Consider the following 461373-nt stretch of genomic DNA (forward strand, 5'->3'; position numbering starts at 1 on the left):
ATACTATCGACGGCGGAATAACCCTGTCAAGCAAACTCGTAAGAAAATCACCCGCCACGCATCCGCTGTCCCCATGTAAATCTGCGCTCTCTCCTGCAGTGCTGCGGCATCCCTCCAGCCATCCGCCGCTCGCGCGCCGCTTACGGATTCAGAGCAAATGCCACCAGGCTCGTCCCCGCGGCCACCAGAACGTATTGCCGCCCGTCCAGAAGATACGTCTCCGGCGCGTTCGACACCCCGCCGATCCTCGCGTGCCAGATCGGCATTCCCTTCGCCGGATCGTAGGCCACAAAATTCCCCGCCGAATCGCTGCCGAACAGCAGCCCACCGGCCGTCGTCAGCAGGCCGCTGATTCCCGCGCCGCCGCTCGGAAAGCGATACTGCCAAGCAATCTTCCCGGTCTTGTAATCGATCGCAGTGATCGCCCCGCCAAGGTTACCGACCGGATCTTCTTCCTTGCCTCCCAGGCCCGCCACCCGCCGCTCATCCGTCTCCGTCTGGTAGTACATCGCGTACACCTCGCGCGACGGCAGGTAGAACAGGCCAGTATCCGGGCTGTAGCTTGGCGGCGGCCAGTTCGTCGCGCCGCCGTTGTCCGGTGAGATCAGCGTTCCGGCAGGCGACATATCCTTTGCCGGATCGCGCACCGGCCTGCCCGTCTCATCGATCCCCTTCGCCCAGTTCGCCGCGTTCGAGAACTTCGACGTCAGCAGATGCTCCCCCGTCACCCGATCGACCACGAAGAAGTAGCCGTTGCGCGCCGCCTGCAACACCATCTTGCGCGGCTTGCCCTTGAACGCTCCATCGACCAGCACCGGCGCCTGCGTCGAGTCCCAGTCATGCGTGTCGTGCGGCGACGTCTGGTAGTACCACGCCATCTTCCCCGTATCCACATTCAGAGCGATGATCGAGCAGGTGTAGAGATTGTCCCCCGGCCCGCGCGTCGAGTTCGTATACGCCGGCGTCGGATTGCCCGTCGGAAAGATGTAAAGATGCGTCTCCGGGTCATACGAGCCCGGAATCCACACCTGCGCTCCGCCATGCCGCGCCGCATCGAGACTCTTCCAGCTATCCAGCCCCGGATCGCCCTTCTGCATCGGCACCGTGTAGTACTTCCACTGCAGGTCGCCTGTCACCGGGTCGAACGACTGCAGAAATCCCGGCGAGTCCAGGTCGTCTCCCGTTCCCACCAGCAGGTGATCGCCCACCACGATCGGCGCAGGCGTCGAGAAATACTCCTGGTTGAAATCCGAGATCTCCTTGTGCCAGCGCTCCTTGCCCGTCTTCGCATCCAGCGACACCAGGTAATCGTCCGGCGTCTCGAAGTAGAGCCAGTCCTTGTACATCGCCATGCCGCGATTGCCGATGTGCGTCCCGCCGCGCGTCTTCCAGAAGTAGTGCCACAACACCGTGCCGTCGCGCGCATCCACCGCCCACGCATTATCCGGAGCTGAGACATACAGGATGCCGTTCACCTCGAGGATCACACCGCCCACATGCGGCGGAGCCACCGGCACCGTCTTCTCCGCCACGCCGCCGATGATCGTCGGAGGAGCATCCGGTCCGTTCGCCTGCGCCGCCGTAACCGGCAGCGTGTCAATCCACTGCAGCGCAAGATTTTTGATGTTGCCCTGGTTGATCTGCTTCAGCGTGCTGTAACGCCGCTGCGTGTAGTCCCCCGCATAGCTCGGCCACGAATCCGTCGGAGGCTTCAGCAATGTCGCCGGATCAAGCCCCTGCGCCGACATCATCGGAGCTACAAGCAGTGCAGCTACAAACGCCAACGAAGCCACAGCCGTCATACCCAGTCGTCTCATCATCCATCCCGTCATCGATGCCCTGCCAAACCGTTGCCCTCCCCACGCTCTACTTCAGCGTCGAGAGATACCGCGTCACATTGTGAATATCGGAGTCCGTCCACTTCGGCAGCATGTCCAGGTGCGCCTGCAGAGGATTCTTCACCTCGACCTTCGTCTTCGTTCCCTCCAGCGGAAACGTCCGCCGCGAGCCATCCGCCGTAATCACGGAGACGAAGAACGCATCGCGCCGCGCCAGCCTGCCTTCCACCTTTTCGCCCGAGGCCAGCGTCACCACCGCCATCGTCGGCGGCACATGCGATGCCGTTCCTCCGCCGCGCTGCCCTCCGCCGCCCGAGACCACAAGGTTCTGCAGCGTCTTCGGCGGATACTTCCCGCCAATCCCCGCAAAGTCGCCCGTCGCCGAATGGCACTTCACGCAGTTCGCCTTGAAGTACGTCTCGCCCGCACCGGCATCCCCCACCAGGATGTCGATCGGCGCCGCCGTTGACATGCCTCTCTGCACATTCTGCAGGCTATGCAGGAACGCCACCACGTTCTCAATGCCCTCCGCATCGATCGAGATCGGCGGCATGCCCCGTCCCGGAAGGCCGTTCTTGATAATCTCCCCGATCAGCTCGCCGTTCTTGTCATCCAGCACAATCTGCGAACGCACCAGGTTCGGCCCCGTCTCGCCGCCTCTCGCATCCGATCCATGACAGAAGCTGCAGTTCGCGCTGAAGGTCTGCTTGCCTCGCTCAATCTTCGCCGGATCGCCCTCCGCCCGCACCGGGTATGAGGGAGGACGCGCCGGAGCCGCCTTAGGAGGAGCCTGCTGTCCATACGCCACGCCCCGCAGGCCGAGACCACCAAGAAGCAAAACGCATAATGCCCGGCTGACAATCGATCCATGGTCCCGCAAAGAACACCCCTCCGTACCGCCCCAAAAGAACTCGCCCTTAAACAGAACAAGTATGCCGCATCGCAGCATACTTGAACATCTGCCCTGCACCAACCGGGTTTAGATCCGCGAGAAGATCTCCTCGCGCGGGTCCTCCGGGTTCAGCTTCGCCAGCTCGCGCAGAATCTCCTTCGACCGCTCATCCTGCACCTTCGGAACCACGATCCTCACCTCGACGATCTGATCGCCGCGCTTGCCCTCATGTACAGCTGAAGGCACGCCCTTCTCACGCAGCCGCAGCTTCTGCCCCGTCTGCGTTCCCGGCGGAATCTTCAGCTGCGTCCTGCCCCCGCCTTCATGCGTATCGATCGTCGGAACATCGATCTTCGCTCCCAGCGCTGCCTCCGCCACCGTCACCGGCACCGTCACGTAGATATCGTCGCCCGACCGCGTAAACACCGGATTCGTCCCCGCCTTGATGATCAGGTACAGATCGCCGGCAGCTCCGCCGCCGACACCGGCGTTGCCCTTCCCCGCCAGGCGAATCCTCTGCCCGTCCCGTGTTCCAGGCTTGATGCGGAACTCCAGCTGCTCCGTCTTCATCACCACGCCTTCACCGTGGCAGGTATGGCAGGCATTCTGCACCTTGCCCGAGCCGCCGCAGCGCGGGCACTGGATGTTGAACTTCATCCGTCCGCCCATCTGCGTCACCTGCCCCGAGCCATGGCACTCCGGGCACTCCATGCTGCCGCCCGTGGTCGACTTGCCCTTGCACGTCGGGCAGATCTCCTGCCGCTGAATCTCCAGCCGCGTCACGCCGCCGCGTACCGCCGTCCAGAAGTCCACATTCACCTGGTACTCAAGATCCGTCCCCGGCTGCGGCCCGCGCGACGCCGTATTGCGCCCGCCCGCAAACATCCCGCCGAAGATATCGCGGAAGCTTCCGCCAAATCCTCCCGCACCGCCCGGCTGAGGCGGCGGCTGCCGTCCCGCCCCGCCTGCAAAGTCCGAGAAGTCGAAGCCGCCGAAGTCGAACGGTACCTCCTGCCCGCCAGCCTGTCCGCCGCCGCCAAAACCCGCGCCGCCGTAACCGCCGCGCGCCGCAGCCTCGGCCGCCGCCGGGTCGATGTTGTCCGAGTAGAAGCCCAGCTGGTCGTAGATCTTCCGCTTCTTCTCTTCGCTCAGCACATCGTTGGCCTCGGAGATCTCTTTGAACTTCTCCTCGGCCTTCTTATCGCCCGGATTGACGTCAGGATGATACTTTCGCGCAGCCTTGCGGAACGCCTTGCGAATCTCATCCGCCGTAGCCGTCTTCTTCACACCAAGTACGCCGTAATAATCTTTGTTCTTCGTCGTTGCCATAGTTTTCTTGTCTTCTTCAGCTCGAGCGCTATCTCTTTATCTTATTCAGCCTGGCAGGTCGGACACCAGAACAGGTTCCGTCCCGCCATCTCCTGCTTCTTCACAACCGTCCCGCAGATAAAACACGGCAGCCCGTTGCGCCGGTAAACATAATGCGCCTCTTCCTTCAGCGCCATGCCGCGTTTGTGCGGCCTGTCCGCGGGCTTCGTCGTGATAATCCTGCGATCCACCATCGCCGCCGGCATCAGCACACCCGCATCCTTCCATATCGACCGCAGCGTGGTTTCGTCTACTTCGCGGCCCATCCGGAACGGGCTCAGCCGCGCCCGGTACAGCAGCTCCGCGCGAAAGATGTTCCCCACGCCGGCAAACATCGTCTGGTCCATCAGCAGCTCGGCGATCGGCTTGCGGCTCTTGGCCACCCTGGGCAGCATCCTCTCCGGCCCATCGCCGTTCAGCGGGTCCGGCCCAAGCTTGTTGACCAGCGCCTCCCACTTCTCGTTCGTGTAGATCGAGCAGTCCATCGGACCGCGCAGCTCCACCCAGGCTACCTGCTCCGGTTCCAGGTGTCCCGTGCCGTCGTCCTCGGAATACCAGGCATGACGCTTCGATTCGCCCGGCACCGCAGGCCTCTTCACTGCCTGCGCATTCCACATCCGCAGCCGCAGCGCGCCCTTTACCTCCGGCAGCGGTCCCGAGCCCTCCGTAAAATCGCCCTGCAATCCCAGATGCACATGCAGGATGCGATCTCTCCCGAAGTCATAGCCCAGGTGCTTGCCCACGGCCATCGTCTTCTCCAGCTTCCTGCCGTCGATGACGTCCGCATCGGTAAACCGCCCCTGCGGACCGTCCACTCTCACCGGCTTCCCGGCAAAGGCTGCGCCATGTCGCGCCGCCCAGCGGTGAATCTCATTACCCTCCGGCATCCTCTTCGCCTCCGGACAAACGATGGGCGACGGCCCTGGTCTAGCACCAGAAATCACCGTCGCCGGAAAGGGGTTCTGCTCAAATCAACTGCAACAAAACTCGTCTATTTCTTCACCAGAAGAACTATTTCTTCCTCAGAAGAACATTAGTTCCAGACACGGCTCGCCTCAACCGCCTCAATCGAAAACACCTGGTCCGGCTCCATCTGCTGCATCCGGCGGACAAAGCGCTCCGCCTCTTCTTTCGTGTCGAACATCATCCGGTTATAGAGCTGGCCCGCACGAACCTGATCACATCTCCACATCGTGTCGTTCATGGCTTTGCCTCCTGTGTATCGATTGAGTTCCAGGTTCTCTAACCACAATAGATCGGAGATCTCTTGCTCACTTCGGGTTACTGCCGTTCTTCACGTTCAACACCTTTCCTGGGTGTAAGCCGCAATCCTACACGTCATACAGCTCATCGGGGCCCTGGTAAAGCAAGAGGGGCACCCACTTCGGAACGCCCCTCTTTCACTACGACTGCTACAAACTGCGTCCTGCGGTGGACGTTGACCTACTTCTTATCGTCAACATCCACATATTCGGCATCAATAACACCTTCGTCCTTCTTGGACTCCTCGGTGGTACCCTCTGCCTGGGTAACCGGTTCCCCGGCTCCAGCAGCGTTTGCCTTGTACATCGCCTCCGCAAGCTTGTGGCTCACGGTGGTTAGACGTTCTTTCGCCTCATTTAGATCGCTGACGCTCGGAGTTCCCGCAAGGGTCTTCTTTGCATCCTCCAACGCCGATTCCAACTCGCTCTTGTCCGAGGCGGCAACCTTGTCGCCCGCGTCCTTGAGCATCTTCTCGACGTTGTACACCATGGAATCAAGACCGTTGCGCGCCTCAATCTCGTCGCGCTTCTCCTTGTCCTCGGCCGCATGCGACTCCGCTTCCTTCGCCATGCGCTCGACCTCGTCCTTGCTCAGACCCGAAGAGCTCGTAATCGTGATCTTCGCATCCTTGCCCGTCGCATTGTCCTTCGCCGTCACGTTCAGAATGCCGTTCGCGTCGATATCGAAGGTCACCTCGATCTGCGGCACGCCACGCGGAGCCGGCATAATGCCGCCCAGCTTGAACTTGCCCAGCGTCCGGTTGCCGCTCGCCATCGGGCGCTCGCCCTGGGTCACGTGAACCTCAACCTCGGTCTGGTTATCGGCCGCCGTCGAGAACGTCTCCGTCTTCTTCGTCGGGATGGTCGTGTTGCGCGGAATCATCGCCGTCGCCACGCCGCCCATCGTCTCGATCGCCAGCGTCAGCGGGGTCACGTCCAGCAGCAGCAGGTCCTTCACGTCGCCCGACAGCACGCCGGCCTGAACCGCCGCACCGATCGCAACCACCTCATCCGGGTTCACACCCTTATGCGGCTCCTTGCCGAACAGCTTCTTTACCAGCTCCTGGATCGCAGGCATACGCGTCTGTCCACCGACGAGAACCACCTCGTCAATCTTGCTTGCGTCAATACCGGCGTCCTTCAGGGCCTGCTTGCTCGGCCCGACCGACTTCTGCAGCAGGTCGTCCACCAGCGACTCCAGCTTCGCGCGCGTCAGCTTGCGCACCAGGTGCTTCGGTCCGGTTGCGTCCGCCGTGATAAACGGCAGGTTGATCTCCGTCTCCTGCGCCGTCGAAAGCTCGATCTTGGCACGCTCCGCCGCGTCCTTCAGACGCTGCAGTGCCATCTCGTTGCCCTTCGTCGTCAGATCCAGGCCGCTCTCCGCCTTGAACTCCGAAATCAGCCAGTCGACGATGCGCTGGTCGAGATTGTCGCCGCCAAGGTGCGTATCACCGTTGGTCGACTTCACCTCGATCACGCCCTCACCAACCTCGAGGATCGAGATATCGAACGTACCGCCGCCGAAGTCATACACGGCGATCGTCTCGTCCTTCTTCTTGTCCAGGCCATACGCCAGCGCAGCCGCCGTCGGCTCGTTGACGATACGCTTCACATCCAGACCGGCAATCTTGCCCGCATCCTTGGTCGCCTGGCGCTGCGCGTCGTTGAAGTACGCCGGAACCGTAATGACGGCCTCCGTCACCGACTGGCCAAGATAGTCCTCGGCCGCCTTCTTCAACTTCTGAAGAATCATCGCCGAGACCTCAGGTGCCGTGTACTCCTTGCCCTGCGCGTCCACCGCGATGTGGTCACCCTGCTGCACCACCTTGTAGGGCACCATCTTCATCTCATCGGAGACCTCGTTGAAGCGGCGTCCCATGAAGCGCTTGATCGAGTAAACCGTGTTCTCCGGATTCGTGATCGCCTGACGCTTGGCCACCTGGCCGACAAGACGCTCACCATTCTTCGTAAACGCGACGATAGAAGGAGTAGTGCGACCGCCTTCTTCATTCGGAATGACCTTCGGCTCTCCGCCTTCCATCACGGCGACGCACGAATTGGTCGTTCCTAAGTCAATTCCAATAATCTTCCCCATCACTTCTCTCCCATCGGCAGGCCACGGCCTGAAATCAGATGACTCACAGCGTCATCATCACACCTTGAGTCACTTACTGTCAACCTATCTGATGCTCTCTATCGTATACAGGATGCAGTTTCCCCTATCCCTGTCTCTTCAGACGCTTAGCAAACCTTTTTTGCTGTTTTCTCAGCCAAACTTTCGCGTTTCATGCTACGAATGAGTCATTGGCTCACAGGAACCACTGACGTTAACCTTCATCACGCAATACCTGTTGCTCTGCACGCTGAACCCATCCTCTGCCTCGGAGGTACCCATGTCTTCGCATAACCGCAAGCCGTTCCCCATTCGCACCACGCGCCGCCCCCTTAAAGTCGCCTTCCTCGGCCTCGCCGGGCTTCTCGCAGGCCTCCTCTCCGGATGCTCCTCCAGCACCGCCGCCCGATTCTCCGCCTGGTGCTCCGGCAGCAGCACCACGACCGCATCCCGGCGGATGGAAAACATCGACTATCGCAGCTCCCCCGCAATCCGGCACGCCCCCGTCCCCCGCTACCACCAGGCCACATCCGACCTCCGCCTGCACCTCTCCCACATCGACGGCATGGGGCATCGCTACGACGCCCGCTCCGCCCGTCCGTAAACGGCATTGCCGGGTTCCGCAGTTCCTGCCGCCGCCCGCAAAGATCGTCAGCAGGATCGCGCCACATCGCGGCTCTGCGTAAAGACGCTCTGTCCGTGACAGGCGTGAACAAATCGACAAATCACGCCAATCTCACTCTTTCGAGTCTGGAATCAAGCATCCTGAACGTCTTACCTTGCTTCTACATAGTTAGACGACCTCCATCAGGACGCTTCAAAGTCACCGTAAAGGCCGACCATGTCCAGCACTGCGACCGTTCCCGCGGATCACTCCGCTGAAGTGAGGCAGGGAGTTAATCCCTGGCTCATCGCCATGTCCGTCATGCTGGCCACCTTCATGGAGGTGCTCGACACCGCCATCGCCTCGGTCGCCCTGCCCTACATCGCCGGCTCCCTTTCGGCCTCCAACGATGAGGCCACCTGGGTCCTCACCAGCTACCTGGTCGCCAACGCCATCGTTCTGCCCGCCAGCAACTGGTGCTCTCTGCGCTTCGGACGCAAGCGATTCCTCGTCACCTGCGTCATCATCTTCACCGTCGCCAGCTTCGCCTGCGGAGCCGCACCCACGCTGCCTCTCATGCTGCTGGCCCGCATCGTCCAGGGCGCAGGCGGAGGTGCCCTCCAGCCGCTCTCGCAGGCCATCCTCTTCGAGTCCTTCCCTCCAGCCAAGCGCGGAGCCGCAGCCGCCGTCTTCGCCTTCGGAGTCGTCGTCGCCCCCGTCCTCGGCCCCACCCTCGGCGGCTGGCTCACCGACACCTACTCCTGGCGCTACGCCTTCTACATCAACATCCCCATCGGCATCCTCGCCATCGTCATGATCTCCCGCTTCGTTCACGACCCGCCTTACATTAAGAACGCCAAGGTTCCCCCCTTCGACAACCTCGGCTTCGGCACCCTCGTCGTCTGGACCGGCTGCCTCCAGATCATCCTCGACAAGGGGCAGGAAGACGACTGGTTCGGAGCTACCTGGCTGCGCTGGGCCTTCTGCTTCATGGTCACCGCCTTCGCCTGGTGGCTCTGGATCAGCTGGAAGCACCGAAACCCGCTCGTCAATCTCAAGATCCTCAAGGACCGCAACTTCGCCATCGGCTGCCTGCTCATCTTCCTCTTCGGCATCGCCATCTACTCCACCGTCACCGTGCTGCCGCTCTTCTACCAGGAGCTGCTCGGCTACACCGCCTTCACCGCCGGCATCGTCGTCGCTCCGCGCGGCATTGGAGCCGTCTGCGGCATGCCCATCATCGGCTACCTCTCCAACAAGGTCGATCCCCGCCTGCTGCTCACCTTCGGCTTCATCGTCTTCGGCCTCACCACCTTCTACTTCGGCGAGATCACCCTCGACGTCTCCCCCACCACCCTGCTGATCCCCATCCTCATCACCGGCTTCGGTCTCAGCTTCGTCTTCGTCCCCATCACCACCGCCGCCTACGGCACCCTGCCCAACGAGCAGCTCGGCAACGCCAGCGGCCTCTTCAACCTCATGCGCAACATCGGCGGCTCCATCGGCATCTCCGTCGCCCAGACGCTCATCACCCGCCGCAGCGCCGCCCACCAGAACTTCATCGCCAACGCCGTCCCCATCACCGGACAGCAGTTCCAGGAGCGCCTTCACGCCCTCCAAAGCTACTTCTCCCACGGCTACGGCGATGGCCCCTTCGGCCCCGGCAACTCCCTCGCCCCCGCCCAGGCTCGCATTTACATGGAGCTCCAGCGCCAGGCCACCACCTGGGCCTTCGTCGAGGTCTTCCGCTGGCTCTCCCTCCTCAGCTTCGGCTGCGTCTTCGCCGTCTGGATGCTCAAAAAAGTGAAGCCCGGCAAAGGCCCGGCCAACGTCCACTAGCGTGCATCGACATCGTTATCGCCCCCGCTGCAGCAGCGCGCAGCCCCAACAGGCCATCCAAACCGCCTGTCATCCCGACCGAAGGCGCGCAGCGCCGCAACGGAGGGACCTGCTTTTCGAACACAAACGCACCTTGCTTCGTCACATTCCCCACAATCTGCTCCACAGGCAATCCAAAACCCTCTAAGATTTCTCCGCAGCAGATCACCAGCGCAAGGAGCCAATCATGGCAAATCCATTCGTACACATGGAACTCAACACCCCCGACCAGGCCAAGGCAAAGTCCTTTTACGGCGATCTCTTCGGTTGGACCTTCGAGGAGATGGACATGGGTCCGGCCGGGACCTACTCCACCTTCAAGCCCGACAACGGCCCCGGCGGCGGCATCTTCTCCATACCCGACGCGCCCACCGCGAAGGCCTGGCTCCCCTACATCGGCGTCGAGAATCTCAAGTCCGCCACCGACAAGGCCATCTCCCTCGGAGCCAAGCTGCTCATGCGCGACCAGGAGGTTCCCGGCCACGGCTGGTTCTCCATCCTCACCGACCCCACCGGAGCCACCATCGCCCTCTGGGAATCGAAGAAGTAGGCCGCGCAGGCATCCTCTACCATCCCCGGCCTCCGCAGCCGTCAGGTAGTCTGCGCCAGCAGCAATCCGCCCACAGCGCGCTCCGCTGTCAAGCGAGCAATCGCAACAAGTCGTAAAGAATCTGACACTTGCAGGATGCCGATCAATTGATCCCAAACCGATACACTGGAATTCGGGCCCCCTTCCATCAGCAAAAGCACATCGATGCTTCAGGGGGAGGCGATCATCCCCCAAAGGTAACCGCGCCAAAAAATCGTTTCGATGGAATACTTTGCGAAAAATCGAACCGGGGGAGAGGGTCCTACTGCGGCGTGGTCGACGTCGTTGGTGTCGTCGGACTCGACGACCCAAACGAGCTGCCTGAACCCAAAGAATTATTCGACCCGAACGGGCTGCTGGAGTTCGTCGGCGAGGTCGAAGACCCGCTCGAACCAAATCCGTTCGTGCCCGTCGAGGAGGCCCCGCCCAGCAGCGCAGCATTCGCCTTCAGCTGCTCAATCCGCGGGTCGTAGAGAAACTCCCACGTCTGGTACGTCGTCTGCTCGTTCAACACGCTGATCGACTCACCTGTCTTCGAGCTGCCCACACCGACGATCGCGCCGCCGCCGCCAATCCCGCCGCTCGTCGCTGACTGGCTACTCACACCGGACGACGATCCCGACGAAGACGACACCGTAGAACCCGTCGAGGAAGAGCCCGTCAGCCCGGAGGTGCCCGAAGAAGAGGTCGAGCCGCCCAGGCTGAAGCCACCCGAAGTCGGACTCGAGCTTCCCAGAGAGCTCCCCAGCGAACCGGAGCTTCCGCCCACCGTCGACGTCTGCCCCGCCGAGACCATCGACGCCGCCGAGCCCAGGCCGCCTGAGCTTCCCGGCAGACCCGCCAGCGGCTGGCCGAAGAAGCCCTTCACCGTCGTCTTCGCCTCGCCCTGGTGAATGATCCTCCAGTCAGGCTTGCCCGTCATCGGGTCCTCGTACTTCTGCCGCAGAAAACGGATGTTGTTCGACTTCTCCAGCTGCTCGATGGTGCCGGGATAGTGGCCGAACTTGCGATAGTAGAGCTGGATCGCGCGGACATACTCGTTGCCGCGATGAATCGCCTCCACCTCGCGATCGCGCCGCAGCTCACGCGAGACCTTGGCCGCCGCAACCGACAGCGCCAGCAACACCAGGAACACCAGCACCACCGCGCCGAGGAGGATGTATCCCTCTTCGCCATTCTGCGCCGGAATGTCCCGTCTCGGCTGCATACGTCGGCTCTCTAGTGCATCACCAGCGGCAGTGTCTGCCGGTTGTTGTTGGTCTTGTCTTCCACGACCACCGAATTGTTCAGGACGGTGATCACCTGGTAGCGCCGCTGCACAATATCGCCATCCTTGGCCAGGAAGACATCCTGCCCATGCAATAGAAAGGCTTCGCGCTTGCCGCCCGAGATCGCCACACCGAAGAACTTCAGGTCGATCGGCGGTGGTGGAGGCGGCCCCAGCGGAGCCAGCGATACCGGCGTCGCCGTCACGCCCTTGGGCCGGGCCGCCGCCACCGGCTTGGGAATATCGACCGGTGCCGAGTTCGCGGAGAAGATGTTCCTTCCACTGCCCTCATATGCGACATGTTCGGCGGTCAGCATCGCCTCCATGTGCAGCGTCGGATCGAGCTGAGCTGAAGTCGTGCCTACGCTCTTTGCCGTCCCAGGCGTGGTGCGAGCCGCGTTCAATGTCGGTCCTGCATTAGGCGTCGGCACCGTCGCTGCGGGAGCAACCGCCGCAGGCCGCGGTGCCGGACTATCGTCACTCAGCTGGTAGTACAGAATTCCACCAGCGAGCAGCACAAACGCGCCAATCGCAAGGCCTTTCTTCTGCTGATCGGGAGTGAACCTCATTGCGTCGCACTCCCTTCCCCGGCATCATCCGGAACCGGATCGGCTGGTTTCTCCGGTTGTCCGCCAGGCACGCTGGGACGCAAATACGTCGTCAAACGCAGCCGCAGTCCGACCATGCCGCTCTGCTGTCCGGTCAGCGTGACCCCGCTGATCAGAAAGAACATCTTGTCCCGCTCCAGCGAGTTGATGAAAAGGACTAGCGGACGGTAATCACCATTGAGGCTCGCATCCATGCGAATTTCGGTCAAAGCCTTGCCGCTCTCCAGAACAGGCGAGTAGGCGTACTGCACACGCACCAGTTTGACGCCCTGCTTCGACGTCAGCGCACCCAGCTCGGTCAGCACCTGCGAATAAGAGACCGGAAGTCGTGCCTCGTAAAACTTGTCGGCGTCGGTGGTCGCGACTGAGAGCTTTTCATCCAGCCCTTCGAGCGGCTTCTTGGCGATCTCAGCCGTCTTCATCACGACCGTCTGCTGCGCCAGCGCACTTGCATCCTGGCTGTTCGCCCGCCGCCACGCCAATCCCATCTGCACCAGCAAGTAGAGATTGATCGCCGCCAGCACACCAACCACGCCGTAATACGTATTGCGCCGCGTCATCAGCCGCCGCGTCCGCTCGGAGACACCCTGCACGCTCTGTGCGACCGCTGCCACACGCGTCATCGGAGTCATCGCACACCTCCCTGCGGCGTCGCCAGGTGGCGCTGATTCGGAGGTGCGGCCTTCACGCCGCGAGCCCTGCGCGATATGGTCTGCGGTTTCGACGCCCCGTTTGCGTCTACCGCTCCGGTTGCACCAGTCTTCGGTGCCTTCGGTGTGCCTGCCTTCTTCGAAGAGGACTTACCGCTCTCAGACTTATCGGCCTTACCGGACTTCGCATCCTGCTGCAGCGGGTTGTAACCACTCAAGATGTCGAACTCAACCGCACCGGGCATTGTGGTCGGATGAAGCGCTACGCGGCCGGTATCCTGAGCCTGCATCTGCTCTCCCGAGAGCCGTGGGCTGATAAAGCGCTGCGAATGTTCGAGGTTGCGAACCAGCTCGACAGCGCGTTCCCGCTCCCCGCTGATGCGCAGACGGATGCTGACCTCGCCGGTCTTCGATGTGGTGGGATCGATGCTGGTGACCTGCACGCCGCCGGGCAGCACGCGCTCAAGATCCATCATCACCGAGGTCCAGCTGAATCCCTTGCGGGCGAAGAGTGCGTTGAGAAACTGGCTGCGCTCCAGGACTGCCATATTCTGCGGCTGCCGCATGCGCGACTCGTTCCGCTGACGCTCCTGCTGATACTGCTGCGTCTTGCCCTTGAGCGCATTCATCTCCGTCTCGGCAACATCCGCCTTGGCCCGCAGCGAGCGCAGCATGAACATAAAGATGATCGCCAGAACCACAAGCCCAATCGTCGCCAGCCTGAGTTTGGCAAAGAGCGGGCGCAGTTCGACAAAGGGCCGCGTTGCAAGATTGACCGAAACCCGCATTAGTTTCTCAACGCTCCTCGAACGCCTGCCAGCCAGCTGCGATCCACCCGCAAGCTGACGCCAGCGGCCAGTCCTTCGACGCTCAGCGCCTGCTGCACGTTCAACCCCGTCATGTCATAGGTCGCAAGCAGCGAACGCAGACTCTCTGCGGAGATCGTTCCGGCGGCGATCGCTGCATCCGGAAGCATCGAGAGCGTGTCTTCAAAGTAGGCCACGGCGACACTGATCGCCTGCACGATCTCGCGTGCATTCGACTGCTCTCCGGCCGTTGCCTCGATCAGCTGCGACTCAAAGCGCGCCTCCGCCTCCAGCTGCTCTACGGCAGCCGGGCCCTGTAACACCGGAACCGCGATCGGCTCGCTGATCTCACCGGAGAGATCCAGGGCACGATGCAGCAGCAGCGTTCCGCCGCGCACAATCGCCGTCGTGACGCCGTTGCGGCTGACGTTCACCAGCAGAATCGGAGCATCCTGTTCCTCGGCTCCCGCCAACGCGGCAAGGGTCGAGGGCAGCACTGCACCCGTGATGTAGCCGGCGGCACTCACAACACTCTCATATTCGGCGAGTACTTCGGCAGGCATCGCCACCGCGAGCACACGCACCATGCCGCTCTCCTGCGACATCACCTGGTAGCTCACCATCGCGTTCTCAACGTCGAACGGAACCAACTTCTTCAAACGGAAGCGGATGATAGGAAGCGCTTCGGCGGCCTTGGCAGGAAGCTCGTCGAACTCCAGCAACAGGACACGCACCGAGCTGTCCGGCACGATAAGCGTCAGGTAGCGAATGCGCTCCCCGCGCGATCCGGCGGCGGCATCAAGCGCCTCGCGCAGGGACGAGGTGATCAGCGCGTTGTTCTGAAACAGACCGCCTTTGAGGCCGGAGACAAATGCTCCCTCGGGCAGTGCACGCTCCGCGACGGCGGTCAGCAGCGCTGCTGCATCCTCAGCCCGCGCGGCGACGATTCCCTCGTGGCGAAGTTCGACCGCCAGCCTCGGGCGCGTCCCCAGATTTTTAGGAAGAATCTCCATCCCGTTCAGCTTACCTTGTTCTTTCCTGCGAGCCCTGCGCTAGCGGCCTGCCTCAATAAATGTCACCTTATTGATCTCTTTGAGGGTCGTGATTCCGGCCTTGACGCGCTCCAGCGCGGAATCGCGCAGGAAGGCCATTCCCTTCTCGCGAGCCTTCTTGCGGATCTCGCTTCCCGGCTTCTTCGAGAGCAGCATCTCGCGGATCTCGTCATCCAGCTCCAGCAGCTCATGAATAGCCGAACGGCCGCGATAGCCGGTTCCGCCGCACTCGATGCAGCCAGCTCCTTCGCGGAACGGAAACCCCCGCCAGTCCCGGGGCTCGAGACCGCTGGCTATCAGCTCTGCGTCGTCGTAGTACACGTCGCGCACGCAGAACTCGCAGATCTGACGCACCAGACGTTGCGCCAGGATGCAGTTCAACGCGGAGACGAAGTTGTACGGCTCGACGCCCATGTTCAGGAAGCGTCCCAGAACGTCGACCACGTTGTTTGCATGGACCGTGGTGAAGACGAGGTGACCGGTCAGCGCCGAGTTGATGGCGATCTGCGCGGTCTCCGCATCGCGGATCTCACCGACGAGGATCTTGTCCGGGTCATGACGCAGGATCGAACGCAGACCGCGGGCGAAGGTCAGCCCCTTCTTCTCGTTGACGGGAATCTGCGTGATGCCGCGAATCTGGTACTCGACCGGGTCTTCGATGGTGATGATCTTGTCCTCTTCGCTCTTGATCTCATTCAGAGCGGCGTAGAGGGTCGTCGTCTTACCGGAACCCGTCGGGCCGGTGACGAGCACCATGCCGTACGGCTCCTTGATGTAACGGCGGAAGCGTTCCAGGTCGCGTTCCGCGAACCCGACAACTTCGAGCGAGAGCTTCTTGAACTTCTCGCTCATCGACTCTTTATCGAGCACACGGAGCACGGCGTTTTCGCCGTGGACGGTCGGCATGATCGAGACGCGGAAGTCGATGAGGCGGCCCTTGTAAGCGAACACGGAAACGGCCGTCCTGTGGTACGCGGCGCTCGGCGATGTCGAGTTCGCTCATGACCTTGATACGCGAGAGGATCGTCTGGTGATGTTCGCGGGCGATAGGCGCCATGGCCTGCTGCAGCACGCCGTCGATGCGGTACTTTACCTGCAGCGAGTCGTCGAAGGTCTCGAGATGAATATCCGAGGCGCGGCGTTCGAGCGCGGTGAAGATCGTCGTATCCACCAGGCGAATGATGGGCGAGATGTCGTCCTCGCTGGTGAGCCGCTCGATAGAGATGTTCTCGTCCGGATTGTCGTCGTTTGAAAGCACGTCGAAGGCGAGGCCTTCGCTGGCCTCGTCGAGCACGCGCTGCGACTGCTCGGTCTTCTTCAGCAGCTCGTTGATCTGCGAGAGCGTTGCGACGCGGGTCTCGAGACGGGTACCCAGCAGGCCGGCGATCTCGTCGAGCACCATGAGCTTCGACGGGTCGGAGACTGCGATGGCGAGACGCTGCCCTACCTGCTCCAGCGGCACGAAGCTGTAGCGGAACATCATGTCGACAGGGACACGTTTGAACAGGTCGTGCTGAATCTTGAAGTTCTTAAGATCGACGAATTCGGAGTGGTAACGACGAGCGAGCGTCTGAGCCCGCTCCAACTCGTTAGCGCCCGCCTCAGCCAGCGGAATTGCCAGGGGAATATTCGCCATACCCGTAAGACTCCTGTGGTGCCTAACTGTTACAACATGAGCTCGGAAACTGGCCATCTCCGAGAGCCTGGCAATCCCCGCAGCTGGTTTCGCGCGGAGAGACGAGTCGGTGTACCCTCTAACTACAACAAAGTACGTGCCGATCGTACGATACGTTCGGGCCAGAGCTCCCTGCCATCGGCAAGTGGAACTGCTTCTCTATCGTACTATCCGGCCGGGCCGTTTATCAGCAACTGGAATCCGAAGAATCTCACATCATTTGGAGGACCTTTCGCCATGAGCAGCGCTGCCCCTTCCGTCCCCACCATCACCGGAAAAGCCATTAACTGGTCCATCCTCCTCAGCATTCTGCTGATCATCGCTGGATTCCTCACCCTGATGATTCCCTTCATCGGCGGCATCGGCATCGCCATCTTCGTCGGCTGGGCGATGGTGGTCAGCGGCGTCACTCACTTCATCTACGCCTTCAAGACGCACGCGGCAGGCAGCCTGCTGTGGGAGCTGCTGCTGGGCGCGGTCTACCTGATCACCGGCGTTTACGTTCTGCTGCATCCGCTGGCCGGTCTGGCTTCGCTGACGCTGCTGCTGGCGATCTATCTGTTCGTCGAGGCCATCTTCGAGGTCATCCATTACTTCCAGGTAAGGCCGCGCAGCGGGGCGGGATGGCTGCTCCTCGATGGGCTGGTGACCTTCGTCCTGGCGTTGATGATCTGGAGATCGTGGCCGGCCAGCGCTCTATGGGCGGTCGGAACGCTGGTCGGCATCAGCATGCTGTTCAGCGGCTTCTCGCGCCTGATGCTGGCTCTGGCAGCCAAGCGCGCGGTCAGCACGCTCCCGTAAAACCGCAGCTCACCATTACTTTGACGGGGCGTTGTCCGCGCTGTTCAGCGAGTTGATCAGCGCGTCGGCCTGCGCCATGGAACCGTCGATCTGCACCATCAGCACATCGACGTCGGTGGAGATCCGTGCGGAGGTGCCTTTGAGCGAGCCGATCGCGCGGGCATTGAGGTTGTGCTTGAGGAAGGTGACCTGGTCCTGGAAGGACTTCAGCACCGGCGTCATGCGGGCCTCGGTCTGGCGCATGGACTTGATGTACCCGGCCTCCTGCAGACGGGACTGGCGCAGCATGGCGGCCGACTGCTGCTTCAGGTTGCGGTTGTCCATGCCGTCGATCTCCTTCTGCCACTCCTTGAACATGTCGGAGGAGACCTGGTCGATGGACCCGATGCGATCGTGGAGCTTCTGTGCGCTGTCGGCGGCCTTTTCGTACTGGCCGTTCAACTCCTTGTAACTCTTCTCCAGCGATCCGCCCTGGAAGCCGGTGAGCTCCTGAAACCGCTCCATGGTGGTCTTAATCTGCTCCTTGGCCTGCTGTTGCTCCTTGCGCGAGTCCTTGACCCGGGAGACGAGGATGTCGCGTTTCTCCTTGCCCAGCGTCGCCATGGCCTTGTAGTAGGTGCGCGTACAGCCGGAGAGCAGGATCGCAACGGACAGGACCGGTATCGCATAACGATGTTTCACTGCAAAAGCCATCATTCCCTCTTACTTACCAGAGATCGTGTGGAGAGAAGAAGCTCAATGTTCTCCCGGGTTCTGCGAGCATACTAGAGAACTTTAGTTAAGCCATCCATGGACTTGCTGAATTTCACTTCGTGACGACGGGATGAAGACGCTTAGTGCCCCATACCGTTGGCGCTGAGGCTGAAGATCGGCAGGTAAAGCGCGATCAGGATCGTCACGACGACGACTCCCATGACGATCAGGATGAGCGGCTCGATGAGGCTCATCGCCGCGGTCAGGTTCGTCTGCACATCCTCTTCGAAGAACTCGGCGACGGAGTTGAGCATCTGCGGAAGAGCGCCGGTCGATTCGCCCACCTCGATCATCTCGATGGCGAGTTCTGGGAAGGCCTTGGTCTGCTCCAGGCTGCGAGCCAGCCCCTTGCCCTCGCGCACGGTTTCGACGGAACGAAAGACGGCGTTGGCGACCTGCTTGGAGTCGATCGACCGTGCCGCGGTTTCGAGCGAAGGCACCAGCGGCAGACCGCCGGTCAGCAGCGTCGACAGGGTTCGAGAGAAGAGGCCAACCTGATATTTGAGCCAGACAACACCGATGACGGGAAGGCTGATGCGTACCCTGTCGACTGCCATCGCTCCGGCATCGGTCTTGGTCCAGCGGAAGAATAAGAAGATCAGCGCGCCGACCACGGCCCCGAAGTAGATGCCATAATCCTGTGCCTTGTGCCCGAGGTTGAGCAGGAAGACAGTAAGCGAAGGCAGGGTCGTTCCCAGCTGCTCATAGAGCTGGCCAAACCGCGGAACGACAAACGTGATGAGGCCGATAAAGAGCACGATCACCATAATGATGAGCAATGCCGGATAGATGAGGCTGGCCGTCAGCTTCTTGCGGAAGGTCAGCGAGACGCGCTGAAAGCTGAGGAAGCGATCGAGCACCTCTTCCAGATTTCCCGAGCGTTCGCCAGCGAGGAGCGTCGTCGTGTAGACGATGGGAAAGCCACCCTGCGCCTCGAAGGCCTGCGAGATCGACTCGCCGGTCTTGACCCGAGCGGCAACATCCTCCAGTTGAAGGCGGAAGTGCATGACCTTCTGGCGCTTGCTGAGCAGTTCCAGCGAACCAAGGATCGGCAGGCCAGCACGGATGAGAGTGAGGAACTGCTGATTAAAGATGAGGAAGGTCTCAAGCTTGACCTTCTTGCGGCCAGCCGAGGCCATCGCACCCCGCGCTTTGACCGAGTAGACGTAATAGCCGGCCTGGGTGAAACGCGCGCGTAGCTCCTCGGCGCTCGCGGCCGTGTGGGTCTGTTCCTGCACACGACCTCGTTCGTCGGAGAGCCGGACCACAAACTCATTCATACGCTGCGTTTACCCTCGGAGACGAAAGATCGTTGCCCTTCCGCAGAAAGGCCGTCGCTCTTATCTTAGACGCTGCACAACAGGATTCGCCGGTTTGCGACGGACAGCAAAAAGCCCCGGCGCGAAACCGGGGCTCTTGTCAGAAGTTTCTTATCAGCGATTTAGACGCTGAAGCTGGAACCACAGCCGCAGGTCGACTTGACGGCAGCGTTCTCGAACTTGAAGCCAGCAGCCTCGAGAGTCTCGACGTAATCGACGGTGCAGTTAACCAGGTACATAGCCGAGGTCGCGTCGACGAAGACCTTGAGGTCCTCGAACTTATAGACCTTATCCATCATGCCGCTCTGATTCTCAAACGACATGGAGTACTGGAAACCAGAGCATCCGCCGCCGACCACGCCAATGCGCAGGCCCGCCGGAACCGGATCCTGAGACGACATGATGTCCTTCACCTTGGCGATCGCCGCAGGGGTAAGGTTCACCGGCTGGGTCGAAACTGGCGCTCCGGTAACAACTTCAGCGGTAGGGGTAACGGTTGCAGTGGACATCGAATCTCCTTGTTAGACCTTCTCAGTGTATGCCCGGCCTGGGTTGGGAGCAAGCCTGAAACCTCCCCAGGCGGAGCGGATCAGGGCCTATCCACTCCATATCTCTTTTAGATGCAGCCAGGGTTCGACGGATGCAGAGGTCCTTAAAGCTGGTACCATCAGGTTTGTCACCTCCACCAAAGCCTATGAAACCACTGCTCTTTCTCGCCGAGGCCTTCATTAATACGTTTGGCATCACGCAGCCAACGCCCGAGGCAGCAGATCGAGCCGCCAAGTTTATTGCAGCACTGATGGGCCTGGTTATTCTTGGCGTGCTGGGGGTAGGAGTCGCGGCCCTCTATATTCTGGTTCATCACTAGATAGAACCTGCCCAGATTCAACAGCCAAATTCCTGATTCGAAAATATTGGTGTTTTGTTCCAAGCGAGGCGTATTATGCCGTCGGACGGCGACCTGCTGCCACGCGAACCTGCTGCCGGCCCGCAAAGGACCAGCAGGTGAACCGCCCAATGTGGTTCGGCCCTTAAGTGGGTGGAGGTACAAAGTATGAGTGCAATTCCGATCATGCTCATTGTCTGGGGAGTGGTGGCAGCCTGTTTTCTCGCCCTACTCGCCTATCGCGGTCAGCTCACTCGCTACGAAGAAGACCAGCTCTTTCTCAGCAACTCCGAATCGCACGAACAACAGGAGCAGAAAGAGATTATCCGGAAGGTCAACCAGCTCCAGCCCGCCATCCGCGCCCTGGGAGTTGCCGCTGCGGCCATGACGGTCGGCATCGTCGGCATCTTTACCTACGACGCATGGCAGCGTCTGCAATAGCAGATCTGCGCAACCCAATCCTTTAGAAGCACCAGTTCCCGGGTCATCCTGAGCAGACAGAAGGGGCAACGCCATGAGGCTTGCCCCTTCTGTCATGCGGTCCTGCAATCAGGCGTTGTAAGTGGTCGAAGAGACACGGCCGCCGCGGCCGGTCCAGTTGGTATGGAAGAACTCGCCGCGAGGCTTGTCGACGCGCTCGTAGGTGTGCGCGCCGAAGAAATCACGCTGCGCCTGGAGCAGGTTTGCCGGCAGACGCTCTGTGCGATAGCCGTCGTAGAAGGCCAGCGCGGTTGAGAACGCAGGCATCGGCACGCCAATCTCGATGGCATGGATGATGGCCTTGCGCCACGACCAGCCGTACTTGTTCAGCGCACTCGAGAAGAAGTCATCCAGCAGAAGGTTCTGCAGCTTGGGGTTCTTGTCGAAGGCGGCCTTGATGTCACCGAGGAAGGCGCTGCGGATGATGCAGCCGCCACGCCACATCAATGCGATGCCGCCCATATTCAGCTCCCAGCCCTGCTCCTTCTCGACCGCGCGCAGCAGCATGTAGCCCTGGGCGTAGCTGACCATCTTCGAGCAGTACAAAGCGCGGCGTACGTCTTCGATGAACTCCTTCTTCTCAGAGACGGTGAGCACCTTCTTCGGTCCTTCGAGAACCTTAGATGCAGCGACGCGTTCTTCCTTGAGCGCGGAGAGGCAGCGTGCAAAGACGCTTTCGCCGATCAGCGTTACCGGCTGGCCGAGGTCGAGCGCAGAGATCGCCGTCCACTTACCGGTTCCCTTCTGGCCTGCGGTGTCGAGGATCTTATCGATCATCGGCTTGCCGTCATCGTCTTTCTTCGCGAAGATCTGGGCGGTGATCTCGATGAGATAGCTGTCGAGCTCGCCCTTGTTCCAGTCGGCAAAGATCTGCGCCAACTCATCCGGGGTCGCGCCGAGCGCCTCCTGCATCAACTGGTAGGCCTCGCAGATCAACTGGATGTCGCCGTACTCGATGCCGTTGTGGACCATCTTGACGTAGTGACCTGCGCCCTCCTGCCCGACCCAGTCGCAGCAGGGAGTACCGTCTTCTACCTTGGCGGCGATCGCCTGGAAGATCTCCTTCACATGCGGCCATGCCTCGGGGTTACCGCCGGGCATGATGGAGGGACCGAAGCGTGCGCCCTCCTCACCGCCCGAAACACCGGTGCCGATGAACAGGATGCCCTTCTCTGCGAGCTCCTTGGTGCGGCGGTTGGTGTCGGTGAAGAGCGAGTTGCCGCCGTCGATGAGGATATCTCCCTTTTCGAGGTAAGGCAGGATGTGGTCGATGGTCTGGTCGACGACATCGCCGGCCTTGACCATCAGCATCACGCGGCGTGGACTTTTAAGGAGCTTGCACAGCTCCTCGGCCGAGTGAGCGCCGACCACCTGGGTGCCCTTCGCCTCGTTGTTGATGAAATCGTCGACCTTGGATGTCGTGCGGTTAAAGACCGCAACTTTGTATCCGTGGTCGTTCATGTTCAATACAAGGTTCTGGCCCATGACGGCCAGACCAACCAAACCGATATCGCAGGTTCCTTCAGACATGCACTTGTCTCCAAAGCCGGTCGAGTTTCAAATGGGAAAACAATTTCAAATGGAGCTTTCGACCGGTCTCGACTTTCTATCACACGGACATAACAACATGACAGTGCGATTCCGTTACAGACTCAGAAGAGTGGTATTTCCCAAAAACAATGAGGGCCCCGATTACCGGGACCCTCATTCGTGACTGAAGCGTGTTGGTTAGAAGTAGAGTCTTGCTCCAAGCTGAATCAGCCGCGGGAAGCCCAGTGTGCCGGTGATCTGGCCAGCGGAGGCGTTGCGGGAGGTGCCACCACCGACCGAGAGAGTCGGCGTAGCGAACTGAGGCGTATTGAAGGCGTTGAGAGCCTCCGCACGGAACTCTGCATGGACCCTCTCCGTCACGTGGAAGTCCTTGTTCAGGGAGAGGTCGGAGTTGAGATATCCAGGACCGTAGCAGCTGCTGGTACGAGCTGCCGTACCATACGAGTACTGGGGTGTAATGGCGTAAGCGTTGGCGTTGAAGTAGCTGTTCAGGCGATCCTCAGGACGGCCGGACTTACAGGGGTTCACTCCTGCAATCAGGCTGGGACGCTGTGCGCCATTTCCAAGCGCGCTGTTGGCATTCGTTTGAGTAATGGCGAGCGGGGCGCCGTTCTGAATGATCATGATGTCGTTGAACCGCCATCCACCGATCATGAGATCCATCCAACGGTTGACTCCACTCATGAACATCTTTCCACGACCGAAAGGAAGCTCATACGTTCCCGAGATCGTGAAGCGGTTGGGGATATCGTTGATAGCGCGAGAGTACTCCGGCGAAAGATTGTAGGCATCCTGCGGACCGTTATTGCCGGAGTTAAGTGTGCTGGAAGATCCCCAAAGGTTATCCCAGTTTGAGGACCAGGTGTACGAAGCGAGGATGGTCAAGCCTTTGTTGAAACGCTTCTGCACCTTGACGGCAAGGCCGCTGTAGTCAGACACCCCCGTGCTCTGCGCCAGGGTAATTCCCTGGTACTGAGGAAACGGCAGCAGGGTCTGGTAACGAGCAACAGAGTTTCTGCTCCAGCCGCCGATGCCAGCGTAAGGATTGACGGTGCTTGTGCTAAGCCCGGAACCGAGCGAATAGTGGCTATCCGCGAGTTGGTTGAAGTTGAGGCTATTGGTGAGATTTCGGCCGTGGCCACCGATGTAACCGATCTTCAAGGCGAGGCCCAGCGGGAATTCGTGCTCCAGAGACAACGAGTAGCTCTGGAAAAGTGGTGAGCGACGATACTGGTCGATCAGGGAGAGCGTCGATCCGATGCTCGTACCAAGCCCATTCGCGTTGCCGGTTGGGGTCGTCTGGATCGTGGGATAAGGATTGCTGAGGGTAATCGGCGCATTGGTGGCAGTTTGCGTTGGGATGGAGTTTGTCAGGTTGTAACCCGGCGCATAGCTATTGGTATTGCTATAGACCTGCGGGATATAAAACACACCGTATCCGCCTTTGAGCACCGTGCTGTCATCAAGGGCATAAGCGAAACCGGCACGTGGGTTGTATTCACTCCCCATATTTCCAGTGTTGGTGCCATAGCCATTTTGACCGGCAAACATGACACCGCCCGTCGCCTGAACTCCACTGTTCAGAGCGTTGTAGGTTGCCGTGCGGTCGAAGCCAACGGAGATCTGGTTGTTTCTTTCGTGGATTCCGTTCTCGTGCTCATACCGGAAGCCCAAATTGAGCGTCAACTTCGGGGTGATGCGGTAGTCGTCCTGGAAGTAAACCGCCTGGTAGGGGGTGGTGTATGCCAGCTTGGACGGAACGATCAACGAGCCCGTGGTCGGGTAGCCCTGCAGCATGTCGGCAGCAGCAGCACCAGAAAGCGCGTTGAAGGTGAACGTTCCAGAGGTGTCGCTGAGGCTGGTGAAGGTGACGCTGATGGCGCGGTAGTTATAACCAACCTTGAAGTTATGCTTGCCCCACGACTTAGCCACGCCTGCAACAAAATTGCGCGAGAAGAATGAGGCCGGTCCCGAGTTGGAGGTACCTTCGCACACCAGGGTCGTTCCGTTAGGACAGCTTCCGTCCGTCACGATGCGGGGAAATGCCTTCTTCGACATCGATGCCGTGTAGTAGCTGGGAAAGCCCAGGGTGGACTGATCAAATCCGTTGCTGATGTCCTGCGTGTCGTTCGGGAAGCGGTTGAACCCAAAGCCTACCGTCAGTACGGTGGTGGGATTCAGGGTAATGGTGTTCTGAATACCAATAGCGTCCACCTTACGGTAGAGGAGGTAAGAGCCCGAGTAGCTGGCCTGCGTCTGCAGCGGGTTGCCGCCAGGCTCCTTTGAACCGTAGTGCATGTAGTAGAAGTCGGCCAGCCAGCGGGTGGAGAATTGATGCGTCACCTTGCCGATGAACTCGTCAGCGCGGTCGCCGAGTGTATCGCCACCGTTGAAGTTAGGGACACCAAGAGCAGTGATGTTGGTGTTGGGAACAGGATAGGCCTGAACGAGCTTGAGGCCGATGGGGTTGATGTTGGTGATCTTATTGCCGGGATAATACGTTGTGCCACCAGCCGCAAGGTTCTTGATGCAGGTGCCGCTGACGCAGGTCGTGCCATCTGCGGAGACCGTACCAACCTCGGAGAAGTCACCGGTGCGCTGCAGGTTTGTGGGAACGGCGAACGATGTGTTGTTGACGAAAGGCGAACGCTGACGATAACCCTCTTCCGTGATGGAGAAGAAGGTCTTGTCTTTGCCGCCGAGCCAGCGAGGTAACGGCACAGGCCCGGAGAGGCTGCCAACATAGGAGTAGAACTCGGCTGCGCCGCGCGGCGTCTGTGGATTGGTGTGATTATTGAAGAAGGTGTTGGCGCCCCAGTTGGTCTGACGGGTCTCGCCCATGAGCACGCCGTGCAATGCACTGGAACCGGACTTGAGGGTCGTGTTGAACATACCGCCGCTGGTGCGGCCGATCTCGGCGTCGTAGGTGTTCGACTGGATCTTCACTTCGTCGACGGATTCAAGAGAGGGAATGATGACGGCGCGGTTGTTGAGGTCGGTGATCGGCACGCCGTCGACCGAGTAGTTATTCGAGCTGCTCGGAGCACCGGCGATGGAGATCGTCGAAGAACCGCTCTGATCCTGGAAGCGGACGAAGCGAGGGTCACCAACGGGAGCGACCGCATTATCGAGCTTAGAGAAGAGGAAGGGGTTACGACCGGGGTTCGGCAGGTTCTGAAGCTTCTGCGAGTCGATCATCTGACCGCCGTAGGAGGTCGTGTTATCGACGACGGGGTCAGCCGCGGAAACTTCAATGCTCTGGCTGGTGGAGCCTAGTTCCATCTTGACGTCATGACCGATGGTGTTACCGGAGTCGATCGTGACTGCGTGCGCTTCGCTGCGCTTGAAGCCGTCAGCTGTAATCACAATGCTGTAAGAGCCGGGATTGACAGCGCTGAAAGCATACTCACCGGAACCATTGGTCACGGTGGTACGCGCGATTTTGTTGGCCTCCGACGTCAGCACGACCGTGGCTTTTGGAATGCCAGCTCCCTGGGAATCAGCAACGAGTCCACGTACTGCGCCATAGTTCGACTGCGCCAGAACCGATGGCACTGCTGCAGCGAACAGCATAATCAGGAACAGACTGTAAACCTTACCAAACAAGCGATACATACACAGCCTCCAGCACATTCTTGTCTTCAGAAACAGGAGCGTCGATCACCTTGTCCGAAGAGGACGAGGCGAGGATCAGAAAGACACGTACAGCCCAGGCAATAGAACAAGGGATACCCGCAGTCAAAGCGAGCCGGGTACGGTCATTTCATTTGTATTTGGGAACTGTCGTAGAGCGCGTCTGGGGTCTCTACAACTCTCCGACTGCACCGCCGGAGGGTACTACAGGCAAGAATTCATTGAGCAACGAGGACATCCGGTAGATGGTGTCCACAGTCTTTCTGCTGTCTCTACGATGGGCACAACAGCAACTCATGGTTCGCAGAGATCCCAAGAGGAAGGGACCTCAATAAGGAGCGATATAGCTTGTAGTTATGCTCATGAGACTAGTCGAGCAGATTATAGGTGTCAACAGACAATTTTATCTTCTATTCAACTGCCCCTCCTGCTCCATCGACATCGTTGCTTTGCCATGCCATCCATCTTTTCGCACATTTTTGCTTTATGGTGAGAACTACAAATCACAACGAGGTTTTGCTTTGCCGATGATTCGAACCATGTCCAGCATTGCCATGCTCACTGCGCTCTCCCTGCCTGCCATCTCGCAGCAGCACCAGGCGACACAGGAGCAGATCGACCGCATCACACGTGACGCGATCCTGATTGATACGCATGACGACGTCACCTCGCTGACGGTCGAAGGCTATGACATCGCAACGCCCAATGCTCACGGGCAGACCGACCTCGCCCGCATGAAGGGCTTTCTGGGAGCGGAGTTCTTTGCCGTCTACGTGGGAGCCGAGTACGTCAACGGCAACCACGCGGCGAACCGTGCCCTGCAGATGATCGACACTGTCCGCACCGATGTCGTCGCAGCGCACCCGAATGATTTTGTCTTTGCCACGACGGCCGACGACATCGTGCGCGCCCACAAGGAGCACAAGATTGCGGCGCTGATGGGTATCGAAGGCGGGCATGCGATCGAGGACTCGCTGCGCCTTCTACGCGACTACTATGCCCTCGGCGTCCGCTACATGACGCTGACGCACTTCAACACAAACAACTGGGCCGACTCGCAGGGAGACGTCGACGATCCAAAGGTGACGCACCACAATGGACTGACGCCGTTCGGCAAGGATGTGGTGCGCGAGATGAATCGCCTGGGCATGATGGTGGACGTCTCGCATACGGCCGACAAGACCTTCTGGGATGCGCTGGCAACATCGAGCGCACCGATCATTGCATCGCACTCCGGCTGCCGCGCCGTCTCGAACTACACCCGCAACATGACCGATGAGATGATCAAGGCGCTCGCCGATAAAGGCGGTGTCATGCAGATCAACTTTGGCTGCGACTTCCTCTCGCAACGCTACTACGACGCCGCGAAACCGGCGGAGGCAGAGATTCGCGAGAAATACATGGCTGCGATGAAGATCGAGGACCCTGCAGCCAAGTCAGCTGCGATCGAGAAGCTGCGCGCTGAGTTTAACGCCAAGGTGCCACCGGCAACGTTGGCCGATGTCGTCGCGCAGATCGATCACGCGGTGAAGATCGGCGGCATCGACCATGTTGGCATCGGCACGGACTTCGACGGCGTCGGTTGCGTTCCGCCGGACCTCGACTCCTATAACAAGTTCCCTGCCCTCACAAAGGCGCTGCTGGAAAAGGGCTACTCGGCTGACGACATCAAGAAGATCTACGGCGGCAACCTGCTGCGCGTGATGCATGCCGTGGAACAGCGTGCCAGTGAGCTGAAGTCAATGCCTGCGCTTCACTCCGACATCGCAAAAAAATAGAAGTCGTTTGCAGAGACGCAAAAAGAGGAGGCCGCGTGGCCTCCTCTTTTTGATGTTGATATTAAGCTTACTTGCTCTTCACAGCGATGACCTCGATCTCGAGCGCGGCCCAGGGAGCGGCCAGCGCCGCAACCTGGAAGGCCGAACGAGCCGGCTTGTTGGGCTGCTCTGCCGTGCCGAAGTATTTGACGTACTCCGACTGCATTCCGGCGAAGTCAAGCTTGCCAAGCTTGGGATCGGGGCCGAGGAAGACCGTCATTTTAACGACGTCCTTCATGTCGAGCCCTTGCTCCTTCAGCGCCGCCTGAATCTTGGCGAAGACGCTGGCAGCCTGCACCTTGGTGTCACCGTATTCTGCCGGCGTTCCCTTGGCGGGATCGGCGGGTGTTACGGGCGACGCGAGCTGGCCGCTGAGATAGTACGTGTCTCCGGCCCAGACTCCCTTGGCGATCGCAGCCTTCTCGTCCTGGATGTGTTTCACCACGGTCTGCGCCGGCATGGAAACAGCACAGGCAGCCATCATGGTCATGGCAAGTACGGTCTTCTTCATTGAGAGTTCTCCTGTCGGTTGAACTGCGTGATCATGCCGAGACGGTATCGCGGTGCTTGCCTTCAAGACGAGCCATCTTAACCTTGTCGCTGATCATCTGGATAGCACGCTTGCCGCTGAGGGCTGCGCCTTCCTGCCATCCAACGACGTGGCTGGTGTGATCGCCAGCGAAGTAGATGGGACCGTCAGGCTGCGTGATGATGTCGTAGTCGGCCTGCGGCGTGGAACCGATCCAGGAGCCTTCGTTCCATTTGATATGCTTCCAGCCAACGAAGATCGGCTTCTCCAGCTCCTTGCCGTGACCGGGGTGAAGCTTCTCGATGGAAGCGCGAGAGGCCTCAAACTTCTCCTGCATCGACAGCTTGTCGAAGTCGCCCACAGCCTCGTCCATGTAGCCCGAGACGACGATGCCGCGATCGGAGAACATACTCGCGCTGGGATACCAGATGGGGCTTGGTCCCTTGGCGAGGAATGAGAGGCCACCGTAGATGTTGTAGTCCGTCTCCCAGAAGCGGCGCGACTCCCACGGAATCTTAAACGAACCGCGATACGACGAACCGCCACGATCGACCGCACCGCGATGCGCCGGGTCCAGATCGGCCTTGATCTTCTTGAGGATCGTCAGCGGCATGGCGCAGACGGCGTAATCTGCTTCGATAGTCTTCGGCGTGCCATTCTCGCCCTTGGTGTAGGTGATGCGCACGCCCTTCGAGGTCTTGGCGATCTCAGTGACGGGGCAATCGTAGTTGACGATCGGGCCCAGCGAGCGGGCCAGCGCGATGGAGATCTGCTGCATGCCATTGACGGGCTGGAACATCGTCGCCTGCCAGTCCCATGCCTCTTCGTAGAGCTCGGCGTTCCAGAAGTTCGCATCCAGCAGTTCATGGACGCCGAGGGTATTGGTATCGACGAGCATCGTCTGAGGGCCGGCTCCTGGATAACGAAGAACCTGCGAACGATCGGAGCCTTTGTACTTGTTGTCCTTGTCGAGCGATCCATAGACCTTGAGCACCTCGACCATGCGCTGCTTGTCTTCTGCGCTCAGCTCCTGATCGAGAGCGCCGCCAGAGATCGCCTTCGAGAGCAGTTCGCTGATCTGGCCACGCGTGTCATTGATGGCCTTGCGCTGCTGCACGGGCTTGCCATCATTGACCTTGTCGTTCTGCAGCAGGGTCGAGCGTGAAGTATTGACTTCGACCTCCAAAGGCACCTTGAGCTCGCGACAGAGCCCGAGCATCGTTCCGTGCACGGAGGGCAGACGTGCCGGTCCCATGTTCTGATAGAGGCCCTCGCTCCACGTAATCGGCTGCTTGGTTCCATCGACGAATTCGACGACATCGCCGTTGCGCGCGCTCCATGCGCGTCCGCCGGGGCGATGCCTTGCTTCGAGCAGCGTGACGTCATAGCCGAGCTTCTTGGCCTCATAGGCCGTCATCAGTCCGCCGACGCCGCCACCCAGTACAACAATCTTGACGCCTTTGCCGGTTCCCGGAGCAGCGGCGATCGCTGTCGCGGCTTCTGCCTTCATTGGCAGCAGTCCAAGAGACTGCATGGTTGTGAACGCAGCGCTGTATCCGCCAGCCTGCCCGACACGCATCAAAAAATCGCGTCTGGTAAATCCCATCGAAGTACCTTCTTCCTGAATGTTGAATGTACTGCCGGAAACAAATGCGAGCCCTTCTGAGAGCAGTGGCTCACAGATGCGGACAGGCGTTGGCCCAAAAAGAAATGAAGGGAGATTTGCCGCGTGGCATCGTGGCTACGCAGCTGGAAAGACAGCTATCAATAAAATCTATGCATCCACTCTAACGGATTTGCCGCGAATCCGCTTTAAAGAAAGTGCTGAATTGCCACTCACTTCGCAGGATTTGAACGCTACTCGCATGGACGTCCGAGTTCTTCCGGAGCCTCATCGAAATTTCCTTTGCCGTGATTGATTTTCACAATCAGGAGCAGTCTCACAAGCCGCTTCTCGACGCCTGCCGAGCCCTCTCGAGGCTCAGCAGGCGGAAAAGACTGACCTAATCCCAGGCGAGAGAGCCGCCGTTCTGGTACTCGATCACACGGGTTTCGAAGAAGTTCTTCTCCTTCTTCAGGTCCATGGCCTCCGACATCCAGGGGAAGGGGTTTTCGATCTGTGTGAAGACGGGCTCCAGGCCGATCTGCGCGCAGCGGCGATTGGCGATAAAGTGCATGTACTGCTCGCAGAGATCGGCACTCAGCCCGAGGAAGCCGTTGGGCATCGTGTCGCGGCCGTAGGCAGCCTCCAGCTCTGCGGCGGAGCGGAGCATCCCGCTGACTTCCTCGCGGAAGGCGTCGTTCCAGAGATGCGGATTCTCCTGCTTGATCTGGTTGATGACATCGATGCCGAAGTTCAGATGAATCGACTCGTCACGCAGAATGTACTGGTACTGCTCGGCGATACCCACCATCTTGTTTCTGCGGCCGAGCGAGAGGATCTGCGCAAAGCCGGTGTAGAACCACATGCCTTCGAAGACGACGTAGAACGCGATGAGGTCGCGCAGAAACGCCTGATCGGCACCCGTCGTTCCTGTCTCGAAGGTGCTGTCGCTGAGGTGCTGCGTGTACTTGATGGCCCACGCAGCCTTCTCGGTGATGGAAGGCACCTCGCGATACATGTTGAAGAGCTCGCCTTCATCCAGACCGAGACTCTCCACGATGTATTGGAAGGTGTGCGTGTGCACCGCTTCTTCGAATGCCTGCCGCAGAAGATACTGGCGGCACTCCGGGTTGGTGAGATGACGATAGATTGCCAGCACGATGTTGTTCGCCACCAGCGACTCCGATGCGGCGAAGAAGCCAAGGTTGCGCTTGATCGAACGCCGCTCATCCGCCGTCAGGCCGTTCGGACTCTTCCACAAGGCGATGTCGGCCTGCATCGAGATCTCCGTCGGCATCCAGTGGTTGTTGCAGCCGGAGAGATATTTCTCCCACGCCCAGCGATACTTCAGCGGAAGCAGTTGATTGACATCGGCGCGGCAGTTGATCATTGCCTTGTCATCGACACGGACACGGGCAGCTCCACGTGCAATCTCTCCCAGGCCGGTTGCGTCCGCCACAACAGCCTCTGCATTTGCTGCCGCCGGGCTCTCTTCCGGCGCAGCTACAGCAACGACACTCTCATTCCAATCCAGCATCTCTGTTCTCCTCTTCTCGTCCTTCAGGTCTACTGGCAGGCTTCGCAGGTTGGGTCGTCGATGGAGCAAGCCTTGATGGAGATGGGCTCAACCGAGACGGCGTTGAGCTTTCCATCGGTGCGCTTCAGCGTCGACTTCTCCACGTGGGTTGCGCTGCGCGAGCGCAGGTAATACGTCGTCTTGAGACCGGCATGCCATGCCTCGCGATAGATGGCATCCAGCTTCTTTCCGCTGGGCTCCGCGATGTAGAGGTTGAGCGACTGCGCCTGGTCGATCCATTTCTGACGAACCGCTGCCGCCTGAATCAACCACGTCGCATCGATCTCGAAGGAGGTGGCGTAGAGCTTCTTCAGATCTTCGGGCACGCGGTCGATCGCTCCCAGAGCACCGTCGAAGTATTTCAGATCGCTGACCATCACCTCGTCCCACAGACCACGATGCTTGAGATCGTGCACCAGCGCAGCGTTGACGACCGTGAAGTCGCCCGACATATTCGATTTCACGAAGAGATTTTGATACGTCGGCTCGATCGACTGCGTGACGCCGCAGATATTGGAGATCGTGGCCGTCGGTGCAATGGCCATGGTGTTGGAGTTACGCATTCCGACCGTCTTCACGCGCTCGCGCAGCGTAGCCCAGTCGAGCGTGGAAGCGCGGCTCAGCTCAAGAGGCGCGCTGCGATTCGTCTGCAGGAGCTCCACGGAATCTACCGGAAGGATGCCCTTGCTCCAGAGCGAGCCATCGAAGGTCGCGTAGCGTCCACGCTCGGCGGCCAGATCGACCGACGCCGAGATGGCGTAGAAGCTGATCAGCTCCATGCTCTCGTCGGCGAAGCGTACGGCCTCGTCGGAGACGAAGGGTATGCGCAGGGCGTACAGCGCATCCTGGTATCCCATCAACCCCATGCCGACGGGGCGATGGCGCAGGTTGGAGTAGCGCGCCTCGGGCACGGTGTAGAAGTTGATGTCGATCACGTTATCCAGCATGCGCATCGCGGTGTCGACGGTCTTCTTCAGGCGCACCTGGTCGATGCCGGTTGCGGTGACATGATTGGCAAGGTTGATCGAACCGAGATTGCAGACGGCGATCTCGCGTGCGTTGGTGTTCAGCGTGATCTCGGTGCAGAGGTTGGACGAGTGCACCACACCGGTGTGCTGCTGCGGCGAACGCAGGTTGCATGGGTCCTTGAAGGTGATCCAGGGGTGGCCGGTCTCAAAGAGCATGGTCAACATGCGGCGCCAGAGGTCGAGGGCGCGCAGGGTACGGGCGACCTTGATCTCACCGCGGGCAGCCTTCTCTTCATAGAAAGCATAACGCTCTGCGAAAGCCTTGCCGTAGAGGTCGTGCAGATCGGGCACCTCGTCGGGCGAGAAGAGCGTCCACGAGCCATCGGCTTCGACTCGCTCCATGAAGAGGTCGGGAACCCAGTTGCAGGTGTTCATGTCGTGGGTACGACGGCGATCGTCGCCGGTGTTCTTGCGCAGGTCCAGGAACTCTTCGATGTCGATGTGCCACGTCTCGAGATAGCCGCAGACCGCGCCCTTGCGCTTACCGCCCTGGTTCACCGCAATGGCAGTATCGTTGGCGACTTTAAGGAATGGCACGACGCCCTGCGACTGACCGTTGGTGCCCTGGATATGCGCGCCGAGGCCACGCACGCCGCTCCAGTCGTTGCCGAGACCACCGGCGTACTTCGACAGCAGAGCGTTGTCCTTGATGGACTTGAAGATGTTGTCGAGGTCGTCAGAGATCGTCGTCAGGAAGCAGGACGAGAGCTGCGGACGCAATGTTCCCGCATTGAACAGGGTTGGAGTTGAGCACATGAAGTCGAACGACGAGAGCAGCTCGTAAAACTCGATAGCCTTCCCTTCGCGGTCGATCTCGCGCATGGCCAGCCCCATGGAGACGCGCATGAAGAACGCCTGCGGAAGCTCGAAGCGAACACCGCCCTCGTGCAGGAAGTAGCGGTCATACAGGGTCTGCAGGCCGAGGAACTGGAAGTTCTGATCGCGCTCCGGCTTCAGAGCGGCAGCAAGGCGTGCGAGATCGAAGCTGCCCATCTCTTTATCCAGGATGGAGAGCTTGATTGCACGGTTCACAAACTCCGGGAAGTAGTCTTCGTAGCGAAGATCGCTGTGGCTCTGCGAGGTGGAGACACTCGAAGGCAGCACAAAGGCAATGGCCTCTTCGCGCAGGTTGTTCAGCAGAAGACGCGCGCTGACGTAGGCGTAGTTCGGCTCCTGTTCGACGAGAGAACGAGCTGCCATCGTCTGCGCGAGGCCGATCTCATGCAACAGAATGCCGTCATAGAGGTTGCGGCGCACCTCGGCCATCACAGCCTCGGGGGAGACTCCGTCCAGGCCAGTGCAAGCGCCTTTGACCTCGCGCTCGATACGAGCTTCATCGAGCGGCTCGGTGCGGCCATCGCTGAGGCGGACCTGCAGGCGAGCGCGCGAGACCGGCACCTGCTCCTCCTGGCGGCGGCGCTCCTGGGCGCGCTCTTCGCGATACAGCACGTAGGCGCGAGCGACCCTGTGCTCACTGCTGCGCATCAGGGCGAGCTCAACCTGATCCTGAATGTCTTCGATATGGATGGCGCGAGAGGAATCGGCGCGGCGGCTCAGCGTTTCGACGATATCGTGCGTCAGCGCATTCACAGCCTCGTGGATGCGGCGCGAAGAGGTGGCGCTTGTGCCTTCGACCGCGACAAACGCCTTGGTGATGGCGACTGCGATCTTATTGGCGTCGAAGGGCGAAAAGGTTCCGTTGCGGCGGATGACCTGGAAGCCGTTGTGCGACTGGGGAGTGGAGCCTGCCCCGTTCGAATAAATGGAGGGTGAAGGTGAAGGAACAGTGTCGAATGATTGCGTCGATGCGGCCACGGGGAGTCTCCTTGTGGCCTCGGAAGCGATGCGGGGACGACAGCGAGACATCTCCCGGAACGAGAAGACGAGCCGCTGCCACCTCGCCCCCCCTCGGAGGCGTCAGCGAATATTTCCGTGGCAGGTCTTCGGACTTACAGGATCAACCTACTTGCCGGACTTCCCGGGTGATACCCAGTGTCGTTTCGGCGTTCGTACCTGCTTACCGCTGCGGGGCAGTTCCGGATTTTCACCGGATTCCCTTTTCACCCTCTGTATGAGGAACCAAGGAACTAGCTCACTATATCTAGAGTCCTGTCGCGACGCAATACTACATCTTGTGAATATCTTGCAGAATACCTCTACGCATAGCATCCGCCGGTCTCACCGGCCGCGTGCCCGCGCAGGAAAGCCAGCGGATGCATTTCTGAGATCCGCTGGGTTTAATACTGCCTTTTGACTGGCCGTCTATGCCATCTGATCGGCGCTGTACTGCGCGATCAAGCCGGACAAATGAGCCCGGATGGAGGCATGTGCCGGATCGTCGGCGAGGTTGGTCAGCTCCAAGGGATCAGCTCGTTCATCGAAGAGCATCGCACCGTGCGCCGCCTTTTCGCCGAACTCCACGTAGCGCCAACGCTCGGTGCGCACCGCCGTTCCGTAGACAGTATGGCCGTCTTCGCTCCAGATGCTGAAGGCCGGATTGTCCCACGCGCTGGAGGGATCGTTGAGGAGCGGCATCAGGCTTCGTCCCTGCAACTGGGGATCGTGCGGCAGACCGCAGATCTCCGCCAGCGTGGGGTAGAGGTCGAGGGACTGCACGGTGCGGTAGCAGCTTCGCCCGTTCCCTTTCCCCTCGGGCACGCGGATGATGAGCGGGACTCTCGTTCCCATCTCGAAGAGGGATCCTGCCTTCGACCACTTACCGCGCTCGCCGAGCTGGTAGCCATGATCGGGGACGAAGACGACGACGGTGTTGTCGCGCAGCCCCTGCTCATCCAGAGCCTCAAGGACGCGGCCGATATTCCAGTCCACCCAGGAGATAGAGGCGAGATAAGCGCGGAGGACCATCTTCGCCTCCAGCTCGCTGGCTCCACGGCGGATAAAGAGATCGGCGTTAACCTTGCGAATGGAGGCCGCAGGGAACCCCTGCGGCACGGTCGGCCAGGCATCAAAGTTCTGCGGCAACTCCAGCTTGTCCAGGTCGTAGAGATCGTAGAAGCTCTGCGGAGCCTCCGGCGGGCTGTGCGGCTTGGAGAAACCGCAGCCGAGAAAGAAGGGCCGATCGCCGTGCTTGCGCAGGAACTCGATGGCGAGATCCGCGGAGTGATTCTCCGGATGTCCCGTCCCGTCGCCTGCAACGACAAGCATGCGGTCAGAGTGCGCTCCGTGAGAGCCGTCCTCTTCGCCACCGTGATTGGGAAGCGGCCCGGGAATGCCCGGCGGTGGCGGTGGCACAGGCTCCTGTGGCGCCTTGATGACCGTCTCGTCGGGGAACGTCTTGCCTGCGACCTTCGCCTCGTCGAAGCCTACAGTGGTCCAGGCCTTGGGATCGTCGAGGCCGCCGTGAAAGATCTTTCCGGTGCGAAAGGTCGTGTAGCCGTTCTCCTTGAAGTGCTGCGGCAGGCTGACCCAGTCGGGATGAGCGGCGCGCACATCGGTACGATTGCCCAGCACCGTCGTCAGGCTGGGCTTGCGGCCAGTCAGCAGCGAAGCGCGGGACGGATTGCAGAGAGGAAACTGGCAGTAGTTACGATCGAAGCGCACGCCGCTGCTGGCCAACTCGTCGAGGTGCGGCGTCTGCGCGCGCGACAGGCTTCCGTAGCAGCTAAGCTCGGCGTTCATGTCGTCGGACATGATGAACAGGACATTCAGCGGCCGCTTGCGTTTGGAGCTGGCGGAGTGAGGCTTCGATGCTTGAGCAGAGACGCTGACCGCGCCGAGCCCGGCCGTGGCCGCGATACCGGATAGAAAACTTCTACGGGACGACATAAGACCTCTCTTCCTGTCGTTGAATCGGCGACGGGCGAGCCTGAGCTCGCCCGTCGTGTTGTGCTGCGGCTGGTATCAACTAGAAGTTGATGTGCCCTGCCAGCTGCCAGTCACGGTTTCCGGATGCACCTGTGAACCGACCGAAGGTCGTGGAGCCAGGGGTCCAGACCGAGTTCAATCCAGTGAAGGTGTGCTTGTGGGTGACGTTCAGGCAGTTCGCCTCGAAGATGAACTTGTAGCGATCGCTTCCGAGATTGATCGAACGCTTCACGCCCATGTCGAGGTTGTACTTTCCAGGCGTCTCCATGTTGAAGGCATGCGTTCTTGCTGCATTACCGATCAGGTAGACGGGATTGGCCGCGGTGAACAGGTTCTTCGGAGCAGCAAATGCATTGGGATCGAGATACTGCGTGGTGAAGTCCGATCCCGTGTTCTTGCTGCCGTAGGAACCGTTGATACGGCCGGTTCCGTGATAGTCCGCGTTGAGGTCCGGAACGCAGGTTCCTACCTCGGTGCGGCATCCCGACGATGTGACTGCCACCGGCGATCCTCCAATGTAGGTAAAGATGCCGGACATCTGCCATCCTCCCACGAGCGTCCTCACCAGGGCGTTGTTCGCGCCGATGTGATCCTTGCCGAAGGGAAGCTGCCAGACACCGAAGGCCGAGACCGAATGCGGCACCGCCTGTGTGCTCGAAGAACGGTCGATGCGGTTTTGCGAGTAAGAGGCCGAGGTTCCCGAGACGACTCCCGAGGGCAGATCAAAACCGCCACGGAAGGTGCCGTCGTCGCCGATGTTATGCGCGTAGGTGTAGTTCAGCGTGTAGCTCAAGCCCTTCCAGCTCCTCTGAACCAGCGAGAGTTGGAGAGAGTTGTAGCTGATATTGGCGATGTTGGCGCCCCAGAGATCGGAGACGCTGGAGTACTGCGGAAAGGCCCGCAGCATCTGCGAGATCGTCAGACGGCTGCTCTTTGCCGCGGCCGCTGCCACTCCGGTGTATGGCACCTGAATTCCTGGCATCGCCGCCTGCGCCTTCGCGATGTTGGCCGAGGTTGCAGGAGCGTCGAGGATGGACGACGTCGTCGACGTAGCCGAGGAGACACCACCCAGCCCGGCGAGGTAGACCGGGTTCAGGCTGTTGGACCAGTAACCGCGACCATTGGCGCCGCTGGGGTTGATGAAGTGAGCCTGGCTGCCGGCGTAGTTCACCGCGATCGTCAGATCATTGGTGATCGAACGCTGCACGCCCGCGTTGTAGAAGACGACCTGCGGTGCCCTGCCCGAGAGATACGGATCGGCATATCCGGGAGCGGAACCTGCCGTGACGAAGTTACCGGAGCTGTTGAGATAGTTGCCAGTATTCAGGATAAGGCTGGAGGCGTTGGGAGCCGTCACCGAGGGAGCCGTGTAGCCGGGGCCGCCCCAGTCCGTGTTGCCCATACCCAGCGCCGCAAACCCGGCGCTGTTGTTGAGGTAGAAGGAAGGTCCGCTGCCCGCTCCGGTGGCCACTTCGGCGGGAGCCGTAGCCGTCACTCCGGTAAGTCCGAGCTGACCTGTACCGGTACCAGCACCTGCGCGACCACCAACGCCGCCTGCGCGGGAGTACGCTATCGCGAATCCGCCACGGATAACGGTCTTGTCATTCACCGAATAGGCAAAGCCGAGACGAGGGCCGATGTTCTTGAAGTAGGCGTGGACAGGAGTGGCGCAGTTGCAGCTGATACCGGCACCGCGGTTACCTGCGAACTGAAGCGCGCCGAGGTTTCCGGTTGCAGGATTGGTCATCGTGGGATCGAGATAGCTCCAGCGATTCAGCACCTCGTGGAAGGGCGAGAAGTAATCCCAGCGCAGACCGATGTTAACCGTCAGCTTCGGCGTTACCTTCCAGTCATCCTGGATATAGGGAGAGACTGCCTTGTAGCGGCCGCCGGTCTCACTCGTCGCCTGGATGGCATAGGTTGGCGTTCCGCCCACTGCGCCGAGCATATAGCTGGCGTAGGAGTAACCCGACGATGCCGTCGACAGCGTGCTGCCCGCAAAGTTCGCGGTGGAATTGGCATTGAACGGCAGAACCACGATGCCGCTGGGACCGCTCTGCGCGGCGACGTTATCCTGCAGCCACTGCATCTGGATTCCTATGGTGAGCGAGTGCTTGCCCTTGGTCAGCGCAACGTTGTCGACGAGGGTGAAGGTATTCGGAACGGTCGCTCCGGAGGCTGTGGAAGCACCTGCGCCGGTCCACTGTCCCTGCACCGTGCCAAACAGCTGCGTCGTTCCGAAGGTTGCTCCGGGGAAGTTCTGCGAGGCCTGTCCGCCGGGGAGATTGGTGATTCCGAGATCGCTTGCCTGGTAACCGGCTACGCCCTGCGTAAGCGCCGTAACCGGCTGAGCGAAGCGCGTGAAGCCAAACTTGAACTGGTTCACCAGTCGATCCGTGATCGCCCAGGAGTGCTCCACGTCCGTGATGAACGGCTTGATGCTGGCGTAGGTTCCCCAGGTATAGGGCAGCGGCAGCTGGACCGTGCTGCTGCCGATCACGTAAGGCTGGTTGGTACGGGTTCCCATACCGAGCACATACGAGATGCGCTGCCGCGAGGTCAGGTCGTAGTCCACGCGCGTATCGAACGACCAGTTGTCGTAGCCCGAGGGCAGGCCGCCGAGGTAGTTGTTCTCGCGGTTCGAGTTCGTCGGCTGCGGCAGATACTTCTGCATGGCCTGAGCGATCGGCGAGAGATAGCTGGCGGGGATAACGTTGAGGGTCGGCGTGCCATTCAGCTGTCCGCGGAAGGGCTGACGGGTGCAGGTGCCACCGACGCAGCTGGTCGTGGTCGGATCGTAGATCTGACCTGCGAGGCCGGTCTGCGAGGTGTTGGTCAGATTCGTTCCAGCCGGCAGTAGCTGCGTGAAGTCACCGGCCTGCATCTGGGTCGTCGGAATGGTATTCGAGACCGGGTTCGCGCCGTTACGGCCGTGGTAGCGGTCATACGAGGCAAAGAAGAAGCCTTTATTGTGCGTCAACGGGATCGGGCCGCCGAACGTGCCCGCAATCTCGTTCTGGTTTTCGTACGGCTTCTTCGCATTCGGGTTCGTCGCCAGAGCCGACTTCGCCGTGTAGCCCCACGTATCGAAGATGGTGTTGCGGAAGAACATCGCCGCGGAGCCGTGATACTTGTTGCCGCCCGACTTCATGGTGAAGTTGATCAGACCGGCGCCCTGATACTCAGCCGGTGGGCTGCTGGTGACGACCTGGAACTGATCGACGGCGTCGACGTTAAGGCCGTTCGAGATCGGACGGTTATCTCCCTGCTGATTGATGGTCGACACCGGAAGGCCGTCGAGATAGACCTCGGCAAGATAGTTTCCCGTGCCTGCAATAATCGGCGACCGGGAGCCGCTCTGCGCTCCGGGAACGAGAGTTGCGAACGCGGTCGGATCACGCTGCTGTCCGCTCATCTGCAGGGGAAGATTGGAGTAGGTCTCGTTCTCCATCACGGCGCCGAGCGTCGCGTTGGTCGTCTCCAGCTGCGGAGGAGCCTCAGAGACGGTCACGCTCTGATCCGCTTGTCCGATCGTGAGGGCCAGGTTCACGCCAACCGTATGCAGTGCGTCGACCTGGATGTTCTGCTGCGTCAGGCCAGAGAAGCCGGGAGCGCTGACTGAGATGTCGTATTTGCCGGGGATCAGCGGAGAGATCGTATACAGGCCATCTCCCGTGGTCGAACGTGTTGTTGTCACGCCGGACGCCTGGTTCTTTGCCGTCACCTTTGCATTGGGAACAACAGCTCCCGTTGCATCGGTCACCGTACCTTGAATTGCACCTTCACCCGCAGTCTGGGCATACAGCATTCCAACGTGCGTTACGGACCCGATCGCAAAAACCATGGGAAGAACTTTTAGAGCGGCAGCAAATGCTGCGGTGGGTGCTAGACGCCGTGAACCGGCGAGGACACCTCGAAGATGAAGAGTCACCAGACATTCCTCCAGAAGCTTTCGATAACGTGCGTGAAAGTACTCTTCGTAAAATACGTTTGTCAATAGAAGAATAATTCCCTAATTGCAGCCACACTTCTTCGAATCCGCACCTTTACTGCATTTTCAGACAACACGGGCATTTGGGATATCCGTAAACAAAATAGGCAGTATGGTGTACAGGAAATAGTTCTTCTATTGACATCATTGCTTTCGGCTCCTTACCCTTCGCTGGTGAAGACTCTCCGGACATACACCCTGCTGGCCTTGATGCCCCTGATGGCGGCGACAGCGTTTTCGCAGCCGCCCTCTGCCCATCGCTTCGCCGTGGAAGGAGATCACTTCACCCTGAACGGCAAGCCCTTCCAGGTCATCTCCGGGGAACTTCACTATGCGCGCATTCCGCGGCAGTACTGGCGGGCGCGCCTCCGCATGGCGCGAGCGATGGGCCTGAACACGATCGCAACCTACGTCTTCTGGAACGTTCATGAGCCGCAGCCCGGCGTCTTCGACTTCACGGGAAACAACGATCTCGCCTCCTTTATCAAAATGGCCCAGGAAGAGCACTTGAAGGTGCTGCTGCGCGCAGGACCCTACAGCTGCGCGGAGTGGGAGTTTGGCGGCTTTCCGGCGTGGCTGCTGAAGGATCCCAAGATGGCGACGGCGCTCAGGAGCAGGGACCCTGCGTTCATGACACCGGCCGAGCACTGGATCAGGCGCCTCGCGCAGGAACTTGGCCCGCTTCAGGTCGATAATGGCGGTCCTGTCATCGCCGTGCAGGTGGAGAACGAATACGGCAACTTCTCCAACGATCACATCTATATGAAGCAGATGTACGATCTGTTTCTGCGCGCCGGCTTCAACAAGGCACTGCTCTATACGGTCGATCCCTCCAAAGCGCTCGCCAACGGCATGATCGAGGGCGTCTATTCGGGCGTGAACTTCGGAACGGGACGCGCGAAGCCTGCCTTCGAAGCACTGGAAAAGCTTCGTCCGGGGCAGCCGCTCTTCGCCACGGAATACTGGCCCGGCTGGTTCGATCTCTGGGGACATCCTCATGAGACTCGCCCTGTCGGACCGCAACTGGAGGATCTGAATTACATCCTCAGCCACAACGGCAGCGTAAACATCTACATGATCCACGGCGGCACGAGCTTCGGCCAGATGGCAGGTGCCAGTCAAAGCACAGGGGCGTATCGCGGAAACGTCACCAGCTACGACTATGACGCGCCCATCGATGAGGCCGGGCATCCCACGGCCAAGTTCTACGCCTACCGCGACGTCATCCTGAAGTACACGCACGAGAAGCCGCTGCCGGTGCCGTCAACCACACCCGTTATAGCCATCCCTGAATTCAGGCTCGCCCCAACGGCATCGCTCTGGAAGACACTTCCCGCGCCAGTTAAAAGTGAAGAGCCGCTGACGATGGAACAACTCGACCAGAGCTACGGCTACGTGCTCTATCGCAAGCAGCTGACCGATCCTGTAGATGCCGTACTCAAGCTGGATCATCCATACGACTTCGCCGTGGTCTATCTCGATGGCAAGCAGGTCGGCACACTCGACCGCCACTATCATCAGGACGCAATTCCTCTCAAGACAGACGGCCCTTCGCGTCTCGACATTCTTGTCGAAAACACCGGACGGCTCAACTCCACCAAGTGGATGCGCGATGAGCGCAAGGGCTTTCGTGCAGCGGTGCTGGGAGAGAAGCCGCTTACAGGATGGGAGATCTATTCCCTTCCCATGCAGACGCCTCCGCAAGCAGGTGCAGCGAGCGCCGATGGTCCGCACTTCTCTTCCGGCAGCTTTACCTTGAAGACCGTCGGTGACAGCTACCTGGACATTCGCAGCCTGGGCAAAGGCCTGATCTGGATCAACGGCCACCCGCTGGGACGCTTCTGGAACATCGGGCCGCAGGGCACTCTCTATGTGCCCGCTCCATGGCTGAAAAAAGGGCGCAATGACGTGGCCATCTTCGAACTTCTCAGCACAGCGCCGTCACCCACGTTGAAGGGGCTGAACGCGGCAATTCTTGATGCACCGACACCGGGGTATGAGAGTGATCCGGAGCGACACAAGAAGAAGTCCGACGACGGAGAGTTCGGCACCAAGCTGGCAGCTCCCGCAGACGCCACGAAAAAGCCAGTTCCGTAACCTGGCCATCTTCCGTATAAGCGTTGCCTGAGATTCTGCCGTTAAGAGGTCGAGCGTAATTTGCACCTAACGCTCGTATGGCTTCTCCAGATTAAAAAACGGTGCTACCGGCAGGACGACGCTTTGCAGCGAGTCAGGCTTCGCAGGATTGAAGCGCAGCGACGGCTGGCGCAGCTGCCTGGTCAAAGGAAGACCTGCCTGCTGAATCCCAAGCACGACGCATCGCGCCAGTTCATAGGCGCCATAACCGTCGAAGTGCGTGTCGTCATGCAGCGGCTGGATCTGCCCGGGATAGGTATTGGCATCGGCATAGACGAAGAGGCTCTTTGACTTCGCCTCGCCGACTGCCTCGTAAAGTATTTTGCTCATCGCATTCAGATCGATGAGGGACACATGATCCGCATCCGCCAGCTTCTTCATGGTTTGGGGATAGGGAGCAAGAGTGTCGGTCACATGTCCGCCACGATCGTAGGTTCGCCGATTCATGCTCGTCACCAGGACCGGCGTCGCGCCTTTGCTTCGCGCCAGATTCGTGTATTTCTGGAGAAGATCTTCGTATCGCTCCGGCGACACATAGCCTTTGCCCGGCTTCTGATCGTTATGGGCGAACTGAATGAAGAGGTAGTCCCCGCGATGCAGCGTGCTGAAGATCTTGGCGAAGCGGCCTTCCCCCTCAAAGCTGGCGATCGTCTCGCCGGATTCAGCGTCATTCGCGATCGCCAACTCGGGTCCAAAGAAGCCTGGCAGCATCTGTCCCCATGCCGCCCAGGGCTCATTATCCTGATCGACGACGGTCGAGTCACCCGCAAGATAAACCGTGGGAGTCGCAGGATCGGCTGGCTGAATGCGGATGCTGCGTACCGAGGGATGGGTTCCCGCGAACTCAAGCGTCAACTTGTCGTCCCAGTTCAGTGAGTTCAACTCGCGCGGCTTGCGCTTTACGACACGCCCACCACTTCCTGCGATCTCCGGCCGCCGTACGTTGACCACGAAGCTCTCGGTGCGCGTCTTTCCCGCGGCCGTCGCCACGTGGAAGAGCATCAACCGCCTCGCTTCCGCACGGACGGTCGTTACCGCGGCGTACGATCCGCCGAGGACGACCGTGACGCGATAGTTCCCTTCCTCCAATGGAACGGAGAAGAAGAAGCCACTCTCCGAACTGCAACCGCTGGGGCTCACAGCAGGGGAGGCTTCCAGGTCGAATCCCGCTGCCTTGTCGCTGTATATGGTGGATGCCTGCAACACCGTAGTCCCGGGCGCGCTCTTTCCTGCACCACACAGAAAAGTTTGCGCAGAACACGTAACCGCCAGGCAGAGCAGAGGAAGTACGACCTTGAACATAACCACTCCGAATTGAATGCGAAATCGAGTCTTTAGATTAGAGCAAACTCCAAGCATCGCCGGAATCCACCGGCGCAGGCGCTAATCGCCCAGCACGTTCAACGTGGCAGAGACAGCAGTCTAAGGAAGTGTCTGCTGACCTTGTTGGCGTGAAATGCGGAGTGCCTCAATGCAGCGCAAAAGAATCTTCCTGAGATGCGCTGCCACCAACAAAGGCGGAGCCCCATATCAGCGCGCTCCGTCTCTTGGCAGCGGCCTTGCACATCTAGACGACGATGACTTCAATGCCTTGCTTGATAAGGCAATCCACCACGTCATCGGCGATGCCATCATCCGTAATCAGCGTGTGAATACTGGAGATCGGGCAAACCAGCGCCGGACTGACCTTGCCGATCTTCGACGAGTCGGCAACGACGATCACCTTTCGCGCCTGCCGCAGCATGGTGCTTGCGACTGCCGCCTCCTCCACCTCCAGAGTCGTCAAACCGTGCTTCAGATCGAAGCCGGTCACGGTGAGAAACGCCTTGTCCATAAACACGTCGCGCAGGAAGTTCACCGCGGCCTGACCTGCGAGCGCAAAGGTCCAGGCCCATGCCAGCGTGCCTCCGGTCAGCATGGTTTTGATCGCGGGCTGGTTGCAAAGCTCCATGCCGATGTTCACAGCATTCGTCACCACCGTGATCCCGCGGCGATAGCGCAACGCGCGGCCAATCTGCGTCGTCGTCGTCCCCGCCGTTAGGCCGATGACGTCTTTCTCTTGCACCAGATCCGCTGCCGCCAGGGCGATGCGGCGCTTCTGATCTGCTGCGCGATGCTCGCGGGCCTGGAAGGAGGTGTCGTGGCGAAACGGCTCATAGAGCAGCGGCTCGACCAGCTTCACCCCGCCGTGCGTTCGCAGGACCAGGCCTCGCCGTTCCAGACGGCCAAGATCCCTGCGGATGTTCTGCGCGGACGTGCCAACCTGCTCGGCCAGCTGCTGCACCGAGATCTCGCCTGTTCGCAGCAAGGCTTTCATGACTTGGTCGCCACGATTCTCTGTTTTGATGGACATAGGACGTCGCCAGTCTAGCGCATCGAATTCATGACGCGATATTCCAAGACCGATACCCTCCCACAAACGACTGCTTCACCATACTCTCCCTCACAATGGGCCCAGAGCCGGGCTATCCGCCCCTGCCGATACACTAGATCGGTGCGCGCTGCCAACAGCAGCCGTCGGGGCAAACATCCATGGTGAAATCCTCTTCGATTCTGCCGTTCGCGGCCTGCATCGCCTTCTCTGCCGTCTCCTTCGCACAATCCGCGTCACCACTCGTCAGTCTCGACCGCGCACCGTCCCCGTCAGAGTTTCTTCTTGCCACCGAGTCGCACGCAGCAGACCTCTATGTCTCTCCCGAGAGCCAAAATACAGTTCGTGTCGTCGCCGAAGCCTTTGCCTCCGACGTGAAACAGGTGGCCGGCGTTGCGCCGCGCCTCTTCTCCGCCCTCGATCAGCAGCATACCCAGGACATCGTGATCGTCGGCGTCCTCGGCCACTCGCCGGAGATCGATCGCCTGGTCGCGGAGCACCGGCTGGATGTCTCCGCCGTCGCCGGGCGATGGGAGAGCGCAGTCACAGCCGTCGTTCCCTCTCCCATGCCGGGCGTTCGTCGCGCACTGGTGATCGCGGGCAGTGACCGTCGTGGCGCGGCATACGCCCTGTTCACTATCTCGCGCCAGATGGGCGTCTCCCCCTGGACCTGGTGGGCCGACGTGCCGGTCGCGCATCACCGCGCCATCTATATTCGCTCCGGCTCGCATCTCCAGCACGAGCCGTCCGTGCCCTATCGCGGCATCTTTTTGAACGACGAAGACTGGGGGCTGCGCCCATGGGCGGCAAAGAAGATGGACCCCACCATCGATCGCGGCCACGGAAATATAGGCCCGCACACCTACGAACGCATCTTCGAGCTGCTGTTGCGCCTGCATGCCAACTCGCTGTGGCCAGCGATGCATCCCGGCTCACTGGCGTTTAATGCGGTGCCCGAGAATGCGAAGCTCGCCGACAAATGGGGCATTGTGATGGGCTCCTCCCACTCCGAGGCCCTGCTGCGAAATAACGTCGGCGAATGGAACCGAAAGACCGACGGCCCCTGGAACTACCAGGAGAACGCCGACGCGATGCGCGCCTACTGGGATAAACGTCTCGTGGAAAACGGTGCCTATGAGAACTTCTACACCGTTGGCCTGCGCGGATTGCACGACTCCGGTCTAGAAGCCACCGGCAGCCCCGAGGTCAAAGCCCGTCTGGTCGAAAGCGTCGTGGAGGCACAGCGGCATCTGCTCGAGCAGCGCGTGAACCCCGACATCACAAAGATCCCACAGATCATCTGGCTCTATAAGGAGTCGCTCGATCTCTATCGCGTCGGCATGAAGGTTCCGCCTGACGTCACGTTAGGCTGGACCGACGACAACTACGGCTACCTTCGCGAGCTGCCCGACGCCGAAGAGCAACGCCGCCCCGGCGGCTCCGGCATCTACTATCACGTCTCCTACTGGGGCGCTCCGCACGACTATCTCTGGCTCTGCACCACGCCGCCTGCCCTCATCCGCGAGGAGATGACCAAGGCCTACGAACACAACGCACGTCGCTACTGGGTGCTCAACGTCGGCGACCTCAAGCCAGCCGAGATCGACATCGACTACTTCATGCAGCTGGCCTGGGACGAGCCGGCTATATCACGGCTCGATCCCCAGACCTTTCTCGAGCGCTGGTTCGCCGAGCAGTTCCCCGTCACCGAAGATCACGTCAAGCCCTCCGCCTTCGCATCGCAGATGGCGCAGCTCATGACTCGCTACTACCAGCTGAACTTCATTCGCAAGCCGGAGTTCATGGGCTTCAACGGCTACAACGACGGCGTCCGCCGCACCAGCTTCAACCCCTATGCCTGGGGCACGGTTCCGCCCGAACATGGCTCGCTCGCCAACCAGAACACCGACCGCAGCCAGCACTGGCGCGAGCTGCGCCACACCGAACAAGCACTGGCGCAGCATCTTCCGGAGGCATACAAAAACGCGTTCTTCGAACTGGTGAAGTACCCGATCGAGGCCGCCGCGCAGCAGAACTTCAAGTTCCTCGAGACTGACCGCAGCTTCCTTTCATCTGCCCCCAACCTGCCACAACCGCTTGAAGATCCTACGGCGGCGGCCCGCGAGGCTCACACTGCCTACGACGAGATCCAGCAGCTCACCGCGCAGTACAACGCCCTTGCAGACGGAAAGTGGGACGGCATGATGTCCTCGCATCCGCGCAATCGCCACGTCTTCGAGATGCCCGCCACCGGTCCAGCTTCATCAGGCACCACGGAATCCACACCACCATCATGGGCGCCCCAATCCGCCTCCGCCGCGGCGAGCACCATCTCCATCGCCGCTGCTCACTTCAATCGCAGGCTGGACACCGACGTGGCGTCGTGGACGGTTATTCCTCATCTCGGCATCTCGAATGAAGCAGACGGTCCAGCCAGCGTTGTCGTCTTCGGTTCGCCCGGCCTGCTGGCCAATCAACCTGCACCCGCAAAGTCGCCGTGGATCGAGTACGACTTCACAGCTAAAACTTCAGGTCCCGCGACACTGGCCCTGCATCTGCTGCCGACCTTCCCTGTTGACTCCGAGCACCAGCTGCGCTTCGCCGTCGCCATCGACCATCAGCCCCCCATCGAACTCGACGCTGCGGCCCCGACAGAGCCCGTAGCTGCAGCCGTCGCAGGGGATGGCCCGTCAAATTCAGGCTGGGCCGAAAACGTTCTGCGCAACGACGCGATCAGCACAATCAAACTTGGTTCGCTCAACGCAGGCCATCACACGCTGACCCTCTTCTACCGCGACCCAGGCGTCGTCTTCCAGCACATCGTTCTTACGTTCCCCGGAGCCGCGCCGGCTTATCCCGTCCCTCCAGCCACTGCCCCCTCGAAGGCAGTTACACCTCACACCGCGGCAAGCAAGCGCTAACGGCTTGCGTCCGGAACCTACCAGAACGTCGATGCAATGACAGAAGGCGGTCCCGGCTCACCGTTAATTGTGTCCGTCGCAAGCACCAGTTCATAGTTCTGTTTGCCGGAAGCTCCCTTTCCGCTCTGCCATGCCTTCAGCTCTTCGTTGCTGGTGACAAACTCCGCCGCGGCCTGCGTCCCGCTCTTGCCAATCCCTGCCGCGATCAGCACACGCTGCCGAATCGTAGGATCGAAGTAATTGGCAACGATTGCATAATCCCGGCAGTCGCCCTGGACTGCCTGCATATTGTTAAATATGAGCATCGTCGCAGGCTGCTGCCGATCGAGGATCGCGCTGCTCAGCTGACCATTGCGGGAGAAGTAAAACCGCAGACTCGACGTCAGCCGCAGCGTCCACACATTATCCAGACCGCCGATCAGAATCACTGGCCCCTCCCTCAGCTCTTCCAGTGAGGTCTCTGACGATCCCTTGAGGCGGTAGCTCCGCGAATGCCTCGTCAAAAGATCGGTCATCCTGCTGTAGCTCGTAATATCGCTGATGGGAACCATATCCCGCTCGGTCATGCTGGCCAACATGTTCGGCTGTGCCGAGTTCGCGGCCCCCGTCGTTCCCTGATCCTCCGTGACTTCTCCGTGAGCTCCAAGAGAGTGGACGCCCATAACAATAAACACCTGTTCTCCTGATGACAGCAGCGGGCTCCAGAAAGAGCGGATTCCCTGCTGCTCCCTCGACCGCTCGGCAAGCAGGCCTCCGCCGATCACACCGACCAGAACCGTCATCACGGCGAGAACGCTCCAAAGTCCCATGCTCTTCGTAGCGGACGCAGAACGATGAGGCTGCACAATCGACTTCGGCGATCCGACCTCTTCGGCCTGGGCCGTGTCCAGATCTGCCTCCGTTGTCTCGTGCTCCGGCAAAAGCGGGGCGTGCGTTGCGTGCACGAACTGGGGCACATAAGAACCCACTGGAAGATAGAGCCTTAGCTCCTCCCCTGGTCCGATTTCCTGGTAGTACTGCGCGATGCGCTTGCGAATCTCGCCGGCCGTCACTCGAACGATAGGATCTGCATTCGTGTCGTAATCGCTCGGCCTCCCGAAGACGTCGGTACCCAGCGTTCGCTCCTTTAGCAGATCCGTCTTCCCTTCCAGCGTCTGCTCGACGATGAATCGTAAAAACGTCGGGTACCGTTTGCTGTTGCGAAAGTGCCTGCTGCTGACCATCTTTTCAAGATGGAGCAGGATGTAGGCACGACTGAACATCTCTCCATGAATCGAGATGCCGTCATCGGCCGAAGGTGTGATCAGATCGTGCGTTGCCATAGCCGGGTTTTCTTCTCAACTCCGATGCAGGCATTCTTAATACCCCACGGATCGGCGTATTATACGTCGATTCCGCAACCCCGCGTTCCCCCATATGAATGTGCAACTTACAGCACCTTTTCACCTCTGCTTACCGTAAGTACCTTGGTCAACCGCTGTCGCGTGCCTAACGTGTTTCTGAGCCGAGGACCGAGCTGCGCTATTCCCCTATAGAAAATCACGGGACGGTCTTCGCATTCAGAGAGGCCATAGTATGACTACGACGAAAGAAGTAAAGCCGGCATTAAAGACCGGGCTGCACGACAGGATCATGATCCCTGTACGCCGCCTAAGCAGAGCGGGAAAGCTGATCGCGTTTCCGCTGATGATTCTCCTTCTTAGTGCAACATTCTCCTTCGGACAACTCACGACATCCGACATCCTGGGCACCGTGACCGATAGCTCCGGAGCCGAACTGCCTAACGCAACCGTCACCCTCCGCAACCTTGGCACCAACAACATCCGCACGACCAAGACAAACGGCAGCGGCGACTTCTCCTTCAATCTCCTGCCGCCAGGACACTATAGTGTTCGCGTTGAAGCCAACGGCTTCAAGACAGCCACCACCGAAAGCCTCTCCGTTGAGGCCGGTGACCGTGCCCGCGCCGACACTCGTCTCACCATAGGAGCCTCCACCGAAACCATTTCGGTTGAGGCGCAGACGCCACTCCTGCAGGCGGACAGCGCCACCGTCAGTTCGACCGTGACCGCCAAGGCTGTGCAGGATCTTCCCCTCAACGGACGCAACTTCGTCCAGCTCGTCCAGATCGTTCCCGGCGCCAACGAAGGCCCCGGCAATGGCCTTAGCAGCGGTGGCCGTCCCGATGATCGCCGCACCAACGCCGCCGGAATCTCCGTCAACGGCCAGGACGACACCCTCAACAACTGGGTCGTCGACGGCATTGACGACAACGAACGCATCATCGGCTCCATCGGCATCAAGCCGAACGTCGAAGGTATCCAGGAGATCACCGTCCAGACCAACAGCTACGCCCCGGAAGCTGGCCGCACCGCTGGCGGCGTCATCAACATCGTCACCCGCTCCGGAACCAACCAGTTTCATGGCAGCGCCTACGAGTTCTTCCGCAACGATATCTTCGACGGCCGCAGCGTTCTGCAGAGCAGCGGCAACAAACCCGAGCTGCGCCAAAACCAGTTCGGTGGCAGCATCGGCGGCCCCATCTTCCGCGACAGAACCTTCTTCTATTTCGACTACGAAGGGCTGCGTCAGGTTACAGGCGTGACCTATACCAAGACCGTTCCCACGCAGGCCGAATACAACGCAATCAACGGCATTGGCGGCAGCACGCCTCAGTCGCTTCTCTCCACCGCCAACGGCACGGCAGGCCATACCATCGATCCGCTTGCCCTCAACTACCTCAAGCTCTTCCCCGCCCCCAACGCCGGCCCGGCAGGCCAGCTCACCAACAACTACATCACCAGCCCGAACAAAACACAGAGCAGCAACACCTACGACGCTCGCGTCGACCATCGCTTCAACTCGAACAACATGTTTTTCGCGCGCTTCTCCTATAACACCGTCAATACCTTTACGCCTCCGGGCCTTGGAACCCAGGACGGTCTTCAGATCAGCGGCGGACGATATGACTTTGACGGCCCAGCAACCGACGTCGCCCAGCAATATGCTCTTGGCTTCACGCACATCTTCACCTCGAACCTCCTGCTCGACCTCAGGGCAGCGTTCACCCGCATCAATAACCTCTCTCTTCCACTCAACTACGGCAAAGGAGCAAATACTCAGATCGGCTTTCCGTCGAGTCATACCTTCACCGCGACAGCAGACTCTCTGACACCAGTCTCCGTTGGCCCCTTCTCCGACATCGGTGACGGAGCCTATGTTCCCCTGCAGGACATCGACAACACCTTCCAGTACGCGGGTACGGTCAGCTGGACCAAGGGCGACCACAACTTCAAGTTCGGAGCGAGTTTCCTTCGCCGCCAGGCGCGCAATGTACAGAGCGCATCGGCGACCGGCGCCTATCAGTTCAACCTTCCGACAGACAGCAACGCCGATCAACTTACCCAGCAGAACAACCAGCTGGCCTCCACGCTTGTCGGTGCATGGGCCAGCACCACCCGCAACTACAACCTCAATTCTCCCGACTACCGCAGCTACGAGCCCAGCGGCTTTGCGCAGGACAGCTGGAAGCTCACCTCGAAGCTGACCTTAATCTATGGCCTCCGCTACGACGTCTTCACGCCCTTCACCGAGGCGCATAACCACATCTCGAACTTCGACTTCCCACAGGCACTCACTGCAAACGCATCCAGCATCAACTCCGCGTTGAAGGTCGCCGGGCAAAACGGCGTCGACGGCCGGGTCAACATCCCAATCGACTATTCCAACGTAGCCCCGCGCATCGGCTTCTCCTGGTCCGTCGCCCCCACAACGGTTATCCGTGGCGGATACGGCCTGAGCTTCTTCCCCGGAAACTACACCTCGAACGCCGACCTGAAGAACGCACCCTTCACCTCCAACTTCAGCCCCGCGTGCCAATCTGCACTCGCCGTACAGATTGAGACCGCGCAAGGCCAGCTCACCGGACAGAACCCTAGCTGCGCAACCATCACAGGTGCTCCCACCACATTCGACCAGGGACTTCCCGTCCCGGTTGCACCTGATATCACCAACCTCGCCGGCATCCCCGGCCTGTCGTTCGTCGCTGAGGCTCCTAAGTTCCGCTCCGCGATCATTCAGCAATTCAATATGCAGATCCAGCAGCAGTTCGGAGCCAATGTCTTCACCATCGGCTACGTCGGCAACATCGGCCAGCATCTGCCGGAGTCGATCAACAACATCAACCAGCCCAAGCCCTACAACCCGCTGGCTCCTCTCGGCAGCGCGGCCAATCCTGTCGGTGGAGCACGTCCTCTGAACGGTCTGTTGCCAAACCTCTCCGGCGTCAGCTACATCGATAGCGGCGGCGTCTCCAACTACAGCGCGCTGCAGGCCTCCTTTCAGCGACGCTTCACCAAGGGTCTGGCCTTCGATGCGAACTACACTTGGGCCAAGGCGCTGAGCGACATCACCGGCTTCTCCCAGCAGGGGTCCAACCAGGGGTGGAGCAACGCCGATCCAACCCGCATCCGCCAGATCGAATACGGCATCGCCGAGAACGATATCCAGAATCGGTTCGCTCTCTCGCTTAACTACGAGCTGCCGTTCGGCAAGTCCTTCACCGGTATGAAAAAAGTCGCCCTCGGCGGATGGCAGATGAACACCATCACCGTATGGCAGAGCGGCAAACCCTTCACCATTACCAGCACCGGCAGCGGCGCCGACAACCCGGTCGAAAGCGACGGCCTGAAGCACGGCTACAGCAATCGCGCCACACCACAGAACAGCGGCGGCAACGATCGTCCCAGCCAGCTCGGCGACGCCCGCGGCAACAAATCAAACGCGCAGTTCTTCAATATAGCGATGTTTGCTCCTCAACCACTCGGTACCGTTGGAACCGCACAACGCAACTCCCTCTTCGGTCCCAACTTCCGTCACGTCGATCTCTCATTGTTCAAAACCTTCCCGCTCACAGAGAGATTCAATCTTCAGTTCCGCGCAGAGAGCTACAACATCTCGAACACGCCGAACTTCTATATCGGCAACGGAACCTCCACCTCACAGTTCGGCAGCGCGACCTTCGGACAGGTCTCGCAGACCGACCCCAACTACACACCACGGCTCTATCAATTCGCACTCAAACTGCAGTTCTAAACCCGCAGCGAGAGCTTCCTGCACCTCACTCAAGGTGGCGGAAGCTCTCGCGCTGCGGCTTCTGAATCAGAAGATGTTCTACGACCAGAAGCTGAACGCCAACTTTTGCATCAGCGCGGGCCACACCCATTAGGACTCCAGCTCTTTGAGACCGGTAGAAGCCCCCGGAAGAAGTGGCGTTCGATACAAGCCGTCTTCCACCTCTGCGGGTTGCGAAAAATATTGCCGCAGATGAGGTATATGCTCCAGGAACTGAATGTCGTGATTCAAAGCGACATGGTTGAACAAAACAAGATGTTGGTGAACCTGCCCCATGTCACCAACATGGGGAACCACCGGCAGTCCAAATTTCTTCGCCATCAGACTCACAGCCAGGAATTCACTTACACCCGCAAGACGAGTACAGTCCGCCTGAACGAATTGAATGCCTCCGGACTGCATAAAGTTTTTAAAGATCACGCGATTAGGCATGTGCTCACCTGCGGCAATCCGAACTGGCGAGATGAGTTGTGCAAGCTCCACATGCGCCTGAATATCATCCGGGTGGGTTGGCTCTTCAATCCACAGCGGCAGATACGAAGCGAGCTGGCGGCACATCGTTCGCGCCTCAGGAAGGCTCCAACGCTGGTTCGCATCGAACATCAGAGTCCCGCCCTCCCCGATGGACTCTCGCAACATAGAGGCACGACGAAGATCACGAGTGTGGTCTGCGGATCCGACCTTCAACTTGAAGGCATGAAAGCCGCGATCCATAGCCTTTTTCGTCAACTCACGGACCTTCGAATCGTCATAGGCCATCCAGCCAACAGAAGTGTCGTAGCCCGGATATCCCCGCGCGATGATGCTGCTCCGCAGGCCGCGGCCGGTAACGTTTGACTGAAGCAGATCGATTGCTTCCTGGCGATCGATCACATCTTCGATATAGCTGAGATCAAGTAGATTAGCGATCTGTTCGGGAGATAGCTCAAGCAGCAGCTTCCACAATGGAAGATCGCGGCTAAGAGCCCAGAGGTCAAAGCAGGCATTGACGATCGAGGCCAGCGCAAGATGAACCACACCCTTGTGAGGCCCAAGCCAGCGAAGTACCGGATCATCCGCCATCGCTCGGGTCACTTCGCCGAACTTCGACATCAACTCCTCAAGATCCTTCCCGACCAGTTGAGCCGACAACATATCAATGGCTTCGCAAACGAGCTTGTTCCCGTATCCAAGGGTAAGAGCAAAACCTGTACCGCAAAGCTTGCCGCAACGGATACGAGTGACCGCCAGACAATACTGGGGATCGACATGAACGGCGTCACTCCCCGCACCGTGCGGAAGCGAATATCGCAGGTCAGCAGAGGAGATGGCTTCAATAATTGGCAATCAGTTACTCCTGTTGCTTCGTAATCGATCAAGACGAGGAATCAGTTCGATGAGCTCTTCTTTTCCCAGTTTTCATAGGCATTCGCAGCAAAGCGCGCCATAGCGCGGTGAAGAAAGCGTTCTGCGATCTCTGCTTCGCCATCTTGAATCAGATCAAGGATGCGTCCGTGAATTTCGAGGTCACGATTCCAGGCATCGGCCCCCTGTCCACTTCCCATCACGCGTATCCGAACAAATGCGAAGAACGGGACCAGAATTCTACGTGCCTGGTCGATCACATATTTATTGCCTCCCGACGCGACGAGGCTCAGATGGAAGGCCAGCTCAGCATCAAGCAGGGCTTCCATGTCATTCTTTTTTGCCGCGGCCCGCATCGCCTGCAAGGCGTTCTGCAACTGACTGAGATCTGCTCCCAATTCAGCAGCACGTCGAGCCGCCAAACCCTCCAGGGCGCCTCGTAGCTCATAAAGCAGCAGGACATCGTCTTTCGTCAGGTTGGTCACGCGAGCGCTTCTGCCCTCTGCTTTTGAGACGAATCCATCCTGGATCAGAATATTGATCGCTTCACGCACTGATGCTTGTGCCACCTGAAACTCGCGGGCCCACCTGTTTTCGACAACTCGGTCCCCGGGACGTAGCTCACCTCTCAAAATCTTTCGGCGAAGCTTGTCGGCAAGGACACTTTTGAGAAGCTTTTCGGGATTTTGATCTTCGCGGATACGAGCGCTCATATATGCCAACAGTCAGACTATATTACGCGAATTTTCAGAAATGAGCGCTTAAATGTTTGACAAGCATTTCGACTCTTATGTAAGTTCGCTCTCAACTATGAGCGCCCGAATCTCTCGCCGAAATCTGCTCCGCATGGGAGCGTCTGCCTCCGTCCTGCCATTTCTTTCTCGCGTCGCCTACTCGGAGGCATCGAATTCCGATCAACGAACGGCATGGTTTCGCGCGGCCAAATTTGGCATGTTTATTCACTGGGGTCCGTATTCGCTGGCAAGCGTTGAGGCATCATGGCCGATCATGCGACCGGGAAAGTGGAAGATCACAGAAGAGGAATATCGCGCTCTGCCTGCACGATTCAATCCCACAAAATACGATCCTGATCACTTCATCGATCTTGCCCGCTCTGCCGGGCAACAGTACATGGTCTTCACCACAAAACACCATGATGGCTTCTGCATGTTCGACTCGTCTTACACCAACTACAAGATTACGAAGACACCCTATGGCAAAGACATCGTAAAGGCGCTTGCCGACGCATGCGCACGCCGCAATATGCAGCTCGGGTTTTACTATTCCCCGCCCGATCTGAATCACCCGGGATTTCGCGACACCTCAAAGCCATCGAGCAGCAACTGGAATGGGGAACCGGAGAGACCGGAGTGGTCTTCCTACCTCAACTATATGGAGCTGCAGCTGACTGAACTTCTTACCCGGTATGGTGACTGCAAGTTGATCTGGTTTGACGGCCTGAATAATCAGGGAAAATACGACGGCCTTCGCTTTCAGAAGCTGATCCATTCACTACAGCCTGGCACTTTGATGAACGATCGCATCGGACTGCGAGGCGATTATGTAACTCCTGAACAATTCATACCGAAGGCGATCCCGACCAAGGATGTCGAGGTCAAGGGTGTCGACCGCAGTGTCGCTTTCCACGAGGGCGTACCCAATGCTCGTGATTTTCAACTGTGGGAGACATGTATGACCATCAACCATACATGGGCTTATAACGCGAACGATCACGATTTCAAATCATCACGTGAACTCATCCGTGGCCTGATTGAAGTCACCAGCAGAGGCGGGAACTTCCTCTTGAATATTGGACCGCAGCCTGACGGCCAGGTGCAGCCGGAGTTCGTCGAACGTCTTCAGGCAATCGGCGACTGGCTACGCATAAACGGAGAGGCGATTTACGACTCAACCTATGGACCGATTCAGGGGCTGACAAATCTTCGATCAACAGCCCGCGGGAACAATATCTACCTGCACGTCTTCGATTGGACACCTCCAAAGCTCGTGGTCTCAGGGATTCACTCGAAGGTCTTGTATGCTCGCCTCCTTGCAAACAACCAGAAGCTCGAGTTTCAACAAACAGAGCAGGGGTTGACTCTTTCCTTACCCCAGGTAAATCCTGACGAGAATGCAACAGTCATTGCGCTTGAATGCTATTAGCCAATGTTTAAAAACCAACAGCCGCGAAGCGCCATCAGGCTATCAGTGGTCTGAGGCGCTGTCAGTTGCCGCCGTTATCAGCCATGAAGAAAATGAGCGTGTTGTCGAACTGGCCTGTCCCTTCTGGATGCTTCACAACGTTGCCGACGTTCTGGTCGAGGATGTCGACCAGTCTGCGTAGACGGCATGCGTTCGGCCTTCCACTGCTTGTAGCTGGTGCGTTCCCATGCAGGCACGCGCGGATCGCGTGGGGTCATCTGCCACTCTGGTTTGAGCAGGCCCTACCTCAGTTGCTTTGCGTGGCGTCTCTACTGCACGGTCAGTGTCAGACTGGTCGTACTCTGGAGGCTTGTTATCGCATCTGTAGCTGTGACAAGCATGGTGTAGGTTTTGGCAGTGCTTTGGCTCGCTGAAGATGAACTGTTGCTGCTGCAACCACTCAAGCTCATCGCTGCTCCCAAAGATAGCAATACCAGGGCTAGCATCGCCGATAGACGCTGCCTGTGTTGCAGGCGCTTACGAGCGGATTTGGTACTTATCGGCAGTAACAACAATCCCAATACCACCGGAGCGATAGGACTTCCGGGAAAATAGCTTTCATTGCGGGCCGTCTGGCTTTTGTTGGTCTGAATCGTCAAGGTGACCAATGTCGCCGCACTACCGGCTGGAAGTGTTGCCGGAGAGAAAGTCGCAGTCGCTCCCGTAGGAATACCAGTTACATTGAAATTCACCGCATTCGGAAAAGTTGTCCCGACTCCTGGGGCCAGCGAGAGGGTATAGGTTGCTGTCCCGCCTGAAGTCGTAGTCGCGCTGCTGGAACTAGACCCGGCAGAAAGCTTAAGGGTTTGTGCCGCTACGTTGAAACTTGTAGTCGCCGTTGATGACGCGTAGTTTCCGCTGGCTGCCTGGCTGGCGCTCAGCACAACCGTGCCCGCTCCAGTCAGTGTGACCGTCGTCCCGGAGATGTTTGCAGGGCCACTGACAACAGCGTAAGTAATGGCTCCAGTTGAGGCTGATGTTGCGCTTATCATGAAAGGCGCGTTGCCATATGTCTGTGCAGTAATGGTCGCAAAGGTTAGCGTAGGCACCATTGGCATAACGATGAAGCTGGTCGTCCCGATCGACGCGGCATAGTTTCCGTTGGCTGCCTGGCTGGCGCTCAGCACAACCGTGCCCGCTCCAGTCAGTGTGACCGTCGTTCCGGAGATGTTTGCAGGGCCACTGACAACAGTGTACGTAATGGCTCCAGCTGAGGCTGATGTTGCGCTTATCGTGAAAGGCGCATTGCCATATGTCTGTGCAGTGATGGTCGCAAAACTCAGTATCGGCAACTCAAGTGCAGTACCACTCAAAGCGATGCTGTGGGTTGCATAGTCTGGGGCTGCTGCATTCAGATTGGTGTCCGTCAGCACCAGCGATCCAGTGATGTTGCCTCCCCCAGTTGGTGCAAAGCTGATGGAAAGCTGGCAGGAGTCGCCTGCTGCCAGTGTTCCCACGCTTGAGGAACCTGACCCCACTAGAGGGCATGCAGTCGTTCCCGTACTGTTTAAACTAAAGTTCGTAGAGATGCTGGGGTTGTTTCCAGAAGCCGGTATTGGAAAACTCAATGCAGTGTTGCCGGTGTTCTGAACCGCAACGGTCTGTACACTGCTTGTCGAGCCCGAAGTCGTTGTTGCAAAGGTCAAACTCGGGGGATCTGCAAGATTCACTTCCCATACACTGTTGCTCTGGGCGCCAGATGCAAAGATGTTGTCGCTCCCATCGACGACCATACCCAGAACGCCGGTGAGGTTGCTCGCGACCGTGGTCTGCGAGTAAGTGCCCGCCGAAAGCGCAGCTTTGATCGCCCGCCCTCCGAAGGTCTCTGCAATGTAGACGTTGCCGTTCCCATCGACAGCTATCCCGTGGGGCCCGTTTAAGCCACTGGCAATCGTGCTTTCGGTATAACTGCCATTGGATAGGGTCTGCTTTAGAACCTGACTCGAGCCATCACTCACATACACATTGCCTTTCTCGTCCACTGCGATCCCGAACGGATAGACAGATCCCGAGATCAGGCTCTGGACATAGGTGCCATCAGTCAATGTTTCTTTCAACAGTTTGTAAGCGAGGCTTCCGATATACACATTGCCGCTACCGTCGACTGCCACGGACTCTACATTGCCGAGATTGCTGAAAACAGCACTTTGCGCGTAGCCTCCTCCGCTCAGGGGCGTCTCTTTCAACACCTTCGTAGCATCTTGGTCAGCAATATAGATATTCCCGGCTCCATCCACCGCCACTCCAACTGGATACGCCAGGCCCGTGGCTACAACGCTCTGCATGTAGCCGCTTCCCGTCCAGACCTCCTTGACCACCGCGTTTTGCGGGCTATTGGCACTCACAGCTTCGGCAATATAAAAATTCCCGGCGGCATCTTGAGCAATGGCATAGGGGCTCGTCACATTGCTGAGGGATAGGGTACTTAGGTTGCCAGTCGGAAAGTTGATCTGGGGTCCTGATCCAGTGCCGTGAGCATAACCGGTAGCAATCACACTTCCTGAAGTCGACCGAAGCACTGCCGCACCATAACGGGGGCCAGTGAACTTCGGATTTAGAAGCACATCAACCGTGCAACTCACGCCGGTGGTATATGGAAAGCTTGTCCCAAGAGTCGTGCAGGTTCCAGTGCCAGCATCTGTAAAATCGAGACCTTCTACCCCCTGAGCCAGCACCGACGGCTTGGCAATAGTACCTGCTGAGTCGAAGGTAAAGATTAAGGATACGGGCGAGCTTGCACTGCCAACACTTACGGAACCAAAGTCTCCGGATGACGGAGTTACTTTTGCAAGGCTGGCGTAATTTGCCATAAGAATATCGCCCTTGCCATCCACCGCAATATAGATGGGAACAACATTAAGATAGGAAGTTCGCCCCACCAGACTCTGGGTATAGCTACTACCCGATGGTGTCTCTTTCAGAATCTGACTCGCTTGTTGATTCTCCGTGGTACCGTAGACGCCAATATAAACATTCTCGTTGCCATCCACAGTAACGCTGCTTATATAGCTCAGACCGCCGACAACCGTACTTTGGACGTAGCTTCCATTGGTCAGCGTCTCTTTAAAGACCTGGTTGCTGCCTCGGTCACCGATATAAACATTGCCGCTTTCGTCCACGGCTACAGCACTTGGAAGCGAAAGACCGCTCCCGATCGTGCTTTCAACATAGCTACTACCTGACGGTGTTTCCTTTAGCACTCGGTTGCCGTTCGGATCTGCAACAAAAACATTTCCGCCCACGTCCACAGCAACGCTCCATGCTGCCCCAACAGTACTACTGACCGTGCTCTGGGAGTAGTTCTTGCCTGATAACGTTTCTTTCAGTAGCCGACCATTGCTCGAGTCGGCGATGTATAGGTTGCCGCTAACATCTACCGCAACACCCAGCGGGGATTGCAGGCCAGTGCCGATCGTGCTTTGTATATAGCTCCCGTTAGACGGGGTTTCCTTCAGTACGCGATTGTTCGCTGAATCGGCGATGTACAAATTCCCGCTGGCATCCACCGCAACCTGACGAGGGTTGTTCAGGCCAGTGATTGGCAATGTAACTTGGGATCCGCTAAAGTGCGCACTCTGCGCACTGCCGCAGGGGACCATTGTTCCCGCAAAGATACCGCAAAGTATCGCCACCCTCGCGGCCTTCCTCTTGGTGCGAGTTGGTCGGCCAGATCGAACTACACGAGAGCACACGGCAGAAAGATTTTTCAAACGAATCTCCAAAACAGAAATTGGAACGAAGAAGCAAGAGAACAATGGTCTGGATCAGTTAAGATCGTCAACGCTGGTCCGAAGTAAACGACGTTTACGTTCTTTCGGGAGAATACATTCCAAGATGAAGAAGTGCTATGCAAAACATGGGGGATGCCCTCGTCGTGGAGATTCCTATCTATTGACTGCTAGCTTTCGAACCGTGGCGGCTTTGAGCAGGCGCTGGCTCGCATCTATACAGGATCCGGGAACTGATGGGATCGGCAATAGAACTAATCTCGTAAAAAGAGCGCCGCACTACAGGCGTTCAGCTGCCTTCTGACTCGAATTGCGTCCTGGGGCTTACCCTGCCTTCTCTTGAGTACCATTCCGGCCTCTCGTCTCCTTGCCCAGAACGCTCAACTAGCGGGAATTGTGCCCGATTCAGCGAAGGCGGCCATTCCGCATGCGTCGGTCGACATTCAGAATGAGCAGACCCACTCAAATATCTCGATTACCTCCAATGACGCGGGCCTTTTCGCTGCCCCCGCTTTCACCAGGCTCCTACCGCATCACGGTGACGGCTCCCGGCTTCCAGACTCAGGTCGTGGAACACGCAACCGTCGCGGTCGCCGGCAAGATCAATCTGAATCTATTTCTTCATGCAAGAGGAACTAGCGAATCCGGCACGGTAAATGCCATAAGCGTCCTAGAAGCCACAGCAGTTCAACGTTCCGTCGACACCCAGTATCCAAGCGTCGCAAATGAACGAATCTGATTCAGATAGCCGTACAGATCGAAGCTTCAGCAAATCGCGTGGATCATCGACAGGGCACCCGGTCTCAGCGATGAGCGATTGCGTCCATCACCTTTGGATGTAACCCATAAAGAGATGTGCTCATCATGACGAGGACATCGTCTCATTGATACGAGTCTGAAGTAAGCCGAAACCGCGAAAGAGATGATCCTCTCCTGTCCCCTTCAGTAATCACCAGATGCGAACGCGCTGACCAGCAGGTAGAAAGAGATGGTCCTGCGATGTCACACCGAAAGCTGCATACCATCCATCCATATTGCGCACGACACCGTTGACCCGAAACTCCTGTGGGGTATGCGGATCAGAGGTCAGCTACGTGCGCAATTCATCCTCGCGAACTTTGCCCCGGCGGAGCTGTGCCCATCCAAGAAAGACGCGTTGATCCCCAGAAAAATCATCCACTGCAAGTGGGGCGTGATTCTTGAGCGAGAGATGGTAGGCATCCAGAGCGATATTCAGACCGCCAAGATCCGCAACTCTCCCGCACTGTCCAATGCACTGCCCTTGGTATCGAACCCATGCGTCAGTTCGTGCCCAATCACCGCTCCAACCGCACCATAGTTGATTGCCGCATCTGCGGACGGGTCAAACACAGGCGGAAGTAGAAACCCTGCGGGGAAGATAACCTGGCGAAGCCATCCGGTGTGTAAGGCATCAGCGGATTGAGGCGTTTCCAGCCACTCCCTTCGGTCAACAGGAGCGCCCAGATGAGCCAGCATGTCGTGCCAATCCGATCGAGCACAGAGCAGAACATTTCCAAGGAGGTCTTTCTCCTGGAAGTGTAAGGTTGAGTAGTCTCGCATGTTTGTCGGATACCCAATCTCAATGACGTAGGCATCCAGCTTGCGAAGCGCCTCCGTTCGCGTCCGCTCGTCGAGCCAATCGAGACGCACGATGCGTGCACGGAATGCCGCCTTAACATTTAGCGCGATCTCCTCGACTTGCGTTCGAGTTTCGGGGGAGAAGTAGGCTCCGGCATAAGCCTGTCCCACCGCAAACCGAAATGTGCCGAAGGATCCAAATCTATCCTCCGAGTCGTCTCCGGCTACTGCAATGACGGCGCGTTCCAGCGTTCAGGCTGCCGCTGTTGACCGCCGATAGCTCTTCCGTGAAATGCAAAGTGCGCGTCCACAAACGCTTTGGACAGATAGGGCGCTGCGTGATCCACAATCCTGACGGCCTCCCATGCCCGGATGGTGGAGAGAGGCGTGTGCGCATAGCACCGGCAACTGCAGCATATGGGTGGACCACCATGCTCCGCATGAAGCGTTCTGCCACAGACTGATGGGAAACTGACTTCTCAGTTCAGTATTGACCCTATATGGATTGAGTATTCCGGTCGAACTCGGTACGCGCAGCTTCGACGCGTTCCCGAGTCGAAATGGCCCACTTGGCAAGAGCAGTGACCGGACCAAGAGCATCCCGCCCCAGTTCCGTCAGTTCGTAATCCACTCGCGGAGGTATGGTCGGTGTCACCTTACGCGTGAGATATCCGTCTCGTTCCAACCCACGCAGCGTCGTCGTCAAAACTTTCTGTGAGATCGAACCAAGGCTGCGTTTGATCTCACTGAAGCGCATCTTGCCGCGCGACAACATAGCGATAACCAGAATCGACCATTTGTCGCCAATCCGAGCAAGCACATCGCTGACCGACTGGCACACTTCAGGAGGCAGATCGCTGATGCTGCTGAAACATCTCTGTGGAGTGGGAACCTTGAAGTGACTCGGTTTCATAAAAGTGCCTTCTTGTGCGCGTTGTTTCTTCTCCATAGTATCGCGGTATCACTTGGAAACCAGGTGTGTAAGGGATACGAGCAACAACATGAAGGAAACTGCACTGGAATATCGAACGCCTATGCCGTCAGCGAATCGCCAAGAGATGCTTGCCCACGCGATGGAGGTTACTCATGCCTAGCGCAACTCGAATCATCCTTGGCCTCGTCGTCGTTGTGATTCTGCTGTTTGTGGTCGCGATCGCCAGCCTCTGGAAGCCTGATGTGACGGTCGATTCCCTAAAGCTGCGCTGGGCTCAAGCTCCTTCACAGTTTGTGGCCCTCGATGGAATGCAGATTCATGTGCGAGATGAAGGGAGGCGTGACGATCCCACACCGATCGTCTTGCTGCATGGAACTGGTTCAAGCCTTCAGACCTGGAACGACTGGGCAAATCTGTTGAAGGCTACGCATCGCGTCATCCGTTTCGACCGGCCTGGGTTCGGGCTTACCGGACCGAACCCTAGCGGAGATTACAGCATGGATTACTATTCCGGCTTTCTGGAGCGCCTGCTCGACCAGCTCAACGTGAACGGCCCGGTGATCCTTGTTGGCAACTCATCTGGCGGATACATGGCATGGCGCTTTGCGGTCGCGCATCCTCATCGAGTCGCGCGGCTAGTCCTGATCTCTCCCGCGGGCTATCCGCGCTCCGTACCTCTGCCTCAGGGACTGCAGATGGCAATGAACCCGAGGATGGATTTTATTACCCACCATATTCTGCCGAAGTCCCAAGTGCGAAAGGGAGCGGAAGAGTCCTATGGCGATCCGTCCAGGCTCACAGATGACACGGTCGATCGCTACTACGACCTCACACGTCGCAAGGGCAATCGAACAGCGCTTGGGCAGACGCTTCGCGCAGCCATCGGACATGAAGACCCCATCTTCTATCGATCAGGTGAAGGTGCCGACTCTTATCCTTTGGGGTACGAAAGACAAGATCATCCCTGCGACCCCGGATGCGGAGCAATTCCATCAGCGCATCGCGGGCAGCAAGCTCGTCATGCTGCCGGAGGATGGTCACGTCGCGCAGGAAGAAGATCCCAACGGTACACTCGCCGTCTTCAGGCAGTGGTTGACAAGTGCAGAAAATCAGAAGGTACAGTCCACAAAGTAGATCATGATTTCTCGGATGAGTCATGCCAAGCGCTTATCGTGAAAGTCATCTGGCTCGTCAGATCACTACCGACAAGCCAACGGTTGAAGACTCACGTGGTGGCGGACGTTCTATCGGTAGTCGCGTGTCCCTGCCCTGCTTCAAACACCCCCTACGATCTGCTCCACACCGAGCACCCTGCACCTCGCCTCACTTCGGTGGCAAGAGCGCTGCCGGGACAACCGCGATATGAGGACGTCCAAACGCCTTCGCCAAATTGTTGAGGCGTGCCAACTGAAACGACTGGCTTACCGAGGCCCCCAGGGCTAACGCGTCAAAGGCGTGGAACGCACCTGGCACCACGAGAAGCTCCACCGGCACGCCCACCTGAATCAGGCGTTGCGCAAAAGCGATATCCTCTTCGACGAAGAGATCCAACGCACCAACACCAATCCACGTGGGTGGAAGTAATCCCAATTCAGGCAAACGAAAAGGCACAGCGCCGACAGGGACATCCTGCCCCACTTCGGTCCCCAGAAATGCACGCCAGCCCAAACGATTGTTTGCCGCGGTCCATACGGTGGCACCAATGTGAGATGGAACCGGTTGTGATCCGGTTCTATCGTCAAGCATTGGATAGGTCAGACACAAAAACACCACCGGGACTTCACCCAAACGGGCGGCCTTCTCAGCCAGCAACGTGGCATGACCACCGCCCGCGCTCTCACCCATGATTGCAATGCGACTAACATCCACCCCAAGCCCGTCGCCCTTGGCATGCAGCCACTTCAGCGCGGAGTAATTGTCGGAGACGGACTCGCGGTAGGTCGACTCGGGTGCAAGGCGGTAGTCGACCGAAAGGATGACGCAATCAAGCGCATCGGCATACGCTCGCAGATAGGGGACGAAGTCATCGGGTTTGCCGAGAATAAATCCTCCACCGTGTGTGTGGAGAATTGCAGGCTTCGCTCCTCCGGGCGAGGAGTTGATCAAGAGGCAGCGCACCGGCGGCTGACCAGGCTCCCCCGGAACCCGGATCTCCTCAACCTTGATTTTTCTTTCGAGCGCTGGCGCTTCGGGGAAAGAGGCCGCCGGCACCGATCGCCACTTTAGCAGTGCAATCTCAAGCTCGCTGGAGGTCATCTCAGCAGTAGGCGTGGGCATGTCTTCAGCGATGTTCCCGACTGCCTCCGCAGCAGGCCTGAGCTCCGGATCTACAAGCTCAAAGAATCTCTTCATCGATGCTTCAGGAGCCATAAGAGTACCTTTCACTATGTCAGCTGTGTTTCATTTGGCATTCTCGATGTGCCGCGGACCGTGGCATTGGCCTGCGGAAATGAACCGGAGCTGCCAGCTCCGATTCATGATCCGTCCATCAGGCCCTCGGTGGGAGTTCAGGGATACGTGTAGAAGCCCTCGCCGCTGGAGAGGCCGAGCTTTCCCTTGTCGATGTAGTTCTGCTTAATCCAGTCCGCGATTAGTCGTCCCTTTTCGTCACTGTGGCCGAAGACGTTGTACGGGGTGTTCATCCCTACGATGTCCAACACCTGGAACGGGCCATAAGGCACTCCGTTCGAAATACGCCAAACCTTGTCTACGTCCGCCGGCTCTGCGTAACCATCGACCACGAGCTCCAGTGCTGCCCTCAAAAAGGGTACGGACAGCGTGTTCATAATGTAGCCGGCCTTCTCTTTATGGATTGCAACCGGCACCATCCCGATCTTAGGCGCGAATGTCATACAGGTCTCGATGACGGAAGCGTCGGTCTCGGTCGTCCCCATGACTTCGACCACGTTGTGCTTCCAGATGAGATTGGCGAAGTGAAGGGCAAGGAACTTGCCGGGACGGCCGGTGAAGTCTTTGATGGCGGACGGAAGTAGGGTCGAGGAGTTAGTTGCGAAGATAGTCTTCGCGGGTGCCACCTTGCTCAGTCTGGTGTAGAGGTCACGCTTAATCTCAAGCACCTCCGGAACCGCTTCGATCACAAGATCGGCGTCGGCCACAGCTTTCGCTAAGTCGGTGAAGTAGGAGAGCCGATTCAGTGTATCTTCGGCCTTGCCGTCGGGAGCCTCAGGAAAATCGGCCTTATAGGACGTTACAAGGCCTGCCATGCGTTGCCGGGCCGCCTCGATTGCTTGTTCGTTGATATCGTACGCTGACACCTCAAAGCCGTTGTAGGCAGTTTGGAATGCAATCTGGGCGCCGAGCACACCGGTGCCCAGCACGGTAACTTTCTTAATTTCAGACATGACGTTTCTTCTTCCTCTCTCTTGCTGGCTGTTGCTTCTTCAACGGGCTGGCTGCACCGGCAAGATAGCCGGCAATGATCTGAGCAACCTGACCTCGTACCTGCGCGAGAGGATCCGCGTAGGCGGTCTTGGCGAACATTTCCTGTCCCGAAAGTTCAGGTACCACACTGAGGCGGCTGATGGCGAGGTTCATCACCGCGAACACCGATCGGCCGGCAAGTGCGGCTGCAGCTGGATCGACAGTGCTGCCCTGCTCGCGAGCAGCGTCCATGAGTCGTTCCGTAATGGCTGATTCCAGGGTGCGTACAAGCGCGAGAGCTTCTTCTCGGTGCTCCTGCCTCGGCCCCCCGAAGAACAGCTCCCGCTGATACGCGGCCGCATTGCCGGGTGCCCCATAGGCGTGCTCGATTGTGGGTGCGATGAGCGCGTACGCTACGGCGACAGGATCAGCCGCTGTTGTGGCGGATGCTCGGTGCAAGCCTTCTGCAATGGTTCCGCGGAACACCCCGTTGTACACCATGAGAAGAAGCTCACGTTTTGAAGCCGCATAAAGGAACAACGTACCCGCGCCGATGCCCGCCTGGGCCGCGATCTCCTGCGTGGTCACCGTGTCGTAGCCGTGCTCCGCAAAGAGCGAAGCAGCAACGGATAAGATGCGGTCGCGCTTCTGCGCCATGTTTCTGTCGCGCCGACCCTTTGGATGTCTAGGCATGACCGAACGACCTTTCGTCCTGTTGACGTACAATAACTGAGTACGCTCAGTTATTGTGCTACTCCGTCAGATGCGAGTCAAGCGCTGCAAGGTTCAAATTTGACGACGGATCATTGAGCGCAGCAACGCTCACGAACTTACGTTTGGTGGGGAATGATTCAAGTCGTACTTATATACGTACGTATTCTGATGGGTGCGCACGAGGATCGTGACATGCAGAATGTGGTCCAGATTCGGCAGTGGAAGAACAATTCGTATTTATATACATAATGTATCGCAGCCACTCATAATTTCATCTGATCTGAAGATCATTTACCCGAGGGAGCAAGATGACGGCAGTGCGCACAATGCACCAGGCACAACCCAAACATGTAGTTATCATCGGCGCGGGGTTTGCCGGACTGGCATGCGCGAAGACTCTCGCCACCAACCGCAACCTTCGCATCACGGTCATTGACAAGAACAACTATCACCAGTTTCAGCCGCTGCTATATCAGGTAGCGACCGGCATTCTCTCCACGCATAATGCAGCTTTCAATCTGCGGGCGCTCCTGCAACGGCATGACAATATCCACGTGAAGATGTCCGAGATTGTGTCGGTCGATCTCCAGAGGCGTCGTGTTACTGGCCGCCTTGGAGACGTCTATGATGCGGATTATCTTGTCCTCGCCGCAGGCGCGGAGCCACATTTCTTCGGTGTTCCAGGCGCGGAGCAGTTTGCGTTTCCACTCTATTCGCTGGACGACGCTGAGAGTCTGCGTTCGGAGATGATCCGGCTTTTTGAGCGTACCGAGTTGCCTGGCTCGGATCGTGCACGCAACCTCAACATAGTCATTGTTGGCTCGGGGGCGACTGGCGTGGAAACTGCAGGCGCGCTTGCCGATCTCATGCGGAAGACACCCCAGCACTTATTCAGTGAAGTTCAGCTTCGTTCCATCAGCTTGACGGTCATTGATCACGGGAGCAGTCCGCTCCGTCCGTTCCTTCCTCGTTCGCAAGCCTATGCGAAGAAGGTACTGGAACAACGTGGTGTTCAATTTCATCTCGGCGAGAGCGTGCAGGAAGTGACTGCTTCGGAGGTTGTCCTTGCGAGCGGCCAGCGATTACCCGCACAGATCACTATCTGGGCTGGAGGGAGCAAAGCTGCTCGTTTGTCCTCTGCGTTGAATATTCCGTTGGGTGCTGGCGGACGCATTGACGTGCAAGAAGACCTGTCACTTTCTGAGCATCCCGGCGTCTACGTCCTCGGAGACCTGGCTAATAGTGTTGGGCAGGACGGCAAGCCCCTGCCACAGCTTGGTTCCGTTGCCAAACAAGCTGGCGAGCACTGTGCACAGAACATTCTGGCTACGGTCGCGGGCCGCAAGCAGGAGCCATTCCACTATGTCGACAAAGGCATCATGGCGATGGTGGGACAAGGGGCGGCCATCACCGAGATTGGCAAGCAGCGCAGACCTCTCTATGGCATGCTGGCGTTCACTGCCTGGCAATTGGTTCATGTCGCACTCCTCCCGTCCTTTCGCATCGGCTTTCAGGCCTCCATCGAGTGGGCAATCGACTTCTGGGGCACTCTTCATCTCAATGCGATTGTCAGTCGCTCGTCGGATAGGGATTGATGCCCATTGGATGAAGTTGTGCCGAGCCGAGTCTCTGGTGCCCAACGGTTTGTTCCTGTTGCGGTTTGCGTCGCGGCTTTCATCGACTCATCGCGCAGAGACGTTTGCGATGGCTCGCGCAAATCAAGGCTTGGGCTGACTTCTGATGAAGAACCGGCAGAACTCGGCGAGTTCATATCCAATCGCTTTGCCCCCAAGGGAGAGACCATAACCAGACAGGGTCGTCTCTCGGCCGCGGCTTCGTACGGGATAGTAGAGCTGTGTCAGGGCCGAAGCGCCGCCGTATCCCACTAATGTGGATACATTCAACGTCGATCGTCCGCCATCCGTCCTTGTGATCAGCACCCGTGTAGCAGCGTATGAGATTCGCTTCATCAGGGAGTGTCCGGGACCAAGAACGTAGTACCGCGGATCTTCGTGCAGCACAGGTGCGAGGATGCCATCCGAGAAGATCAATTGGCTGGCTTGCCGGGCGCCTGCAGCTCCGACGCGTTGCGCAAATCCTTCCTTGTCCTTGCCGAATAGCGGATCCGCATTGAATCCCTGAGAGAGTCCGCCAGCTAAAACCGTGCCAATGGGATAGGCGTAGGAAAAGATCTCCCTTGTGGCGTAGATCACCTTGTCCTTCCCCTTCAATCCAGAAGCCTGGTATTCCGGTTCGATAACGGGAGCATAGTGCCGCGTGAGGTGGAGACGGATCGGGGTTGCCTGCTCAGGATTCCCTTCCTCTTCTCGAGAGGACACTGGTACCGGAGCATCCGGTAAAACCATCGCGGCAGTTTGCTCGCTAGAAGAAGACACACCCGATGGGAGAGTAGCACTGATCCCTTGAGCTGAAGCTGCGAGACCGAGGGCAAATGTTGGTAACGCGGCAAGAACGATCAAAAGAACTTTGATCTGGGATGTGGACATTTTTCTCCTGAGGGATTGATGTTTGTGGTTCGGCATGGCAACAGTCCATCGCCCAACTCGTTGCATTGCCCCGGAATGGTGACATTCGCGCAAAGAATGTTGGTTCGCGCAACAGTACTGGTTGTTAGACCCTTCCGACCGGTTTGACTTGAACACGAATGCCTGATTTTTTTGAATCCGCTATAAATACGATCTGAATTTATATGCTTAACGCATATAAAAGATGCCGCTGAGGATCGTTACGATTCACAATGCGTGAGCAGGTTAGGAAGCTCCTAGGTCATCCTTGGCTGATCGTCGCGACTGTTTCCCTTGCCACCTTCATACAGGGCTGGATATGGTTCTGGCCGTCTTTCCTTCTGAGCAAAAACAAGCCAGGAAGAGAAGCTTCAGCGGAGAGCAATCCATTAAAACGGTGGATGAACCGGCGACCAGCTAGAATGTGACCTGCATTCGAATTCAAAGAGCATCCAAATGTCACCTTCAGCCAAGATCCTATCTCCTCGCAAGCGGCTCACCCGGGAAGAGAGCAAGGCCCTGACGCGCCGTCGGCTCATCGACGTTGGACGGAAGCATATTCTTCGTGATGGGCTCGGCAATGCTGTGGCCGAACGCATCGCGGAGGAGGCGGGATATTCTCGCGGTGCGTTTTATGGAAACTTCGAGGACAAAGAAGACCTCTTCCTCGCCATCCTGTTGCAGGATCAAGAGCAACAATACAGCCTCTTTCGGGCGATCTTCGACAGAAATTCCAATCCAAAGGTCTTAGTGAAGGAGATGCGCGACGCCTTTGCAACACGTGTCACGAACGGGGAATGGGTATTTTTGCAAGCGGAGTTTGAAGCCGGAGCCCTACGCAGCGAAAAGATGAAGGCTCTTTACGCTGAGATGCACCGCCATATGCTTCGAGAGGGTTTGGAGATCGCTCGACGCCTGGCAAAGGCTCCCAAAGTGCGGATGCTTCTGAAACCCGCGGACCTGATGATCACCATGATCTCCCTTTCCCAGGGATTGGCGGTCAATCAGAGGCTTCTGGGCAATGATCTATCCGAATCGAACACACGGAAACTGATTCGCGAGATCTTCGATCAGTTTATCTCGGTCGATGACTAGCACGTACTCGCGTAAGGTATGCCATTGGTTGGTATTGAAGGGCCTGGCTTTTCTATATCAAGGTCAGAGTTAGCCTTCGGCCGGTTGAAGGGCCTGGATTTTCGATACCAGTTAGAGAGTTAGTTCTCGGCCCGTTTTTATTTCAACCGGGTCGCGCTTAAGCGCGAACTGACTGGCGAACTCTGCAGGTGACCTGTAGCCACGGCCCTGTGAGGAGAACTCACAATTAATTTCGCTTGCGACGCTTATCGATTCCAACGTCAACATCCCCTTGAGCAATACGAAACTACATCTGGAAATTGTGTTACCTAATGCTTATTACAGATGTAGTCGATTCTGCATCAGATTCAGGCTTTCTGGATCTAATATCAGGAGTGGTGAGAGGTAGCATGAGAACCGGTAAAGGAAAAACGGGACGACCAATCGGGTTCGATCGAGACGTTGCCCTTGAGGCAGCAATGCTGCTTTTCTGGAAGCGCGGCTTTGAAGGAACTTCCATGGCCGATTTGACGCAGGCGATGAATCTCAGCCCCTCAAGCATCTATGCCGCCTTTGGCGATAAACAGTCGTTGTTTTCCCATGTGGTCAAGCGATACATCGAGACTCGTGCGCAGTATGCCGCCGAGGCTTTGGCAGAACCTACGTTCTCGAAAGTGGTCCGGGCACTCTTCGACAACACCGTCACTTTCTTGACAGGAACCGGCCATCCCCCGACCTGCATGACGCTTGCTGGAGCGGTCGGGTGTAGCACCGAGGGGGCGGAGGCTAGGGATCTTATGACCGAGATCCGTAACCAGAACGATGCGGCGATGAAAGAGCGTTTTTTGGCAGCCAGAAGAGCAGGTGAAATGCCTAAAAACATCAATGTTGACGACTTCACGCGTTTCATCTCGGCCACCCTGGCAGGTCTCTCGATCCAAGCTGCGAATGGAGCGACGAAGACAGAACTCAAGAGAACCTCGCAGACCGCGCTGAAGATGCTCGGCTTCTAAGCAAGCAGAGGGCTGTTGAGTCTGCGGTTATCTCCCTCACCCGTTCATCTGTTTGTCCTTGGCCTGACACTCTCGGTAGCCCTAACCTCACGAATCAACTTTCCCGTCGTCAGGCCAGGGCCGACCAAGTTTGCGCGCATGGCAAGATCATCTGCAAGGGTCAGTTCTTCTCGGAATGCCCTTCTGCTTTTCGCTTGATCCCTTCCACCCAGTCCTGGTGATAGCGAAACAGAGCCCCTGGATGTTTCTTGCCGATCAGTTCAAGAAAGAAGTCCCCCTGCTGCGTCTCTTCGGAGAGGACGTGACAGCCATTCTCGGTCGGGGTGATCACCCAGCCATGGTAGGCAGTCGAACCGGAGTCGTCTCCGTCGACTGTGGTGACCCACGCAAGTCTGCGGCCAGGTACAAACTCTGTAACGATCGGAGTCATCGGAAAACCGACCGTCACGCGATGAAATCTCGTGCCGAGCGCCAGTTCCGATTCGCCGCTCAAGATTTCCACTTGGTCCTCGGGTGGAAAGTGTTCTGCCCAATTCTTAGCGTCGACAAGCATCTTCCAAACCAACTCGGCTGGAGCATTCACGTTGATGTCGTTCAGCGCATAAATGGGTGAAATCTTCGGATCGTATTGTTCAGGCCAAATCACATGGTCGTACATGACTTACTCTCCCTTCCTGAAGAGGTCTTGAAAGATGAGTGGGGCCCAGCTATTTCCATGGGCCTGAACCAGACGGCCTCCTTCTTCCAGCTTCCCGAGGAAAACGCCGGCGTAGCCGAGTTGTTCTACAATCGACGCCACCTTACGGGCCGCACCTTCCGAGTTGCTTGACAAGAACAGAACACGCCGATCGCCATCGATCTCAGGATCTTGAGCGAGCGTTGCGGCCGGCAGATGATTGAAGGCTTTCACCAGGTCTGCCCCTGCCAACGCCTCGGCAATCGCGGTCGAGGACGCACGATTTCCCAGCTTCTCCGGAGGAACACCGTAGGCGTTGGTAGCGTCAATCACGAGCTTCCCCTCCCAGGTCGGAATTGACTTTGCGATCTCAGGGTAGGTCGCGAAAGGAATTGCGAGCAGGATGACTTCGGCTTCAAGAGCATCATTTAGAGATTTGGGGATGACCGTTGGACCGATAGCGTTTGCGATCGGGGCCAGCGCCTCCACGGATTTGCGGCTTGCAATCGACACTTCCAGCCCTTTGCGGGCAAAAGCCTTGGCTAGTGCCTTTCCGACTGCACCCGCTCCGAGGATCGAATAACTCATTGCAATTCTCCATACTGCGGTTGGTGTTGCTGTTGATAGGGTCTGGCTCGCGCTTCGGCTGGCAACGGCACCAGGTCCCTCACTAGTAGAGGACGAGCCAGAATTGGAACCAAACTAAAGGAGACATAATTTAAAAGGGACCGTTGCTGTTCCTCCACGCCGGAGGTGGAGGAATTTGTTGAGGGAATCCCCAACGCTCGGCAATCTTGGCATCTTCCACTCTGTACAGGTCGATGTATGCACACGGCTCTTCGTTGACGGTTCCGGCGGCAACGATGAAGACGAAGTCGCCTTGACCTAGAACCAACTTGATCTCGTCAATCGTCCTATTCCGCACAAGTCTTTCTAGGTCGTTCATGAAGGCTCCAACACCATCTCGGACGCCAGGTTCGTGTCGGATGCATGCGTCGCCGTGGAAGTATTTCGGTATGTCATCGTGGCGGCCCGAGACATGTACCGTTTCGTAGTAGTCCTTTACAAATGTCTTGTTCTTCTCGGTATTCTCGAAGCCACTAGCCACAACCGGTCCGTCAGTCTGCGTATGGCCGCTCATGTTCGGAGCCGCTCCCGGAGCGGAGAAGGACCAATGTTCTACGATCAACCCATCCTCGAATCTAAAAACATCGAAGAAGACACTCTGACCCTTGATCGCTCCCTCAGAATGAGCAACGACGTATGCGCCGTCTTGAAATGCGCGGACACTTTGAATGCGATGATCGCCTGATGCTGCCTGACGCACATACTCGCGGAAGCCCTCGACGCCGTCTGCGAGGGCTGGAGCATGTTCCACGAACCGTGCTTCATTCATGTATTTGGTCGCGAGATCTGGATCGGAGGAAGTGACGCCCTCGAAGACCGAAAAAACTTTTTCAATTGCGCTCATCGCCATTTCGTTCTCCTTGATGCATCAACCAAGAATGTGCAGGAAGTTTGGCTGGCCATTCGAGGCCTGCAAACCGCCGTCAACCGGAAGAATCGCTCCGTTCACGAATCGGGCCTCGTCACTAGCCAGGAACGCAATTACTGCTGCGACGTCTTCCGGAGCCGCGGCTCTGCCGATCGGCATTCGAACCCTGAAGGCCTCCTGAATTGCTTCATTAGCCTCAAGTGCGCCTGTTGCTTCGGTGGAAGTGAGGCTCGGGGCAACCGCATTGACACGAACGCCACGAGAGCCATATTCCAGCGCCAGAGCGCGGGTGAAGTTCGTTACGGCACCCTTGGCGGCGTTGTATGAACTCATTCCCCAGTCAGCACCCAATCCGGAGGCAGACGAAAGGTTGATGATCGTCCCACCTGTCTTCAGCAGGTGAGGCAGGGCCTCTCGACAGCCGAAGTAGACACCATCGAGGTCTGTCGCCATCACCTTACGCCAGGTTTCGGTGGTCGTTTGCTCGAAAGGGCCAAAGATGGCAAAGCCTGCATTGTTGATCAGAACATCCAGCCGTCCAAACTTCTCGATCGTGTCTCCAACCAAGGTCGCAACATAGGCTTCGTTTGAAATATCTCCGGGGTGAACAAGAGCGTTCGCGGGATTGACTCCCGCCAACGTTTCGCGCAATTTGTGTTCGCGCCGACCGTTCAAGACCACCGAAGCGCCGTCTCGCAAGAAGACTCTGGCGGTTGCAGCCCCTATCCCAGAACCGGCACCCGTGACAATCACTACCTTGCCGTCAAATCGACCCATCGTTCCCTCCTAAAAAAACTAATAAGCGATTCCGAGTGCCTCGTTGACACATATGGAATCATCACTACAGATGTGCTAGGCTCTGCATTGGATGCACATTTATTTAGTGGTCATTCCAGATGTCAGGAGTAAAGCAAAGGACGAGGCGCGCCGCGTCTAACGACTAGAAACTACGAGCGCTTCGCGCATATGGGTGCCTAAACCTAGGCGATGTTTGCCTAATCGACTGTTCGTCCAGCCGCCCATGAGGGCGTTCCAGAGAACCGAAATCAAAGCGCCGACCATAGTAAGAGAAGCAAAGGCTGGGTCTGAGTGCTGAGACTTAGGCAACGAAGTCTTCGGAATTAAGTAGAAATCTTGAATCGGATGAGTTGCCGCACACATCTGTAGTGACTGATACACATATAGCGAAAACGAGGGGATCTTGTGATGAGCGCACTCAAAGGGAAAGTAGCTGTAATTACAGGCGGAAGCAGTGGCATTGGTTTGGCAACCGCCAAGCGATTCGTGGAAGAAGGAGCCTACGTCTTCATCTCTGGACGTCGGCAAGCCGAGTTGGATAAGGCAGTTTCCGTCATCGGCAAAAATGTGACGGCCATTCGGGCGGATGTTACCAACCAGGACGACCTCAGCAGAATTGCTGTCGCTGTCAAAGCCGAGAAAGGTGTTGTGGACATCGTCGTTTCAAGCGCCGGTATCACCGAGCAGGGTTACATTGACACGATCACACCGGAACACTTCGACAAGGTGTTCAATCTGAATGCCCGCGCACCTGTCTTCCTGGTGAACAAGCTGCTGCCGCTAATGACAGGTGGCGGTTCGATCATCCTGGTGTCGTCGGCGATGCACCTTATGGGAATCGCGGGGCACACAGCATACGCAGCAACGAAAGCCTCACTGCGTTCGTATGCTCGCACATGGGCTGCAGAGTTCAAGGATCGCGGCATTCGCGTGAACACCCTAAGCCCTGGTGTGACCGACACCCCGATGCTTGACTCACAAGCCGCCGGTCTCGGTGACTACGAGACGGTCGTGGGTCACTACAAAAGCATGGTTCCGCTTGGCAGGCTTGCACAGGCTGAAGAAATCGCGAACGCAGCAGTTTTCCTAGGCTCGGACCAAAGCTCGTACGTAACTGGTTCGGACTTGATGGCGGACGGGGGCATTGGTCAAGTCTAAGCAACCATGCTGTGACGTACGCTCATGCACGCGAACGAGGGTCTGAGAAATAGCTTCTGTTTCCAGCCCCCTTCTCCGTCGGTCGATTCCCTAATCGCTTTGAAGGCTACAGGTGACGAAAGATGGAGGTGCGTGCTCTGTTCTATCGACGATAAGTAGACGGAAGCTGGTCTAATGAAAGCAGTTGCGATTCAAAGATTTGGAGGACCGGAGTCCTTTCCATGATTGAGCTTCCCGACCCGGTTCTCAATGCTGGAGAAGTGATGATCGCAGTCGAGGCAATCAGTGTCGCTTTCAAGACGCGATGATCCGGAACGGCTCACTGGCAGCGTAATCAAACGACGTTCTTGCCACATGGGCGATAATTGCGATAGCCAACTTCCGGTACCAACAGGCAGCCCATGCTGTGTGGTCGATAGAATCGAGCAATGAGCTTTACTGGCGACATCTGCGAGGTAAACCAGAGCCGTAAGCCACTCAAGCTTTCGCGAAGTGAAGTGATCGAGGGAGCCGAACTTTACGAGGGCAAACTCGTCGACAGGTTTGATACCGGTTGGCACCTTCACGACGGTTGGCAATTCGTCGCAGTGACCCACGGTGAGCGGTGCTACCAGTTCAAGTCCGGAACCATAGTTGCTAAGCCGGGACATCTGGTGCTTCTCCCCCCAAATCTCGTTCATAGAGCTAAGGGCGGCGAACATGGGAAGACCAGCTTTAAGATCGCAACTCTTCCAGCCCTACGCTTGAGGGAGCCGTTGGCTCCCATACCGGTCGAGTTGTCTGACTCGACACTGTTTGACCGTTTTCTCTCGGCCTACCAATCTCTTCAGGAAAACAAGACAAGTGCTGGCAACGCAACTCTGCTTGCACACATACAAACGATGCTTGCAGTGGCAGGGCCTACGAAGGATGAAGGGCAATCTCGTGCTCCATCCTTCGTCACCGAGATGAAAGCTTATCTTCTGCAATCACTCGATAAAGTGCCATCTCTGGCTTCTCTTTCCGTCAGAGCATGTGTCAGTCCTTACCATCTTGCGCATACATTCACGAAGTTCATCGGTCTTTCGCCGCTGGCATTTCAGGCACGGGCCCGTCTTCTGAAATCAAGAACATTGATCTCAGAAGGAAGCAGTCTGATTGATGTAGCTCTGTCTCTGGGGTTCTCCGACCAAAGCCATTTCGGACGGCACTTCAAGAGTGTTTATGCCATGACACCAAGTGAGTACCGTCAAAGCATTACCTCCCGCCCGCGCTAACCGCAAGATCGTTCTAGAACGTCCTCGCCGAACTGGTGTCCACTTGCATGGGACAACAGTGCATAGCGAGGTGGAATACGGCAAAGAGCAATCAATCAGCGGCCAGAGTGAACAAGGGTTTTGAGCCAGCACCAGATGCGAGGCGGACGCTTGCTTTGGCGAGCCTTGCCCATACACTTCATGACGGTTTCATGGATATGACTTATGTTCTGCTTCCGATCTGGCAGACAGACTTCTCGCTCGACTATGTGGCTCTCGCTCTCTTGCGAGGCTTGAACGTCGGTGTTCTGGCCGCGCTGCAACTACCTTCCTCGCGTCTCGCGAAGTTATGGAACGCGCGAACCATACTTATACTTGGCACCTTACTCAGTTCGATTGGCTATGGTTTGGCTGGGCTCTCCAGTGGACTGGGTGGCCTCTGTATCTCGCTCGCACTTGCAGGCGCAGGTGGAAGTACGCAACATCCACTCGCTTCTGCTGCTGTATCTCGCGCCTATGGAACTAGAGCTCGAGGGCCGCTCGGAACCTACAACTTTGCAGGAGATCTCGGTAAAGCATTCCTGCCACCGCTTATGTCCGTGTTGCTGACGGTGATGCATTGGCGATCGGCCCTCTGGATAGCCGCAGGATTGGGATTTCTGGTGTCCGTATCGCTTCAGTGGCTTATGCCTGCTATTCCAGCCGGAAGTTCTCAGCCCGAAGAGATTTCATCTCCAGATCACGGGCACTCAAGCGAGCGTGGCTTCTGGCTGCTCTTCATCATCGGCGTTCTGGATACGGCAACCCGCATGGGATTCCTTTTGTTCCTTCCGTTCCTACTCAAAGCAAAGGGAGCCGGTGTGACGACAGTTGGACTAGCTCTTTCTTTCGTATTCATTGGAGGGGCCTTCGGAAAAGCTCTCTGTGGCTGGCTCGGAGAACGACTTGGGTTGCTGGCCACTGTGGTGACGACTGAACTTGGTACGGCAGCAGCAATCTTCGGGGTGCTCTACCTGTCTCTTCGGCCAAGCATGATCCTGCTCCCATTCCTTGGGGTCATGCTCAATGGAACATCATCGGTGCTCTACGGTACTGTCCCAGAACTGGTGAAAAAGACGCAGATCGAGCGTTCCTTTGCGATGTTTTACACGGGCGTTCTCGGATCGAGCGCAGTTGCTCCCGTGATTTATGGGCGACTCAGTGACTTGGCGGGAATTGTCTGGGGAACCACCGCTGCTGCCGTCACCGCCTTGGCCGTCGTGCCACTTATATCGGTTCTAGCGCCACAACTCAAACAACGGGAGGTTCATGGATGAATTCCGATTCGAACACACCATTGATGCTGATTACGGGCGGTAGTCGCGGCGTAGGCGCAGCGACGGCGCGGCTTGCTGCGGAAAGGGGCTACGATGTCGCTCTGAGTTATGTGTCCAATGAATCCGCTGCTCTCGCGGTCGTTGCAGATGTGAAGGCTTTCGGACGCCGAGCATTAGCAATACGCGCGGACAGTGCGGACCCAAACCAAATCAAGCAGCTATTCATGGGGATCGATCGAGAGTTCGGTCGCATTGATGTACTCATCAACAACGCTGCAATCATTGCGCATCACTCCCGTGTCGAAGACCTTAGCTTTGAGCGGATGCAGCGCATCTTCGCGGTCAACTCCATCGGTCCAATGCTTTACGCGCAACGGCGGCGAAAAGGATGTCTCATCGTCATCAGGGCCGCGGAGGCGTCGTCATCAATATCTCTTCGGCCTCTGCTCGCCTAGGCAGTCCGAACGAATACGTTGATTATGCCGCTTCAAAGGGAGCTATTGAGACCTTCACCATCGGCTTTGCGAAAGAAGTGGCACGCGAAGGAATACGCGTGAACTGCATTCGGCCCGGCCACATCTACACGGAGATGCATGCGAGTGGAGGAGAACCTGGCAGAGTGGATCGAGTGAAGGATACGATCCCGATGGGTAGAGGAGGAAAACCGGAGGAAGTCGCAAACGCAGTCTTGTGGCTCGCAAGCGCCGAAGCCTCCTTTATCACCGGAACGTTTCTCGACGTCACGGGGGAAAGTAAGAATTGTCGGCCACCACGCGTCTCCTATGAGCCCGTCCCGTTTGTTAATGAGTCTCGTTGTAGTCATTCATCCATTCGGCTTTAGGACTCTACAAGCGCAGCGTGATGGGATGAAAAGGAGTGGTGGGTGTTACGGCGCGCGAACGGCCCGTGAGGGAGGGTGACGGAAGACGCAAAGCGACTGAAGTCAGGGAGGGTTGCCCTCCTGAGGCACCGCAATGTCGATTACGGATGCCGGACGGCTGCCTCGTAACTGGCCAACGTGCAAGACGCTCCATGCTCCTCGCGGCTGAGATTCCCTTGAAGCTTGAATGCTCGTTGGAAGGTGACGGTGAAGACGGTATCGTCCTCGAAAGCAACGGAGATCTCAGGACCGTACGGATCGTTCTCGTAGATTAGCCACCGCGCCCACAAGCTACAGGCTACCGAAAAAGGCATGGATGTCTGCAGCGAGGAGTTCGGGAACCTCAGCGGCTGCAAAGTGTCCTCCCTCGGGAAACACCGTCCAACGTGAGACGTTATAGCCGCGGTCGACCCAGCTACGGGGAGGCATCACGATCTCTTTCGGAAAGCATGCGATAGCGCACGGTGGTTGAACATAATCGGTCGAAGTGAAGTGGAGCGGACTTCGCCTACCTTCTTGGTACATTCGGAACGAGGATGCGATCGTTTGCGTCATCCAGTAGAGAGTGACGTTCGTCAGTAGCGTGTCTTTCGAAAAGCTTTTGTATACATCTCCATCACAGTCTGACCACGCGCGAAATTTCTCAAGTAGCCAAGCCGCTAGACCTACCGGCGAATCGTTGAGTGCATAGGCGAGCGTCTGAGGTCTTGTGCCCTGCAGATGGGCATAGGCGCCGTTCTCGTCGTACCATCGTGCGGCACCGCTCAGGAAGTTCTGTTCCTCCGGAGTGATTTCAGCCCCTGCGGCAATGTGCGGCCGGTAAGATCCGGGAATGTAGTTGAGATGTATGCCGATTAGATGTTCGCTGTGGCGCAATCCAAGAGCGGTACTCACGCCAGCACCAATATCTCCACCCTGTGCAGCGAAGCGATCATAGCCCAACTTGTCCATCAACTCTACCCACATCGCAGCAATCCGAAAGGCGTCCGTACCGCGGGCCTTAGGACTCTCGGAAAAGCCAAAACCGGGTAGTGAAGGAATGATCACATCGAACGAGTGTTGGTTAGAAAACCCGTGCACCTCAGGACTAGTCAGCAGCGGAACGATCTCGAGGAATTCAAGGAACGATCCAGGCCAGCCATGTGTCATGACGAGTGGGATTGGAGCAGATCCGCTGCTCTTGAAGTGAAGGAAATGCACCTTCCCCCCAGTGGTTTGCATATGATAATGCGGGAGTTTCGAAAGCCTTAATACCTGAGACTTCCAGTCGAAAGAGTCCCCCCAGTAATCACAGAGCTCTTGCAAAAAAACGCGACTGGCTCCATCGATCCAGTCGGAGTTCGATATCTCGTCAGGCCAGCGGGTTTGTCTGATACGGCGCCGTAAATCCTCCCAGTCGGCAGAAGAGAACGGCAGCTCGAACGGATCGATCATGGGAAACCTCATGGTTATCTATCGGATTCCGATGAGTGCATGGAATCATGCACTCATCGAGATCCTCTGATATCAGATGGCAGTCATGCCGCCATCGACGAACATTTCCTGCCCGTTAACGAAGCTCGAATCGTCAGAAGCAAGAAACAGCGCGACCGTAGCTACTTCCTCTGGTTGCCCCATCCTTCCCCGCGGGATCAGGGATTCGAAATACTGCTTCGCTTCCTTGGTGAGAACGGCTTCCTGCATCGGTGTGGCGATAGCACCAGGAACCAGCACGTTCACGCGAATCTTTCTATCCTTCAGTTCGTTGAGCCACGTGCGTGCGAAGGAACGCAACACCAACTTGCTCGCCGCATACACGCTGAAACCAGGAAAACCCTTCGCCGAAGCATTTGAGCCGGTCATGAAGATCGATCCGCCATCGTTGAATAGCGGCAACGCCTTCTGAACCGTAAACAGCGTGCCGCGCACATTCAGGTCGAAGGTCTTATCGAAGTGCTGCTCGGTGATCTCTCCCAATGGGACGGCTTCGCCTATGCCGGCACTCGCGAACAAAACGTCGATCCTGCCCTTCTCTCGCTTGACTGTATCGAACAGGCGGTCGAGGTCGTCGAGATTTGCCGCGTCACCGCGCACGCCGGTCACGTTGCGGCCGATCACCTTGACGGCCTCATCAAGCTGCTCCTGTCTCCGACCCGTGATGAAGACGTACGCACCCTCCTCAACAAACTGCTTGGCACTCGCCAAAGCCATGCCGCTCGATCCACCTGTGATGACTGCAACTTTTCCCTCAAGCTTTCCCATAATTGCTCCTTTTGATTGGTGTGTTAGATCGCTGAGAATCCGCCGTCGACGGCGAAATCTACCCCGTTCACGTAGCTCGCTTCATCAGAAGCGAGAAACAGTGCAGCTGCCGCGATCTCCTCGGGACGCCCCATCTTTCCTCGTGGAATCAGGGACTCGAACATCTCCCTCGTCGCCTTATCGAGTCGCTGCGAGTCCGGTGTGTCGACCTGCCCCGGGCTCAGTACATTTACCCGGATTTTCCTGTCCTTCAGTTCGTTGAGCCAGGTGCGAGCGAATGAGCGCAATGCTGCCTTGCTCGCCGCATACACGCCGAAACCTGGGAAGCCTTTCACCGATGCGACCGACCCGGTCATGATGATCGATCCGCCATCGTTGATCAGCGGCAAAGCCTTCTGAGCCGTAAACAGCGTTCCTCGCACAATGAGACCGAATTCCTTATCGAAATGCTGCTCTGTGATCTCGCCGAGTACAGCGGCTTCGCCCTTGCCTGCACTCGCGAAGAGGATGTCGATCTTGCCTTTCTCTCTCTTGACTGTCTCGAACAGACGGTCAAGGTCGTCGAGATTTGCCGCATCGCCACGCACGCCTGTTACGTTCCGGCCGATCATCTTGACGGCTTCATCGAGTTGCTCCTGCCTGCGTCCCGTGATGAAAACGTAGGCACCTTCTTCGACGAACTGCCTTGCGGTTTCGAGCGCCAGACCGCTCGATCCACCCGTGATGACGGCAACTTTTCCCTCAAGTTTTCCCATAACTGCTCCTTATGTCGGTGTGTAGCATCTGTTACAGAGGAGTAGATCTCTCAAGCCACGGACGAGAACTGCCCAAGAGTCCTAATATTTTGTCCATTCGTCCAAAAGAGGAGGCTATGTTGGATCCAATAACCGATGTCTTCAAAACGATGCATATAACCGCTTTCGGCCTGCACAGGCTCGAAGCCACAGCCCCGTGGGGCGTGAAACAGGAAAATCAAGCCGAAGAAAACGTCGCGCCTTCCGGCAAAAAGACTTCCCCAACCGATTTGGCGCACTTCGCCATGCTTTCGCGCGGCAACTGCTGGCTGAGTGTTGAAGGGATTGCGGAGCCGGTGCCTCTCACCGGTGGCGATTGCTTTTTACTGGCTAAGGGAACTTCTATTGTTTTGCGCGACAGCCCGAGAACGCGTCCGAGGTTGACCTTCCGTGAGATCGGGGCCAGGGCCAACGGCAATATTGTTCTTTATGGAGGAGGTGGCGCGCCGACGACCATCGTCTGTGGTTCCTTGAGTTTTGATCACGCCAGTCTGAAGCCGATCACTCAGTTATTGCCGAGCTTCATTTTGATGAAGGCCGATGAGGCACGCACGCTTGCTCTTCACAACACAGTGCACGCGCTTGCTTCGGAGATGGCAGCACAGGCTCCGGGATCTGAAGTCGTCGCGACTCGACTGGCCGAGGTTCTGTTTATCCAGGTACTCCGGGCGCATATCGCGTCGGAACCAGAACGCAACAAAGGATGGCTTAGTGCGGTTTTTGATCCTCAAATGGGCGCTGCTCTGAGTGCCATTCACGATAGTGTGAAGACACCCTGGACGGTGGAATCCCTGGCCGAAGCGGCGGGCATGTCTCGCTCCGCCTTCGCAGCGCGTTTCAAAGATCTGCTCGGACAAACTCCACTGGAATACGTCACGGAATGGCGGATGCAGAAGGCGATGCAGTTACTACACCAGCGCGACAAGAAACTCATCGACGTTGCTCGGTCGGTCGGTTACGAATCAGACGCTTCGTTCAGTAAAGCGTTCAAACGAGTTGTCGGGGCCAACCCTGGCGAATATCTCAAACGCGGTGCCTGACAATCAACGCCATGTCGGAATCGCGAAAGATCTTCGAAGCGGAAGGCGCGTAGTTCCGTTGAAAAAGCGTTGGCGCCGACAGTGTCAGTCGCTTCTACCAAGCCGACTACCAGGAGTGTCGTTTCTACTTAGGGCACTCAGGCGAGCAGACCTGCTTCGTCGAACGTCAGTCGCGGACCGCGAGGGTGGACTGCTTCCGGGTTTGCATAGCCCAGGCTGCAAATAAAGTTCGATTTGATCTGCGTTCCGGCAAAGAACTCACGCTCAACACCGGCGTTGTCAAAGCCTGACATCGGCCAGCAATCCAGCCCCAATGCACGAGTTGCAAGGATCAGATAAGCGCCTTGCAGGCTTCCATTCCGCATCGCCATGTTTCTGTCATACCGGGCGCTTGCAGCATCCCCTGCACCACCTGGACATGCGTAGGCCCCCACTTCATCAGATCGTTATAGCGGGAAAATTACATCGTCTGAGACAGCCGCGTCTGTGCATCCATTGGGCGTCCGTGCGGTTAGAAAGAGTTGATTCAAAGCCTCTGGCGCTAGAGCAGAATTCATGAATCCTGCGCGCTAAGCGCATCAGCGATTTGGCGCTGATCGGGAAGGCATATCCATGCCTTCAAAGCACCACCAGTCAGGGATAGGCGACGAGTTGTGCGTTTCTTAGGACTTACGCGGTGACTTTGTTTTATGGAACACACTGACGAATGATTTGGAGCCTTTCCCGTTCAGCAGTGCACTTAGCTTTTCGACGGTGTCCGCTGTATTTTGCGGAATCTTCACCACTACTCGAAGCGTTGGCTCACCTTCATAACGCAGAGTCAAAGGTTGGAACACCATACGCCCAGCCACCGGATGATTGAATTCCTTTGGGCCGCCATGATTCACTCGAACGTCGTGTTTCGGCCACCACTTCCGGAACTCTGGACTGGTTCGCGACAGTTCTTCTACCAGTTTCTTGTGCCATGCTTCTCCGGCGCTATGAGCTGTACTTGCTCGAAACATGGCTAGCGTGTCCTGCGCTTGCCGCTTCCAATTCACCAGAATGCTCCGATGAACCGGATCGGTAAAGAGTAGCTTGAGAACATTGATCGGGCCGCTGGGATTCATGCTGTAGTCATGGAATACGATCTGTGCCGCACGGTTGGAGGCGATGATCGTCCAATCGCTCATTGAGGCATAGGCCGGATATGGCATCGCATCGAGCAACATTTGAAGGTTCGCGTCCACGACATTTCCGACACCTTCTTTGTCGGCTGGCGGGTGACCGCGCGCAATCAGAAACAAGTGCTCTCTCTCTGCTCGATCAAGACGCAGGGCCTGCGCAAGCCGTTCCAGGACATCGGAAGATGCCCTGACTTGGCGCCCCTGCTCCAGAAACGTGTACCAGGCGACGCTTACCTGTGCGAGTTGCGCCACTTCCTCGCGCCGTAGACCTGGTGTGCGACGACGACGTCCTGCAATAATTCCGAATTCAGATGCGTTCGCGCGTTCTCGTCTCGTCCGCAGAAAATCAGCCAATTCCGCACGTTGTTGCTCTTCATTCATGGGGCCAACCATTTCAGGCTGGTAGAAGACATACCACGATAAAGTATCGTCTTGTACCACCATATTTATCCTCCTATCGTAATAAATGAAAGTGAGGAATCGCAAGATGGTTTGGTTTATTACTGGTTGCTCGACGGGGTTCGGTCGAACTCTTGCAGAACAGGTTCTCGCCAAGGGCTACACCGCGGTCATTACCGCACGAAATACGAAGTCGATCGAGGACCTTGCCGCAGCGTACAAAGATCGCGCTTTGGTACTTGAGCTCGACGTTACGAAGCCGGAACAAATTGCCGAAACCGTTCGCTTGGCCGAGGCACAGTTCGGACGTATTGATGTACTGGTGAACAACGCTGGCATCGGTTACTTTGCAGGCATCGAAGAGAGTGAAGAAACAGAAGTGCGCCGGATGTTCGAGATCAATTTCTTCGGGCTTTCGAACGTGACTCTGGCCGTGCTTCCTGGAATGCGCGCGCGTCGCAAGGGACACATCCTGAACATTTCGTCGATCGGTGGTCTCACAACATTCCCCGGCGTGGGGTACTACTGCGCAAGCAAGTTCGCTGTCGAAGGTCTCTCTGTTGGGCTGGCCAAGGAAACGGCCAATCTCGGCATCCGGGTCACCTTGATCGAGCCGGGACCGTTCCGCACGGACTGGGCAGGCCGCTCTGCCAGCGAGAGCCCGATTCATATTGCCGATTACTCTGACACCGTCGGCGCAACCCGGAAAGCCTTGCGCGATGGCAGCAATAGGGAGGCCGGCGACCCTGTCAAGGGTGCGGCCGCTATTATTCGCGCGGTCGAAGAGCCCGACACGCCGCTGCATCTCCTCCTTGGCAAGGTCGCATACGACGTGGCGATTGAGCGGGTCGATTCCATGCGCCAGGACTTTGAGGCATGGAAGGACGTAACTCTGGGCGCCGACTTTTCAGCATGAGAGAAAAATAACCCCTTGCGTACTCAGGCTTCGAACTGCTGTACGCAAGGGCAAACCCGCGTCACGCCCCGAGCGACCGACTGGATACGAGATGGTTACCGCAACGAATACAGGCCTTTCCGAAGCCGCTGAGGTCAAAGCACCCCATGGTGTTGGACTGGCTCAGCTCATTCTAGGTATCGGAGGCCTGTTCATGGGAACAGGTGAATTTGCTGCAATGGGGCTGCTGCCCGACTTTGCACGATCGGTGCATGTCAGCATTCCAGATGCTGGACACCTCATCAGCGCATACGCACTGGGCGTCGTTATTGGATCGCCGTTGGTGGCCATTGCCACCGCGAGGATGGACCGTCGCCGCCTACTGATTCTGCTGGGCCTCATGATCTTTGTTGGAAACATTGCTACCGCTTTCGCCCCGACCTTCGGCACCCTGTCGATTGCACGCTTTCTGGCGGGCCTTCCGCACGGCGCTTACTACGGCACTGCCTCGATCATGGCAGCGGCCATGGTGCCGCAACGCCAACGTGCGCAGGCGATCGGTCGCGTGATGCTTGGACTTGCCCTTGCCAATGTGATCGGCGTCCCTCTGACGACGTTTATTGGGCAACACTTCGGATGGCGCGCTGCGTTCGCAGGAATCGGCGCAGGCGGTGCGCTCTTAGCCCTGTTGATCCCTTTCACCGTTCCGTCGCTGGCGGCCCATAAAGACGCTTCCCCAACAAGAGAGCTGTCGGCTTTTCGTAATGTTCAGGTATGGCTTACGTTGGCAACCGCCGCGGTCGGTTTTGCCGGTATGTTTGCCGTCTATACCTACATCACGCCTACTTTAATTCAAGTATCGGGGATCGCCCTTGGACGAGTGCCGCTCTTTCTCGGCTTGCTAGGTCTGGGCATGGTTGTTGGCAACATCATCGGCGGATGGCTGACAGACAAAGCTCAATCTCTCACGATCGCGGGCGTACAGCTCTGGAACCTGGCTTTCTTCTGCCTGTTTGCGGTTGCGGCATACTCAGTGATCGGCGTCGCAATTGTTCTCTTCTTTATCGGCATCGGCTTCGCCGCTGTGCCCGCACTACAGGCTCGCCTGATGGATGTAGCCCCTCATGCGCAGTCTCTTGCGGCAGCAATGAATCATTCCGCCTTTAATCTTTCCAACGCACTTGGAGCGTGGGCAGGCGGACTTGCCATTGCGTACGGATGGGGCTTCGCATCCACGGGCTACGTCGCAGCAGCGTTCGCAGTAGTCGGCCTGGCATTCTTTCTGACGGCTCTTCTGACAGAGCATCGCGGAAGGCATCAAACTCAGGGGCAGCGCCTCAAAGGAGTCTAATTATGCGTCCCTACGTTATCTGCCACATGATGTCGAGCCTCGACGGAAAGACAGATCCTAATGCGATCGAACAATTCTCTGACATCGACCTTTTCGAGAAGACGCACCCGATTTACCAAAAGCGTTCGAGGTCCTGGCTAGTCAGTTCGGCATCAAGAAGTTGATTGTGGAAGGAAGTATTCTAGTCCGAGGCACCATCCCGGACGGGTATGAGGTTCTATGCTCGCGGAACGCGCCGACTTCTTGTTCTCAGACTTCCACCAACTGTGAATTCCTGCCATTAGCCTTCCTCTATTTGTAGTGTGATCTGTTTGACAACCTCCACCTCATCATAGGCAAAGTGGAGGAAGTATCCTCTCTGGCTCCGGCCCACCTTGCGTCCTCCATCACCCACCTTGTATGTTGCGGATCGAGGCGTAAAGATGAAGTTGCGCTTCGGCGGAAAGGCCGTACCCACCTGAGGCCGGGGCGATCCTGAGCCTGTCGCAGAGAACGGCCACCGTCCCTCTCTTATTACGCCGTGGAGAATCGGAGGCATAAAGCCTGCATGTTCAAGGTCGGCGATAAGAGCCGCTCGTGACTGCACGGGGACGGAAGCCGAAGCCGAATCTTAGCGTTGGAGGCAGTTCATGAAGAAGCGCATCGAGGAAACACTATATTGTGGCGTCGATGTCAGTGCCAAAAGTCTTACCGTGGCGATTCGGGGGCCGGGCCAGCCACTGGACGAAAGGAGCTTCGCTAACAATCCGGTGGGACACAGAGGTCTCATCGTGTGGCTACAGAAAGCCAAGGTACCGGTTCAAGTGTCATTGGAAGCAACAGGAATCTACTCTCTGGATCTCGCGTTTGCACTCGATGCAGCGGCAGGGATAAAAGTCGCAGTATTGAACCCCAAGGTCGCCAATCGATTTGCGCAAACCATACGACGATCAAAGACCGATGCGGCGGACGCTGAGGTGTTAGCTGAATACACTCATCGGATGCCATTTACGGCTTGGATCGCACCTAGTGCTAGTTCAATGCGGTTACGCGCAATTGTTCGGCACGTCGAGACTCTTTCTGTACAGAGCGCTCAGAATCAGAACCGCCTTCACGCAGCGCATTGCTCCGCTTCCACACCGGGATGCGTTGTTAATGATTTAAAGCGCTCTGTAGCGTCTCTGGACTTGCGTATCAAAAGACTTCGGCGCGAAGCGATGATACTTGTCCGGCAAGATAACTTGCTTCGCAAGCGATATGACCTGTTAGTTTAGCATTCCAGGCATTGCGCAGGTGAGTGCGATGCAATTGCTTGCAGAGCTGTCCACGCTCCCGACAGATCTTACGGTGAGAGAATGGGTTGCACATAGCGGACTTGATCCTGCTCATGAAATATCAGGGACTTCGGTGAGAAAGGCGTCGCGCATCAGCCGTGCCGGGAATCGCCACCTTAGAAGAGCGCTTTACATGCCCGCCCTGGTAGCATCCCGTTGCGATCCTCATGCAAAAGCCTTTTTCGAAAGCCTTCTCGCTCGAAACAAAGCCCGTCTACAAGCACTCATTGCTGTTGCGAGAAAGTTGCTTCACGCAATTTACGGTATATTTCGAAGCGGCCTGAAGTACGAGGGCACAAAGCTGTTTCCAAAGATTACCCTATCCCGACACAATCCTACTTAGAAGCGCGTCGTTCGGCCCTGATCCATCTAACCGGATTTGCGGCCACAGAAAGGAGCGGACTGGTATTCACGTCAATTGCCACTTGATGTCAGGTTTGTTCGTCCCTGCAAAATGCCCTGCCAGGACTGGCTCAATAGTGGAGGCCGAGCTTCAGAATGAAATCTTTTTCGTCTTCTTCGAGGCCTGGCGTATTGCAGTGTTCCCGGACTATAACGCGATGGCGGCTGCGGAGTGCGAGATGTGTCACGGCAATCGCTGCCGCAGCAATAATAAAGTGCCGTGTACTGATTTCAATCCATGGCTCTGATATCAGTGGGATCCACGCCACAGCGGGAACGAAGGCGAAATATTTGAGCACGCTGGTGGCGAGATTCGGCTGTTCACTTGTCCGTTCGCCGGTAAACGCGACAATCTTGACGTTCAGAAAAAGGATGTCTGTAAGCAATAGACACATGCCTGTAGCAACGAGTAACTGGCTTGCCATTGCTGGCCACGTAAGAAGCTCTGCCGGAGCGAAGACACGAGATGCAAGGCAAGTCCCGCAAGTGACAATGAGCGCCCAGAGGAGCACCCATACCCTAGCAGCTCGCAATTGCTCCATTGCTTCATCGAAATGAGGAGGTCTGCCGTGGACGTGGCGAAAAATCCAGCTTCCCTGCTCATTGCCATTGGAAACGAAGGCCATGCGCAGTCCAGAGATTAGCCAGAACGCTAAAATTCCGGTCGACGCGCGGATGCCGTCGGACGAAATTTCCATACGAACTTGTTGGTGCATCACCGATAAGCGAAGGATCGAGGACGCAACGACAGAAACTCCCACGCCTCCATAAAGCACAAGATAGATCCGGTAACGTTGAACGCGCAGCAAAGTTTGACTGATGAAGTGGAATACGGCGCGGCACATGGGAACTCGCACCAGCGTTCCGTGGATAAGTCGAGCGATTGGCAGGCCTAACCGATTCTGTGTGGATTGAGCGCCGGGGCCTTCGACCAATTGACGTACTCGACGCAGGTATGCAAACGGGTATGCGATAACTGCCAGACCAGCCAACAACATCAGTGCGATGCAACCATTTTTCGCCAGTTGCACATATATGGGCAGCCCGGACGACGACCCCTCAAGAAGACACTGGTAGATGCCGAGGAACCAGAATGGAGGAAAGAAGAATGCATATCTTGTGTCGGACTGGAGAACAAAGGGGACGACACCGGAGAGGACCGGAAACAGCAATAGGAGCATCAACAGAATGGTGATGGAAAGACTCTGCATGGCGAGAGAGATTTTGCGGAAGAAGCGTTCACCGAGGATGGAGAGAAGTACGCCTTGCACAGCGAGGATGAAGGTGGCAGCGAAAAGCCCGCTGGCGAGGACGGCGAGTACGTGGGCAATGAGGAAACGGAAAAAAATCGGTGGATCGACAGCGGATGGGAGCACCAGTATGGCGAGGATATTTGCATTGAAGAGGAAGCCAGCGATAAAGATCGCAATGGCTGCCACACGGGCAAGGAAGGTGTGGATTTCAGCAATAGGCAGGGTCTTGAGGACCCAGAGATCAAGCAGATCTGGAAAGAACATGTCCCACTCGAACACTGTGACGATGCCCATGACAATGAAGGAGTAGAGAGCAAAGAAGAAGTGCTGGTTAACCTGAACCCAGTACGGCGGCGGTCCAGGAACCCAAACCACATGATGATTTCGCATGTATGGGATAAAGGAGTGGTAGTCGGGCCACAAGTATAGGGCAACCACAAATCCAGGAAGGCCCGTTGTAAATGCGATCAGTATCAAGCGCGCTTTGGCATCTCCGTCAGGTGAGGCAGTTTCGTGATTGAAAAAGCGTTCTAGGAAATGACGAACGAGATGTGAGAGTTGACTGCGCTCAGGCTGCACATCTCCGAGACCTGCCTGCGGATTCAAGGACAGTATTTCGGGCTCGGACATGAAGAGACGTTGGAGTGAATCAGACATGGCTGAGCTGCATGACCTCGACCATCTCTCTTGCAACACCCATGGTTTCCTGTTGCTGAACAATTTGGGCAAAGACGCTTTCAAGATTGGGGAGACTCATCAGTCTGGTGAGATCACATGGTCGAGCATCGGCCAGTATCTTGCCCTTTGCAATGACGATGACGCGATTGCATATCTGCTCCACGACTTCGAGCACATGCGATATATAAAGGACCATTTTTCCTTCTGCCGCCAGCAGTTCAAGAAGGTCCTTGAACAGACGAGTGGAGACAACATCAAGTCCGGAAAGTGGTTCGTCGAAGATGAGTAATTTAGGATCGTGCAGCAGAGCCGCAGCGATCAGTACGCGTTGCCGCATCCCCTTTGAATAAGAAGAAATAGGCGAGTATTGCCAGGACTCAAGATGCAGAAGTTTGAGCAGGCGGGTGGCCTTAACCTTAATGAGCGCTTCACCAAGTCCACGAAGCCTCCCCACCAGTTGTAGGTATTCCAGTCCTGACAAATAGGTATAGAGATGCGCTTCCTCTGGGACGTAACCGAGGATGCTGCGGAAGGCGACCATGTCTTTTCGAATGTCTTGGCCTTCAAAGAGAACTCTGCCATCGTTTGGGCGGAGCATTCCCGTGATGATCTTGACAGTTGTTGATTTCCCGGCACCATTCGGTCCCAGAAATCCAACGATCTCGCCGGGCGCGAGCTTGAAACTGACGTCCTGAATAGCAGGAATGCCCCGGAAACTTCTCGAAATCTCTTGTAATTCAAGCATGATATCGCCTCCATTTGACATCGCAAGCCACTATTCGTAGCGCAGCGCCATTGTCGGCTCAACTTTCATTGCTGCCCGAGCCGGAACGAGTGTTGCTGCAATCGCCACTAGAGCCAGAAGAGACGTGGCCACCGCATATATTGCCGGATCACGCGGTTTGACCTCGTAGAGAAGGCTCTTTAATAGTTGTGCCGTGGCCATGGATAATGCCAGACCAATCACCCCTCCCGCCACAATCAGCCGCACTCCCTCGCCGGAGATCAGCTTCAGAATGTCCGCTCGCGTTGCTCCTAATGCCATGCGGACTCCGATCTCCTGAGTACGCTGCGTGGCCATGAATGAGATCACGCCATAGAGTCCGACTACGGCCATCAGCAGTCCTGTAAACGCAAAGCAGCCCAACAATGCCGTTGCAAATCTCGGGCGATCGGCCAACTTGGTGACCTGTTCATTCAGGGTTTCCGTCGCTACCGGGACGGTCGGATCGAGCTGCGCAATCTGCGACCGCACCCACGAGACGGTCGCCTCTGGCGAAAGCACAGAATCTACGATCAACAGCGGCGCTCGGCCACCCCAATCTTCAGCAGCGCTGTGTCTAAGAAAATAGAACTCCGGCGTGTCAGGTTCTACGAGCCCGCCATTTTTTACGTTATCTGCCACGCCCACGACCGTATACCACGCAGTATGACGATAGCCCGAATGAACGCGCCGGCCAATCGGGTCCTCGTCAGGAAACAGACGAGTTGCCAGAAGCCTGCTGATAATCATCGGAGACTCCTTGGAACCACGATCTGCTTCGCTAAAATTACGTCCTCGGATGATTGGGATATTTAATGACTGAAAATACTCGGGCGTGATGGTACGTACAGCCAATGGCTCGCCTGGTCCTTGCTCCGGCTTTGGCTTGCCTTCAACTACCAGATCGGAAGAGCGACCGCCGCCCTGCCAACCTCCCGGGGGCACTGAATCGCTGATTGCGACAGCGCGTATACCCGGAAGATGCCGAATGGCTGTTTCTGCGCGAAGGTAGAAATCCATCTCCTTCTGGCTGGTGTTATAGCGGAACCCGGGTAGAGCAATCCGCACAGTGAAGACGCCGTCGGGTTGCATTCCCAGATTCTGTTTTTCAATGTTTTGAAAACTCTTCAACAGAAGCGCCGAACCCGAGAGCAGAACCATGCTCACGGCAATCTGCACCACCACCAGACTTCGCCGCAAGACAGTGCTCTTGGAGGTTTTTGCGGCTCGCGCCGCCAAGGCAATAGTGCGCGGTCTCTGCAAAGCAGGCAACAGACCGAACAACGCTCCGCAAACCAACGACAGAAGTATGGTGAAGAGCGCGATGCGAAAATCCAGGCCGGCCCGCTCAAGAAATGGAATCCCGGTGGGAGCCAGATCGATAAAAATTCTTAGCAATCCAGCCGCAAGCGCCAATCCCACAACTGCCCCAGCAAGCGAGAGCAATGTGGCCTCAGTGAGTCTTTGGCGAATGAGACGTGTCCGTGAAGCACCTAGCGCAGAGCGCACAGCCAGTTCGCGTTCCCGAGCCTCGCCCCGTGCCATCATCAGACCAGCCACATTCGTATAGGCAATCAGCAGGACCGCCAACACGGACCCGAGTAGTATCCAAGCCGTCAACTGCATGTCTTGCGTCTCACGGTCGCGCAGTGAACGAATGCTGAGGTGAACGTCTTTGCGAACACTCAGCGGGATGCTAGTGTCGCGCGTATGTTCGAAGAGCGGTACCATCTCTTCTCTCGCCTGCGTGATACTTACCCCGGGCTTGAGCCGCGCGAACGTACGCATTGGAGTGCCGAAACCTCCGTTCGCGGTCGCTTGGGCGGCCCGGTCCAGCGCCATAGGGAAAATCACGTCGGCTGACTGAAGAGTAGGAAACTGAAAATCCTTAGGCAGAACGCCAACCACGCGCGCCGGACTGCCATCGATGTCGATCAAGCGACCAATGATTCCTGTGTCCAGGTTGTAATGGCCCTTCCACAATCCGTAGGAAATGATCACAACACGAGGTCCATTGGGCCGGTCTTCCTCGGACAGAAAATTGCGCCCCAGTACCGGCGAGATTCCAAGCAGAGGCAAAAACTTTTCGTCGAAATAGAGGCAATCAAGTTGTGCCGGATTGTTTTCGATCAAATCGCATGCATGGGGCATGGTTCCCTGGATTGCCATCGACTCAAATGGCTTTTGATTGTCGCGCCAATCAAAGAAGAAGCTGCCCATCATGAATTCCTGCTTCTCCAGCGAATGCACCATCCCCACCGATACCAGATGATCATCGTGTGTATACGGCAAGCTACGGAACAGAATACGATCCACTACGCTGAACACCGCCGTAGTGGATCCGATGCCCAACGACAGCGTGGCAATCACACTAAGGGCAAATATTGGGTTGCGCCGAAACCCGCGAAGTGCATAGCGCATGTCTTGGCGTAGCGTGTCTATCCACCATCCAGGTTCCTGTTCCTGGCATTGTTCCCGTGCTTGTTCGACTCCCCCGAATTCGATCAGAGCTTCGCGCCGTGCTCCTTCAGGCGTCATCCCTTGAGCCATTTTTGCTGCGATGGCCAGCTCCAAATGAAATTGGAGTTCTTCATCCAACTCACTCGTGCGCCTGCGAGCCAACAAATCCCGGCGAAGAAAAAATCGAAACCGACTGATCCGTTCGCGGATCATGAGGATACCTCTGGAATCCGCCCAAGCACCAAGGCGACAGCTTCTGACAAACGGTCCCAGTCTTCTAGTTCCGTCTTCAGCCGCTTCTCACCAGCTCGTGTTAGTGAATAGAATTTTGCCCGTCGATTGTTCTCCGAATTACCCCAGTCGGAACGTATCCATCCCTTGTATTCCAGTCGGTGCAAAGCCGGATACAAAGATCCCTGCCCAATCTGCAATACCTCCTTTGACACCTGCTGGATGCGTTGTGCGACGCCCCAGCCATGCATCGATCCAGTAGCCAAGGTCTGCAATATGAGCAGGTCCAGCGTGCCTTGCAGAAGTTCTGTGGATGTTGGCATCGTCCCCTCGATAGTCGACAACAGAATTACGCGCACCTCTGTCGAATGTCAAGGAGAGGCAGGATTCGGTCAGTGTCCTGCGCACGGAATTCCCGTTTGACACAAAAACTTTCAATGTACTCATTGAAAGGTAATCAACCATCACAGTTCGTCTTTGGGCCGTTCCTACTCTCGCTGTGCTTCCTCTCAAAAAGAGAACCATCCCCTCTGGACACCCCTAAAGAGAAAAGAAAAAGCTTGCGAAACGAGAGAGAATCTCAGCGGGCCTGTTCGAGGTCGTTACGAAACTCAGTTAAGGAGATGGCGGGAGAGACGCGTTGCTCCCGCTGGCTCACTCAGAAGTTGGGATCGAGCGTTTTTATGCCTGGGTTATATCAAACTCGATTGAGCATTTCTGTCAGTTTGGTTGCGCCAATCACGTTTACGATGCGCTTAAGGTTGTATGCCATCGTCGCGAGGCTGATTTCGACCTTTGCACCGGGAGCTTCACGCCACGAAGGGCGTCGGCCTTACGAATCCGATACAGGTCGACAGCATCCTTCTTGCGGCCAACTTTCTCGCGACGCTCGCGACCATCGATGTAGTACCGGATCCACCAGATCTCAGAGCCGGGATCTTTCTCGAAAACTCCGCGTTCCTTCTTCGTCGATTTTCTTGGCATCTTCGGCACCTCCCTGAATTCACGTTAGCAAATCAGGAACGAACCGGCACCAAAACCGGCACCAGCACTTTTCGGGAACGAAAAAGCCTCTCGGGGTGGGAGGCTTGATGCTTCGCAAACTATTGTCTTTACTGAAGATATTTGGTGCCGGGAGGGGGGGTCGAACCCCCACGAGGTTGCCCTCGGCGGATTTTGAGTCCGCTGCGTCTGCCAGTTCCGCCATCCCGGCTTTGCGTCTGCTCGGAGGTTGAGCAGCTACTTTCGCTCTCCTGCGGCAAAGCTGGCTCGGCTTCGGAGGCGACTTTTTAAGTATCGCATATCTGCCGCGTGCTCTCTGTCACAGAACCGGTACGATGCGCGCTTGCTAGAATAACCCCGGCATCCTGCGGCACGACATGTCGCATTTCTAATCATGTTTTTCATGCGAAAGCACCCCCCTCCTGGAGAAATCGCATCATGAAATCTTTGTCGTATTTTTTTCGCTCCTTGCCTGGGCGCTTGCTTATCGTGCTCTCTTCTCTGCTTCTCATAGCTCCTCACTCCGTCTCTGCTCAGAACTCGACAATGCTACAAGCTCCCCTGACTCTCTCCGGCTGGCAAATGCAGGACGCGGCAAAGGTCAATGCTGCCGGAGCGACCGTAAGTTCGCGAGCCTTCTCTGCGGCAGGATGGTATGCGGCTACTGTTCCAGGTACCGTTCTTACGACGCTGGTCGATAACAAGGTCTATCCGGAGCCACTCTATGGCGAGAACATGCGCGCGATTCCGGAGAGCCTCAATAAGACCAGCTGGTGGTATCGCACGGAGTTTTCCGTACCCGCATCGAACAAGGGCAAGCTCATCTGGCTGCACTTTGCCGGCATCAACTACTCCGCCGAGATCTACGTGAACGGTGCGCAGGTCGGCAGCATGCGCGGCGCGTTTATCCGTGGCGACTTCGACATCACCTCCGCCGTAAAGCCAGGCAGCAAAGCGACTCTGGCGGTGTTGATTCATCCGCAGCCGCACCCCGGCATACCGCATGAGCACACGGTTGCGCTCGGCATCGGCAAGAACGGTGGAGATACTGCAATCGATGGCCCTACGTTTCTCTCCACCATTGGATGGGATTGGCTGCCAGCCATTCGCGACCGTGACACCGGCATCTGGCTTCCCGTCACCATCACCGCCACCGGCCCGGCCATCATCAAGGACACATTCATCACCAGCGACATTGCCGACTCGCACAAGACCGCCGATCTAAAGATCGCTACAGCGATTGAGAATGCCTCGGCCAAGCCGGTGAGCGGCAACCTTGTGGGCACGATCGAAGGCCAGGGTGCGCCAATCAGCTTCTCCACGCCCGTGACACTCTCTCCCAACAGCACCGTGCCGATTACGCTGGACAGCACTTCGATGCCGCAGCTGCATATTGAGAATCCGAAGCTATGGTGGCCGAACGGTTACGGCGACCCTCATCTGAGCAAGCTCACGCTGCGTTTCGTAGTTGGAAAGGCTGTTTCGCAGGAGCAATCGCAGAATTTTGGTATTCGCAAAGTCGAATACCAGGTAGCCGACTCCGAGAACCTCACTCTCTCCGTCAATGGTGTGCGTATCTTCGCGCGAGGCGGCAACTGGGGGCTCGATGAAGGCATGAAGCGCATTCCGCAGGAACGCATTGATGCGCAGTTCCGCATGCATGCGCTGGCGAATCTCAACATCATCCGTAACTGGGTCGGCCAAAGTACCAGTCCCGACTTCTACGACGCCGCCGACAAGTACGGCATCCTTCTCTGGGACGAGTTCTTTCAACCCAATCCCGGCGACGGCCCCAACGTCACCGATATCCCCACCTATCTTGCCAATGTCACCGACAAGGTCGTCCGCTATCGCAACCATCCTTCCATCGTCGTCTGGTGCGCGCGCAACGAGGGCTATCCGCCGAAGGAGCTGGACGATACGCTCAAGGGGCTGATGGTAAAGCTCGATCCCACGCGGCTCTATCAGTCGAACTCGGCTGATGGGCGCGGCGTCTCGTCGCATGGACCGTACTACTGGCGCTCGCCGCGCTTCTTCTACTACATCACCGAGGCCTTTAAGACCGAGACCGGATCGGTTTCCGTACCAACCATCGAGTCCATCCAGGGCATGATGCCGCAGAAGGACTGGGAGACCATCAACGACGACTGGGCGCAGCACGACATGGCGCGCGGCGCCCAGCGCGGCGACGAGTATCCCTTCATGCTCGCGAAACGATACGGCCACATTCGCAATCTCGCAGACTTCGTCCGCAAAGCGCAGCTCGCCAACTACGAGGCCTTCCGCGCCATGTACGAAGGCCGGAACGCCGACATGTTCCACTCCACCACCGGCATCCTCACATGGATGAGCCACCCCGCTCAACCCAGCTTCGTCTGGCAGCTCTATCACTACGACCTCGATCCGAATGCCTCTCTCTACGCCGCGAAGAAGGCCGCGGAGAGCATCCACGTCCAGCTCAACGAGTCCACCAATGCCATCCAGATCGTCAACAATCTTCCGGAGACGCTCAACAACGCCTCCGTCACGGCCACAATCTACGATCTTGAGAGCAAAGTCTCGGGCACGAAGACATATCCCGTTGCCTCCGTCGCACCCAGCACAGTGGCAAAGGTCGAGCAGCTCAACGTCAATCCGCACATCACTGCCGTCTACTTCGTAAAGCTGGATCTCACCGACAGCAACGGCAAGCTGCTCTCCACCAACTTCTACTGGCACAACGTCGCGCAGGACGACTTCACCTCACTGGTTACGCTGCCCAAAACCAGGCTCAACGTCACCGCAACCAGGGCCGCCGTGGCGAATGACGAAACCAGCATCCACGTCACCATCACCAACACCACGCAGACCATCGCGCTCATGACGCACCTTCAACTCCACGACGCAGCCACCGGCAAGCGTGTCCTGCCAGCCTTCTACTCCGACAACTATCTCTCCCTCGTACCCGGAGAGTCTCGCACCATCACCGTGACAGCCGCGGCGAAGAACCTCACCGGCAAGCCTCTTCTGATGTTCGATGGTTACAACATCACCGTCGACGACTCCACCAACGGCGACGTCGGAATCGCGCTCAACCAAAATGCGCAGCCCGAGCACTGGCCCGCGACCAACATCGTCCCCGACCAGCAGTAGACAATCATGCTGCAAAAAACGAATGGCCTGGAGATCATCTCCAGGCCATTCAACGTTACGATTCCACCTAGCGCTCCAGCGGCCACAGCCACGCCGCGCCACGCACGCCGCTCGAATCGCCATACTTCGCCTGCAGGATTGGCGTATCGAACTCGCCACCGAAGACATACTCCTTCAGCCTCTCCGGCAGCGCCTGGTAGATGTACTGCGTATGCGACAGGCCGCCGCCGATCACAAACGCATCGGGGTCGAGGATGTTCACAATGTTCGCCATACCGCGAGCCAGACGGTCCACCAGCCTGTCCACCGCCGCCGTTGCGTCTGCATCGCCCGTCAGAAAGTTTGCAATAATCTCGCGCGAGGTCAGCGGCGTTCCGGTCACGGCCTTGTAGTCGCGCGCAAGCCCCGTGCCCGAGACCCACATCTCCATGCAGCCAGGCTTTCCGCAGTAGCACAGCGGTCCCGGATTCTCATCCTCCCTGGGCCAGGGCAGCGGGATGTGCCCCCACTCGCCGCCATCGCCATTCGGCCCGGCATGCACATGGCCGCCGAGGGCAACACCACCGCCGCATCCCGTCCCCAGGATCACACCGAAGACGACATTCTTGCCCGCCGCTGCTCCGTCCGTCGCCTCAGAGACCGCAAGGCAGTTCGCATCGTTGGCCAGCCGCACCTCGCGGTTCATCGCCTTCGACAAATCCTTATCGAACGGCATGCCGTTCAGCCACGTCGAATTCGCATTCTTCACCAGCCCCGTCTTCGCCGAGATGCTGCCGGGAATACCCGCGCCCACCGTCGCCGTCAGACCCGTCTCGCTCTCCAGCCGATGGACCAGTCCCACGATTGCATCGATCGTTCCCTGGTAATCGTCACGCGGAGTGTCCACGCGATAACGCAACAGCTCCTTGCCGTCATTGTCGATCGCGAGGGCCTCGATCTTCGTTCCGCCCACATCGATCCCAATGCGCATCTCCGGTCGCGATCCTACGTTCTTCTCCTGCACGCTCTCTGCTCTCCTTGCTCCAGCATCGCAGCCGCTCTCTGCAAGCGCTGCACTTCCCTCACTCTTTGCGCGAGCATCGTACCCGCGCCCGCCGTTCTACTGAACCTTGCCCTACTGAACCGTTGACTACTGCACCTTGCCCGAAGGCCGCAGCCTGCGCAGCTCCACGGCACAGGCAATAGCATTGATCGCCGCCAGCTTCAGATTATCGGCGGCCATCCACAGCCAGAAGCGCGTTCCGCTCTCTGCATCGCCGTAGTCCTCCGCAACCCGCACCATGATGTCTTCCTGCCCCGCGGCACTCAGGTTGCTGGGCGGCTCGCCATCTTCTCCCACAAGGTCGAAATGATCGCCCTCCAGAGCCTTCTCCACATCCGCGGCCGTCGCAGGCTTCTCCAACTCGATCAGCACCGAGACCACATAGCCATGAAACACCGGGGCCTGCACCATCTGCAGCGCCAGCGGAGACAACGCCTCACCGCCCAGCTGCTCGTATTGCGTGCGTATCCGCAGCTCCGCTCTCCCCAGCTTGACCTTCGCATTCTCGCCCAGCGACGGCAGCAGGTTGAACGACACCTGCGCGTCATACTGCTCCCGCGGCAGCGTCTGAAACGACAGCAGGCTCACCGTCTGCTGATGCATCTCATCCATCGCTGCACGGCCATGCTCCGAGGCCGGCTCCATCACCGTCGCAGCCATGCTCTTCAATCCTGGGCCGGCCTTGAGCTTCGCCGCCACCAGCGCCAGCATCAGCGCCACCGGATGCGACGCAATCACCGCAGGCGTCTTCAGGTCGGCAACCTTGCCCGAGCCCACCACCTCCGCGACCCACGGCGCCTCCACCAGCACATCCTTCTCCGCTTCAAGCGCATACGACAGGTCGATAATGCTCGCCCCTGCCTTCCGCGCCTCCTGCCAGTGCCGCTTCGTCACCTCGGCATCGCCCGCGAAAAAGACAAAGTCCATCCCGTCGAACGACGTGGCATCCAGCTTCTGAATAAACGCCGGCTCTTCCCCCGCCGACGTCAGCTGTCCCGCCGCCGACTCATCCTCATCCAGCAGCACAATATTCGAAGCCGCCAGCACCGACTCTCCCAGCTCATCGGCAAGCTCCTTGCCCGCCAGCGACGAGGCCCCGACGATTCCTATGCGATACAGCCTGCTCGCCATCTCCACGTATACCCTTCGTCTTTAAGCTTTATCGGAGCCTAAGTTCCGTTCCGTCGCGTCCTGCTAACTGACCCCGGTCGCCTGCCGCCTGCGCTTCTGGCCCCACGAGTACGCCAGCCGCGCCAGCACGCCGGAAACAAGGTACCCCAGCGCAACCACAATCAGCGCATACTCCGAATACAGCGCAATCACTGCGCCAATGGCCACAATCAATGCCACCAGCTGAAACGGATGCCGCTGCCCCAGGCTGATCTCCTTACCGCTCCAGAACCGCCACGTGCTCACCATCAGGAAGCCCGTAAACAGAATCAGGCACAGCCACACAATCGACAGCCGTGGATCGAAGATCGGCGATCCATTCTCAAAGTGCACCACCGACGCAATCACTCCCGCGCCCGCCGGAATCGGCATGCCGACAAAGTATTTCTTACCCGGCCTTCCCGGATTGCGCGGCTGCGGATTCACGCTGATATTGAACCGCGCCAAACGGCTCGCGCCGCAGATCAGGTACAGGAAGCAGACGAAGATGCCCAGATGGAGCACCTTCTCGCGCAGCATCAGGAAGTTCGCAATCGGCAGCGACTTGAAGCCCCACAGATACGCCAGCAGGCTTGGGGCCACGCCAAACGTAATCACATCGGCCAGCGAGTCCAGCTCCTTGCCGAAGTCGCTCGCTGTGTTCGTCAGACGCGCAATCATGCCGTCCACGCCGTCGAACAGCACCGCAAAGCCGATCGCCAGCGCCGCCCGGTCGAAGTACTGCGGCTCCAGCGCCGTTCCCTGCATCGCCTGCGTGATCGCGTAATAGCCCGCTGCAATATTGGCTGCCGTAAACAGCGATGGCAGAACGTACATCCCGCGGCTCGGACGCCGCCGTTCCTTACTCAGCGGGCGCGCCGTCCCCGACGCCGTCGATTCCATCACTTCACCGCGATCGCAGCCAGTACCGTCGAGCCGCCCTTCACCTTCATGCCCTTTTTTACCCGAAGCTCCGCATCGACCGGCAGCAGCACATCCACGCGAGAGCCGAACTTGATCAGCCCCATGCGATCGCCGCGCTGCACCACATCGCCCGCCTTCAGGTTGCAGACAATCCTGCGCGCCAGCAATCCGGCGATCTGCTTAAAACTCACCTCGTAGCTGCCCGCGTTGATCGTAATCAGGGTCTGCTCATTCATCGTCGCCGACTCCTGCTTCATCGCATTCAGGAAGGCTCCCTTGCGCAGCTCCGCCAGCGTCACCGTTCCGCCCACCGGGCAACGGTTCACATGCACGTTGAAGACATTCAGAAAAACGCTTATCCGCAGACGGCTTCCTGCTGCCGTCTCAATCCGGTCAGCTTCAGTCACCACGCCGTCGCCGGGTGAGACCACCAGCCCCGCCCCTTGCGGAATCTCGCGGTTCGGGTCCCGGAAAAACCAAAGGAAGAACGCCGCCAGAAGTACCGGGATCGCCACCAGCCAGATCAGGTGGGTCAGCATCCAGATCACTACGGCGACCACGCCCAAACCGAGCGCATAAAAATATCCGTCTCGAACCATAAGTGACTCGATTATACGGCCCGGACACCCTCTCCGAACCGGGTAACGCGCTCGGGATACACTCCTGCTCCCACTCGCTCCGGCAAACAACCGCAGCCTTCAAATGCAGCATCGGCCGGCGCCCCGTCAAACGAAATCCAGATGCGTACCCGACGTCTATTCCTTACGGCTATTCCATACGCCTGATTCGCTCCATCTCGTCCTTCAGGCTCAGCTTCAGCTTCTTCAGCCGTATCTCTTCCATCTTCTCCGGTTCGGTCAGAAAGAGCTTCGAGCGCAACGCATCCAGCCTGCGGTCGTAGAGGCTGTGCTCCTGGACCAGCTGTTGCAACGAGGGATGTCCTGGGGTGGTCGGTAACTCCGGGAACCTGGCAGTCTGCATGAGACGGATACCTCCTGGCTCAACACAATTCGCCCTACACTGGCCGCTACCCTAACACACGCCCGTTCCCGCTTGCAAAGCCGATATTCACGTTTTCTGTGGAGAAAATTCGCCCCGGAAAATCACGCCGTACGGTCAACCCGGTTCATCAGAACCGCATCCTCCGCCGGGTCACGATAATACCCGGCACGCACACCGACCTCGACGAACCCAAGACTGCCGTAGAGAGCCCTCGCCCCCTCGCTTCCGCTCCTCACCTCAAGCTCCACCACCGCCGCACCCTGTGCCGCGCACCACCCAATCACGGCCTCGCACAGCGCTCGTCCCGCACCCAGCCGCCGCGCATCCTCTGCGACCGCAACACTCTCCAGCTCCCCCACCGCATCCTCCCCGGAACCAATCACCTTGCCCACGGCAAAGCCCACCATCGCCGCATCCCGCTCAGCGATCAGCAGCACCCGGCGCACCGCTGCCGCAGGATCCGCCAGCATCCGCACATACTCCTCGCGCCCCCAGTGCGGAGCCTCGGCGATCGTCCGCTCCAGCACGACTACAGCATCCACATCACCCACCGTCGCCGCACGAATCGCCACCGTCATCGCGCCGTGCCCTGCACCGGCTTGGCGAAGATCTCCGCATCCGTCCGTCTCAGATAGTTCGCATCGATCAGCGCGGCATCGTCAAACGCTCCCGCCTCGGCACGAGCCAGCGCAATCGCCAGCGCATCCTCCGCCAGAGGCTCACGCACTTTGACCGGCCCAAGATCGCCAAGTGCCTCCGCCATCTTCTCCTCGCAGACGATCACCGCAGCCCCTCCCTGCGCTGCCTCGCGCAGCCCCTCCCCCGTCACCAGGGCTTCGCGCACGCAGTCTCCATCTCCATCTTTATAGAGGCCCAGGTAAAACTCTCCCCGCCCCGCATCCAGCACAGCGCACCGCTCGCCCGCCACGTCAGACAACCCTGCCAGCACCGCCAGCCGTGAGATCGCGATCAGCCCCACCCCGCCCGCCTCGCTCAATCCCTTCGCCGCGCTCAGCCCCACGCGAACTCCCGTAAACGATCCCGGCCCATGCACCACGACAATCGCGCGCAGCTCGGCCAGCTTCCACCCCGCCACCGTCATCATCTCGCGCACCACCGGTAGCAGACGCTCCGACGCGCTCCGGCCCGGCAGCGTCTGCCGCGCAATCACTCCACCGGCGTCCGTATCGGCCAGCGCCACCGAGCCCTCGCTCCCACACGTATCCATCAACAGCAGCCGCATCAATCCGTACCCTTCTCTTCGTTCCCTACAATCTCTACCAGCACACCGCCCGTGCTCGCCGGATGCACAAAGAAGTAGCGATGCCCTCCTGCGCCCACCTTCACCGCATCGCTCGCCAGCCGCACGCCCTGCTCCTTCATCCGCGCAAACATCGCATCCACACTCTCTACCTTAATAGCGATATGGTGCAGCCCCTCGCCGCGCTTCGCTACAAACCGGCCGATCACCGAATCCTCCGCCGTCGCCTCCAGCAGCTCGATCCTCGTGCCTCCCAGCGGAAGCATCGCCACGCGTACCTGCTCATGCTCCACCGCCTCTTCATGCACCACGCGCAGACCCAGCGCCTCATAAAACCCGCGCGCCGTCGCAAGACTCTTCACCGCCACGCCAAGATGATCCAGCTGCAGGCCCGGCATCGCCCCCAGCATGGAACTCTTCGCCACACCATGTTCCTTCTTCCACGCCGCGCAGCGCCGTACCTCCTGCAACAGCTCCGTCACACCCTCGCCCGTCATCGCCGAACAGCGCACCACCGGCGGCATCCATCCCATCGCCATTCCGAGTGATTGCATCGCAACGATCTCTGCCTCTACCTGCTCCGCGCCGCCGCGGTCCGCCTTGTTGACTGCATAAACCTCCGCCGCCTCCATCACGCCGGCCTTCATGCTCTGCACCTCATCGCCCATCCCCGGCACCAGCACCAGCACCACCACATCCACCAGCCCTGCGACCGCGACCTCGTCCTGCCCCACGCCCACGGTCTCCAGCAGAATCACGTCACGGCCAGCGGCCTCCATCACCTCGCACACCTCGCCCGCAGCCCGTGCCACCCCACCCAGCGCACCCCGCGAAGCCATGCTGCGGATGTACACACCCGTCTCCGCCTGCATCCTGATCCGGTCGCCCAGCAGCGCTCCGCCCGTCACCGCGCTCGTCGGGTCCACCGCCACCACGCCAACGCTGTGCCCCTCCTTCACCAGCAGCCGCGCCAGCCCGTCCACCAGCGTGCTCTTCCCCGCCCCGGGAGCGCCCGTCACGCCCACCCGCAGCGCCCGCCTGCCCCGCGCGCGAACCAGCGCCAACAGCTTCGCCGCCTCCGGGCCGCCATCCTCCACCACGGAGATCGCCCGGGCCAGCGCCCGTACATCCCCCGCGCCCAGCCGGGCGATAAACTCCTCAGGCTGCCCCGCCTCCGACCTGTCCTTATCGTTCACCTGTGCGATCATACCGCCGCCCATTCCCCACCTTTTATGGCGGAAAAACAATTTGCACCCATGAATGAAAACTTTCACCTATAATTCCGCTGCCGTTATTCCACCCCTCGAGGACGTACCGTGAATCTCGCCTCACGCAGCATTGTCACCGGCCTTTTGTTCGCCGCCTCCACCCTCGGATACGCCCAGCTCGAAGGGTCCAAAGCCGACACCACCCCCGTCCATCACCCCGTCCCCGCCATCCAGGACACCGAGACTCCCGCCCAGCGCGACGCCCGCATGGCCTGGTGGCGCGACGCCCGCTTCGGCATGTTCATCCACTGGGGCCTCTACTCCATCCCCGCCGGCGAATGGAACGGCAAGCGCACCACCCACATCGGCGAATGGATCATGAACGACCTCTCCATCCCCGTCGCCGACTACAAAGGCTTCGCCAAGGACTTCAATCCCACCGGCTTCTCCGCGCACGACATCGTCGCCCTCGCCAAGGCCGCCGGCATGAAGTACATCGTCATCACCGCCAAGCATCACGACGGCTTCGCCATGTTCGACTCCAAGGTCGACCCCTTCAACATCGTCGCCGCCACCCCCTTCAAGCGCGATCCCCTCAAGGAGCTCGCCGAAGAGTGCCGCAAGCAGGGCGTCAAGCTCGGCTTCTACTACTCGCAGTCGCAGGACTGGACCTATCCCGGCGGCGGCGCTGCCGTACGCCCCGGCCACAACCAGCAGACCGGCCACTGGGACCCCGCGCAGGACGGCTCCTTCGACGACTACCTCAAGAACAAGTCCATCCCCCAGATCAAGGAGCTGCTTGAGAACTACAAGGGCTTCCCTGTCGTCGTCTGGTTCGATACCCCCGGCAAGAACATGACCCCCGAGCGCGCCGCCGAGGTCGTCAAGCTGCTCAATAAATATCCCAACCTCATCTGGAACAACCGCCTCGGCGGCACCTACAAGGGAGACACCGAGACCCCCGAGCAGTACATCCCACCGCAGGGCTACCCCGGCCAGGACTGGGAATCCTGCATGACCATGAACGACACCTGGGGCTTCAAGTCCTTCGACACCAACTTCAAATCCACCGAAACCCTGCTGCGCAACCTCATCGACATCGCCAGCAAGGGCGGCAACTACCTGCTCAACATCGGTCCTGACTCCAAGGGCGTCGTCCCCGCGCCCGAGGTCGAGCGCCTGCAGCAGGTGGGCAAGTGGCTCGACGTCAACGGAGAGGCCATCTACGGCACCACGGCCACCGTCTTCGACGTCCCCACCGGCACCTTCTCCACCACCGAAAAGGGCCGCAACGGACAGCCCAAGTTCCTTCCCACCTGGAACTGGCGCTCCACCACCAAGGGCAACAAGGTCTACGTCGAGATCTTCGACTGGACCGGCAGCTTCCACGTCGACAAGATGCCGCGCAAGGTCACCGGAGCCTACCTGCTCGCCGACAAGGCCCACAAGCCGCTCAAGTTCACCCAGAACGGCACCGCCCTCGACGTCCAGCTCCCCTCCAAGGCCCTCGACCCCATCGCCACCGTCGTCGTCCTCAACACAACGATGTAGCCAGAAGCCAACCAAGCAAAAGAGCGGCGGAGCCCCAAAAAGCTTCGCCGCTCAATTCTTTAAAGCCTTCTACGCGATCAATAGATAAAGCTAGTTGTCAGATAAAGCTAGTTGTCGAAATCAGAAGACAAAGCCGATGACAGGCATCATCAGCAGAAACAAATTGTCATCTCGACCGAAGCGCAGCGAAGTGGAGAGACCTGCTTCTCAACCACCGACCCCACCCAGCCACAACCAGCGCCCTTCCAACCCGCCTCGATCCCAACTCGCACATTGCCTCCAATGCGGGAAATTGGTCCAACCAATAAACGAATTCGCCCCTAACCTTCGCTTCCTCCTTGACATCCATCACCTCTAAACGACTATCCTCATCCCGACGCCGTTTCTTCCCTTTCTCCCACGGCCTTCGCTGGCCTCATCAATCTGCAATGGTCTGACCTGCATTGCTGCCGGAGCTTTGATTTCATGTCGACGAACACATCGAGCCTGCAGGACACAGGCTTCGCCGCTACCGATAACGAAACCTCCTCCATGCGATGGTTCGTCTGCTTCCTGCTCTTCCTGGCCACCACCATCAATTACATGGACCGCTCGGTCTTCGCCTTCATCGAGCCGCTCCTGCACAACGTCCCGTTCATGGGATGGGACTTCGCCGCCGACAAGTTCCACCAGCCTGTCTTCGATAACAACTTCGGCAACGTCATCATCACCTTCCAGTTCGCCTACGGCATCGGCTTCATCTTCGCCGGGCGCGTCATCGACAAGCTGGGAACCAAGACCGGTTATGCCCTCGCCATCCTCATCTGGGGCCTTGCCTCCATGAGCCACTCCCTGGTCGGCTCCGTCCTCGGTTTCTGCATCGCCCGCGTCTTCCTCGGCCTCGGCGAGTCCGGCAACTTCCCCGCCGCCATCAAGGCCATCAGCGAGTGGTTCCCCGCACGCGAGCGCGGCAAGGCCGTAGGCCTCTTCAACTCCGGCTCCAACGTCAGCTTCTTCCTCGCGCCCCTCATCATCTCCGTCGTCACGGCACGCTGGGGATGGCGCTCCGCCTTCCTCGCCACCGGTTCGATGGGCATGGTCTGGCTCGTCATCTGGCTCCTCTTCCCCTACAACAAGCTCCGCCGCGGAGCCACACAGACCCAGGCAGCGCTCGCCCCCGTCACCGAAGGCGGCCCTCTGCTCGGCAAGCTCCTCACCAACCGCGGAACCTACGCCTTCGCCATCGGCAAGGGGCTCACCGACGGCGTCTGGTGGTTTTACCTCTTCTACCTCCCCCAGTTCCTCAACCGGAACTACGGCCTCTCGCTCTCGCAGGCCTACTGGTACATCGTCACCGTCTACGTCATCTCCTCGGTCGGCTCCATCGGCGGTGGCTCACTCTCCGGCTTCCTCATGAGCCGCGGCTACTCCGTCAACGCCGGTCGCAAGATCGCCATGCTCTCCATGGCTGTCCTGGTTCTGCCGCTCATCTTTGTGCCGCACATGGGCGATCTCTTCCCCTCTAACCCCTGGCCCGCGACGCTCATCATCGCGCTCGCCGCCGCCGCTCATCAGGGCTGGTCGGCCAATCTCTTCTCCACCCCGTCCGACATGTTCCCCTCCACCGCCGTCTCCACCGTCGTCGGCATCGGCGGAGCAGCCGGAGCAGCTGGCGGCGCAGCCTTCACCTGGCTCGTCAAAAACAATCTCTCGCTCCATCCGCTGGTCGTCTTCACCATAGCGGCGAGCCTCTATCTCATCTCGCTCGCCTGCTTCCAGCTGCTCGTTCCGCGCCTCGGACCACCGAAGAACGCCTGATCCCGCATCACGGCGGATGGCCCGACCACTTCGGTTCGGACCATCCGTCCACTTCATAAGCTCCGTGTTACCCTTCTCTCCACGAATCGAGAAGGAGCGCCCCCCGCCGTGAAAAAAGAGGCTGTCAAAGAGCCCGCAGAAAAGGCTGCCAACGCAGGCACCCCCCACAGCCAGCTCACCATGCAGGTCGTCGAGCACGTCCGCGCCCTCATCGCCTCCGGAGAGGTCAAACCAGGTGACCGTCTCCCGCCCGAGCGTGAGCTCGCCCGCGAGCTGCAGATCTCCCGCTCCAGCCTCCGCGCCGGCATCGGCTTCCTCTCCGCCATGGGTGTGCTCAAGAGCCGCCACGGCGCCGGAACCTTCGTGTCGTCAGGTCCACCGGCCCTGGACTCCAACTCCCTCTCCGTCCTCGGCGTCCTCCACGGCTTCCTGCCCTGGCAGATGTTCGAAGCCCGTCTCGTCCTCGAGGCCTCCGTCGCCGCCCTCGCCGCCGAGCGCGCAACCGACGAGCACATCGCCGAGCTCGCCGAAGAGGTCGCCGAGATGTACGCCTCCCTCGACGATCCCCAGGAATATCTGATCCACGACGTCCGCTTCCACCGAACCATCGCCCGCGCCGCCGGCAACCCCATCCTCGCCGCGCTGATGGAAACCATCACCGCCAATCTCTACGAGAACCGCCAGCACACCGTACACCACTCGCAGGACCTCAAAGAGTCGGCCGAGATGCACCGCGAGATCTTCCGGGCCATCCGTACCCGCAACGGAGCCGCCGCACGCCGCACCATGGAGCAGCACCTCAACCTCGCTCGCGTCGCCCAGGACGCTGAAGCCAGCGCCGCTAAAGCCGACGCCGTTGCTGCCCCCGAACCCAGGACCCCCGGCGCGCCCTCCTGACCCCACCCGTGCGGCCCCGTCCGCACACCGTCCAAAAGCTCCTCGCACCAAACCCGGCACGCCCCGCGCCCCTGATAAACTTGGGGCTACTGCCCCATGTCTGAGAAGCCAAGCAAGTATTACCTCACTACGCCGATCTATTACGTCAATGCGCGTCCCCACATCGGCCACGCCTATACGACGATCGCAGCCGACGTCATCGCACGCCGCCAGCGCACCCTGCTCGGAGCCGAAAACGTCTGGTTCCTCACCGGTACCGACGAGCACGGCCAGAAGGTGCAGCGCTCGGCTCAGGCTGCCGGAATTACGCCGCAGCAGTTCACCGACGAGGTCTCCGCCCAGTTCCGCTCCCTCTGGCAGCGCATGGGCATCACCTACGACGACTACATCCGCACCACCGAGCCGCGCCACGTCCAGGGCGTCCAGAAGCTCTTCAACGAGCTTTACTCGCGCGGCCACATCTACCTCGACACCTACACCGGCCAGTACTCCGTCGGCGAGGAGATGTTCGTCGACGGCCCCCCCGGCACCATCGGCCCCGACGGCAAGCCCACCGAGACCGTCACCGAAGAGAACTTCTACTTCCGCCTCAGCGCATACCAGGCCCAGCTCATCGACCTCATCGAGTCCGGCGAGTTCTGCGTAGAACCCGAAGCCCGCCGTAACGAAGTCCTCAGCTTCCTCCGCGGCAACGTCTCTTCGCCAACCGCTAGCTCTTCGCCAACCGGCAACGCCACTTCGGCCCCCACAGAAGGTGTCATCCTGAGCGAAGCGCGAAGCGCGGAGTCGAAGGACCTGCGGTTCTCCGCCAAAGGCACCCCATACGTCCCCGGTGCGCTCAAGGATCTCTCCATCTCGCGCAGCTCCTTTGACTGGGGTATCCCCGTCCCCGAGCCCGCCGCCAGCACCACGCAGAAGAAGCACGTCATCTACGTCTGGCTCGACGCCCTCGCCAACTACATGACCGCCGTAGGCTACGGCAGCGACCAGCCCGTCGACCTCGCGAAGCTCCAGAAGTTCTGGCCCGCCGACCTGCACCTCGTCGGCAAAGAGATCATCCGCTTCCACTGCGTCTACTGGCCCGCCTTCCTGCTCGCCGCAGAGCTGCCTCTGCCGAAAAAAGTACAGGCCCACGGCTGGCTCCTCTTCGAGGAGTCCAAGATGTCGAAGTCGCGCGGCAACATCGTCCGCACCGAGACCATCCTCGACGCCTTCGGCGGCCTTCTGCTTCCCTCCGCAAAGGTGTCATCCCGACCGGAGCGCAACGCTGCGGAGGGACCTGCTTCCCCCGACGCCCCACCGGCGCCCACCAAGGCCGAGCAGGACCTCTTCGGCTCCGACGTCCTCCGCTACTTCCTCCTCCGCGAGATCTCCTTCGGACAGGACGGCAGCTTCTCCTTCGATGCCCTCGTGCAGCGCTACAACTCCGATCTCGCCAACGGCTACGGCAACCTCGTCAGCCGCACGCTCACCATGATCGAGAAGAACCTCGACGCCGCGCACCCCGGGCTCACCTCGCCCGCAACCGACGCGCTCGCCGAGATCGCCAACAAGCTCGCAGGCTCCGCCATCGCTCTCATCGACTCCGTCGCCGACGACTTCGCCGACCTTCGCTTCACCCGCGTCCTCACCAACGTCGCCGCCTACATCACCGAAGTCGACGGCTTCTTCTCCTTCGGCACCCCGTGGAAGCTCGCCAAATCCGACGAGCCCAGCGCGAAAGAAGACCTCCGCGCCATCCTCTCCACCACCGCCGAGGCTATCCGCGTCATCACCGCCGTCCTCTACCCCATCCTTCCCTACTCCACGGCGAAGGTCTGGGAGCAGCTGGGCCTCGGCGACATCGAAGCCGCAGCAAAGTCCGGCGAACTCAACAACCTTACCTGGGGAGGCCTCAAGCCCGGCACAAAGCTCGGCACTCTCGGCCCCATCTTCCCCCGCGCACCCAAGGAACTCATTCAGCAGATGACAGACGCAGAGAACCCCACCCCTCCCACCCCCTCCAGGCTCGTCGACGAGAAGATCGGCCACGTCACCCCCGCGCCCGCCGACCCGACGCACCCCGCCGCAGCCCCGCGCACCGGCACCCTTCCCGGCGACAATCCCGGCGCCGATGTCGCTGGCTCCTCGGCCTCGGTACCCGACCTGCCCAAGCCTCCCGCTCCGCACACCGAAGCCCCCGCCTCCGGCCCCTTCGCCGCGGCCTCCGCAGGCTCCGCCACACCCGACACCCCGCAGATCGCCATCGACGACTTCGTCAAGATCGACCTCCGCGTCGCCAAGGTCCTCGTCGCCGAGCGCATTCCCAAGGCCGACAAACTCCTCCGCATCGAAGTCGACCTCGGCTACGAGAAGCGCCAGATCCTCTCCGGCATCGCCCAGTGGTACGCCCCCGAAGACCTCATCGGCCGCCGCATCGTCATCGTCGCCAACCTCGCACCCCGCAAGATGCGCGGCCTCGAATCCCACGGCATGCTCCTCGCAGCCTCACACGGCGAAGACGGTAAGCCCATCCTCGCCACCTTCGCCGATAGCGACGAGATCGAACTCGGCTCCAGGCTTCGCTAAAGACAAAGGCGGTCACCGCATAAGCAGTGACCGCCACATCGCTTTTAGAAACCCCACCACAAAAAGTTGTCATTCCGAGCGAAGCGAGGAACCCCCGCATTCACTCGCGCAGCCACTGATCCGCAGGACGCCTTACCCCTTCAGCACAGCCTTCAAAAGCCCCGGAAATCTCTTCTCCAGGTCCTCGCTTCGCAGCGTATTCAGCAGCGTCTTGCCATCCTTCCGCGTCGACACCACGCCGGACTCCCGCAGCACCCTGAAGTGATGCGACAGCGAAGACTTCGGCCTGTCCACCTCAAACACGCCGCACGCCTGCTCTCCCTTCGCCGCAAGCTGCCTTACGATCCCCAAACGAATCTCATCACTCAGCGCATAGAGCACCGCTGTCATCAGCATCTCCTTGCGCGATGGCTCTTTGGGCAGAAAGATCGGCACTTTTCCTCAACCTCGCATTTGACAAAGCTCCTGCGCTTCGTCAATAGTTCGACTGTACCATAGTTCGATTTTATTCGAACTATACCAAGGAGATGGATCACGATGAAAGCATGGCAGCTCACAGCCTTCGGCCGCGAAAACCTCAAGCTCAACGACATCCCTCAGCCCACACCCGGCCCCGGTGAAGCCCTCGTCCGCATCTCCGCCGTCTCGCTCAACTACCGCGACAAGCTCATCTACGACGGCAACTACAACCCGCACCTTGAGTTCCCCATCACCCAGGTCGCCGACGCCGTAGGCGAGGTCGTTGCCGTCGGCCCCAACACCACCCGCGTCAAGCCCGGCGACCGCGTCGTCACCAGCTACTGCACCCGCTGGATCGACGGCGAGCCCTCGGCAAAGGAGACGCTCTACTCCCTCGGCAACATCATCCCCGGCGCCCTCGCCGAGTACCTCGTCCTCACCGAGAACGCCCTCGCCGTCGCGCCCGCCTACCTCACCGACGAAGAAGCGGCCGCGCTTCCCTGCGCCGGTCTCACCGCCTGGTACTCGCTCGTCGAAAAGGGTGACGTCAAATCCGGCGACACCGTCCTCGTCCAGGGCACCGGCGGCGTCTCGCTCTTCGGCCTGCAGATCGCCGCAGCCCTTGGCGCTACCGTCATCGCCACATCCTCCAGCGATGACAAGCTCGCCCGCGCCAAGTCCCTCGGAGCCACCCACACCATCAACTACAAGAAGACCCCCGACTGGGAGAACGAAGCCCTCGCCCTCACCAACAAGCGCGGCGTCGATCACATCCTCGAGGTCGTCGGCGGCTCCAACCTCGCCCGCTCCATCAAGGCCATCCGCCCCGAAGGCCAGATCTCCATCATCGGCATCATCGACGGCTTCGACGCAACCATTCCGCTCTTCGGCGTCATTCAGAAACACGCCGTCATCCGCGGCATCTCCGTAGGCCCGCTACGCGCCCTCGAACGCATGCTGGCAAAGTTCGACGAGCTAAAGCTGCGCCCCGTCATCGACTCCGTGCACAGCTTCAACGACGCCCCCAAGGCCTTCGACCGCCTCGAACAAGGCGGCTTCGGCAAGATCGTCATCCGCGTTAGAGACTGACACGCCCGTATCCTGCAAGCACAGCCACCACACAACTCAAAAGGGCACGGCCTAAGCCGTGCCCTCACCAACCGCGGCTAACACCAAACCCGTGGCCAACACCAACCTGCGGCTGACACCAACCCGCGGCCAACACCTCGTCAGTCTGTACGCGCTGCCGTCCCCTACACCCACCCTGCCTGTACATCCTGCAATCCCCTGCAACCTGCTGTATACCTGCCATCCCCCTACAACCTGTCATTTCGACCGGAGCGGCGCAGCCGCGCAGTGGAGAAACCCGCTTTTCAACCCCAACCACATCCCGGCCACCCCACTTCATTTGTCGGTGCCACAGTTTTGTTGTCATTCCACACCGCACCGGAGACTCAACCCTCAACGCTCACAAACGCTTATCCCTCAGCCCGCCCAATGGCGATCACAAAGTAATTCGCGTCCACCGTACCCACATTCTTCAACCCATGCATCACATTCGACGCGTTGAAGATCACCCCTCCGGGCCCCAGCCTGCTCTTGGTGCCGTTGCTGTCCACCTCCACCTCGCCCTCGCGGATAAACAGAAACTCCGAGTGACGATGCTTATGCGGAGGATGCGGCATCTGGCCCGGAGGCAGCGTCGTCTCATGCACCTCCACCGGCTCACCCGTCGCCACCACGCCCTGCACCACCGCGCGGCTCGCGCCACCGTTCGAACTCTTCTTCACCGGCAGCGAATCGAAGGTCCAGCTCTTCGACTGCGCAAGAACATCATTCGACCGCGCCTGGCCCACCGCCTCCGGCACAGACCCCGCCCCCACCGCAGCCAACGCAGAGAGAGCCACACAAAGCTCACGACGACTCATATCTTTCATGGCCGCCATCCTACCCACCCGACCAACAGCCTGTCACCACATCAGACCCTAACGCCGGGAAAATCTGCCATCGGACACTCTTTGACGGCACGCAGCAAATCACCCTGGCATATCTGCCATCTCGCCAATCCGTACAGCGGATATAACGTGCAGCCAAAGAACTCTGTCATCTCGACCGAAGCGGCAAAGCCGCGCAGTGGAGAGACCCGCTTCTCAACCTCCACCTAGTCCCAGCGCAAACTTCCCTCCGGCCGGCTCCACAAACGCTGTCAACCCCCATCACCCCCTAACCCAAACTCCATCAATAGCATCCATCTGCCGATTCACCCCTCCGCATCCGCTAAACTAAGACTGGAGCCAAACGGGCCAACGCTCAGCCAGCGGCCATGCAACTTTGGTAACCGCGCCAATAAAGTACATCGTTTGAAGACTTTGCATAAAAACGACCCCGGGGAGAGGGGGTAGCCACACATGCTGATCGACTCGCACGCGCACCTCGACTTCTACACCACGCATCCAGCCGAACGCGACGAGATCCTTGCCTCCGCCTGGGACGCAGGCGTGCGCACCATCCTCGCCATCGGCATCGGCGAAGGCCCCTCCGAGATGCACAAGGCGCTCGACCTCGCCACCTCCGTCGCGGCAGACACCCAGCCCCGCAACACTCCCGTCGTCTGGGCCACCGCAGGCATTCACCCCGAGCAGGCGCACAACGCCACCCCCGAGGCCCTCGCCGAGCTCACCCGCCTCGCCTCACACGACCGCTGCATCGCCGTCGGCGAGATCGGCCTCGACTACTACCACCTCGAAAACCCGGATATCCCCACTCAAAAAGCCGCCTTCATCGCCCAGATGGAGATCGCCATCGCGGTGAAGAAACCCATCGCCATCCACTGCCGCACCTCCGAGCTGGCCACCCCCAAGGCGAAGGAACGATATGGTCCAGCCGACGCTGCCGCCGACACCTACAGCCTCATCGCCGAACACTTCCGGCCCAGCGGCCTGCCCGGCATCATGCACTGCTTCTCCGGCAACGTCGACGACGCCCGCCACGCCTTGGACCTTGGCTTCTATCTCTCCTTCGCCGGAAATCTCACCTATCCCAGGGCGCAGAACATCCGCGACGCCGCCCTCTTCGCGCCCGCCGACCGCATCCTCGTCGAGACCGACGCACCCTTTCTCGCGCCCGTTCCACTCCGCGGACAGCGCAATCAACCCGCCTACGTCGCGCATACCGCCGCGGCTTTGGCCCAGCTGCGCGGCATCCCTGCCGAACAGCTCGCATCTATTACAACGGAGAACTTTTACCGGCTCTTTCCCGTCACGCGTCCCGTAGTGGAAGCCTGACATAATAGAAACCGGAATTTTTTAGCGAAGGATTGGAAGACATGGCATCAGATAACAGCTTCGACGTCGTCAGCAAAGTTGAGATTCAGGAAGTCAAGAACGCCATCGACCAGGCGTCGAAAGAGGTCGGTTCGCGCTTCGACCTCAAGAACTCCAAGTCCACCATCGAGCTCCAGGGGCAGGACACCATCCAGCTCGCCTCACAGGACGAGTACACCCTCAAGGCCATCATCGAGATCCTCTCGCAGAAGCTGGTCAAGCGCGGCGTCTCGCTCAAGAATCTCGAGTACGAGAAGATCGAGCCCGCAGCCGGCACCTCCGTGCGCCAGAAGATCAAGCTCGTGCAGGGCATCCCTTCCGACAAGGCGAAGCTGGTGGTCGCGATGATTAAAGACTCCAAGCTCAAGGCGCAGGCCAGCATCCAGGGCGATACCGTTCGTGTCGTATCAAAGGACCGCGACATCCTGCAGCAGGTGATGGGCAAGCTACGCGCCGGTGACTTCGGTGTCGAGCTGCAGTTCACCAACTTCCGCTCCAACTAAGCTTGATCCTGCCGGAACGCGACTCGAAAATCCCCGCATTTTTCGAGTCGCCGTTCTGCCATGGTGAACATCCTGTTACTCTGAATTCAGAGTGAGCACCCTCTCCATCGCGACAGCCGCTGAGGTCTTCGATCTCCTTCGTGACGACCTCGCAGCCATTGAGCTCGAGTTCTCCAAGCAATCGGCATCCAACGTCGCCGTTATCACCGAGATCGCCGAATATCTCATCGCCGGCGGCGGTAAGCGCATCCGCCCCCTGCTTCTCCTGCTGGCCGCCAAGTCGCTCGGCAACGATAATCACAGCCGCATTCGCCTCGGCGCCGTCGTCGAGATGCTGCATACCGCAACTCTGGTACACGACGACATCATCGACGAGGCCGACACCCGCCGCGGCCGCCCCTCCTCAAACACGACCTGGGGCAACTCCAAGTGCGTTCTCGCCGGTGACTGGCTGTACATGCAGGCCTTCAGTGCCGCTCTCGAAGAGCGCAGCTTCCATGTCCTCGATCTGCTCATCTCGCTGACGCAGCAGATGGTTGAAGGCGAACTGCTGCAGATCGAAAAGCTCGGCAAGCTCATCAACGAGGAAGAGTACTTCGACCTCATCTATCGCAAGACAGCCTGCCTCTTCAAGGTCTCCATGCAGCTGGGCGCCGCGATCACGCCGCACCCCTACGGCGACGCCGACCAGGTGGAAGCACGCCTCGGTGAATATGGACGCAACCTCGGTCTCGCCTTCCAGATCATCGACGACGTCCTCGATCTGACCGCCACCGAAGAGGTTCTCGGCAAGCCCGTCGCCAGCGACCTGCGTGAGGGCAAAGCGACGCTCGCCGTCATCCACGCTCTCGAACGCGGAACAGGCGCTGACCGTGAGGCGATTCGCACCGTCCTCTCCGACCGCAGCTTCGCCCGCGTCTCGCACCTGCAGATCATCGAGATCCTGACCCGCCACGGCTCCATCGAATACGCAGCCGACACAGCGATGGCCTACGCCGAGGCCGCGCGCCAGTCGATCGCAGATCTGCCGCCTTCCGATGCCAAGCGAGCCCTGCTCTGGGTTCCCGGATTCGTCACCAGTCGCGACCGTTAAGCCTCTCACGGAGCTACAATTTCCTCGTGCGCAGGACTCTCATCGCCGCGCTGCTTCTCTGCATCGCTCCTGCTGTCTATGGACAGACGGCCGATGACAGCACGTTGCGCGTCTCGTCACGCCTTGTCGAAGTGCCTGCTCTTGTTCAAAGCCACACAGAAGATGTCGTGTACACACTTCGCGCCGAAGACTTTCAGCTGAACGATCGCGGTGTCCGGCAGCAGATCCGCCTTGACGACACAACGAAGCAGCCGCTCTCGCTGGTCGTCCTGATGCAGACCGGCGGTGCCGCAGTGCGAGAGTTCGATAAGTATCGCGGTCTGGAGACGATGCTGGAAGAGATGCTCGGCGGAGCGCCCAATCAGGTCGCCATCGTCAACTTCGACAGCCAGCCAGAGGCCGCATCTTCGTTTACCTCGGACATCGAGCAGTGGAAGGACGCGATCGATCAGCCTGACCCAGGCAATAGCGGAGCAGCTATTCGCGACGCTCTCAAGTTCAGCCTCAACATGCTGGCGAAACAACCGGCCAGCCATCGCAAGGTGATTTTGCTGATCTCACAGCCGCAGGATTCGGGCAGCACAACGACCGCCGAAGAGGTGGCACGCACTGCGGGCGAAACCGATACGGCCATCTACTCGCTGACCTTCACGCCGCAGGCAACAAGGCTCAAAGGAGCGCTCAAGGAACCTCCCCACCCCTGCCGTCCTGTCACCCTGGCAACGGGTACCGCAGGAGAGGTCAACGTCTGCGGCTTCGACTTCAGCGAACCGCTGAACATGGTGATTGACGCCATGCGCAAAGATGTTGCGGCAGAGGTGGCGAAGGTTTCAGGAGGAGAGGCCATGCGCTTTTCCGACAAGAACCAGCTGGACGACACGCTCGCTCTTATCGGCAGGCACATGCGCAATCGGTACATGCTCAGCTTTTCCCCCTCGAGCCCCACGGCCGGCTTTCATCCAATCCACGTGAGCCTCCTGAATCACCCGGAGTTTACCGTCACAGCAAGGAAGGGCTATTGGCTAAGCAGTGAGACGGATGGAGCGAAAGACAAATCGACTCGCTAGAGTTGCGAGGTCGACGTCTTAATCCTCATCGACATCCTCATCCGCGTCGAAGTCTTCATCCTCTTCGGCCTCGAGCTCAAGCGGCTGCGCCTTCATCTTGCCGCCGCCCTGCTCCATCAGCACCTGGATGCGGCCTTCAGCAGAGTCCAGTTCCTGCTTGCAGCTCTCGGAGAGCTTCATGCCCTCTTCAAACAGGCGCACCGACTCTTCAAGAGGAAGGTCTCCCTGCTCCAATCGTTCAACGACGGATTCGAGATCGGTCAGCTTCTTTTCAAAGTCAGCCACTACACACCAACGCTTTCCGTGAGCCCCAGCACCTGGGCCGCTGCCGTGTATTTGCCAAACGGAGCCGAGACCTGGACGCCCTGCACCATCGGACGCGCCTCGGCCAGCATCTCCTGCGCAATCTTCAGCCCCTCGGCGCGTGCTGCCTCCGGTGAACCTGCGGTGGCCATCCTCGCCATGATCTCCTCCGGCATGCTGACGCGAAGATCGTTCTTCATGAACTCCGCGTTACGCAGGCTGGTCAGAGGCCAGATACCCGCAATGATCGGGATGCGGAACTGCTCGATGCGACGCAGGAACTCTTCCAGCACGCGCAGGTCGAAGACCGGCTGCGTGATGGCGTATTCAGCGCCTGCCTCCACCTTGTAGGCGAATCGGCGGACCTCCTGGTCGAGATCAGGCACGCCGGGATTTGCCGCGACGGCGATGGTAAAGCCGGTCGAGGCGCCGATCGAATTCTTGCCGATATCGAGCCCGTTGTTCAGGTTTCGAACCATGTTGACCAGGCCGATGGCATCGACATCAAAGACCGCCGTTGCGTCCGGATAGTTGCCGAGCTTCGGCGGATCGCCGGTAAGACAGAGCACATTCTTCAGGCCGATCGACGACGCTCCGAGCAGATCGCTCTGGATGCTGAGCACGTTGCGGTCGCGGCAGGTGTAGTGCAGGATCGTCTCGATGCCGACGTGCTGCTGAATCTGCACGCAGAGGCTCTGTGCGCTCATGCGCGCGCTGGCCCGCGGCGAGTCGGGGATGTTGATGACATCGACGCCGAGCCTGTGCAGCATCGCAGCGCCATCGATCTCCTTAGTGCAATCGATACCCTTAGGCGGAACGATCTCCACCATGGAGACGAACTCGCCCGCGGCGACCATGGAGCCAACCTTCGAGCGGTCTTTGAGTGGAGGCGGAGCCACCTTGCTGGCTGTGGCCGCCTCCGCACGCTGTTCCATCACCTGAGCTCCGCCGTCCATGGCGTCCATGGCACGGATGGCGCTCTTCATGGCGCGGGTGTAGCTGGGCGTGGTGCCGCAGCAGCCACCGACGAAGGTTGCACCGGCCTTGATCAGCTTGCGGGTAAAGCTCGCCATGTACTCCGGCGAAGTCATATAAATCGTGCGGCCTTCGACGGCGCGCGGGATGCCGGCGTTCGGCATCGCGGCCAGGGGAAGATTCGTGACCGGGCGCATGCGCTCGATGACGCTCAGCACCGTCACCGGGCCGGAGCTGCAGTTGCAGCCAATCGCATCCGCACCGGTCGCGGTGAGACGCTTTGCCGCGTTCTCGGCAGAGGTGCCATCGAGACAGTTGCCGTCCTCGTCGACCGTCACCATGACGATGACAGGAATTCCGGGCGCAACCTCGCGGGCAGCCAGCACGGCCTGCTCGGATTCGACGATGGAGGTCATCGTCTCGACGCACAGCAGGTCGACTCCTACACCGGGACCATCTTCGACCAGGGCTGCGATCTGTTCGGCGAACGCGGCGCGGGCCTCATCCAGTCCGAGCTTGCCGAGCGGCTCCAGCCGAACGCCAAGCGGACCGATGGCTCCGGCGACAAAGGCCTCCGAGGACTGCTTATCACGAATCTCATTGACGCTGGCGCGGGCCAGCCTCACGCCAGCGAGATTAATCTCGCGAACCTTGTCGGGCAGGCCGAAGTGCTCCAGACGATAGGCATTGGCGCCGAAGGTGTTGGTCTCGATGACCTCGGCCCCGGCCTGGAGGTACTCCTGGTGGATGGCACGCACCATCTCCGGCTGGCTGAGATTCAGCTCGTCGTAGCACTTATTGATGAAGACACCGCGGGCGTAAAGCATGGTGCCCATCGCGCCGTCACACAAAACCGGTGAACCTGCAAAAAGGCGTTTTGTGGACGAGATGCCGCCTGTCTCCGTCAAAGATATGGACATTCTTTCTCTTTCCGTTGCGCTTCCTATTTTAAGGCACGCGCGGCGAGCCACCAAACCGGTCCGAAACCGTAGCAACCTTTCCCATCCCCGTGGGTTCCCTTTGTTATACTTGGGCGATACAGTTGTGGCCTAAAAACCCAAGCCTGCAGCGCAGTTCGGAGTTTGTCACCGTTGAAGAATCGTAGTCTGTTTACCCAGTCGTTCTGCGCCCAGATTCTCTGCGGCCTGCTTCTCGCCGTCGTCGCGGTTGGCTTGACCGCATGCGAAACGCGTTATTACAAGTTTCCGACGTACACGTTCGCGGATCGCCCGGTGCCCCCCAGCAAGCTGGACAGCCGCGTGATGGTCGGTGTGACTGTGGATGGCACCTCGCAGGGCAAGCTTGAGATTCTCGACGGCAAGCGCGACCTTCGCAACAGCATCTTCAATCCCAACTCGACCTTCTCGATCTCGGGCTATTCGGCTGCCTATCCCAGCCAGATATTCAACTTCCCCGAGCAGATTTCGGGCTTCGTCTACTCCAGAAACGACGGCAGCCTGAACATCATTGACTACGGCACCGAAGCGGTGAAGCAGTCGGCCGGCACTTTGCCCGCGAATGTGGACTCGATCGCTGTACCCGACGGCTTCGGCCATGTGTATGCTGCGTCATCTGCGACCGGTCAGCTGGCCGTCATTGATATCGCTGCAGGCAGGACCTACGCTCTGAACCTGCCGAACGTCTATCGCGTGGCAGCGAACACGGGCGATACCACGGTGCTCGCGATGGTGCGCAACTCCAACCTGATCTATCGCCTGGTGAAACTGAACTCGGCGCAGACCGCGGTTCCCGGCTCTATTGATTGCCAGCCTCAGACCAACCCGGTTTACTGCGTTGTGCCCGTGCCGGACAGCACATCGACTCCGACCTTCGATCGTCCCGTTGGCGCTTACTTCTCGATCGATGGATCGACAGCCTACGTGCTGAACTGCGGACAGGAGTGCGGCGGCAAGACCTCGAGCCTGACCATGATGCAGACCGGTGCGCTGCTGATGACGACCTATCCCACATCGGCCAGCTACACCTCGCCGGTGACTGGCAGCATCGCCGTTCCCGGCGGAGCGACCGTGGCCCTCTCGGACGGCTCCACTCTCTACGTCGCTGGCCAGCAGTTGCAGACCGACGGACTCTTTGCCGGCAATCTGACGACGATCGACGAGGCCAGCAAGACCGTGACCGGGACCTACTCGATCTCGGACGGCAATCACAGCAAGTTGCTCTTTGCGGACAACAACACGCTGTGGATCGGCTCGCAGTCCTGCGCAACCGGTGAGCGCGCGGCCAAGAAGCAGAACTACAACTGCCTGACCCGCTTCGACCGCACGGCCAAGACCGCAGCCATCGTCCCTGCTGTCGATCCGACCAACTCCGCGTCCAGCGTGCCGTATCCGAATTCGAACGAGAACCAGTACTACTACGGCGACCTGACCGGCATCTGCTGGGTGCAGAATCAGTTCAAGGTCTATAGCGCGTATGGCGGCCAGATTCACGCCTTCAATACGACCGACGGATCCGAGATCAACAACTCTCAGATCACCGTCCAGGGTACGGCGCTCGATGTGGCCTACCTCGACGCTCTGACCAACGACGCAAACTAGGCCTCGACCGAAGAAGACAGAGCCGATGCTCGATATTCTTGCCATCGCCGCGCACCGTGACGACGTAGAGCAGACCTGCGGAGGCACTCTGCTCGCCATGCAGGCGCGGGGATGGCAGACGGGCATCCTCGACCTGACCCAGGGCGAGGCTGGTACGCGCGGCTCAGCAGCTGAGCGCCAGGCAGAGGCCGAGGCAGCAGCCCGCATACTCAAGGTCTCGCACCGCGAGGCTCTGGACCTGCCCGACGGCAACGTCGAGAACACCCTTCCCAATCGAATCAAGATCGCAGGTGTCCTGCGGCGCCTGCGGCCACGGGTCGTCATTCTGCCTTACTGGCAGGGGCGTCATCCGGACCACTACACCAGCGCCACCCTGGGCTACGAGGCCTGCTTCGTCAGCGGCCTCAGCAAGCTGGAGATTCCGGGCAGCAGCGATGCTCCTCACCGCCCCTACAAGATCCTCTACGCCTCGCTGTACGCCGATGTGCGGCCCAGTTTTGTCGTCGACATCACGCCGCACGTCGAGCAGAGGCTGCAGTCCCTGCTTGCCTATCGCTCGCAGTATGCCAACCAGCAGCCCGGCGGCGGCCTGTTCGTCCCGGAAGAAGATATCCGCGAGCGGATGCTGGCAACGGCTCGTCATTACGGGCTGCTGGCGGGGGTTCGCTACGCCGAGCCGTTCGTGCAGAAAGAGGTCGGCCTGGTGGACGATCTGATGATGCTTCCCGTGCAATCAATCTGACCGACGCTGCGGGAGGGCAGGAAGGTGAACCATAGGCCGCCCGCAAGCAGTCTGGCGAGACACCGCAGAAGATTCCCAGAATTCAGTGTGCGCCGCAACATTCACACAAATGGCCCGATACGTAGGGCTACATCAGCCCCGCGCTGCGATCGCGGATAGATGCTGCTGCACGAAGGCGACGATTTCGTCGGTCACATACGATGGTGGACGCATGGCAAGAACAGGGATGCCCTGCACCAGCTTCAGAGACACATCCTTCCATTCGGGCCGTCCCAGCGACCCCTCCGGCGCCAGAACCGCATCGGCGCGATCGAGAAAAAGCCGAGCCGAGCTCTTGAAGTCCCTCACCGTGGGATCCAGCACGCTCAAGTAAAGATCTGGTTTGAGAAAGCGGAGGATGCTGTTGGACTCGATGATGGCATTCTCTGCGTGCTCGAGCTCGCGTCGAATACGCGGCATCGCCTCCACCAGGTCGCCGGTCCGCGTGCGCACCCAGAGCGACCGGACGGCCCCAGCGGCAAGATAGCGCGAGGAATCCGTTCCGGAGGCTAACTCACGTTCCTCTGTGACTGCCAGCGTGTGTTCTGCCGTCTCGCAGTCGCAGGGCTCGCCGTTGGCCGAGCACATGCCGTGTCCGAACTGGGTGATCTTGAAGGAGGTCCAGCACCTCTCGGGCATAGCCCGGATGAGGCCCTCCATCACGCTGGTCTTGCCGATGTTTCTCGAGTGACCGCCCACAACAACGATCGCCATCGTCTACCCCCTGCCCTAGCGGTGTTTCAGCCGCGCCAGGTCGCGCAGGTATTCCTTCAAAGGCCGCGCCGGGCGTCCCCAGAAGACCTCTCCCGGTCCCCGCATTTTTTTTCCACTCAGTACGCCTGCGCCGCCGCCAAGGATGACACCCTCGCCTACCGTCGCATGCTCTCCAATACCGACCTGTCCACCGAGGATGGCACCGTCTTCGACGACGCTCGATCCGGAGATGCCGGTCTGCGCCGCGATGACCACGTTTCGCCCGATGATGCAGTTGTGTCCGATGTGGACGAGGTTATCGATCTTCGTGCCAAAGCCGATGCGGGTCTCACCCAGCGCGCCGCGGTCGATGGTGGTGTTGGCGCCGATCTCGACGCGGGCATCGATGATGAGACGGCCCTGTTGAGGAAAGAGCAGGTACTCGCCGGTCTCGGCGTTGCGCGCATAGCCGAAGCCCGTGCCGCCGAGGACGGCCCCCGCCTGCACCACAACCTCATCGCCGAGGACTACTCCCGGGTAGATGATGACGCGCGCATCGATCCTGCATCGCTGTCCGATGAGGGAGCCATCGCCGATCACGGCGCCGGGGCCTATCGAGGTCCCCTCGCCAATCACAACGTCGCGGCCGATCACAGCCGTGGAATCGATACTGCCCGTCTGACCGGTCGCAGCCAGCTTGTGGGCGACGAGCGAGAAGGCATAGCGTGCATCGCGCACCCACAACACACGTGCGTCATCGAGAGGCGAATCGGCATCCTTGAGCTTTGCATTTGCAAGCACCAAACCAGCGGACGAGGCCAGTGCCGAGGCCAGCGTCTCGGCGTCCATGGCAAAGACAACGGCATCGGGCGATGCATCTTCCAGCGAGGAGACGCGGGTAAGGTCAGCGGCTTTATGCGCTCCTGCTCCTTCCGCGCTGGTCCATACGGCGATATCTGCTGTGGTTGCCATCAGTAAATTCCCTTCTCGCCCGCCGGACGGGTCTTCCAGCGGCGGTGCATCCAGAGCCACTGATCAGGATACCTGCGAATGTAACTCTCAATGACGCCAGTAAAGTTTGCCGTGTTCTCCAGTGCGTCGTTTTCGGCGTCACCCGTGTTGATGACCGGGATCTCCTTGCCGAAGTGGAGGACGTACTTCTGCTCGCTCTCCTCCCACAGCAGGAAACCGGGAACGACGGCCGCCCCGGTGCGTGCGGCGACGCGTGCCATGCCGGAGGCAGTGCAGGCCTCGACGCCGAAGAACGGCACAAAGACACCCTGCGGCGGGGTCATGTTGGTATCCATGAGAATGCCGACGGTCTCGCCTGCACGCATGGACGCGATCAGGCCGCGGGCGAAGTCGTCTTTGTGGATGACGCGGTTACCGTGCAGGCAGCGAATGTTATTCACGAACTGGTCGACAAGGGGATTATCCAATCTGCGGATCACCATCCCCATGGGATAACCCATCAGTGAGTGGTAAAAGCTGGAGAGCTCCCATGCTCCAAGGTGGCCAGTCAAAACCAGGACGCCCTTGCCGCGATCGCGTGCCTGGAGGTAGTTCTCGAGGCCGTCATAACGGATAAACTCGCTGGCCTGCTGCGGAGTATAGCCGGGCATCAGGCAGAACTCGGCGAGAAGATGCCCCAGGTTGCGGTACTCGCCTGCGAGCAAATCTTCACGGGCTTCGGCGCTCTTCTCTGGAAAGGCGAGGGCGAGATTATTGGCTCCGACCTTGCGGAGACGACTCAATCCTGCGTATGCCGTGCGGCCGATTCCGGCGCCGACCCAGCGCGCGAGAGGACGAGGAAAGAGACCGAGCAGCCGAACCAGCAACCACACCGCGACGAACTCCAGCGTCTCGCGCACGGAGGCCTTCGGCAGGGCAGACTCTTTCTCGTTCAGAACGTTCAAGGCTTCAGTCTATAACCCGAGTGACAGGTGAGTGTCGCAGCAAAACGGGGAGCGTCGACGCCCCCCGTTTTGCTGCACCCGAAATTCTGCGAGACTACTTTTTCTGCAGGGCTATGGGCTACTTGTTCTCGTCCTTCGCCTGAACGAAGTTAGTGGCTACGGTACGGACGAATGGACGTGCCTCGTCCGGGGTCGCCTGGTTGCCCTTCAGGATCGACTCGAAGGGAATGGCTGCGCCATACATTACACGGGTGTCGTCCTGATTCTGCGAGAGGACGGATCCGTCGAGGTCGATTCCGGCGAAGAGGCCCTTGCTGCGCGAATAGGTCAGCAGCTCGGCGTTCATCTTCCAGTCGGTGCCGGCCTGCGCATTACGTCCCACCGGACCGGCGGAGGCGGCGGCATCAGCACCGATCTTGAACTTGTTCTTGAGCATGTCCTGCAGGCCGCGATCGTTCATCGCGAGGATGATCAGGTCCGTGCCCTGTACACCGATCTGGAAGCCGAAGCTGCCGCCTGCCAGCTGCACGAAGACCGGAGCGCTCCAGCCATGCGGCGTACGGCAGGTGACGACGCCCTGTCCGTACTGTGCGCCCACCAGAAAGGCCGCTTTTTTGTAGCTGGGGATGACCGTGACACAGTTAGCACCGGCCAGGATGCTGGACGGGATGCCCTTGTCGGGAGCTGCCATGATCTGCGTAATGACGGCCTGCGCGTCCTGCAGACGCTCCACAAGCTTCGCCTTGTCAGTGGCCGCAGATGCCGAGGTCGATGCTGCCGCCAGGGTCAGGCTGCATACAAGCCCCGTTGCCACTTGAGAAAAATATCTTTTCATTCCTTTGGTTCCTCATTTCTTACAGTCTGTCTTCGTTTAGACGGACAACTCTACTGTTTGCAATAGGATGATAGATGTTTTCTGACAGGGGGGCGTTGTCTGGACCAACCTGGGTAACATGGAGGACATAAAAAATGGGGGTTGTAGAGAAGTGCCTGGATCACCAAGCGCGCTCTCTACAACCCCTCTCCCAGGTCTGTGTTGCTGAAATGAGATTGCCTGAGAGCGGGCGAACGTACAACGGTACGGAGGTCTGTAGACCTTCGGAATCACTGATTTCCCAGTCAGATCTCCCCACGAAGGATCTTTCCGTCAGGGGGTTTCACGGGCTATCAGGTTCCGATTCACGGCCTGCATGGTGAGAGCAATACGGTTTTCTACGCCAACCTTACGCATCAGTCGTCCGACGTGCGCCTTGACCGTCGCCGCGTCGATGCCCAGAGCCTCAGCGATATCCCGGTTGGGCCGTCCGGCGACCAGGAGACGCAGCACCTGCCCCTCCCGCTCAGTGAACTTCGGCTCTGCAGCGACCGCATGCGTCTCTGAGGAAGAGGCCTCCAGCAGGCGGGCCAACACCTTGCGCGGGGCCCAGACGGAACCATCGCTGACAATATCCACTGCGAGCCGGATCTCGTTCTCGCGCGCCGCATGCGACAGGTAGCCCTTAGCCCCGGCTCCGATCACACGCTGAATGTAATCGTGGCTCTCCTCAAGCCCGATGACGATAAGACGGAGATGAGGCCGGGTACGGCGGAAGGTCTCCAGCAACTCGAAGAGATGATCGGTGCAGGCGGCGTCGATCATGACGACAGAGACACCAACAGCGTCCAGCTCGCCAGGGGCGGACAGAGGCAGCACCTCGATGTCCCCTTCGGCAAAGATCGTCTCCAGCCCCAGAATGCGTAGTGGGTCCGTAGCGATCAGCCCTATCCGTTGCTGGCTCTTTGTCGGTGTATCCGTCATGATCCTGCAGATGCCCCGGAGAAGATTCCGGGCAGCAAACGAGGCCGCCCGGAGACCCATTTACAGCTTCGGTAGAACGATACCCTGCTGCTTCTGGTACTTGCCCTTGCGATCGGCGTAGCTCGTCTCGCAGACCTCGTCGGACTGAAAGAACAGGATCTGGCACAGCCCCTCATTGGCATACACCTTGGCCGGGAGAGGGGTGGTGTTGGAGATCTCGAGCGTGACGTAGCCCTCCCACTCGGGCTCAAACGGTGTCACGTTCACGATAATGCCACAACGGGCGTAGGTCGACTTGCCCACGCAGATCGTGAGCACATCGCGGGGAATTTTGAAATATTCGATCGAGCGCGCCAGAGCGAACGAGTTCGGCGGAACGATGACGCTTTCGGCCTCCACCGTCACGAACGAGCGCTCATCGAAGTTTTTGGGGTCGATGATCGCACTGTTGACGTTGGTGAAGATCTTGAACTCGTTGGAGACCCGGAGGTCGTATCCATACGACGACAAACCGTAAGAGATCACGCCCTCACGGACCTGTTTCTCGCTGAACGGGGAGATCATTCCGTTTTCGATCGCCTGCTGACGTATCCAACGGTCGCTTTTAATGGCCACGCGGCTCCGCTTCCCTTCTTGCTGCCAGTCAATTCACTTCTTCTAACAATTTATCCGACCCTGGCCGCCCGCCTGTGGCAAAATAGGCCGGTCGGACAGTTTCAGTCCGGTACTGTCATTAGATTCTTCATCTTACGGTAGAGGTCTGCCGTTGACAATCTGCCCCCAAGTTTCTAGTATCACCAATACCAAATCCCGGTCAGTTTCTCTGTAACTTATTTCAAATCTACAGCCCCAAGGACGGCGGCCCAGAATGATTAAGCAGGATCTCATACAAAGGGTTGTTGAACGCACCGGCCTGCCAAGAACAAAAGCAGAGGCTGCGGTAGACGCTATCTTCGAGAGCATGAAACAGACGTTGGTTGCAGGTGATCGCATCGAGCTTCGCGGCTTCGGTGTCTTTACCGTGAAGCCCCGTAAAACGGGCATCGGACGCAACCCCAGAACCGGAGCGGAAGTTACGATCGCTCCCGGTAAGGCCGTCCGCTTCAAGCCCGGCAAAGAGCTGCATCTACTCACCTAGGCTTACTGTTCTAACGGCAACGGTTACATCAGGTGAACGGCGTCCACGTCGACGACCAGGTTGCGACGCGGGATCGCCTTCACCTCTGAAAAAGCGAGCAAAGCGCGCAACACACTCCCCAGCGCCTGCCTCTTCTCTCCTTTTAATACGAAATGAAACCGGTAAATGCGCTTGAGCCGCGAGATCGGCGCAGCTGCAGGCCCAAGCACGCGTATGCCTTCGAGCCGGGACTGCTGAAACCAGCGGCCCAGCTCCATCGACCATCCCGTCGCCTCTTCCAGCCGGTCGCTCTGCACCACGACGTTGGCGAGCACGGCATACGGCGGATAGTGCATCCACCGCCGGTACTGCAATTCCTTCGCGACGAATCCCGTGTAGTCATGCTGTGCAGCGAACTTCACGGCATAGTGGTCGGGATGGTAGCTCTGCACCAGCACCCGGCCCGGCAGCTCGCCGCGACCGGCGCGGCCTGAGACCTGGGTAAGCAGCTGGAAGACACGCTCGGCGGCGCGGAAGTCAGGCAGCCCCAACGCGAAGTCCGCCCCCACAACGCCCACCATGGTGACGCCATGAATGTCGTGCCCCTTGGCGATCATCTGCGTACCTACCAGCAGGTTGATCTCGCCCGCATGCAGACGCGCCAGCAGGCGCTCCATGTCGGCGCGGCCACGGACCGTGTCGCGGTCCATGCGGCCGATCCTGGCGCCGGGGAATATCTCCTGCAGCCGCTCCTCGCCCTGCTGCGAACCTGCGCCCAGGTAGTACAGGTGCTCGCTGTCGCATTTGGGGCAGCGCTTGGGCACGCTGCGGCGGAAGCCGCAGTAGTGGCACTCCAGCCGCTCGCCGGGCTTGGCGATGCCGTCGCCCTCGGTCCCATGCTTGTGATACGTCATCGAGATGGCACAGTTCTCACACTCGATCTTGTCGCCGCAGCTGCGACACATCACCACGAAGGAGTAGCCGCGGCGATTGAGCAGGATGATCGCCTGCTCGCCGCGATCGAGCGTCGCCTGCGTCTCCTCGATCAATCGCCGGGAGAAGATCTGTTCCTGTCCGGTCTCACGAAACTCGTTGCGCATGTCGACCAGTTCGACGGCGGGAAGCGCGCGCGACATCACGCGTTCCCGCATCTCGACGCGCGCATAGCGGCCCTTCTCGGCGTTCGACCAGCTCTCCAGCGACGGCGTCGCCGAACCTAGCAGAACAACAGCCTCGTTCAGTTTGGCGCGCATCACGGCGACATCGCGACCGTGGTAGCGCGGCGTCTCCTCCTGCTTGTAGCTGCCGTCGTGCTCTTCGTCGACGATGATCAGGCCAAGCTTCACCAGTGGCGCAAAGACAGCCGAGCGCGTTCCAACAACGACTCGCGCCTCGCCACGGCGAATCCTGTGCCACTGCTCGGCACGCTCGTCAGGCGTCAGCTGTGAGTGCAGCAGCGCGACCTCGTCTCCGAAGGCCGCTACGAGCTGCCCTGTCATGGCCGGAGTCAAACCGATCTCCGGCACCAACAGCAATGCACTGCACCCTGCATCGAGCGCCCGGCGCATCGCGGCAAAGTACACTGCCGTCTTGCCGCTGCCGGTGACGCCGTAGAGCAGGTGCGGGGCGAAGCCGCCCTTCGCCATCGCGGCGACGATCGCGCTGAGTGCCTCCATCTGCTGCTCGTTCAGGACGTGCTCGTGCGCGTGCTTCTTGCCGTGGGTCGCGACACCGCCGAAGTGAAACTCCTCGGCGACCTCCTCGATGCGCACCAGCTCGCGACGCACCAGCGTGGTGAGCGTCGTCTCGGGCACGCCGGCGTGGCCAAGCTTCTCCTTAAGGTCACGAACCCTCATGCGTCCGCCAACCGCAGCCAGCTCCGCCAAAATCGCGGTCTGGTTCGTGTTCAGCTTTGGCAGTCGCGCATCTTCGATCAGCACGGCGACCTTCTCCAGCCGCCGCGCATCGCGCTCTTCGGCGACGGCCTCGCGTAGCAGCCACTTCTTTTTGACCATTCCCTCAAGCAGCTGCTTGTTGGCGTTGGTGGCCGATCGTAGGGTGCCCAGCTTGGCCCCCTCGCCGCTCTCGAGATAGTTCAGAACGGCGTACTCGCGGTTCTGGTCTTCGGCGCTCAGCTTCGAACGCCGCGAGGCCCCCTTCTCTGCGCCTTCGTAGAGAATTCGGCGGCCGACGTCGGTGATGCGATAGACGAAGTGCCGCTTCACCTCTGCGCCGAGGGGCAGCATGCCGCGCAAGACCTCGCCCAGCGGGGCGACGTAGTACTGCGCGATCCAGCGAGCCAGCTCCATCAGCTCATCGGGAAGCAGGGCTGAATCGTCCAGCACCTGCTGGATCGGCTTGACCTCGAAACCCTGCTGCGGCGCTTCGTCGTGGACACGCATCACGACGCCCATCAGCCGCTGGCCGCTGAACGGGACCAGCACGCGCGCGCCCACCACCGGAACCACACCATTCACCGCGTAGGTGAATGTCTGATCCAGGGGAACCGGCAGCGCGATATCAGCGTAAGAAGACACAACAGTCAGGATAACCGCCTCGCACGCTTCGAAGCACGGCGACAACTCGATCGAAATCCACACCCCGGACTCTCCATGAGACAAAAGATGCTCGTCGCCGCCGCTTTTTTCGCCCTGGCAGCCAGTGCTGCCCGGGCGCAGACCTCCATTGGCCAGCTCAGCCGCGACATTCCTGCGCTCATGCAGCAGACCGATATCCCGGGCCTCTCCATCGCGCTCGTCCAGAACGGCCGCACCTCGTGGGTGAAAAGCTTCGGCACCGTCGATCCCGCCACCCACGAGCCCGTCACCGAGCACACGCGCTTCAGCGCCGCCTCACTCTCAAAGACTGTCTTCGCCTATGCCGTCCTGCAACTGGTCGATCAGGGCAAGCTGGACCTCGACACGCCACTGACCCATTACTGGCCCGAGAGGGTCGTGACGCCAACCGACGATCCGCGAGCCGACCAGATTACAGCGCGCATCGTCCTGAGCCACCGTACCGGCTTTCGCAACTGGCGCGGCGACGAGAAGCTCAGCATCCACTTCACTCCCGGAGAGCGGTTCAGCTACTCCGGCGAAGGCTACGTCTACCTGCAGCACGTTGTCGAGCACATTGAAGGCAAGCCGCTCAACCAGATCGCGCAGGAGCTTGTCTTCACACCACTCGGCATGAAGGACTCAACCTACATCTCCGTCCCAGGCCCCAACATCACGATGGGCTATAACGCCGGGGGTCAGCAACGCACGCCGCTGCGCAGTGAAGATGGCAATGCAGCCTCCAGCCTGCTTACGACAGCGCACGACTACGCTCTGTTCCTTGAAGCTCTGCTGCATGGCCGCGGCCTTAGGCCCGCGACGCTGCGCCAGATGGAGAGCCCGCAGATCGCCGTCGATCCCTCGTGCACCAACTGCACCGATCACGCACCCGCAACGCTCTCCACCCAGCTCTTCTGGGGTCTGGGCTGGGGCATCGAAAAGACCAGGACCGGCACCTATCTCTGGCACTGGGGAGACAACGGCGCCTTCAAAGCTTTCACCGCCATCGACCTCAAGCGCCGCAGTGCCGTCGTCTATTTCGCCAACAGCAGCAACGGGCTGGCCATCGCACCGGCGATCGTGAGCGACGCCATCGGCGGCCAGCATCCGGCATTCGACTGGATCAAGTACGATCGCTACGACTCAGCCGACGTGCGCTTTATCCACGATGCCGTCCACCAGGGCGCAAGCGTTCTGACGACCTACCGGGAATCGATCGACAACAATACCGTCACCGAAGTCGCGCTCAACTCCGCCGGTTATTTTCTACTCGCCCAGAAGCGATACGACGATGCCATCGCGATCCTCAACCGCTGCCTGGAGCTGCATCCACGCAACGACAACACCTACAACAACCTTGGCGACGCTTACACCGCGATGGGCAAGACCGACCTTGCCATCGGCAACTACGAGCACGCCCTGGCGCTCGACCCCTCGCGAGACGACACGAAGGCCGCGCTGGCAAAGCTGCGTGCGACGCCTGACAAAACAGGAGCGGCCCACTGATGTGTGGGCCGCTCCTGGAACAAAACCGTCCGGCTTACTCCGCGGAGATCAGCAGCAGGCTCACGCTGTTTTCGGTGACCCGCTTGTGCGGGGTCATACGAGGAACAAAGAGGTAGTCCCCCTGTTTGAGGGAGACCGATTTGTGGCCTTCGGACTCGGGTGCGAGATATTCGCCCGGCTTGATCTCACGAGAATTCTTCGGCGTTCCGCCCAGCAGATACGTCGTATCACCGGCGAGCACCTGGAAGACGTGGTCGCGCTTGGCGTGATACTCGAACTCCTTGGCGACCTTGTTGCTCTCTTCGCTGATCACCATGGTGACGTCCATGCCTTTGGGCGAGATGAGGTTCTTGGCGCCGTGGCTCGACTGCACATCCTTCAGGCTGGCCGCCATCATGTCGGCGGTAAAGACCTCGAAGGGAACGGGGGGGCCAGCGGTCTCCGTCTGCCCTGCTGTTGCGGCGCGCAACAGCGTATCGGTAAGGGGAGAGACGGCGGCAGCAGCGATCGGGGCTGTCAGCAGAAAATTGCGGCGGGTCTTTACAGTAGCCATGGCAGAGAGTGAAACACACCGAAGCCACGTCGCGCCACCATCCCTGCTATCCTTCCCTCACCATGAAGAAGGCCGCACTCATCCTCTCGCTTCTTCTCGCCGCGTTCTCTCTCATTCTCAGCGGCTGCGATCCGCATCCATCGCCAACACCCGAGCCAAAGCCGACGCCGCGCTCCGGTGTCGCCCAGGCGCAGTCAGCCACAGAGGCTCCACAAAGCTTCGACTATTACCTGCTGAACCTTTCGTGGTCGCCGGAGTTCTGCCACTCGCATCCGACCAACGTCCAGTGCGGGCTGCACTCGACCTTTGTGCTGCATGGCCTGTGGCCGCAGCAGTCCAACGGCAGCTATCAGCAGAACTGCTCCACCGCACCCGGCCCGACGGACCCCTCGCAGTATAAGGATCTCTACCCGGATCCCAGCCTTCTGCAGCATGAGTGGAAGACGCACGGCACCTGCTCAGGCCTCGCTCCCGATGCTTACTTTACGGCGGCACGCAAGGCGCTGCAGTCGGTGACGATCCCTACGAAGCTCTCACAGCTGGATCACCAGATCTCGCTTCCGCCGGAGCAGATTCTCGCTCTCTTCACGGCGGCAAACCCGGATATTCCGCGCGATGCGATGGCGCTCTCCTGCGGCAACAACTACCTCACCGCGGTCGAGGTCTGCCTGAGCAAGCAGCTCACGCCGATGTCCTGTGGGTCGATCCGCTCCTGCCGCGCCAACAGCGTTCGCATTCCCGCGCCGTAACGAAACAAACGCCTAGCCGCGCGAAGGAGGCTTCAGCCCCATCTCCTTCATGACCATCTGCAGATCTTTCCACGCCTCGGCCTTCTGGCGCGGGTCACGCAGGAGGAAGGCGGGATGATATGTTACCGCCAGCTTTGCGCCTCGGCAGCTGTGCCAGCGGCCACGCAACCCGCTGAGCGACTGCTTGACGCCGAGCAGATAGGTCGCCGCCGTCGAACCCAGCGCAACGATCACCTCGGGCTGGACAACGTCGATCTGCTTCAACAGGAACTGCGAGCACGTCGTCGCCTCGATCGGCTCCGGGGTGCGGTTGGCGGGCGGGCGGCACTTCACGATGTTGGCGATGTAGACCTGCTCGCGTGTCACGCCCATCGCGTTGATCATGTTGTTCAGCAACTGCCCGGCCTTGCCGACAAACGGGAGGCCCTGCGCATCCTCATCGGCTCCCGGGCCTTCGCCGACGAACATCAGCCTGGCGTTCGAGTCGCCATCGGCGAAGACGATCTTATTACGGCCCGCATAGGCCAGCGGGCAACGGGTGCAGTCGCCGATCTCTTCCTGAATGGCGGCCAGAGCAGCGGGCTTCGCCGTGGAGGCAAGACGCTCCGTGGGAAGCGGCGCAAGTTCGTTGAAACTGACAGGCTTGGGAATTGCGGTCTCCTGAAAACTTTCGAGAGCCACGGCAGGAGGCATCACGGGCGCAGCAGGCACGGGACGAGCTGGCGGTGACGGGACAGGCGGTGCCATCGGCGAGGCAGCGCGAGCTGCGGGTTCCTGTCCTGCTGCAACGACCGGCATCACTGCCGGCTTCGGCGCATCCCCAACAACAGGATGCTCTAGAACAGGCTGCGCTGGTGCAACAGCAGTCGCCTGCTGCGACGCAGGCAAATCGGCGGCATACACGGGCTCGCCGTGGCGATAAAAATCGTACACGCCGAGGTCGCGAAGATACTCGACGTACGCGCGCAGTGCCTGCTCTGACTCTCCCGCTGCCATGGCTCTATGCTATCGTGCCGGGCAGCTGTGAAGAATCGTATAGATTTAGTGGCTGCCAGGCTCGGTACGCGCCGGAACATTCGGCAGCACGTACTTCACCTGCCCCTGGCGAATCTCGTCCTGCGCGACGCGGCAGGCCTTCATCGACTTGGAGGTAATCAGCGCAGGAGCACCCGACTGCAGTTGACGTGCGCGGCGGGCAGCACCCTTTACCAGGCTGTACTTGTTGTGGAATGCAGAGTCCATGGTCTACACGACCCCCTTTGTGGTCTGAATGTATCTCAGCCGTACGAGATCATCTACTGTGGATATGTCGGTATTATCTACAAATCCACGGGATGTGTCGCCTCCCCAAACGGGGGACTTCTGTCGCCGGAAGATGCAGACGCCCGGTGAACGATGCTTCAGTTTTCGCCGAAGGCGGTGAGAACGCTCGCAAGGGCCGTGGTGTGAGTGTCCGTGCGGCAGGCCTGCGCCAGCTCCCGAAGATCGTCGCCGGTGCCGCGCTCGTAGAGAACGATCGCTCGCATCTCGGCAACAGCCTTATCGAGGACATCGTTGACCAGTGCATAACGATAGTCGAAGACCTGCTTCAACTCATGCTTTGCAGCGTTCAGACGCTTCTCGATGATGGCCTCAGAGGTCATGTTCTCTGCGGCGCTGCGATTGCGGAGCCGCATCTCCAAAATCTGCGGGCTCGGCGGCAGAATAAAGATCGACACGGCCTCGGGCATCTTCTTCATCACCTGCAACGCGCCCTGCACATCGATGTCGAGCAGAAGATCTTTCCCCAGATCCTTGGCGTGGAGCAGTGCCGAGACTGCGGTTCCGTAGTAATTGCCGAAGACCTCGGCCCACTCCAGGAACTCGCCTGCCGCGATCATGCGCTCAAACTCTGCGCGTGTCGTGAAGTAATACTCGCGGGCATGCTCTTCCGACCCTCGCGGCGCCCGCGTCGTGTACGAGATGGAGAAGTCCAGACCTTCTACCAGCGTCCGCAGCTGCGTCACCAGTGTCGACTTCCCTGAGCCCGAAGGCGCCGAGATGATAAACAGTATTCCGGCCATCTACTCCTTAGACCACCCTATTGGTATGTCCTCAGTGTAACGGCAGCTCTGCCGCGGATTGAACAGGATTTATTCGAGGTTCTGAACCTGCTCACGCGCCTTCTCAATCTCGGCCTTGATCTCCAGCCCAAGCTCGGTAATACGCAGGCTGTTGTCTCCAGCCGCCGAGCCTGTCTTTGAGAGCATCGTATTCGCCTCGCGATTGAGCTCCTGCAGCAGGAAGTCCATCCGCTTGCCCAGCTCGCCGCCCTCGTCGAGCATAGCGACGAAGCGATCGATGTGAGTCCGCAGGCGAACAATTTCCTCTTCCACATCGCTCTTTTCGGCCAGCACAGCAGCCTCGGCGAGGATACGCTCTTCGCTGACGGCGACGCCTTCGGTCAGCTCCGCCAGGCGAACCTTGAGGCGATCGAACTGTGCCTCGCGAACGCCATTGCGCAGTCCTGCCATCTCTTCGGCAAAGACACGCAGTCGTCCCATGGAGGCATACAGCTCGGCGGCGAGCGCAGCGCCCTCCTGGGCACGCACAACGTTCAGGCGCTCGAGCAGGGCAGGCATCTCGGCCATCACGGCGGCGTCCAGCTCGGCGTTACCCTCTACGCCTGCCTGCACCTCCGCCGTCATCACCCCCGGGATACGCAACAGCGAGTTGATGTCCGGCTTCTCTTCGACGTTGTGAAGCAAAGACGCCTTCTTGAACGCGCTTACATACGCATCCAGCAGGTCGACGTTCAGCTCAATCTGGGCGCTGGAGCGTCGCTCCACCTGCAGGGTCACTTCGATGTGACCGCGCTTGAGGGTTTCTTTAAGAATCTTGCGAAGCTGCATCTCCAACGCATCGCAGTAAGAAGGCAGCCGCATGTGCAGATCGAGAAAGCGGTGGTTCACGCTCTTGATGGCGAGCGCAAAACCCGGCTTGTCATCAGCGGCGCCGCGCGCGCTGGCAAATCCTGTCATCGAATAGATCGGGTTCAAGCAAATCCCTCCGGCTCCACGGCCACGGCTCCAGCCGCGACCGGAACGATTTCGTCTCCAAACTGCATGTCGTAAAGACGGCGATATGTCCCCGAACGCAGCATCAGCTCTTCGTGAGTTCCCATCTCGGTGATCTGCCCTCGCTCCAGCACCGCGATCCTTGTCGCCCGTCGCACGGTCGACAACCGGTGCGCGATGACGAACACGGTACGTCCCTGCATCAGGTTCGCCAGCGCCGCCTGCACAAACTGTTCGCTCTCCGTATCCAGAGCGCTGGTGGCCTCGTCGAGAATCAGGATCGGCGCGTTCTTCAGAATGGCGCGCGCAATCGCAAGGCGCTGCCGTTCGCCGCCGCTGAGACGAAGTCCCTTCTCGCCGATGCGGGTGTTGTAGCCCTCCGGCATGTTCATGATGAAGTCGTGCGCCAGCGCCATACGCGCGGCCTCCTCGACCTTCGCCAGCGGAACGTCAGGCTGACCGTAGGCGATGTTATTGCGCACCGTGTCGTTGAAGAGCACCGTCTCCTGCGTTACCTTACCGATCTGCTCGCGCAGCGAGGCGATGGTGACATCGCGTACATCGTACCCATCAACGGTGATCCTGCCCTCGCTCACATCGAAGAAACGCGGGATCAGATTCACCAGCGACGATTTGCCTGCGCCACTGGGGCCAACGAACGCAATCACCTCGCCCGGCTTCACATCGAGATTGATTCCGTGCAGCACCTCGACCAGACCTCCATCATCGGAGGCGTAGCCAAAGGAGGCATTCTCAAACGCGATTCCCTGATGGAAGCCCTTCAACACATGAGCACGCTTCTTTTCGCGCACATCGTCCTGCGCGTCCATGAACTTGAAGATCTCTTCGCTGGCGCCCAGCGCCTGTTGGAAGCTGTTGTAAAAGACAGCGAATTTGCGCACCGGATCGTACAGCGTAAACACCGCAATCAGGAAGGTCACAAACGATCCCGCGGTCATCGCCCCGCTCTGAATCCTGGTGCGGCCAAACAGCAGCAGCCCTGCGATGCCAACCGAGCCCAGCGCATCCATCAACGGCGAGCTGATGGCCTGCACGCTGACGGACTTCAGATTCGCCCGGAACAACCTGCGCGCGGCCTTGCGGAAGCGATTCATCTCCCACAACTCCATACCGAAGGCCTTCACGATGCGGTTGCCGGTGATGGTCTCGTGGAGGATGTTCTGAATTTCGGCGAGCTTGTCCTGCCCCTTGCGCGTCGTCTGCCGCACCCGCCGCCCAATGCGCCTGGCCGATGAGATCACAATCGGCACAAACAGCAGGAGCACCCAGGCCATCTTGCCGCCCACCACGATCACCACGCCGATCGTGAACAGCAGCGTAAACAGCTGCTGCAGAAAATCACTCAGCACCGTCGACATCGCATACTGCACCCGCTCGACGTCGTTGATCAGCGTGGAGAGGAGCGAACCAGTCGTATGCTTCTGAAAAAACGCAACCGACCGCCGCAGCACGGCGTTGTAGAGGTCATTCCGCAGGTCCGTAATCATGCCGAATCCGGCATAGTTCACGAGATACGTCCCGATGTAATCGCACACCGACTTCAGTACGGCCGACACAACCAGCGCATAGGCCACCACGGTCCATGCATTCTGAAAGTGGCTCGGCACCAGGAAGTGCAGGTTCAACTTCCACCCGAACCGCGGGACCTGATACACCAGGACGCTGTGCGTCACCGTATCCGGCCGCAGCACGTTGTCGAAGATAGGCTTGACCAGCAGGACGCGCAGCGCTGACATCGCGCCGACGACTGCCATCAAGAAAACTGACGCCAGCAGATGCAGCCCATATGGCCGTACATAGACCAGCAGTCGCCAGATGCGCTTCACGCTGCCACTCTCCTGATCCTGGGAACGCTGACCATCTCTATATTCTATGGCCGATGCGCTGCTTCTAGCGCGGCATATCGCGATGTGCGCTCTTCACGCGATAGCCTGCCGCCGTCAGCCGCTTCTTCATCTCCTCGGCGATAAAGACCGAGCGATGCTGCCCCCCGGTGCAGCCAAAAGCCACCGTCAGGTAACTCTTGCCCTCCTTGATGTAGTGCGGCAGGAGAAACTTCAGAAGATCTGTCGTCTTATCCAGAAACTCAGCCGTCTGTGGAAAGTCACGCACGTACTTCGCAACCTTGGGATGCCGTCCCGTCAGCTTGCGGAACTCCGGGATGAAGTGTGGGTTGGGCAGAAATCTTACGTCAAAGACAAGATCCGCTTCGGCAGGCACACCGTTCTTGAAACCGAAGCTGTTGGTCGAGATCGTTAGATTGCGATCGCTCTCTTCGCGCTCGAACTGAGCCCCGATGTGGGCGCGCAGATCGTGCACCGTGAACTTCGTGGTATCGAGCACGATATCTGCGACATTGCGGATCGGGTCAAGCCGCTTGCGCTCCTCGCGGATCGACTTCACCACCGTGTTCGAGCGGCCCATGGGATGCGGACGGCGCGTCTCGGAGAAGCGGCGGATCAACGACTCGTCGCTGGCTTCCAGGAACAGCACACGCGTCGGCAGCACCCGCCGCACCTTCTTCAGAAGAGCGGGAAACTCCTCGAGCCGCATGCCCTCGCGCACATCGACGACCAGCGCGGCGCGCTCGATCTCAGTCGACTGCCGCACCAGGTCCGCGAACCGCGGCACCAGCTCCAGAGGAAGATTGTCGACGGAATAAAAGCCCAGGTCTTCGAACGACTTCAGGGCCGAGAGCTTTCCCGATCCCGAAAGACCGGTAAGGATAACCAGCTCGCCTTTGCCCTCACCGTTGCCCTTGCCGGTCTTCGGCTTGGTTGATGCAACAACTTTCTTCGGCTTAGCCCTGTTGATCTTCACGGCAGCTTTCTTCGATTCTCTGCGTGGCATGCTGGCATCCTAGCATCCCGCCGATCTCTCCACGAGAGACAAAACAGATGCGGCGCAGACCCCACCGGGAACTGCGCCGCACCCACCCTGTTTCTTGTCGTCTATGGAACCTCGATCAGCTCCATCTTGCCGTCGCGCTTGCGATGCAGCACCATCGCCTGACCGCCGTGATCGCGGAAGACGAAGACTTCGCGGTCGCGGAAGGCGGCCTCTTTTACAGCCTCGTCCAGCGTCATCGGCCGCAGGGCCACGCCGTCCTTCGAACGCACAAGATGTGGCTCCGTCAGGGGCGAATGCGAGGGAAAGGAGTGCACCAGCATCGGCACCACCTTGCGGGCGTCGCCGTTGCGCGCCACGATAGTTGCCAACTCAGCATCGACGACCAGCGCACCGTCCGCCGTGGGCGCCACCGCAACCTCACGCACACCGACCTTGGCATTGCGCTTGATCGTGGTCTTCCGCTTCTTCTGTTTGATTGCCTGTTTCTCAAGCGCCGCCAGGGCGTCATGCAGCGCCGTTTCCATATCTGTCGCCTCGCAGGAGGCAACGAGTTTGAGGTTCCTCGACTGCACAGTCAGTTCGGCTGCACGTCTGTATTTTTCAGTGGTAAGGATGACATGCACACTTGCTCCATCGCCGATGATCTTTGCAATTCGTTCAAGTCCGGCTTCGGTCTGCGTCTTCAGTTTTTTTGTGATGGTCGTCTGTCTTCCGGTGTATTCCACGTTCATCGCGGTACCTCGTTGGAGACATATTACGCCCGTCGCCGCGACACCGCGAGGCACGAACCTTGCACGCAAACTTTGGCAAAAAAGAAGCGTCTAACGAACGCGGCGCTGGTGCGTGCTGGGGATCTGCATGTCTTCGCGGTACTTGGCCACGGTGCGTCGCGTGACCTGAATTCCCTGCCGCTGCAGCTCGGCAGCAAGGAAGTCGTCCGTCAGCGGCTTGCGTGGATCTTCGTCTTCGATCAGCTTCTTCACCTTGCGCTTCAACAGCACCAGCGGCAGGTCGCCGCCCTCCGGGCCATTGACCCCTTCGGAGAAGAAGAAGCGCAACTCATAGACGCCCTGCGGCGTGTGCACATACTTGTTGGCCACCGCGCGCGAGACCGTCGAAGGATGCACCCCGATCTCCTCGGCAACCTCCTTGATCATCATCGGCTTCAGGGCTTCGACGCCATGCTCCAGAAAATCCGCCTGTCGCCGCACGATCACCTCGCAGGTCCGCACGATGGTGTTCTTGCGCTGCTCGATGTTGCGCAGCAGCTGGATCGCCGATTTGTAGCGCTCCTTGACGTACTCCTTGACTTCCTTCTCCGTCTGCTTCTCCTGCAGCATCCTGCGATAGCTGTGGTTCAGGCGGAGTGCCGGCATGTCCTCTTCATTGACCAGCACGACGTATCTATCGTCGCGCTTCACAAAGGCGACGTCCGGCTCGATGAGCCGCGTCTCAATATGGTTATACCGCTGCCCCGGCCTGGGATCGAGGGTACGGATGAAGTCCACCGCCGCATGCACATCCTCGGCATCGCGTCCGCAGCTGCGGGTCAGCTCGCGAATATCCTTTTTCTGCAGCAGCGGGAGGCAGTTGGCGACGATGAAGGCCGCAAGCGAAAAGACATCGCGCTGCTTACCGTTGCCGTTTTCCAAGGGAGCCGTCGTTCCGTTGCCTGCCGCACGGGCGTTCGCCTCGCGACGACGCAGCACCATGACGGCTTCCTTCTGCTGCGCGTGAATCTGGATCGTCAGGCACTCCCGCAGATCGCGTGCGCCGACACCCACAGGGTCGAGATCGTTGATGACGGAGCGAGCCTCCGCGACAAGCTGCAGAAGCTGGCTGCGATTCCGGTCGCTGGACGATGGCACAGGCTCGGTCGTCTCCCCGGATGCAGCGACGATAGCCATCTCAGGATGCGCATCGCGACGTGCGCCACGCTCGAAGGGAATCGGCTTCGGAAGGTCGCTCTCCATCTGCCCCAGGGCATCGGCAAGCTCTTCATCGGTGGCGGTCAGGTAGCCGTTCTCGTTCAGATTGCCGACGACCAGCTCGCAGGCTATACGAACATCCGGATCGAGGTTGAGCGAGCCCAGCTGCCAGTGCAGGTGATCGCTCAGCGTTCCCGGCTGCGACAGAAAATTTTCAAACGACGGCTTGTCGTACTCCTCGAAGTTTGAAGCGGTTCGAAATCCCGGGTCCAGATACTCCTGGAAGTAATTGCCGAAGTCGATCTCTTCAAAGGGATCCTTCTCGGCGCGTTCGCCTTCGGCGGAGACCTCCTCGGCCGAGCGCTCGCGATCCCCTTCCATACCGGCCCGCTCATCGAGCGATACGCCGGTATCTTCGATCTCCTCGAGAACGGGGTTCTCGACGATCTCGGTATTGATCATCTCCCTGAGTTCCAGCTTGTTCAGAGCCAGAACGCTGACCATCTGCACCAGTCCAGGTGTCAGCACCTGGCGCTGGGAGACTTTCAGGTTCAGCTTTGGTTGTAGCAGCACGTCTCAGGATCCTCAGTCATACAGGGAAATCAGGGTTCGATCGTCCACGCCAAAACATCGGCGGATCATCCGACGAGCAAGGGGGGAGGGGCTTGTAGGCCACAGTCTACAACTCCTCGCGCTCTCTTGCGCAAGTCTAACGCGAAGACCGCCGGCAACACGCGGTCTCGTCGGTGCACGCTGTTACCACAGAAGTTGTACAGTTTGTTTACCTTAGCTCAATCCATTGAAAACTTGTCGCCAAGATAGATTCGCCGAACCTCTGGGTCGCGGCCCAGATCGCCAGGCGTCCCGGTACGGAAGATCTTGCCTTCGGCAATGATATAAGCTCGGTCGGTCACCGACATGGTCTCACGCACGTTATGGTCCGTGATCAGCACGCCGATGCCGCTCCGCTTGAGGCCGAAGATGATCTCCTGCAGGTCCAGGACGGCAATGGGATCGATTCCCGAAAAAGGTTCGTCGAGAAGGATAAAGGCCGGGTCGATCGCCAGGCAGCGGGCGATCTCGACGCGGCGTCGTTCGCCTCCGCTGAGGGCGTATCCCTGGGTCTTGCGGACGTGCCCTAAGTTGAGCTGCTCCAGCAACTTCTCCGTGCGCGTTCTGCGGCCCTCCCAGCTCGTCTGCTGAGACTCGAGGACGGCGAGGATGTTGTCCTCCACCGTCAACTTACGGAAGACGGATGGTTCCTGTGGCAGGTAGCTGATGCCATGACTACGTGCGCGCAGGTACATCGGCATCCGGGTGATGTCATTGCCGTCCAACAGGATACGGCCGGTATCGGGGCGCACCAGACCGACGATCATATAGAAGCTCGTCGTCTTGCCGGCACCGTTCGGCCCCAGCAGACCGACGACCTCCCCCTGCTCAATTTTCAGGCTGACCCCACGCACTACTTGGCGGCCGCCGTACGACTTACCGATCTCCTCGGTCGAAAGCGTCTTCATCGATCTCGTTTCACTCGCGTCTCCGTGTGGACCCTTGGTCCGGAGCTGCCCTTCTCTCCATTAGAAATCACGACGCTCTCGTCGGTGGAGCGGAAGCGCAACTCGCCTCCGGTCACCGTACCGTGCGCCTGGTCGACCACCCGCGGCGGGACGGCCGCCGTTCCGGTCAGAACGCACCATCCATCACCCGCCGTGTATACCAGCCGGTCTCCTGTCGCTCTGCGACCGGGCTGGTCGATCAGGATCGAACCCGTCACGGTCACACGCTGCAAACCTCCGCCCAGGAACCCCGCAGCCGACGCCTGTGCCTTTGGAGCCGCAGCCTTTTGCCCGCCAGCGTCCAGCAGAGCCACAGCCCGTTCGCCGCGCATGACGCCATCGGCGCTTTCGATGCGTACGCCGCCGGTAAACTCCGCCTCGTGCGCCGTATCGGAGTAGTGCATCTCGCGGCTGGCGATGCGAACGACACTGCCCTTCCGTGCCATGGAATCCGGCTTCGCCGCAGCAGTCTTTTCGACTGGCTGGCTGGTCTCGCCTGTGCTGACCAGAACGGTGTGGACCACCATCGGCACACCGGCACCCTCTCCGTGAGCTATCAGGTCGCGGCGCTTCTGGTTGAACTCGAGCACCGGCGCCTCAACCTGCGAGCCGTTCTGCCAGAGACGGGCAGGGCGCCCCGCCTCTCCGTGGAAGATCGCGGTACCGCCGGCCTTCTTCAAGTCAGCCCGCGACGCCATCACATGAACCATGGCAGCCTGCGGACCCTGCTGATAGCTGGCCTTGACGCCACCCTCAGCCGCACCGTCACCGGTGACCTGGTTGACCAGAAGGCGATCGGACCACATCGTTCCCTCCGCGTTGTTAACCTGTACATTGCCGCTCAGAGCCAGCATCTGCGTGTTGCCGTCGAAGGTGGCGCGTTCGGCGGTGGCCTTGTCCATCTCAGGCTCCATGCCCTCCGCCTTCGCCGGGGTGTGGCGCGTCACCACGACATGGCCCTGCTGCACCGCATTGGCGATCTCTGCCCCCTGCATCTCCTTCGATCCGGACGCAGCCCCCTTGGCGGCCTCGCGGAAGCGGACCTCGAGCGTGTCGCCGTTGCTCGTGTTTACGACACCTGCCTCGGTGGTCTGTTCCAGCACGGTCCGCCCGCTGCCGTGAACCTGGTCCAGGCGGCTGGTTCCGTCGCTGCCGGTCACAAACTGTGCCGTCAGTACATCACCGGACATGGCATTCGAGCGCGTGCCCTTACCCGTCGCCACCGAATCCACTACGCGCAGCTTCGCGTTCCCCGTAGCCTTCGCATCGCGCGGGTGCGAACGGCCAGCGGCATCGCTTGCCAGCCCCATCTCGACCGCTGTCGCGCTCAGCTGACGGTCACTCCACGCCTGCTTCGCTGCGCCCTGTGTTGCGGCTGCCGTCAGCACATGCTCGCTCAGCTTCACCGCTCCATTCAAGACGACGTGTTCGGCATTGCCTTGCTTGTCGAAGGCGATCCTGGCCTCAGACGAGTTGCCCGTGGCATGGCGCGTCTCGTCGTCCGCGGCGTAGGTAACGTTGCCCCATATGTGCGCATTCTGAGCTTTGCCGTGCTCATTGAACCACACCTCTCCGTGGTCTCCGGTCACGCGAACGCCATCGCCGGCCGTCAGCGTAACGCCGGTTTCACCCTGGATGTGCTCAATACCGCCGCCGTCCCGCAGGAGGATCACAGCATGCTGAGCCCGGACCGTCTGCCGTCCCCTGGGACCCTCCCCGCCGCCGCTCACCGTAAGGTACTCGGCGTCGTTGAGCGTTACCGTATGGCTGTCTCGATCGAGCTCCGCCCGTGACGCTGTCAGCAGAACCGGCTTCCCATTCTGCAGCCCGTTGGCCTTCACCGCCGCATGCAGAATAAGAATGCCGGTGTCCGAGTTGTACTCCGCTCCCTTGGCGTGGCCCGTCAGGCCGTTGTACTCAAATTCGATATCTTCGTCCGTCGCCGCGGTTCCCAGCTTCTGCAGGTAGACCAGGTTCGTCGTCTTGACGTGGATCAGCTTCAGATCACCCTGCCCCGCTTCGTGCTGTTCTGTCCCCGGCCCGGCGGGCGCACTGGCTGCGATAGGAGGCTCCTTGATATCGGTGCCTGCGGCGTAATCCATCTTGCCCTTGGCGTCCTTGGCTGCTGGCGCCTCAAGGTCCATATGGACCTCGCCGATCGCCTTCACCACTCCAGTGTTCTGGTCGAGATCGAACTCCTTGCCGTAGATGCGGTCGACGCGCTCATTCTTCTTGGCGCTGGGGGTCTCTTCGTTCTGCGCCTGGCCATGACCATAGACGGCAACGCCCACATCGTGCAGCGTGTACATGCCGTCCTTATGCTGAATGGCCTTGGCCGCGTGGAGCGTGAAGACGACTCTGCCCTTGACGGTCTGCGACCAGGTAAAGGCATTGGTCTCCTGCCGGACATCGGCGCCCAGCTTCCGGGGCAGCTCTGTGATGAAGCGATGGACCCGCCAGTGCGCCAGTCCCAGGAAGCCTGCGACGACGAGCACCAGAAGGCCAGCTCCCGCCAGCAACCAAATTCGTAGCCTGTCTACCGAAACACGCATCGCAAGTCTTTATTTTCTCATCTGCGGGGCAATCCCCACCCAGGCTCCATGAGCGATAGACTGTCTTTATGGCCGATCAGCTCTACCTCAGCCTCTGGTTCCCCAACTTCCGCTTCGACTCGCTGCCCGCAGCCCTGGTCTCCGTGCTGCGCCAGTTCGCGCTCATCAGCGGCGACAAGCGGGTGTCGACGGCTACCGTCTACCCCATCAGCTTCACCGAATCGCCGGTCTACCAGCGAATCTTCGTCAACGACGACCGCTCCCAGTCCACCGAGGACTCGATCATCGAGAACGCCGTCTCCGAAGCCACCGAGCAGCTCCACGACGACATGGCCTACGAGTTCGAGATGAAGTGGAACCTGTGGCAGCCGGAACACAGCGGCGCAAGTGGGGCTGAACTCGATGCCCTCTGGAAGCCGCGGCCCCGCACCGTCAAGATCATCGGCTTCGGCCCCCAGTTCGACCAGGCCACCTACGAGCAGAACGGCCACATCCGCGTGGACTTCGGCCTGGATACCCCCTGGGTGATGGACGAGGAAGACGAGGCGCTCGACGAGGAGGCGCAAAAGCACATTCAGCAGAACGTCGAGATTCTGCTCGCCTTTACGCTGTCGGTGGAAAAGCACTCCGGCATCTCCAGCCGCCTGCTCTGGACCGAATCCGGTGAACCGCTCGCTGAAAAGCTCATCGCACGCCTGCAGCGTCTCAACTAACCAGTGAGGTCGCCGCGCGCGGCCTCACCCGCAGCAGCACCACCATCAGCAGAACGACATCTGCCCACAGCGCCTTGCCGCCAAGATGCATCGTGGCCACGCCACCTGCCGCGGCACCTGCAAAAAAGGCGAAGCAGATGGTGCCGAAGTCCACCGTCGTGCTCCGCGCCTCCTCCCCACCCCCGGCAAACAGCCATGAGAAGCAACTCTCGGCGAAGGTGCGCAGATTACCCGTCGTAAAGGTGGAGTTGTAGTTCTTGCCATGCACGCGGCGGAAGCTCTCCACCTGCACGGAAGCCGCAAAGGCGATCGTGGTGGTGAACCACATATCCGGCGTGCCGGCCGGAAGAAACGCAAGCACCGAGAGCAGCGCAATCTGCACCGAGAGCGCCAGCAGGTGCGGATACCTGAGGCGCAACGACGGCGCGTAAACCTCCAGCGCCTTGGCCGCCGTCACGCCCAGCACGAACATCACAATCGGAGGCAGATGCCTCGCTCCCGCGCCGACCGCTCCCGAAAAACAGCTGATGCCAAGCAGCACGACGTTGCCCGTCATCGCATTGGCGAAGACATGCCCGTGGCCCACATAGGTAAATCCGTCGAGATAGCCGCCCGCCAGCGCCAGCAACGCACTGATCGACAGCTGGGAGGCCGCCATCTCCATGGCGTCCCAGCCAACTGCCGTCTGCGCTCGTGTCACCGGTCCCCTTTGTTCCATAACGCTGCCTGCGGTCGCCTCTTCTCCTTCAGACGCCGCAATCGGCCGGCGTGGATCTACTTGTTCTCCGCCGCACGCCGCCTGCGTCCGCTGATCAGGTAGATCGCGGCTCGCAGCTCCAGCAGAGGATCGTCCGAAGGATCGATGCCCTCCACACGCGGAATCGGATCGAAGATGATGTGCTGCTGCTCCGCGGCGCTATCCTCCACCGGAGCCGTCAGTTCGATGGTGCCGAGCGTCAGCACCGTGCGCGAGTCCGGCCAGTGTACCGTGGCGTTGTCGACGACGTCGCCCTCCTCAGCCAGCTGCACCGCGAGCCTAAACTTCACCGGCTCCTTACCGACGCGCTCAACAATCTCACCCACCAGGTAGTCCGCAGGCTTCGCCGCCAGATCATCTCCTTCAAGGAAATCATTCCCTGCCTCAGGCAGAATACGATAACGGCCGAACCGGCTCACGCCTTCGGCATTCGTAAACTTCATCGCCGTCACGCCGAAGTACGTCTCCCGCGCATAGCTCGATGGAGCGGGCTTGGGGGTCTGCACAAACGCCAGAGCCTCGGGATGCGCGCCGAGAAAGGCCTCCAGCGGCGAACCCGCCAGGTTCTTCGGATCGCTCGACGCCAGCGCCTTCAGGAACTCCAGAAACTCTGCTCCTGTGTGCGTGGGAAAGCCGTCGGTGGAATGACTGACGATGTCGGTGTGCACCCGCTCGGCCATGTAAAACCGCACGGCCATGCCGCGTGGATTCGCGTTCGGGTCGTTGTCCGGAATCAGCGGCAGGCCAGTTGAGTTCGAGAAACGCACGACCACCGGCAGCGGCCTGGCAAAGTGCGGCGCCTTCGAGAGCGTTGCAGCCTCGGCCGTCGGTGTAAACGTCCCCTTCACCATCACGCCCTTGGCGTGTGCCGGACGAAATCCAGGGTATTGGCCAAAGATCGCATTGAACTGGGCAATCAGATCGTTACTCAGGGCAATCAGCTTCTCATCACTCGGTAAGGGCACCGTCTACCTCCTCGAAAAGTTCAGGAAATCGGATATGCAACGACGATAGAAGACTGCCATCACTCTTACCAGACACCTTCGGGTTGTTTATCGCAGCAGCCGTCCACCCAAAATGATGAAGGCAGGCCAAGGCCTGCCTTCATTCATATACACCAGAAAATTATCCGGCGGTGACGATCTCCGAGAAGTCCGCGATCCCCGAGAAGCTCTTCACAATCGAAGCCAGCAGCGCCAGCCTGCCGCTGCGAACATTGGCATCCGGGTCCATCACCATGACCTGGTCGAAGAAAGCATCCACCTGCGGGCGCAACGTTGCCACAGACTCGAGCGCAGCGCCATACTCGTGCGCTACACTCAGCGTCTCGACACGGCTGCCAACCTCTGACGCCGCCCTGGCGAGCCCCGCCTGCGCTGCATGAACATCCTTCAACTCGCTCGCGCTGTCGAAGGTTTCACCCTTCTCCTTCGCCTGCGCCAGAATATTTTTCATGCGCTTGAACGCCGCGCTGACCGCCTCAAAGTCGGAAGAGCCTCGCATCGAGGTCACCGCCTCTGCACGCGAGACAGCATCGCGGACATCATCACTGCCCGCAGCCAGTACAGCCTTCACAACATCGTAGGCCTGCCCCTTCGCCTCGCGCAGGTAGAACTCCAGACGCTCGGCGAGGAACGCACGTACCTTCGCCTCGACAGCCTCATTCGGCGTGGCACGTCCTGCCACTTCGCTCAGCGTCAGCGGCAGAGCCGGAACGCTCTCAGCCAGCATCTTCACAATGCCGTTGGCAGCGCGTCGCAGGGCGAATGGATCCTTCGAGCCGGTCGGCTCCAGCCCAAGCCCGAACATGCCCGCAATCGTGTCCGCCTTGTCAGAGATGGACAACAGAGCGCCTTCAACGGTGTGTGGCACGGCGTCTTCCATCGACTCCGGAAGATACTGGTCATAGATCGCCGCGGCAGCCTTCTCCGAGAAGCCCTGCGCCTTCGCATACAGACCGCCCACGATGCCCTGCAGCTCGGTGAACTCCTTCACCAGATCCGTCGTCAGATCCGTTTTGGCCAGTACCGCAGCTTCGTCCAGAGCGACGGCATCCACGACGACGCCGCGCGAAGTCACCAGCTCAGCCAGCCCAAGAGCAAGCTCGCGTACCCGCATCGACTTGGCCGCATAGCTGCCCAGCTCCTTCTGGAAGGTGACGTTCTCAAGCAGCTTCACGCGCTCCTTCAGCGGCATGCGCTGGTCGAACTCCCAGAAGAAGCGTGCGTCGTTGAACCGTGCCCTCAGCACACGCGCATTGCCGTGACGAATTACGCCCAGCCCGGCATCGTTCGCTTCCATGTTGAGCACGGCGAGAAAGTGCGGAGCCAGCTTGCCCGTCGCATCCTCCACGGCCAGATACTTCTGGTGATCGCGCATGACGGTGACAAGCACCTCTTCGGGCAGCGAGAGATACTCCGGCTCGAAGTTACCCAGGATCACCGAACGATCGGAGGCCCACTCTGTCAGGTGCGTCAGCGTATCGATCAGGCCATGATCCTCGCGCCAGCGAGCGCCTTCCACGGTGCGGGTCACACGATCGAGCGCCTTGCGGATCTTCTGTCGCCGGGTCTCGACATCGGCGATGACGTAGGCGCCGAGCAGCACCTCCTCATACTTCGCCGGAGCCTCAAGCTTCAGCGCGGCGTCGCCAAACAACACGCGATGGCCGTAAGTGATCGCACCGGCGGTCTTGCCACCGAACTCAACCGGAACGACCTCGGCGCCCAGCAGAGCCACCATCCAGCGCAGGGGACGCACAAAGCGCTCCGGCTTTCCGGCGCGCCAGTACATGTTCTTCGCCCAGTAGATACCGGCGATCTCCTTCGGCAGCTCCGCGGCGATCACCTCGGCAGCAACGCGGCCGGCTTTGACCACCGTGGCAGCAAGATACTCTCCCTTGGGCGTCGTCACGGTCTTCAACTCTTCGACAGCAACGCCTGCCTTCTTTGCGAATGCCACAGCAGCAGGAGTCGGCGCGCCATCCTTGAATGCCACCTTCACCGAGGGCCCGGTCAGCTCTTCGCTCGCATCAGCCTGCTTTTCCGTTACGCCACGGACCAGCACGGCCAGCCGACGAGGCGTCGAATAACTCTTTGCCTCGGCATCGGCGGCGATCAGGCGTTCACGTTCCAGCAGGCCTATGACGCGCCGCTTCAGCTCAGCCTCGGCGCTCGCGATCATCCGCGCAGGTACTTCCTCTAAACCAATCTCAAAAAGAAAATCCGCCATCACACTCTCTCTGGCTAAACCGCCAACTCGCCTACCGGCTCTGCCGCAAGCAGCTCTCCCTGCCGCGCATAAGCCTTTGCCACGCCCACAACCAGGGTGCGAATCCGCGCCATGACACCTACGCGCTCGGTCACCGAGATCGCGCCACGCGCATCCAGCAGGTTGAACATGTGCGAGCACTTCAGCGCCAGTTCATAAGCGCCGAGCACCGGAAAGCGCTTCAACGTCAGCGCATCCATCTTGTCCATTCCCCTGGCCTTCTCCAGCAGCTCCAGGCACTCCGCCTCATACAGCTTCAGGTGCTCCCATAGCTTCGGCACCTCGGCGTAGTCGAAGCTGTACGCCGAGAACTGCTCCTCTTCGGCCAGACGCATCTCGCCGTAAGTCACCTTGCGGCCCGTGTCCGGCTCGATCGCCCACACAATGTCGTAGATCGAGTCCACGTCCTGCAGGAACCCGGCGATGCGCTCAAGGCCATAGGTGATCTCGCCGCAGATGGGGTCGAGATCCATGCCGCCGCACTGCTGGAAGTAGGTGAACTGCGTAATCTCGAGGCCGTCCAGCATCACCTGCCAGCCCACACCCCAGGCGCCGCCTACCGGCCACTCCCAGTTGTCTTCTTCGAACTTGATGTCGTGCTCGTGCAGGTTGATCCCCAGCGCCTCCAGCGACTCCAGATAAATCTCCTGGATGCGCTCCGGTGGCGGCTTCAGAATCACCTGAAGCTGCGTGTGGCGGAACAGGCGGTTGGGGTTCTCACCATAGCGGCCATCCGCGGGACGCCGCGACGGCTGCGCATAGGCGATCCGCACCGGCTTCGGTCCCAGCACACGCAGAAAGGTATCCGGGGACATCGTGCCCGCGCCGACCTCTACGTCATACGGCTGCTGTAATACACAACCCTGTTCGGCCCAGAACCGCTGCAGCCGAAACAACATCTCCTGAAATGTCAGTGCCTTTTTGGCAGTCTCACTCATACTTCTCTCTTCAACTGTGGCTAACCACTCGATTCTAATGGAATCCGCTTAGCGAAGCCGATGCCAGTGCAGCGAGAGCCACCCCTGCGCCACCATCGCCGCCACGCCGACGGCGACCTGAAGCACGGTCGCGAGCAGGATTTCGCCATAAACCGGCTTTGCGGCCTGCTGACGCTTTAGGATCGGCAGGTTCATTACCGTGCTGACGATCGAGGTAATGACCGTAGCCATTCCTGCCTCCAGCGCCGAGGTCTTGCCATGCTCCACCAGATTTGCCGCCGCCGCCGTGGTGCTGGCGCTAGAGACCATGCCGCCGACCGCGCTCACGACCAGCACGCCGGAGTCTCCCATCCACCGCGCCGCCGCCGTACCCAAGACCTGAATCAGCAGAAATAGCCCGCCGAAGCTCATCACCTTGCCCAGCGAGATGGGCGAGGACAGCTTCAACTCGATCGGGCGCTCGTCGTCATAAGGCCTGTGGCGTCTCGCCACAAAATACCCAGCCACCGCCGTCATCGCGAGCAGCGGCAGGATGGCATAGGTTACGGCCTCGCGAGCAAAGATCGCGAGCAATAGCAGATTGCGGAGAAACATGGCCACCGAGGTCAGCAGCACCGCCACCACGGTCTGCGAGAGCAGGCCCGCCGCCGGCAGCGTACTCGCCAGCTCCGTCGCCGCAGCGGTCGAGTTCACCAGGCCGCCCAGCACTGCCGTCAGCCCCACGCCCTTGGTGCCGTAGACCCGCAGCAGGAAATAATTCACAAAGCCCAGCGAGGCCACGACCAGCACCGTCACCCAGGCTTCGCGCGGCTGCAACAACTCCCACGGATCGACGTAATGATTGGGCAGCAGCGGCCAGATCACGAATCCGAAGAGCCCCAGCAGCAGAGCGCTGCGAATCTCCTCGGGCCTGACATCCCCCGCCAGCGCACGGAACTGCGGCTTCAGCGACAGCAGCCACGCCCCTACGATGGCCGAAGCCGTCGCCGTAAAGATATGCCCTTCGCCGCTGAGAGCGCCCAGAACAAAGGTCACCAGCAGCGCCGCCGAGGTCGTTCCCTCGACCGTCTTCGTAGCCAGGATGTCGCGGACATTCAACAGGACCGTCAACATGACCACGCCAGCCATGCCCACGATCAGCACCGGCTGCGGCATCATCGCCGTCAGGCCGCCCAGCAGCGCAGTCAGGCTGAAAGTCCGTACACCGAAGTCTTTATGCGACCACTGGCGCTCAAATCCGATGAGCAGTCCGATCGCCAGAGCCACTGCCAGCTTGAGAGCAGTGGTTCCCGGAGGGAATACGGCAGAGTCGCCATGAAGCTGATCAATCCACGGATGCAATCCCAGGTAACCTCCATGCTCGAAGATGTTGACAGCTCATAGGCTTGCGAGCCACCGAAACCACCATCATACTGACAACAATGCCCGATCTCGCGACATCTCCGTCCGCAGCACGCGCCGGCCGCGCCACAGGTGCCATGTTTTTCGCCTTCTTCGGCGCAGCGTGGCTGATCCTGGGAGCACTGCGTTCAGGACACGCCTCTTTCCTGTTCTTTGCTGTCGTCCTGCTGATCGCCGCGAGCATCTTCTTCCTCGCTCTCCGCCATTACGGCGTCAATCGGAGCGCTCGCGAAGCAGTGGCGGAAACCCCGGCATCCCGGCGACGCTCGCGCTGGTTCAATATCATCAACGCGCTCCAGTGGTTTGCCATCTTCCTGGTCAGCAACATTCTCGCCAACCTGCATCACGGCGAATGGATCATCCCCGCCATCATTCTTATCGTTGGACTGCACTTCTTCCCGCTTGCCCGGCTCTTCTGCTACCCGCCTCACTACATCACGGGAGCCGTGTTGGTCCTCATCGCGGCGGGTTACCCCTTCCTCGCGCCCGGAGGTCCGGCAAGCCCTGCTGGCAGCTTCGCAACCGGCCTTGTGCTCTGGGTAAGCGCTCTCTACGGACTCAGCACCTAGGCTGTATCAACGTTCCAGGGCACGCGCGCTTCTGATGCGGCGCTCCAGGTGGCGCTCCAGCAATCCCACGGCAAAGCTGCGCAGATCGGCGGCGCGATTCCTCGGCCACTCCTCCTTCGCCAACTCCTCGACCGGCGTGCGGAAGAACCGCTGCGCCTCTGCGACGGAAGCTACGCTGAGCGCCGCGCTGCCACTGCGCTTGTCCTCGGAGCACATGACTCCGTCAGCAGCGGTAGACCACCACACTGTGCCTCCGCGAAGGTCCAGACCGCAGGCTGCGCAGTGGCCCAGCGCCGGCATCCACCCCATCAGCCGGCTCACCCACAGGGTGAAATAGGTCACCGGCATCCACACCCGTCCGATCTTCATCTCGGCGATTACGGCCAGTGCCAGCCGGAAGACCGCATCCTCAGGCGCCTGGTCCGGCAACACCTCTTCCAGAATCTCAGCGACCAGCTCGAGCGCCGCCGTGCGCTCGTAGTCCACCGGGTCAGTCAGCGGCGACCAGAGGATCTCGAATGCATCCAGCCGCATCAGCTCCTGCTTCGGCTTCTCGGCATAACTGGCGCGAACGTAGGTCATCGGCTCCAGCGCCCCGCCGAACCGGCGACGGGAGCGCATCGCATGACGCGCCACTCCCTTGATGCGTCCTTGCTGCCGCGTCAGCAGACTTACCAGCAGATCGGCCTCTTCAAACGGCCAGGTACGCAGCACGATCGCCTCATCCTGCCTTTGCGTCATCGCACCCGCCATCCTGCACAGATCTCAAGATCGTCTCCCAACGCAACGATGCGCAGCCACAGGGCTGCGCATCGCTCCTTTAACTCCACCCAGAGGTTAGCGGCCGTAGTGATCGGCGGCCTTCTGCTGGAAGTTGACCCACTTCTCCGGCAGGTCGTCACCGGCGTAGATCGCCGAGACCGGGCAGACGGGTACGCATGCACCGCAGTCGATGCACTCGACCGGGTCGATGAAGAGCTGCTCGGCATCGCCGTGACCGCCTTCGTCCTTCTTCGGGTGGATGCAGTCCACCGGGCAGGCGTCGACACATGCAGTGTCCTTCGTTCCGATGCACGGTTCCGCAATCACATAAGCCATTTCTTAGTCTCCCTTGAATCTAATCTTGTGCCGCCGCTGAAAACATCGTCTTTCAGTTGTGGGGCTTAAGAAGATTCTAGCAGCATTTTCTTCCTGCCCGGCAAACGAAAATCCCTGTAAACACGGACCTTTTCAGCCCTATTTCCCCGCTGCCGCGCGCCTCGCCGCAAACTCCGCAGGCGTCGGAATCGAGCCCAGCTCGCGTCCCGCAAACATCTCCGTGAAGATGTGCACGATCTCGTCTTGTATCAAGCCATTCGTGGCCAATACCTCACGGCTGTCCAGCGTGAATTTGCCGCCGTCGAAGTGCGAGACGGTTCCGCCAGCCTCCTCCACCATAAGTACGCCAGCCGACGTATCCCAGGGGTTCAGGTTGAACTCCCAGAAACCCTCCAGCCGTCCGCATGCCACGTAGGCCAGATCCAGCCCGGCCGAGCCTGCACGGCGGACTCCATGCGAGCGCAGCGTAATCTGCTGATAGAAATGGATGTTCGGGCTGCCATGCCGCTTCTGGCTGGGGAAGCCAGTCGCCGTCAACGACTCCTGCAGCGTCTTCACCTTCGAGGCATGGATCCGGCGTCCGTTCAGCCATGCGCCCTTGCCCTTTTCCGTCACAAACATCTCGTCGCGCAGCGGATCGTAGGTCACGCCAGCGATCATTTCGCCATCCTCGTTCGCCGCCAGGCCCGGCTTGCGCCGCTCCAGCCCCAGCAGCACGCAAAAAGCCGGAAACCCGTGCGCAAAGTTGGTTGTGCCGTCCAGCGGATCGACGTACCAGCGATACTCGCTGTCCAGGCGATCGCGCGTGCCCTCTTCGCCATAGACGCCATGGTCAGGAAACGCCGCATGCAGCTTCTCGCGGATCAGCTTCTCGCTGGCCTTATCGGCCTCCGTCACCAGGTCGACATCGCCTTTGTACTCGGCCGTCACACCCTTCTGGTAGAAGTTCTTCAGCAACGCACCCGCCTCGCGCGCAATCCCCTCGGCGACATCGACAAACTCAAACTGGCTCACAGGTACTCCTTCTCCACTCAACTTTAACTGCACCACGGCATTTACGAACAGTCTCGCCTCTTGCGGCCGCAAAGGCTATAGGCCAATCGTGTCATCCGCCACAGCACTCATCTGTCCAGACTGTCTCAACGAGTAAGATGCGCAACGTAGCTCTACCGCCCATCGGCGAAGTACCCGCTGCGATGCCGCAGGTCGTACTTCTCGCGCAGCGCCGGGTCCTTCATGCGCACCTTTACCGTGCGGAAAGAGCTGTCCCGCCCACGCTGCGGCGCATAGTAGCCCAGCACATACTGCGTACGCAGATCGTCCGAGACCTGCGCAAACGCCGGCGCCAGATCACTTTTATCCTCGACATAGAAGTACTTCCCTCCCGTGTCGTTCGACATCTGCACCAGCGCATGTTCGCCGCCCGTATCGCGCCCCGCGTCCGCCCAGATCGGCACGATGATGATCGAGTAGATCATCGCCCCGGCACGCTGCGCCTCTTCCAGCGCCTGCGCATAGCGGGAGCGCTTCGCCGTATCCGAACCATCGGTAATCAACACGAGCACGCGTCTGCGGCCTGCATCCTTCCGCGTCTGCGATAACCGCTCCGACGCCAGATAAATGGCGTCGTACAGCGCCGTTGCCGCACCATGCTCAATCTCCCCCAGCCCCGATTCGATCCTCTTCTTCTGGTTCGTAAACGGCACAATCTCGCGCACAGTATCGGAGAAGTCCATCAGATCCAGCTCGTCCTGATCGCGCAGCAGCGTATTCACAAACTTCTTCGCCGCCTGCTTCTCCAGCGACTCGTTCCGCTGCACACTCTCACTGCCGTCGATCGCCAGCACAATCGAAAGTGGTGTCGTCGACTCCCTCTCGAAGTACGAGATCTTCTGCACCTTGCCGTCTTCGACAATCTCGAAGTCGCCCTGCTGCAGGCCTCCGACCGGGGCTCCCGTCTTGTCCACCACATTCACGGCGATATTCACCAGCCGCGTCTCAACCTTCAGTGTAGGAACCTGGTTCTGGTTCGAAGGCGTCTGCTGCTGTTGCTGATCCGCATCCGGGTCCACCGACGGCATCGGTGGACGGCGCACGATCGGCGCCTGCAACAAGAACGCGCCCCCCAGCAACAACCCGGCCAGCATCTTCACGGCTGTCCACCCGTCCCATTAGACTGCGGCACGATCTCCTCCGGAAACGGCTCGCCGTCGGCCCACACCGCGCCGTCCTCAAACTGTTCCTTCTTCCAGATCGGTACCGTCTTCTTCAGCGTATCGATCAGCCACCGGCAGGCATCGAACGCCGCCCCGCGATGCGCCGAGGCCACCACGATCAGTACGCTCGTATCCCCCACCATCAGCCTGCCCAGCCGATGCACCAGCGCCACATCGCGTACACCGTACTTCGCAATCGCCTCTTCTGCCAGAGCCCTCATCTGCGAGAGCGCCATATCGCGATACGCCTCATAGTCGAGATAAAGCGTCTTTCTTCCGCGCGTATTATCGCGAACAATGCCGTCGAAGACGCACACCGCACCATCAGCCCCCGCCTTCATTGCGGCTGCGATCTGATCCGCAGGAATCGCTTCCTCAACGATCTCAATCCTCACCGCGCACCTCCGCTCACCGGAGGCAGCAGAGCAACCTCGTCGCCCTGCTGCAAGATATCCGCAACCCCGGCATACTCACGATTCACTGCGACCGCCAGTGACTGAAGCAGCTTTGGCCGCGACGCGGCGCGTGCCGCATACCGCTGCAGCAGGTCGCCCACCGTGCTGCCTTCGGGAAGTTCCATCTCCTCGCTCTCGCCGCCGAACTCTTCCTTCAGCACGCCAAAAAATAAGACCGTTACTCGCATACTCCTGAAAAGAATACGCGACTATAGCCCTTTGACTCTCGCTGCCTGAAAAGATCACGCGCGCTCGAACATCCCACTCTCAGAACAGAACTGGCTCTTTGGGATAGAGCACATGGCCATTCCGAACCTGGGCAAAAGAGGTCATCCGATGCGGCTTCAAATGGCTCGCTCCATCTGCCTTCACGAAGAGATCATCGACTTCCACACCGCGTGCCAGCAACGCATCCGCAATCAGCGAACGGTGGCACCGCCACGGCAGAGACTCCGCGCACATTACCACTGCATGCTCCTGCTCCGGCAGCCCCGCAAGCCATTCGATCTCCCGCGCAAAGGCCTCGGTCTGCATGTAGTCTGCATAGCCGCGAAAGCTCTCGTTCTTCCATCCTGTGTTCACGCTCTCCTTCGCCGGAGGTCTGCGGCCTCCCAGCGCCTCGCGCCACACCCCACGAATGCCAATCCGCTCCAGCGAATCAAACAGCGCCGCCTGCGAAAACTGCGGGTGCCTCTTCGACCCCGGGAACCGCCGCACATCCACCAGCACCTTCACGCTGTTATCGCTCAGCGCAAGCAGAAACGGCTCGATTCCCAGCGTCGAATGTCCCACGGTCATCATGACGATGCTTCAGCCTCCAAAGACGAGAGGCGGCCCAGGCACAAGCCCGAACCGCCTCTTCCTCAACATCCATCCAGTGCATTCACGACAGTGCATTCACGCCAGTGCATTACACGCCCGCGTGGATTACCTCTTCGCGAACCGCCTCGTCCTCGACGACCTCCTGCACCGTCTTGGGCAGGGCAACCGCGAGAACCTCCTCGATGCGCGTCGCATAGTGGATCTTGACGCCAGCCACCTGGTCGGCGGTCAGGTCTTCATCCACCTGCGTCTTGCACTCCAGCGGCAGAATCACGTCCCGCACCCCGGCGCGCTTGGCCGCAAGGAACTTCTCCTTGATGCCTCCCACCGGCAGCACATTGCCGCTCAGCGTGATCTCGCCCGTCATCGCGGTCAGCGGATGCACCGGCGTGTCCGTCAACAGGCTCACCAGCGCCGTCGCCATCGTAATGCCGGCCGAAGGACCGTCCTTCGGGATCGCTCCCGCCGGTACGTGGATGTGAATATCCACGTCCTTGGTGAAGTCCTCCTCCAGGCCCAGCGTCGGCGCATTCGAGCGCACCCAGGTCAGTGCGGCCTGCATGCTCTCCTTCATCACGTCACCGATCTGGCCAGTGATCGTGAATCCGCCCTTGCCCTTCATCTTGTTCGCCTCGATGAAGAGCACGTCGCCACCCGCCGGTGTCCACGCCAAACCGACCGCAACTCCCGGCCGCTTCGTACGCTCCGCGATCTCCGTGTCCACCCGCACCTTGATGCCGCCAAGGAACTCGTGGATCACCTCCTGCGTGATCACGGTCTTCTCCGTCGCCCCCTCGGCGATACGGCGAGCCACCTTCCGCGCCACCGTACCAATACGCTGCTCAAGCTTACGAACGCCCGCCTCGCGTGTGTAGTGCCGTGCCACATAGCCCACCGAGGCCGTCGGAAACTCGATCATCTCCGGATCGACGCCATTCTCCTTCAGCTGCCGCGGGATCAGGTACTTCTCCGCGATGTTGACCTTCTCCTCCTCGGTGTAGCCTGTCAGCTCGATGATCTCCATACGGTCGAGCAGCGGGCCGGGAATCGTGTCCAGCTGGTTCGCCGTGCAGATGAACAGCACCTTCGACAGGTCGAACGGCTGGTCGAGGTAGTTGTCGCGGAACGTGTTGTTCTGTTCCGGGTCCAGCGTCTCGAGCAACGCGCTCGCAGGGTCGCCACGGAAGTCGCGTCCAAGCTTATCGATCTCGTCCAGCATGAAGACCGGGTCGTTGACTTCGACTCTCTTCAGGTGCTGAATGATCTGGCCCGGCAGAGCGCCGATGTACGTCCGGCGATGTCCGCGGATCTCCGCTTCATCGTGCATGCCGCCCAGCGAGATGCGCGAGAACTTGCGTCCCAGCGCCCGTGCGATCGAACGGCCAAGCGAGGTCTTACCCACGCCCGGAGGCCCGACAAAGCACAGGATCGGTCCCTTCATGTCCGGCTTCAGACGACGCACCGAGAGGTAATCCAGGATGCGGTCCTTCACCTTCTTCAGGCCGTAGTGATCCTCGTCAAGAAACTCCTTCGCCTTCTTGATATCGACCTCAGCTGTCGCCGAACCCTTCGACCACGGCAGCACCGCCAGCCACTCCACGTAGTTGCGCGTGAGGCTGTAGTCGGCCGCCATCGGGCTCATCCGGCTTAACCGGCTCAGCTCCTTCAGGGCGTCCTTCTTGGTCTCCTCCGGCATCCCGGCAGCTTCGATCTTCTCCTTCAGCTCCGTGATGTCCTTCTGGCTCTCGTCAACGTCGCCAAGTTCCTTCTGGATCGCCTTCAGCTGCTCGCGCAGGTAGTAATCCCGCTGCGACTGCTGCACCGAATCCTGCACCTCGGTCTGGATCTTGTTGCGCAGCTGCTGCACCTCAAGCTCCTTCGCCAGGTGCTTGTTGATGCGCTCCAGACGCCTGGAGACGTCCGGGGTCTCAAGCAGCTCCTGCTTGTCGGTCGTCGTCAAAAACGGCAGCGACGAAGCGATGAAGTCCGCCAGGCGGCCGGGTTCCTCGATGTTGATTGCGATGGTCTGAAGATCGTCGGACAGCGTCGGCGAGGAGGTCACGATCTGCTGGAACTGGCTGACCACGTTCCGCTGCAGCGCCTCGCTCTCCGGCGTCTTCTCCGGCTCAATCTCGGGGATCAGTTCATACTCCGCCGTCATAAACGGCGTGGTCTGCGTAAACTCGCCCAGGTGAATGCGCTCGTTGCCTTCGGTGAAGACAAACAGACTCTGATTGGGCATCTTGACGACCTTGTGAACGGTCGCACGCGTGCCCACGGCGTACAGGTCGCTGGTCTGCGGCGTGTCCTGCCGGGCATCCCGCTGTGCGACGACAAGAATCGACTTCTCTTCACCCAGCGATTGAATCAGTTGAATAGAGCTCTCCCGCCCCACCGTAAGCGGCAGAACCGCATGGGGAAACAGGACTGTGTCTCGGACTGGCAGAACCGGAACCGGCCGTCTGTCGTTGGCACCTTCACTACCCTCGGGCTTGTGGGCCGTCGGCTTGATTACACTTACGAAGTCGTTTGCCATTGAGTGTCCTTCTATCAAATTATCAGCTATAGGATGCAGCAACTTTCAGAAAGTCGCAAACCACTCTGCCCTGGCGTACACCCTTCACCCCGGCCGCTTTGTGCCAAATCCGATCTCTTACCCTTGTGAGACGCCTCTTCCACCTACTACGTATCGGCAAACCATCACGATTCCCGAGTGGATTCCCACTCTACTCCTCGCCAGGACATCGCAGACGAGCACCGCAGGACATAAGGCCGCTTTAAACTCGCTTGTGCGGTGGCGGTCGAACAAATATTCTGTAAGTCTTTTTTTATGATCGACTTAAATGATTTATTTCAAAATCCTCCGACCATCGCCCAATCGCGCGTAGAAAACCTGTCCCACCGACAGGCAGATGCAAAACCTGCTCCCGGCAAGAGTTTGCGCACGGATCTTTGCGCACGAATCTAAGAAATAAGTCTGAAATCCGGTGGAACCTGAGAATCAGGCCTCAGCGGCCCGATACCGGCCCAGGACCTTGACCATGCGCGCGTGTTCGGTCAGGGCCGACACTGCTGCCTCTGCCCTGGCGGGTGTGTCAAACCGAACGTCGACATAGAAGACGTACTCCCACGGGCTGCCCGGCACCGGTCTGGACTCGATCTTGGTCAGATCCACGCCTTCCGCCGCCAGGCGCTGCAGGGCAGCTACCAGGGTCCCCGGCCGGTGGTCGATCGCGAACGCGAGACTCATCTTGTTGTCTGCCTCCGGGCTGGGCAGCAACTGGGAATCGATCGTCCGGCGGATCAGGTGAAAGCGGGTAAAGTTCTGCGCATGATCCTCGACCCCTGCCTGCAGCACGACGCCGCCATATTGCCTTGCGGCAAGCTCCGGAGCGATCCCGGCAGTATCTTTCAGCCCGTCGGCCATCACGTGCTTCACCGCGCCCGCCGTGTCGTAGAACGGCATCACCTCGAACTCCGGGTGCGAGGCCAGGAACTTGCGGCACTGCGAGAGCGCCACCGGATGCGAGAGCACCCGACGGATGTCCTCCGGCTTCACTCCCGGCGCCGCGATCAGGTTGTGCCGTATGCGCAGCAGGCTCTCGCGTTCGACGCGTACGTCAAGCTCCAGCAACAGATCGTAGTGTTCGGCGACTGAACCGTGCAGGCTGTTTTCGATCGGCAGCACCGCCGCATCCACCTCGCCCGCCATCACCCGGCCCATCACCTCGGCCGAGATGTTGCACGGTACGATCTCGAGGTCGGCAACCTCTTTGCCCAGCATTGCTACCGTTGCCATGTGACTGTTCGAACCGGCCTCACCCTGAATCGCAATCCGCAAAAAGTTGCCTCCTGTTTTGAAATTCATTTTATTCCCGCCCATGGCAACCTCGGCCTCCGCCGCCGCAACTTACATCTCGGAAGCCGCATGGAACAAGGGCATTCTTGCCGCAGCGATGCGGCCCTGGCATTGAACAATTTCACGACTTAGGAGTGAACGCGCATGCTCTGGACTATCACCATTATCCTCTTCGTCCTCTGGGTTCTCGGACTGGTCAGCAGCTACACGATGGGCGGATGGATTCATATTCTGCTGGTTCTGGCTCTGATCGTTCTGGTCTTCAATCTTCTCTCTGGTCGCAGAGCGTTATAGACCACCAGCCGTTATAGACCACCAAACGCAACCTCACCCTAACTTCGAGCGTTCGTCGCCACGACGCTCGCTCGAACACAGCTCTCAAATATGTAAATGTGCAGGAGTAAATCATGAATAAAGAAACGTTGGAAGGAAAATTCGACCAGGTAACAGGCGCCATGAAGCAGAAGGCCGGTGAGGCCTTCGGCAATCAGAAGCTGGCCAATGCAGGTGTGGCCGATCAGGTCAAAGGTGCTGCGAAAGAAACCTGGGGCAACGCCAAAGACGCTGCTGCTGAGCGCCACGACGTAGCTGCCGACCGCGCCGATGCCAATAAACAGGATGCGAAGCTTCGCACGGAAGACAAGCTCGATGCAGCCCGCGACAAGGTCGTCAACACGGCGCAAAACATCAAGCACAATCTTGAAGAGAAGATCGATTCATTCCGTGATCAGACGCACCGCGGCTAACCCCGTCTTCTCCGCGGCTAACCCGTCTTCTCAAAGTGCCGCTGAAATTTTGAAGTGCCCCAAGAGCCCGCCGCCGTAACCGGCGGGCTTTTTGCTTAACGGCGTAGCAGCACATCGGCCGCGATAAAAAAGAAGAAGACCACCGAGATCACACCGTTCAGCGTAAAGAAGGCCGCATTCATACGCCGCAGGTCCTTCGGCGAGATGATCATGTGCTCGTAGAGCAGCAGCAGTGCCACGATCACGATTCCCGCGATGGCGACCTTGCCCAATCCAAACAGCACAACCAGCCAGCACAACATACCCAGCATGCCCAGGTGCATGATGCGCGCGATCCAGAACGCTCCTTCAATGCCGAAGGCTTGCGGCACGCTGTTCAATCCGACCTTGCGATCGTGTTCGAAGTCCTGGCAGGCATAGAGCACATCGAAGCCGCCCACCCACAGCAGCACCGCCAGTGTCAGCACCACGATGCGGACATCGAGCGACCCGCGCACAGCGATCCATGCGGCGGCAGGGGCAATGCCCAGGGCGAGTCCCAGCACCAGATGCGACCAGCGCGTGACCCTCTTCATATAGCTGTAGGCCAGCACGACCGCCAGCGCCACAGGAGCCAGCACCAGCGTAAGGCGGTTCAGCATCGCAGCCCCAAGGAAGAACAGCGCCGAGGCTACCAGTACGAACCCAAGCACAAAGCCGCTCGTCAGCGAACCGGCTGGAATTGCGCGCATCGACGTGCGCGGGTTCGCTGCATCGAGCCTCGCATCCACCAGTCGATTGAAGGCCATCGCAGCCGAACGCGCAGCCACCATGCACACGATGATCCACCCCAGCACTTTTGCCGGGGGCCAGGTCCCTGCCGCCAGTACCGCGGCGGTCATTGCAAAGGGGAGCGCAAAGATGGAGTGCTCCCACTTGATCATCTCAAGGGTGACCGCCGTACTCTTCCATAACGAAGCCATGCCTCCATTCTAAAAGGCGAAAGGCCGCAGAGGGGAACCCCTGCGGCCCGACAGACGAATCAGCCCGAAATCTACTTTTCCTTATCCGACCCGACAACCTGAAGATTGTTGACGACCTTGAAGACTCCCGATACGCCACTCGCCCGGATGTTGGCCACATCCTTATCTGCCTCACTGTCCACGACGCCCGAGAGCGTGACATTTCCGTTGATCACCGTAATGCGGATCGGCTTGGCCGGATCGATCGCATATTTGTTCAGCTGCGGCGCCCCATAGACCGCCCGCGCCGTCGCCAGGCGAATCCGGTCATCCATCGGGGAGGTCGGCGCCACGTCGATGTTGTCCACCACATCCTTCACTCCCGGCGTATTCGCCACCAGGCTGATCGCCGAATCTTTGTCCGTCGGACCATAGGCCACGCCACCCAGCGTGACGACTCCATTCAGCACGCTGATGGTGAAGGCATTGAAGGCAGTCGTGCCATAGCCGACTCGATCGTAGGTCAGCTTCTCGGAGAGGCGATTGCGCAGCGTCACATCCTCCACCGTCGGGCCGCCCACCTCAATCAGGTTCTGTACGCCCTTCACATCCTTGCGATGGTGCGCCTTGTGGTCAGCGTCTTCCTTCTCTGCATAGAGATCGACCGTACCGGAGAGCGTCACCACGCCGTTCTGTACGCCGACCTTCACATCCCTAAATCGCTTATTGTCGAGCGCCTTGGTCACTTCGGCCTGGATCTGTGGGTCTTTACTTGCATCCTGTGCCAGAAGCTGTCCTTCACTCACAGACAGCAATACCATCACGGCGCAGCCCGCTGCCCTTCTCTGCCATCTCGTAATCATCGTCTCTCCTTGTTGTCCTTCGTCCCGTTCGACGGCTTACGTAATTCGCTGCTCATTTTAGCGATAGCGGCGGCGCCACTTGTAGACGATGCTGAATACACCCGACTCGTCGCGCCCGATCACAATCGACGAGGTCGGATTCAGATCATACTGCACCTGGAGCAGCTGCTGCGCCGAACTGTTGACGTTGGTTGCAAACGTCGCCGTGATCTGTTTGCCGATCTGCTCCTGAATCGTAATGCGCGCCGAGGAGTTACCCAGCGTACCGACGAATGCGGGATCGATCTTCACGGATCCGCCACCAAAGAGTTTTTCGACACGCTGGCTGACAGTGGCATTCAGTGCACCACCCAGCAGCGCGCTCGTCGTCGGGTCCTGCCCGGCACGAAGCTGCTGCGTCTGCGAGATCTGCGCCTCCTCCTGCGTACGGCCAAGGGCGAGCAGCGCAAAGACGTCGGCTTCGCTCAACGGCGGCTCCGAGCGATAGGTCGGCTTCAGGTTACTGGCCGTGCCATGCAGACCGACCGTGATCGAATAGTTCTCCACCTGTGCCACCGCGTCGATGTCGATCGCCGGATCAATCCGTACCGGATTGGTGAAGAAGATATCGCCACGCTGCAGCTGATACTTCGTGCTGGCAAAGGTTGCGCTACCATCCGTGATCTGGATCTTGCCCAGGATCGCCGGCGAGGCGACCGTCCCGCGGATATTGAGGTCGACCGATCCGGCGAGCTTGGCATAGGAGTTCTGGAAGTCGAGTTGCGGCGAACTGGTGACATGCACGTCCAGCCGCACCTTATTGGCCGCAGCATCCGGATCGGGCGGCGCACTAATCGTTCCGCCCGCCCCGGCGAAGGCGGCAAAGTCAACGTCCTGTCCCACGCCAAAGCGCGTGATCAGAATGTTGCCGCTCAGCAAGGCTCCGGTCATGGTTCCCTGCAGCTTCAGGTTTGCGGTCGCCGTCGCGCTCAGGCCATAGAGACGGACGCGCACGGCCTCTCCCGTAGCCGACATATCGACGAAGATGCCATGGCGAAAACGGATTGCGCCCTTGATATTCAGGTTGCCCCCGCCGCTCTTGGCCGTCAGCGTCTCAACCTGCAGGCTGTCGTCGGTGAAGACAAGCTTGCCCTTCATGTTGCTCAAACCGTTGGGCACGCCATCGAGCGCAAGATTGACGTTCTCGAACAGCACCTTGCCGCTCAGTGACGGGTTCATCACTCGACCGCCCGCCGCAACGGTGAAGGTGACCTTGCCGCTGGAGATGACATCGGGATCGAAGGTGTGCAGCAGCGACATACTGACGTCGCCCGATCCCTTCATGTCGAGCTTGCCGCCCTTAGGATCGTCAGAGCCGAAGACCTGCGCGTTGCCGCTGAATCGCATGTCGGTGTCCTGACCCACAATGTGCACCTGGTCCAGCGTCGCCTGGCCATCACGCAGACTGACGCGCAGCGGTTCGGCGGCCTTCAGCTCGATACCCTGCAGCTTGACGTCGACGTTGTTGAGCTCTGCCGTACCGCCCAGCTGCTTCGGAAGCTTGAGAGGCCCGCTGATCGTCGCCACACCGGAGATCGAAGACTGCGCCTTGAGAGTTCCCGGTCCAAACATCGTCAGTGGCCGGTTGATGTCGAAGTCCGCGATCGTCAGCTTCGCCTGCGACTGAAAGTCGCCTGTCAACTGCGTCTGGCTACTCAGGTTCAGCTTGGCGCCGACGATGGTCGAGCTTGCCGTCATGGACAGCGTGCTTCCCTGGCTATGCGCATCGACGATCGCATCGCCCAGAACCTCCCCCTGATAAGAGAGTTCCCGGAGCGTCACGTTTGCTTTAATCTGCGGCTCCGTAACCGTTCCATTGGCGTCGGCGACCAGCGAGACCTTACCGTTGACGGACGAGGCAGATTTCTTAACTGTGTCGAACTTAGCCAGCTCCAGATTCTGGCCTTCGATATGCCCGTGCAGGTGTTTGCTCGCGAGGTCATATCCGCCGTTCCCGGCGACCTGTAGACCATGCGCCTTCAGGACAACGCGCGATGCGTCGAGCGCCTTGCCATGCACGGCCAGGTCCGCAGTCACCGACTCAAACGACTCGCCATAGGCAACGCCATTCGACAGCACGATGTGCCCTGTGCCATTGAGGTCGTCGATCGTCCCGGTAACATGCGCATTCGCCGTCGCCGTTCCGCTTACTGGAATCTTCTCCTGCTGACCGACGATCTCCAGCACATCGCTCACCTGCGCATCGTCCAGTTCGACAGTGGTGTCGAGCGCCATGTTCTGGTCCCACTCGTAGCTCACGGCGCCGCGCTTCGAGACAACGCGCCTTGGCTGCACCGTCCCTGAAACCCGAAGTGTTGCCGTATCGCGATGGATCGTGGAGTTGGCAACGGCAACTCCAGTCGAGGGAGAGTACTCGGCATCGGCGACCAGCGAATCGATAAGCGCATCCGTCGATCCCATGGCAATCTCAACCTCATGCGCTTCGACATGTCCTTTGACATCGAGATTCCGTGCCGCGCCGCGTGCTTCCCCAACAAAATGCAGCGCTCCATGCAGGTTGACCGGAATAGCCGCCGAGCCCTTTTTCCCGCCCGCCTCAAGACCCAGCGACATCAGTAGCTGGTTGTATTCCGAGAGATCGTGCACCGTCAGGTCCACCTGCAGGGCAGTCAGCGGATCGCCGACGTTGACGCCGAGGATGCCCGAGGCCGTCAGATTCGACTGCGGCAGCTGCGCCGTCAGCTGTTGAATCCGCACCGTCTCATTGCTTCCCGTGTAGTGAGCCAGCACGTGACCGCTCAGGGGAATGTTGGAAGCAGCTCCCTTGCGGCGAACACCTGTCGGCGCAAGGGACAGATCTCCATCGACCTCAACCGAATCGGCGACATCGCGCTGCGAACCGCCCCACTCCACTTTGACCGGACCGCTGATAGCGGTATCGAAGCCCAGGTCGCCGAAGTGTTCGGCCGTAATGTCCAGGATGGTGCGCAGCGGGACGCCGTTCAGCTTTGCGTCAATAAAGGCATGCGACGGTGTGACCTTTGGCACCGTGGCGACAGGAGGCTTCGCCCCAACGGACTTCGCCGCGGTGTTTGTGGTTGTGGCCGCGGCCTTCACCATCGGCGATGCATCGGAGGAGTCCGCTGCGACTTCGCCCAGCCAGTGCTCAATGCGCATGCTCCCGGTGACCGTGCCGCCATCCGGAAACACGGCCCTCATCTCGTTCAACGCGAACTCTGATGGAGAGAGATTGATCTGTGTCGTCGCGTTGATGTTTCGTACATCGACATACTCATCGCGATATCCGGCGCCATGCACCTTCGCCGTTCCCACGACCAGGAAGTTCGCCGGGCATCCTGGCTCCGGCGCCGGCACCTCCTGCGCAGCAGGCTTGCCATTGCCAAGACGAGGATGGATACGCTTCCAGAACGGAGGCCTCTTCTGATCCGGTGGCGTATTGGCAAGGCAGTTGCGCGCCTTGAGATCGAGATCGACCGTGCCAGTGCGCAGCGCATCCAGGCCGGTCATCACGGCCACCTGCCTCACCTCGACCGTGCCCGAAAGACTGCCCGACCACTCGGGCCGTGCAAAGTGGGTCAGGCTGGCGTTGGCCTTCAGTTCGGAGGCGTTGCCCGTGTGCAACTCAAAATGATGCAGCACGGCGACGTCGCGTCCCAGTTCGCCATCAAGATGCAGGCTGGACTGTGCCTCGGGCTCGCTGGCAATCCTCGTTCGCAGATCGCGCAGATCGATCGTCGCCCCGTAACGATCCGTGTGATAGATGTAGTGCACCTCGGCATCGAGATCGCGCGCTGCCAGATCGAACGGCACCGAAAGGTTGTTGATCAACGCAACACCGTTCGCGACTTCGACCTCCCTCGCACGAAGGTCCAGAAGCGTGTCCGTAATGGGCTTGGTGCTGGTGCTTGGATGCTTCGGCGTCGGCTGGTTCGTCTTGCCGTCTTTATCGACGATCAGATGAAACTGCGGACGATCGACACGCAGATAGTTCAGCGAAATATACGAGGCAGGTCCATGACCCGCGATATGCGAAAAGAAATTGAGGATGCGAACACGCAGCTCCAGGCGATCCGCAGAGAGATAGGGGGCCTCTCCTGCCGGCTCCAGTCCATGGATGACCAGGCCGTTGGCCTCCACCGCGAGTTTCCAGAGATGAAAGTGGAAGCTCTTGAGCTCGACACGACCACCGGTGGCATCTTCCAGCACGGAGACGAGCTTCGCGTTCACGCGATGCTCAAAGTCTGCCGTCGTCGTGTACCAGGCAAAGATGCCGAAGACCGCCAGCAGAAAGGCAATGACTCCACCAAGCGTCCACAGCGTTCCGCGAGTGATGCGTGCGGCAATGGAACGCTTCACCTCCCGCAGCTTCTCCTCGACCTGCTCGCGCTTCTCCTCCAGCTTGTCTTCAATCTGGCGTCGACGGTCTTCGAGGCGCTTTTCCAGGCTGCGGTGCGGGTCTTCGGGAGATGGTGTCTGCTGATGCTCGTCGCTCACGGCGCCACCTCTCCGTTCTGCATAATCCAGACATTGCCCTGCACCCGCAGCGACTTCAGCCAGTCGCGCAGCAACGTGCTCACCCGCTGCTGCAGCAGCACCTCTTCAATTCGCGCCGAGATATCGTCGAGCTTCGGCGGCTTCACATGCTGCCGCTGATACTCCGGCAGCATGGTCTTCTCGTAGTACTCCTTGATCTCCTCGTGATCGATGCCGATTCCATCGCGAAAACGAACCTCGATCAACTTCAGCAGTTCCATGCGGCTGCGCCAGCGCTGCTCAAAGGCGCTCACCGTAAAGCCATGAGCAGCGAGAAATTTTTGCCAGCCTTCGTCGGTCTCGCAATGGTACTGTTCGCATTGCGGAATATCCTGCCGCAGCGTCTGGATCTGCTTCTTCACATCGGCATCGGTAATGGTTGTGGTGCCCGGCTCAACGGCGGCCTGCTGCGTGATCAGCGTACGGTTGATCAGCCTTTGAATCGCAAGGTCGCGGGAGAACTCCGTCGCCGAACCACGATAGGGCTGGATCGTCTCAAAGCGGCGCTCTTCATCCACGTCACTCTCAAGAATGACGTCTCCGTTGACAATGGCCACCACGCTGTCGAGAACAGCCCCCTGATCCTTCTGCTGCGGAACCGCAGGATGCACTGGCGCGGTCACAGGCGAAGACGGCACAGCACTCGGGCCGGGAGCCGCAACCGGCTGCTGTGCGACAGCAAACAGCGACGACATCAGCAGGGCCGTGAGGCCTGCGCCATGCCATCGCATTCCCGGGTTGTGCGCCGCGCTCATGATTAGAAGCTCTGTCCAATGCTGAAGAAGAAGTTGAAGTGATCGCCCCGACCCAGGTGCGGCGGGTCGCCGTTATAGTCGTCGATCGCCGGATAGATCGGAGGATTCAGGTTATAGCTGAAGTCCACGCGGATAGGGCCAACCGGTGTACGGTAACGTGCGCCGAGACCGACGGCATGAGAAAAATAATTGAAGCTGCAGGTGCCGATCGTTCCCGAGACATCGCGGCAGGTGCCACGATTCGGCTGACGGAAGCGCAGGAAGCTCGGAAACATGTCCTTCGGATTCTGAAAGACGTTGCCCATATCGTGAAAGAGCACAAAGCTGACACTGTCGCCGACATACGGCAGCGTCGGCGGAGGCATGCGCAGCTCGAAGGTGTTTACGAACGCGGCCGATCCTCCGACGGGATAGCCGGTCTGCAGGTCGCGTGGACCGGCGGCGTTGATGCCGAAGCCGCGATGCGATGTCGCACCGCCGGCGTAGAGGCGCTCCGGCAGCGGCACCGTATTGCAGCTGGGATTCGTCGTCAGCAGCACACCCTCGCATGCGGCGTTGCCGGCATTTGGATTGGCGCCCCATGCCTTCTCGTACCCGATGCGTGTGCTCCGCGCAAAGACATAGCGATGATTGAAGAGGGAGTAGTAGGTCGAGTAGGAACCATCAATGCGCCAGAAGTTCGTCTGGGAACCGAACTTCGAAGAGGCCAGAAAGGTCTGGATCGTCGAATAAAAACCTTTGCTGGCATTGAGTGGTGATGGCTGCCGCGTGTCGTGGAACCATGTCAGTCCCGGTCCGGCGACGCGCACCGGCTGTGAAAGCAGCGGAATCAGATCCTGGGACACGCGCAGGCTGTTGGGATCAACCTCGACGCGGCGGTAGAGCGCATCGTAGATAAAGGTATCGGTGCGCTTCCACTTCTGCGTGATGCGGAAGTCGCCCTGCAGGGTGGAAGAAGCGAAGGTCGTAATGTTCTGAATGTTGGTATAGCCACCAGACACCGACGCCGCCACGTTCTTTGCGCCCAGTAAGTGAGGGTTCTGGAAGGTGAGAATTGCAATCTGTTCCAGAAGGCCGTAGGTCGAATGCAGTGTCAACGAGTCTTCGCTGCCGCGCAGGTTGATGCGGGAGACATCGAGCGAGACGCGCGGGCTGACGCCGGCGCGCCCTTCCGTCGAAGAACCTTTTGTACTGTTGGTCTGAATCGTGCCGCCAGGGTTACCGGTCTGCGCCTCGAAGCCGAAGCCGTAGGTCACGTTCCAGCGCTTCGCCTCGGTGATCTGAACCAGGGTGTTCTTGCGAGGCGCGTCGCCTGCGGGATTCTGCACCGCGGTGATGACCTCGTTGAAGAGTGCGAGGTCGTACAGATTGCGTTGCGTCTGCAGGAGCGCACTCTGATCCAGCGGGTCGCCGGGATGCATCGTGATCTTGCTGTCGACGACCTTCGGACGTGTGAAGTTGAGCCCCGACAGCAGAACGTGATTCACGAAGACCTGTGGGCCTTCCTGCACCTGCAGCGCGACGTCGGTGCGTGTAGCGTCTCCGGCCTCCTTGTGCTGCTGGACCTCGACCAGCGCCTGATCGAATCCGTGGCTTAGATAGTAGGAAAGGACCGTGTCGCGATCTCCGGAGACCGTCACCAGCGAAAAAGGCTGGCCCTCCTGGGTATTCATCAGGGTCTTGATCTCGTCCATGCGTGAGGGGTCAACGCCGGTGATCGTGACCTTTCCAAACTTCTTCTGCGGCCCTTCCTCAACGGTGTACACAACGGTGATCTTGCCCGGTTTACCCGTGGTGACATCACTGTCTGTGACCTTCGTCTTTACGTCGGCCTGGTCGAAGCCGTTCGCCCGGTAGAGTGCCTCGATCGCACTCACATCGCTTTGCACCAGCACCGGGCTGTAGCGACCGCTTCGCTGGTAGGCATCGGCCTTCTTCACATTCATCAGCTCGCGAAGAATGCCATCGGAGAAGTAGTGGTTACCCGCGATATCTACAGAGAGCACCTTATGCTTGATGCCGCGATCGATGACGAAGATCACGCTCTCGTCGGCCGTTCCCTGGCCGACTTGGCGAACATCGACCTTGGCGTCGAAGTAGCCCTGCTGCTGCACAAAGTCGCGGAGGTTATGTACGCCCTCGTTCAGCAGATCATTGTCAATGGTGCCTTCTTCGAAGATGGGAACCAGGAGATGAAGACGGGCTCCGGAGATCTTGGCCCCCTCGACCAGAACCTTTACCGCCGGCCCCTGGTTGACCTTGAACTCATAGTCCACCTGGCCGCGCGAAGGCACATAGGTCTGCTTCTGCATACTGACTGTGGCCTCGAGCCGGTTGTTCTTCTGATACTGCTTGCGCAATCGGGAGAGGGCATTGCTTACCGTGTCGCGCGACACCTTGCTCCCCTGCTTGATCTTGGCTTTCTTACGGAACTGCTCCACCGTCATGCCAAGGTCAGCGCTGTCGATGGCAACCTCGCCGACACGCGCCTGCCGTCCGATTTCAACGTCATAGACGACGTCGATCTGACTGTTGACTTTGTCCAGTGTCGTTCCGGCAAAGACCTTGCTCTCGTAGTAGCCATACTGGCGCAGGATGTCCTTGATCCCCTCCGAACCGCCTGAAACCGACGAGTCGGTGTACGGTCTCCCCGGAGTTAGCTTGGTGCCGTATTCGAGCAAAGAGGACAGCCTATCGGACTTCACCCCGGTAATGGTGACGCGGCCAACGAAGTAACGCGGCACTCCCGTAAAGATCAGGACCATGCCATCGTTCGTTCGCACGCCGCGAACGGTGATATCACGATAGCGACCGCTGCCGAAGAGCCTTCGCGTGCTGGAACGGACGTTGTCCGGGTCAAACGGCTGACCCGCCTTCTGGGCAAGTTCGGAAGGCAGGGTATCGGTACTGTCGAAGGTGACTCCCTCGAACTCGATCCGATCGACATGAATCCCCTTCCAGCCCCAGACAGAGCTGCCGATGGCGCTATCAGCCGAGACAGCCTCGCTCGAAGGCGGCGCTGGACTCTGAGGGACCGCTTGAGCGGCAGCTTGAGCGGCAAACTGCGGCTGAGGAGCGGACGGAAGCGATGGAGCTGGTGAGCTTTGAGCAAGCAGAGCGCAAGGGGCGATCCCGAGAAGCAAAGCAGCAGCCATGCGCATCCTCTTCAACGCACCTCTACCTTGCCGGCACGTCCCCCATGCCGTTCGAGCTGGTTGAAGCTGACCCAACCGATACACCCATCCTCTAAACAATCGTTATCGCCTGCTGGTTTGTTTTGATGCAGACACCGGGTCGCACCGTCTGCCGAGCCACAGCTCCCTGCATGGCCACTTGTCCCGACGGCTCGCCCTTCCGCTATGCATTCCCTATACTACGAAACAGAAGCCTCCCAGGGGGAGGCGGATCGCAGCTTCTATGCCTTTGACCCCGCTCGATCTCGACCCGATTCCCGGCACGACGCCCACCGCGTCGCCGCATTCGTCCGGCAGCATCACCGACGAAGACCGCTACTCCCGCCAAATTCTCTTCCCCGGCATCGGGGCCGACGGTCAGCAACGACTGGCGCAGGCCCACGTCGCCATCGCCGGCTGCGGAGCAACCGGCGCCGCCGCCGCATCGCTGCTAGCTCGGGCAGGCGTCGGAACGCTGACGCTGGTCGACCGGGACTTCGTCGAGCCGTCCAACCTGCAACGCCAGGTCCTGTTCGACGAGTCCGACGCGCTGCAGGCACTTCCCAAAACCGAGGCCGCAAGACGCAAAATCGCCCAGTTCAACTCCGGCATCACCGTCCATGCCCACGTCGCCGACCTCGTCCCGGCCAACATTGCGGAATTGTTCGCCCAGGCCGACCTTGTGCTGGATGCCACGGATAACTTCGAGACCCGCTACCTGGTCAACGACTATGCCGTCAGCCAGGGCAAACCCTGGATCTACGCCGCTGCCATCGGAGCTTACGCCGCGACCATGAACATCCTGCCGCGCGGAGCCGATAGCACGGGCCAATCATGGGAGCCGACGGCCTGCCTCGCCTGCCTCTTCCCTAAGCCGCCCAGCGGCCCGGTGGAGACCTGCGATACCTCGGGAATTCTCGCAACAGCAGTCAACTTTGCCGCCTCGATCCAGGTAACGGAGGCGCTCAAGTTTCTGACCGGCCAACCGGAGCGCATGCGACGCACAATGCTCTCCTTCGATCTGTGGTCGAGCGAACGCTCCGAGATCTCGGCTTCCCGGCCTCGTGCGGGCTGCAGCGTCTGCGACGAGCGCAGCTTTACCCATCTTGCCGGGGAAGGCCGTCCACACATCACGCTATGCGGCCGCAACTCGGTGCAGATTCACGAGCATCACCGCCCCGTCGACTTCGCCGCCATGCGGGAGCGGCTGGCACCCCACGGCGATGTCCGCTTCAACGACCTTCTGCTGCGATTTGTCCGCGGCCCTCACACCATCACGCTCTTTGCCGACGGCCGCGCCATCGTCCAGGGAACGACGGACACTACCATTGCCCGCTCGCTCTATGCCCGCTTCATCGGCAGCTAAACCATTTACAACATGATAGATAGCGGCTTTCACCGGCAGCTCCGGCGTTCGCGACACAACCTTTACTCCGGGAAGGCACTCCAAGAAAATAAGAGCCAAGTAAATACTCCGTTTACACACCGTATAAGCGGGCAGTTCACCATTTTATTTTTTAGAAGACATCGGAGTCTCGTTACGCCATGGAGATCCAAGGCCAACAAATGACGGAACCAAAGGCCGGCCCCGGCCTCTTCAAACGAAATCCCCCCATTGCCGGAGAAGCTGAAGCGATTGAGCGCGCAAAAGCCGGTGATGGAGAAGCCTTTTCAAAGCTCTACGCTCTGCATAAACGTCGCGTCTACACGCTGTGCCTGCGCATGCTCGGCAACGTCTCTGAAGCCGAAGACATGACGCAGGAGGCGTTCCTTCACCTCTTCCGCAAGATCGGAAGCTTCCGCGGAGAAAGCGCCTTCTCCACCTGGCTGCACCGCCTGACGGTGAACCTGGTGTTGATGCACCTTCGCAAGAAGGGCCTGCAGCTGGTCTCTCTGGAGGAGACGATCAACCCGTCCGAGGAGGACGCACCGAAGCGCGACTTCGGCAGCCGTGACGTCCAGCTTTCAGGCTCCGTGGACCGCGTTGCGCTGGAGCGCGCCGTGGCATCGCTGCCGCCCGGCTACCGCATGGTCTTCGTGCTGCATGACGTCGAAGGCTTCGAACATAATGAGATCGCAACCATGCTCGAGTGCTCCACTGGCAATAGCAAATCGCAGCTCCACAAGGCCCGCCTGAAGTTGCGCGAGTTACTGCGTCAACCAGAGCCAATGATATCGGGGGAAATGAAGGAAACAGCGCTATGACTTCGCACAACGAAAAGAACGACTCACCGATGACCTGCGCCGAGTTTCAGGAACACCTCCCGGAGCTGTTTGCTGCTGGAAGCGAAGGGGCGATGGACGATCCCAAGCTGCTGGAACACCTGAAGACCTGTGAAAACTGCTCTGCCCTGGTTCGTGACCTGCAATACATCGCCGATCAGGCCAGGCAGCTGCTTGAGCCGACACACGATCCCAGCGACAACGTGTGGGAGAAGATCAAAAACAGCATGGCTGCAGAGGCTCCGACCCCGGACCTCGAAAAGATCTGATTCTGGCGTTCGGAACTTACTTATTAAAATTGCAGTTGCAAACCATTTTTCTCGGCTGTAGGCTTATTCCAGCATGACGCACCGTCTCCAGACCGGCCGATTTAGCTATTGCTACTGGCGCATTGCCGCGGCTGGAGAAGTCCTCGTATGCCTCTCTGAGAAACAGTAAAACCTCCAGAGACTTCGATCTTCCGAGCCGCGACCCAAAAAGTCGCGGCTTTTGCTTGTGCTACAGAATTCGCCGAACGGAGAACGACCATGTCATCCAGCCAAACAGAACCACTCCCTGCAACCAGCGCCCGCACCGTGCCGCCCGTCCCCTCCTCCGTCCGCCGCATCGTTCTGACGGGCTTTATGGGCGCCGGCAAGTCGACCATCGGCCGCATGCTGGCCGAGCGCATTGGCTGGAGCTTCCTCGATCTCGATACCCACATCGAAAACCGCACCGGAACCACGATCCCGGACCTCTTCTCGCTGCACGGCGAGCCGCGCTTTCGTCGATTGGAGTCAACGGCTCTGGCCTCCGCGCTCAGCCAGGCCAACGTCGTGCTCGCACTTGGCGGTGGAGCACCGGAAGAGCTCACCAACCGGCTGATGATCGAGCAGACACCGTTCACCCTCGCCGTCTTTCTCGACGCCCCCTTCCCCACCCTCTTCGATCGCTGCATGCTGCAGCAGATTGCGCGACCCGTGCTCGCCGACCCGGTTCTCGCCGAGCAGCGCTTCGCCCGCCGCCGTCCGTTTTACTCCCGACTGGCCCGCATCGCCGTCGATACCTCTGTGCTGACCGCGGATGAAACGATCGAGGCGATCCTGAACCGGCTGAACCACGCCTGACACGCTGCCGCCAGGCGGCTATCAAATGCCGCGCTGCATCTTATTTTCATCGCACGATCAACAGACACACATAGAAGCAGACCTTGGAGCGGCCAGCCCAGAGTGAATATCGACCTTACACCCGAGCAACGGGAGTCGCGCACAATGGTGCGCGGCCACATCCTCTTTACCTTTGGGGTCATTCTGCTGCTCCTGCTGGCGTGGTTTCTGGTCAAGGAGCTGATGATCATCTACGTCAGCGCGCTCTTTGCCGCCGTGCTGATGCCCATCGTCAACCGCATCACCCAATTGGAGATCCGCGGCTGGCGGCCATCCCGGGCGATTGCAATCGTTCTGCTCATCATCGCCGTCTGCTTCCTCCTGGCCCTCTTCTTCGTCGTTGGTCTACCTCCCGTGCTGCGCGATCTCAACCAGTTCTCGACCGAGCTGCCGAGGAGGATTCCGGTCGTCGTCAACAAGCTGAAGGATCTTCCCCTGGCCAATCGCCTGGGCGTCGATACCATCGCCTCCCGCGCCGAGAGCGCCCTGACGGCGACGGCCAGCTATCTTGTCGTCTCGCTGCCTAACTGGATCACCCATCTCTTCGACATCCTCACAGCACTCTTCCTCTGCATCTACTTCATGCTGGAAGGAGAGCACGCCTACAGCTTCTTTCTTTCGCTGTTTCCGCCCACGGCGCGGATGCGACTCGACATGACGTTGCGCCGTGCGGACCAGAAGATCAGCAAGTGGCTCTTCGGTCAGGGCCTCCTGATGCTGATCCTCGGCGTCTCTTCCACCATCACCTTCTTCGTGCTGCACGTGCGCTATGCGTTGTTGCTCGGCTTCCTGATGGGACTGCTGAACATTATCCCGATCGCTGGAGGCGTCTTTACCATCGCCCTCGCCGCGATCGTGGCTGCGCTCGACTCCTGGGCAAAGATGTCGGGCGTTCTGCTCTTCTATCTGGTCTACATCAACCTCGAAAATGCCTACTTCACGCCACGTATCATGCGCTCCAGCGTGGATCTGATGGGGCTGACCATCCTCATCGCCTTGCTGCTGGGCACTGCCCTGGCGGGCGTCACCGGAGCACTGGTGGCGGTCCCCACAGCAGCGCTGGTAGCCGTCTTGCTCGACGAATATGCCGTGCGGCGGGACAGCTAAGACTTATGCCGCAAAAAATCCAATAGAATGAACCTGTTAGCCGCAGCAGTGGAAACGCAAGATTACGGAAGCACAGGTATCTCCACTTTTTAGAGCCGGTATACAGTTTGACCTTGTTATTCTGAGCGCCTCGTGACTGATTTAAAGTTTAGCCAACCCGCTCGCCGGAATTTGCTCGCCCCTGTTCTCATTGCGTTCCTTGTTCTGGGAATCGTCATCGCTCTGGTGATTCGATATACGCCGCACAGCGTCGCCGAGACGGAAGTCACACATGCTGCGGCCTATCCCACTCATACGGTCTTCAAATCCGACACGATTCTGGTCAACCGCGACCGATCACAGGACGATCTTTACGCCCTGGTCACCGTCAGGATCTCAGACCGCCTGAACCTGCCGCTCTTTCTCAAGGACTTCACCGGAACCATCGTGACCCGGGACGGCCAGACCATCACCGGCACAGGGGCGCAGAAGAACGATCTCGAGGCCATCTACACCAGCTTTCCTCCCATCCGGAAGCTGGCCTCTCCTCCCCTGCTGCGCGAGACGCTCATCAGCCCCGGCGAAACCGCGGAAGGCATGATCCTGCTGCACTTCCCCATATCGGCCGAGGACTGGAACGGACGACGCTCGGCTACACTGAATGTGGACCTCTACCATCAGGGGCCGCTGGAGATCGCTATCCCACAGAACCTCAACGTGGCGGTCGCCGATCAAGGGAAGACCTCGCAAACGGAATGACGCGTCGCCGCTGGATCGCAGATACCTGGACCGAAACCACCGCCTCCCTGACAGGGGAACAGGCTGAGCATCTTGCCCGTGTCCTGCGCGCCGAGCCGGGACAGATCTACGACGTGGTCGCCGGCGGATTTCTGCACCGCGCCGAGATCGTCAGCGTTCGCCCCTCCGGCTCCGGCCAATCCGCCGAGGTAGCCTTCACCCTCCACGAAGAGCTGGAGTCCGACTCCGCACTGCCGCTGCATCTTCTGTTGGCCATCTTCAAGTTCGACCACATGGAGTGGGCCATCGAAAAGGCCACCGAACTTGGCGTCGCCCGCATCACGCCCATCATCGCCCGCCGCAGCGAGAAGCATCTTGCCCAGGCCGCCACAAAGCGTGCCGAACGCTGGCGGCGCATTGCGCTCGAAGCCTCCAAGCAGTCACGCCGCACGACGATTCCCGATATCGCCGATCCCCAGCCTCTGGCAACAGCCCTCAAGGAAGAGGTCTCGGCGCAGCGCATTCTGCTCTCGGAGACCGAGCAGAGTATGACGCTGCTCTCTGCCCTCCAGGCATCCACCTCGCAGGACGCCTCCATCGCACTGGCCATCGGCCCCGAAGGCGGCTGGACCGCGGAAGAGATGGCCCTGTTCACCGCGCAGGGATGGCAGCACGTCACGCTGGGACCGCGCATCCTGCGCGCCGAGACCGCAGCGATCTCAGCCATCGCCATCGTCGGTTCGCAGCTCGGCTAATCCCGGCTAATTCAGACGCAAAAAGGCCCGGACAAAATCCGGGCCTTTTCTTTCTCGATCAGGACTACTGGAAGATGTCCTTCACCTTGTCGAAGATGCCGCGCGAGGTCGGCGTGTTCTCCACCGTCATCGTGTCGGCCAGCTGCCGCAGCAGATCCTTCTGCTGCTTGCTGAGCTTGCCCGGCGTCTGAACACGAATCTCGACGATCAGGTCGCCCTTGCCGCGCTCGTTCAGGTGAGGCACGCCCTTGCCGCGCATACGGAACTCGCGCCCGCTCTGCGTCCCTTCGGGAATCTTGATCGTCTCGACGCCCTCAAGCGTCTGGATCTCGAGATCGGAGCCCAGCGCCGCCTGTGGGAACGAGATCGGCATCACGCAGTGCAGGTCGTCGCCATCGCGCTCGAAGAATTTGTGCTCCTTGATGTTGAGCACCACGTAAAGATCCCCGGCCGGTCCGGCGAACTTACCCGCCTCGCCCTCGCCCTGGTAGCGGATACGCGTCTCCTGCTCGACTCCTGCAGGTACCTTGACCAGGATCTTGTGCTCCGTCTGAATGCGCGTCTCACCGCGGCAGGTCGTGCAGGGATCGACGATCATCGTTCCCGTGCCACCGCAGACCGAACAGGTGCGCGCCACCGAGAAGAATCCCTGCTGGAACCGCTGCTGCCCGCTTCCATTGCACTGCGTGCAGGTGATCGGCTGACGGCCCTTGGCCGCTCCCGTTCCCTTGCAGTCAGTGCAGGTCTCGCTGCGGCGGATCTTGATCTCCCGCTCGACGCCGAAGACAGCCTCTTCGAACTCCAGCGTGAGGTCATAGCGCAGATCGCGTCCACGCTGCACGCGCGAAGCTCTGCCGCGCGCGCCGCCCATGTTGAACATCTCGCCGAACAGATCGCCGAAGATGTCCCCAAGGTCCTGTGCGCCGCCAAATCCGCCGCCGAATGGCCCGGCACCCGCTCCGCTGGAGCTGCCGTTGAAGGCGGCATGTCCGTAGCGATCGTAGGCTGCGCGTTTATCCGGGTCGCTCAGCACCTGGTAAGCCTCGCTGCACTCCTTGAACTTATCTTCGGCCTCGGCGTTCCCCGGATTACGGTCGGGGTGATACTGCATCGCCAGCTTCCGATAGGCCGTCTTCAGCTCCTGATCGGAGGCGTCCCGGGAGACACTCAGCACCTCATAAAAGTCAATCTTGGTCACGTTTGACGTCGCACTCATCCTTGAAAACTTGCCCTTCCGCAGCCTTGCAGACTACTCGCTGACCATCGCCGGATTGACAGCAATCCTCACCAGCGCCGGACGGAGAAGCTTCTCGCGAATCTTATATCCGCGACGGATCTCCTCCAGAACCTGGTGATCCGGATGTTCCTTGGTTTCGATGCTCCCCAGCGCCTCGTGGACTCTGGGATCAAACTGCGCTCCAACCGTCTCGACCGCGACCACGTTCAGGCCGCGCAGAGCTTCTTCCATCTGCTTCAGAATCAGCTCGACACCGCTGCGCAGCTGTTCGGCCGATCCCTCCGACTTGAGAGCCAGCTGAAAGTTGTCCATCACGCCGAGAAACGGTTCCACCGTGTTCGAAACCGTGTAGTCACGAGCATCCTGGCGTTCCTTGGACTCACGCTTCCGCGCGTTGTCGAACTCAGCCTGCAACCGGGCCAGCCGGTCCACCAGCTGATCCCGTTCTCCCTTTACCTGATCCAGCTCCGCCTGAAATGTGGCAGCGGCGTCCTGTGCGTTAGCCTCGGATGCGTTGGTCACAGCATCGCCTTCCTGAACGGCCTGCACGGTCGTCTCGTCCTGCATGGAATGATGTCTCCTCATAAGTTCTTACCTCTTCTATTATCGCCGATCGCGCAAGTCCCCCATCGCAGCCCGCAGGGACGCACCGGACCCAATTCAGTCGAACCGTCTTACTCGTTCGGATGCAATACGATACGGTCAAAGACCCGCGACAGGTAGCTAACGGCATTCATCGTGTTCTCGTAGTCCATCCGCTTGGAGCCGATGACGCCGATCGTTCCCCGCGCCTCGCCCGCCATGTGCGTCGGCGCGGCGATCAGCACAAGACCCGCCATCTCCGGGGCCTGCTCTTCCAGGTCAAAGACCACGCGCACGCTCTGCTGCCTTGCATCGATATACGCGTTCAAAAGATCGACCAGGCGCTGCTTGGCCTCAAGCGCAACCAGCATATCTCTCAGGCGGTCTGCATCGACGTTGACCCCGATCAGGTTGGCGACACCCTCGACGTAAACCGTCTGGGTGCGCGGTCCGCTCTCAGGTAAAGCCTTCGACCACAGCTGCTGCACCGCATTCAGCAAGCGGTGATATTCGCTGCGCTCCCGCTCGACCCTCCGCGCCAGCTCAGTACGCACCTGCTCGATGCTCCAGCCGCGAAACTGCTCATTCAAAAAGTTCGAGGCTGTCTCAAGCTCGCTCAGCGTCAGGTCGTGGTCAAGAGCCAGCACGCGGTCCCGCACCATCCCCGAACGGGTCACGACGACGGCAAGCACCCGCGCCGCTGCAAGCCGCGAAAAGTGCACGTGCTCCAGCACATCGCCCTCGGCTGCAGCAGCAATCGCCACACCAACGCCGCTTGAGAGCGTAGCCAGCACGTGCGAGGTACGCTCCAGCACCGCCTGGGTACTGGCAAGTCCAACAAAACTCGAGTCGATATGGCGCCTCGAACTGGCCGGGAGCCGCGCTGCGCTGATGCGTGCCCCGCCGCTCAGCTGCTCGACATAAAGACGAAACGCTCGTGCCGTGGGGATGCGTCCGGCAGAGGTATGCGGTTGTTCCAGCAATCCGGCATCGGCCAGCGCCACCATCTCGTTGCGCACCGTGGCCGAGCTCATCGCCCGTACCTCGCCGTGAGCGAGACGTGCAATCGTGCCGGAGCCAACCGGCTCCCCGGTCTCGATATAGCTCTCGATGATGGCCGTCAGGATGGTCCGCTGCCGCGCCGTCACCTGTACCTGATCCGCCATGGCTCTCCCTCGCTCGATCAGTCTATCCTCCGCGTCAAGCGGGTGCTAGCTGATCTCGAGCACATCCTCATCGCGCGAAGCGACCTCTTTCGCCTTCTCCACAATATGACGGGCGACTTCGTAGAACTCTCCTGCCAGCTTGGAGTCCGGTCCCGCGAGCGCCATCGGCATGCCGCGGTCGCCGCCCTCGCGGATTGACGGATTCAGCTCAACCGCGCCGAGAAAGTCGATGTTGAACTGTGCCGCCGTGCGCTCCGTCCCGCCAGCGCCGAAGACGTCGATCACCTCGCCGCTGGGCAGCGTCATCTGCGACATATTCTCCACCATGCCCAGCACCTCGACCTTTACCTGGTGGAACATCTCGAGCGCCTTGCGGGCATCCTCGAGCGCCACGTTTGAACCGGTCGAAACCACCACGGCGCCCGTCAGCGGCACCGTCTGCACCAGTGAGATCACCACGTCTCCCGTGCCTGGAGGCAGATCGATGATCAGGTAATCCAGCTCTCCCCACTCCACCTGCTGCAGGAACTGCCGGATGATCTGGTGCAGCATCGGTCCACGCATCACCAGCGGCTTGTCGCCGGGCGAGATCAGGCCAATGGAGATAAACTTCACGCCGTGTCCGACGACGGGCTCGATGCGGTTGTCGCCCACCACGTTCGGCTGCCGCGTCGCTCCCAGCATCGTCGGCACGTTCGGGCCGTAGATGTCGGCGTCGATCAGGCCGACCTTGTGGCCCATCTTGGCCAGTGCGACCGAAAGATTGACCGCAACGGTGGTCTTGCCGACCCCGCCCTTGCCACTGCCCACTGCGATGACGTGCGCTACTCCCGGTAGAGGCTGCGGCTGCGGCCCCTGAGGTGCTCCTGCTCCCATGTGTCCCATAACCTTCTCCTGAATCCTGTCAGATGTGCCACTCTTCGCTGAGCAGAGCACGCATCTCTTTCTTGCGTAGTGTCTCGCCGGCTCGCATCTCGCGGCGGCGGCCTGCGTCCTCGTAACGACGCTTCTGGTGCTCCGTCTCCGGAATCACCTGCGGAACGACGAGCTTCTGTCCCGTCATGTCCATCGCGACGTAGGTCAAATAAGCGGAAGAGACGTGACGCAGACGGTTGCGGCGAACGTCTTCGACCATCGCCTTCACACCAACCTCCATCGATGTCTTGAAGGCGCGGTTGACGCTGGCCTTCAGAATCAGAAGGTCGCCAACGTGGACCGGCGCAACGAAGTCCAGGTGATCCATGCTGGCCGTGACCGTCACCGCACGTGCATGGCGGCTGGCTGCCATGGCGCCCACCAGGTCGATGTACTGCATCAGGCGTCCGCCAAAAAGATTACCCAGCGCATTGGCGTCTGCGGGAAAGATAATCTCGCTGCGCTCGGACTGCGACCCGCATACGGTTCTTGCTACGACCTCTTCGCTCATTAAATACAGTGTAAATCGCCGCGGCTTGCCAACTCCACGCGCTCCGTCGCACCATCGAAGGATGGACCGCATCGCTCTGCTCTCCCAGGTACTTGAACAGAACCCCACCGACGCCTTCGCCCGCTATGGTCTGGCCATGGCCTACGTCGCCGAGGGCAAGCCCGAAGAAGCGCTCAACCAGTTCACCACCCTGACCGCCCACAACCCGGACTACGTTCCGGCCTACCAGATGTCCGCTCAGACGCTGGCCAAACTCGGCCGCAGCGACGAGGCCATCGAGCGCCTGAAGAGCGGCCTCGAAGCCGCCGCCCGGACCGGCAATCAGCACGCCGCCTCGGAGATGCAGGGCATGCTCGACGAACTCGGCGGTTAACCCGGCGCGGCGCGGCGACATCTTATGAAACCGCCATGCCAATCTCGCTCACCTGGCAACAAATCGGTCTTCGGCTGGTGTTGGCGCTCGTCGCCAGCTTCCTGATCGGCTTTGACCGCGACGAACGTGGCCAATCGACCGGCGTCCGCACCACCATGCTGGTCTGCCTTGCGGCGACGCTCGCCATGCTGCAGGCCAACATGCTGATGAACGTACGGGGAAAGACGCCGGACTCGTTTGTCGTCCTCGACCTCATGCGCCTTCCGCTGGGCATTCTCTCCGGCATCGGCTTCATCGGAGCCGGAGCCATCATCCGCAAAGATGGCCTGGTCCGCGGCCTCACCACCGCTGCCACGCTGTGGTTCGTCACCGTCCTTGGCCTCATCTTCGGGGGTGGACAGATCTGGCTGGCCGTCGTCGGAAGCGCCCTCGCACTCTTCATTCTGTGGATCTTGAAGGGCATTGAGAGCAAATTCCCGACGCACCACACCGGCACACTCGCGCTGCAACTGAACGTGCCCGACTTCACCCCATCGGCAACGTCCACCTCTCCAAGCGAGTCGGAGCTGCGTCACCAATTCAAAGCCGCCGGCTTCCACATGCGATCGTGGACGGCCCATTACACAGGATTCGCGCTCAGCGCCATCGAATGCGAACTGCGCTGGCCCTCTGTCATGGACCAGGAACCATCCACCCCCTCCTTCATCGCCTCCATCGCCCAGGAACCTTTTGTACGGTCCCTCACCTGGCATATGTGAGACTTTCGGCCCCGACGACCATCTATACTTAGACATGGCGAACTCCCTTCCTGCGACCCTCGGCGCTCTTCGTACCAGCGAATACACCCCCGAACGTCTTGCACGCAGCGTGAAGGATGAGCTGCGCGAGAACCTCATCGACCGCCTGCGCTCCAAAGAAACCATCTTTCCCGGCATCGTCGGCTACGAAGACACGGTCGTCCCGCAGATCGTCAACGCCTTGCTCTCGCGCCACAACTTCATCCTGCTCGGCCTCCGTGGACAGGCGAAGTCCCGCATCCTGCGCGCGCTGACGGCCCTGCTCGATCCGCATACGCCCTACATCGCAGGCTCCGAGATCCGCGATAATCCGTACGCGCCAATCAGCAAGTACTCGCGCGACCTGATCGCGAAGCTCGGCGACGAAACACCCATCGCCTGGCTGGCACCCGACGAGCGCTTCGTCGAAAAGCTCGCCACTCCCGACGTCACCGTGGCCGACCTCGTCGGCGATATCGACCCAATCAAAGCGGCACGCTCCAACCAGGACCTCGGCAGCGAGCTGACCATGCACTACGGCCTGCTCCCCCGCGCCAATCGCGGCATCTTCGCCATCAACGAGGTGCCCGACCTCGCCGGAAAGATTCAGGTCGCGCTCTTCAACATCATGCAGGAAGGCGACGTGCAGATTAAGGGCTACCCCGTGCGCCTCCCGCTCGACGTTGCCATCGTCTTCAGCGCCAATCCCGAGGACTACACGGCGCGCGGCAAGATCGTCACGCCGCTCAAGGACCGCATCGGCTCCGAGATTCGCACGCACTACCCCGAAGACATCGAAGAGGGCATCCGCATCACCGCACAGGAGGCCTGGTCCGAACGCCCGGCCAGCAACATCGAGATACCGCATTACATCCGGCAGATCGTCGAACAGATTGCCTTCTCTGCACGCGAGGACAAGAAAGTCGACAAGCGCTCCGGCGTCTCGCAGCGCCTGCCCATCTCGACCATGGAGCTGGTGCTTTCGAATGCAGAACGCCGCGCCCTCCTCCACGGCGAAGACCTCGTCGTCCCACGCGTCGGCGACATCTACACTGCCCTGCCCGGCATCAGCGGCAAGATCGAGCTGGAGTACGAGGGCGAGATGCGCGGAGCCGACACCGTCATCCGCGAGATCATTCACTCTGCCGTCGGTCAGATCTTCGACCAGTACTTCGCCGAAGCCAACACGCAGCAGATCGAACAGTGGTTCAACCTGGGCGGCACCGTCCAGCTGAACGACTCGCAGCCTGCCGCAGCCTCGCTCACCGAGCTCGAGCAGATTCAGGGACTCCTCGAAAAGCTGACGCCGCTCGGCATCAATGGCAAGACCGCAGCCGAGACCACCGTCTCTGCCGCAGAGTTTCTCCTCGAAGGCATGACAGCGCACAAGCGCATCAGCCGCGCCGAAGAGCGCATCTTCACCGCAGCCGAAAAGAAGCAGCGCCTCGACCAGGCAGCACAATACGCTGAGCGCATGCGCGAGCGCGAACAGGAAGAAGTCAACCCGCGCAACCGCTCACGGCGAGGCTTCAACTAAATCGCCTCTTTCGGGTAGGTGCCAGTTCTATCTTCATTCGCATAACATGCCGCAATGCTGAAATCGGGCTTTGCGACATCGCTTCAATTCGGACTGGCACTTTTCCTGCTTGGCCTGACACACACCGTAACCAGCGAAGAGATTAAGAACGCGAAGGCGTCTTACATCGACGTCGCAGCACGTCATCGCGCACTGACGCAGAATCACGACACCCGCACGGCGCAGGCCATCAAAGAGCTCAGCTTCTGCACCCAGCTCGCTCCCCTCACGCCGCCAAGCGGCCACATGATCATTCCACCGCACTATCTCAGCGGCGGACACGGCCCCATCAATCCGGCGGAAGCTCCCGTCACGCGTCTCTACAATGGCTTCGAGCATCGCGTCACCGCCGGCATGAACCAGTGGCTCGTCACCGGCAGCAGGCAGGAGGCACAGTGCGCGCAGCAGCAGATCGATAGCTGGGCACAGGCCGGAACCCTGCTCGACTACGACCCCAAGGAGAGCTCGCAGGCGTGGTTTCAGGTCGAGTGGACGCTGAGCGCCGTCGCCATCAGCGAGTCCGTACTCCTCAATGAGCCTTCGCTCGATCGCAGCATCATCGCGCGCGACATCGCATGGATGAACAAAGTAGCGCATCGCACCGTCGAGTTCGACAAGGCCAGCACTCAGAGGAACAATCACCACTACTGGCGCGGGCTCGCCGCTACCGCGGTTGGCGTCATCTCATCGGACAGCGAACTCTTCAGCTGGGGCATCGCCACCTACAAAGAAGCGATCAACGAACTCGACCAGCGCGGCGCTCTGCCACTGGAGATGGCACGGCACGAACGCGCCATTCATTACCAGTCCTTCGCACTGCAGCCGCTGGTACCTCTCGCCGCCTTCGCCGAGCGCCAGGGCGTTCCGCTGATGCTCTATCGTTCGCCCAGCGGCAAGACGATCAGCGACGCCGTCAACTTCTTCGGCCACGCTCTCGACGACCCCACGATCATCAAGGCCTACACCCCCGAGGAGCAGCTCCTCCAGGGCGAAGGCAAAGACTTCTTCGCCTTCGCCGAGATCTATTCGAATTACTTTCCGCAGCTCCCGCAGACGGTCGCTCTAGGACTGACCACGCCGACCTTCGCCACGCGCATCGGAGGCAGCATGACGGTTATCTCCGGGTACGTACCTTCCCACCCCTGAGCAGAGGCTATTACGTCATTCATAATTTTTATAAAAATCGAATCATCCATCATTTTTGATTATCTTCATAATCAGAAGGAGAATCGATGCCCAATCAGACGCAGGCTGTCTTCGACGCCACAGCATCCACCTACGATCAGAACCGCTCGCGCCTCATCCCCGGCTGCGACCGCATCTACGCTCGCACCATCGAGCTGATCCCTGCGGGGGCAAAGAAGATCGTCGACCTCGGCGCAGGCTCTGGCCTGCTGACCATCCTCATCCGCCAGCGCTTCCCCGACGCTCACATCCATCTCATCGATTTTTCTGCGCCCATGCTCGATCTCGCGCGCGAGCGCCTGGCCGACGACGCCAACCTCACCTTCTCGCAGACCGATTACGTCAAGTCCCCTTTACCGCAGCAGCAGTGCGCCATCGTCTCCACGCTGTCGATCCATCATCTCGACGACCACGACAAGCAGAGCCTCTACCAGCGCTGCTACGAGGCACTCTCGCCAAACGGCGTCTTTGTGAATACCGACCACATCGCCGGCCCCACGCCCGCCATGGAAGAGGTCTATCAGCAGCGCTGGCTCAACGAAATTCGCGCTCTGGGTGCGACCGAGCAACAGATCGCCGACTCGCTCTTCCGCCAGCAGGAGGACCGCCGCTCTCCACTGGAGCCGCAGCTCGAATGGCTGCGCAACGCAGGCTTCGCCGACGCCGACTGCTGGTTCAAAGAGAGCAGCTTCGCCGTCATGACCGGTACCCGAAGCTGAATTTCGCCAAGCTCTGCATCGCGGGCGGCCTCTTAACCGTCTAAACTGGAGGCCACCGCGATGAAACGAGTCCGATACACGAAGTTCACCGGCGATCTCTCCTCGAGCTTCGGGCTCGAAGACCTCATGCAGTCCCTCTCGGACTTTTTACTGGACTCCGGCTTCAACGACCCCTACTCCAACTTCTCCCAATTCAACGATCAGACGATGGAGAACCTGCGCGATGCCATTCGCCAGGCACTCGAATCCGGCGAACTCTTCGACGAGGAGGCGCAGGAGAAGTTCGAATCGCTGCCCGAAGATCAGGTCGAAGAGCTGATCGACAAGATCGTCCAGAAGATGCAGGAGCAGAACTTCATCAACGCCGAGATGCCCCCGCAGGGACAGGGCGAGGCCGGTGATGGCGACGCCAACGCGCGCTTCGAGGTCACCGACAAGGGGATGGATTTCCTCGGCTACAAGGCGCTGCGCGATCTGCTTGGCCCGCTGGGCCGCTCCAGCATCGGCCGCCACGACACGCGACACGAGGCCGCCGGCGTCGAGATCAACGGCTCCTCAAAGCTCTACGAGTTCGGCGATACGCTCAACCTCGATGTCACAGCCACCTTCTCCAGCGTCTTCGCGCGCGAAGGAATTCGCACAGCCGTCGAAGGCGAAGAGCATTCCCCGCTCAACGTCGAATACTCCGATCTTCATGTGCACCAGTCGGACTATCAGTCGTCGTGCGCCACCGTGGTGCTGCTCGACTGCTCGCACTCGATGATCCTCTACGGCGAAGACCGCTTCACGCCCGCCAAGCGCGTGGCGATGGCGCTCTCGCACCTGATCCGCACGCAGTTCCCCGGCGATACGCTCAACCTCGTCCTCTTTCACGACTACGCCGAGGAGATCCCCGTCTCGCAGCTCTCGCGCGTCAAGGTTGGCCCGCACTACACCAACACCCGGGACGGCCTGCGCCTCGCACAGCGCATCCTGGCCAAGCAGAACAAGGACATGAAGCAGATCGTGATGATCACCGATGGCAAACCGTCGGCCCTCACCCTGCCCGACGGACGCATCTACAAGAACGCCTTCGGCCTCGACCCGCTGGTCATCGAGGAGACGCTGGAAGAGGTCGCCCGCTGCAAGCGATCGAACATCATGATCAATACCTTCATGCTGGCCAACGACTTCACCCTGGTGCAGTTCGTCCAGAAGGTCAGCGCCATGTGCCGCGGCAAGGCCTACTTCACCACGCCGGAGACGCTGGGCAACTACCTGCTGATGGACTTTATGTCCCGTCGCATGAAGACCGTCCACTAGCCAACGCGCCTGTTTCCAGTAACACTGAACCTTTTCCTACCTTTTTCGTATCTACTCGCGTCATACTGCCTAGCCCGCGTTGCTCTTGGGCGGGCATGACTGAAGGAGTTCCATGACACCACAGGAACAGGAGATGTTGCAGGGGCTGATCCAGCGCGTCAATCAGACCCAGCTCGACGAAAAAGATCCTGACGCGGAAGAGATGCTCAACCAGACGCTCGGTCGCAATCCCGATGCGCTCTACGTTCTCGCACAGACCGTGCTGGTGCAGCAGTATGCGCTGGACCAGGCCACGCAGCAACTCGACCAGCTGCGTCAGCAGCCAAAGCGTGCCACCAGCTTCCTGGGCGGCCTGCTCGGACGCGATCAGCAACAGGCTCCCCCACCGCCGCCTCCACCTCAGTTCTCCTATGCGCAGCAGACGCAGTACGTTCCTGTGCCCGGCTACGGCTACGGTTCACCTCAGCCAGTCGGCTATCCCACAGGCGGAGGCGGCTTCCTGCGTGGAGCCATGCAAACGGCTGCTGGCGTCGCCGCTGGTGCGCTGGCGTTTGAAGGCGTCGAGAGCCTGCTGCACGGCTTTGAACATAACGCCGGATACGGAATCGGAGACAGCGAACGTCCGGAGACCATCAACAACTACTACGGCGACTCCGGTGCGCACGAACACGACAGCAGCCTCTCCCCCGACATCGAAGACCGCCGCGACGAGTCTCGCTTCTCGCAGGCCGTTGAGAACAACGATCACGGAAACAGCGGAGACAGCCTGCTGGGCAACGATAACTTCAACGACGACTCCAGCAACTTCCAGGACGACTCGTCTTCGTTCGACGACAGCAGCTCGGACTTCTCAGGCGATTTCGACTCAGGCGGCGGAGACGACAACAGCTTCTAAACAATCCACCGTAGTTCCAAATCCACCGAAATTCCATCAGAGAAGGGCGATCACTCGCCCTTCTCTTTGTGCTTCATATCCAGCCCGAACTTCGGCGCGCCCTTGGTTCCACTGATCTTGACCGGGATCTCGGCGCCTGCGCCATTCTTGCGGAAGAACGGATCGACCGGCTTCAACAGCCATGACTTCCACCACGTCGCCACCATATTGGAGAGCGCAGCCTTGGTTCTTACCTTGCCATTGAAGTCCAGCTCGTTACCATCAAGCGAGTAGACGCCCACCAGATTAACGTCTGCACCGGGAAGCGAGTAGCCCAGCTTGCTGAAGCGCAGCTTGCCGCCTCCCATGCCGAAGGCTCCCACCATCTGCGAAGCGACATCTTCTGCGCCTGGCTTGGCATCCTTCGCATCGCCACGCGCCCGCAGGCTAAGCATATCGATCTTGTCCTGCCACTCGGGATTCGTGAAGTGAATGGAGCGAAGCTTGAAACCTCCATTGAGGCCGAGCTTCTGCGTGACACTCTCCTTTCCCGGACGAATGTGCAGCTTGGTCTTCATCTGGAGCTGCCCGGTCATGATCACCGGCTTGGTCTTCACCGCAAGCTCCAGAAAATCCTGGATCCGGCCGTTCGGCACGTCCACGTTGAGATCGATATTGTGTCCTACACCCTTGATATTGATGATGGCGCCGGAGCAACTGAACTCCGATCGGCCAAGCCTTGCGTCTACAGGCTGAAGATACGTATCGCCGCTCGTGCCATCGACGATAGCGTGAAACTTTGTGTGCAGTGGCACAGGGTTATTTGCCGTATCCAGCGAGAAATTCGGCACGTCAGCCACTCCATCGACAACGATACGATCGAGCTGTCCGCTAAAGTCCCCGATCGATGAGAGCGTGCCGCCGATTCCCTTGATCGTCCCAAGGTCGACGTGATCGAAAATATACTTTCCCGTGATGGACGAATCACCCGGACTCTCATTCACCCACGGCCCAAAGGTCCCCTCGGCGTGGATGTCACCGCGCGGGATGGCGTTCACCAGATTCGCATCGTAGCGCCACGGCTCGTTCGGGCCTACATTGTGCATCACGATATGCTGCAGTACAAACTCTTTAGGATCTTTGTCGGGCTTCGCTGTGCCGATAATCAGCTTGGAGTCTTCGCAGTCAATCTCGTCCACAACGATCTTGATCTTGCCGATGTGCCTGTCGCTCTTCGCAGCCTGCTGCCGCATCTCCCGTGGAGGAATGCTGATCGTCATGCCCTTCACCTTCACCGTGCCGACATGCATCGGCTTGAGAAACAGGCCCATCAGGTTCGCGTGAAAGGAGAAGTGATCCAGCGAGATCAGGGGGTCTTTTGCTCCCGCCTCAACGACATCGTCCGGCGGGTAGATCTTCAGGCCGTCTCCCGACACCTCGAATCCCTTGACGACCGAGACCTCAAAGTTATCCAATTCCACCCGGCTGTCGAACCTGGTGCTCAGGGTTTCGATGACTCGCCCCTTAAGGATCGGGCCTGAGCGATAGAACATGATCTGAGCAATCGTTGCCACAACGATGACAGCGATCAGAAGCGAGATCGAGATCCACCACCATATACTGTGCCTCTTCTTCGCCGACTCCTGGTTGTTCTCCGGAGTCAGGCCTTCGTGCGGCGTGCTCATAAAAGCTTTGGATGCACATTGTTGAGGACAGATGCCAGGTTTAACCGCAATCCACCACAAATCGCAAAAAACTTTTCGAAACCCTGTTACCGTTCCACGCAGTTCGAATCTAACGGGGCAGATCGTGCGTACTCTCAGTATGCAACCCCGTAACAACACCACAAGGAGATTTGAGAGATGAAGAACTCACTGAAGGCAATGATGATGAGCGCAGCTGTCACCGGACTGCTGAGCGGCTCCGCCACCCCCATCCATGCATCGACCCTGCAGGGAACCCAGCTCGGTCAGCTCTCAAGCGCCTCGGCTACCTTCCTCGGTGCCGACAAAGATAAGCACGCTTGTAAGGGCCAGAACAGCTGCAAGGGCAAGGGCGGATGCAAGGCCGGAGATAACGGCTGCAAGGGCAAGAACAGCTGCAAGGGCAAGGGCGGATGCGCCACCGACGGTTCCAAGCCACCGGCAGCTTAATTCCACCGCAATTCACTGTATCGCGGCAGCAGGTCAACGCGTGCCGCCGCGATACAGTATCTCTCATCAAACACCAGCGAATCAGGCACCAAGGAACGCAGCATGCCGGCAAATCGTTTTAACGGATTCACAGACTACGGCGTAGGCATCGGTCTCCGTGTGCCGCACTATCAGCACATCCTTGAGAAGAAGCCCGTCGTCGACTGGTTCGAGATCATCTCGGAGAACTACATGATCGACGGCGGCCGTCCGCTGACGATCCTCGACAGCATCCTCGATCAGTACCGCGTCGTGCAGCATGGCGTCTCCATGTACTTCGGCTCGGCCGACAAACTATCGCGCGAACACCTGCGCCGCCTGAAAGATCTCGTTCGCCGTACCAATACACCGTGGCTCTCCGACCATCTCTGCTGGGGATCGGTCGACGGAACCTACACCCACGACCTGCTGCCGATGCCCTACACATTTGAGGCCGCAAAGATCACCGCGGAAAAGATCCGCCAGGTACAGGACTTTCTCGAAATACCGATCGCCGTCGAAAACGTCTCCAGCTACGCCGAATATCACCTCTCCGAGATGACCGAGTGGGAGTTCCTCAACGAGGTCGTCGAACAGGCCGACTGTGGCATTCTGCTCGACGTCAACAACATCTATGTCTCCTCGCAGAACCACAGCTTCGACCCGCATACCTACGTCAACGCTGTCCCCGCGGAGCGCGTTGCGCAGATCCACATCGCCGGCCACTCGAAGTTTGAGAAGTACATCCTCGACACGCACGATCACCCTGTGCTCGATCCCGTATGGAAGCTCTATGCACGAGCCATCGAGCGCTGCGGCCCCACGGCAACGCTGCTGGAGTGGGACGATCGCATCCCGTCATTCGATGAAGTTCATGCCGAAGCTCTGAAAGCAACTCGCTACCTCGATGCAGCCGCACAATCGCCGCTGGCGGTGACCGCATGAGCTCGCTCGCACAATTGCAGCGCCAGATGGCCACCGCCGTCATGCGTCCGCTCACGCGCTCTGAAACCACGCGGCAGCGCGACGCCAACGGCCGCTCCGTTGCAGCAGAAGCGGATTCGTTCATCAAGCCGAACGATCGCCTCAGCTCCTTCGAACGGCTCGAGATCTATAACCGCCAGTACTGGTTTCGCCTCTTCTCTTCCTTCGAAGAAGACTTCCCCGGCCTGAGATCCATCGTCGGCTCTCGTCGCTTCAATCGCCTCATGCGCGCCTATCTTGAGACAAACCCCTCGCGCTCGTTCACGCTGCGCAACCTTGGCTCCTCCATCGTGCCGTGGCTGCAGCAGAACCCGCAGTACGCCGAGCCTCACACCGAGAGCGCCATCGCGATGGCAGCACTGGAGTGGGCACACATCGAGGCCTTCGATAACGCAAGGCTTCCCCCTCTTGCTCCCGACGCCATCGCTTCGCTCGGTGACGAGACACAGCTTGCCCTGCAGCCTTTCGTGCGATTGATCGCCTCGCCATACGCGGTCGATGATGCCCTCATCGCCATCAAGGACAACGCGCATGCCGCAGGCACGCAGGCCTCAAATGCCGTCACGCTTCACCTTGTACGGCGCAACCGTTCGCGTCGCCCCAAGCGCGAGCAGATCCATCTCGCCGTGCACCGTCACGAAGACACGGTCTATTACAAACGTCTCGCGTTCGAAGACTATCAACTCCTTCGAGCCTTTGAAGCCAATGCCACGCTCAGCGACGCGATCGACGCGGCTTTTCTCGACAGCAGCATCGCCGAAGCCGACCGGCCAGCGCATCTTCAGTCGGCCTTCCAGTACCTCATGCAGATGGGCTGGCTCTGCCTGCCATCCGCTACGGAGCAACCATGAACGTCCTTGCTCGCGCCGCCAGCATTCATCAGTATTTTTGCAACATCGCTGAAAAACTTGCGTCCCCCTTTCTTCTTCTCGTCCGCCTCTATTGGGGCTGGCAGTTTACGCAGACCGGTCTGGGCAAGCTGCACAACCAGCCGAAGATCGTTGAGTTCTTCTCCTCGCTCAACATCCCCTTCCCCGCCCTCAACGCGCACTTTGTTTCAGGTCTGGAGTTCTTCGGCGGCATCCTGCTCTTCCTCGGACTTTTTTCGCGGCCGATCTCCTTCCTGCTGACCTGCTCCATGTTCGTTGCATACTGGACCGCCGATCACGAAGCATTGCTCTCGGTCTTCTCGAACCCCGAGAAGTTTTACGGCGCCGATCCATACACCTTCCTCTTCGCCGCGCTGTTGATCCTCCTCTTCGGCCCCGGAATCTTTTCGCTTGACGCGCTCATCGCAACGCGATTCCATCCATACATGCGTCAACCACGCTGGGGAGCGAATGCCGTCGCAGACTGAAGGAAGGGACGAGGCCGCGATGATCGAGAAGGTGTTAGGCGGGCAAACCGAAACCTTCCATGAGCTCATTCGCCCTTACGAGCGAAGTGTTTACCTGATGGCGCTCTCGTTGCTGCACAACGAAGCCGAGGCCGAAGATGCCGCGCAGGAGGCCTTCATCAAGGCCTATCGTCATCTTGGCAAGTTCCGTTCCGACTCGCGTTTCAGCACGTGGCTCATCGCCATCGCTCTCAACGAGGCGCGCGCACGACTTCGCAGGAAGCAGCCGCAGCTCACCGACTCCATCGATGACACCAGCGAAAACTCTCCCGTTCCGGCGCAGCTCACCGACTGGCGCGAGATTCCCTCCGAGACGCTCGAGCGTAAAGAAGTTCGCTCGCTCGTACGCAGCGCCCTCGACGCACTCCCTCTCGCCTATCGCGAAGTCTTCGTGCTTCGCGAACTGGAAGAGCGCAATGTCCAGGAGACCGCAGACGCACTTGACATCACCATAGCTTCGGTCAAGATGAGGCTCCATCGCGCGCGGCTGATGCTGCAGAAACAGCTTGCGCCACAGTTGAAGTCAGCTGTACCGGTTAGCCGAAGGAGGTTCCCATGGTTCTGAACTGCCGCCATGTCTGGGACTACATCTCCGGCTACCTCGACAACACGCTCGATGCGTCAACCCGCGCGCATGTCGAAGAGCATCTCGCGCACTGTGAGATCTGCTCCGCGATCCTCGACTCTACCCGCAATATTCTGATTCTTACCGCCGACGATCGCGTCTTCGAGCTTCCGCTCGGCTACAGCGAACGCCTGCACGCCAGGCTCACCGAAGCGATGCTGAACGTACCGCCCCCCGAGAAAGACACTGATCCGTAGGAAAGAGATGCAGCCTAGCCGCGATGTATCTTATGGTGCAACGCCCACTCGACCGCTACGAGCAGCAGCGTCAGGATCGCCAGCCCAATCTGTATCCACTCCGAACGCAGCTTCTCCTTCGAGGCAGGCTGCACCCTCCACTGCGACGCAGGCCGCGCGCGCAGCGAACGCACGCGCCACACCGAGTAAAGATTCGCCAGCGCCCCAACGGCTGCGAGCACCATCATCGGAATACGAATCGCATCCTGATGAAACCCCTTCGCAGGGCCATACACCGTGGTCGCAGCAGCTAATGCGCTCAGCCCGATCAGCAGTCTGAATCCACTGATCGCCATCACAGCCGTGCAAGCACTCTGCAGCAAGATAAACGCCAGGCTGCCGGCGTTCGCAAGACGCAGCCCAACGCCTGACCTCTCCTTGTATTCCGGGTGCAATTCACTGCTCATCCGCTACCTCGCTGGACGTCCCTGTTCGATCCATATCTTGTACAGTCCCCACGCCGCCACCGAGCAGTTGTCGACGATCTCACCGGAGAGCACCATCCGTTCAAACTCAGCGACGCTCACCCGCTTCATCACAAGATCATGCTCCTCCGGATCAGGCTCGGCTTCGCCATGCTTCAGCCCCTCTGCCAGAAAGACATGGTGCTTCTGATTCATCACGCCATACGCGATCTGCAGCGTGCTCAGCATCGTCATCTGTTCCGCAACCAATCCGGTCTCTTCGCGCAGTTCTCCGCGCGCAAGCTCCTCCGGATCGACATCGGCCTGCTCCCAGCCGCCCTGCGGAAACTCCGCAAACCGGCCGCCAACGGTGTAGCGAAACTGCTCGATCAGATACAAAAACTCTTCACCCTCCGGCGTCTTCTCCAGAGGAATAATGATCGACGCCGGGTCCTTGTCGATCACTCCATAGATTCCCCGCTGGCCGTTGGCCCGTTCGATGACATCCTCGCGCACGCTCGTCCACGGATTGCGATAGACCTCACGGCTGCTGATTGTTTTAATGCTCAAAGCTCTCTCCGTTACTGTGGCATCTCGAATTCAAGATGTGACGGATATTTGGACGATCCATAGATCGAAATCGTCTCCGGCTTATACGCAGTTGCAGGCGCCGACATGATGTTCGGCACGTACGTCTGCGGGTTGCGGTCGTACAGCGGGAACCACGTCGACTGCACCTCCACCATGATGCGATGCCCCTTCAGGAAGGTGTGATCGGCGCCATGCAGGCTCCACTTGTACTCCGTCACCTCGCCGGGCTTCACTGCTTCAGGCTTCTCGAAGCTCTTGCGATAGCGGCCCCGCAGAATCTCATCCGCGATCATCAGCTGATAGCTGCCCATGCCATCCGGTGCATCGTCCGGATACACGTCGATCAGCTTCACCACCCAGTCCGCATCGCTCCCTGTCGTTGCAGCAAACAGGTCGGCCATCACATCGCCCGTCACCGTCACATCGTGATCGAGAGGAGCTGTGGTGAAGTTGGCAAGATCCTTGCGATCGCTGACGAAGCGCTGATCTTCCACCAGCCATGGCCGCCACTTCGATCCGTTTCCATACGTCGACTGAATCGGCCGATGACGGTAAGGCACAGGATTCGCGGGGTCGGCAACATACTCCGCCTTCGATTCGGCAGACGGCGCCTTGAAGCTCAATCCGTGAGCAGCAGCGAGATACAGCTTGGCCGGCGCAAAGCCCTCCTTCGGAGGCCACGCGCTGTAATGCTCCCACTTGTTCACGCCGGTACGGAAGCTCGCCGTATCCTTCAGATCAAACCCCGGCTTATCTTTCAGATACTTCTCAAAGAACGGCGCCTCGATTGTCTTGCGATACTGATCCCCCGTCGCGGCATCGAAGTTGACCGCGCCCAGGTGCCTCGTCGTCGCCACCCATCCACCGTGGTTCCACGGCCCCAGAACAAGGAAGACCTCGTGACTCTTGTCGTGCGGCTCCAGTGCGGCATACTGCGCCTGCGGCCCCCACATATCCTCCTGGTCCCACCAGCCGCCCACTTCGAGCGTGGGAACCTCCACCTTCGTCAGGTGAGGCTCGACCGCCATGTCCTGCCAGAACTTCGAGTACTCGGGATGCGTCAGAAACGCCTTGGCTGTCGGCAGATCGCTCATTCCCGCACTCTTCGCCGCGCCGGCGAAGTTCACATTGCGCAGAAAGAAGTTGAACGTGTCTTCCGTGCTGTCGACGCGCACATCGGTCTTCTGCGCCTCCAGCTGCTGCACGTAGTCGAACCCATACGTCTCGCGGAATGCTCCGTTGTGAAAGAAGTCATCCCCCATCCAGATATTCGTCATCGGAGCCTGCGGAGAGATCGCCTTCACCGCGGGGTGCGCATCGATGCCTGCCATCGTCGCAAGAAATCCCGGGTACGAGATGCCGTAGACGCCGACCTTGCCGTTGTTGTTCGGCACATTCTTCAGCAGCCACGCCACGGTATCGTACGTGTCCGTCGTCTCGTCGATATCGCTCTTCGTCTTATGCGCAACCACAGGGCGGTTCATGACGAACTGGCCCTCCGAGCCATAGCGGCCGCGAATATCGCCGAAGACGAAGATGTAGCCGCTCTGCGCCAGCTCCGGCTTGCTCGCGTTCACTGAATCCGAAGACTCGCCATCGATGCCATACGGCGTACGCACCATCAGGAACGGCAGCGGTTCGCCCGATTTCTCCGAGCCCTTCGGCCGCAGGATCACCAGGTGCAGCTTCACGCCATCGCGCACCGGCACCATCTCCTCCGTGCGCATGTATTCCACAAAATGATTCAGGTGCGCGCCCTCGTCGCTGAAGCGAACCCACTCCACCATGCCCGATGCGCTGCGTGGTCCAGTCGCCTGGCGCGACACTCCCGTCACCTTGCCGCTGCTGTCGCGCTCAAAGACCAGCCGCGTCTCCGAGCCGGAGATGAAGAAGTGGTCTGGCGACTCGGCGCGCAGAAGAGTCTTCGGAGATCTCAAACCCTCCGTGTACAGGGCATCGCCCTCCCGCGTGATCGAAGCGATGATGTCCGGCTCCGCAGCGATGTGGTACTGGCCGACATACTCATCCAGTTTGGCCGCGGGCAATGGGATCGCTTGCGGATCATCCGTCGCAACCTGCCCCCACGCCACTGCCGTCGTCAACAGAACAGCTCCCGCCAGCACACACGACCACCCGCAACGCTTCATCCCGTATCTTCCTTTGCGCAAGTTTCGATTCACACGGCCATCAAAGGAGAAGCCCGGCAGGAATCTACCCTGCCAGGCTGTCTTTGTCCTTCGATTTACGTCAGGTTGCCAGGGCTTGCCTGGCACTGGAAGCCAATCCGGTTGTGCGCTCCATCGCAGAAAGGCCGCTTCTCGCTGGCTCCGCAACGGCATAGCGAGATCGCGGGCTTGCCGGTCAGATCCCATTGCTTTCCATCTGCGTCCGTCAACGTAATCGATCCTTCGACCCGCAATGGGCCGTTAGGACGGACTGTAATCTTTACCGCCTGTTCTGACATCTGTTGCTCACTCTCTTTTCAAAGATGAGCCAAGCATAGCAAACCTCGCACCTCAAGGGGCGAGGTCTCCTCCGTCAGCGCGAAAAGTCCAGCTCCACCTCATCGACGAAGCACCATCCCCAGTCTTCGCCCTCTTCCATCGAACGCATGATGGGATGCTGCGTCGCATGAAAGTGCTTCGTCGCATGCTTACTTGGCGAAGAATCGCAGCAGCCCATATGGCCGCAGATCATGCACATCCTCAGATGCACCCACCATCCGCCCACCTTGAGACACTCTTCGCACCCCTGCGCCGAGGGAGTCACCTCCCGAATCTCTCCCAGATGCGTGCACCGTTTCGCCATGATCATCCTCCGGCTACGATGCTATCTCACCGGCGCCGCAATCAGGCTTCTCCAGTCATCACGTTGGTGATGCCATACTCCTTCAGCTTCCGATACAACGTCGTCTTGCCGATACCCAGCAGCTTGGCCGCCAGCAGCTTGTCGCCCTTCAGCTGGCGAATCGTGCCCAGGATCGCCTGCTTTTCCATCTCGGCAATCGAGACGATCTCGCCATTCGCCGCAGGCTTCACCGTCCGCACCGCACCGCTCTCCTCGGCGCGCTGAGGAACTGATGTCACCAGCTGATGCATCTTGAAGTCCTGCAGCTGCGTCGGCAGATCGCCCATGTGCAGCAGGGGTCCGCTGGACAAGGTACACGCGCGCTCAATTGCATTCTCCAGCTCGCGCACATTGCCCGGCCAGTCATACTCTGCCAGCAGGCGCAACGACTCGTCCGAAAGCCTCCGCTCCACCCCGGTCTCCCTCTCCGTGCGAGCCAGGAAGTACACAGCCAGCAGCGGAATATCCGATCGCCGCTCACGCAACGGAGGAATCCGCAGGTTCACCACGTTCAGCCGGAAGTAAAGGTCCTTGCGAAACTTTCCATGCTCCACCATCGAAGTCAGATCGCGGTTGGTCGCGGCCAGCACTCGCGCGGAGATCGGCCGGGACTGCGTCGAACCCACCGGGCGGATCTCCTTCTCCTGCAGAGCCCGCAGCAGCTTGGCCTGCAGATCCAGCGGAAGCTCTCCAATCTCGTCCAGGAAGACCGTGCCTCCATCAGCCGTTGCCAACAGGCCGTCCTTGGCACGGTCCGCTCCGGTGAAAGCTCCCTTCACATGACCGAACAGTTCGCTCTCAATCAGGGTCGGTGCCAACGCACCGCAGTCCACCGGAACAAACGGCTTCGCCGCGTTCGGCCCGTTCTCATGGATGGAGCGCGCCACCAGCTCCTTCCCTACGCCGCTCTCGCCGAGGATCAGAACCGGGTGCGTCGAAAAGGCCACCTTCGAGAGAATGCGATACAGCTTCTCCATCTCCGGCGATCTGCCGATCAGCCCGGTGTCTCCCGACTGAGAGCGCAGACGCTCGCGCAGAAGCCGGCTTTCGCGGTCGAAATTAATCCTTTGTCCCGCCTGCTCGATGACCGTCGTCAACTCTTCCAGCGCAAAGGGCTTCGTCAGGTAGTCACGAGCGCCGATGCGCATCGCCTCTACCGCCGAAGAGACCGTGGCGAACGCCGTCATCACCACCACCGCCGTCTCCGGATAAAGCGATCTGACCTGTTCCAGCAGCGTCAGTCCGGCGCCGTCAGGCAGCCGGAGATCCAGCAGAAGCATGTCGATCTTGTGATGCTTCAGAATCGCCCGTGCACGCGCAAGGCTGTCCGCTCCATGGCAGACACAACCCATCGCCTCGCCGATCGAACAGCAGGCATTCCGTACGGCGCTGTCATCATCGACAACCAGCACATGCAGGGCCGGATTTCCCTGTAGCCTGACCGATTCGCCCGTCCGCTCCGCCAGCGGGGATAACCCCACCAGGAACCCGGACGGCCGCGGCCCTCCACCTCGTTGCATTGCTGCCATCAATTCTGGCGCCATATACCTCTCTCCGCACTCGCCAAATCGCTATGTCGTTATCTATTTCCAGTCGTCGCTGCCGGCACTCCATGAACGCATTAAATGCTCTCCGCATCCGTTCGTTCGCAACACCAACCGGGAGGCTCTGACCTCTCTATTTGCTCGCTTTCAGCAGCTGCACTCAACGTCCGGAATAAACAGTGCGAGCAGCAGCGCGAGAGCAACAACAGTGCGAGAGCGCTCGCACAGATTGCCCAGCTCTATGAGCGAAGCGCGGCAGACGTAAGACAGCGCCTGCCGCACGGCGATGCCGCACAACAATCAGCTGACGATCCACGCCGCCATCGCATCTCTGTTGAAAAGAAATCGGGGGGCCAGGCGCGCGCATCCGGTCGCCTCCCCAAAGTTTTGCGAATCCGTTGATCCTCAACGAGCTTGTACTGCTCTGCATTGCCCGCATCTCCCATGACCCCTCAGAACTACGTCCATGCCAGGCACGCAATTGCACTTTAGTAATCACGTAGAGTGCCAAACTGAAATTCAGGTGTCCTGAATTTCTGCAACTCTTTGACAACAAAGCGAAAGAGGAGTGTTACCAAAAACCTTAGCTTACAGACAAACACGTTACAGCGGTTTGGGCAATTCCTAATCTGGGAATGCTCGCGTCCAAAACACGCCGAATCGTTCGAAACCTCCCAATAACTGGAGAAATCGATACCTTCCCAAAAGGGGAAACATTCCCGTTGTGGAAATTGATTTCGCCAAAGCCCGCAAGCCCTTTTAATCCACGACTTGCGGCTCCTACCCAAAATCCAGACTCTTCCCCTTGACTCCCCATCTGGAGCGGCCTACGCTGGTCTTCAAAGGCGAACAAATGGCGAAAATAGAGACACCAATCTTTCCCATCCTCGGTCAGGAAAAATCTGGACCCGTCGGTATCGCGCGGCTTGCCTGCCACGCCGAACATGCCGATGACGGCCATCTCGTAGAGTTCCGCGCCCTTCAGGTTCGCAGCCTTCTCAACCGCTCCGTGTCGAAACGGCTGACCTGGATGGCCTGGAGCATCAACCCTTATCGCGGCTGCGAGTTCGCCTGCCGCTACTGCTACGCCCGCTACACCCACGAATTCATGGCGCCCTCCGCCCTGCCTTCTGCGCCTGGAGAGCCAGACTTCCATGACCCGCTCACCTTCGAACGACTCATCTTCCTCAAGCAGAACGCCGCCTGGCTGCTCCAGCAGGAGCTGCGTCGCTTTCAAAAGTCCCAGCAGATCGCCATCGGCACCGCCACCGATCCCTGGCAGCCCATCGAGCGCCGCGCGCGGATCACCCGCAGCATCCTCGAGGTCTTCGCCAACCGCTCCGGCTACAACATCGGCATCGTCACAAAATCGCGGCTCATCCTGCGTGACACCGACCTCCTCCGCGAGATCGGGCAGCACAATCGGCTCGTCGTGCACATTACCATCACCACGCCCGATGCCGAGCTGGCGCGCCTGCTGGAGCCGCGAGCGCCGCGCCCCGATCTTCGTCTCGAGACGGTTCGCCGCCTCCGCGAGGCCGGCATTGTCACCGGCATCCTCTGCTCTCCTCTACTCCCCGGCATCACCGATACGGAAGAGGCCATCGACCGCATGGCCGCGCTCTCCGCGAAGGCAAACGCCAGCTTCTTCGCCGCCAATCCCCTCTTCCTCAAGCCGTGCTCCCGCCCTACCTACCTGAGCTTCGTCCGGGAGCACTACCCGGCGCTCGTCGCCGACTACGAGCGCCGGTTCGCCCGCAACGACTTCGCGGCGAAGCCCTACGCCGCCCACCTCAGCCACCTCGTCTCGCAGGCCAGAGAACGTCACGGCCTCAACCGCCGCTGGCGCGAAGAAGCAGACAATCCGGGCGACTCACTCGAGACCACAAACCGCAGCGATCCCCGTCCACTCGCCCCCGTTCGCTCAGCTGGACACCGCACGAACGACCCCCATCCTGCTCCCGCCCAGCAGCAACTTCTCTTTGATCCATAAAGACGATTAGCAGAGACAGGCCGGCACATAGCAATCAATCCAGATCGATCGGAGTAAACGATGCAAACATGGTGGACGATTCGGCCAGCTGGTTTAAAGGCACGTACTCGCAGACGGCGGCGTACCTCTCCCACAGCTTCAGGACAACCGGGTTGCTATGTGCCTTCTCCACAGCTCCCGCAACCCACTCAAAGATCTCAACGATGGTGCCGTCCGCTGCTCGCGCGGCGACAAATGGCCTCTCCGTAGCTAGTCCCTGGCTACGCAGCAGAGGAACATGCTCGCGGGTCAACTGCAGAAGCTCCTCGTCCATCCCCGGCTTTGGCCGGTAAGCAACCACCACAACCGTCGCGCCTGATGCTGCCTGCATAGACAACCTCCTGAATTCCTGCTCATACGAAGCGACACGCATTGGTCCTACAAAGAAAGAGCACGCGTCAGTTCCACCAGCCGTTCCCGCAGCCACGTGTGGCCAGGATCACTCGTCAGCCGTGGATGCCACACGGCGAGAAAACCAAAGCCTGCAAGTTCGCGCGGAGCCCCCAACACGCGAAGATCGCCTCGCTGCTTCGCCGCCTGCGCGACGCCAGAGGTCGCAGTCAGCATGAGATTCGTACCCGCCACACACTCCAGCGCTGCTCCGAAGTAAGGCATCCGCAGCCGAACCATTCTCGCAAGCCCCAGCGCTGCAAGACGCTTATCCGGGATGGACTGTACTCCCGCAAGCGTCGACACCGCAATGTGCTCCGCTGCAAGATAGCGTTCCAGCGAAAGGCTCTTCGGCAGCTTGCCTCCTGCCGCCGCAATGCAATGCCAGCTCTCGCGGTACAGCCGTCGCGACTCCAGATGCGACGGAACCAGCACGTCATCATTCGAGAGCACAAGATCCACCCGCCCGCGATCCAGATCGCTCAAGGCCTCTTCACTATACGGAACGAAGTTCACCTCAACCCGCGGAGCAGCAGGCAGCACCTCACGGGCAAACAAGCCACACACCGTAGCGCAGGTGTTGTCCGCCCCTGTGATGCGAAAGCTCGCGGCCTCTGTGGAGGGATCGAAGGGCCGTCTGCCGATCAGCTCTTCAATCTGCGGAAGCAGCCGGTCAAGCTCCGCCTTCAGCCGAACTCCCGTCGGAGTCAGCTGATACCCTTTCGGCCCGCGCACCAGCAGGTCATCCCCAAACTGCGCCCGCAGACGCTCCAGCATACGGCTCGCGGCAGGCTGGCTCAACAACAGACGCCTGGCCGCCGCCGTCACACTCAACTCTTCCGCAAACACCGCAAACGCCACCAGCAGGTTCATGTCCGACTGACGTAGATGCGACCAACGCATATTCATTATGAATATTATGCATAGATCGCATGGATATCTGAGTCCATCTACTACTTTGCGGGAAGTGAATTACCCGCCGAAGGGGAGTCGATACACATGAACACTCAGGATTTGAAAGGGAAGAAGGTCGTCATCCTTGGAGGCACCTCAGGCCTCGGCTTTGCGACTGCCCGAACCGCCGCTGAGAAGGAAGCATTCGTAACGATTGCGTCCCGCAGTCAGAAGAACATCGATGCTGCGCTCAGCCAGCTGCCTCCCACGGTTAAGGGAGCCCTCGCCGATGTCACCAATCAGGCCTCGCTCGAGCAGCTCTTCACCGGCGAACTCGCAGAGATCGATCATCTCGTCATCACCGCCGGCGATACCATGCCAACCTTCCAGCCCACCTACCAGCAGGCCCGGCAGGCGTTCGAAGTTCGCTTCTGGGGAATCTACCTCGCCGCCACCATCGGCGCACCACACGTCCGCGCCACCGGATCCATCACCCTGACCAACGGCATCGTCGGCATACGTCCGTGGAAGGGATGGAGCGCCACCTCTGCCATCGCGGGAGCAGTCGAGTCCCTCACCAGAGGCCTCGCACTCGATCTGGCTCCCATCCGCGTCAACGCCGTCTGCCCCGGAATGATCAAGACACCCCTGTGGGCCGGCATGTCCGAAGCAGAGCGTGAAGCGATGTACTCGGAGCAGGCGGCGAAACTGCCCCTCGGGCGCGTCGGCGAACCCGAAGACATCGCGCAGGCCTACATCTATCTCATGCAGTCCGGCTACACCACCGGCCAGATCCTCGTCACCGACGGAGGCGCCGTCATCTCTTAATCAATATGAATGGCACGCAAAAAGAAAAGCCCCGGCATCAGCCGGGGCTTTTCGTCAGAGCAATCTCTTTTAGGCAACCACATCGATGCCCATCGAGCGAGCCGTGCCACGAATCGTCTTGGCAGCAGCCTCAACCGAAGCAGCATTCATGTCCGGCATCTTCTGCTTGGCGATCTCGAGGATCTGCTTCTCGGTGACCTTGCCCTTCTTCTCCTTGTTCGGAGTGCCCGAGCCCTTGTCGATACCGGCGGCCTTCAGCAGAAGCACCGGAGCAGGAGGAGTCTTCGTCACGAAGCTGAACGTACGGTCTGCGTAGACCGAGATCACGACCGGAACGGTCAGACCAACCAGCGCCGGATCCTTGCTCGTGCGCTCGTTGAACTGCTTGCAGAACTCCATGATGTTGACCTGGGCCTGGCCAAGTGCGGGGCCGACAGGAGGTGCAGGCGTTGCCTTGCCGGCGACGATCTGCAGTTTGACGTATCCAGTTACTTTCTTCGGTGCCATTGCGAAATCCTCTTACGCTTCTAGCGGCGGCCTCACGGCCATCACGCTTAATTTTGAACCTTCAAACTTACTTCCAGGCCACCCTCTCTTTAGAGTGCGGCCAAAACTTTACTCGTCGATGACCTTATCGACCTTCGAAAACTCGATCTCGACCGGAGTCGAACGACCGAAGATGCTGACCATCACCTTGAGCGTCTGCTTGTCTTCGTTGATCTCGTCCACCGCGCCGGTGAAGTTCGCAAACGGACCCTCGTTGATGCGAACCTGCTCGCCCTTGTCGAACTTGATCTTGAGCGTCGGCTTGTCCTTCGAGACATCCGAGCGGAACAGGATCGAGCTGACCTCCTGCTCAGACAGAGCAACCGGATTGTCGCCGGTTCCAAGGAAGCCCGTCACCCGCGGCGTGTTCTTGATCACATGCCACAGATCGTTGTCCAGATCCATCTCGATCAGAACGTAGCCAGGCAGGAAGACGCGCTCGATGGTGTACTTCTTGCCATTGCGCAGCTCCGTCACAGGCTCGGTCGGAATCATGATCCGGCCAATCTTATTCTGCAGACCGAAGGCCGAGATGCGGCTCTCAAGAGACTCACGCACCTTGCGCTCAAAGCCAGAGTAGGCGTGGATGATGTACCACTTGAAGTTCTCGTTAACCGGAGGGGCCAGCTGCTCCGTCGATTCCTCAACGGCTACCTCGGTCGCCTGCTCTTCCACCGGATTCTGCTGCTCGTCCGCCATGCTTATGCCTTCTCCACGCATCGTATGCTTCTCGTTCGTGGCCTGCGATGCTGCTATCGAACCTTACTTTGCCGAAACGCGGAGAACATACTCCACACCGCGCCCAATCACGTTATCCACCAGCCAGAAGTACGCCGCAAAGATAAACACAGTCGCAATCACCACCGTGGTGGTCGACTGGACCTCTTCTCGCGACGGCGCCGCCACCTTACGCATCTCGCTGCGCACGTCCCTCAGAAAGCTGCTCGTGCGCTCGGGCAGTGCCTTCAACTGCTGCATGCCGGTGTTTGTCTGCTGTTCCGCTACCGCTACTGTCTTGGCCATAACGCCGCCTTGTGAATCTTCGTTCTGCTGCTGACTTCGTCTGTTGCTGCCACCTCTCTTGTTTGTCCCTCATGGAGAGAGACGCGAAAGAGGATGGCGGGGGAGCTCGGATTCGAACCGAGAAGTTCGGTTTTGGAGACCGACAGTTTAACCGTTGAGCTTACTCCCCCAAGGAGTGGCAGATCCGTCCGAAGGCAGAGCGCAAAGCGCATCTGCCTGGACGGCCAGTCCTACTTCGTCTCTTTATGAGCCGTGTGCTTCCGGCAGGTGTTGCAGAACTTCGAGAACTCGAGACGACCCGTCGTAGTCTTCTTGTTCTTCGTGGTCGAATAGTTCCGGTTCTTGCAATCCGGGCACTGGAGGGTAATGATCTCGCGCATTGTTTTCTTCTCCTTACTAACGTGGCCAGCCGCTTTGGCTGGCAAGCAGCATGCAGGAAATACTCCCGACACGCCGCGACGCAGGGGTTATTGGTCCCTGCCACCAAATCCTGAGTTGTATTACCGGAGGACGACGCGGTCAGGCCACGCATTCGCCTCGTACTATTATCCACGAAAGACTGGGATAAAGAAAGCCTTGCTTCGGTAAAAATCAGCGGCGGCCAGTGATGACCGCCGCTTGATTTTCAATACCGTTTCACGATCCGGCATTCGATACTTTGGCAGGCCTTCCTCCGGCCTGCATCATGGATTTAGTGGCGTCCGCCACCGGAATGTCCGCCGCCGCCCGGATGTCCGCCACCAGAGAATCCAGCTGAGTGCTCGCCGGAAGGACCATGGCTGGCATTGCCGACATGACCCTGACCATCGCGGGCCTCATTGCCCTCAAAGTGATTGAACGGCTGTGCTCCCCGCCCCGGCATGGGGCCAGCGTATCCATGGTGCGGATCGTAACGGTTGTCCACATGCCCATAGAAGCCATGCGGTCCATGAAACCAGGGGCCGGCTCCGATAAACACACCGCCGGTAAACCAGTCCGGGCCGTAGTAACCATACGGCGCGCAGGTATAAGGCGCATAGTCGAAGTACCCGTACGGACATATTGGCGCAGGGCCGATATTGACGACAACCTGTGCATGCGCAGGCGCCACCACGGTAGGTGCCGCAAGAACCAGGCCCAAAGCCGAAAGCTGAACCATCTTCGAAAGAAACATACTGCCTCCGTTGACTCCAGTAGGAGTAAACACTATCTGCAGGAAGTTGTTTCAAAAAACCAAGCTGCTCTTCCCAGAAACCTCTGCACACTGCACAGAATCTGTTAGTTCAACCGATTCCGGGGATTTCAGCAAGAGCGAGCCATGTCTGCCGCAACGCACAAACAATAAGCGGCGAGCCGAAGCTCGCCGCTTTATGATGTTTGGCCTTCAGCAGAAACCCACGCGAAGCAGGTTACCGCCGTCCGCACAGGACTTACTTGATGATCTCGGAGATGGTGCCTGCGCCGACGGTGCGGCCGCCTTCGCGGATAGCGAAGCGAAGACCCTTCTCCATCGCCACCGGCGTGTGCAGCGTGATCTCCAGCTGGATGTTGTCGCCAGGCATCACCATCTCGGTGCCCTCAGGAAGCTTCGCCGAGCCAGTCACGTCCGTCGTGCGGAAGTAGAACTGGGGACGGTAGCCGTTGAAGAACGGGGTGTGACGACCGCCTTCTTCCTTCGACAACACGTAAACCTCGCCCTTGAACACCGTGTGCGGCGTGATCGAGCCCGGCTTCGCCAGAACCATGCCACGCTCCACATCTTCCTTCGCCGTTCCGCGAAGAAGAAGACCGGCGTTGTCGCCTGCAAGACCCTCGTCCAGCTGCTTCTTGAACATCTCGACGCCCGTTACCGTCGTCGCCTGCGTGTCGCGGAAGCCCACGATCTGGGCAGGGTCGCCAACCTTGATCTTGCCACGCTCGATACGGCCCGTAACAACAGTGCCACGGCCCGAGATCGAGAAGATGTCTTCGATCGGCATCAGGAACGGAAGGTCGACCATGCGGTCAGGCTGCGGCACATTCTTGTCCACCGCTTCCATCAGCTCGTCGATCTTCTCTTCCCACTGTGCTTCGCCGTTCAGGGCGCCAAGCGCCGAACCGCGGATGACAGGAACGTCGTCGCCGGGGAAGTCATACTTCGACAGAAGCTCACGAACTTCCATCTCCACCAGGTCGATCAGCTCAGGATCCTCAACCGCATCGCACTTGTTCAGGAACACAACGATGTACGGCACGCCAACCTGACGAGCGAGCAGAACGTGCTCCTTCGTCTGGGGCATCGGGCCGTCCGTCGCTGCAACCACCAGGATCGCGCCGTCCATCTGCGCTGCGCCCGTGATCATGTTCTTGATGTAGTCGGCGTGGCCGGGGCAATCGACGTGGGCATAGTGACGGTTCGCCGTCTCGTACTCCACGTGCGACGTCGCGATCGTGATACCGCGCTCGCGCTCCTCAGGAGCGTTGTCGATCGTATCGAACGAACGGAAGCTGTTCTTCGGGTTGTGCTTCGACAGAACCTTCGTGATCGCCGCCGTCAAAGTCGTCTTGCCGTGGTCAATGTGGCCAATCGTGCCAATGTTCACATGCGGCTTGGACCGGTCAAATTTTTCCTTCGCCATTGCTCTCTCCGTCTCGTGGTGTTGGCCGGCGGTTGGCCGGCGGTTCAGGTCTAAACTTCAAACTTGGAAGTGAGAAATCAGTAGTACGAGTACAGCCGGAAGAATTGCTGCCTCAGCTCAGGAGCGACCTTCTCGAGGCTCGCGAGGTAAAGCTCCCGAATCTGCCCCTGGTCTCCGTCGGGAAGCCGCTTATAGTCGGCCTCCGCCTTCGGCCCGAGAAGGCCCTTGCTCAGGACGAACTCGAACTCACGGATGCGCGCTCCCTTTTGCTCGAGCGAGCGCAGGAAGTCACGAATCTTTCCAGTGGCAAATGACGTTTCAATCGCTGTCTTCACCGCACCAAACGCCTCGGGTTCGGCGATCGGAAGTACCGGCTGCTCTTTCAACGTGCTCAACAAACTCTCCTGCTACTGCCTTCGAACGCTCTGGAGCGGGAGACGGGAATCGAACCCGCGACCAACAGCTTGGAAGGCTGTGACTCTACCACTGAGTTACTCCCGCCCGCCTGCTACCAATGAAAATCTGGAGCTGATGATGGGGCTTGAACCCATGACCTCTCCCTTACCAAGGGAGTGCTCTACCACTGAGCTACATCAGCCTGTTACAACCAACTCAACAATCCTATCGCGAACGAAGCCTCAGCAGCGTTACACGAAAGGCAAAAAATCCTAACAGGATCAACGTCAGCGTCCGATACTGTCCTGGCTCCATCGTCTGCCAGGCCAGGATCGCCAGAACTCCAATCACTCCCAGCGCGACCAACATCCGTCCACTGCCGGCAGGGCTGAAATCCACTGACGCTCCCCTGTCTTACAACCAAACTTGTGGTGCACAGGGAAGGATTCGAACCTTCGTAGCGCATAACGCGGCAGATTTACAGTCTGCTGCCATTAACCACTCGGCCACCTGTGCACTTCTCTGTCAAGCCTCTCAAATCGGCAGCACCCGTCCTTTATTCACCACACCACATCGCCGATCCAGTGACGCCGATCGAACGCGTGTGCTTTGAAGAAAGTCTCCGGAGGCCTGCGCGACCAGAACGGCCTGGCAGTACAACCAAACTCTTCCTCGGCTGTGAGGAAACTGGAGCTGGCGAAGGGACTTGAACCCCCGACCCTCTGATTACAAATCAGATGCTCTACCAGCTGAGCTACGCCAGCCCTGACAGCCTTTGCTCTCTGAAGCTCCAGTCGCGTGACGCGCAATGGTGCTGTGCGCAGAGTGCGCCGCAGTTCTGAATGTAGCACAGCGCAACCGCAGTCGCAACGCCGGTTACAGCGCCGATTCCCACAGCGCTCTGCCTCATCACACCATCTCCACCAGCGCCCGCCGCTCCCACGGTGCCGGTACCTTCACCGACGCCATGCCTGCGGCTGTCGCCGACTCAATCCCCATCTCCGTGTCCTCGAAGACCAGGCAGTGCTCCGGCTGAACTCCCAGCCTCTCAGCCGCCATCAGATACGGCTCCGGATGCGGCTTGCTGTTCCTGTAATCTCCCGCGCAGACCAGCGTCTCGAAGCGGTCCAGAAGGCTCAGCGTCGCCAGCGACGCCCGCACCGAATCCTGCGTCGAGCCCGACACCACGGCAAACGGAATCACGCCATGCTGCGCCTCGATATGCTCCAGCACCTCGGGCACCGCCTTCATCTGCGGCAGGTTCGCGTAGAACATCTCTTCCTTGCGGAGCTGGATATCGGCCACCGGCATCGCCAGGTTGTGGCGCTGGTTCAGCGATTCGATGATCTCCACCACCGGCATCCCGCCCCAGGCATAAAACAGCTCTTCGTCAAAGTGGCAGCCGTACTCAGAAAGAACATCCTTCCAGGCAATGTAGTGCAGCGGCATCGAGTCGCAGATTGTGCCATCGCAGTCAAACAGATACGCCTTGAACTCGCCGGCAGGTAAGGTCAACTTCATCGAAAAAGATCTCCCGGGCAAAACGCGCCCCATATCCATGATGACAGACCAATCTCAAACGATTCTCACCGCCACCGAAATCCCCTGGTTGCGTGATAGCCTTTCCCTCGTCCAACCCCATAAGAACACTGCCCCGGGAGTTCCCTGCATGTCTCTGCTGCGATTCTTGCTTCCTGCCGCCCTTGTCGCGATCCTGGCCGTTCCAGCCGTCGCGCGCGCCCAGGTCACCGAGACTCCCCAGGCCGACGCCGGGCCCCTCGTCACAAAGTCCGCCCCCGCCAAAACCCTCAACAACACCTCCGTCATCCGCATGGCGCAGGCCAATCTCAGCGACGACCTCATCATCCAGGCCATCAACACGCAGCCCGGCCAGTACACCACCGACGCCGATGCCATGATCGCGCTCAAGGAGGCTGGCGTCTCCGAGCGCGTCATCACCGCCATGATCAACCGCGGCCGCAGGCGCCTCACCCCCGGCGGCGAGGCAACGGACGATCCACCGCCAGCTCCCGTCACCGTCATTCCCGTCAACGAGATCGGCGTCTACTACAAGGACCGCAAAGGCATCTGGCAACCCATCGAGGCCGAGGTCATCCATGCCAAGTCCGGCGGCTGGCTCAAGTCCACCGCCACCCACGGCATCATCAAGACCGACATGAACGGCCGCGTCAACGGCGCTCAATCCAAACTCGCCCTGCAGGCCCCCATCGAGTTCATGGTCTACACCCCCGACGGCGCCGCCGCCGCCGACTACACCCTCGTGCGCTTCCGCCTCCACCCCGACTACCGGGAGTTCCGCACCCTCACCGGCGGCGTCTTCCACTCCACCGGCGGCGCCGACCGCGACGAGGTCAAGTTCAACGCCACCCGCATCGCCGCCCGCACCTATACCTTCACCATCGACCACGCCGTCGGCGGAGGCGAGTACGGCATCCTGCCTCCCGGCACCGCAAACATCGCCAACGGCGGCAAGATCTACACGTTTGCCATCACCGAATAGCTCGCCCGAATCCGACGCGTATTGCTCTCCGGCGCAGGACAGGATAGAAACAGACTGAATGTCTGGCCGATTCCACTGGTTGTTTCGCCGATCCACCCGCTACTCGCTGATGGTTGTGCTCTCGCTTGTCGCTGCACTGATCATCGCCATCGTGCTGCGTAAAGCCGCGCCGCCAGAGGCCGCGAGGCTCCTGCCCGAATCCGACGCCATCGTCTACTTCAACCTCAAGCCGCTGCGCCTGGCCACCCACCTCGACCGCAACCAGGTCACCCGTGCGCCCGACTACCAGCGTTTTGTCGACGCCACCGGCATCGTGCCCGAACGCGATCTCAACTCCGTCGCCTTCGCCCTGCACCGCATGGAGAATCCCAACGGCCCCAACGGGCCCGTCGGTTACTCCGAGGTCTTCGAAGGCAGCTTCGACGGCGAGCGCCTCGCCAACTACCTCGAGTCCATCGCCCAGTCGCGCGAGAGCTACGCCGGCCACACCATCTACACCATCCGTATCAGCGACGGCACAGTCACCCGGCCGCTCCGCATCGCCCAACTGGGCTACGACTCCATCGCCGCCTCCAACATGCCCACCGTCGAGCAGATTCACTCCATCCTCGACCGCCACCGCTCGGCCGCCTCGCCCTTCTCCGGCTCCTCGCTCCTCTCCGAACGCTACCGCGACGTGCCGCTGCTCTCCGCCGCCTGGGGCATCGGACACATCGGACTTCCCTTCTCCGACCGCGGCTACATCTCCCTCTTCGGCCTGCAGCTGCCCCTGCCCGAGGACACCACCTTCGTCGCCAGCCTGCGCTACACCGGCACGCTGCGCCTTCGCATCGAAGAGCTCTCCCCCACGCCTGAAGACGCCGCCCGCGCCGCGCAGAACCTCTCCACGCTCATCGGCCTGCTCCGCTCGCTGCAGCAGATTCAGCCACGCAACGACAACGACGCGGCCGTGCTCAAGATGTTCGATTCGCTGCGCATCGACCAGCGCAAAGACCGCGCCGTCATCACGGCAACCGTTCCCACCGACCTCCTGCAGCAGCTGGCCACTTCCGCCACCGCGACCAGCGACACCCGCTGACAAAGCTCCAAAGCAAAACGGCCCGGAGATCCGGACCGTTTCAAAAATCTTTGGCTGATTCCCTGCTTGGGTGCTCAGGCGACCTGCGTAACGCTCCCGGCATGTGTATTCACCGGCTCGAACAGCAACGTCGCCGAATTGCCCATCAGCGCCGCCAGCGCATCCACGCAATCGACATCCAGCTTATCCGGCGTTAACGAACGCATGATCGGCAGAATCTGACGATTGTCCATCCCGGGGCGATACGGCCGGTCCTCCGACAGAGCGCTGTAGACATCCGCCACAGCGACGATGCGCGACTCCAGCGACAGGTCCGCAGCCATCAGCCGGTTCGGGTATCCCGTGCCATCCAGCTTCTCGTGGTGCTCCCCGGCGATGATCGCCATCTCGCGGAAGGGCTCGATCATCTCCAGGATCTGCCGCGACAGCCCCGGATGGCGCTCCACGATCTTCCACTCTTCCTTGCTGAGCGGCGTGCGCTTGTCCAGAATCGAGTTAGCCACGCTCAGCTTGCCGATATCGTGCAGCAGCGCCGCCCGGCGTACCAGCTTGACCCGCTCCGGCGGCAGCCCCAGCTTCTGCGCCATCCCGTGCGCCACCTCGGCCACGCCGATCGAGTGACGATACGTAAAGTGCGACTTCGAGTCGACGATGTCTGCAAACGCCTCGCAGATCAGGTCAATCTGCCGCTCATCCAGCCTCTTGCGCTGCTGCGGATCAAGCTCCAGCACCGCCGCCCGCGTCAGCTCGTGGCTGTCATCGGAGCGGCAACAGCTCCACAGCTCCCCGCGAAGATTCAACGCCAGCGCCGCACGAACCAGGTGCGGGTCGAACCACGTCCCGCTCCACTGCTCCAGCGTCTCGATGGCAACGTCCGTGTTGCGTCCGACGGAAAAGACATCCAGATGCTGCGCTACAGCACACACCCGAGCCAGCAGGGGAATCCGTTGCCCGCGCTGCCGCTTCGGAAAGCCGGTGCCGTCCCAATGTTCTTCGATACTGCGAACCGCATCGGCCGCCATCTCGCCCATACCCAGCTTGCTGACGATGCTGGCGCCGCGGTCGCAACGCAGGCCGATCATCTCCTGATTGCCGATGTCCTTGAGCAACAGTGCATAGTACAGGCTGTTCTTCTGCTCGCCCCCCACACCGGCCTCGTCGGCGATCCTCATGCCCAACAGGCAGCTGCGCAGCGCATGGCCGCGAACTGCTCCTTCGGTCAGGTCAGTCGCAAACGAAAGTGCCGAGATGATCTCTGAAAGAGAGATCGATCCGGAATCGTTCTGCGCTACTTGCCGGTATGACGCTGACGTCTGCAGCTCCATAATGTCCGTCCGTCTCCACCAAGTGTGGTCACAGCTAGGCCGAAGCCACTTATCCACAGGTCAATGGCCACTTTATGACTGCCCGAAGAGCACCGCTACTACACAAAAGATGCAGCCCCGGGGGACCTGGAGTCCAACCCCCATGGAAGCAACCCTTTTACGCCTCCGTAACAGTAGACAAGGTAACCATGCAAAACGTTGCACACCTCAAAGGATTGACACTGGAATATGCCTCACGCTTTCCCACGAGAGATCGACGGACATCCGGCAAACAAATAAAAATGGAACCAAGTTACTTATTATCTGCAGGATGTATATCCGCCGGGCGAATACGAACATCTCCCCCATAAAGTGCCAGCAGGGGATGATGAACCACCGCACGAAACTCATATCGGCTGCCGGCGGGTATTCCATTAACCGTGACAGAGAACTTCCCGGCGGCGGTGACCGTCTCAAGCGGAGTCGCGGTCCAGGGCGCCGTCCGTGAGTTCACGTCCTCGCCCTCGATCGTCCGATACTCAAATCCCACCTTCAGCGACTTCGCCCCGGCCATATCGATCATCTCGCCCTCCAGCCGTACCGCGCCGCTGCCCGCCTCGCGGCTGTAGCTCAGCGTCTTCACCCTGGGCGGCGTCAGCGCCGGCTCCACGTTGGTGATCTTCAACACCACCGGGTTCGGCCACTGGCGATTGTCCTGGATGCGCTGCGAGCGGATTGTGTGGATGTGCAGGCCATCGGCCTCCATCCTGTAGGTCGTCTCCGGCTTCTGGTTCGAATACTCCATCACCTCGCCGTTTGCCCCCAGCACGCTCACCTCGGTCTTCGCCGTCGCCTTCACCGAGTGCAGCACCAGCTCCTGCCACTGCCCCATCTTCCACGGCACCGCGGGAGCCGCCATCGCGTACAGAGCGCTGCCGTCCTTCTTCTTCGTAAACCAGACATCGCCCTCATTGGTGATGATCCAGGGCCGCGTCGCGTAGATCGCCTCGCCGTTCACAAACATCCAGGTGGCAATCTCGCGCAGCCGCTCCTCCTGCTCGATGGCCAGCTCGCCGTTCGGCTTCGGCCCGATGTTCAGCAGAAAGTTGCCGCCCTTGGCCCGCGTCTCAATCAGCCGATGGATCAGCTGCGTGCCGCTCTTGTAGTGATCGTTCTGCGGCTGATACTGCCAGGCGTCCCCCATCGTGTCGTTCGCCTCCCACGGGCCGTCGTAGGGCACGCCGGGGATCGTCTGCTCCGGCGACAGCATCGCGCCGCGCGTGATCACGATGTTCGGCTGCATCTTCCACGCCAGCTGACGCAGGCTCGTCGCCTCGCCGTCGAAGAACAGCACATCCACCGGGCCATAGTTCTTCATCAGCTCCGTCAGCTGGTCGGAGTCATACTTCAGCAGCCCCGGATTCTCACTCGGCTGCACCGCGTCCGTGCCGCGCTGAATCAGCTTGTGGTTCTCATGCAGCCAGTAAAAATCGTCCGGTGAAAAGTACATGCCCGGAGCGATGCCTTCCTTGCGAAACGCATCCAGAATCTCCTTCGTCGCATCGCGATGAAACGGCGTGTTCATGATGTTGAACGGCGTCGTCTTTGTCGCAAACATGCCGAAGCCCGAGTGATGCTTCGTCGTGAACACCACATACTTCACACCCGCCAGCTTCGCCAGCCGCGCCCACTCCGAAGGATCGAAGCGCGTCGGATCGAAGGTCTTCGGCAGGTCGTTGAAGAAGCGGTCGTCATAGTCCTCCGAAGCGCCCACCAGCGAGTGGCTGATCGTCACGCCCAGCTGCGAATCCACGCTCCAGTGAATGAACAGACCGAAGCCCTGATCGCGGAACCACTCCGTCCGATCCGGCTTATTCAGCGAGTGCGTAAAGTCTGTATTCTCGCCCGCAATCGGCTTGCCCTGCGCCTGCATCGAGACTGCGCCAACGCCAAGCAGCGCCGCCGCTGCAACCCACTGCAAACCCTTGATCGGACGCGATACGACGTGCATAAAAATCCTCAAATCTTGAATAAAATCTATTCTTTATGCTTTCACAGAAAGTAAATAGCTGTCGCTGGTGAAATCTTCTTCACCCTCTTCCCGACAGGGCACAGCAAAACAAAAAGGGCCGGATCCCCGGCCCTCTCTGCTCCATCTCTTCATCTCTGCGTTACTGATCCAGACCCGCGGCCTTCGCCGTAGCCTTTGCGCCGGCAGCGCTTCCTGCAGGAAGTGCTGGTGTCTCCGCGCCAAGATCCGCAAGCGTCACGCGAAGATACTTGTGCGGATTGACCGGCGTGTTGTGAATGCGAACCTCGTAGTGCACATGGTTGCCCGTCACGCGGCCGCTGTGGCCTACGTAGCCGATCACCTCTCCACGCGCCACCGTCTGCCCCGGCATCACGGCAAAGCCGGACATGTGGCCATACAGCGTCTCCACGCCATGACCATGATCGATGACTACCGCCCGGCCGTAGCCGTTCTCCACCTGAGCCGACTTCACCACGCCGTCACCGGTCGCGCGGATTGGCGTACCGTTGGGAGCCGAAATATCCAGCCCCTTGTGGAACTCACCCTCACCGTTACCCAGCACAGGATCGATGCGCTGACCGAAACCACTCGAGATCGGCCCCATCACCGGCCACAGCGTCGGAGCGTACGCCGAAGCGTTCAGGTCCGCGCTGGGCAGACCGCCGCCAAACAAACTCTCGCTGTCGCTCGGACGATTGATGCCGCTCAGCGAACGTGCCGCCGCTCCGCTCAACGCCTGGTTGCGAAGCGAATAGAACGCATCCACCGACTTGTAATAGCTGTCATCGCTCAGGCTCGCGGTCTCCGTCAGGGGAGTCTTCTCCACCTGCTCCGCAACGTCCTCCGCATGCTTGCGGCTGGCGCGGCCCGTCAGGCGTCCCACCGGCATCGCCAGCTTGCTCGCCGTCAGGCCATAGAGCGCCGAGACCTCGCTCGCCAGAGAACCCAGCGACGCTGCCTGAATATCCTTCTCACGCGCCGCCTCTTCGAGGTGCACATAATCCTTCTGCAGAGCGTTATGATCCTGGCGCAGCTGATTGAAGCGGGCCGTCTTGATCAGCATCCGCGAGTACGATCCTGCCAGCCCCGTGATCGTGAACATACCAATCACAGCCGCTGCGACGAAGATGTACGCGTAGTGCATCGGAACGGGAACCTTGTGCAGGCTTCCGTCCTCGTCGCGGCTGACGACCATGATGTAGTAACGCTTTTTAAGCTTCAATCTACGACCCGGACCCAGAGTTTGGCCGACAAATTGCCGACTCGGAGTGAATGCACCCACATTTATCGACTGGCAAATGAAATTCACCAATCCGCATTTGTGAATAACAGACTCTCTTGGGCGTCCTCTTCGAGGTTAGCAAACGGAAGTCACCCCTGCAATAGAACAGACGCTATTTGGGTTGCCCAGGTGTACCACAAAAGCAGCAGCTCAGGACCACATATCTCAAATCACAGAAATAAATACGCTTACCGCTCATCCGCAGCCTCAATCCAGCAGCGTATCCTGCATGAATATGGCCACAAAGACCGCAAAACCGGCCGGAGAGCTCACCCTGATCGAGCAGATCCGCAAAACCTTCCCGCAGAGTGGAAGTTCGATTGCTTTAGGCATCGGCGACGACTGCGCCATCCTGCGTCCGCCATCCGATCGGGAGATTCTCGTCACCACCGACTTTTCCCTGGAGAACCGCCACTTCCGCCGCGACCTCCATCCCGCCTCATCCGTCGGCCACCGCTGCCTCGCGCGCGGCCTCAGCGACCTCGCCGCCATGGGAGCGACACCGCTCGCCGCCTTCCTCTCCCTCGCACTTCCCAACGGCCTCACGCAGACCAGCCGCGGCCAGCGCTGGATCTCCGGTTTTCTCCAGGGCATACGCTCGCTCGCCGTCCGTCACAAAGCCCCGCTCGCAGGCGGCGACACCGCAGGCTCCCCCGCCGACCTGATCCTCGCCGACATCGTCCTGCTCGGCACCGCACCCACCGGCCAGTCCCTGCGCCGCAGCGGAGCGCACGCCGGAGACGCCATCTATGTCACCGGCTCACTCGGCGGAGCGCACGCCGAGCTGACGGCCCTGCTCGCCTCCAACCGGCCATCGAAGGCGACATCGCAGCGCGACCATCCCCACTTCTACCCGCAGCCGCGACTCGCCGTCGGCGCAACCCTGCTTCGCCGCAAACTTGCCAGCGCCGCCATCGACATCAGCGACGGCCTCTCCACCGACCTCACCCATCTCTGCGAAGCATCCCGCGTCCGCGCCGAGATCAACGCCGCCGCGCTTCCCCTGCATCCGCTCGCCGCCCGCCTCGCACCCGCCGAAGCCCTCCACGCCGCGCTCCACGGCGGCGAAGACTACGAGCTGCTCTTCACCGCCTCCGCCACGACACGTATGCCTCGATCCATCGCAGGCGTTCCCATCACGCGGATCGGCACCATGCACCGGCGCGCTCGCACACAGCCGGCCATCACGATCCTCGCGTCTGACGGCACACGCAGCGAGTTGAAGCCAGGCGGCTGGCAGCACCTCACCGCACGTTGAAACCTGGATCGGACACTTACAATCGAAGCATCATGCGCGATGCCACCCGAATCATCCGCTCCGGCCTCACCAGGGCCGTCGCCGGCGAACCCCTCCACGCAGGTCCCGTCTTCGCCGCTCCCTATCACGCACCCGGCGATCCCACCGGCGTTCCCTACACCTACGCCCGCGCCCACAATCCCACCTGGACGCATCTCGAAGAGACCATCGCGCAGATGGAGTCCGCCGAAGGCTACACCGCGTCAGCGCTCGTCTTCGCCACCGGCATGGCCGCCATCACCGCCGTCTTCGGCGCCACGCTGCGTCCCGGCGACGCCGTCGTCCTTCCGTCGAACTCCTACTACGCCGCCCGCGTCCTCGCCAAAGAGTACTTCGCCGAGATGGGTGTCGAGCTGCGCTTCGCCAACACCGCCAACAACGCGCAGGCAGAACTTCTTCAGGGCGCGCGCCTCCTCTTTTTAGAGACGCCCAGCAACCCCGAGATGGAGCTCGCCGACATCGCCGCACTCGCCGACGCAGCCCACCGCGCCGGTGCCCTCGTCGCCGTCGACAACACCACGCCCACGGCGCTCGGCCAGAAGCCGCTCGCCCTCGGCGCCGACATCTCCGTCGCCTCCGACACCAAATCCATGACCGGCCACAGCGATACACTCATCGGCCACGTCGCCACCCGCGACCCCGAACTGCACGCGAAGATCAGTCGCTGGCGTATGCTCACCGGCGGCGTCCTCGGCCCCATGGAGGCATGGCTCGCCCACCGCTCCATCGCCACGCTGCCGCTGCGCCTCGAGCGCTCCTGCGCCAACGCCCAGGCCATCGCCGAGTACCTCTCCACGCGCCGCGACGTCGAAGCCGTCCTCTACCCCGGCCTGCCCACGCATCCCGGCCACGAGATCGCCGCAAAGCAGATGCGCTACTTCGGCCCCGTCGTCAGCTTCATCCTGCGCGACAAGCTCACGGCCGAGCGCTTCCTCTCCGCCTCGAAGCTTCTGACTGACGCCACCAGCTTCGGCGGCATCACCTCTTCCGCCGAGCGCCGCGCCCGCTGGGGAGGCGACGCCATCTCCGAAGGCTTCATCCGACTCAGCGCAGGCTGTGAAGACATCGACGATCTGCTCGAAGACATCGCGCAGGCACTGGACGCAACGCGATGAGCACAGCCACCTCCTCGCTCGAAACCTTCGCCCATAACTGGCAGGTCGAAGTCCTCAAGACGCCGCCTCTGATCGCCCCCGCGCGCCAGTTCACCTATCCGCAGCAGATCGCCGGGGAAGAAGATGCGCTCGCCCGCGGAGCCATGCTGCTGCTCGTTCGCCCTGCATCAGGCGGCAGCTTCCTCGCCACCTGTGCTCTGGGCTTTCGCGATGCCTCCATGCCCACCGGCGTCCACGCCTGCCCGCATCCCGACCAGCTCTGCGCCGTCGCCGGAGGCTACGCCTACATCATCGACACCGCTGCGCCCGGGCACTCCACGCACATCGACCAGAAGCCGGTCGTCGCGGTTCACTCTGCGCCATCAAACAATCTGATCCTCTTCGTCGGCTTTCACACCGTCACCGCATGGGGCGCTCAGGGACACGCCTGGACGACAGCAAAGCTCAGCTGGGAAGGCATTCGCATCACCGGCATCGAAGCCAGCACGCTGCACGGTACGGGCTGGAACATGCTCACCGACAAGGAAGTCCCCTTCACCGTCGATCTCGGCAACGGACAGCACCAGGGCGGCGGCGTCTCCTAAAAAGCATCAGCGCAACAACCTTGCTCAGCCGGGAAACCTCCTCAGCCCAGCTTCGTCCCGCAGTCCTCGCAGAACTTCGCCGCGGGCGCCGAGACATGTCCGCATCCCGCACACCGCTTCGGCACCGCCGCAGGAGCACCGCAGTTGGCGCAGAACCTGCCTCCCGTCAACGTCGCGCCGCAGCCGGTGCAGTGCGAAGAGGCCGAGACATTCGCCACCGGCGGAGGCGTCACATGCACCGTCTGCCACTCCGCTGACTGCGGAGCCGCCGAGGTCGACTGCGGCAGCGTCTGCCAGCCTGCCGGCTCAGCCAGCGCAGGCTGCTGCGCTCCCAGCGTCGCCTGCCATCCGCCTGCCTGCGCGCCAAGCTGCGGATTCTGGCCGCCCGGCTGAATACGCACCTGCGCATCGGGATTCATGTCGATCTCCGACACATAGTCCGTCTGGTCAGCCTTCTCCCGCAGCTGGTCCCGCGTCGCCTCGATCTGTGCCTGCGTGCGCATGGAGATGACCTCCTGCTCATACTTCGGCGTGCATCCCGTGCACTGCGCCGCGCGATCGTTCCAGCAGATCTCCGCACACACCCACTTGCCGCAGCGCTGGCAGCGGCGAAACTTCTGCTTCACCTCGGTGACCGCCTGCTGCAACGCACGATCGTGCGCCGGTCCGCCGATGGCGCGCTGAATGTCGTACGCCGTGCTTCCCGCCGACCCCAGCAGGCCTCCGAACAGGCTTCCCGCCGCCTGCAACAGACCGCCTGCCGCGCCGATCACCGAAGGATCGAACGACGACATGTAGCCGCTGTAGCAATGGTCACAGCGAAATTCAAACTGGTACCCGCGATCCGTGGAGTGGTCGGTGTAGTTGCGGACAAACTCAATCGTGGCCATGCGGCTCTGCTCTCCTGCTCATCGGAAATCTCTTTCGCACTGCCATTTTTTTCGCGCTGCCATTTTCTCAGATCACGGCTACGCCATCATCACACGCGCGCTAAACGCCGCTTCCTGACGCATCCCCCGACGAAGACACCGCAGAACGCACAGCATAAAAGCTAAGCGCGGCATCGCCCTGCTTGAGCCTGCGGATCTGTTCCAGCGCGCCGTAGCTCTTCTCCAGCGCCTCCTTCGCGCGATGCTCCACGATCACCCGCGCATCTTCTTCCAGCAGCGCAAGGCCGCGCTCGCTGCCCAGCAGCCCCAGCACCCGCACATACTCCTCCGCCGACTCATACGGCGGATCGAGAAAGATGATGTTGGCCTTCTCCCCGCGCTTCAACATGCCCTCCAGCGCACCCATCGCGCTGCGTTCCTCCACCCTGCAGCCCGCGGCAATCTTCAGCGACGTAAGATTCTCGCGGATCGCCCGCAGCGCCGGCTGCGCATTCTCCACCATCCACACAAAGTTCGCTCCGCGGCTGATCGCCTCGATCCCCACCGCGCCCGAGCCCGCAAACAAATCGACGAAACGCGCCCCCTCGATACGCGGCGCAATCACGTTGAACAACGTCTCCCGCAGACGATCGCTCGTCGGCCTCGTCGTCATGCCCCGCGGTGCCTCCAGCAGCCGCGACCTGTACTTCCCCGCAATGATCCGCATCTTTCCTATCCCCACTTCGCTCTACGCATACAATGATAAGCATGCGCGGATGGTCTTTCTCGATTGGCAGGCTCCTCGGTGTGGAGATACGCATCCACACCTTCTTCCTGCTCCTGCTTGGACTCTCCATCAGCTACTCCTCCGTCTCCGGCTCCTCCGGCAGCCGGGGCTTCGCACTCTGGGTCATCCTCTTCTTCGCCGTCGTCGTGCGTGAGATCGCGCGCGCCATCGCCGCTGCATGGTTCGGCCTCGATCTGCAGAGCATTCTTTTACTGCCCACCGGCGGCCTCCAGCAGTACGGCACGCCCGAGGCGAACGATCGCGCGGCGACGCCCGAGATCGGCAAGCGGCTCGGCCTCGTCGGCCCTCTGACCAATCTCTTCCTCGGCCTCCTCTTCGCCGCGATCATCCTCTCCGTCACCCCCGAGATCAATCTCTTCGAAAAGCCCTGGCTCACACCGGCGCATCTCATCCGAGCCCTGGTCTGGGTCAACGTTCTTCTCGCCGCCGTCAATCTTCTTCCCGCCGCTCCGCTCGATGGCGGACGCATCTTCCGCGGCGAGTTCGCCCGCAACCACGGCGTCCTCAAGGGCACCCGCGCAGCCGCCGGCCTCGGTCAGATCATCGGCGTCCTGCTCGCCATCACCGGCTGCATCCTGCCCAACATGTGGCTCATCATGATCGGCGGCTTCGTCTTCATCGGAGCGCACATGGACGATACCAGCATGCTGCTCGCCAACGAGAACGATCCCGTCCGCATGCGCGACGTCATGCTCACCAACTTCAGCACGCTCTCCGCCTCCGACACGCTCGAAGATGCCCTGCAAAGCTCCGTGCACACGCTGCAGGATGTCTTCCCCGTCGTGCGCGGCGGCAACCTCGTCGGCGCCGTCTCCCGCCAGGGCATCGTCGATGCCCTCCAGGCCAGCGGCAACGGCTATATCCAGGGCGTCATGACCCGCTCCTTCCAGACCGCGCAGCCCGACGACTCGCTCGTCACCACCCTCCGCCGCATCATGGGCGGACAGGGCGCGCAGCTCGTCCCCGTCCTCGACGGCGACCGCATCGTCGGCATCATCACACCGCAGAACCTCGCCCACTCCATGGGCCTGCTCAACGCGCGCCGCCGCATGACCCAGTTCCAGCAGCAGCGCGAGGACTAGCCGCAATGCCCTCGGACTCCGCGAACGATCCACCTCTCGCTCCCGGCCTCTATCTCGTCGCCACCCCCATCGGCAACCTTGAAGACATCACCCTCCGCGCCCTGCGCATCCTGCGCTCCGCCGACCGCATCGCCTGCGAGGACACCCGCCAGACACAGAAGCTGCTCAACCACTTCGGCATCGCCACGCCCACCGTCAGCTATCACCTGCACAACGAAGGCCTCCGCGCCGAAGAGCTGCTCGCTCAGCTGAAAGAAGGCGCACGCATCGCCGTCGTCTCCGACGCAGGCACGCCCGGCATCGCCGATCCCGGCCACGAGATCGCCCAGGCCGCCATCGCCGCAGGCATCACCGTCTTCCCCATCCCCGGCGCCAGCGCCGTCATCAACGCGCTCATCGCCAGCGGTCTTCCCACCGAGACCTTCACCTTCCACGGCTTCCTTCCCGCCAAGGAGGGCCAGCGCCGCACCAGCCTCGAAGCGCTTCCCCGTGACACCGCCGTGCACATCTTCTACGAGGCGCCGCACCGCATCCTCGGCACGCTCGCCGACCTCGAAAGCGTCTTCGGCGCAACCCAGCACATCGTCATCGCCCGTGAGCTCACCAAGCTGCATGAGGAGTTCCTGCGCGGCACCGTCGCCGACCTTCACTCGCAGCTCAGCGCCCGCGCCTCCGTCCGCGGCGAGATCGTTCTCCTCTTCTCGCCCGCTCCGCAGCAGGATTCAACGCCGAAACGCAGCATCGCCGCCGAGGTCGCCGCACTCGTACAGACCGAAGGCCTCTCCGAGAAAGACGCCCTCAAACGCGTCGCCCGCGATCGCGGCATCGGCAAGAGCGTGGCCTACCGCGAGCTGCAGCGTGAACAGAGCCGCCGCTAGCGCTCGCCTCCAACACAACCGCTGGCAGCTCTTGAAGCATCCCTCCTCCATGAGGCTCTCCATCGCAGCACGCGTTCTTCTGCTCCTCGCTGGCTTCGCTCTCGCCCCTTGCATCCACGCGCAGGCGCCGAAGGCGCAGCCCATCGACCGCGTCTACGTCTTCGGCGACAGCTACTCCGACATCGGCGAAGGCTACCTCGACAGCAACGGCCCCACAGCCGTCGCCTACTTCGCAGACAAACTCGGCACCAGGCTCTATCCCTCAAACATCGCCGATCCGGCCGGCAAAAGCCTCGACTTCGCCATCAGCGGCGCGCAGACCGGCAACGGCGCCGGACGCCACATCGGAAAATTTCTACTCGGATACGGTATGCAGCGCCAGGTCGACGACTTCGCCGCGATGGTCAAGGCGAAGAAGATCACCTTCGACCCGCACCGGACGCTCTTCTACCTCGCAGGAGGACTCAACGATCACAGCCTGGCCACGCAGACCACCATCGACAATCTCGAAGGCGAGATCAAGACCCTCTACGCGCTGGGCGCACGCCGCTTCGAGGTCGCCGTGCTCCCCACGGCCATCTCCGGCTTCGCAGAGGTCGCCATCCGCCTCAATCCCAGCCTGGAGCGCATTCCGTCAGAGATCTCGCCACAACTGGCAGGCTCGGAGATCCTGGTCAGCCACTGGGGTCTTTACTTCGATGAGGTTATGCAGAATCCCGGCCGCTACGGCATCACCAACACCACCGACAGGTGCGCCGGCCGCGAGATCCGCAACGAGGACACAACCCCCTGCGCCAACCCCGGGACGTACTACTTCTACCACGCCGAGCACCCCTCCACCGCCACCCATCGGGCCGTCGGCGAGATGCTCTTCACGGAGTTCACCGGCAAGGCGCCGGAGCACAAATAAAAGTTACTTGCGACCCTTGACGCGGTCGTAGTTGTACACATCGCTGGTCGTTCCCAGCGACTCGTTGTACAGGTTGATCCCGCCGATCGCCAGCTTCAGCTCCTCGGTAAACTCGTGCAGCGAACGCAGATGATCCGCGGTCGCCGGAATCTCGAGCTTCGCCGTCTTGAAGAACTTCTGGTAGCCCCGGTCGAGCAGGCGCGCAATCTCGCCGTTCAGCAGAACTCCCGGACGAGCGAGGATCTCCGTCGTCCCGTTGGGGGCCGCCGCGATCTCCGCCGCACAGCCGTACTTGCGGACCTGGAAGGCATTTGGAGTGCGCTTTGCACCGTCCTGCGCCGGTGCCACATCAAATTTCTGGCTCCCCAAAACGGAGAGGGCATCGTTGAAGCTGAGCTGCTTAGAGTTTTTCGCTAGAAGGGCCATCGTTTAGACTCGTATTTAACTGTCGCATATTCGCATCAGACCATCAATGCAACATCGCGACGGGAGACAGGAACTTGCCAGGAAACATGCTGACCACCGTCAAACCACTCGGCTCGACCATCCTTGATCGTATCGGCAATACGCCACTCGTGCGCCTCGACAATCTGGCCGATGGTCTCGACGGCATCCAGATCCTCGGCAAAGCCGAATGGAACAACCCCGGCGGCTCCATCAAGGACCGCGCCGCCTCGGCCATCGTGAGCGACGCCATCAAGCGCGGCCTCATCGGCAATGGCATGGGGCTGCTCGACGCCACCAGCGGCAACACCGGCATCGCCTACGCCATGCTGGGCGCGGCGCTCCACTTCCCCGTCACCCTCTGCATGCCCTCCAACGTCTCGCCCGAGCGCAAGAAGTATCTCTCGGCCTACGGCGCGGAGATCGTCTGGACCGATCCAGCGGACGGCTCCGACGGCGCCATCCGCAAGGCCCGCGAGCTGGCCGCCGCGCATCCCGACCGCTACTTCTACGCCGACCAGTACTCCAACGACGAGAACTGGCGCGCCCACTATCGCACCACCGCCAACGAGATCTGGGAGCAGACCGAGGGACAGATCACCCACTTCGTCGCCGGCCTCGGAACCTCCGGCACCTTCATGGGCACCACGCGCCGCCTCAAGGAGTTGAACCCGGCCGTCAAATGCATCTCCATGCAGCCCGACGCCGCCTTCAACGGCCTCGAAGGCCTCAAGCACATGGCCACCGCCATCGTGCCGAAGATCTACGACCCCGCCCTCGCCGATGCCAACATCGACATGGACACCGAGGTCGCCTACCGCTACGCCCGCACCCTCGGCCGCAGGCACGGCATCCTCGTCGGCGTCTCCGCCGCTGCTGCTGTCGCCGCTGCCGTTCAGGTCGCAGAAACAGGAGGCAGCCGCCGGACGCGAGGCCGTCATCGTCACCATCCTCCCCGACTCATCCGAGAAGTACATGAGCGAGCACTTCTGGCAGGAGCAGGACGCTGAGTAATCCATCTATGCTGCATATTTCCTATACCGACTACGAGGCCATGCGCGCCCACGGCGAGGAGACCTACCCGCACGAATGCTGCGGCGTGCTCCTCGGCAAATCCACGGAAGACGGCAACCACGTCCACCAGATCGTGCGCGCAGGCAACACCCGCACCGACTCCGCCCATAACCGCTACAACATCGCGCCCATCGAGCTGGTGAAGATCCAGCGGCAGGCCCGCGGCCTCGGCCTCGATATCGTCGGCTTCTACCACTCGCACCCGGATCACCCGGCGCAGTGGTCGCCCACCGACTTCGCCGAAGCCCACTGGTTCGGCTGCTCCTACATCATCACCGCCATCGCGCAGGGCAAGGCCGCCATTACCAATTCGTTCCTCCTCTCCGGCACCGGCGAAGAGGACAAGACGTTCGTCGATCAGGCTGTAGAGATCGACGTTGCATCAACTACCCCGAAAGGTCAGGCATGAACATCCACATCCCAACCCCGCTCCGGTCATTTACCGGCGGAGCGGAGACGGTAGCCGTTCCCGGCGCGACCGTGGCCGAGGTCTTCACCAACCTCACCACCGAGTTCCCCGCGCTCAAGCAGCAACTCTTCAACGCCGAGGGCAAGCTCCGCTCCTTCGTCAACGTCTATCTCAACGACGAAGACCTCCGCTACCTCCCGTCCAAGGACGCCACCGAAGTCGCCGCCACCGACGAACTCACCATCATCCCCTCCATCGCAGGCGGCTCCGCCTGTTGTAGCTGTTGTCCCCTCCTCTAGCTCCATCCCCTGCACAACCGAACCCAGGTGTCATTCCGAGCGAAGCCTTCTTTAAGTGAAGGTGCCTTCAGTACGTTTTTGGTCTACACCTCTCCCTAGGATTAGGAAGAAAAATATGCCACATGGGCTTTCATGAACAAGCCAAAGCCCGTGCACTGACAACAACCATGCTCAGCCATCATGTGCATTACAAGAGCTACCGAGCAGTCAATCTTCTTTATGGAAAGTTAGCCAAAGAAATTGGGGAATTTGAGACACCGAATCGTGTGCGGGGCAAGGACTTCTTTAGACCCGGGGATATAACTAATTCTGAATGGATTTTGGTGATGCGCCCGGAGTTCGCAGAAGCCCTGAAGAGAGCTAAATGGCTTTGAACTGCCAATCTTGAGCCGTTCAATAGGCCAAAGCATCTAGAATTAAGTAAGTTCAACAAGGAAAGCCATGCCAACAGCCATCGAAGAAACCGTAGAGCTTCCAAAGCTCACCAATGAAGAGATCGCCCGCTACTCCCGCCACCTCATCCTGCCCGAGGTCGGCATGGAGGGCCAGCGCAAGCTCAAGGCCGCGAAGGTACTCTGCGTGGGAACCGGTGGCCTCGGCGCGCCGCTCGCGCTCTACCTCACAGCAGCCGGCGTCGGCACCATCGGCCTCGTCGACTTCGACGTCGTCGACGAGTCCAACCTGCAGCGCCAGATCATCCACTCGCAGTCCACCGTCGGCAAGCTCAAGGTCGACTCCGCCGAGGAGATGCTCAAGGGCCTCAACAAGAACGTCAACATCGTCAAGCACAACACGATGCTCACCTCGGCCAACGCCCTTGAGATCTTCAGGGAGTACGACGTCATCGCCGACGGTACCGACAACTTCCAGACGCGCTACCTCGTCAACGACGCCTGCGTGCTCACCGGCAAGCCCAACGCCTACGGCAGCATCTTCCGCTTCGAAGGCCAGGCCTCCGTCTTCGCCACCGAGGACGGCCCCTGCTACCGCTGCCTCTACCCGGAGCCGCCGCCGCCCGGCCTCGTCCCCTCCTGCGCTGAGGGTGGCGTGCTCGGCATCCTCCCCGGCCTCGTCGGCGTCATCCAGGCCACCGAGGTCATCAAGCTCATCCTCGGCATCGGCGAGACCTCTCGTCGGCCGCCTCCTCATGGTCGACGCCCTCGGCATGGGCTTCCGCACCCTCAAGCTGCGCAAGAACCCCGACTGCCCCGCCTGCGGCACGCACGAGATCAAGGAGCTGATCGACTACGATCAGTTCTGCGGTATCGAAAAGCCCACCACCGTCGGCCCGCTCGAAGTCTCCAGCCACAAGGCTGTCGGCGACGCGGCCATCGTCGAGGGCATCCCGCAGATCTCCGTCGAGGAGCTCAAGAAAAAGATCGACGCCAAGGCGAACATCTTCGTCCTCGACGTCCGCGAGCCCCACGAGTACCCCATCGCCAACCTCGGCGCACCGCTGATCCCCGTAGGCTCCATCGAGAGCCGCGTCAGCGAGATCGCCGACCACAAGAACGATGAGGTCATCGTCCACTGCCGCTCCGGCGCACGCAGCCAGAAGGCCGCCGTCGCGCTCAAGGCTGCAGGCTTCACCAACGTGTCGAACCTCACCGGCGGCATCCTCGCCTGGGCCGACAAGATCGACCCAACGATGGCAAAGTACTAAGCCGCCGCAAAACGTCGCTGCAACTGAGAAGGCCCGGACATTGTCCGGGCCTTCTGCTTTCTATATTTCCAAGCCACTTTCAAGTGGTCATCCCGACCGAAGCGAAGCGCAGTGGAGGGACCTGCTTCTCACCACACCGCATCCCGGCCACAGCCTCGCTTTTTGCATTGTCTGTCCGAAGCAAGGCCCCAGCACATTCCGGCATTGCCACAAACCTACCGCCGAGCCACCTTCAACACCTTCGCATCGCCATCGTTCTTCGCCGGCTTCAACTTAAGAATCCCCGCCACGAAGTCATACACATCCACATTGGGGAACGACTCCAGCTTCACGCCCTGTTTCACATCCGGCCCTTCCGCATAGAAGATCGCCTTCATCTGCGGCACCTGCGCAGGGTCGAAGCCGTGTCCGCCAACTCCCTTGATCAGCGGCGTCTTCGCATGAATCGTCGTCGGCTCCAACGCCAGCGGCTCAATCACCGGGTCACCTTCACGGCCGTTCTCATTGAACTCCAGCTTCCCCGGTACGTCCTTCAAACGGTAGACGGCGATGCGCGGATCGTTCTTCCCCTTCAGCTCCGAGTAGATGCGTTCCTTCTCTTCCTCGGTCTTCGGATAGACTCTTTCGCCGACGTTTGGCGCACCCTTCAGGTCCACCATCGAATCGATAGCCAGCCAGTGCCGGTCATCGAACTTCACCATGCCGTGATCCGACACCACGATCAGGTCCACCGGAAGCCCCGTCGCCTTCAGCTTTGCCTCCAGCTCGCCCATCAGGCCATCGACATGGTGTACAGCATCTCGGCACTCCGTCGAGTCGGGCCCGAAGTCGTGTCCTGCATGATCCACATTCGAGTAGTAAACCGTGATCAGGTGCGGCCGCTCCGACTCCGGCAGAGCCAGCCACTGCATCACCTGCGCCACTCGCTTCTCATCGTCGAAATTATCGTCAAACGGCACCCAGTAGCTCGGCCGCTTGCCTGCGATCTCAGCCTCGGATCCTACCCAGAACATCGATGCCGAACGCAGGCCCTGGCGCTCAGCCAGCGACCACAGCGGAACCCCGCCATACCAGCTCCCATCATGGCTCGAGGCAGGATCCTTGTAGTAATACCGCGCATTGCCGCGCTTCGGATCGAGGAACTCGTTGTCCACGATCCCATGATGCTCGGGATAGAGTCCCGTCACAATCGTGTAGTGGTTCGGAAACGTCAGCGACGGAAAGCTGGGAATCATGCCCTCCGGTGCGCTCGCGCCCTCCTCCGCCATCTTCAGCAGGTGCGGCGCGCTCCACTTCGCTGCATAGTCCCAGCGAAAGCCGTCCAGCGACACCATCACCACGTAGTGCCTCTTCTGCGCCTTCTTCGAGTTCAGCGCATTCGGCTCATGATGCACCGGCGCGATATCCGCCGCCGACACATATCCCGTCAACAGTACGACCGTGCCTAACAACTTCCAGAGCTTCATCCATCTGCCCTTTATCTAGATAAACTGCGCCCGAAACCGCTCCACCGGGCGATGCAACGTCTGCTACTCCGCCGTATCGTCCGCAACCAGCATCTGCAGCGTCATCGGCTTCTCCAGCATGCAGTCCAGCTTGCCGATGGCATGCATCGCCTTCTCAATCGTCGAGGTCAGGCAAGGCTCCGTCGTCACCACGAACGGCAGCTTGTGCTTGGGATATCCCGGCTTCTGCAGCAGCGAATCGATGTTCGCCCCCACCTTCGCCAGCGCACCCGCAATCGAAGACACTATGCCGGGCTTGTCGTCCACCACGAAGCGCAGATAGTGCGGCGCCATAAACTCGCCCGTCACCTGGCGCTTGCGCACCGGCAGTTCCACCGATTTCGCACCCTGCGCTACGGCCAGCAGATCGGACACCACCGCCACCGCCGTCGGCTCGCCGCCCGCGCCGTGGCCCGAGAACACCACATCGCCGCCATACAAACCGCTCGTCACCACCATGTTCTGCGTACCGTGCGACCACGCCAGCGGCGAGTCCATCGGCACCAGCATCGGCGCCACCCGCGCATGCACCACCGTGCCCTCCAGCTGCGCCCGCGAGATCTGACGGATCGTGCAGTTCAGCTCCTTCGCATACATGAAGTCGACCGCCTCCACCGAGGAGATCGTCTGCGTCGCCACCTCATCCGGATTCAGGTCCGCATGCAGCGCAATGCGCGAAAGGATGCACAGCTTCGCGCGTGCATCGAAACCATCCACGTCCGCCGAAGGATTCGCCTCGGCATAACCCAGCTGCTGCGCGTCCTTCAGAACCGTCGCATAGTCAGCGCCCGTCTCCATGCGGCTCAGAATGTAGTTGCAGGTGCCATTCACGATGCCGCTGATCCGCTGCATACGGTCGCCGCCAAGCCCCTGCTTCATGCCCGGAATCACCGGGACGCCACCGGCCACAGCCGCGTTGTAGACCAGCTGCACATTGTTCTGCGCTGCCAGCCTCTGCAGGCTGACGCCCTTGTACGCGATCAGCTGCTTGTTGGCCGTCACCACATGCTTGCCGGAGGTGATCGCCTTCTTCAGCCAGCCCTCCGTCGGGTTCAGGCCGCCCATCAGCTCGATCACGACATCGACGTTCGACTTCAGCACATCGTCGATGTTCTCCGTCCACTTCGCCGTTGCAGGAACGAACTTCGCCGCGGCAGACTCCTTCTTGCGCGCCACGCTGCGGTTATAAACGTGCGTCAGCTCAATGCCAGCGAACTTCGACTGCGCCAGCACCTTTGCCACCGAGCTGCCCACCGTGCCGAAGCCCAGCAGAGCTACCTTCACCACGCCATCGTTCTTCTTCGCCGCAACCTTCTTCGACTTCGTCGCCATCGTCTCCCGTCCGTTCTCAGTAATCCACACGTTGCACAAAGCTGCGCCACACATCGAAGCTCTCTCTGCCTCGCTCTTTGAGAAGAGGCTCCGAGGGAATGCTTCTATCCCGCATCGGTCGCGTCAGTTCGTCATACAGAAACGCATCGTCAAAACCCGCATCCGCCGCATCGGCGGCCGTGCCGCTGAAAAAAATGCCATCCATGCGCGCCCAGTAGATCGCCGCCAGGCACATCGGGCAGGGCTCGCAGCTCGTATAGATCACGCAGCCCTCAAGCGAAAAGCTCCCCAGATCTCTGCACGCATTCCGAATCGCCACCACCTCGGCGTGCGCCGTCGGATCATTGCCCTTCGTCACGCAATTGGCTCCCGTCGCGATCACCGCGCCGTCACGCACAATCACCGCGCCAAACGGCCCGCCGCTCCCCGAGGTCACATTCTCATTCGCAAGCTCGATCGCCTGCCGCATAAACTCAGGGTTGGCCTGCATCCCGCTCCCTCGCCGTCCAGCCGCTTAAACCCCGCGCCTGCAGCCTGAAAGATTACAGCTCATTATTTCATACAGATAATCGGCCAACTCTCCTCTGCTCCGGCCTCTCTGCCTGCCCTCAGGGCAACGCAACTTTGCTAATCTGCTTCGTAGCAGACCAGCATGCCCATCGCCTCCATCAATCCCGCCAACGGCAAACTCCTTCGCTCCTTCGACGCCCTCACCGACGAAGCCGCGCTCGAAAAAATCGGCCTCGCCCATGAGGCCTTCAAGGCCTATAGTGCTGTCCCGCTCGATCATCGCGCCCTCTGCATGCGCAAGCTCGCCTCCCTGCTCGACGAAGAGGTCAACGACCTCGCGCAGATCATCACCCTCGAGATGGGCAAGCCCATCCACGCCTCGCGCCAGGAGGTCGCCAAGTGCGCCTCCGCCTGCCGCTATTACGCCGAGAACGCCGCGCGCATCCTCGCACCCGAACCCATCCCCACCGAGAACCAGAGCTACGTCCGCTGGGACCCCCTAGGCGTCGTCCTCGCCGTCATGCCCTGGAACTTCCCCTTCTGGCAGGTCTTCCGCTTCCTCGCGCCCGCGCTCATGGCCGGCAACACCGGCCTCCTGAAGCACTCCTCCAACGTTCCCCAGTGCGCCCTTGCCATCGAATCGCTCGTGCGCCGCTCCGGCTTTCCTCGCGGCATCTTTCAGACGCTCCTCATCGAATCGCGTCAGGTCGAGCGCGTCCTCGCCGACCCGCGCGTCGTTGCCGTCACCCTCACCGGCTCCGAGCCCGCAGGCCGCGCCATCGCCGCCCAGGCTGGATGGCTCATCAAAAAGTCCGTACTCGAGCTCGGCGGCTCCGACCCCTTCATCGTCATGCCCTCCGCCGACCTCACCACCGCCATCGAAACCGCCGTCCGCGCCCGCCTCGTCAACACCGGCCAATCCTGCATCGCCGCCAAGCGCTTCCTCGTCCACGAGTCCATCTACCAGGAGTTCGAAGCCGGCTTCGTCGCCGGCATGGAGGCCATGAAGATCGGCGATCCCATGAAGGAGACCACCGACGTCGGCCCGCTCGCCACAGCAAAGATCGCCGAAGAACTCGAGGCTCAGGTCAAGGCCGCCAAACAGGCAGGCGCACGCGTCCTCACCGGCGGCGAGCGCATGCTCGGCGAAGGCAACTACTTCGAGCCCACCGTCCTCACCGGCATCCCGCGCACAAGCTCCGTCTACAAGGAAGAGCTCTTCGGCCCCGTCGCCATGCTCTTCAAGATCGCCTCCATCGACGAGGCCATCGAGCTCGCCAACGACACGCCCTTCGGCCTCGCCGCCTCCGTCTGGACCCGCGAGCCCGCCGAGCAGCAGCGCCTCGTCGCCGAACTCGAATGCGGCGCCGTCTTCGTCAACTCCATGGTGGCCAGCGACCCGCGCCTCCCCTTCGGTGGAGTCAAGCACTCCGGCTACGGCCGCGAGCTCTCCGCCGCAGGCATGCGCGAGTTTCTCAACGCCAAGACCGTCGTACTCTCCTCACCCAAGAGCCTTTAAGCAGCCGCCTCCAAAAAGAAAACCCCGCCAGCAGGCGGGGTCTCCCAGCAAACATCCTCAACTCAATCAGCGCCCATGCCCGAAGCAGTCGCCTGCTCCGCCTTCTGCATGAAGTAGCTCTTATCCCACAGAGCGCGATAGAACTGTCCGGTCAGCTCAGCGGCCTTCGGCCCGAAGGTCGGCCTGCCGCCCTCAAGGAAGATCACCGTCACGATGCGGCCCTTCGGCGTATCGGCATACGAAGCGAACCAGCCAAAACGCGTGCCGTTGTTCGAGCACGTCCCCGTCTTGCCCATCACCGGAAACTCCGTAAAGTTGGTGCGCAGCGAACGCGCCGTGCCGTACATCACCGCGCCCTGCATGCCGTCCAGAATCTCCGGGATCAGCGGGGCGATGTTCAGCTGCCGCTTCACCTTCGGCTGGAAGCTGGCAACGTCCAGCGCACTCTCCGGATGCTGCAGATAGAACAGCGTGCCGCCGTTGGCGATCGCCGACACCAGCGCGCCAAGCTGCAGCGGCGTCATCGATACGCTCTCGCCGAACGAGCACATGCGCCCCACGCCGCCCAGCGACGCCGGAAGCTCTTCGTCCGGATAAATGCCCAGCTGCTCGCCCTGAATGTTGTAGCCCGCCAGCTCGCCCAGGCCGAACTCGTTGGCGTAGTGCTTCACCCGCTCAAATCCCAGAGAGCGGCCCAGCGTCTCAAAGTACGCATTGTTGGAGTGCGCCAGCGCCTCCGTCATCGTCAGGTGATAGCGGCCGCCCAGGTTCACCGGCGTGTCCTTCTTCACAATGCCCTCTTCGAGCGCCGCCAGCGCCACCGTCAGCTTGATCGTCGAGCATGGCTCGGCGCCGCGCGAGAGCGCCAGCTTCTGGTTCACCATCGCCAGGATACGGCCCGACGACGGATCGATGGCCAGCGCCGTGCCGTTCATGTTGCCCAGCGCCTCGATCGCCGCCGCGCGAACCACCGGATCTTCCCCCTCGGTCACATCGCCCAGCGAAAGGTTGTCGGCAAACGAGCTGGCCGTAAATCGCTCGTAATAATGGCTGCGGCGAACCGCCAGCCGCGTGCGCGCGCCGCGCTTCACATGGCCGGTCGTCGTCACCGAGACCGTCTTCTTCGTCGCAGTCGTTCGGCTTTTCTTGCTGGATGTCGTTTTTTTGCTGGATGTTGTTGTGGCGCGGGTCTTTCCGCCAGTAACGCTATGTGCCGTGCCGGAGGATTTATGCTTTGCGCTCCGCGACGGCGCCGCCGATGCATCGACCCCCGAACCCACAACCAGGCCCAGAAGGACGACGCCAACAACCTTGAAAAGTTTCGAAACCAAGGCGACCCCTCTTCTACTTACATTAAAACGAAGCAGGCAACGAAGTTGCCAATCCCAGGCCAGAAACCTGAGAACATTCTCATCTCAGCGCACTCCGCCCGGCTGTGAAATCCCCCATTAGCCCCATACAGGCCCGGAATGGTAACAGCCGGAAGCGCCAACCGGGAATCAGTGCCCCCGGCGCAGAAACGCTGGAATATCAAGCTCATCCGGCTCCGAGGTGTCTCCCGCTACCGGCGAACCACCGCCGCTGAACGGCGAACGCACGTTCGCATCGAGGACCGGGGCCTCCTGTTGGACGGTTCCCGCAGCCTGAAGGTAAGCAGGCTCGCGAACTCCTGCATCCACCCGAACCGCCTCTTCTGCAAGAACATACGAGGCTGCAGCGCGCTCGTTTTCCGCCCGGAAGAAGTCGTCGTCGAACACCGAGGCTGGCACCGTACGCAGCTCCGGCTCAGGCACGATCTCGATCCGCTCCCGCGGAGAGAGAGGAGTCTGGGACGTCGCAGGCTGGTCGCTGGCGAACTTCGGCTGCGAAGCCGTCGATTGTGACATCGAGTGCGGCATTGTGATCCGCGGCTCAATCCTCGGCTCGGGAGCAACGTCGAAACGCATCGTCGGCAACGACGGCTCGGCCAGCATCCGCTCGCGCCGAGCCGGCGTCTCCTGCTGCTTGAAGCCCGTGGCGATCACCGTGATCTTCACGTCATCACCCATCGTCTCGTCCTGCACCGCGCCGAAGATGATGTTCGCGTCCTCATGCGCCGCATTCTGAATAATCGTCGAGGCCTCGTTCACCTCGCTCAGCTTCAGGCTGCTCGAACCCGTAATGTTGATCAGGATGCCCTTCGCGCCGTCGATCGCGCCCGACTCCAGCAGTGGCGACGCCATCGCGGCCATCGCCGCTTCGACTGCGCGATCCTGACCTGAGCGTACCGCCGTGCCCATCACCGCGTAGCCCATCCCCGCCATCGTCGTCTTCACGTCGGCAAAGTCGCGGTTGATCACGCCGGGAATCGTAATGATGTCCGAGATGCCCTGCACGCCCTGCCGCAACACGTCGTCTGCAATGCGGAAGCTCTCGAAGAAGCCCGCATCCTTCGCCACCGCCAGCAGCTTCTCGTTCGGGATCACGATCACCGTGTCCACCGACTCCAGCAGCTCCTGCATGCCGCGCTCGGCCTGCATCATGCGGCGCTTGCCCTCAAACCCGAACGGCCGCGTCACCACCGCCACCGTCAGCGCGCCCATCTCGCTCGCCAGCGAGGCGATCACCGGCGCCGCGCCCGTGCCCGTGCCTCCGCCCAGACCGGCGGTCACAAACACCATGTCCGCGCCCTCAAGCGCCTCGATGATCTTGTCCGAATCCTCCAGCGCCGCGCGCCGTCCCACATCCGGGTTCGCGCCCGCGCCCAGGCCGCTCGTCAGCTTCACGCCCAGCTGCAGCTTCACCGGCGCGTTCGACACCGTCAGCGCCTGCACATCGGTGTTGGCGGCGATAAACTCCACGCCCTCCACCTTGGCCGCGATCATGCGATTCACGGCGTTATTGCCGCCGCCGCCAACGCCGATCACCTTGATCCGCGCCCCGCGCGGAATCTCGTCGTGGTAGTGGATGCGGATATCGTCGTCAGGCAGATTGGACATGAGTGCAGAGGCTCCTTAAGCTGACTCAATTCTCACACCATTGCCTGATAAGTAACACCCGCGTTTTCCACTACCCACGTACCATCAATGGTTCAATCTCAACTCCGCGCCTGCATTCGCAATCAGTGCAGACCGAACCGGTAGCTTCCCGCGCCGACCTCCACCACGAACGAGTCGCCTTCGAGCTTCGCCTCCGCCTTCTTGCCGCTCTCCGTCACCGACGACGCACCCGCCGCCGGCAGATACACCGTCGCCGTCGCATTCGCCGGAACATGCACGCTCACCGCCAGCTTTCCATCGGCTCCGCGCGTCCAGTCCGTCGTCACCTCGCCGTACACCGAGTCATACTCCGCATGCACGCTCGTCAGCCCCGCCTCCGCATGCGGCTTCACCACCACGTGATGGAACCCCGCACCCGCGGCATCCGTATCGATGCCCGCCACGCGCCGATACACCCACGCCATCACCGAACCGAACGCATAGTGGTTGTACGAGTTCATCGCCGGATCGCCCGTGTCGCCGTTCCAGCGCTCCCACCACGTCGTCGCGCCCTTCTTCACCATGTAGCCCCACGACGGATACGTATCCTGCAGCAGCAGCTTGTACGCCACGTCCGCCCGCCCCTGGTCCTCCAGCACAAACATCAGGAACGGCGTCCCCAGGAAGCCCGTCGTCAGGTGATTGCCGTGCGCCTCGATATCCTTCACCAGGCGGTCCGTCATCCCCTTCTCCATCTCCTTCGGAGCCAGCCCCGCGTACAGCGTCAGCACATACGCCGTCTGCGTATCGCCCGCCACCGTGCCATCCGCATGCACATACTCACGCCGATACGCCTCGGCGACCTTCGCATACACCTCTTTGTACTTCGCCGCATCGTCCCTGCGTCCCAGCGCCGTGCTCATCTCTTCCATCTGGCGAGCCATCACCGCCCAGTACGCCGTCGCTACCATGTCCTTCGGGCTGCGCGGATCGGGCGCCAGCCAGTCCGCGAAGTTATTCCCCAGCGACTTCTGCCGCAGGTAGTTTGGATTCGTCTTCAGCACGTAGTCCATCCACCGCTCCATCGCCGGCCAGTTGCGCTCCAGCACCGCGCGGTCGCCATACTGCAGCCACGCGGCATACGGCACCAGAATGCCCGCATCGCCCCATCCCGGAGCACCGGGGTGCGCATCCGTATTCCCCAGCATGTCCGGAGCCACATCCGTAAACGCCCCGCCCGGCGTCTGCGCATCCACCACGTCCCGCATAAACTTCTGCGTGAACGCGTCGATGTTGAAGTTGTACGCTCCCGTCCTCCAGAAGACGCCCGCATCGCCCATCCAGCCCAGCCGCTCATCACGCTGCGGGCAGTCCGTCGGAATCGACACAAAGTTCCCTCGCTGCCCCCAGATACCCAGCTCATACATGCTGTTCAGCAGTGTGCTCGAGGTCTTCAGCCGCATCGTCGGCAGATCCTCCAGACTGTTCCACACCTCGCCGCCAATCGCATCCAACGTCGGCTTGCCGGGGTATCCCGAGATCTGCACATAGCGGAAGCCATGGAACGTAAACTCCGGCTCCCATGACTCGTCGCCCTTGCCGCTCAGCGTGTACGTGTCCGTTGCGTCCGCATTGCGCAGGTTCTCCGTGTAGATGCTTCCATCCGGATTCAGCCTCTCCGCAAAACGCATCCGTACCACCGTGCCCGCAGCGCCGTGCACATGCAGCCGCACCACGCCGACCATGTTCTGCCCCATGTCGAAGACGGCATCGCCACCCACCATCTTCACGCTCACCGGGCGCACCCGGCCCGTCTGATGCACCGGACTGTCCGGCTGCGCCGAGACCTCCACTCCGGTCGGAGCATCGCTCACCAGCGCCGCGCTCCATCCCGTTCCAGGCTTCGCGCCCGTGCTCCACGACGCATCCGCCAGCCGCGCATCGTAGGTCTCACCGGCATAGATCTCCGAAGCCCTCACCGGAGCCCGCTTCGCCTTCCAGCTGTCATCGCTCGTAATCGTCTTCGTCGAACCGTCCGCAAACTTCAGCTCCAGCTGCGCCAGCAGCATGTCCGGCCCCGGAAACAGCCGCGCCCCAAGCCACATCATCGGGCTGCCGTGCCATCCCGCGCCCAGCGCCGCCGCCAGCACATTGCTGCCGGTCTTGTTCACCATCGCCGTCACGTCATACGTCTGGTACTGCACCCGCTTGCGAAAATCCGTGAAGCCCGGCGTCAGCACATCCTCGCCCACGCGATGACCGTTCAGAAGCACGCGATAGCTGCCCATCGCCGTCACATACAGCCGTGCCGCCACCACACCGCTCTGCGCCGGAAACTCCTTGCGCAGCAGCGACGCCTCGCTCGCCACGCGATCCGGCATCTTCATCGTCGAGTTGTTGAACCCCGCCCGCAGCTCCAGCGCATCCAATCCGCCCAGCTCCTTCGCCGGAACCCACGCGCCGTTCTCCTCCACGCTCCACTCCGGGCCTGTCACCACCGAGCGCGTCGCGCCAGCGCTCTCATGCAGCCGCAGCACCGCCGCCAGCGCAGCCGGTGGCGTCGGATCTCCCTGCTTCACCTTCTGCGCCGCTACCGACACCGTGATGGTGTTATCGCCCTTCGTTCCTTCGCCATAGTGCAGACGATCCCCGATCTCCTCGCGATCGAACGCAATCCACTCCGCCTTGCGCCCCGTCTCAACCCCATTCACCTTCACCGTGAACGCCCCCGGAGCGAAGACATGGAAGCTTGCGGCAAAAAGCCGTTTCTCCAGGTGCAGCTGATAGCGAAACTCCGCCTTCGCTGGCTGCACCGCCCGGCCCGGCTGCGCCTCCGGCAACCCGATCCAGCGAATCGCCTTCAGCTCCTGCTGCTGCTCCGCGTCGTCGCGATGAATCCACTGCGCCGTCCAGTCGCCCGGCTGCAGCAGCCCCATCTCCCACCAGCCGGGGATCGCCGCTCGGCTCGAACGGTCATGCCCGTCCCACACCTCGACCGTCCAGTAGTACCGCTGCCGCGACGTCAGCGCATGGCCGCCGTATGCGATGCCCACGCTCTCGCTCGAGCTGATCTTTCCGCTGTCCCAGATATCCGGCTTGCCGCCGCCCACCAGCCCGGCCATCGTGCTCGACACGCGGATCTGGTACGCCGTCTGCTTCCAGTTGCGCTCCGCCGCATCGTTCTGCCACGAGAACCCCGGTCGCGCCGCATCAATGCCCAGTGGATTGATCCGTTGCTCCACCTTCAATCGCATCGGAGCCGCATGCGCCGCCACAGCGCACAACGACAAAGCAACGCCCGCAACAAAAAGGCGAACCAAAGCAGCAGAGGACTTCTTCCCACTCGAAACAAAGGACATGACCACAACTCCTCAGAAACAAGCAACATGCTAATCGAAGCGAGCTAACGCAGGACCCGCTCCGCAAGAACAACCGTGAAAAAACGAATGCCCCATATCTCGATTCGGAAGATATGGGGCTCAATGTTTGCTCGTGCCGTTGTCTCACCAACAGCAATGAACATGCTGACTAAAAACTTCCCGCAAAGATCGACTTCAGCTTCGCGCGAAGCCCCTGCTCCTCGCTCGCCTTCCTTACCTGCGTGCGATGCGTGTAAAGCAACATGCCGATAGCCGAGGCGTACTCCGGCTTCGCCAGCTCCTCCGGCATCCGCGACAGCGGCACCGGATATCCCACGCGCGCCGGTACCCGCAGCAGACTCTCGGCGTTATCCAGCAGACCCGACATCATCGCTCCGCCACCGGTGAAGACGCATCCGGCGCCCAGCGCCTCCAGCACGCCGCCGTTGCGCAGATTATCGCGCAGCATCGTGAACAACTCCCGCGCACGTGGCTCCAGAATCTCTGCAAGAAAACGCTGCCGCACCATCCGCGCCGGCTGGCCGCCCGAGATCGCAAGATCGCCGCCAACCTCGATCTCGTTCATCTGCGGAACCGCCGTCACCACGCAGTGGCCGTAAGTCTTCTTCAGGAACTCGGCCTCTTCCACCGTCACATGCAGTCCCACCGCAAGATCGTTGGTGAAGTGGTCGCCTCCGATCGGCAACACCGCCGTATGCGCCACCGCGCCCTCGAAGAACACCGTCATCTCTGTCGTGCTCGAACCGATATCGGCCACGCACACGCCCAGCTCGCGCTCGTCCGCGCTCAGCACCGCTTCAGCCGAAGCGATGCCCTCATACACCGTATCCGTCACCTCAAGCCCAGCACGGTTCGCGCACGTGATCACGCTCTGCGCCACGCCGCCCGAGCACGTCGAGAGGTGCAGGTTGACCTCGAGCTTGTTGCCCACCATTCCAATCGGATCGTGGATCCCCGGCTGCTCGTCGAGGATGAACTCCTGCGGCAGCAGGTGCAGCACCTCGCGGTCCGGCGGCAGCGCCACGCTCCGGGCGCGGTCGACAGCAGCGCGAACCTCTTCCCGCGTAATCTCCCGCATGCGGCTGCCCATGCTGATGCCGCCACGCGAATTCATCCCGCGCACATGCGTTCCGCCGATGCCCACCACCGCCGTCTCGATCGCCGCCTTCGATGTGCGTTCCGCCGTCAGCGCCGCGCGATTGATCGCCTCCGCCGCAGGCCCCAGCTCCGCGATCAGCCCCTTCCGCATGCCCAGCGAGCGTTCGATCCCATGCCCGCGATACCGCAGCACGCCATCGTGCAGCTCCGCCACCAGCACCACGCTCTTGGTGCTTCCGGCGTCCAGCACCGTAATCAGATTTTCCGGCCTCTGACTCTTCATCGTTGAATTACCTGCGGCGGATGAAACTGCTGCTGCGTGCCCGTGCCCTGATCCGCCGGTGCCGATCCTTTCTTCGGATGAATCCAGAACGACTCTCCATGCTTCGTACCTGCCGACGCATGATGCGCCGCAGGGGACGTCTTCTTCGCCGGAGCTGACTTCTTCGCCGCGGCCTTCGCCTTCACCGCCGGCTTCTTCACCGGTGCAGGATGCACCGCCGGGGCAGACTCCTTCGCAGCAGCCTTCGGTGCAGCAGCCGCTTTGGACGCCGCCGCAGCAGCAATCGCCGCAGCCGACGACGCATCCGCCGCCGCAGCCTCTCCGCCGCCCACCGGCACCGCCGTGCCCTTCTGCATCTCCAGCACCACCTGCCGCTCGTACCGCATATCCACCGAGCTCAAATGCGGATACTGCGTCCTCCACTCCGGCAGATGCTCCTCAAACTTCCGGTAGCGGTCCAGAAAATTCTCTTCGCCGAAGTGAACCATCACCTCGCCGTTCTTGTCCGCCACCACCGCCCGCACATCCTCCGGGTCCGACAGATCCACCTCGCTCAGCGTCTGCGAGATCTTCTCACCCGACACGTCCAGGTCGCTCGTAAACCGCGCATACAGCTTCATCCGTGCCGCCCGCAGCGACAGCGGGTCCGACGGCGTCAGTCCAATCACCACCGGAAACGAGTACTGCATATTCGCCTGCACATCCGTCGGCATATCCAGCAGCACGCCGTTGCCATCCACCAGGCCGATATGGTTTCCCTGCCGCACAAACGCCACCGGCGTCCGTTCCACGATCCCCACCCGCAGATGATTCGGCAGCAGCCGCATCACCGTCGCATGCTCCACCCACGGCAGCTGCTCCAGCTCCGCCTTGCGCTCATCCAGCGACACGCGGAAGATGTTCCGCTCCACGTCCTCGCCGAAGATGCTCAGCAGCTGCGCCCGCGTCACATGCGAGTTGCCCTCCACCTCGATCGACGACGACGAAGGAATCACGAACCGGTCATCGTGCAGAATCGCCGCCTTGGCCACCATCACCGCCGCCGCGCACAATCCCACCACCACCAGCACCGCGGCCAGCACGCCCAGCCTTCCGCCCCACGACTTCGGCATCCCGCCGCGCACGCGCAGCTTCACGCCCGCCTGCCGCCTTCGCGACACGGGCGAGTCGTCATACTCCTCGTCGAAATCGGAAAAGTCTCTGCGCATGCTCCTGTCCGACGCCGCTGGCTTCTTATCCGACGCAGTCACCTTCGCGACATACTCCGGCTCTGGCGCTTCAAGCACCGCCGTCCTGCGCCTCGCTGCTGACCCGCCGTTTTGTCGCACGACTACTCTTTCGCTCGCTCAAGCCGAATAGCAAGAAACCGCCATCCTGACTATATCCCGCGAACCGCCCGGGGCTTACGCTCAACTTCCGGCCTTGTACCCTTTCAGGAACTCACCCAACTCGTCACTCCCCCGCATCTGCCACGAAGGTCGTACACTGCTTCGCAACAAATCACGCAGGCCGCCCTGCACTTACCGGCCCAGCCGCTCCAGCAGCAGCGGCCCGCCATGCGACACACTCCCCGCGCCCAGCGTCACAATCACGTCGCCATCGCGTGCCGTCGACACCAGCCGCTCCACCGCCTCTTCCATGTCCGGCGCATACCGCACGCCCTCGCGGCCGATCGCCTTCACCAGCGCCTCCGCCGTAATTCCCTCAATCGGCTCCTCGCTCGCCGCATAGATGTCCAGCACCTCCACGCAGTCCGCCTCGCCGAACGACGCCGCAAACTCCGGCATCAAATCCCGCGTTCTCGAATAACGATGCGGCTGGAACAACACCAGCACCCTCTTGAACCCAGCCTCCCGCGCCGCATGCAGTGTGGCCACAATCTCCGTCGGATGATGGCCGTAGTCGTCCACCACCGTCACGCCGCGCACCTCGCCCTTAATCTGGAACCTGCGGTCCACCCCGCGAAAGCTGTCCAGCCCCGCCGCGATCAGCTCCGGAGCCACGCCCAGCTGCACGCCCACCGCCACCGCCGCCGTCGCATTCAGCACGTTGTGCCGTCCCGGAACATGCAGCAGGAACGGTCCCATCACCGAGCCCTTGTACGCCACCTCGAACCGCGCAAATCCCTGCCCCTCGCGCGGCAATATCTTCACCTGGAAGTCCGCATCCGCACTCTCGCCATACGTGTAGAGACGACGACGCACCCGCGGCAGCACCGCCCGCAGCAGCGCATTGTCGATACACGCCGTCCCCGCGCCATAAAACGGCAGCCGGTCCATAAACTGCACAAACGCGTCCTCGACATCCTCCATATCGCGGTAGCAATCCATATGTTCGCGGTCCAGGTTCGTCACAATCCCCAGCACCGGCGACAGCTTCAGAAACGAGCGGTCGCTCTCATCCGCCTCCGCCACCAGGTACTGCGAGTTCCCCAGCCGCGCATTCGACCCCAGCGCATTCACCCGTCCGCCCACCACCACCGTCGGATCGAGACCGCCCGCGGCCAGCACCGCCGCCACCATGCTCGTCGTCGTCGTCTTGCCGTGCATGCCGGCCACCGCAATGCCGTACTTCAGACGCATCAGCTCCGCCAGCATCTCCGCCCGCTGGATCACCGGAATCTTCCGCGACCGCGCCTCCACCACCTCGGGATTCGTCGCGCTCACCGCCGAGCTGGTCACCACCACATCGCTCGCGACCACATTCGCCGCCGCATGGCCCTCGAAGATCCGAGCCCCCATGCCCACCAGCCGCTCCGTCACCGCCGAACGCCGCAGGTCCGAGCCCGAGACCGGGTAACCCATCGTCAGCAGAATCTCCGCGATCCCGCTCATGCCGATGCCGCCAATACCAATGAAATGAATCCGCTGCGTCGGCGGAAAGAAGAAGTGTCCTGAAGGAGCTACCGGAACTGCCATATCTCTTTCACTCTAGCAGCCGAAACCGCCTCAATCGGCCCCCGACCAGCAAAGCCCCTGGCCTTTGCACAGCCCCCCCCTCATCCACTCCCGAAGCCTCCGAAGCCCCGAAGCAACTCAAGCCCTCAAGCCCTCAAGCCCCCAAGCCCCCAAGCCAAAAAGAATTGTCATCTCGACCGAAGCGCAGCGAAGTGGAGAGACCCGCTTTTCGACCACCACCGCTCACCCCCGCACAAACTCCAACCCACATCTCACCCATGCCACCCAAAAAGCCAGCCACCTCCCGGCCGAAGCGGTTTTCAACCTCTAAAGTACAACGCAACTCGAACAAAACAAACCCGCTTCCAATACGCCTTCACTTTGAGCAACAAATAACGCTACATTGTGTCTAATTAACTGAGTGCCTGATCCGCACAGCAAAGCGGGCAGGAACCTCGGTCGGACGTCCTCGAAGCCCCGTTTCGTTCGGGCAAAACGAAGGATCCGGCAAAGGCAGGCAATGAACCTCTTCCGTTCAATTCGCAATATCCTGGGCACCGCGACCATCGCAGGCGCTCTCCTCTTTGCAGCAGCTCCGGCCACTGCGCACGCAGGCGTCTTTGTTTCGGTGGGCATCGCGCCCCCGGTTATCCCTGTCTACGCACAGCCTGTTATGCCGGGCGACGGCTATATCTGGACTCCCGGCTACTGGGCCTGGAGCGGTGACGGCTACACCTGGGTCGATGGCGCGTGGGTTCTTCCCCCCTACACCGGAGCCCTCTGGACCCCCGGCTACTGGGGCTACGGTAACAGCGGCTACTTCTGGAACGCCGGTTACTGGGGACGCAGCATCGGCTACTACGGTGGCATCAACTACGGCTTTGGCTACTTCGGCGCAGGCTTCTACGGCGGATACTGGGGCGGCGGCCACTTCTGGTACAACAGCGCCTATAACCGCTTCGGCCCCGGCTGGAGAGGTGGTTACTCCTACAACCGTCCCTATGGCGGCCACTACGACGGACGCCCCGGCGGCTCGAGCTGGTCGAATCACGGCGGCAGCAATTATGCCGGAAACCGTGGCTCCTACTACAACAACCGTGGCAACAACTACGGCCAGTCGTCCCGCGGCGGCTTCGGCAACGGCAATCGCGGCGCCACCAACGTCTCCTCGCAGGGACGCAGCAATGTAGGCAACTATGGCGGCGGCGCCCAGGGCCACAGCTTCGCGCAGGGCAACTTCGGCGGCAATCGCAGCGCCGGAGCCTCGCAAAGCTTTGGCGGCAACCGCGGCTACGGCTCCTCGCAGAGCTTCGGCGGCAATCGCAGCTACGCCTCTTCCCAGAGCTACGCCAGCCGTGGCGGTAGCAGCTACGGCGGTGGTGGATTCAGCGGAGCCCAGTCCCGCGGCAGCTACGGCGGCGGCGGCTTCAGCGGCGGCTCGCGCGGCGGTGGTTTCAGCGGCGGCGGCGGTGGCGGATTCCACGGCGGTGGCGGTGGTGGCGGTGGATTCCATGGCGGCGGTGGCGGCGGCTCCCACGGCGGTGGCGGTCATCGCTAAAACAGCATCACGATGAAATAGAAACAGGCCCGAGCCTCTCGGGCCTGTTCTCTTTAACCCCAAAAGCCAGCCTCAAGCTTCGCCGGCCTGCCCGCCCTGTCAAGCCCATAATCCAAGCAAGTCAATTTTTATCAGATAGATAGCACGTGCCGATTCATTCCACTCCAGCAGCTATTCTTAAATGAGCCCACCCCCGCCAAAAAATCCAGATGGGCCATAAACCATTGCGAATCAAGATTTTGCCTGTAAGCCTTTACGATCGAATAATTTACGCCGTGACCCCTGCGCCACGCCCCATGGAATCAAGATTTTACGAAAAATGATGGGGGGGAGGGGGTTACCTCTTCGCCAGCCCGGCGACCATCTCCCCGATCGTACGCACCGCCTCCGGGTGAGCCAGCGAACGGGCGTTCGAGCCCATCTCCTGCCGCCGCCCATCGTCCTTCAGCAGCGAGACCAGCGTCTCCAGCAGCCTCTCCTCCGTCAGCTCCGCCTCCACGATCATCGCCGCCGCCTTGGCCGCCACAAACGCCTCAGCATTCTTCCTCTGGTGATCGTCCGCCGCCTGAGGAAACGGAACCAGCACCGCCGCCCGGCCCGCCGCCGCCACCTCAGCCACCGAGCTCGCCCCGCTCCGGCAAAGAATCAGGTCCGCAGCCGCAAACTGAGCTGCCATGTCATCCAGGTAAGGCGTCACCCGCACGCGATCCATCGCAACGCCAGACTTTTCCGCGACACCAAGCTGTTTATAGAGCGCCAGCGTCGTCTCGCCGTGCCGGCCACCCGTCTGATGCACCACCTCAAGCCCCGGAACCAGCGTCAGCAGGCGATCCATGATCCTCGGCACCGTCTCGTTGAAGATCCGCGCTCCCTGGCTCGCACCAAAGACCAGCAGCCTCTTCGCCCCGCCTGCAGGCTTCGGCCCCTGGCCCCACAGCAAAGAACTCCGGCCGCACCGGCGTCCCCGTCACCGTGGCATTACGAAAATAGCTCGCCGTCTCCGGCAGGTTCACCGCCGCCGCACTCACCCGCCGTCCCACCAGCCGGTTAGCCAGCCCAGGCACAGCGTTCGGCTCGAAGGCCAGCGTAGGCGTCCGCAGCAGCAACGCCGCCATCATCGCCGGCCCTGAAGCGTAACCACCGACCCCCACCACCACCTGCGGACGAAACGCCTGCAGCAGCTTGACGCAGTGCAACACACCCAACGGAAGATCCAGCATCGTCCGTATCCTGGTCATGATGCTGACGTTCTTCAGCTGCCCCACCTTGATCAGCTCCAGCGGAAAACCAGCCTCCGGAACCAGCCGCGTCTCCAGCCCGCGCGCCGTGCCGACAAAGCGCACCTCAGCTCCATAACGATCGCGCAGCTCCCGAGCGATCGCCAGCGCTGGAATCACGTGGCCTCCGGTGCCTCCACCGGCGATCATCACTCTCAGCCCCTGTGCTCGATTTCCCGCAGCCGCCACGTCAGTCGATCTCACGCGTAACGTTCAGCAGCACACCCATGCTCGCCAGCATCACAAACAGGCTGGTGCCGCCAAACGAGATAAACGGCAGCGTGATGCCCTTGGTAGGAAGCAACGCCACCACCACGCTCATGTTGAAGAAAGCCTGGATCAGCACCGTCGATGTGATGCCGAAGGCCAGGAAACGCGCGAACGGGTCGGTCGAGAGATAGGCCGCGCGAAACCCTCGATAACCAAGTGCCACAAACAAGCCGATCACGCAGATCGCGCCGATCAGCCCCAGTTCCTCGCACACGCTGGCAAAGATGAAGTCGGTGTGAGGCTCAGGAAGATAGAACAGCTTCTGCCGTCCCTCCATCAACCCCAGCCCACGCAGCCCGCCCGTCCCCACCGCGATCAGCGACTGCAGAATATGAAAGCCCGTTCCGCGAGGATCCGCCTCAGGATTGACGAACGCCAGCATGCGCGCCCGGCGCCACGGCACGCGAAAGAGCATGTAATACAGCACTGGAGTAGCGCACAGCGCACCGATGCCGAGATACTTCACATCCATACCTGCGAGATAAAGCATCAGTGCCGTGACGGCCACGCAGACGATCGCCGTGCCCAGATCCGGCTCCTTCAAAATCAGCGCAATGAAGACCAGCGGAGGCAATGCCGCCCGCATCACCGTCCCCTTCCAGTCATCCATCTTGTGAATGCGCGTCTGCAGAAAGTAAGCGAGGAAGAGAACGATCGTTGGTTTTGCAAGCTCCGACGGCTGGAAGCTGGCAAAGCCGAAACGGAACCAGCGATGGGTGTTGTGCGAATCGCGCATCGCAAAAACGCCGACGAGCAGGATAAAAGTAACGCCGAGTGCGGCATAGACAATACGCCGGTCGTTATAACGGCGGTAGTCCACGCGCATCAGGACCACGAGCGCTGCGAGGCCCGCACTGGCCCAGAGGCCCTGACGGATCATGAAATAGTAAGGTGTCCCGAAGCTCGACTTGGCCATCACGGCCGAGGTGGAAAAGACCGTTACCAGCCCAAACAGCACCAGCAACAGCACCACGCCAAACAGCCACTTGTCGACACCTACACGCTTTGCCATCGCCTACTTCCTGCGGCCCAGCGTCTCGATCGTCGCTATTGGCCGAGCGCGTTTACAACCTGCCGAAAAGTACGTCCGCGATGCTCGTAGTTCTCGAACTGATCGAAGCTGGAACAGGCCGGAGCCAACAGCACCACATCGCCCGGAACCGCGGCCCGATTGGCCTCGCGAACGGCCACGTCGATCGTACCCGCTCCCACCATCTTCACGACTCCGCTCAGCTCCCGCTCAATCTTTTCCGCCGCAGAACCAATCGTATAAACAGCCTTCACCCGCTCACGCAGCAACGGCGACAGCACGCTGTAGTCCGAGTTCTTGTCCTTACCGCCCAGGATCAGGTGAATGCCCGCTGGAAACGCCTCAATCGCCTTGATTGCGGCATCCACATTGGTCGCCTTCGAGTCGTTGAAATAGTCGACGCCCTGCAGGCAGCGCACGAACTCCAGCCGGTGTTCGACCGCCTTGAAGCTCGCCACGGACGCGCGAATCGTCTCCGCCGGAATCCCGGCCAACCGTGCCGCGCAGACCGCCGCCAGCACGTTCTCCACGTTGTGCGCGCCGCGCAGCGGAATCTCCGCTACCGGCATCACCGGCTCCGGCTTGCCGCCCTCCTTCGCCAGAAAGAGGACACTTTCGCCATGCACGAACGCACCCTGCTTGATAGGACGCCGCGGGCTGAACCAGTAGATCTGCGCCTTTGTCTTCGCCGCCACCATCTGCGTCGGCTTGTCCTCGGCGTTCAGGATCAGGTAATCGCTGGCCTGCTGGTTTTCCGTGATCCGCGTCTTCATCGCGGCATAGTTCTCGAAGCTGCCGTGGCGATCCAGGTGGTCCGGCGTGATGTTCAGCACCAGCGCAATCCACGGATGAAACGCCTCGATCGTCTCCAGCTGAAAGCTCGAGACCTCCAGCACGTCCAGCGACTCTTCCGTGCTCGACGGCGCAAGATCAATCACCGGTGTGCCGATGTTGCCGCCCACCAGCGCCGGCTGCCCCGCATCCGCGAAGATCTTGCCGATCAGCGTCGTGGTTGTCGTCTTGCCATTCGATCCCGTGATGGCAACGATGCGGCCTTTCAAAAAGCGGCTCGCCAGCTCCAACTCGCCGATCACCGGCACGCCGTAACCGATCGCCTGCGCGACCTCGGGTGTATCCAACGGCACACCGGGAGAGATGACGATCAGATCCTGGCGGCGGAAGGTCAGCAGGCCGTGTCCGCCGCTCTCCACCATGACACCGGCGTCAAGCAGGCCCGGAATCTCCTTGGCCAACGCGACCGCGCTGCGCGTATCGCTCACCGTCACCCGCGCTCCCTGCTTCCGCAAAAACAGCGCTGCAGCAATGCCCGACTTCCCCAGGCCAACAACGAGTACACGCTTGTTCTTCAGTTCCATCACGAGTCCAATCAGACCACAACGGTTAGCGAAGCTTCAACGTCGTCAACGCCAGCAGGGCAAAGATTAACGCAAGTATCCAGAAGCGCGCGATGACCTTCGATTCCGACCAGCCCAGCAGCTCGAAGTGGTGGTGCAGCGGCGCCATCTTGAAGATGCGCTTGCCGTTGCGCAGCTTATAGCTGCCCACCTGCAGCATCACGCTGACTGCCTCCAGGATGAAGACGCCGCCGATAAACGGCAGCAGAAGCTCCTGCTTGATGACCACGGCCACGGTACCAATCGCGCCGCCAAGCGCCAGCGAGCCGACGTCGCCCATGAAGACTTCGGCAGGATGCGCGTTGTACCAGAGGAAGCCGATGCTGGCTCCGACCATGGCGCCACAGAAGATCGCCAGCTCGCTGACCAGCGGCATGCGCTGCAGTTCGAGATAGTCCGAGAAGACGACGTGGCCGCTGACATAGGTCAGTACCGTCAAAGCACCGGCGGCGATGATGGTGCAGCCGATCGCCAGGCCGTCGAGCCCGTCGGTCAGATTGACCGCGTTGCTGGAAAACGAGATGACCAGCATGACAAACACGACGAATGGCAGGTAGGCCAACCAGTGCATGTGAGGAACATGACCCATCCACTGCCATACCAGCTCCGGCCGAAAGCGCTTGAAGAACGGAAACAACAGCCGCGTGGAGAAGTTGCCGTGCTGAGCGATCACCAGCAATGCAATGGCGACACTACCGCTGGCGAGCATCTGCAACGCGAGCTTGGCGCGCGGCGTCAGACCGAGGTTCCTGCGATGCACCACCTTGATGTAGTCATCGGCAAAACCGATGCCGCCGAAGGCCAGCGTCGACAGCATGACGACCCACACAAACGGATTCGACAGATCGGACCACAGCAGCGTCGGCACCAGGATGGAGATGCAGATGAGCACGCCGCCCATCGTGGGCGTGCCGCTCTTCTTCTGGTGCGACTGCGGCCCCTCTTCACGGATGTACTGACCGATCTGGAACTCGCGCAGCCGCTCAATCACATAAGGACCGATCAGAAGGCCGATCAGAAGCGCCGTCAGGCTCGCGAAGACCGTCCGGAAGGTCAGATAGCGGAAGATACGAAAGAGGCGAAAGTAAGGGAACAGCTTTTGATAAAGAAGCCAGTAGAGCAAAACGTCCGCCTTCGATGAGATCGGCTGAAGATAGACGGTAGCCGTCGCTGCGGCAGACCGGGTCGTTAGTCATGTTAACAGGCTCAGGCAGCGCGTCCTGCGTTGTTTTTCCAGTGGAGAATCAAACTTCATTCCCCTCCGTGACTTAGTCGCGCAGCCCAGCCAGCGCACGCTCCAGCCGCACACCGCGCGAGGCCTTCAGCAGCACAACGTCTCCCTCAGCCAGATTGTTATGCAGCCACTGGCCCGCCTGCTCCGGCGTTTCAACAAAGATGGCCTCGGTGCGACCTTGATTTGCAGCATTTACCAGAGCCGCCGCGTGCCCACGGACACCGATCACCACGTCTGCACCACGGCTCGCCATCCTTTTGCCGCAGGCTGCGTGCAGCGCATCGGCGTCCGGCCCAAGCTCCAGCATCTCGCCGGCAACCACGATGCGTCTCTTGCCCGGCATCGCCATAAGCGCGTCCACCATGGCATCCAGCGCGCGAGGATTGGAGTTATAGCAGTCGTTGATCAGCGTCGCGCCGCGCCACGTCAGAATCTCGCCACGCTTGTCGCCGGGCTCCAGACCACGTAGCGCCTCGGCAGACTCCGTGAGGGTCATTCCGCTTTCAAGGCCGACAGCGATCGCCGCCAGAGCGTTGAGAACATTGTGGCGTCCGAGCAGCTTCAACTGAACGGACGCCCGCTGCCCGCGAGCGACCACGTCAAAGTGCATTCCCTCCAGGCCAGCCTCTTTAACGTTTTCGGCTCGAACCTGCGCTGCGGCATCCGTGCCATAGAGAATGGCGCGCGCGCCCATGCCACGGCCGAAGTCCTTCACATATTCATCGTCACCGTTCAGCACGGCGATGCCGTCTGCGGGCAGCGACTCCACCAGCTCATACTTCGCGCGGGCGATGCCAGCCAGGCCATCGGGGAAGAACTCAATATGAACCGGCGCGACGTTGGAGACGACGGCCCAGTTTGGCTCTGCGATCCGCGCCAGTGCCGCGATTTCGCCGGCGTGGTTCATGCCCATTTCAATCACCGCGACGTCATGTTCGCGTTCCAGCTTCAATAGTTGCAGCGGAAGCCCGAAGCCGTTATTGAGATTGCCTGCCGACTTGAGCACGCGATATTTCGCGCTCAGCACCTGCGCAACGGCCTCCTTGGTCGTCGTCTTGCCTGCCGAGCCTGTCACTCCGATGACACGCCCCCCCCAGTCTTTTCTGACGGCATGGGCGAGACGCTGCAGTGCGAGCAGCACGCAGTCGTCGCACTCCGCCACACGCAGCAGCTTCGTCGCATCGATCTCAGCAGGCACGATCCACTGGTTGCTCACCACGGCAGCAACGGCTCCATCCGCGAGCGCCGCAGCGACATACTCGTGGCCGTCGAGCCGCTCGCCCTTCACCGCGAAGAAGAGCTCCCCCGCACCGATGGTGCGCGAATCGATGGAGTAGCCCAGCGCCTCGGCTGTCGTATCGAAGTCGCCCTCTGCATGAATCCAATCGGCGATCTGCCCCAGCGTCAGCTTCATTCCATCTCCTTCAATACCTGTGATGCCACGGCGACGTCATCGAAGGGCACAGCCCCGGTCTTCAGAATCTGCACCTTCTCGTGGCCCTTGCCTGCGATCAGAACAATATCTCCGGGGCGTGCCGCCTGAATGGCAACCTTGATCGCCTTTGCGCGGTCTTCTTCGACGATGCACGCTGTTTCCGTCTCCTGCACACCTGCCAGCGCCTCCGCGATAATCGCCGCAGGCTCTTCGCTGCGTGGATTGTCGCTGGTCAGCACCACCAGGTCGCTTCCCTCGCCCGCAGCCCGCCCCATGCGCGGACGCTTCGTGCGGTCGCGATCGCCACCGCAGCCAAACAGCGTAATGACACGGCCACCACTATCCTTCTCGAGATCGCGCGCCAACGTAATCAGGTTCCGCAGCGCATCGTCAGTGTGCGCGTAGTCGACAACGACAGTAATGCCGGTTGTCGTCGGCACAACCTCAAAGCGGCCCGGCACCTGCGCCCCCGCGCCGGCAGCTGCGACGATCTGATCGAGCGTAAGGCCTCGTGCCCACGCCGCCGCACTCGCCGCCAGCAGGTTGTAGACATTCACGCTTCCGGTCAGAGGAGAACGTATCTCCACAACGCCTGCAGGCGTCGTCATGCGAAAGCGGGTCTCACCGGCACGCATCTTGACGTCTTCCGCACAGAAGTCCGCAGCTGCGGAAAGACCATAGCGAATCACCTGTGACGAGTGAGTCGCAGAGACCAGGCGCTTTCCATAGGGGTCGTCGATATTGATGACCGATACACGAGGCGGCGGCGTGCCGACGCCCTCAAACAGACGCGCCTTCGCCGTGAAGTAGCGCTCCATGGTCTGGTGATAATCGAGATGATCCTGTGTGAGGTTGGTGAAGATGGCAACGTCCACCGGTAGGCCCCAGACGCGCTCCTGATCGAGCGCGTGGCTCGACATCTCCATCACGGCCTCCGTGGCGCCCGCCTTCACACCATCAACAAACAGATCGAGGATGTCGCGCGACTCCGGCGTCGTGTGCGGTGACTCACGCACCTCCCCGGCGATGTGCGTCTCAATGGTCCCGATCAGCACGCAGCGGCGGCCGATGCTGCGCAGCATGGCTTCCAGCAGAAATGCCGTCGTCGTTTTGCCGTTGGTGCCGGTCACGCCGCTCATGGCGAGCTGTCTCTGAGGTTCACCGAACAATGCGGCGGAGGACTCGGCCAAGGCGCGGCGGCCATGTTCGACGAGGGCGACGGCAAACTCCGGCAGCTCACGGTGCAGTCGATCAAAGACCTCGCGGGAATCCGTCAGAACACCAGCGGCACCTGCTGCAATCACAGCGTCGATGTAGCGATTGCCATCGGCGCTTCCACCACGCATCGCGACAAACAGGTCACCCGGCTGGATGCGGCGCGAATCGTACTGCACGCCAGCGATCTCCATCGCAGACCCGGCGGCCTTGATCGTCGTCACCCTGCGCAGCAGTTGGGTCCAGTTCATATCTCTTGATTTTAGGCCTGCTACCGCAGGATTTCAGGATCGCTCAGCGAGCAAAACGCACCACGACCTCGGTCCCTGTGGGCACGGAGGTTCCCGGCGCAGGCGCCTGCTCTTTGGCGAGTCCGCTGCCGGTGGGCTGCACTCGCAGTCCGAGACTGTTGGCCTTCTCCACCACCAGGCGCAGAGACTGGCCCTGGAACGAAGGCACCTGCACGCGATGACCGGCATCAACCACGACACCACTGTCGCTATGCGGCTGCACCGTCGGCACAACCTTGGGAGCCGGTTGCGATGATGCCTGCTGCACGTCAGAATCCTTCGCACTCTCCGACGCATGGAACGCATCCACGACTTTTGCCGGAAGCAGCGCAGTCAACTTGGAATCCTTCTTCGGTGCGCTTGCCGTCACGGGTGAGGACGTTCCCGCTGCAACCTTGTCGGCATCGGGATTGCGCAGCGGATCGTCCGCCGGAAGATCGTTGATGTCGGCGTATATCTTGTTGAGGTCTACAGGACGATCTTCAAGCGTATCGTCGGCGAGATCTTTCTGCGCTATCTGCTTGAGCTCCTGCTTCGACTTCAGGGGCTGATCGTGCGGCACGCCAAGATACTCCAGCACCTGCTGCGCCACCTGCGCGAAGACCGGGGCGCTGGTCTCAGCGCCATATCGCGAGCCCACCGTTGGCGTGTCGATGATAACCGCAACGGAGATCGCAGGATTGCTGACTGGAGCGAAGCCTGCAAAGCTAGCCACCAGCTTGGTATGCGAGTAGGCGTGCGTCACCGGATCGACCTTCTGCGCGGTGCCCGTCTTTCCGCCCGCGCTGTATCCGTTGAGTGCGGCCTTGCGGCCGGTTCCCTCCGTGACGATGCCTGCCATCATGCTGCGCATCTTGGCCGAGGTGATCTCCTTGATGACGCGATGCGCTCCATCCGGCAGCTGCGCAGGAAGCTGGTTGGCAGGACGGAAGGCGATCGGCTGCAGCTGCGGATCGCCCTTCATGCGATCCGTTGACTCCAGCAGAATATGAGGTGGCATGTAGACGCCGCCGTTGGCGATCGCGCTCACCATCGTGACCAGCTGTACGGGCGTCACGCCCACTTCCTGCCCGATGGCGAGCGACATGATGCTGGTCGCGTCCCACTTACGCGGATTGCGCAGCAGGCCACGCGTCTCGCTGGGCAGCTCGATGCCGGTGCGGTCGCCGAAGCCGAAGTTGCGCATGTACTGGTAGAAGCGATTCTGCCCGACCTTCAGGGCCATCTTCACCGCGCCGACGTCGCTGGAGTGCTCAAGCGCATACTTCACGGTGACGACACCGAAGTGGTCAGAGCGGTCATCGTGCATGGTGCGTCCAAACATCGTCATCGCGCCGTTCTGGCAGTCCACCATGTCTGTGGGCTCAACACCGGCGCTATCCAGTGCCGCGGAGTAAGTCAGAAGCTTGAAGGTCGACCCCGGCTCATAAACATCGCTTACGGCGAGATTCTTGAGCACGGAGGCGTCCATGTGGCGCTGGTCGTTCGGATTGAAGCGAGGCGAGATCGCAAGCGCGAGAATCTGTCCCGTGTGCGGGTCCTGCACGACCACCGTGCCATGGGCGGCCTTCATCTTCTCCATCTGCGCATCGAGCGCACGCTCAGCCATGTACTGAATATTCGCGTCGATCGCGAGCACCAGGTTTTCGCCAGGCATCGGCTGGCTCTCTTCACTACCGTAAACATGACGCTTGGCGTCGATCGCTGTCAGCACATGGCCGGGAACACCGTGCATGTCATCGTCGAACTTCCGTTCAATTCCACCCAGACCCGTATCATCGGTTCCGACATAGCCCAGGACCTGCGCCGCCAGGTCGTTGTTCGGATAGAAACGCTTGAACTCTTTCTGGAAGTAGATGCCTTTCAGGTTGAGCTCGCGGACGCGAGAAGCGATCTCCGGGTCCACGCGGCGGGCGACCCAGGCAAAGTTGCGCGAGGCATTGAAGCGGGCCAGCATCTGCGGCTCGGCCGTAAAGCCATCGCGCGCATCGCTATGGACGATCTTGGCCAGGATCTGCGCGGCGTTCTCACGGTTCTCGCCGAGTTCGCTGGGAACAGCGTAGACGCTGTCCACCAGAACCGTCATCGCGAGCTCCTTCAGATTGCGGTCATACAGAACGCCACGGCGCGGTGCGATCTCAAAGGTTCTCTGCTGCTGCCTGGCCGCCCGCTCGACGAAATCATGGTGCCGCACGACCTGCAGCCAGAACAGGCGCAGTCCCAATGCACCTGTCCAGAAGCAGAAAAAAAGCGCCACGTAGACGAACCGGATTCTCCTGATCGGAGCGGTCAACGTCTGTCGTGGCGCCTTGTTCATCTCGGTTTACGCTCTTTACTGTTTACGGGTTGCGACGAAGCCGGGAAGGCGCTGCAGCGTGCGAACTACTGGGCAACCAGGGCCGGAGCCGTGCTGGCCTGCGCTACCACAGCACCGGCAGGCATCACGCTGCCGTCCGGACGCACAACCTGGCCAGGCTGAGGCGCTTCGAGCCCAAGCTGCTTGGCGATCGTGTCGATGCGCTGAGGGTCGGTCAGCTGCGCTTCGTTCAGGCGAAGCTGACGGTTCTGCTCGCGAAGCTGCTCGACCTGCTGCTTCTGCGCTTCGACGCGGTAACCGATCTCGATGGCCAGGAAGTGCTGCCAGACATAGACCATCACCAGCACGAAGAGCATGCTCATGACGACGGCGAACTGGCGCATCTCGCGGCGGCGCTCCGGGTCATCGGCCTTCACCAGACGCGTGTTGTCGATGTGCTTGGTGAAGAAGACCTCGGGAGTCGGTCCGCGACGCGCCTTGCGCTGCACGTCAAACAGCTCGCGATTGCGCTCGGCCAGCGACTGCGTCCGACGCTGCTGCCTGCCCATCATCTCCATCTGCTGTCCTGCTATCGCCGTTGCTGCCATCTCACACCTCTTGCCGCTGTCTATCGCAATCGTTTTCTCTTGCCGTACACCTCAATAACGAACCGGACCGGGGTTGCTATTTGAGGAAGGGACATTGTGTTACTGGTTGTCTTTCGCCTGAAAGCACGGTGGGACAACCCCGGCCCGATCACTTTTCTCCGACTTCAACCATCCAGAACCAAGTACTGCAGTCAGATCTTTTCAACTGCCCGCATCTTCGCGCTTCGCGATCGCGGGTTACGACTCTCTTCTTCTTCACCGGCTACAACCGGTTTCTTCGTCAAAACCTCATACACGCCGCTGCGTCCTGCCTCGCGAAATGCATCCTTCACCAGCCGGTCCTCCAGCGAGTGGAAGCTGATCAATACCAGCCTTCCGCCCGGCTTGAGCAGAGATGGCGCGCTTCCAAGCAGCGTCCTGATCTCTCCCAGCTCGTCATTCACTCGAATTCGAAGTGCTTGAAAGGTCCGTGTCGCCGGATGAATCTTGTCACCTTTCATTGCTGGGGCCGCGGCCGATACGACTCTTGCCAATTCTGCCGTTGTCGTAATCGGCCGGGCCCTCACAATGGCTCTGGCGATTCTCCGCGACCTCCTTTCCTCTCCGAATTCGTAAATCAGGTCGGCGAGTTCGTTTTCGTCTTCCTGATTTACCACTTGTTCGGCCGTCTCTCCGCTGCGCGTATCCATCCGCATGTCCAGCGGTCCATCCGACCGGAAACTGAATCCTCTGTGCGCCTCATCAAGCTGCAGACTGCTGACGCCGAAGTCGGCGAGCAGGCCGTCAAGACTCGCTGGCTTGATCTCGCTCGATGCCTCGGAGAACGCCTTCGGCACCAGCCGAATCTCCGGCATTTGGTCACCCAGCTCTCCGCGAAGCTCTTCGAGCCTTGCCTTGGCCAGCTCCATGGCCTCAGGATCGCGATCGAACCCGATCAACGTTCCCTTTGGCCCCAGCCTCCTCGCAATCTCCGAGGAGTGCCCGGCGAGCCCCAGCGTCGCGTCCACATAGACGCCGCCAGGCCGCACATTCAGATATTCCAAAACCTCATTGAAAAGAACCGGCACATGTTGCGGTCTGTTCATCTCTCCCCGCCCTCTGTGCTGCCCCTGGGGGCCAATGTCTTACAATCCAAAATCTGCCAGCGCCGCCATGTCGGCCTCGCTCATCGGCTGAGCCTCCAGCTCGGCCTTGAACGAATCGTGGTTGACGACCTCAAGAAACGTCTGCGAACCCAGCACGACGACATCTCCGACAACCTTTGCCGACTCCCGCAGCAGCTGCGGCAACAACAACCGCCCCTGCGCGTCGATCTCTGCCATCTGGCCGTAATAGTTCGTCACGTCCAGAAACTTCTTCTTCGCCGGGTTCATGGAAGGGATAGAGGCCAACTTCTCCTCGATCTTTTCCCATTCCTTCAGCGGGTAAATCTCGGCCCGCTTCCCGTCCTTGCTGGTGATGTAGAACTGAGGCCCGTAAAGCTCGTCCACCCGGCGCTTGAAGTCGGCAGGCAGCTTGAGCCGGCCCTTCTCATCCACGCGTGTTGGGTGATTTCCGCGAAACATGACAACCTCGACACCTTTTCAGTTAAGGAACCCGGTTGCGGCTGTCAGGGGAGTAGACTTTCCTCAAATCTTACTTGAGATGGTCCCTTTTGCTCCACTTTCGACCACTTCCATCCACATAGTCCTCCAGCTAGATGCGGGCTGTAAAGCGATAATTTGTGCAACTTGCGCGTCATTCCCACAATGGGCTGTGGATATATCAGGTAATTGGGGAAACCAAGTCAGTAACTACTATATGTAGTGTTATCGGTATCGGTTCATACCGAGCCAGACACTTGCGCGGCGCATCTCTATCTGGTAAGCGAAAAAAAGGCGAAAGCAACCTTTCGCTCCTTACTCGACTTAGATCAAGACTTAGAGTGTGTGTTGGAAGTTCTTTTTTCTGACCTGAAGAATGACTGACCTATGCGGATAAAGATTCCTTCCGCTCTCTCGGCATCACCTGGGACTGAGGTTCATTCTTTTTGCGGCGAAGCAGCCACAACAGATACCAGAGCACGGCCAGGTTAATCAGCAACAGGCTGAGCCGGAACCAGTTGGGATGGCGTGCCAGCTCGTAGAGCTCCCATGGGAGGAAGGAGATGGTCAGAATCAGGGTAAGGTACTCGGCCCACACCTTTTCCAGCATCAGGCCGATGCCCTCGGTGAGAGCCAGCGCCGAGTAGGCGAAGGTCGCAAAGCTGATCTGCAGCAGGCGGTGGGTGTCGATCAGGTCCACCTTCTCCATCAGCAACGTCACGACACGGCTTTCGGGATCGAACTTGAGGGCCGTCGCCAGCCGCAACATCTCGTCAGCCAGATCCTTGTGCAGCAAATGCAGTGCGCCAATGCCCAATGCGAAGAAGAAGATGGCCTTACCCAGCTTGAACAGGCCAATCATCATCAGGCCGCGGTCGCGGTGGTGCACCGGCGCCGCCTCCCCTTGGTCGTTCGATGCCGTCTTCCATGGCTGATTGGAGGTTAACCGACTTGCCATCCTGATTCTCAGTTGACGGTCTTACAGCACAAATGTCAACGCCCCCTCCAGGGTAGTTCGTCACTTCTAACGGCAACTTATTGTTGCGGAGCAGCATAGGAACGATTTCCCGAATCGGCTTAAGCACACGGTCCTCGCGAACCCGCACCTCTTGCATCGTGGAGAGGGAGATTCTCACGACAAAACCGGGAGGCTTTCACTTTAGAGTGCCGGGCAGCATTGCGAATGCATTCTTCCTTCGAGCTGCTGCGATCCGGATAATTCAGGAGTGACGAGCCAGTACCTGGTCCATCATTTTTTTGAGGTGCGGCCGTGCCTTTTCGAGCGCCGTCTCGGCGTTGATGCCGTAGCGCAGGCGCAGGGACTCGACTTTGCCGTGCTCGATAAAGGCATCGGGCCAGCCGATGCGAACGACGGGAACGTTCAGCTCCAGCTCATTCAGCGCCTCCATCACGGCCGAACCGAAGCCACCGGCCAGCACATGATCTTCAAGCGTGACGATAAGGCCGCAGCGTGAGCCGAAGTCAGACAGGCAGGCACGATCGATCGGCTTGGCGAAGCGCGGATTGATGACCGCGGCCGCAAAGCCCTCGTGCTCCAACATCTCCTTGAGGCGCACTGCTTCGGGCAGCATCGCTCCGAGCCCAAGGATGGCGACATCGGCGCGTCCGGGATCGCTGATGATCTCGGCCTTGCCGATCTCGAGCGCGACGGGCTGTGCCTTGGGCGTGGCGCCAGGCCCGGTACCGCGAGGGTAGCGGATAGCCGATGCGCCGGGATGCAACATGGCGGTGTACATCATGTCCTGCAGCTCGTCCTCGTCCTTGGGCACCATGTGGATGAGGTTCGGGACGGAGCGCAGGTAGCTGATGTCGAAGAGGCCGTGGTGCGTGGGGCCGTCGTCGCCGCTGAGGCCACCACGGTCCATACAGAAGACAACTGGAAGATTCTGCAGCGCAACGTCGTGCACGATCTGATCGAAGGCCCGCTGCAGGAAGGTGGAGTAGATGGCGCAGAAGGGCTTGTATCCCTTGGTCGCCATACCTGCGGCGAAGATGACGGCGTGCTCTTCTGCAATACCAACGTCGAAGTAGCGCTTGGGGTGGTGCGGACGGAAGAGGTCGAGCGCCGTGCCGTTGGGCATAGCCGCCGTGATGGCGACAACCTTTTCATTGAGATTGGCCAGCTTGGTCAGGCTTTCCGCAAAGATCTCGGAGTAGGTCTTCTGCCCGGCCGACTTGGTCTCGCCCGACTCCGGATCGTAGGGCCCGAGGCCGTGGAACTTCTTCTGCTTCTCCATCGCGGGCGGAAAGCCTTTGCCCTTTTGCGTGATGGCGTGGAGCACGACAGGCTTGTTCTGCTGCTTGAGAAACTTCAGGGTCTCGATCAGCAGCGGCAGGTTGTGGCCGTCGATGGGGCCGTAGTAACTGAGGCCGAACTCCTCGAAGAGCATGCCCGGGCCGATGAGTCCCTTGGCGGCCTCCTCGGCCTTGCGCACGACGTGGCGGGCAGCCTTGCCACCGAACTTCTCGATCAGGCCAGCGGCCTTGTCGTGCAGGTTGGAGAAGGTCTCGTTGGCGGTGATCTTGTGGAAGTACTCTGCGATGGCGCCGACGTTCTTGTCGATGGACCAGTCGTTGTCGTTGAGGATGACGATCATGCGGCGCGTCTGCGCGGCGATGTTGTTCAGGGCTTCGAACGAGATGCCGTTGGTAAACGCAGCATCGCCCGCCAGAGCGACGACGTGCTCGGTGCCGCCGGCAAGATCACGGGCCACGGCCATGCCGAGCGCGGCTGAGAGAGCTGTACCTGCATGCCCTGCACCGTAGCTGTCGTGGTCGCTCTCGGTGCGCAGCATGAAGCCGTTAAGGCCTTCGGGCTGGCGGATGGTGTGGAAGCGCTCTTCGCGGCCAGTCAGCAGCTTGTGCACGTAGGCCTGGTGGCTGACGTCGAAGACGAAGCTGTCCCTGGGAGTCTCAAAGACATAGTGCAGGGCGATGGTGAGTTCAACGACACCAAGATTAGGGCCAATATGCCCACCGGTCTTGGCGACGCCTGTGATGAGCCTCTCGCGAATCTCCTCAGCGAGACGTTCAAGCTCAACCATCGAGAGTCGTTTGACGTCCTCTGGCGACTTGATCTTTTCTAGAAACCCGTTCATCTGCACATCCTGATACGGCGGCCTTGCCTACAAGAACTACGAACCAACTTGACGCCAGAATTCTTCCGTCCCGGTCGTTATAGCCGTTAAGTATACCAACCATGGCTGCAGGTCTCGGTCCTGCGGCGACGGAGAGTGGGACGTTGGAGGTGCCCCGCTGGTAAGCAGTCCAGTTCCCGGAGAGCCCTAAATCTGCGAGTACGGCAGCGGACTGAGGACGAGATTGTCGACGTTGCTGACGATCGCCTCAAAGTTATAGCGGGGATCGGAGGAGAGCTTCTTCCAGTCCGGATCGTCGACGAAGCGCTTCCAGCCCGCCTCCAGTGCCGCCGTGTCGGGAAAGGTCAGCATATAGGTCAGCTTAGGCAGGTTCGGACCGATCAGGCCGTCGGAGTAGAAGACCGCCTCGCAGCCAGCCTTCTTGAAGAAGGCAAACTCGCCGTGATGAAACATCTCCACCTTGCGGACGTGGTCGCCGTAGGTCGGGCTCTCATAGGTCCGTAGCTGGAAAATCCGCTTTGTTTTCTGTGCAGTAGCGGTAGGGATGGCAAGTTTCGGCCAGCCTTCGAAGGCCTTATAGAGCGTGCTCTCCACCCGCTCAAAGGGCGGCTCCTTCGCCGATGAGGTCCAGAAGGGCTCGGCCAGTTTCAAGAATTCGCTGTCGGCAGCGAGCAGCAGGTCAAGATCGACGATGGTCTCGAGCTTCGATCCGGGAATCAGGACATAGTAGGTCGGCGTCTGCGGGCCGATGTCGACGCGGAAGACACCGATGGGCGAGAGCCCCATGCGGTTGGCTGCGGGAATGAAGGCGTTGGCGAAGAACTGGTCGGCCGCCTTCGTCTGGGGTCCGCTGCGAAAGCTGTAGCGGCGCAGCTGGTAGTACTCGTGCGAGGCAGAAGGCTGGGCCTGAAGCTCAGGGGTCATGGTGGCGGCAGAGGTCGCAAGCGCGGCCTTAAGGAAGTTCCTTCGTTGCACGGAGAGTCTCCTGGGCACAAATGAAAGGCGCAGCAAGTCTAGCAATCGAGAGGCTATTCGGCCATACCCTCTATGACGGTCTCGCTGATGGGCTCAAGCCCGAACTCGCCCTCCCACCGCGCCACGACGGCAGAGGCCAGGCAGTTGCCGACCACATTCACCGTGGTGCGGGCCATGTCGGCGAGGGCGTCGACCCCTAGCAGAACGAAGATCGGCTCGGTCGGCAGGCTGAAGGTCGCAGCGGTCGCAAGCAGAACCACCAGCGTAGCCCGGGGAACGCCCGCGACCCCCTTGCTGGTGAGCATCAGCGTTCCCATCAGCAGGATCTGCTGGGTCAGCGAGAAGTGCATACCTGCTGCCTGGACGACAAAGATGCTGGCAGCAGCAAGATAGAGCGTCGAGCCGTCGAGGTTGAAGCTGTAACCAGCGGGAATGACAAAGGCCACGATGCGGCGCGGCACGCCGAGCGCCTCCATCGCCTCCATCGCCCGAGGAAGCGCGGCCTCGCTGCTGGCGGTCGCAAAGGCGATGGTTGCAGGCCCTGCGACCGCCGCTATAAAGCGACGGATCGGGACACCGGTAAAGAACGCGACCGGCAGCAGCACGAACAATCCAAAGGCGAGCAGCGCGCCGTACACGGTCAGAAGCAGCTTGCCAAGGTTGAGGAGCACGCCAAGCCCCATGTGTCCAACGGTAAAGGCCATGGCCGCTCCGACACCGACAGGCGCGACGTACATGACCACGTTGGTGAAACGGAACATCACCTCGCTGAGGCTCTCGCACAACGCGAGCACGGGGGCGCGGCGGCTCTCGCTAAGACCGGCCAGGGCGATGCCAAAGAGCACGGCAAAGACGGCTACCTGCAGGATCTGCCCTTCAGCGATGGACTTGGCGATATTTTCGGGAACGACGTGAATGAGGAAGTCCTGCCAGTGGGCAGCAGGCGGAGAAGCGTGCGGCACGTCTGCCGAGACCGCGACGCTGGTCGGAAGGGTGAGGCCAACGCCGGCACGGCTGAGGTTGATGGCGGTCAGTCCAACGACCAGGGCGAGCGTGGTGAGCACCTCGAAGTAGATGAGGCTCTTAAGTCCCATCCGGCCGACGCTCTTTAGATCGCCATGCCCGGCGATGCCGGTGATGAGCGTGGCGAGGATGAGGGGGGCAACGATGGTCTTGATGAGGCGCAGGAAGATGTCGCTCAGGAAGCGCAGCGAGACGGCAAAGGCAGGGGCGTCAAAGCCAAGCTCCGCTCCGGCCAGCATCGCGAAGAAGATCCAGGGCGTCAGTGAGCGGCGCCTGATAGCCCATGCAGCCATGGCGAGCAGACCCAGCCAGCGCAGCACCACGGCGGCGTGCGAGCCGCTGTCGGTAAAGATAGCGAGCAGAACGCCGGCAACAAGCAGCAGGGCGGCGACTCCGATCAGGGTGCGTTGCGATAGTGGGAGGCTCACTTCGCGCAAGCATATCAGTAACGTGACGATGGAACTCCGTAACGTGACCCTGAGGTGGAATGTCTGCGGGCAGAACAGTTTCCCTCAGGCGATCCACAGCATTTCCAGCGGTAGAAATGGGGTATAAAGGGCTTTCCACTCTATCTGATGAGAGTGAGACTCCAGTCCCTCCCTGGGACCCATCTAAGTAGAGAGCTCCGTCCGATAACGAGATGCGCGGAACCCCATCCGCTACTGTTCGTCACGGAGTCTTCGAACTTCGAGGATGACATGTATAAGCTGCAGAAAATAATGCTTTTCCCTGCCTGTGCTCTGTTGTGCGCGATGACGGCTCGTCCAATGCTGGCGCAGATTCCATCGGCACAGACTTCGCTGGATGGGCTCACGCAAAAGCCGACGCCTGTAAGTCCGCTCACCAATCCGATGCTCTCTGATGGCGCGATTCAGCTGATTGAACTTGAAAGCAAGTTTGCACAGGACGTTGCGAAGGGTGGAGGAAAGGCATTTGCCAACTGGTTTGCCGACGATGCCGTAACGCTAAACAACGGTCAGCCTGTAGTCCACGGCAAACTGGCCATCGCCGCGAAGGCGAACTGGGACCCCAAGGAGTACCAGCTGAGCTGGACGCCGGAGGGAGCGCAGATGGGCTCCTCCAACGACATGGGTTTTACCTGGGGCCACTATGAGGGCAGGTCCAAGGACAAAAACGGTCAAGCCGTGACCATCGCCGGCCGTTACATCACGATATGGAAGAAGATGCCGGACGGAGAGTGGAAAGTCGTCATGGATGCGAGTGCGAACGAGCCCCCCGCAGCGGGCGAATGCTGTGTGGTTCCAAAACCTTAGGCCCGCCGCTACACCTAAAGTAGCAGTGCGGGGCGGGAAAGCAACTCCTACCATCGGATTGGACGATGAACGCTCTTTCAGTCAAAGACGAAGCGCTTCGAATGCAGGCTCTCGAGCAATACGAAGTGGTCAATCCGGCGACGGATCCCGTTCTTGACGAGATCGTTCGTCTTGCTGCCCAGCTGTGCGATACACCGGTAGCTGTCGTGTGCCTGGTGACGCAGGACCGGCTGCTGCTGAAGGCGCGTTTTGGCGTTGAGGTCCCTGAGGTCTCCCTGGGAAGCCTGCCCTGCGAGACGACCATCCAGGGAGACAGCGTCTATGAGCTGACCGAAGCTCGTCTGCACCCGGACTTCATGCCGGACGGCATCGTGCTGGATCGCCGACTCTATCGCTTCTATGCCGGAGCTCCACTGGCCACGCCGGGCGGCATCAACATCGGCACGATCTCTGTACTGGACCACGGTCCACGGCAGCTGTCTGCTGCGCAGACCGATGCGTTGGCTGTCCTGGGCAGGCAGGTGATTACACGGCTGGAGTTGAACGGACGTATCCGGCAGATGGATCGCGATGCGCGATCGCAGCGCAGGATCGAATCGGCGTTGACGGTAGAGCGCAACTTTGTCTCCGCGGTTCTGGACACGGTGGGCGCACTGGTGGCTGTCTTCGATACCGCGGGACGGATCGTTCGCTTTAACCGGGCCTGCGAGATGGCCTCCGGCTACGACTTTGCCACCCTTGTGGGGCGCTATCCGTGGGACCGGCTGATTCCCCGCCACGAGATCCCCGAAGCTATTGAAACCTTCGAGCGCCTACGCAGTGGACCCTTTCCGGCCGTCTTTGAGAACCACTGGCTGAGCCGCGACGGAAGCATCCGGCGTATTGCCTGGTCGGCGACGGCGCTGAAGGATGCGCAGGACCAGGTGACGTTCCTCATCGCGACGGGCATCGACGTGACGACACAGCGTGCCGCCGAGCTGACGCTGCGCGAGAGCGAGGCACGCTACCGCCAGCTGGTCGAAGGCTCGCTGGGCATGGTGTTTACGCATGACATGCGGGGCCGCCTCTTGTCGGTCAACATCCACGGCGCCTCCACAATCGGGCGCACCGTGGAGGATATGGTCGGCACTCCCCTGGCGAGATTTGTACCTGCAGATCGGCGTATGGCGATCGACGACTACCTCAAGTCCATCGCCGACTCGGGCGAGGCGCAGGGCATGCTGTATCTGGAGCATACCGACGGCGAGACGAAGGTGATCGCCTATCGCAACAAGCTGATTAATTCTCCCGGACGGACGCCTTATGTTCTGGGGTTCGGCGTCGACATCACCGAGCAGGTTCGCGCCGAGGGGCGGCTGAGGACTTTGACCACGCAGTCGGATTCCATCCTGGAGTCAGTCGGCGATGGCATCTACTGCATCGATCTCGATGGACAGGTCACGGTAGTAAACGCCGCCGCCGCGCAGATGCTGGGCTATCGACAGGAGGAGATCCTGGGCCGCGTGATGCACAACCTGATCCACCACACGCGGACTGACGGCTCGCCGTATGAGCACGAAGAGTCGCCGATCTGGAAGAGCATAGCGAACTTTGGAACCGCTCGGGTGGCCGGCGAGATCTTCTGGCGCAAGGACGGGACCAGCTTCCCCGTCGAGTACGTCGCACGCCCCTTGATCGACACAAATTCGAGCGAAAGCGGCGAAGCTCGCGCCATCGGAGTGGTCGTGGCATTCACCGATACGACGGAGCGCAGGGCTCTGGACCGGATGAAGGACGAGTTCATCTCGACGGTCTCTCATGAGCTGAGAACGCCTTTGACATCGCTGCGCGGCGCGCTTGGCCTGCTGGCCGGTGGGGCCCTGGATGCGCGGCCGGAGAAGGCGCGGCAGATGCTCGATATTGCGATCAACAACACGGATCGCCTGGTAAGGCTGGTCAACGACATCCTGGACCTGGAGCGCATCTCGAGCGGCAAGAGCGAGCTGCACTCCACCGTTATCTCGGCAGAGGATCTCCTGCTGCGGGCCGTCAGCAAGCAGCAGACGCGTTCGCCACGGCCAAGCGCAAGGTTTTACAGCGATGCCAACGGAGTCACCGTCTGGGCCGATCCTGACCGCATCCTGCAGGTACTGGACAACCTGCTTTCGAACGCCATCAAGTTCTCTCCTCCGGGTGGGGAGATCTACCTGACGGCACGCAATCTGGACGATTATGAGGCGCTGTTCGCGGTCAGCGACAAAGGCCCCGGCATCGCGGAAGACAAGCTGGAGCACATCTTCGACCGCTTTCAGCAGGGCGATGCGTCAGACACACGCACGATGGGAGGAACCGGCCTGGGGTTGGCAATCTGCCGCAGCATCGTCAACCAGCACGGCGGCCGCATCTGGGCCAGCAGCACGCCCGGCAAGGGCACGACCTTCCACTTCACGCTGCAAACCAGGCCGCGGACCAATCTACGATAGTCCGCGGCCTGATCGCTCAGTCTATTCGTCGTTCTCGCGCAGCTTGGCGATGACGGCGAAGTCTTCGAGGGTGGTCGTGTCGCCCTTCACATCACCCGTCGTGGCAAGTTCGCGAAGAAGGCGGCGCATGATCTTGCCGCTGCGGGTCTTGGGCAGAGCGTCGGTGAACCGTACATCGTCAGGACGTGCCAGCGCTCCGATCTCCTTGGCCACCCACTGGCGGATCTCCTGCTTCAGCTCCTCTGAGACTTTTTGGCCGTGTTCCAGCGTGACAAAGGCGCAGATGGCCTGTCCCTTGAGATCGTCGGGGCGACCAACGACGGCAGCCTCCGCGACCTTGGGATGAGCGACGAGTGCAGACTCGACCTCCATGGTTCCAAGGCGGTGGCCGCTGACGTTGAGCACGTCGTCGACCCGGCCCATGAGCCAGTAGTAGCCATCACTGTCGCAACGTGCACCGTCGCCCGTGAAATAACTGCCGGGGACCTCGGTGAAGTAGGCTTCGCGGTAGCGCTCGGCGTTGCCGTAGACCGTGCGAGCGAGCGAGGGCCACGGCGTGCGGAAGACGAGCAGGCCACCCTGGCCGTTGGGCACGGGCTCTCCCTCTTTTGTAACCACTTCAGGAACAATGCCAAAGAAGGGCCGCGTGGCGGATCCGGGCTTGGTCGCGACAGCCCCGGGAATGGGCGCGATCATGATAGCCCCGGTCTCGGTCTGCCAGAAGGTATCGACGATGGGGCAGCGCTCCTTACCGATCTCGCGGTGGAACCACATCCATGCCTCGGGATTGATGGGTTCGCCGACGGTACCGAGCAGGCGCAGCGAGTCGAGCGAGTGCTTGCGGACCCAGTCGACGCCACACTTGGTGAAGAAGCGGATGGCCGTGGGAGCGGTGTAGAAGATGGTGACCTTGTGCGCGTCGATGATCTTCCAGAAACGGTCGTTCTCGGGGAAGTTAGGCGCGCCCTCGTACATGACGACGGTCGCTCCATTCTGCAGCGGCCCGTAGACGACGTAGCTGTGGCCGGTAACCCAGCCGATGTCGGCCGAGCACCAGTACACATCGTCATCGTGCAGATCGAAGATGTATTTCGAGGTGAGATAAGTCTGCACGGAGTAGCCGCCGGTCGTGTGCAGCAGCCCCTTGGGCTTGCCGGTGGTCCCTGAGGTGTAGAGCAGGTAGAGCGGATCTTCCGCATCCATCGGCTCTGCGGGGCAGTCCGGCGCGGCCTTCTGCATGGCGTCGTGCCACCAGATGTCGCGGCCTTCGGTCATCGGGACTTCGGTGTTGCCGCGCTTGAAGACGACAACGTTCTGGACCGTGGGGCACTGCTTCAGCGCTTCGTCGACGGTGCGCTTGAGGGGAACCTCGGTGCCACGGCGATAGGAGATGTCCTGCGTGATGATGGCGAGGCAGGCGGAGTCGTTGACGCGGTCGACGATAGCGTGTGCGGCAAAGCCTCCGAAGACAACCGAGTGCACGGCGCCGATGCGGGCGCAGGCGAGCAGCGCGATGGCCAGCTCGGGACACATACCCATGTACACGGCAACGCGGTCGCCCTTACGGATGCCGATTCCCTTGAGCACATTGGCGAAGCGCTGGACCTCGGCATGCAGTTCGCCGTAGGTGATCTTGCGGACCTCGCCGGGTTCGCCCTCCCAGAGCAGAGCGACCTTGTCGCGACGCGAGCCGAGTGCGTGGCGATCGACGCAGTTGTGCGCCATGTTGAGCTTGCCATCCACGAACCACTTCGCGCCATGGGCAGAACCATCGGGGCCGGTCTCGAGGACACGCGACCAGGGGGTGAACCAGTCAAGCTCCGAGGCGGCCTCGGCCCAGAACTCTTCAGGCTGCTCGACGCTGCGGCGGTACATGGCCTCATATTGCTCGAGGCTTTTAATGTGCGCCTTCTCGCTGAACGCGGCCGATGGTTCGAATGAACGGTTCTCTCTGAGGCTTGAGCTCAGATTGGCTTTCGTCTCTACACTTACAGTCACTTCCCTGCCCCTCCGTGATGTGCCAACTACGTTACGCCACCGATCGCACGACCGGCAACGGCGGCGAGGTTTTGGGGCCTAAAACAGGTCTTTTGTCCTACTGAAGCAGGCTGATGGCGGCACTTGTCATGGCAGTGACCCCGGTGCGGAGAGCGGGCTCCGGCAGAGGCGCAAAATGCGCCGAGTGCAGCGCAGGCATGGAGAGGCCCTTGGCCTGGTGGTCGGCAAAGTCCTTCGGATCGTCGGCGCCGAGCCAGAAGATGACGTAAGGCACCTTGCCGTTATCGCCGAAGAAGCCAAAGTCTTCGCTGCCCATGATCGGCTTCACGTCGATGACGTGATCGGCACCGAGTTTGTCTTTGAAGACGCTGACAAGCTTTGCGGAAAGCGCGGGATCGTTGATGGTTGCCGTGGTGGACTCGTGTTCGAGGACGTTCACGATTGGCATGCGGTCCTCGGGAACTCCGGCAGCGATGGCAACTCCGCGGGCGGTGCGCTTGACGCCTTCGATGATGGTCTGCCGAACCTCTTCGCTGTAGGCACGGGTGGTCAGCTCCAAGCGAACCTCGTCGGGGATGATGTTGCGCTTGGTGCCGCCGTGGATCTGTCCGATGGTGACGACGGCGGGCTGCTGAGGCGGCACGGAGCGACTGACGACGGTCTGCACCTCGGTGATGAACTCGCCAGCCATCATCACTGGATCTTTACCTGCCTCAGGTGCGGAGCCGTGGCTGCCGATGCCGCGCATGATGACGTCGATGGAGGTGGAGCTGGCGAGGGCAGGACCGGGCACAACCGCAACCAGCCCCGCGGGGAAGGGTGAGTCGTGCAGCGCGATGGCCATGTCGGGCTTGCCGAAGCGCTCGTAGAGGTGGTCATCCATCATCGCTTTCGCGCCGTCGATGGTCTCTTCGCTGGGCTGGCCGACGAGCATCAGCGTACCGTGCCACTGGCTCTTCATGGCAGCCATGGCGCGGGCGACGCCGACCAGCGTGGTGACGTGGATGTCGTGCCCGCAGGCGTGCATGACGCCGACCTCCTGCCCGGCGGGATTGGTGGAACGAACCTTACTGGCGTAGGGCAGGCCGGTGTCCTCGGTGACGGGGAGAGCATCCATGTCGGCACGGATAAGGAGAGTCGGGCCGGAGCCGTTCTTCATGATGCCGACGACGCCATAAGCCTGCGATCCGTCGTAGTAGCGGCCGATGCGATCGGTGACGGTGAAGCCGTCTTTGCGAAGTTCCGAGGCGACGAAGGCGGAGGTCTTCTCTTCGTGATGAGAGAGCTCTGGCGCGGCGTGCAGCTGCTTATAGGTGGCGACGAGATTGGGTGTTTCGTGGCCGACGAATGTCTTTACATCCTGCGCTACGGCCGAAGCCGCAACTGCACCGCACGCCATGACAGCAAGCCAGCTCTTCATCCAGGCACTCTCCTTGAATGCACTTATGATGGCACAGGCGTTTGGGCGGCAAGGCATAGAATCGAAAGGTCATGGCAAACAGCACCCTCTTCTGGTCCGTCGGGATCGGCTTCTTCCTGGGCTTCGCCTTTGGCGTGGGCTGCGCGCTTGCGGTGATGTATTCGATCTTCATGGGTGGCTATCGAGCCGCGTTGCGGGACGCGCGCATGGCCGAGCCGCCGGAACGCTACCGGAAGACGCTGGAGAAGATCTCGGACACACCGTAGAGGCGATCCTAGCCCCGCGTGGCGAGCAGTGCTTTGAGCTCCCTGACTTCGGCGGTCAAGGCCTTGATGTCAGCGAGGATCTCTCCGCGCTGGCGCCCTTCGCGGAGGGGGTCTGCCTGCTCCACATAAAAGTTTCCGCTGGGCTCAAGCACGCATTTTTCAACCTCGGAGTAGTCATTGAGGCCCTGTTTATGCAAAACGCTTTTCAGCTCGAGTTCAGTGAGCGCCTCGCGCTTCATGGCATCCCAGTCGACCTTGCCGTGGAGGATGAGCACCGCCTGATGACCTTCCAGCATGCTGTTGAGCTTCGGCGAGCGGAACAGGAGGCGCGAGACAAGGTAATTGGTGGCGAGCAGCGAGAAGACACCGACGATGCCGCCCGAGACGGTATTGTCATCGCCAATGATGGCGTTCTGCACAGTGTTGGAGAGGCAGAGGAGGACGACGAGATCGAAGGGATTGAGTTGCGCCAGCTCACGTTTGCCGAAGAGGCGAATGAAGAAGACCAGGCAGAGATAGACGATCACGGGCCGCAGGATCTTTTCCAGCAGCGGAAGGTGCAGGTGGAACATGCTCTCGATCACAGAAGAAGCTCCTATGAACCGTAAGACGCCTGCGGCCCATGATGTGTCTCTTAGGCGTAACGCTTGAGGTGCCAGCTCCAGGCGCTCTCGATGATCTGATCGAGCTCTCCGAGGGCAGGCTTCCAGCCGAGATCGGCCTTGATCTTCTCGGAGCTGGCGACGAGCACGGCGGGATCGCCGGGGCGGCGGTCATGCTCTTCGACCTTGATCGGCTTGCCGGTGACGCGCTCGACCGACTGGATGACCTCACGAACGGTGAAGCCCTGGCCATTGCCGATGTTGTAGATCAGGCGGCTTTGCTGCTCAAGCGCTGCCAGGGCGAGGAAGTGGGCCTGGGCGAGGTCGTGGACGTGGATGTAGTCGCGGACGCAGGTGCCGTCCTTGGTGGGGTAGTCCTTGCCGAAGACCTTGATGCTCTCGCGACGTCCCATTGCGACGTCGAGGATGAGGGGGATGAGGTGAGACTCGGGCTCGTGGGCCTCACCGTAGCCATCGATGGCACCGGCGACGTTGAAGTAACGCAGGCTGGCGTAGCGGAAGCCGTGAATGCGGTTCATCCAGGTGAGCATCTGTTCGACGAGGAGCTTACTCTCACCGTAGGCATTGGTCGGAAGCAGCTGGGCGTCTTCGGTGATGGGCGTGGAGAGCGGCTCACCATAGCAGGCTGCGGTCGAGCTGAAGACCAGTTTGTTGTGGCCGGTGGCGAGCATGGCCTCAAGCAAAGTGAGCGTGGACATAGTGTTATTGCGGAAGTAGAGCTCGGGGACCTTCATGCTCTCGCCCGCCTCAATAAGAGCGGCGAAGTGCATCACGCCATCGAATTGTCCGTCGCGCAGGGTGGCTTCGATGAGGGCGCGGTCGGCGAGATCCCCTTCAACCAATTTCGCTCCGGGCGCTACGGCAGAAGGTTTGCTATGGCAGAAGTTGTCGAAGATGGTTACCTGATGGCCGCCGGCGAGCAGCAGACGGCTGACCGTTCCACCGATGTAACCTGCACCGCCGGTTACTAAGATGTTCATTTCACGCTCCTTTTAACATTTACTGCGTACCACGAAAGTATCAGTGCCAACCCAGCTAGGTTGGGGCACTATACTGCTAGTAGTGAATTGGCAGGGACCTAACATGACGGAATGGTCCTCCGATTGCACGGTCTGCTGCAACCTTTGACGCAAGTCTTCCCGTCTGTCTTAGAAACATCGTGCGACGTGACTACCATATCCCGTCGACCATTGTTGCACTGAACGGGCAAGAGTATGTGCCTCTTCATCTTGACCGGCTGACGACGAGGTCTGATTCCGGTGTTTGAAATCTGGGCCAGGAAATATCGCTGGCCGATGTGAAACTCCCACGCCCCTCCCCAGAGCAGGCGACTTGAAGGACATTTATGGCGAAGCCGCTTCGTACCGAAGATCTCACTCCGCAGAGCAAACAATTCACCCATTTTGGCGTATTGAACGATGGCACGCAGAGCAAGGGATCGCTGTTCACCTCGCTCACGCTGAATATCGTCATCGCGATTATTGTCTGCATCGTGGGAGCTGCCGCGAAGAAGACCATCGAAAAGCGTCAGAAGCTGACCGAACTGAGCCTCGCGCCCCTTCCAAAGCAGATTGAGCCCATCAGGCCGAAGCCCGTGCTGAAGAAGCTGCCTCCGGTCCCCGTCGTCAAGGTCGAGCCGCCGAAGATCAAGATGCCGGACGTGAAGATGCCGGAGCCGCCGAAGGTTCCGGAGGTGAAGATGGTAGAGCCGAAGCCGATCGTGGTGCCTGCACCGCCCAAGGCAGTGGTGGCTCCCCCGGCTCCAAAGGTCGTCAATCTTGGCCATCCGGCACCTGCCGCGGTGGTGAATAACTCGCCCCACCCCTCCGCCGTGGCGCTTGGGCAGACCAACAATCCCATTGCTCCTTCGGACCGCCCTGCGACTGCCTCTATCAACCTTGGTCAGCGTGGAATGGCCGGCATGCCGGCGTCCAACACAGGCAGCGGTCCACGTGCATCAGCCGTTTCACTCGGCTCCGGCTCTCCGACCAGCCAAACAATGGCCGGGAACGGCACGCGGCCGGTTCAGGGCGTGAAGCTGGGTGTCGCTGGCGGGACGGGACCAATGAATTCGACCGGCCGCGTCGCCGGACCGGTAAACCTGGGCCAGGCGCAGCAGCCTGCGATGCCGAAGCCAAATATGCCTAGCTCCACCGCGGCTCATGCCCCTAAGGTGCTGTTCAAGCCGCGTCCTGAATACACGGCTGAGGCAGTCAAGCTGCGCATCGAAGGTACGGTTTCGGTTCGCCTGAAGGTAGCCGCCAACGGAGCGGTTCATGTGCTCGGTGTAACGAGCGATCTTGGCCACGGTCTTGGCGAATCCGCGATCCGGGCTGTCCAGTCAACCAGGTTTTCTCCTGCCACCGATGCCTCCGGCAATCCGGTGGACTGGGAGGGTGTCGTCAACGTAGCTTTCCAACTTGCGGGATAAATTGGCATACAGCCAAGCTAACCTGCTGCAATTTTTTGCATCTGCATTACCATCGACACAACCATTTTCGGGGATGCCCAACGTCACCGCAGGAGCTTTTAAACCATGAATTTCAGGAAACACCCTACGGCCAGTCTGGCACTGGCCCTTCTGGCCACCAGCGTCACGGCTCAGGCCGCGTTTGCCCTGCCGTTGCTGGGCAAGAAAAAGACCGATCAGGATGTCCTGCCGGCGCGCAAGCTCACAGCAAACCAGAATCAGCTGATCGATAAGGCCATTGCTCGTGAGAAGGAGGTCATTAAGACCGTCAAGGAGCGCGCTCCCCTGGTGGAGACCTACATCCAGAACATGCGACCTGACCCCGTCCTAGGACAGGCTCCGGACGCGGATCAGCACTTTCTCAGCCGAGTGGAATTTGACCGGATTATCGGCGGCCAGAGCTACAAGGTCAACAAGACAACCTCGCAGGGCAGCAACGGTAGCGGCAAGCTGGGCTTCTTCAAGAATTCCCTCTCAGCCATCACCGGTCTGAGCGGCGGCCTGCATCTCCAGTTCAACGAGACGGGCTTCATCCAGATGATTCTGATGGACTCGAATGACTTCGACCGTCAGCATTATGTCTTTGGCTACGTCCGCAACGAGTTCCTCGGCACCACGCCGACCGCTGTCTTTGACGTAACGCCGATCAACGGCAAGCGCGCCACAGGCCGATTCTATGGCCGTATCTGGGTGGAGACGCGCAACGGCAATGTTGTTCGCTTCAACGGTGACTTCGCCGGATCCGAAAAAGATGTTCGCGAGTACTACCACTTCGACAGCTGGCGTACCAATGTGCAGCCTGACATGTGGCTGCCGACCTCCTTCTACGTGGAAGAGAGCGATCCGAAGAGTATCTCGCGCAGCCTGAAGTTCAAGGCGATCAACAACATCTGGGGTTATGCGCTAAAGGTTCCGCAGAAGGACGCTGAGAATACGTCGATGGATGTGGTTGGCGCAACAGATGTCAGCACGGATGCGCAGGATGTCAGCCCGCTCGGCGCGCAGCGCGCGTGGGTTCAGCAGGCTGAGGACAACGTCGTGGAGCGCCTCTTCCAGGCAGGCCTTCTGGATGCTCCCAGCGACTTCGACAAGACGCTCGAGGCGCTGGCTGGAAATATCCTCGCCTATAACAACATCACCCTCTCGCGTCCGATCCATGTCCGTACGCTGATGACCGAGCCGCTGGAGTCTCTGTCGGTCGGAAACACGATCATTCTGTCCAAGGGTCTACTGGATACGACCGCTATCATCAGCCAGGACGGCGCTCAGCAAATGGGCAACCTGAATGCTGTTCTCGCATTCCAGATCGCCCACATTCTGCTGGGGCACCGTCTGGATACGAAGTACGCCTTCAATGACCGTCTGCTGTTTCCGGCGAATTCGGTCTTCAATCGCATTCCCATGCACCATACGGATGCGGACAATACGGCCGCCGCGAAGAAGGCAATGGAGCTGCTGAGCGCCAAGGAGCTTGAGGGTGGCCAGCAGTACTTCGGCCTTTACCTGCAGCAGCTGCAGGAGCGCGTCAAGCCGCTGAAGTCTCTGAACGAGCCGATGATCGGCGACGGACTGGTGAAGAGCGATGCTGATCCAACGTTCTGGATGGCAGCGATCATCGCCAAGGCTCCGAAGCTCGACATGAAGGATGTGAAGCAGCAGGCTGCAATGCCACTCTCCAGCTTCACACGCCGCGACCCCTGGACCGATCAGCTCGTCACGCTGCATGCGGGCTTCGAGCCGCTGCTCTCGCCGGCAGACAAGATGCCGTTCGAGGTCACCCCGGTCTATATCAAGCTCGGATATTACAAGCCACCTACGGAAGCAGCAGCGCAGCAGCCTGCGGCCGCTGCTCCCGCAGAATCGACCGAAGCACAGCCGGCAGCGCAACCGCCTGCTGCTGCAACACAGGCTCCTCCACAGAACTAAGGGCTTAAACAATGATGGCCAGCTGCGGCTGGCCATCATTGTTTAAGCAGGAATTATCGAGATCTCCCGGCGAATCTCCCACAAATAAGTCCATAAGCGGAACCAAGCCGCTTGCGGGCCAGTCAAACCTTTAGTGTCGATGCGGATCTGCAGCTCAATACGTCCCTTTGATCCTGAGATCCGGGAATGACCTGATCTCGGTATCATGCCGATTCCCCCTGATGTCGCTAATTTGGGGCAGCATACACTTTCTAAGCGATTTATGATGATATTTAAGAACCATTTGGCCTTTTGCTTGCACTACATTTCGATAGCTGTCTCGGTATAAGGCTCCGGTCCTGATGACCGGCAGTCCTATCATCAGGGGGATTCTGTGTTCAGGAAGTTCTTTGTTTGTATGACCCTGCTGGGAGCGCCCGCGGCGCTGCTCGCCCAGGCAGCACCGACGGCAACCAAGCATGCAGATCTACAGGTCGGTGCCGGATTCTCCAGCGTCGGTACGGACTATTATGTTCCCAATCGCGTCGGCGGCACCACGCTTTATTTTGATTACGACTTCTACCACCACTTTGGTATTGAGGGCGAATTCCGGTTTGCCAAGGACTCGGACACCGGAATCTATGAGAAGACCTATGAGGTCGGTGGACGTTACTCCCGCACGTATTTCCAGCGCTTCGCTCCCTACGGCAAGGTGCTCTATGGCCGTGGCGTATTCAATTTTGCGACTGAGGGCGTCACGACAGCCAACCTTGCCTACAACATAGTTTCCTTTGGCGGTGGTCTGGACTACAAGCTCTTCCCTTTTCTGAACCTCCGCGGAGACTACGAATACCAGAACTGGTTTGGGTTCCCCCAGGGCCTGCACCCCAACGTCATTACGATCGGAGCGGCCTACCACTTCGGCGGACTGAGGAAGCGGTCCAAGTAGTCCCAGCTTCGAGATTCATCCTTCCACGAAAAATCCCCGTCCTCGGACGGGGATTTTCATTCTCGGAGGTGCCTCCGAAGAGATTAGAAGTGGTAGGCGACGCCGACCACGGGCATCGAGAAAACCTGCCAGCGGTTGGTCTTGAAGTTATCGAGGCCGAAATTCGGTGTCTTGCCGACGAAGCCACGATACTCGGCACGGATATCCCAGCTGGGGCTCAGCTCGTAGGCAACGCCGCCGCCGAACAGACCACCGATGGTGGTGGTGTTCTTGGTGTCCAGGTTCGTGGTCGCGTAATCACGGATGGGGGTAAAGATCAGGGCGCCGACACCAACTTCCGCGAACGGATAGAAGTTGCGATAGTTACGGAAGTTAAAGACATAAGCGCCTGTAACCTCCTGCTGGCGGGTGTGAATCCGGACATCGGGAAGGAAACTGGTGGAGTACCGCGTCGAGTACTGAGAGAAGGAGTAGTTCAGCTCCAATGCGCTGCGCGGCGTCAGCATGTAGCGATAGCTGGCCAGAATGCCAAGTGTACCGGATGCATTGACCTGTACTGCATTGCCATTAACCTGCGGCGAAAAAACGCCCATTGCGCTGATGCTTGCATCCTGACGGCTCTCCTGCGCAAAACCGGCAGAGGCGGTGGCCAGCAGCAGCGCGCCCAACAACATCGTCTTCTTCATTCTTCGCCAGATCCCTTCAAAAACGTCCACACCGGTCTCGGAGCAAACCACGACTGCTGCGCCATCAAGTACCGTCCCTTCATTGTAAACGCAGGGACGGCCTTCTCTATGCGAGCAGAAAAAAGAAAGGCTGGAGTCTGTGACGCACCTCCAGCCTTTTCATTCGTCCACGATGGCAATCTGCAGTCCCCGGCGCTACTGGGGAGGCGGCTGCGAGCCCTGGCCGCGATTCTGCATGCGCTGCTGCATCTCGGCGATCATGGCGTCGTACTTGGTCTTCTGATCATCGGTGAGGGTGGCCCGGATCTTATCCTGGGAGCTCTTGCGAATCGCCATCATCTTGGGTCGCTTTTCCTCACGCGAGGTGGAGGTGTCCTCGCGCAGCGCCTGCATCTGCTTACCCTGGTCGTCGAGGATGGCCTTGACCTGGGTCTGCTGATCAGAGGTGAGACTGAGCTTCTGGGTCAGCATGTCGAGCTCGTGCTTCTCCATGCCTGGACCGCCGGGGCCACGGGGACCGCCTGCTGGAGGACCGGAGGGGGCCGCATCCTGTGACCATGCCGGTACGCCGCAAAGAACGCCGGCACAGAGTGCGGCGATTGCGATGCGGCCGAATTTTCCTCGCAATTGTGTGAACTTCATCGTCTGTCACCTCGTGTTCGCCGCTGTCCTATCTGCAGACAGTGACTCTGCCCCGTACAGACGCTGGTTTCTGGGAAAATGTTCCTCCCCAGGACCGTGAATTTTCAGGCGATCTCCTACCGCTCCGCCTGAAAACTGTAGGGGTCTCCCTGCGAGGCGGCGTAGGTCTCGACCACCTTGAGGAAGGCCAGCGCCGCGTGCGAGAGATTGGCCTGCTTGCGGTAGACGAGGCGCAACCTGCGTTCGGTCTGCAGTTCAGGGACTTCGATGCGCACGAGAGCACCGCTTTTAAGCTCGGGCTCAACGGTCAGTCGAGGGACCAGGGCGACGCCGTTCCCCATCTCGACGAAGCGCTTGATGGCTTCGAGGGAGGGCAGTTCAACGCCCATTTGCAGCGGAGTTTTGTGACGGTTGAAGGTCTGGATGACCTTTTGCCGCTGCGGCGAAGGGATGTTGTGGGCGATGAAGTTCTGCGTACCGAGCTGGCGAATGGAGACCTTGTCTTTACCGGCGAGGGAGTGGCGCGGGTTGACGACGAAGGCCAGCTCGTCGCGGTAGACGATGACGGACTTCAGCTGGGCATCATCGGGACGAAAGGAGAGGACACCGAACTCGACGGAGTGCATGAGGATCTCGTCGGAGATGCGGCTGGCGAGAGAGCGCTGGACGGCCAGCTTGATGAGCGGGTTGCGGCGGCGGAACTCGTCGAGAAGGGGCAGAAGGTAGAGGCAGGTGTACTCATTAGCCGCGAGATTGAGGCGGCCACGGTGGAGCGAGCGGAGCTCACTGAGGGCGGAAGAGGCTTCGCCGCGCAGATTGAGCAGCTTGGCTGCGTATTCGCGCAGAACCTCCCCGGCATCGGTGAGGGTTCCATCGCGGGAGGAGCGGTCGAAGAGCACCTCGCCGAGTTCGGTCTCGAGCTTGGCGATTGCCTGACTGACGGCAGGCTGAGTACGATGGAGCCGTGAGGCTGCGCGAGAGAAACTGCGCTCCTCGGCGACGGCCAGAAATGTCTCCATCTGGACGAGATCCAATGGTTTTACCTCGTTTCGGGCCGGATGCAGGCAGCGCGAATGATGCGATTAGAAGTTTTGATATGCGCCGAAACCATCATAAGCCTGCGTTATGATAACCCCAGGGATCGAGAGTGACTACCGTTATGCGTGACCCAAACCAGATCGTCTTCTTTGACACCACCCTGCGCGACGGCGAGCAGTCCCCCGGATGCACGATGCATTTGGAGGAGAAGCTCCGCATGGCGCACCAGCTGCGCGACCTCGGCGTGGACATCCTGGAGGCAGGTTTTGCCATCGCCTCGGAGGGGGACTTCCATGCGGTTGAGTCGATCGCCCGTGAGGTGACCGGAACCAAAATCGCCTCGCTTGCACGCTGCAAACGCGAGGACATCGACGCCGCCGGACGCGCAATTCAGCCGGCGAAGTCGAACCGCATTCATGTGTTCCTGGCGTCTTCGGACCTCCACCTGGAGTACAAGCTGCGCATCACGCGCGAGCAGGCGCTGGACCAGACGGCGGAGTCGGTGAAGCACGCCCTGCAGTACACCGACGATGTAGAGTTTTCGACCGAAGACGGCACGCGCACCGACCCCGACTTCCTGGTGAAGATGATCACCGTGGCGGTTCAGGCGGGCGCGACGACGATCAACATCCCCGACACGGTGGGCTACACGACACCGGCAGAGTATGAGGCGCTGTTCCGCATGGTGCGCGAACGGGTTCCGGGCTCGGAGAACGTGATCTATTCGACGCACTGCCACGATGACCTTGGCATGGCGGTGGCGAACACGCTGGCCGGCATCCAGGGTGGAGCGCGCCAGGTGGAGTGCACGATCAACGGTATCGGAGAGCGCGCGGGTAACGCGGCTCTCGAAGAGATTGCTGCTGCCCTGATGGTGCGCCGCGACAAGTTTCCATACACCAGCAACATCAAGCTGGAGAAGCTGTTCCCGACCAGCCAGATGCTGGCCGAGTGCATCAGCTTTGGCGCTGCCCCGAACAAGGCCGTGGTGGGGGCGAACGCATTCGCACACGAGTCGGGTATCCATCAGCACGGCATGCTGGCCAATCCGCTGACCTACGAGATTATGACTCCCGCATCGGTCGGCGCGGGCAATACGAACCTGGTGCTGGGCAAGCACTCGGGGCGCCGTGCGCTGGCAGATCGCCTGGAAAAACTTGGCCACGCGCTGACTCGCGAACAGCTGGACGAGGTATACCACCGCTTTACCGAGCTGGCAGATCGCAAGAAGTCGATCTACGACCAGGACATTCTTGGGCTGCTGAAGCCGGAGAAGGCTCCGGCGACGGTCGCGATCTAAAAACGACGCACAAAGGCAGCCGGGCAACGAAGACCCCTCAACCCTCATAGAAGGAACAGAAACATGCGCCTGAAGATTGCAGTTCTCGCCGGAGACGGTATCGGTCCTGAAGTAACCCGTGAAGCAACGAACATTCTGCGCGCCGTCGCAGAGCTGGGCGGGCATGACTTCACCTTTTCCGAAGCGCTGATTGGCGGCGTCGCCATTACCGCGGCGGGAACACCGCTGCCGACGGCAACGCTGGATACCGCGCTGGACTCCGATGCTGTGCTGCTGGGCGCGGTGGGTGACAACAAGTTCAACGCGCTGACGCCGGACAAGCGCCCGGAGGCGGGTCTGCTGCAGATTCGCCAGGCACTGGGCGGCTATGCCAACCTGCGTCCCTCGGTGGCGTACGCGGCGCTGGCAGGCAGCTCCCCACTTCGTCCTGAGGTGACCAAGGACGTCGACATACTGTTTGTGCGTGAGCTGCTGGGCGGCCTGTACTTCGGTTCGCCGCGTGAGTGGAACAAGCAGACCAACGAGGCGATCAACACGATGCGCTACACCCGCGACGAGGTCGTCCGCGTGGCACGTGTAGCGTTTGAGCTGGCCTCGAAGCGGCGCAAGAAGGTCACGTCGGTCGATAAGGCGAATGTGCTGGAGGTCTCGCAACTGTGGCGCGCGACCGTAACCGAGGTCGCGAAGGATTATCCCGAGGTCACGCTCGAGCATCAGCTGGTTGACTCGATGGCGATGCACATCATGAATATTCCCCGGAACTTCGACGTGGTGCTGACGGAGAATCTGTTCGGCGACATCCTTTCGGACGAGGCCGGTGTGATTACCGGTTCGCTGGGCATGCTGCCCTCGGCGACGATCGGCGGCGCCGTCAACCTGTACGAGCCGGTGCACGGCTCGGCTCCGGACATTGCAGGACAGGGCAAGGCGAATCCGCTGGGTGCGATTCTGACGGCAGCAATGGTGCTGCGCCACTCGGCTGGGCTGGAACAGGATGCACGCGCCGTGGAGCAGGCCGTCCACAAGGTGCTGGAAGCGGGCTACCGGACTGCGGATATTGCGCGTGGAGATGCGAATACGCAGCTGGTCTCGACGCAGGAGATGGGCAAGCAGGTGCACCAGGCGCTGGCCGAGTCGATCGACCGTCGCCAGGCGATGCACGCCGTATGAGCGCTGCGATGCAGCCACGGAGCAAGATGGTGTTGTTCAACCTGGCCGTGGCAGCTGCACTTGTCTATCAGTGGAAGATGGGGGTTCCGACGAGGACTCTCATTCTTTCGGCGGTCGTCATCTTTCCTCTAATTAACGTTCTGCTGTTTTTTTCGGCTAAGAAGTCAGCTTCAACGAAGTAGCTCTACGAAAGCCCGAACGATGCGCAAGCTCATCCAACTCGCTGCCACCTCGTTGCTCCTCGTTGCAGGAGCTGCTGGCGCGCAGGTTCATCCGCACGGCGATAAGCCGGCGGTGGAAGACCTGTCGTGGATGTGGCAGTACACGCAGCCTGCTCCCGATGGCCACGAGAACGGGCTGACGAGCGATCCTCGCTTCCATGAGTTTCTCCGCAGCCATCTGGCTGCGCCGCAGAGTTTCTGGGGAAATGGGAAGCCACTCGCTGACGTAGCGACCGAGTTTCTTGCCGTACCCGGCATTGCGCGCGCAGACGAGAATCGTTATCTCACTGCGACCGGATGTGTTCCCAACTTCTGCCCATCGCGCGGAATGCTGTTTGTCGATATCGGCAGCAGGCATCCATTGGTGATCTTTGCTGCCATTGACTGGAACCGCGAGTCACACAACATCGATGAAGACAACGCCGAGTACACGCTCTGGATCTTTCCCGACCGCTCACTCGCGCCCGCCGACGCGACGGACGAGACGCAACATCTTTCGTCTCCTCTGAAGCGCAGCCTTGGCATCTTTTCTGCAGAACTCAAGGGGGGCAGAGTTCCGCCCCTCGTGACGCATGCCTTCGTCGTCGAGCCGAATGGGAAGCCACACGAGATCCCGGCGTCGCAGACGGGGGTCACACGATTTCACGATTCGCAACCTGTAACACCAGCAGCGTAGGAAGAAAGAATATGAGCACAGCACCGAAGACGTTGTTTGAAAAAGTCTGGGAGCAGCACGTCGTCGTCGAACCGAAGGGCGAGCCGACGATCCTCTACATCGACCTGCATCTTGTCCACGAGGTGACCTCGCCGCAGGCCTTCGACGGTCTGCGTATGGCTGGCCGCCCCATTCGCCGTCCGGATCGCCATATCGCGACCGTGGATCACAACGTTCCGACGACCAGCGCGTATGATCGCCTGCACATCGTCGACCAGGTTTCTGCGGCACAGGTGAATGCGCTGCGTAAGAATTGCGCGGAGTTTGGCGTGGAGTTCTTCGACGTGCAGGATTCTTCGCAGGGCATCGTGCACATGATCGGACCGGAGCTGGGGGCCACCAAGCCGGGCATGACGATCGTCTGCGGCGACTCGCACACGTCGACTCATGGCGCATTCGGTGCGTTGGCGTTTGGCATCGGCACCAGCGAGGTCGAGCATGTGATGGCCACGCAGACGCTGCCGCAGTCCAAGCCAAAGACCTTTCGCATCACGGTCGATGGCGAGCTTCCCTTCGGTGTCACCGCGAAGGACATCATCCTCGACATCATCGGCAAGATCGGTACCGACGGCGCAACCGGCTATGCGGTCGAGTACGCTGGCTCGGCCATCCGCTCGCTCTCGATGGAGGGCCGCATGACGATCTGCAATATGTCGATCGAAGCGGGTGCGCGTGCCGGCATGATCGCTCCCGATGAGACGACGTTCGCGTATCTCATGGGCCGCCGGTTTGTTCCCACCGGAGCTGCATGGGACGAGGCCGTAGCGCATTGGAAGACGCTGCCTACCGATGAGGGTGCCGTGTTTGATCGCGAGCTTTTCATCGATGCTGCAACTCTGGCTCCTGCCGTGACATGGGGCACCTCGCCCGGCATGCATGCAACGATTGATGGCGCAGTGCCGACACTATCGGATGCAAAAACCGAAGCCGATCGCAAGAGCTTCGAGCGCGCCTATGAGTACATGGACCTGAAGCCGGGAACTCCGATGGAAGAGATCAAGGTTGATGCGGTCTTCCTCGGCTCCTGCACGAATGGACGCATTGAAGACCTCCGCGCTGCGGCGAGCGTCGTGAAAGGCCATCACATCGCCACCACGGTGCGGGCGATGGTGGTTCCCGGATCACAGGCGGTAAAGCGCCAGGCAGAAGAAGAAGGTCTGGATGAGGTCTTCCGGTCCGCGGGCTTTGAGTGGCGCGAACCAGGCTGCTCCATGTGCCTGGGCATGAATCCGGATATTCTTTCGCCGGGCGAGCGTTGCGCTTCAACGTCGAACCGCAACTTCGAAGGACGCCAGGGACGCGGCGGGCGCACACACCTTGTCTCACCCGAGATGGCTGCTGTAGCCGCAATCACCGGTCACTTCACCGACATCCGCAAGTGGAAGCAGACGGAAGGAGCAAAGCACTAATGGAACCGATCAATATTCTGACCTCGAAGGCCGTTCCGCTTCCCTTGCCCAACATCGACACCGATCAGATTATTCCGAAGCAGTTTCTGAAGCGCATCGAGCGCACGGGCTACGGCGAGTTTCTCTTCTTCGACTGGCGCTACGATCTCGAGACGCCTGACCACGTCGAGGAGCGCAAGGACTTCGTGCTGAACAAGGCCGAGTATAAGGGCGCGCAGATTCTGATTGCCGAGAAGAACTTCGGCTGCGGCAGTTCACGCGAGCACGCGGCATGGGCGATCAACCAGTACGGCTTTCGCGCGGTGATCGCGCCGACGTTCGCCGATATCTTCTTCTCGAACGCGGGCAAGAACGGCATCATTCTCGTCCGTCTGAGCGAAGAGGATGTGCAGACACTGATGGAACGCTCCACGGCGAATCCGGATCACCTGATTACCATCAACCTCGAAGAACAGACGGTTACCGACGATCAGGGATTCAACGCTACCTTCGAGATCGATCCCTTCCGCAAGTATTGCCTGCTGAACGGACTGGATGACATTGGTCTGACGCTGCGTCACGTGGAGTCGCTGGACACATTTGAGAAGAAGCACGATAGGGATTTCTGGTCGGCACCGAAGACCGTGACCGCTTAAGCATTTTCAGCTTTGCGAAAGCAAACGACAGAGAGGAAGTAAGAAGCAAGTGAGCAACGAACTTAGCCCGGCAAAGAAGTATTCGAAGGTCCTCACCGAAGGCCCTAACCGCGCCGCCGCGCGCAGCTACCTGCGCTCTGTCGGTTTCAGCAAGGAAGACCTGCACAAGCCCATCATCGGCGTCGCGAATACGTGGACCGAGGTCGGCCCCTGCAACTTCCACCTGCGTCAGGTCGCCGAGGCCGTCAAGCAGGGCATCCGCGAGGCAGGCGGCACTCCGATGGAGTTCAATACCATCACCGTGCACGACGGCATCACGATGGGCACGCAGGGCATGAAGGCTTCGCTGATCTCGCGCGAGGTGATCGCCGACTCGATTGAACTCGTCACGCGCGCCAACTCCTTCGACGGGCTTGTTTGTATCGCCGGCTGCGACAAGAACATGCCCGCGGCCATCATGGCGCTTGCTCGCCTTGATATCCCCGGTCTCATGCTCTACGGAGGTTCCATCGCGCCAGGCCATCTGAAGCAGGCCGACGGCAGCGATAAGGAGATCACCATCCTCAACGTCTTCGAGGCGATTGGCTCGCACGCTGCAGGCAAGATCAACGACGATCAGCTCGAGGCCGTCGAAGCGGCAGCCTGCCCCGGCCCCGGAGCCTGCGGCGGACAATTCACAGCCAACACCATGGCGATGGCTGGTGAGTTCATCGGCATATCGCCCATCGAGATCACAGGCGTTCCCGCCATGTCGCCGGAGAAGGCTCGCGCCTCGCGTGAGGCCGGTCGCCTCGTAATGCAGCTGGCGGAAAAAGGCATAACCCCCTCGCAGCTCATCACCCGCGAGTCGCTCGAAAACGCCATCGCCGCAGTCTGCGCGTCGGGGGGATCGACCAATGCCGTACTGCATCTGATCGCGATTGCGCATGAGCTGAAGATTCCTCTGTCGATGGAAGACTTCGACCAGATCTCAGAGCGGACGCCGTTCATCTGCGACCTCTCGCCGGGCGGCAAGTACGCGGCGAAGGACTACCAGGAGGCGGGCGGCTCGCGTGTGCTGGCCAAGCGCCTGATGGAGACCGGCCGTCTGCACGACACCCCTACCGTCACGGGCAAGACGCTGTTTGAAGAAGCGAAGATCGCGCACGAGACACCGAACCAGCAGATCATCCACGAGTGGGACAATCCTCTGAAGCCCACGGGCGGTCTCGTCATCCTGCGCGGTAACCTTGCGCCGGACGGGTGCGTCATCAAAGTGGCAGGCCACGAGCGTATCTTCCACCAGGGACCGGCGCGTGTCTTCGACTGCGAGGATGATTGCTTTGCCGCGGTAGAGGCAGGCAAGATCAACCCGAACGACATCTGCGTGATCCGCTACGAGGGTCCGAAGGGTGGGCCGGGTATGCGTGAGATGCTCGCCGTTACCGCTGCCATCAAGGGCATCCCTGAGCTGTCGGAGACCGTCGCACTGTTGACGGACGGCCGCTTCTCAGGAGCGACACGAGGCCTGATGGCTGGCCACGTGGCACCGGAGGCCTTTATGGGCGGACCGATCGCGGCGGTACACGAGGGCGATCTGATCACCTTCGATATCCCCAAACGCGAGCTTCGTCTCGAAGTTCCCGCGGAAGAGATTGCGAAGCGCCTGAAGGCCGTCAAGCAGCCGGAGCCCCGTTTCACGCGCGGCGTGTTTGCGAAGTATGCGAGCACGGTTGGCAGCGCGAGCGATGGTGCGGTGACGTCGTAGTTCGAACTCAGACATACACAGATGTAAAGACGTTGAATCTGTAAGCGGAATGCAGGAAGGCAACAAAGGAGATAAACCATGACCGATAAAAACGCACATCCGACACTTACTGGAGCCGAAATCCTTTGGGCCACGCTCGTAGGCGAGGGTGTCACCACGGTCTTCGGCTACCCCGGCGGAGCCATCCTGCCCGCCTACGATGCTCTACGGAAGTTTCCCATTCACCATGTACTGACGCGGCACGAGCAGGGCGCAGCGCACATGGCCGACGGCTATGCTCGCGCGTCGGGCAAGGTGGGCGTTGCGATCGCCACGTCGGGACCGGGCGCGACGAACCTTGTAACCGGCATTGCCACGGCGATGCTGGACTCGATTCCGATCGTCTGCATTACAGGACAGGTCTCGTCGAAGGTGCTGGGTTCCGATGCCTTCCAGGAGATTGACATCACCGGCATCACGCTGCCAATCACAAAGCATAACTTCGTGGCGACGCGGCCTGAAGAGATTGCTCCGATGATCCGCGAGGCCTTCCAGATTGCAGCCTCGGGACGTCCCGGGCCAGTCCTGGTGGATATTACGAAGGACGCGCAGCAGGGCACGGCGATCTTCGATTTTGAGAATGCGGCACCTGCTCCGTATCGTCCGCACCCGATGCTTCGTACCGAGTCGGCCGAGATGCAGCGCGCGATTGAACTGATGCGCGGCTCGAAGAAGCCTGTGATCCTTGCAGGACACGGCATCATCCTTTCCGCCGCAGAGCGCGAGGTCCTGGCCTTCGCGGAGCGCTATCAGATTCCTGTGGCGACGACGCTGCTTGGGCTCGGAGCCTTCCCTGCCTCGCATCCACTGGCACTGGGCATGATGGGAATGCACGGCGAGAGCTGGGTGAATCATGCGATTCAGCAGGCGGATCTTCTGTTGGCCTTCGGCATGCGTTTTGACGACCGCGTGACCGGCAATCTCGCGAGCTACGCGCAGAACGCCAAGAAGATTCACATTGAGATCGACCCTAGCGAGATCAACAAGAACGTGAAGGTGGACGTGGCCCTCATCGGCGACCTGAAAGAGGTGCTGAACACGATGGAGCCGCTGATCAACGACAAGAACTATGCCAGCGATGCGGGGTCGCGCAACACAACGACGGATTGGCTGCGAGAGATTCGTGCGCTGAAGGGCGATGCCGCGGTACGCGACATCATCAATCTGCCGGACAACGGCCACCTGTACGCCGCGCATGTGATCAACGACATCTGGCAGGAGGCAAAGGCTGCAGGCCGCCTGGACAAAACGATCATCGCGACGGACGTGGGCCAGCACCAGATGTGGGAGGCGCAGTACTTCAAGCACGAGAACACCCGCACACTGGTCACCTCTGGCGGCCTGGGCACGATGGGTTTTGCGCTGCCTGCAGCAATCGGCGCGAAGATGGCGCGGCCTGACTGCGACGTGTGGTGCATCGCCGGAGACGGCGGCTTCCAGATGACCGCCTCGGAGTTGTCGACCATCCAGCAGGAGGGCATCCACGTCAACGTGGCCGTGATCAACAACGGCTTCCTCGGCATGGTGCGCCAGTGGCAGGAGGCGTTCTACGACAAGAACTATGCCTGCTCGCCGATCCTCTCGCCCGACTTCGTGAAGCTCGCCGGAGCCCATGGCATTCCGGGCGCCCACGTAACGGAGCGTAAGGAGGTCACGCAGACCGTCACGGAGGCGAGAACAGCGCCAACGGCGTTCCTCATCAACTTCTCGGTAGAGAAGGAAGATGGCGTGTATCCGATGATCGCTCCGGGAGCGGCACTGCACGAGATGGTGCGTCGTCCAAACCCATTGATCGAGACTGCAGAAGACGAGTAAGCCACCGAGACGTGACTCCATGAAGATTCTCCTTCGTCAAAAATCCGGACTTGGCAACCAGCTGTTTCAGTACGCTGCGGGGCTCTTCTTTGCCCGCAGGTATGGGGCGACGCTGGAGGTGATCCGCGAGCGGGAGGAGAAGGCTACATCGTTTGGCCACCCACGTCCGTTTCTGCTGCCGAAGTTCTGCATCTCGACGACAACACGGGAGCGCAATGGGCGCGACCAGCTGCTGTGCTCGACGGCATCGTATAAGGGGCCGCTGGCCAAGATGGCGCGCCTGGCCACTGGCACGCGGCTCTACAAGCCGGAGTTTGTGACCGACTGGGTGTTTCAGCCGGATCTTCCGGTAAACCCGTCGACGCGGATCATCTATCTCGACGGATACTTTCAGGCTCATCAATATGCGACTGAGATTGAAGAGACATTGCGAGCGGAGCTGACGCTGTGCCAGGCTCCACAGGAGAAGAATCGTATCGTCTTCGAGCAGATACAGTCATGCGAGCATCCGGTCTCGCTGCATGTGCGGCGCGGAGATTACACGACGATCTACGGCGGTCGCGATGCTCTGCCGATGACGTACTACCAGAATGCGATCGATGCGATCCAGGGTCGCGTGGCAAAGCCGACTTTCTTTGTCTTCTCCGACGATATCGCCTTCTGCCGCGAGAACCTTCCGGCTGGACCGCGCTACATCTTTGTGGACCACAACAACGAGATGGAGGCCCACGAAGATCTGCGGCTGATGTCCTCATGTTGCGACCACATCATCGCCAACAGCAGCTTCTCCTGGTGGGGAGCTTGGCTCAACCCGAACCCGGACAAGATTGTGCTGGCGCCTGATCGCTGGCTCGATCCGGCGGTTCCGCATCCAGACCTGATTCCGTCGACCTGGAAAAGAATTTCTACGGCGGAGACCGCCTCGCCACTGAACGCCTGATAAGGACATAAGACAGAAGATGCTTCACACCTTTGTATCGCTCGTAGACGACAAGCCCGGCGTGCTGACGCGGGTGGCCTCCCTGTTTCGCCGTCTGAACGTCAACATCGTCTCGCTGACCGTAGGCGAGAGCGAGCGCGATGGCGTCTCGCGCATGACGATTGTGTGCGAGGCCCCGGAGCATGCGGCCGACCGCATTCGCGCCTCGCTGTACAAGCTGGAGATCACACGCGACGTGGACGAGCTTGGCCGCGCGGAGGCTGTGATCCGCGAGCTGTGCCTCATCAAGGTGGCAGCAGGTCCGACGACACCCCATGGGCAACACTCACGGTCGCAGCTCTTTGAGCTGGCGAATGTCTTTCGCGCACGCGTCGTCGATCTGGCACCAGAGTCGATCATGCTGGAGATGACAGGCGCCGCGTCGAAGATCGAGGGCCTGCTGCAGGTGCTGCGCGAATCGAAGTTCGAGGTACTGGAGGTCTCGCGCACGGGCCGCATGGCGATGCGCCGCGGACGCCACACTGGCCGCGTGCTGAAGGCTCTGGGAACGAAGACGCCGGACACTGCTCCAGTGGCCTTTCCCGAGCGCCCTGACGAGGATGATCTGCCGAACCAGTTTGATGAGGACGAGGCGTAGAGACATTCTCTGCACCTGCGACGGAGCCTGCGAATGAGCACGACAACACGACGTGAGTTTCTGGGAAGGGGCGCGGCAACGCTGGCAGCGCTGTCGTTGCCAACGCAGATGCATGGCGAGGACGTGCCCGCAGCAGCTCCGCTGGAACAGTTCGAGTACGGCCAGGTGCAGCTGCTCGAAGGGCCGATGCTCGAACAGTTTCGCCATAACCACGCGTTGTTTCTCGGCCTTAATAACGACAGCTTGCTGAAACCATTTCGACAACTCGCGGGCCAGTCGGCTCCGGGCGAAGATATGGGCGGATGGTACTCTCCGTCGCCGGACTTCAATCCGCCGAAGAACATGACGGGCTATATCCCGGGGCACAGCTTTGGGCAGTATCTCTCCGGCCTTTCTCGAGCGTATGCCGTAACGCGCGATCCAGCGACACAGCAGAAGGTGCACCAGCTGGTTGCAGGCTTTGCGCCAACGGCGACAAAAGATTTCTACAGCGATTACTGTTTGCCCGCCTACACGTTCGAAAAGACGATGTGCGGACTGAGCGATGCGCACCAGTTTGCGCAGGATCCCAGCGCGCTCGCCGTGCTGAACAAGGCGACGGACGCAGTGCTGCCGTGGCTTCCGGAGAAGGCGCTGAACCGCAAGGAGATGGCAGCGCGCCCGCATAAGAACGTCGCGTATACCTGGGACGAGTCGTACACACTGCCCGAGAATTTTTATCTTGCCTATAAGCGCGGCGCAGGGAATCGTTACCGCGCTCTTGCGCAACGTTTTCTCGAAGACGATACGTACTTCAATCCTTTGGCCGACGGCCACAATGTATTGCCCGGCGAGCACGCGTACAGTCATGTGAATGCGTTGTGTTCCGCGATGCAGGCGTACAAGGTCGACGGCAGCAGGAAGCACTTCGAAGCAGCACGCAATGGCTTTCGCTTTGTACAGGAGCAGAGCTTCGCTACCGGAGGCTGGGGTCCGAATGAGAGCTTTCAGAAGCCGGGATCGAACGGCCTTGCCGACAGCCTGACCAAGACGCACTCCAGCTTCGAGACACCATGCGGAGCGTATGGCCACTTCAAGATCACACGCTATCTGCTGACCGCGACGGGCGAGAGCAGCTATGGCGACAGCATGGAGACGGTGCTGTACAACACGATCCTGGGCGCGCGCCTGCTGAAGCCGAACGGCATCAGTTTCTACTATGCGGACTACTCCAATGACGCGGCGAAGATGGACTACGAGCAGGCATGGCCGTGCTGTTCAGGCACCTTCCCGCAGCTCACAGCAGACTATGGCATCAGCTCGTACTTCCGCACTCCGCAGGGCATCGCGGTGAATCTGTATGTGCCTTCGCGCGTGACGTGGAAACAGGGTTCGGCGTCAGTGAGCCTGACGCAGGAGACGTCATATCCCCGCGATAACGAGACCGCGTTGACGATCAGGACGGATCGTACCGAGAGATTTACCGTCACGCTGCGCGTACCCGCGTGGGCCGGAGCGGGGAGCCGCGTGCGGATCAATGGCCGCAACGCGGAGCTTCATCCCGAGCCGGGCAGCTGGCTGAAGATCGATCGTACCTGGAAGAATAACGATCGCGTGGAGTTCACGATCGACATGCCGCTGCGGCTGATTCCACTGGACGCGCAGCACAACGATGTTGTGGCCCTGATGCACGGGCCTGTTGCACTGTTTGCCCTTCATCCCGTTACCGGGACGATACCGAAGCCTGCCCTGCTTGCAGCGCGGCGCGCCAGCACGACCTCCGTGGACTGGCACGTTGCGACCGATGCCGGGCAGATCACCATGAGACCGTTTTCGGCCATTACGACCGAACGTTACCGCTTATATCAATCGACCTGAGCTTCGAAGTTTCGCCTTTGCAGTTGGTAGACTTGAAGTAATAACCGCAAACGAACCGCTAAAAACACGGCAGGCGCCAGCGATGTTGAAATGGCGCATGGCCGGCTAAGGAAAACTGAAATGGCAAAGACCTATCACGATCAAGACGCAGACCTCGCCCTTATCCAGGGAAAGAAGGTCGCCATCATCGGCTACGGCTCGCAGGGCCACGCCCACGCCCTCAACCTGAAGGATTCGGGAGTTGAGGTTCGCGTCGGCCTTCGCGCTGACTCGCCGAACGCCGACCGCGCCCGTAAGGCCGGACTCGTTGTCGACACGGTTGCGAATGTTTCGCAGTGGGCCGATGTGATTATGAACCTGACGCCCGACCAGACGGCTGCGAAGGTTCACAAGGCTGAGGTCGAGCCCTACCTCACCCCGGGCAAGACGCTGCTGTTCGCTCACGGCTTCAACATCCGCTTCGGCACCATCGTTCCGGCCGCTGGCGTGGACGTTGCTCTCGTCGCACCGAAGGCTCCTGGTCATCGCGTACGCGAGGTCTTCACCGAGGGCGGCGGCGTCCCCGGACTGGTTGCTGTTGAGCAGAATGCCTCGGGCAAGGCGCTTGAGCTGGCTCTGAGCTACGCGAAGGGCATCGGCTGCACCCGCGCCGGCGTTCTGGAGACGACCTTCACGGAAGAGACCGAGACCGACCTCTTCGGCGAGCAGGCTGTCCTTTGCGGCGGCACGGCTGCGCTGGTGAAGGCTGGCTTCGAGGTTCTGACCGAGGCAGGCTACCAGCCTGAGCTCGCTTACTTCGAGGTTCTGCACGAGCTGAAGCTGATCGTCGACCTGATGTACCGCGGCGGTCTCGCATACATGCGTCACTCGATCTCGGACACGGCGGAGTGGGGCGACTACGTTGCCGGTCCGCGCATCGTGACCGCTGAGACGAAGAAGGCGATGAAGAAGCTGCTCGAGGAGATCCAGGACGGATCGTTCGCCAAGAAGTTCATCGAGGAGAACGAGACGGGCCGCCACGAGTTTGCCCGCATCCGCCAGGAAGAGGCTGCACACGGCATCGAGAAGGTCGGCGCTGAACTGCGCAAGAACATGCCCTTCCTCGATCCGGTCAAGGTCGAGAACGGTACGGTCGTCAAGGCCTAATCCAATCTGTAAGAACGGGGCTGCGCCGATGATGGCGCAGCCCCATTTTCTTGCTCGCGATACGATGGACTGTGATGAATCGGCGACAGTTTCTCCAGACTCTTACAGCAGCCTCTACGGTATCCCTGCTTGGCGCACGCAAGCCTGGCAGCCAGCCGAACATCGTCTTCATCTATGCCGATGACCTTGGATATGGCGATGTGGGCTGTTACGGCGCTACTGCGGTCAGCACGCCAAACATCGACGCGTTGGCGGCGGAGGGCCTTCGTTTTACGGATGCGCATGCGACCTCGGCGACCTGCACACCTTCGCGCTACTCCGTGCTGACGGGACAGTATGCGTGGCGCAAGCCGGGAACGGGCATCCTTGCGGGCGACGCAGCCCTGATCATCGACGACAACCAGCTGACGGTGCCTGCAATGCTGAAGAGAGCAGGCTACCGCACAGGAATCGTCGGCAAGTGGCACCTGGGTCTGGGGCGCGGTGGGCTTGACTGGAACGGTGAGATCAAGCCCGGCCCGCTGGAGATTGGCTTCGATTATTCGTTCATCATTCCGGCGACTCCCGATCGAACGCCCTGTGTCTTCGTGGAGAACCATCGTGTCGTCAACGGCGATCCTGCCGATCCGATCCACGTCAGCTACAAGCAGCCATTCCCGGGCGAGCCGACGGGCCGGGCGAATCCTGAGCTATTGAAGATGAAGCCAAGCCACGGGCATGACATGGCCATCGTCGATGGCGTCAGCCGGATCGGCTACATGGAGGGCGGCAAGGCAGCGCTGTGGGTCGATGAACAGATCGCCGATACTCTTTCAGACAAAGCCGTGCGGTTCATCGAGCAGAAGAGCAGCGAGCCATTCTTTCTCTATTACCCGGTGCACGACATTCATGTGCCGCGCCTGCCCAACGAGCGCTTCCGCGGCAAGACGGGCATGGGACCGCGTGGAGACGCCATCGCCGAACTGGACTGGTGCGTCGGCCGTATCGTCGAGACGCTGAAGAAGAATGGATTGACGGAGAACACGATAATCATCTTGTCCAGCGATAACGGGCCTGTCGTCGATGACGGATACAAGGATGAGGCCGTGGAGAAGCTGGGTTCACACAAGCCGGCAGGCGAGTATCGCGGCGGAAAGTACAGCAACTTTGACGGAGGAACACGCGTGCCGTTTCTCGTGAAATGGTCAAACCACATCAAGCCGGGAACGACGACGGATGCTCTTGTCGACCAGATCGATCTGCTGGCCTCGCTTGCGTCGCTCACCGGACAGACGCTGCGCCGCGACGATGCACCGGACAGCATGAATCTTTGGCCTGTGCTTACCGGCCGCTCGCGCAAAGGCCGAGAGTCTCTGGTGGAAGAGGCAGGCGTACTATCCCTTGTCGAGGGCAAGTGGAAGGTAATTCGTGGCAGCAGGAAAGAACCCTATGAAGCCGCGACCAATATCGAATTGGGCAATGCTCCGGCACCGCAGCTTTACGACAGAATCGCTGATCCTGCCGAGCGTCATGATGTTGCGGCAGAACATCCTGAGATCGTGCAGCGAATGCTGGCCACGCTCGACCGGATAGCATCTTCGGGCCGCAGCCGGGCATGAGCCGCCCTCTGCCGAACATGCGCAGACACTGATACGACAGCCGAAGCTATTCCAGCTTCGTCACAAAACGCGACAAAATCCTCAGGGGAAACGCTCCCCTCTCCGTGTGAAACCTGTCACAATGGAGACATAGTCGCCTGTCGTATCTATGTTCCTGCCCACGACGGCAGAGGGAGATTCGCACAATGGCTGCCCCCAGCATCTTTGAAGCTGTCGGCTCGCAACCGATACCGACGGTCTTCGTTGCCCCACCGGACAATCCGACACCACTCCCACAAATCGTTGAGGCTTTGCGTACGATCCACGCGCTGGAAGGCCTGCTGGAGGAGGAGTACGCGTGGTTCGCTACCCATGGCATGGAGCTCGTGGGAGAGGACGGCGCAACGGCCTTTGTTCAAGGCTCTCCAGCCGACCACATGGTCTTCATTCTGAAGGGCGAAATTCATGTTCGCCGCCAGGAAGGCGGCCAGATGATGATGTTCATCGGCCGTTCGGGACAGATGACCGGCAAGCTTCCTTACTCGCGCATGGTCTCGTACAGCGCGACCGGATACGTCGTGGGAAGCGCCTGGGTTCTGCAGCTCAACGAGAGCCAGTTCCCCGAGATGCTCAAGGCGATTCCGTCGATGACGCAGCGATGCGTTTCGACGATGATGGACCGCGTGCGCGAGGTGACACGCATCGAGCAGCAGGCGGAGAAGTTAACCTCCCTGGGCAAGCTTGCAGCGAACCTGGCGCATGAGCTGAACAATCCGGCATCTGCCGCGCAGCGCTCGGCGTCGAGCCTGTTCTCGGAGCTTCGCCAGTACGGCGACCAGAAGTACCGCATGGGGAATCTTTGTCTGCCTGACTCGATCACCTCCAAGTACCGCAACTGGATCGTCAACGTACGTGCATCGATGCTGGAGCGCAACACGCAGGCTGGGATGCCTGACCTCATGGCGGAGAGCGATCACGAACTGGAGATCGTGCGCTGGCTGGAGAGCCACAACATTCCCAATCCCTGGGCAATTGCCCCGGCTTTGGCAGAGACGGGCCTGCCGACCAATCATCTGGATGAGCTCGCGAGCATCATGACTACCGAGGCTCTGCCGGTCGCCGTTGCAACCGTTGCAAGCTCACTTCGTGCCGAACGCATGGCCGAGACCGTGGTCAACTCGACGGTGCGCATCTTCGACCTGATCCGCGCCATCAAGGACTACTCCTACATGGACCAGGCTCCGATCCAGGATGTCGATCTGGCGCAGTCGCTCGAGAATACGCTGGTGATGTTCAAGTCGCGTCTGCGCGACGTCAAGGTGGAGACGGACTTCGATCCGGTGCTGCCTTCCGTGGCGGTCTACGGGCGCGAGCTGAACCAGGTGTGGACCGCTCTGATCGAAAACTCGCTCGACGCGATGAATGACAGTGGAACGCTGCGACTGAAGACACGGCTGCAGGGCCAGATGGCTTACGTCGAAGTGTGGGATTCAGGACCGGGCATTGAACCGGAGATGAAGAACCGCATCTTCGAGCCATTCTTTACGACGAAGGCGCCGGGACGCGGACTCGGACTTGGGCTTGATACCGCACAGCGCATCGTGCAGCGGCACTCGGGCTACATCCACGTCGAGTCGCGCCCGGGAGCAACCTGCTTCCAGGTACGTATTCCGCTGCAGCAGGCAGGCGCTTACTAGGATTCAATGGACGCAGGCGCTGCGCAGGCTTTCAATGGTCTTCGCAGCGCCCGTTTTCTTTAATGCCCTGCCATCACCTCAGCGCCAATCGACTCAAGCGCATCGACCAGAAGATCGAAGTCCTCGCGACGAGAGCGATGATTGGAGTGCGCGACGCGAATGGCGAATCTGCCATTGATGATCGTGCCTGACGGTATGGCAATGCCGCGCTCCTGCAGGCGCATGAGGATCTCCTTGTTCTGATCGTCGTCTGCTCCCTGATAGCGAAGGCAGACAATGTTCAATGGAACCTCGGCGGCGAGCTGAAGCTTATGAGAGGCACCGACCAGGTAAGCGAGATAGGCAGACTGCTCCACATTCTTTTCAATCTGCGCGGTAATGGCGTCCGCTCCGTAGGCTTTGAGACTCATCCACGCCTTGAGAGCACGGAAACCACGCGAGAGCTCGATGTTGCGATCCGCGAAATAAAGGCCTCCCGCAGCAGGGCCGCGCTCCATCGCAGTAAGGTAGCTGGCGCCGGTCGCGAAGGCTGCCTTGTGCAGCTCTGCATCGCGGATAAGCACGCAGCCGATGTCGTAGGGCATATAGCCCCACTTATGCAGGTCGAAGGCAACGGAATCGGCGCGCTCGATGCCACGCACCAGAGGACGCAGCTTCTCGGACCAGTAGGCGAGCGCTCCGAAGGCTCCGTCCACGTGGAACCACATCTGCTCCGCCTGGCAGATGTCGGCAATAGCAACGAGATCGTCGGTGGCACCGGTATTCACCGTGCCCGCGGTGGCGACGACACAGATGGGCCGGCAACCAGCGGCGCGGTCGTCCGCGATGGCCTGACGCAGTTCGTCGAGGTTCATCATGAAGCGCGCATCGACGCCGATGATGCGCAGGCTGGAGCGGCCCATGCCCATCATCTCCATCGACTTCTTGAGCCAGCTGTGGGCCTCGGAGGTGCAGTAGACGCGAAGTGGAGGGCCAGCCTGTAAGCCCTCCGCGCGGACGTCGTACCCTGCCCTGGCGTAGCGGCCTACGACAAGACCGATGAGGTTGGCCATGGTCCCGCCACTCATCAACAGTCCGCTGGAATGAACAGGCATACCCATCAGCTCCGCCAGCCAGCGGATGACCTGCAGTTCCACCATCGTGGCGGAGTCATCGAAGCCGCCGACGTTGGGATTCATCGTCGCGGCGAGCAGCTCGGCCACGATACCGACCGGGGTACCTCCACCCATGACCCAACCCCAGAAACGGGGATGCGTGTTGCCGACACCATAGGGCAGCACGTTCTGAAGAAAGCTGTCGCAGGCCGCCACGGCTCCCTCTCCACGACGGGGAAGCTCCTCGTCTTTTAGAACGCTGCGGACGGTGCCGGGCAGTTGCTGCCAGACAGACTGCTCGCGACGCGACTCCATGTGGTCGAAGGAAAGATCGACCATGCGATGCGCGAGAGAGCGCATCGCGGCCCATTCAGCCGGGGTCGAAGGATCAAGAGTCGTCTCGTCCAGGGGTGTCTCTTTGAAGGCGTCCTGCGGCGTACGTTCCGCCATCGTGGTTCTCCAGGGATCATTCTCACATGGAACTTAAGAGCGCACGATTAGGGCCGAATCGACCGATCCAACCCGAACCACGGTGCCATGAGGCAAGCATCTGGTCCCGAAGAGGCACAAAGGATGAGGCCGGAAGAACTGCTATGGCGCTTGAGAAAAAGGATCTACTTGGTGACTTCAACCCCGCGCCAGAACGCGATGTGGTGCTTCACGTTGCGAGCGGCAGGCTTGGGATCGGGATAGTACCAGGCTGCGTCCTGGTTCTCCTGCCCGTCGACGACGATGCTGAAATACCTGGCTTGCCCCTTCCAGGGGCAGCTGGAGGTGGTGGAGCTGGGGCGGAGAAACTCGCGCTTTACCGTCTCCTCAGGAAAGTAAATGTTTCCCTCAACGGTTTCGAATGTCTCGCTCTCGGCCAGCGTCTGGCCGTTCCACACTGCCTTCGCCATAAGGAACTTACCCAATCTTTTCAATTATTTACGACAAACAACACAATACCGAAGAACAACCACTGCAATGGAACCATGAAACAGGTACGTCCTTATCGTTTTAGCAGAATTGTGGAAAAAGTAAAGCGCGGCACGCCAGAAGGTGCTTTTGGACGGCTGGCAGAGGGTCAGCCTTTGTCCAGGCCGAGCGACCGCAGGAAGCCGCCGTGGAGCCGCTGCGCGGCAGGATATTTAGCAATCAGGGCTGCCGTATTACGCATAAATGGGTTGCCGGACTGCTTTTCCGTCTCGACGTGGAAGTAATGAAACTTGGCATAGATGAGGATGCCCTCACCGGTGGTGTCGAGGAAAAGGTCAGCGTCGAGGGCGCCGTGCAGAACGAGGCCGTGCGCCATCTCCCAGTAGCTGGTGATCTGGCGCCAGGCAGCGTTATGAGGCGAATTGAGGTCACGCGAGACGGCGCGCAGCTCCTCCAGCGACTTTGGCTGGAAGTCGAAGATCATGAAGCGGCGCGCCTTGCGCATCTGCTCCTCGCGCCGCATCTCGTAGAGTTTCAGAATCAGTTCGCCGTCTGCTGTACTTGCCACTCGATCTCTCCTCAGGCCACGCTTTCGACAACAGGCCGCGTCTTCTCCGGGTCAGGCCGGCTGAGAGGCTCTGCCGCAGGCTTCTCCTGCGGACCGGCGATCTTCTTCTTATAACTGCAAGCGGGACCGGATGGAGCAGTCTCCTGCTCGCCCTTCTTCTTGCGCTTCTTCGGAAGATCCTCGTGATTGTTAGGGCAGACCCAGAAGGTGCCCTTGTCGTTGGCCACCTCAAGCAGATAGGCGCTCTGACACTTGGGGCAGGTCTCGTCGATCAGCTTCAGGTTTGAGGCGAAGTCGCACTTCGGATAGTTGACGCAGCCGTAGAAGACGTCGCCACGCTTGGTCTTGCGTACGGCGATATCGCCGCCATCCTTGGGGCACTTGGCCTCAAGCAGATCCTGCTTGATGTACTTGCACTTCGGATAACCACTGCAGCTGATGAACTCGCCGTACTGGCCGTTACGCAGGAGTAGTGGTTTGCCGCACTTGGGGCAGGCCTCCTCCAGCTGAACCGGGGGCTTCTGCTGCACCTTCTGGCTGAGCTTGCGGATGGTCTTGCACGGAGGATCCTCGTTATAGCCGGGGCAGGACATGAACGGGCCCCACGGGCCGTTGCGCAGCACCATGGTGCGGCCGCAGTTGTCACATGCCTCTTCTTCAGGAGCCTCGTCCGCGCCAGGTGCCGTCAGATCCGGCTTGGCAGCGAAGTTTTCCTTGGTAAAGTCGCAGCTGAAGGTCTCAACCGTGATCTTCTTGCCCTTCCCCTGCGCCGCGCCAATTGCGGATACAAGGGTCTTGGCGTCGGCTGCCTCGGCGGTGAAATCGAGCTCGTCGTCGGTCGTCGCCTTCACCGTCATGGGGAAGTTCAACCCGTCCGTGATCTTCTTGAGCACCGCCTTCTGATCCTTCTTCCACGGACCAGCGGCGACCGTCATGGGCTTCGACTTCGAGAAGTTCGAACAGGAGTAGAAGCTGCCGAACTTGCCCCACTTCATGATGAGCGGAGAGCCGCACTTATCGCAGATCTCCGTCGTGGGCTCTTCCATCCGCTTGATGTCTTCCATCTTCTTCTCGGCCACGACGAGCTCTTTCTCGAAGTGGTCGTAGAAGCCGTTGAGAAGATCGGTCCAGCGCTCGTGCCCATCTTCCACGGCATCCAGCTCGCCTTCGAGCGTGGCCGTGTATTGCGTATTGAAGATGTAGGGAAAGTTCTTCACCAGCAGATTGGTGACGACGATGCCGATCTCGGTCGGCACGAACTTGGCGCCGATCTTCTTCACATAGTCGCGATCCTGGATCGTATTGATGATGGACGCGTAGGTCGAAGGGCGTCCGATTCCCTTCTCTTCGAGCGTCTTGACCAGGCTGGCTTCGTTGTAGCGCGGTGGCGGCTGCGTATACTTCTGCAGCGGATCGAGCTTCTCGAGCTTGAGCGCATCGCCGGACGCCAACTCGGGCAGACGGCTCTCCGAGCCGTCCTCGCCTTCTGCATCTGTCTCGTTGACCAGCTTCTGCTCTTCCTTGGCGAGCTTCTCCTTCGCCGCGGCACGAGCACGCTTTTCTTCTTCCTCGAACTTCAGGTGACCGTCGAACTTGAGCACGCTGCCGCTGACGCGGAAGTCATAGGTCAGCTTTGCCTTCGCCTCAATGTCGACCGTGGTCTGGTCAAAGACGGCAGAGGTCATCTGGCTGGAGACGAAACGCTGCCAGATGAGCTTGTAGAGCTTGTACTGCTCGTCCGAGAGATAGCGGCGGATCGAGTCAGGCGTGAACTTCACCGACGTGGGACGAATAGCCTCGTGCGCATCCTGCGCCTGCACCTGCTTCTTGCCGACGTACTCATTCGGCTTGGCCGGAAGGTACTGCGAGCCGATCTTGCCGATGAACTCACGTGCCTCGGCGATCGCATCGGGGCTCACGCGGGTGGAGTCGGTACGCATGTAGGTGATGAGACCGACAGTGCCTTCCGCGCCGATCTCGACACCTTCGTAAAGTCGCTGTGCCACGCCCATGGTGCGGCGCACGTTGAAGCCGAGGCGGCCTGCGGCCTCCTGCTGCAGCTTGCTGGTGGTGAAGGGCGCCTTCGGATTATTGCGGCGCTCCTTTTTCTCGACCGAACGAACCTTCCAGGTAGCGCCCTTCAGTTCGCTGACGACCTCTTCGACTGCTTCGCCATCGGGCAGCGCATTGGCGATGAAGAGCTCTTTGCCCTCCTCATCCTTGCCGTTGGCGACGCGCGAGGGGACTCCGTTGACGCCGACGAAGCGAGCCGTGAAGCCCTGCTTTCCACCGGCAGGAAGAAGGTCGGCGTCGATGGTCCAGTACTCGACGGGATTGAACGCGTTGATCTCCTGCTCGCGCTCCACAATTAGGCGCAGCGCGACGGTCTGCACACGCCCAGCGCTGAGTCCGCGGCGAACCTTGTCCCACAGCAGCGGCGAGATCTGATAACCGACGAGGCGGTCGAGCACGCGGCGCGTCTGCTGCGCATCGACGAGGTTCTCATCGACGTCGCGGGCGTTGGCGAAGGCGGCGTTAACGGCCTTCTTGGTGATCTCGTTGAAGGTGACGCGGCGGACCTTCGACTTGTCCTTGACCACCGGCATCAGTTGCATCGACAGGTGGGCGGCGATCGCCTCCCCTTCGCGGTCAGGGTCAGGCGCCAGGTAAACAGCATCGGCCTTGGCCGCCAGCTTCTTCAGGCGGTCCACGACCTTCTCCTTGCCAGGAGAGACGATCAGGGTGGGCTCAAAGGTTCTCTTCGTGAGCTCTACACCGATGTCGTTTTTGGGCAGGTCCATGATGTGGCCGAGTGAGGCCTCCACCACATAATCGCTGCCGAGATATTTATTGATCGTCTTTGCCTTGGCCGGCGATTCAACGATCACGAGTGACTTTGCCATCTGATCCCTTCACATGAACAGAACGCTTCGACGTAGCGAAACGTTCCACTTTCCCCAAACTTCTCGATATTCCCTTGCGAACCTAACACGGATTCGGACGGTACGTCATCCCTTCGCATCCCACACAGACGAACGGCGGTGCCAAAACGTTACCATTATTAATAGATAGGGCGGTCCAGTCCCACACTGGCACATCTGACGGCAACTGACACCAGAAAGTGTACTTAAGCTCTGTTGAAAACTTTTTATTGAGGCTTGGAAGACTCACTCCCCGGGCCTTTCACATAGGTCGGATGTAGTTCTTTCCCGGAAGTTGCCGTACTCGCCCAGCCAGTTCCAGCTCAAACAGTGCGGTGAAGATCTCTGCCGCTCCCAGCTCTCCCTCCAAACCCTCGATCAGCGCATCCAGCTGAACAGCCTCATCCTGCCTCAGCCGGCCCAGGACCAGTTGCTCGTCACCGGAAAGGCGTGTTTCGCTAAATAAAGATGCAGATTGGTTCGGGTTCGATTCATTCTCCCCGCTAACTCCCATCTCTGCTTCAAGTTGGCGGCGAACCGGAGCGGGAAGGTCCTCCCAGACGTCCTCCCAGGTAGCCGTCAGCTTCGCTCCCTGCTTGATGAGCGTATTGGGCCCCCACGAGTTCTTGTTGGTCACGTTACCCGGGACGGCGTACAGGTCGCGGTTCTGCTCCATCGCCAGCCGTGCCGTGATACGGGTGCCGCTGTGCTCAGCCGCCTCGATGACCAGGACGCCGACGCTCATGCCGCTCAGGATGCGGTTGCGAACGGGAAAGTTCTGCGGTGCCGGAAAGGTCCCCAGCGGATATTCGCTGACGATTGAGCCTCCGCTCTCGACGATCTGTTCAGCCAGCCGCTTGTTCTCCTTCGGGTAGATCACGTCAATCCCGGTTCCCCACACAGCTACTGTCTTTCCGTGCGCGGCGAGCGCTCCTTTATGGGCGGCGGTATCGACGCCGCGTGCCATTCCACTGAGAATGACGAGTTTTCTTGCCGCCAGGTCGCGCGAGAGCATCTCGGCCATGCCCACACCATAGGTCGAGGGATGGCGGGTGCCAACAACGGCGATGCCGGGGCAGGAGAGAAGCTCGACGCTTCCACGCACCCAGAGCACCGCTGGGGGATCGTAGATCTCGCGCAGGCGTTCGGGGTAGGCCTCGTCCGAGGGAGTCAGGATCCTTCCGCCAGCCTCAAGGGTGCGGGAGAGCTCATCTTCGGCAGCAGCGAGTGCCTTGCCCTCGTAGACGAACTGCGCCGCCTGCGCTGTGAGGCCAAGGCCTTCCAGTTCGGTGAGAGAGGCGGAGAAGATCTGCCCCGGCGTATCGAGGCGCCGCAGCGCTCTCCAGGTTCGCGTCGCTCCCATGCCTGGGGACGACACCAGCGCGAGCCATGCCAGCCGCGCCACATCACTTTTTTCACGATGAGCCGTACTGCTCTGCTGGCCAACGTTCATTATTTTTTGGTCTTCCTTCAGCCCGTTCGGGGACCATAGATCCTCTGCGCTGTCTGGATGAGGCCCCGGATATATCCGTAACAATACGCGAACGACTGCAGGCCTGCCGGGTCGCTCTCGACCTGAGGAACATGGTCGGGCATCAGCATGTAGCTGTAGCCAACCTCGCGGTAGGCGTTCAGCGCCTTCCACATGTCGACGTCCCCTTCGTCGGGATAGACCTCGGTGAAGTCGTTACGATGGCCGCGGATGTTGCGGAAGTGCACGTTGAAGATCTTCTTGCGGGTGCCGAAGTAGCGGATGACATCGAAGATCTGCGTTCCGGGGTCGGGGAGCATCTCCGAGACCGTGCCCTGGCAGAAATTGAGACCGTGATATTCGCTCTCGCGGGTGGAGACGAACTTTTTGAGGCCGTCGACGGTTCCAAGCACACGATCGACGCCCTGGTAGCCTTCGGGCGGGACGCCGGGGTCGTGCGGGTGACATGCCATGCGCACCTTGTTTTCATTGGCGACTGGAATGATGCGGTCGAGAAAGTAAGTGATCCGCTCCCAGAAGGCATCGGCGTCGACCTGGCCGGCGATGGTCAGCGGCGTCTTCGGCTTCGCCTCGGTGAGATTCCAGCGGCTATAGCTGGCATCGCCACGGCCTGGAACGCGCCCGGAGCGAAGCACGCCGAGGATGCTCATGTTGTATTTGATCGACGGCAGGCCAACCTGCGCGCAGTTACGGATGAGCAGTTGCAGCTGCTCGATGTCGCGGTCGCGCTCCGGGCTCTGCGCAAGCATGATGGCCGGGTGCTTCTCCCGGTCGATGTAGCTGGACTCGAGGATAGGCGGACCGACGCAAAGAATCTCGATGCCGTTCTTCTCCGCAAGCTCGCGCATGCGGCTCAGTTCCTCGACGGTCGAGGCGATGCGGCCATCGGACGTCTGGGGATAGCCGCAGATGTGTTTGACGCCGTAGCGGGCAAGATACTTCAGGTGTGCATCGGTAGTCGGCGCACTCTGGCAGCCAAGTTTCATCAGCACGGGCTTTGTCGATCCATGGCTGCTGGCTGCGGACGGCTCCGCTGGCAGCGGAACACCTGTGCCAAAGGCGAGCGCTCCCACGCCGCTGGCTGAAAGAAAGTTACGACGATTCATGGTTCCCCCAACGACCTCAAACGAGACACACGAATCCTACACTCCCTCGGCTGCCCTCCTCGCCAGGATGATCTCGTCGCACTTTTTACAGTCAAGCTGCCTGCCGATGTGGGACATGCGCCCTTCCTCGGTGATAACCCACTCCCGCATGGTCCAGGGTGGATCGTGACGCACGTGCTGGGTGTGACCACAGTCCAGCCACGCCACCCAATGCTCTTCCTTGTCCTGCTCAAACCCGATAATCGACCGCAGCATCCAAAAACCTCCTCACTCATCCAATAAACTAGATCCTTGGCCCCTGCCCTGTCCCATCCCGTCCGTGTCGCCGCCATCAGCTTTCTGAATCCCGCGCCGTTGATGTGGGATTTTGAGCATCCTCCGGTGGCGGAGGAGCTGGCGAAACGCTATGCGTTGCACTACACGCTGCCGGCGCTTTGTGCCGAGGAACTGCTGTCTGGCCGGGCCGATCTTGGGTTGATCCCGATTGCAGCGCTGACGCCTGAGCTGGCCGTTGTTCCCGGCTGCACCATCGCCTCGCTCGACCGGGTCCGTTCGATCCAGTTCATCGTGAAGGCACCACACACGCTGGGCACCATCCGCAGTGTGGCTGCCGACAATGCGTCTCGCAGCTCACGGGCCTACGCCGAGCTGCTGCTACGTAGATTCCATAACAACGCCCCGGAATTTCTGACACGGCATGCCAATCCGGTCACGATGCTGCAGGAGGCAGATGCCGCATTGCTGATCGGCGATCCAGCGCTGCTGGCACTCGAAAACCGCGAGGCTATCGAGGCGGCCGTGGGGCCTTGCGAGTGGTTTGACGTGGCGCATGAGTGGAAGCTGCTGACCGGGCTTCCGTGGGTGGCAGCAGTATGGGCCGTACGGCCCGAAGCCATCAAGGAAGGACGCATCAAGGCCGATCAGCTGGAGGCAGACCTGGTGCGCTCGCGCGATCGTGGTCTGACGCATACCGAAGACCTGGTACGCGAGTGGACCCCGCGGATTGGTCTGACACCGGCGACGATCCGGCACTACCTGACCGAGAACATTCACTATACGCTGACGCCGGATTGCATCCGCACCATCGAGCTGTTCCGGCAATATGCGGGAGAAGAACAGATCTTACCGCCGCTCGCTCCGCTGCGTTTTCTTTAGCCTTCGGGCCAACCATCACTAAATTCATACCGTCCAACGCGACTTCAGACGCAATTTTTGCGTCATACCCGATATGATCTCGACCGTCTCCACGATTACGGCCGACACGACCGCCAGCGCGCTCGAGATCATAGCGCCACGCGGTCACCGCTCCCCACTCCTGCATTTTGTCTTCGGCCTCGGACTATTCGGGCTTTTCTTTGTCTCAATTGTGGATTCATCGTTTGTGCCACTACCAGTCCCCGGACTCACGGATATCATGCTGGTGTTGATGGCGGCTCGCCACAATAACTTTTTTCTTTTGGTGGGGATCTCGTCTGCCGGTTCGGCCATCGGAGGCTATGTCAGCTACCGCGTCGGGCAGTCGGGAGGGATGGCCTTCATCGAACGCAGAGTGCCCCCACGCATCTTCAAGCACCTCAGAGAATGGATGGAGCATCATGCGATCCTTTCCGTGGCACTGCCGGCTCTGCTGCCGCCACCGATGCCGCTGGCCCCGTTTGTGCTGGCCGCTGGCGCGCTGAAGATGTCAAAGAACAAGTTCATGACGGCTTTCGTGATCAGCCGGACGACGCGGCATGCGATCGCCGCGGGACTGGGCCTGTACTACGGCCGCCCCATTCTGCGGCTGTGGGATAAGCTCTCCGCCGAGTATGCGATGCCGGTATTGATCGTCATCTGGAGCGTCATTATCCTGAGCTGCATCATCGCCATACGGCAGATTTACAAGGCCTCGCGGAGTGTCACGGGACCGCAAGGCCTTGAGCCCCAGGGCAAATCAGTCGCCTGACCTCTTATGCCGCAGCGGTTGCGTTCTGCCGCGGCGCAAATTTTCTCTTGTAATACGCCGTGGTGGCGATGATCGACGGAACACCGAACATCACGGGCCACAACCAGACATACCAATGATTTCCGAGCCGCGGCCCGATGGTGACCACGCTGAAGGCAGACCACGCCGCGATATAGCTTCCGATAAAGTTGCCGAGATGCGTGTACCACCAGAACATCTTCTCCTTCGGCTTGCGAACAAAGGAGAGCATCTGCTGCACGGCGGCGCGAATGCCAATGAAACCGAAGATGATGCCCACGATCGGGATAACCTCGATGGAAGTGGGCCGGAACCAGCTGAGCCACGCCAGCAGCATGCTGGTGGAGAGTGTGACGATGGCGGCCATCCAGTCGATCGGCTGAGCGCTGCCTCCGCGGGCCAGATCTTTCAACCGCAGCACACGGTAGCCGGAAAAGGCGAAGTAGAAGCTGAAAACCGACACAAGTGCAAGGAACTTAACCGGAAAGAAGAACGCCAGCGGGACTGCTGTTGCAGCGACGGCTCCCATCGACCAGAGATAGACCTTGCCCCATCGCTTATGCTGCTTGCCACCTTTGGCGGTGACGAGGGCAACGGGCGCCAGCAGGAACGACATGGCTCCACCGGCGATATGAATGGCTAGAAATGCTTTTACCCACAACGGGTCATGTGCGTGCATCGCCTTTCTCCTTTTGCAGAACTATTTTTTCCTGCCGACGACTCTTTTTCGCGGCCCCTGGTTCTTCTCCAGATCGTCGAGCCTTACCATCGACTGTTTTGCCCAGTTCACGGACGCTTCGCTGCGATGACGGCCGAAGCTGAGCGTCATCAACCAGTACGGCAACTGAGGATCACCTGTCTCTTCTCGCTGAAGCTTTGCCTCAAGCTCGGTGTAGCGCGTGAGAGCGTCCTCGTGGAATTGCAGGAAGCTCGCAAGATGGGAACGGCTGACCTTCTGCGGCACATGCAGTCCGAAGAAGAGCTTCAGCAGCAGCTCGCTGCGCGGAATCTCAGGAACGACAGGCGGGACCGCAAGCCACTGCTTGAGCCGCTTGCGCCCTGCCGGTGTCAGCGTGAAGACGTTCCGGTCAGGTCTTCCCTTCTTCCGCTCTGTCTTCTTTTCGACAAACCCTTCAGAGGATAGCCATTTCAGCGAGGGGTAGATCTGGCCGTAGCTCTCAGTCCAGAAGTGTCCGATGGAGCGATCGATCAGCGAGCGCATGTCATACCCGGACATGTCGCCGAGCGTTAGCAGCCCGAGCAGGGCGTTGGCTGTGGATCCGGCGTGTTGGGTCTTCTTCGACTTCATATCTAATAGATATATATCTATTAGATATACGTCCACCCCGAAAAATTGTTCCCCTAAATAATCAGGCGGCCCCGAAACGGGCCGCCTGATTCAAAGTTACTGATGAATAAAGGGTTAGAACTCCCAGCGGAGTAGCGTGGCACCGACAGTGAACCCTGCACCGACGCTGGCGAGAAGGACAAGATCGCCTTTTTTAAGCCTGCCTTCGTCCAAAGCCGTCTGCATGGCGAGCGGGATGGTTCCCGCAGTCGTGTTGCCGAAGCGGTCGATATTGATGACGACGCGGTCTTCAGGCATGCCGAGACGTTCGGCCGTGGAAAGGATGATGCGCTTGTTGGCCTGATGGGGAATGAAGCAGGACAGCTCGCTACCCTGGAGCCCGTTGCGAGAGAGAACCGTCTCCGACGCCTCGGCCATCTTGCGCACGGCGAACTTGTAGACGGCCTGGCCATCCTGATGGACGTAGTGCATCTTGTTGGCGACGGTCTCGGCGGTTGCGGGATTGAGACTGCCGCCGCCGGGCATGTTGAGCGAGGCTCCGCCGGAACCGTCGATCTCATGCCAGAAGTCGATAAGACCAACCTCACCTTCTTCGCAGGGCTCAAGCAGCACAGCCCCGGCGCCATCGCCGAAGATGATGCAGGTGGTGCGGTCGGTGTAGTCGATGATGGAACTCATCACATCCGCGCCGATAACGAGCACCTTCTTGTGGACGCCGCTTTCAACCAGCTTGGCGCCGACCTGCAGAGCGTAGGGGAAGCCGGAGCAGGCAGCCGAGAGATCGAACCCCCACGCGCCCGGGCAGCCAAGCTTGTTCTGCACAAGGCAGGCCGTGGCAGGAAAAAGCATGTCGGGGGTGACAGTCGCAACAATGATGACCTCAACCTCACTGGGAGAGATGCCGCGTTTTTCCAGGCAGACCTTCGCAGCCTCTACGGCAAGGTCGCTGGTCGCCACGCCCTTATCGACGAGATGACGCTCACGGATTCCGGTCCGTTCCACGATCCACTGGTCGTTCGTCTCGACCATCTTCTCCAAATCAGCGTTCGTCAGCAGACGGGGCGGAACATACGACCCAACGGAGGAAATTTTTGCCCGCACCTGTGTCCGCGGCTTTAACGTCAGACTCAAACTCTCACCTCAGCCCTTTCGGGGATTTCGCAACAATTGAATCAGGATTTACAACACCATTAATTCTCTCTGAAGAATAGACGGGCATGCAATGCTCCAGGCACGCACGCTTTCTCGTAGAAGGGGAACAAGCCCATTCAGCCTCAGCCGGATTCGATTGTCGATTGGGGTGAACAAGATGCCATGATTTCGCGCATGTAGCGCCGAAAATAAAAATGTACCGGGCGACCCACTGCGCCCGTAACGACCCGTTACCGTTGCTTCCTTCCGGACCTGGCGGGATTGGCGGGGTTACGTCGCGTAGGACCCGGCACACGTTTGATTCTAGCACCTCCATGCTATCCGACCCAACTCGCAGCAGAGAAAGGAGATTGCCTTTCTTCCACATGGGTGTTTACTCTGCCGTCTATGCGATTGGTCCTGCCACTCCTTCTTGCTGCCTGCATCAGCCCGTGTGTTGCCCAGGATGTTCATGTGCGCGTCGATCCATCTGCGACCGCGGCGCAACCGGGCAATGAAGACCGCCTCGTCTTCCCGACGATTCAAAACGCCCTCGACCATCATCCGTGGCCCTCGAAAGGAGGCCGCGTCTATATCGAGATCGCGCCAGGCACCTATCACGAACGCATCATCGTGACGCAGCTTCATCCCAACGTGACGCTCATCGGCAAAGGCCAATCGCCGCAGGATGTCGTGATCACAAACAGCCTGAACGCAAAACAGGCTGGTGGCACCTTCTTCACACAGACAGTCGAAGTCAACGGGGATGACTTTGAGGCGGACAATCTTACCTTTGAAAACAGCGCAGGCAATACCGGGCAGGCTGTCGCCATCGTCGTCCGCGCGGACCGTGCCATCTTCAAGCACTGCCGTTTTCTCGGCCACCAGGACACGCTGTTTGCCGACTACGGACGACAGTATTACCTCGACTCCTACATTGAAGGCACCGTCGATTTCATCTTCGGCAATGCAACGGCGGTGTTCGACCAGACGGAGATTCACGAGCTTTCCCCCGGCTATCTCACGGCGCAATCGCGCACCTCGGCCGAGCAGACAACCGGCTACGTGATCCTGTCGAGCCGTGTGACCGCCGATGCTGCGGGCCTTGCAGACAAGCATTTTTTCCTGGGACGGCCATGGCGGCCGTACTCCCGAGTTATCTACATCAACACGCAACTACCGGCATCGCTCTCTCCCCTTGGATGGGACCCGTGGGGAAAGGAGTTGAATCAAAAGACCGCTTACTATGCGGAATCGAACAGCACCGGCGCGGGTGCTGCACTATCGTCCCGTGCTCCCTGGTCGCATCAGTTGTCCTCAGAAGAGGCACGTCAATATCTCCCCAACGTCTTCCTGCGCGGAGCAGACCATTGGCGGCCGGAGGAGGAAGCGACTAAACTTCCCTGAAACTCACCAAGGACGATACTCCCTTGCTCAATCGACTCTCGCGTCGCACTTTCGCCAAACTCTTCAGCTCTGCGGCTCTCGCGCCCTCCGCTCTGTATTCGACCGAGTCCGCTGCTGCCGGATTTGCCAGTGCTCTTCCAGCAGCCCACAGCTTTCCCAAGGGATTTCTGTGGGGCTCGGCCACTGCGGCGTACCAGGTTGAGGGTGCCGTGAAGGAAGATGGCCGCGGTCCTTCTATCTGGGACACGTTTTCTCATACGCCGGGGAAGACGAATATGGGGGATACCGGCGATGTCGCCGACGATCACTATCACCTGTACAAGAGCGACATTCAGCTGATGAAAGAGATGGGCCTGAAGACCTATCGCTTTTCCGTCTCGTGGACGCGCGTCTTTCCCTCGGGTACGGGATCACCGAATCCCAGAGGATTGGATTTTTATAACCGGCTTGTCGACGAGCTGCTCGCCAATAACATCACGCCATATTGCACGCTCTTTCACTGGGATCTACCGCAGACGCTTGAAGATAAGGGGGGCTGGCAGTCGCGCGATACGTCGGAGGCTTTTGCCAGCTATGCAGGCTATGTTGCCGAACGACTCTCCGATCGCGTGAAGCACTTCATGACGCTCAACGAGATGCGTTCGTTCGTCGACCTGGGATACGGTAGGGGCATTCACGCACCGGGCCTCGAACTTGCTCCCGCGGCGTTGAACCAGGTGCGTCATCATGCAGTACTGGCGCATGGACTTGGGGTGCAGGCGATCCGAGCGCATGCCAAAGCAGAAGTCAAAGTCGGGCTGGCTGAGAACCCGGAGGCATGCGCCCCCATCATCGAAAATGCGGAGCATATCGCCGCCGCCAGCAAAGCCTTTCGCGAAGAGAACGCAGGCTACCTCACAGTTGTGATGGAAGGCCGTTACACCGACGCCTATCTCGAACATCATGGCGCGAATGCGCCGAAGTTTACTGCAGCAGAGATGAAGGCCATCGGCACGCCGGTCGACTTTGTAGGACTGAATATCTACACCGCAACATGGGTTCGAGCGGACAGCACTCCGAAGGGATACGCCATCATTCCTGCTCCGAAATCGTATCCACACATGATGAGTCCGTGGCTGACAGTGGGACCTCAGGCGCTCTACTGGACGCCGAAGTTCACGGCAGATCTGTGGAAGGTGAAAGAGCTCTACATCACGGAGAACGGAGCCTCCTCGGCTGACGTCATGACGCCCGACGGACAGGTATATGACTCCGACCGCGTGATGTATCTGCGCAACTATCTGACGCAGCTGCATCGCGGTGTCTCAGAAGGAGTGCCGGTCAAAGGCTACTTCTGCTGGAGCTTTATGGATAACTACGAGTGGGCCGATGGCTACGCGTATCGATTTGGCCTGCACTACGTCGACTTCAAAACGCAGAAGCGCACGCCAAAGATGAGCGCACATTTTTATAAGGAAGTGATTGCGCGGAACGGCCTGGCCTAACGCTGACGGGAAAGAAGCGGGGAGGCCGCTGCATTCAGGCAGCGGCCTCCCCGCGTTTGTAATGGTGTTCTTATACCTGGACCATGCCGCCGTCGACGAACAGCTCGACACCCGCGACGTAGCTTGAATCATCGGAGGCGAGGAAGACGACGACCTTCGCGATCTCGTCGGCTTCACCGATTCGCCCCAGCGGCACCTGCGAGGCAAGGTTCGCCTTGAGCTGCTTGGCCTGTTCAGCGTCCTGCACCAACCCGTCAACGCCGGGCGTGTCGATGGGGCCGGGGCTAACAACGTTGACGCGAATCTTGCGATCCTTCAGCTCGTTGGTCCATGTACGCGCAAAGGAGCGTACAGCGGCCTTCGTGGCGTTATAAACGCCGAAGGCGGGCATTCCTTTGACGGAGACGATAGAGGCGTTCAGCACGATCGTGCCACCCTCCGGGATGAGCGGCAGTGCCTTCTGGACAGTAAAGAAGAGGCCCTTCACATTGGTGTCGAAGGTCTTATCGAAGTGCTCCTCCGTCACCTGATCGATGGTCGCGAACTCGCCGCCGCCTGCGTTGGCGAACAGCACATCGATGCGGCCATACTTCTGCTTGATCTCCGCATAGACCTTGTCGATATCGCCAAGCTTCGAGGCGTCGGCCTGGATGCCGTATGCGCTGGAACCAATCTCTTTGACTGCAGCGTCGAGGTTTTCTTTCCGACGTCCGGTGATGACAACCGTGGCGCCTTCAGCGACGAACCGCTTTGCCGTGGCCAGGCCAATTCCGCTGTTACCGCCAGTGACGAGTGCAATCTTTCCTTCAAGCTTCTTCGACATAACCGCTCTCCTTTTGTTGCGCAGGTGTTGGATTCATCTCGAAGCGCAAAAGTTCCGAAAATGTGAACTAATGAACTTTGAAGGTTCTGGCCTATGATGAATGCAGGATGAAACCGCTTCTGCACCCTTCGGTTGAGGACGTCTCGGTGGAGGCGATTCTGCACGCGCTTTCAGACCCTGTGCGCGTCGCTATCCTTGCAGAGCTGGCCTATTCGCAATGTTCCTCGACGTGTTCCGCATTTCAGAACGTCATCGACAAGCCAGTCCCGAAGTCGACACTGTCGCAACACTTCAAGGTGTTGCGTGAGGCTGGCCTGATTCGCGCTGAGCGCAAAGGCATCGAGATGCACAACACGTCGCGCTGTGCGGAGATTGAAGAACGCTTCCCTGGGTTGATCGCCTCAATCGTAGGCGCATACACCCGTCAGTCGCAACAAAAGCTTAAGCGAACAAAATCGACGAGACGAACAGCCTGATCAAGCCGCACGCGCTCAAGCAGAACACGGCACATTTGCAATTCACAGCTGCTGGTTTAGTTTGAGTTGAGATGGCTAATCCCCCTTCTGCATCCTCCGCGACGGTTGCTCCGCACAGCTATCTTGGCGATATCTTTACCTTCAACTGGTCTGAGTTCCGAGTTCATCTTCCCGTTGTCTGCGCCACTGCCGTAGCGATTTGCCTGTTTGGCGGCATCATGGCCGGCCATCCGGGCGCGGCCTTGCTGGCGGGTGGAGGAGCGTACACCATTGGGTTTGGGGCCAACCAGCGAACGGCCGACTCGCGGGTTCTTCCGATGCTGCTGGCGATTATCGCGGTCTCGAGCGCCAGCCTTGCGGGCTCTCTGGCCGGGCACCGCGGTTATGCGCTACTGATCGCAGCTGTTATATCTGCCGCGATCTATGGCCGCGTGTTTCCTCGGGCCAACGGCATCTCCTGGGTGAGTCAGCAGGCATCGATCGCACTGCTGGTTGCCTCGGCCTTTCCCACGAGCCTGAAGCTGGCCTGCATGCGCGCGGGCATCATCTTTCTGGGCGGCCTCGTTCAACTGGTAATGACCACGGCCGCGCTACATCTCACACCGGAGCTGCGACGCGATCTGCTCGCACTGCACCGTCACGGAGAGCAGTTCATCGCAGAGGTCTGGCATCTTCCTTTGGAGGGAGATACCGCCGGTTCCACCGCTTACGTCGTGCGTATCGTCCTCACAATGGCCGCCGCCACGTGGATCTATCTTCAGAGCGGCATCTCTTCCGGCTACTGGATCCCCATGACTGCCCTGCTGGTGCAGAAGCCGGGAGCGATGGATACTCTCACTCGTGCCACGTTGCGGATCATGGGGACGCTCCTCGGCGCATGGCTATGTACCTTACTGGTCGCACACCTTCATCCCACGCCGTACACGCTGGCAACGCTGTCGGTCATCTTCGCCTTCTCTGCGTTTGCAACCAATACCGTCCACTACGGACTGTTCTCTGCCTGTGTCACCAGCTACATCGTCGTGCTGCTGTCACTGCATCAGGTTCAGAGCGACGTCATCGCTCACCGGCGTGCGGTATGCACGATTGCGGGTGGTGCCATCGCCGTTGCTCTTCATCTGGACGCAATCTTTCGCCAACCTACAGCAGAAATAAGTTGAGCGGAAGAGTCTTCACTCTCCCGCTCAACTCTTCTTTCTACGATCTCGCTTACTTATCGCTGCCATCTTTCAGCTGCGGCATCTCGGTGCCCTTGGTAAGCGTCATCAGTCCAGCCTTGGCGTAAGTCAGCAGCTTGTCGCGCGTATCGGCGATGTCCAGATTGCGCATGGTGAGCTGTCCGATTCGGTCGCGTGGCGAGAAGGTGGATTCGCCTTTCTCCATCGTGAGGCGCTCAGGATGGAAGGTGAGATTCGGCGACTCTGTGTTGAGAATGGTGTAATCGTTACCGCGGCGCAGCTCGAGCGTGACCTCACCGGTGACGGCCTTGGCGATCCAACGCTGCGAGGCCTCGCGCAGCATGATGGCCTGCGAATCGAACCAGCGGCCCTGGTAGAGCAGGCGGCCCAGCTTGCGTCCGTTCTCGCGGTACTGCTCGATGGTGTCTTCGTTGTGGATGCCGGTGATCAATCGCTCATAAGCGGCGAAGATGAGCGCGAGACCGGGCGACTCGTAGATGCCGCGGCTCTTGGCCTCGATGATGCGGTTCTCGATCTGGTCGCTCATACCGAGTCCGTGGCGTCCGCCAATGCGGTTGGCCTCGTACATCATCTCGACCGAGTCAGAGTATTCAACTCCGTTGAGAGCAACCGGCCAGCCCTCTTCGAAGCGAACCGTGACCTCTTCGCGCTTGACCTCAACATCGTCACGCCAGAAGGCGACACCCATGATGGGCTGAACAATTTTGACGCTTGAATTCAGGTGCTCGAGGTCCTTGGCTTCGTGCGTGGCACCGAGCAGGTTAGAGTCGGTGGAGTAGGCCTTCTCGACCGACATCTTGTACGCGAAGCCAGCATGCTGCATGAACTCCGACATCTCTTTGCGACCGCCGAGCTCGTTGATGAAGGTGTCGTCGAGCCAGGGCTTGTAGACCCTGAGATCGGGATTGACGAGCAGGCCGTAACGGTAGAAACGCTCGATGTCGTTGCCCTTATAGGTGCTGCCGTCGCCCCAGATGCTGACGTCGTCTTCCTTCATGGCGGAGACAAGCATGGTGCCGGTGACGGCACGGCCTATGGGCGTGGTGTTGAAGTAGGTGACGCCGGCGGTGGTGATGTGAAAGGCGCCGGACTGGAGCGCGGCGATGCCTTCGGCGACCAGCTGCTTGCGGCAGTCGATCAGACGGGCCTTCTCAGCGCCATATTCGAGGGCCTTCTGGGGGATCGCGTCGTAATCGGTCTCGTCGGGCTGGCCGAGGTTCGCCGTGTAAGCGTAAGGCAGCGCACCCTTCAACTTCATCCAGTGCAGGGCAGCGCTGGTATCCAGGCCGCCTGAGAATGCGATTCCAACCTTCTGTCCGGCTGGAAGAGACTCGAGAATGTTCGACACGTTTGGGCCTTCAAAAACAGGAATTTAGTAGATGTCTACCGGTTAAGTATCCGTGGCGCTCGCCGAGCGCGTCAAACTTCGCTGCGTGATTTGAAAAGCCCTGTAAATTAGGGCTTTTGCGCCGACAGATTCGCAGGAAAACAGCCTGAAAACTGGTAAACTAAAAGACTGTGACTCCGCCTGCCACAACTGAGACCCTGGCCCCTGCCGAGACGACGATTGCGAATAAGCCGAAGATCGGCTTTATCTCGCTCGGCTGCCCGAAGAACCTCGTCGACTCCGAGGTGATGATGGGCCTGTTGAACTCCGCGGGTGGCCAGTTGACTCGTGACGCTGAAGATGCGGAGATCATCGTCGTCAACACCTGCAGCTTTATCGACTCCGCCAAGCAGGAGTCCGTGAACACCATCCTCGAGATGGCGCAGCACAAGCTGGCTAATGGCGGACGGGCGCAGAAGCTGATCGTCGCCGGCTGCCTGGTGGAGCGTTATCGCGATGAGATCCAGAAGAATATTCCCGAGGTGGATGCCGTCGTCGGCACAGGTGAGCTGGAGAGCATTCTCGCCGCCGCAGGCCTGACGCCGAAGACCGCCTCAGCGTCTGATTCACCGTTCAACATTCTCCCGCAGGATCACAGCACACAGGCACTTGTCTCGCGGGCGCATAGCGCAGTGCAGCAGCACTCGCGGCCGGAAGAGGATTCGACGCAGGTGAAGATCGAGCACCACGAGATCGCCTCGCGTCCTGAGGGCGAACTGCGCGAGCGTCAGGGCCGCTTCTCGCGTGAGTCCTGGGACGGAGCGACAGCTGCGCTACCTGAATATCTCTACTCCGACGAGACGCCGCGCATCCTCTCGACGCCGCGCGCTTCCGCGTACATCAAGATCGCCGAAGGCTGCGATCATCCTTGCAGCTTCTGCATCATTCCGCAGCTGCGCGGTAAGTTCCGCTCACGCCGCCTGTCGTCAATCGTCTCGGAGGCAGAGAAGCTGATTGCGCAGGGCGTGCGCGAGATCACGCTCATCGGGCAGGACACCACCTGCTATGGCGAAGACCTCGGCCTCACCGACGGCCTCGCCCAGTTGCTCGAAGCACTGGCCGCGCTGCCAGGCCTGAAGTGGCTGCGCTTCCTCTACACCTATCCCAACAAGGTGACGACGCGGCTGCTCGAGACCATGGCCGCGCACGACAACATCTCGAAGTACCTGGACGTGCCGCTGCAGCACGCGAGCGCATCTGTCCTGAAGCGGATGAAGCGCGGCGGAAACGGAAAGATCTTCCTCGAACTGATCGAGAAGGCGCGTCGCATCGTTCCCGGCATCGTCATCCGCACCAGCTTCATCGTGGGCTTCCCCGGCGAGACCGAGGAGGACTACAAGGAGCTTGAGGCCTTCATCAAAGCCGCGCGCATCGACTGGCTCGGCGTCTTCACCTACTCGGATGAAGAGGGCGCGAAAGCCTTTGAACTGGACGCCGAGCTCAAGGTGCCGGAGCGCACCATCCAGGCGCGCCGCCGCAAGCTGATGAAGCTGCAACAGAAGATCAGCGCGAAGGCCAAGGCGGAGTGGGTTGGCCGCGAAATCGATCTCCTGGTCGAAGGCGAGAGCGAAGAGACCGAGCTTCTCTGGGAGGGCCGCAGCATCCAGCACGCCCCCGAGATCGACGGCAAGGTCTTCATCAACGACTTCGGCCCCTACGAAGAGCTCGTCCCCGGAACCTTCTATCGCGCCGAGATCACCGAGTCCCACGACTACGACGTAGTGGCTCGCATCATCGAGTAATGAAGAGACAAAAACACCGTCTCGATGATCACGATCGCGGCTATCAATGTTGCTTCTGTGCCCTGGGGATTGAACGCGAGGGGGATGATCCCTGCTTCCTGACCTTGCATTCCAGTTCAGATCAAGATCCCGAGCAAGAGATGTACTGCCATGCTGGATGCCTCAAGAAGGCCGTGCACGTCAAGTTCCCACTGATGGTGGCCCTCGACGACTGAACCTTGCACCTTTCCGGTCAAATTCGACATCTATCTAAATGAAGATCACGAAACAGGAGAGCGATTCATGGACCTGCAACTCAACGGGAAGACCGCCATTGTCACCGGAGGCTCTGCCGGCATCGGCCTCGCCATCACCAAGGCTCTGGCCGCCGAGGGCGTGACCGTCACCGTTCCCGGGCGTAGCCAAGAGAAGCTCGACCAGGCGCTCGCAGGCATTGCAAATGTGCGCAGCATCGTCGCCGATCCCGGCACGGCCGAGGGCGCTGCGGCCGTCATCGCACAGGTCCCCGACACCGACATCCTGATCAACAATCTCGGCATCTACGAGGCCAAGCCCTTCGCCGAGATCACCGACGCCGACTGGCTGAAGCTCTTCGAGGTGAACGTCATGAGCGGCGTACGCCTCTCGCGCTTCTACTTCCCCAGGATGCTCGAGCGCAACTCGGGCCGCGTGATCTTCATCGCCTCGGAGTCCGGCATCATGACGCCGCCCGAGATGGTGCACTACGGCATGACCAAGAGCTCGCAGCTGGCCATCGCGCGCGGTATGGCGGAGCTGACCAAGGGCACCGCCGTCACCGTCAACACCATCCTGCCCAGGCCCAACGCGCTCCGAGGGCATCGTCGACTTCCTGAAGAGCATCTCGAGCGAATCGAACCCCACGCCCGAGCAGGCGGAGAAGGAGTTCTTCGAGAAGCATCGCTCCAGTTCACTGCTGCAGCGGCTGATCGAGAGCGAGGAGATCGCTCACCTCACGGCCTTCATCGCGAGCCCGCTCTCTGCCGCCACCAACGGCGCCGCACTGCGCGCCGAGGGCGGCCTGCTGCGCTCGATCGCGTAAACCTGCCACCGTGCGCGGCGTGAGTCCATACCGCCGCGCACCGATTTACAATCGAGACTGCCATGGCCAAAGCCCTCTTTTGCCCCACCTGCCGTGAAGTTGTCCTGATCGACAACCAGAACTTCCCCTTCTGCTCGGACCGCTGCCGCATCCTCGACCTGGGCAAATGGGCTTCGGGCGATTACAAAGTTTCCACGCCGATCCAGGATCCGGATCTGCTGGAGGAGCTCTCGCGCTCTCGCCGCGACAATCCCAAGATTGACGACGAAGACTAGTGGCCAATTCGAACGTACAGATACGGCCACCGGCTGAGAAAAAGACGCGTTGGGCCTGGGCGGTGGGGACCTTCTTCGGCGCCGGACTGTTGAAGCCCGGACCGGGTACGTATGGCTCCGTTGCAGCGCTTGCACTCTGGTATGCCGCTGCGCATATCGCTCAACCGACGACAACGGCGCTGGCCATAGGAACGGCGATCGCCGCTGTCCTCGTCACGTTGATCGGCATTCCTGCGTCGACGATCGTTGCGTATGAGAGCGGTCGCGAAGACCCGGGACATGTCGTCATCGACGAGGTTGCCGGACAGCTGATCGCACTGATCGCACTGCCTGCAGTTCCCGGCTATGCCATCCTGGGGCTGATCCTGTTTCGTGCCTTCGACATCTTCAAGCCGTGGCCGGTGCGCCGCTTCGAGTCGCTTCCCGAAGGGACAGGCATCATGATGGACGATGTCGCCGCCGGTGTGCTGGCGTTGATCACCGGGCAGATCATCCATCACTTCCTTTAAATATTTGACTCGCCGTGACATCGGCACAGCTTGTCTTGCCCTTGTCAGCGGTCTAGGCTAGAGGAGCTATGAGCCTCTTCGGGACCTCGCCGACCGCACCGCATATCACCAATGTTCGTCCACCTGCCGCCATGCCGGGAGGCGAGATGGAGCTGAGTGGCCTCCATCTCGATCCGGGAAGCAGCCGTATGCCTCATGCCACCATCGGCGATGTCTTCGCTCCGATCAGCCTGAGCCGGCCGGACCGCATCACCGTGCGCGTGCAGGAGGGTTCGATCACCGGGGATCTCATCGTGCATCGCAACGGCGAGCCTTCGAATCCGATCAATGTCCGCATTGCGGTGCCGATGGCAGAGAATCTGCACCCGGTATCGAATCCTGCGGTGGATGCCAACGGCCAGATCTTCACCACCCTCTCCGGCTCGCGCGGCCAGGAGACGCCGGTGTCGATCTTCCGTATTCAGCGTGACTTCCAGATGCTTCCTTTCGTGCGCGGCCTGATGAATCCAACAGGCATGGCGTTCGACGACAACGGCTACCTGTACGCCAGTTCGCGGGCCGAGGGCACTGTCTATCGCATCTCCCCGGACGGAGAGATGGCGGTCTACGCCGAAGGCATGGGCATCGCAACCGGAATTGCTTTTGACCGCGATGGCAATCTCTATGTCGGCGACCGTTCGGGAACCATCTTCAAGATCAACCCCCACCGCGAGATCTTCGTCTTCGCCACACTGGAACCCTCGATCGCCGCTTATCACCTGGTGTTCGATGACGCAGGCACGCTGTATGTCACCGGGCCTACGACATCCTCCAACCAGGCGATTCACGCGATCGACCGCGACGGCAACATCTCGGTCTTTTACCAGGGACTCGGCCGTGCACAGGGAATGGCGTTCGACGTGGACAGCAACCTGTATGTTGCAGCCAGCCTGCATGGAAAGCGCGGCATCGTGCGCATTACGCCGTCCCGCGAGGCTTCGCTCGCAGTCTCGGGAAACAACCTTGTGGGTCTGGCCTTTGTGGAAGACGGCTGTGCGGTTCTGGCGGCGAAGGACTCGCTGTTCCACGTTGCGCTGGATATCGAAGGCCGTCCTCTCCAGGGCTGAAATCGTTCAGAGACAAGGCGGAAACGCCGCATTGTGGCCGAAGTCTCCTCCGCTCGTGTACATTTATTGCGCACTTGCGCCTTGGTGTTTGGATTTCCGCCAAAGCCCGAACTAACTCCCTAAGGAGGGGAACAGAAGTGATCACCCGACGCGATTTTCTCGATACACTCGCGGTCAGCGCTGCTGGCGTCGCCGTAAGCTCGAGCGCAAAGAGCTATGCCCAGATTATGGGGGCCAACGACCGCGTCAACTTCGCCGTCATCGGCCTGCACAGTCGTGCCTACGCTCACCTGTTTTCCCTGAAAGCCAATGAAAAGACCTCGCGGATCGTAAAGGTCTGCGACGTCGATACGCCGATCCTCGAGAAGTTCTCCGGCGACGCCGAGAAGAAGCTCGGCTACAAGGTTGCCACCGAGAAGGACTTCCGTAAGGTGCTTGCCTCGAAGGATGTCGACGCCATCACCATTGCAGCGCCTGACCACTGGCACGCTCCTATGGCGATCGCAGGACTCCAGGCAGGCAAAAACGTCTACGTGGAAAAGCCCTGCAGCCACAACCCGGCCGAGGGTGCCATGCTGGTCGCGGCCCGCGACAAGTACAAAAAGCTGGTGCAGATGGGAAGCCAGCAGCGCTCCTCCCCGCACACCATCGAGGTGGTGCAGAAGGTGAAGGAGGGTGTGATCGGGCGGCCTTATTACGCCAAGGCCTGGTACAGCAACACGCGCAAATCCATCGGCTTCGGCAAGCCTGTCCCCGTTCCGGCGACGCTGGACTGGGATATGTGGCAGGGACCGGCTCCGCGCAAGCCGTACATGTCGAACTATCACCCCTATAACTGGCACTGGTTCAAGCATTGGGGGACGGGCGAGACCCTGAACAACGGCACGCACGAGATCGACGTCTGTCGCTGGATTCTCGACGTAGGATTCCCCAAGCATGTCTCATCGTCTGGCGGACGCTATCAGTTCAAGGACGACTGGCAGTTTTACGACACGCTGGTGACGAACTTCAACTACGACGACAAGATCATCTCGTGGGAAGGCAAGTGCTGCCAGGGCATGAGGTTCTACGATCGTGACCGCGGCTCGGCCATCATGGGAACGACGGGAACGATCGTGGTGGACCGCAGCGGTTACGACGTCTACGACCTGGGTGGAAAGAAGATCTCCTCGTTCACCGAGAAGGTGGAGAACTCTGCATCGTCCTCGGACACGATGGGTGCCGATTCGATGACAGATCGTCACTTCGCCAACTTCATCGCAGGTATCCAGAAGGGCGAGAAACTGAATGCGCCAATCGAGGTCGGCAATGTGGCCGTGACCATGCTGCAGCTTTCCAACGTTGCATGGGAGCTGAATCGCGGTCTCTCGCTCGACCAGACCAACGGCCATGTCCTCAACGACCCGGAGGCAATGAAGCACTGGGGCAGGGAGTACGAGAAGGGTTGGGCGCCGAAGGTCTAGCATTCGTCACCGAACATCAGGCGGCAGTCTGCATCCGCAGGCTGCCGTTTCGTTTTGCGGAGATATCGTTTGAACAAATCGGAGTGCGGCGCCGCGTGCGCGCAGATGGGATGAATCTTCATGAGCGATAACGGAACTCTTTGGCCCCTGGAGACGCCTTCGCAGGAGGGCCTCGCCGACGGCGTGGTGCTGCTGCGAAACTTCTGCGGCAGCGACGCTGCTTCCCTGCTGCAAGAGATCGACACGATTGCTGCCGTCGCGCCGTTCCGTCAGCTGACAGTGCCCGGCGGCCACACCATGTCGGTTGCGATGACGAATACCGGGACCTTCGGCTGGACCTCGGACCGCGCGGGATACCGCTACACCACGAACGATCCCTTGAGCGACAGGCCGTGGCAGCCGATGCCGCGCTCATTTCTCGCACTGGCTGAACTTGCGGCCACCGAAGCAGGCTTTGCTCCATTTACACCGAATGCCTGCCTGATCAACCGCTACGCCGTTGGAGCAAAGTTGTCGCTGCATCAGGATAAGGACGAACTCGATTACACGCATCCCATCGTCTCGGTCTCGCTGGGCCTTCCAGCGACCTTCCTGCTGGGTTCGCTCCAACGCAGCGATACGCCTCGGAGAATTCGCATCGAAAGTGGCGACGTGATGGTCTGGGGAGGACCGGCCCGGCTGATTTATCACGGTGTGGCTCCGATCCGTCCCGGAAGCCACCCACTGACCGGCTCCTTCCGCATCAACCTGACCTTCCGCTGCGTCATGCACTAAAGACAGGCACAGCTGGCGGCAACTTCACTATCATGGAGCAGCAGGCGCTGCACGCGCGAGCGCCGCCAGGACACTACGGCCAAACATGATCGCTGAAATTATCGCTGCCGGATCCGAGATGCTGACGCCGCACCGGCAGGACACGAACTCTCTCTACCTCACCGCACAGCTCAATGAACTCGGCGTGCAGGTCGCATTCAAAACGATCGTCGGCGACAACCTGGGACACCTGACAGGCGCTGCTCGAAATGCCATCGCCAGGGCAGACATTATCATCTTCTCCGGCGGACTTGGCCCCACGGAAGACGATCTGACGCGCGAGGCCGCTGCCTCTGCGCTCGGAGTCGAGCTCCGCCGCGACAATACGATTCTCACCGACCTGCACAAACGGTTCGCTGCGCGGCAGATGGCGATGCCCCCCAACAATGCGAAGCAGGCTGATGTCCTGGACGGAGCGACCGTCCTGCCCAACCCGAACGGCAGCGCGCCCGGGCAGATCTTCGACACGACGGTCGACGGCTTCCGGAAGATCGTGATCCTGCTTCCCGGGCCTCCCGGTGAGCTGAAGCCTCTCTTTCTGCAGCTGGTAAAGCCTGTGCTGGCCGCAACCCTGCCGCCGCGACATATAGCACGACGCATGCTCCGCATGGCCCTCATCCCGGAGTCGCAGGTAGATGCGCGAACGGCTCCGATCTATAAACGGCACGAGGATATCGAGACGACGATCCTCGCGGGCCACGGCGAGATCCAGCTGCACTTTATCGCTGCCAAGAGCACGGCTATCGAGGCGCAAGCGAGGGTCGATGAGCTGGCCGGCCTGATCGAAGCCGAGATGGAAGAGGCTATCTTTTCTTCGCAGGGAGAGAGCCTGGAGGAGGTCGTTCTGCTGATGCTGGGTCTGCGTCACCTGACCCTGGCTGCAGCGGAGAGCTGCACCGGCGGCCTTCTGGCCTCACGCCTGACCGCTGTTCCCGGAAGCTCGCGCTATTTCCTTGGCGGCGCCGTGGTCTACAGCGATCAGTTGAAGACGACATTTACCGATGTTCCGGCCGAGCTGGTCGCTACCGAAGGCCCAGTATCCGAGGCTGTTTGCCGGGCGCTGGCCGAGGGTATCCGCAGGCGCACCGGGGCTTCGATCGGCATCGGCATCACCGGCATCGCCGGACCTACACCGGGCACAGGCCCGGACGCCGAAAAACCCATTGGGCTGGTGTATGTCGGCCTCGCCGACGGTCGAGAGACCCGTGTCAAAGAGCTGCACCTGACCGGCGACCGCGACCGCGTCCGCTGGTGGGCCTCGCAGCATGCCCTGGAACTTATCCGTTTGAGTCTTCTCGAGTTGCAAAGCTTCTGACAACAAACATTCATCGCCACGCGCAGGCGAATCCAGAGCGTAACTTGATAGACTCAACTCCTGTAAGCTCATGACACCCTGGATCACCTCGATAACGCTGGCCTACCTGCTGGGATCTATCCCATTCGGCTATCTGCTGGTGCGCATCTTTCGCAAGCAGGATATCCGCTCCACGGGAAGCGGCAACATCGGAGCAACCAATGTGGCCCGCTCCGGAGCGAAGGGTCTCGGCATTCTCACGCTCGTGCTCGACGCGCTGAAGGGATTTGTCGCCGTCGTCATTGCGCAGCATATTGCATCTCCCTACGGATTTCCTCAGGCGTATGACATCGCCGTGGCCGCCGCGCTGGCGGCCGTGCTCGGTCACTGCTTCCCGGTTTGGCTTGGATTTCGCGGCGGTAAAGGGGTGGCGACGGCTCTGGGCGTCTTCTTCGCACTGGTTCCCTTGACCACCGTTCTCTACCTGCTGGGAGTCTTTCTTCTCATCGTGTTGATCACACGATATGTCTCGCTGGCCTCGATCGTTGCGGCTGCGCTGTTTCCCCTGTTTGCTCTGCCGCATGCTCCTGCGCGGACGCCGATTCTCGTGACTGGCTACATTCTGATTCCCCTCATCGTCATCGTGAAGCATCACCAGAACATTCGCAGGCTCCTCTCAGGAACCGAAAACAGATTTGGTTCGCGAAAGGTGGCAGCTTGAGCCGGATTGCAATTCTTGGAGCAGGAGCCTGGGGGACAGCGCTGGCGATCTCACTGGCTCGCCGTGGCGGGCACAACATCACGCTCTGGTCACACTCTCCCGCGCTGGCAGAGCAACTCACTGAGACTGGCGAGAATCTGCCATACCTGCCGGGTTATACCCTCCCGTTCGACGTCAAAGTGACCAGCGATCTCCCTGCCGCCATCTTTGAGATGGATATCCTGCTGTGCGTCACACCATCGCAGCATCTACGCGGCATCCTGGCGCATGTTGCACCGCTGCTGACCAAGAACCAGGTCATTCTTTCAGCATCGAAGGGCATCGAAGAAGGCTCCTTTCTGCGCATGACGCAGGTGATCTCTTCGATCACGCCAAATCCCGTGGGTGTGCTCTCAGGTCCGACGTTTGCGCAGGAAGTCGCTGCCGGAAGTCCTTCCGCGATCGTCGCTGCCTGTACGGACGGCAAGCTGGCACATATGCTCCAGAAGGAGTTCTCCTCCGCTTCGCTGCGTGTCTATACCAACGACGATGTGACAGGCGTGGAGCTGGGTGGAGCGCTGAAGAATGTCATTGCTCTGGCATCGGGTGTCGTCACCGGGCTCAACCTTGGCCACAACTCTGCTGCGGCGCTCATCACGCGCGGAATCGCCGAGATCACCCGCCTTTCCGTGGCCTGCGGCGGCCGCCGTCAGACACTGGCTGGGCTGGCGGGCATCGGCGATCTGGTGCTGACAGCAACCGGCCCCCTCTCGCGCAATCGCACCGTCGGCGTGGAGCTCGGACGTGGCCGCAAGCTGGAAGAGATTCTGGCCGGCATGGGCGGGAAGGTCGCCGAAGGTGTCCGCTCCACCGCGTCGGCCCTCGGCCTGGCTGCACGGTACGGTGTCGAGATGCCGATCACGGAACAGGTCGACGCCATCCTGCATCACGACAAAAAGCCAGCCGACGCCATCCGTGACCTGATGAGCCGTCCGGGACGAGACGAATACTCCTAACGCCTTCTGTTGTCGATTCAGCGTCTTCAGCCACGTTGCGATTCAGCGCCTTCTGCGCTCTAATGACTCCCATGCACGACGATCATAAACACCGCCAGCACATTCCTCCTCCTGATCCCCCTTTCGAAAAAGATGGGCGGCTCTTCAAGCCTCTCCACGTCGTCCTCGGGGCCATCGTGCTGATTGCACTGCTGATCCTGTTCATCGTCCGGGTTGCCAAGATCGGCATCTAGTGTCCTGACTGGCACCGATCCAGAAGAGTAGACCTGGTCTGTGGATTCGGCATCCTAGTCCTCCATGACAGAGCCGATTGAATCAACCCGAAACGATCCCACGCCGGAAGAACGAGTCGGCGACTCGAAGTTCCTGCCAGTTATCGTCGCGGCAGGTGTTGCTCTCATCGTCATTCTTCTTGCTGCTGTCATCTTCGTAAAAAGCAGAGGCAAGGAGATCGTCCCCGACAAGACGACGCCTCCGTCCTCGCAGGTCATTCTGCAGGCGCCTGCAACTCGAGCAGCATAAAGGTTTTGTTCAGCCCATGCGGGATGCTTGAATCCGCTAAACTGAGAGAGGTATGGTCTTCTCGTCTCTCTTCGGCAAGCGTCCCGCTGAGCCTGAAAAACCGGAATCAGCTCCTGAGGAACCGGAGCAGAAGCTCGGTTTCTTCGACCGCATGCGACAGGCGGTCAGCCGCACGCGTGAATCGCTGTCTGAGTCTCTTGGCTCGGTGGTCGCACTCACCCGCGAAGTCGATCAGGCCTCACTCGATGATCTGGAGCCACGCCTCCTTGCCGCCGATATCGGAAGCGCAACCACGGCCATCATCATGGAGAATCTCCGGCAGCGCGCCATGCGTACCGGAATTGAGAGCGGAGCCCAGCTCAAGGAGATTCTAAAGAACGAGTTGCGCCAGATTCTTGATGGTGTCTCCACAACGATTCATCACCCCGCTGCTCCGCCCGAGGTGATCCTGATGGTGGGCGTGAACGGCACTGGAAAGACCACGACCACGGGCAAGCTGGCCAACCTCTATAAGTCGCAGGGTAAGAGCGTGTTGCTGTGCGCAGCCGATACGTTTCGCGCCGCAGCGATCGAGCAGTTGGAGGTATGGTCGCAGCGCTCAGATGTTCCCATCATCAAAACCAAGCAGGGCGGCGATCCCTCGGCCGCCCTCTACGATGCTCTGACCGCGTCGAAGTCTCGCGGCACCGACATCATGATCGCCGACACAGCCGGTCGCCTTCACACCAAGACCGACCTGATGAAGGAGCTGGATAAGATGCGCCGTACCTGCGAAAAGCTGGTGCCTGGCGCTCCGCACCAGACCTTCCTGGTGATGGATGCCACGACCGGACAGAACGGCCTGCAGCAGGCGCGTCTGTTTACGGAGGCGGCACGCGTCTCAGGCATCGTACTCACCAAGCTCGACGGCACGGCAAAGGGCGGCATCGTGCTCGCCATCGCCACGGAGTTGAAGCTGCCTGTTCTGTACGCCGGAATCGGCGAGAAGATCGACGACCTGATTCCCTTCGACAGCAACGCCTTCGTCGATTCGCTGGTGGGGTAACCCGGCCCCGTGCCTGCAGCGACTACGGCAACGCGCTATCCTCAACAAGGCATGGCCTCCACGAGCCCAGCAGCGATTCAGGAACAGGACGAACTCTTCATGCAGCGAGCACTGACGCTCGCAAAGCAGGCGACGGCTCTCGCCAGTCCCAATCCCCAGGTAGGCTGCGTCATCGTCCGCACCGAAGCCAACGACGAGGTCCTCGGCGAGGGAGCACATCTCTACGACAACTATGACCATGCCGAGATCGTCGCGCTGAAACAGGTCGCGGCGAGGGGCCTCTCTGCCTTCGGCGCAACGGCCTACGTCACCCTGGAGCCGTGTAGCCATCATGGCCGGACCGGACCCTGCGCAGACGCCCTGGTCGCCGCAGGTATTGCGCGCTGCGTCGTCGCCACAACCGATCCCAACCCCCTGGTCTCAGGCCGCGGCGTGGAGAAACTGCGGCAAGCCGGAATCAACGTCACCGTCGGCGTCCTCGAAAAGGAGGCGCGAGAACTCAACGACGCGTTCGCGCACTTCATCCGCAACAGCACTCCCTTTGTCACGCTTAAAGCAGCACTATCCTCCGATGGCAAGCTGGCCCCGCCTCCGGCATCCCGCTTCCCGAACCAGCCGCACTGGCTGACCGGACCGGCATCTCGAGCCGAGGTCCAGGTGCTGCGACACGCCTCCGATGCAATACTGACAGGCATCGGCACGGTACTGGCCGACAATCCCCAGCTGACTGACCGTACCGAGGAGCCGCGACGCAGGCCTCTGCTGCGTATCGTGATGGACACGCACCTTCGCCTTCCGCTCGACTCCCATCTGGTGTGGTCGGCAAAGCGGGATCTCCTCGTGCTCGCGGGGCCGACGGCTTCGGCATCGCGCATCGAAGGACTCACGTCGCGGGGCGTCGAGGTAGAAGTCCTTCCGGAGCACGCAGGACGACTCTCCCTGCCAGCTGCTCTCAACCTGCTCGGAGAACGCAAGATCCTCAGCCTGCTGCTTGAATCCGGCTCGCATCTGAATGGAGCCTTCCTGCGTCAGAACCTGGTCGACAAAGCCGTGTTCTTTCACGCAGATGCCCAACTGGGTGAGGATGCCATCCCATTTGCCCACGGAGCCGATCCGGCGTTCGCCGTGGAACAGTCCCTGCTACGGCCCACAGTGACCACCTACGGGGCCGACACCTGCATCTCTGGCTACCTGCATGACCCGTGGGCATGAGGCGTCGATGGCTCAACCGAGGTGCCACACTGATACCCTGTAACTATGTTTACCGGCCTGATTGAAACCACCGGAAAAGTTCTCGTCGTGACACCAAATGCCGGCGTCACCCGCATCACAATCTCGGCACCCGCTCCCTTGGTCACCCGTCTGAATACCGGCGACTCGGTGGCCGTGAGCGGTGTCTGCCTGACGGCACTCGACATTGAGCCCAACGCCTTTCCGCCGCGCTTCTCTGCCGATCTGGCTGCAGAAACCATCACACGCACAACCCTTTCGCGACTGAAGGCGGATACCCTGGTCAATCTTGAGCTGCCAACTCCAGCCGGATCTCCTCTGGGAGGTCATGTTGTCCAGGGACACGTCGATGGCACCGCTACGCTGATAGCACTTGAGCCTCTGACTGCCGATACGGAGACGACGGACTATCGGCTCCGCTTCGCGATTCCGGGAGCACTGACAAAGTATGTTGTGGAGAAGGGCTCGATCACCGTGGAAGGAATCTCTCTGACCGTGGCCTCCATCCACGGCAACGAGGTTGAGATCGCCATCATTCCGCACACCTTCGGCGCAACGAATCTGCGTACATTGGCTCCTGGAGAGGCGCTGAATATCGAAGTGGATGTACTGGGCAAGTATGCCGAGCGCCAGGGGGCCAGCGAAGCCGGCTTCGAGCTGAATGAGGCATACCTGATCGCGAACGGCTACTAGAGCCACAAACATCTGCTGCTAGGAAGACAAGGAAGACTGATATGACGTCCGCAAAGATTCTTCTGCTCGCCGGCGACTTCGTCGAAGACTACGAGATCATGGTTCCCTTCCAGACCCTTCAGGTTCTGGGACATACCGTTCACGCCGTCTGCCCGGAGAAGAAGGCCGGCGATCACGTGCGAACGGCAATCCATGACTTCGAGGGGGACCAGACCTACTCGGAGAAGCCCGGGCACAACTTTGTGCTCAATGCGACCTTCGCCGAGATCAAGCCGCAGGATTACGACGCGCTCGTGATTCCCGGCGGCCGCGCGCCGGAGTACCTGCGGCTGAACAAGCGTGTGCTTGAGATCATTCGCTACTTCGACAGCGCCGATAAGCCGATCGCAGCTATTTGCCATGGCCCACAGCTGCTGGCAGCTGCCCGCGTCATCGCGGGGAAGCGTGTCAACGCCTACCCGGCCTGTGCCCCCGAGGTAGAGTTGGCAGGCGCAACCTTCGTCTCGCTTGAAGTTACGGAGGCTGTCACTGACGGCAAGCTGGTTACCGGCCCGGCATGGCCCGCGCACCCTGCGTGGCTGACGCAGTTCCAGCAGGTCCTGCTGCGTCATCTCCAGGCATAATTTCCACAGATTTCCATCCCTTCTCTGAATCTTGTTCTGGCTTGCCGAATCAATTTGACAGTTGTCTAATTATCGACAAAAGGATTGAGGCAGACGAGATGAGCAAGCTTACAGGTAAAGTCGCAGTGGTTACGGGAGCATCGAAGGGTATCGGAGCGGACATCGCAAAGGGCTTTGCCGCGGAGGGAGCTTCCGTCGTCGTGAACTACGCGTCCAGCAAGGAAGGCGCGGAGAAGATTGTCACCGAGATCACCAAGACCGGCGGCAAGGCCATCGCAGTCCAGGGTGATGTAGCGAAGGAAGACGACGTTGTGCGCATCTTTGCCGAGACGAAGAAGGCCTTCGGCAAGCTGGACGTCCTGGTCAACAACGCCGGTGTCTACCAGTTCGCCCCCATCGAGACCGTCGACACCGAGTTATTCAATCGCCTCTTCAAGACGAATGTTCTCGGCACCCTGCTCGCAACCCGCGAAGCGGTCAAGCTCTTCGGCGAGGACGGTGGCAGCGTTATCAACGTTGGATCAGCAGCCACGGAGCTGAATCCGCCCACGAGCTCGGTTTATACGGCGACGAAGGGCGCGGTTGATTCCATCACCGCCGTCCTGGCGAAGGAGCTTGGCGCGAAGAAGATCCGCGTGAACTCACTGAACCCCGGCATGATCGAAACCGAGGGAACGCACACCGCTGGCTTCATCGGTTCGGATTTTCAGAAAGGCGTTGAGGCCGATGCGCCTCTCGGCAGGATCGGACAGGTCAGCGACCTGACACCAATCGCCGTCTTCCTCGCATCGTCTGATTCAGGATGGCTGACCGGAGAGACTCTGGTCGCCTCGGGCGGACACCGCTAAGAACGCGTGTCTCCCACACCTGAAGATAAGGCGCAGATCCCATCTCTGCGCCTTATCTTTTTTTCTTGAAGTTGAATCAGGCTCCAGCTGGCACAAGACTGATACCGGGTCAAGAAGCTTCAGGACCTGCGGCGAACTTAATCAGGAAGCGGATTAGAGTCCTGAGTGCTGTGACGTTTTAAGCGGTGACGTTTTAAAAAGGATGGGTGCGCTTCACCAGGAAGCGCACCCATCATCGCCGGTCCAGCACCACCCGGACCCGGTGATTTTTTAATTGCCCTTAGATCGAGCTCATGTTGTGCAGGAATTCCTGGTTGTTCCTCGTCTTCGCCAGCTTGTCGGTCAGAAGCTCCATCGCTTCCACCGGGCTGAGGGGGTTGAGAACCTTGCGGAGCACCCAGATGCGCTGCAGGTCTTCCTTCGGAATCAGCAACTCTTCCTTACGCGTGCCGGAGCGCTGAATGTCGATCGCCGGGAAGACGCGCTTGTCGACCAGCTTGCGGTCGAGGATGACTTCCATGTTGCCGGTACCCTTGAACTCTTCAAAGATAACCTCGTCCATCCTGGAGCCGGTATCGACCAGCGCCGTGGCGATGATGGTCAGCGAACCGCCCTCTTCGATGTTGCGGGCGGCACCGAAGAAGCGCTTCGGACGCTGCAGCGCGTTGGAGTCCACACCGCCCGAGAGAACCTTGCCGCTCGGCGGAACGATGGTGTTGTAGGCGCGGGCCAGACGGGTGATCGAGTCCAGCAGAATCACGACATCGCGCTTGTGCTCGACCAGGCGCTTGGCCTTTTCGATGACCATCTCGGCCACCTGGACGTGACGGGCAGCCGGCTCGTCGAAGGTCGAGCTGATAACCTCGCCCTTCACCGAACGCTGCATATCCGTAACTTCTTCCGGACGCTCGTCGATGAGCAGAACGATCAGGACGACTTCTGGATGATTGGCCGTAATCGAGTTCGCAATCGACTGCAGCAGCATCGTCTTACCGGTGCGCGGCGGAGCGACGATCAAACCACGCTGCCCCTTGCCCACCGGGGTGAGCAGGTCCATTACTCGGCCGGAGATGTTGTCGCGGACCGTCTCCATCTTGACGCGCTCCTCTGCGTACAGAGGGGTGAGGTTGTCAAAGAGAATTTTGTTGCGGGTCTCTTCGGGCGACTCAAAGTTGATCGCCTCGATCTTGACCAGCGCAAAGTACTTCTCGCCCTCGTGCGGGGGACGGACGTTACCGGAGATCGTGTCGCCGGTCTTCAGGTCGAACTTGCGGATCTGGGACGGTGAAACATAGATGTCGTCGGGACCAGGCAGGTAGTTGTAATCGGGAGACCGGAGAAAGCCGTAGCCGTCGGGAAGAATCTCCAGGACGCCTTCGGCGAAGATGTGGCCTTCTTTTTCGCTCTGCGCCTGCAGAATCTTGAAGATAAGGTCCTGCTTGCGGAGACCGCTGGTGCCAGCGATATCGAGGCCACGTGCGAGCTTACCAAGCTCTGCAATATTGTGTTCTTTCAACTCAGAAATGGTCATTTTTACCTTGAGATAGATAGGAGGGATTGGAATGCTGTAGGGGCGGGATCTGCTACGGAGGGGTATTGCGGAAAGGACCTGCAGAACTTCTTTGCTGCTTTCGGGAGATTATAGGGTCTCCCCGAAGTTGAGAAAATGCTTTTCCTGCGAAAAAAATAGCAATGAACGATGGAACTGCCGCGCGTTATGCCGCGCGGCGATCCTGAACCTGAATCTTTTCGACCGGGGCTTCAGCCTGGCCGTTCATCGGAGCTGCGTCCTTGAAACGGTCAAGGACTTCGTTCGTCGTGTCCTGGAGGCGGGTGTTGGGCTTGTGGAGCTTACGGGTCGCCTTGGAGGCGAGCTGGCAAAGCTCATAACGGTTCTTCACGTGGGTGAGTGCTCCAAAAATCAGATCTGAGCGCATCATCTTCTCCTTAATTCTTCAATCTTTGTCGCGGGCAGATGAGCGTTCAACACCGGGCACTGCTCGCAATCTTTGTCCTGCTGCTTCTTGACTTTCAAGAAGTTTTCAACCGATGACCCGAAGGTCATTGTTTCCGACGTCACACTGTATTTGACGCAGCTCCCTCACGAAGGGTTCCGCAATAATTCTGTAAATAATTCAATCAAAACTGTTTAATGCCAAAATCGAACACAAATCATGTACCGCATTCCCACTAAAGGGGATACGTTGTCACTACCCTGTCTGCCCTTTATTTCGCCAGCGACCAGCGCCTGAGGTATCAGCAAAGCAAGCAGAGAAGAGCTGCCCGCAATTACGACACACGGGCGCTGTAACCGGGCTACCCGTATCGTGCACAGGCCCACTGGACCCGCCGGGAACAACCTCGACCTCAAGAAAAGTAAATCTTATTGAGGTCAAGGTCAATATTTATTTTGGAAGTCTGTGGAAAGAAAACTTCTATAAAGTGAATTTCTGATGACTGACCGTCGGTTTCATTGGCCTTCCCCATCCACCGCCCGCATGTCGTAACTGAAAACCGGAACCTCCCGGAAAAATCCGCAATTTATCCACTTATTTTCAACAGGTTAGGACCAGTAACTTCGGTCCAGCGTCCGATACTGAATGGCCTCCGCGATATGTGGGGTCAGCACCAGCTCCGATCCCGCCAGATCTGCGATCGTCCGTGCCACCTTGAGGATACGGTCGTGGGCCCGGGCGCTCAGCCCCTGCTGCTGCATCGCCCTTTCCAGCAACCTCTCCGCATCCGGCTGGAGGGCGCAGAATGTCCGGATCTGCTGAGTGAGCATCTGGGAGTTGGAGTAAATCTGGCGCGCCGCGGTCCGGGCTGCAGGCTTCGCGGCGCTGAAGCGATCATGCTGCCGGCGGCGGGCTGACAGCACGCGCTCGCGAATCTCGGCAGAACCCTCGGTCGCCGCACCGCCGCGCAGCTCCTTGTATTCCACGGCGGGGACCTCAATATGGATATCGATGCGATCGAGTAGAGGTCCACTAACCTTCGAGACATATCGTTGGATCATGGGAGGAGTACACATGCACTCCCTTCGCTTGTCATTAAAGTAGCCGCATGGGCAGGGATTCATGGCGGCGGCCAGCATGAAGCGCGCGGGAAAGCTGAGACTCATTGAGGCACGCGCAATGGTCACCGTGCCATCTTCCAACGGCTGACGCAGCACCTCGAGGACATTGCGGGGGAACTCCGGGAGTTCGTCCAGAAAGAGAAGGCCATTGTGTGACAGCGAGACCTCGCCCGGGCGAGGTACGATGCCGCCACCGATCAGACCGGCGTCCGAGATCGTGTGGTGCGGCGAGCGAAACGGACGCTGCGTCACCAGGCCCTGCTCAGCGTCGAGCACTCCCGCGACGGAATGAATCTTCGTCGTCTCCAGTGCTTCTTCAAACTTCAAGGGCGTCAAAATGGAAGGCAGGCGTTTGGCGAGCATCGTCTTGCCGGAGCCCGGCGGCCCGATCATAAGGATGTTGTGGCCACCGGCGGCGGCAACCTCCAGCGCACGCTTGGCGACATGCTGACCGCGAACATCTTTAAAGTCGAAGGCAAAGTGCTGCGTCTCTTCAAGCAGGGCGCCTGGCTGAAAGGCCATCGGAAGTGGAGGCGTTCCGCTCGCCGTGGCATTAAGCAGCTCTCGCACCTCAAGCAGGCTGTGAACCGGGTAGACATTCACGCCTTCGACCACCGCAGCCTCACGCGCATTCTTCGCAGGCACCACCAGATGCCTGATGCCGTTGGCCCGTGCAGCGACTGCGATAGGAAGCGCACCGGGCACAGCGCGTACAGTGCCATCCAGGCCCAACTCTCCCACCAGAAGAAAGTCGGAGAGATCCTTGATGGTCAGTGCACCGTACGCTCCAAGAATCCCGATCGCGATCGGCAGATCGAAACCCGACCCCTCTTTTTTGAGATCAGCCGGAGCCAGGTTGATGGTGATGCGGGTGGGTGGAATCTCGAAGCCAGAATTTTTGATAGCCGATCGAACACGATCGCGGCTCTCGCGCACAGCGGCGTCCGGAAGCCCGACCGTACTGAAGGTCTCTTTATCGATCTTGATCTGCGAGAAGTCAATTTCGACGTCGATGAGATGTGCGTCGATTCCGTAGACAGCAGCGCTGCGGGCCTTGAAGAGCATTCTATGTGCCTGATGAATCCTTGAGGCGGAAAGTGTGCGCCGAGTATAGCATCGCAACGGCTCGCTTCCCTGTGGCACAAAGGTCGTAGAATCACCAGCTCATACCTCACAACCTCCTTGGGACAGAGTGGGCATCGCGCCTACAATAACTTCGTGAACACGAGCCTCTTCGAGCTCTTCAAGATCGGCATCGGCCCCTCCAGCTCTCACACGGTTGGCCCCATGCGGGCAGCGTTGCGCTTTGTCCAGTCACTCGACCTCGCAGAACAGCTTGATCGTGTTGAACGCGTCACCGTCAACCTCTACGGCTCTCTTGCATTGACCGGCCACGGACACGGCACCGACCGCGCCATCCTGCTTGGGCTGATGGGTGAGGCTCCGGACACCGTCGATCCGAGCGTGATCGACGCGGAGCTGGCAGCCGTACGCGACACCGGAACGCTATACCTCCTCGATCGTGAGGCGATTCCATTTGTCGAAGCAAACGACCTTCTCTTTCATCGCGATCAGATGTATCCCGATGCAGAGCAGCCGACTCATCCCAACGGCATGCGCTTCACTGCCTTTACGCAGGAAGGAATCCTCGCCCAGGAGATCTTTTATTCCGTCGGTGGCGGCTTCATCCTCTCGTCCGAACAGTTCGAGGCTCAGCTGGCCAATACTTCAACGACAGCGCGCTCAGTTCCCTTCCCCTTTTCGAGTGCTGCCGAACTGTTGCGCATCGCCACGGAAAACAGGATCGGCATCGCGGAGCTTCTGTTGGCGAATGAGGTCGCTCTGCTTGCGGACGAATCCATTACGCGTCCATCGACCACTGGCGACAGCGAGACGGCCTCGCCCGAGGAGCGCGTCAAGCAGAGCATTCTGTCTCTCTGGAGAACGATGCGGCAGTGCACGGAACGCGGACTGGCAACGGAGGGTATTCTTCCGGGCGGCCTGAATGTTCGACGCCGCGCGCCGAGGCTTGCACGCCGCCTGGAGACAGAGGGCGCGCGCGACCCCTTAGCGCCGCTCGACTGGGTCACGGTCTATGCCATGGCCGTTAATGAAGAGAACGCCGCGGGCGGGCGCGTGGTCACCGCTCCCACCAATGGAGCCGCCGGGGTCATCCCGGCCATCGCACACTACTATCAACGCTTTACGTCCGAGGCCAGCGACGAGGGCCTACTGCGCTACTTCTTGACCGCCGCCGCTATCGGCATTCTCTATAAGGAGAACGCCAGCATCTCCGGCGCCGAGGTTGGTTGCCAGGGCGAGGTTGGCGTGGCCTGTTCCATGGCAGCCGGCGGGTTGGTTGCCGCTCTGGGTGGAACCAACCAGCAGGTGGAACACGCTGCCGAGATCGCCATGGAGCATAACCTCGGCATGACCTGCGATCCCATCGGAGGGCTGGTACAGATTCCCTGTATCGAACGCAACGGCATGGGTGCCGTAAAAGCCATCAACGCCGCACGCATGGCAATGCACGAGACCGGCGGCCACAAGCTATCGCTCGATCAGGTGATCGCGACCATGTATCAGACCGGTCTTGATATGCAGTCGCGCTACAAGGAGACATCGCTGGCAGGTCTCGCTCTGAATGTCATCGAGTGTTAAAAGTGCTTCCCTATCGCGGAAGCCTGCCGATGTTGATCCAGTATCGCGACTCAAGCACGAAGCTGCCGTTTGAAGCGTACCCTTCGTAAAGCGAGCGCAGAGCGGTTTCGAACGCGGCATAGTTATCAGCCTCGCGCGACGGAGCGTGCGAAAGCGACATCACCATGCCGTGCAGCGCCTCCCAGTCCAGCTTCATGGAGGAGAGGATCTCGCGTCGATAGAGATCGCGTGTCAGATACGTCTCCAGACTGCGATAGATGGAGTAGCCGGCATGGGTGTCAGCGTGCTCGGGGGAGAATTGACGCAGGAGCTGTTCCAGCAGAATATTCTCCTCGCGACCTTTCTCCGTGCGTCCCAGCGCGATGATGGCAATCCATCCATCTGACTTAAGGATGCGGCGAAACTCCGCCATGGATCGTTCCGGATCAAACCAGTGCATAGCGCGGCCTGCGGTTACCAGGTCGACGGAGTGGTCGGGAAGTCCTGTCTGCTCCGCGATCCCATCCACGATCGTCAGCGTCATTCCACGATGAAGCTCCGTGCAGGTGTCGCGCATCTCTGCGTTCGGCTCAACGGCAACAACAGGGTTGCCGTTCGATAGAAAGACATCGGCCAGCATACCGGTACCTGCGCCGACGTCAGCGATCAGCCACTCCGGCACCAGACCGCAGTGCTGCCGCAGGATGGGCAACAACACATCCGGTGCATAGCGTTCACGGTAACGATCGTAGTCGGTGACCTTGCCATCAAAACGGCGAACGGACTTCATTCTCTATTCTCTCTCCACGGCCAGAGCAACCGAGTTCCCTCCGCCCAGACAGAGGGCAGCGACACCACGCTTCGCATCGCGCCGCACCATCTCGTGAATCAGTGTGACGAGGACGCGCGCACCGCTGGCGCCGATGGGATGACCGATGGCGACCGCTCCGCCGTTCACATTGATCCTGTCCAATGGAAGCCCCAGTTCTCTTGCAACCGCAATAGCCTGAACGCTGAAGGCCTCGTTCAACTCGTAGAGGTCCACGGAATCGCGATCCCACCCGGCCCGCTCAAGCACACGCTGCACTCCGATGACTGGCGCCATCATCACCCACCTGGGAGCGATGCCGCTGACTGCCTGCGCTTTGATGGTGACCAGCGGTTTAAGCCCGATCTCCCTGGCTCTTCCTGCTGACATCACAACCACAGCCGCAGCAGCATCGTTTACACCAGGAGCATTCCCAGCCGTCACCGTGCCATCGCTCTTGAAGGCAGGCCGTAGCGAGGCAAGCGTCTCGATCGATGCGTCCTCGCGAATGCTTTCATCGTTTGTCACGACAGTCGCGCTTGCACCTTTTCTGACGCCGGGCACAGTAACGGGAACGATCTGGCTGTCGAAGCGATGTTCGCGCCGCGCCGCCGCCGCCCGACGATGTGACTCGAGCGCGTAACCATCCTGCTGCTCTCGCGTGATATGAAACTGTTCCGCAACCAGCTCTGCGGTCATGCCCATGTGCTGATGATCGCAGGCGCACCAGAGTCCGTCCTGGATCATGGCATCGACAGCCGTGGCATCGCCCATCCGCATTCCTTTACGGGCAGTCGGAAGAAGATACGGAGCATTCGACATCGACTCCATTCCACCGGCGACGACGATCTCATTGTCTCCACACAAGATGCTCTGCGCCGCGAGCGCCACAGCACGCAATCCGCTGCCGCACACCATGTTGATGGTGAGCGCAGAGACCCTGTCGGCAAGCCCAGCTTGCAATGCTGCCTGCCGCGCGGGGTTCTGTCCCAGGCCTGCGGCAATCACACAACCCATGATGCACTCATCGACAGAAGCCGCGTCGATATTGGCCTTTTGCACTGCATGCTGCACGGCAACGGCACCAAGTTCGATAGCGGAAAGCTGCGAGAGGGCTCCCTGAAACTTGCCGACAGGAGTTCGCACAGCGGACACGATTGCAACGTCGTTTCTCATGAAGTCCTCCATCGCAGAGCATCCATCAAACAGCTTCCGCTTCGCGCCATCTCACAGCACAACATATTCTTTGTAACGCCAAAGTGTGAGACGCCGTTTCGCTTCGTTGTGTACTCCCAGAACGAGCCTAAAAAAAATCGGCGAAGCATTCGATTTCTCTTGACAGTTAATTTTCGTAAAACTATACCTTCGTTAGCTGCAATGCAGCTTGTTGAAGGGTCCATGTCTAATCACTAGGGAGAATAGGCAAATGGCAACCAAGAAGGCAGCTAAGAAAGCAGTCAAGAAGTCAGCTAAGAAGACCGCAAAGAAAAAGTAGTTTCAACCAAGGCAAAGCAAAAACGGGGGACGCGATCAGCGTCCCCCGTTCTGCGTCTACAGCCACTTCGCTATTGCGAGACGGCCTTGTTCTTCGGCGTTGAAAGATAGCCCGTGACTTTGTTCTTATCGATCGAGTTCACAACCAGTTCAAACAGCGCGGGATCCTTACCGGTATAGAACTGCACCGGCTCGTCGAGCCCCTTGTCCTTCTTCTCGATCACCCTGTCGTCAGCACTGACGTTCAGCGTGTAGCGGGAGTGCTTCTGGTCAGCCTTCTTCAACTGCAGCTTGATCGTCGACAGCAACGTGGGTTGAGCGCCCTTCTGCAGAGTGAACTCGTAGTAGTTTCGATCCCCTCTGTGCTTCAGGATCTCAACCTCGTCGTGATTCTTGGCGATCAGGCCACTCATCACACCGGCGTCGCCAACCACGCGCGTCAGCTGTGTCTTGGTCTGCTCGAGATCAGTCTTGGTGGCGGCAACATCGGTCTTGACGCCGCCCACGTCTGTCTTAACGCTGGAGACCTCGGTCGAAACAGCTCCGATCTGCTTCTGAGTCGCCGCCTGCGCCTCCTGCATCTTGGCCTCGGCCGCTCTCTGCTGGGAGATGATGTTCTGCGTGCGAAGCTCAATCTGGCGTTGCGTCATGCCGACGCTCTGGCCGAGTGTCTCGCTGGTAGCGCGCAGACGTGCGTTCGTCGCCTCCAGCTTCTGTGTAAGGTCACCGTTCTTCTGCACCTCAACCGTCAGCTTCTTCTGTGTGTCGCCCAGATCTTTCTGAATGCTGTAGCACCAAAAAAGACCTCCAAGGCCTGCCAGCAGCGCTACAGCTACTGCGCCCAGCAGGGCTCCGGAGACCGACCGCTGCTCTACATATTCTTCTTCACTCATCGCTTTCTCCTTACAGAAGCATGAACGTAAGACGTTTTGCGGCCCGAGACATCACGACAATTTTCGTGCGCTAAACGTTCATTCCAAACTATATCGTTTTGCAAACCAAACTAGACTGAATTCATGTCTCACCCTGATGTCTGCATCGCCGGAGCCGGGATCATCGGTCTCTCGCTGGCCCTGGAGCTGCACCAACGAGGCGCGCGTGTAGCCGTCTACGACCAGGGCGATCCACTTGCCGAGGCTTCGACCGCCGCAGCCGGCATGCTGGCCGCCTACGACCCGGAGAATCCGCTCGCTCTGCTCGAACTGTCGAAGCTGAGCATCTCCCGCTATCCAGCGTTCCTCAACAAGCTGTTCGAGCTTTCAAGGTCGGTCGTCTCGCTGCATACCAGCACAACCCTCCAGGGACTCGGAGCTGGACGCAAGCCGCTGCCCGGCATTCCTACGATCTCCGAACAGACGATACGTCTGCTCGTGCCGGAGCTTCGCTCCTCCTCCCAGCCGTTCATCCTGTTAGATGAAAACAGCCTGAACCCGCGTGAACTTGCCGTTTCGCTGCTCACCGCCGTACGCGCCACCTCGATCTCCCTGCACACGCAGACCCCGATCCGCCTGGCACGATCCAGCTCACGTGGCGTTGAGATTCACACCGACGATGAATCGCTCACCGCATCCCGCTTCGTCGACTGTACCGGCGCCTGGGGCTTTACCCCCACAATTCCGGCGCACCTTCGTCCGAGGCCTCGCAAGGGCCAGATGCTGGCGGTAGCCGCCAGTCCTTCGCAGCCGCTGCATGTCGTCATCCGGACACCTGAGATCTATATTGTGCCGCGTACAGCCGACCCGGCACGCACACGATGGATCGTCGGAGCCACAGTTGAGGACGCCGGGTTCGATAAAAAAGTTCACCCCGAGGACATCGCGCGCCTCCGTCAGCTTGCAGCCGATCTACTACCGGCAGTAGCGGAGGCACCAGAACTGGAGACCTGGGCTGGGCTTCGACCATCGACCGTCGACAGGCTTCCGCTGCTGGGCGAGGTCTCACCGAACCACTTTATCGCCGCGGGACATTATCGGAATGGCATCATGCTGGCCCCCGGCACGGCCTATGTTATGAGTCAGCTGCTGGCAGGCAAGGCTCCCAGCGTGGAGCTGTCCCCCTTTCATCCCTTTCGGGCAGGCGTGTTGCCAGAGGCTTAAACATCGCACAGCGAAACCGATATTCGCCCACCTGCCGTGACAATCTTTTCCTGGCTGCGCTATAACCATTTGTAATTCGTTTTGGAGATTTACATTATGGCTACTGCCGTCGCACCGAAGGGCCTTGAAGGTATTGTTGCTACCTCTTCATCGATCTGCTGGATCGACGGCGATGCTGGCGTTCTCTCCTACCGTGGAATCGACATTCACGAACTGGCTCAGCACTCCACTTTTGAAGAGACCGCCTATCTTCTTTGGTTTGGGCGTCTTCCGAATCTGGCGGAGCTTGCGGCCTTCACGAAGGAGCTTGCAGCAGCCCGTACTCTCGACCCGAAGGTCGTCGATTTTCTGCGTAGCGTGCCGACGACCGGCTCGCCCATGGAGATTCTGCGCACGGCCGTCTCGCTGCTGAGCCTTTACGATGCCGACGAGAAGGACAACTCGCACGAGGCCAACGTCCGCAAGGCTTACCGGCTGACGTCGCAGATCGCCATGATCGTTGCGACCTTCGACAGAATCCGCAAAGGAAAGTCTGTCGTTGAGGCTGATCCCTCCCTCTCACACGCGGCAAACTTTCTGTGGATGCTGAACGGCGAAAAGCCCTCCGAGACGGCAGCACACACATTTGATATTGCGCTGATCCTGCACGCGGACCATGAGCTGAATGCCAGCACCTTCGCGGCCCGCGTCATCGCGGCCACGCTCGCCGACATCCACTCCGCCATCACCGGCGCCATCGGCGCGTTGAAGGGACCGCTTCATGGCGGTGCCAACGAGGCAACGATGCGCCTGCTCTACGCGATTGATAAGGCTGGGGCAGATCCGGCGGAGTACGTGCGGCAGATGTTCGCGGACAAGAAGAAGATCTCAGGCTTCGGGCATCGTGTTTATCACACCGAAGACCCGCGCGCGACCCACCTTCGCCGCATGTCCGAGGAGTTGAGCCGCACGGCAGGAAATATGAAGTGGTTCGAGATGTCGCGCAAGATCGAACTCTTCGTCAAGGAGCAGAAGAAGCTGAATGCGAACGTCGACTTCTACTCGGCGTCGACCTACACGCTGCTCGGTATCGACATCGATCTGTTCACGCCGATCTTTGCAGTAAGCCGTATCGCCGGCTGGACAGCCCACGTCATCGAACAGCACGACGACAATCGCCTGATCCGTCCTCGCGCGGAGTACGTCGGCCCCGCTTATCCTTCGCCTTACACACCGATCGCCGAACGCTAACCGACGGCAGAGACACAAAAGGGAGCAGCCGATGCGGCTGCTCCCTTCGCTTTTGATCGTTAGGTTATTTCTTGTCGCTGGCCGGCGGAATGACGCCGTTCATCCGCAAGTACTCTGCAAGCTGCCCATAGTGATCGAAGCCGTGTGCGATAACGCCACCCGCGAGGCTGACGCGGGTCTGCGATCCACGGACGCTCTCGAAGGCATTCTGCACCGTCAGCGTGCCGATGGACTTATGCACGAACTCGAAGGACTTCTCCAGGGCTGCAACGATCTGGTCCTTATCCTTCAGCTCCGCCAACGCTTTCACGTCGACATCGGGCTTGAGACCGCTGAGCATGCCACCGTAGAAGTAGTTCGCCTGGGCGACATGAACCACCATCTGCCCGAAGCCGCGCACACCCTGGTTGTTCGGGGAGAGGTAGTCAGTCTTCTGCGAGGCGGCGAAGATCGCGGCGCTGGGAGCGAAGCTGTACTTCTCGGCAGGCATCGCCTTGGCAAGGCCCATGAACTGGTCTTCAAACGCCGTCAGGGCAGCGTCGAACGACTTGGCCGGATCGACCATCGTTCCCGGCGTAATCTTCTGTGCCGGCGTCATCTGCGCCTGGGAATTCAGGCTTGTACAGGCTACGAGTGCTACTGCAACCACCATCCGCTTCAACATCGTCGTGTTCTCCGTTCGTCGCTAAGAAATCGTTGAAAAATGGAAAGGAACCGGGCTCAGCCTATCAGATTCGGCCATCCGCCAGCCGTAGCTTCGTCCCAAATCAGGCTGTTTTAGAGCACTGGAAGTAAAATGGAGAAATGCACCGCATCTATCTTGACGCCAACGCGACGACGCCTCTGCTTCCCGAGGTCTTCGAGGCGATGCGTCCGTTTTATCTGGAACACTACGGCAACGCCAGCTCCATTCACCAGCAGGGCCAGCACGCCCGCGCCGCCGTCGATCATGCGCGTGAGGCCGTTGCACGCATGCTGCATTGCCGTCCAGCAGAGGTTGTCTTCACCTCAGGAGGCACGGAGAGCGACAACCTCGCCATCTTCGGCGTGCTCTCGCCCGGCGACCATCTCGTCACCTCTTCGATCGAGCACCATGCTGTACTGCATGCCGCCCACTCCCTCGAGTCGCGAGGCGTCGAGGTCACCTTCCTTCCGGTCACGGCAGAAGGCATCGTCGAGCCGGCAGAGCTGCTTGCGGCTCTCAAGCCGAACACCAAGCTGGTCAGCATCATGTACGCCAATAATGAAACCGGGGTGATCCAGCCGATCGACGCCTTGGCAGGAATCGCTCACGCTGGCGGCGCACTGTTTCATACGGACGCAGTCCAGGCCGGTGGCAAGCTGTCGCTGGACGTCAGCGCGCATGGCCTGCTGAAAGACGTCGACATGCTCACACTCTCCGGCCACAAGATCTTTGCTCCCAAAGGAATAGGCATTCTGTACGTGCGGCGTAACGTACGGCTCTCGCCGATGTTTCATGGCGGATCGCATGAGCGCCAGCGCCGCGCAGGCACCGAGAACGTCCCAGGCATCGTTGCCTTCGGCAAGGCCGTCGAGATCGGCACGGAATGGCTCAAGGGCGATGGCCCAACGAAGTTGGCTGCACGGAGGGACCGCCTCGAAAAAGGCATTCTGGCTGCCGTCGACGAAACAGGCGTCAATAGCGGAGCATCATCTCGCGTCGCCAACACGACGAGCATCTACTTCGATCACGTGGAGGCTGAGGCACTCCTTATCGCCCTGGATCTCAAGGGCATCTCGGTCAGCGGAGGAAGCGCCTGCCAGTCCGGCGCATCGGAGCCGTCGCACGTGCTGACCGCAATGGGACTGTCGCCCGCACGCGCACGCGCCACCATCCGGTTCTCGCTGTCGAAGCTGACCACTGAGGCAGAGGTCGACGATGTGCTGCGTATTCTTCCTGAGGCTGTGGCACACCTGCGTACGCTCTCACCCACGTATCAAGCAGCAAAGGCGACGACAGTTTAGTCGCCGCCTCGCTCGCTTACAGATACCACGGGATATTGACCACCACGATCCGCTGATTGCCCTTCACCAGCAGCAGCAGCTTCAACAGCTGAACGCGCTGGTTGTGCAGCAGATTCTCCCACCAGTGCCGGACAACCAGCTCCGGCAGTAGTACAGCTACCTTGCGACCGGGATTCTCCGACTCCAGCTCAAGGATGTAATCCATCAGCGGATTGATGATGAACCGGTACGTCGACGAGATCGACACCAGCTCAGGCTCGGAGAGCTTTTCCTGTCGGATGGGTGCGAGAATCTTCTCCTCCCACTCCGCCTCGATACTGGCATCTTCATCCTCGGAGTGAATGTGGACGATCTTCAGATCCTTGGACATCAACAGGCCGAAGCGTAGAGCTTTTTCCGCGATACGATCCCAGCGTGCCATGGGAATGACTACAAGCGGCTGCTGCAAGTTAGCCAGGCTTAGCGGAGTCATGTCCTGCATCTCGCGCTTCACACGGGTGTAATGGCGCTTGACGACCATCATCAGGACAATCAGCACCGGAATCAGCAGCGCCGTTACCCATGCGCCCGCTGTAAACTTCGCAACCAGTACAACGATCAGCGTGATGCCTGTCGCCACTGCTCCGAAGGCGTTGACGAACATATGCCACATCCGGCCGGGATGCTTGTCCATCTTCAGCCAGTGGACCACCATGCCGGCCTGCGAGAGTGTGAATGCGAGGAAGGCGCCGATGGCATAGAGCGGAATCAACTTGTCCGTGACACCACCGAAGAGGATCAGGATGACGGCGGTGAATCCTGTCAGCGCATAGACACCGTGCGTATAGAGGAGACGACGTCCGCGCAGCGTAAAGACATGCGGCAGGTAGTCGTGCATCGAGATGGCACGCGCCAGACGAGGAAAGTCTGCGAACGCTGTGTTCGCGCTCAGCGAGAGCGCCATCAACACGCTGCCCATCGTGAAGTAATAGAACCATCCACGGCCAAAGACAGCCTGTGTCAGGATGCTCAGTACGCTCTGGTAGTTGTGGGCGTCAGGCTCCATGGCCGTCACGCCATAGGCCTTCGATAGCCATGCGATGCCGAACAGCAGCACGATCAGGGTTGCGACGATGATGGTGAGCGTCGTCTTCGCGTTCTTCGGGCGAGGCTCCTGAAACGCCATCACGCCGTTGGAGACGGCCTCAACACCTGTCATCGCAGCGCAGCCGCTGGCAAAGGTCTTCATCAGCAGCCACAGGCTGAGGTACTTCATCGTCGCCGGCAGCGCCGGAGGGGGGGCAATGACATACGCAGGATGCCAGCCGCTCATGTAGGCCTTGACTCCGCCGACAACGACCAGCGCCAGCAGGGTCACCACAAAGAAGAATGTCGGCAGAATGAACGCCGCGCCCGTATCCTTCACACCACGCAGATTAACGATCGCAAGGATCGCCAGGATGACAAGACAGATGGATAGCGTGTGATGATGCAGCGACGGCACGGCGGAGGTCAGCGCCGTCACACCGGCAGAGATACCCACGGCGGCCGTCAGGATGTAATCGATCATCAGCGCCGCTGCGGCCAGGAGACCTGCCCCATGGCCGAGGTTCTCGGTAGCCACGGTATAGGAACCGCCGCCTGCCGGGTAAGCCTCAATCGTCTGCCGATAGCTAAAAAATACGATCGTCAACAGGATGAGAATCGCCGTAATGACGGGAACGATGTGATCGAGTCCTGCGACCCCCAAGGGGATCAGCAGAGTCATCGCTGCTTCCGGTCCGTATGCGGCACTGGTGAGGGCGTCTAGCCCAAAGATAGGAATTCCCGCTGCGACTCCGATATGCTCGGCGCGTTCATCGCTGGTCGCCAGCGGCCGTCCGAAAAGTACATCAAAAAAAGACATGGCCGTATTCGATAGTACTGCCTCTGTCAAGCGAGGGACGAAACTCCAGCAAAAACAGACAGCGCTACACTGAATGCATGGCGAACATCTACGAGATTCCAGTACACGACATCACCGGCGAACCCACCAGCCTTGGCGCTTATCGCGGCAAGGTTCTTCTGCTGGTGAACGTTGCCTCCCAATGTGGCCTCACCGGGCAGTACACCGCGCTTGAGCAGCTGTACTCGCGCTTCAAAGACGCCGGTCTGGTCGTCTGCGCATTCCCGGCCAACGACTTTGGCGCACAGGAGCCGGGATCGAACGAAGAGATTCAGACCTTCTGCCGCTCGAACTTCTCCGTCGACTTCCCGATGTTTTCCAAGATCGCCGTCACCGGCCCGGAGACGCATCCCCTGTATCAGGAGTTGATTGCCGCGCGGCCCCAAGCCTCCGGCGATTCGCGCGAGGGCCTCCGGCAGAACCTGAATGGCTTTCTCGCAGCCAAGCACAACGGAGCGTCGAGCAACCCGGAACCCGGCATCCTCTGGAACTTCGAGAAGTTCCTCATCGATCGCAATGGAAATGTCGTCGATCGCTTCTCGCCTGAGATCACGCCAGACGATCCCCTGATCGTCGCCGCCGTGGAAACCGCCCTGAAGTCATAACGACTCAGGGCTTTTATTTCATCGCCTTACGAGAGGACCCTCTACCCCACAGATGACTTATCGTGCAGCCGTCCTGGCCCTTCCCTTGCTCACCACCACTGCCTTGCTGGCGCAACAGGCGCCCATACGGATCACCGCCGACCTCACGGACGCGCCGCGCAAGCTTTATCACGCGGAGATCGATATCCCGGTGAAGCCGGGAACGGTCTCGCTGACGACACCGGAGTGGATCCCGGGCAATCACCGCCCCACCGGGCCGGCCAACGACATCACCGGAGTTGTCTTCACAGCGAACGGCAAGCCACTTACGTGGCGGCGCGATGACGAGGATCTTTACCAGTTCCACGTAACGGTCCCGGCCGGCGTAACGACGCTGCACGCTCATCTCGATTGCATCGTAACCTCGCGCGTCAGTCAGAAGATGGCCGTCCTCGAATGGGAAAAGCTCCTTCTTTATCCCGCGAAGACACCGGTGAAGGAGATTCCGATTCAACCCACCGTCGTTGTTCCAAAGGGCTGGGGTATCGGAACGGCGCTTACTCCCGTTGACGGATACGATGCGCAGCGTCCCAAGGGCGGCGCGACCCGCTATGCCCCAACCAATGTTGAGCAGCTTGAAGATTCTCCCGTCATCGCAGGCCAGTATTTTCATGAATTTGCGCTGGCGCCCGAGGTCTCACCGAAGCACTACATCGATGTCGTCTCGGATGGCCCGGAAGACTCTAATCTTCGCCCGTCTCTGCTGGTGGAGCTGAACAATCTCGTCCGGGAATCGCTGGCGGCCTATGGGTCACATCACTACAACGCCTATCACTTCCTGCTGACTCTTTCAGACGTCGCGGGAGGCGAGGGCCTCGAGCATGGTCAGTCCTCCGACAACGGAGTTGGCGAGAAGGGCTTCGCAGACGACGCTCACCAGCTCGCCGAATCCGACCTGCTCGCACACGAGTTCACGCACTCCTGGAACGGAAAATATCGCCGCCCCTACAACCTCTACCAGGACGATTTCGCCAAGATGCAGCAGGGATCGCTGCTGTGGGTCTATGAGGGCCTGACGCAGTACATGGGCAACGTACTGGCAGCGCGATCGGGACTGAAGTCCCAGGACCAGTATCGCGATATGCTCGCGATGTCGGCCGCCAGCCTGGATTACAAGCCTGGACGTCAGTGGCGCTCAACGGAAGATACGGCAATCGCCGCCAGCATCCTGCGTGGCGGCAATCCTGCCTGGTCCAATTGGCGCCGCGGACAGGACTACTACCAGGAGGGCGAGCTGTTCTGGCTCGACGCAGACACACTAATCCGGCAGAAGACGAATGGACAGAAATCGCTCACAGATTTCTTCCACCTCTTCCTGGCGAAGGGCGGCAACACAGGGCCTGAGATTCTGCCCTACACCCGGGAACAGCTCATCGGCGATCTGAATCAGGTGATGCCCTACGACTGGGCCAACTTTATTCATGAGCGTATCGACAACATCAATCCTCGCGCGGATCTAAGCGGCATCGAGCGCGGCGGCTACAAGCTTGTCTTCCACGACAAGCCCAGCGCCTCGGAGAAGACGATGGCTTCGACAGGAGGGCGGCGCGGTGGCCTCAACACCTGGTACTCGCTGGGACTGCGGCTTAGCTCCGATGGCGTTATCTCGGACGTTCGCTGGGGTTCTCCGGCAGACAAGGCCAACATCGCTCCTGGAGCGAAGATCCTGGCGGTCGATGGCAACATCTTCTCCGCTGACGCGCTCAAAGAGGCGATCCGTAATGCCAAGGGCAAGACCGAAGCGATTCACCTGATTCTGCAGATGGATACCTTCGTCTCCACGGCCAGCATCGACTATCACGGTGGAGAGCTCTACCCGGTGCTCGAGCGCATCGACGGCTCAACGGCCTATCTGGACGAGATCAGCAAGCCGCTAACAACTCCGGAGAAGGCCCCCACTGGGCACCCTGCCCCCTAAGCGCTGAAGAGAAGCAGGGTGGGCCTGTAGTGCTCGCTACGGGCCCACCACATCGCCTGGATGATGTCTCTATCGTCTCGTGCCCCGTGTCACGTACGGCGCTTCCTGAGACACAAAAACGCTGGGCCCGCCAATCTATGATGGCGGACCCAGCGTTTTGTTTGATGACCGGGTTAGAAGTTGAACGAGGCCTGCAGCATGATTCGGCGAACCGCCGTCGATGAGCTGAACGGTCCGCTTGCCAGCGTCGTGAACTGACCGAACCGCGGAGAACTCAAGCTGCTGGTCGGCGTTCCATACGGCACCATGTTGAACAGGTTGAACGCCTGGGCTCCGATCGTAAAGCTGTACTTGTGACCGGAGTTGGCGCCGCCCATTCCCATCGGACCGCCGCCGCCGGGGCCACGACCGCCGCCACCGCCACCACCGTGACGACCTCCGCCGGGACCACCCTGGCCACCGCCGCTGTTTCCGCCCTGCGCGGCTGCACCGGTCCTGGCTCCGAAGCCGAAGACCTTCGCCACGCGGAGGTTGATCGATACGTTTGCCGGCCCCGTGCAGTAGTCGTAAGGAACGCGGGTGAGGCTGCCCGTATTGGTCTCACTGAAGGAAGCAGCATCCCGGCAGTTGCCACTGGCGTTGTTCATGAAGTACGGACGGTCGTTGTAGATCGACGATCCGTTCGGATCGAGGCCGCTGGTGAGGTTATACGGTGTGCCCGATTGAGCAATCATGAACGGGCTGGCCGTAATGCCGTAGCGGAAGTTCAGACTGCCGCCAAAGACGCCGAACTGACGCTTGGCGAAGCTTGCAGGACCGTAATCAGCCTTCGTGTTGCTATTGCTGGTCGGGAAGAAGGTCGCACCCGTCGTATTCGCATTGGCCCAGCTGAGAGCATAGAAGCCAAAGAGATTGACGGAGCGTAGCCGGGCATTGCCGTTGAACAGGAGCTGGTTCTGACGGAAGACGCCACCGGACTGGAACTGGTAGTTATACGGCGTGGTCGGCGCGGCCTGATTTGCGACTGTGGGGTCGTAGTAGTTGCGCGTCAGATACTCGTGATTTCCACGCGCGTTGAGGTAGTTCACGGAGATCGTGCCAATACGGCCGATCTGCTGATCCATTCCGATCGCCGACTGCATGGTGTACGAACTGCGGATTCCATTGCCCAGCGAGTAGATCGTGCCACGACTCGTTGTGCTGCCGCCGCATCCCGCAGGATCGGCCGGCGTGCAGGTCACACCAGGATTGATGAAGGTCTGCTTTACCTGCGCGGTACCGTTCAACTGCTGCGTCGTCAGATAGTTGTCCAGTGTGAAGCGGTCATAAAAGAGACCGTAGCCGCCACGAATGACTGTGACCGGCGATTTGCCCTTGCCGCGCGGAATGCCCCAGGCAAAGGACACGCGCGGAGCAAAATCGTGATTACTGTTGATGACGTTTTGCGCTTCATAACGAAGACCGAAGCTGAGGGTCAGGTTCTTCTTCGCCTTCCAGTCATCCTCGGCATACAGCCCCACATCGTTCAGGCGGCCATGCACCGTCGCCTGGTTGATCGCCGTAACCGAGTACTGTCCGGGCGTGCCGCACTGGTAGGAGGAGATGGCGGTAGCCTGGCATGTCTGGGTTATACCCGCGCAGCCGCTGGGCTTTGTCGTCTGGTTCGGGTCGGTGCAGGGGTCCAGCAGGTAGGAGTAGGTGAAGGTTCCGTTCTGCCCGGAGGTTGAGGTCAGATCCTCTCCCGTGGTGCGGAAACGGCCGCCCAGACGCATGAAGTGCTTCTCCAGCGCGATCGAGGTATAGTTCTGAATCTCGATGTGCGAGCTGGTACTGCGTTGCGTTCCTGTGCTCGCGCCGCCGGCTGTCATGATGCCCTGAACAGACAAGGTCGGGTCCGTGCTGAGCGGATCCTGCGAGGAGTTATCCCGCTGATATTCGAAGCGCGTCTCGTTGATTACACGGGCGCTGAAGATCTGCGTATCGCTGATCTGGACCGTGTTCTCCGTCGTGTTGGTGTTGTAGCCTGCCGACGGAAGCGCCGTGTTGCCGATGCCCGAGTTCTGGATGCCGTTGACGTTGTACTGATAACGGACCGTCAGCGTGTTCTTGTCGCCGAGGGCGAAGTCCACACGCGGCGAGATATCGCTGCGTGTCTGCGGATTCGGCACCGCACGGGCAGACTCCGGGTACGAGGCGAAGTAACTGCAACCGGTGATCTGGCCGGGAGGGCAAGGGGTTGTCGCATTCGCCGAGGTGGCGTAATAACCGCTCGGGTTCACAATGCTGTTGTTCTCGATGTTGCGGTGAGAACCGCCAACAGTGAACGAGGAGCTATGCGTCAGCGGACCGCTGATGCTGCCGATCATGAAGATCGTGTGGTAGTCCGGCTGCGAGTTCGCCGATCCAAGGAACGGGTTCGAGGTGTTGAACGACTTGTCACCACCCTGGATGCTGAAGTTGCCATGAAACTTGTCGGTGCCGGGCTTGGTGAAGACTTCGACACGACCATAGCCCAGCTTGTCGTACTGCGCCGAGAATGGATTCTGATTGATGCGGATCTCGCGGATGGACGACTTCGGGGGCAGCTGGCCACCTGTAAAGCCGTCGACATAGATCTGGCCGCCGCTCGGGCCTGCTGCCGGGCCTGCAAGAGCGGACAGCTCCGAAGAAAGTTCATCGGGGTCGTCCGAGAGTGCCTCGAGATCCTTGCCCTTGATGACGGTCGAGCTTGCATTGCTATCCGAATCGACGCTCACCTGGGCGTTCTCTGCAGTGACCTGAATCTGCTGCGACTCCGTCTGCAGAGCCATCTTGACGTCCAACGCCATCGGCGCTGCGACACGAACCCCTTGACGCACGAACGTAGCGAAGCCGTTCATCGTGACGGTCAGCGAGTATGTGCCGGGGGAAACACCATTCAGCTGGTACGAACCATCATTTCCCGAGGTCCCGACGATCGCCTTGCCCTTCGCAGGAGTCATGGTGATCGTGGCGCCCGGAATGACTGCCTCATCGGGGTCCGTCACAACTCCATGGACAGCAACGCCCGCAGGCGCCTGTGCCTTCGTTACCAGAGTCGTCAAGGCCATCAAAAAACACACAAATATATTCAGCGTGGTACGCAAATTCTTACCTCTCTTTCAATGAGGACAAATCGATTTCATCGTGGAGCGCGATCTACTGCGGACCGCCTGCTTCAGCTCCACCACCACCCATATTCCAGGGCGCAAGCGTCATCTCTGGAGACCCGCTCGGCGATGCCGCCAGGATCGGCTCGACACCCGTCAACAACGTTACAGCTGTCAATGCAGAGTCTCCGGTGTTTGAAGCGACGATCATCACAGCCTCGCCGGCTTTGAGATCGGCCACCGTTTCGGTCGGCAGATGAGCAAGCATCTGCGACAGGTCTCCCCCGGCTGCACGACCGGTCCCGCCAGCGTTGCCAGGCTGCTGACTGGGCGTGCCTGCAGGGGCATGAGGTTGGGCTGCGCCGCCTGCCGGAGCGCCACCGTTGCCGGCGCCACCAGCGGCTGCGCCACGCGAGCGAGCAACCAGCCGGGTTGCCATCTCAGGGGGAAGCCGCCGCAGATCGGAGTTCGACGTAACAGCAACCGTCACTGTCTTCTTGGTGGCGAGATCCTTCAGCGTGACCGTGCCAGCTGACGCATTGACCGAAGTCAGTGTGCCGGCCAGGTTCTTGAACGAGCCGCTCACGATCTCTTCGGCAGTAATCGTCATGCCGTCCTCGGACTTGGTGCCGCGCACCCGAAGCTGGTCGCCAGCCTGGATCTGGTCCAGCGTGCCCGGCTTTGTATCTTCGAACTTCACCGAGTCGGCGCCATAGCGACGAAACTTCGTCGTGCCGTTCGTATCGACCGCAATCTTCTTCGCACCGGAAGAGATCGTCACCGTCGTACCGCTGACGGCAGACACGATGCCGCCCGCGCCCCTGTGCTGCCAGTCGGCTTTGTCCGCTTCATTTCTTCTCGGCAATCGCCCCCGACTTCATTACGATGACGCGAGCCGCGGCGAACGATCCGTCATCGCCGCTCTTGCCCGTCATCAGCACGCGATCGCCCACCGAGACATCCCCGAGAGTAATCGGCTGAGCAGTCTTGAGGTCCGTGCTGCCGGGTGCCAGCTGAACGATCCGCGCGCCATCAACCACCGTGACTGATACCTGGGCTCCGCCATCGGTCGCCAGCGTCAGGTTGCTGCCGGCGATTGCCTTGATCGTTCCCAGCTGGCGCCCTGCTGGAGCTGCCGGCGCCTGTGCCGCCGCTGCGGCGTATAGATGACTTACACCGGTCACCGGTAGGAAAACAGCGGCAAGCATCGCCGCGCGAAAGGTCAGTCCCCTGCACATCATGCAATCCTCTTGCTACGTACGTGAATCCCTGGAGATCGGTCAACGGATGCAGAATGGCCAGCATTCGTTGCATCAGAGTCCGTTACGAGAACAGACGGCTCAATAGGCTAAAAGTTTCCGTTGGCGTCTGATTAGTTTATTTGATCTCCAGGCAGGCGACACGTGTCTTTCTAGGCATCGGCACAGAGAATCGCCAGCCGGGAAGGAGGGACCTGCAGCAAGCCGTCCGAGACCGTGACACCGGTCCCCGAGGCAAGCTCCAGATGGTAGCCACTGAACGGCAATTCAAGCGGTTGATCGCCCAGATTCAGCACAACGCGCATGTCCTCGCGGTTCATCACCAGCCACTTTCCCTCGTCACTGTAGTCCACGTGCACGTGACCCAGCATGCCCTCATTCAGCGAGGGCGAGTGGCGACGCAGAGCAATCAGCTTGCGGCACCAGGCCAGCATCTCCGCATGAACCCCTTCCGTTACCTCCTGCCAGGGAAGCTTGGATCGCAGGAAGGTCTCCTGACTCTCCGGATCGGGAATCGACTCAGGCGCCCAGCCAAAGGCGGCAAACTCGCGCTTCCGTCCTTCGGAGACGGCCCTCGCCATCTCTTCTTCTTCGTGATGAGCGAAATACTGGAAGGGAGCCGAAGTAGCGAACTCCTCCCCCTGGAATAGCATAGGGACGAATGGCGCCGTGAGAACCAGTCCCAGCGCAGCCTTTGCCCGCTCCAGCCCGACGATGTGCTCCAGACGATCTCCCGTCGCGCGATTGCCAATCTGGTCGTGGTTCTGAATGCAGCCCACGAAGCGATGCATCGAGAGTTGCTCCACCGGCTTACCGTGGATCTTGCGGCGGTAGGGTGAGTAGATTCCGTCGTAGACGAAGACCTCCGTCAGCGACTTTGCGAGCTGCCGCATGGAACCGAAGTCAGCATAGTAGCCCTTGCCCTGCTCGTCCTCGTGCAGAACCGCGAACAGAGCATGGTGGAAGTCATCGCTCCACTGCGCATCCATGCCATAGCCCTGGCCCTCTCGCGGACGCACGATACGAGGATCGTTGAGGTCGCTCTCGGCGATCAGCACCAGGCAGCGGCCCAGCGCGGCGGATAGATGCTCCACCTCCGTGGCCAGCTGCTCCATGAAGTTGATGCCGGAACGATCGACGTACTCATGCACCGCATCCAGGCGCAGTCCATCGATGTGAAACTCATCCATCCACATCAGGGCGTTATCGCAGAAGAAGCGGCGCACCTGGTCGCTGTCTTCGAACTCGAGGTTGACCGCATCACCCCACGGCGTCCTGTGACGATCCGTCATGTACGGACCGAAGCGGCCGGTGTAGTTTCCGACCGGACCAAAGTGGTTATAGACCACATCCAGCAGCACCGCCAGACCGTTCGCATGACAGGCATCGACGAAACGCTTCAGCCCATCGGGGCCTCCGTACTGATGTCGAGTCGCAAACAAGGCAACACCGTCGTATCCCCAACCGAAATCTCCCGGGAACTCCGCCACCGGCATCAGCTCGACGTGGGTTACGCCCAGGTCGGCAAGGTACTTCAGCTTACTGATGGCGCTGTCGAAGGTGCCCCCCGGCGTGAAGGTGCCGATGTGCAGCTCGTAGATCACGCCGCTTGAAAGCGGCGGCGCATTCCAGCGCTGATCTGTCCAGTCAAAGCTCGTCGCATCGTAGACGCGCGAAGCACCATGAACACCGTGTGGCATCCACAGCGCTCGAGGATCGGGATAGACCTTGGAATCATCGTCAAGCAGAAAGCCATAGTCCGTTCCATGGCCAGCGCTCTCCACCACGGCACGCCACCATCCACGCTCTCCCACCTTCGACATGGGATGCGTCTCATCGCCGCTCTTTACCGCAACCCGCTCAACCTTTGGCGCCCATACGCGAAACTCATGCATTCGAAGCACCCTCCCTTACCAGCAGGGCAACCGGAAACTCGCGCACGAGGGTACGCATCAACACAGGACCGCCGTGCATTGCAGCACCAGTCAAGCGATTGGTCCACGTCCCTTCTGGCAGCATGACGGTTGTATCCCTCCATGAATCCATCACCTTGAGCGTTAACCGGGGGACAACCGTCACCACATTGCTGCTGCGCGAGTAGGCGATCACATGATCAGACTTCGCTCCGTTGACAGCCAGCGGTGCGTAGTTCCCTTCCGCTCCGAACCATTCCGGATGTTCGCGGCGCAGCATCAGCGCCTTGTGAATCAGCCACATCTTCGGCATGCCATCGTCCATGCGTTCCATCACGCGCGTTGCCACGTTCTCTCCCATCATGTCCTTCATATCGCTCAGAATCCGGCGCCTCATCTCATAGTCCACCGGCCTGCGATTGTCCGGGTCGACAAGGCTCAAATCCCATAGCTCTGTGCCCTGGTAGAGATCAGGAATCCCCGGAGCCGTATGCTTCATCAACGTCTGTGCCAGCGAATTGACGCGGCCGGCATCCTTTATGCGCTCCACGAATTGCTCCACATCTTTCATGAACGGAGCATGTTCCATGGTTCGCGCGATGAACTCCATCAGCGAATCTTCAAACTCGCGGTTGTTCGCAACCCACGTCGTCTGCAGCTTGGCTTCGCGCACAGCCTTCATCATGTAGGCCTGCACGCGCTCCACCGTCAGCGGCCATGCGCCGATCAGCGTCTGGTAGTAGAGATACTCGGTGTTGGCATCCGGCATGGAGCCCGTCACCGAGCGCCTGCGGAAGCCGTTATTCATCCTCGACCAGCGTTGAATCGCAGCACCGAAGCGCGATGGAATCTCAGAGAGGGCTGCCAGCCGCGCGCGAACATCGCCGCTGCGCTTGGTATCGTGCGTGGCGAGCGCCGTCATCGTCAGCGGATGCGTTGTCTGCATCTTTTCGTTGTAGGCGTGAAACTCTGCAAGAGAAACACCATTGCCCCCGGGATTACCGCCAACCTCATTCATGCCCGACAGACGGTTGTAGCAGTAGTACGCCGTATCCTCGACACCCTTCGCCATCACCGGACCGGTGAACTGCTGGAAGCGCAGAACAAACTCGCTCTCGCGCCGTCCCGTGACAACCATCGTCAGAACATCACGCAGAAAGTCGAAGAGATCGCCATCGATGTCCTGCCGCCGCGACTTGGCGCAGGACGTCGCCTGCGCGATGTGCGCACGATCTTCATCGGTGATCTCGTTGCGCACCGGCACGATGTAGGTGCGATAGATATCGAGACACGCGGCCAGTTCACGAATCGCGCGACGAATCTCCGTCTGGGTGTAGTCGCGGCGATCGCGGTTCGACTCGCAGATCTCGACAAACATCGTCGTGAGTCGATTCACGTCGCTACCCAGCGCCTCCTGCGAGACATTGATCTTCTTGTCGTGCGCCATCGCAGAGTAGTCCGCCAGCTGGGCGGCCATCTCCTTACCGATAAAGCCCTGGTACACCGACGTCAGTTCCTGCAACCCCTGCGGAGAGACCAGCACCCCCCCGGAGATCTGCATGAAGTCATATCCCGTCGTTCCCTGAATCGGCCAGTTCTCGCGCAGATACTCTCCCGGCTCAAGGATCTTTTCGCCGATGATCCATGCCTCGGGTGCGCGATCCCGTAGACGCTGCAGATACTCGAGCGGATCACGCAGGCCATCGGGATGATCGACACGCACGCCATCCAGCACTCCCCGCTTCAACCAGTCCAGCACCAGCGCATGCGTCTCCTCAAAGACATGCTCCCTCTCCACGCGAAGGCCTACCAGCGAGTTCACGTCGAAGAAACGCCGGTATCCCAGCTGTTGTCCTGATGTCTTCCAGTACGCCAGCCGGTAGTTCTGCTGATTAAGGAAGTCATCCAGCGCATCTTCATTGCCGTTGAGTTCCTCGATGGAGCGCTCGATGCCATCGCAGACGCCCTGCTCCTCGTCACATAGCCGCTCCAGCATCGTGTACAGAACGATCTTGTCGTTGTGCACCGCCAGCACCTTACGACGATCCTCATAGTTCGGCGAGGGCAGCCTGCCAAACGAAACAGCGATAAAGCTCAGTGTCTTCGAACGGGCGATTTCAGCCGCGCGGCCAAGGATGATGGCCAGCGTCTGGGGGGCAGCGGGAAACGTCTGATATGCCGCCTCGACATGAAACTTGTTCTTGGCGCGAACTACGCGGATGCCGCCACGATGCAGAACCTGGCCGTACTGGCCATCCAGCACAGGCACCAGGATCTTATCGCGCAGACGCTCCTCTGCAGGCTGCCAATCGATATCGAAAAACGAGGCATAGCGGCTCGATGCGCCATTCTCGAGGACATCCCACCAATAACGGTTCTCTTTGCCCAGAGACATGTGATTGGGAACGATATCCAGCACCTGTCCCATTCCCAGTTCATTGAGCCGGGCCGAAAACCGATCGTGGCCTTCCTGTCCTCCAAGCTCTTCATTTACCTGTTGATGCGACACCACATCGTATCCGTGAAGACTTCCCGGGGCCGCCTGCAGATACGGCGAGCAGTAGACGTGTGAGACACCCAGGGCGCGCAGATAATCCACAATGCCAGAAGCAGAGTCGAAGCTGAAATCTTTATGAAGCTGTAGTCTGTAAGTCGAAATCGGTACACGCAGCATGCAAGCAGTCCAGTCTTAAATTCGTTCGAGGGCGTTTGGAACGCACACATTCATCGCTATAACTCTATTCGTTAGATCTGTTAGAGTCCCGCTCCCACGATAGAGGTTGTCCCTCCCCGCTATCGCCTTTCAAATGAGCGCGCTACAACCGGTCAGCCACCCTCTGCATCTGTCTCTAAGGAGAGCAAAGACAATTGTGAAGAAAGCCGGAAGCGCAACCGATCCACTTTGGTACAAAGACGCCGTTATCTACGAGTTGCACGTCCGCACCTTCCAGGACTCCAATGGTGACGGCATCGGCGACTTTCCCGGCCTGATCTCGCGGCTTGACTATCTTCAGGAACTCGGCGTCACCTGCCTCTGGCTGCTTCCCTTCTTTCCATCACCGCTTCGCGATGACGGCTACGACATCGCCGACTACACCAGCGTTAATCCCAGTTACGGCGACATCGAAGATTTCAAACGCTTTCTCATCGCCGCGCACCAGCGCAACATGCAGGTCCTCATCGAGCTGGTGATCAATCACACCTCGGACCAGCATCCATGGTTTCAGGCCGCTCGACATGCTCCTGAAGGCTCGCCCGAACGCGACTTCTATGTCTGGTCCCACAACGACCAGATCTACAAGGGCGTGCCCATCATCTTCTCCGACACCGAGAAGTCGAACTGGACGTGGGATGAGACCGCCAAAGCCTACTACTGGCATCGCTTCTTTTCGCACCAGCCGGATCTGAACTTCGACAACCCGGCCGTCATGGACGAAGTGCTGAAGGCGATGCGCTTCTGGCTCGATATGGGCGTCGACGGCTTGCGGCTCGATGCGATTCCTTACCTCTGCGAGCGCGACGGCACAACCTGCGAGTCGCTCCCCGAAACCCACGCCATCATTCGCCGTCTGCGTGCAGCAATCGACGACGAGTACACCAATCGCTTTACGCTCGCCGAGGCCAACCAATGGCCCGCCGAGGTCCGCCCCTACTTCGGCGACGGGGACGAGTGCCACATGGCCTTCCACTTCCCGCTGATGCCACGAATTTATATGGCGCTGCGACAGGAAGATCGTCTACCCATCACCGACATCATTGCGCAGACTCCTGCGATTCCAGACACCTGTCAGTGGGGGCTGTTCCTGCGTAACCACGACGAACTCACGCTGGAGATGGTCACCTCCGACGAACGCGACTACATGTACTTCGCTTACTCGGCCGATCCACGGATGCGCGTCAACTCCGGTATTCGCCGCCGCCTGGCGCCGCTGATGGACAACAACCGGCAGCGCATCCAGTTGCTGAACTCGCTGCTTCTCAGCTTCCCAGGCACGCCGATTCTCTACTACGGGGACGAGATCGGCATGGGCGACAACATCTATCTCGGCGACCGCAACGCCGTCCGCACTCCCATGCAGTGGAACTCCGACCGTAACGCCGGATTTTCCACCGCGAATCCGGCGAAGCTCAGTTTCCCTGTGGTGATGGACCCTGTGTGGGGTTACCAGGCGGTCAATGTCGAGTCGCAGCTGGCCGATCAGTCCTCCTTGCTGCATTGGACGCGGAACATGATCGCGCTGCGCAAGCTTTTCCAGGTCTTCGGCCGCGGAACACTGGAGTTTCTCAATCCCACGAATCGCAAGGTGCTGGCCTACATTCGCCACTACGATCCCAACTCGCCATCCCGCGAAGAGACGGAGAGGGTCTGGCGCCGCGACGTCTCCCGACCTGGCACAGAGACCGTCCTCTGCGTCGCCAATCTCTCGCGCTTCGCTCAGCCAGTCTCTCTCGATCTCGCCGAGTTCGCCGGAATGACTCCGGTGGAGATGCTCGGCTACGTCTCTTTTCCCGTCATCACCGATCAGCCGTATCCCCTGACGCTCGCGCCCTACACCTTCTTCTGGCTGGAGCTACAGCCTCCACAGACATGAGCCGCAGGTATCATCGCAGCTACCAGTAACAGTCATCCGCCCTTTTACATCGCACCAGTTACAGGCATCCTAAAATCAGACCACAAGATTGACGTTCGATATCGATGGCAACGACCCCCAGCAACGCTACGACGACCGCCCCGGTAACCGCCTCTTCGGAGACCGGTATGCTGGTGCACATCACGACCGTCTCTCCGGAGACCATCGAGCCGGCGCTCTCCAACCTGGCTCTGGCCTTTCCCGGCATCCCGCTGACGGTCGCCATCCCGGATACGGCTCCCAATCTCTCGGCAGGCCACAGCTTCGACAAGCTCCGCCTGCTGCCCTATACGCCCGCGGCAGTCTCGTCGGCGAATTGGATTCTGACTGCAGCCGATTACTTTAACACCTATAAGCTGGCCCAGGAGCACAACGCATCGGCCTGCCTGATGCTCGGCGCCGACTCGCACACCATGCAGCCGGAGTCGCTGCAACGGCTCGCTGCCGCCACGCTCTCCACCGGCAACGACCTCGTCGTCGCCCACTACCATCCCGGACCACGCGAAAGCCTGCTGAACTCGGCTATCTTCTATCCGATGTCGCGCTCTCTCTTCTGTGCGCGCCCTCGTTTTCCTCTCGCCATCGATCTCGGCGTCTCGCTACGCATGGCCGAACGGCTGGCCACCACGGCGCAACGCTACACCGCCGCCGGACAGGACGACGCTCTTCTCTGGCCAGTGGCAGAGGCGACGGTCGCCAACTTTACCATCGCGGAGACCGACATTCCGGTCCGCTCCTCGCCGACGCCGGTTACACCAGACCTGAATGTGCTGCTGAGCCAGATCGCCGGATCGCTATTCTCCGATATCGATAGCAAAGCCAGCTACTGGCAGCGCATTCGCCACACCGTTCCGAAGCGAACGATTACGGCGGCGACGGATGCCAGCGAACCGCTGGACATCACCGCGATACTGCAGTCCTTTAAGCTTGCCTACTCCAACCTGCAGGAGATCTGGGCGCTGGTGCTGCCACCGCACAGCCTTCTCGGCCTCAAGCGGCTGTCGGTCATGCCGCAGGAAGCCTTCCGTATGCCCGACAGCCTGTGGGCACGCATCGTCTATGACTTCGTGCTTGCCTACCGCCTGCGTACGATCAATCGTAATCACCTGATGGGCGCGCTCGCTCCACTTTACTTAGCCTGGGTCGCCTCGCACCTCACCCTGGTGCATAGCGGCATCCCTGCCGAGCAGCACATCGAAGAACTCGCACAGGCATTTGAAACCGATAAGCCGTATCTCGTATCCCGCTGGCGCTGGCCGGATCGCTTCAACCCCTAACCGAAGAGAAGTAAGGCCAGCATCCAACCGATAAGGAGACCCGCCCATGTGGCAACAAGTTGAACTCGCACTTAGTCAATCCGCACATCGAGCGCTGGTGACACTGGCAAACTTTTTGCCGGGCCTGCTCGCTCTTGTGCTGGCAGTGACAATCCTGACCGTCGTCGGTATCTTTCTCGCCGCCGTCCTGCGACGGCTGCTGACCGCGCTTCGCTTCGACGAGCGCCTGGCGCAGGGTTCCATCATTCCGCTGGAATGGGCACCGTCCCATAGCCCTACTCTGCTGGTGACCCGCGCCGCCTTCTGGGGCTCGGTCGTTCTCGGCTGCCTGATCGGCATCTCCGCCTTCGACGCCGCCTACGCCGGCAACTCGCAGGTCTCGTTCTTCCTCTTCCCCTATCTCACGCACTCGGTCGGCGCCATCCTTCTGTTCATGGTTGGCACCCTCATCGCCCGCTTCCTCGCACGCACCGTGCTTATCGAAGCGGTCAACGCTCGCCTCTCCTATGCGCGCATTCTCTCCCTCGGCGTCAAATGGCTGGTGCTGGTGCTGACAGCCGCCATGGTCCTCGACCACCTGGAGATTGGAGGCACCGTCGTCGATCTCGCCTTCGGCATCCTCTTTGGAGGGATCGTGCTCACACTCGCGCTGGCCGTCGGTCTCGGATCGCGGGATATGGTCTCGCGATCCCTTGAAAAGAACACCGACGCGGAGATCGCCGCTGGTGATCCGCTCGCGCGACCCGCAAGCGTCTCGGAGACTCTCCGCCACTTCTAACCGCAAATGGCACGCGGAACCTGCAAAACGGCTTGATATAGGACTAAATTTGTCCTATAAGTGATTGAGGACTATTTTTGTCCTCAATCACTTATGACAGGCATTCCCCCTCTATGAAGACCAAGGCTTCGCTGTTGCCTCTGCTGCTGCTCTCTCCCTTTTCGATCGCCCAGCGTCAGGGCGGCCCGCCGCAGCCGCGGCCCGTTGTTCTCGCTATTGATACCAATAAAGATGGGCAGTTCTCCGTGGAAGAGATTGCCGCCGCCAGTGCCGGACTCATTACCCTCGATGCCAATCACGATGGTCAGCTCACCTCGCTCGAGTATCTGCCCAACCAGTCCGATCCGAATGCGAATAAGCCCGATGAGACCGTGCAGCGCCTGATGGTTCTCGATAAGAATGGCGATGGCGTCCTGACCAAGGACGAGGTACCGGAGCGGATGCAGGGCATGTTCGACCGTCTCGACACCAATCACGACGGCAAGATCACACCTGATGAGATCAAAGCCTCTGCCTCGACACAGCGCGGCCCCAACGGCCGTGCAGAACGCACCGGCGAGGCCACTCGTCGCGATCCAGTCCTGAATGCGCTGGATACCGACCACGATGGCGTCATCTCCGCCGCCGAGATCGCCGCTGCCCCGACCAGCCTTAAGGCCCTGGATAAGGATGGCGACGGTGTGATCTCAGCCGCAGAGATGCGGCCTCGCGAGATGACCCCGGCAGATCGCGCCAAGCACATGCTCGACGAATGGGACACCAATAAGGACGGCAAGATCACCAAGGCAGAAGCCCCCGAAGGAATGCAGCAGCGCTTCGACTCGATGGATTCCAACCACGATGGCTTCCTCACCGAAGACGAGCTCGTGGTCTTCTTCACCAATAATCCTCCGCAGCCACGCCGCCCCGAGGGTGGCCCTAACGCACAGGAACCTCGTCCATAATGCCGATGAATACTGCAAAAATCTCTGCCGCTCTTGGTCTGTTTGTGGCTCTGGGCTCCGCCTCGGCCCAGTCAGCCTCTTCCATCCACGTCTTTCATCACGAGAACGTTCTCGGAACCTCGATGGAACTGAAGCTGCGCACGGCGAACGATGCCCAGGCGCAGAAAGCCGAAGCCGCGGTCCTGCATGAGATCGACCGTGAGAACCGCATCCTCAGCGCATGGTCCTCCACCAGCGAATTCTCCCGCTGGGTCCGCACGCAGAACAAGCCTGTCCATGTCTCGCCTGAGCTCTTCGACGTCCTGAACCTCTTCGACCACTGGCGCGAACAGACCGGCGGCGCCCTCGATGCCTCGGCTGAGACCGCCGTTCGCACCTGGAAGCTCGCCTCCGTCGAGAACCGCACGCCGACAGACGCCGAGCTGACGAAGGCCGTTGGCGTGATGCAGCATCCGCACTGGAGCCTCGATGCGGCGCACCACACCGCAACCCATCTCGATGAGGCTCCCATCGCGCTGAACTCCTTCGCCAAGAGCTACATCTCCGGCCACGCCGCTGATGCCGCTCTGGCTGCAGGCGCCACGGGCGTACTGGTGAACATCGGCGGCGACATCGTACTTCGTGGCGCCATCACCGAGCGCGTCGCCATCACCGATCCCCGCGCACAGGCCGAGAACGACGAACCCATGGACCTCGTCCGCCTCTCCAACCGCACCATCGCCACCAGCGGCGACTATCGCCGCGGCTTCGACATTCACGGCGTGCACTACTCGCACATCGTCGATCCCCGCACCGGCGCAACCGCTGAGAACGTCATCTCCTCCACCGTCATCGCTGCCGATCCGGCAACCGCCGGCGCCCTGGCGACAGCCTTCTCCGTCATGTCTCCCAAAGAGAGTGCCCGCCTTGCAGGCTCGATGAGAAACGTCGACTACATGCTGGTCCTGCGTGACGGCACCACCATCACCAGCGCGCACTGGTCAGCGCGCGAGCTGCCCCGTCTTACCGCCGCGTCCTACGCTCCGGCAAAGAAGGCAGCTCCCGCGCTCGACCTGCTGATCAACGTTGAGCTCTCCCGGCTCGACGATCCCCGCTATCGCCGCCCTTACGTCGCGGTCTGGGTGGAGGATGGCGACCACTACCCGGTTCGCACCATCGCGCTCTGGTTCCAGAAGCCGCGCTGGCTGCCCGATCTGAAGGCCTGGTACCACGCCGACCAGATCCGCAATCTCACCGAGGGAACGGACATCTCGACGACGGTCTCCTCCGCGACTCGCTCCCCCGGCAAATACACGCTGCGCTGGGATGGCAAGGACAACGCCGGCAAGCCCGTAAAGCCGGGTAAGTACACCGTCTACGTCGAAGCCGCCCGCGAGCACGGAACCTACGGGATCATCAAGCAGGAGATCAACTGGGACGGCAAGACCCCCGCCGTGTTCAACGACAAGGGCAACACCGAAATCGCGAGCGCATCTTTTGACTACGGTAAGCACAACTAACCCGCCCGCCCCGGCGGCCCAGAAACACAAGGCCGGCGCGAAGCAGCCCGTCCCTTTCCGCGCACATCTGCGCCGAAAGACGGCGGTTGTTTCGCGCTGGCTGCATATCTATCTCTCGATGGTCTCCTTCGCCATCGTGCTCTTCTTCTCAGTCACCGGCCTCACGCTCAATCACGCGGAGTGGTTCGGCAACACAGAGAAGACCACACGCATCACCGGTCAGATGCCGCATGAGTGGCTGGGGAACGACCCTGCCAAGCTCGAGATCGTCGAGCATCTTCGCTCCGCCAACAAGCTGCACGGAGCCGTCTCCGACTTCCGCGTCGATGACGACCAGATCACCGTCTCCTTCAAGGCTCCCGGCTACATGGCCGATGCCGCCATCGACCGCAAGACCAACCGCTACGACGTCATCGAGGTCCGCAATGGCTTCATCGCTGTCGTCAACGATCTGCACAAGGGCCGCGATGCTGGCAAGGTCTGGTCCATGCTGATCGACGCATCAGCGATCCTGCTGACGCTCGTCTCGCTCAGCGGTCTGCTGCTGCTCTTCTTCGTCTACAAGCGCCGCACCTCGGGACTGATCCTCGCCGCTATCGGTGGCATGATCTGCTACCTGGTCTACCTGCGCTTCGTTCCTTAATCAGTCGCCGCAGCAGCGTTCAGTACGCAGGGCCTGACATCAGCGTGCGCTGCGTCGACTGATAGAACCCATACACCGCGACGCCGATAAAACCTAGCCCCGGCAAAATGTAGCCCAGCGCATTGCTGCCCGTCTCCCGCGCCACGAGACCCTGGATTGGCGGGAATACGGCCCCTCCTACAATCGCCATCACCAGCAACGATCCGCCGAGCTTCGTGTTCGGACCCAGCCCCTTCAGTCCCAACGCGAAGATGGTCGGATACATCACCGCCATAAAGAATCCGCTGGCCACGATGCCCCATGCTCCAATCATCCCCGGCCACAACACCGCTACCACCATCAACAGCGTATTCATCGTGGCATAGCAGCCCAGCATGATGCTTGGCCGTACATACGACATGATGAACGTCGAGACAAAGCGGCCGATGGACATCACCACAAGCGTCGCCAGCAAGTACATCGCCGCCTTTCGCTCCGTCACCATCGTGTACTGCTTCATGTAGAGAATCAGGTTGCTCCACGAAGAGATCTGAGCGCCCACGCAACAGAAATTCGCCGCAACCGCCAGCCAGATCGATGGGATATGCAGCAGATCGGCAAAGCTCCCATGGTCTTTGCCTGGGCCTTCATTCTCGTTCTGAAAAACCGGGAACTTCATCCGGGAGATGATGAAGGCGAACAGCAGTACCACGACGCCGAAGGTAAGGTACGTTGGCACCACACGCATGATCTCGCCGTGCAGATACTGATGGTATGTGCCCGCAACCTTCATCGCTTCGATCTGCTGTGCGTCCGGTTCGACGCCGGAGAAGATGAAGTAGGTCCCTATCAGTACGCCCACGATCGTGCCCGGGGGATTGAAGGCCTGCGAGAAGTTGAGCCGCTGCTCCGAGGTCATCGGATGGCCGAACTCAGCGATAAAAGGATTCGCCGCTGTCTCCAGGATCGAAGCTCCACTGCCAACCGTAAACAGCGCGATCAGAAAGAGCTCATACTGTCCCTTGACCGCAGCCGGCCAGAAGAGAATCATGCCCGAGCCGAAGAGCAGCAAGCCAAGCACCATGCCCGCTTTGTATCCCCAGCGCCGCATGACCAGCGCGGCGGGAATCGCCATGCAGAAGTAACCGAAGAAGTTTGCCGTCTGCACCAGCTGCGCACTGAACTGCGACAGCTCGAACGACTTGCGGAACTGCTGCACAAGAATGTCTGTGAGGTTATTCGACATGCCCCACAGAAAAAAAAGAACCGTCACCAGGAGGAAGGATCCCATGTGCCCCACAGGGAATACCGGAAATTTTCCGCTCTTCCCCTCTGCTGCATTGCCGGATTGAATCGGCGTCGAGATCTGCATCGTCGCTCCTCTAGTCTTTCTTACATCTCAATGATGATCTTGGTAAACATCGCCGGAGCATCGCTCCACTTCGCCAGCATCGAACCTGCCTCTTCCACCGGCTCCACCGCGCTCACGGCGTCTTTGACTGGGAAGGTACCGCGCTCCAGGTAGGCAATCACCTCGCGAAAGTCTTCAGGCTGCGCGTTGCGAGAGCCGAGAATATCCAGTTCCTTCTGCACGAACAGACGAGTCTCATACGCCACAGGCTCCTTCGCGTAACCGATGTACACCACACGGCCCGTAAACGCCACCTCTTCCACCGCCGCACGGAATGTCTGCGGCAGTCCGATGGCTTCGATGATCACATCCGGCCCATGGCCATCTGTAATCTCAACAAGCCGTTGATGAAGATCCTCGCGCGCCGTGTTGATCAGGTGTTTTGCACCTGCGTGCGCAGCGATGGCCAGCTTCGCATCGTCCATGTCGATGGCGATGGTTTCCGCACCTCGCGAGGCGCACGCCGTGATCGCTCCAAGCCCAACCCCGCCACAGCCGAAGACTGCAGCGATATCGTTCGCCGTTACCCGTCCGCGCGACGCCGCATGAAAACCGACCGTCAGCGGTTCCACCAGAACCAGCTCCTGCAGCGATAGCCGCGCCGGGTACAGCTTTTCTACCGGCACACTGATGTACTCCACCATTGCGCCATCGCGCTGCACGCCCATCGTCTGGTTATGCTGGCAGGCGTTCGGCCTGTCGCGCCGGCACGAGGCGCACAAGCCACAGCTTGTATAGGGAAGCACCGTCACCAGCGTGCCGTCTGCCAGCGCGCCACCGCCGGAGATGATCTCCGCCGCCACCTCATGCCCTGGAATCCGGGGCAGCCCGGCCATAACATTTCTGCCGCGAAACGTATTCAGGTCCGTCCCGCAGAGTCCCACCATCTTCACACGCAGCAGCGCCTCGCCCGCCGCGGCTTTCGGCTCAACGACGTCGATGACCTGCGACACACCGGGAGCCTGGATCTGAAATGCCTTCATCAAAAAACGCCTCTCTACAGCCGGTAAAACTCTATCGCGGTTCCACCAAAGATGGCATCCCGTTCCTGTTCACTCCATGCAGAGAAGTAATCACGCAGGATGCTGAACCAACGGCCATAGCCTGAAGCCACCAGGCACACCGGCCAATCCGAACCCGCCATGAGCCTGCGCGGCCCGAACGCCTCGGTCACTACGTCCAGGTAAGGGCGCAACGTTGCTGGCGTCCACGCAGACCAATCCGCCTCCGTAACCATCCCCGAAACCTTGCACCATACGTTCTCGCGTCGAGCCAACTCGCGCATCTCATCGGCCCACGGTTGTACAACACCCTCGCGTATCTTTGGCTTGGCAATATGGTCCACGACGAACCTCTGCTGAGGGTGGCGGTCGACAAACTCCGTCGCCTCCTTCAACTGCCGCTCATAGATCAAAACATCGTAGGTGAGGCCGAGGCTGTCCAGTTGCGCTATCCCCGCATTGAACGCAGCACCCCGCATGAAACCATCGGGTTCCCCCTGAACGATGTGGCGCAGCCCGCGCAGCTTCTTCCTCCCGGCCAACGCCTCCATCCCCTCCGCAAACTGCGGGGACGCCAGCGGTGCCCAGCCGACCACGCCCAGGATCTCGTCACAGATCTCCGCCAAACCCAGTAACCAGCGTGTCTCTTCCATCGTTTGCCGGGCCTGTACAGCGACCGCACCGTCTATCCCTGCCTCGCGCATCACGGCCATCAGGTCTGCGGGCAGGAAGTCTTGCCGGAGCGAGGACATCGTCCCATCGATCCAGCCATACTCCTCTTCGGTGTAGCGCCATAGATGATGATGCGCGTCGATCGAGCGGCTCACCCGGCCTCCAGAGATTCTTTTCTATTCAAAAATAAACTTCCAATCCTGAAAAGGAAGTCTACGTTACCGGAACCACCCTCGAATAGTCCCCTCGCTCTTCTTTGCTCAGGAAAAGATCGCCCGTGCCCGCTCCAGATCAGCTGGAGTATCGACATCAAGCTCGCCGCCGGACAGCGGAATCGCTTCCGCTCCCCCCAGCATGGCGCGCGCTCCCGTATCGCCACGCAATGCCTGCAGTTCCTCGAAACAGGATCGGGGAAAGAAGGCTGGAACTCCCTGCCGTCCAGCGTACTGCGAAGCAGTCACCTGCTCGCACGCCGCCAGTTCCCGAAGATGCGACGGGGTCACCGAGGGCATGTCGCACGTCAGGATGACCGCTCCCCTGCACCCTTCCGGAATCGATAAGACTCCAAGAGCGATTGAAGATGCGATGCCCTCATCCCATTGTTCATTCCGTAAAATCATCGCCTGCGGCAGCGCAACCCTCCGGACAATCTCGTCCGCGGCAGCTCCCAGCACAACGATCACCAGGTTTAGACCCGCCTCATGGCAGATCCGAACGCTGCGCTCCAGCAAAGTTTCTTCATTTAATTGAGCAAGCTGTTTTGGCTGCCCCATGCGCCGTGAGGCTCCGGCTGCCAGAACAATCGCAGCAACGCTCATTCCGTCGTATCCAGCGCACACTGCGCCTCAACGTACCGCGACATGCCGCCTTCCCTTACATGCCGGACAACGTCCTCTGGGAGGAGACGGCGCGATATAACGATCTTTCCCGCACAGACCGCATGCGCCTCAGCCATGATGGCGAGTGCAATCGCTTCAGGCCCGTCACCGCCCAGGTCGAGCCCCACAGGCGCCCAGACACGGTCGCAGCACTCCTCCAGCGAGCAGCCCGTCAACTGTGCCGCCTCGCTCACCAACAGAGAGCTGCGGTGCCGCGCTCCCAGCATACCGAGATATCGAGGGTGTCGCGGAAGGACTGCCGCCAGCAACGCCCGATCCTGCTCATAGCTGTGGGTCATAATGACCACCGCATCCGAGGGCTGCACGTTAAGCGCATCGGCCGCAGCATCCCCGGTTGCAACAATTACGCGATATGCGCCAGGAAAACGCTCCGCGCGGGCAAGCTGGGACCGGCCATCCGCGATCATGACGCTCCAGCCCATCATTGCGGCCAGAGATACCAGCGGCTTCGCATCGTCGCCTGCGCCAAAGATCAGCAGCCGCTGCGGCGACATCAGGCGCTCGACGAAACGCCCCTCATACTCTTCCCCCGGGATCAGCTCATGGGCGCAGGCAAGCTTCTTCTCCGCCAGTCCCTCACTCGCAAAGATCGTCCGTCCGCTCGCGTCGACGATCACGCGACGCAGCGACCGCCCGTCGCCCGGAAGCCAGGTCACAACCGTCGAGGGTTCTCCTGCAAGCGACCGCTCTATCGCAGCGAGCAGCGCCTGCCCTTCCGGTGACTCCACCGGCTCCAGCAGAAGGTCGACGACACCACCGCATCCCAACCCGAACGGCACATCGACCGCATCCTCAAACATGGTGGAGTATTGCTCCACGACAGCGCCATCACGGACCTTCCAGTCAGCACGGCGTACGACCTCTGCCTCAAGGCATCCGCCGCTTATCGTGCCCGCGTACAGGCCCTCGCCGCTTAGCAGCAGGCGCGCACCGGGCCTGCGATAGCTCGAGCCCTCCACCCGTACGACCGTGATCAGAACGCGCGCACCGCCGCGTCGCCATACTTCAACGATCTGGCGCTGCTCTGTCATGAAAAAAGCTTAGTCCCTGACGGCATCTGCCGCTACTGGCAGATCAGCCCTTTTCCGAGAAGGTATGGATACCGCACTCCAGCTTCTTGCCGCCCCACCGTCCGCTGCGGGCATCCGCGCCAGCCTCGGGAATCGCCGTGCACGGCTCGCAACCGATGCTCGTATAACCGCGCGCATACAGTTCGAGTTCAGGGATTCCTGCCTGAGCGGCATACGCTGTGACCCGATCCCAGTCCCAGTCGGCCAGGATGCTGATCTTCTTCAGCATCTTGCCTGTCGGCGTCTTGTGATCCTCGACCTTCTTCAGGTTCGCGCGCGTCGGCGACTGCTCCCGCCGCAGGCCCGTGAACCACCAGTCGTAAGGCTCCAACGAACGCATCAGAGGCTCTACCTTGCGGGCCTGGCAGCATGCTGTCGGGTTCACGATATTCAGAATGCCGAACTGTCCCTCGAACTCCTTCACCGTCGTCGTCGGCAGGGCATTGACCAGGTTCAGTCCCCACTCCGCCGTCATGCGATCGCGATACGCAATCAGTTCAGGAAAGTGATAGCCCGTCTCGAGGAAGATCACCGGAACATCCTTCAGATGATGCCGCAGCATGTGCAGCACCACCATGTCCTCGGTCTGAAAGCTTGAGGTCAGGCACACCGATCCGGGAGCGGCATCGCGCACAATCTCCCCGACCAGCTCCTCCGCCGTCAGCGTCTCATAATCAATTGGCGTATCGATCAAGCTCACTGCACACCCCCTGCAATCTCCAGCACCTTTTCGTCATCGAGCTCATCGCCGCGCAGAACGCCGCGCTGCGTAAAGCCACTCACTGCATGAACCAGCCCGTCGACTGCGTCCGAGGCCAGTGCACGTGACGTAATCGCCGTCACTCCCGCAAGGTCCAGAGCACGAATCACGGCAACCAGCGACTCCTCCGGAATCAAGTCATCGTCGATCACGACTGCGCGATACCCGTGCGCCTCCATCTGCTCCCGCAGACGTTCTGCAATCGCAGGCCGACCTGGCAGAAGCACCAACGCTGGCGCTCCGTTTGCCGTATCGTCCAGCGCCTTGGAAGCGCCAGTGATCATCGCCGCTCCCACCGTTGCGTTGGTGAGACTGTCGATCAGGATCATCGACCCCGTCGTCCGGCTCTCCTCATACGGATCGAAGAACAGCGGAAGATTCGTCTCCAGCTCAATCTCCGCGATCTCGTTCATCGCCAACTGGCGCGTCGCTCCGTGCTCCAGAGTCGCCACATCCACGCGATAACGAATCGCCTTCACGGTCGCTCGTACCGTCCGCGTCGTGTGCTTGGCGATATAGGTGCGGCCTACGACGAGAGGCTCCTCATGCATCCACACCACCATCGCGCGTACATGACGCGAGGCCTGTGGCAGATTGCCTTCCTCCTCAGCCGAAGCGGCAACCAGCATCTCGCCGCGGCTCAGGTCGATCTCGTCCTCCAGCTCAACCGTCACGCTCTGCGGATACGCTGCAACCGGAAGATCGCCGTCCCAGGTCACGATGCGGCTCACCGTCGTCTCGCGCCCCGAAGGTAGAGCGCGAACCCGCTCGCCTGCGCGCAGCACACCACGCGCTACTTGACCGGCAAAGCCACGGAAGCTCGCATCCGGGCGCTGCACCAACTGCACCGGAAAGCGCAGCGGACCCAGCGGCTCGTTCATCAGCAGCGGCACCGTCTCCAGAAACTCCAACAGCGTCGGGCCGTCATACCAGGTCATGTTTGTGCTGGGAGTGACCACGTTGTCACCCTCCAGCGCGCTCACCGGAATCGTCGTCACGCTCTTCAGGCCAAGCCTGGAGGCCAGCTCAACAAACTCCGCACGAATCGCCTGGAACGTCTCCTGCGAGTAACCGACGATGTCCATCTTGTTCACCGCCGCCACTACATGCGGAATCCCCAGCAGCGAAGCGATGTACGTGTGGCGCCGCGACTGCGGCAACAGCTTGCCCTCGCGCAGAAACGCCTTCGCGTCGATCAGCACCACGGCTACATCCGCCGTTGAAGCTCCCGTCGCCATGTTGCGCGTGTACTGCTCATGCCCCGGCGTATCCGCGATGATGAACTTGCGCCGCGACGTCGAGAAGTAGCGGTAGGCCACATCGATCGTGATGCCCTGCTCGCGCTCCGCCTTCAGGCCGTCGGTCAATAGCGAAAAGTCCACGTGCCCGTTGGCCGCGCGGTTGACGCGGCTCTTCTTCACAGCCGCCAGCTGGTCTTCGTAGACGCTCTTGGTGTCGTGCAGCAATCTGCCGATCAGCGTGCTCTTGCCGTCGTCCACGCTGCCCGCCGTCGTAAAGCGCAGCAACTCCTGCCCAAGATGCGCGTCCAGAAAATCCTGAAACTCTCGTTCGGTATGCAAAAGATCGTTCGCCATTTAGAAGTAGCCCTCCCGCTTCTTTACTTCCATCGAACCCTCTTCATCATGGTCGATGGCGCGGTTTTCACGCTCGCTGCGGCGGAACGTCAGCAGCTCTTCGATAATCTTCGGCAGCGTATCCGCTTCGCTGCGCATCGCACCCGTGCATGGCAAACAGCCTAGCGACCGCATACGGACCTTCTCTGTCCGAATCTCTTCGCCCGGCAGCAGCTTCATGCCATCGTGATACAGAGTCATCTGTCCACCGCGCACGATCAGCGGACGTTCCTGCGCAAAGTACAGCGGCACAATCGGAATCTTTTCGGCGTACAGGTACAGCCAGATATCCAGCTCCGTCCAGTTCGACAACGGGAAGACCCGGATGCTCTCGCCCTTACGCAGGCGCGAGTTATACAGGCTCCACAACTCTGGCCGCTGGTTCTTCGGGTCCCACTGCCCTGCGCTGTCGCGGAAGCTGTACACGCGCTCCTTGGCGCGGCTCTTCTCCTCGTCGCGGCGCGCACCGCCAAAGGCAGCATCGAAGCCGCCCTCGGCCAGGCCATCCAGCAGGCTGCGCGTCTTCAGCAGGCCGCAGCAGTTCTGCGTGCCCAGGGTATAAGGATTCGCTCCCGCAGCGATCGCCTCTTCGTTGCGATGCACGATCAGCTCCGCGCCAATCTCTTTCGTATACGCGTCACGAAACGAGATCATCTCCGGGAACTTGTAGCTGGTATCGACATGCAGCAGCGGGAATGGAATCTTCCCGGGGTAGAACGCCTTCTGCGCCAGCCGCAGCATCACGCTCGAGTCCTTGCCGATTGAGTACAGCATCACCGGCCGCGCAAACTCGGCGACCGCTTCGCGCATGATGGCAATGCTCTCAGCCTCAAGTGCCTGGAGATGGTTCAATCGTTTTGGAGTAAGAAGAGTAGTCGCGTCGTCGGCGATAGCGGAGCTCATATAGATTCTTTGACCTCTGAAGCCTCTGAACGACAGATGCGAGTCGCAGACACTTCATATCGGGGTGAAACGTTATGGGTGGGAGAGAATGGAGATCGCGGCCTACCGGCAACAGCGCATACACGGACACGAGATGCTCCGGCAACAACAACACGCGCGCATAGCGATCAAAACCATACTGCTTAAAGTATAGTTCCCTCATCACATGCCAGCAACATATCTGCTAAACTAAGTCAGTCGGAAAAAGCGCTCCAGCAGGCGAGCCTCCGGTGAGTCCCGAACTCATTCCGGAAGCCCCTGAGCAGCAAGGATCGCCACCCTTACCGTCACCCACACAATGAGTCGGGGCGTAGCGCAGCCTGGTAGCGCACCTGCTTCGGGAGCAGGGGGTCGGAGGTTCGAATCCTCTCGCCCCGACCATTCAATGACTTACGTGATTTCTCTCTTATCTCAGCAGTCCTGTGGAGAGATTTCATGGAAGCTCGATTCGAACAGTTCATTCGCGAACGTAAATACCTTCATAACGTCTCACCCCGAACAATCGAGTGGTATCAAGATAGCCTGAAGTGGCTTCCCTGCCCGTCCCCATCTCAGGACCAGCTCATAGAAATCGTGGTCAAGATGCGCGAGCGTGGTCGAAAAGCCACCGGCTGCAACGCCACGATAAGAGCGATCAACGCCTATCTCCATTGGAACAGCGCGGAGAAACGGAAGTCCGGGGCCGGATGCACCCATCCACGTCTGTCCGAACTAAAGGAACCCAAAGAGGTCTTCCCCACGTTCACCGAGGCCCAGGTGAAACGGCTACTCGCCGCCAAACCGAAGGGGAAGTTCCAACGTCGGACTCATCTGCTGGTGTTGTTTCTCATGGACACGGGATGCAGGATAGGAGAAGCCCTCGAAGTTCGTGTCAGTGACATCGACTTCGATAACCTCTTAGTGACACTGGACGGCAAGGGGCAGAAGCAACGCCTCGTTCCTTTCAGCTTCGAGTTGCGCCGAGTGCTGTTCATGTATTGCAAAGAATCGCCTGCCGAGGCCCTGATCTTTGCGACCTGCAATAGAACGGCGCTAGGACGCCGAGATGTACTCCGGGACGTGAAGCTCCATTGCGAGCGTAATGGGGTCAAACCGCCAGTCCGCACCCTACACGCCTTCCGGCATACGTTCGCGGTGAACTATCTCCGCCGTGGCGGCTCCGTGTTCCATTTGCAAAAGGTACTTGGGCACAGCTCATTGGAGATGACACGCCGATATGCCAATCTCGTAACGACCGATCTACAGGCCGTCCATGAGCGCATAAGCCTGCTTTCAAAAGCGTAGCTGGGGGTATAGCCAGGGTGTCTAGCGGTCGCACTACGGGCCCCTAAAAGCTCGCCAGCGAGGTATTGTACAGCATGTGTGGATATATTTAGGGTCGCTGTGGATATCACATGCCGCCGGATTTCCCGCCGGATTTCCACAGCGACAGAGGTAATAGAATGAGGGGTATGCACTTCTACAGAAGAAGGCGAAGTGCAATCGGTGTGCAGGACAACCGACTGCACGTCAAACAACCAGAAGGAAACGCCTGCGCCCTAGTAAAGTTCAGGCGATCCGGTTCCTGCTAATGCACCACAACCGCCTACCTCGGTAATTAACGGGGTAGGCTTTTTATTGCTCTAGCGTACGAAGTATCAACTAAGCAACATTACATCGATCATACAACGATTAGTTCCACGTGGAACAAGATTGTAATGAGCGGAAGGTTGCAAAACGTTGCCCATAGCGAGTCAACGTAGCGACGCACCAACCTTCCGCAACCATCAACTAACTTTATCGGTCAGCAACGTTTCAGGTGTTCGACGTGGTGTAGCGCGGCGCGAGCGCCGAGGTGTCTTTACCCTTCTAAGTCGCCGCGTATCAATGCAACTTGGCGGGGCGGTCGAAATCTTCGTCACGAGGACCTAAAGCCCACCGTAGCAGCCAAATTTATACCAACCAAATATATACTAAATATCATATTAGCCGCTAAAATATTCCATTTTTTGTAAATTATTCGTGTATGTAAGTTTGTGAGTGGCGGAGGGCTTTTTTCGGGCGCTCCTAGAGATTTGACCCACCCTCGCCTATCTCATTGCCATGCAATGCTTTATAAGCTCCAGCGCTTCGGTGTTCGCACCACGACTGCGAGGACCTAGAGGCTTCGATGAGTGTAGAGGCGCGTACACTCATCGACCGTATCTACTTGATTCTATTGAGTGCTTTTGAGCGGCCTCCTATATATACAGAAAACGTACACTCACGGGATAGAACTAAAGTTTCTATTCCCTGTGTGTTTGTGTCACGGTAAAGCACCTTCTACGACGGATACACCGCTCGCGCTACTTCGCCGCACCTTGGCTGCCTCCCGCTTTATCCAGTCAATTTCGAATCCGCACCCCGCGTCTAGGAGGCGCAAGCGCAAGTCTTTATTCGACTCTGTGGGCGCGTACCGCTGAAGAATAGCGATGGCCTTTTCCCGTTTCGTTGACACATCAGCCGACGAACTCTCTTTGTAGTGCAGAAAGAAGTTGTCCTCGTTACCCGATGGCGACAACTTGAAGCCCTCGGCCTGAAAGTCCCGCTGCTTTAGGCATACGACCTTGGAGTCCGATACATGCGGTTTGTCGAAGTCATCCAGGGTACAGCCCCAACACGACGTCAGAAATGCTCCGAAGTCACCCGACCCGCGCCCACTCTCCAACGTTAACGCACGAGGCTTGCCGTCGCTCTGTGAGCTTTTTCCAGCATGGTGCAACAGCAGGACCGAACGCACGCCATCCCGGATGAGTGAATGGCACATATCGCCGAAGATCTTCATAGCTTCCGAGCTGTTCTCGTCTCCGCTGAAAAAGCGCACCATCGTATCCAACACGAGAACTGCGCCTTTTGCGGCCTCGCGTAAAGTCGGATTGTCTAGCGACACAGGCTCGCTGTTCATGGTGCGAACGAACAACGTTTTGCCGACGTACTTATCCAGCCCCATCTTCCGCAGCCGCTTTGCAAACGATAGCCGCCCTGTCTCGGGACATAGATAGACGACACGCTCGGGCTTCCGAGTCACGCCGAATTTTCCGAATAAAGGCTCTCCGGTCAGCAGAGCATGGACGATGTTCAGCGTCACGATGGATTTTCGCGAACGGACAGGGCCGACGATGCCAACGACGGACTCCTCTTGGAGAAAGCGGTCGATGAGAAATACCGGCTCCGGTGCGTTAGCAATGTCGGCCTGGGTGTCGAAAAGCTCCCGCCACTCGGAGGCAGTTGGGCCGTGAGATATCACAGCTCGCAGATCGTGGGGCCTCGGGTTCTTCGGGAAGGCTCCCGGAATGGTTGGTGCGATTTGTCTCTCTTGATCGTTCATCGTAAAACCTCTTCTATGTGCCAACGGCTCATCCATCCATACGGGGGTTTAGAGGAAACGACATGATCCCATCCGCCCTGAAATGACTTCTCGGCGAATAGCGGCATGTACTTTTCACTCCGACAAAGAACCTTCTCGGCGCACTCGCGGCATACGGATCGCTCTTGCCTATTCGCTATTTTGTGTACGTATTCTGGCGTTTTGCCGCATTCGCAGGCTTCCGGTCGGCCGCTAACGCAACCGACGTATCTGTAGCTGTAGCCCTTCATTTGTTGACCCTCTCGTGGATATCGGGTCGCTTGACTATCCCGGCAACGCCAACGACATGGGGCAACGTCGGACGCCACCCACGCTCAAGCGGCGTACCGTCGGCCCAGCGCAACCGTCGCGCATAGCCCTTGGTTCGCGTCTTCGGCGCCGGTTCAAGCTCCGTGCCGAAGACCTTGTCCGCGACCGATGACCGTACCTCCGCTCTCCCGTTCAGGTCCGGGTGCAAGATCGCGATAGCACGGCCATAGAACGGGGCGGTGTGGTCATTCATCGTGTACGTCTCAAGCGCCCCAACCGGCCCGGTTTTTATCTCGAGCTTCCACCGGGCGTAGTGCCACAGGCTGTGATACGAGAACGCTTCGAAGCCCTGCTCGATGCGTAGTCGAATCTCCGATACCAAAAAGTCCAGTACCTCCGGGTGCTCGCGGTGGAAACGATGAAAACGCCTCAGCTCGTGATGATCCTTGCTACGGGCGACAAGCTCATCAATTGCATCGATTTTCATAAATAGTCCCTCTATTAAATGTGCCCGACAGGGTCATCCATAACAAACAAAAAGAGATAGTCATGGTTAGCGTTTGTTCGCTGTTATTTCGCTCATCGGTTCATCTTCCGCACGGAGCCGCTCTTGTGTACGTCGATAATGAGCTGTTCGCAGGCACTACGAGACATAGGCCGCCCCTTTCACTTTACGAAGGGCTTCACGGCGGTGGCGGTTGTTGGAGTCGCGGTCCAGGCGTGCCTCCCGAAGATCTTCAGGGGTGCATTTCGCCTCGAAGAAACTGGACATCGCGCTTAGAGAAGCGGTAGACGGTCTCGGGAGGTTAAATATGTGAACTTTGCCCGTCCGCCGGGGCCGCGCCATAAGGCTCAGGCTCATGGCGTGGTGCTGGCGAATCTCGTCCTCGGAGATGTGGGGCTGGCGGATGGTTTGGATGGCGCGGAGGGAAAGTGCGCATAGAGCGTCGGTGATAAGCATGGGGCTGGGTCTCCTGTAGTAGTTTCTGGGGTTAGGGACCAACCGATGCCGTGTACGATAGACACAGCCGGTTGATTTCGTTTCGCGACGGGGTTGATTGAGCTATCGGCGTAGAGGCCCTGCCAGGGGCTTTCTACGCTATCTTTATGACTATTTCTCTTCGATAAGTTTCAGTAGCTCACTCTCACGCACTCTCGTGTGTTTCCCGATCTTGAGACGCGGTAGTCTTCCCGTCGTCCAGTAATACCGAATGGTGGACGGGCTGACGCGAAGGATAGCCGCCGCGCTTTCAGCATTGTGTAGTGTGTCCTGCAAAGTTGAATCCACCTCTCCCCCCCGTAACAGTCGTTGCTGATTACTGCTTCTAGAGACACACTATCGGCATTTCAGCCAAGTGTCAACTGTTTTCCCTAGGAATGCGGCTCTTATTTTTGATAGTCTCGATGTATGGCTATCACGTTGAAATTACCGGGGGCGGAAATCATCGTGGATACGCCCGAGGAGGCCGCCCGCGTGTGGGCCGCAGCCAGCGTTCATAAGCAAATTATGCTCAATGCGGCACGCTCGGGCGAGCGTCGCGGTATGGCCTCGTTGAGCGACCCTAATTTATGGAACCCTACTCGATTTCACGAATTTATTGATAGATTAGGCGACAGACAGAAAACAGCACTGTCTGTCATGCTTGATGTTGGGGTGTTTGGGATAGAAGACACCGAATTGAGGGCTATTCTAGGCGTTTCGAGAAATCAGGCGTTGGGTGGGCTGTTGAGCGGTATATCAAAACAGGCGGACGCCATGCACATCCCTGCTAGGGAAGTTTTTAGCGTATCGAACATCAGACGGGCAGGGCGGCGCTGGAGTAAATACTTTGTGTCCCCAAGTTTTACGGTGATTGCTAACGCTGAAGGATGGCCAACCCGGCCAGCAGAGGACGCAGAACGGCGGATGAATGAAATACCAGAAAAAATATTCGGGGAATACCTCAATGCAAGAATCGAAGACGAACAATAATTTAGTAGAAACAAGCGGCGGATGTCCCCGGCAAACGCCAGTCTGAACGCCCGCTAGTTTCTTGCTCCATTTTGACCCGCTGCGTTATGATTTCCACACAGAGAAATCTCTTTGTAAGTAACTGATTCCGCTTGTCGCAGCCGCCTTAGCGCCCGGGCTGCTTCGGGAGCAGGGGGTCGGAGGTTCGAATCCTCTCGCCCCGACCATCTAAATCCATGATCTAAACTGATTTCTCTCAATGGACCCTATTCCATCCTGGGCGGCTCTTGTAACCTGATCCAAAGGGAGCACAAGGTGAGACGAACACTGTCCTCGCTTCTATTGCTGCTGCTGGCAATCGGCTGCGATCGCGGGCAGCATCCCGGAAGTGTCGCGAAATCAGCACCTCAGTTCGTCCTTACGGATGGAGATCAGACCATCGATCTCAGCAAACTTCGCGGGCACACCGTCCTGCTGAACTTCTGGGCGACGAACTGTGCCCCTTGCATCGAAGAACTCCCCAGCCTCCTCGCACTGCACCAGAAGATGCCTGACCTGGACATCGTTGCCATCAGCATCGATGACGCCCCGGAGGCATACCACCGCTTCTTGCTGCGGCATCACATCGACCTCAAGACCTTCCGCGATCCTGACGACAGAATCAACGCCCTCTACGGCACATCCCAGATCCCGGAGTCCTACCTGATCGACAGAAACGGCATGCTACGGCGCAAATTTGTGAACGCTCAGAACTGGACCAGCCCTGAAATCATGGGCTACATCGCCAGCCTCTAGTCCCACCATCGAGTCAAAGCCTTCAAAATATGGAAGATGCTACCTCTTGAATCTTATTTCGATATCGAAACATCTGATGTCGTAGGAATCAAGAGAGGAGGCAAGGTGGAAGAGCAGACGACAATTCACGCAGCCCGCATCTGGGTTGTGCTGGCCAAGTCCTATAAGGCCATGGCCTCCTTCGTCGAGCAGCAGGTCGCAGGTCAGGGCCTCGGCCTCAGCGATTTCATGGTGCTTGAGGTGCTGCTGCACAAAGGTCCCTCTACGATCTCGGCGATCGGGGAAAAGGTTCTTCTGGCCAACGCCTCCATGACCTCCGCCATTGACCGCCTCGAAAAGAAGGGCTTCGTCACGCGGCAGGCCAGCGAGCAGGACCGCCGCATCCGCCGCATTGAACTGACGGCGAAGGGCAAGATCTTCATCACCACGATCTACGAGCAGCACGAAGCAGCCATTGAGTCGCTGATGAGCGAACTCACACCCGCCGAGCGCATCGCGCTTCACTCAAGCCTCAAAAAGATTGGACTCGCGGCAGCAGCAGCAAACGAGCACGGATGATCGCCGGCTTTCTGCCGAGCAGCGATCGACAAACGCAATACAACCCGAAGCACCACGATTCATGGAGACCTCATCATGAAAACGCCCATCCCTGGCCTGCATCACGTCACCGCCATCGCATCCGACCCGCAGAAGAACCTCGACTTCTACACCCAGATTCTCGGCCTGCGCTTCGTCAAGAAGACCATCAACTTCGACGATCCCGGGACATATCACTTTTACTTCGGCGACGACGAAGGCACACCTGGCACCATCCTCACCTTCTTCCCGTGGCCCCGGGCCATGCGCGGTCTCGCCGGGGTCGGCGAGGTGACGCACACAGCATTCAGTGTGCCGCTCACGTCCATCGACTACTGGGAGCAGCGCCTCACGAACCTCGGCATTCTCGTTGAGCGTACCGGCAAGCGCTTTGACGAAGCGGTGTTGACGCTAGCCGATCCCGACGGCATGAAGATCGAGATCGTCGGCCACTCCGACGCAGGCGCTGCCAAAGCTCCTCGCTTTGCCGATGTGCCGTCCGAGCACGCCATCCGTGGCTTCTTCGGCGTCACCCTCTACGAGGTCAGTGCCGACAAGACCGCGGCACTGTTGAACGTCATGGGCTTCAACAAGGTCGCTGAGGAAGGCAACCGGCAGCGCTTCTCCGCCGAAGGTCACGCGCTGGGCAACCACATCGATCTCGTCATCGATGCCAACGCCAGCTACGGCCGTTCCGGCGCAGGATCGGTGCACCACATCGCCTTCCGTGCCAGTGACGAAGCAGCACAGCGGGCATGGCGCGAGGAGCTTGCCAAACACGTCGACGTGACCCAGGTGCTCGACCGCACCTACTTCACCTCGATCTACTTCCGCGAGCCCGGCGGCGTGCTCTTTGAGCTCGCAACCGACCCTCCGGGATTCGCTCTCGATGAGCCGCTCGAGTCGCTCGGCGAAGCCCTGCGCATCCCCGAGTGGTACGAGCCGAAGCGCGACCTGATCGAGAAGCGCCTCATCCCGATCACACTGCATAAGAGCACCCCCGAGGCAAAGGAGACCGTATGATCGACAACCCGCACAGCAACGGCGCGGTTCACCACTTCGGGGAGCCGCTCAAAACAGCCAAAGGCGCGGTCGTGCTTCTGCACGGCCGCGGCGGCTCCGCAGAAGACATCCTGTTACTCGGACAAGAGATGTTCCTGCCGGGTATCGCATACCTTGCACCGCAGGCTACCGATCACACCTGGTATCCGTACTCCTTCCTCGCGCCGCGCACACAGAACGAACCATGGCTCAGCTCTGCGCTGCAGAAAGTGAAGGCCACCGTGCAGCAGGTCAAGGATGCAGGCATTCCCGCGGAGAAGATCGTGCTCGCTGGTTTCTCGCAGGGTGCCTGTCTTTCGACGGAGTTCGTTGCCAGCAACCCGCAACGTTACGGCGGGCTCATCGCCTTTACTGGAGGCCTGATCGGCCCTGAGGGATCGGAGCTGACACACACAGGTGATCTTGCCGGGACTCCCGTCTTCTTCGGCACCGGCGATCCCGATCCGCATGTTCCCTTCTCCCGCGTACAGGAGTCAGCAAAGATCCTCACCGCGATGGGAGCATCGGTCACGACGCGGCGTTATGAGCTGCGTCCGCACACCATCACCCGCGAAGAGATCGAGTTCGGCAAACGCCTGCTCGAAGGGGCCTTCACCAAAGCCTGATCGACTATCTGCCGCTGACTGGGAAGTTCACATACACAGGATTTCCCAGCAGCAGCAGCTTTCCTTCGGCGTCACGCACACTCATCCTTAGCCAGTGACGTCTGCCGTCAGACGGCTCATCCTGCTCCAACACAACATGCTGAGCACGTGCGGTCTGTCCATTGGCAAACGGCGTCACCGCACCATCGCGAACCAACTCAGCATGCGCTCCTTCCACGTGATCGAGCGTCAGCACAAGATGAATGCTCTCACCCGATGGCACGTTCAGCGCATCTCCCATCATCGCTGTCTGACTGTGCGTATTCGCCGTCAGGCTCATCGAGCGATCATGCGATCCCTGCACATCGATAAAGACATGGCCCGCAAGCACGCCATCCAGAACCGCACGCTCTGAGAGATTCTTCGCGTACACCACAGTCGTGGGCCGTCCAATCGCAGATTCGTGTTCAGGCAGCAGCGTCGCATTATGGTTGTCGCTGCCGCCGATCGCCGTCACGCGCAGACCATCGTTCAGCCGCTGCTGCCAGAAGGGGATGCCGGATACATTGTTGTCGACGTTGTCTCCATTCACGGCTTCGATCACATGCACACGGCTGAAATCCGTATTCTTCACCGACCAGCCACATCCCATGCAGGCGCTCCCCGTCGGCAACCCCGGATGGTTGATGGAGAGAATGCCGTGTTTGCGATCCACCTCATCCAGCAGGTCGCTAAATGTCGGCACATACTTGCTGGTCAGACGAAAGTCGATGAACTCCGTGGTGCCATAGACATTCGCATGGCCATCGAAGGTCGTAATCTCGCGCCCCGGAATGAACAGCATCTTGTCGAAGTACGGTGCAAGCTCACGCTCTGCATCGAAGTGCGAGACCGTGTTGTGATCGGTGATCGCAATAAAATCCAGCCCACGCGCCACAGCCGCCTCCACCGTCTTGTAGAGCGGGCACGGCACCTTCTTCCCGGACTGGCTCATGCATGAGCCGTCGCTGTGCGCGTCATGCATATGCAGGTCGCCGCGATACCATGCCGGCCCCTCGCGTACCGGCTCTGCTTCGAAGGTCGAAACCGCCGCCTTCTCCCCGGGATGCGTAAAGAAGATCTTCGCTTCATACTGCGAACGAATACCCGCTCCCACACTGGGAACACCGAGGATCAGCTTCCATACGCCCGGCCGGATCGGACCTGCTAGATACGATGGCGTCGCATCGGTCTCCGCAACGGTAAAGGAGCTCTTATTGCCTCCGCTCCAGCCGCGAAATCGCTCTCCGTCGAAGAGGCCAAGATCAATCGTCGTCTGATGCTCATGCTCGGTATAGGCGAATGCAACGCTGACGCGCACTACCCCTGCAGGCACCTTGAAGGGAACCTCGACATACGTTTCGCGGTTGATCGCGGCGATCGTTCCACGCAGCGTCAGGTCCGGGGAGCGTTCCTGTGCGGAACAAATAGACGAGGTGACAAGCAGGAAACCTACGCAGGCAAGAAACAGACGAGGTGACAAGATGTTGTTCAGCACGCACGCCATTAAACATGACCAGCGTGATGTCGTGTTGAATCCGTCGACGAAAGATTACGGCACTAAGCCTGTGGCAGCGCTGCAGGCTTTGGCTCTGCGATCGTCGCCGCTGCGGCTGCCTGTCCTTTGCGAATCTCTTCGCCCAGCAGAATCGCCTCCGCGATCTCCAGCATCGACTTGCGGCGCTGGCGACTCTCCCGCTGCATCATGCGATAGGCCTCTTCCTCGCCCACCTTCATGTCGCGCTGCAGGATACCCTTGGCGCGCTCGACGGCCTTGCGGGCCTCAAGTCGCCCTGCCAGCTGGGCGTTCTCGTTCTCCAGGCGCGCGCGCTCAACCTCGGCGCCGACCAGGAAGCCAATCGTCGAAAGCAGCCGCACCTCATTGGTCGTGTGCTGATACGACTCCCGATGCTGCAGGTTGATCACTCCAACGACACGCCCTGCGCACAAAATCGGCATCGACAGAAGCGCCTCAAAGCGATCTTCCGGCAGATTCTTGAACAGCTTGAAGCGCGGATCATCTGAGGCGCTCGAAGCCAGCACAACCGGCTCACGATGTTCCGCCACCCATCCCGTAATTCCCTGCCCCAGCTTGATGCCGAGATGGTCGACCACGTCCTCGTGTGGATTCTTCGAGGCGCGCAGCAGCAGCTTGTCGCCTTCCAACACGTAAATAAAGCACGAGTCGCATGGGACCACCGCAGTCACAAATTCGACGATACGTTCCAGCACGGCATGGAACGAGTCGGCTGCCGCGATACGGCTGGTGATCTCGTGCAAAAAGTCGATAGGCGCAATCGCTGGCGATCCGCTCTTCTCGGCAATCACGTCGCGCAGGCCTGACTGACGCGCGCTCAGGGTTCGTCCGCTCATACTCTTCTTCTCCTGTACCAGATCACCAGCGCGCTGCGCCGACTCATTCACCAGAAAACCCATCTTGGGATGCGAAGGCTCGAAGTCCGGCGTGATGCCATACTGCAAAAGAACTTCTGTGGTCGACGGGCCAATCGAAAACACGACCAGCGCCTGCAATCCGGCGCGCAGATCGCCCTCTGCATTCATCTCGGTTGCGATCTGGAAGAGGTGAACGACCTGCGCTCCCGTCGTGAACAGGATCACATCCACACTGCCACGGATCAAACCGAGTACCGCTTCGCGTAGCGGCTGTACGTCCTCCGGCAATGCCCACTGGTACACCGGGACCCGCGCCACGGACAGGCAGCGAGCCGTCAACCCCTCCAACAGATCTGGGTTGGCAACACCGTACTCCTGCACGGCGACACGCATGCCTGCCAGCGCATCGCCAAACTGTGCGTCTAAAGTGGCAATCATCTCGCGCCAGGTATTCGGCTCCGGTGCCACGCACGCGATCGGAAGATTCAGCTCCTTCAACACAGCCACCGGCTTCGGTCCGCGTGCTGCAATCTTCAGACCACCAACAGCAGCGAGAAACTTGTCTCGCAGGCCAACCTCTTCCACCACACGTACCAGGGCGCGAACGCCGACACCGGTCAGGCAGACGAGCAGATCAAACTCTCCAGCGATCAGCTTTTCCGCAAACTCCACCACATGACGATTCGACTCCAGCGGAACTTCGCGCATCGCTGGCACAACGAAAGGCTCTCCGCCGTAGGTGCGAATGAGCTTTGCCATCTCGTTTGCGCGTCTGGACTCCAGCGATAAGACCCGAAGTCCATCAAAACCTGCAGCTGTCATCCCGCTCTCCCAAAACACCATCAGCTCCACCACGCAAGCTGACAGCGCACTTTACCAATCTCTTGACGATGTGTTCACGCACAAAACCATCGTTCTGTAATAGTTCATTCTACAGAACTACGACATTTGGGGTAGATGGCCATGAGATACCCTTCTATTCGTCTTCCAGAGATTCCGCAATAGAAAGTCGTGTAGCCGGATTTCCAACGGATCGGTCACATCCAGGGCTCTCCAGCCCTTCGTCAGCATGCAGGGCAACGTCCTGCGAGGATGAGCCTCCCCCGGTTCACCGCACCGTCTTCCCCGGCACAGCAGCCTCCGTCTTCGCCAGACGGTCACCACCGAGCAGCGACGCCGTCCCCTCATAAAGCACATCGTGTGCCGTGACCGAATCGAACAGGTGAAGAAACCGGGCAATCACCCCCGTCCACCCGGTCTGATGACTTGCTCCAATCCCCGCGCCGTTGTCTCCGTGGAAGTATTCATAAAACAGCACCAGGTCCTTCCAGTGAGGATCGCTCTGAAAGACCTCCGTATCGCCATACACCGGCCGGCGTCCCTCCGCATTCACACGAAAGATATTTGCCAGCCTGTCGCCTATCTCGTGCGCTACCTCGAAGAGGTTCTTCTCTACTCCCGATCCCGTCGGGCACTCCACCGTGAACGAGTCGCCATAATACTGGTAAAGCAGCAGCAGTGACTTCACCAGCAGAGCATTCACCGGCATCCACACCGGGCCGCGCCAGTTCGAATTGCCGCCGAATAATCCCGTCGTCGACTCTGCCGGCTCATACTGCACCTTGTATTGCGTTCCGTCCAGGTCGAACAGATACGGTTTCTCCAGATGTTCCCGCGAGATCGAGCGGATGCCGTACTCTCCCAGGAACTGCTCCTCATCCAGCATCCGCGTCAGAACTCGCTTTAGATTGTCACGGTTCAAGACGGAAAGCATGAAGCGCCCCTGCTCGCCCGGCGCATCAGGCTCATGCAGGTTGGCCGCGAGCTCCGGTCTCCGCTTGAAGAAGTTCTTCGCTCTTTCCATCAGCCGCGGATACTTCTCCAGAATCTCCGTCGGCATGATCGACACCGCAGCCAACGGCAACAACCCTACCATCGACTTCAGCTTCAGCCTGCAACCAGTTCCATCCGGCGCATACAGCACGTCGTAGAAGAACCCGTCCTCGTCGTCCCACAACTCATGATCGCTGTCGCCCTGCGGATCCATTGCTCCCGCGATCCACAGGAAGTGCTCAAGGAACTTGACTGCCACATCTTCGTAGCTCTCGTCCGATGCCGCTAATTCCAGCGAGATGCTCAGCATGCTCTGCGCAAACATCGCCATCCATGCCGTGCCATCCGCCTGCTCCAGATAACCGCCGTCGGGCAATGGCGCGCTGCGATCGAAGACGCCGATATTGTCCAGCCCCAGAAACCCGCCTTCAAAGATATTGCGTCCCGAGCGGTCCTTGCGATTGACCCACCACGTAAAGTTCAGCAGCAGTTTGCGAAAGCAGCTGCGCAGAAACTCAAGGTCGCCTTCGCCACCATGCAGGCTCTTCTCCGTCATGTAGACATACAGCACTGCCCACGCATGCACCGGTGGATTCACATCGCCAAAGTTCCACTCATAAGCCGGCAGTTGCCCATTGGGATGCAGATACGTCTCACTGACCATCAACTCCAGCTGCTGTTTGGCAAACTCGACGTCTACCATCGCCAGAGCCACCGTATGAAACGCCAGATCCCACGCCGCATACCAGGGATACTCCCACTTATCCGGCATCGAGATCACATCCGCGTTCAGCATATGAAACCAAGGCGCATTGCGCATCGTCTGCTGGCGTCCCATCCCGGTAGGGTTATAGCCGTGCTCCCGTAACCACAAGTCAAGATCGAAGTAATAGAACTGCTTGGACCACAGCATTCCAGCCAGTCCCTGCCGGATAATTGTCGCGTCTCCAGCAGTGCAGTTCTTCGGGCAGATCGCCTTGTAAAACTCGTCGGCCTCCGAGATCCTTTGCGTGAAGACGGCATCGAAGGCAGCAGCCTTTAGCGACTCCTTCGCGGATTCTCCGCGTCGAAGGCGCAGGCGCATCACCCACTCACCGCCAGCCTTTACCCTCTTCGAAGAGTGCGCCGCCGCTTTAGTCCCGCGATGCTCAGGATTCACCGCATCTCTGTTGCCATGCACGACATATTCATGGAAGGCATCCTTCACATAAGGCGTCGCATTGACCCCGCCACTCAGCCTCGCCTCGTTCGATTCGTTCTCCGTAAACAGCAGCTCTGTGCCGTCCTCCACATGCAGGCGATAGGTGCCGAGCCGCTCATGGATGGCATCAATTCCCGCGCCATCAGCACAGATCTGTAGCTGCGGCCGTTCCGCACCTTCCGTCTGCCACCACATATTGCGAAACCACAGCGTCGGCAGCAGATGGAGCATCGCCGCCCGGTCGCTGCGATTCACCGCCGTGATGCGGATGAGCAGATCGTCCGCATCCACCTTGGCATACTCCACGAACACATCGAAGTAGTGGTTCTCCTCGAACACGCCCGTGTCGATCAGCTCATACTCGTGCTCGAACTTCGATCGCCCTGCGTTCTTCTTGACTAGCTCGTCGTATGGAAATGCCGTCTGCGGATACTTGTACAGATACTTCATGTACGAGTGCGTCGGCGTATTGTCGAGGTAGAAGTAGTACTCCTTCACATCCTCGCCATGATTACCTTCAGAGTTCGTCAGGCCGAACAGCCGCTCCTTCAGAATGGGATCGGCACCGTTCCACATTGCAATCGCGAAACAAAGATGCTGATGATCGTCCGAAATGCCAGCGATCCCATCCTCGCCCCACTTGTAGGCCTTGGAGCGTGACTGGTCGTGCGTAAAGAAGTTCCACGCATCACCATTGGGCGAGTAGTCTTCGCGAACCGTTCCCCACTGACGTTCGCTAAGGTACGGACCCCACAGCTTCCACGCGCAAGACCCCTCTTTAGACTCTTTCAGGCGAACATGCTCGGCAACCGGCATACCCTCCACCTCATGCAGAAGATCGCTCTGGCTCATACAGCCTATGGAGATGTGCTAACGACACTAGAGCCAACCCGGCCCCTCGTCAACTTCTTCAAAGCGAAACCGGCAAGCGTACAATCTCATCGAACGACTCCGATTGCTGCACCGTGAGGTCTATCTGTGATTGCCGACCCGCTTGTCATTCTTCTCGTCGTCATCCTGCTCTATCTGGCGAGCTCCATCAAGGTACTCAGGGAGTATGAACGTGGTGTAATCTTCCGCCTTGGCCGCGTCCGTGAACAGGCCAAGGGACCCGGCGTGGTTCTCGTCTTCCGCCCTGTCGACCAGCTAGTCCGCGTCTCACTCCGGCAGGAGGCGCTGGAGGTGCCATCGCAGGACATCATCACCCGCGATAACGTCACCCTCAAGGTCAACGCTGTCGTGACCCTGCGCGTCGTCGACCCGACCCGGGCCGTCATCGAGGTCGCCAACTACCTCTACCAGACCTCGCAGTTTTCGCAAACCACCCTGCGTTCCGTCCTCGGCGAGGTCGATCTCGACGAGTTGCTCGCCCATCGCGACCGTCTCAACCAGCGCATCCAGACCATCATCGACGGCCACACCGCTCCCTTCGGGGTCAAAGTCGTCTCCGTTGAGGTGAAGCAGGTTGATCTCCCCGAGACCATGCTTCGCGCCATGGCAAAGCAGGCCGAGGCCGAACGCGAGCGTCGCGCCAAGATCATCCACGCCGAAGGCGAGTTCAATGCCGCACAAAAGCTTGTCGATGCAGCCGCTTTGATGGCCACCCAGCCCATGACCCTGCAGCTCCGCTACCTCCAGACCCTCACCGAGATAGGTGTCGAGAAGAATACGACCATCGTTTTTCCGCTTCCCATTGAGCTGATGAACTTGCTAAACAAGAGTCTTAGCCCGCAATCAGCGGCCGAGACGAAACCGACTCCGTGAACCACCGATACCTCGAAGACGACGACATCGACGAAATACCCCGCGATCGCGAGATCTCTCTCGGGGCCACCACGCTGCTCGGTATCTTCTTTCTTCTCGCGCTTGTCTGCGCCGTCTTCTTCGGCTTCGGCTACAGCGTCGGACGCAAGTCCTCGAACACCGCGATTGCTTCGACAGGCGGCGGTGACTCCGTTGAGGCCTCCACCATCAAGACCACCGGCGGCGCCAAGCCCTCACCAGCCGAGTCCCCTGCCGTAAGCGATCCCGACACCACCAGCGAAGATTCAGCAGCCGCAGACACCGCACCCGCGACTCGACCGGCACCGGTAGTGCCTGAAGCGCCGCAGAAGCACCCCGCAAAGCCCACGCCAGCTCCTGCCGTCGTGGCTTCGGCTCCCGCTCCAAAGCCGGTTCTCATGCCCGCCGCAGTCGACACCACACGCTCAACTGGACCAGCCGTCCCATCGCTCGTACAGGTAGCCGCCGTCTCTCACCAGGAGGACGCCGACGTTCTGCTTAGCGCCCTGAAGCGCCGCGGCTACAGCGTCTCCGTCCGCCACGAACCGCAGGATAAGCTGCTGCACATCCAGATCGGCCCGCTTGCCACACGCAAGGATGCCGACGCCATGCGGCAGCGTCTCCTCTCCGACGGCTACAACGCCATCGTCAAGTAAAGCGAATCAAAGCTCTGCCATAGAAGCCGCTCTAATCGAGCGGCTTCATCTCTTCCGGTAGCGCATCGGCGATCGCCGCATACACAGCTCGCAGCAAATCTTCCCGGTTGCCGAAGTCCTTCGGATCGATCACCGGCAGAAGTTGCACCTGCGCGACGCCCGGCATGATCGCCGCGCTTCCCTTACGCATCATCTTCTCCGTGCCTGCAATCGCCACCGGCACAATCGGAGCCATCGTCTGCATGGCCAGGAAGAACGGCCCCTTCTTGAACGTCGACAGCCTGCCATTCTTCGAGCGCGTTCCCTCGGGAAACACCAGCATGTTCAACCCGCTGTCCAGCGCACTACCCGCTGCGATTACACTCGCCTGTGCCGCTTCGCGTTTGCCTCCACGCTCCACCGGAACGAACTGCCCCATGCGCATCGCACGGCCGAGGATCGGGATGCTCATCAGCTCCTTCTTCAGCATCACCGAACAGCGCCCCGGGAGCAGCGGCAGCACCACCGGCGGGTCAAGATTCGAGACATGGTTGCACATAAAGATGCATGCCCGGCCCTTCGGCACATTCTCGAATCCGCGAATGTCGACCCTGATCCCGGCAGCACGGACCCCCGCGTTGGCGATCCACATCGCCACCCGGTACAGCGGATCGATATTGCCTGTCAGCAGCGTAAAAGGGATCCCAATGATCCCCGAGAGTGGACCAAGGGCTGTATATACAAACAACATCTTCAGCGTCGCAAACATTTCAATCTCAGGAAAAATGTGCGGAGATGCGCGATGAGATCGCGGACTCCGTTATCGCTCGCGGCAGCGTCTGATAGATGCCGCCAAAACCACCGTTTGAAAGGATGGCGACAATGTCGCCGCTCCTCACCTCAGGAGCCAGAGCCGCCACAATCGCATCTGCATCGTGATGCATCGCCGCCGGGACTCCGCGCCTGTTGAGCGCCTCAACAACATGCTCCGGCACCAGCCGTTCGTCCACCGGAATACTCTCCGACTTAAAGACCCCGGCCAGCACCACCTGATCAGCAAGGGCAAGGCTTTCCACCAGCTCGCCTTCAAAGATATTCCGCCGTAGCGTATTCGATCGCGGCTCCAACACGGCAATCAGCCTCTGCCCCGGATGGCTCTCCCGCAATGCACGCAGCGTCTCTCGGATCGCTGTGGGATGATGCGCGAAGTCGTCGATGATCGTTACACCCTCGGCCACGGCCTTGACCTCCAGCCTGCGCTTCACGCTACGGAAGCTCGCAAGAGCCTGTGCGATCGACTCCGCATCGACACCCTCACTGGCTGCCAGCGCCGCAGCAGCAGTCGCATTCAGAGCATTGTGTTCCCCTGCCATCGGCAGGCTCAGCTCAGCGAACCGTTCGCCCGCACGCAGCAGTGTCCAATGCGTCCGCGCTCCTTCGTGCCGCAGATCAGTGATCTGCCAGTGTGAGCCTTCCTTGAAGCCATACCGCTCCACGGCGCAAAAGGCCTTCGCCACGCATTCGTTCACATTATCGCTGCCATCGAACGCTATCAGTCTGCCACGCCGTGGAATCAGGTTCACAAAGCGCTTGAAGGCCGTCTTCACCGCCGTAAGATCGGCGTAAATATCCGCATGGTCAAACTCCACATGCGTCAAAATTGCCGACACGGGAAAGTAGTGCAGAAACTTTGGTCCCTTGTCGAAAAACGCCGTATCGTACTCGTCGCCTTCGAGGATGAAAGTCGACGTCGGACGCACCATGAAGCTCGTGCCGAAGTTCTCCGCCACACCGCCGATCAGAAACGACGGCGCCAGGCTTGCCTCACGCCCCGAAGCAACCTCGTAGATCCACGCCAGCATGCTGGTGGTGGTCGTCTTGCCGTGCGTTCCCGCTACCACCAGAGGGTTACGCTCGACCAGAAACTCTTCATGCAGAACGTCCGCCATCGAACAGAACGGGATCCGTTCATCCAGTACGCGTTCAAGCTCTACGTTGCCCCGTGAGATCGCGTTACCCACCACCACCAGGTCGGGCCTGCGATCGAGATTCTTATCGCTATACGGTTCATGAACCGTGATGCCGATCTCGTGCAGCAGATCACTCATTGGCGGATACGCTGCAACGTCGGAGCCCGTCACCTCGTGCCCCTGCTGCTTCAGCATGCCGGCCAGCGACGCCATCGCCGTGCCGCAGATTCCTATCAGATAAATGTGCTTTTGCATGAGATTGGTAAAACCCTTTGCTCGGAGAGGTAACGCATTCTGTCTTATGTTTTGCGACCAAAGCAGAGGTTCATGGCAAAGAAACCGGGACGTACCTTCGCCTCCATCGCCTATTCAAGACTAACCCGAAACGGAAGCCTGCTGAAATTGAATCTGCGGCGCCGAGGTATCGTTGCAGTCAAGTTCTACCGCGACTCCCAGCGGCAACGAAAGATTTGCCCCATTCACGTGTCCGCATCGCAGGCCGATCGCAACCGGCCCGCTAAAACCTCGCAGCCCATGCCGGATTGCGCGTTCCAGCAAAGGCTGATCGTCTTCGGCAACACACTGCGCCATGTCGCCGAAGACGATCCCCTGCACCTCGTCCAGCCGACCGGAATAACGCAGATGCAGCAGCATCCGGTCCCACTGATAGGGCTTGGTGCCGATATCCTCCAGAAACAACACGCTCCCCTTCAGCTGCGGCGCATACGGCGTTCCCAGGCCCGCGGCGAGGATCGAGATACACCCTCCCAGCAGCGGACCACTCGCAACGCCCGGCTGCAACACCCGCAAACCGTCCGTGGCGCCCAGAGACCATCCTTTGTCACCATGAAATACGTGCTGCCAGCAGTCCATATCGACGCCATTGGTTCGCGCAAAGTCAGCGGCAACCATCGGCGCGTAGTAGGTCACCAGTCCCACTTCATTCTGAAACCAGCTATGCAGCGAGGTGTGATCGCTGTAGCCGACGAAGGCCTTTGCGTTCGCCCGGATCAGTCGCGCATCCAGGTGCGGCAGCAACTCGGCCGAACCCCATCCGCCGCGCGTGCAGACAATGCCGTCTACGCTCGAATCGACGAAGGCCGTATGCAGGTCCTCCAGGCGATCCTTCAGCGAGCCTGCGTAGTACAGCGGCCCACTTGTAAGCGCATGGCGCCCCAGCTTGACCCGGTATCCCAGCGCCTCCAGCTCCGCCAGGCCACGCTCCACCAGCTCGCGCTTCGGCGTGCTCGCCGGCGAGATGACGGCGAGCGTCGCGCCCGGGCGCAGCGCCCGGGGCCGAATCCACTCCTGCGGCGCCGTCACTCTCCCCAGGCCTCGCCCCGGCAGATAATCTCAGCCGGTCCCGTCAGCAGCATCACCGCATCGCTGGTCGTCCATACCGTCTTCTGCGGACCACCCTCGGCCACCGCCGTCAGCTCGCGGTCCACGCCGCGCAGCGCCATCGACGCCGCGCTCGAAGCGCATGTACCGGTTCCCGAAGAGGTCGTCGGACCGCAGCCGCGTTCAAAGATCCGGAATCCAATCTCATCCTTCGCCGCAACCCGCACAAACTCCACATTCGTGCCATGGGGAAACAGTGGGCTGGTGCTGATCTTCGCCCCCAGATCCTGCCAGCGCAGACCATAGGCACTGAAATCCTCGGTGTCCGTAAAGATCACAAAATGCGGATTGCCTACGTTCACCATCGCGCCTTCGACATCGCCGACGCCGGGAACCACAATCGTGCGCGGCATTACCCGCGGCACGCCCATCTCGCTCTCGATCAGATACAGAGGGCTCTTGTCTTCGACCACGCGGCAGACACGCGGACCGCCATGCGTTCCGAAGGTTGCCTCCATGCGGCCCTCAGAGTGCGCCAGCCACGCTGCGACGCAGCGCGTACCGTTGCCCGAGAGCTCGGCCTCGCTGCCATCGGCGTTGAACAGCCGCAGAAACAGTTCGCCATTCGCCTTACGTTCCAGGAATTCGATGCCATCGGCGCCGATGCTGGTATTGCGGCTGCAAAGCCTCTTCGCCAGCGCTGCATGTTGTCTCTTCGCGACCGTCTCTTCCATCACCAGGAAGTCGTTACCGCACGCATGTGCTTTTACAAACGGAATCATCTCTCTTATTCTTCCTCAACATCGCGAAAGACAACAACCTGGTCGTTCGCATCGCTCTCGCGCAGCTCCTGCTGCAGGCGAATATGACGCTTCGAGTTGGTCGTCACGGCAAACGTAATCCTCTCCAGCCCCGCAACGCTCTCCTTGTCCAGCACGTTCAAACGGATCGCCATCCGGTCCAGCACGCTCAGCACCGCGACATAGATCCGCCGGGCATCCTCGCCGCGCACCTCGTACAGCATGGTGTAGTGCTTCCATCCTGCTATCGACTCGAGATACCCGATGATCGCCAGCGCAACCAGCGCAATCACCGTCGCCAGCACGGCTTCGATATACAGCCCCGCCCCACAGGCCATGCCGATCGAAGCAATTACAAACACCGTCGCCGCGCTCGTCAGACCCTGCACCCGCACGCGTGTATGCAGAATGATCCCCGCGCCCAGAAAGCCGATTCCCTGGACGATATTAGCGGCTACGCGCCCTTTATCAGGATTGCCATCGCCGGCCAGCACCGCCGACAGCAGCGTAAAGAAAGCGCAGCCAAGGCACAGCAGCATGTTCGTGCGCAGACCGGAGGCCTTGTGCCGCAGCTCGCGCTCCATACCAATCGCCCCACCCAGAACGCACGCCGTCAACAGGCGCGCCGCTGTGCCTGTTGAGAGCAGCTCCTGGTCGATCTGGCTGAAATGAAATTGGGGTACGAGCATGCGTCTGGCAGAGATACTAGCATTCGGACCGCATGTGCGGTCTGAACCTAGCCTCCGAAGCGCTCCGACTTGTACGCCCTGGCGCACGGCTGGCCGGTTGAGCACAGCACCACCAGCTCCGTCAGGCCATCCGGATGCGCCTTCACCGCAGCCGCCACCGGGTCACCATCCATCGCGACCACGTAAGCAGCGTGCTCCGCCGGCGCCGCCAGGGCAGCCTTCCAGCTGTCGTAATCGGTCTCGCTCAGCGTCTGCTTCAACGGAATCCCCGCCTGCTGCAGCGCGCCCACGTGGTCCGAGTTGTACATCAGGATCGTGGCCCCGGCCGGAAACGTCTGCAGCTCATGCGCCACCGCGCTCTCAAAGGCGATGCGTGTCGAGGAGTTGACCTGCGCCTCCTTCAAAACCAGCGGCACCTTGTACATCATCACCACCACGTTCACCGTCACCAGCAGCAGAGCGATCGGATGCATCAATCGCGCCACCAGCGGACGCTGCTCTAGCAGACGCTTCTGCAGCCAGACCAGCGCAACCACCGCAAACAAAGCAAACGCCGGCAGCATCTCCATGCCGTACCGCGAGTTGTAATACGAGTGCGGCCGCAGCTGCGGAATAAAGATCGGGACCGCACCGAAGGCGATCGAATAGATATAGAACGGCAGTGGGACCCACAGCAGCAGCGAACTAAGCTCCAGCCGCTTGCGCACGGCAAACACGGCTCCAGCAATCGCCAGCGCCGCAATCAGAAATCCTGTCTCCCACGCCGCAATATCAACCTGCGAGGTACGCATGTAGAGCACGGCCGCCCAAACCGGATTGTGCCATCCCGGGTAATGTGAGGCCCCAGGAGGCGTCGTCCTCTTCTCGATCGCCATCGCCGAATACGGCCCGCGCATAAAGTCCAGCGGATCATGGAAGAAGTGCTGGTTGTACCCCAGCCACATCGCCGGCCCTGCAACCGCCAGCACCGTGAACACGGCAAAGCCCGACATCACTCGAGGACGAATCGGCGAACGGTACAGCTGCCACGCCACCACGCACCACACCGCCGCGCCGAAGATCCAGCCGTCGTAACGCGTGAACACCGCGGCCATAATCAGCAGCCCCAGAAAAACCAGCTTCCGGTTCACCGCCGCCACCCTTGAGGCGCGAATCTCCGCGACACACTCCATCGTCAGCAGCGTCGTCCAGATGATGATGGCGAGAAATAACGGCTCCGTCATCGCCGTCGTCGACAGGTAGAGAAGGTTTGGATTCAGACCGTAAAACGCCGTCGCGACCAGCGCCCACATCGGAGGGACCAATCGCCGTGCCAGACGATAAAAACCCGCAACGCTCAGCACGAAGCACAGCAGCGAAGGCCACGCCCCTGCAAGGCCGTTCTGCCACCAGTCCAACCGCTGCACAAACGGCAGCATCAGCAGATGCGACAGCGGCAGCCACACGCCACCCAGCTGAATCAGCCCGGGATTACGCGTATCCAGAATGCGGCGGGCGATGCCCAGATGCGCCACGGCATCGCCGTATAGCAGCAGGTAATTCCGGGAGACGCATACGATCAGCGCAACAAATCCCACGACCACCGCAGCCAGCGCAACCGGCATCGTCTCTTCGCGACGCGCCGGCCGCACCGCTCCATCCACCGCAGGAAGATCAGGCTCCTGCTCTTCCTTGCGGCTAAGGCGTCTACGCCCCCGTGTAGTCAAGGTGCGAAATCTCCTGGAACAACTTGAAGCGAGCTTCGATCTCCTCGCGTGTCACGGCCTGCAGACGCTCTGTACCGAAGCGCTCCACGGCAAACGAACCCATCACGCCACCGTAGAACATCGCCGTGCGAAATACCGTCGGCGTCAGCTCAGGCTGCGAAGCGAGATAGCCATAGAATCCACCGGCAAAAGAATCACCAGCGCCGGTAGGATCGACGACCTCAGCCAGCGGCAGAGCCGGCGCACGGAAAGGATGCACCGCCTTCACACCCTCCGGGAACGACTCCTCCCCGAAGAAGGCCGTCGCGCCATACTCGCCGTGCTTCACGATCAGCGTCTTCGGTCCCATCGTCAGCACTTTGTTGGCCGCCAGCACCAGGTTATTCTCGCCCGCCAGCATACGAGCCTCGCCGTCGTTGATCAGCAGCACGTTCAGCTCACGCAGCACCTTCGCCAGGTTGGCCGCGTGGTCTGCGATCCAGTAGTTCATCGTGTCACCCGCCACCATCTTCACCTTCGGCATCTGGCTGCGCACACGCGCCTGCAGCACGGGGTCGATGTTGGCCAGGAACAGGTACTCGCTGTCCTTGTACGACTCAGGAATCTTCGGATCGAAGCTCTGGAAGACGTTCAGGTCGGTGCCCAGCGTCTGTGCCTCGTTCAGGCTCTTCACATACGATCCCGTCCAGTGGAAGCTCAGACCATCGGCGTGCTCAATCCCCTCGATGTTGATGCCGCGACGCTGAAATACGGACTCATGCTCGGCCGTAAAGTCCTTGCCGACCACAGCGATTACGCGTACATCGGTAAAGTAGCTGGCCGCCAGCGCGAAGTGTGTCGCCGCCCCGCCCAGACAATGATCCACCGAGCCACTCGGCGTCTGAATGCTGTCGAACGCCACTGAACCTACTACCAAAATCGACATGAGTCCTCTTTCTCGTCTATCAAATGCTGCAAATCGAACAACGCGCCCGGCACGTTACTCGTACTTATCCAATAACAGCGCCAGGCGCTTTCGTGTCTCGGCAGGAATGACCTTCTTGTCCGTCATCACGGCAAACTTCAGCGCGCTGCCACAGGCGCAGGTGCGCTCCTTCGGCAGCGCAGCTACCGCAGCCTTCACCACCTTCGCCGCGTTCTCCGAGTTCTGGTGCATCACCGCGATGATCTGGTCGACCGTCACATCGTCGTGCCCTTCGCGCCAGCAGTCGTAGTCCGTCACCATCGCCATCGTCGCGTAGCAGATCTCCGCCTCGCGAGCCAGCTTGGCCTCCTGCAGATTCGTCATGCCGATCACATCGGCTCCCCAGCTGCGATACAGGTTCGACTCCGCGCGCGTGGAGAACTGCGGACCTTCCATGCAGATGTACGTACCGCCCGTCTTGCCCACCACGCCGATCTCGTCACATGCCTTCTGAAAGGTCTTCGTCACCGTGGCGCACACCGGATCGCCAAACGCGACATGGCCGACGATGCCGTCGCCAAAGAACGTCGCATTGCGGGCGAAGGTACGATCGATGAACTGGTCCGGCATCACAAAGTCCGTCGGCTTATGCTCTTCCTTCAGCGATCCAACCGCCGAGACCGAAAGAATCCGCTCCACGCCAAGCGACTTCATCGCATAGATGTTGGCGCGGAAGTTCAGCTCCGTCGGCAACAGACGATGACCGCGCCCATGCCGTGCCAGGAAGGCGACCTTGCGCCCCTCCAGTTCGCCCAGCACCAACGCATCCGAAGGATCACCGAACGGTGTCGTGATCTTCTCTTCCGTAACGTTCGTCAGCCCGGGCATTGCGTACAGGCCGCTGCCCCCGATAATTCCGATCTCTGCCTTCAACGTGCGCTCCCCGCACCAGCCCGCGGGTCGCCCGCGCCGGTGGATTGTCCTTCAGAAGTATACCGTTCAGCCAGCGAAGCCTTCATCGCCCCAAACGATCCCATGTATCGCGCCAACGACAGCGAAGGCTCATTCCCCACCACCGCCAGCCGCGTCGGTCCCTCGCTCTGCACGCTTGCAATGCTGTCCCTCAGCTTGCGTGCCAGCGCGACATCGAAACCCTCACTGATGAAAACCGTGCTGCCCGTCAGCGACAGCAGTACATCACCCTCGTTGGTCGTGAAGACCTGTTCGCCATCATTCGCCGCATCGTCCTTACGCAGCTTCACCATCGAGTACTTCCGGCCCATCTGCGTTCCGTAAATCCGCAGGAACGTCTTCGCTGAATCCGCATTCTTCCAGCGCGAGTAATACAGCAGCCCAATCGAGGCCGTCGATTCCTTCTCCTGCGGGGTCGCATTCTTCTTCTGCGCCGCGTAGTAGATGCCGCCGTCCCAATCGGGAGCCAGTCCCTGTGCCATCTCGCGGCCACCGAACAGCTCAGCCAGAATCCGTACATCCAGCTCGCCCATCACGCCCACGTCGTACGGATCGTACTGCGCATCCAGCAGGGGGTGGATATCCGGCAGCCGCAGCACCGGCACAGGGGCATGCGCCATGTACGCATCCGGGTGCAGAATCTCGAAGCTCGATGACGGCGGATTCGCCAGCACCTGCGCGAACGCCGCATCCTTGCCGCCCTTGATCAGGATGGCGTGCTCAAAACTCAGGCCGTCGCTGTAGGGAAACAGCAGCGACTCCTGCAGCAGCAAAGGAGCGCGCGCCATCACCGGCGAATCACTGCTGTCCGCCGTGGTGTCCTTCAGCTTCGCCATTAACTCCGGCGGCGCATCCGCAATCGAGCGGCCCGCCGGCTTCAGCGAGTAGTCCACAAACACCGCCATCGCCTGCCCTTCGGCCACAGCCTCGCGAGCCGTCTCGGCTTCGTCCACCAGCAGGTGCTTGTTGTCGTCCTTCACGTTCTTCGACGTGTCGTCCAGGCTCACATCCGACCACTTCGTCAGGTTTACCTTCTGATCCTGCAGCGCGTGGGTCAGCTCATGCGCCAGCACCGGCTTCTGCTCGTCCGGCGCAATCCAGTCCAGCAGGTTCACCGTCTTCGACTTGTTGTCGTAGAACCCCGCAATCTGCTCGGTCAGCAGCGACAGCATGAACGGCCTCAGGTGAAAGTCGCGGTCCAGCAGCCCGAACTTCTTCAGAACCAGCTCCGAGCGCTGCATCCGCTTGGCGCTCTCGTCTTCGTTGAACTTTTTCGTCAGGTACTTTTCAATCTGGTCACGCGAGACCAGCTTCCGCTTTACGCTGTGCTTGATCGGCAGCTTCGTGTCCTGGCTGACAAAGCCGAGAATCTCATCGACCGAGCGAAACAGCTCCTTCGCCTGGGCCTGTGTCATCGGAGCAGCTGGCTTATCCTTCGCGGCCTCCGCCGTCGTCTGGGCGACGGTTACGCCAACGCCTGCCAGCCCCACTCCGACCAGCACAACCGCGTTTCTCCCCCATCCCGTCCACCGCATTCTTCTTCCCAAGTTCATCCGTTGGTGCAACCTGATCTCCCTTGCCGACAGCTATAATCAAGTGTACGCAGAGTTGCTCTGCCCCGTCTTATGACCACGGCATCGATCCCCAACACGCCGACGGAGTTATCCACCACTCACCCGCAGCTGAACGCCCTGCTCCAGGACGCTGGTGTGGCTCCCCTCACGATGGGATGGATCCGCGTCACCGGCTCCGACCGCGAGCGCTGGCTCAACGGCATGGCCACCAACTCTGTCCAGCAGCTCACCAATGGCAAGGGCGCCTATAACTTCTTCCTCAACGCGCAGGGTCGCATCCAGGGCGACGGAACCATCTTTGCCGCACCCGACGCCCTTCTGCTTGAGACCGCCCAGGCCGAGACTCTCGTTCCATACCTCGATCACTACATCATCATGGACGACGTGGAGCTCGCTGATGTCACCACCACGCGCCACGGCATCCAGCTCATCGGCCCCCGGGCCCCCGCTCTGCTCGCAAAACTCGGCCTCAGCCTAAACAACCTCGGCGAAGACAGCCCCGGCGTAGACAACCTCGGCGAACTCGAGTCCGCCAGCGTCGCGTGGAACGGCCTCACGCTGACTGTCATCCACGCATACAGCCCACTGGTTCCGCGCTTCGAGCTCTGGCTGGAGAATGCCTCCGACGCCGAGGCGCTGCTCACCGCGCTCAAGACCGAAGGCGCGCTCGCGGTCGATGCCGACACGCTCAACACGCTGCGCATCCTCGAAGGCACACCGCTCTACGGGATCGACATCCGCAACTCCGACACCGCCCGCGACCTGCCGCAGGAGACCAACCAGTCCCGCGCGCTGCACTTCGCCAAAGGCTGCTACCTCGGCCAGGAGATCGTCGAGCGCATCCGCTCACGCGGCAACGTTCATCGCACCTTCACCGCCTTCCGCCTCGAGGGCCAGCTTCCCGACGCCGGTGTTGTACTCCAATCCGCCGGCAAGCCCGCAGGCGAACTCACCAGCATCGTCTCGATCGCCATCGATCAGGACCACACCGTTCAGCTCGCCCTTGGCTACGCGCGGCGCGAGGCCCTCGACCGCCACGAACCGCTTCAATACCCCGGCGGCACCGCCCACACCGTTGCGATCCCCGCACTCGCCGAGATCAAAACCCAGCGCTGAGCATCTGAATTACCGGAGATAAGTTCGCATATGTCCGAACAGAATAAGCCCTTCGTCATCACCGACCGCCGCAAGTTCACCATGGAAGGCGAAGCCCGTCCCGACGCCGATCCCTCGCCGGAGCCCGAAGAGAGACCCGAGGCAAAAGCCGAAGCAGCACCAGCGCCGGTCGACTTCCCTGCACCGGTCGCCGAAGATGCGGAATCGGAACTTACCGACGCCGATCTCGGCAACGAGGCCGAGATGATCCCCGGCCCCACCGCCGAGCAGGCTGAGCGCGCCAAGGCCGCCTACGACGCCACCTCCGAGCGCCTCGACACCGCCATCCGTGCCGCCAACCCCGGCGCCGATCACCCTCCCGCGATGAGCTTCACCACGCTGATCCAGTCCGTCTACATGTCGGCTATCGTGCAGCTCGGCGGAGCCACCCCGGAAGGCCAGGCGCCCCAGGTCGACATCATCGGCGCACGCCAGAGCATCGACATGCTCGCCGTCATCGCCGAGAAGACGCAGGGAAACCTCGCCAACGACGAGCAGAAGCTGCTCGACAGCGCTCTCTTCGAGCTGCGCATGGGCTTCCTCGAGATCACCCAGGCCCTCGCCCGCTCTGCCTCGGCAAAGGCTCCCACCGGCCCGGGAACCCCCGGCAAGCCCAGCATCGTTCGCTAAGGGGCGCGCCCGACGGATGGAGGCGACCCTCACATTTCTCGGCACCGGCACCTCCATGGGGGTGCCGACCCTTGCCTGCGACTGCGCCGTCTGCCTTTCGGCGGTCTCGCCCAATGGTGACGCGCGCAACCGCCGCACCCGTCCCTCGCTGCGCCTCGCCTACAACGACCACATCGTCCTCATCGACACCGGCCCGGACTTCCACGCCCAGGCCATCCGCGAGAACCTCCGCAGCGTCGACGCCGTCCTCTACACCCACGGCCACGCCGACCACGTACTCGGCTTCGACGACCTGCGCCCCCTGAGCTTCCGCCTCAAGGAAAGCCTTCCGCTCTACGCCGACGACGAGACCGCCAGCACCATCGAACGCATCTTCGACTACACCTTCCGCCCCGACAATCGCTATCCCACCAGCGCCCGTGTCACGATGAATCGCATCGATGAGACGCCCGGCGCCTGCCTCGATCTCTTCGGTGCCTGCTTCCAGCGCATCCCCGTCACCCACGGGCGCCAGACCATCACCGGCTATCGCTTCGGCTCCGCGGCCTACCTCACCGACATGAGCGACATCCCGCCCGAGAGCATTCCCCTGCTGCAGGACCTCGACATCCTCATCCTCGACGCCCTGCGCCGCCAGCCGCACCCCAGTCACTCGCACCTCGAGCGCTCCCTCGCCTACGTCGAGAAGCTCAAGCCCAAACGCGCCTACTTCACCCACATCAGCCACGACCTCGACCACGCCGCCACCGAAGCCGAACTGCCTGCCAACGTGCGACTGGCCTACGACGGCCTCCAGCTCACCTTCGATATCGCCTGAACGCATGCAGATCTTCTACGCACTCTCGGAACTACCCCCCGACTTCGGCCCCACAGTCGCCACCATCGGTAACTTCGACGGCGTGCACCGTGGCCACCAGTGGGTCATCGGCGAAGTCATCGCCCGAGCCAGGGCACTTAAGGCCCGTTCGCTCGCGATCACCTTCGACCCACACCCCGCCCGCATCCTTCGCCCGCAGACGGCACTGCCACTCATCACCCCGCTCGCGCAGAAGCTCAGCCTCCTCCGCGACACCGGCGTCGACGCCACGCTCGTGCTTCCCTTCACCGCCGAGCTCTCCCACACCAGCGCCCGCGACTTCGCCACGCAGACCCTGCACGACAAACTCAACATCATCGAGCTGCACGAAGGAGAGAACTTCCGCTTCGGTTATCAGGCCGAGGCTGGCGTCGAATCGCTCGATGCCCTCGGCCATGAACTCGGATTCCACGTCTCCGTCTACACCCCACGTGCCACGCACGGCGTAGCCGTCTCCTCCTCGACCATCCGCCAGCTCGTCGCGCAGGGCAACGTCAGCCGCGCCCGTGCCCTCCTGGGACGCCCCTTCGCCATTCACAGCACACCCGCCTCAGGCCGCGGCTACGGAACGCGTTACACCGTGCCGACCATCAACCTCGCACCCTACAGCGAGCTCATTCCCGCCATCGGCGTCTACATCACCACACTCGACGTCAATGGCGAGACCTTCGACGCCGTCACCAACGTCGGCAATCGCCCCACCTTCGGCGAAGACTCCTTCACCATCGAGAGCCACCTGCTCAACTTCCATCCCATCGCACTCGACGAGAGCACGCCGCTTACCCTCAGCTTCCTCCACCGCCTGCGCGACGAGATCCGCTGGCCCTCTCCCGAGGCCCTGCGCGAACAGATCGGCCGCGACGTGCGCAAGGCGCAGCGCTACTTTCACCTCTGCCGCCAACTCGGCTGATTCACAGCTCCGCAGACGGCGAACATCTTTTTCGCGTAATAAGTGTCTACCGGTTAGCCGTGGGAGCCGCGACCGCAGGCAGCTTCGGAGGAGCATCCGACTCATCGTCGTCATCGTCCTTCGGCGCCGCCTTGTGGTCCTCTGCGGCAGGCGTCTTCGCTACCGGCACATCCAGCTGCTTCTTCGGAGCGCCGGCTGAGGCGAAGTTCTCATCCGGCTTTCCTGCAATCGCCGCCCGCATGAAGTCCATCCAGATTGGCAGCGCTGCCCGGGCTCCCGTCTCTTTCTCGCCCAGCGACTCGCGTGTGTCGTACCCGATCCACGTACCGCACGTCACCGACGGCGAGAAGCCCACGAACCAGGCGTCCGTGTAATCGTTCGTCGTTCCCGTCTTGCCGCCCAGAGGATGCTTCAGCTCTGACGCGCGCGTCGCAGTGCCCATGCGTACCACCGCCTGCAGCATCTCCATCATCGTGCGGGCCGTGTCCACCGAAATCACCTCGCGCACATCCGGCGGCGCCTCATCCAGCGGCAGACCATCGGCCTGCTCCACCTTGCGAATGTAGTGCGGCTCAATACGGATACCGTCGTTCGGAAAGACACTGTAGGCGCCCACCTGCTCGTACAGCGTGATATCCGCCGCACCCAGCGCAATCGGCAGAAACGCCGGAATGTTGCTCGTGATGCCGAACCGGTGAGCCGTCTCGATCACCTTGCGAATGCCGACTCTCGCCGCCAGCTTCAGCGCCGGAATATTCCGCGATTCGGCGAAGGCATACAGCAACGACATCGTACCTCTGTAGTCGGCTTCATAGTTATGCGGCGTGTACGGCCCATTCGGCGTCGGGAAGGTCACCGGCCCGTCGACGATCGTATCGGTCGACTTGGCGCCAGCCTCTACCGCAGTCGTGTACACATACGGCTTGAACGACGACCCAACCTGCCGCTGCGCCTGCGTCGCGCGGTTGAACTGCGACAGGTTGAAGTCCCTGCCGCCCACCATCGCCACCACCTCGCCGCTCGCGTTGTCGACCGCCATCAGCGATGCCCTGCGCACCGGAGTCCTGCTCCAGCGACGCCTTCCAGCTGCCATCCGCACCCTTCTCCGTGAGCTTCAGATAAACAATGTCGCCGGTCTTCAGGAACGCATCCGCTGTAGGAAACTCTGTCCACTTCCAATCGTCTGGCGTCAACGTCGCCTTCTGCGAGGCCAGCTTCACCACCACGCGCTTCGGCTCCACCGACAACACCACGCCATGCACATACGCGTCTCTCGCCAGCGGATCGACCCAGTCAGGATGGACGTACGATTCAACGTCCAGCCCGCCCAGCACCACGTTCGCCAGCCGCGACTTCCAGCCATGCCTCCGCTCATACGACGCCGCACCATTCAGCACGGCACGATTAGCCACACGCTGCAGGTCCAGATCGAGCGTCGTATACACCTTCAACCCTGCGCCATGAACCTCTTCGACGCCATACTCCTTCTCCAGCTGCCGCCGCACCTCTTCCACAAAGTACGGGGCCTCACTGTTAGCCGGCGGCTCGATGTGCAGCCCCAGTGGAGCCCCCTTCGCAGCGTCTGCCTGCTTCTCGGTAATCTTGTCGTCGTGCTCCATCTCGCTCAGCACCAGATTGCGGCGCTTCAACGCGCGCTCCGGATGCCGTACCGGCGAGTAGTACTCCGGCCCCTTCGGCAAACCCGCCAGCAGCGCCGCCTCCGGCAGCGTCAGGTCCTTCGCATGCTTCGAGAAGTAGTACTGCGCTCCCGCCTCAAAGCCATACGTTCCGCGGCCAAGATAGATCTGGTTGGCGTACAGCTCGAAGATCTGGTTCTTCGTAAACCGCCTCTCGATCTGCATCGAGAGGATGACCTCCTGGAACTTGCGTCCAAAGGTCTTCTCATTCGACAGGAAGAGATTCCTCGCCAGCTGCATCGTGATCGTCGACGATCCCTGCGAACGGCGCTTATCCTTCAGATCGCGGTAAGCCGCTCCGATCGCGCGGAACAGGTTCACACCCCAGTTGCTGTCAAAGCTCTTATCTTCGATCGAGACGATCGCCTGCTTCAGTACCGGCGGGAACTCGGTGTACGGCACCACAACACGCCGCTCCAGCGCGAACGAGCCAAACACCCGGCCGTGCACATCCAGCAGCTCCGTTGTCGTATTCGGACGATATCGCGTCAGGTCGTCCATCTGCGGCAGATCGATGGAATACACCAGCATCAGCCCGCACAACGCGCCAAAGACCGCCGACAAAGCCAGCAATGTGTAGAAGGTGAACTTGCGCGCAATGCGTCGCGTTGGGTACTCAGGCCCTTCGAGCACACGCCTTACCAGGCGCTGCCACCAGGTCTCGGTTTCCACGCTCGGGGAGTGATCTTCGTGGCTGAAAATGCTCGGCACTGCCCTTCACCTTAGCATGTTCTCCACGCCGGAAAAGGGCAGGCTGCGGACCCCGCATCTGCAGGTCAACCTGGCCGAGCCAAAACCAACAGCAGCAGTAGGTTAGGCGGCCTTGCTCTTCAGCAGATCAAGTGCCTTGCTCAGCTGATCGTCCACCGTAATTCCAGGCTTCTTCGGCTGCTGCGGCTGAGCCTGAGTCGGCGTGGCCGCGTCGTCATCATCAGCATCGTCGCTGAAGTTCGAGGCAACCTGAACACCAGGCATCACACCTTCATCTTCCAGCTTCTTGCCCGACGGAGACTCATACTTCGCCACCGAAAGGATCAGGGCGCCTCCGTCCGGCATTTCGAAGGTCTTCTGCTGCGACCCCTCGCCAAACGTCTTCTCGCCCACCAGGTCGGCGCGATGGTTATCCAGCAGCGCAGCGGCGACGATCTCTCCCGGCCCCGCCGTCCCACGGTTCACCAGTACCACCAGCGGAGCCGTGGCATTCACTGCCTTCGACGACTCTGCCGCGAAGGTCTGCTTCTCCACCTTCTGCCCCTCGAGGGTCGCAATCGTGCCGGTCTTCAGGAACATGTTCGCCAGACGCATCGCCTCAGGAATATCGCCGGCCGCCACATCGCGAAGGTCGAGCAGCACCTTCTTGTTGCCTGACTTCGACATTCCCTTCAGCTTCGACTCCACCTGCTGCACATGATCGTGATCGAGGATGCCCGGCTTCAGGTAGAGGATGGACGAGTTCTCATACATCGTCTCTCCCACAGGCGGCATCTGCGTGATCACGCGGGTCATCGTTACCTTCTCCGGCTCCGCCTTGCGCGGACGTACGACCGCGACCGACAACTCGCTGCCCGGAGCGCCCTCCAGCATCATCCGGATCATCGCCAGCGAGAGATCGCGGGTGTCCTGCGTGCCGATGGCCTCAATAATGTCGCCATCGTTCAAATTCGCCTTGTCCGCCGGGCTTCCCGGAACCACCGAGACGACCGTCGCATAGCCGTAGCGCTTGGAGACGTTGATGCCGACCTGCGCCTTGCCGCCCTTATCCGCCTTGAAGGTCTTATAGTCTTCCGCCGTCAGGTAGCTCGAATCCGCATCGAGCGACTCCAGCAGGCCGCGCAGGGCACCATTCGTCACAGCCTTGATGTTCGGCTCTTCGACGTAGTCGGTCTGGATATGCCGCAGCACCTCGCTGTACACGTTGATCTGCCGGTAAGCGCCTTCCTGGTCCGTCGCGGCGCTCACGCCACTCGAGTTCACACCCAGGAACACGGCCAGTACCAGAACCACCGACACCGCGAGCAGCAGGATCTTCGTAATCTTCGGCATAGAAACAGAACTCTCCCGACACACCCTGGGCATGTCCGACAGCGGTTAGACGAACGCCGCTGCCAAAATGATACTCTCGCAGCCGGATTCCGCGATACCGGGGCTATCTCAAACAGATCGTGGACTCTTGGTGGCGGCAGCAAGGGCTGGAGCGTGCCTTGCGAGCGTGTAAACCTAAGGAATTGCCGTAAACCTAAGGGATAATACCCGTAGGTTTATGCCCACAACAGCAAGGGCAAAAGATGCAAATCCTTTGATTACAACAACTCAGTTGTACACTGTGGTCTTTTGGTGGCGGTGGACAGAATCGAACTGTCGACCTACGGGTTATGAGTCCGTCGCTCTAACCATCTGAGCTACACCGCCGATGTGGTGAGAACTGCGCCAGCGTAACGCTTTACGCGATCCACAGGAGGGCGGATCGCCTTGGCACAGCCATCTCCAATCATACTTGATTCCCGCCTCGCGGCAAAGCCCGGAGGGGTGTAACAATCGCTTGAGGAGCAACCGGCCATTTCCACCCAGCGACCATCCACACTTGGCGTCATTCCGGCACGCCTCGCCTCCACACGCCTGCCCCGCAAGGTCTTGCGCCAGATCGCCGGACGCCCCATGCTCGCCTGGGTCTACGATGCCGCCCGCGCCTGCCCCCAGCTCGACCAGGTCATCATCGCCACCGACTCCGAAGAGATCGTTGCCGTCTGCGAGAAGAACAGCTGGCCCGTGCAGATGACCTCACCCGACCTGACCAGCGGCACGGATCGCGTCCATGCCGTCTCGCAGCTCATCGACGCCGATATTTACGTCAACATTCAGGGCGATGAGCCGCTGCTCAAACCTGAACACCTGACCGCGCTGCTTCGCCCCTTCGCGCAGCCTCACGTCGAGGTCTCGACGCTCAAGGTCGCCTGCACCCCGGTCAACATCCACAATCCCAATGCCGTAAAGGTCGTCACCGCCGCCGACGGGCGCGCGCTCTACTTCTCGCGCTCCACCATCCCCTACAACCGCGACGGAGGCCCGGCACAGTATTGGAAGCACATCGGCCTGTATGGCTACCGAAAGTCCGCGCTGGAGCGCTTTCCCACGCTGCACAGCACGCTCGAACACACCGAACGGCTTGAGCAGCTGCGCTTCCTCGAAAACGGCATCACGGTCTATGTCGAGCCCACCGAGTTCGACACGGTCGGCGTCGATACCGAAGAAGACCTGCGTCAGGTCGAGGCGCTGCTGCTCAGCCGATAGGCTAACGAACCCGGGGAAACGATCTAGCGAGCCGAGGGAAACTGCAGCTGAAGCCCCTCGCCGCTGCTTGTGACAACCAGCCCTTCCAACGAGGAAACCACCCAATCAGCCTGGTGCAGATCTGCAAGCGTATGCGTTCCGATCACTCCCAGCACCCGCGAGCCTGCGGCCTTCCCCGCTCCGACGCCGGAAGGCGCATCCTCAACCACCACGCACTCCGCATTGCTGAAGCCAAGCAGTCCGGCGCCGCGCATATAAGGCTCAGGATCAGGCTTGCCCTTCTCCACCATGTCCGCCGTGATGAAACGCTCCGGCACTGGCAGTCCGACAATCTCCAGCCGCGCGATGGCCAGACGCTTCGTCGCCGAGGTCACAATGGCCCAGCGATCCTTCGGCAGCCCCTCCAGAAGCGTCTTCACTCCCGGCAGCACCTTCAGATCGGCGGTGTCTTCGATCTCCATATCCTCGACCACACGCAGCCCTTCTATCGCGTCGATATCAGGACGCAGGCTCTTGATGATGTCGATCGCACGAACGCCATGCGGAACATGGTAGTTATCCGCATCCGGCACGTCGTACATCTTCGCCCAACGCTTCCAGCACCGCTCCACCGAGCCGATCGAGCTGATCAGCACACCATCCATGTCAAACAGTAGGCCTTTGGCCTGAACCTCAACCTGCACGCTTAAGCCTTTCCTGCATTAACGAAGTCCGTTGCGGACTTCAGAACCTTTTCGACGGATTCCGTTGAGCAGCTCTCCGAATACACACGCAGCAGCGGCTCCGTGCCCGAAGCGCGCAGCAGCAGCCAGGTCTCCGCCGCATTCTTCTTCGTCTTCGCCTCCGGGTTGTCGAGGAAGAACTTGATGCCGTCCATCGTCTCGACCCGCAGAACCTTCATGCCGGCAAACTCATCCACTCCGGCCTTCGCACGCGAGATCGCCGACTGCTTCAGCTCCTCGGAGATGTGCATGTCGATACGCCCGTACTGGTGCTCGCCAAACTCCTCCTGCAGCGCAGCGATCAGCTCACCCAGCGTCTTCTTCTCATCGGCCATCACGTTGGCCACCAGCAGGCTGTTCAGCATCCCGTCGCGTTCCGGAAGGTGCTTGCTGATGCCGATGCCGCCTGACTCCTCGCCACCGACGAGGATCTCCTTCTCCAGCATCAGGTCAGCGACGTACTTGAAGCCGATGCCGTGCTCGTTCAGCTTGCGGCCATACTTCGCCGCAATGCGATCCATCATCTTCGTCGTGTTGAAGGCGCGCGTCAGCTCGCCCGGCCACTTCTTACGCTCCAGCAGCCACCACGCGATCAGGCTCAGCAGCTTGTGCGCGTCGACCACGTTGCCGTACTCGTCCACCGAGCCGATGCGGTCCGCGTCGCCGTCCGTCACCAGACCGGCATCGCAACGCTCTCCCACCACGGCAACCTGTGTCTCGGCGATGTGCGGAAGAATCGGCTCCGGGTTGATACCCGGAAATGCCGGGTTGATCTCGTTGCGAATCTCGGTGTAAGGGATGTCGGCCTTGGAGAAGATACCTGCGACAACGCCCCGGCCCGCGCCGTACATTACGTCGAGCAGAAACTTGAACCCGGATGCCTTGATCGCCTCCAGATCGACAAACCTGGCAATCGCAGCGACGTACTCCGGCAGAAAATCGACTTCGGTAATCGAGGCTGGCGTCGCGGCCTTCGCCAGCGGCTTGTCCAGATAGCTCTCGATCGCGGTCATGATCGAAGGCTTGCCCGAGCCGCCATAGCTGGCCTTGTACTTCACGCCGTTCCACTCCGCCGGATTGTGGCTCGACGTAATCATCACGCCGCCCGCGGCCTTACGCTCACGCACCGCAAACGAGAGCGCCGGTGTCGGCGTCACATCCTTCGCCAGCTGAACCGGAATTCCGGCATCGGCGATTACCTGCGCGGCAACCCGCGCAAACGACTGCGAGCCGAAGCGCGTATCCCAGCCGATGCAGACACCGGCCTTGGCGTCCTCATGGGAGAGCACATAGTTCGCAATCGCCGCAACGGCGACACGCACATTCGCATAGGTAAAGTCATCGGCAATAATGCCGCGCCAACCATCGGTTCCAAACTTCACCACTGACTTTGTCTCTGACATAGGAATCTCTTGTCTGTTCCTTCTTGAGTGACACTTCTCGTTAAGAGACAGCACCGCTGCCCCTGTTGGATCGCCTAAACCAGATCTTCCCGGCCTGCACGCTTCAGCTCTGCCACAACTCTGCCCACGTCCTGCGAACGCTCGCGCGTCGTAATCAGCAACGCATCGTCGGTCTCAACCACCACCAGGTCGCTGACGCCCACCAGCGCCACAGCCTTGCCCGGCGCGTACACATAGTTGCCCTGCGAATCGATATCGACACACGCCTGATTGGTCTTATCGAAGATATTCTTCTTCGCCAGATCATCCGGCCCGCAGTGCGCTACATGCTCGTGCAACGCCGACCAGCACCCCAGGTCATTCCAGATAAAGTCAGCCGGCAGACAGTAGATCTCCGAGGCCTCTTCGCCCTTTGCCGAACGTGGCTCCAGCACCGCATAGTCAATCGAGATGTTCTCGCACAGCGGATACACCTCGGCAAAGATCTGCGTAAACTCCGGTGTCCCGTAAGCCGCTGCAATCTTTTCCATCAACGGAGCCATCGCAGGGCAGTGCTCGCGGATCGCGGACGCCAGCGTCTTTGCACTCCACAGAAACATGCCGCTGTTCCAGGCATAGTTGCCCGACGCCATAAAGACCTCGGCCAGAGCCTTGTGCGGCTTTTCCGTAAAGCGCCTTACCCTTCGGACTTCAATCCCGCCGGCGACCTCAGTGACGGCGTCGACCGCTTCACCGCGCTCGATATATCCGTAGCCTGTCTCAGCCTTCGTCGCCGGTACGCCCAGCACGACGATCCTCTCACCGCTGGCAGCGATCTTCGCTCCCGCCTTCACGATCTCGGCAAAACGGTCTATATCGCCTACGACATGATCGGAGGGGAAGATGCCGATCACGGCATTGGGGTTCGTCGTCTCCAACAGAAACGCCGCCAGAGCGCAGGCCGGAGCGGTGTTGCGCGCCGCGGGCTCGTTAAGGATCTTGCCCTCATCCAGTCCAGGCAGCTGACGCACAATCTCTTCACGCAGCAGGTCGTTGGTGATCACCCAGATATCGCTGGCACTTGAGACCTTCGACAGACGATCCACTGTCTGCTGAATCATGGTCTGCTCGCCATCCAGCGCCAGAACCTGCTTCGCTCTGGAGCGGCGGCTTCTCGGCCAGAACCGGGTTCCGCTACCACCGGCAAGAATCACTGGTGCAAAATGCAATGTTTCCTCCATTTGACGCACGTCGCTCATCTCTATCGATTCCACAGAAAAACCGCATCGGCTTGATCCGATGCGGCCCCGTTCTGAATTTTCCTACCCTAACGATGCGAAGTACTCCCGCATCCTCTTCACGCCCTCGTCAATCACATCATGCGAGACCGCGTAAGAGAGGCGGATATGGTCTGCCGTTCCGAATGCCTCACCCGGCACCACCACCACATGCGCTTCGCTCAGTAGCTTCGCCGCCAGGTCGGTCGCAGACTTCACGCCGCCCCTGCCGATGAAGTTCTTCACGTTCGGATACACGTAGAAGGCACCCTCGGGAACCGTGCAGGTCAATCCAGGGATCGTCTTGAAGCCCTCGAGCACACGATCGCGCAGCTTCACATAGTCCGCGCGCATCTCCGCGACGCATTCCTGCGAGCTCGATACCGCAGCGATCGATGCACGCTGCACCATACTCGCCGTATTCGAGGTCGACTGCGACTGCAGCTTGCTCATCGCGGCAATCACGGCCTTCGGCCCCAGCGCATAACCAGCGCGCCAGCCAGTCATCGCATAGGTCTTCGATAGCGAACCCAGCACGACGACGTGCTCCTTGCAGTCGAGGAAGCTTCCACCGGAGACGATGTTGCCCGTGAAGTTCAGATAGACGTAGCACTCATCCAGCAGCACAAAGATGTCGCGCTTGTGCGCCATGCGGACGATCGCCTCAAGATCCTCGGGCGAGACAACCGCACCCGACGGATTCGACGGCGTATTCAGGATGATCGCCTTCGTCTTCGGCGTAATCGCCGCTTCAATCATCTTCGCCGTCACACGGAAGTTCTCCGCCTCGTTCGACTGAACGAAGACCGGGGTGCCCCCTGCGTACTGAATGATGTCCTTGAACGACACCCAGTACGGCACCGGCAGAATGACCTCATCGCCATGATCGACCAGAACCTGGATGGCATTGAAGAGCGCCAGCTTACCGCCCGTCGTAAAGACGCACTCCTCGGGGGTGTAATCCGAACCGAAGTCCGTCTTGTGACGATCGACGATCGCCCTGCGAATCTCCGGCGTTCCCGCCACGTTCGTGTAACGGGTAAAGTTATTCTCAATCGCCTCGATCGCGGCATCCTTGATGTGCCGCGGAGTGTTGAAGTGGGGCTCGCCCGCGCCAAAGTCCGACAGGTCGATGCCCTCGGACTTCAGCTTCAGCGCCGCCGCCGTAATCGCCATCGTCGCCGAAACTTCGATGCGGCCGATGCGGTCCGCAAACACCTTGGTTGCCGTTGCTGTGCTCATAGCAATAGTGTGTCAGATTTGACGACCGAGCGAAAGGCATACTGCTACCGCAAAGGAGCTATGGCCTCCGTGCTCTATCTTAGGGAGATCATGATGATCCGCCGCCTCTGCGCCGCCCTGCTGATGACCGTAACCACCGTGGTACCCGCCGTTTCCCAGGTAAAAACCAGCCGGGAGCAGATCCTCTTCTACACCGCCGGCTGGCACGGCGAGCGCTTCCCCGACGGACGCCCAAAGCTCCCCGACTCCCTGCTCACCCGCGCCCTCGACGTCTCCCTCGAAGACATCTGGGACTTCCTGCGCGAGCGCAAGTACGACTGCCAGTACGAGGGGAACTGGCAATCCCTGCACCCCGATAAGCCCTTCGCAGGCCGAGCGCTGACCGCCCAGTACATGCCCCAACGTCCCGACATGGCCAAAGCCATCGACGCCGAAGGCAAGCAGGAGGGGCGCAAGAGCGGCAACAACAGCTGGCCCATCAATGATCTCGTCGAAGGCGATGTCTACGTCGCCGACGGCTACGGCAAGGTCATCGACGGCACCCTCATCGGCTCCAACCTCGGCAGCGGAATCGCCGCGCACACCCACGGCGGCTTCGTCTTCGACGCGGGCATCCGCGACGCCGAGGAGAACCGCGAGATCGCCAACCTCAACGGCCTCTACCGCGCCTACGATCCGTCCTTCATCGTCGACGAGACGCTGACCGCGATCAATGCCCCCATCCGCATCGGCCGCGCCACCGTGCTGCCCGGCGATCTCGTCCTCGCCAAGCGCGACGGCGTCATCTTCATACCCGCCATCCTCGCAGAAGAGGCCATCGCCACCGCCGAGTTCACCAAGCTGCAGGACACCTTCAACTTCGAGCTCAACCACTCCGGCAAAAACGGAGCCGAGTTCGAAGGCGGCTGGAACGCCGCCAAATATGACGCCTTCGTCAAATGGATCGACGCCCACCCCGACAAGCTGAAGATGCCGCGCTCCGAGTTCGACACCATGGTGAAAGATCATCGCAAGGACTAGCTCTGTTTTCTTCCATCACAACGGACGCCTGAGTCACTGGCGTCCGTTATGATTCCGGCGGTGAAAAAAACCGCCGAACTTCCGTCGCTAATCGTCGCAGCGCTCGCCAGCTTTGCCTGCACAGCCGTCTCGTTGGCCCAGCAGGCAGATTGGCCCGCGCCGGGAGCCACCTCCGGCAACTCCCACTACTCCTCGCTCGCGCAGATCAACCGCTCCAACGCCGCCAGCCTCAAGGAGTCATGGCGCTTCGATACCGGCGAAGCCGGAGGACTGGAGACGACGCCACTCGTCATCGACGGTGTCCTCTACGGTCTCACTCCCTCAAAAAAGGTCTTCGCAATCGACGCCGCGACCGGCAGGCAGATTTGGAAGTTCGATTCCGGCGTGAAGGCGCCCTCCGCCAGCCGCGGACTCAACTGGTGGACCAGCGGCAAAGAAAACCGCCTGCTCGTCGGCATCGCCAACTTCCTCTACGCAATCGACCCCGCCACCGGTAAGCCCATCGCCTCATTCGGAACCGACGGACGCATCGACCTGCGCGAGAACCTTGGCCGCCCTCCCGAGAGCCAGTCCGTCTCGCTCAACTCTCCCGGAGTCGTCTACAAAGACCTCATCATCGTCGGCAGCTCGCTCCCCGAGAGCATCCCCGCGCCCCCCGGCGACATCCGCGCCTACGATGTTCGAACCGGCGCTCTCCGCTGGAGCTTTCACACCATTCCTCATCCCGGCGAACCCGGCTACCAGACCTGGTCGCCGGACTCCTGGAAGACCTCCGGCGCCGCCAACAACTGGGCCGGCATGGCGCTCGACGCCGAGCGAGGCATCGTCTACGTTCCCACCGGCTCAGCCGTCCCCGACTTCTACGGAGCAGGACGCCTCGGCGACGATCTCTACGCCAACACCCTGCTCGCCCTCGACGCTACGACCGGAAAACTCCTCTGGCACTTTCAGGGTGTCCATCACGACATCTGGGACCGCGACTTCCCGGCGCCCCCCATCCTCCTCACCGTCCGCCGCAACGGCAAAGCCATCCCCGCCGTCGCTCAGACCACCAAGCAGGGCATCCTCTTCGTCTTCGACCGTGTCAGCGGCAAGCCGATCTTCCCCATCGAGGAGCGCCCCGTACTCGCCAGCGACATCCCCGGCGAAGTTGCCGCAAAGACCCAGCCCTACCCCAGCGTGCCCGAGGCCTTCGCTCCCCAGACCGTCACCGAAGCCAACCTGACCAACCGCACTCCCGCAGCTCACGCCTGGGCGGTCGAACGCCTGCGCCAGGTCCGCAGCGATGGTCCTTATGTCCCTCTCTCCGTTGGAAAGGACACCCTCGTTACTCCCAGCTTCGAGGGAGGCGCGGAATGGGGAGGCCCGGCCTCCGATCCCTCCACCGGCGTCGTCTACATCAACGCCAACAACTACGCCTCGCTGGGGATGCTCATCTCCAGCGCCTCCGACCTTCCTGGCCGCGCCACCTACCTGTCCCAGTGCTCGGTCTGCCACGGCGACCACCGGCAGGGCGAGCCGCCCGCCTTCCCCTCGCTCAACGCCGTCGGCAAACGCCTGACCGCCGCACAGATCTCTGACACCATCCATCACGGCAAAGGCCGCATGCCGCCCTTCCCCATCGAAGGCAGGCAGCTCAACGACCTGCTCAGCTATCTCGAAACCACCGAGTCGTCCCTCGAAAAACCACCCTCCGAACAGCAGGGAGAAACGTCTTCAGCGGAGAAGTCTCAACAGAAGCCCGATGGCCAATACACCATCACCGGATATCGCCGCTTCCTCGACCCCGACGGCTACCCCGCCACCGCGACACCGTGGGGCAGCCTGAACGCCATCGACCTCAACACCGGCAAATATCTCTGGAAGCTTCCGCTGGGCCAGTACCCCGAGCTCGCCGCGCAAGGGCTACCTGATACCGGAAGCGAAAACTACGGCGGCCCCATCGTCACCGCTGGTGGCCTGCTCTTCATCGCCGCCACCAACTTCGACCACAAGATTCGCGCCTTCGACAAGACCACCGGCAAGCTGCTCTGGGAGTCCACCATGCCCTTCGCCGGTAACGCCACACCCGTCACCTACATGGTCCACGGCAAGCAGTACATCGCCATCGCAGCCGGAGGCTCCAGCATGAACCCGCGCGGCCCGACCGGAGGCGTCTACATCGCCTTCGCCCTGCCGTAGCCCCCGCCACTAGCGCCGTCGCAGCCGAGGCCTGCAGATCTCGTCGAACGGCCGCATCAGGAACGTTCCCGGCATCCCCGAGACCAGCACCGAACCATCCGCATCGAAGTGCGCCGTCCGGTACTCCCCCTCCGGCAGGGCGTTCACCCTGCGCCAGTTCCGCCCGCTGTCCTCGCTCACATACACCCCGGTGATCGATGTCACCACCGCGCGGTTCAGCCTCGCCGGATCCACATCCACCGAGTACGCCCGCACATTCGGACCCGCCTCGTCCGTCGTCGGATGAATCAGAAACGTCGGGCTCGTCACCTTGCTCACCATGCCCGGCCCCACCGGGTTATACACGCCCCAGCACGCCGCGATATGCAGTCCGCCCACAACCGTCATGCCGTGAATCGCAGAGTCATCCCCAACGCCATCCACCCTGCTCCATCGCATCGTCGCCATGTTCAGCAGATAAGCCTGGTCGCCCGTGCCCACGTACATGAAGTGCGGCTTCACCGCCTTGGGGTCGTCGAACTGGATCGACAGCAAATCCATCTGCGACGGCAGCCCGGTAATCCTGCGATCCGACACCCAATTCCCGCTCGCCCCCCTGCGATACACGTAGAGCTGCGGCGACCGATCGAAGTAACCGAACCCCAGGTAGAGCGTCCCCCCATCGGACGACAGCAACGCCACATTGGCGCGCACCGGCTCACCCGGCTTCTTCGTCAGCGGAATCTTCGATGGCCCATCCGGTACCCGAGGTCCGTCGATCGAACGGATCACCGCCGAGGTCGTCCCCGGCTGCGACACCACCTCGAAGGCCCCCTTCTGCGTCGTCAGAACGAAGGTCCTTCCTCCCGGCGCGACGATAAACCCGTTCCGCAGCCCTTCACCGATCTGCGCCTCGAAGTAGCTCGAACCCACGCGGGAGACAGGAGTCCATGTCTCGCCCCCATCCGTAGTCTTCGAGATGTACATGAAACGCCTGTCCGCAGGCACCGCCTCGCTTAGATCGGCCGTCAGGGCCCAGAAGACGTCCTGGTCGTCGGCTCCCGGCTCCATCGCCGTGGCCTCGATAAAGTCCCCGGCATACTCATGGCTGCCCGGCAGCGTCTTTACCTGGTCGATGGCGCACTCCGGCGGCTCCTCCACGTCCTCTCCCCGCCGCGAGAACAGCTTCGACGAAGCACCGCGCCGCGCAGTCTTACCGGAGACGGTGCCCGTCGACCTCGCACCTGTGGCAGTCGCCTTCTTCGCAGACGTTGCCGCCTTCGGAGCCGCAGGCCGTGACGCACCCTGCGGCCACACCGGTGCAGCAGCAGCCAGCAGAAGTCCCGCCGCTGCAAAGGCAAGACGGCCTTTCTTCCTGAGCATGTGGTCTTTATCGAAACAAAGGGCAGGACACAAACCGCGGCACGGAGAGACCTCTCTCTCAACCTTTATCGTCTCCCAACGACCGCCGCTCCCCATGACTCCACCCTACACCTGGCTCGGAACCTTCTGCTTCAGCCGCTCCACCACCAGCGGCGGGACCAGAGACGAAACATCGCCACCCAGCTGAAAAACTCCCTTGATCAGCCGCGAGCTCACGTAGGTGTACTTCTCCGCCGGCATCATGAACAGCGTCTCCAGCTCCGGGTCGAGCTTCCGGTTCATCATCGCCATCTGGAACTCGTACTCGTAGTCCGAGATGGCCCGAATCCCGCGCAGCACTGCCTTGGCTCCCTGCTGGCGGCAGAAATCCACCAACAGCCCGTCGAAGGTCTCCACCGTCACGTTACCGAACCCCTTGACAGCCTCGGAGATCATCTCGAATCGTTCCGGCACTGTAAATAAAGGAGTTCCCTTCTCAGAGTTGCGCAGAATCGCCACCACCAGCTGGTCGACAATCTTCGAGCCCCGCGCAATCAGGTCCAGGTGTCCGTTCGTCAGGGGATCAAAGGTTCCGGGGTAGATGGCTTTTACGGTATGCACCTCAGCAGCATAAATCGTTTTGGGCAAAATAATCCCCGTTTCGTAGTCTTCCCCGCAGCCTTGCCCGTCTCTTCCAATAGTTGGCAAAGATATTCAAAAGTCTCGCTTTGCCCTTGGAAATGAGCATGCCCATCGACGCCATCGCCTCGAATCTTCTCACCAACGTCCCGGCGGCAACCGGACCGGTCGTTACACCGTTCGACGACATCGAGATGGTGGTCGTCAACCACCAGAAGCGTATCTTCCGGTTTCTCTTCGCTTCGGTGCGCGACGCTGACCTCGCGCAGACACTCACGCAGGAGACTTTTCTTCGCGTCTGGAACACCCGCCATGCCTTTCGCGGCGAGTGCTCCGTCTCCACCTGGCTTACCCGCATCGCCCTCAACCTGCTGCGCGATCACACCCGCACCGGACGGTTTCGCTTCTGGCGCCGTGCCACCGCCAGTGCCGTCGATGCCACCGAGATCGCTCCGTTCCTGCCCAGCAACGAGTCTCCGCTCGAGTCGCGCCTCATCGCCAGCGAACAGATGTCGATGATCTGGAAGACCGTGGACAGCCTCTCGCCCCGCCAGCGTTCCGTTTTTCTGCTTCGTTTTGTCGAGGACATGGAGTTGACCGAGATTGCAGCCGCTACGGGCATCCCGTTGAGCACCGTCAAAAGCCATCTCTACCGTGCCCTGGCTACCGTCCGCGCACGCCACGCCAAATCTTCCCTGGAGTCCCTATGACACCCCACCTCACCCACGAGCAACTCTGCGATCTTCTGCTCTCCAACCACGCCACCGACGAGTGGATCTTCGCCTCGCCCGAGCTTGAGGCCGCACACGATCACGTTGACGGCTGCCCCAGCTGCGCCGCGGAGTTGGCCACCCTCGTACAGTCGATGACGCTGTTTCGCACCTCGACCGACGCCTGGTCGCATCACGCTCAGAGCCATCAGTCCCTCGTGCAGGCCAGCAGCCTGAAGCAGGCTGCCAGACACCGCTCCGGACTGCTGCACGCTCCTCTCGCATGGGCCGCTGGAGCTGCCCTGGCACTTGCCATCGCCGTCCCTTACACCATCCACCACATGGACACCGTGGCGGACGAAGCAGCCTCCGTCAACACCCCGGCAGCGAGGGAGACTCCTCGCACCACCCAATCGGATGAGGCACTGCTCGAAGAGGTCAATCAGACCATCTCTTCTTCGGTCCCCACCCCCATGCAGCCACTTGCGGATCCGACCGCCAGCCAAACCACCAGTTCGCAAAGGAAGAACTAACATGAATAACAGACGAATCCTGGTCGCCTTCTCCATCGCTGCCCTCTGCGGCACCTCTGCTCTGGCCCAGCAGAACAGAAACGCTGATCACCCACGGGTGGAGCGCGCCGAGTTTCACGGCGATCCCGGCCCCGGCGGCCCTGGTGGCCCCGGCTTTGGCGGACCGCACGGCATTCCCTCCATGCTGCCTCCCGGCATGTGGTGGAAGAACCCCGATCTGATCCAGAAGCTGAATCTGACCGATGACCAGAGAAAGCGGATGGACGATATCTTCCAGCAGGCCCGTATGCAGCTGATCGACCTGAAAGCGAACGTCGAAAAGCAGGAGCTGCTGCTGGAGCCCATGCTCGCGGACAATCCCCCGGACACCAACAAGGTTCTGTCGCAGATCGACCATGTCGCCTCGGCGCGTGCGGAGCTTGAGAAGTCGCTGGCCCGTATGCTCCTCGGCATTCGCGGCGTTCTCACCGCTGATCAGTGGACGAAGCTGCAGGCAGAGCGCCCGAAGTTTCATGGTCGCGACGGCCGTGATGGTCACGGAGACTTCGGTCCCGGTGGAGCTCATTCCAACGGCTTCAAGGGACCCGGCGGTCCTGGCGCACCGCTCAGCTAACAAATTCGGCCGATGCCCGCTCCCCAGGGCACTGATCATCGGCCTCTAACCTTGTGGCCTCATGCCATAAGAATCGGGCCACAGAGCCCGAAATGAGAAGCTCCATCTCCCGGACGCCCCGGCTCTCGCTTGCGAGGGTTGGGGCGCGATTGTTTGAGCGGCTTCCCAACCCCACAGGTTCCGGCAAACCCCGCCCCGTCCTCATCTGAGCAACGTCCACATCTGCACAAAATCTGCAAAAAAAAGAAGGGAGCCTTTTTAAGGCTCCCTTCTTCAACTTAATCGACGGCGATGTTACTGAGCCGCTGCGCCCCTGCGCGGACGGACCGCCTCGGTCGCCGCGGCTGCTCCGTTTGCCGGAACCGCCGGAACCTCGGTGGCGTCGGTAGCATCACTGGAGATTAGGCCGAGCTTCTTGCGCAGTTCCGTGTCGATCCTGGCAAAGGTCTCCTTGTTCTCCTTTAGGAAGTTGCGTACATTCTCACGTCCCTGGCCGATGCGTTCGCCGGAGTAGCTGTACCAGGCGCCGCTCTTGTCGACGATATTGTGCAGCACCGCGAGGTCCAGCACATCCCCCTCACGCGAGATGCCCTCGCCGTACAGGATGTCGAACTCGGCGTCGCGGAACGGAGCCGCCACCTTGTTCTTCACGATCTTGGTCTTGGTGCGCGAACCCACCACCACGTCGCCGTCCTTCACCGCGCCGATACGGCGGATGTCGATACGCACCGAGGAGTAAAACTTCAGCGCACGGCCACCGGTCGTCGTCTCCGGATTGCCGAACATGACACCGATCTTCTCGCGGATCTGGTTAATAAAGATCAGGCAGGTACGCGACTTCGCTACCGTACCGGTCAGCTTGCGCAGCGCCTGCGACATCAGTCGCGCCTGCAGGCCGACGTGCGAATCGCCCATCTCGCCGTCGATTTCAGCCTTGGGAACGAGCGCTGCCACCGAGTCGACAACCAGCACATCGATCGCCCCCGAGCGCACCAGCGCCTCCACGATCTCAAGCGCCTGCTCACCGTAGTCCGGCTGCGAGATCAGAAGATTGTCGATATCGACGCCCAGCTTCTTCGCATAGGCCGGATCGAGCGCATGCTCTGCGTCGACGAAGGCAGCGAGACCACCGACCTTCTGTGCCTCGGCAATGATCTGCAGCGTGATCGTCGTCTTACCCGAAGACTCAGGCCCGAAGATCTCCACCACGCGGCCACGCGGCACACCGCCCACACCCAGCGCAGCATCGAACGAGATCGACCCCGTCGAGATGACCGAGATTGGAACGATCGCCTCCTTGGCTCCGAGTCGCATAATCGACCCCTTGCCAAACTGCTTCTCCAGCTGTGAAAGTGCTGTCTCTATAGCCTTGTTGCGGTCATCTGCCACTTGGTGGTCTCCTCTGGATAACGTCAAGACGGATTCTAGCAGTTAAAAACGGAAAGGCAAATAAAAAGCGAACACCGATCGTTCGGCCGAAATAAATCCATTTCCCACAGAAAAGTAACTACTCAAGGTAACCATAAATATTTCAATGGCTTACCGCTCAGAGTCAAGCGTACATACGGTGTCCGCTTGACCCAATAAGCTGCACGAACTCCGGCTATCGCTTCAGCAGGTCCACCGGCTCATTCACGTCCTCAATACGGAAGTGCCGCTCCAGTACGGGGTGCCTCTGCGCGGCGGCCTTGTACATCGCCCACGCGACACGGCGGTAGCTGAAATGTCCAGCCACCCCCGATCGCAGCTCGGAGATATAGAGCGCCTCGGCGAAGTCCATCTTGAACATCGACCGGCAACGTGTGCCCAGCGGCAGAAGATACTGGGCCGACTGCGTGGCCTCCTGCACACCTGAGTCGCGCAAAGTTCTATAGGCCGCAAAGGCCGCATCCATCGCAGCCTTATACTCGGCTTCGAGTCCAGCCTCGGCGAGCGTGGGCTGGCCGGGGCAGATCGGCTCCTCGTAGCCATGCGCGTCGGTGTACCCCTGCAGCAGCTGCACGCAGCGGCGATGGCGGTGCATGTCGCGGAAGCCGCCGATGTCCATCAGAATGTCGAAGCGAAAGCTCTGCCCCGCAGAGAAGCTGCGTAACAGCTCATCGTGCCGTCCGCGGTGCTTTGTCCCCAGCGCAATTAACTCGTCGATCTTCCCCGCATCGAGCGCCGCGACATGGCTGCGCAACTGCCGGTAGCTGTAATGGCAGTTCGGATAGAGCAGCGACGTCGCAAGCTCCACCTCCAGCGGCTCGTCGTCGTCCAGCAGGTCGACCACCGGAGCCGGCTCAATCGCTGCCCCCTTCATCAGTTCGGCCGCAGCATGTTCCAGCTCCCGCCGCGACTCCGCCGTATAAGGATTCGGTGTCGCATACTTCACCAGCGTCGGCGCCGTGGCCACATCGCGCATTCAGAATCGCCGAGGCGCGCTTGCCGCAGCCGCCGTCCACCGATCCGATCTCCTCGCACAGCACCTCGGCATCGGCGCGATGAACGTTCCAAGCCGGTTCAGTCGCCGCCTTGCGCAGCTTCTCGGCGATCTCGCGTATCTCGGCAAACTCGCTCGTCAACAGCCGCGAGACCTGCGTCTCCAGCGTGCGGGCGTTCACAATCTGCCCCAGCGAGGTGTTGGTCGCCAGCGGCAACAGGTACCGCGCCACATCGAAGGCCCGCGCCTTCAGCGTGCGGGTATAGGCGTCATCCTTCATCTCTGCGGGCTGCGGGATGGCGCGCTTGAGCGCCTCGAGCATATCGGCGCTCAGGCGCTGGTAGCTCAAAAAGAGTGACTCGGCTGCAGCCGTGTACTCCGCCGTCTTCTCGCCCAGCTCCGGCGTGTACCAGCCGGACCGGCGAAAGTCCTGGTAGCGCGTCGAGCGCTCCTGACCGTCCCAGCGCTGTTCGTCCACCAGCTCAATCGCCGCCAGCAGGCTCAGCCTCTCAATCGCGAACGGGATATGCGCCAGATCGGCGATCGACCGGTGCCCATACTGGAAGTAGAAGGTGTTCAAAAACTGCTCGGCGCGCTGCGAGCTGATCTCTGCCAGCGACTCCTTCATGCTCAACGCCGAGCGCGAATACTTCGCCATGGCATAGGCCAGCACCTCGGGATCGGCACCGTGGATAGCATAGACATCGGTTTCGCTGGCAGCTGGCTTCAGATCGGGATTCTTCGCTGTGGGTTCAGACATGGCTCGCACAAGGATACCGTGGTACACGGTGGAATTTGCTAACGTGGGTGATCGAGCACATCAGGTCTTTACTGCAAAGGCCCGTATCGCCGCTTGCCCGGTCTTTGGAGCCTTCGCAGTGTGGGAAACTAACAGGAGGACCGCTGGCTCCGCGCCCGATCGGTCTTCGGTTCCTTCGGCTGGTGCTCCGTGGAAGGTTTTCAGCACTGCAGCAAATCAGAAGAGAACTTGAGAAGTTGAACTCCGGAGAGTGATTTGAGCAATTTGAACGGTCGTATCGCATTGGTTACAGGAGCTTCACAGGGCATCGGGCGCGCCTGCGCCATCGAGCTTGCCCGCCGCGGCGCTCACGTCGCACTCGCCGCCCGTAACGCAGAAAAACTCGCCGGCGTCGCCCAGGAGATCACCGCAGCCGGAGGCACCGCCAAGGCCTTCGCGCTCGACGTCTCCAGCGAGGAGTCCATCAAGGAAGCCGCCAGGGCCATCGTCGCCGAGTTCGGCAAGGTCGAGATCCTCGTCAACAACGCCGGCATCACCCGCGACATCCTCTCAATGCGCATGAAGAAGGCTGACTGGGATGACGTGCTCACCACCAATCTCACAGGCGCCTTTCTGCTCACGCAGGCCCTGATGATGCAGATGGTAAAGAACCGCTGGGGCCGCATCATCAACATCACCTCCGTCGTCGGCGAGACCGGTCAGGCGGGCCAGGCCAACTATGCCGCCTCCAAGGCAGGCATGATCGGCCTCACCAAGTCGCTCGCCCGCGAACTGGCCAGCCGCACCATCACCGTCAACGCGGTCGCTCCCGGCTATATTGAGACCTCGATGACCGCCGTGCTCACCGACGACCAGAAGAACGCCATGACCCAGCACATCCCGCTGGGCCGCGTCGGCACCGACATGGACATCGCCAACGCCGTCGCCTTCCTCGCCTCCGAGGAGGCCAGCTACATCACCGGTCACACGCTCGATGTGAACGGTGGCATGTACATGGGCTGAACCATGCCCGCGATCGTCATCCGCGCAGCGCAGGGCGAGCAGGACATCGCCGCCGTGCGACGCCTGATGCTCGCCTACGGCAAATTTCTCTCCAACAACCCCTCCGGCGCTCCCTCCATCTGCCTTACCGGCTACGAGGAGGAGCTCGCCAGCCTTCCCAACGGATATGCAACCATCCTTCTCGCCGAGGTCGACGGCTCACCTGCGGGCTGCGTCGGTCTTCGCGAGATCGACCGCTCCGAGCGTGCCTGCGAGATGAAGCGCCTCTGGGTCGACGGCTCCTTCCGTGGCCTGCAGCTCGGCCGCATCCTCGTCGAGCACGCCCTCGCCTGGGCCACGGATCAGGGCTTTGCTGCGATGTACCTCGACACCGTCCCCGCCGCCATGCCCGAGGCCAACCGTCTCTACACCAGCCTCGGCTTTGTCCCGGTCGAGCGCTACAACACGAACCCGGTCGCCGACATCCAGTTCTTACGGAAGCCTCTCAGCAACGTCCGATAACCAGAAAAAGTCTGTTGTAGTAATTGGTTCCACTTGCGCACGGGGTTCAAGTAGAACTTCATCTCTTGCTCGGTATCCATCTGGAGAGGAACCACCCGTGGTACGGAAGTCTCAGGTATTTACCAACTTAGGGATTGACCCGACCTTCAGACCTGTTTACTTTGTGGCTAATGGCTGCCATGCAAATACTTACTGCCGAGACCGAAACCGACTCCCCCGCTGAAGCCCTTTCTATCGCCATGAACATCGGCGCAACCATCAGGGACTACCGCCTGCAGAAGGGAATGTCCCAGGGCGATATCGAAAAGCGTACCGGTCTCCTGCGCTGCTATCTCTCGCGGGTCGAGAACGGACACACCGTTCCCTCACTCGAGACCCTGCAGAAGATCGCCCGCGCCCTCGACCTGCAACTCTCGGAGTTCTTCGCCGAAGAGCTCGTCGGCAAGGAGATGTCCTCGCTCCACCTCGGCGAAGAGGAGATCCGTTTCCTCACCCAGGTCCAGCGCTACTCCGCCAACCTCGGCGATAGCGACCGCCGCCTGCTGCTGGCCATGGTGCGCAAGTTCGCCCAGACTACGCTCAGCTAAGCCTTCGCACACCGAGAGGCGAGACGCAAATAAAGAGAGACGCAAATGAAGAAAGGAGAGCCATAGGCTCTCCTTTCTTCGTTTCAACTTCAATCCGGCATCAACTCAGTGCATATTGGCGACGCCGTACCCGAACAGGGCCAGGAACAGCGCCGCTCCGGCAAAGACGATCTTCTGCCGCCCAAGGTAGCGCTCTCTGCCGCTGGTCATCTCAGGCACCAGGGGCACGCCCAGAGCCAGACCGGAGAGAAACCCTCCCACATGGGCCGAGTTGTCGATACGGATCAGCGGCAGGGCGATGGTCGCCAGTCCGATGACCAGGTTCAGCGCGGCGAACTGGATGACAGACTTTCGCAGCCTTTGCAGCTCGGACACCGGGATCGGCAGCTTATGGTTCGACAGCAGGACGATCAGGATGCCCGCGATCCCGAAGACCGCCCCCGAGGCTCCCGCGCCCACCGAGATCATGTCGTGCGTCACCACGTTGACGCCCAGGCTCAGCAGGTTGCCCGCGATTCCCGTCAGCAGGTACACCGCTCCCATGCCCCAGGGGCCCAGCAGAGGCTCGCCCAGCAGCCCCAGGTTCCACAGGCACCACATGTTGGTCAGCAGATGGATCAGCCCCACGTGAACAAAGGTGGCCGTCAGCAGGCGATACCACTCGCCGTGCAGCACCAGCACCGGGATGTTTGCGCCGAAGTGGATCAGCTGCAGCGGTGTCGGCGAAGCCGGATCCACACCATGCAGCACCATCCAGAGATACACCGCGCAGTTGATCCCCACCAGAATGTAGGTTCCGCGGGCAGACAGGATGCTGCGGGTCCGCCTGCGCGTCGGCGCCACGTTCTCGGCGGAGTACGCCATCTCGGGATCGGTTGGCGGAAGAATCTCGCCCTCTTGCTGCGGGAAGGAGGAAGACATCGGTCGTTCTCTCTACGCTATCAAATCGAGAGGCCGCGCAGGATCACACCAAGGGTGATCCAATCGCGGCCTGATGTTTTCAGGAAAAAATATTGGCTAGGCGGCCTTGGTAAAGCGCTCGCGCAGGTCTTCCGGAAGACGCTGCTGCACCATCGCGCCAAGGAAGCCAGGAAGTGGTGTCGCAACCGCGACCAGCACCCAGATCAGCGACGACAGAACAATCCCGGCGATCGCAACCGCCTCCAGCGAGATAGCAAAAGCATGCGCCTGGCTCACGTGAACGTGCAGCTTGCCGATATGCGTGATCATCTCCAGCCGATGAATGATGATGGCCGCCAGCATAAAGGCCGCGATCGACAGCGTGCTGACCGTAATCAGCAGAACATCGATGGTGCGGGAGACGCGCTGACGACGGCGGCAATGTCCGCAGTCCGAAAGATGCTGCTCATAATCGGTGCGCATCGCCGGCGAAATCCCGGAGATGTCATACCGCCAGCCGGAAAGAATATCGCCCACAACCTGATCGGTACAGGTAGTGGAGCGGTCACGGCGAGATGCGGCACGTCCTGAAGGTTGTCTATTCATCTTCTGTTCAAACTTCATTCTATCTTCTTTTGATATCCGGTCCGAGTCAAAAGATTCCGAGGAAAGCGACCCTGAACGATAAACGCCTACCACTAAGCCTTCTCGAATCCGCTATTTAAGGCATCGAACCTGACGTAACTCCCTCAGTTACAGGCAGATCGGCTCGAGCGGCGAGCCTTGTTCGGCCAATAAAATTCGATTGCCCAGCAGCTTCGGATGGCCGGACAACGCCTGCTCCGCCGCCAGCCGCGCCAGCTCCGGCGCATTGTTCGACTCCGACAGGTGCCCGAGAACGATGAAGCTCGCCGAGCCGTCATAGTCCTGCTCCAGAAACTCCGCCGTGGCCAGGTTGGAGAGATGCCCCACCCGTGAGAGCACCCGCTGCTTCACCGACCACGGATACGGGCCGTCCTTCAGCATCTCCAGGTCGTGATTGGACTCCAGCAGCAACACGTCGATCTTCTTCAGCGCCATCTTCACATTGGGAGGCATGTAGCCGAGATCGGTCGCCAGGGCCATGCGCGCGCCCTCGGCTTCGAAGACAAATCCACAGGGATCCACAGCGTCATGTGGAATCGTAAACGGCGTAATTTCAATATCTCCGATAGAAAACTGCCGACCGGAGAGAAAGTATTCCACAGACGGCAGCGACGCCGGATCGGCCTTCACCCGGGCCGGCTCCGGGGTCTCCGGCTCATCGGGATCTTCCACAGGCTCAGAGGAAGCCGCCTCAACCGCAGCCGACATGCTGTCGCAGATTCCCGGCTCGGCGCCCTGCGCGGCGGCACGAGCGCGCTCTTCTTTTTCGCGCTGTACCTGATCCATCCACTCGGCGTAGGAGAGCGTCCGCCGCGGGGTCATCATGCGGACCCAGGCGCGGTGCGTCGGCTCGGTAAAGTAGACCGGGATGCCCAGCTTGCGGGCCATCACGCCGAGTCCGGCGACGTGGTCCTGATGCTCGTGGGTGATCAGGATAGCGTCCAGCGCGGCGGGATCTTCCCCGGCGATCGCCATGCGCTTCATCAGCTCACGGCACGACAGCCCGGCATCCACCAGCACCCGTGTACGGGACGACGAGATGACCGTGCTGTTGCCTTTTGAACCCGAGGCGAGCACTGTCATCCGCATCATCCCTCTACGATACCCCGTTCTCCTGTGGGTTTTCGCGCAGGGTAACTAGGCTGATTCCTCGATAGCAGGAGGCCGCATGACGCGCGCAATCTCGGCCAGCAGGATCGAGTGCCCGTTGGGGCCCTTCCGCACAAAGCCGCTTGGCGTCTGTTCCACCTCCAGGCAGAACAGATCCGGCGTCTCACCTTCGTCGACGATGACCAGGATCTGCGCCAGCATGCTGCTGCCGTCCGTCATCTCCAGAACCACAACCTCGTCGACCTGCGTCTTCAGGAAGCTCTTCTCCGCCTCCGTCACGCCTTGACCGGATGGCGCAGAGGCGCGAGGAAGTTCACCGTCGACCGCAACACCACCTCGTTGCGCTGGTTGTACGCCAGCGTCCGCGTACGAACCACGCCAAACTCCTTGCGCGAGTTCGACTGCCGCACACCCACAACCTCAATCTCCGTACGAATCGTATCGCCCGGCCGTACCGGCTCCGTCCAGCGCATCTCCTCGACGCCTGCGCCGATCATGCCGCCGAACACCGGAACCGACTGCACCCGCAGGCGCATCACGATCGCCGCCGTCAGCCAGCCCGAGGCGGCCAATCCCTTGAAGAACGAGCCTTCGCCCGCTGCCTCATCCAGGTGAAAGGGCTGCGGGTCGTACTTCTGCCCGAACTCCTTGATCTCTTCTGCCGTCACCTTCGCGCTGCCGACCGAGTTCATCTTTTGGCCGACGTAGAAATCCTCAAAGTAAAGCTCTTGCGACATGCTTTCTCCTGACCGATCCAGTGTACCTATCTCTATGGACGCACGCGGGCTATGTGTAGTTGTAGAAGCCCCGGCCCGACTTTCTCCCCAGCCACCCGGCATCGACCATCCGCACCAGCAGAGGACACGGACGGTACTTCGGATCGCCCATTCCCTGCTCCAGCACCCGCATGATGTCCAGGCAGACATCCAGCCCGATAAAGTCCGCCAGCGTCAGCGGCCCCATCGGATGCGCCATCCCCAGCTGAAAGACTTTATCCACAGCCTCCGGCGTCGCCACGCCCTCCATCACCGCGAAGATCGCCTCGTTGATCAGCGGCATCAGCACGCGGTTGGAGACGAACCCTGCGGCATCGTTTACCTCCACTGGAGTCTTGCCCATCGCCACGGCCAGCTGCTCCACCGCATCGAAGGTCGCCTGCGAGGTCTGCAGGCCGCGAATCACCTCCACCAGCGCCATCATCGGTACAGGGTTGAAGAAGTGCATCCCGATCACCTGACCGGGCCGCCCCGTCGCAGCAGCCAGCTTGGTGATCGAGATCGAGCTGGTATTCGAAGCCAGGATCGCCTCAGGCCGTAGCAATCGATCCAGCTCACGAAACAGCGCCGCCTTCACCTCGAAGCGTTCGGTCGCCGCCTCGATGACAACATCACAACCGCCGAGCATCTCGCGGTCTGTGGCCAGCTGAATACGCGCCCGCGCCTCATCCGCCTGCTGGCGCGTCAGCTTCTCCTTCGCCACCTCGCGGGCAAGATTCTTCTCGATGGTTGCGACTCCGCGCTCCAGCAACCCCGGCGTAAGATCGCACAGCATCACCGCAAAACCCGACCGCGCCGCGACGTGCGCGATGCCATTGCCCATCGTCCCGGCACCCAGCACCGCAATGGTTTTAACGGCATGCATCCGCATCGCCCTCCGTGCGTTGAGGAGTGTAGCAGCTCAGGCCATCTGCAATGTCAGGAGGGCTGCACCGAGACCAGCAGCACGGTGATGTTGTCGCCGCCGCCGCGCTCATTTGCCGCGTCCACCAGCGCCTTGCAGGCCGCATAGAGATCGTGCTTCTCGGGCTTGGCCGGCACGGCTCGCAGTATCTCTTCCAGGTCGTCGTCGCTCAGGTCGCGGGTCAGACCGTCGGACGCCAGCAGGTAGAGATCGCCGATCAGCGGGCGATACCCATGAATCTCCGGCTCCACGGCCCCCTGCGCCCCCACGGCCCGGGTAATCAGGTTCCGCATCGGCGACTCCGCTGCCTGCTCCGGCGTAATCTGCCCGGCACGCACCTGCTCCTCCACCAGAGAGTGGTCGCGGGTCAGCAGCTTCAGGTGCGTTCGCCGCAGCTGGTAGCAGCGGCTGTCGCCGACATGCACCAGCCAGAGGGTCGGCGGATCGGTAGCCCGCGCATTGGGATGGTGGCGTGCGCTCTTCTTCGGCCCGGGCTCCTCGTCCCTGGCTATGATCGGCGCATGCAGCAGCGCCACCAGCGTCGTTCCCATGCCCGAGAGCTCCGGGGTCTTGCGTGCCTGCTCCAGGATGGCATGGTTCGCGGCCTGAATTGCAGCATTGATCCGTGACTGCACCCGCATCGGCGGCCCGTTGAGCGAGAGATGCGTCAGGAACGTCTCTACGGCAAGATGGCTTGCGACCTCGCCCCCTGCGGCGCCGCCCATACCGTCGCAGACAGCAAATATCCCTGAAGATGGCGCGGCGACGCAGGCGTCCTCATTAGCGCGGCGGACGCGTCCCTTGTCCGAGATCATGGCGAAGCTGAGTTTGTTGGCAGCCACTACGAGCGAAAAATTCCTATGTGGAGAAAACAATACACGTCCGCGCTCCGTAGTCCAAGGCTGCGTTAGTGTTAGGAGATAAGGAAAGGATCCAGATGAACCAGGGTGGGAGCGGGAGCGTCCTTCTCGGCGAGAACCTCCGGCGATTGAAGGCGATAGAAAGCGAGTCGATCGAGCTGATCTACATCGATCCCCCCTTCAACACCGGCAAGGCGCAGAGCCGCCCCCGGATCAGGACCGTCCGCGACACCGCCGGAGACCGCGTCGGCTTCGGCGGTCATCGCTATCGCACCGAGCGGCTTACCGGCACCAAAGCCGGCGCCGGCTACCTCGACGTCTTCGACGATTTCATCGGCTTCCTCCGCCCGCGCATGGAGGAGGCCTATCGCATCCTCTCGCCCACCGGCTCGCTGCTCTTCCACATCGACTACCGCGAAGTGCACTACTGCAAGATGCATGCTCGACGAGATCTTCGGTCGCGCCAGCTTTCAGAACGAGATCATCTGGGCCTACGACTACGGTGCTCGCTCCAAGCAGAAGTGGCCAGCCAAGCACGACAATATTCTCTGGTACTCCAAAGACCCCAAGCGCTACACCTTTAACCTCGATGCCAGCGATCGCATCCCCTACATGGCTCCCGGCCTCGTCGGAGCAGCCAAGGCCGCGCGCGGCAAAACACCCACCGACGTCTGGTGGCACACCATCGTCTCGCCCACCGGCAAAGAGAAGACCGGCTACGCCACGCAGAAGCCGCTGGGCGTCCTCGAGCGCATGGTGAAGGTGCACTCCAACCCCGGCGACACCGTACTCGACTTCTTCGCCGGCAGTGGAACCGCAGGGGAAGCGGCAGCAAAGCATGGTCGTAATTTCGTCATGATCGACAAAAATCGCGACGCCGTGCGGCTCATGAAGCGGCGGCTCAAAAGTTATCTCTGACGCTGGTTATGCTCCTACCGCTTTGAAGCCATAGGTCTCGTAGTGTGTCGTCATCTTTCCACCGGCCACCGTCACGACCGTGAAGCCCTCCGGCGTGCCCATGCGGACACCCTTCCACCAGTTGCCGCAGACCGCGCCGCTGGTGATGTACGGTATGCCCTTGTACTCCACGTTTTCGTTGATGTGCGTATGCCCCTGCAGTACGCCAAGCACGTTATGCCCATCGAGCAGGTCGACCACCTCGTTCGCATTCCCAACCGTCAGCGACTGGTGTTTCGCCGGCGTCATGGGCATGGGAATGTAGGAGGCAAAGGCCGAGACCAGCGGGATATGCACCGAGATGATAATCGGCGTCCCCTTGGGCAGCGCGGCCAGGTCAGCCTTCAGCCACTCCATCTGTTCGGCATCGATACGGCCCTCGTACATCCGATCGCTGGTGATGCCGATCGAGTCCAGCACGATAAAGTGCACACCCTTGTGATCGAAGGTGTAGAAGCGCTTGCCGAAGCGATCCTCGAAGATCTTCTTGCCATAGAGCGGATCGGTCGGCGAAACGCCGCTTACCGGATAGATCCCGAAGACATCGTGGTTTCCGATCGTGTGATGAACCTTCAGCCCAAGATCCTGCTCGGTCTTGTCATACAGATCGAACAACTGCAGCGCCCGTGCCTTGGGAACACCCAGCGAGTCGAAGACATGGTCGCCGCCGTTGATGGCGAAGTCGGCCTTGAACGTACGCGCCTTCTTCATCGCCATGTCCGTGCCCATCGCCGCATTCAGCTCCGGTTGAATATGCGCATCCGTGATGAACACGAAGGAGAACGGTTCCACCTTTGGAGCAGCAAACAGCGAGGAAGGAGCAACAGCCGCGGCAGCACCCGCAGCCCCGAGAAGGGTAAGGAATTCACGACGGGACGTATTCACGCGACCATTTTAGACCCGCCGCGTTACGGCAAGAAAAACGTAGGGAAACCATGCAACGTGTTCGCGGGAGCTGCCAGCAGATGCCTTCCCTCACCACGCCTTGAGGCTGGGCCACAAGTCGTACAGGCTGACCTTCGGATCGCGGCACAGGTAAAGGTTGAAGCGCTCTTCACTCCGCACGTAAGGGCCTCCCACGGTGTCCGCCGTCTGCACCGACCGAAAGACCGCTCGGTCTCCCCTGCCATCGCTTCCGAGGACGATCACCGTGCTGCCCGTATACTCCCGCGGCCCCCATAGCCAGTAGCTCTCGTTCTTGCCGATCGCGGGCGGCAGTCCATAGCGCGGCCCGAAGAAGTCGATCGCCGCCGCCTCGCCATAGTTGTTCCCAAATATCGCCGTATCCGCCCGCTCGCTCTCCGGCAGGCTGCGATAAACCTGTGCCGTGCGGCGAACCATCTCCTCCCAGCCGAACTCATCGGCAAACTGCTGCGGCAGAAGGTCGGGATGCAGATTCTCCAGGCGAATCGGCGTGAAATCACCGAAATGCCTCTGGTAAGCGATAAACTGCTCCACCGGCAACACCGGCAGGGAGAACGGGGCCAGCAGCGCTCCCGCCGCAAAGACGCTCGCAGCATAACCGAATCGCAGCCAGCGGCCACGCATCGCAGTCACCTGCTCGAAGGCAACCGCACCAGCCGCGAAGAGGACCGGATAGATCGGCGTCACATAGTAGTTCTTCGACTTCATCAGCATCAGCGTGCAGAAGACCGTAAGAAACGCGAACGCAAGCCAGCGGCTATTCTTTGCCTGCTTCGAGAACAGCAGCCACACCAATCCGCCAAGCCAGAGCGGCGCCAGCAGAGGATTCATCAGCACCATCTGGTCGGCGATAAAGGCCAGCGGAGCGCGCTCAATCCGCGATCCGCTCAAGCGCGAATTCCGCTCGAACTCCAGGAAGGGAAAGTGATGCTGCGCCAGCCAGACAAAATTAGGAAGGAATAGCAAAAGCGCGATCCCAACGCCAGGCAGCAACCAGCGGCTGCGCAGCATACGGCGCTGGCTGGAACAAAGAAGCCCAAGCAACAATCCCGCCACAGGCAGCAGCACTGAGTACTTATTCTCAAGCCCCACGCCCGCCAGCGCTCCGATCAGAAGCCAGTATCGCGGCTCGTCGCGGTTGACCATGCGCAGCGCCGCCCACAGCAGCCCCATCCAGAGCAGGGGCTCAAACGCGTTCATCGTCAGCCAGTGGTGCATCATCAGGTACACGGGCACCGGAATCACTGCCGCAGCCGCCATGCCCTGCGCAAACCGTCCGCCGCCCAGCTCTCTGCTGATCGCCGCCGTGATCACCACAAGTCCCGCCCCCGCAAGGGCAGGCAGCAGCCGAAGCCCATAGAGCGACGATCCGAAGACATGCGTCGCGAACCACGTCACAAAAGCGATCAGCGGCGGGTGGTCGACGTATCCCCACTGCAGATGTTGCGCGCACGCCAGGTAGTACAGCTCATCGCGAAAGATGCCGTACCGGCCAGCCGCAAGCATTTGAATCAGAAATTTGATCAGTGCCAGAAGCGCGATTGCTCTTCCAGCCCAGGGCAGCTCAGTCCCGCGGTCACGTGCGTTGTTCATCTGTGTCTTAGCTGGTACGTCAGTTGGCGAAGAGAAGTTCCTGCCAGTCCCCGCCGCCCCGCTGCTCACCAGTCCCCACCCTGTCACGTCGTAGAATCACAATGATGAAATATCTCGTGGCATTGCTGGCCTTTGCAGGAATCGTCGTCTCGGGGATGGCCCTTCACGTTCACTACATGGACCCCTCCCAGGCTCCGCCCTGCGCCGTCACCGAGAAGTTCGACTGCGGCACGGTTAATCACAGCCGCTTCGCCGTCTTCCCACCGCGCAGCTTCGACGAGGACCCCAAGGGCGGCCACCACATCCCCGTCGCCACCATCGGCCTCATCGGCTACGCCCTCATCGCCGTGCTGGCGCTCAGCGGACGCTGGTGGCTGACCTTCCAGGCCGCGGGCATCGGCTTCATGTGCGCCGGATTTCTTAGCTACCTCGAGGCATACGTTCTGGAGAAGTGGTGCATCTACTGCCTATGGTCGCAGGGAATCATCACCGCGATTCTGCTGGTCAGCGCCGTCGCGCTCGCCATCCGATCGATGCGACCCGAAAGGCAGGCGTATTAAACGATGTGGCCCAAGGTCCTGATGCAGTTATTTGAGTTGTTGCCGCACGTCTCGCGCCTGGTGCCCATCGCGGACCGCTATCTTTCGGCGAAGGCCTCCAGCGAGACCGCCAATGAAGCCGCCTTCAGCGCCATCGCCGAAGACGTTCGCGGCGATCTCGGCCAGGTCACCCGGGCTCACGCCGCGCTCTACCGCCAGCTGCAGGACCATGGCAACCAGATCTCCGAGCTCTCGACCGACCTGCGCATCACCCGCACCCTCGCCGAGCAGAACGACAAGCGGCTAGCGGCCATCGACAACAAGCTCGACAGCCTCGACACCTACCTGAAGGTGTCTGCCGGACTGCTCGTCCTCCTGGTCATTCTGGTCCTCGTGCTGATCGTCCGCGGGCACTAAGGCCTGAAACAGCGTTTTGCCAATTCGCGGGGCTTCTCGGGCGTAAAATAAATTTCATGGGAATCAGCCGCGAACAAGCGCTCGATTGTTTCAACAGCGACGACCTCATCGGAATCGGCATGGAAGCCGACGCGGTTCGACGCCGCCTGCACCCCGAGGGCGTGGTCACCTACATCATCGACCGCAACATCAACTACACCAACTTCTGCACCGAGTACTGCACCTTCTGCGCCTTCTATCGCCCGCTCAAGGGCAAACTGGCCAGCGAAGGCTACATCCTCGACTTCGAGACGATCTACGAGAAGATCCGCGAGACCGAGGACATGGGCGGTACCGGCGTGCTGATGCAGGGCGGCCTGCACCCTGACCTGAAGATCGACTGGTTCGAAAAGCTCTTCCGCGGCATCCGTGAGCGCTTCCCCAACATCTGGCTGCACTGCCTCTCGGCCAGCGAGATCCTCGCCATCGCCGAGTACTCCGAGCTCTCCCTGCGCGACACCATCATGCGTCTGCGCGATGCCGGTCTGCAGTCGATCCCCGGCGGCGGCGCCGAGATCCTCGACGACGACGTGCGCCACCGCATCGCCCGCCTGAAGTGCAGGACCGAGGACTGGGTCAGCGTGCATCGCACCGCTCATGAGCTCGGCATGCGCACCACCGCCACCATGATGTTCGGTGTGGGCGAAACCTTCGAGCAGCGCCTCAACCACTTCGAGGTCGTCCGTCGCCTCCAGGAAGAGACCGGCGGATTCACCGCCTTCATCCCCTGGAGCTTCCAGCCCAACAACACTGCACTCGGTGGCCGCGGATGGGATGAGGCCACCTCGGTCGAGTACCTCAAGACCCTCGCCATCAGCCGCATGGTTCTCGACAACATCGAGAACGTACAGAGCTCCTGGGTCACCCAGGGCCTCAAGGTGCTGCAGATGGGCCTTCGCTTCGGCGGCAACGACGTCGGCTCCGTCATGCTGGAAGAAAACGTCGTCAAGGCTGCTGGAACGTCGAACTGCACCACGGAAGAAGAGCTGCGGCGCATCATCCGCGACGCCGGCTTCAAGCCTGTCCAAAGGGATACTTTGTACCGGACGATGTTCCTGAACTAAGCAGTTATCCGGAATTTACAGGGCATTACGAGCGTAACTTCCGCCGGATATCTGTGGCCGTCGCATTTTGACCATGCTATCTATCTAGCATGCTGAGACTTTTGAGGCCGCTCCTGCGGCATTGTGCCTTCCGGCATAACAGGCTCGTCGGCCTGTATCGGATGATCTGTAATCCATCGTCCTCCGAATATGCTGACTTCTTGCGACTGCACGGCGGCTTCCACTCCGTTGGACAGGGCTGCAGCATCCTTAAGACAACGGTCTTCCTCGATCCGGCATACGTTCGCATTGGCAACAATGTCGGATTTTCGACCTGCACGATCATCGGGCACGGCGGCGAAGTGGGCGTACTCAATATCGCCTACAACAAAATTCTGGAGGCTGTAGGCAAGGTCGAGATCCGGGACAACTGTTTTATCGGCTATAACGCCACGGTGATGCCGAATGTGACCGTTGGGCCAAACTCCATCGTGGCGGCGGGAGCAGTAGTGACCCGCGATGTTCCCCCCGGGACGATCGTTGCAGGCGTACCGGCCAGAGTGATCGGCAACACGGAGGAGTACGTCGCCAAACTGGAGAAGCAGACGGCTGACCTGCCATGGAATGACCTTCTGCAGGAGCGTGGCCCCAACTTCAACCCAGCCTACGAGCCCGAGCTGGTACGACGCAGGGTCGAGCATTTTTACGGCGTGGAAGCGCAGCCAGTGGTTGATTCGACATTATCCATATGTCTCGATCACGTAGAATAATCTGCATTCACGCATACGCGGAGTCCACGTTCTGTTTTCTTCCATCTCGATAGCCGGGGCTGACCTGACAGCCATCTTCCTCGCGCCGCACGGCCTCAGCCATTACTGGAAGACCCACTATCTTGACCAGACGTTCAAGGGGCTCTATCGCTGGAACAGCTTCGATATCTGGTTGTTGATTCCCTATTTCGTCGTGATGGTGATCCTCGCCTTTTACGGCGTGCATCGCTACCAGCTGGTCTGGCTCTACTACAAGAACCGCAAGAATGCCGCCACGTGGGATAACCCGCCCGCGCGCTGGCCCGAGGGCGAGCTGCCCTTCGTTACCATTCAGCTGCCCATCTTCAACGAGCAGTTCGTCATCGACCGCCTGATCGACGCCTGCTGCCGCCTCGATTATCCTCGCGACCGCTTTGAGATTCAGGTGCTCGACGACTCCACCGATGAGACCACCGTCGTCGCCCAGCAGATCGTCGAACGCTACGCACGCGGCTTCGCCGGCATGGAGCCGCAGCCCATCGTCTACCTCCACCGCGTCAACCGCTACGGCTACAAGGCCGGTGCGCTCGATGCCGGCCTCAAGATCGCCAGGGGCGAGTTCGTCGCCATCTTCGACGCCGACTTCGTTCCCCCGCAGCAGTGGGTCATGCAGGTCGTCCATCACTTCGCCGAGCCTGAGATCGGCATGGTGCAGACGCGCTGGACACACCTCAATCGCGACTACAGCTTCCTCACGCAGGTCGAAGCCATTCTGCTCGACGGACACTTCGTGCTGGAGCACGGCGGCCGCTCCCGCGCCGGGGTCTTCTTCAACTTCAACGGCACCGCCGGCATGTGGCGTCGCGAGACCATCGGCAACGCCGGCGGCTGGCAGCACGATACCCTCACCGAAGACACCGACCTCAGCTACCGCGCCCAGATGAACGGCTGGCGCTTCAAGTATCTGCAGGACGTTGAGTGCCCCGCCGAGCTTCCCATCGAGATGACCGCCTTCAAGACCCAGCAGGCACGCTGGGCCAAGGGCCTCATCCAGACCGGCAAGAAGATCCTGCCGCGCGTCATGAAGAGCGACCAGCCCTGGCACACCAAGCTCGAGGCCTGGTATCACCTCACTGCCAACCTCAGCTACCCGCTGATGATCGTTCTCAGCGTGCTGCTGATGCCTGCCATGATCATCCGCAGCTGGCAGGGCCTGCTGCAGATGCTGCTGATCGACCTGCCGCTCTTCATGGCCAGCACCATGTCCATCTCGAGCTTCTACCTGGTCTCGCAGAAAGAACTCTTCCCGAAGAAGTGGTACAGGACCTTCCTCTACCTGCCCTTCCTCATGGGGCTCGGCGTCGGACTCACCATCACCAACACCAAGGCCGTGATGGAAGCCCTCTTCGGCGTGCAGTCGGCCTTCGCGCGTACACCGAAGTACCGCGTGAACAAGAAGGGCGAGAAGAGCCAGGCCAAGAAGTATCGCAAGCGCCTCGGCATCATTCCCTGGATCGAGCTGGCCATCGGCTGCTACTTCGCCGCGACCGTCTGGTACGCCATCTCGACGGAGAACTTCTTCACCGTGCCGTTCCTCATCCTGTTCGTCTTCGGCTACTGGTACACCGGTCTCCTCAGCCTGCTGCAGGGACGCTTCGAGCGCTTCGGCACCGCCGGGCAGGAGTTCCACGAAAAGCCCTACCCCATGGGCATCTAGCTTCCAAGGAGTCCCACGCGATGAAGGCTCATCGTTGGTTCGCAGCTGCACTGGCTCTTATCGCCTGCAATCTCTTCGCTCTCGACTCCGTGCCCAAGGCCGAGTACCACCAGCGCCGCGAGGCCCTTGCCGGCAAGCTCAACGGCGGCTTCGCCCTTCTCTACGCCGCAGAGGAACCCGTCCTCGACTTCATGCCCTATCGCCAGGACGAGGACTTCTACTACCTCTCCGGTTGGAATGAGCCCGGCGCTGCCCTCCTCGTCATCCCCGCCGTCGATGCGGTCGCCGAGACACCCGGCACCGGTCTTGGAGGACGCGCCGCGCAGGCCTACCGCGAGATCCTCTTCCTGCCCACGCGCAATCCACGCATGGAGAAGTACACCGGCCCCAAGATGGACGCAGCTACGTCCGGCGCCGCCGCGACGACCGGCTTCGATGAAGTGCTGCCCATGACCGAGCTGCCCTCCGTCCTCAACAAGCTCGTCTCCTCCGACCGCGCGCGCCTTCGCGGCATGTGGACAGAGAAAGGGTCGCCCCAGGCAGACGCCACGCTGAACTTTCTCGGCGCCACGCTCGGAGTCGGCAGCCTTGAATCATCCGGCGACCTTGCGCAACTGATCGTCCCCATACGCGCCATCAAGTCGTCCGCCGAAATCGAACTGATCCGCAAGGCAACCAATGCCTCCATCGCCGCGCAGCGTGCCGGCATGCGCGCCATCAGGCCCGGTGTCCGTGAACGCACCGTCGCAGGAGTCGAGATCGCAAAGATGATGCAGGAGGGATGCGAGCGTCCCAGCTACGCTCCCATCGTCGGCTCAGGGCCGAACGCCACCACCCTGCACTACAGCGAGAACTCCCGCACCATGCAGTCCGGTGATCTCGTCGTCATCGACGAGGCGGGCGAGTACAGCATGTACGCCTCCGATATCACACGCACCATGCCCGTCAACGGGCACTTCACCCCGCGTCAGCGCGAGATCTACGAGATCGTCCTCGGCGCCCAGCGCGCCGCCGCCGCCGCCTTCGTCGCAGGCAAATCGAAGATCAACGACCCGCTGCACAAGAGCCCTGATTCGCTCGACACGGTCGCCTTCAATTACATCAACGAGCATGGAAAAGACCTTCACGGCCAACCGCTGGGGCAGTACATGGTCCATGGCATCGGTCATCTGGTCGGCATTAATGTGCACGACCCATGGGATTACTCCAAGCCACTCGACAAGGGAATGGTCTTCACCATCGAGCCGGGCCTGTACATCCCCGAAGAGCACATCGGCATCCGTATAGAAGACGTTTTCTATATCAATTCTGACGGTCACCTAGAGGATCTTGTGTCTCCTTTGCCCCACGAGGCTTCCGAGATCGAGTCCGCTATGCGCCCGTAACCTGCTGCCCTTCTCAATCCCCAGAGCTGCTGCTGCCGCCACATTTCGTCCGGTCGTTACCTACCGTCCGGGCCTTCTGCCGAGCGCGAGATCGACTCCCCATGCTCTCAGCTGCACTGATTCTTGTCTCTTTTCTCATGGGCTACATTGTTGTAGTCTCGCTGATCGCATTTTCAAACTTCGTGATCCCCACCTACCTGCGGACCTTCGCCGTCAGGAACAACCAATTGAGCACGGGCTACAAGCTGCTGCAGGATCTCCTTTGGCTCGTCTGCTCGTTGATCGGCGGCTACATCGTCGTCGCAGGCAGTATCGAAGCCAGGCCGCGGATCACCGCAATCCTGCTGGCCGTGGCCCTGCTCATCGTCATGTGGCGCAACATGTCTGAGGTGCGCCAGCGCGGTCTCTTCCACATGATGCTCTCCAGCCTGGGCATCATCATCGGCGTCGCCGGAGCATACCTCCTCCAGCTCTCTTAGCCCATTCCATCCAGCTCATTCAGAGCAAAAGAGAAGGCCCGGCGATTTGCCGGGCCTTCTCTTTTGTTGCATTACCATGACGAAATTGCCGTGGCACCATTAGAAGCCGTGATTTAGAAGCGGAATCCAACCGTTACCGGGAAGTATCCCGTGCGCTTGTTGTTCTCCGGATACAGGCCACCCACCGAGTTCGAGCTGGGCTGATTGTTCACCCAGGCATAACGCGCCTCGGCATACAGCTGCGACGATGAAAAGCGGCCCATCTTGTACGTAAAGCCGAGACCGGCGTTCAGACCGCCCGCATTGTTCGAGTAGTGATCGAAGACCTGGTTGGACGTAAAGCTATAGCAGTAGCCATAGTAGTCGCAGTAGTAGCCCTGCTGCGGCAGCGTAAAGTTGGACACCTTGCGGTAGAAGCCGCCGCCGCCGATCACGTAGGCGCCGAATGAATCACCCTGGTAGTAGGTGTACATCGGGTTGATCGTAAGCGACCAGACATGAGTGCTGCCATCCAGACCAGCGAAACTCACCGGATTGCCGTTATCGTCCACGAGTCCCAGGTCGTTGTAGCGGTTGTACTGGCGCAGCAGGTTCGAGCCGGAGTCGTTGAACTTGTCGTAGTTGTACTCCACCATCACGCCGAACTTCTTGTTGAAGTTGTAGCCGACACCGCCCTGCAGCTTCCAGTTGACCGTCAGGTCCTTGCCGGTCGAGCCTGCAGGTGTGTCCCAGCCGCCGCCTACCTCGAAGACATATCTCTTCGACCCATCAGGATTGTGCCAGCGGTCGCTGTAGTTCGTGCGCCCATAACGACGACGCGGAGGCGGCTGCGTCGCTTCGCTGCCAAGATTGAGGTTCGTCGCCTCTGCGGTCTCCTCGGCTCCAACGCTCGAGCTGTAGTTCAGGTCCGCAGGACGAGACAGATCCAAGGGGCTCATCAGACTCGCCTTGAGATCCAGCGGCTTAACCGCTGTCGTTGTCTGTGCTGAAAGGCTAAGGCTTGCCGCGCAGAACAACGTTGCAGCCGCGCATAAGGTCAGTGAAGTGAAGCTCCTATTATAAAAGTGCATCCATTGACTCCGTTGGCTTGGTGGTTCCTGCCTTCTGTCAGTAACCCCAAATTTATCTCGTTGTTGTGTGAGACGAGGCAAAACAGTATTTGGATACCCCATATCCCTCGATTTGTGACCAGGGCACAAGCAAAGACGGGCGCTCCAATATCGAAGCGCCCGTCCTATCTTTACAGATGGGTTTAGTGGATGTCGAACTGCTCGGGGTGCAGGCTCGGGTCCGACTTTACCAAAATCGTCTTGCCGACCATCTCCTCCATCTCCTGCAGCCACTTGGTAGTGGACTTCAACTGCTTGACCACATCCGGATGCACTCGCAACATGACGTCACCGCGATCAAGGTGCTTGGACATCTTTCTCATCTCGATATAGATGTCGTTGCATACCGTCACCGGCGACTTGACCATGCCCGTTCCCGCGCACACGTTGCAAGGCGTCGAAAGCGTACGCTCCAGCGACTGCTTCACGCGCTTGCGTGTAATCGCCACCAGACCGAAGTCGTTGAACTGAAGAATCTTCGACGGTGCACGATCGGTCTTCAACTCCTCTTCCAGAGCCGCCATCACCTTGTTGCGGTTCTTGCGCTCATCCATGTCGATGAAGTCGATGATGATGATGCCGCCCAGATCGCGCAGACGGATCTGGCGCACAATCTCCGGAATCGCGTCGAGGTTCGTCTTCACGATCGTGTCTTCCAGGCGAGCCGTCTTGCCGACGTACTTGCCCGTGTTGATATCGATCGCGACCAGCGCCTCGGTCTGGTTGATCACGATCGATCCACCCGACTTCAGCCACACCTTCGAACGCAGTGCCTTGTTGATCTCCTCGGTGATGCCGAACTGCTCAAACAGCGGCGTCTCCTTGGTGTACAGCTTCACGCGACGAATCAGCGAAGGCTGGAAGCGCTGCAGGAAGCGGAGAATCCGCTCGTAGTTGTCCTCGCTGTCGACCCAGATTGCCGAGAAGTTGTCCGTCACCTGGTCGCGCAGAATGCGCTCGACGAGGTTCAGATCGTGATAGATCAGCGCCGGGGACTTCGACCCCTCCGAACGCTGCTTGATATCGGCCCACAGGTTCAGCAGGAAGCGCAGATCGCTGCGCAGCTCCTCTTCGCTCGCACCGGATGCAGCCGTGCGCACGATGAAGCCGCCCGCTGCCTCGCCCTTCTCGCTGAGCAGAATCTCCTTCAGCCTGCGACGCTCACCGTCCGACTCGATCTTGCGCGACACACCCGTGTGATTGACCGTCGGCATGAAGACCAGGAAGCGTCCCGGCAGGGCGATGTGCGACGTAATGCGCGCGCCCTTCTTCGCGATCGGCTCCTTGGCGATCTGCACCAGGATCTCCTGGCCCGGCTTCAGCAGCTCGCTGATCGCCGGAAGATCGGTCGCCTGCATCGAGGTCCGTCCGCGTCCGCCGCCACGCTCGCGATCGCCGCCGCTGTGACGGCTGCGGTCGCGTCCACCACGACGATTATCGCGACGTCCACGACGACGCTCCGGCTCACGCTGACGGTCGCTCTCCGTCGCTGCGCCATCGGCTACAGCAGGCTCGCCCTCTTCCGTCTCTTCTGCACTCTCTTCGACCTCGACATCGTCGGCGTACGCCTCTTCGGCATAGCCCTCTGCTGCGCCATCATCGATGGCGTCCTCTTCTTCGAAGTCTTCTTCTTCTTCGCCGAGACCCGCACTGGTGATCTCGTCGATCGACATCTCGCGCAGCATCGTGCCCAGATCGGCAGCGCCCTCGAGCGTCTCTTCTTCGTCCAGGTCGTCCAGCTCTTCAACCGACGAGGCGTGCAGCATCGTCGTGTCGTAGTCCTCGTCGTCGATCGCCTCTTCCTCGATAACACCCACGCCCGGCTCAAACGCCTGCTGCGTGGCCTCGGCCTCAACCGTATCGATCACCGGAGCCTCAGACTCCATCAGGCCGCTGGCGTGGATCGACGTCACATCGTGCGCCGACTCCTTTGCCGTCTCGGTCTGCTCAATCTCAGTCTGCTCAATCTCTGCATGTGGAAGCTCCGTATGCTGAGCAACGACCTCTTCCTCTTCGATCTCGGGAATGTGCTCCTGAACCAGCGTCTCTTCCGATACCTCTTCGGACAGCGACTCTTCCAGCGGTGCGCTCTGGCGGAACTCGCTCGGAGCGACCGGATCGACGCGATACGTCACCGAAGCATCCTCGCTCGGCTCATACTCGGCAGGCTCCTTGGGCTCAACCGCGGGAACCGTCGCCGACTCGCTGCGAACCTCCGCCTCCACGAGCTGCGCAGACTCAACCTCAGGCGTCGCCTCTACCACGGTCGCCGTCTTGGCCACGCGGGCAGGCCTTGCCGGTGCAGCCGGAGCCTCTGCGCGATTGCGGCGCCGCGAGAGCGACTCACCGGGCAATACCAAACCGCCATCCCAGCCCGCAGGAATCTCATACCCCGGAGCCGACACAGCAATCACCTGTGCTGCCGCAGCAGGCTTCGCTGCCTCCGTCTCTTCACCACCAACACGGTACTTCGAGAGCGATTCACCGGGGAGGATGATCGGCTCACCGGCAGGAGCGGCGTCATATGCCGTCGGAGCTGCTGCCCCACTCTCTTCAATGCCGTAGTTCGACGTACGAGGCTCGAAGCCACGCGGTCCACGGCGGCCACGGTCACGGCGGCCGCGTCCACGATCCTCGCGCCCCCGCTCTTCACGTCCGCTCTGCGCGTTGTTATCGAAGTTAGGACGGCGCGATCCGCGCTGGAAGTCTTCAACGGGAGCTTCGCCAGCATCTGCGCCAGCCTCCTGCGAAAGCTCCTCAGCCTCGGCAGTCCCATCGATCTCGAAAGAGTTCTCGAACGGCTCTGCCGGATACTCTTCTCCGCCCTCTGCCTGCGGCTCTGCAGGGTTCGCCTGCTGACGCGACTCCTCACGCTGTCCGCGTCCGCGACGGCGGCTGCGGCGTCCACGCCAGCGGCGGCTTCCGTCCGCACCAGGTGCGCCCTCGCCCATCGGCTCCGCACCCTCGGCCGAAGACTCCGGTGCAGCATAATTCTCTTCTGGAGCTGCCTCAACCGACTCCGGCGCAGCGGACTCGCCCTCGGGACGGCGGCTGCCGCGATCACGGCGTCCGCGACTGCGGTCACGGCTTCGTTCGCCGCTCCGTTCGCCGCTGCGTTCGTTGCTGCGCTCCGGCGCCTGTCCGCCTTCGAGCGTTACCGGCTCACGGCTTCCCTGCTGCTGACCGCCACGGCGCTGTCCGCCGCGCTGGCCGCCCTCACCCTCGAAGTCGGCCGAATCTCCGGCCTCTTCCATAAAATCGGTGATGTAAAGAAACGCGTCCCGCTCCAGGCCAATGTCCACGAAGCTGGACTGCATACCTGGCAGAACGCGCGTCACCCGGCCGTTATAGATCGACCCGGCCAGGGTGTACTCGTTCTCGCGCTCGTAATAGATCTCGGTCAGCGCGTCGTTTTCGACAATGGCAAGCCGCGTCTCGTGCGGCGTGCTCGATATATAGATTTCCTTCGGCATGTTGCTCTGCTCTTTCTGCCCGCTGGTAACGGGCGGCAGGCAAGGCCGAGAGATAGCGTGTCCAAACCCTGAATCGTACTTAGGTCTGGCTCACCGCTAGGCGGACGGAATCTGCGAGACGACGAAACTCGAATACACGACCTGGAACAGGCCGTTCCTGTGATGGATACAAGACTCCCATCCGCGTTCGCGCAATGGCGATGGACGTGGGATGGTGGAGACCTAAAACTCCAAAGGAGTGTTCGAGCAACTGCAGGCATGCGGAATCGGTGGCCGTAACTGCCTCAAAACAACCAATTTGAGGTGCGGCCGTTTGCCATCCGGATGCATTCATCTTCTCTGAATCCTGTCCGGCCAACGGGTGCAACCCTCTCGCCTGGCCGGCCTTTTCGTTCAAATCTTGTTAGCCGCTCTCCGCGAAGTTCGCCTGGAGGAGCGGGATAGACACTGACGTGGGCATCTACAGCCTCTTGTCAGGTGCTGCACCTAGTATTGCACTAATGTCACAACAGCCGCCACTGGAAAGAAATTACAGGAAATTTCCCCGAACCACATCGCTTACGGGAACCTAATTCACAAACCGGGACATCCGGACGTTCATCACGATCCCCAGCGCCAGGAACGAAAACAGGATGGACGATCCGCCATAGCTCATCAGCGGCAGCGGAATTCCCGTCACCGGCATCAGGCCCACCACCATACCGATATTGACGGCGATCTGGAAGACGATCACCGATACCACGCCCATAATGATGTACATCCCCGGCAGGTCCGCCGCCGTCTGCGCATTCTGAATCAGCCGCATCAGGATCAGGAAGTACAGCAGCAGAACCCCCAGAGCGCCCACAAATCCGTGCTCTTCGCAGAAGGCCGCGAAGATAAAGTCCGTGTAAGGAATCGGCAGGAAGTCGCCCTGGGTCTGCGTCCCCTTGTTCGCGCCCTTGCCCCAGATACCGCCCGAACCCACCGCGATCAGCGACTGGCGAATCTGGTATCCACCACCCTTGGGATCGGCGTCCGGGTCGATAAACGCGGTCAGCCGTGCCTTCTGATACGGCTTCAACAGCTTGCCGCTCTTCCAGATACCGCCGATCAGCACGGTGAAGATCACCACCAGCAGAGCCGCCTGCTTGAACCGGATGCCTCCCAGGAACAGGCCGCACAGCAGCACCGGGAAATAGGTCAGCGAGGTGCCCATGTCCGGCTGCACCAGCACCAGCCCCATCGGCACGCACACCAGGGCGAAGGCCCTGCCGATCTCCCGCCAGCTCAGCTCGCGGTTTCCCAGCTGCCAGAAGTAGCGCGCCACGCTGATAATCAGCACCAGCTTCACCCACTCCGACGGCTGAAAGTGCACACCGCCGCCGAGGTTGATCCAGCGCCGCGCACCCAGCACCTTCTGCCCCACCAGCTTCACAGCAATCAACGAGAGGAGACTGAAGCCGTACGCCCACGGCGCAATATCCAGCAGCACGTGGTAATCGATCGCCGAGATGACGAACATCAGGAACATTCCGGCACAGAGAAACTCGACCTGCTTGGTCTCAAAGCCGTGGAACTTGGTGTGCATCGTCGCCGACTTGATCTCGAGCACGCTGATAACACTCAGCAGCAGCACAAAGCCCAGCAGCACCCAGTCGAAGTCGCGATAACGTGAGAGACGGAACATCGTCAGCACCAGTGTAGAAGACACACAGGGGGCTCCGCATGCAGAATCCCCCCGCCTGCCAATTGATCAGTTCGGAACATTTCCCGTCTTCGGCGTAGCGGCGGGCGGAGTGACCCGCGCGGTCGTCTGCCGTTCCGGCGGCAACGAGGCGACAGGCTTGTCCGGAGAAGCCGGTGCAACGGGCGCAGGGACCATCGGCTTCTCCGCGATCTTGATATTGTTCTCCCGGCTGCGCTGCTTCTCCACAAAGGTGTCGATAATCCCGGCTGCGAGCTTGGCCGAGTTGTTGCCCCAGTAGCCGTGCTCCCACAGAACAGCCACGACAATGTCTGGGTTGCGCCGTGGAGTCATACCGACGAACCACGCATTGGGAATCGTGTCCTTGTTCTTGCTGCTCTTGTCGCGTCCGCTGACGATGTCGGCCGTCCCCGTCTTACCCGCAAAATCGATGCCTTCAAGACGAGCCGCATAGGCCGTTCCAATTGGCGACGACGTCACCGAATACATGGCGTCGGTGATGATCTGCCAGTTGTCCGGCGTCAGGGGAATCGTCTTCTCGCCCGAACCGGGAAAGCTCTCATGAATGGCTTCCAGCTGATCCGGCGGAATCTGATCGGACGAGACGAGATGGGGGCGCCGGAGCACGCCGCCGGAGGCTATCCCCGAAAGCGCACGAGCCAGCTGAATAGGGGTCGCCGTAACGGCACCCTGGCCGATGCCGACCGAGATCGTCTCTCCGGCATACCACTTCTCATGAAAGGTCTTCATCTTCCACTTGGTGGAAGGCACATTGCCCACGGCCTCATCCGGAAGATCGATGCCGGTCCTCTGCCCGAGGCCGACGGAGTTGGCATACCGGGCGATCGTGTCGATCCCCAGGCGATCGGCCAGCGTGTAGTAAAAGGTGTCGCACGAGTACGGAATGGCGTTATCGATCGTCACCATGCCATGGTTGCGATCGCAGGAGAAGTAGTGGCCGTAGAAGGTCGCGCCATGGTTACACGGCACATGCATCAGCTGCGCGATCCCCTCCTGCAGCCCCGCATACGACATGATGATCTTGAAGGTCGAACCCGGAGCCAGCTGCGCCTGGATGGCCTTGTTCAGCAGCGGATGGTTGGGGTTCGTGAGAATCTCGTTCCAGTAGCTTCTGGTCAGCCGCACCGCAAACTGGTTCGGATCGAAGGTAGGCCGCGAGACCAGCGCCAGGATCTCCCCGGTGTGAGGGTCCATCGCCACGACCGCGCCCGACTTCCCTTCCATCGCCCGCTCGGCGGCCATCTGGATGTCCAGATCGATCGTCAGCTTCAGGTCCTTGCCGGGCTGCGCCAGCGTCTGCCCCAGGTGGCCGATCTCCTTGCCGTGCGAGTTGACGATGACATCCCGGCTGCCGTCCACGCCGCGCAGCAGAGCGTCATAGGTCTCCTCCACGCCGGACTTCCCGACCACGTCGCCCGGCTGGTAGAAGGCATACTTCTCCTTGTTCAGGTCCTCTTCCGAGATCTCGCCCACGTAGCCGATCAGGTGAGCGGCAAAGCCGTCCTTCGGATACAGGCGGCGCTGCTCCTCGAGCGTCTCCAGCTCCGGCAGCTCGTTGCGGTGCGCCTCGATGAACGCCTGCTCATCCGGCGTGATGTCCTGCTTCAGCGGAATCGGCTGGAACTTGGGGCTTGCCTGGTAGCGCTTGAGCGTCGCACGCACCTGGTCCGGCGTCATGTGCAGGCCCGCCGTGATCAGCGGCATGTCCGTCTCGATATCCTTCACCTGCTCGCGCAGAATGAAGCACGAGACCGATGGATAGTTGTCCACCAGCAGGCGTCCTTCGCGATCGAAGAGCCTTCCCCGCGGAGCCAGCACCGGGATCTTGCGGATACGATTGGCCTCGGCCAGCGCGCGAAAGCTGTCCGCGCCAACGACCTCCAGCCGCCACAGGCCGACGCTCAACACCACCAGCACCGCCGCAATGACGTACTGTACGGCGTGCAGCTTGCCGACCGGCAGCTTTTCCGCCTTTTGCAGCTCGGCTTGTGGTGTCAGTTCCATCGTTATCTCAAGTCTAGGGCTACCGGTTAGACGTTGCTATCCCCCGTTCTACTCAGGCCGCTTGGTCAGGTCCAGCAGAAAGAAGATCGGTATCGCGATCACGGTATTCGCCACCGCACGGATCAGTTCATAGATCCAGCCGATATGCGCCTCCGCCTGCCCCAGCAGACGCCGGTTGATCAGGAACAGGATCAGGCTGTTCAGCAGCGAGAATCCGAAGTTCATGCCCACACGGGTGATCAGGTTATCGACATCCACCTGCACCCCGATGCTGGCAGCGATATAGCCGATCACCGACTTCGCCATGCCGTTGACCCCGATCGGGCGTCCCGTCAGCGCATCCTGCGCCAGGCCGATAAATGCGCCCGTCAGCGTGCCGGCAGACGGGCTTCTGCGGGAGACCGCAAAGAAGATCGCTACGATCAGCGGCAGATCGATGATGCTGAATCGCCAGTACAGCTTGCTCAGCAGCACCTGCAGCACAATGGCGGCGATGGGCACCAGCAGCGTGACGGCCGGGGAAAAGCTGTGCTGCTCGATCTCCTGTCGGGATGTATAGCTGAGGCTCGGCATGGTCGTTAGTTGTTCGGGCTCTCCGTCTGGGGCTCTGCGCCGGACTGCGGCTTCGGGGTGCGCGCGGGCTGCTGCGGCGCTGCCACCTCACCCGAGGGATGTCCCGCACCGGGCGTCAGGCTCGATGCCGGCGGCGTCGCTCCGTAGGTGTAGCGGTCCGGATGCTGCGTCGGCCGCGGACGCGGAACCACGCCAGTCTGCTTCGCCGCATCGGTCTGCGCCGGGGTGCCGCCGGGGGGAGCATTTGGATCGGTCTCCGCCTCGTGAATGCTGGGCAGCTTCTCGCCCACCATCTGGGCAGCCGATTGCGCCGCAGCCTCTGCCGCGGCCTCATCGGCAGCAGCCTTCGCTGCTGCAGCGCGCTGCTCGGCGGTGGCCAGTCCCTGGGCCAGGTCCTTCTGCGCCAGCGCGGGAAGCGCGGTCTGATTCCCCGTGATAATCAACACCTCTTCCAGCTGAAAGAGATTCGTCGCCGGCTTCAACTGGATGATCGTATAGGGCTGGTGCTCCGTGTCCGGCGCAATGGTCTCAATCGTTCCAACCGGCAGGCCGCGAGGATAGATCTGGTCGCCGCCTGAAGTAATCACCTGCTCGCCCGGCTTGATCCGCGAGTCCGGAGTCAGGTTGTTGATGATGATTCTCCCACTGGAAGTCCCACGCAGGATGGCACGAATGCGCGTCGTCGTCAGCAGCACCCCTGCCCCCGAGCTCTGATCGTTGATCACCAGCACCTGCGCCGTCTTCGACTGCACCTCGCGCAGCTTGCCCACGATGCCGTCCGGCGTAATCACCGCCTGATCGACCTTCAGTCCGTCGTTCGATCCCTTGTCGATATACAGCACCCGCGACTGATCCGTGCCGCTCGCTCCGATCACCTGCGCCGCCACCGTCGAAGTCACATAATGCTGCTGAAAGTTCAAGAGAGCCTGCAGCCGATGGCCCTGCCTGGCATCCTCGGCCAGCTCCGACTGCTCCAGCCGCAGCCGCGCCACCTCCGACTGCAGATCGTGATTCTGCTGACGGGTATTGCGCAGGTCGATATAGTCCGACCAGCCGTAGCGCACATTGTGGCCGATGCCGTGAAAGAAGCGCTCGAACGGCGTCACCACTCCGATCACCCACGAACGCAGCATCCTCACCTTCGGGCTGTCCGGGGCGCCGGAGTCCACGGGACGCCGCACCTGGATGGCAAGGCCGATCGTCTGCACGAGCAGCACCGTTACCAGGACCAGAACATTTTTAAACCGTGTGAAGAAGGATTCCATGCGCTTTCCCTAACATTATCCCGCGATCCGGGGTCTCGCGCAGATTGTTGAAAAGGAGGCATCTTTCCCTCCACGGTCTGTTCCTTTCCCCAGCCGCCCAGTGACCGCTCAGTGTCCTGAAAAAATCATCGAAACAAACTGCGCCAGCCCCTCGCGCCAGACGATGTAGCTGTGCGTCCCCTCCGTCTGGTCGGCACGCACCGCCGCATCACGCGACCGCAGCCACGCCGCCAGCCTTCGGTTGCTCTCTGCCAGATCGTCATCCCGGCCCCAGACCATCCAGATCAGCCGCCGCGTCCCATCCTCGGGCCGGAACGATGTCAGCAGCCCGGCGAAATCCTGCCCCTGCAGCGCCGCGCTCTCGCCTCCGACCCAGGCGAAACGGTCGCCATGATTCAGACCGATGGCCAGGCTCTCCAGTCCTCCCATCGACGCCCCCATGATCGCCCGTCCATCCGCATCGTGCCGCACGTTGTACCCGGCCTCCACCCGCGGCATCACCTCTTCCAGCAAAGCCCGCTCGAACAGCTTCAGGTTGCGATCAACCGCCGTATGGTCGCTCCACAAATAGCTGTCGGCGAAGCTCATCTCTCCATAGCCCAGTGGCATCACCACCACCATCGGCCGGGCCTTCTTCTGCGCGATCAGGTTGTCGAGGATGACGTTCGCCTGCCCAAAGCGATCCCAGCTATCCGGCCGGTCGCCCCAGCAGTGCAGCAGGTAGAGCACCGGATACGGCGCGCCCTTCGCCGAATACCCCGGCGGCGTGTAAACCACATACTCGCTCTGGTCGCCCGGCAGCCCCTTCACGATCTTTGTCGTATAGCCGTGGCTCTCCACCCGTCCGCGCGGCGCTCCGCTCTCCTCCCACGGCTTCGGCGGATGCCCCGGCACCAGCAGCAGGTCGTTACCGTAACGCCGCTCGTTGTTCTGCGGATCGTGCTTCGTCTTCGGGCTGCCGTCGATGCGAAACCGGTAGCCGTAGATCTCCGGCGGCAATGGCTCCGTCGTCACGCTCCACACACCGCTCGCATCGCGCTGCATCGCAAGAGGAGCGGCGCGGTTCTCAAGCAGAAGCTCGGCCTTCGCCGCATGCGCATCTTCGTAACGGAAAGTCACTCGACCATCGCCGAGAATCTCCGTCGAGCGAAACTTCACCTGCGCATGCGCCCCTAGACACGCCAACGCGAAGATCGCCGCCGCCATCGGACGCCTTCCCCTCACCGCACTCCCCATGCCGAGAGCAGCCGATCGGCTCCGATGACGAAAGAAGGCCTCATACGCCAGAAGTGTAGATCATCTCTGCCCTTTCGCCCGTACGGAACCATACCCTGACATCCTCCGTATACTTCCCTACACCGACCTCATTTCTCTCGCTGCGAGGCTTCATGCTCCGTCCGCTGTTGCTCCTGCTCCCATTGCTCCTGTCACCGCCATCGCCGCAACCAGCCTCCAGCACGGCCGCACCCTCTGACGGCCCCACCTACACTGCCACCGGCGAGTTGAAGTTGCCCGAGAACTATCGAGAGTGGATCTTCCTCACAGCGGGCGTCGACATGAGCTACTCCGCCACCCAGAGCCCGGAGCACTCCGTCTTCGACAACGTCTTCGTGAACCCCAGCTCCTACCGTGCCTTCCTCAAAACCGGCACCTGGCCCGACAAGACCGTGCTCATCCTCGAGATTCGCGGAGCCGAGGGCGCCGCCTCCATCAACAAACGCGGCCATACCCAGTCAGCCGGCATTACCGGCCTCGAAGTTCACGTCAAGGACAGCGCAAAGGACGGCTGGACCTTCTACGACTTCGACAATCCCTCCACCGGCAAGCCCCTTCCGCGCACAGCCTCCTGCTACACCTGCCATCAGCAGCACGGCATCGTCGACACCACCTTCGTGCAGTTCTATCCCACGCTGCTTGGCCTCGCCAAAGCCAAGCAGACCATCCGTCCGGAGATGCTCCAGGAGCTTGCGCCACCCGCCGCCGAGAACAAATGATCCCCGCGCAAAGCCTGCATAACGGCGCATAATACTCGCCTGACGGAGCATAATAGAAGATCCATGGCTTTTCGTTCCGGTTTCGTCTCCATCATTGGCCGCCCCAACGCGGGTAAGTCCACGCTGCTTAATGCCCTGCTCGGCCAGAAGCTCGCCATCGTCACCCACAAGCCGCAGACCACGCGCACCCGCATCCAGGGCGTGCTCGAAGTGCCGCTGCGCAAGAAGACAAAGACCGATCCCGGCCGCCCCTCCGGCCAGGTCATACTGGTCGATACCCCCGGCATCCACAAGCCCACCTCGCAGCTCGACCGCCGCATGATGCAGGAGGTGCAGGACGCGCTCGAATCGCGCGACCTCGTCCTCTTCATCGTCGACGTCACGCACCGCCTGCCCCGCACCGGCGAGACCGAAGACAACTCCCCCAGCGGCGCCAAGCGCAAGCTCTCCGCCAGCGAGGATCAGTTCGCGCTCTCCTTCGTCAAGAAGCTCAACTGCCCCGTCGTGCTCGTGCTCAACAAGATCGACGCCGTGTCCAAGGCCGAGCTGCTGCCGCTCATCTCGCACTGGAGCGCCCAGCACAACTTCACCGACGTCATCCCCATCTCGGCCAAGAAGAAGAACGGCCTCGAGCTCCTGCTCGATACGGTCCTCCACAAGCTCAGCGAAGGCCAGCGCTACTTCCCCAAGCACCAGCTCACCGACCAGCCCGAACGCTTCCTCGTCGCCGAGATCATCCGCGAGAAAATTCTTCTGCTCACCGGCGAAGAGGTCCCCTACGCCACCGCCGTCGTCATCGAAAAGTACGAAGAGCCTGCCTCCATGCGCAAGATCAACGGCAAGCTGCCGTTAACAAAGATCTCTGCCGCTATCTTCTGCGAGCGCGCCGGACAGAAGGCCATCCTCATCGGCAAGAGCGGCGAGATGCTCAAGAAGATCGGCACCACCGCACGCAAAGAGATCGAATCGCTCGTGGGCACGCGCGTCTTCCTCGAACTCTTCGTCAAGGTGCAGGAGTCCTGGCGCAGCTCTGCCTCCTTCGTCGAGGACCTCGACTGGCGCCGCCAGCTCGAAGAGATCGCCGCCAGGCAGAAGGACTGATCGGCACCCCTTTCGGCCAGCCGTGCGAGGTCCGTGGTTTAATGCTGTCATTGCACCAAAAACTACGGTGACCGAAATAATTCATGGGAGGGCTTGCTTTGCACTCTGACCATTCGTCTCGGACGGACCGCCGCACCTTTCTTGCCTCTGCAGGAATGGCAGCAGCAGCGCTCGCACTCGGGCAGACGGAGAAGGCCCGCGCGGCGACGCCCGCTCCCTCCTCCACGCGCCACAAACCCATGGCCATGGGTCTGCTGATCAAGCCCTACCCTAACGTCGAAGAGCGAATCGCAGTTGTGAAGCAGCTGGGCATCCCCACCTGCTTCCTCTCGCTTGATTCCTACATCGGCAAGTTCACGCCCGACCTCGCGAAGCAGATGCAGGACGCGCTCGACAAGCATCAGGTCGTCGCCACCACCGCCGAGGTCGTGCAGCCGCCTCCGCTCAAGTGGAACTTCACCGAAGGCCCTTCCACCATCGGCGTCGTGCCCCGCGCCTACCGCGCCGCGCGCATCGACGCGCTCAAGCAGACCTCCGACTTCGCCAAGCTGCTCGGCATCGACAAGATCCAGACCCACTGCGGCTTCATCCCCGAAGATCCGCACGACCCGCTCTACGACGAGACCGTCCTCGCCATCCGCCAGCTCGCCGAGTACTGCGCCGCCAACGGCCAGAGCTTCCTGATGGAGACCGGCCAGGAGACGCCCGTCACCATGCTCCGCGTGCTCAAGGACGTCGACCGGCCCTCGCTCGGCGTCGGCCTCGACACCGCCAACCTCATCCTCTACGGCAAGGCCAATCCCGTCGACGCCGTGAAGATCCTCGGGCCGCACATCCGCGCCATGCACGCCAAGGACGGCAAATGGCCGACCAACCCGATGGAACTCGGCGAAGAGGTCGTCATCGGAAAAGGCGAGGTCGACTTCACCAAGGTCCTCACCGAGCTGCACGCCGTCGGCTACAAGGGAGCCGTCACCATCGAGCGCGAGACCTCCGGCCCGCAGCAGATCGAAGACGTGCGGCAGGAGAAGATCTACCTCGAACGCATCCTCGCCAAGCTCAAGAGTTAGCACTTCCATACTGAAGACCAACCAAACATCACTCCACGGAGAAGACCACGATGGATCGTCGCAGATTTGTGCAGGGAGCCGCCGGTGCCGTCGGCCTCATGTTCGTCAAACCCGAGACCGCCTTCGGCTACGCCGCTAATTCGCGCGTGCGCTGGGGCCTGCTCGGTTGCGGCAACCGCGGCAGCGCCGTCGCCACCTCATTCGCAAAGAACGCAGGCGTCGAGATCACGGCTCTCGCCGACATCTTCCCCGACCAGCTGGAGAAGGGCAGGCAGCGTTTCGACGCCATCAACGCCTCGCTCAACCTCTCACCCATCGACCCGAAGCGCCTCTTCCACGGCCCCGAGGCCTACAAGGCGATCGCCGAGTGCAAAGAGGTCGACGCCGTGCAGATCTCCACGCCGCCCTTCTTCCACGTCGAGCACCTCGACGCCATCGTCTCCGCAAAGAAGCACGCCTACTGCGAAAAGCCCGTCGGCGTCGACATTCCGCAAACCCGCCGCGCGCTCGAGATCGGCAAAAAGCACGACGGCAAGGTCAGCATGGCCGTCGGCTTCCAGATCCGCTCCGCCCCGCCGTTCGTCGAGCTTGTCCGCCGCATCCACGACGGCCAGATCGGCCAGATGGCGCAGATCGCCGCCTACTACAACGCGCCGCCCGCCGTCTCGCACGAAGGAACCTTCAAGTCCAAGGACGAGTTCCGCCTGCGCAACTGGCTGCACTACCGCAACCTCTCCGGCGACATGCTGCTGGAGCAGAACATCCACGTCATCGACGTCTGCAACTGGGTCATGCAGACGCACATCCGGTCAGCGCCTATGCCAAGGCCAGCCGCAAGGTCGTCAAGTTCGACGGCGACACCTCGGATAACTACGAGGTCATCTTCACCTACCCGAACGACGTTCAGTTCAGCTTCACCTCAACCCAGTTCAACAAAAACAACTTCTTCGACGTCTCCGAACACTTCTTCGGCAGCGAAGGCCACGCCGACGCTCCCTATAGCGGGGCTCTGCGCATCGTCGGCGACAAGCCCTGGGCCTGGGCAGGCAGCGAGAACACCAGCCAGACCCAGTTCTCCGCCAACGGCTCCTTCGACGACAACCTCGCCCAGGCCGATCCGATGAAGGACAAGGGCTTCGTCGAGAGCATCACCAGCGGCAAGTTCCACAACCAGATCGTCGCCGGCGTCGAAACCGCCCGCAGCTGCATCATGGGCCGCAAGTCCGCCGAGCTGGGCCGCACCGTCACCTGGAAGGAGATCGAGGCCGACAAGGAAGAGTACAAGCTCGGCATGGATCTCAAGCAGTTCGCCTAAACCCACAGGCAGGCAAAACAAAGCGGCCCGCGATGCACTCGCGGGCCGCTTTCGTCATTCACGTAAAAACTAGTAGCCGAGATGATACAGGTAGAACACCACCCCTGAGGCCACCACGCAGTACACGCCAAACAGGTACCAGCGGCCCTCTTCCAGCCACGAGCTCAGCCACCGCAGCGCCACCAGTCCAGCAAAGAACGCAAACACCGCGCCCAGCAGGCTCGTCAGAACGCTGCCGCTCAGATCGATCGGCACGCCCGCAGCCGCTGCCTCGTGTGAGGCCTTCAGCAGCCGCATCGCCTCACGCGCCACCACCGGCGGCGTCAGGATCACGGCCAGCGCAAAGCTGAAGCGCTCCGCCCGGTCCTTGCTCGCGCCCGCCAGCATACCCGAGGAAATCGTGGCGCCTGAGCGCGAGAAGCCGCGAAACGGCATGCAAAGTCCCTGCACCGCGCCAATCCATCCCGCCTGGCGCATCGTCACGCTGTTGCCGAAGACCTGCGCCGGAGGCGGCCCGTTCTTCTCGCGCAGCCCGGCGATGATGATCAGGATGCCGGCAGCCAGCAACGCCGGTGCAATCAGGTCCAGCCTGCCGAACAGCAGCTCGATCTCTGCCTTGGGCATTCCCTTGAAGGCGGTCTTCTCAATCGCCTTGATGATGATCTCGCCGATCACTCCCGTCAGCAGCGTCGCCCAGACGGCACGGATGGCAAAACGCTTGAACGCATCGGCGCTCGAAAAGAACGTCTTCATCCACTGCTTCCAGAAGTAGACGATGACGGCAAACATGGTGCCTGTATGCAGCATCACCAGCAGCAGCGTCATCTGCGGCGACGTTGGGTCCAGCCCCAGAAGCTTTTCGGCGACAACGACATGGGCTGAACTCGACACCGGCAGAAGCTCCGCAAGCCCCTGCACAATGGCCAGAATAATGACTTTCACAATCGGCATAGATTCAATGCTACATGGTCAGGCTTAAGTCCCCGTGAAGATTCACAGTGACTTTTCGAACACCTTCGAGATCTTGATCTCCGTGTACCCTTCACGCAGATAAAACCGGTGCGCCCGCTCCCGGATCGAGCGTGACGTCACACGAATCACCGCCACGCCACGTCCTTTGACCCACGACTCGATCGCCTCGCAAAGACGGCTCCCCACTCCCATCGAACGAATGCCGTCTTTGACCACCAGCCCGGTAATCAGCGCATGCGCATCCGACTGCAGATGGCGCATGATCTCGCTCTCGCCCCAGCCCACAACCTCATCCCCAAGGCTGGCTATAAAGATGCCATGATCGTCCTTGAGCGGCAGTATCTCCTCCAGCCGCCGCCTCAGGTCTTCCGCGGTCGACTCGTAGCCCAGCTGACAGCTCAGGGCTGCGACCTCCACAGCATCGTCCATCGTGATGCCGCGAATCGTCAGCGTGCGCCCATCCGTTGCAGTCGTTCCCCCTTTAGTCACGGTCGTTTCCATAGATCGGCACACCCTGCTGCACCTTGAACGCAATGCTCACACCGCGAGCCGCGAAGTCAGAGTCACGATATTTCGCCTTCAGCTGCTCTGCCAGGGCCTGCACCTGCGTTGCCGCGGCATCAGCCTTCTTCTTGTCGTCTTCGACCGTATACATCGTCACCACAACACCCTCGCGATAGATGGCGTTGTACAGCGCCTCGGCTGCGCGCGGCCCGTCGGAGTATTGATCGGCGTACTTCTGGTACAGCCGCGCCTCCATCTCCGGACACTTCGGCAGCCCCTGCCAGTCGCCGCACACCTTGTTATCCAGCATCCGGTACGCAGCCATCGCCGCGTACTTCGTCTGCGGATAATTCTTGATGACCTTCTTCATATCGCCTTCGAAGATCGTCGGCCGCAGCATCGCATCCTGTTCTTTCGCCGAGGGCAGCGAGCTGATATCGAACTTCGCCAGCTGCCAGCGAATATCCGCCGAGCGCCACGCCGCCTCTGCAGCCAGCGGCGACTGCGGAAAGTACTCCCACACGCGCCGATACAACAGATGCGCCGCCATCGCTGCGCCCTTCGGCGCATTCGGCTTCGTCGCAGCATCCTCCAGGTTAGCCGCGGCGCCATACAGAATCACATCGCCGTTCGGCGTCGAGGGAGACACCACGCCCTTGTCGCGAATCCAGCCTGAAGCCGGTGTCGGAGCTTCCTCTTCCCCAAACTCAGGCTTGTCCTCCTGATCGTCCTCAACGTCCGTGTTGGCGAAGACCTTCACCCACGGTGCGCTGCGTTCCACCACCACCACCTCGTGCCCCGGCGTCACCAGCGAGACGCGCTGCGAATCCGAATCCGATGCCACATACACCACCGCATCATGCAGGATCACCGCGCGCGCCGCACGATCGTACCCGGACTTATCCTTCTTCTGTCCCCACGCCAGCGAGCACGACATCATCGCCGCGCCCACAACCATCCATCGCCAAACGCTCACTCGCATAGTCGCCATATTAGACGCGCCGTCCATCCTACGCGAGAGCAACACCGTTTATACGGTCCGCGTTGCCGCCAGCTCTGCCGCCAGCCGCTCGCGTAACGCCGGCTCCAGGTTGCCGCCGCTCAGCACCACCGCCACCTTGCTCGCCTTCGGCAGTTCATGGGCATGAAACAGCGCCGCCGCCAGCGAAACCGCGCCGCTCGGCTCAGCCACAAGATTCGTCGCCGCAAGAATCACGCGCAGCGCGGCGTAGATCTCCTCTTCACTCACCGCCACAATGCCATCGACAAACTTGAGCACATGCGCGAAGTTCAACTCCCCCAGGCTCTGCGTCCTCAGACCATCGCCGATGGTGCGCGTCGTCTTCTCCGCGGGCCACTCCACCAGCGTCTTCGTCTCGAAGCTCTCTTTCGCATCGGCGGCCAGCCCCGGCTCCGCACCCCACACCTTCACTCCGGAATTCGCGAGACCGTTCTCCGCCGCCAGCTTCACCGCCGTCGCAACGCCGCTCAACAAACCGCCGCCGCTCACCGGCGCAATCACCAGGTCTACATCCGGAAGCTGCTCGACGATCTCCAGACCGCACGTCGCCTGCCCGGCGATAATCTCCGGCGCGTCATACGGCGGAATCATCGCGTAGCCATGTTCAGCCACCAGCTCCTCCGCCTTGATCCGCCGTTCCGACGACGCCGGGCCCACCTCGACGATCTCCGCCCCCAGAGCACGCGTAGCCGCCTTCTTCACCTCGGGAGCGTTCGACGGCATCACGATCACGGCCTTCGCTCCCAGAGCACGCGCCGCATAGGCCACGCCCTGCGCGTGATTGCCGCTCGAATACGTGATGACGCCCCGGCTTAGTTCCTCCGCCGAAAGCTGCGCCACCATGTTGAACGCGCCGCGCAGTTTGAAGCTGCCGATCGGCTGCTCGTTCTCTGCCTTCAGATACACATCGAACGCAGGCTCGCTGAAACCGGCGGCCTTCAGCCGCGCCCGCTCCAGCCGATACAGCGGTGTCCGCACCGCAGTATCGGCGATGCGCCGTTGCGCCGCGCGTATCTCATCAAAGGTGACAAATTGGCTCATGGAGGTCTCCGCAATCATCATAACTGCGCCAGCTCCACTGCTCTAGAAGACACGCCCCAGCCCGAAGTACCACTTCCGGTGATCGCTGTCGCCGATGCTCACACCGGCAAAGACCGGTCCCAGCAGCGTCTTCACCACGACGAACCCGGTCACGTCATTCGGCAGTGAGGGCGTCTCTGCATTGCCGCCGAACATCTTTCCAATCTCGTAGCTTGCGCCCAGGTAGACACCGTCGGCGATCACCGGGTTCAGTTGCAGCATCTTGCGGTAGTAGCCACCCTGTGCGATGAAGTAATCCGTCCCAAGAAGCTCGTTCTTCGCATAGGCCGAGAGCTGCAGCGGACCGCCCGCCGCGAGTCCCGCCAGGCCCAGATTGCCGGTGTTGAAGCTGGTGCCTCCCTGCAGCGTCGCAAAGACATTGGCCTTCGCATCCAGCTTGAAGAAGTGCTCCATCTTTCCCGTCAGCTGCGAGTAGCCTCCAGGCTGGTTGAACGGCCGCGCCGTGTAGTAGTTGTAGGTCGTCAACATCACAGTCCCCTTGGTGGGTACCATCATGTCGTCCTGCCCAAGGTACTGGAACCGCACCTTGGTGACATACGGCACGATGCTGAACTCAGAGCCCGATGGCGTGCCGATGGTCTGCGTCTCGCTGAACCACTGCACATCCTCTCCAACGCGCAGCTCCGTACGAGAGTTGAACAGATAGCCCAGGTCGAGGCCAATACCATTGCGCCGCTCCTTGAACTCGTCGAGCTGGGAGCTTCCCTGAAAGTACGGTGTGGTCTGGTGCGCGGCGTAGATATGCGGTGCCGCAAACAGATGCGCCCCCGGCCACAGCGGTTTGAAGAGTTCAGCGCGGCCGCCTGCGGGCTGGCCCACGTTGCCGTCCAGCCGAACCTCCGATCCTGGACCCACCAGGTTGAAGAACGTCGCGCGAAAACCCACGCCAAGCTGAACGTCATTGGAGTCGTTCGTCAGAATCGTCAGGCCGAAGTTCATGAACGGTGGACCGTAGTCCTTCGTCAGCGGCCGAATCAGCAAGCCCGGCTTTCCTTTGCGATCGACGATGTTGTAGTTGATCGTCGAGTAGAGCCACGTGCCCTGCAGGTCGGCGATGCTCTTCTCGATCTGCACCGTATCCACCGGCTTGCCGACATACTTCTCGAACTTCGAGTCCACATCTTTCTGCTGCGAGCCGTGAAGACCGGACACCTCGACAAACTGGGGTATCGGAATCAGCTTCCTGCGACGCGCCTGTCGCTGCGCCAGGTAGACGGCCCAGTCATGGTCGTTCAGCGCATACTTCTCCAGTGCCGCGGCCTGCAGGTCGGCAGCCTTTTCGCCTACCGGAATAATGTCGTTGCTCTTCGAAAACTCCAGCGCGCCGAACTTGCTGACATCGGACGACACGACGACATCCGAGTTCTTAAGGCTGTTCACCTCGTTGGCCGCCACCATGATCGAGACATTCCTGCCCGCAATCCCAATCGGCGAACTCATCGAGTTAGCCGCGGGCGGTCCCGTATTCAGGTACGACGAGATGATCACCTGCGCGCCCATCGACTTCGCGACGTCCACCGGCAGGTTATCGACCGCGGCGCCATCGGAGTAAAGATCGTTCCCCACGCGCACCGGAGAAAAGACACCCGGAATCGACATCGTCGAACGCAGCGCACGCGGCAGAGGCCCGTCCTCGAAGACATGCGCCTGTCCCGTGTTCAACTCCGTCGCCACGCAGCGGAACGGAATCGGAAGGTCGTCAAAGGTGTGCAGATCCCAGTACGGCAGCATCGTCGAATCGAACAGCAGGTTCACCGCCGCGCCCGAGTTCAACCCGCCCGGAAGGCTGAGGCCCTTCTTCAGACCGAACTCCATGCGGTTAGGGAAGGCCAGCTTGTCCTCTTTACGCCGATAGCTCAACGCCGAAAACGGCACCTGGCCGCTCAACACGCGGTCCCAGTCGACGCGCTCCACAAATTGATCGATCTCATCCGGACTCATGCCCGAGGCGTAGAGCCCTCCCACCAGGCCTCCCATGCTGGTTCCGGCGACATAGTCCACCGGGATATGGTGCTGCTCCATCCAGCGAATAACGCCAATGTGGGCAAGCCCAAGCGCGCCGCCGCCCTCCAGCACCAGGCCGATCTTTTTGCGGCCGATCGCCGTCGGCGGAGGCGGTACACGTTCCGGCGACGCAACCGTCGTCGTCTGCTCCGTCTGTGGCTCTGACGGTGCCGGCTGCTGCGCACCGGAGTCGACAGCAATGGAGCCTGCCAGAATCGCAATCAGGAACACTCTGCTGTGGTGGAGAAATCCCGGCATACGTAGGACCACGCTCTCTTTGTTGTAAGAACTTCACGGACAATAACTTCTGGTGTTCTGGGCTTTTCTTCGGGTTTTACCCTTTTTCTTGTCAATCTTACGTCAACCTCCTCCTGCAGAACCGTTT

The 461373-nt window shown here is 60.2% G+C and carries 407 protein-coding genes, 8 tRNA genes, 1 other RNA gene, 8 pseudogenes and 1 riboswitch; of the genes and pseudogenes, 178 read left to right on the forward strand and 246 right to left on the reverse strand.

Going from position 1 to position 461373, the window contains the following annotated elements; all coding sequences use genetic code 11:
• Positions 1 to 140: 140 nt before the first annotated feature.
• The 6 genes from PW789_RS12900 to dnaK all read right to left on the reverse strand — a co-directional run bounded on the left by PW789_RS12900 (position 141) and on the right by dnaK (position 7455).
• Positions 141 to 1820 carry an acido-empty-quinoprotein group A gene (locus PW789_RS12900; protein WP_299377000.1) on the reverse strand — a complete coding sequence of 560 codons (1680 nt, stop codon included), beginning with the start codon at positions 1818 to 1820 and terminating at the stop codon, positions 141 to 143.
• Between the two features lie 46 nt (positions 1821 to 1866).
• Positions 1867 to 2718 (reverse strand): cytochrome c, encoded by an 852-nt coding sequence (locus tag PW789_RS12905; protein WP_299377003.1) that lies wholly within the window; start codon positions 2716 to 2718, stop codon positions 1867 to 1869.
• A 99-nt stretch (positions 2719 to 2817) separates the two neighbouring features.
• Complete coding sequence (locus tag PW789_RS12910) at positions 2818 to 4059, reverse strand: J domain-containing protein (protein WP_299377006.1); 1242 nt, start codon at positions 4057 to 4059, stop codon at positions 2818 to 2820.
• Between the two features lie 41 nt (positions 4060 to 4100).
• Positions 4101 to 4985, reverse strand: a complete 885-nt coding sequence (locus PW789_RS12915; RefSeq protein WP_299377009.1) for an Fpg/Nei family DNA glycosylase — start codon at positions 4983 to 4985, stop codon at positions 4101 to 4103.
• Positions 4986 to 5131: 146 nt separating this feature from the next.
• Positions 5132 to 5302: a hypothetical protein gene (locus PW789_RS12920; RefSeq protein WP_299377012.1), complete on the reverse strand. Its 171-nt coding sequence runs from the start codon at positions 5300 to 5302 to the stop codon at positions 5132 to 5134.
• Between the two features lie 239 nt (positions 5303 to 5541).
• On the reverse strand, positions 5542 to 7455 hold the full coding sequence (gene dnaK, locus PW789_RS12925) for a molecular chaperone DnaK (RefSeq protein ID WP_299377015.1): 1914 nt from the start codon (positions 7453 to 7455) through the stop codon (positions 5542 to 5544).
• A 298-nt stretch (positions 7456 to 7753) separates the two neighbouring features.
• On the opposite strand from dnaK, the gene PW789_RS12930 reads away from it, so the two are divergent.
• The 3 genes from PW789_RS12930 to PW789_RS12940 all read left to right on the forward strand — a co-directional run bounded on the left by PW789_RS12930 (position 7754) and on the right by PW789_RS12940 (position 10505).
• Complete coding sequence (locus PW789_RS12930; RefSeq protein WP_299377017.1) at positions 7754 to 8077, forward strand: hypothetical protein; 324 nt, start codon at positions 7754 to 7756, stop codon at positions 8075 to 8077.
• Positions 8078 to 8314: 237 nt separating this feature from the next.
• Positions 8315 to 9916 carry a DHA2 family efflux MFS transporter permease subunit gene (locus tag PW789_RS12935; RefSeq protein WP_299377019.1) on the forward strand — a complete coding sequence of 534 codons (1602 nt, stop codon included), beginning with the start codon at positions 8315 to 8317 and terminating at the stop codon, positions 9914 to 9916.
• A gap of 226 nt (positions 9917 to 10142) precedes the next feature.
• A complete protein-coding gene (locus PW789_RS12940; RefSeq protein ID WP_299377021.1) occupies positions 10143 to 10505 on the forward strand; it encodes a VOC family protein in 363 nt (120 codons plus the stop codon).
• A gap of 301 nt (positions 10506 to 10806) precedes the next feature.
• Here the strand turns inward: PW789_RS12940 and PW789_RS12945 are convergent, their stop codons facing one another.
• From PW789_RS12945 to PW789_RS12970, 6 genes and pseudogenes are all read right to left on the reverse strand, one after another.
• Positions 10807 to 11751 carry a type II secretion system protein gene (locus PW789_RS12945; RefSeq protein WP_299377023.1) on the reverse strand — a complete coding sequence of 315 codons (945 nt, stop codon included), beginning with the start codon at positions 11749 to 11751 and terminating at the stop codon, positions 10807 to 10809.
• An 11-nt stretch (positions 11752 to 11762) separates the two neighbouring features.
• Positions 11763 to 12380 carry a hypothetical protein gene (locus PW789_RS12950; protein WP_299377025.1) on the reverse strand — a complete coding sequence of 206 codons (618 nt, stop codon included), beginning with the start codon at positions 12378 to 12380 and terminating at the stop codon, positions 11763 to 11765.
• A complete protein-coding gene (locus PW789_RS12955) occupies positions 12377 to 13051 on the reverse strand; it encodes a hypothetical protein (RefSeq protein WP_299377026.1) in 675 nt (224 codons plus the stop codon). Before PW789_RS12955 ends, PW789_RS12950 begins: the two co-directional genes overlap by 4 nt.
• The gene (locus PW789_RS12960) at positions 13048 to 13857 is read right to left on the reverse strand and encodes a PilN domain-containing protein (RefSeq protein ID WP_299377028.1); all 810 of its coding nucleotides are present in this window, start codon (positions 13855 to 13857) and stop codon (positions 13048 to 13050) included. Before PW789_RS12960 ends, PW789_RS12955 begins: the two co-directional genes overlap by 4 nt.
• A complete protein-coding gene (locus PW789_RS12965) occupies positions 13857 to 14888 on the reverse strand; it encodes a hypothetical protein (protein ID WP_299377030.1) in 1032 nt (343 codons plus the stop codon). The genes PW789_RS12960 and PW789_RS12965 overlap by 1 nt, the downstream gene beginning before the upstream one ends.
• A 39-nt stretch (positions 14889 to 14927) precedes the next feature.
• Positions 14928 to 16563, reverse strand: a pseudogene (locus tag PW789_RS12970) (GspE/PulE family protein).
• A 276-nt stretch (positions 16564 to 16839) separates the two neighbouring features.
• Here PW789_RS12970 and PW789_RS12975 point away from each other — a divergent pair.
• Positions 16840 to 17403: an HdeD family acid-resistance protein gene (locus PW789_RS12975; RefSeq protein WP_299377032.1), complete on the forward strand. Its 564-nt coding sequence runs from the start codon at positions 16840 to 16842 to the stop codon at positions 17401 to 17403.
• A 15-nt stretch (positions 17404 to 17418) separates the two neighbouring features.
• Here PW789_RS12975 and PW789_RS12980 read toward each other — a convergent pair whose 3' ends face one another.
• The 3 genes from PW789_RS12980 to PW789_RS12990 form a co-directional block, all read right to left on the reverse strand.
• Positions 17419 to 18099, reverse strand: coding sequence for a DUF2959 family protein (locus PW789_RS12980; RefSeq protein WP_299377034.1), 681 nt, complete (start codon positions 18097 to 18099; stop codon positions 17419 to 17421).
• Positions 18100 to 18236: 137 nt separating this feature from the next.
• The gene (locus PW789_RS12985; RefSeq protein WP_299377036.1) at positions 18237 to 19436 is read right to left on the reverse strand and encodes a type II secretion system F family protein; all 1200 of its coding nucleotides are present in this window, start codon (positions 19434 to 19436) and stop codon (positions 18237 to 18239) included.
• 161 nt (positions 19437 to 19597) lie between these two features.
• Positions 19598 to 19984 (reverse strand): iron-sulfur cluster assembly accessory protein, encoded by a 387-nt coding sequence (locus PW789_RS12990; protein ID WP_299377038.1) that lies wholly within the window; start codon positions 19982 to 19984, stop codon positions 19598 to 19600.
• 185 nt (positions 19985 to 20169) lie between these two features.
• Here PW789_RS12990 and PW789_RS12995 point away from each other — a divergent pair, with 185 nt between their 5' ends.
• Together PW789_RS12995 and PW789_RS13000 are read left to right on the forward strand one after the other, a co-directional pair.
• Positions 20170 to 20343: a hypothetical protein gene (locus tag PW789_RS12995; protein WP_299377040.1), complete on the forward strand. Its 174-nt coding sequence runs from the start codon at positions 20170 to 20172 to the stop codon at positions 20341 to 20343.
• 186 nt (positions 20344 to 20529) lie between these two features.
• The gene (locus PW789_RS13000) at positions 20530 to 20802 is read left to right on the forward strand and encodes a hypothetical protein (protein WP_299377042.1); all 273 of its coding nucleotides are present in this window, start codon (positions 20530 to 20532) and stop codon (positions 20800 to 20802) included.
• Positions 20803 to 20910: 108 nt separating this feature from the next.
• Here PW789_RS13000 and gnd read toward each other — a convergent pair whose 3' ends face one another.
• On the reverse strand, positions 20911 to 22371 hold the full coding sequence (gene gnd, locus PW789_RS13005) for a decarboxylating NADP(+)-dependent phosphogluconate dehydrogenase (protein WP_299377044.1): 1461 nt from the start codon (positions 22369 to 22371) through the stop codon (positions 20911 to 20913).
• A 198-nt stretch (positions 22372 to 22569) separates the two neighbouring features.
• Positions 22570 to 26007, reverse strand: a complete 3438-nt coding sequence (locus tag PW789_RS13010; protein WP_299377046.1) for a carboxypeptidase regulatory-like domain-containing protein — start codon at positions 26005 to 26007, stop codon at positions 22570 to 22572.
• A 557-nt stretch (positions 26008 to 26564) separates the two neighbouring features.
• Between PW789_RS13010 and PW789_RS13015 the strand changes: the two genes are divergently transcribed.
• Positions 26565 to 27803 carry a dipeptidase gene (locus tag PW789_RS13015; protein WP_299377048.1) on the forward strand — a complete coding sequence of 413 codons (1239 nt, stop codon included), beginning with the start codon at positions 26565 to 26567 and terminating at the stop codon, positions 27801 to 27803.
• A gap of 67 nt (positions 27804 to 27870) precedes the next feature.
• Here PW789_RS13015 and PW789_RS13020 read toward each other — a convergent pair whose 3' ends face one another.
• From PW789_RS13020 to PW789_RS13045, 6 genes are all read right to left on the reverse strand, one after another.
• Positions 27871 to 28353 (reverse strand): Rid family hydrolase, encoded by a 483-nt coding sequence (locus PW789_RS13020; RefSeq protein ID WP_299377049.1) that lies wholly within the window; start codon positions 28351 to 28353, stop codon positions 27871 to 27873.
• Between the two features lie 31 nt (positions 28354 to 28384).
• Complete coding sequence (locus tag PW789_RS13025) at positions 28385 to 29977, reverse strand: FAD-dependent oxidoreductase (RefSeq protein ID WP_299377052.1); 1593 nt, start codon at positions 29975 to 29977, stop codon at positions 28385 to 28387.
• Positions 29978 to 30374: 397 nt separating this feature from the next.
• A complete protein-coding gene (locus PW789_RS13030; protein ID WP_299377053.1) occupies positions 30375 to 31511 on the reverse strand; it encodes a ribonucleotide-diphosphate reductase subunit beta in 1137 nt (378 codons plus the stop codon).
• 29 nt (positions 31512 to 31540) lie between these two features.
• Positions 31541 to 34393 (reverse strand): ribonucleoside-diphosphate reductase subunit alpha, encoded by a 2853-nt coding sequence (locus tag PW789_RS13035; RefSeq protein WP_299377055.1) that lies wholly within the window; start codon positions 34391 to 34393, stop codon positions 31541 to 31543.
• 101 nt (positions 34394 to 34494) lie between these two features.
• Positions 34495 to 34677, reverse strand: a riboswitch (cobalamin riboswitch).
• Positions 34678 to 34840: 163 nt separating this feature from the next.
• Positions 34841 to 36364 (reverse strand): sulfatase, encoded by a 1524-nt coding sequence (locus PW789_RS13040; RefSeq protein ID WP_299377057.1) that lies wholly within the window; start codon positions 36362 to 36364, stop codon positions 34841 to 34843.
• 79 nt (positions 36365 to 36443) lie between these two features.
• Positions 36444 to 40247, reverse strand: coding sequence for a carboxypeptidase regulatory-like domain-containing protein (locus tag PW789_RS13045; RefSeq protein WP_299377059.1), 3804 nt, complete (start codon positions 40245 to 40247; stop codon positions 36444 to 36446).
• A 285-nt stretch (positions 40248 to 40532) separates the two neighbouring features.
• Between PW789_RS13045 and PW789_RS13050 the strand changes: the two genes are divergently transcribed.
• Positions 40533 to 42491 (forward strand): beta-galactosidase family protein, encoded by a 1959-nt coding sequence (locus PW789_RS13050; RefSeq protein ID WP_299377061.1) that lies wholly within the window; start codon positions 40533 to 40535, stop codon positions 42489 to 42491.
• Positions 42492 to 42557: 66 nt separating this feature from the next.
• Here PW789_RS13050 and PW789_RS13055 read toward each other — a convergent pair whose 3' ends face one another.
• Positions 42558 to 43832 carry a rhamnogalacturonan acetylesterase gene (locus PW789_RS13055; RefSeq protein ID WP_299377063.1) on the reverse strand — a complete coding sequence of 425 codons (1275 nt, stop codon included), beginning with the start codon at positions 43830 to 43832 and terminating at the stop codon, positions 42558 to 42560.
• Positions 43833 to 44097: 265 nt separating this feature from the next.
• Positions 44098 to 44883, reverse strand: a complete 786-nt coding sequence (locus PW789_RS13060) for a DeoR/GlpR family DNA-binding transcription regulator (protein WP_299377065.1) — start codon at positions 44881 to 44883, stop codon at positions 44098 to 44100.
• 179 nt (positions 44884 to 45062) lie between these two features.
• Here PW789_RS13060 and PW789_RS13065 point away from each other — a divergent pair, with 179 nt between their 5' ends.
• Positions 45063 to 47822, forward strand: coding sequence for a glycosyl hydrolase 115 family protein (locus tag PW789_RS13065; protein WP_299377067.1), 2760 nt, complete (start codon positions 45063 to 45065; stop codon positions 47820 to 47822).
• A 17-nt stretch (positions 47823 to 47839) separates the two neighbouring features.
• Here PW789_RS13065 and PW789_RS13070 read toward each other — a convergent pair whose 3' ends face one another.
• Positions 47840 to 49144: a hypothetical protein gene (locus PW789_RS13070; protein WP_299377070.1), complete on the reverse strand. Its 1305-nt coding sequence runs from the start codon at positions 49142 to 49144 to the stop codon at positions 47840 to 47842.
• A gap of 253 nt (positions 49145 to 49397) precedes the next feature.
• On the opposite strand from PW789_RS13070, the gene PW789_RS13075 reads away from it, so the two are divergent.
• The gene (locus tag PW789_RS13075) at positions 49398 to 52916 is read left to right on the forward strand and encodes a TonB-dependent receptor (RefSeq protein ID WP_299377072.1); all 3519 of its coding nucleotides are present in this window, start codon (positions 49398 to 49400) and stop codon (positions 52914 to 52916) included.
• 129 nt (positions 52917 to 53045) lie between these two features.
• Here the strand turns inward: PW789_RS13075 and PW789_RS13080 are convergent, their stop codons facing one another.
• Together PW789_RS13080 and PW789_RS13085 are read right to left on the reverse strand one after the other, a co-directional pair.
• On the reverse strand, positions 53046 to 54281 hold the full coding sequence (locus PW789_RS13080; protein ID WP_299377074.1) for an enolase C-terminal domain-like protein: 1236 nt from the start codon (positions 54279 to 54281) through the stop codon (positions 53046 to 53048).
• Between the two features lie 41 nt (positions 54282 to 54322).
• Positions 54323 to 55012, reverse strand: a complete 690-nt coding sequence (locus PW789_RS13085) for a GntR family transcriptional regulator (RefSeq protein ID WP_299377076.1) — start codon at positions 55010 to 55012, stop codon at positions 54323 to 54325.
• Positions 55013 to 55145: 133 nt separating this feature from the next.
• Between PW789_RS13085 and PW789_RS13090 the strand changes: the two genes are divergently transcribed.
• The gene (locus PW789_RS13090; protein WP_299377078.1) at positions 55146 to 56462 is read left to right on the forward strand and encodes an alpha-L-fucosidase; all 1317 of its coding nucleotides are present in this window, start codon (positions 55146 to 55148) and stop codon (positions 56460 to 56462) included.
• A complete protein-coding gene (locus tag PW789_RS13095; protein WP_299377080.1) occupies positions 56449 to 56643 on the forward strand; it encodes a hypothetical protein in 195 nt (64 codons plus the stop codon). Before PW789_RS13090 ends, PW789_RS13095 begins: the two co-directional genes overlap by 14 nt.
• A 127-nt stretch (positions 56644 to 56770) precedes the next feature.
• Here the strand turns inward: PW789_RS13095 and PW789_RS13100 are convergent, their stop codons facing one another.
• The 4 genes and pseudogenes from PW789_RS13100 to PW789_RS13110 form a co-directional block, all read right to left on the reverse strand.
• Entirely contained in the window at positions 56771 to 60046 is a 3276-nt protein-coding gene (locus PW789_RS13100; protein ID WP_299377082.1) for an NHL repeat-containing protein, read from the reverse strand.
• 1132 nt (positions 60047 to 61178) lie between these two features.
• Positions 61179 to 62077, reverse strand: a pseudogene (locus PW789_RS13105) (M13-type metalloendopeptidase).
• The gene (locus PW789_RS20150; protein ID WP_367182571.1) at positions 62053 to 62247 is read right to left on the reverse strand and encodes a hypothetical protein; all 195 of its coding nucleotides are present in this window, start codon (positions 62245 to 62247) and stop codon (positions 62053 to 62055) included. The pseudogene PW789_RS13105 and the gene PW789_RS20150 overlap by 25 nt, the downstream one beginning before the upstream one ends.
• Before the next feature lie 77 nt (positions 62248 to 62324).
• Positions 62325 to 62777 carry a helix-turn-helix domain-containing protein gene (locus PW789_RS13110; protein ID WP_299377084.1) on the reverse strand — a complete coding sequence of 151 codons (453 nt, stop codon included), beginning with the start codon at positions 62775 to 62777 and terminating at the stop codon, positions 62325 to 62327.
• Positions 62778 to 63070: 293 nt separating this feature from the next.
• On the opposite strand from PW789_RS13110, the pseudogene PW789_RS20155 reads away from it, so the two are divergent.
• Positions 63071 to 63613: pseudogene (locus tag PW789_RS20155) on the forward strand (alpha/beta fold hydrolase); the annotation flags it as partial.
• A gap of 37 nt (positions 63614 to 63650) precedes the next feature.
• A complete protein-coding gene (locus PW789_RS20160; RefSeq protein ID WP_367182572.1) occupies positions 63651 to 63896 on the forward strand; it encodes an alpha/beta fold hydrolase in 246 nt (81 codons plus the stop codon).
• Between the two features lie 189 nt (positions 63897 to 64085).
• On the opposite strand, the gene PW789_RS13120 is transcribed toward PW789_RS20160, so the two are convergent.
• From PW789_RS13120 to PW789_RS13130, 3 genes are all read right to left on the reverse strand, one after another.
• Positions 64086 to 65114: an alpha/beta hydrolase gene (locus PW789_RS13120; RefSeq protein WP_299377088.1), complete on the reverse strand. Its 1029-nt coding sequence runs from the start codon at positions 65112 to 65114 to the stop codon at positions 64086 to 64088.
• A 155-nt stretch (positions 65115 to 65269) separates the two neighbouring features.
• Positions 65270 to 66124, reverse strand: a complete 855-nt coding sequence (locus PW789_RS13125; protein WP_299377090.1) for a 3-hydroxyacyl-CoA dehydrogenase — start codon at positions 66122 to 66124, stop codon at positions 65270 to 65272.
• A complete protein-coding gene (locus PW789_RS13130) occupies positions 66117 to 66800 on the reverse strand; it encodes a TetR/AcrR family transcriptional regulator (RefSeq protein ID WP_299377092.1) in 684 nt (227 codons plus the stop codon). Before PW789_RS13130 ends, PW789_RS13125 begins: the two co-directional genes overlap by 8 nt.
• Positions 66801 to 67165: 365 nt before the next feature.
• Here PW789_RS13130 and PW789_RS13135 point away from each other — a divergent pair, with 365 nt between their 5' ends.
• Positions 67166 to 68452, forward strand: a complete 1287-nt coding sequence (locus PW789_RS13135; RefSeq protein ID WP_299377094.1) for an NAD(P)/FAD-dependent oxidoreductase — start codon at positions 67166 to 67168, stop codon at positions 68450 to 68452.
• 123 nt (positions 68453 to 68575) lie between these two features.
• Here the strand turns inward: PW789_RS13135 and PW789_RS13140 are convergent, their stop codons facing one another.
• The gene (locus PW789_RS13140) at positions 68576 to 69364 is read right to left on the reverse strand and encodes a hypothetical protein (protein WP_299377096.1); all 789 of its coding nucleotides are present in this window, start codon (positions 69362 to 69364) and stop codon (positions 68576 to 68578) included.
• Positions 69365 to 69838: 474 nt separating this feature from the next.
• On the opposite strand from PW789_RS13140, the gene PW789_RS13145 reads away from it, so the two are divergent.
• Both PW789_RS13145 and PW789_RS13150 read left to right on the forward strand, forming a co-directional pair.
• The gene (locus tag PW789_RS13145) at positions 69839 to 70477 is read left to right on the forward strand and encodes a TetR/AcrR family transcriptional regulator (protein ID WP_299377098.1); all 639 of its coding nucleotides are present in this window, start codon (positions 69839 to 69841) and stop codon (positions 70475 to 70477) included.
• A gap of 389 nt (positions 70478 to 70866) precedes the next feature.
• A complete protein-coding gene (locus PW789_RS13150) occupies positions 70867 to 71469 on the forward strand; it encodes a TetR/AcrR family transcriptional regulator (protein WP_299377100.1) in 603 nt (200 codons plus the stop codon).
• 160 nt (positions 71470 to 71629) lie between these two features.
• On the opposite strand, the gene PW789_RS13155 is transcribed toward PW789_RS13150, so the two are convergent.
• The 4 genes from PW789_RS13155 to PW789_RS13170 form a co-directional block, all read right to left on the reverse strand.
• A complete protein-coding gene (locus PW789_RS13155; protein WP_299377102.1) occupies positions 71630 to 72127 on the reverse strand; it encodes an SRPBCC domain-containing protein in 498 nt (165 codons plus the stop codon).
• A 3-nt stretch (positions 72128 to 72130) separates the two neighbouring features.
• Positions 72131 to 72733: an NAD(P)-binding domain-containing protein gene (locus PW789_RS13160; protein WP_299377104.1), complete on the reverse strand. Its 603-nt coding sequence runs from the start codon at positions 72731 to 72733 to the stop codon at positions 72131 to 72133.
• A gap of 130 nt (positions 72734 to 72863) precedes the next feature.
• The gene (locus PW789_RS13165) at positions 72864 to 73622 is read right to left on the reverse strand and encodes a nuclear transport factor 2 family protein (protein ID WP_299377106.1); all 759 of its coding nucleotides are present in this window, start codon (positions 73620 to 73622) and stop codon (positions 72864 to 72866) included.
• Positions 73623 to 73640: 18 nt separating this feature from the next.
• Positions 73641 to 74417 carry an SDR family NAD(P)-dependent oxidoreductase gene (locus tag PW789_RS13170; RefSeq protein WP_299377108.1) on the reverse strand — a complete coding sequence of 259 codons (777 nt, stop codon included), beginning with the start codon at positions 74415 to 74417 and terminating at the stop codon, positions 73641 to 73643.
• A 429-nt stretch (positions 74418 to 74846) separates the two neighbouring features.
• Between PW789_RS13170 and PW789_RS13175 the strand changes: the two genes are divergently transcribed.
• The 5 genes from PW789_RS13175 (at position 74847) to PW789_RS20165 (ending at position 78988) form a co-directional block, all read left to right on the forward strand.
• Positions 74847 to 75596: an SDR family oxidoreductase gene (locus PW789_RS13175; RefSeq protein ID WP_299377110.1), complete on the forward strand. Its 750-nt coding sequence runs from the start codon at positions 74847 to 74849 to the stop codon at positions 75594 to 75596.
• Between the two features lie 428 nt (positions 75597 to 76024).
• Positions 76025 to 76852 carry an AraC family transcriptional regulator gene (locus tag PW789_RS13180; RefSeq protein ID WP_299377112.1) on the forward strand — a complete coding sequence of 276 codons (828 nt, stop codon included), beginning with the start codon at positions 76025 to 76027 and terminating at the stop codon, positions 76850 to 76852.
• A 155-nt stretch (positions 76853 to 77007) separates the two neighbouring features.
• On the forward strand, positions 77008 to 78147 hold the full coding sequence (locus PW789_RS13185; protein WP_299377114.1) for an MFS transporter: 1140 nt from the start codon (positions 77008 to 77010) through the stop codon (positions 78145 to 78147).
• Positions 78144 to 78602, forward strand: coding sequence for an SDR family NAD(P)-dependent oxidoreductase (locus tag PW789_RS13190; protein ID WP_299377116.1), 459 nt, complete (start codon positions 78144 to 78146; stop codon positions 78600 to 78602). Before PW789_RS13185 ends, PW789_RS13190 begins: the two co-directional genes overlap by 4 nt.
• The gene (locus PW789_RS20165) at positions 78536 to 78988 is read left to right on the forward strand and encodes an SDR family oxidoreductase (protein ID WP_367182555.1); all 453 of its coding nucleotides are present in this window, start codon (positions 78536 to 78538) and stop codon (positions 78986 to 78988) included. Before PW789_RS13190 ends, PW789_RS20165 begins: the two co-directional genes overlap by 67 nt.
• Positions 78989 to 79318: 330 nt before the next feature.
• Here the strand turns inward: PW789_RS20165 and PW789_RS13195 are convergent, their stop codons facing one another.
• From PW789_RS13195 to PW789_RS13205, 3 genes are all read right to left on the reverse strand, one after another.
• Positions 79319 to 80461, reverse strand: a complete 1143-nt coding sequence (locus PW789_RS13195) for an epoxide hydrolase family protein (protein WP_299377118.1) — start codon at positions 80459 to 80461, stop codon at positions 79319 to 79321.
• A gap of 72 nt (positions 80462 to 80533) precedes the next feature.
• On the reverse strand, positions 80534 to 81268 hold the full coding sequence (locus PW789_RS13200) for an SDR family oxidoreductase (RefSeq protein WP_299377120.1): 735 nt from the start codon (positions 81266 to 81268) through the stop codon (positions 80534 to 80536).
• Between the two features lie 23 nt (positions 81269 to 81291).
• Positions 81292 to 82023, reverse strand: coding sequence for an SDR family oxidoreductase (locus PW789_RS13205; protein WP_299377122.1), 732 nt, complete (start codon positions 82021 to 82023; stop codon positions 81292 to 81294).
• Positions 82024 to 82142: 119 nt separating this feature from the next.
• Between PW789_RS13205 and PW789_RS13210 the strand changes: the two genes are divergently transcribed.
• Positions 82143 to 83102 (forward strand): AraC family transcriptional regulator, encoded by a 960-nt coding sequence (locus PW789_RS13210; protein ID WP_299377877.1) that lies wholly within the window; start codon positions 82143 to 82145, stop codon positions 83100 to 83102.
• 137 nt (positions 83103 to 83239) lie between these two features.
• Here PW789_RS13210 and PW789_RS13215 read toward each other — a convergent pair whose 3' ends face one another.
• Together PW789_RS13215 and PW789_RS13220 are read right to left on the reverse strand one after the other, a co-directional pair.
• On the reverse strand, positions 83240 to 83473 hold the full coding sequence (locus PW789_RS13215; RefSeq protein ID WP_299377124.1) for a hypothetical protein: 234 nt from the start codon (positions 83471 to 83473) through the stop codon (positions 83240 to 83242).
• Between the two features lie 291 nt (positions 83474 to 83764).
• Entirely contained in the window at positions 83765 to 84712 is a 948-nt protein-coding gene (locus PW789_RS13220; RefSeq protein ID WP_299377126.1) for a helix-turn-helix transcriptional regulator, read from the reverse strand.
• A 43-nt stretch (positions 84713 to 84755) separates the two neighbouring features.
• Between PW789_RS13220 and PW789_RS13225 the strand changes: the two genes are divergently transcribed.
• From PW789_RS13225 to PW789_RS20170, 4 genes are all read left to right on the forward strand, one after another.
• Positions 84756 to 85583 carry an oxidoreductase gene (locus PW789_RS13225; RefSeq protein WP_299377128.1) on the forward strand — a complete coding sequence of 276 codons (828 nt, stop codon included), beginning with the start codon at positions 84756 to 84758 and terminating at the stop codon, positions 85581 to 85583.
• A 91-nt stretch (positions 85584 to 85674) separates the two neighbouring features.
• A complete protein-coding gene (locus tag PW789_RS13230; protein WP_299377130.1) occupies positions 85675 to 86913 on the forward strand; it encodes an MFS transporter in 1239 nt (412 codons plus the stop codon).
• A gap of 629 nt (positions 86914 to 87542) precedes the next feature.
• Positions 87543 to 88166, forward strand: a complete 624-nt coding sequence (locus PW789_RS13235) for a transposase (protein ID WP_299377132.1) — start codon at positions 87543 to 87545, stop codon at positions 88164 to 88166.
• A gap of 10 nt (positions 88167 to 88176) precedes the next feature.
• On the forward strand, positions 88177 to 88569 hold the full coding sequence (locus PW789_RS20170) for a transposase (RefSeq protein WP_367182573.1): 393 nt from the start codon (positions 88177 to 88179) through the stop codon (positions 88567 to 88569).
• A gap of 130 nt (positions 88570 to 88699) precedes the next feature.
• On the opposite strand, the gene PW789_RS13240 is transcribed toward PW789_RS20170, so the two are convergent.
• The 5 genes from PW789_RS13240 to PW789_RS13260 form a co-directional block, all read right to left on the reverse strand.
• Positions 88700 to 90538 (reverse strand): hypothetical protein, encoded by a 1839-nt coding sequence (locus PW789_RS13240; protein ID WP_299377134.1) that lies wholly within the window; start codon positions 90536 to 90538, stop codon positions 88700 to 88702.
• Positions 90531 to 91304: an ABC transporter ATP-binding protein gene (locus tag PW789_RS13245; RefSeq protein ID WP_299377136.1), complete on the reverse strand. Its 774-nt coding sequence runs from the start codon at positions 91302 to 91304 to the stop codon at positions 90531 to 90533. Before PW789_RS13245 ends, PW789_RS13240 begins: the two co-directional genes overlap by 8 nt.
• Positions 91305 to 91334: 30 nt before the next feature.
• On the reverse strand, positions 91335 to 93995 hold the full coding sequence (locus tag PW789_RS13250) for an ABC transporter permease (RefSeq protein WP_299377138.1): 2661 nt from the start codon (positions 93993 to 93995) through the stop codon (positions 91335 to 91337).
• On the reverse strand, positions 93992 to 94336 hold the full coding sequence (locus tag PW789_RS13255; RefSeq protein ID WP_299377140.1) for a PadR family transcriptional regulator: 345 nt from the start codon (positions 94334 to 94336) through the stop codon (positions 93992 to 93994). Before PW789_RS13255 ends, PW789_RS13250 begins: the two co-directional genes overlap by 4 nt.
• Before the next feature lie 803 nt (positions 94337 to 95139).
• Positions 95140 to 95226 (reverse strand) — tRNA-Leu (locus PW789_RS13260).
• A 335-nt stretch (positions 95227 to 95561) separates the two neighbouring features.
• Here PW789_RS13260 and PW789_RS13265 point away from each other — a divergent pair.
• Positions 95562 to 98147, forward strand: a complete 2586-nt coding sequence (locus tag PW789_RS13265) for a sugar-binding domain-containing protein (RefSeq protein WP_299377142.1) — start codon at positions 95562 to 95564, stop codon at positions 98145 to 98147.
• A 67-nt stretch (positions 98148 to 98214) separates the two neighbouring features.
• On the opposite strand, the gene mak is transcribed toward PW789_RS13265, so the two are convergent.
• The 8 genes from mak to meaB all read right to left on the reverse strand — a co-directional run bounded on the left by mak (position 98215) and on the right by meaB (position 104733).
• Entirely contained in the window at positions 98215 to 99150 is a 936-nt protein-coding gene (mak, locus tag PW789_RS13270) for a fructokinase (protein WP_299377144.1), read from the reverse strand.
• Positions 99151 to 99276: 126 nt separating this feature from the next.
• Positions 99277 to 100320 (reverse strand): Asd/ArgC dimerization domain-containing protein, encoded by a 1044-nt coding sequence (locus tag PW789_RS13275; RefSeq protein ID WP_299377146.1) that lies wholly within the window; start codon positions 100318 to 100320, stop codon positions 99277 to 99279.
• Positions 100321 to 100383: 63 nt separating this feature from the next.
• A complete protein-coding gene (gene pssA, locus PW789_RS13280; RefSeq protein ID WP_299377149.1) occupies positions 100384 to 101241 on the reverse strand; it encodes a CDP-diacylglycerol--serine O-phosphatidyltransferase in 858 nt (285 codons plus the stop codon).
• On the reverse strand, positions 101241 to 101861 hold the full coding sequence (locus PW789_RS13285) for a phosphatidylserine decarboxylase (protein ID WP_299377151.1): 621 nt from the start codon (positions 101859 to 101861) through the stop codon (positions 101241 to 101243). Before PW789_RS13285 ends, pssA begins: the two co-directional genes overlap by 1 nt.
• Before the next feature lie 169 nt (positions 101862 to 102030).
• Positions 102031 to 102243: a DUF465 domain-containing protein gene (locus tag PW789_RS13290; RefSeq protein ID WP_299377153.1), complete on the reverse strand. Its 213-nt coding sequence runs from the start codon at positions 102241 to 102243 to the stop codon at positions 102031 to 102033.
• A 122-nt stretch (positions 102244 to 102365) separates the two neighbouring features.
• Positions 102366 to 102842: a GNAT family N-acetyltransferase gene (locus PW789_RS13295; protein WP_299377155.1), complete on the reverse strand. Its 477-nt coding sequence runs from the start codon at positions 102840 to 102842 to the stop codon at positions 102366 to 102368.
• Positions 102839 to 103507, reverse strand: a complete 669-nt coding sequence (tsaB, locus tag PW789_RS13300; protein WP_299377157.1) for a tRNA (adenosine(37)-N6)-threonylcarbamoyltransferase complex dimerization subunit type 1 TsaB — start codon at positions 103505 to 103507, stop codon at positions 102839 to 102841. Before tsaB ends, PW789_RS13295 begins: the two co-directional genes overlap by 4 nt.
• The gene (meaB, locus tag PW789_RS13305) at positions 103507 to 104733 is read right to left on the reverse strand and encodes a methylmalonyl Co-A mutase-associated GTPase MeaB (RefSeq protein WP_299377159.1); all 1227 of its coding nucleotides are present in this window, start codon (positions 104731 to 104733) and stop codon (positions 103507 to 103509) included. The genes tsaB and meaB overlap by 1 nt, the downstream gene beginning before the upstream one ends.
• Before the next feature lie 108 nt (positions 104734 to 104841).
• Between meaB and PW789_RS13310 the strand changes: the two genes are divergently transcribed.
• The 4 genes from PW789_RS13310 (at position 104842) to metG (ending at position 111546) form a co-directional block, all read left to right on the forward strand.
• Positions 104842 to 106284: an alpha-L-fucosidase gene (locus tag PW789_RS13310; protein ID WP_299377161.1), complete on the forward strand. Its 1443-nt coding sequence runs from the start codon at positions 104842 to 104844 to the stop codon at positions 106282 to 106284.
• Between the two features lie 465 nt (positions 106285 to 106749).
• Entirely contained in the window at positions 106750 to 108081 is a 1332-nt protein-coding gene (locus PW789_RS13315) for an MFS transporter (RefSeq protein WP_299377163.1), read from the forward strand.
• A gap of 108 nt (positions 108082 to 108189) precedes the next feature.
• The gene (locus PW789_RS13320) at positions 108190 to 108978 is read left to right on the forward strand and encodes a FadR/GntR family transcriptional regulator (RefSeq protein WP_299377165.1); all 789 of its coding nucleotides are present in this window, start codon (positions 108190 to 108192) and stop codon (positions 108976 to 108978) included.
• A gap of 96 nt (positions 108979 to 109074) precedes the next feature.
• Positions 109075 to 111546, forward strand: coding sequence for a methionine--tRNA ligase subunit beta (gene metG / locus PW789_RS13325; RefSeq protein WP_299377168.1), 2472 nt, complete (start codon positions 109075 to 109077; stop codon positions 111544 to 111546).
• 132 nt (positions 111547 to 111678) lie between these two features.
• Here the strand turns inward: metG and PW789_RS13330 are convergent, their stop codons facing one another.
• Positions 111679 to 111981: a helix-turn-helix domain-containing protein gene (locus PW789_RS13330; protein ID WP_299377170.1), complete on the reverse strand. Its 303-nt coding sequence runs from the start codon at positions 111979 to 111981 to the stop codon at positions 111679 to 111681.
• Between the two features lie 102 nt (positions 111982 to 112083).
• On the opposite strand from PW789_RS13330, the gene PW789_RS13335 reads away from it, so the two are divergent.
• Positions 112084 to 113094, forward strand: a complete 1011-nt coding sequence (locus PW789_RS13335; protein WP_299377172.1) for an NAD(P)-dependent alcohol dehydrogenase — start codon at positions 112084 to 112086, stop codon at positions 113092 to 113094.
• A gap of 389 nt (positions 113095 to 113483) precedes the next feature.
• On the opposite strand, the gene PW789_RS13340 is transcribed toward PW789_RS13335, so the two are convergent.
• Entirely contained in the window at positions 113484 to 113942 is a 459-nt protein-coding gene (locus PW789_RS13340) for a cupin domain-containing protein (protein WP_299377174.1), read from the reverse strand.
• Between the two features lie 81 nt (positions 113943 to 114023).
• Here PW789_RS13340 and PW789_RS13345 point away from each other — a divergent pair, with 81 nt between their 5' ends.
• The 5 genes from PW789_RS13345 (at position 114024) to PW789_RS13365 (ending at position 117991) form a co-directional block, all read left to right on the forward strand.
• The gene (locus PW789_RS13345; protein WP_299377176.1) at positions 114024 to 114170 is read left to right on the forward strand and encodes a hypothetical protein; all 147 of its coding nucleotides are present in this window, start codon (positions 114024 to 114026) and stop codon (positions 114168 to 114170) included.
• Positions 114171 to 114413: 243 nt separating this feature from the next.
• Complete coding sequence (locus PW789_RS13350) at positions 114414 to 115289, forward strand: TatD family hydrolase (RefSeq protein ID WP_299377178.1); 876 nt, start codon at positions 114414 to 114416, stop codon at positions 115287 to 115289.
• Between the two features lie 41 nt (positions 115290 to 115330).
• Positions 115331 to 115831, forward strand: coding sequence for a YajQ family cyclic di-GMP-binding protein (locus tag PW789_RS13355; RefSeq protein WP_299377180.1), 501 nt, complete (start codon positions 115331 to 115333; stop codon positions 115829 to 115831).
• Positions 115832 to 115922: 91 nt separating this feature from the next.
• Positions 115923 to 116924 (forward strand): polyprenyl synthetase family protein, encoded by a 1002-nt coding sequence (locus tag PW789_RS13360; protein WP_299377182.1) that lies wholly within the window; start codon positions 115923 to 115925, stop codon positions 116922 to 116924.
• A gap of 26 nt (positions 116925 to 116950) precedes the next feature.
• Positions 116951 to 117991, forward strand: coding sequence for a VWA domain-containing protein (locus PW789_RS13365; RefSeq protein ID WP_299377184.1), 1041 nt, complete (start codon positions 116951 to 116953; stop codon positions 117989 to 117991).
• Between the two features lie 18 nt (positions 117992 to 118009).
• On the opposite strand, the gene xseB is transcribed toward PW789_RS13365, so the two are convergent.
• Both xseB and PW789_RS13375 read right to left on the reverse strand, forming a co-directional pair.
• Positions 118010 to 118276, reverse strand: a complete 267-nt coding sequence (gene xseB / locus PW789_RS13370; RefSeq protein ID WP_299377186.1) for an exodeoxyribonuclease VII small subunit — start codon at positions 118274 to 118276, stop codon at positions 118010 to 118012.
• The gene (locus PW789_RS13375) at positions 118276 to 120189 is read right to left on the reverse strand and encodes a bifunctional homocysteine S-methyltransferase/methylenetetrahydrofolate reductase (RefSeq protein ID WP_299377188.1); all 1914 of its coding nucleotides are present in this window, start codon (positions 120187 to 120189) and stop codon (positions 118276 to 118278) included. Before PW789_RS13375 ends, xseB begins: the two co-directional genes overlap by 1 nt.
• Before the next feature lie 171 nt (positions 120190 to 120360).
• On the opposite strand from PW789_RS13375, the gene PW789_RS13380 reads away from it, so the two are divergent.
• Positions 120361 to 121827 carry a hypothetical protein gene (locus PW789_RS13380; RefSeq protein WP_299377190.1) on the forward strand — a complete coding sequence of 489 codons (1467 nt, stop codon included), beginning with the start codon at positions 120361 to 120363 and terminating at the stop codon, positions 121825 to 121827.
• Positions 121828 to 121852: 25 nt separating this feature from the next.
• The gene (bshB1, locus tag PW789_RS13385) at positions 121853 to 122569 is read left to right on the forward strand and encodes a bacillithiol biosynthesis deacetylase BshB1 (RefSeq protein WP_299377192.1); all 717 of its coding nucleotides are present in this window, start codon (positions 121853 to 121855) and stop codon (positions 122567 to 122569) included.
• A gap of 132 nt (positions 122570 to 122701) precedes the next feature.
• On the opposite strand, the gene PW789_RS13390 is transcribed toward bshB1, so the two are convergent.
• From PW789_RS13390 to dcd, 6 genes are all read right to left on the reverse strand, one after another.
• Positions 122702 to 123322: a hypothetical protein gene (locus PW789_RS13390; RefSeq protein WP_299377195.1), complete on the reverse strand. Its 621-nt coding sequence runs from the start codon at positions 123320 to 123322 to the stop codon at positions 122702 to 122704.
• Positions 123323 to 123337: 15 nt separating this feature from the next.
• Positions 123338 to 124273 (reverse strand): UDP-3-O-(3-hydroxymyristoyl)glucosamine N-acyltransferase, encoded by a 936-nt coding sequence (gene lpxD / locus PW789_RS13395; protein ID WP_299377197.1) that lies wholly within the window; start codon positions 124271 to 124273, stop codon positions 123338 to 123340.
• Entirely contained in the window at positions 124273 to 125217 is a 945-nt protein-coding gene (locus PW789_RS13400; protein ID WP_299377199.1) for a lysophospholipid acyltransferase family protein, read from the reverse strand. The genes lpxD and PW789_RS13400 overlap by 1 nt, the downstream gene beginning before the upstream one ends.
• A 118-nt stretch (positions 125218 to 125335) precedes the next feature.
• Positions 125336 to 126052: a lipid-binding SYLF domain-containing protein gene (locus PW789_RS13405; protein ID WP_299377201.1), complete on the reverse strand. Its 717-nt coding sequence runs from the start codon at positions 126050 to 126052 to the stop codon at positions 125336 to 125338.
• Between the two features lie 312 nt (positions 126053 to 126364).
• The gene (locus PW789_RS13410) at positions 126365 to 127015 is read right to left on the reverse strand and encodes a response regulator transcription factor (RefSeq protein ID WP_299377203.1); all 651 of its coding nucleotides are present in this window, start codon (positions 127013 to 127015) and stop codon (positions 126365 to 126367) included.
• A 60-nt stretch (positions 127016 to 127075) separates the two neighbouring features.
• Positions 127076 to 127630 carry a dCTP deaminase gene (gene dcd / locus PW789_RS13415; protein ID WP_299377205.1) on the reverse strand — a complete coding sequence of 185 codons (555 nt, stop codon included), beginning with the start codon at positions 127628 to 127630 and terminating at the stop codon, positions 127076 to 127078.
• A gap of 253 nt (positions 127631 to 127883) precedes the next feature.
• Here dcd and PW789_RS13420 point away from each other — a divergent pair, with 253 nt between their 5' ends.
• Entirely contained in the window at positions 127884 to 128153 is a 270-nt protein-coding gene (locus tag PW789_RS13420; protein WP_260706012.1) for an HU family DNA-binding protein, read from the forward strand.
• A 23-nt stretch (positions 128154 to 128176) separates the two neighbouring features.
• Here the strand turns inward: PW789_RS13420 and priA are convergent, their stop codons facing one another.
• Positions 128177 to 130669 (reverse strand): primosomal protein N', encoded by a 2493-nt coding sequence (priA, locus tag PW789_RS13425; protein ID WP_299377208.1) that lies wholly within the window; start codon positions 130667 to 130669, stop codon positions 128177 to 128179.
• A gap of 87 nt (positions 130670 to 130756) precedes the next feature.
• Here priA and PW789_RS13430 point away from each other — a divergent pair, with 87 nt between their 5' ends.
• A complete protein-coding gene (locus tag PW789_RS13430) occupies positions 130757 to 132193 on the forward strand; it encodes a beta-lactamase family protein (RefSeq protein WP_299377210.1) in 1437 nt (478 codons plus the stop codon).
• Between the two features lie 34 nt (positions 132194 to 132227).
• Here the strand turns inward: PW789_RS13430 and PW789_RS13435 are convergent, their stop codons facing one another.
• A complete protein-coding gene (locus PW789_RS13435) occupies positions 132228 to 132746 on the reverse strand; it encodes a hypothetical protein (RefSeq protein WP_299377212.1) in 519 nt (172 codons plus the stop codon).
• Between the two features lie 8 nt (positions 132747 to 132754).
• Here PW789_RS13435 and PW789_RS13440 point away from each other — a divergent pair, with 8 nt between their 5' ends.
• The gene (locus tag PW789_RS13440; RefSeq protein ID WP_299377214.1) at positions 132755 to 133495 is read left to right on the forward strand and encodes a ribonuclease T2; all 741 of its coding nucleotides are present in this window, start codon (positions 132755 to 132757) and stop codon (positions 133493 to 133495) included.
• A 12-nt stretch (positions 133496 to 133507) separates the two neighbouring features.
• Here PW789_RS13440 and PW789_RS13445 read toward each other — a convergent pair whose 3' ends face one another.
• The 10 genes from PW789_RS13445 to PW789_RS13490 all read right to left on the reverse strand — a co-directional run bounded on the left by PW789_RS13445 (position 133508) and on the right by PW789_RS13490 (position 145461).
• Positions 133508 to 134491 carry a uracil-DNA glycosylase gene (locus PW789_RS13445; RefSeq protein WP_299377216.1) on the reverse strand — a complete coding sequence of 328 codons (984 nt, stop codon included), beginning with the start codon at positions 134489 to 134491 and terminating at the stop codon, positions 133508 to 133510.
• Positions 134492 to 134536: 45 nt separating this feature from the next.
• Positions 134537 to 134737 (reverse strand): DNA-directed RNA polymerase subunit omega, encoded by a 201-nt coding sequence (gene rpoZ / locus PW789_RS13450; protein ID WP_299377218.1) that lies wholly within the window; start codon positions 134735 to 134737, stop codon positions 134537 to 134539.
• Between the two features lie 158 nt (positions 134738 to 134895).
• A complete protein-coding gene (gmk, locus tag PW789_RS13455; RefSeq protein WP_299377220.1) occupies positions 134896 to 135558 on the reverse strand; it encodes a guanylate kinase in 663 nt (220 codons plus the stop codon).
• A gap of 69 nt (positions 135559 to 135627) precedes the next feature.
• Entirely contained in the window at positions 135628 to 136533 is a 906-nt protein-coding gene (locus PW789_RS13460) for a YicC/YloC family endoribonuclease (protein WP_299377222.1), read from the reverse strand.
• A complete protein-coding gene (locus PW789_RS13465) occupies positions 136530 to 138398 on the reverse strand; it encodes an ABC transporter ATP-binding protein (protein ID WP_299377224.1) in 1869 nt (622 codons plus the stop codon). The genes PW789_RS13460 and PW789_RS13465 overlap by 4 nt, the downstream gene beginning before the upstream one ends.
• A 64-nt stretch (positions 138399 to 138462) precedes the next feature.
• Positions 138463 to 139422 carry an RNase adapter RapZ gene (gene rapZ / locus PW789_RS13470; protein WP_299377226.1) on the reverse strand — a complete coding sequence of 320 codons (960 nt, stop codon included), beginning with the start codon at positions 139420 to 139422 and terminating at the stop codon, positions 138463 to 138465.
• A gap of 101 nt (positions 139423 to 139523) precedes the next feature.
• A complete protein-coding gene (raiA, locus tag PW789_RS13475; RefSeq protein WP_299377228.1) occupies positions 139524 to 140153 on the reverse strand; it encodes a ribosome-associated translation inhibitor RaiA in 630 nt (209 codons plus the stop codon).
• 90 nt (positions 140154 to 140243) lie between these two features.
• The gene (locus PW789_RS13480; RefSeq protein ID WP_299377230.1) at positions 140244 to 141923 is read right to left on the reverse strand and encodes an RNA polymerase sigma-54 factor; all 1680 of its coding nucleotides are present in this window, start codon (positions 141921 to 141923) and stop codon (positions 140244 to 140246) included.
• Between the two features lie 218 nt (positions 141924 to 142141).
• Positions 142142 to 142870, reverse strand: coding sequence for an LPS export ABC transporter ATP-binding protein (gene lptB / locus PW789_RS13485; protein ID WP_299377232.1), 729 nt, complete (start codon positions 142868 to 142870; stop codon positions 142142 to 142144).
• Positions 142867 to 145461, reverse strand: coding sequence for an LptA/OstA family protein (locus PW789_RS13490; protein WP_299377234.1), 2595 nt, complete (start codon positions 145459 to 145461; stop codon positions 142867 to 142869). Before PW789_RS13490 ends, lptB begins: the two co-directional genes overlap by 4 nt.
• A gap of 68 nt (positions 145462 to 145529) precedes the next feature.
• On the opposite strand from PW789_RS13490, the gene PW789_RS13495 reads away from it, so the two are divergent.
• Entirely contained in the window at positions 145530 to 146174 is a 645-nt protein-coding gene (locus PW789_RS13495) for a hypothetical protein (RefSeq protein WP_299377236.1), read from the forward strand.
• Here the strand turns inward: PW789_RS13495 and PW789_RS13500 are convergent.
• From PW789_RS13500 to PW789_RS13520, 5 genes are all read right to left on the reverse strand, one after another.
• Positions 146167 to 146892 carry a YoaK family protein gene (locus PW789_RS13500; RefSeq protein WP_299377238.1) on the reverse strand — a complete coding sequence of 242 codons (726 nt, stop codon included), beginning with the start codon at positions 146890 to 146892 and terminating at the stop codon, positions 146167 to 146169. The two genes, PW789_RS13495 and PW789_RS13500, sit on opposite strands and share 8 nt — an antisense overlap.
• A 56-nt stretch (positions 146893 to 146948) precedes the next feature.
• Positions 146949 to 147896: a catalase family peroxidase gene (locus PW789_RS13505; protein WP_299377240.1), complete on the reverse strand. Its 948-nt coding sequence runs from the start codon at positions 147894 to 147896 to the stop codon at positions 146949 to 146951.
• Positions 147897 to 148056: 160 nt separating this feature from the next.
• Complete coding sequence (gene glyS, locus PW789_RS13510; protein WP_299377242.1) at positions 148057 to 150162, reverse strand: glycine--tRNA ligase subunit beta; 2106 nt, start codon at positions 150160 to 150162, stop codon at positions 148057 to 148059.
• 14 nt (positions 150163 to 150176) lie between these two features.
• Positions 150177 to 151139 (reverse strand): glycine--tRNA ligase subunit alpha, encoded by a 963-nt coding sequence (locus PW789_RS13515; protein WP_299377244.1) that lies wholly within the window; start codon positions 151137 to 151139, stop codon positions 150177 to 150179.
• A 48-nt stretch (positions 151140 to 151187) separates the two neighbouring features.
• Entirely contained in the window at positions 151188 to 152480 is a 1293-nt protein-coding gene (locus PW789_RS13520; RefSeq protein WP_299377246.1) for a DUF4010 domain-containing protein, read from the reverse strand.
• Between the two features lie 80 nt (positions 152481 to 152560).
• On the opposite strand from PW789_RS13520, the gene PW789_RS13525 reads away from it, so the two are divergent.
• A complete protein-coding gene (locus tag PW789_RS13525; RefSeq protein WP_299377248.1) occupies positions 152561 to 153109 on the forward strand; it encodes a hypothetical protein in 549 nt (182 codons plus the stop codon).
• Between the two features lie 6 nt (positions 153110 to 153115).
• Here the strand turns inward: PW789_RS13525 and recO are convergent, their stop codons facing one another.
• The 9 genes from recO to pheA form a co-directional block, all read right to left on the reverse strand.
• Entirely contained in the window at positions 153116 to 153850 is a 735-nt protein-coding gene (gene recO, locus PW789_RS13530; protein ID WP_299377250.1) for a DNA repair protein RecO, read from the reverse strand.
• Between the two features lie 96 nt (positions 153851 to 153946).
• Positions 153947 to 154207, reverse strand: a complete 261-nt coding sequence (locus PW789_RS13535) for a ferredoxin family protein (RefSeq protein WP_299377252.1) — start codon at positions 154205 to 154207, stop codon at positions 153947 to 153949.
• A 138-nt stretch (positions 154208 to 154345) separates the two neighbouring features.
• Positions 154346 to 155221 (reverse strand): inositol monophosphatase family protein, encoded by an 876-nt coding sequence (locus PW789_RS13540; protein ID WP_299377254.1) that lies wholly within the window; start codon positions 155219 to 155221, stop codon positions 154346 to 154348.
• Positions 155222 to 155373: 152 nt separating this feature from the next.
• A complete protein-coding gene (locus tag PW789_RS13545) occupies positions 155374 to 156354 on the reverse strand; it encodes a VWA domain-containing protein (RefSeq protein WP_299377880.1) in 981 nt (326 codons plus the stop codon).
• Positions 156355 to 156356: 2 nt separating this feature from the next.
• A complete protein-coding gene (locus tag PW789_RS13550) occupies positions 156357 to 156818 on the reverse strand; it encodes a molybdenum cofactor biosynthesis protein MoaE (RefSeq protein WP_299377256.1) in 462 nt (153 codons plus the stop codon).
• Entirely contained in the window at positions 156815 to 157066 is a 252-nt protein-coding gene (locus PW789_RS13555) for a MoaD/ThiS family protein (RefSeq protein WP_299377258.1), read from the reverse strand. The genes PW789_RS13550 and PW789_RS13555 overlap by 4 nt, the downstream gene beginning before the upstream one ends.
• 79 nt (positions 157067 to 157145) lie before the next feature.
• Positions 157146 to 157679: a DUF488 family protein gene (locus PW789_RS13560; RefSeq protein ID WP_299377260.1), complete on the reverse strand. Its 534-nt coding sequence runs from the start codon at positions 157677 to 157679 to the stop codon at positions 157146 to 157148.
• Between the two features lie 109 nt (positions 157680 to 157788).
• A complete protein-coding gene (lon, locus tag PW789_RS13565; protein ID WP_299377262.1) occupies positions 157789 to 160236 on the reverse strand; it encodes an endopeptidase La in 2448 nt (815 codons plus the stop codon).
• 465 nt (positions 160237 to 160701) lie between these two features.
• Complete coding sequence (pheA, locus tag PW789_RS13570) at positions 160702 to 161568, reverse strand: prephenate dehydratase (RefSeq protein ID WP_299377264.1); 867 nt, start codon at positions 161566 to 161568, stop codon at positions 160702 to 160704.
• 135 nt (positions 161569 to 161703) lie between these two features.
• On the opposite strand from pheA, the gene PW789_RS13575 reads away from it, so the two are divergent.
• A complete protein-coding gene (locus PW789_RS13575; RefSeq protein ID WP_299377266.1) occupies positions 161704 to 161853 on the forward strand; it encodes a lmo0937 family membrane protein in 150 nt (49 codons plus the stop codon).
• Positions 161854 to 161966: 113 nt separating this feature from the next.
• Positions 161967 to 162305 carry a CsbD family protein gene (locus PW789_RS13580; protein ID WP_299377268.1) on the forward strand — a complete coding sequence of 113 codons (339 nt, stop codon included), beginning with the start codon at positions 161967 to 161969 and terminating at the stop codon, positions 162303 to 162305.
• Positions 162306 to 162400: 95 nt separating this feature from the next.
• Here the strand turns inward: PW789_RS13580 and PW789_RS13585 are convergent, their stop codons facing one another.
• The 5 genes from PW789_RS13585 to PW789_RS13605 form a co-directional block, all read right to left on the reverse strand.
• Positions 162401 to 163267: a UbiA-like polyprenyltransferase gene (locus PW789_RS13585; protein ID WP_299377270.1), complete on the reverse strand. Its 867-nt coding sequence runs from the start codon at positions 163265 to 163267 to the stop codon at positions 162401 to 162403.
• Positions 163268 to 163338: 71 nt separating this feature from the next.
• Positions 163339 to 164109, reverse strand: coding sequence for a BON domain-containing protein (locus PW789_RS13590; RefSeq protein ID WP_299377272.1), 771 nt, complete (start codon positions 164107 to 164109; stop codon positions 163339 to 163341).
• Between the two features lie 57 nt (positions 164110 to 164166).
• Positions 164167 to 168624 carry a translocation/assembly module TamB domain-containing protein gene (locus PW789_RS13595; protein ID WP_299377275.1) on the reverse strand — a complete coding sequence of 1486 codons (4458 nt, stop codon included), beginning with the start codon at positions 168622 to 168624 and terminating at the stop codon, positions 164167 to 164169.
• Positions 168621 to 169418: a SurA N-terminal domain-containing protein gene (locus tag PW789_RS13600; RefSeq protein ID WP_299377277.1), complete on the reverse strand. Its 798-nt coding sequence runs from the start codon at positions 169416 to 169418 to the stop codon at positions 168621 to 168623. Before PW789_RS13600 ends, PW789_RS13595 begins: the two co-directional genes overlap by 4 nt.
• Positions 169419 to 169420: 2 nt before the next feature.
• Entirely contained in the window at positions 169421 to 172573 is a 3153-nt protein-coding gene (locus tag PW789_RS13605) for a POTRA domain-containing protein (RefSeq protein ID WP_299377279.1), read from the reverse strand.
• A 262-nt stretch (positions 172574 to 172835) separates the two neighbouring features.
• Here PW789_RS13605 and PW789_RS13610 point away from each other — a divergent pair, with 262 nt between their 5' ends.
• From PW789_RS13610 to PW789_RS13640, 7 genes are all read left to right on the forward strand, one after another.
• Positions 172836 to 173957, forward strand: coding sequence for a ThiF family adenylyltransferase (locus tag PW789_RS13610; RefSeq protein ID WP_299377281.1), 1122 nt, complete (start codon positions 172836 to 172838; stop codon positions 173955 to 173957).
• Between the two features lie 179 nt (positions 173958 to 174136).
• On the forward strand, positions 174137 to 174796 hold the full coding sequence (locus PW789_RS13615) for an RNA polymerase sigma factor (RefSeq protein ID WP_299377283.1): 660 nt from the start codon (positions 174137 to 174139) through the stop codon (positions 174794 to 174796).
• Positions 174793 to 175083 carry a hypothetical protein gene (locus tag PW789_RS13620; RefSeq protein ID WP_299377285.1) on the forward strand — a complete coding sequence of 97 codons (291 nt, stop codon included), beginning with the start codon at positions 174793 to 174795 and terminating at the stop codon, positions 175081 to 175083. Before PW789_RS13615 ends, PW789_RS13620 begins: the two co-directional genes overlap by 4 nt.
• 258 nt (positions 175084 to 175341) lie before the next feature.
• Complete coding sequence (locus PW789_RS13625; protein ID WP_299377287.1) at positions 175342 to 175920, forward strand: shikimate kinase; 579 nt, start codon at positions 175342 to 175344, stop codon at positions 175918 to 175920.
• A gap of 102 nt (positions 175921 to 176022) precedes the next feature.
• Positions 176023 to 177066, forward strand: coding sequence for an AI-2E family transporter (locus tag PW789_RS13630; RefSeq protein WP_299377289.1), 1044 nt, complete (start codon positions 176023 to 176025; stop codon positions 177064 to 177066).
• 171 nt (positions 177067 to 177237) lie between these two features.
• Positions 177238 to 177804 carry a hypothetical protein gene (locus PW789_RS13635; RefSeq protein WP_299377291.1) on the forward strand — a complete coding sequence of 189 codons (567 nt, stop codon included), beginning with the start codon at positions 177238 to 177240 and terminating at the stop codon, positions 177802 to 177804.
• Positions 177801 to 178538 (forward strand): 16S rRNA (uracil(1498)-N(3))-methyltransferase, encoded by a 738-nt coding sequence (locus PW789_RS13640; RefSeq protein ID WP_299377293.1) that lies wholly within the window; start codon positions 177801 to 177803, stop codon positions 178536 to 178538. Before PW789_RS13635 ends, PW789_RS13640 begins: the two co-directional genes overlap by 4 nt.
• Before the next feature lie 64 nt (positions 178539 to 178602).
• Here PW789_RS13640 and dnaJ read toward each other — a convergent pair whose 3' ends face one another.
• From dnaJ to PW789_RS13665, 5 genes are all read right to left on the reverse strand, one after another.
• Entirely contained in the window at positions 178603 to 179736 is a 1134-nt protein-coding gene (gene dnaJ / locus PW789_RS13645; protein WP_299377883.1) for a molecular chaperone DnaJ, read from the reverse strand.
• A 51-nt stretch (positions 179737 to 179787) separates the two neighbouring features.
• Positions 179788 to 180342: a nucleotide exchange factor GrpE gene (locus PW789_RS13650; RefSeq protein WP_299377295.1), complete on the reverse strand. Its 555-nt coding sequence runs from the start codon at positions 180340 to 180342 to the stop codon at positions 179788 to 179790.
• Positions 180343 to 180449: 107 nt separating this feature from the next.
• Positions 180450 to 181523, reverse strand: a complete 1074-nt coding sequence (gene hrcA / locus PW789_RS13655) for a heat-inducible transcriptional repressor HrcA (RefSeq protein ID WP_299377297.1) — start codon at positions 181521 to 181523, stop codon at positions 180450 to 180452.
• Positions 181524 to 181568: 45 nt separating this feature from the next.
• On the reverse strand, positions 181569 to 182408 hold the full coding sequence (locus PW789_RS13660) for an Mrp/NBP35 family ATP-binding protein (RefSeq protein WP_299377299.1): 840 nt from the start codon (positions 182406 to 182408) through the stop codon (positions 181569 to 181571).
• Between the two features lie 19 nt (positions 182409 to 182427).
• Positions 182428 to 182949: an acyl-CoA thioesterase gene (locus PW789_RS13665; RefSeq protein ID WP_299377301.1), complete on the reverse strand. Its 522-nt coding sequence runs from the start codon at positions 182947 to 182949 to the stop codon at positions 182428 to 182430.
• A 25-nt stretch (positions 182950 to 182974) separates the two neighbouring features.
• On the opposite strand from PW789_RS13665, the gene PW789_RS13670 reads away from it, so the two are divergent.
• The 7 genes from PW789_RS13670 to PW789_RS13700 all read left to right on the forward strand — a co-directional run bounded on the left by PW789_RS13670 (position 182975) and on the right by PW789_RS13700 (position 189775).
• Positions 182975 to 183322, forward strand: coding sequence for a tetratricopeptide repeat protein (locus PW789_RS13670; RefSeq protein ID WP_367182557.1), 348 nt, complete (start codon positions 182975 to 182977; stop codon positions 183320 to 183322).
• A gap of 35 nt (positions 183323 to 183357) precedes the next feature.
• The gene (locus tag PW789_RS13675) at positions 183358 to 184080 is read left to right on the forward strand and encodes an MgtC/SapB family protein (RefSeq protein WP_299377303.1); all 723 of its coding nucleotides are present in this window, start codon (positions 183358 to 183360) and stop codon (positions 184078 to 184080) included.
• A 34-nt stretch (positions 184081 to 184114) separates the two neighbouring features.
• On the forward strand, positions 184115 to 185635 hold the full coding sequence (locus PW789_RS13680) for a sigma 54-interacting transcriptional regulator (protein ID WP_299377305.1): 1521 nt from the start codon (positions 184115 to 184117) through the stop codon (positions 185633 to 185635).
• A gap of 54 nt (positions 185636 to 185689) precedes the next feature.
• Positions 185690 to 186820, forward strand: coding sequence for an alginate lyase family protein (locus PW789_RS13685; protein ID WP_299377307.1), 1131 nt, complete (start codon positions 185690 to 185692; stop codon positions 186818 to 186820).
• An 86-nt stretch (positions 186821 to 186906) separates the two neighbouring features.
• Positions 186907 to 187578, forward strand: a complete 672-nt coding sequence (locus PW789_RS13690; protein ID WP_299377309.1) for a class I SAM-dependent methyltransferase — start codon at positions 186907 to 186909, stop codon at positions 187576 to 187578.
• Positions 187579 to 187638: 60 nt separating this feature from the next.
• Complete coding sequence (locus PW789_RS13695; protein WP_299377311.1) at positions 187639 to 188880, forward strand: VWA domain-containing protein; 1242 nt, start codon at positions 187639 to 187641, stop codon at positions 188878 to 188880.
• A gap of 112 nt (positions 188881 to 188992) precedes the next feature.
• On the forward strand, positions 188993 to 189775 hold the full coding sequence (locus PW789_RS13700; protein ID WP_299377313.1) for a DUF2076 domain-containing protein: 783 nt from the start codon (positions 188993 to 188995) through the stop codon (positions 189773 to 189775).
• 50 nt (positions 189776 to 189825) lie between these two features.
• Here the strand turns inward: PW789_RS13700 and PW789_RS13705 are convergent, their stop codons facing one another.
• Complete coding sequence (locus PW789_RS13705) at positions 189826 to 191439, reverse strand: hypothetical protein (RefSeq protein ID WP_299377315.1); 1614 nt, start codon at positions 191437 to 191439, stop codon at positions 189826 to 189828.
• 177 nt (positions 191440 to 191616) lie between these two features.
• On the opposite strand from PW789_RS13705, the gene PW789_RS13710 reads away from it, so the two are divergent.
• The 6 genes from PW789_RS13710 to PW789_RS13735 all read left to right on the forward strand — a co-directional run bounded on the left by PW789_RS13710 (position 191617) and on the right by PW789_RS13735 (position 195127).
• Entirely contained in the window at positions 191617 to 191907 is a 291-nt protein-coding gene (locus PW789_RS13710; RefSeq protein ID WP_299377317.1) for a hypothetical protein, read from the forward strand.
• A 102-nt stretch (positions 191908 to 192009) separates the two neighbouring features.
• On the forward strand, positions 192010 to 192870 hold the full coding sequence (locus PW789_RS13715) for a DUF692 domain-containing protein (RefSeq protein WP_299377319.1): 861 nt from the start codon (positions 192010 to 192012) through the stop codon (positions 192868 to 192870).
• Positions 192867 to 193760 (forward strand): DNA-binding domain-containing protein, encoded by an 894-nt coding sequence (locus PW789_RS13720; protein WP_299377321.1) that lies wholly within the window; start codon positions 192867 to 192869, stop codon positions 193758 to 193760. The genes PW789_RS13715 and PW789_RS13720 overlap by 4 nt, the downstream gene beginning before the upstream one ends.
• Positions 193757 to 194266, forward strand: coding sequence for a DoxX family protein (locus PW789_RS13725; protein ID WP_299377323.1), 510 nt, complete (start codon positions 193757 to 193759; stop codon positions 194264 to 194266). The genes PW789_RS13720 and PW789_RS13725 overlap by 4 nt, the downstream gene beginning before the upstream one ends.
• Positions 194250 to 194870: a sigma-70 family RNA polymerase sigma factor gene (locus PW789_RS13730; protein WP_299377325.1), complete on the forward strand. Its 621-nt coding sequence runs from the start codon at positions 194250 to 194252 to the stop codon at positions 194868 to 194870. The genes PW789_RS13725 and PW789_RS13730 overlap by 17 nt, the downstream gene beginning before the upstream one ends.
• Positions 194861 to 195127, forward strand: coding sequence for an anti-sigma factor (locus tag PW789_RS13735; RefSeq protein ID WP_299377327.1), 267 nt, complete (start codon positions 194861 to 194863; stop codon positions 195125 to 195127). Before PW789_RS13730 ends, PW789_RS13735 begins: the two co-directional genes overlap by 10 nt.
• A gap of 14 nt (positions 195128 to 195141) precedes the next feature.
• On the opposite strand, the gene PW789_RS13740 is transcribed toward PW789_RS13735, so the two are convergent.
• The 6 genes from PW789_RS13740 to PW789_RS13765 form a co-directional block, all read right to left on the reverse strand.
• Positions 195142 to 195573 carry a hypothetical protein gene (locus tag PW789_RS13740; protein ID WP_299377329.1) on the reverse strand — a complete coding sequence of 144 codons (432 nt, stop codon included), beginning with the start codon at positions 195571 to 195573 and terminating at the stop codon, positions 195142 to 195144.
• A 3-nt stretch (positions 195574 to 195576) separates the two neighbouring features.
• The gene (locus PW789_RS13745; RefSeq protein ID WP_299377331.1) at positions 195577 to 196140 is read right to left on the reverse strand and encodes an NUDIX hydrolase; all 564 of its coding nucleotides are present in this window, start codon (positions 196138 to 196140) and stop codon (positions 195577 to 195579) included.
• Positions 196141 to 196151: 11 nt separating this feature from the next.
• Positions 196152 to 198308, reverse strand: coding sequence for a CocE/NonD family hydrolase (locus PW789_RS13750; protein WP_299377333.1), 2157 nt, complete (start codon positions 198306 to 198308; stop codon positions 196152 to 196154).
• A 95-nt stretch (positions 198309 to 198403) separates the two neighbouring features.
• Positions 198404 to 198625 carry a CDGSH iron-sulfur domain-containing protein gene (locus PW789_RS13755; RefSeq protein ID WP_299377335.1) on the reverse strand — a complete coding sequence of 74 codons (222 nt, stop codon included), beginning with the start codon at positions 198623 to 198625 and terminating at the stop codon, positions 198404 to 198406.
• 74 nt (positions 198626 to 198699) lie between these two features.
• Positions 198700 to 198969 (reverse strand): UBP-type zinc finger domain-containing protein, encoded by a 270-nt coding sequence (locus PW789_RS13760; RefSeq protein ID WP_299377337.1) that lies wholly within the window; start codon positions 198967 to 198969, stop codon positions 198700 to 198702.
• A gap of 41 nt (positions 198970 to 199010) precedes the next feature.
• Positions 199011 to 200552 carry a sigma-54 dependent transcriptional regulator gene (locus PW789_RS13765; RefSeq protein WP_299377339.1) on the reverse strand — a complete coding sequence of 514 codons (1542 nt, stop codon included), beginning with the start codon at positions 200550 to 200552 and terminating at the stop codon, positions 199011 to 199013.
• 853 nt (positions 200553 to 201405) lie between these two features.
• Between PW789_RS13765 and PW789_RS13770 the strand changes: the two genes are divergently transcribed.
• Positions 201406 to 202545 (forward strand): radical SAM protein, encoded by a 1140-nt coding sequence (locus PW789_RS13770; RefSeq protein ID WP_299377341.1) that lies wholly within the window; start codon positions 201406 to 201408, stop codon positions 202543 to 202545.
• Positions 202546 to 202579: 34 nt separating this feature from the next.
• Here PW789_RS13770 and PW789_RS13775 read toward each other — a convergent pair whose 3' ends face one another.
• Both PW789_RS13775 and PW789_RS13780 read right to left on the reverse strand, forming a co-directional pair.
• Entirely contained in the window at positions 202580 to 202915 is a 336-nt protein-coding gene (locus PW789_RS13775) for a hypothetical protein (RefSeq protein ID WP_299377343.1), read from the reverse strand.
• Positions 202916 to 202962: 47 nt separating this feature from the next.
• Positions 202963 to 203883, reverse strand: coding sequence for a LysR family transcriptional regulator (locus PW789_RS13780; protein WP_299377345.1), 921 nt, complete (start codon positions 203881 to 203883; stop codon positions 202963 to 202965).
• Positions 203884 to 203973: 90 nt separating this feature from the next.
• On the opposite strand from PW789_RS13780, the gene PW789_RS13785 reads away from it, so the two are divergent.
• Entirely contained in the window at positions 203974 to 204696 is a 723-nt protein-coding gene (locus PW789_RS13785) for an SDR family oxidoreductase (RefSeq protein WP_299377347.1), read from the forward strand.
• Positions 204697 to 204765: 69 nt separating this feature from the next.
• On the opposite strand, the gene rplK is transcribed toward PW789_RS13785, so the two are convergent.
• The 13 genes from rplK to PW789_RS13850 all read right to left on the reverse strand — a co-directional run bounded on the left by rplK (position 204766) and on the right by PW789_RS13850 (position 210779).
• Positions 204766 to 205203, reverse strand: coding sequence for a 50S ribosomal protein L11 (gene rplK / locus PW789_RS13790; protein WP_299377349.1), 438 nt, complete (start codon positions 205201 to 205203; stop codon positions 204766 to 204768).
• Positions 205204 to 205311: 108 nt separating this feature from the next.
• Positions 205312 to 205941, reverse strand: coding sequence for a transcription termination/antitermination protein NusG (gene nusG / locus PW789_RS13795; RefSeq protein ID WP_299377351.1), 630 nt, complete (start codon positions 205939 to 205941; stop codon positions 205312 to 205314).
• A gap of 63 nt (positions 205942 to 206004) precedes the next feature.
• Positions 206005 to 206265 (reverse strand): preprotein translocase subunit SecE, encoded by a 261-nt coding sequence (secE, locus tag PW789_RS13800; RefSeq protein ID WP_299377353.1) that lies wholly within the window; start codon positions 206263 to 206265, stop codon positions 206005 to 206007.
• A gap of 94 nt (positions 206266 to 206359) precedes the next feature.
• Positions 206360 to 206435: transfer RNA gene (locus tag PW789_RS13805), tRNA-Trp, on the reverse strand.
• Between the two features lie 60 nt (positions 206436 to 206495).
• Positions 206496 to 206645 (reverse strand): 50S ribosomal protein L33, encoded by a 150-nt coding sequence (gene rpmG / locus PW789_RS13810; RefSeq protein ID WP_158786509.1) that lies wholly within the window; start codon positions 206643 to 206645, stop codon positions 206496 to 206498.
• A 311-nt stretch (positions 206646 to 206956) separates the two neighbouring features.
• Positions 206957 to 207418, reverse strand: a complete 462-nt coding sequence (locus PW789_RS13815; protein ID WP_299377358.1) for a hypothetical protein — start codon at positions 207416 to 207418, stop codon at positions 206957 to 206959.
• A gap of 256 nt (positions 207419 to 207674) precedes the next feature.
• Positions 207675 to 208862 (reverse strand): elongation factor Tu, encoded by a 1188-nt coding sequence (gene tuf, locus PW789_RS13820; protein WP_299372936.1) that lies wholly within the window; start codon positions 208860 to 208862, stop codon positions 207675 to 207677.
• 77 nt (positions 208863 to 208939) lie between these two features.
• Entirely contained in the window at positions 208940 to 209257 is a 318-nt protein-coding gene (locus PW789_RS13825; RefSeq protein ID WP_299377361.1) for a hypothetical protein, read from the reverse strand.
• 31 nt (positions 209258 to 209288) lie between these two features.
• Positions 209289 to 209363: transfer RNA gene (locus tag PW789_RS13830), tRNA-Gly, on the reverse strand.
• A 22-nt stretch (positions 209364 to 209385) separates the two neighbouring features.
• Positions 209386 to 209460 (reverse strand) — tRNA-Thr (locus tag PW789_RS13835).
• A gap of 227 nt (positions 209461 to 209687) precedes the next feature.
• Positions 209688 to 209774: transfer RNA gene (locus tag PW789_RS13840), tRNA-Tyr, on the reverse strand.
• Between the two features lie 172 nt (positions 209775 to 209946).
• A tRNA-Thr gene (locus PW789_RS13845) sits at positions 209947 to 210022 on the reverse strand.
• Between the two features lie 145 nt (positions 210023 to 210167).
• On the reverse strand, positions 210168 to 210779 hold the full coding sequence (locus tag PW789_RS13850) for an HAD-IA family hydrolase (protein WP_299377363.1): 612 nt from the start codon (positions 210777 to 210779) through the stop codon (positions 210168 to 210170).
• Positions 210780 to 210927: 148 nt separating this feature from the next.
• Here PW789_RS13850 and PW789_RS13855 point away from each other — a divergent pair, with 148 nt between their 5' ends.
• Both PW789_RS13855 and PW789_RS13860 read left to right on the forward strand, forming a co-directional pair.
• Positions 210928 to 211779 carry a hypothetical protein gene (locus PW789_RS13855; protein WP_299377365.1) on the forward strand — a complete coding sequence of 284 codons (852 nt, stop codon included), beginning with the start codon at positions 210928 to 210930 and terminating at the stop codon, positions 211777 to 211779.
• 58 nt (positions 211780 to 211837) lie between these two features.
• On the forward strand, positions 211838 to 212857 hold the full coding sequence (locus tag PW789_RS13860; protein ID WP_299377367.1) for a hypothetical protein: 1020 nt from the start codon (positions 211838 to 211840) through the stop codon (positions 212855 to 212857).
• Positions 212858 to 212931: 74 nt separating this feature from the next.
• Here PW789_RS13860 and PW789_RS13865 read toward each other — a convergent pair whose 3' ends face one another.
• The 3 genes from PW789_RS13865 to PW789_RS13875 form a co-directional block, all read right to left on the reverse strand.
• The gene (locus PW789_RS13865) at positions 212932 to 214182 is read right to left on the reverse strand and encodes an HD-GYP domain-containing protein (RefSeq protein WP_299377369.1); all 1251 of its coding nucleotides are present in this window, start codon (positions 214180 to 214182) and stop codon (positions 212932 to 212934) included.
• 292 nt (positions 214183 to 214474) lie between these two features.
• Complete coding sequence (locus PW789_RS13870) at positions 214475 to 216172, reverse strand: alpha-L-fucosidase (RefSeq protein WP_299377371.1); 1698 nt, start codon at positions 216170 to 216172, stop codon at positions 214475 to 214477.
• 160 nt (positions 216173 to 216332) lie between these two features.
• Positions 216333 to 217415, reverse strand: coding sequence for a M23 family metallopeptidase (locus PW789_RS13875; RefSeq protein ID WP_299377373.1), 1083 nt, complete (start codon positions 217413 to 217415; stop codon positions 216333 to 216335).
• A 289-nt stretch (positions 217416 to 217704) separates the two neighbouring features.
• On the opposite strand from PW789_RS13875, the gene thiL reads away from it, so the two are divergent.
• From thiL to PW789_RS13890, 3 genes are read left to right on the forward strand one after another with little or no spacing between them, the layout of a single operon-like run.
• Positions 217705 to 218733: a thiamine-phosphate kinase gene (thiL, locus tag PW789_RS13880; RefSeq protein ID WP_299377375.1), complete on the forward strand. Its 1029-nt coding sequence runs from the start codon at positions 217705 to 217707 to the stop codon at positions 218731 to 218733.
• Positions 218734 to 218765: 32 nt separating this feature from the next.
• A complete protein-coding gene (locus PW789_RS13885; protein WP_299377377.1) occupies positions 218766 to 219887 on the forward strand; it encodes a cystathionine gamma-lyase in 1122 nt (373 codons plus the stop codon).
• Positions 219884 to 220471, forward strand: coding sequence for a hypothetical protein (locus PW789_RS13890; protein WP_299377378.1), 588 nt, complete (start codon positions 219884 to 219886; stop codon positions 220469 to 220471). The genes PW789_RS13885 and PW789_RS13890 overlap by 4 nt, the downstream gene beginning before the upstream one ends.
• Before the next feature lie 41 nt (positions 220472 to 220512).
• Here PW789_RS13890 and PW789_RS13895 read toward each other — a convergent pair whose 3' ends face one another.
• Both PW789_RS13895 and rsmD read right to left on the reverse strand, forming a co-directional pair.
• Positions 220513 to 221361, reverse strand: coding sequence for a zinc ribbon domain-containing protein (locus tag PW789_RS13895; protein ID WP_299377379.1), 849 nt, complete (start codon positions 221359 to 221361; stop codon positions 220513 to 220515).
• A 100-nt stretch (positions 221362 to 221461) separates the two neighbouring features.
• Positions 221462 to 222067, reverse strand: coding sequence for a 16S rRNA (guanine(966)-N(2))-methyltransferase RsmD (gene rsmD / locus PW789_RS13900; protein WP_299377380.1), 606 nt, complete (start codon positions 222065 to 222067; stop codon positions 221462 to 221464).
• 41 nt (positions 222068 to 222108) lie between these two features.
• Here rsmD and PW789_RS13905 point away from each other — a divergent pair, with 41 nt between their 5' ends.
• The 3 genes from PW789_RS13905 to PW789_RS13915 are packed head-to-tail and all read left to right on the forward strand — an operon-like array spanning position 222109 to position 225018.
• Positions 222109 to 223230: a CBS domain-containing protein gene (locus PW789_RS13905; protein ID WP_299377382.1), complete on the forward strand. Its 1122-nt coding sequence runs from the start codon at positions 222109 to 222111 to the stop codon at positions 223228 to 223230.
• Between the two features lie 5 nt (positions 223231 to 223235).
• On the forward strand, positions 223236 to 224108 hold the full coding sequence (gene rsmI / locus PW789_RS13910) for a 16S rRNA (cytidine(1402)-2'-O)-methyltransferase (protein ID WP_299377383.1): 873 nt from the start codon (positions 223236 to 223238) through the stop codon (positions 224106 to 224108).
• 49 nt (positions 224109 to 224157) lie between these two features.
• On the forward strand, positions 224158 to 225018 hold the full coding sequence (locus tag PW789_RS13915; protein ID WP_299377384.1) for an SGNH/GDSL hydrolase family protein: 861 nt from the start codon (positions 224158 to 224160) through the stop codon (positions 225016 to 225018).
• Positions 225019 to 225021: 3 nt separating this feature from the next.
• On the opposite strand, the gene PW789_RS13920 is transcribed toward PW789_RS13915, so the two are convergent.
• A complete protein-coding gene (locus PW789_RS13920) occupies positions 225022 to 225444 on the reverse strand; it encodes a hypothetical protein (protein ID WP_299377385.1) in 423 nt (140 codons plus the stop codon).
• Positions 225445 to 225530: 86 nt separating this feature from the next.
• Between PW789_RS13920 and PW789_RS13925 the strand changes: the two genes are divergently transcribed.
• From PW789_RS13925 to moeB, 5 genes and pseudogenes are all read left to right on the forward strand, one after another.
• Positions 225531 to 226472 carry a PLP-dependent cysteine synthase family protein gene (locus PW789_RS13925; protein WP_367182559.1) on the forward strand — a complete coding sequence of 314 codons (942 nt, stop codon included), beginning with the start codon at positions 225531 to 225533 and terminating at the stop codon, positions 226470 to 226472.
• An 11-nt stretch (positions 226473 to 226483) separates the two neighbouring features.
• Positions 226484 to 226945, forward strand: coding sequence for a M67 family metallopeptidase (locus PW789_RS13930; protein ID WP_299377386.1), 462 nt, complete (start codon positions 226484 to 226486; stop codon positions 226943 to 226945).
• Entirely contained in the window at positions 226942 to 227244 is a 303-nt protein-coding gene (locus PW789_RS13935) for a MoaD/ThiS family protein (protein WP_299377387.1), read from the forward strand. The genes PW789_RS13930 and PW789_RS13935 overlap by 4 nt, the downstream gene beginning before the upstream one ends.
• Positions 227245 to 227366: 122 nt before the next feature.
• Complete coding sequence (locus PW789_RS13940; protein WP_299377388.1) at positions 227367 to 227618, forward strand: hypothetical protein; 252 nt, start codon at positions 227367 to 227369, stop codon at positions 227616 to 227618.
• Positions 227619 to 227685: 67 nt separating this feature from the next.
• Positions 227686 to 228907, forward strand: a pseudogene (moeB, locus tag PW789_RS13945) (molybdopterin-synthase adenylyltransferase MoeB).
• Between the two features lie 215 nt (positions 228908 to 229122).
• Here the strand turns inward: moeB and PW789_RS13950 are convergent.
• The 3 genes from PW789_RS13950 to PW789_RS13960 form a co-directional block, all read right to left on the reverse strand.
• Complete coding sequence (locus PW789_RS13950; protein WP_299377390.1) at positions 229123 to 230373, reverse strand: ectonucleotide pyrophosphatase/phosphodiesterase; 1251 nt, start codon at positions 230371 to 230373, stop codon at positions 229123 to 229125.
• 63 nt (positions 230374 to 230436) lie between these two features.
• Positions 230437 to 231744 carry a homoserine dehydrogenase gene (locus PW789_RS13955; RefSeq protein ID WP_299377392.1) on the reverse strand — a complete coding sequence of 436 codons (1308 nt, stop codon included), beginning with the start codon at positions 231742 to 231744 and terminating at the stop codon, positions 230437 to 230439.
• Between the two features lie 16 nt (positions 231745 to 231760).
• Positions 231761 to 232234 (reverse strand): nucleoside deaminase, encoded by a 474-nt coding sequence (locus PW789_RS13960; RefSeq protein WP_299377394.1) that lies wholly within the window; start codon positions 232232 to 232234, stop codon positions 231761 to 231763.
• Positions 232235 to 232396: 162 nt separating this feature from the next.
• On the opposite strand from PW789_RS13960, the gene PW789_RS13965 reads away from it, so the two are divergent.
• The gene (locus tag PW789_RS13965; RefSeq protein WP_299377396.1) at positions 232397 to 233773 is read left to right on the forward strand and encodes an NAD-dependent succinate-semialdehyde dehydrogenase; all 1377 of its coding nucleotides are present in this window, start codon (positions 232397 to 232399) and stop codon (positions 233771 to 233773) included.
• A gap of 62 nt (positions 233774 to 233835) precedes the next feature.
• Here PW789_RS13965 and PW789_RS13970 read toward each other — a convergent pair whose 3' ends face one another.
• The 6 genes from PW789_RS13970 to murC all read right to left on the reverse strand — a co-directional run bounded on the left by PW789_RS13970 (position 233836) and on the right by murC (position 244409).
• Positions 233836 to 235104, reverse strand: a complete 1269-nt coding sequence (locus PW789_RS13970) for a penicillin-binding transpeptidase domain-containing protein (RefSeq protein ID WP_299377398.1) — start codon at positions 235102 to 235104, stop codon at positions 233836 to 233838.
• Between the two features lie 168 nt (positions 235105 to 235272).
• On the reverse strand, positions 235273 to 236751 hold the full coding sequence (ftsZ, locus tag PW789_RS13975; protein WP_299377400.1) for a cell division protein FtsZ: 1479 nt from the start codon (positions 236749 to 236751) through the stop codon (positions 235273 to 235275).
• Between the two features lie 122 nt (positions 236752 to 236873).
• Positions 236874 to 240089 (reverse strand): alpha-L-rhamnosidase, encoded by a 3216-nt coding sequence (locus tag PW789_RS13980; RefSeq protein ID WP_299377402.1) that lies wholly within the window; start codon positions 240087 to 240089, stop codon positions 236874 to 236876.
• Positions 240090 to 240258: 169 nt separating this feature from the next.
• Positions 240259 to 241491, reverse strand: a complete 1233-nt coding sequence (gene ftsA / locus PW789_RS13985) for a cell division protein FtsA (protein ID WP_299377404.1) — start codon at positions 241489 to 241491, stop codon at positions 240259 to 240261.
• Positions 241488 to 242777 carry an FtsQ-type POTRA domain-containing protein gene (locus PW789_RS13990; RefSeq protein ID WP_299377406.1) on the reverse strand — a complete coding sequence of 430 codons (1290 nt, stop codon included), beginning with the start codon at positions 242775 to 242777 and terminating at the stop codon, positions 241488 to 241490. Before PW789_RS13990 ends, ftsA begins: the two co-directional genes overlap by 4 nt.
• Before the next feature lie 234 nt (positions 242778 to 243011).
• On the reverse strand, positions 243012 to 244409 hold the full coding sequence (gene murC / locus PW789_RS13995) for a UDP-N-acetylmuramate--L-alanine ligase (protein ID WP_299377408.1): 1398 nt from the start codon (positions 244407 to 244409) through the stop codon (positions 243012 to 243014).
• Between the two features lie 499 nt (positions 244410 to 244908).
• Between murC and PW789_RS14000 the strand changes: the two genes are divergently transcribed.
• On the forward strand, positions 244909 to 245946 hold the full coding sequence (locus PW789_RS14000) for a YXWGXW repeat-containing protein (protein WP_299377410.1): 1038 nt from the start codon (positions 244909 to 244911) through the stop codon (positions 245944 to 245946).
• A 337-nt stretch (positions 245947 to 246283) separates the two neighbouring features.
• Here PW789_RS14000 and PW789_RS14005 read toward each other — a convergent pair whose 3' ends face one another.
• The 15 genes from PW789_RS14005 to PW789_RS14075 form a co-directional block, all read right to left on the reverse strand.
• Positions 246284 to 246781, reverse strand: a complete 498-nt coding sequence (locus tag PW789_RS14005) for a glycosyltransferase (protein ID WP_299377412.1) — start codon at positions 246779 to 246781, stop codon at positions 246284 to 246286.
• Complete coding sequence (locus tag PW789_RS14010; protein WP_299377414.1) at positions 246747 to 247427, reverse strand: UDP-N-acetylglucosamine--N-acetylmuramyl-(pentapeptide) pyrophosphoryl-undecaprenol N-acetylglucosamine transferase; 681 nt, start codon at positions 247425 to 247427, stop codon at positions 246747 to 246749. The genes PW789_RS14005 and PW789_RS14010 overlap by 35 nt, the downstream gene beginning before the upstream one ends.
• Positions 247414 to 248505, reverse strand: coding sequence for a putative lipid II flippase FtsW (ftsW, locus tag PW789_RS14015; RefSeq protein ID WP_299377416.1), 1092 nt, complete (start codon positions 248503 to 248505; stop codon positions 247414 to 247416). The genes PW789_RS14010 and ftsW overlap by 14 nt, the downstream gene beginning before the upstream one ends.
• 35 nt (positions 248506 to 248540) lie before the next feature.
• Positions 248541 to 249899 carry a UDP-N-acetylmuramoyl-L-alanine--D-glutamate ligase gene (gene murD, locus PW789_RS14020; RefSeq protein WP_299377419.1) on the reverse strand — a complete coding sequence of 453 codons (1359 nt, stop codon included), beginning with the start codon at positions 249897 to 249899 and terminating at the stop codon, positions 248541 to 248543.
• Between the two features lie 25 nt (positions 249900 to 249924).
• Positions 249925 to 251061, reverse strand: coding sequence for a phospho-N-acetylmuramoyl-pentapeptide-transferase (gene mraY / locus PW789_RS14025; RefSeq protein ID WP_299377421.1), 1137 nt, complete (start codon positions 251059 to 251061; stop codon positions 249925 to 249927).
• A gap of 145 nt (positions 251062 to 251206) precedes the next feature.
• Positions 251207 to 252586: a UDP-N-acetylmuramoyl-tripeptide--D-alanyl-D-alanine ligase gene (gene murF, locus PW789_RS14030; protein ID WP_299377423.1), complete on the reverse strand. Its 1380-nt coding sequence runs from the start codon at positions 252584 to 252586 to the stop codon at positions 251207 to 251209.
• A complete protein-coding gene (locus PW789_RS14035) occupies positions 252583 to 254073 on the reverse strand; it encodes a UDP-N-acetylmuramoyl-L-alanyl-D-glutamate--2,6-diaminopimelate ligase (protein ID WP_299377425.1) in 1491 nt (496 codons plus the stop codon). The genes murF and PW789_RS14035 overlap by 4 nt, the downstream gene beginning before the upstream one ends.
• Positions 254074 to 254116: 43 nt before the next feature.
• Positions 254117 to 256429 carry a penicillin-binding protein gene (locus PW789_RS14040; protein ID WP_299377427.1) on the reverse strand — a complete coding sequence of 771 codons (2313 nt, stop codon included), beginning with the start codon at positions 256427 to 256429 and terminating at the stop codon, positions 254117 to 254119.
• A gap of 65 nt (positions 256430 to 256494) precedes the next feature.
• Positions 256495 to 257016 (reverse strand): cell division protein FtsL, encoded by a 522-nt coding sequence (locus PW789_RS14045; protein ID WP_299377430.1) that lies wholly within the window; start codon positions 257014 to 257016, stop codon positions 256495 to 256497.
• A gap of 191 nt (positions 257017 to 257207) precedes the next feature.
• Positions 257208 to 258101, reverse strand: coding sequence for a 16S rRNA (cytosine(1402)-N(4))-methyltransferase RsmH (gene rsmH, locus PW789_RS14050; RefSeq protein ID WP_299377432.1), 894 nt, complete (start codon positions 258099 to 258101; stop codon positions 257208 to 257210).
• Positions 258102 to 258140: 39 nt separating this feature from the next.
• A complete protein-coding gene (locus PW789_RS14055) occupies positions 258141 to 258581 on the reverse strand; it encodes a division/cell wall cluster transcriptional repressor MraZ (protein ID WP_299377434.1) in 441 nt (146 codons plus the stop codon).
• 403 nt (positions 258582 to 258984) lie between these two features.
• A complete protein-coding gene (locus PW789_RS14060) occupies positions 258985 to 259557 on the reverse strand; it encodes a DUF2127 domain-containing protein (protein ID WP_299377436.1) in 573 nt (190 codons plus the stop codon).
• Between the two features lie 262 nt (positions 259558 to 259819).
• On the reverse strand, positions 259820 to 261718 hold the full coding sequence (gene dxs / locus PW789_RS14065; protein ID WP_299377438.1) for a 1-deoxy-D-xylulose-5-phosphate synthase: 1899 nt from the start codon (positions 261716 to 261718) through the stop codon (positions 259820 to 259822).
• 186 nt (positions 261719 to 261904) lie between these two features.
• Positions 261905 to 262693 carry an NIPSNAP family protein gene (locus PW789_RS14070; protein WP_299377440.1) on the reverse strand — a complete coding sequence of 263 codons (789 nt, stop codon included), beginning with the start codon at positions 262691 to 262693 and terminating at the stop codon, positions 261905 to 261907.
• A gap of 53 nt (positions 262694 to 262746) precedes the next feature.
• Positions 262747 to 264144, reverse strand: a complete 1398-nt coding sequence (locus PW789_RS14075) for a cation:dicarboxylase symporter family transporter (protein ID WP_299377442.1) — start codon at positions 264142 to 264144, stop codon at positions 262747 to 262749.
• Between the two features lie 324 nt (positions 264145 to 264468).
• Here PW789_RS14075 and PW789_RS14080 point away from each other — a divergent pair, with 324 nt between their 5' ends.
• Positions 264469 to 264990, forward strand: a complete 522-nt coding sequence (locus PW789_RS14080) for a DUF4440 domain-containing protein (protein WP_299377444.1) — start codon at positions 264469 to 264471, stop codon at positions 264988 to 264990.
• A 65-nt stretch (positions 264991 to 265055) separates the two neighbouring features.
• Positions 265056 to 267452, forward strand: coding sequence for a PAS domain S-box protein (locus PW789_RS14085; protein WP_299377446.1), 2397 nt, complete (start codon positions 265056 to 265058; stop codon positions 267450 to 267452).
• Positions 267453 to 267473: 21 nt separating this feature from the next.
• Here PW789_RS14085 and acs read toward each other — a convergent pair whose 3' ends face one another.
• Both acs and PW789_RS14095 read right to left on the reverse strand, forming a co-directional pair.
• Entirely contained in the window at positions 267474 to 269450 is a 1977-nt protein-coding gene (gene acs / locus PW789_RS14090; protein ID WP_299377448.1) for an acetate--CoA ligase, read from the reverse strand.
• 97 nt (positions 269451 to 269547) lie between these two features.
• Positions 269548 to 270870 carry an amidohydrolase gene (locus PW789_RS14095; RefSeq protein ID WP_299377450.1) on the reverse strand — a complete coding sequence of 441 codons (1323 nt, stop codon included), beginning with the start codon at positions 270868 to 270870 and terminating at the stop codon, positions 269548 to 269550.
• 71 nt (positions 270871 to 270941) lie between these two features.
• On the opposite strand from PW789_RS14095, the gene PW789_RS14100 reads away from it, so the two are divergent.
• The gene (locus PW789_RS14100) at positions 270942 to 271136 is read left to right on the forward strand and encodes a hypothetical protein (RefSeq protein ID WP_299377452.1); all 195 of its coding nucleotides are present in this window, start codon (positions 270942 to 270944) and stop codon (positions 271134 to 271136) included.
• Between the two features lie 8 nt (positions 271137 to 271144).
• On the opposite strand, the gene PW789_RS14105 is transcribed toward PW789_RS14100, so the two are convergent.
• Positions 271145 to 271720: a DUF421 domain-containing protein gene (locus tag PW789_RS14105; RefSeq protein WP_299377454.1), complete on the reverse strand. Its 576-nt coding sequence runs from the start codon at positions 271718 to 271720 to the stop codon at positions 271145 to 271147.
• Between the two features lie 50 nt (positions 271721 to 271770).
• Positions 271771 to 272739 (reverse strand): UDP-glucose 4-epimerase GalE, encoded by a 969-nt coding sequence (gene galE, locus PW789_RS14110; protein ID WP_299377456.1) that lies wholly within the window; start codon positions 272737 to 272739, stop codon positions 271771 to 271773.
• Between the two features lie 365 nt (positions 272740 to 273104).
• Between galE and PW789_RS14115 the strand changes: the two genes are divergently transcribed.
• The 3 genes from PW789_RS14115 (at position 273105) to PW789_RS14125 (ending at position 277083) form a co-directional block, all read left to right on the forward strand.
• Positions 273105 to 274190 carry an energy transducer TonB gene (locus tag PW789_RS14115; protein ID WP_299377458.1) on the forward strand — a complete coding sequence of 362 codons (1086 nt, stop codon included), beginning with the start codon at positions 273105 to 273107 and terminating at the stop codon, positions 274188 to 274190.
• 105 nt (positions 274191 to 274295) lie between these two features.
• Positions 274296 to 276155: a hypothetical protein gene (locus tag PW789_RS14120; RefSeq protein WP_299377460.1), complete on the forward strand. Its 1860-nt coding sequence runs from the start codon at positions 274296 to 274298 to the stop codon at positions 276153 to 276155.
• Between the two features lie 397 nt (positions 276156 to 276552).
• Positions 276553 to 277083, forward strand: coding sequence for an outer membrane beta-barrel protein (locus PW789_RS14125; protein ID WP_299377462.1), 531 nt, complete (start codon positions 276553 to 276555; stop codon positions 277081 to 277083).
• Between the two features lie 83 nt (positions 277084 to 277166).
• Here PW789_RS14125 and PW789_RS14130 read toward each other — a convergent pair whose 3' ends face one another.
• The 3 genes from PW789_RS14130 to PW789_RS14140 all read right to left on the reverse strand — a co-directional run bounded on the left by PW789_RS14130 (position 277167) and on the right by PW789_RS14140 (position 279445).
• Positions 277167 to 277769, reverse strand: a complete 603-nt coding sequence (locus tag PW789_RS14130; protein WP_299377464.1) for an outer membrane beta-barrel protein — start codon at positions 277767 to 277769, stop codon at positions 277167 to 277169.
• 195 nt (positions 277770 to 277964) lie between these two features.
• The gene (locus tag PW789_RS14135; RefSeq protein WP_299377466.1) at positions 277965 to 278411 is read right to left on the reverse strand and encodes a hypothetical protein; all 447 of its coding nucleotides are present in this window, start codon (positions 278409 to 278411) and stop codon (positions 277965 to 277967) included.
• A 116-nt stretch (positions 278412 to 278527) separates the two neighbouring features.
• On the reverse strand, positions 278528 to 279445 hold the full coding sequence (locus PW789_RS14140) for a LysR family transcriptional regulator (protein ID WP_299377468.1): 918 nt from the start codon (positions 279443 to 279445) through the stop codon (positions 278528 to 278530).
• 125 nt (positions 279446 to 279570) lie between these two features.
• Here PW789_RS14140 and PW789_RS14145 point away from each other — a divergent pair, with 125 nt between their 5' ends.
• From PW789_RS14145 to PW789_RS14210, 14 genes are all read left to right on the forward strand, one after another.
• A complete protein-coding gene (locus PW789_RS14145; RefSeq protein WP_299377470.1) occupies positions 279571 to 280749 on the forward strand; it encodes a 2-isopropylmalate synthase in 1179 nt (392 codons plus the stop codon).
• Between the two features lie 63 nt (positions 280750 to 280812).
• On the forward strand, positions 280813 to 281919 hold the full coding sequence (gene leuB, locus PW789_RS14150) for a 3-isopropylmalate dehydrogenase (RefSeq protein WP_299377472.1): 1107 nt from the start codon (positions 280813 to 280815) through the stop codon (positions 281917 to 281919).
• On the forward strand, positions 281916 to 282101 hold the full coding sequence (locus tag PW789_RS14155) for a hypothetical protein (protein ID WP_299377474.1): 186 nt from the start codon (positions 281916 to 281918) through the stop codon (positions 282099 to 282101). The genes leuB and PW789_RS14155 overlap by 4 nt, the downstream gene beginning before the upstream one ends.
• Positions 282102 to 282120: 19 nt before the next feature.
• Positions 282121 to 282816 (forward strand): hypothetical protein, encoded by a 696-nt coding sequence (locus PW789_RS14160; protein ID WP_299377476.1) that lies wholly within the window; start codon positions 282121 to 282123, stop codon positions 282814 to 282816.
• Between the two features lie 11 nt (positions 282817 to 282827).
• Positions 282828 to 284264 (forward strand): 3-isopropylmalate dehydratase large subunit, encoded by a 1437-nt coding sequence (leuC, locus tag PW789_RS14165; protein ID WP_299377478.1) that lies wholly within the window; start codon positions 282828 to 282830, stop codon positions 284262 to 284264.
• Entirely contained in the window at positions 284264 to 284899 is a 636-nt protein-coding gene (gene leuD, locus PW789_RS14170) for a 3-isopropylmalate dehydratase small subunit (protein WP_299377480.1), read from the forward strand. The genes leuC and leuD overlap by 1 nt, the downstream gene beginning before the upstream one ends.
• A 49-nt stretch (positions 284900 to 284948) precedes the next feature.
• Entirely contained in the window at positions 284949 to 286646 is a 1698-nt protein-coding gene (ilvD, locus tag PW789_RS14175) for a dihydroxy-acid dehydratase (protein ID WP_299377482.1), read from the forward strand.
• 78 nt (positions 286647 to 286724) lie between these two features.
• Positions 286725 to 288500: a biosynthetic-type acetolactate synthase large subunit gene (gene ilvB / locus PW789_RS14180; RefSeq protein WP_299377484.1), complete on the forward strand. Its 1776-nt coding sequence runs from the start codon at positions 286725 to 286727 to the stop codon at positions 288498 to 288500.
• Between the two features lie 19 nt (positions 288501 to 288519).
• Positions 288520 to 289440 (forward strand): alpha-1,2-fucosyltransferase, encoded by a 921-nt coding sequence (locus PW789_RS14185; protein WP_299377486.1) that lies wholly within the window; start codon positions 288520 to 288522, stop codon positions 289438 to 289440.
• Between the two features lie 19 nt (positions 289441 to 289459).
• Positions 289460 to 290077: an acetolactate synthase small subunit gene (gene ilvN, locus PW789_RS14190; protein ID WP_299377488.1), complete on the forward strand. Its 618-nt coding sequence runs from the start codon at positions 289460 to 289462 to the stop codon at positions 290075 to 290077.
• A 33-nt stretch (positions 290078 to 290110) separates the two neighbouring features.
• The gene (locus PW789_RS14195) at positions 290111 to 291934 is read left to right on the forward strand and encodes a beta-L-arabinofuranosidase domain-containing protein (RefSeq protein WP_299377490.1); all 1824 of its coding nucleotides are present in this window, start codon (positions 290111 to 290113) and stop codon (positions 291932 to 291934) included.
• Between the two features lie 90 nt (positions 291935 to 292024).
• Positions 292025 to 293080, forward strand: a complete 1056-nt coding sequence (ilvC, locus tag PW789_RS14200) for a ketol-acid reductoisomerase (protein WP_299377492.1) — start codon at positions 292025 to 292027, stop codon at positions 293078 to 293080.
• Positions 293081 to 293154: 74 nt separating this feature from the next.
• A complete protein-coding gene (locus PW789_RS14205) occupies positions 293155 to 294678 on the forward strand; it encodes an arylsulfatase (protein ID WP_299377494.1) in 1524 nt (507 codons plus the stop codon).
• A gap of 185 nt (positions 294679 to 294863) precedes the next feature.
• Positions 294864 to 296354, forward strand: coding sequence for an ATP-binding protein (locus PW789_RS14210; RefSeq protein WP_299377496.1), 1491 nt, complete (start codon positions 294864 to 294866; stop codon positions 296352 to 296354).
• 59 nt (positions 296355 to 296413) lie between these two features.
• Here the strand turns inward: PW789_RS14210 and PW789_RS14215 are convergent, their stop codons facing one another.
• From PW789_RS14215 to PW789_RS14245, 7 genes are all read right to left on the reverse strand, one after another.
• Positions 296414 to 297898, reverse strand: a complete 1485-nt coding sequence (locus tag PW789_RS14215) for a pyridoxal-dependent decarboxylase (protein ID WP_299377498.1) — start codon at positions 297896 to 297898, stop codon at positions 296414 to 296416.
• Between the two features lie 164 nt (positions 297899 to 298062).
• Positions 298063 to 298347 (reverse strand): DUF427 domain-containing protein, encoded by a 285-nt coding sequence (locus tag PW789_RS14220; protein WP_299377500.1) that lies wholly within the window; start codon positions 298345 to 298347, stop codon positions 298063 to 298065.
• 167 nt (positions 298348 to 298514) lie between these two features.
• Positions 298515 to 298934 carry a hypothetical protein gene (locus PW789_RS14225; RefSeq protein WP_299377502.1) on the reverse strand — a complete coding sequence of 140 codons (420 nt, stop codon included), beginning with the start codon at positions 298932 to 298934 and terminating at the stop codon, positions 298515 to 298517.
• Between the two features lie 11 nt (positions 298935 to 298945).
• On the reverse strand, positions 298946 to 301837 hold the full coding sequence (gene topA / locus PW789_RS14230; protein ID WP_299377504.1) for a type I DNA topoisomerase: 2892 nt from the start codon (positions 301835 to 301837) through the stop codon (positions 298946 to 298948).
• A gap of 280 nt (positions 301838 to 302117) precedes the next feature.
• On the reverse strand, positions 302118 to 303308 hold the full coding sequence (dprA, locus tag PW789_RS14235; RefSeq protein ID WP_299377506.1) for a DNA-processing protein DprA: 1191 nt from the start codon (positions 303306 to 303308) through the stop codon (positions 302118 to 302120).
• 17 nt (positions 303309 to 303325) lie between these two features.
• Positions 303326 to 304453 carry a mannonate dehydratase gene (locus PW789_RS14240; RefSeq protein WP_299377508.1) on the reverse strand — a complete coding sequence of 376 codons (1128 nt, stop codon included), beginning with the start codon at positions 304451 to 304453 and terminating at the stop codon, positions 303326 to 303328.
• Between the two features lie 36 nt (positions 304454 to 304489).
• Complete coding sequence (locus tag PW789_RS14245; protein WP_299377510.1) at positions 304490 to 304708, reverse strand: DUF3565 domain-containing protein; 219 nt, start codon at positions 304706 to 304708, stop codon at positions 304490 to 304492.
• 36 nt (positions 304709 to 304744) lie between these two features.
• Here PW789_RS14245 and PW789_RS14250 point away from each other — a divergent pair, with 36 nt between their 5' ends.
• Both PW789_RS14250 and PW789_RS14255 read left to right on the forward strand, forming a co-directional pair.
• A complete protein-coding gene (locus PW789_RS14250; RefSeq protein ID WP_299377512.1) occupies positions 304745 to 305608 on the forward strand; it encodes a menaquinone biosynthetic enzyme MqnA/MqnD family protein in 864 nt (287 codons plus the stop codon).
• A gap of 73 nt (positions 305609 to 305681) precedes the next feature.
• Positions 305682 to 306398 (forward strand): VTT domain-containing protein, encoded by a 717-nt coding sequence (locus PW789_RS14255; protein ID WP_299377514.1) that lies wholly within the window; start codon positions 305682 to 305684, stop codon positions 306396 to 306398.
• A gap of 4 nt (positions 306399 to 306402) precedes the next feature.
• Here the strand turns inward: PW789_RS14255 and PW789_RS14260 are convergent, their stop codons facing one another.
• The 4 genes from PW789_RS14260 to ffs all read right to left on the reverse strand — a co-directional run bounded on the left by PW789_RS14260 (position 306403) and on the right by ffs (position 309169).
• A complete protein-coding gene (locus PW789_RS14260; protein WP_299377516.1) occupies positions 306403 to 307095 on the reverse strand; it encodes a hypothetical protein in 693 nt (230 codons plus the stop codon).
• A gap of 21 nt (positions 307096 to 307116) precedes the next feature.
• The gene (locus tag PW789_RS14265; protein WP_299377518.1) at positions 307117 to 307725 is read right to left on the reverse strand and encodes a PadR family transcriptional regulator; all 609 of its coding nucleotides are present in this window, start codon (positions 307723 to 307725) and stop codon (positions 307117 to 307119) included.
• Positions 307726 to 307839: 114 nt separating this feature from the next.
• Entirely contained in the window at positions 307840 to 308856 is a 1017-nt protein-coding gene (locus tag PW789_RS14270) for a beta-ketoacyl-ACP synthase III (protein ID WP_299377520.1), read from the reverse strand.
• 215 nt (positions 308857 to 309071) lie between these two features.
• Positions 309072 to 309169, reverse strand: an RNA gene (gene ffs / locus PW789_RS14275) — signal recognition particle sRNA small type.
• 161 nt (positions 309170 to 309330) lie between these two features.
• On the opposite strand from ffs, the gene PW789_RS14280 reads away from it, so the two are divergent.
• Both PW789_RS14280 and PW789_RS14285 read left to right on the forward strand, forming a co-directional pair.
• Complete coding sequence (locus tag PW789_RS14280; protein ID WP_299377522.1) at positions 309331 to 310263, forward strand: pectinesterase family protein; 933 nt, start codon at positions 309331 to 309333, stop codon at positions 310261 to 310263.
• A gap of 23 nt (positions 310264 to 310286) precedes the next feature.
• Entirely contained in the window at positions 310287 to 311747 is a 1461-nt protein-coding gene (locus PW789_RS14285) for a GH1 family beta-glucosidase (protein ID WP_299377524.1), read from the forward strand.
• 70 nt (positions 311748 to 311817) lie between these two features.
• Here the strand turns inward: PW789_RS14285 and PW789_RS14290 are convergent, their stop codons facing one another.
• Positions 311818 to 312570: a glucose 1-dehydrogenase gene (locus tag PW789_RS14290; protein WP_299377526.1), complete on the reverse strand. Its 753-nt coding sequence runs from the start codon at positions 312568 to 312570 to the stop codon at positions 311818 to 311820.
• 77 nt (positions 312571 to 312647) lie between these two features.
• On the opposite strand from PW789_RS14290, the gene PW789_RS14295 reads away from it, so the two are divergent.
• Together PW789_RS14295 and PW789_RS14300 are read left to right on the forward strand one after the other, a co-directional pair.
• Positions 312648 to 313046 (forward strand): helix-turn-helix domain-containing protein, encoded by a 399-nt coding sequence (locus tag PW789_RS14295; RefSeq protein WP_299377528.1) that lies wholly within the window; start codon positions 312648 to 312650, stop codon positions 313044 to 313046.
• Between the two features lie 71 nt (positions 313047 to 313117).
• A complete protein-coding gene (locus PW789_RS14300) occupies positions 313118 to 314206 on the forward strand; it encodes an FUSC family protein (protein WP_299377530.1) in 1089 nt (362 codons plus the stop codon).
• A gap of 49 nt (positions 314207 to 314255) precedes the next feature.
• Here PW789_RS14300 and argG read toward each other — a convergent pair whose 3' ends face one another.
• Positions 314256 to 315593 carry an argininosuccinate synthase gene (gene argG, locus PW789_RS14305; protein WP_299377532.1) on the reverse strand — a complete coding sequence of 446 codons (1338 nt, stop codon included), beginning with the start codon at positions 315591 to 315593 and terminating at the stop codon, positions 314256 to 314258.
• 170 nt (positions 315594 to 315763) lie between these two features.
• On the opposite strand from argG, the gene rimO reads away from it, so the two are divergent.
• From rimO to PW789_RS14395, 18 genes and pseudogenes are all read left to right on the forward strand, one after another.
• Positions 315764 to 317374 carry a 30S ribosomal protein S12 methylthiotransferase RimO gene (rimO, locus tag PW789_RS14310; RefSeq protein ID WP_299377534.1) on the forward strand — a complete coding sequence of 537 codons (1611 nt, stop codon included), beginning with the start codon at positions 315764 to 315766 and terminating at the stop codon, positions 317372 to 317374.
• A 282-nt stretch (positions 317375 to 317656) separates the two neighbouring features.
• Positions 317657 to 318166: pseudogene (locus PW789_RS14315) on the forward strand (SDR family NAD(P)-dependent oxidoreductase); the annotation flags it as partial.
• Positions 318167 to 318320: 154 nt separating this feature from the next.
• Positions 318321 to 318434 (forward strand): hypothetical protein, encoded by a 114-nt coding sequence (locus tag PW789_RS14320; RefSeq protein WP_299377890.1) that lies wholly within the window; start codon positions 318321 to 318323, stop codon positions 318432 to 318434.
• 62 nt (positions 318435 to 318496) lie between these two features.
• Positions 318497 to 318709, forward strand: coding sequence for a DNA gyrase inhibitor YacG (locus tag PW789_RS14325; RefSeq protein WP_299377536.1), 213 nt, complete (start codon positions 318497 to 318499; stop codon positions 318707 to 318709).
• Positions 318709 to 319218 carry a phosphatidylglycerophosphatase A gene (locus tag PW789_RS14330; protein WP_299377538.1) on the forward strand — a complete coding sequence of 170 codons (510 nt, stop codon included), beginning with the start codon at positions 318709 to 318711 and terminating at the stop codon, positions 319216 to 319218. The genes PW789_RS14325 and PW789_RS14330 overlap by 1 nt, the downstream gene beginning before the upstream one ends.
• Before the next feature lie 68 nt (positions 319219 to 319286).
• Positions 319287 to 320324 (forward strand): gluconolaconase, encoded by a 1038-nt coding sequence (locus PW789_RS14335; protein ID WP_299377540.1) that lies wholly within the window; start codon positions 319287 to 319289, stop codon positions 320322 to 320324.
• A gap of 137 nt (positions 320325 to 320461) precedes the next feature.
• On the forward strand, positions 320462 to 321787 hold the full coding sequence (locus tag PW789_RS14340) for a Gfo/Idh/MocA family oxidoreductase (RefSeq protein ID WP_299377542.1): 1326 nt from the start codon (positions 320462 to 320464) through the stop codon (positions 321785 to 321787).
• 120 nt (positions 321788 to 321907) lie between these two features.
• Positions 321908 to 322561, forward strand: coding sequence for a DNA oxidative demethylase AlkB (alkB, locus tag PW789_RS14345; protein WP_299377544.1), 654 nt, complete (start codon positions 321908 to 321910; stop codon positions 322559 to 322561).
• Positions 322562 to 322646: 85 nt separating this feature from the next.
• Positions 322647 to 323915: a competence/damage-inducible protein A gene (locus PW789_RS14350; RefSeq protein ID WP_299377546.1), complete on the forward strand. Its 1269-nt coding sequence runs from the start codon at positions 322647 to 322649 to the stop codon at positions 323913 to 323915.
• 70 nt (positions 323916 to 323985) lie between these two features.
• Complete coding sequence (gene plsY, locus PW789_RS14355) at positions 323986 to 324615, forward strand: glycerol-3-phosphate 1-O-acyltransferase PlsY (RefSeq protein WP_299377548.1); 630 nt, start codon at positions 323986 to 323988, stop codon at positions 324613 to 324615.
• Positions 324612 to 325610 carry an NAD(P)H-dependent glycerol-3-phosphate dehydrogenase gene (locus tag PW789_RS14360; RefSeq protein WP_299377550.1) on the forward strand — a complete coding sequence of 333 codons (999 nt, stop codon included), beginning with the start codon at positions 324612 to 324614 and terminating at the stop codon, positions 325608 to 325610. The genes plsY and PW789_RS14360 overlap by 4 nt, the downstream gene beginning before the upstream one ends.
• A 71-nt stretch (positions 325611 to 325681) precedes the next feature.
• The gene (locus PW789_RS14365; protein WP_299377552.1) at positions 325682 to 325843 is read left to right on the forward strand and encodes a hypothetical protein; all 162 of its coding nucleotides are present in this window, start codon (positions 325682 to 325684) and stop codon (positions 325841 to 325843) included.
• Positions 325844 to 325907: 64 nt separating this feature from the next.
• Positions 325908 to 326132 carry a hypothetical protein gene (locus PW789_RS14370; protein ID WP_299377554.1) on the forward strand — a complete coding sequence of 75 codons (225 nt, stop codon included), beginning with the start codon at positions 325908 to 325910 and terminating at the stop codon, positions 326130 to 326132.
• 52 nt (positions 326133 to 326184) lie between these two features.
• Positions 326185 to 327177, forward strand: a complete 993-nt coding sequence (ftsY, locus tag PW789_RS14375; protein ID WP_299377556.1) for a signal recognition particle-docking protein FtsY — start codon at positions 326185 to 326187, stop codon at positions 327175 to 327177.
• 51 nt (positions 327178 to 327228) lie between these two features.
• Positions 327229 to 328389 (forward strand): bifunctional diaminohydroxyphosphoribosylaminopyrimidine deaminase/5-amino-6-(5-phosphoribosylamino)uracil reductase RibD, encoded by a 1161-nt coding sequence (ribD, locus tag PW789_RS14380; RefSeq protein WP_299377558.1) that lies wholly within the window; start codon positions 327229 to 327231, stop codon positions 328387 to 328389.
• A 45-nt stretch (positions 328390 to 328434) separates the two neighbouring features.
• Positions 328435 to 329100 (forward strand): riboflavin synthase, encoded by a 666-nt coding sequence (locus PW789_RS14385; protein ID WP_299377560.1) that lies wholly within the window; start codon positions 328435 to 328437, stop codon positions 329098 to 329100.
• Between the two features lie 41 nt (positions 329101 to 329141).
• Complete coding sequence (locus PW789_RS14390) at positions 329142 to 329723, forward strand: DJ-1/PfpI family protein (protein ID WP_299377562.1); 582 nt, start codon at positions 329142 to 329144, stop codon at positions 329721 to 329723.
• A gap of 98 nt (positions 329724 to 329821) precedes the next feature.
• Positions 329822 to 330571: an SDR family NAD(P)-dependent oxidoreductase gene (locus tag PW789_RS14395; protein WP_299377564.1), complete on the forward strand. Its 750-nt coding sequence runs from the start codon at positions 329822 to 329824 to the stop codon at positions 330569 to 330571.
• A gap of 280 nt (positions 330572 to 330851) precedes the next feature.
• Here PW789_RS14395 and rho read toward each other — a convergent pair whose 3' ends face one another.
• From rho to PW789_RS14410, 3 genes are all read right to left on the reverse strand, one after another.
• Positions 330852 to 332102 (reverse strand): transcription termination factor Rho, encoded by a 1251-nt coding sequence (rho, locus tag PW789_RS14400; protein ID WP_299377566.1) that lies wholly within the window; start codon positions 332100 to 332102, stop codon positions 330852 to 330854.
• A 184-nt stretch (positions 332103 to 332286) separates the two neighbouring features.
• On the reverse strand, positions 332287 to 332508 hold the full coding sequence (locus PW789_RS14405; protein ID WP_299377893.1) for a DNA-directed RNA polymerase subunit omega: 222 nt from the start codon (positions 332506 to 332508) through the stop codon (positions 332287 to 332289).
• 626 nt (positions 332509 to 333134) lie between these two features.
• Complete coding sequence (locus PW789_RS14410) at positions 333135 to 334712, reverse strand: YifB family Mg chelatase-like AAA ATPase (RefSeq protein WP_299377568.1); 1578 nt, start codon at positions 334710 to 334712, stop codon at positions 333135 to 333137.
• Positions 334713 to 334865: 153 nt separating this feature from the next.
• Here PW789_RS14410 and PW789_RS14415 point away from each other — a divergent pair, with 153 nt between their 5' ends.
• A complete protein-coding gene (locus PW789_RS14415) occupies positions 334866 to 336308 on the forward strand; it encodes an L-serine ammonia-lyase (RefSeq protein ID WP_299377570.1) in 1443 nt (480 codons plus the stop codon).
• Positions 336309 to 336318: 10 nt separating this feature from the next.
• Here PW789_RS14415 and PW789_RS14420 read toward each other — a convergent pair whose 3' ends face one another.
• From PW789_RS14420 to PW789_RS14430, 3 genes are all read right to left on the reverse strand, one after another.
• Positions 336319 to 337077: a class I SAM-dependent methyltransferase gene (locus PW789_RS14420; protein ID WP_299377572.1), complete on the reverse strand. Its 759-nt coding sequence runs from the start codon at positions 337075 to 337077 to the stop codon at positions 336319 to 336321.
• Positions 337078 to 337080: 3 nt separating this feature from the next.
• Positions 337081 to 338271: an acetyl-CoA C-acetyltransferase gene (locus PW789_RS14425; protein ID WP_299377574.1), complete on the reverse strand. Its 1191-nt coding sequence runs from the start codon at positions 338269 to 338271 to the stop codon at positions 337081 to 337083.
• 389 nt (positions 338272 to 338660) lie between these two features.
• Positions 338661 to 339482: a hypothetical protein gene (locus tag PW789_RS14430; protein WP_299377576.1), complete on the reverse strand. Its 822-nt coding sequence runs from the start codon at positions 339480 to 339482 to the stop codon at positions 338661 to 338663.
• Positions 339483 to 339605: 123 nt separating this feature from the next.
• On the opposite strand from PW789_RS14430, the gene PW789_RS14435 reads away from it, so the two are divergent.
• Positions 339606 to 340685 (forward strand): FAD-binding oxidoreductase, encoded by a 1080-nt coding sequence (locus PW789_RS14435; RefSeq protein ID WP_299377578.1) that lies wholly within the window; start codon positions 339606 to 339608, stop codon positions 340683 to 340685.
• A 96-nt stretch (positions 340686 to 340781) separates the two neighbouring features.
• The gene (locus tag PW789_RS14440) at positions 340782 to 341915 is read left to right on the forward strand and encodes a citrate synthase (protein WP_299377580.1); all 1134 of its coding nucleotides are present in this window, start codon (positions 340782 to 340784) and stop codon (positions 341913 to 341915) included.
• A gap of 64 nt (positions 341916 to 341979) precedes the next feature.
• On the opposite strand, the gene PW789_RS14445 is transcribed toward PW789_RS14440, so the two are convergent.
• A complete protein-coding gene (locus PW789_RS14445) occupies positions 341980 to 342579 on the reverse strand; it encodes a DinB family protein (RefSeq protein WP_299377582.1) in 600 nt (199 codons plus the stop codon).
• A gap of 140 nt (positions 342580 to 342719) precedes the next feature.
• Between PW789_RS14445 and PW789_RS14450 the strand changes: the two genes are divergently transcribed.
• Positions 342720 to 343901 (forward strand): cysteine desulfurase family protein, encoded by a 1182-nt coding sequence (locus PW789_RS14450; protein ID WP_299377584.1) that lies wholly within the window; start codon positions 342720 to 342722, stop codon positions 343899 to 343901.
• A gap of 16 nt (positions 343902 to 343917) precedes the next feature.
• On the opposite strand, the gene PW789_RS14455 is transcribed toward PW789_RS14450, so the two are convergent.
• A complete protein-coding gene (locus PW789_RS14455; RefSeq protein WP_299377586.1) occupies positions 343918 to 345786 on the reverse strand; it encodes an APC family permease in 1869 nt (622 codons plus the stop codon).
• Between the two features lie 77 nt (positions 345787 to 345863).
• Between PW789_RS14455 and PW789_RS14460 the strand changes: the two genes are divergently transcribed.
• Together PW789_RS14460 and PW789_RS14465 are read left to right on the forward strand one after the other, a co-directional pair.
• Positions 345864 to 346430: a glutathione peroxidase gene (locus PW789_RS14460; RefSeq protein WP_299377588.1), complete on the forward strand. Its 567-nt coding sequence runs from the start codon at positions 345864 to 345866 to the stop codon at positions 346428 to 346430.
• A gap of 52 nt (positions 346431 to 346482) precedes the next feature.
• Positions 346483 to 348387: a M61 family peptidase gene (locus PW789_RS14465; RefSeq protein WP_299377590.1), complete on the forward strand. Its 1905-nt coding sequence runs from the start codon at positions 346483 to 346485 to the stop codon at positions 348385 to 348387.
• A gap of 173 nt (positions 348388 to 348560) precedes the next feature.
• Here the strand turns inward: PW789_RS14465 and PW789_RS14470 are convergent, their stop codons facing one another.
• From PW789_RS14470 to treY, 5 genes are all read right to left on the reverse strand, one after another.
• Complete coding sequence (locus PW789_RS14470) at positions 348561 to 351476, reverse strand: TonB-dependent receptor (RefSeq protein ID WP_299377592.1); 2916 nt, start codon at positions 351474 to 351476, stop codon at positions 348561 to 348563.
• 88 nt (positions 351477 to 351564) lie between these two features.
• Positions 351565 to 352380 (reverse strand): DUF5666 domain-containing protein, encoded by an 816-nt coding sequence (locus tag PW789_RS14475; protein ID WP_299377593.1) that lies wholly within the window; start codon positions 352378 to 352380, stop codon positions 351565 to 351567.
• Complete coding sequence (locus tag PW789_RS14480) at positions 352364 to 352756, reverse strand: hypothetical protein (protein WP_299377594.1); 393 nt, start codon at positions 352754 to 352756, stop codon at positions 352364 to 352366. The genes PW789_RS14475 and PW789_RS14480 overlap by 17 nt, the downstream gene beginning before the upstream one ends.
• Positions 352757 to 352926: 170 nt before the next feature.
• Entirely contained in the window at positions 352927 to 354669 is a 1743-nt protein-coding gene (gene treZ / locus PW789_RS14485) for a malto-oligosyltrehalose trehalohydrolase (protein WP_299377596.1), read from the reverse strand.
• Positions 354662 to 357361, reverse strand: coding sequence for a malto-oligosyltrehalose synthase (gene treY, locus PW789_RS14490; RefSeq protein WP_299377598.1), 2700 nt, complete (start codon positions 357359 to 357361; stop codon positions 354662 to 354664). Before treY ends, treZ begins: the two co-directional genes overlap by 8 nt.
• Before the next feature lie 196 nt (positions 357362 to 357557).
• Between treY and treS the strand changes: the two are divergent.
• The 6 genes and pseudogenes from treS to PW789_RS14520 all read left to right on the forward strand — a co-directional run.
• A pseudogene (treS, locus tag PW789_RS14495) lies at positions 357558 to 359264 on the forward strand (maltose alpha-D-glucosyltransferase); the annotation flags it as partial.
• Between the two features lie 119 nt (positions 359265 to 359383).
• A complete protein-coding gene (locus tag PW789_RS14500) occupies positions 359384 to 360595 on the forward strand; it encodes a hypothetical protein (RefSeq protein WP_299377600.1) in 1212 nt (403 codons plus the stop codon).
• Positions 360596 to 360641: 46 nt separating this feature from the next.
• Positions 360642 to 361373, forward strand: a complete 732-nt coding sequence (locus PW789_RS14505) for a hypothetical protein (protein ID WP_299377602.1) — start codon at positions 360642 to 360644, stop codon at positions 361371 to 361373.
• A 113-nt stretch (positions 361374 to 361486) separates the two neighbouring features.
• A complete protein-coding gene (locus PW789_RS14510) occupies positions 361487 to 362317 on the forward strand; it encodes an EF-hand domain-containing protein (RefSeq protein ID WP_299377603.1) in 831 nt (276 codons plus the stop codon).
• Positions 362318 to 362322: 5 nt separating this feature from the next.
• On the forward strand, positions 362323 to 363816 hold the full coding sequence (locus tag PW789_RS14515) for a DUF2271 domain-containing protein (protein ID WP_299377605.1): 1494 nt from the start codon (positions 362323 to 362325) through the stop codon (positions 363814 to 363816).
• Positions 363794 to 364459 carry a PepSY-associated TM helix domain-containing protein gene (locus tag PW789_RS14520; protein ID WP_299377607.1) on the forward strand — a complete coding sequence of 222 codons (666 nt, stop codon included), beginning with the start codon at positions 363794 to 363796 and terminating at the stop codon, positions 364457 to 364459. Before PW789_RS14515 ends, PW789_RS14520 begins: the two co-directional genes overlap by 23 nt.
• 19 nt (positions 364460 to 364478) lie before the next feature.
• On the opposite strand, the gene fucP is transcribed toward PW789_RS14520, so the two are convergent.
• The 8 genes from fucP to cysD form a co-directional block, all read right to left on the reverse strand.
• On the reverse strand, positions 364479 to 365810 hold the full coding sequence (gene fucP / locus PW789_RS14525; protein ID WP_299377609.1) for an L-fucose:H+ symporter permease: 1332 nt from the start codon (positions 365808 to 365810) through the stop codon (positions 364479 to 364481).
• 20 nt (positions 365811 to 365830) lie between these two features.
• Positions 365831 to 366832 (reverse strand): zinc-binding alcohol dehydrogenase family protein, encoded by a 1002-nt coding sequence (locus PW789_RS14530; protein ID WP_299377611.1) that lies wholly within the window; start codon positions 366830 to 366832, stop codon positions 365831 to 365833.
• Positions 366833 to 366846: 14 nt separating this feature from the next.
• Positions 366847 to 367677: an amidohydrolase gene (locus PW789_RS14535; protein WP_299377613.1), complete on the reverse strand. Its 831-nt coding sequence runs from the start codon at positions 367675 to 367677 to the stop codon at positions 366847 to 366849.
• Between the two features lie 105 nt (positions 367678 to 367782).
• A complete protein-coding gene (locus PW789_RS14540) occupies positions 367783 to 368340 on the reverse strand; it encodes a nucleotidyltransferase family protein (RefSeq protein ID WP_299377615.1) in 558 nt (185 codons plus the stop codon).
• Positions 368337 to 369452 carry an XdhC family protein gene (locus PW789_RS14545; protein WP_299377617.1) on the reverse strand — a complete coding sequence of 372 codons (1116 nt, stop codon included), beginning with the start codon at positions 369450 to 369452 and terminating at the stop codon, positions 368337 to 368339. The genes PW789_RS14540 and PW789_RS14545 overlap by 4 nt, the downstream gene beginning before the upstream one ends.
• Positions 369453 to 369495: 43 nt before the next feature.
• Positions 369496 to 370191, reverse strand: coding sequence for a phosphoadenylyl-sulfate reductase (locus PW789_RS14550; RefSeq protein ID WP_299377619.1), 696 nt, complete (start codon positions 370189 to 370191; stop codon positions 369496 to 369498).
• Positions 370188 to 371846 (reverse strand): sulfate adenylyltransferase subunit CysN, encoded by a 1659-nt coding sequence (cysN, locus tag PW789_RS14555; RefSeq protein WP_299377621.1) that lies wholly within the window; start codon positions 371844 to 371846, stop codon positions 370188 to 370190. Before cysN ends, PW789_RS14550 begins: the two co-directional genes overlap by 4 nt.
• The gene (gene cysD, locus PW789_RS14560) at positions 371847 to 372788 is read right to left on the reverse strand and encodes a sulfate adenylyltransferase subunit CysD (protein WP_299377623.1); all 942 of its coding nucleotides are present in this window, start codon (positions 372786 to 372788) and stop codon (positions 371847 to 371849) included.
• Between the two features lie 343 nt (positions 372789 to 373131).
• Here cysD and PW789_RS14565 point away from each other — a divergent pair.
• A tRNA-Pro gene (locus PW789_RS14565) sits at positions 373132 to 373208 on the forward strand.
• Positions 373209 to 373262: 54 nt separating this feature from the next.
• Positions 373263 to 374111: a site-specific integrase gene (locus PW789_RS14570; protein WP_299377625.1), complete on the forward strand. Its 849-nt coding sequence runs from the start codon at positions 373263 to 373265 to the stop codon at positions 374109 to 374111.
• 1000 nt (positions 374112 to 375111) lie between these two features.
• On the opposite strand, the gene PW789_RS14575 is transcribed toward PW789_RS14570, so the two are convergent.
• Positions 375112 to 376173: an AAA family ATPase gene (locus tag PW789_RS14575; RefSeq protein WP_299377627.1), complete on the reverse strand. Its 1062-nt coding sequence runs from the start codon at positions 376171 to 376173 to the stop codon at positions 375112 to 375114.
• A gap of 265 nt (positions 376174 to 376438) precedes the next feature.
• Positions 376439 to 376948, reverse strand: coding sequence for a hypothetical protein (locus PW789_RS14580; RefSeq protein WP_299377629.1), 510 nt, complete (start codon positions 376946 to 376948; stop codon positions 376439 to 376441).
• Between the two features lie 327 nt (positions 376949 to 377275).
• Between PW789_RS14580 and PW789_RS14585 the strand changes: the two genes are divergently transcribed.
• Complete coding sequence (locus PW789_RS14585) at positions 377276 to 377404, forward strand: hypothetical protein (RefSeq protein WP_299377631.1); 129 nt, start codon at positions 377276 to 377278, stop codon at positions 377402 to 377404.
• Positions 377405 to 377572: 168 nt separating this feature from the next.
• Here PW789_RS14585 and PW789_RS20175 read toward each other — a convergent pair whose 3' ends face one another.
• Positions 377573 to 377749 carry a helix-turn-helix domain-containing protein gene (locus PW789_RS20175; protein WP_367182563.1) on the reverse strand — a complete coding sequence of 59 codons (177 nt, stop codon included), beginning with the start codon at positions 377747 to 377749 and terminating at the stop codon, positions 377573 to 377575.
• Between the two features lie 120 nt (positions 377750 to 377869).
• On the opposite strand from PW789_RS20175, the gene PW789_RS14590 reads away from it, so the two are divergent.
• The 5 genes from PW789_RS14590 to PW789_RS14610 all read left to right on the forward strand — a co-directional run bounded on the left by PW789_RS14590 (position 377870) and on the right by PW789_RS14610 (position 381450).
• Complete coding sequence (locus PW789_RS14590; RefSeq protein ID WP_299377633.1) at positions 377870 to 378433, forward strand: hypothetical protein; 564 nt, start codon at positions 377870 to 377872, stop codon at positions 378431 to 378433.
• 294 nt (positions 378434 to 378727) lie between these two features.
• Positions 378728 to 379207: a TlpA disulfide reductase family protein gene (locus PW789_RS14595; protein ID WP_299377635.1), complete on the forward strand. Its 480-nt coding sequence runs from the start codon at positions 378728 to 378730 to the stop codon at positions 379205 to 379207.
• A gap of 105 nt (positions 379208 to 379312) precedes the next feature.
• Entirely contained in the window at positions 379313 to 379765 is a 453-nt protein-coding gene (locus PW789_RS14600; protein ID WP_299377637.1) for a MarR family winged helix-turn-helix transcriptional regulator, read from the forward strand.
• Between the two features lie 75 nt (positions 379766 to 379840).
• Positions 379841 to 380806 carry a ring-cleaving dioxygenase gene (locus PW789_RS14605; RefSeq protein WP_299377639.1) on the forward strand — a complete coding sequence of 322 codons (966 nt, stop codon included), beginning with the start codon at positions 379841 to 379843 and terminating at the stop codon, positions 380804 to 380806.
• Positions 380803 to 381450, forward strand: coding sequence for a dienelactone hydrolase family protein (locus tag PW789_RS14610; protein WP_299377641.1), 648 nt, complete (start codon positions 380803 to 380805; stop codon positions 381448 to 381450). The genes PW789_RS14605 and PW789_RS14610 overlap by 4 nt, the downstream gene beginning before the upstream one ends.
• A 4-nt stretch (positions 381451 to 381454) precedes the next feature.
• Here PW789_RS14610 and PW789_RS14615 read toward each other — a convergent pair whose 3' ends face one another.
• Positions 381455 to 382951 (reverse strand): CehA/McbA family metallohydrolase, encoded by a 1497-nt coding sequence (locus tag PW789_RS14615; RefSeq protein WP_299377643.1) that lies wholly within the window; start codon positions 382949 to 382951, stop codon positions 381455 to 381457.
• Between the two features lie 77 nt (positions 382952 to 383028).
• Positions 383029 to 384621, reverse strand: coding sequence for a uroporphyrinogen-III synthase (locus tag PW789_RS14620; protein ID WP_299377645.1), 1593 nt, complete (start codon positions 384619 to 384621; stop codon positions 383029 to 383031).
• On the opposite strand from PW789_RS14620, the gene PW789_RS14625 reads away from it, so the two are divergent.
• The gene (locus PW789_RS14625) at positions 384608 to 384784 is read left to right on the forward strand and encodes a hypothetical protein (RefSeq protein ID WP_299377647.1); all 177 of its coding nucleotides are present in this window, start codon (positions 384608 to 384610) and stop codon (positions 384782 to 384784) included. The genes PW789_RS14620 and PW789_RS14625 overlap by 14 nt on opposite strands.
• A gap of 186 nt (positions 384785 to 384970) precedes the next feature.
• Here PW789_RS14625 and PW789_RS14630 read toward each other — a convergent pair whose 3' ends face one another.
• Positions 384971 to 387748 carry a glucosidase gene (locus PW789_RS14630; RefSeq protein ID WP_299377649.1) on the reverse strand — a complete coding sequence of 926 codons (2778 nt, stop codon included), beginning with the start codon at positions 387746 to 387748 and terminating at the stop codon, positions 384971 to 384973.
• A 126-nt stretch (positions 387749 to 387874) separates the two neighbouring features.
• Between PW789_RS14630 and PW789_RS14635 the strand changes: the two genes are divergently transcribed.
• Together PW789_RS14635 and PW789_RS14640 are read left to right on the forward strand one after the other, a co-directional pair.
• Complete coding sequence (locus tag PW789_RS14635) at positions 387875 to 388660, forward strand: slipin family protein (protein ID WP_299377651.1); 786 nt, start codon at positions 387875 to 387877, stop codon at positions 388658 to 388660.
• Positions 388657 to 389334, forward strand: a complete 678-nt coding sequence (locus PW789_RS14640) for an SPOR domain-containing protein (RefSeq protein ID WP_299377653.1) — start codon at positions 388657 to 388659, stop codon at positions 389332 to 389334. The genes PW789_RS14635 and PW789_RS14640 overlap by 4 nt, the downstream gene beginning before the upstream one ends.
• Positions 389335 to 389365: 31 nt before the next feature.
• Here the strand turns inward: PW789_RS14640 and PW789_RS14645 are convergent, their stop codons facing one another.
• From PW789_RS14645 to PW789_RS14685, 9 genes are all read right to left on the reverse strand, one after another.
• A complete protein-coding gene (locus tag PW789_RS14645) occupies positions 389366 to 390082 on the reverse strand; it encodes a 1-acyl-sn-glycerol-3-phosphate acyltransferase (RefSeq protein ID WP_299377655.1) in 717 nt (238 codons plus the stop codon).
• 7 nt (positions 390083 to 390089) lie between these two features.
• Positions 390090 to 391538 (reverse strand): UDP-N-acetylmuramate:L-alanyl-gamma-D-glutamyl-meso-diaminopimelate ligase, encoded by a 1449-nt coding sequence (gene mpl / locus PW789_RS14650; RefSeq protein ID WP_299377657.1) that lies wholly within the window; start codon positions 391536 to 391538, stop codon positions 390090 to 390092.
• A 120-nt stretch (positions 391539 to 391658) separates the two neighbouring features.
• On the reverse strand, positions 391659 to 392606 hold the full coding sequence (locus PW789_RS14655; RefSeq protein WP_299377660.1) for an LD-carboxypeptidase: 948 nt from the start codon (positions 392604 to 392606) through the stop codon (positions 391659 to 391661).
• Positions 392603 to 393406 carry a diaminopimelate epimerase gene (dapF, locus tag PW789_RS14660; protein ID WP_299377662.1) on the reverse strand — a complete coding sequence of 268 codons (804 nt, stop codon included), beginning with the start codon at positions 393404 to 393406 and terminating at the stop codon, positions 392603 to 392605. Before dapF ends, PW789_RS14655 begins: the two co-directional genes overlap by 4 nt.
• A gap of 5 nt (positions 393407 to 393411) precedes the next feature.
• Entirely contained in the window at positions 393412 to 394113 is a 702-nt protein-coding gene (locus tag PW789_RS14665; protein WP_299377664.1) for an MgtC/SapB family protein, read from the reverse strand.
• Positions 394114 to 394160: 47 nt separating this feature from the next.
• Positions 394161 to 395819 (reverse strand): glycosyltransferase family 39 protein, encoded by a 1659-nt coding sequence (locus PW789_RS14670; protein ID WP_299377666.1) that lies wholly within the window; start codon positions 395817 to 395819, stop codon positions 394161 to 394163.
• The gene (locus tag PW789_RS14675) at positions 395800 to 396744 is read right to left on the reverse strand and encodes a PfkB family carbohydrate kinase (protein WP_299377668.1); all 945 of its coding nucleotides are present in this window, start codon (positions 396742 to 396744) and stop codon (positions 395800 to 395802) included. Before PW789_RS14675 ends, PW789_RS14670 begins: the two co-directional genes overlap by 20 nt.
• Before the next feature lie 54 nt (positions 396745 to 396798).
• Positions 396799 to 397656 (reverse strand): S-methyl-5'-thioadenosine phosphorylase, encoded by an 858-nt coding sequence (gene mtnP / locus PW789_RS14680; RefSeq protein ID WP_299377670.1) that lies wholly within the window; start codon positions 397654 to 397656, stop codon positions 396799 to 396801.
• Positions 397653 to 399230: a hypothetical protein gene (locus tag PW789_RS14685; RefSeq protein WP_299377672.1), complete on the reverse strand. Its 1578-nt coding sequence runs from the start codon at positions 399228 to 399230 to the stop codon at positions 397653 to 397655. Before PW789_RS14685 ends, mtnP begins: the two co-directional genes overlap by 4 nt.
• A gap of 90 nt (positions 399231 to 399320) precedes the next feature.
• Between PW789_RS14685 and PW789_RS14690 the strand changes: the two genes are divergently transcribed.
• Genes PW789_RS14690 through PW789_RS14705 form a run of 4 tightly spaced genes read left to right on the forward strand, consistent with a single transcriptional unit; the run spans position 399321 to position 402820 of the window.
• Positions 399321 to 400385, forward strand: coding sequence for a folate-binding protein (locus tag PW789_RS14690; RefSeq protein ID WP_299377675.1), 1065 nt, complete (start codon positions 399321 to 399323; stop codon positions 400383 to 400385).
• 30 nt (positions 400386 to 400415) lie between these two features.
• Positions 400416 to 401054 (forward strand): DUF1844 domain-containing protein, encoded by a 639-nt coding sequence (locus PW789_RS14695; protein ID WP_299377677.1) that lies wholly within the window; start codon positions 400416 to 400418, stop codon positions 401052 to 401054.
• Positions 401055 to 401070: 16 nt separating this feature from the next.
• A complete protein-coding gene (locus PW789_RS14700; protein ID WP_299377678.1) occupies positions 401071 to 401871 on the forward strand; it encodes an MBL fold metallo-hydrolase in 801 nt (266 codons plus the stop codon).
• A gap of 4 nt (positions 401872 to 401875) precedes the next feature.
• A complete protein-coding gene (locus tag PW789_RS14705; RefSeq protein WP_299377680.1) occupies positions 401876 to 402820 on the forward strand; it encodes a bifunctional riboflavin kinase/FAD synthetase in 945 nt (314 codons plus the stop codon).
• A gap of 46 nt (positions 402821 to 402866) precedes the next feature.
• On the opposite strand, the gene PW789_RS20180 is transcribed toward PW789_RS14705, so the two are convergent.
• The 4 genes and pseudogenes from PW789_RS20180 to PW789_RS14720 all read right to left on the reverse strand — a co-directional run bounded on the left by PW789_RS20180 (position 402867) and on the right by PW789_RS14720 (position 406926).
• Positions 402867 to 403913, reverse strand: coding sequence for a penicillin-binding transpeptidase domain-containing protein (locus PW789_RS20180; RefSeq protein ID WP_367182564.1), 1047 nt, complete (start codon positions 403911 to 403913; stop codon positions 402867 to 402869).
• A gap of 583 nt (positions 403914 to 404496) precedes the next feature.
• Positions 404497 to 405048: pseudogene (locus tag PW789_RS20185) on the reverse strand (transglycosylase domain-containing protein); the annotation flags it as partial.
• 282 nt (positions 405049 to 405330) lie between these two features.
• Positions 405331 to 406560 carry a S41 family peptidase gene (locus tag PW789_RS14715; protein WP_299377682.1) on the reverse strand — a complete coding sequence of 410 codons (1230 nt, stop codon included), beginning with the start codon at positions 406558 to 406560 and terminating at the stop codon, positions 405331 to 405333.
• Between the two features lie 289 nt (positions 406561 to 406849).
• Positions 406850 to 406926, reverse strand: a tRNA-Met gene (locus PW789_RS14720).
• Between the two features lie 180 nt (positions 406927 to 407106).
• Here PW789_RS14720 and kdsB point away from each other — a divergent pair.
• On the forward strand, positions 407107 to 407805 hold the full coding sequence (gene kdsB / locus PW789_RS14725) for a 3-deoxy-manno-octulosonate cytidylyltransferase (RefSeq protein WP_367182574.1): 699 nt from the start codon (positions 407107 to 407109) through the stop codon (positions 407803 to 407805).
• A gap of 23 nt (positions 407806 to 407828) precedes the next feature.
• Here the strand turns inward: kdsB and PW789_RS14730 are convergent, their stop codons facing one another.
• The 4 genes from PW789_RS14730 to PW789_RS14745 all read right to left on the reverse strand — a co-directional run bounded on the left by PW789_RS14730 (position 407829) and on the right by PW789_RS14745 (position 412428).
• Positions 407829 to 408488, reverse strand: a complete 660-nt coding sequence (locus PW789_RS14730) for an HAD-IA family hydrolase (protein ID WP_299377684.1) — start codon at positions 408486 to 408488, stop codon at positions 407829 to 407831.
• A gap of 2 nt (positions 408489 to 408490) precedes the next feature.
• Positions 408491 to 409930: a phosphoglucomutase/phosphomannomutase family protein gene (locus PW789_RS14735; RefSeq protein WP_299377686.1), complete on the reverse strand. Its 1440-nt coding sequence runs from the start codon at positions 409928 to 409930 to the stop codon at positions 408491 to 408493.
• Positions 409931 to 410004: 74 nt separating this feature from the next.
• Entirely contained in the window at positions 410005 to 411138 is a 1134-nt protein-coding gene (locus PW789_RS14740; RefSeq protein WP_299377688.1) for a mannose-1-phosphate guanylyltransferase, read from the reverse strand.
• 93 nt (positions 411139 to 411231) lie between these two features.
• Positions 411232 to 412428: a pyridoxal phosphate-dependent aminotransferase gene (locus PW789_RS14745; RefSeq protein WP_299377690.1), complete on the reverse strand. Its 1197-nt coding sequence runs from the start codon at positions 412426 to 412428 to the stop codon at positions 411232 to 411234.
• A gap of 69 nt (positions 412429 to 412497) precedes the next feature.
• Between PW789_RS14745 and PW789_RS14750 the strand changes: the two genes are divergently transcribed.
• Both PW789_RS14750 and PW789_RS14755 read left to right on the forward strand, forming a co-directional pair.
• Positions 412498 to 413448: an RraA family protein gene (locus tag PW789_RS14750; protein ID WP_299377692.1), complete on the forward strand. Its 951-nt coding sequence runs from the start codon at positions 412498 to 412500 to the stop codon at positions 413446 to 413448.
• 60 nt (positions 413449 to 413508) lie between these two features.
• Positions 413509 to 415629, forward strand: coding sequence for a PQQ-binding-like beta-propeller repeat protein (locus tag PW789_RS14755; protein WP_299377694.1), 2121 nt, complete (start codon positions 413509 to 413511; stop codon positions 415627 to 415629).
• A 9-nt stretch (positions 415630 to 415638) separates the two neighbouring features.
• On the opposite strand, the gene PW789_RS14760 is transcribed toward PW789_RS14755, so the two are convergent.
• Both PW789_RS14760 and coaD read right to left on the reverse strand, forming a co-directional pair.
• Entirely contained in the window at positions 415639 to 416991 is a 1353-nt protein-coding gene (locus PW789_RS14760) for a hypothetical protein (protein WP_299377697.1), read from the reverse strand.
• Between the two features lie 105 nt (positions 416992 to 417096).
• The gene (gene coaD / locus PW789_RS14765; protein WP_299377899.1) at positions 417097 to 417591 is read right to left on the reverse strand and encodes a pantetheine-phosphate adenylyltransferase; all 495 of its coding nucleotides are present in this window, start codon (positions 417589 to 417591) and stop codon (positions 417097 to 417099) included.
• Between the two features lie 125 nt (positions 417592 to 417716).
• Here coaD and PW789_RS14770 point away from each other — a divergent pair, with 125 nt between their 5' ends.
• From PW789_RS14770 to PW789_RS14780, 3 genes are read left to right on the forward strand one after another with little or no spacing between them, the layout of a single operon-like run.
• The gene (locus PW789_RS14770) at positions 417717 to 418319 is read left to right on the forward strand and encodes a sigma-70 family RNA polymerase sigma factor (protein WP_299377699.1); all 603 of its coding nucleotides are present in this window, start codon (positions 417717 to 417719) and stop codon (positions 418317 to 418319) included.
• Positions 418316 to 418852 (forward strand): hypothetical protein, encoded by a 537-nt coding sequence (locus PW789_RS14775; protein WP_299377701.1) that lies wholly within the window; start codon positions 418316 to 418318, stop codon positions 418850 to 418852. Before PW789_RS14770 ends, PW789_RS14775 begins: the two co-directional genes overlap by 4 nt.
• A 1-nt stretch (position 418853) precedes the next feature.
• Positions 418854 to 419465, forward strand: a complete 612-nt coding sequence (locus PW789_RS14780) for a Spy/CpxP family protein refolding chaperone (protein ID WP_299377703.1) — start codon at positions 418854 to 418856, stop codon at positions 419463 to 419465.
• Between the two features lie 294 nt (positions 419466 to 419759).
• Here PW789_RS14780 and recA read toward each other — a convergent pair whose 3' ends face one another.
• The 3 genes from recA to PW789_RS20195 form a co-directional block, all read right to left on the reverse strand.
• Positions 419760 to 420854 carry a recombinase RecA gene (recA, locus tag PW789_RS14785; protein WP_299377705.1) on the reverse strand — a complete coding sequence of 365 codons (1095 nt, stop codon included), beginning with the start codon at positions 420852 to 420854 and terminating at the stop codon, positions 419760 to 419762.
• A 214-nt stretch (positions 420855 to 421068) separates the two neighbouring features.
• The gene (locus PW789_RS20190) at positions 421069 to 421860 is read right to left on the reverse strand and encodes an FAD-dependent thymidylate synthase (RefSeq protein WP_367182575.1); all 792 of its coding nucleotides are present in this window, start codon (positions 421858 to 421860) and stop codon (positions 421069 to 421071) included.
• Entirely contained in the window at positions 421748 to 422647 is a 900-nt protein-coding gene (locus PW789_RS20195) for an FAD-dependent thymidylate synthase (RefSeq protein ID WP_367182565.1), read from the reverse strand. Before PW789_RS20195 ends, PW789_RS20190 begins: the two co-directional genes overlap by 113 nt.
• Before the next feature lie 255 nt (positions 422648 to 422902).
• Here PW789_RS20195 and fabG point away from each other — a divergent pair, with 255 nt between their 5' ends.
• The 3 genes from fabG to PW789_RS14805 all read left to right on the forward strand — a co-directional run bounded on the left by fabG (position 422903) and on the right by PW789_RS14805 (position 424737).
• Entirely contained in the window at positions 422903 to 423649 is a 747-nt protein-coding gene (gene fabG, locus PW789_RS14795; RefSeq protein ID WP_299377707.1) for a 3-oxoacyl-[acyl-carrier-protein] reductase, read from the forward strand.
• Positions 423650 to 423652: 3 nt separating this feature from the next.
• Positions 423653 to 424150 (forward strand): GNAT family N-acetyltransferase, encoded by a 498-nt coding sequence (locus PW789_RS14800; RefSeq protein ID WP_299377709.1) that lies wholly within the window; start codon positions 423653 to 423655, stop codon positions 424148 to 424150.
• Positions 424151 to 424329: 179 nt separating this feature from the next.
• The gene (locus tag PW789_RS14805; RefSeq protein ID WP_299377712.1) at positions 424330 to 424737 is read left to right on the forward strand and encodes a helix-turn-helix domain-containing protein; all 408 of its coding nucleotides are present in this window, start codon (positions 424330 to 424332) and stop codon (positions 424735 to 424737) included.
• A gap of 105 nt (positions 424738 to 424842) precedes the next feature.
• Here PW789_RS14805 and PW789_RS14810 read toward each other — a convergent pair whose 3' ends face one another.
• From PW789_RS14810 to PW789_RS14840, 7 genes are all read right to left on the reverse strand, one after another.
• Positions 424843 to 425658: a rhomboid family intramembrane serine protease gene (locus PW789_RS14810; protein ID WP_299377713.1), complete on the reverse strand. Its 816-nt coding sequence runs from the start codon at positions 425656 to 425658 to the stop codon at positions 424843 to 424845.
• A gap of 96 nt (positions 425659 to 425754) precedes the next feature.
• Complete coding sequence (locus PW789_RS14815; RefSeq protein ID WP_299377714.1) at positions 425755 to 426261, reverse strand: hypothetical protein; 507 nt, start codon at positions 426259 to 426261, stop codon at positions 425755 to 425757.
• Positions 426262 to 426390: 129 nt separating this feature from the next.
• Positions 426391 to 427374 (reverse strand): MBL fold metallo-hydrolase, encoded by a 984-nt coding sequence (locus PW789_RS14820; protein WP_299377715.1) that lies wholly within the window; start codon positions 427372 to 427374, stop codon positions 426391 to 426393.
• Between the two features lie 45 nt (positions 427375 to 427419).
• Positions 427420 to 427671 (reverse strand): hypothetical protein, encoded by a 252-nt coding sequence (locus PW789_RS14825; RefSeq protein ID WP_299377716.1) that lies wholly within the window; start codon positions 427669 to 427671, stop codon positions 427420 to 427422.
• Complete coding sequence (locus tag PW789_RS14830) at positions 427668 to 428231, reverse strand: MaoC family dehydratase (RefSeq protein ID WP_367182566.1); 564 nt, start codon at positions 428229 to 428231, stop codon at positions 427668 to 427670. Before PW789_RS14830 ends, PW789_RS14825 begins: the two co-directional genes overlap by 4 nt.
• A complete protein-coding gene (locus PW789_RS14835) occupies positions 428179 to 429033 on the reverse strand; it encodes a 3-hydroxybutyryl-CoA dehydrogenase (RefSeq protein WP_299377719.1) in 855 nt (284 codons plus the stop codon). Before PW789_RS14835 ends, PW789_RS14830 begins: the two co-directional genes overlap by 53 nt.
• 53 nt (positions 429034 to 429086) lie before the next feature.
• A complete protein-coding gene (locus tag PW789_RS14840) occupies positions 429087 to 429914 on the reverse strand; it encodes a PP2C family serine/threonine-protein phosphatase (RefSeq protein ID WP_299377720.1) in 828 nt (275 codons plus the stop codon).
• 95 nt (positions 429915 to 430009) lie between these two features.
• On the opposite strand from PW789_RS14840, the pseudogene PW789_RS14845 reads away from it, so the two are divergent.
• Positions 430010 to 430291, forward strand: a pseudogene (locus PW789_RS14845) (site-specific DNA-methyltransferase); the annotation flags it as partial.
• 79 nt (positions 430292 to 430370) lie between these two features.
• Positions 430371 to 430850, forward strand: a complete 480-nt coding sequence (locus PW789_RS14850) for a site-specific DNA-methyltransferase (protein ID WP_299377722.1) — start codon at positions 430371 to 430373, stop codon at positions 430848 to 430850.
• A gap of 6 nt (positions 430851 to 430856) precedes the next feature.
• On the opposite strand, the gene PW789_RS14855 is transcribed toward PW789_RS14850, so the two are convergent.
• Together PW789_RS14855 and PW789_RS14860 are read right to left on the reverse strand one after the other, a co-directional pair.
• Positions 430857 to 431774, reverse strand: coding sequence for a metallophosphoesterase (locus PW789_RS14855; RefSeq protein ID WP_299377724.1), 918 nt, complete (start codon positions 431772 to 431774; stop codon positions 430857 to 430859).
• Between the two features lie 90 nt (positions 431775 to 431864).
• Complete coding sequence (locus tag PW789_RS14860) at positions 431865 to 433406, reverse strand: glycosyltransferase family 39 protein (RefSeq protein WP_299377727.1); 1542 nt, start codon at positions 433404 to 433406, stop codon at positions 431865 to 431867.
• Positions 433407 to 433507: 101 nt separating this feature from the next.
• Here PW789_RS14860 and PW789_RS14865 point away from each other — a divergent pair, with 101 nt between their 5' ends.
• From PW789_RS14865 to PW789_RS14895, 7 genes are all read left to right on the forward strand, one after another.
• Positions 433508 to 433966: a vitamin K epoxide reductase family protein gene (locus PW789_RS14865; RefSeq protein WP_299377729.1), complete on the forward strand. Its 459-nt coding sequence runs from the start codon at positions 433508 to 433510 to the stop codon at positions 433964 to 433966.
• A 3-nt stretch (positions 433967 to 433969) separates the two neighbouring features.
• Positions 433970 to 434362 carry a hypothetical protein gene (locus tag PW789_RS14870; RefSeq protein ID WP_299377731.1) on the forward strand — a complete coding sequence of 131 codons (393 nt, stop codon included), beginning with the start codon at positions 433970 to 433972 and terminating at the stop codon, positions 434360 to 434362.
• Positions 434363 to 434418: 56 nt separating this feature from the next.
• The gene (gene mqnC / locus PW789_RS14875; RefSeq protein ID WP_299377733.1) at positions 434419 to 435465 is read left to right on the forward strand and encodes a cyclic dehypoxanthinyl futalosine synthase; all 1047 of its coding nucleotides are present in this window, start codon (positions 434419 to 434421) and stop codon (positions 435463 to 435465) included.
• A gap of 200 nt (positions 435466 to 435665) precedes the next feature.
• A complete protein-coding gene (locus tag PW789_RS14880) occupies positions 435666 to 436214 on the forward strand; it encodes a DapH/DapD/GlmU-related protein (RefSeq protein WP_299377735.1) in 549 nt (182 codons plus the stop codon).
• 172 nt (positions 436215 to 436386) lie between these two features.
• On the forward strand, positions 436387 to 437910 hold the full coding sequence (locus tag PW789_RS14885; RefSeq protein WP_299377737.1) for a cellulose synthase family protein: 1524 nt from the start codon (positions 436387 to 436389) through the stop codon (positions 437908 to 437910).
• Between the two features lie 20 nt (positions 437911 to 437930).
• Positions 437931 to 439295, forward strand: coding sequence for an aminopeptidase P N-terminal domain-containing protein (locus PW789_RS14890; protein ID WP_299377739.1), 1365 nt, complete (start codon positions 437931 to 437933; stop codon positions 439293 to 439295).
• A gap of 101 nt (positions 439296 to 439396) precedes the next feature.
• Positions 439397 to 439774 (forward strand): hypothetical protein, encoded by a 378-nt coding sequence (locus tag PW789_RS14895; protein ID WP_299377741.1) that lies wholly within the window; start codon positions 439397 to 439399, stop codon positions 439772 to 439774.
• 113 nt (positions 439775 to 439887) lie between these two features.
• Here PW789_RS14895 and PW789_RS14900 read toward each other — a convergent pair whose 3' ends face one another.
• The 7 genes from PW789_RS14900 to PW789_RS14930 form a co-directional block, all read right to left on the reverse strand.
• Positions 439888 to 440712: an outer membrane beta-barrel protein gene (locus PW789_RS14900; protein ID WP_299377743.1), complete on the reverse strand. Its 825-nt coding sequence runs from the start codon at positions 440710 to 440712 to the stop codon at positions 439888 to 439890.
• 314 nt (positions 440713 to 441026) lie between these two features.
• The gene (locus tag PW789_RS14905; protein ID WP_299377744.1) at positions 441027 to 444356 is read right to left on the reverse strand and encodes an Rne/Rng family ribonuclease; all 3330 of its coding nucleotides are present in this window, start codon (positions 444354 to 444356) and stop codon (positions 441027 to 441029) included.
• Between the two features lie 568 nt (positions 444357 to 444924).
• Positions 444925 to 446025, reverse strand: coding sequence for a rod shape-determining protein RodA (gene rodA / locus PW789_RS14910; protein WP_299377902.1), 1101 nt, complete (start codon positions 446023 to 446025; stop codon positions 444925 to 444927).
• A gap of 66 nt (positions 446026 to 446091) precedes the next feature.
• The gene (gene mrdA, locus PW789_RS14915; protein WP_299377745.1) at positions 446092 to 448068 is read right to left on the reverse strand and encodes a penicillin-binding protein 2; all 1977 of its coding nucleotides are present in this window, start codon (positions 448066 to 448068) and stop codon (positions 446092 to 446094) included.
• Between the two features lie 48 nt (positions 448069 to 448116).
• Positions 448117 to 448641, reverse strand: coding sequence for a rod shape-determining protein MreD (gene mreD / locus PW789_RS14920; RefSeq protein WP_299377747.1), 525 nt, complete (start codon positions 448639 to 448641; stop codon positions 448117 to 448119).
• A gap of 5 nt (positions 448642 to 448646) precedes the next feature.
• Positions 448647 to 449906: a rod shape-determining protein MreC gene (mreC, locus tag PW789_RS14925; protein WP_299377749.1), complete on the reverse strand. Its 1260-nt coding sequence runs from the start codon at positions 449904 to 449906 to the stop codon at positions 448647 to 448649.
• A gap of 108 nt (positions 449907 to 450014) precedes the next feature.
• Complete coding sequence (locus PW789_RS14930) at positions 450015 to 451130, reverse strand: esterase (protein WP_299377751.1); 1116 nt, start codon at positions 451128 to 451130, stop codon at positions 450015 to 450017.
• 164 nt (positions 451131 to 451294) lie between these two features.
• Between PW789_RS14930 and PW789_RS14935 the strand changes: the two genes are divergently transcribed.
• The 5 genes from PW789_RS14935 (at position 451295) to PW789_RS14955 (ending at position 455386) form a co-directional block, all read left to right on the forward strand.
• The gene (locus tag PW789_RS14935; RefSeq protein ID WP_299377753.1) at positions 451295 to 451900 is read left to right on the forward strand and encodes a cytochrome P460 family protein; all 606 of its coding nucleotides are present in this window, start codon (positions 451295 to 451297) and stop codon (positions 451898 to 451900) included.
• A 63-nt stretch (positions 451901 to 451963) separates the two neighbouring features.
• Entirely contained in the window at positions 451964 to 453001 is a 1038-nt protein-coding gene (gene era / locus PW789_RS14940) for a GTPase Era (RefSeq protein ID WP_299377755.1), read from the forward strand.
• Positions 453002 to 453156: 155 nt separating this feature from the next.
• Entirely contained in the window at positions 453157 to 454071 is a 915-nt protein-coding gene (locus tag PW789_RS14945) for a sugar phosphate isomerase/epimerase (RefSeq protein WP_299377757.1), read from the forward strand.
• A 50-nt stretch (positions 454072 to 454121) separates the two neighbouring features.
• Entirely contained in the window at positions 454122 to 455195 is a 1074-nt protein-coding gene (locus PW789_RS14950; RefSeq protein WP_299377759.1) for a Gfo/Idh/MocA family oxidoreductase, read from the forward strand.
• Positions 455192 to 455386 (forward strand): hypothetical protein, encoded by a 195-nt coding sequence (locus PW789_RS14955; protein WP_299377761.1) that lies wholly within the window; start codon positions 455192 to 455194, stop codon positions 455384 to 455386. Before PW789_RS14950 ends, PW789_RS14955 begins: the two co-directional genes overlap by 4 nt.
• Positions 455387 to 455455: 69 nt before the next feature.
• Here PW789_RS14955 and PW789_RS14960 read toward each other — a convergent pair whose 3' ends face one another.
• Genes PW789_RS14960 through PW789_RS14980 form a run of 5 tightly spaced genes read right to left on the reverse strand, consistent with a single transcriptional unit; the run spans position 455456 to position 461246 of the window.
• On the reverse strand, positions 455456 to 456337 hold the full coding sequence (locus PW789_RS14960; protein ID WP_299377763.1) for an undecaprenyl-diphosphate phosphatase: 882 nt from the start codon (positions 456335 to 456337) through the stop codon (positions 455456 to 455458).
• A gap of 42 nt (positions 456338 to 456379) precedes the next feature.
• On the reverse strand, positions 456380 to 456847 hold the full coding sequence (locus PW789_RS14965; RefSeq protein ID WP_299377765.1) for a GNAT family N-acetyltransferase: 468 nt from the start codon (positions 456845 to 456847) through the stop codon (positions 456380 to 456382).
• Positions 456840 to 457838 carry a hypothetical protein gene (locus PW789_RS14970; RefSeq protein ID WP_299377768.1) on the reverse strand — a complete coding sequence of 333 codons (999 nt, stop codon included), beginning with the start codon at positions 457836 to 457838 and terminating at the stop codon, positions 456840 to 456842. Before PW789_RS14970 ends, PW789_RS14965 begins: the two co-directional genes overlap by 8 nt.
• A 54-nt stretch (positions 457839 to 457892) precedes the next feature.
• The gene (locus tag PW789_RS14975) at positions 457893 to 458924 is read right to left on the reverse strand and encodes a threonine/serine dehydratase (RefSeq protein ID WP_299377771.1); all 1032 of its coding nucleotides are present in this window, start codon (positions 458922 to 458924) and stop codon (positions 457893 to 457895) included.
• 42 nt (positions 458925 to 458966) lie between these two features.
• Positions 458967 to 461246 (reverse strand): patatin-like phospholipase family protein, encoded by a 2280-nt coding sequence (locus PW789_RS14980; RefSeq protein ID WP_299377774.1) that lies wholly within the window; start codon positions 461244 to 461246, stop codon positions 458967 to 458969.
• Positions 461247 to 461373: the final 127 nt, after the last annotated feature.

It is taken from the genome of Edaphobacter sp. (assembly GCF_028283685.1).
Classification (GTDB): Bacteria; Acidobacteriota; Terriglobia; order Terriglobales; family Acidobacteriaceae; genus Edaphobacter.

Coding starts and splice junctions, on each gene's coding strand:
- PW789_RS12900 (WP_299377000.1), bottom strand. CDS start 1,820: ATGATGAGACGACTGGGTATGACGGCTGTGGCTTCGTTGGCGTTTGTA.
- PW789_RS12910 (WP_299377006.1), bottom strand. CDS start 4,059: ATGGCAACGACGAAGAACAAAGATTATTACGGCGTACTTGGTGTGAAG.
- PW789_RS12915 (WP_299377009.1), bottom strand. CDS start 4,985: ATGCCGGAGGGTAATGAGATTCACCGCTGGGCGGCGCGACATGGCGCA.
- PW789_RS12920 (WP_299377012.1), bottom strand. CDS start 5,302: ATGAACGACACGATGTGGAGATGTGATCAGGTTCGTGCGGGCCAGCTC.
- dnaK (WP_299377015.1), bottom strand. CDS start 7,455: ATGGGGAAGATTATTGGAATTGACTTAGGAACGACCAATTCGTGCGTC.
- PW789_RS12930 (WP_299377017.1), top strand. CDS start 7,754: ATGTCTTCGCATAACCGCAAGCCGTTCCCCATTCGCACCACGCGCCGC.
- PW789_RS12935 (WP_299377019.1), top strand. CDS start 8,315: ATGTCCAGCACTGCGACCGTTCCCGCGGATCACTCCGCTGAAGTGAGG.
- PW789_RS12940 (WP_299377021.1), top strand. CDS start 10,143: ATGGCAAATCCATTCGTACACATGGAACTCAACACCCCCGACCAGGCC.
- PW789_RS12945 (WP_299377023.1), bottom strand. CDS start 11,751: ATGCAGCCGAGACGGGACATTCCGGCGCAGAATGGCGAAGAGGGATAC.
- PW789_RS12950 (WP_299377025.1), bottom strand. CDS start 12,380: ATGAGGTTCACTCCCGATCAGCAGAAGAAAGGCCTTGCGATTGGCGCG.
- PW789_RS12955 (WP_299377026.1), bottom strand. CDS start 13,051: ATGACTCCGATGACGCGTGTGGCAGCGGTCGCACAGAGCGTGCAGGGT.
- PW789_RS12960 (WP_299377028.1), bottom strand. CDS start 13,857: ATGCGGGTTTCGGTCAATCTTGCAACGCGGCCCTTTGTCGAACTGCGC.
- PW789_RS12965 (WP_299377030.1), bottom strand. CDS start 14,888: ATGGAGATTCTTCCTAAAAATCTGGGGACGCGCCCGAGGCTGGCGGTC.
- PW789_RS12975 (WP_299377032.1), top strand. CDS start 16,840: ATGAGCAGCGCTGCCCCTTCCGTCCCCACCATCACCGGAAAAGCCATT.
- PW789_RS12980 (WP_299377034.1), bottom strand. CDS start 18,099: ATGATGGCTTTTGCAGTGAAACATCGTTATGCGATACCGGTCCTGTCC.
- PW789_RS12985 (WP_299377036.1), bottom strand. CDS start 19,436: ATGAATGAGTTTGTGGTCCGGCTCTCCGACGAACGAGGTCGTGTGCAG.
- PW789_RS12990 (WP_299377038.1), bottom strand. CDS start 19,984: ATGTCCACTGCAACCGTTACCCCTACCGCTGAAGTTGTTACCGGAGCG.
- PW789_RS12995 (WP_299377040.1), top strand. CDS start 20,170: ATGAAACCACTGCTCTTTCTCGCCGAGGCCTTCATTAATACGTTTGGC.
- PW789_RS13000 (WP_299377042.1), top strand. CDS start 20,530: ATGAGTGCAATTCCGATCATGCTCATTGTCTGGGGAGTGGTGGCAGCC.
- gnd (WP_299377044.1), bottom strand. CDS start 22,371: ATGTCTGAAGGAACCTGCGATATCGGTTTGGTTGGTCTGGCCGTCATG.
- PW789_RS13010 (WP_299377046.1), bottom strand. CDS start 26,007: ATGTATCGCTTGTTTGGTAAGGTTTACAGTCTGTTCCTGATTATGCTG.
- PW789_RS13015 (WP_299377048.1), top strand. CDS start 26,565: ATGTCCAGCATTGCCATGCTCACTGCGCTCTCCCTGCCTGCCATCTCG.
- PW789_RS13020 (WP_299377049.1), bottom strand. CDS start 28,353: ATGAAGAAGACCGTACTTGCCATGACCATGATGGCTGCCTGTGCTGTT.
- PW789_RS13025 (WP_299377052.1), bottom strand. CDS start 29,977: ATGGGATTTACCAGACGCGATTTTTTGATGCGTGTCGGGCAGGCTGGC.
- PW789_RS13030 (WP_299377053.1), bottom strand. CDS start 31,511: ATGCTGGATTGGAATGAGAGTGTCGTTGCTGTAGCTGCGCCGGAAGAG.
- PW789_RS13040 (WP_299377057.1), bottom strand. CDS start 36,364: ATGTCGTCCCGTAGAAGTTTTCTATCCGGTATCGCGGCCACGGCCGGG.
- PW789_RS13045 (WP_299377059.1), bottom strand. CDS start 40,247: ATGGTTTTTGCGATCGGGTCCGTAACGCACGTTGGAATGCTGTATGCC.
- PW789_RS13055 (WP_299377063.1), bottom strand. CDS start 43,832: ATGTTCAAGGTCGTACTTCCTCTGCTCTGCCTGGCGGTTACGTGTTCT.
- PW789_RS13060 (WP_299377065.1), bottom strand. CDS start 44,883: ATGTCCATCAAAACAGAGAATCGTGGCGACCAAGTCATGAAAGCCTTG.
- PW789_RS13065 (WP_299377067.1), top strand. CDS start 45,063: ATGGTGAAATCCTCTTCGATTCTGCCGTTCGCGGCCTGCATCGCCTTC.
- PW789_RS13070 (WP_299377070.1), bottom strand. CDS start 49,144: ATGGCAACGCACGATCTGATCACACCTTCGGCCGATGACGGCATCTCG.
- PW789_RS13075 (WP_299377072.1), top strand. CDS start 49,398: ATGACTACGACGAAAGAAGTAAAGCCGGCATTAAAGACCGGGCTGCAC.
- PW789_RS13085 (WP_299377076.1), bottom strand. CDS start 55,012: ATGAGCGCTCGTATCCGCGAAGATCAAAATCCCGAAAAGCTTCTCAAA.
- PW789_RS13090 (WP_299377078.1), top strand. CDS start 55,146: ATGGGAGCGTCTGCCTCCGTCCTGCCATTTCTTTCTCGCGTCGCCTAC.
- PW789_RS13110 (WP_299377084.1), bottom strand. CDS start 62,777: ATGGAGAAGAAACAACGCGCACAAGAAGGCACTTTTATGAAACCGAGT.
- PW789_RS20160 (WP_367182572.1), top strand. CDS start 63,651: ATGAAGACCCCATCTTCTATCGATCAGGTGAAGGTGCCGACTCTTATC.
- PW789_RS13120 (WP_299377088.1), bottom strand. CDS start 65,114: ATGAAGAGATTCTTTGAGCTTGTAGATCCGGAGCTCAGGCCTGCTGCG.
- PW789_RS13125 (WP_299377090.1), bottom strand. CDS start 66,124: ATGTCTGAAATTAAGAAAGTTACCGTGCTGGGCACCGGTGTGCTCGGC.
- PW789_RS13130 (WP_299377092.1), bottom strand. CDS start 66,800: ATGGCGCAGAAGCGCGACCGCATCTTATCCGTTGCTGCTTCGCTCTTT.
- PW789_RS13135 (WP_299377094.1), top strand. CDS start 67,166: ATGACGGCAGTGCGCACAATGCACCAGGCACAACCCAAACATGTAGTT.
- PW789_RS13140 (WP_299377096.1), bottom strand. CDS start 69,364: ATGTCCACATCCCAGATCAAAGTTCTTTTGATCGTTCTTGCCGCGTTA.
- PW789_RS13145 (WP_299377098.1), top strand. CDS start 69,839: ATGTCACCTTCAGCCAAGATCCTATCTCCTCGCAAGCGGCTCACCCGG.
- PW789_RS13150 (WP_299377100.1), top strand. CDS start 70,867: ATGAGAACCGGTAAAGGAAAAACGGGACGACCAATCGGGTTCGATCGA.
- PW789_RS13155 (WP_299377102.1), bottom strand. CDS start 72,127: ATGTACGACCATGTGATTTGGCCTGAACAATACGATCCGAAGATTTCA.
- PW789_RS13160 (WP_299377104.1), bottom strand. CDS start 72,733: ATGAGTTATTCGATCCTCGGAGCGGGTGCAGTCGGAAAGGCACTAGCC.
- PW789_RS13165 (WP_299377106.1), bottom strand. CDS start 73,622: ATGGCGATGAGCGCAATTGAAAAAGTTTTTTCGGTCTTCGAGGGCGTC.
- PW789_RS13170 (WP_299377108.1), bottom strand. CDS start 74,417: ATGGGTCGATTTGACGGCAAGGTAGTGATTGTCACGGGTGCCGGTTCT.
- PW789_RS13175 (WP_299377110.1), top strand. CDS start 74,847: ATGAGCGCACTCAAAGGGAAAGTAGCTGTAATTACAGGCGGAAGCAGT.
- PW789_RS13180 (WP_299377112.1), top strand. CDS start 76,025: ATGAGCTTTACTGGCGACATCTGCGAGGTAAACCAGAGCCGTAAGCCA.
- PW789_RS13190 (WP_299377116.1), top strand. CDS start 78,144: ATGAATTCCGATTCGAACACACCATTGATGCTGATTACGGGCGGTAGT.
- PW789_RS20165 (WP_367182555.1), top strand. CDS start 78,536: ATGTCTCATCGTCATCAGGGCCGCGGAGGCGTCGTCATCAATATCTCT.
- PW789_RS13195 (WP_299377118.1), bottom strand. CDS start 80,461: ATGATCGATCCGTTCGAGCTGCCGTTCTCTTCTGCCGACTGGGAGGAT.
- PW789_RS13200 (WP_299377120.1), bottom strand. CDS start 81,268: ATGGGAAAGCTTGAGGGAAAAGTTGCAGTCATCACAGGTGGATCGAGC.
- PW789_RS13205 (WP_299377122.1), bottom strand. CDS start 82,023: ATGGGAAAACTTGAGGGAAAAGTTGCCGTCATCACGGGTGGATCGAGC.
- PW789_RS13215 (WP_299377124.1), bottom strand. CDS start 83,473: ATGGCGATGCGGAATGGAAGCCTGCAAGGCGCTTATCTGATCCTTGCA.
- PW789_RS13220 (WP_299377126.1), bottom strand. CDS start 84,712: ATGGTGGTACAAGACGATACTTTATCGTGGTATGTCTTCTACCAGCCT.
- PW789_RS13225 (WP_299377128.1), top strand. CDS start 84,756: ATGGTTTGGTTTATTACTGGTTGCTCGACGGGGTTCGGTCGAACTCTT.
- PW789_RS13230 (WP_299377130.1), top strand. CDS start 85,675: ATGGTTACCGCAACGAATACAGGCCTTTCCGAAGCCGCTGAGGTCAAA.
- PW789_RS13235 (WP_299377132.1), top strand. CDS start 87,543: ATGAAGAAGCGCATCGAGGAAACACTATATTGTGGCGTCGATGTCAGT.
- PW789_RS13240 (WP_299377134.1), bottom strand. CDS start 90,538: ATGTCTGATTCACTCCAACGTCTCTTCATGTCCGAGCCCGAAATACTG.
- PW789_RS13245 (WP_299377136.1), bottom strand. CDS start 91,304: ATGCTTGAATTACAAGAGATTTCGAGAAGTTTCCGGGGCATTCCTGCT.
- PW789_RS13250 (WP_299377138.1), bottom strand. CDS start 93,995: ATGATCCGCGAACGGATCAGTCGGTTTCGATTTTTTCTTCGCCGGGAT.
- PW789_RS13255 (WP_299377140.1), bottom strand. CDS start 94,336: ATGCCAACATCCACAGAACTTCTGCAAGGCACGCTGGACCTGCTCATA.
- PW789_RS13265 (WP_299377142.1), top strand. CDS start 95,562: ATGCTACAAGCTCCCCTGACTCTCTCCGGCTGGCAAATGCAGGACGCG.
- PW789_RS13275 (WP_299377146.1), bottom strand. CDS start 100,320: ATGGCGAGCAGGCTGTATCGCATAGGAATCGTCGGGGCCTCGTCGCTG.
- pssA (WP_299377149.1), bottom strand. CDS start 101,241: ATGGAATCGACGGCGTCGGGGACGGCGCGCCCGCTGAGTAAGGAACGG.
- PW789_RS13285 (WP_299377151.1), bottom strand. CDS start 101,861: ATGGTTCGAGACGGATATTTTTATGCGCTCGGTTTGGGCGTGGTCGCC.
- PW789_RS13290 (WP_299377153.1), bottom strand. CDS start 102,243: ATGCAGACTGCCAGGTTCCCGGAGTTACCGACCACCCCAGGACATCCC.
- PW789_RS13295 (WP_299377155.1), bottom strand. CDS start 102,842: ATGACGGTGGCGATTCGTGCGGCGACGGTGGGTGATGTGGATGCTGTA.
- tsaB (WP_299377157.1), bottom strand. CDS start 103,507: ATGCGGCTGCTGTTGATGGATACGTGTGGGAGCGAGGGCTCGGTGGCG.
- meaB (WP_299377159.1), bottom strand. CDS start 104,733: ATGATCGCACAGGTGAACGATAAGGACAGGTCGGAGGCGGGGCAGCCT.
- PW789_RS13315 (WP_299377163.1), top strand. CDS start 106,750: ATGTCGACGAACACATCGAGCCTGCAGGACACAGGCTTCGCCGCTACC.
- metG (WP_299377168.1), top strand. CDS start 109,075: ATGTCTGAGAAGCCAAGCAAGTATTACCTCACTACGCCGATCTATTAC.
- PW789_RS13335 (WP_299377172.1), top strand. CDS start 112,084: ATGAAAGCATGGCAGCTCACAGCCTTCGGCCGCGAAAACCTCAAGCTC.
- PW789_RS13340 (WP_299377174.1), bottom strand. CDS start 113,942: ATGAAAGATATGAGTCGTCGTGAGCTTTGTGTGGCTCTCTCTGCGTTG.
- PW789_RS13350 (WP_299377178.1), top strand. CDS start 114,414: ATGCTGATCGACTCGCACGCGCACCTCGACTTCTACACCACGCATCCA.
- PW789_RS13355 (WP_299377180.1), top strand. CDS start 115,331: ATGGCATCAGATAACAGCTTCGACGTCGTCAGCAAAGTTGAGATTCAG.
- PW789_RS13375 (WP_299377188.1), bottom strand. CDS start 120,189: ATGTCCATATCTTTGACGGAGACAGGCGGCATCTCGTCCACAAAACGC.
- bshB1 (WP_299377192.1), top strand. CDS start 121,853: ATGCTCGATATTCTTGCCATCGCCGCGCACCGTGACGACGTAGAGCAG.
- PW789_RS13390 (WP_299377195.1), bottom strand. CDS start 123,322: ATGGCGATCGTTGTTGTGGGCGGTCACTCGAGAAACATCGGCAAGACC.
- lpxD (WP_299377197.1), bottom strand. CDS start 124,273: ATGGCAACCACAGCAGATATCGCCGTATGGACCAGCGCGGAAGGAGCA.
- PW789_RS13405 (WP_299377201.1), bottom strand. CDS start 126,052: ATGAAAAGATATTTTTCTCAAGTGGCAACGGGGCTTGTATGCAGCCTG.
- PW789_RS13410 (WP_299377203.1), bottom strand. CDS start 127,015: ATGACGGATACACCGACAAAGAGCCAGCAACGGATAGGGCTGATCGCT.
- PW789_RS13420 (WP_260706012.1), top strand. CDS start 127,884: ATGATTAAGCAGGATCTCATACAAAGGGTTGTTGAACGCACCGGCCTG.
- PW789_RS13430 (WP_299377210.1), top strand. CDS start 130,757: ATGCTCGTCGCCGCCGCTTTTTTCGCCCTGGCAGCCAGTGCTGCCCGG.
- PW789_RS13435 (WP_299377212.1), bottom strand. CDS start 132,746: ATGGCTACTGTAAAGACCCGCCGCAATTTTCTGCTGACAGCCCCGATC.
- PW789_RS13445 (WP_299377216.1), bottom strand. CDS start 134,491: ATGGCAGCGGGAGAGTCAGAGCAGGCACTGCGCGCGTACGTCGAGTAT.
- rpoZ (WP_299377218.1), bottom strand. CDS start 134,737: ATGGACTCTGCATTCCACAACAAGTACAGCCTGGTAAAGGGTGCTGCC.
- gmk (WP_299377220.1), bottom strand. CDS start 135,558: ATGGCCGGAATACTGTTTATCATCTCGGCGCCTTCGGGCTCAGGGAAG.
- rapZ (WP_299377226.1), bottom strand. CDS start 139,422: ATGCCACGCAGAGAATCGAAGAAAGCTGCCGTGAAGATCAACAGGGCT.
- raiA (WP_299377228.1), bottom strand. CDS start 140,153: ATGAACGTGGAATACACCGGAAGACAGACGACCATCACAAAAAAACTG.
- lptB (WP_299377232.1), bottom strand. CDS start 142,870: ATGAAGACGCTTTCGACCGAGGAGATCGGTAAGTCGTACGGCGGCCGC.
- PW789_RS13490 (WP_299377234.1), bottom strand. CDS start 145,461: ATGCGTGTTTCGGTAGACAGGCTACGAATTTGGTTGCTGGCGGGAGCT.
- PW789_RS13495 (WP_299377236.1), top strand. CDS start 145,530: ATGGCCGATCAGCTCTACCTCAGCCTCTGGTTCCCCAACTTCCGCTTC.
- PW789_RS13500 (WP_299377238.1), bottom strand. CDS start 146,892: ATGGAACAAAGGGGACCGGTGACACGAGCGCAGACGGCAGTTGGCTGG.
- glyS (WP_299377242.1), bottom strand. CDS start 150,162: ATGGCGGATTTTCTTTTTGAGATTGGTTTAGAGGAAGTACCTGCGCGG.
- PW789_RS13515 (WP_299377244.1), bottom strand. CDS start 151,139: ATGAGTGAGACTGCCAAAAAGGCACTGACATTTCAGGAGATGTTGTTT.
- PW789_RS13525 (WP_299377248.1), top strand. CDS start 152,561: ATGCCCGATCTCGCGACATCTCCGTCCGCAGCACGCGCCGGCCGCGCC.
- recO (WP_299377250.1), bottom strand. CDS start 153,850: ATGACGCAAAGGCAGGATGAGGCGATCGTGCTGCGTACCTGGCCGTTT.
- PW789_RS13535 (WP_299377252.1), bottom strand. CDS start 154,207: ATGGCTTATGTGATTGCGGAACCGTGCATCGGAACGAAGGACACTGCA.
- PW789_RS13545 (WP_299377880.1), bottom strand. CDS start 156,354: ATGCTGGCCGGGTTGTTGCTGGGGGGCGCGTTCTTGTTGCAGGCGCCG.
- PW789_RS13555 (WP_299377258.1), bottom strand. CDS start 157,066: ATGCGAGTAACGGTCTTATTTTTTGGCGTGCTGAAGGAAGAGTTCGGC.
- PW789_RS13560 (WP_299377260.1), bottom strand. CDS start 157,679: ATGATGACCGTGGGACATTCGACGCTGGGAATCGAGCCGTTTCTGCTT.
- lon (WP_299377262.1), bottom strand. CDS start 160,236: ATGGCAAACGACTTCGTAAGTGTAATCAAGCCGACGGCCCACAAGCCC.
- pheA (WP_299377264.1), bottom strand. CDS start 161,568: ATGAATTTCAAAACAGGAGGCAACTTTTTGCGGATTGCGATTCAGGGT.
- PW789_RS13575 (WP_299377266.1), top strand. CDS start 161,704: ATGCTCTGGACTATCACCATTATCCTCTTCGTCCTCTGGGTTCTCGGA.
- PW789_RS13580 (WP_299377268.1), top strand. CDS start 161,967: ATGAATAAAGAAACGTTGGAAGGAAAATTCGACCAGGTAACAGGCGCC.
- PW789_RS13585 (WP_299377270.1), bottom strand. CDS start 163,267: ATGGCTTCGTTATGGAAGAGTACGGCGGTCACCCTTGAGATGATCAAG.
- PW789_RS13590 (WP_299377272.1), bottom strand. CDS start 164,109: ATGATTACGAGATGGCAGAGAAGGGCAGCGGGCTGCGCCGTGATGGTA.
- PW789_RS13600 (WP_299377277.1), bottom strand. CDS start 169,418: ATGAGCGCGGCGCACAACCCGGGAATGCGATGGCATGGCGCAGGCCTC.
- PW789_RS13605 (WP_299377279.1), bottom strand. CDS start 172,573: ATGGCTGCTGCTTTGCTTCTCGGGATCGCCCCTTGCGCTCTGCTTGCT.
- PW789_RS13610 (WP_299377281.1), top strand. CDS start 172,836: ATGCCTTTGACCCCGCTCGATCTCGACCCGATTCCCGGCACGACGCCC.
- PW789_RS13615 (WP_299377283.1), top strand. CDS start 174,137: ATGGAGATCCAAGGCCAACAAATGACGGAACCAAAGGCCGGCCCCGGC.
- PW789_RS13620 (WP_299377285.1), top strand. CDS start 174,793: ATGACTTCGCACAACGAAAAGAACGACTCACCGATGACCTGCGCCGAG.
- PW789_RS13625 (WP_299377287.1), top strand. CDS start 175,342: ATGTCATCCAGCCAAACAGAACCACTCCCTGCAACCAGCGCCCGCACC.
- PW789_RS13640 (WP_299377293.1), top strand. CDS start 177,801: ATGACGCGTCGCCGCTGGATCGCAGATACCTGGACCGAAACCACCGCC.
- PW789_RS13650 (WP_299377295.1), bottom strand. CDS start 180,342: ATGCAGGACGAGACGACCGTGCAGGCCGTTCAGGAAGGCGATGCTGTG.
- hrcA (WP_299377297.1), bottom strand. CDS start 181,523: ATGGCGGATCAGGTACAGGTGACGGCGCGGCAGCGGACCATCCTGACG.
- PW789_RS13660 (WP_299377299.1), bottom strand. CDS start 182,408: ATGGGACACATGGGAGCAGGAGCACCTCAGGGGCCGCAGCCGCAGCCT.
- PW789_RS13665 (WP_299377301.1), bottom strand. CDS start 182,949: ATGAGCGAAGAGGTCGTAGCAAGAACCGTATGCGGGTCGCAGTCCGAG.
- PW789_RS13675 (WP_299377303.1), top strand. CDS start 183,358: ATGCCAATCTCGCTCACCTGGCAACAAATCGGTCTTCGGCTGGTGTTG.
- PW789_RS13680 (WP_299377305.1), top strand. CDS start 184,115: ATGGCGAACTCCCTTCCTGCGACCCTCGGCGCTCTTCGTACCAGCGAA.
- PW789_RS13685 (WP_299377307.1), top strand. CDS start 185,690: ATGCTGAAATCGGGCTTTGCGACATCGCTTCAATTCGGACTGGCACTT.
- PW789_RS13690 (WP_299377309.1), top strand. CDS start 186,907: ATGCCCAATCAGACGCAGGCTGTCTTCGACGCCACAGCATCCACCTAC.
- PW789_RS13695 (WP_299377311.1), top strand. CDS start 187,639: ATGAAACGAGTCCGATACACGAAGTTCACCGGCGATCTCTCCTCGAGC.
- PW789_RS13700 (WP_299377313.1), top strand. CDS start 188,993: ATGACACCACAGGAACAGGAGATGTTGCAGGGGCTGATCCAGCGCGTC.
- PW789_RS13705 (WP_299377315.1), bottom strand. CDS start 191,439: ATGAGCACGCCGCACGAAGGCCTGACTCCGGAGAACAACCAGGAGTCG.
- PW789_RS13710 (WP_299377317.1), top strand. CDS start 191,617: ATGAAGAACTCACTGAAGGCAATGATGATGAGCGCAGCTGTCACCGGA.
- PW789_RS13715 (WP_299377319.1), top strand. CDS start 192,010: ATGCCGGCAAATCGTTTTAACGGATTCACAGACTACGGCGTAGGCATC.
- PW789_RS13720 (WP_299377321.1), top strand. CDS start 192,867: ATGAGCTCGCTCGCACAATTGCAGCGCCAGATGGCCACCGCCGTCATG.
- PW789_RS13725 (WP_299377323.1), top strand. CDS start 193,757: ATGAACGTCCTTGCTCGCGCCGCCAGCATTCATCAGTATTTTTGCAAC.
- PW789_RS13730 (WP_299377325.1), top strand. CDS start 194,250: ATGCCGTCGCAGACTGAAGGAAGGGACGAGGCCGCGATGATCGAGAAG.
- PW789_RS13735 (WP_299377327.1), top strand. CDS start 194,861: ATGGTTCTGAACTGCCGCCATGTCTGGGACTACATCTCCGGCTACCTC.
- PW789_RS13740 (WP_299377329.1), bottom strand. CDS start 195,573: ATGAGCAGTGAATTGCACCCGGAATACAAGGAGAGGTCAGGCGTTGGG.
- PW789_RS13750 (WP_299377333.1), bottom strand. CDS start 198,308: ATGAAGCGTTGCGGGTGGTCGTGTGTGCTGGCGGGAGCTGTTCTGTTG.
- PW789_RS13755 (WP_299377335.1), bottom strand. CDS start 198,625: ATGTCAGAACAGGCGGTAAAGATTACAGTCCGTCCTAACGGCCCATTG.
- PW789_RS13760 (WP_299377337.1), bottom strand. CDS start 198,969: ATGGCGAAACGGTGCACGCATCTGGGAGAGATTCGGGAGGTGACTCCC.
- PW789_RS13765 (WP_299377339.1), bottom strand. CDS start 200,552: ATGGCGCCAGAATTGATGGCAGCAATGCAACGAGGTGGAGGGCCGCGG.
- PW789_RS13770 (WP_299377341.1), top strand. CDS start 201,406: ATGGCGAAAATAGAGACACCAATCTTTCCCATCCTCGGTCAGGAAAAA.
- PW789_RS13775 (WP_299377343.1), bottom strand. CDS start 202,915: ATGCAGGCAGCATCAGGCGCGACGGTTGTGGTGGTTGCTTACCGGCCA.
- PW789_RS13780 (WP_299377345.1), bottom strand. CDS start 203,883: ATGAATATGCGTTGGTCGCATCTACGTCAGTCGGACATGAACCTGCTG.
- PW789_RS13785 (WP_299377347.1), top strand. CDS start 203,974: ATGAACACTCAGGATTTGAAAGGGAAGAAGGTCGTCATCCTTGGAGGC.
- rplK (WP_299377349.1), bottom strand. CDS start 205,203: ATGGCACCGAAGAAAGTAACTGGATACGTCAAACTGCAGATCGTCGCC.
- nusG (WP_299377351.1), bottom strand. CDS start 205,941: ATGGCGGACGAGCAGCAGAATCCGGTGGAAGAGCAGGCGACCGAGGTA.
- secE (WP_299377353.1), bottom strand. CDS start 206,265: ATGGCCAAGACAGTAGCGGTAGCGGAACAGCAGACAAACACCGGCATG.
- rpmG (WP_158786509.1), bottom strand. CDS start 206,645: ATGCGCGAGATCATTACCCTCCAGTGCCCGGATTGCAAGAACCGGAAC.
- PW789_RS13815 (WP_299377358.1), bottom strand. CDS start 207,418: ATGTTTCTTTCGAAGATGGTTCAGCTTTCGGCTTTGGGCCTGGTTCTT.
- tuf (WP_299372936.1), bottom strand. CDS start 208,862: ATGGCGAAGGAAAAATTTGACCGGTCCAAGCCGCATGTGAACATTGGC.
- PW789_RS13850 (WP_299377363.1), bottom strand. CDS start 210,779: ATGAAGTTGACCTTACCTGCCGGCGAGTTCAAGGCGTATCTGTTTGAC.
- PW789_RS13855 (WP_299377365.1), top strand. CDS start 210,928: ATGTCTCTGCTGCGATTCTTGCTTCCTGCCGCCCTTGTCGCGATCCTG.
- PW789_RS13860 (WP_299377367.1), top strand. CDS start 211,838: ATGTCTGGCCGATTCCACTGGTTGTTTCGCCGATCCACCCGCTACTCG.
- PW789_RS13865 (WP_299377369.1), bottom strand. CDS start 214,182: ATGGAGCTGCAGACGTCAGCGTCATACCGGCAAGTAGCGCAGAACGAT.
- PW789_RS13870 (WP_299377371.1), bottom strand. CDS start 216,172: ATGCACGTCGTATCGCGTCCGATCAAGGGTTTGCAGTGGGTTGCAGCG.
- thiL (WP_299377375.1), top strand. CDS start 217,705: ATGAATATGGCCACAAAGACCGCAAAACCGGCCGGAGAGCTCACCCTG.
- PW789_RS13885 (WP_299377377.1), top strand. CDS start 218,766: ATGCGCGATGCCACCCGAATCATCCGCTCCGGCCTCACCAGGGCCGTC.
- PW789_RS13890 (WP_299377378.1), top strand. CDS start 219,884: ATGAGCACAGCCACCTCCTCGCTCGAAACCTTCGCCCATAACTGGCAG.
- PW789_RS13895 (WP_299377379.1), bottom strand. CDS start 221,361: ATGGCCACGATTGAGTTTGTCCGCAACTACACCGACCACTCCACGGAT.
- rsmD (WP_299377380.1), bottom strand. CDS start 222,067: ATGCGGATCATTGCGGGGAAGTACAGGTCGCGGCTGCTGGAGGCACCG.
- PW789_RS13905 (WP_299377382.1), top strand. CDS start 222,109: ATGCGCGGATGGTCTTTCTCGATTGGCAGGCTCCTCGGTGTGGAGATA.
- rsmI (WP_299377383.1), top strand. CDS start 223,236: ATGCCCTCGGACTCCGCGAACGATCCACCTCTCGCTCCCGGCCTCTAT.
- PW789_RS13915 (WP_299377384.1), top strand. CDS start 224,158: ATGAGGCTCTCCATCGCAGCACGCGTTCTTCTGCTCCTCGCTGGCTTC.
- PW789_RS13920 (WP_299377385.1), bottom strand. CDS start 225,444: ATGGCCCTTCTAGCGAAAAACTCTAAGCAGCTCAGCTTCAACGATGCC.
- PW789_RS13925 (WP_367182559.1), top strand. CDS start 225,531: ATGCTGACCACCGTCAAACCACTCGGCTCGACCATCCTTGATCGTATC.
- PW789_RS13930 (WP_299377386.1), top strand. CDS start 226,484: ATGCTGCATATTTCCTATACCGACTACGAGGCCATGCGCGCCCACGGC.
- PW789_RS13935 (WP_299377387.1), top strand. CDS start 226,942: ATGAACATCCACATCCCAACCCCGCTCCGGTCATTTACCGGCGGAGCG.
- PW789_RS13940 (WP_299377388.1), top strand. CDS start 227,367: ATGGGCTTTCATGAACAAGCCAAAGCCCGTGCACTGACAACAACCATG.
- PW789_RS13950 (WP_299377390.1), bottom strand. CDS start 230,373: ATGAAGCTCTGGAAGTTGTTAGGCACGGTCGTACTGTTGACGGGATAT.
- PW789_RS13955 (WP_299377392.1), bottom strand. CDS start 231,744: ATGGCGACGAAGTCGAAGAAGGTTGCGGCGAAGAAGAACGATGGCGTG.
- PW789_RS13960 (WP_299377394.1), bottom strand. CDS start 232,234: ATGCAGGCCAACCCTGAGTTTATGCGGCAGGCGATCGAGCTTGCGAAT.
- PW789_RS13965 (WP_299377396.1), top strand. CDS start 232,397: ATGCCCATCGCCTCCATCAATCCCGCCAACGGCAAACTCCTTCGCTCC.
- ftsZ (WP_299377400.1), bottom strand. CDS start 236,751: ATGTCCAATCTGCCTGACGACGATATCCGCATCCACTACCACGACGAG.
- PW789_RS13980 (WP_299377402.1), bottom strand. CDS start 240,089: ATGTCCTTTGTTTCGAGTGGGAAGAAGTCCTCTGCTGCTTTGGTTCGC.
- ftsA (WP_299377404.1), bottom strand. CDS start 241,491: ATGAAGAGTCAGAGGCCGGAAAATCTGATTACGGTGCTGGACGCCGGA.
- murC (WP_299377408.1), bottom strand. CDS start 244,409: ATGGCAGTTCCGGTAGCTCCTTCAGGACACTTCTTCTTTCCGCCGACG.
- PW789_RS14000 (WP_299377410.1), top strand. CDS start 244,909: ATGAACCTCTTCCGTTCAATTCGCAATATCCTGGGCACCGCGACCATC.
- PW789_RS14005 (WP_299377412.1), bottom strand. CDS start 246,781: ATGGATCGCCTGCTGACGCTGGTTCCGGGGCTTGAGGTGGTGCATCAG.
- ftsW (WP_299377416.1), bottom strand. CDS start 248,505: ATGGCAAAGCGTGTAGGTGTCGACAAGTGGCTGTTTGGCGTGGTGCTG.
- murD (WP_299377419.1), bottom strand. CDS start 249,899: ATGGAACTGAAGAACAAGCGTGTACTCGTTGTTGGCCTGGGGAAGTCG.
- murF (WP_299377423.1), bottom strand. CDS start 252,586: ATGAAGCTGACGCTGGGGCAGATCGCCGATTGGATTCATGCAGAGGGC.
- PW789_RS14035 (WP_299377425.1), bottom strand. CDS start 254,073: ATGAACTGGACCCAACTGCTGCGCAGGGTGACGACGATCAAGGCCGCC.
- PW789_RS14040 (WP_299377427.1), bottom strand. CDS start 256,429: ATGAACAAGGCGCCACGACAGACGTTGACCGCTCCGATCAGGAGAATC.
- PW789_RS14045 (WP_299377430.1), bottom strand. CDS start 257,016: ATGGCAGCAACGGCGATAGCAGGACAGCAGATGGAGATGATGGGCAGG.
- rsmH (WP_299377432.1), bottom strand. CDS start 258,101: ATGAACAGACCGCAACATGTGCCGGTTCTTTTCAATGAGGTTTTGGAA.
- PW789_RS14055 (WP_299377434.1), bottom strand. CDS start 258,581: ATGTTTCGCGGAAATCACCCAACACGCGTGGATGAGAAGGGCCGGCTC.
- PW789_RS14060 (WP_299377436.1), bottom strand. CDS start 259,557: ATGGCAAGTCGGTTAACCTCCAATCAGCCATGGAAGACGGCATCGAAC.
- dxs (WP_299377438.1), bottom strand. CDS start 261,718: ATGAACGGGTTTCTAGAAAAGATCAAGTCGCCAGAGGACGTCAAACGA.
- PW789_RS14080 (WP_299377444.1), top strand. CDS start 264,469: ATGACGGCTCGTCCAATGCTGGCGCAGATTCCATCGGCACAGACTTCG.
- PW789_RS14085 (WP_299377446.1), top strand. CDS start 265,056: ATGAACGCTCTTTCAGTCAAAGACGAAGCGCTTCGAATGCAGGCTCTC.
- PW789_RS14095 (WP_299377450.1), bottom strand. CDS start 270,870: ATGAAGAGCTGGCTTGCTGTCATGGCGTGCGGTGCAGTTGCGGCTTCG.
- PW789_RS14100 (WP_299377452.1), top strand. CDS start 270,942: ATGGCAAACAGCACCCTCTTCTGGTCCGTCGGGATCGGCTTCTTCCTG.
- galE (WP_299377456.1), bottom strand. CDS start 272,739: ATGAACATCTTAGTAACCGGCGGTGCAGGTTACATCGGTGGAACGGTC.
- PW789_RS14115 (WP_299377458.1), top strand. CDS start 273,105: ATGGCGAAGCCGCTTCGTACCGAAGATCTCACTCCGCAGAGCAAACAA.
- PW789_RS14120 (WP_299377460.1), top strand. CDS start 274,296: ATGAATTTCAGGAAACACCCTACGGCCAGTCTGGCACTGGCCCTTCTG.
- PW789_RS14125 (WP_299377462.1), top strand. CDS start 276,553: ATGACCCTGCTGGGAGCGCCCGCGGCGCTGCTCGCCCAGGCAGCACCG.
- PW789_RS14130 (WP_299377464.1), bottom strand. CDS start 277,769: ATGAAGAAGACGATGTTGTTGGGCGCGCTGCTGCTGGCCACCGCCTCT.
- PW789_RS14135 (WP_299377466.1), bottom strand. CDS start 278,411: ATGAAGTTCACACAATTGCGAGGAAAATTCGGCCGCATCGCAATCGCC.
- PW789_RS14145 (WP_299377470.1), top strand. CDS start 279,571: ATGCGTGACCCAAACCAGATCGTCTTCTTTGACACCACCCTGCGCGAC.
- leuB (WP_299377472.1), top strand. CDS start 280,813: ATGCGCCTGAAGATTGCAGTTCTCGCCGGAGACGGTATCGGTCCTGAA.
- PW789_RS14155 (WP_299377474.1), top strand. CDS start 281,916: ATGAGCGCTGCGATGCAGCCACGGAGCAAGATGGTGTTGTTCAACCTG.
- PW789_RS14160 (WP_299377476.1), top strand. CDS start 282,121: ATGCGCAAGCTCATCCAACTCGCTGCCACCTCGTTGCTCCTCGTTGCA.
- leuC (WP_299377478.1), top strand. CDS start 282,828: ATGAGCACAGCACCGAAGACGTTGTTTGAAAAAGTCTGGGAGCAGCAC.
- leuD (WP_299377480.1), top strand. CDS start 284,264: ATGGAACCGATCAATATTCTGACCTCGAAGGCCGTTCCGCTTCCCTTG.
- ilvB (WP_299377484.1), top strand. CDS start 286,725: ATGACCGATAAAAACGCACATCCGACACTTACTGGAGCCGAAATCCTT.
- PW789_RS14185 (WP_299377486.1), top strand. CDS start 288,520: ATGAAGATTCTCCTTCGTCAAAAATCCGGACTTGGCAACCAGCTGTTT.
- ilvN (WP_299377488.1), top strand. CDS start 289,460: ATGCTTCACACCTTTGTATCGCTCGTAGACGACAAGCCCGGCGTGCTG.
- PW789_RS14195 (WP_299377490.1), top strand. CDS start 290,111: ATGAGCACGACAACACGACGTGAGTTTCTGGGAAGGGGCGCGGCAACG.
- ilvC (WP_299377492.1), top strand. CDS start 292,025: ATGGCGCATGGCCGGCTAAGGAAAACTGAAATGGCAAAGACCTATCAC.
- PW789_RS14205 (WP_299377494.1), top strand. CDS start 293,155: ATGAATCGGCGACAGTTTCTCCAGACTCTTACAGCAGCCTCTACGGTA.
- PW789_RS14210 (WP_299377496.1), top strand. CDS start 294,864: ATGGCTGCCCCCAGCATCTTTGAAGCTGTCGGCTCGCAACCGATACCG.
- PW789_RS14215 (WP_299377498.1), bottom strand. CDS start 297,898: ATGGCGGAACGTACGCCGCAGGACGCCTTCAAAGAGACACCCCTGGAC.
- PW789_RS14220 (WP_299377500.1), bottom strand. CDS start 298,347: ATGGCGAAGGCAGTGTGGAACGGCCAGACGCTGGCCGAGAGCGAGACA.
- topA (WP_299377504.1), bottom strand. CDS start 301,837: ATGGCAAAGTCACTCGTGATCGTTGAATCGCCGGCCAAGGCAAAGACG.
- dprA (WP_299377506.1), bottom strand. CDS start 303,308: ATGAACGTTGGCCAGCAGAGCAGTACGGCTCATCGTGAAAAAAGTGAT.
- PW789_RS14240 (WP_299377508.1), bottom strand. CDS start 304,453: ATGAATCGTCGTAACTTTCTTTCAGCCAGCGGCGTGGGAGCGCTCGCC.
- PW789_RS14245 (WP_299377510.1), bottom strand. CDS start 304,708: ATGCTGCGGTCGATTATCGGGTTTGAGCAGGACAAGGAAGAGCATTGG.
- PW789_RS14255 (WP_299377514.1), top strand. CDS start 305,682: ATGATCTCGACCGTCTCCACGATTACGGCCGACACGACCGCCAGCGCG.
- PW789_RS14260 (WP_299377516.1), bottom strand. CDS start 307,095: ATGCACGCACATGACCCGTTGTGGGTAAAAGCATTTCTAGCCATTCAT.
- PW789_RS14265 (WP_299377518.1), bottom strand. CDS start 307,725: ATGAAGTCGAAGAAGACCCAACACGCCGGATCCACAGCCAACGCCCTG.
- PW789_RS14290 (WP_299377526.1), bottom strand. CDS start 312,570: ATGTCGAAGAAGCTTGAAGGAAAGATTGCACTCGTCACTGGCGGTAAC.
- PW789_RS14300 (WP_299377530.1), top strand. CDS start 313,118: ATGGCTAATCCCCCTTCTGCATCCTCCGCGACGGTTGCTCCGCACAGC.
- PW789_RS14325 (WP_299377536.1), top strand. CDS start 318,497: ATGGCCAAAGCCCTCTTTTGCCCCACCTGCCGTGAAGTTGTCCTGATC.
- PW789_RS14335 (WP_299377540.1), top strand. CDS start 319,287: ATGAGCCTCTTCGGGACCTCGCCGACCGCACCGCATATCACCAATGTT.
- alkB (WP_299377544.1), top strand. CDS start 321,908: ATGAGCGATAACGGAACTCTTTGGCCCCTGGAGACGCCTTCGCAGGAG.
- PW789_RS14350 (WP_299377546.1), top strand. CDS start 322,647: ATGATCGCTGAAATTATCGCTGCCGGATCCGAGATGCTGACGCCGCAC.
- plsY (WP_299377548.1), top strand. CDS start 323,986: ATGACACCCTGGATCACCTCGATAACGCTGGCCTACCTGCTGGGATCT.
- PW789_RS14365 (WP_299377552.1), top strand. CDS start 325,682: ATGCACGACGATCATAAACACCGCCAGCACATTCCTCCTCCTGATCCC.
- PW789_RS14370 (WP_299377554.1), top strand. CDS start 325,908: ATGACAGAGCCGATTGAATCAACCCGAAACGATCCCACGCCGGAAGAA.
- ftsY (WP_299377556.1), top strand. CDS start 326,185: ATGGTCTTCTCGTCTCTCTTCGGCAAGCGTCCCGCTGAGCCTGAAAAA.
- ribD (WP_299377558.1), top strand. CDS start 327,229: ATGGCCTCCACGAGCCCAGCAGCGATTCAGGAACAGGACGAACTCTTC.
- PW789_RS14385 (WP_299377560.1), top strand. CDS start 328,435: ATGTTTACCGGCCTGATTGAAACCACCGGAAAAGTTCTCGTCGTGACA.
- PW789_RS14390 (WP_299377562.1), top strand. CDS start 329,142: ATGACGTCCGCAAAGATTCTTCTGCTCGCCGGCGACTTCGTCGAAGAC.
- PW789_RS14395 (WP_299377564.1), top strand. CDS start 329,822: ATGAGCAAGCTTACAGGTAAAGTCGCAGTGGTTACGGGAGCATCGAAG.
- rho (WP_299377566.1), bottom strand. CDS start 332,102: ATGACCATTTCTGAGTTGAAAGAACACAATATTGCAGAGCTTGGTAAG.
- PW789_RS14405 (WP_299377893.1), bottom strand. CDS start 332,508: ATGCGCTCAGATCTGATTTTTGGAGCACTCACCCACGTGAAGAACCGT.
- PW789_RS14410 (WP_299377568.1), bottom strand. CDS start 334,712: ATGCTCTTCAAGGCCCGCAGCGCTGCTGTCTACGGAATCGACGCACAT.
- PW789_RS14420 (WP_299377572.1), bottom strand. CDS start 337,077: ATGAAGTCCGTTCGCCGTTTTGATGGCAAGGTCACCGACTACGATCGT.
- PW789_RS14425 (WP_299377574.1), bottom strand. CDS start 338,271: ATGAGAAACGACGTTGCAATCGTGTCCGCTGTGCGAACTCCTGTCGGC.
- PW789_RS14430 (WP_299377576.1), bottom strand. CDS start 339,482: ATGAGTGAAGAAGAATATGTAGAGCAGCGGTCGGTCTCCGGAGCCCTG.
- PW789_RS14435 (WP_299377578.1), top strand. CDS start 339,606: ATGTCTCACCCTGATGTCTGCATCGCCGGAGCCGGGATCATCGGTCTC.
- PW789_RS14440 (WP_299377580.1), top strand. CDS start 340,782: ATGGCTACTGCCGTCGCACCGAAGGGCCTTGAAGGTATTGTTGCTACC.
- PW789_RS14445 (WP_299377582.1), bottom strand. CDS start 342,579: ATGTTGAAGCGGATGGTGGTTGCAGTAGCACTCGTAGCCTGTACAAGC.
- PW789_RS14450 (WP_299377584.1), top strand. CDS start 342,720: ATGCACCGCATCTATCTTGACGCCAACGCGACGACGCCTCTGCTTCCC.
- PW789_RS14455 (WP_299377586.1), bottom strand. CDS start 345,786: ATGTCTTTTTTTGATGTACTTTTCGGACGGCCGCTGGCGACCAGCGAT.
- PW789_RS14460 (WP_299377588.1), top strand. CDS start 345,864: ATGGCGAACATCTACGAGATTCCAGTACACGACATCACCGGCGAACCC.
- PW789_RS14465 (WP_299377590.1), top strand. CDS start 346,483: ATGACTTATCGTGCAGCCGTCCTGGCCCTTCCCTTGCTCACCACCACT.
- PW789_RS14470 (WP_299377592.1), bottom strand. CDS start 351,476: ATGGCCTTGACGACTCTGGTAACGAAGGCACAGGCGCCTGCGGGCGTT.
- PW789_RS14480 (WP_299377594.1), bottom strand. CDS start 352,756: ATGATGTGCAGGGGACTGACCTTTCGCGCGGCGATGCTTGCCGCTGTT.
- treZ (WP_299377596.1), bottom strand. CDS start 354,669: ATGCATGAGTTTCGCGTATGGGCGCCAAAGGTTGAGCGGGTTGCGGTA.
- treY (WP_299377598.1), bottom strand. CDS start 357,361: ATGCTGCGTGTACCGATTTCGACTTACAGACTACAGCTTCATAAAGAT.
- PW789_RS14500 (WP_299377600.1), top strand. CDS start 359,384: ATGGCAACGACCCCCAGCAACGCTACGACGACCGCCCCGGTAACCGCC.
- PW789_RS14505 (WP_299377602.1), top strand. CDS start 360,642: ATGTGGCAACAAGTTGAACTCGCACTTAGTCAATCCGCACATCGAGCG.
- PW789_RS14510 (WP_299377603.1), top strand. CDS start 361,487: ATGAAGACCAAGGCTTCGCTGTTGCCTCTGCTGCTGCTCTCTCCCTTT.
- PW789_RS14515 (WP_299377605.1), top strand. CDS start 362,323: ATGAATACTGCAAAAATCTCTGCCGCTCTTGGTCTGTTTGTGGCTCTG.
- fucP (WP_299377609.1), bottom strand. CDS start 365,810: ATGCAGATCTCGACGCCGATTCAATCCGGCAATGCAGCAGAGGGGAAG.
- PW789_RS14530 (WP_299377611.1), bottom strand. CDS start 366,832: ATGAAGGCATTTCAGATCCAGGCTCCCGGTGTGTCGCAGGTCATCGAC.
- PW789_RS14540 (WP_299377615.1), bottom strand. CDS start 368,340: ATGAGCGTTGCTGCGATTGTTCTGGCAGCCGGAGCCTCACGGCGCATG.
- PW789_RS14545 (WP_299377617.1), bottom strand. CDS start 369,452: ATGACAGAGCAGCGCCAGATCGTTGAAGTATGGCGACGCGGCGGTGCG.
- cysN (WP_299377621.1), bottom strand. CDS start 371,846: ATGGCGAACGATCTTTTGCATACCGAACGAGAGTTTCAGGATTTTCTG.
- cysD (WP_299377623.1), bottom strand. CDS start 372,788: ATGAGCTCCGCTATCGCCGACGACGCGACTACTCTTCTTACTCCAAAA.
- PW789_RS14570 (WP_299377625.1), top strand. CDS start 373,263: ATGGAAGCTCGATTCGAACAGTTCATTCGCGAACGTAAATACCTTCAT.
- PW789_RS14575 (WP_299377627.1), bottom strand. CDS start 376,173: ATGAACGATCAAGAGAGACAAATCGCACCAACCATTCCGGGAGCCTTC.
- PW789_RS14580 (WP_299377629.1), bottom strand. CDS start 376,948: ATGAAAATCGATGCAATTGATGAGCTTGTCGCCCGTAGCAAGGATCAT.
- PW789_RS14590 (WP_299377633.1), top strand. CDS start 377,870: ATGGCTATCACGTTGAAATTACCGGGGGCGGAAATCATCGTGGATACG.
- PW789_RS14605 (WP_299377639.1), top strand. CDS start 379,841: ATGAAAACGCCCATCCCTGGCCTGCATCACGTCACCGCCATCGCATCC.
- PW789_RS14610 (WP_299377641.1), top strand. CDS start 380,803: ATGATCGACAACCCGCACAGCAACGGCGCGGTTCACCACTTCGGGGAG.
- PW789_RS14625 (WP_299377647.1), top strand. CDS start 384,608: ATGAGCTTTGCCATCTCGTTTGCGCGTCTGGACTCCAGCGATAAGACC.
- PW789_RS14620 (WP_299377645.1), bottom strand. CDS start 384,621: ATGGCAAAGCTCATTCGCACCTACGGCGGAGAGCCTTTCGTTGTGCCA.
- PW789_RS14630 (WP_299377649.1), bottom strand. CDS start 387,748: ATGAGCCAGAGCGATCTTCTGCATGAGGTGGAGGGTATGCCGGTTGCC.
- PW789_RS14645 (WP_299377655.1), bottom strand. CDS start 390,082: ATGTTTGCGACGCTGAAGATGTTGTTTGTATATACAGCCCTTGGTCCA.
- mpl (WP_299377657.1), bottom strand. CDS start 391,538: ATGCAAAAGCACATTTATCTGATAGGAATCTGCGGCACGGCGATGGCG.
- dapF (WP_299377662.1), bottom strand. CDS start 393,406: ATGATTCCGTTTGTAAAAGCACATGCGTGCGGTAACGACTTCCTGGTG.
- PW789_RS14665 (WP_299377664.1), bottom strand. CDS start 394,113: ATGCTCGTACCCCAATTTCATTTCAGCCAGATCGACCAGGAGCTGCTC.
- PW789_RS14675 (WP_299377668.1), bottom strand. CDS start 396,744: ATGTCGATTTTGGTAGTAGGTTCAGTGGCGTTCGACAGCATTCAGACG.
- PW789_RS14685 (WP_299377672.1), bottom strand. CDS start 399,230: ATGCGGTGGACGGGATGGGGGAGAAACGCGGTTGTGCTGGTCGGAGTG.
- PW789_RS14690 (WP_299377675.1), top strand. CDS start 399,321: ATGACCACGGCATCGATCCCCAACACGCCGACGGAGTTATCCACCACT.
- PW789_RS14695 (WP_299377677.1), top strand. CDS start 400,416: ATGTCCGAACAGAATAAGCCCTTCGTCATCACCGACCGCCGCAAGTTC.
- PW789_RS14700 (WP_299377678.1), top strand. CDS start 401,071: ATGGAGGCGACCCTCACATTTCTCGGCACCGGCACCTCCATGGGGGTG.
- PW789_RS14705 (WP_299377680.1), top strand. CDS start 401,876: ATGCAGATCTTCTACGCACTCTCGGAACTACCCCCCGACTTCGGCCCC.
- PW789_RS20180 (WP_367182564.1), bottom strand. CDS start 403,913: ATGGCAGCTGGAAGGCGTCGCTGGAGCAGGACTCCGGTGCGCAGGGCA.
- PW789_RS14715 (WP_299377682.1), bottom strand. CDS start 406,560: ATGCCGAAGATTACGAAGATCCTGCTGCTCGCGGTGTCGGTGGTTCTG.
- PW789_RS14735 (WP_299377686.1), bottom strand. CDS start 409,930: ATGTCAGAGACAAAGTCAGTGGTGAAGTTTGGAACCGATGGTTGGCGC.
- PW789_RS14745 (WP_299377690.1), bottom strand. CDS start 412,428: ATGAGCACAGCAACGGCAACCAAGGTGTTTGCGGACCGCATCGGCCGC.
- PW789_RS14760 (WP_299377697.1), bottom strand. CDS start 416,991: ATGCTCAGGAAGAAAGGCCGTCTTGCCTTTGCAGCGGCGGGACTTCTG.
- PW789_RS14770 (WP_299377699.1), top strand. CDS start 417,717: ATGCCCATCGACGCCATCGCCTCGAATCTTCTCACCAACGTCCCGGCG.
- PW789_RS14775 (WP_299377701.1), top strand. CDS start 418,316: ATGACACCCCACCTCACCCACGAGCAACTCTGCGATCTTCTGCTCTCC.
- PW789_RS14780 (WP_299377703.1), top strand. CDS start 418,854: ATGAATAACAGACGAATCCTGGTCGCCTTCTCCATCGCTGCCCTCTGC.
- PW789_RS20195 (WP_367182565.1), bottom strand. CDS start 422,647: ATGTCTGAACCCACAGCGAAGAATCCCGATCTGAAGCCAGCTGCCAGC.
- PW789_RS14800 (WP_299377709.1), top strand. CDS start 423,653: ATGCCCGCGATCGTCATCCGCGCAGCGCAGGGCGAGCAGGACATCGCC.
- PW789_RS14805 (WP_299377712.1), top strand. CDS start 424,330: ATGCAAATACTTACTGCCGAGACCGAAACCGACTCCCCCGCTGAAGCC.
- PW789_RS14810 (WP_299377713.1), bottom strand. CDS start 425,658: ATGTCTTCCTCCTTCCCGCAGCAAGAGGGCGAGATTCTTCCGCCAACC.
- PW789_RS14815 (WP_299377714.1), bottom strand. CDS start 426,261: ATGAAGTTTGAACAGAAGATGAATAGACAACCTTCAGGACGTGCCGCA.
- PW789_RS14820 (WP_299377715.1), bottom strand. CDS start 427,374: ATGATGCGGATGACAGTGCTCGCCTCGGGTTCAAAAGGCAACAGCACG.
- PW789_RS14830 (WP_367182566.1), bottom strand. CDS start 428,231: ATGCCGGGTGGCTGGGGAGAAAGTCGGGCCGGGGCTTCTACAACTACA.
- PW789_RS14835 (WP_299377719.1), bottom strand. CDS start 429,033: ATGCATGCCGTTAAAACCATTGCGGTGCTGGGTGCCGGGACGATGGGC.
- PW789_RS14850 (WP_299377722.1), top strand. CDS start 430,371: ATGCTCGACGAGATCTTCGGTCGCGCCAGCTTTCAGAACGAGATCATC.
- PW789_RS14860 (WP_299377727.1), bottom strand. CDS start 433,406: ATGAACAACGCACGTGACCGCGGGACTGAGCTGCCCTGGGCTGGAAGA.
- PW789_RS14865 (WP_299377729.1), top strand. CDS start 433,508: ATGATGAAATATCTCGTGGCATTGCTGGCCTTTGCAGGAATCGTCGTC.
- PW789_RS14870 (WP_299377731.1), top strand. CDS start 433,970: ATGTGGCCCAAGGTCCTGATGCAGTTATTTGAGTTGTTGCCGCACGTC.
- mqnC (WP_299377733.1), top strand. CDS start 434,419: ATGGGAATCAGCCGCGAACAAGCGCTCGATTGTTTCAACAGCGACGAC.
- PW789_RS14890 (WP_299377739.1), top strand. CDS start 437,931: ATGAAGGCTCATCGTTGGTTCGCAGCTGCACTGGCTCTTATCGCCTGC.
- PW789_RS14895 (WP_299377741.1), top strand. CDS start 439,397: ATGCTCTCAGCTGCACTGATTCTTGTCTCTTTTCTCATGGGCTACATT.
- PW789_RS14900 (WP_299377743.1), bottom strand. CDS start 440,712: ATGAGCCCCTTGGATCTGTCTCGTCCTGCGGACCTGAACTACAGCTCG.
- PW789_RS14905 (WP_299377744.1), bottom strand. CDS start 444,356: ATGCCGAAGGAAATCTATATATCGAGCACGCCGCACGAGACGCGGCTT.
- rodA (WP_299377902.1), bottom strand. CDS start 446,025: ATGTTCCGTCTCTCACGTTATCGCGACTTCGACTGGGTGCTGCTGGGC.
- mrdA (WP_299377745.1), bottom strand. CDS start 448,068: ATGGAACTGACACCACAAGCCGAGCTGCAAAAGGCGGAAAAGCTGCCG.
- mreD (WP_299377747.1), bottom strand. CDS start 448,641: ATGCCGAGCCTCAGCTATACATCCCGACAGGAGATCGAGCAGCACAGC.
- mreC (WP_299377749.1), bottom strand. CDS start 449,906: ATGGAATCCTTCTTCACACGGTTTAAAAATGTTCTGGTCCTGGTAACG.
- PW789_RS14935 (WP_299377753.1), top strand. CDS start 451,295: ATGCTCCGTCCGCTGTTGCTCCTGCTCCCATTGCTCCTGTCACCGCCA.
- era (WP_299377755.1), top strand. CDS start 451,964: ATGGCTTTTCGTTCCGGTTTCGTCTCCATCATTGGCCGCCCCAACGCG.
- PW789_RS14945 (WP_299377757.1), top strand. CDS start 453,157: ATGGCAGCAGCAGCGCTCGCACTCGGGCAGACGGAGAAGGCCCGCGCG.
- PW789_RS14950 (WP_299377759.1), top strand. CDS start 454,122: ATGGATCGTCGCAGATTTGTGCAGGGAGCCGCCGGTGCCGTCGGCCTC.
- PW789_RS14955 (WP_299377761.1), top strand. CDS start 455,192: ATGAAGGACAAGGGCTTCGTCGAGAGCATCACCAGCGGCAAGTTCCAC.
- PW789_RS14960 (WP_299377763.1), bottom strand. CDS start 456,337: ATGCCGATTGTGAAAGTCATTATTCTGGCCATTGTGCAGGGGCTTGCG.
- PW789_RS14975 (WP_299377771.1), bottom strand. CDS start 458,924: ATGAGCCAATTTGTCACCTTTGATGAGATACGCGCGGCGCAACGGCGC.
- PW789_RS14980 (WP_299377774.1), bottom strand. CDS start 461,246: ATGCCGGGATTTCTCCACCACAGCAGAGTGTTCCTGATTGCGATTCTG.